Annotated in this window: 458 protein-coding genes, 8 tRNA genes, 3 rRNA genes and 4 pseudogenes (2 of these 473 cut by a window edge); 235 read left to right on the top strand and 238 right to left on the bottom strand. The window is 64.7% G+C overall.

What is annotated here, in order from left to right; all coding sequences use genetic code 11:
• Together Har1131_RS03430 and Har1131_RS03425 are read left to right on the top strand one after the other, a co-directional pair.
• Positions 1-363, top strand: partial view of a CARDB domain-containing protein gene (locus Har1131_RS03430; protein ID WP_151145063.1) — the end only. Its footprint begins 1,944 nt before the window's first position; 363 of the gene's 2,307 nt are visible here — the last part of the coding sequence; its start codon lies beyond the left edge, outside the window; the stop codon is at positions 361-363.
• A gap of 40 nt (positions 364-403) precedes the next feature.
• On the top strand, positions 404-1,285 hold the full coding sequence (locus tag Har1131_RS03425; RefSeq protein WP_044952050.1) for a DMT family transporter: 882 nt from the start codon (positions 404-406) through the stop codon (positions 1,283-1,285).
• Between the two features lie 5 nt (positions 1,286-1,290).
• Here the strand turns inward: Har1131_RS03425 and Har1131_RS21615 are convergent, their stop codons facing one another.
• Positions 1,291-1,455 (bottom strand): hypothetical protein, encoded by a 165-nt coding sequence (locus Har1131_RS21615; protein ID WP_004590650.1) that lies wholly within the window; start codon positions 1,453-1,455, stop codon positions 1,291-1,293.
• A 122-nt stretch (positions 1,456-1,577) separates the two neighbouring features.
• Between Har1131_RS21615 and thiD the strand changes: the two genes are divergently transcribed.
• Entirely contained in the window at positions 1,578-2,954 is a 1,377-nt protein-coding gene (gene thiD / locus Har1131_RS03420; protein WP_151103892.1) for a bifunctional hydroxymethylpyrimidine kinase/phosphomethylpyrimidine kinase, read from the top strand.
• A 75-nt stretch (positions 2,955-3,029) separates the two neighbouring features.
• Positions 3,030-3,665 carry a DsbA family protein gene (locus Har1131_RS03415; protein ID WP_014041508.1) on the top strand — a complete coding sequence of 212 codons (636 nt, stop codon included), beginning with the start codon at positions 3,030-3,032 and terminating at the stop codon, positions 3,663-3,665.
• A gap of 42 nt (positions 3,666-3,707) precedes the next feature.
• Here the strand turns inward: Har1131_RS03415 and ddh are convergent, their stop codons facing one another.
• A complete protein-coding gene (ddh, locus tag Har1131_RS03410; protein WP_014041509.1) occupies positions 3,708-4,634 on the bottom strand; it encodes a D-2-hydroxyacid dehydrogenase in 927 nt (308 codons plus the stop codon).
• Between the two features lie 62 nt (positions 4,635-4,696).
• Positions 4,697-4,873 (bottom strand): hypothetical protein, encoded by a 177-nt coding sequence (locus tag Har1131_RS21610; protein ID WP_155120751.1) that lies wholly within the window; start codon positions 4,871-4,873, stop codon positions 4,697-4,699.
• Between the two features lie 165 nt (positions 4,874-5,038).
• On the opposite strand from Har1131_RS21610, the gene Har1131_RS03405 reads away from it, so the two are divergent.
• Entirely contained in the window at positions 5,039-6,133 is a 1,095-nt protein-coding gene (locus Har1131_RS03405) for a sulfite exporter TauE/SafE family protein (RefSeq protein ID WP_014041511.1), read from the top strand.
• A 4-nt stretch (positions 6,134-6,137) separates the two neighbouring features.
• A complete protein-coding gene (locus tag Har1131_RS03400) occupies positions 6,138-6,575 on the top strand; it encodes a universal stress protein (RefSeq protein ID WP_050007490.1) in 438 nt (145 codons plus the stop codon).
• Positions 6,576-6,602: 27 nt separating this feature from the next.
• Here Har1131_RS03400 and Har1131_RS03395 read toward each other — a convergent pair whose 3' ends face one another.
• From Har1131_RS03395 to Har1131_RS03380, 4 genes are all read right to left on the bottom strand, one after another.
• Positions 6,603-7,121 carry an HPP family protein gene (locus tag Har1131_RS03395; RefSeq protein ID WP_050037173.1) on the bottom strand — a complete coding sequence of 173 codons (519 nt, stop codon included), beginning with the start codon at positions 7,119-7,121 and terminating at the stop codon, positions 6,603-6,605.
• 94 nt (positions 7,122-7,215) lie between these two features.
• Complete coding sequence (locus tag Har1131_RS03390) at positions 7,216-7,983, bottom strand: glycerophosphoryl diester phosphodiesterase membrane domain-containing protein (RefSeq protein WP_050037174.1); 768 nt, start codon at positions 7,981-7,983, stop codon at positions 7,216-7,218.
• Between the two features lie 62 nt (positions 7,984-8,045).
• Positions 8,046-8,393, bottom strand: a complete 348-nt coding sequence (locus tag Har1131_RS03385) for a thioredoxin family protein (protein ID WP_044952312.1) — start codon at positions 8,391-8,393, stop codon at positions 8,046-8,048.
• 97 nt (positions 8,394-8,490) lie between these two features.
• On the bottom strand, positions 8,491-9,051 hold the full coding sequence (locus Har1131_RS03380) for a sugar O-acetyltransferase (RefSeq protein WP_050037175.1): 561 nt from the start codon (positions 9,049-9,051) through the stop codon (positions 8,491-8,493).
• Between the two features lie 243 nt (positions 9,052-9,294).
• Between Har1131_RS03380 and Har1131_RS03375 the strand changes: the two genes are divergently transcribed.
• Complete coding sequence (locus Har1131_RS03375; RefSeq protein ID WP_050037176.1) at positions 9,295-11,271, top strand: DUF460 domain-containing protein; 1,977 nt, start codon at positions 9,295-9,297, stop codon at positions 11,269-11,271.
• Positions 11,272-11,386: 115 nt separating this feature from the next.
• Entirely contained in the window at positions 11,387-12,433 is a 1,047-nt protein-coding gene (locus tag Har1131_RS03370) for a HAMP domain-containing sensor histidine kinase (protein WP_050037177.1), read from the top strand.
• An 11-nt stretch (positions 12,434-12,444) separates the two neighbouring features.
• Here Har1131_RS03370 and Har1131_RS03365 read toward each other — a convergent pair whose 3' ends face one another.
• From Har1131_RS03365 to Har1131_RS03335, 7 genes are all read right to left on the bottom strand, one after another.
• Positions 12,445-12,690, bottom strand: coding sequence for a hypothetical protein (locus Har1131_RS03365; protein ID WP_004590621.1), 246 nt, complete (start codon positions 12,688-12,690; stop codon positions 12,445-12,447).
• A gap of 38 nt (positions 12,691-12,728) precedes the next feature.
• The gene (locus Har1131_RS03360) at positions 12,729-13,139 is read right to left on the bottom strand and encodes an SCP2 sterol-binding domain-containing protein (RefSeq protein ID WP_014041519.1); all 411 of its coding nucleotides are present in this window, start codon (positions 13,137-13,139) and stop codon (positions 12,729-12,731) included.
• Between the two features lie 117 nt (positions 13,140-13,256).
• Complete coding sequence (locus Har1131_RS03355) at positions 13,257-13,979, bottom strand: ABC transporter ATP-binding protein (RefSeq protein ID WP_011224244.1); 723 nt, start codon at positions 13,977-13,979, stop codon at positions 13,257-13,259.
• Positions 13,976-14,788: an ABC transporter ATP-binding protein gene (locus Har1131_RS03350; protein ID WP_023843442.1), complete on the bottom strand. Its 813-nt coding sequence runs from the start codon at positions 14,786-14,788 to the stop codon at positions 13,976-13,978. The genes Har1131_RS03355 and Har1131_RS03350 overlap by 4 nt, the downstream gene beginning before the upstream one ends.
• The gene (locus tag Har1131_RS03345; protein WP_050007487.1) at positions 14,781-15,890 is read right to left on the bottom strand and encodes a branched-chain amino acid ABC transporter permease; all 1,110 of its coding nucleotides are present in this window, start codon (positions 15,888-15,890) and stop codon (positions 14,781-14,783) included. Before Har1131_RS03345 ends, Har1131_RS03350 begins: the two co-directional genes overlap by 8 nt.
• Complete coding sequence (locus tag Har1131_RS03340; RefSeq protein WP_014041522.1) at positions 15,887-16,804, bottom strand: branched-chain amino acid ABC transporter permease; 918 nt, start codon at positions 16,802-16,804, stop codon at positions 15,887-15,889. Before Har1131_RS03340 ends, Har1131_RS03345 begins: the two co-directional genes overlap by 4 nt.
• 30 nt (positions 16,805-16,834) lie before the next feature.
• Entirely contained in the window at positions 16,835-18,133 is a 1,299-nt protein-coding gene (locus Har1131_RS03335; protein ID WP_050037178.1) for an ABC transporter substrate-binding protein, read from the bottom strand.
• A gap of 140 nt (positions 18,134-18,273) precedes the next feature.
• Here Har1131_RS03335 and Har1131_RS03330 point away from each other — a divergent pair, with 140 nt between their 5' ends.
• Both Har1131_RS03330 and Har1131_RS03325 read left to right on the top strand, forming a co-directional pair.
• The gene (locus tag Har1131_RS03330) at positions 18,274-19,245 is read left to right on the top strand and encodes a proline racemase family protein (protein ID WP_050037179.1); all 972 of its coding nucleotides are present in this window, start codon (positions 18,274-18,276) and stop codon (positions 19,243-19,245) included.
• A 71-nt stretch (positions 19,246-19,316) separates the two neighbouring features.
• A complete protein-coding gene (locus Har1131_RS03325) occupies positions 19,317-20,153 on the top strand; it encodes a proline dehydrogenase family protein (protein ID WP_050037180.1) in 837 nt (278 codons plus the stop codon).
• A gap of 1 nt (position 20,154) precedes the next feature.
• Here Har1131_RS03325 and Har1131_RS03320 read toward each other — a convergent pair whose 3' ends face one another.
• Entirely contained in the window at positions 20,155-20,871 is a 717-nt protein-coding gene (locus Har1131_RS03320; RefSeq protein ID WP_014041526.1) for a helix-turn-helix domain-containing protein, read from the bottom strand.
• Between the two features lie 189 nt (positions 20,872-21,060).
• Between Har1131_RS03320 and Har1131_RS03315 the strand changes: the two genes are divergently transcribed.
• From Har1131_RS03315 to Har1131_RS03290, 7 genes are all read left to right on the top strand, one after another.
• Positions 21,061-22,584, top strand: coding sequence for an aldehyde dehydrogenase family protein (locus Har1131_RS03315; protein WP_050037181.1), 1,524 nt, complete (start codon positions 21,061-21,063; stop codon positions 22,582-22,584).
• Positions 22,577-22,705, top strand: a complete 129-nt coding sequence (locus tag Har1131_RS22465; RefSeq protein WP_023843444.1) for a hypothetical protein — start codon at positions 22,577-22,579, stop codon at positions 22,703-22,705. Before Har1131_RS03315 ends, Har1131_RS22465 begins: the two co-directional genes overlap by 8 nt.
• Before the next feature lie 120 nt (positions 22,706-22,825).
• On the top strand, positions 22,826-23,113 hold the full coding sequence (gene eif1A / locus Har1131_RS03310) for a translation initiation factor eIF-1A (protein WP_004516096.1): 288 nt from the start codon (positions 22,826-22,828) through the stop codon (positions 23,111-23,113).
• Positions 23,114-23,154: 41 nt separating this feature from the next.
• Positions 23,155-24,090 carry a serine/threonine-protein kinase Rio1 gene (gene rio1 / locus Har1131_RS03305; protein ID WP_004590597.1) on the top strand — a complete coding sequence of 312 codons (936 nt, stop codon included), beginning with the start codon at positions 23,155-23,157 and terminating at the stop codon, positions 24,088-24,090.
• Between the two features lie 273 nt (positions 24,091-24,363).
• Positions 24,364-25,413: a nitrogen regulation protein NR(II) gene (locus Har1131_RS03300; protein ID WP_151103902.1), complete on the top strand. Its 1,050-nt coding sequence runs from the start codon at positions 24,364-24,366 to the stop codon at positions 25,411-25,413.
• Between the two features lie 95 nt (positions 25,414-25,508).
• Entirely contained in the window at positions 25,509-26,057 is a 549-nt protein-coding gene (locus Har1131_RS03295; protein WP_004590591.1) for a KH domain-containing protein, read from the top strand.
• Between the two features lie 127 nt (positions 26,058-26,184).
• On the top strand, positions 26,185-26,625 hold the full coding sequence (locus tag Har1131_RS03290) for an acyl-CoA thioesterase (protein ID WP_014041531.1): 441 nt from the start codon (positions 26,185-26,187) through the stop codon (positions 26,623-26,625).
• Positions 26,626-26,682: 57 nt separating this feature from the next.
• On the opposite strand, the gene Har1131_RS03285 is transcribed toward Har1131_RS03290, so the two are convergent.
• From Har1131_RS03285 to Har1131_RS03265, 5 genes are all read right to left on the bottom strand, one after another.
• Positions 26,683-26,958 carry a hypothetical protein gene (locus Har1131_RS03285; protein WP_014041532.1) on the bottom strand — a complete coding sequence of 92 codons (276 nt, stop codon included), beginning with the start codon at positions 26,956-26,958 and terminating at the stop codon, positions 26,683-26,685.
• Positions 26,955-27,194: a hypothetical protein gene (locus Har1131_RS03280; RefSeq protein WP_023843445.1), complete on the bottom strand. Its 240-nt coding sequence runs from the start codon at positions 27,192-27,194 to the stop codon at positions 26,955-26,957. The genes Har1131_RS03285 and Har1131_RS03280 overlap by 4 nt, the downstream gene beginning before the upstream one ends.
• Before the next feature lie 74 nt (positions 27,195-27,268).
• On the bottom strand, positions 27,269-27,508 hold the full coding sequence (locus Har1131_RS03275) for a hypothetical protein (protein WP_225308072.1): 240 nt from the start codon (positions 27,506-27,508) through the stop codon (positions 27,269-27,271).
• Positions 27,509-27,812: 304 nt separating this feature from the next.
• A tRNA-Thr gene (locus Har1131_RS03270) sits at positions 27,813-27,884 on the bottom strand.
• Between the two features lie 67 nt (positions 27,885-27,951).
• The gene (locus Har1131_RS03265; protein ID WP_014041535.1) at positions 27,952-28,608 is read right to left on the bottom strand and encodes a hypothetical protein; all 657 of its coding nucleotides are present in this window, start codon (positions 28,606-28,608) and stop codon (positions 27,952-27,954) included.
• A 60-nt stretch (positions 28,609-28,668) separates the two neighbouring features.
• Between Har1131_RS03265 and Har1131_RS03260 the strand changes: the two genes are divergently transcribed.
• Positions 28,669-29,343, top strand: coding sequence for an enoyl-CoA hydratase/isomerase family protein (locus tag Har1131_RS03260; RefSeq protein WP_151145060.1), 675 nt, complete (start codon positions 28,669-28,671; stop codon positions 29,341-29,343).
• 38 nt (positions 29,344-29,381) lie between these two features.
• The gene (locus Har1131_RS03255; RefSeq protein ID WP_050037184.1) at positions 29,382-30,152 is read left to right on the top strand and encodes a DUF3105 domain-containing protein; all 771 of its coding nucleotides are present in this window, start codon (positions 29,382-29,384) and stop codon (positions 30,150-30,152) included.
• A gap of 23 nt (positions 30,153-30,175) precedes the next feature.
• Here Har1131_RS03255 and Har1131_RS03250 read toward each other — a convergent pair whose 3' ends face one another.
• Positions 30,176-31,009 carry an NAD+ synthase gene (locus tag Har1131_RS03250; RefSeq protein WP_050037185.1) on the bottom strand — a complete coding sequence of 278 codons (834 nt, stop codon included), beginning with the start codon at positions 31,007-31,009 and terminating at the stop codon, positions 30,176-30,178.
• Positions 31,010-31,283: 274 nt separating this feature from the next.
• Between Har1131_RS03250 and Har1131_RS03245 the strand changes: the two genes are divergently transcribed.
• The 10 genes from Har1131_RS03245 (at position 31,284) to Har1131_RS03205 (ending at position 39,308) form a co-directional block, all read left to right on the top strand.
• A tRNA-Gly gene (locus tag Har1131_RS03245) sits at positions 31,284-31,354 on the top strand.
• Between the two features lie 622 nt (positions 31,355-31,976).
• Entirely contained in the window at positions 31,977-32,984 is a 1,008-nt protein-coding gene (locus tag Har1131_RS03240) for an AAA family ATPase (protein WP_050007485.1), read from the top strand.
• A gap of 195 nt (positions 32,985-33,179) precedes the next feature.
• The gene (locus Har1131_RS03235; RefSeq protein ID WP_004516108.1) at positions 33,180-33,488 is read left to right on the top strand and encodes a 30S ribosomal protein S24e; all 309 of its coding nucleotides are present in this window, start codon (positions 33,180-33,182) and stop codon (positions 33,486-33,488) included.
• The gene (locus Har1131_RS03230) at positions 33,489-33,623 is read left to right on the top strand and encodes a 30S ribosomal protein S27ae (protein ID WP_004590578.1); all 135 of its coding nucleotides are present in this window, start codon (positions 33,489-33,491) and stop codon (positions 33,621-33,623) included.
• A gap of 9 nt (positions 33,624-33,632) precedes the next feature.
• Complete coding sequence (locus tag Har1131_RS03225; RefSeq protein WP_129755725.1) at positions 33,633-35,294, top strand: bifunctional N(6)-L-threonylcarbamoyladenine synthase/serine/threonine protein kinase; 1,662 nt, start codon at positions 33,633-33,635, stop codon at positions 35,292-35,294.
• A gap of 267 nt (positions 35,295-35,561) precedes the next feature.
• Positions 35,562-35,837, top strand: a complete 276-nt coding sequence (locus Har1131_RS03220) for a DUF5808 domain-containing protein (RefSeq protein ID WP_004590574.1) — start codon at positions 35,562-35,564, stop codon at positions 35,835-35,837.
• A 65-nt stretch (positions 35,838-35,902) separates the two neighbouring features.
• Positions 35,903-36,574 carry a non-canonical purine NTP pyrophosphatase gene (locus Har1131_RS03215; protein ID WP_014041541.1) on the top strand — a complete coding sequence of 224 codons (672 nt, stop codon included), beginning with the start codon at positions 35,903-35,905 and terminating at the stop codon, positions 36,572-36,574.
• Positions 36,564-36,686: a hypothetical protein gene (locus Har1131_RS22460; RefSeq protein ID WP_255355555.1), complete on the top strand. Its 123-nt coding sequence runs from the start codon at positions 36,564-36,566 to the stop codon at positions 36,684-36,686. The genes Har1131_RS03215 and Har1131_RS22460 overlap by 11 nt, the downstream gene beginning before the upstream one ends.
• The gene (locus Har1131_RS03210; protein WP_014041542.1) at positions 36,676-37,473 is read left to right on the top strand and encodes an SDR family oxidoreductase; all 798 of its coding nucleotides are present in this window, start codon (positions 36,676-36,678) and stop codon (positions 37,471-37,473) included. Before Har1131_RS22460 ends, Har1131_RS03210 begins: the two co-directional genes overlap by 11 nt.
• 131 nt (positions 37,474-37,604) lie before the next feature.
• Positions 37,605-39,308, top strand: a complete 1,704-nt coding sequence (locus Har1131_RS03205) for a HAMP domain-containing methyl-accepting chemotaxis protein (RefSeq protein WP_044952059.1) — start codon at positions 37,605-37,607, stop codon at positions 39,306-39,308.
• 16 nt (positions 39,309-39,324) lie between these two features.
• Here Har1131_RS03205 and Har1131_RS03200 read toward each other — a convergent pair whose 3' ends face one another.
• The 3 genes from Har1131_RS03200 to Har1131_RS03190 form a co-directional block, all read right to left on the bottom strand.
• Positions 39,325-39,801 (bottom strand): hypothetical protein, encoded by a 477-nt coding sequence (locus tag Har1131_RS03200; protein ID WP_014041544.1) that lies wholly within the window; start codon positions 39,799-39,801, stop codon positions 39,325-39,327.
• A 381-nt stretch (positions 39,802-40,182) separates the two neighbouring features.
• Complete coding sequence (locus Har1131_RS03195) at positions 40,183-40,848, bottom strand: TrkA family potassium uptake protein (RefSeq protein WP_050007497.1); 666 nt, start codon at positions 40,846-40,848, stop codon at positions 40,183-40,185.
• Positions 40,849-40,905: 57 nt separating this feature from the next.
• The gene (locus Har1131_RS03190; RefSeq protein ID WP_151145057.1) at positions 40,906-42,108 is read right to left on the bottom strand and encodes a hypothetical protein; all 1,203 of its coding nucleotides are present in this window, start codon (positions 42,106-42,108) and stop codon (positions 40,906-40,908) included.
• Between the two features lie 369 nt (positions 42,109-42,477).
• Between Har1131_RS03190 and rnz the strand changes: the two genes are divergently transcribed.
• Both rnz and Har1131_RS03180 read left to right on the top strand, forming a co-directional pair.
• Positions 42,478-43,413, top strand: a complete 936-nt coding sequence (rnz, locus tag Har1131_RS03185) for a ribonuclease Z (protein ID WP_146417624.1) — start codon at positions 42,478-42,480, stop codon at positions 43,411-43,413.
• Positions 43,414-43,455: 42 nt separating this feature from the next.
• Positions 43,456-44,529, top strand: coding sequence for a Gfo/Idh/MocA family protein (locus tag Har1131_RS03180; RefSeq protein ID WP_151145049.1), 1,074 nt, complete (start codon positions 43,456-43,458; stop codon positions 44,527-44,529).
• A gap of 9 nt (positions 44,530-44,538) precedes the next feature.
• Here Har1131_RS03180 and Har1131_RS03175 read toward each other — a convergent pair whose 3' ends face one another.
• On the bottom strand, positions 44,539-45,267 hold the full coding sequence (locus Har1131_RS03175; RefSeq protein ID WP_080510098.1) for a DJ-1/PfpI family protein: 729 nt from the start codon (positions 45,265-45,267) through the stop codon (positions 44,539-44,541).
• Between Har1131_RS03175 and Har1131_RS03170 the strand changes: the two genes are divergently transcribed.
• Together Har1131_RS03170 and Har1131_RS03165 are read left to right on the top strand one after the other, a co-directional pair.
• On the top strand, positions 45,259-46,137 hold the full coding sequence (locus Har1131_RS03170) for a PhzF family phenazine biosynthesis protein (protein WP_050037191.1): 879 nt from the start codon (positions 45,259-45,261) through the stop codon (positions 46,135-46,137). The two genes, Har1131_RS03175 and Har1131_RS03170, sit on opposite strands and share 9 nt — an antisense overlap.
• A gap of 59 nt (positions 46,138-46,196) precedes the next feature.
• Positions 46,197-46,568, top strand: a complete 372-nt coding sequence (locus Har1131_RS03165) for a VOC family protein (RefSeq protein WP_050037192.1) — start codon at positions 46,197-46,199, stop codon at positions 46,566-46,568.
• A 30-nt stretch (positions 46,569-46,598) separates the two neighbouring features.
• On the opposite strand, the gene Har1131_RS03160 is transcribed toward Har1131_RS03165, so the two are convergent.
• The 4 genes from Har1131_RS03160 to ilvA form a co-directional block, all read right to left on the bottom strand.
• On the bottom strand, positions 46,599-48,077 hold the full coding sequence (locus Har1131_RS03160) for a transporter (protein WP_151102629.1): 1,479 nt from the start codon (positions 48,075-48,077) through the stop codon (positions 46,599-46,601).
• A 343-nt stretch (positions 48,078-48,420) separates the two neighbouring features.
• Positions 48,421-48,502 (bottom strand) — tRNA-Ser (locus Har1131_RS03155).
• 29 nt (positions 48,503-48,531) lie between these two features.
• Entirely contained in the window at positions 48,532-48,735 is a 204-nt protein-coding gene (locus Har1131_RS03150) for a hypothetical protein (RefSeq protein ID WP_014041554.1), read from the bottom strand.
• A gap of 151 nt (positions 48,736-48,886) precedes the next feature.
• Positions 48,887-50,098, bottom strand: a complete 1,212-nt coding sequence (gene ilvA / locus Har1131_RS03145; RefSeq protein ID WP_050037194.1) for a threonine ammonia-lyase — start codon at positions 50,096-50,098, stop codon at positions 48,887-48,889.
• Between the two features lie 285 nt (positions 50,099-50,383).
• Here ilvA and Har1131_RS03140 point away from each other — a divergent pair, with 285 nt between their 5' ends.
• On the top strand, positions 50,384-52,018 hold the full coding sequence (locus tag Har1131_RS03140; protein ID WP_014041556.1) for a TrkA family potassium uptake protein: 1,635 nt from the start codon (positions 50,384-50,386) through the stop codon (positions 52,016-52,018).
• Between the two features lie 367 nt (positions 52,019-52,385).
• Here Har1131_RS03140 and citZ read toward each other — a convergent pair whose 3' ends face one another.
• Positions 52,386-53,531, bottom strand: a complete 1,146-nt coding sequence (gene citZ, locus Har1131_RS03135; protein WP_014041557.1) for a citrate synthase — start codon at positions 53,529-53,531, stop codon at positions 52,386-52,388.
• Positions 53,532-53,764: 233 nt separating this feature from the next.
• On the opposite strand from citZ, the gene Har1131_RS03130 reads away from it, so the two are divergent.
• Positions 53,765-54,988, top strand: coding sequence for a potassium channel family protein (locus tag Har1131_RS03130; protein WP_044952068.1), 1,224 nt, complete (start codon positions 53,765-53,767; stop codon positions 54,986-54,988).
• Between the two features lie 7 nt (positions 54,989-54,995).
• On the opposite strand, the gene Har1131_RS03125 is transcribed toward Har1131_RS03130, so the two are convergent.
• Entirely contained in the window at positions 54,996-55,211 is a 216-nt protein-coding gene (locus Har1131_RS03125) for a hypothetical protein (protein WP_044952071.1), read from the bottom strand.
• A gap of 135 nt (positions 55,212-55,346) precedes the next feature.
• Between Har1131_RS03125 and Har1131_RS03120 the strand changes: the two genes are divergently transcribed.
• On the top strand, positions 55,347-56,303 hold the full coding sequence (locus Har1131_RS03120) for a succinylglutamate desuccinylase/aspartoacylase family protein (protein WP_050037195.1): 957 nt from the start codon (positions 55,347-55,349) through the stop codon (positions 56,301-56,303).
• Positions 56,304-56,585: 282 nt separating this feature from the next.
• Positions 56,586-57,650: a pyridoxal-phosphate dependent enzyme gene (locus Har1131_RS03115; RefSeq protein ID WP_151145044.1), complete on the top strand. Its 1,065-nt coding sequence runs from the start codon at positions 56,586-56,588 to the stop codon at positions 57,648-57,650.
• 1 nt (position 57,651) lies between these two features.
• On the opposite strand, the gene Har1131_RS03110 is transcribed toward Har1131_RS03115, so the two are convergent.
• The 3 genes from Har1131_RS03110 to Har1131_RS03100 form a co-directional block, all read right to left on the bottom strand.
• A complete protein-coding gene (locus tag Har1131_RS03110) occupies positions 57,652-57,879 on the bottom strand; it encodes a hypothetical protein (RefSeq protein WP_225306728.1) in 228 nt (75 codons plus the stop codon).
• Between the two features lie 32 nt (positions 57,880-57,911).
• On the bottom strand, positions 57,912-58,118 hold the full coding sequence (locus Har1131_RS03105; RefSeq protein ID WP_050007381.1) for a hypothetical protein: 207 nt from the start codon (positions 58,116-58,118) through the stop codon (positions 57,912-57,914).
• A 259-nt stretch (positions 58,119-58,377) separates the two neighbouring features.
• On the bottom strand, positions 58,378-59,643 hold the full coding sequence (locus Har1131_RS03100; RefSeq protein ID WP_050037198.1) for a tRNA(Ile)(2)-agmatinylcytidine synthase: 1,266 nt from the start codon (positions 59,641-59,643) through the stop codon (positions 58,378-58,380).
• A 128-nt stretch (positions 59,644-59,771) separates the two neighbouring features.
• Between Har1131_RS03100 and Har1131_RS03095 the strand changes: the two genes are divergently transcribed.
• A complete protein-coding gene (locus Har1131_RS03095; protein WP_050037199.1) occupies positions 59,772-60,740 on the top strand; it encodes a transcriptional regulator in 969 nt (322 codons plus the stop codon).
• Between the two features lie 58 nt (positions 60,741-60,798).
• Here the strand turns inward: Har1131_RS03095 and Har1131_RS03090 are convergent, their stop codons facing one another.
• Together Har1131_RS03090 and pyrE are read right to left on the bottom strand one after the other, a co-directional pair.
• Positions 60,799-61,047 (bottom strand): glutathione S-transferase N-terminal domain-containing protein, encoded by a 249-nt coding sequence (locus Har1131_RS03090; protein WP_014041566.1) that lies wholly within the window; start codon positions 61,045-61,047, stop codon positions 60,799-60,801.
• Between the two features lie 86 nt (positions 61,048-61,133).
• Positions 61,134-61,685 carry an orotate phosphoribosyltransferase gene (pyrE, locus tag Har1131_RS03085; protein WP_014041567.1) on the bottom strand — a complete coding sequence of 184 codons (552 nt, stop codon included), beginning with the start codon at positions 61,683-61,685 and terminating at the stop codon, positions 61,134-61,136.
• An 86-nt stretch (positions 61,686-61,771) separates the two neighbouring features.
• Here pyrE and glmM (Har1131_RS03080) point away from each other — a divergent pair, with 86 nt between their 5' ends.
• Positions 61,772-63,151, top strand: a complete 1,380-nt coding sequence (gene glmM, locus Har1131_RS03080; RefSeq protein ID WP_023843451.1) for a phosphoglucosamine mutase — start codon at positions 61,772-61,774, stop codon at positions 63,149-63,151.
• On the opposite strand, the gene Har1131_RS03075 is transcribed toward glmM (Har1131_RS03080), so the two are convergent.
• The 6 genes from Har1131_RS03075 to Har1131_RS03050 form a co-directional block, all read right to left on the bottom strand.
• On the bottom strand, positions 63,136-64,287 hold the full coding sequence (locus tag Har1131_RS03075; protein ID WP_151145034.1) for a hypothetical protein: 1,152 nt from the start codon (positions 64,285-64,287) through the stop codon (positions 63,136-63,138). The genes glmM (Har1131_RS03080) and Har1131_RS03075 overlap by 16 nt on opposite strands.
• Positions 64,287-64,649 carry a phosphoribosyl-AMP cyclohydrolase gene (hisI, locus tag Har1131_RS03070; protein ID WP_050037202.1) on the bottom strand — a complete coding sequence of 121 codons (363 nt, stop codon included), beginning with the start codon at positions 64,647-64,649 and terminating at the stop codon, positions 64,287-64,289. Before hisI ends, Har1131_RS03075 begins: the two co-directional genes overlap by 1 nt.
• Before the next feature lie 47 nt (positions 64,650-64,696).
• On the bottom strand, positions 64,697-65,722 hold the full coding sequence (locus Har1131_RS03065) for an A24 family peptidase (protein WP_050037203.1): 1,026 nt from the start codon (positions 65,720-65,722) through the stop codon (positions 64,697-64,699).
• Between the two features lie 102 nt (positions 65,723-65,824).
• A complete protein-coding gene (gene fer1, locus Har1131_RS03060; RefSeq protein WP_004590522.1) occupies positions 65,825-66,214 on the bottom strand; it encodes a ferredoxin Fer1 in 390 nt (129 codons plus the stop codon).
• 125 nt (positions 66,215-66,339) lie between these two features.
• Positions 66,340-67,548, bottom strand: coding sequence for an inorganic phosphate transporter (locus Har1131_RS03055; protein ID WP_014041572.1), 1,209 nt, complete (start codon positions 67,546-67,548; stop codon positions 66,340-66,342).
• 69 nt (positions 67,549-67,617) lie between these two features.
• Positions 67,618-68,538 (bottom strand): hypothetical protein, encoded by a 921-nt coding sequence (locus Har1131_RS03050; protein WP_050037204.1) that lies wholly within the window; start codon positions 68,536-68,538, stop codon positions 67,618-67,620.
• A gap of 110 nt (positions 68,539-68,648) precedes the next feature.
• Here Har1131_RS03050 and hisA point away from each other — a divergent pair, with 110 nt between their 5' ends.
• Entirely contained in the window at positions 68,649-69,383 is a 735-nt protein-coding gene (gene hisA, locus Har1131_RS03045; protein WP_014041574.1) for a 1-(5-phosphoribosyl)-5-[(5-phosphoribosylamino)methylideneamino]imidazole-4-carboxamide isomerase, read from the top strand.
• On the opposite strand, the gene Har1131_RS03040 is transcribed toward hisA, so the two are convergent.
• Positions 69,380-73,090, bottom strand: coding sequence for a glycoside hydrolase family 97 catalytic domain-containing protein (locus Har1131_RS03040; protein ID WP_151145019.1), 3,711 nt, complete (start codon positions 73,088-73,090; stop codon positions 69,380-69,382). The genes hisA and Har1131_RS03040 overlap by 4 nt on opposite strands.
• A 165-nt stretch (positions 73,091-73,255) precedes the next feature.
• On the opposite strand from Har1131_RS03040, the gene Har1131_RS03035 reads away from it, so the two are divergent.
• On the top strand, positions 73,256-73,858 hold the full coding sequence (locus tag Har1131_RS03035; RefSeq protein ID WP_151145016.1) for a class I SAM-dependent methyltransferase: 603 nt from the start codon (positions 73,256-73,258) through the stop codon (positions 73,856-73,858).
• A gap of 7 nt (positions 73,859-73,865) precedes the next feature.
• Here Har1131_RS03035 and Har1131_RS03030 read toward each other — a convergent pair whose 3' ends face one another.
• Positions 73,866-74,258 carry a nuclear transport factor 2 family protein gene (locus Har1131_RS03030; RefSeq protein ID WP_151145013.1) on the bottom strand — a complete coding sequence of 131 codons (393 nt, stop codon included), beginning with the start codon at positions 74,256-74,258 and terminating at the stop codon, positions 73,866-73,868.
• Positions 74,259-74,363: 105 nt separating this feature from the next.
• On the opposite strand from Har1131_RS03030, the gene mutS (Har1131_RS03025) reads away from it, so the two are divergent.
• The 9 genes from mutS (Har1131_RS03025) (at position 74,364) to Har1131_RS02985 (ending at position 84,887) form a co-directional block, all read left to right on the top strand.
• Positions 74,364-77,129 carry a DNA mismatch repair protein MutS gene (mutS, locus tag Har1131_RS03025; RefSeq protein ID WP_151145010.1) on the top strand — a complete coding sequence of 922 codons (2,766 nt, stop codon included), beginning with the start codon at positions 74,364-74,366 and terminating at the stop codon, positions 77,127-77,129.
• Positions 77,130-77,203: 74 nt separating this feature from the next.
• Positions 77,204-79,144, top strand: a complete 1,941-nt coding sequence (locus Har1131_RS03020) for an ATP-binding protein (protein ID WP_151145007.1) — start codon at positions 77,204-77,206, stop codon at positions 79,142-79,144.
• 99 nt (positions 79,145-79,243) lie between these two features.
• Entirely contained in the window at positions 79,244-80,260 is a 1,017-nt protein-coding gene (locus Har1131_RS03015) for an ABC transporter ATP-binding protein (RefSeq protein ID WP_050037208.1), read from the top strand.
• A gap of 19 nt (positions 80,261-80,279) precedes the next feature.
• The gene (locus tag Har1131_RS03010) at positions 80,280-81,125 is read left to right on the top strand and encodes an ABC transporter permease (protein ID WP_014041581.1); all 846 of its coding nucleotides are present in this window, start codon (positions 80,280-80,282) and stop codon (positions 81,123-81,125) included.
• A gap of 141 nt (positions 81,126-81,266) precedes the next feature.
• Positions 81,267-82,073, top strand: a complete 807-nt coding sequence (locus Har1131_RS03005; RefSeq protein WP_225306729.1) for an outer membrane lipoprotein carrier protein LolA — start codon at positions 81,267-81,269, stop codon at positions 82,071-82,073.
• A 61-nt stretch (positions 82,074-82,134) separates the two neighbouring features.
• Entirely contained in the window at positions 82,135-83,319 is a 1,185-nt protein-coding gene (locus Har1131_RS03000) for a sigma-E factor regulatory protein RseB domain-containing protein (protein WP_014041583.1), read from the top strand.
• Positions 83,320-83,682: 363 nt separating this feature from the next.
• Positions 83,683-84,054, top strand: a complete 372-nt coding sequence (locus tag Har1131_RS02995) for a helix-turn-helix domain-containing protein (protein WP_044952077.1) — start codon at positions 83,683-83,685, stop codon at positions 84,052-84,054.
• A 1-nt stretch (position 84,055) separates the two neighbouring features.
• Positions 84,056-84,367 carry a hypothetical protein gene (locus tag Har1131_RS02990; protein ID WP_146417639.1) on the top strand — a complete coding sequence of 104 codons (312 nt, stop codon included), beginning with the start codon at positions 84,056-84,058 and terminating at the stop codon, positions 84,365-84,367.
• A 70-nt stretch (positions 84,368-84,437) separates the two neighbouring features.
• Entirely contained in the window at positions 84,438-84,887 is a 450-nt protein-coding gene (locus Har1131_RS02985; protein ID WP_050037212.1) for a hypothetical protein, read from the top strand.
• A gap of 14 nt (positions 84,888-84,901) precedes the next feature.
• Here the strand turns inward: Har1131_RS02985 and Har1131_RS02980 are convergent, their stop codons facing one another.
• From Har1131_RS02980 to Har1131_RS21605, 4 genes are all read right to left on the bottom strand, one after another.
• Complete coding sequence (locus tag Har1131_RS02980) at positions 84,902-85,102, bottom strand: hypothetical protein (RefSeq protein WP_008307333.1); 201 nt, start codon at positions 85,100-85,102, stop codon at positions 84,902-84,904.
• 63 nt (positions 85,103-85,165) lie between these two features.
• A complete protein-coding gene (locus Har1131_RS02975) occupies positions 85,166-85,672 on the bottom strand; it encodes a hypothetical protein (protein WP_014041586.1) in 507 nt (168 codons plus the stop codon).
• 89 nt (positions 85,673-85,761) lie between these two features.
• Complete coding sequence (locus Har1131_RS02970; RefSeq protein WP_014041587.1) at positions 85,762-87,030, bottom strand: haloacid dehalogenase; 1,269 nt, start codon at positions 87,028-87,030, stop codon at positions 85,762-85,764.
• 107 nt (positions 87,031-87,137) lie between these two features.
• Positions 87,138-87,281 carry a hypothetical protein gene (locus Har1131_RS21605; RefSeq protein ID WP_004590504.1) on the bottom strand — a complete coding sequence of 48 codons (144 nt, stop codon included), beginning with the start codon at positions 87,279-87,281 and terminating at the stop codon, positions 87,138-87,140.
• A 134-nt stretch (positions 87,282-87,415) separates the two neighbouring features.
• On the opposite strand from Har1131_RS21605, the gene mutL reads away from it, so the two are divergent.
• The 3 genes from mutL (at position 87,416) to Har1131_RS02955 (ending at position 91,897) form a co-directional block, all read left to right on the top strand.
• Complete coding sequence (mutL, locus tag Har1131_RS02965; RefSeq protein ID WP_151145005.1) at positions 87,416-89,566, top strand: DNA mismatch repair endonuclease MutL; 2,151 nt, start codon at positions 87,416-87,418, stop codon at positions 89,564-89,566.
• 80 nt (positions 89,567-89,646) lie between these two features.
• Complete coding sequence (locus tag Har1131_RS02960; protein ID WP_151102648.1) at positions 89,647-90,591, top strand: sugar kinase; 945 nt, start codon at positions 89,647-89,649, stop codon at positions 90,589-90,591.
• A gap of 220 nt (positions 90,592-90,811) precedes the next feature.
• A complete protein-coding gene (locus Har1131_RS02955) occupies positions 90,812-91,897 on the top strand; it encodes an aminomethyltransferase family protein (RefSeq protein ID WP_050037216.1) in 1,086 nt (361 codons plus the stop codon).
• Positions 91,898-91,903: 6 nt separating this feature from the next.
• On the opposite strand, the gene Har1131_RS02950 is transcribed toward Har1131_RS02955, so the two are convergent.
• From Har1131_RS02950 to Har1131_RS02930, 5 genes are all read right to left on the bottom strand, one after another.
• Positions 91,904-92,506, bottom strand: a complete 603-nt coding sequence (locus Har1131_RS02950; protein WP_014041592.1) for a YigZ family protein — start codon at positions 92,504-92,506, stop codon at positions 91,904-91,906.
• Between the two features lie 58 nt (positions 92,507-92,564).
• A complete protein-coding gene (locus Har1131_RS02945; RefSeq protein ID WP_151145002.1) occupies positions 92,565-92,900 on the bottom strand; it encodes a 2Fe-2S iron-sulfur cluster binding domain-containing protein in 336 nt (111 codons plus the stop codon).
• Complete coding sequence (locus Har1131_RS02940) at positions 92,900-93,403, bottom strand: ACT domain-containing protein (RefSeq protein WP_005536977.1); 504 nt, start codon at positions 93,401-93,403, stop codon at positions 92,900-92,902. Before Har1131_RS02940 ends, Har1131_RS02945 begins: the two co-directional genes overlap by 1 nt.
• Before the next feature lie 75 nt (positions 93,404-93,478).
• Positions 93,479-94,066: an imidazoleglycerol-phosphate dehydratase HisB gene (hisB, locus tag Har1131_RS02935; RefSeq protein ID WP_014041595.1), complete on the bottom strand. Its 588-nt coding sequence runs from the start codon at positions 94,064-94,066 to the stop codon at positions 93,479-93,481.
• A 58-nt stretch (positions 94,067-94,124) separates the two neighbouring features.
• Positions 94,125-94,886: an alpha/beta fold hydrolase gene (locus Har1131_RS02930; RefSeq protein WP_050037217.1), complete on the bottom strand. Its 762-nt coding sequence runs from the start codon at positions 94,884-94,886 to the stop codon at positions 94,125-94,127.
• Positions 94,887-94,968: 82 nt separating this feature from the next.
• Between Har1131_RS02930 and Har1131_RS02925 the strand changes: the two genes are divergently transcribed.
• Entirely contained in the window at positions 94,969-96,831 is a 1,863-nt protein-coding gene (locus Har1131_RS02925) for a cation:proton antiporter (RefSeq protein ID WP_151144999.1), read from the top strand.
• 18 nt (positions 96,832-96,849) lie between these two features.
• Here Har1131_RS02925 and Har1131_RS02920 read toward each other — a convergent pair whose 3' ends face one another.
• From Har1131_RS02920 to Har1131_RS02905, 5 genes are all read right to left on the bottom strand, one after another.
• Positions 96,850-97,041, bottom strand: a complete 192-nt coding sequence (locus Har1131_RS02920) for a hypothetical protein (protein WP_050037219.1) — start codon at positions 97,039-97,041, stop codon at positions 96,850-96,852.
• 3 nt (positions 97,042-97,044) lie between these two features.
• Complete coding sequence (locus Har1131_RS21600) at positions 97,045-97,200, bottom strand: hypothetical protein (protein WP_191907462.1); 156 nt, start codon at positions 97,198-97,200, stop codon at positions 97,045-97,047.
• Positions 97,201-97,470: 270 nt separating this feature from the next.
• The gene (gene alaS, locus Har1131_RS02915; protein ID WP_151144996.1) at positions 97,471-100,254 is read right to left on the bottom strand and encodes an alanine--tRNA ligase; all 2,784 of its coding nucleotides are present in this window, start codon (positions 100,252-100,254) and stop codon (positions 97,471-97,473) included.
• A gap of 64 nt (positions 100,255-100,318) precedes the next feature.
• Positions 100,319-100,948 carry an archaellin/type IV pilin N-terminal domain-containing protein gene (locus tag Har1131_RS02910; protein ID WP_008307313.1) on the bottom strand — a complete coding sequence of 210 codons (630 nt, stop codon included), beginning with the start codon at positions 100,946-100,948 and terminating at the stop codon, positions 100,319-100,321.
• Positions 100,949-101,040: 92 nt separating this feature from the next.
• Complete coding sequence (locus Har1131_RS02905; RefSeq protein ID WP_044952085.1) at positions 101,041-102,018, bottom strand: replication factor C small subunit; 978 nt, start codon at positions 102,016-102,018, stop codon at positions 101,041-101,043.
• 78 nt (positions 102,019-102,096) lie between these two features.
• Here Har1131_RS02905 and Har1131_RS02900 point away from each other — a divergent pair, with 78 nt between their 5' ends.
• From Har1131_RS02900 to Har1131_RS02890, 3 genes are all read left to right on the top strand, one after another.
• The gene (locus tag Har1131_RS02900; protein WP_044952087.1) at positions 102,097-102,297 is read left to right on the top strand and encodes a ubiquitin-like small modifier protein 2; all 201 of its coding nucleotides are present in this window, start codon (positions 102,097-102,099) and stop codon (positions 102,295-102,297) included.
• Positions 102,298-102,323: 26 nt separating this feature from the next.
• On the top strand, positions 102,324-102,704 hold the full coding sequence (locus Har1131_RS02895; RefSeq protein WP_014041601.1) for a GNAT family N-acetyltransferase: 381 nt from the start codon (positions 102,324-102,326) through the stop codon (positions 102,702-102,704).
• Positions 102,705-102,790: 86 nt separating this feature from the next.
• Complete coding sequence (locus Har1131_RS02890) at positions 102,791-103,366, top strand: RDD family protein (RefSeq protein ID WP_014041602.1); 576 nt, start codon at positions 102,791-102,793, stop codon at positions 103,364-103,366.
• A 2-nt stretch (positions 103,367-103,368) separates the two neighbouring features.
• On the opposite strand, the gene Har1131_RS02885 is transcribed toward Har1131_RS02890, so the two are convergent.
• From Har1131_RS02885 to larB, 3 genes are all read right to left on the bottom strand, one after another.
• Positions 103,369-104,766, bottom strand: coding sequence for a phosphoglucomutase/phosphomannomutase family protein (locus Har1131_RS02885; protein WP_014041603.1), 1,398 nt, complete (start codon positions 104,764-104,766; stop codon positions 103,369-103,371).
• Between the two features lie 138 nt (positions 104,767-104,904).
• Entirely contained in the window at positions 104,905-105,189 is a 285-nt protein-coding gene (locus Har1131_RS02880; RefSeq protein ID WP_050007393.1) for a GIY-YIG nuclease family protein, read from the bottom strand.
• A gap of 279 nt (positions 105,190-105,468) precedes the next feature.
• A complete protein-coding gene (gene larB / locus Har1131_RS02875; RefSeq protein WP_014041606.1) occupies positions 105,469-106,233 on the bottom strand; it encodes a nickel pincer cofactor biosynthesis protein LarB in 765 nt (254 codons plus the stop codon).
• A gap of 288 nt (positions 106,234-106,521) precedes the next feature.
• On the opposite strand from larB, the gene Har1131_RS02870 reads away from it, so the two are divergent.
• Positions 106,522-106,689: a hypothetical protein gene (locus Har1131_RS02870; RefSeq protein WP_004517708.1), complete on the top strand. Its 168-nt coding sequence runs from the start codon at positions 106,522-106,524 to the stop codon at positions 106,687-106,689.
• A gap of 47 nt (positions 106,690-106,736) precedes the next feature.
• Here the strand turns inward: Har1131_RS02870 and rpiA are convergent, their stop codons facing one another.
• Positions 106,737-107,423, bottom strand: coding sequence for a ribose-5-phosphate isomerase RpiA (gene rpiA, locus Har1131_RS02865; protein ID WP_050037223.1), 687 nt, complete (start codon positions 107,421-107,423; stop codon positions 106,737-106,739).
• Between the two features lie 58 nt (positions 107,424-107,481).
• On the opposite strand from rpiA, the gene Har1131_RS02860 reads away from it, so the two are divergent.
• Positions 107,482-107,658, top strand: a complete 177-nt coding sequence (locus Har1131_RS02860) for a hypothetical protein (protein ID WP_228841576.1) — start codon at positions 107,482-107,484, stop codon at positions 107,656-107,658.
• Between the two features lie 83 nt (positions 107,659-107,741).
• The gene (gene glmM / locus Har1131_RS02855; RefSeq protein WP_050037224.1) at positions 107,742-109,058 is read left to right on the top strand and encodes a phosphoglucosamine mutase; all 1,317 of its coding nucleotides are present in this window, start codon (positions 107,742-107,744) and stop codon (positions 109,056-109,058) included.
• Between the two features lie 468 nt (positions 109,059-109,526).
• Here glmM (Har1131_RS02855) and Har1131_RS02850 read toward each other — a convergent pair whose 3' ends face one another.
• The 7 genes from Har1131_RS02850 to Har1131_RS02820 all read right to left on the bottom strand — a co-directional run bounded on the left by Har1131_RS02850 (position 109,527) and on the right by Har1131_RS02820 (position 116,873).
• Positions 109,527-110,111 (bottom strand): hypothetical protein, encoded by a 585-nt coding sequence (locus Har1131_RS02850; protein WP_151144993.1) that lies wholly within the window; start codon positions 110,109-110,111, stop codon positions 109,527-109,529.
• A 46-nt stretch (positions 110,112-110,157) separates the two neighbouring features.
• Positions 110,158-110,595 (bottom strand): DUF2391 family protein, encoded by a 438-nt coding sequence (locus tag Har1131_RS02845; protein ID WP_014041609.1) that lies wholly within the window; start codon positions 110,593-110,595, stop codon positions 110,158-110,160.
• Between the two features lie 264 nt (positions 110,596-110,859).
• Positions 110,860-111,537, bottom strand: coding sequence for a uracil phosphoribosyltransferase (gene upp / locus Har1131_RS02840; RefSeq protein WP_014041610.1), 678 nt, complete (start codon positions 111,535-111,537; stop codon positions 110,860-110,862).
• Positions 111,538-111,577: 40 nt separating this feature from the next.
• A complete protein-coding gene (locus Har1131_RS02835) occupies positions 111,578-114,397 on the bottom strand; it encodes a TRAP transporter fused permease subunit (RefSeq protein ID WP_050037225.1) in 2,820 nt (939 codons plus the stop codon).
• Positions 114,394-114,882, bottom strand: coding sequence for a DUF1850 domain-containing protein (locus Har1131_RS02830; protein ID WP_050037226.1), 489 nt, complete (start codon positions 114,880-114,882; stop codon positions 114,394-114,396). The genes Har1131_RS02835 and Har1131_RS02830 overlap by 4 nt, the downstream gene beginning before the upstream one ends.
• 58 nt (positions 114,883-114,940) lie before the next feature.
• On the bottom strand, positions 114,941-115,981 hold the full coding sequence (locus Har1131_RS02825; protein WP_050037227.1) for a TAXI family TRAP transporter solute-binding subunit: 1,041 nt from the start codon (positions 115,979-115,981) through the stop codon (positions 114,941-114,943).
• Positions 115,982-116,180: 199 nt separating this feature from the next.
• Entirely contained in the window at positions 116,181-116,873 is a 693-nt protein-coding gene (locus Har1131_RS02820) for a type 1 glutamine amidotransferase domain-containing protein (protein WP_014041614.1), read from the bottom strand.
• A gap of 258 nt (positions 116,874-117,131) precedes the next feature.
• Between Har1131_RS02820 and Har1131_RS02815 the strand changes: the two genes are divergently transcribed.
• Positions 117,132-117,830, top strand: coding sequence for a DUF5828 family protein (locus Har1131_RS02815; protein WP_014041615.1), 699 nt, complete (start codon positions 117,132-117,134; stop codon positions 117,828-117,830).
• 80 nt (positions 117,831-117,910) lie between these two features.
• Here Har1131_RS02815 and Har1131_RS02810 read toward each other — a convergent pair whose 3' ends face one another.
• Positions 117,911-118,192 (bottom strand): hypothetical protein, encoded by a 282-nt coding sequence (locus Har1131_RS02810; RefSeq protein ID WP_014041616.1) that lies wholly within the window; start codon positions 118,190-118,192, stop codon positions 117,911-117,913.
• Positions 118,193-118,318: 126 nt separating this feature from the next.
• Here Har1131_RS02810 and Har1131_RS02805 point away from each other — a divergent pair, with 126 nt between their 5' ends.
• A complete protein-coding gene (locus Har1131_RS02805; RefSeq protein WP_014041617.1) occupies positions 118,319-119,518 on the top strand; it encodes an inorganic phosphate transporter in 1,200 nt (399 codons plus the stop codon).
• A 5-nt stretch (positions 119,519-119,523) separates the two neighbouring features.
• Here Har1131_RS02805 and Har1131_RS02800 read toward each other — a convergent pair whose 3' ends face one another.
• A complete protein-coding gene (locus Har1131_RS02800) occupies positions 119,524-119,739 on the bottom strand; it encodes a hypothetical protein (RefSeq protein WP_050007752.1) in 216 nt (71 codons plus the stop codon).
• A gap of 176 nt (positions 119,740-119,915) precedes the next feature.
• Here Har1131_RS02800 and Har1131_RS02795 point away from each other — a divergent pair, with 176 nt between their 5' ends.
• The gene (locus Har1131_RS02795; protein ID WP_151144990.1) at positions 119,916-120,599 is read left to right on the top strand and encodes a hypothetical protein; all 684 of its coding nucleotides are present in this window, start codon (positions 119,916-119,918) and stop codon (positions 120,597-120,599) included.
• A gap of 55 nt (positions 120,600-120,654) precedes the next feature.
• Here Har1131_RS02795 and Har1131_RS02790 read toward each other — a convergent pair whose 3' ends face one another.
• The 3 genes from Har1131_RS02790 to Har1131_RS02780 form a co-directional block, all read right to left on the bottom strand.
• Positions 120,655-122,520, bottom strand: a complete 1,866-nt coding sequence (locus Har1131_RS02790) for a carbon starvation protein A (RefSeq protein ID WP_050037229.1) — start codon at positions 122,518-122,520, stop codon at positions 120,655-120,657.
• 174 nt (positions 122,521-122,694) lie between these two features.
• On the bottom strand, positions 122,695-123,669 hold the full coding sequence (locus Har1131_RS02785; RefSeq protein ID WP_050037230.1) for a TRC40/GET3/ArsA family transport-energizing ATPase: 975 nt from the start codon (positions 123,667-123,669) through the stop codon (positions 122,695-122,697).
• The gene (locus Har1131_RS02780) at positions 123,669-123,965 is read right to left on the bottom strand and encodes a hypothetical protein (RefSeq protein WP_004959670.1); all 297 of its coding nucleotides are present in this window, start codon (positions 123,963-123,965) and stop codon (positions 123,669-123,671) included. Before Har1131_RS02780 ends, Har1131_RS02785 begins: the two co-directional genes overlap by 1 nt.
• A 145-nt stretch (positions 123,966-124,110) precedes the next feature.
• Here Har1131_RS02780 and Har1131_RS02775 point away from each other — a divergent pair, with 145 nt between their 5' ends.
• Positions 124,111-125,397: a GTP-binding protein gene (locus tag Har1131_RS02775; protein WP_050037231.1), complete on the top strand. Its 1,287-nt coding sequence runs from the start codon at positions 124,111-124,113 to the stop codon at positions 125,395-125,397.
• On the opposite strand, the gene Har1131_RS02770 is transcribed toward Har1131_RS02775, so the two are convergent.
• From Har1131_RS02770 to Har1131_RS02760, 3 genes are all read right to left on the bottom strand, one after another.
• Positions 125,394-125,600 (bottom strand): hypothetical protein, encoded by a 207-nt coding sequence (locus Har1131_RS02770; protein ID WP_014041623.1) that lies wholly within the window; start codon positions 125,598-125,600, stop codon positions 125,394-125,396. The genes Har1131_RS02775 and Har1131_RS02770 overlap by 4 nt on opposite strands.
• Positions 125,601-125,699: 99 nt before the next feature.
• Positions 125,700-126,113: a polyketide cyclase gene (locus tag Har1131_RS02765; RefSeq protein ID WP_050007750.1), complete on the bottom strand. Its 414-nt coding sequence runs from the start codon at positions 126,111-126,113 to the stop codon at positions 125,700-125,702.
• A 30-nt stretch (positions 126,114-126,143) separates the two neighbouring features.
• Entirely contained in the window at positions 126,144-126,458 is a 315-nt protein-coding gene (locus Har1131_RS02760) for a hypothetical protein (protein WP_050037232.1), read from the bottom strand.
• A 120-nt stretch (positions 126,459-126,578) separates the two neighbouring features.
• On the opposite strand from Har1131_RS02760, the gene Har1131_RS02755 reads away from it, so the two are divergent.
• Positions 126,579-126,791 carry a hypothetical protein gene (locus Har1131_RS02755; RefSeq protein ID WP_050037233.1) on the top strand — a complete coding sequence of 71 codons (213 nt, stop codon included), beginning with the start codon at positions 126,579-126,581 and terminating at the stop codon, positions 126,789-126,791.
• A gap of 30 nt (positions 126,792-126,821) precedes the next feature.
• Here the strand turns inward: Har1131_RS02755 and Har1131_RS02750 are convergent, their stop codons facing one another.
• Both Har1131_RS02750 and Har1131_RS02745 read right to left on the bottom strand, forming a co-directional pair.
• On the bottom strand, positions 126,822-127,193 hold the full coding sequence (locus tag Har1131_RS02750) for a cupin domain-containing protein (RefSeq protein WP_008307272.1): 372 nt from the start codon (positions 127,191-127,193) through the stop codon (positions 126,822-126,824).
• Between the two features lie 50 nt (positions 127,194-127,243).
• A complete protein-coding gene (locus Har1131_RS02745; protein ID WP_014041627.1) occupies positions 127,244-128,632 on the bottom strand; it encodes a hemolysin family protein in 1,389 nt (462 codons plus the stop codon).
• A gap of 98 nt (positions 128,633-128,730) precedes the next feature.
• Between Har1131_RS02745 and Har1131_RS02740 the strand changes: the two genes are divergently transcribed.
• Genes Har1131_RS02740 through Har1131_RS02730 form a run of 3 tightly spaced genes read left to right on the top strand, consistent with a single transcriptional unit; the run spans position 128,731 to position 130,105 of the window.
• On the top strand, positions 128,731-129,009 hold the full coding sequence (locus tag Har1131_RS02740) for a glutathione S-transferase N-terminal domain-containing protein (protein WP_014041628.1): 279 nt from the start codon (positions 128,731-128,733) through the stop codon (positions 129,007-129,009).
• Positions 129,009-129,518 carry a redoxin domain-containing protein gene (locus Har1131_RS02735; protein ID WP_151144987.1) on the top strand — a complete coding sequence of 170 codons (510 nt, stop codon included), beginning with the start codon at positions 129,009-129,011 and terminating at the stop codon, positions 129,516-129,518. Before Har1131_RS02740 ends, Har1131_RS02735 begins: the two co-directional genes overlap by 1 nt.
• Before the next feature lie 2 nt (positions 129,519-129,520).
• Positions 129,521-130,105, top strand: a complete 585-nt coding sequence (locus Har1131_RS02730) for an L-threonylcarbamoyladenylate synthase (RefSeq protein ID WP_050037236.1) — start codon at positions 129,521-129,523, stop codon at positions 130,103-130,105.
• A gap of 30 nt (positions 130,106-130,135) precedes the next feature.
• Here the strand turns inward: Har1131_RS02730 and Har1131_RS02725 are convergent, their stop codons facing one another.
• Together Har1131_RS02725 and Har1131_RS02720 are read right to left on the bottom strand one after the other, a co-directional pair.
• Positions 130,136-130,798: a hypothetical protein gene (locus Har1131_RS02725; RefSeq protein WP_151102662.1), complete on the bottom strand. Its 663-nt coding sequence runs from the start codon at positions 130,796-130,798 to the stop codon at positions 130,136-130,138.
• 118 nt (positions 130,799-130,916) lie between these two features.
• Entirely contained in the window at positions 130,917-131,537 is a 621-nt protein-coding gene (locus tag Har1131_RS02720; protein WP_151102663.1) for a conditioned medium-induced protein 4, read from the bottom strand.
• Between the two features lie 143 nt (positions 131,538-131,680).
• On the opposite strand from Har1131_RS02720, the gene Har1131_RS02715 reads away from it, so the two are divergent.
• Both Har1131_RS02715 and Har1131_RS02710 read left to right on the top strand, forming a co-directional pair.
• Positions 131,681-133,768, top strand: a complete 2,088-nt coding sequence (locus Har1131_RS02715) for a (Fe-S)-binding protein (RefSeq protein WP_050037238.1) — start codon at positions 131,681-131,683, stop codon at positions 133,766-133,768.
• 46 nt (positions 133,769-133,814) lie between these two features.
• On the top strand, positions 133,815-134,018 hold the full coding sequence (locus Har1131_RS02710) for a hypothetical protein (RefSeq protein WP_023843459.1): 204 nt from the start codon (positions 133,815-133,817) through the stop codon (positions 134,016-134,018).
• A gap of 14 nt (positions 134,019-134,032) precedes the next feature.
• Here Har1131_RS02710 and Har1131_RS02705 read toward each other — a convergent pair whose 3' ends face one another.
• A complete protein-coding gene (locus Har1131_RS02705; protein WP_014041634.1) occupies positions 134,033-134,779 on the bottom strand; it encodes a TrkA family potassium uptake protein in 747 nt (248 codons plus the stop codon).
• Positions 134,780-135,178: 399 nt separating this feature from the next.
• Here Har1131_RS02705 and Har1131_RS02700 point away from each other — a divergent pair, with 399 nt between their 5' ends.
• From Har1131_RS02700 to Har1131_RS02645, 12 genes are all read left to right on the top strand, one after another.
• Positions 135,179-135,916 carry a molybdopterin-binding protein gene (locus Har1131_RS02700; RefSeq protein ID WP_151144984.1) on the top strand — a complete coding sequence of 246 codons (738 nt, stop codon included), beginning with the start codon at positions 135,179-135,181 and terminating at the stop codon, positions 135,914-135,916.
• A 909-nt stretch (positions 135,917-136,825) separates the two neighbouring features.
• Entirely contained in the window at positions 136,826-137,818 is a 993-nt protein-coding gene (gene hemB, locus Har1131_RS02695) for a porphobilinogen synthase (RefSeq protein WP_050037240.1), read from the top strand.
• A gap of 170 nt (positions 137,819-137,988) precedes the next feature.
• On the top strand, positions 137,989-138,702 hold the full coding sequence (locus Har1131_RS02690; RefSeq protein ID WP_129755784.1) for a DUF4129 domain-containing protein: 714 nt from the start codon (positions 137,989-137,991) through the stop codon (positions 138,700-138,702).
• Entirely contained in the window at positions 138,699-139,226 is a 528-nt protein-coding gene (locus Har1131_RS02685; protein ID WP_151144981.1) for a hypothetical protein, read from the top strand. Before Har1131_RS02690 ends, Har1131_RS02685 begins: the two co-directional genes overlap by 4 nt.
• Positions 139,223-140,479 carry a DUF58 domain-containing protein gene (locus Har1131_RS02680; RefSeq protein WP_151144978.1) on the top strand — a complete coding sequence of 419 codons (1,257 nt, stop codon included), beginning with the start codon at positions 139,223-139,225 and terminating at the stop codon, positions 140,477-140,479. Before Har1131_RS02685 ends, Har1131_RS02680 begins: the two co-directional genes overlap by 4 nt.
• Positions 140,476-140,958 carry a hypothetical protein gene (locus tag Har1131_RS02675; RefSeq protein WP_151144975.1) on the top strand — a complete coding sequence of 161 codons (483 nt, stop codon included), beginning with the start codon at positions 140,476-140,478 and terminating at the stop codon, positions 140,956-140,958. Before Har1131_RS02680 ends, Har1131_RS02675 begins: the two co-directional genes overlap by 4 nt.
• Positions 140,959-141,297: 339 nt before the next feature.
• Positions 141,298-142,626, top strand: coding sequence for an ammonium transporter (locus Har1131_RS02670; RefSeq protein ID WP_014041644.1), 1,329 nt, complete (start codon positions 141,298-141,300; stop codon positions 142,624-142,626).
• On the top strand, positions 142,619-142,984 hold the full coding sequence (locus Har1131_RS02665; RefSeq protein WP_004517663.1) for a P-II family nitrogen regulator: 366 nt from the start codon (positions 142,619-142,621) through the stop codon (positions 142,982-142,984). The genes Har1131_RS02670 and Har1131_RS02665 overlap by 8 nt, the downstream gene beginning before the upstream one ends.
• A 9-nt stretch (positions 142,985-142,993) precedes the next feature.
• Positions 142,994-143,452, top strand: coding sequence for an HTH-type transcriptional regulator Lrp (lrp, locus tag Har1131_RS02660; protein WP_014041645.1), 459 nt, complete (start codon positions 142,994-142,996; stop codon positions 143,450-143,452).
• A gap of 119 nt (positions 143,453-143,571) precedes the next feature.
• A complete protein-coding gene (locus Har1131_RS02655) occupies positions 143,572-144,930 on the top strand; it encodes a substrate-binding protein (RefSeq protein WP_146417664.1) in 1,359 nt (452 codons plus the stop codon).
• A gap of 40 nt (positions 144,931-144,970) precedes the next feature.
• Entirely contained in the window at positions 144,971-145,615 is a 645-nt protein-coding gene (locus Har1131_RS02650; protein WP_014041647.1) for a chemotaxis protein CheC, read from the top strand.
• A 171-nt stretch (positions 145,616-145,786) separates the two neighbouring features.
• A complete protein-coding gene (locus tag Har1131_RS02645) occupies positions 145,787-147,139 on the top strand; it encodes a substrate-binding protein (protein WP_151144970.1) in 1,353 nt (450 codons plus the stop codon).
• Positions 147,140-147,402: 263 nt separating this feature from the next.
• On the opposite strand, the gene Har1131_RS02640 is transcribed toward Har1131_RS02645, so the two are convergent.
• The 3 genes from Har1131_RS02640 to nasA form a co-directional block, all read right to left on the bottom strand.
• Entirely contained in the window at positions 147,403-149,169 is a 1,767-nt protein-coding gene (locus Har1131_RS02640) for a nitrite/sulfite reductase (protein WP_151144967.1), read from the bottom strand.
• 428 nt (positions 149,170-149,597) lie between these two features.
• Positions 149,598-150,920: an MFS transporter gene (locus Har1131_RS02635; RefSeq protein ID WP_151144964.1), complete on the bottom strand. Its 1,323-nt coding sequence runs from the start codon at positions 150,918-150,920 to the stop codon at positions 149,598-149,600.
• Positions 150,921-151,240: 320 nt separating this feature from the next.
• Positions 151,241-153,346, bottom strand: a complete 2,106-nt coding sequence (gene nasA, locus Har1131_RS02630) for an assimilatory nitrate reductase NasA (RefSeq protein WP_151144961.1) — start codon at positions 153,344-153,346, stop codon at positions 151,241-151,243.
• 177 nt (positions 153,347-153,523) lie between these two features.
• On the opposite strand from nasA, the pseudogene Har1131_RS02625 reads away from it, so the two are divergent.
• Both Har1131_RS02625 and Har1131_RS02620 read left to right on the top strand, forming a co-directional pair.
• Positions 153,524-154,860, top strand: a pseudogene (locus Har1131_RS02625) (glutamate-1-semialdehyde 2,1-aminomutase).
• Position 154,861: 1 nt separating this feature from the next.
• Entirely contained in the window at positions 154,862-155,677 is an 816-nt protein-coding gene (locus Har1131_RS02620; RefSeq protein WP_151144958.1) for a hypothetical protein, read from the top strand.
• 86 nt (positions 155,678-155,763) lie between these two features.
• Here Har1131_RS02620 and Har1131_RS02615 read toward each other — a convergent pair whose 3' ends face one another.
• Positions 155,764-156,873, bottom strand: a complete 1,110-nt coding sequence (locus Har1131_RS02615; protein WP_014041654.1) for a PAS domain S-box protein — start codon at positions 156,871-156,873, stop codon at positions 155,764-155,766.
• A gap of 238 nt (positions 156,874-157,111) precedes the next feature.
• Between Har1131_RS02615 and Har1131_RS02610 the strand changes: the two genes are divergently transcribed.
• Complete coding sequence (locus tag Har1131_RS02610) at positions 157,112-157,966, top strand: ribose-phosphate diphosphokinase (protein WP_014041655.1); 855 nt, start codon at positions 157,112-157,114, stop codon at positions 157,964-157,966.
• 64 nt (positions 157,967-158,030) lie between these two features.
• Here the strand turns inward: Har1131_RS02610 and ileS are convergent, their stop codons facing one another.
• Both ileS and Har1131_RS02600 read right to left on the bottom strand, forming a co-directional pair.
• Entirely contained in the window at positions 158,031-161,288 is a 3,258-nt protein-coding gene (gene ileS, locus Har1131_RS02605) for an isoleucine--tRNA ligase (protein WP_151144955.1), read from the bottom strand.
• 52 nt (positions 161,289-161,340) lie between these two features.
• Positions 161,341-161,532: a hypothetical protein gene (locus tag Har1131_RS02600; RefSeq protein ID WP_023843467.1), complete on the bottom strand. Its 192-nt coding sequence runs from the start codon at positions 161,530-161,532 to the stop codon at positions 161,341-161,343.
• A gap of 84 nt (positions 161,533-161,616) precedes the next feature.
• Between Har1131_RS02600 and Har1131_RS02595 the strand changes: the two genes are divergently transcribed.
• The 3 genes from Har1131_RS02595 to Har1131_RS02585 are packed head-to-tail and all read left to right on the top strand — an operon-like array spanning position 161,617 to position 163,474.
• Complete coding sequence (locus Har1131_RS02595; RefSeq protein WP_044952092.1) at positions 161,617-162,240, top strand: uracil-DNA glycosylase family protein; 624 nt, start codon at positions 161,617-161,619, stop codon at positions 162,238-162,240.
• Positions 162,241-162,274: 34 nt separating this feature from the next.
• A complete protein-coding gene (locus Har1131_RS02590; protein WP_058990859.1) occupies positions 162,275-162,703 on the top strand; it encodes an HIT family protein in 429 nt (142 codons plus the stop codon).
• Positions 162,704-162,745: 42 nt separating this feature from the next.
• On the top strand, positions 162,746-163,474 hold the full coding sequence (locus Har1131_RS02585) for a ParA family protein (protein WP_151144952.1): 729 nt from the start codon (positions 162,746-162,748) through the stop codon (positions 163,472-163,474).
• Here the strand turns inward: Har1131_RS02585 and Har1131_RS02580 are convergent.
• On the bottom strand, positions 163,471-163,845 hold the full coding sequence (locus tag Har1131_RS02580) for a universal stress protein (RefSeq protein WP_151144949.1): 375 nt from the start codon (positions 163,843-163,845) through the stop codon (positions 163,471-163,473). The two genes, Har1131_RS02585 and Har1131_RS02580, sit on opposite strands and share 4 nt — an antisense overlap.
• Before the next feature lie 391 nt (positions 163,846-164,236).
• On the opposite strand from Har1131_RS02580, the gene Har1131_RS02575 reads away from it, so the two are divergent.
• Positions 164,237-164,974: a ribonuclease H-like domain-containing protein gene (locus Har1131_RS02575; RefSeq protein ID WP_014041661.1), complete on the top strand. Its 738-nt coding sequence runs from the start codon at positions 164,237-164,239 to the stop codon at positions 164,972-164,974.
• A gap of 100 nt (positions 164,975-165,074) precedes the next feature.
• On the opposite strand, the gene Har1131_RS02570 is transcribed toward Har1131_RS02575, so the two are convergent.
• From Har1131_RS02570 to Har1131_RS02565, 3 genes are all read right to left on the bottom strand, one after another.
• Complete coding sequence (locus tag Har1131_RS02570) at positions 165,075-165,380, bottom strand: hypothetical protein (protein WP_023843468.1); 306 nt, start codon at positions 165,378-165,380, stop codon at positions 165,075-165,077.
• A 149-nt stretch (positions 165,381-165,529) separates the two neighbouring features.
• Positions 165,530-165,697, bottom strand: a complete 168-nt coding sequence (locus tag Har1131_RS21595) for a hypothetical protein (RefSeq protein WP_014041663.1) — start codon at positions 165,695-165,697, stop codon at positions 165,530-165,532.
• 120 nt (positions 165,698-165,817) lie between these two features.
• The gene (locus Har1131_RS02565; protein ID WP_191907486.1) at positions 165,818-166,450 is read right to left on the bottom strand and encodes a rhomboid family intramembrane serine protease; all 633 of its coding nucleotides are present in this window, start codon (positions 166,448-166,450) and stop codon (positions 165,818-165,820) included.
• Positions 166,451-166,540: 90 nt separating this feature from the next.
• Here Har1131_RS02565 and Har1131_RS02560 point away from each other — a divergent pair, with 90 nt between their 5' ends.
• Complete coding sequence (locus Har1131_RS02560) at positions 166,541-166,831, top strand: hypothetical protein (RefSeq protein WP_064288565.1); 291 nt, start codon at positions 166,541-166,543, stop codon at positions 166,829-166,831.
• Between the two features lie 6 nt (positions 166,832-166,837).
• A complete protein-coding gene (locus Har1131_RS02555; protein ID WP_064288564.1) occupies positions 166,838-167,287 on the top strand; it encodes a DUF123 domain-containing protein in 450 nt (149 codons plus the stop codon).
• On the opposite strand, the gene leuS (Har1131_RS02550) is transcribed toward Har1131_RS02555, so the two are convergent.
• The 5 genes from leuS (Har1131_RS02550) to Har1131_RS02530 form a co-directional block, all read right to left on the bottom strand.
• Entirely contained in the window at positions 167,288-169,963 is a 2,676-nt protein-coding gene (gene leuS / locus Har1131_RS02550) for a leucine--tRNA ligase (RefSeq protein WP_151144945.1), read from the bottom strand.
• Between the two features lie 498 nt (positions 169,964-170,461).
• Positions 170,462-171,508: an ABC transporter permease gene (locus Har1131_RS02545; RefSeq protein WP_050038257.1), complete on the bottom strand. Its 1,047-nt coding sequence runs from the start codon at positions 171,506-171,508 to the stop codon at positions 170,462-170,464.
• Between the two features lie 10 nt (positions 171,509-171,518).
• Complete coding sequence (locus tag Har1131_RS02540) at positions 171,519-172,799, bottom strand: ABC transporter permease (protein ID WP_014041668.1); 1,281 nt, start codon at positions 172,797-172,799, stop codon at positions 171,519-171,521.
• The gene (locus Har1131_RS02535) at positions 172,796-174,352 is read right to left on the bottom strand and encodes an ABC transporter ATP-binding protein (RefSeq protein WP_151144942.1); all 1,557 of its coding nucleotides are present in this window, start codon (positions 174,350-174,352) and stop codon (positions 172,796-172,798) included. The genes Har1131_RS02540 and Har1131_RS02535 overlap by 4 nt, the downstream gene beginning before the upstream one ends.
• Before the next feature lie 174 nt (positions 174,353-174,526).
• Positions 174,527-175,693 carry a BMP family protein gene (locus tag Har1131_RS02530; protein WP_050037262.1) on the bottom strand — a complete coding sequence of 389 codons (1,167 nt, stop codon included), beginning with the start codon at positions 175,691-175,693 and terminating at the stop codon, positions 174,527-174,529.
• 157 nt (positions 175,694-175,850) lie between these two features.
• Here Har1131_RS02530 and Har1131_RS02525 point away from each other — a divergent pair, with 157 nt between their 5' ends.
• The gene (locus Har1131_RS02525) at positions 175,851-177,044 is read left to right on the top strand and encodes an inorganic phosphate transporter (protein ID WP_129755798.1); all 1,194 of its coding nucleotides are present in this window, start codon (positions 175,851-175,853) and stop codon (positions 177,042-177,044) included.
• 30 nt (positions 177,045-177,074) lie between these two features.
• Here the strand turns inward: Har1131_RS02525 and Har1131_RS02520 are convergent, their stop codons facing one another.
• Positions 177,075-177,506, bottom strand: coding sequence for a universal stress protein (locus Har1131_RS02520; RefSeq protein ID WP_014041672.1), 432 nt, complete (start codon positions 177,504-177,506; stop codon positions 177,075-177,077).
• 508 nt (positions 177,507-178,014) lie between these two features.
• Between Har1131_RS02520 and Har1131_RS02515 the strand changes: the two genes are divergently transcribed.
• The 3 genes from Har1131_RS02515 (at position 178,015) to fer (ending at position 180,157) form a co-directional block, all read left to right on the top strand.
• The gene (locus Har1131_RS02515; RefSeq protein WP_151144940.1) at positions 178,015-178,623 is read left to right on the top strand and encodes an IMP cyclohydrolase; all 609 of its coding nucleotides are present in this window, start codon (positions 178,015-178,017) and stop codon (positions 178,621-178,623) included.
• A gap of 76 nt (positions 178,624-178,699) precedes the next feature.
• Complete coding sequence (locus Har1131_RS02510) at positions 178,700-179,398, top strand: metallophosphoesterase (RefSeq protein WP_151144937.1); 699 nt, start codon at positions 178,700-178,702, stop codon at positions 179,396-179,398.
• A gap of 90 nt (positions 179,399-179,488) precedes the next feature.
• Positions 179,489-180,157, top strand: a complete 669-nt coding sequence (gene fer, locus Har1131_RS02505) for a ferredoxin Fer (protein ID WP_050037264.1) — start codon at positions 179,489-179,491, stop codon at positions 180,155-180,157.
• Between the two features lie 14 nt (positions 180,158-180,171).
• On the opposite strand, the gene Har1131_RS02500 is transcribed toward fer, so the two are convergent.
• On the bottom strand, positions 180,172-181,347 hold the full coding sequence (locus Har1131_RS02500) for an aspartate kinase (RefSeq protein ID WP_014041676.1): 1,176 nt from the start codon (positions 181,345-181,347) through the stop codon (positions 180,172-180,174).
• 201 nt (positions 181,348-181,548) lie between these two features.
• Between Har1131_RS02500 and Har1131_RS02495 the strand changes: the two genes are divergently transcribed.
• Positions 181,549-181,947: a hypothetical protein gene (locus Har1131_RS02495; protein WP_050037265.1), complete on the top strand. Its 399-nt coding sequence runs from the start codon at positions 181,549-181,551 to the stop codon at positions 181,945-181,947.
• Between the two features lie 6 nt (positions 181,948-181,953).
• Here Har1131_RS02495 and Har1131_RS02490 read toward each other — a convergent pair whose 3' ends face one another.
• From Har1131_RS02490 to Har1131_RS02475, 4 genes are all read right to left on the bottom strand, one after another.
• Positions 181,954-182,928 (bottom strand): YndJ family protein, encoded by a 975-nt coding sequence (locus tag Har1131_RS02490; RefSeq protein ID WP_050037266.1) that lies wholly within the window; start codon positions 182,926-182,928, stop codon positions 181,954-181,956.
• Positions 182,925-183,599 (bottom strand): DUF4166 domain-containing protein, encoded by a 675-nt coding sequence (locus Har1131_RS02485; RefSeq protein WP_050037267.1) that lies wholly within the window; start codon positions 183,597-183,599, stop codon positions 182,925-182,927. Before Har1131_RS02485 ends, Har1131_RS02490 begins: the two co-directional genes overlap by 4 nt.
• A gap of 238 nt (positions 183,600-183,837) precedes the next feature.
• The gene (thrC, locus tag Har1131_RS02480) at positions 183,838-185,229 is read right to left on the bottom strand and encodes a threonine synthase (RefSeq protein ID WP_151144934.1); all 1,392 of its coding nucleotides are present in this window, start codon (positions 185,227-185,229) and stop codon (positions 183,838-183,840) included.
• A 65-nt stretch (positions 185,230-185,294) separates the two neighbouring features.
• A complete protein-coding gene (locus Har1131_RS02475; RefSeq protein WP_004959860.1) occupies positions 185,295-185,684 on the bottom strand; it encodes a helix-turn-helix domain-containing protein in 390 nt (129 codons plus the stop codon).
• Between the two features lie 443 nt (positions 185,685-186,127).
• Here Har1131_RS02475 and Har1131_RS02470 point away from each other — a divergent pair, with 443 nt between their 5' ends.
• A complete protein-coding gene (locus Har1131_RS02470) occupies positions 186,128-187,105 on the top strand; it encodes an orotate phosphoribosyltransferase (RefSeq protein ID WP_050037269.1) in 978 nt (325 codons plus the stop codon).
• A gap of 26 nt (positions 187,106-187,131) precedes the next feature.
• Here the strand turns inward: Har1131_RS02470 and argF are convergent, their stop codons facing one another.
• The 11 genes from argF to Har1131_RS02415 all read right to left on the bottom strand — a co-directional run bounded on the left by argF (position 187,132) and on the right by Har1131_RS02415 (position 198,707).
• Positions 187,132-188,028, bottom strand: coding sequence for an ornithine carbamoyltransferase (gene argF, locus Har1131_RS02465; protein ID WP_014041683.1), 897 nt, complete (start codon positions 188,026-188,028; stop codon positions 187,132-187,134).
• A gap of 1 nt (position 188,029) precedes the next feature.
• Entirely contained in the window at positions 188,030-189,091 is a 1,062-nt protein-coding gene (locus Har1131_RS02460; RefSeq protein ID WP_151144931.1) for a [LysW]-lysine hydrolase, read from the bottom strand.
• On the bottom strand, positions 189,088-190,215 hold the full coding sequence (locus Har1131_RS02455) for an aspartate aminotransferase family protein (protein ID WP_129755806.1): 1,128 nt from the start codon (positions 190,213-190,215) through the stop codon (positions 189,088-189,090). The genes Har1131_RS02460 and Har1131_RS02455 overlap by 4 nt, the downstream gene beginning before the upstream one ends.
• Positions 190,212-191,072, bottom strand: a complete 861-nt coding sequence (locus Har1131_RS02450; protein ID WP_004959879.1) for an acetylglutamate/acetylaminoadipate kinase — start codon at positions 191,070-191,072, stop codon at positions 190,212-190,214. The genes Har1131_RS02455 and Har1131_RS02450 overlap by 4 nt, the downstream gene beginning before the upstream one ends.
• 18 nt (positions 191,073-191,090) lie before the next feature.
• On the bottom strand, positions 191,091-192,128 hold the full coding sequence (gene argC / locus Har1131_RS02445) for an N-acetyl-gamma-glutamyl-phosphate reductase (protein WP_151102690.1): 1,038 nt from the start codon (positions 192,126-192,128) through the stop codon (positions 191,091-191,093).
• The gene (locus tag Har1131_RS02440; protein WP_151102691.1) at positions 192,125-193,075 is read right to left on the bottom strand and encodes a RimK family alpha-L-glutamate ligase; all 951 of its coding nucleotides are present in this window, start codon (positions 193,073-193,075) and stop codon (positions 192,125-192,127) included. Before Har1131_RS02440 ends, argC begins: the two co-directional genes overlap by 4 nt.
• 84 nt (positions 193,076-193,159) lie before the next feature.
• Positions 193,160-193,324 (bottom strand): lysine biosynthesis protein LysW, encoded by a 165-nt coding sequence (gene lysW / locus Har1131_RS02435; RefSeq protein WP_004959888.1) that lies wholly within the window; start codon positions 193,322-193,324, stop codon positions 193,160-193,162.
• A gap of 165 nt (positions 193,325-193,489) precedes the next feature.
• Positions 193,490-195,016, bottom strand: a complete 1,527-nt coding sequence (gene argH / locus Har1131_RS02430) for an argininosuccinate lyase (RefSeq protein WP_151144928.1) — start codon at positions 195,014-195,016, stop codon at positions 193,490-193,492.
• A 4-nt stretch (positions 195,017-195,020) separates the two neighbouring features.
• Complete coding sequence (locus tag Har1131_RS02425; protein WP_050037275.1) at positions 195,021-196,289, bottom strand: argininosuccinate synthase; 1,269 nt, start codon at positions 196,287-196,289, stop codon at positions 195,021-195,023.
• Positions 196,290-196,686: 397 nt separating this feature from the next.
• The gene (locus Har1131_RS02420; RefSeq protein ID WP_191907461.1) at positions 196,687-197,475 is read right to left on the bottom strand and encodes a hypothetical protein; all 789 of its coding nucleotides are present in this window, start codon (positions 197,473-197,475) and stop codon (positions 196,687-196,689) included.
• 137 nt (positions 197,476-197,612) lie between these two features.
• Entirely contained in the window at positions 197,613-198,707 is a 1,095-nt protein-coding gene (locus tag Har1131_RS02415) for a hypothetical protein (RefSeq protein WP_151144925.1), read from the bottom strand.
• A gap of 157 nt (positions 198,708-198,864) precedes the next feature.
• On the opposite strand from Har1131_RS02415, the gene Har1131_RS02410 reads away from it, so the two are divergent.
• The 5 genes from Har1131_RS02410 to Har1131_RS02390 all read left to right on the top strand — a co-directional run bounded on the left by Har1131_RS02410 (position 198,865) and on the right by Har1131_RS02390 (position 204,710).
• Positions 198,865-199,053, top strand: coding sequence for a hypothetical protein (locus Har1131_RS02410; RefSeq protein WP_014041693.1), 189 nt, complete (start codon positions 198,865-198,867; stop codon positions 199,051-199,053).
• Positions 199,054-199,092: 39 nt separating this feature from the next.
• Complete coding sequence (locus Har1131_RS02405) at positions 199,093-199,602, top strand: 2'-5' RNA ligase family protein (RefSeq protein ID WP_014041694.1); 510 nt, start codon at positions 199,093-199,095, stop codon at positions 199,600-199,602.
• Positions 199,603-199,790: 188 nt separating this feature from the next.
• The gene (locus Har1131_RS02400) at positions 199,791-200,213 is read left to right on the top strand and encodes a PPC domain-containing DNA-binding protein (protein WP_151144922.1); all 423 of its coding nucleotides are present in this window, start codon (positions 199,791-199,793) and stop codon (positions 200,211-200,213) included.
• 1 nt (position 200,214) lies between these two features.
• Positions 200,215-204,402, top strand: a complete 4,188-nt coding sequence (locus tag Har1131_RS02395) for a DNA-directed DNA polymerase II large subunit (protein ID WP_151144919.1) — start codon at positions 200,215-200,217, stop codon at positions 204,400-204,402.
• Positions 204,403-204,494: 92 nt separating this feature from the next.
• Positions 204,495-204,710 carry a hypothetical protein gene (locus Har1131_RS02390; protein ID WP_014041697.1) on the top strand — a complete coding sequence of 72 codons (216 nt, stop codon included), beginning with the start codon at positions 204,495-204,497 and terminating at the stop codon, positions 204,708-204,710.
• A gap of 33 nt (positions 204,711-204,743) precedes the next feature.
• Here the strand turns inward: Har1131_RS02390 and serA are convergent.
• Both serA and Har1131_RS21590 read right to left on the bottom strand, forming a co-directional pair.
• Positions 204,744-206,329: pseudogene (gene serA / locus Har1131_RS02385) on the bottom strand (phosphoglycerate dehydrogenase).
• Positions 206,330-206,477: 148 nt separating this feature from the next.
• Positions 206,478-206,645: a hypothetical protein gene (locus Har1131_RS21590; RefSeq protein WP_014041699.1), complete on the bottom strand. Its 168-nt coding sequence runs from the start codon at positions 206,643-206,645 to the stop codon at positions 206,478-206,480.
• A gap of 373 nt (positions 206,646-207,018) precedes the next feature.
• Here Har1131_RS21590 and Har1131_RS02380 point away from each other — a divergent pair, with 373 nt between their 5' ends.
• The 4 genes from Har1131_RS02380 (at position 207,019) to Har1131_RS02365 (ending at position 212,774) form a co-directional block, all read left to right on the top strand.
• On the top strand, positions 207,019-207,864 hold the full coding sequence (locus tag Har1131_RS02380) for a CBS domain-containing protein (RefSeq protein ID WP_014041700.1): 846 nt from the start codon (positions 207,019-207,021) through the stop codon (positions 207,862-207,864).
• Positions 207,861-209,597 carry a glycine--tRNA ligase gene (gene glyS, locus Har1131_RS02375; protein ID WP_151144915.1) on the top strand — a complete coding sequence of 579 codons (1,737 nt, stop codon included), beginning with the start codon at positions 207,861-207,863 and terminating at the stop codon, positions 209,595-209,597. Before Har1131_RS02380 ends, glyS begins: the two co-directional genes overlap by 4 nt.
• A complete protein-coding gene (locus Har1131_RS02370; RefSeq protein ID WP_014041702.1) occupies positions 209,598-210,197 on the top strand; it encodes a dolichol kinase in 600 nt (199 codons plus the stop codon).
• Between the two features lie 66 nt (positions 210,198-210,263).
• Positions 210,264-212,774: a DEAD/DEAH box helicase gene (locus tag Har1131_RS02365; RefSeq protein WP_151144912.1), complete on the top strand. Its 2,511-nt coding sequence runs from the start codon at positions 210,264-210,266 to the stop codon at positions 212,772-212,774.
• Positions 212,775-212,780: 6 nt separating this feature from the next.
• Here the strand turns inward: Har1131_RS02365 and Har1131_RS02360 are convergent, their stop codons facing one another.
• Positions 212,781-213,590, bottom strand: coding sequence for an Sjogren's syndrome/scleroderma autoantigen 1 family protein (locus Har1131_RS02360; protein WP_151144909.1), 810 nt, complete (start codon positions 213,588-213,590; stop codon positions 212,781-212,783).
• A gap of 127 nt (positions 213,591-213,717) precedes the next feature.
• Between Har1131_RS02360 and mdh the strand changes: the two genes are divergently transcribed.
• Positions 213,718-214,632, top strand: a complete 915-nt coding sequence (gene mdh / locus Har1131_RS02355; RefSeq protein ID WP_014041705.1) for a malate dehydrogenase — start codon at positions 213,718-213,720, stop codon at positions 214,630-214,632.
• Positions 214,633-214,906: 274 nt separating this feature from the next.
• Positions 214,907-216,169 (top strand): RNA-guided endonuclease TnpB family protein, encoded by a 1,263-nt coding sequence (locus Har1131_RS02350; RefSeq protein ID WP_050037283.1) that lies wholly within the window; start codon positions 214,907-214,909, stop codon positions 216,167-216,169.
• A 55-nt stretch (positions 216,170-216,224) separates the two neighbouring features.
• Here Har1131_RS02350 and Har1131_RS22455 read toward each other — a convergent pair whose 3' ends face one another.
• The 4 genes from Har1131_RS22455 to Har1131_RS02335 all read right to left on the bottom strand — a co-directional run bounded on the left by Har1131_RS22455 (position 216,225) and on the right by Har1131_RS02335 (position 218,198).
• Positions 216,225-216,350 carry a hypothetical protein gene (locus tag Har1131_RS22455; RefSeq protein ID WP_014041706.1) on the bottom strand — a complete coding sequence of 42 codons (126 nt, stop codon included), beginning with the start codon at positions 216,348-216,350 and terminating at the stop codon, positions 216,225-216,227.
• 132 nt (positions 216,351-216,482) lie between these two features.
• Positions 216,483-217,169 (bottom strand): Zn-ribbon containing protein, encoded by a 687-nt coding sequence (locus tag Har1131_RS02345; protein WP_014041707.1) that lies wholly within the window; start codon positions 217,167-217,169, stop codon positions 216,483-216,485.
• Entirely contained in the window at positions 217,169-217,552 is a 384-nt protein-coding gene (locus tag Har1131_RS02340) for a DUF2073 domain-containing protein (protein WP_004517591.1), read from the bottom strand. Before Har1131_RS02340 ends, Har1131_RS02345 begins: the two co-directional genes overlap by 1 nt.
• A 4-nt stretch (positions 217,553-217,556) precedes the next feature.
• Positions 217,557-218,198 carry an Era-like GTP-binding protein gene (locus tag Har1131_RS02335; RefSeq protein ID WP_004590329.1) on the bottom strand — a complete coding sequence of 214 codons (642 nt, stop codon included), beginning with the start codon at positions 218,196-218,198 and terminating at the stop codon, positions 217,557-217,559.
• Between the two features lie 932 nt (positions 218,199-219,130).
• Between Har1131_RS02335 and Har1131_RS02330 the strand changes: the two genes are divergently transcribed.
• Complete coding sequence (locus Har1131_RS02330) at positions 219,131-220,705, top strand: Cdc6/Cdc18 family protein (RefSeq protein WP_050037284.1); 1,575 nt, start codon at positions 219,131-219,133, stop codon at positions 220,703-220,705.
• Between the two features lie 69 nt (positions 220,706-220,774).
• Here the strand turns inward: Har1131_RS02330 and Har1131_RS02325 are convergent, their stop codons facing one another.
• Both Har1131_RS02325 and Har1131_RS02320 read right to left on the bottom strand, forming a co-directional pair.
• Entirely contained in the window at positions 220,775-221,428 is a 654-nt protein-coding gene (locus Har1131_RS02325) for a S26 family signal peptidase (protein ID WP_050037285.1), read from the bottom strand.
• Between the two features lie 128 nt (positions 221,429-221,556).
• Positions 221,557-222,267: a S26 family signal peptidase gene (locus Har1131_RS02320; RefSeq protein WP_023843027.1), complete on the bottom strand. Its 711-nt coding sequence runs from the start codon at positions 222,265-222,267 to the stop codon at positions 221,557-221,559.
• Between the two features lie 88 nt (positions 222,268-222,355).
• Here Har1131_RS02320 and Har1131_RS02315 point away from each other — a divergent pair, with 88 nt between their 5' ends.
• Both Har1131_RS02315 and Har1131_RS02310 read left to right on the top strand, forming a co-directional pair.
• On the top strand, positions 222,356-223,924 hold the full coding sequence (locus tag Har1131_RS02315; RefSeq protein WP_146417689.1) for a DNA-directed DNA polymerase II small subunit: 1,569 nt from the start codon (positions 222,356-222,358) through the stop codon (positions 223,922-223,924).
• A gap of 380 nt (positions 223,925-224,304) precedes the next feature.
• Positions 224,305-225,603, top strand: a complete 1,299-nt coding sequence (locus Har1131_RS02310; protein ID WP_044951534.1) for an O-acetylhomoserine aminocarboxypropyltransferase/cysteine synthase family protein — start codon at positions 224,305-224,307, stop codon at positions 225,601-225,603.
• A gap of 289 nt (positions 225,604-225,892) precedes the next feature.
• On the opposite strand, the gene serB is transcribed toward Har1131_RS02310, so the two are convergent.
• From serB to Har1131_RS02295, 3 genes are all read right to left on the bottom strand, one after another.
• Entirely contained in the window at positions 225,893-226,555 is a 663-nt protein-coding gene (serB, locus tag Har1131_RS02305) for a phosphoserine phosphatase SerB (RefSeq protein WP_225308070.1), read from the bottom strand.
• A gap of 19 nt (positions 226,556-226,574) precedes the next feature.
• The gene (locus Har1131_RS02300; RefSeq protein ID WP_014039046.1) at positions 226,575-227,198 is read right to left on the bottom strand and encodes a hypothetical protein; all 624 of its coding nucleotides are present in this window, start codon (positions 227,196-227,198) and stop codon (positions 226,575-226,577) included.
• A 302-nt stretch (positions 227,199-227,500) separates the two neighbouring features.
• Positions 227,501-229,678 (bottom strand): ATP-dependent DNA helicase, encoded by a 2,178-nt coding sequence (locus Har1131_RS02295; RefSeq protein ID WP_151144903.1) that lies wholly within the window; start codon positions 229,676-229,678, stop codon positions 227,501-227,503.
• Between the two features lie 77 nt (positions 229,679-229,755).
• On the opposite strand from Har1131_RS02295, the gene Har1131_RS02290 reads away from it, so the two are divergent.
• On the top strand, positions 229,756-230,508 hold the full coding sequence (locus Har1131_RS02290) for a hypothetical protein (RefSeq protein WP_050007180.1): 753 nt from the start codon (positions 229,756-229,758) through the stop codon (positions 230,506-230,508).
• Here the strand turns inward: Har1131_RS02290 and Har1131_RS02285 are convergent.
• The gene (locus Har1131_RS02285; protein ID WP_014039049.1) at positions 230,487-231,458 is read right to left on the bottom strand and encodes a cation diffusion facilitator family transporter; all 972 of its coding nucleotides are present in this window, start codon (positions 231,456-231,458) and stop codon (positions 230,487-230,489) included. The genes Har1131_RS02290 and Har1131_RS02285 overlap by 22 nt on opposite strands.
• A gap of 66 nt (positions 231,459-231,524) precedes the next feature.
• On the opposite strand from Har1131_RS02285, the gene Har1131_RS02280 reads away from it, so the two are divergent.
• Entirely contained in the window at positions 231,525-232,034 is a 510-nt protein-coding gene (locus tag Har1131_RS02280) for a metallophosphoesterase (RefSeq protein WP_014039050.1), read from the top strand.
• Between the two features lie 58 nt (positions 232,035-232,092).
• On the opposite strand, the gene Har1131_RS02275 is transcribed toward Har1131_RS02280, so the two are convergent.
• A complete protein-coding gene (locus tag Har1131_RS02275) occupies positions 232,093-232,776 on the bottom strand; it encodes a helix-turn-helix domain-containing protein (RefSeq protein WP_050037291.1) in 684 nt (227 codons plus the stop codon).
• 159 nt (positions 232,777-232,935) lie between these two features.
• Between Har1131_RS02275 and Har1131_RS22450 the strand changes: the two genes are divergently transcribed.
• The 3 genes from Har1131_RS22450 to Har1131_RS02265 all read left to right on the top strand — a co-directional run bounded on the left by Har1131_RS22450 (position 232,936) and on the right by Har1131_RS02265 (position 234,806).
• On the top strand, positions 232,936-233,061 hold the full coding sequence (locus Har1131_RS22450) for a hypothetical protein (RefSeq protein WP_004959992.1): 126 nt from the start codon (positions 232,936-232,938) through the stop codon (positions 233,059-233,061).
• Positions 233,062-233,104: 43 nt separating this feature from the next.
• Complete coding sequence (locus Har1131_RS02270; RefSeq protein ID WP_064288536.1) at positions 233,105-234,196, top strand: aminopeptidase; 1,092 nt, start codon at positions 233,105-233,107, stop codon at positions 234,194-234,196.
• A gap of 235 nt (positions 234,197-234,431) precedes the next feature.
• A complete protein-coding gene (locus Har1131_RS02265) occupies positions 234,432-234,806 on the top strand; it encodes a YccF domain-containing protein (protein WP_008307173.1) in 375 nt (124 codons plus the stop codon).
• 3 nt (positions 234,807-234,809) lie between these two features.
• Here Har1131_RS02265 and Har1131_RS02260 read toward each other — a convergent pair whose 3' ends face one another.
• Positions 234,810-235,325 carry a CNNM domain-containing protein gene (locus Har1131_RS02260; RefSeq protein WP_014039053.1) on the bottom strand — a complete coding sequence of 172 codons (516 nt, stop codon included), beginning with the start codon at positions 235,323-235,325 and terminating at the stop codon, positions 234,810-234,812.
• 107 nt (positions 235,326-235,432) lie between these two features.
• On the opposite strand from Har1131_RS02260, the gene Har1131_RS02255 reads away from it, so the two are divergent.
• On the top strand, positions 235,433-235,753 hold the full coding sequence (locus tag Har1131_RS02255; RefSeq protein WP_050037292.1) for a hypothetical protein: 321 nt from the start codon (positions 235,433-235,435) through the stop codon (positions 235,751-235,753).
• On the opposite strand, the gene Har1131_RS02250 is transcribed toward Har1131_RS02255, so the two are convergent.
• Complete coding sequence (locus Har1131_RS02250) at positions 235,754-236,590, bottom strand: hypothetical protein (RefSeq protein ID WP_014039055.1); 837 nt, start codon at positions 236,588-236,590, stop codon at positions 235,754-235,756.
• 101 nt (positions 236,591-236,691) lie between these two features.
• Entirely contained in the window at positions 236,692-237,720 is a 1,029-nt protein-coding gene (locus Har1131_RS02245; RefSeq protein WP_151144899.1) for a radical SAM protein, read from the bottom strand.
• 125 nt (positions 237,721-237,845) lie between these two features.
• On the opposite strand from Har1131_RS02245, the gene Har1131_RS02240 reads away from it, so the two are divergent.
• From Har1131_RS02240 to Har1131_RS02225, 4 genes are all read left to right on the top strand, one after another.
• A complete protein-coding gene (locus Har1131_RS02240) occupies positions 237,846-238,346 on the top strand; it encodes a phosphate-starvation-inducible PsiE family protein (RefSeq protein ID WP_014039058.1) in 501 nt (166 codons plus the stop codon).
• Between the two features lie 45 nt (positions 238,347-238,391).
• Positions 238,392-239,489, top strand: coding sequence for a DUF373 family protein (locus Har1131_RS02235; RefSeq protein ID WP_151144896.1), 1,098 nt, complete (start codon positions 238,392-238,394; stop codon positions 239,487-239,489).
• Positions 239,489-239,785 carry a hypothetical protein gene (locus Har1131_RS02230; protein WP_014039060.1) on the top strand — a complete coding sequence of 99 codons (297 nt, stop codon included), beginning with the start codon at positions 239,489-239,491 and terminating at the stop codon, positions 239,783-239,785. The genes Har1131_RS02235 and Har1131_RS02230 overlap by 1 nt, the downstream gene beginning before the upstream one ends.
• Before the next feature lie 54 nt (positions 239,786-239,839).
• A tRNA-Arg gene (locus Har1131_RS02225) sits at positions 239,840-239,944 on the top strand.
• A 593-nt stretch (positions 239,945-240,537) separates the two neighbouring features.
• Here the strand turns inward: Har1131_RS02225 and Har1131_RS02220 are convergent.
• On the bottom strand, positions 240,538-240,900 hold the full coding sequence (locus tag Har1131_RS02220; protein WP_014039061.1) for a group 1 truncated hemoglobin: 363 nt from the start codon (positions 240,898-240,900) through the stop codon (positions 240,538-240,540).
• A 133-nt stretch (positions 240,901-241,033) separates the two neighbouring features.
• Complete coding sequence (locus Har1131_RS02215) at positions 241,034-242,497, bottom strand: hypothetical protein (protein WP_151144892.1); 1,464 nt, start codon at positions 242,495-242,497, stop codon at positions 241,034-241,036.
• Positions 242,498-242,642: 145 nt separating this feature from the next.
• On the opposite strand from Har1131_RS02215, the gene Har1131_RS02210 reads away from it, so the two are divergent.
• Complete coding sequence (locus tag Har1131_RS02210) at positions 242,643-243,095, top strand: TRAM domain-containing protein (protein WP_014039063.1); 453 nt, start codon at positions 242,643-242,645, stop codon at positions 243,093-243,095.
• Between the two features lie 74 nt (positions 243,096-243,169).
• On the top strand, positions 243,170-243,952 hold the full coding sequence (locus tag Har1131_RS02205) for an SDR family oxidoreductase (RefSeq protein WP_151144883.1): 783 nt from the start codon (positions 243,170-243,172) through the stop codon (positions 243,950-243,952).
• A 21-nt stretch (positions 243,953-243,973) separates the two neighbouring features.
• Here Har1131_RS02205 and Har1131_RS02200 read toward each other — a convergent pair whose 3' ends face one another.
• Both Har1131_RS02200 and Har1131_RS02195 read right to left on the bottom strand, forming a co-directional pair.
• Positions 243,974-244,969: a mannose-1-phosphate guanylyltransferase gene (locus Har1131_RS02200; RefSeq protein ID WP_050037311.1), complete on the bottom strand. Its 996-nt coding sequence runs from the start codon at positions 244,967-244,969 to the stop codon at positions 243,974-243,976.
• 82 nt (positions 244,970-245,051) lie between these two features.
• The gene (locus Har1131_RS02195) at positions 245,052-245,336 is read right to left on the bottom strand and encodes a hypothetical protein (protein ID WP_004960042.1); all 285 of its coding nucleotides are present in this window, start codon (positions 245,334-245,336) and stop codon (positions 245,052-245,054) included.
• Positions 245,337-245,514: 178 nt separating this feature from the next.
• On the opposite strand from Har1131_RS02195, the gene Har1131_RS02190 reads away from it, so the two are divergent.
• Positions 245,515-246,459: a replication protein A gene (locus tag Har1131_RS02190; protein ID WP_014039066.1), complete on the top strand. Its 945-nt coding sequence runs from the start codon at positions 245,515-245,517 to the stop codon at positions 246,457-246,459.
• A complete protein-coding gene (locus Har1131_RS02185) occupies positions 246,460-247,074 on the top strand; it encodes an RPA family protein (RefSeq protein ID WP_014039067.1) in 615 nt (204 codons plus the stop codon).
• Positions 247,075-247,120: 46 nt separating this feature from the next.
• On the opposite strand, the gene Har1131_RS02180 is transcribed toward Har1131_RS02185, so the two are convergent.
• Positions 247,121-247,549, bottom strand: coding sequence for a VOC family protein (locus tag Har1131_RS02180; protein ID WP_014039068.1), 429 nt, complete (start codon positions 247,547-247,549; stop codon positions 247,121-247,123).
• Between the two features lie 133 nt (positions 247,550-247,682).
• Between Har1131_RS02180 and Har1131_RS02175 the strand changes: the two genes are divergently transcribed.
• Positions 247,683-248,117 (top strand): CopG family transcriptional regulator, encoded by a 435-nt coding sequence (locus tag Har1131_RS02175; protein WP_004515935.1) that lies wholly within the window; start codon positions 247,683-247,685, stop codon positions 248,115-248,117.
• On the opposite strand, the gene Har1131_RS02170 is transcribed toward Har1131_RS02175, so the two are convergent.
• A complete protein-coding gene (locus Har1131_RS02170; protein ID WP_004590290.1) occupies positions 248,109-248,561 on the bottom strand; it encodes a DUF5814 domain-containing protein in 453 nt (150 codons plus the stop codon). The two genes, Har1131_RS02175 and Har1131_RS02170, sit on opposite strands and share 9 nt — an antisense overlap.
• Before the next feature lie 261 nt (positions 248,562-248,822).
• Here Har1131_RS02170 and Har1131_RS02165 point away from each other — a divergent pair.
• From Har1131_RS02165 to Har1131_RS02150, 4 genes are all read left to right on the top strand, one after another.
• Positions 248,823-248,893 (top strand) — tRNA-His (locus Har1131_RS02165).
• A 106-nt stretch (positions 248,894-248,999) separates the two neighbouring features.
• The gene (locus Har1131_RS02160) at positions 249,000-249,848 is read left to right on the top strand and encodes an HNH endonuclease (protein ID WP_079980815.1); all 849 of its coding nucleotides are present in this window, start codon (positions 249,000-249,002) and stop codon (positions 249,846-249,848) included.
• A gap of 43 nt (positions 249,849-249,891) precedes the next feature.
• Positions 249,892-250,170: a hypothetical protein gene (locus Har1131_RS02155; protein WP_014039070.1), complete on the top strand. Its 279-nt coding sequence runs from the start codon at positions 249,892-249,894 to the stop codon at positions 250,168-250,170.
• A gap of 82 nt (positions 250,171-250,252) precedes the next feature.
• Positions 250,253-250,900 carry a phosphoribosyltransferase gene (locus tag Har1131_RS02150; protein ID WP_044951553.1) on the top strand — a complete coding sequence of 216 codons (648 nt, stop codon included), beginning with the start codon at positions 250,253-250,255 and terminating at the stop codon, positions 250,898-250,900.
• A gap of 3 nt (positions 250,901-250,903) precedes the next feature.
• Here the strand turns inward: Har1131_RS02150 and Har1131_RS02145 are convergent, their stop codons facing one another.
• Complete coding sequence (locus tag Har1131_RS02145) at positions 250,904-252,109, bottom strand: CBS domain-containing protein (protein ID WP_014039072.1); 1,206 nt, start codon at positions 252,107-252,109, stop codon at positions 250,904-250,906.
• Between the two features lie 100 nt (positions 252,110-252,209).
• Between Har1131_RS02145 and Har1131_RS02140 the strand changes: the two genes are divergently transcribed.
• From Har1131_RS02140 to Har1131_RS02130, 3 genes are all read left to right on the top strand, one after another.
• Positions 252,210-252,575, top strand: coding sequence for a cupin domain-containing protein (locus Har1131_RS02140; RefSeq protein ID WP_050037314.1), 366 nt, complete (start codon positions 252,210-252,212; stop codon positions 252,573-252,575).
• A gap of 286 nt (positions 252,576-252,861) precedes the next feature.
• A complete protein-coding gene (locus Har1131_RS02135) occupies positions 252,862-254,907 on the top strand; it encodes a DEAD/DEAH box helicase (protein ID WP_050037315.1) in 2,046 nt (681 codons plus the stop codon).
• 79 nt (positions 254,908-254,986) lie between these two features.
• Positions 254,987-257,164 (top strand): hypothetical protein, encoded by a 2,178-nt coding sequence (locus Har1131_RS02130; RefSeq protein ID WP_151144879.1) that lies wholly within the window; start codon positions 254,987-254,989, stop codon positions 257,162-257,164.
• 36 nt (positions 257,165-257,200) lie between these two features.
• On the opposite strand, the gene Har1131_RS21585 is transcribed toward Har1131_RS02130, so the two are convergent.
• A complete protein-coding gene (locus tag Har1131_RS21585; RefSeq protein WP_014039076.1) occupies positions 257,201-257,374 on the bottom strand; it encodes a hypothetical protein in 174 nt (57 codons plus the stop codon).
• 142 nt (positions 257,375-257,516) lie between these two features.
• Here Har1131_RS21585 and Har1131_RS02125 point away from each other — a divergent pair, with 142 nt between their 5' ends.
• Together Har1131_RS02125 and Har1131_RS02120 are read left to right on the top strand one after the other, a co-directional pair.
• Positions 257,517-259,391 carry an SLC13 family permease gene (locus Har1131_RS02125; protein ID WP_014039077.1) on the top strand — a complete coding sequence of 625 codons (1,875 nt, stop codon included), beginning with the start codon at positions 257,517-257,519 and terminating at the stop codon, positions 259,389-259,391.
• Positions 259,392-259,446: 55 nt separating this feature from the next.
• Positions 259,447-259,519 (top strand) — tRNA-Pro (locus tag Har1131_RS02120).
• A 184-nt stretch (positions 259,520-259,703) separates the two neighbouring features.
• Here Har1131_RS02120 and Har1131_RS02115 read toward each other — a convergent pair.
• Both Har1131_RS02115 and Har1131_RS02110 read right to left on the bottom strand, forming a co-directional pair.
• Positions 259,704-262,076 (bottom strand): methyl-accepting chemotaxis protein, encoded by a 2,373-nt coding sequence (locus Har1131_RS02115; RefSeq protein ID WP_151144869.1) that lies wholly within the window; start codon positions 262,074-262,076, stop codon positions 259,704-259,706.
• Complete coding sequence (locus Har1131_RS02110; RefSeq protein WP_014039079.1) at positions 262,076-263,221, bottom strand: BMP family protein; 1,146 nt, start codon at positions 263,219-263,221, stop codon at positions 262,076-262,078. Before Har1131_RS02110 ends, Har1131_RS02115 begins: the two co-directional genes overlap by 1 nt.
• 156 nt (positions 263,222-263,377) lie before the next feature.
• Here Har1131_RS02110 and Har1131_RS02105 point away from each other — a divergent pair, with 156 nt between their 5' ends.
• From Har1131_RS02105 to Har1131_RS02080, 6 genes are all read left to right on the top strand, one after another.
• Positions 263,378-266,905, top strand: coding sequence for an LAGLIDADG family homing endonuclease (locus Har1131_RS02105; RefSeq protein WP_014039080.1), 3,528 nt, complete (start codon positions 263,378-263,380; stop codon positions 266,903-266,905).
• Between the two features lies 1 nt (position 266,906).
• A complete protein-coding gene (locus Har1131_RS02100; RefSeq protein WP_014039081.1) occupies positions 266,907-267,179 on the top strand; it encodes a hypothetical protein in 273 nt (90 codons plus the stop codon).
• A gap of 169 nt (positions 267,180-267,348) precedes the next feature.
• Entirely contained in the window at positions 267,349-267,684 is a 336-nt protein-coding gene (locus tag Har1131_RS02095) for a hypothetical protein (RefSeq protein WP_008307136.1), read from the top strand.
• On the top strand, positions 267,681-268,490 hold the full coding sequence (locus Har1131_RS02090) for a hypothetical protein (protein WP_050037318.1): 810 nt from the start codon (positions 267,681-267,683) through the stop codon (positions 268,488-268,490). Before Har1131_RS02095 ends, Har1131_RS02090 begins: the two co-directional genes overlap by 4 nt.
• A gap of 32 nt (positions 268,491-268,522) precedes the next feature.
• Positions 268,523-269,290, top strand: a complete 768-nt coding sequence (locus tag Har1131_RS02085) for a hypothetical protein (RefSeq protein WP_014039083.1) — start codon at positions 268,523-268,525, stop codon at positions 269,288-269,290.
• Positions 269,287-270,003, top strand: a complete 717-nt coding sequence (locus Har1131_RS02080; RefSeq protein WP_050037319.1) for an AAA family ATPase — start codon at positions 269,287-269,289, stop codon at positions 270,001-270,003. Before Har1131_RS02085 ends, Har1131_RS02080 begins: the two co-directional genes overlap by 4 nt.
• Here Har1131_RS02080 and Har1131_RS02075 read toward each other — a convergent pair.
• A complete protein-coding gene (locus Har1131_RS02075; protein ID WP_151144857.1) occupies positions 269,982-270,842 on the bottom strand; it encodes a transcription initiation factor IIB family protein in 861 nt (286 codons plus the stop codon). The genes Har1131_RS02080 and Har1131_RS02075 overlap by 22 nt on opposite strands.
• A 170-nt stretch (positions 270,843-271,012) precedes the next feature.
• Between Har1131_RS02075 and Har1131_RS02070 the strand changes: the two genes are divergently transcribed.
• On the top strand, positions 271,013-271,507 hold the full coding sequence (locus tag Har1131_RS02070) for a hypothetical protein (RefSeq protein ID WP_014039086.1): 495 nt from the start codon (positions 271,013-271,015) through the stop codon (positions 271,505-271,507).
• 254 nt (positions 271,508-271,761) lie between these two features.
• Positions 271,762-273,282 (top strand): hypothetical protein, encoded by a 1,521-nt coding sequence (locus tag Har1131_RS02065; RefSeq protein WP_014039087.1) that lies wholly within the window; start codon positions 271,762-271,764, stop codon positions 273,280-273,282.
• An 82-nt stretch (positions 273,283-273,364) separates the two neighbouring features.
• On the opposite strand, the gene Har1131_RS02060 is transcribed toward Har1131_RS02065, so the two are convergent.
• The gene (locus Har1131_RS02060; protein WP_014039088.1) at positions 273,365-273,949 is read right to left on the bottom strand and encodes an NADPH-dependent FMN reductase; all 585 of its coding nucleotides are present in this window, start codon (positions 273,947-273,949) and stop codon (positions 273,365-273,367) included.
• 262 nt (positions 273,950-274,211) lie between these two features.
• Positions 274,212-274,472: a hypothetical protein gene (locus tag Har1131_RS02055; protein ID WP_023843050.1), complete on the bottom strand. Its 261-nt coding sequence runs from the start codon at positions 274,470-274,472 to the stop codon at positions 274,212-274,214.
• Between the two features lie 97 nt (positions 274,473-274,569).
• Between Har1131_RS02055 and Har1131_RS02050 the strand changes: the two genes are divergently transcribed.
• On the top strand, positions 274,570-275,106 hold the full coding sequence (locus Har1131_RS02050) for a Rieske (2Fe-2S) protein (protein ID WP_050037321.1): 537 nt from the start codon (positions 274,570-274,572) through the stop codon (positions 275,104-275,106).
• Positions 275,107-275,148: 42 nt separating this feature from the next.
• On the opposite strand, the gene Har1131_RS02045 is transcribed toward Har1131_RS02050, so the two are convergent.
• The 3 genes from Har1131_RS02045 to lrp (Har1131_RS02035) all read right to left on the bottom strand — a co-directional run bounded on the left by Har1131_RS02045 (position 275,149) and on the right by lrp (Har1131_RS02035) (position 277,828).
• Complete coding sequence (locus Har1131_RS02045) at positions 275,149-276,636, bottom strand: MATE family efflux transporter (protein WP_151144854.1); 1,488 nt, start codon at positions 276,634-276,636, stop codon at positions 275,149-275,151.
• Entirely contained in the window at positions 276,633-277,229 is a 597-nt protein-coding gene (locus Har1131_RS02040; RefSeq protein WP_014039092.1) for a TetR/AcrR family transcriptional regulator, read from the bottom strand. The genes Har1131_RS02045 and Har1131_RS02040 overlap by 4 nt, the downstream gene beginning before the upstream one ends.
• A 140-nt stretch (positions 277,230-277,369) precedes the next feature.
• Positions 277,370-277,828, bottom strand: a complete 459-nt coding sequence (gene lrp / locus Har1131_RS02035) for an HTH-type transcriptional regulator Lrp (RefSeq protein WP_005536716.1) — start codon at positions 277,826-277,828, stop codon at positions 277,370-277,372.
• 126 nt (positions 277,829-277,954) lie between these two features.
• On the opposite strand from lrp (Har1131_RS02035), the gene glnA reads away from it, so the two are divergent.
• Positions 277,955-279,310: a type I glutamate--ammonia ligase gene (gene glnA / locus Har1131_RS02030; RefSeq protein WP_151144845.1), complete on the top strand. Its 1,356-nt coding sequence runs from the start codon at positions 277,955-277,957 to the stop codon at positions 279,308-279,310.
• Between the two features lie 12 nt (positions 279,311-279,322).
• On the opposite strand, the gene Har1131_RS02025 is transcribed toward glnA, so the two are convergent.
• The 3 genes from Har1131_RS02025 to Har1131_RS02015 form a co-directional block, all read right to left on the bottom strand.
• Positions 279,323-280,216: a phosphatase PAP2 family protein gene (locus tag Har1131_RS02025; RefSeq protein WP_014039094.1), complete on the bottom strand. Its 894-nt coding sequence runs from the start codon at positions 280,214-280,216 to the stop codon at positions 279,323-279,325.
• A complete protein-coding gene (locus tag Har1131_RS02020; protein ID WP_151144833.1) occupies positions 280,213-281,448 on the bottom strand; it encodes a YihY/virulence factor BrkB family protein in 1,236 nt (411 codons plus the stop codon). Before Har1131_RS02020 ends, Har1131_RS02025 begins: the two co-directional genes overlap by 4 nt.
• Positions 281,449-281,526: 78 nt before the next feature.
• The gene (locus Har1131_RS02015) at positions 281,527-282,963 is read right to left on the bottom strand and encodes an MATE family efflux transporter (RefSeq protein WP_129755835.1); all 1,437 of its coding nucleotides are present in this window, start codon (positions 282,961-282,963) and stop codon (positions 281,527-281,529) included.
• Positions 282,964-283,057: 94 nt separating this feature from the next.
• On the opposite strand from Har1131_RS02015, the gene Har1131_RS02010 reads away from it, so the two are divergent.
• On the top strand, positions 283,058-283,474 hold the full coding sequence (locus Har1131_RS02010) for a hypothetical protein (RefSeq protein WP_050037327.1): 417 nt from the start codon (positions 283,058-283,060) through the stop codon (positions 283,472-283,474).
• A gap of 115 nt (positions 283,475-283,589) precedes the next feature.
• Here the strand turns inward: Har1131_RS02010 and Har1131_RS02005 are convergent, their stop codons facing one another.
• Positions 283,590-284,693: a tRNA (guanine(26)-N(2))-dimethyltransferase gene (locus Har1131_RS02005; protein ID WP_050037328.1), complete on the bottom strand. Its 1,104-nt coding sequence runs from the start codon at positions 284,691-284,693 to the stop codon at positions 283,590-283,592.
• 48 nt (positions 284,694-284,741) lie between these two features.
• Positions 284,742-286,424, bottom strand: a complete 1,683-nt coding sequence (locus Har1131_RS02000) for a histidine kinase N-terminal 7TM domain-containing protein (RefSeq protein WP_050037329.1) — start codon at positions 286,422-286,424, stop codon at positions 284,742-284,744.
• 133 nt (positions 286,425-286,557) lie between these two features.
• Between Har1131_RS02000 and Har1131_RS01995 the strand changes: the two genes are divergently transcribed.
• The gene (locus Har1131_RS01995; protein WP_014039100.1) at positions 286,558-286,911 is read left to right on the top strand and encodes a hypothetical protein; all 354 of its coding nucleotides are present in this window, start codon (positions 286,558-286,560) and stop codon (positions 286,909-286,911) included.
• A gap of 214 nt (positions 286,912-287,125) precedes the next feature.
• Here the strand turns inward: Har1131_RS01995 and Har1131_RS01990 are convergent, their stop codons facing one another.
• Genes Har1131_RS01990 through hisH form a run of 3 tightly spaced genes read right to left on the bottom strand, consistent with a single transcriptional unit; the run spans position 287,126 to position 289,374 of the window.
• Positions 287,126-287,860 (bottom strand): acetoacetate decarboxylase family protein, encoded by a 735-nt coding sequence (locus Har1131_RS01990; RefSeq protein WP_050037330.1) that lies wholly within the window; start codon positions 287,858-287,860, stop codon positions 287,126-287,128.
• Positions 287,857-288,702 (bottom strand): SDR family oxidoreductase, encoded by an 846-nt coding sequence (locus tag Har1131_RS01985; protein ID WP_050037331.1) that lies wholly within the window; start codon positions 288,700-288,702, stop codon positions 287,857-287,859. Before Har1131_RS01985 ends, Har1131_RS01990 begins: the two co-directional genes overlap by 4 nt.
• Before the next feature lie 24 nt (positions 288,703-288,726).
• A complete protein-coding gene (hisH, locus tag Har1131_RS01980; protein ID WP_008307104.1) occupies positions 288,727-289,374 on the bottom strand; it encodes an imidazole glycerol phosphate synthase subunit HisH in 648 nt (215 codons plus the stop codon).
• 171 nt (positions 289,375-289,545) lie between these two features.
• On the opposite strand from hisH, the gene Har1131_RS01975 reads away from it, so the two are divergent.
• Positions 289,546-289,911, top strand: coding sequence for a hypothetical protein (locus Har1131_RS01975; RefSeq protein ID WP_014039103.1), 366 nt, complete (start codon positions 289,546-289,548; stop codon positions 289,909-289,911).
• Positions 289,912-289,939: 28 nt separating this feature from the next.
• On the opposite strand, the gene Har1131_RS01970 is transcribed toward Har1131_RS01975, so the two are convergent.
• The 4 genes from Har1131_RS01970 to Har1131_RS01955 all read right to left on the bottom strand — a co-directional run bounded on the left by Har1131_RS01970 (position 289,940) and on the right by Har1131_RS01955 (position 292,041).
• Positions 289,940-290,527, bottom strand: a complete 588-nt coding sequence (locus Har1131_RS01970; protein ID WP_151144820.1) for a uracil-DNA glycosylase family protein — start codon at positions 290,525-290,527, stop codon at positions 289,940-289,942.
• A 112-nt stretch (positions 290,528-290,639) separates the two neighbouring features.
• Positions 290,640-291,083, bottom strand: coding sequence for a RidA family protein (locus Har1131_RS01965; RefSeq protein WP_008307101.1), 444 nt, complete (start codon positions 291,081-291,083; stop codon positions 290,640-290,642).
• A 224-nt stretch (positions 291,084-291,307) separates the two neighbouring features.
• Complete coding sequence (locus tag Har1131_RS01960; RefSeq protein ID WP_129755841.1) at positions 291,308-291,859, bottom strand: DUF99 family protein; 552 nt, start codon at positions 291,857-291,859, stop codon at positions 291,308-291,310.
• Entirely contained in the window at positions 291,856-292,041 is a 186-nt protein-coding gene (locus Har1131_RS01955) for a DUF5786 family protein (RefSeq protein WP_004515979.1), read from the bottom strand. Before Har1131_RS01955 ends, Har1131_RS01960 begins: the two co-directional genes overlap by 4 nt.
• Positions 292,042-292,201: 160 nt before the next feature.
• On the opposite strand from Har1131_RS01955, the gene Har1131_RS01950 reads away from it, so the two are divergent.
• A complete protein-coding gene (locus Har1131_RS01950) occupies positions 292,202-292,813 on the top strand; it encodes an MBL fold metallo-hydrolase (RefSeq protein WP_050037333.1) in 612 nt (203 codons plus the stop codon).
• A 50-nt stretch (positions 292,814-292,863) separates the two neighbouring features.
• Positions 292,864-293,769, top strand: a complete 906-nt coding sequence (locus Har1131_RS01945) for a hypothetical protein (protein WP_014039108.1) — start codon at positions 292,864-292,866, stop codon at positions 293,767-293,769.
• Positions 293,770-293,819: 50 nt separating this feature from the next.
• Here Har1131_RS01945 and Har1131_RS01940 read toward each other — a convergent pair whose 3' ends face one another.
• Positions 293,820-293,969: a 50S ribosomal protein L40e gene (locus Har1131_RS01940; RefSeq protein WP_004960523.1), complete on the bottom strand. Its 150-nt coding sequence runs from the start codon at positions 293,967-293,969 to the stop codon at positions 293,820-293,822.
• Between the two features lie 126 nt (positions 293,970-294,095).
• Here Har1131_RS01940 and Har1131_RS01935 point away from each other — a divergent pair, with 126 nt between their 5' ends.
• Positions 294,096-295,169, top strand: a complete 1,074-nt coding sequence (locus tag Har1131_RS01935) for a hypothetical protein (RefSeq protein ID WP_151144806.1) — start codon at positions 294,096-294,098, stop codon at positions 295,167-295,169.
• Positions 295,170-295,338: 169 nt separating this feature from the next.
• Here Har1131_RS01935 and Har1131_RS01930 read toward each other — a convergent pair whose 3' ends face one another.
• The gene (locus Har1131_RS01930; RefSeq protein WP_014039110.1) at positions 295,339-295,854 is read right to left on the bottom strand and encodes a DUF367 family protein; all 516 of its coding nucleotides are present in this window, start codon (positions 295,852-295,854) and stop codon (positions 295,339-295,341) included.
• Between the two features lie 87 nt (positions 295,855-295,941).
• Here Har1131_RS01930 and Har1131_RS01925 point away from each other — a divergent pair, with 87 nt between their 5' ends.
• Complete coding sequence (locus tag Har1131_RS01925) at positions 295,942-297,669, top strand: redoxin domain-containing protein (RefSeq protein WP_151144792.1); 1,728 nt, start codon at positions 295,942-295,944, stop codon at positions 297,667-297,669.
• Positions 297,666-298,043 carry a nuclear transport factor 2 family protein gene (locus Har1131_RS01920; RefSeq protein ID WP_014039112.1) on the top strand — a complete coding sequence of 126 codons (378 nt, stop codon included), beginning with the start codon at positions 297,666-297,668 and terminating at the stop codon, positions 298,041-298,043. Before Har1131_RS01925 ends, Har1131_RS01920 begins: the two co-directional genes overlap by 4 nt.
• A gap of 27 nt (positions 298,044-298,070) precedes the next feature.
• On the opposite strand, the gene Har1131_RS01915 is transcribed toward Har1131_RS01920, so the two are convergent.
• From Har1131_RS01915 to Har1131_RS01905, 3 genes are all read right to left on the bottom strand, one after another.
• A complete protein-coding gene (locus Har1131_RS01915; RefSeq protein ID WP_050037336.1) occupies positions 298,071-298,781 on the bottom strand; it encodes a class I SAM-dependent methyltransferase in 711 nt (236 codons plus the stop codon).
• 112 nt (positions 298,782-298,893) lie between these two features.
• On the bottom strand, positions 298,894-300,276 hold the full coding sequence (serS, locus tag Har1131_RS01910) for a serine--tRNA ligase (RefSeq protein ID WP_014039114.1): 1,383 nt from the start codon (positions 300,274-300,276) through the stop codon (positions 298,894-298,896).
• Positions 300,277-300,361: 85 nt separating this feature from the next.
• Positions 300,362-300,805: a universal stress protein gene (locus Har1131_RS01905; RefSeq protein ID WP_014039115.1), complete on the bottom strand. Its 444-nt coding sequence runs from the start codon at positions 300,803-300,805 to the stop codon at positions 300,362-300,364.
• 107 nt (positions 300,806-300,912) lie between these two features.
• Between Har1131_RS01905 and Har1131_RS01900 the strand changes: the two genes are divergently transcribed.
• Positions 300,913-301,821 carry an MBL fold metallo-hydrolase gene (locus tag Har1131_RS01900; RefSeq protein ID WP_151144781.1) on the top strand — a complete coding sequence of 303 codons (909 nt, stop codon included), beginning with the start codon at positions 300,913-300,915 and terminating at the stop codon, positions 301,819-301,821.
• Between the two features lie 110 nt (positions 301,822-301,931).
• Entirely contained in the window at positions 301,932-303,836 is a 1,905-nt protein-coding gene (locus tag Har1131_RS01895; RefSeq protein WP_014039117.1) for a cation:proton antiporter, read from the top strand.
• Here the strand turns inward: Har1131_RS01895 and Har1131_RS01890 are convergent.
• Both Har1131_RS01890 and Har1131_RS21580 read right to left on the bottom strand, forming a co-directional pair.
• Positions 303,833-304,285, bottom strand: a complete 453-nt coding sequence (locus Har1131_RS01890; RefSeq protein WP_050037338.1) for a PaaI family thioesterase — start codon at positions 304,283-304,285, stop codon at positions 303,833-303,835. The genes Har1131_RS01895 and Har1131_RS01890 overlap by 4 nt on opposite strands.
• A 90-nt stretch (positions 304,286-304,375) precedes the next feature.
• The gene (locus Har1131_RS21580) at positions 304,376-304,522 is read right to left on the bottom strand and encodes a hypothetical protein (RefSeq protein ID WP_008307084.1); all 147 of its coding nucleotides are present in this window, start codon (positions 304,520-304,522) and stop codon (positions 304,376-304,378) included.
• A gap of 246 nt (positions 304,523-304,768) precedes the next feature.
• Here Har1131_RS21580 and Har1131_RS01885 point away from each other — a divergent pair, with 246 nt between their 5' ends.
• Positions 304,769-305,236 (top strand): NUDIX domain-containing protein, encoded by a 468-nt coding sequence (locus Har1131_RS01885; protein WP_014039119.1) that lies wholly within the window; start codon positions 304,769-304,771, stop codon positions 305,234-305,236.
• Positions 305,237-305,347: 111 nt separating this feature from the next.
• Here the strand turns inward: Har1131_RS01885 and Har1131_RS01880 are convergent, their stop codons facing one another.
• From Har1131_RS01880 to Har1131_RS01870, 3 genes are all read right to left on the bottom strand, one after another.
• Positions 305,348-306,481 carry a thiolase family protein gene (locus Har1131_RS01880; protein WP_023843054.1) on the bottom strand — a complete coding sequence of 378 codons (1,134 nt, stop codon included), beginning with the start codon at positions 306,479-306,481 and terminating at the stop codon, positions 305,348-305,350.
• A gap of 109 nt (positions 306,482-306,590) precedes the next feature.
• Complete coding sequence (locus Har1131_RS01875; RefSeq protein ID WP_014039121.1) at positions 306,591-307,061, bottom strand: pyridoxamine 5'-phosphate oxidase family protein; 471 nt, start codon at positions 307,059-307,061, stop codon at positions 306,591-306,593.
• A gap of 87 nt (positions 307,062-307,148) precedes the next feature.
• Positions 307,149-308,750 (bottom strand): HVO_2922 family protein, encoded by a 1,602-nt coding sequence (locus Har1131_RS01870; RefSeq protein WP_151147189.1) that lies wholly within the window; start codon positions 308,748-308,750, stop codon positions 307,149-307,151.
• A 118-nt stretch (positions 308,751-308,868) separates the two neighbouring features.
• Here Har1131_RS01870 and Har1131_RS01865 point away from each other — a divergent pair, with 118 nt between their 5' ends.
• The 5 genes from Har1131_RS01865 to Har1131_RS01845 all read left to right on the top strand — a co-directional run bounded on the left by Har1131_RS01865 (position 308,869) and on the right by Har1131_RS01845 (position 312,561).
• Positions 308,869-310,218, top strand: a complete 1,350-nt coding sequence (locus tag Har1131_RS01865; RefSeq protein ID WP_008307079.1) for an ATP-binding protein — start codon at positions 308,869-308,871, stop codon at positions 310,216-310,218.
• Positions 310,219-310,302: 84 nt separating this feature from the next.
• Entirely contained in the window at positions 310,303-310,578 is a 276-nt protein-coding gene (locus tag Har1131_RS01860) for a hypothetical protein (protein ID WP_050037340.1), read from the top strand.
• Between the two features lie 44 nt (positions 310,579-310,622).
• Positions 310,623-311,498: an MBL fold metallo-hydrolase gene (locus tag Har1131_RS01855; protein ID WP_050037341.1), complete on the top strand. Its 876-nt coding sequence runs from the start codon at positions 310,623-310,625 to the stop codon at positions 311,496-311,498.
• 75 nt (positions 311,499-311,573) lie between these two features.
• Entirely contained in the window at positions 311,574-312,209 is a 636-nt protein-coding gene (locus Har1131_RS01850) for an IS6 family transposase (RefSeq protein WP_151144778.1), read from the top strand.
• 55 nt (positions 312,210-312,264) lie between these two features.
• On the top strand, positions 312,265-312,561 hold the full coding sequence (locus Har1131_RS01845; protein ID WP_014039125.1) for a hypothetical protein: 297 nt from the start codon (positions 312,265-312,267) through the stop codon (positions 312,559-312,561).
• 19 nt (positions 312,562-312,580) lie between these two features.
• Here Har1131_RS01845 and Har1131_RS01840 read toward each other — a convergent pair whose 3' ends face one another.
• The 3 genes from Har1131_RS01840 to Har1131_RS01835 all read right to left on the bottom strand — a co-directional run bounded on the left by Har1131_RS01840 (position 312,581) and on the right by Har1131_RS01835 (position 314,789).
• Entirely contained in the window at positions 312,581-313,531 is a 951-nt protein-coding gene (locus Har1131_RS01840; RefSeq protein WP_050037342.1) for a DUF5787 family protein, read from the bottom strand.
• A 42-nt stretch (positions 313,532-313,573) separates the two neighbouring features.
• Positions 313,574-313,750 carry a hypothetical protein gene (locus Har1131_RS21575; RefSeq protein WP_175055148.1) on the bottom strand — a complete coding sequence of 59 codons (177 nt, stop codon included), beginning with the start codon at positions 313,748-313,750 and terminating at the stop codon, positions 313,574-313,576.
• Positions 313,751-313,901: 151 nt separating this feature from the next.
• On the bottom strand, positions 313,902-314,789 hold the full coding sequence (locus Har1131_RS01835; protein ID WP_050037343.1) for a helix-turn-helix domain-containing protein: 888 nt from the start codon (positions 314,787-314,789) through the stop codon (positions 313,902-313,904).
• Between the two features lie 357 nt (positions 314,790-315,146).
• On the opposite strand from Har1131_RS01835, the gene Har1131_RS01830 reads away from it, so the two are divergent.
• The 5 genes and pseudogenes from Har1131_RS01830 (at position 315,147) to Har1131_RS01810 (ending at position 318,072) form a co-directional block, all read left to right on the top strand.
• Positions 315,147-316,376, top strand: a complete 1,230-nt coding sequence (locus Har1131_RS01830; protein WP_023843057.1) for a translation initiation factor IF-2 subunit gamma — start codon at positions 315,147-315,149, stop codon at positions 316,374-316,376.
• A pseudogene (locus tag Har1131_RS01825) lies at positions 316,376-316,752 on the top strand (twitching motility protein PilT). Before Har1131_RS01830 ends, Har1131_RS01825 begins: the two are co-directional and overlap by 1 nt.
• A 3-nt stretch (positions 316,753-316,755) precedes the next feature.
• Positions 316,756-317,334 carry a DNA-directed RNA polymerase gene (locus tag Har1131_RS01820; protein WP_004516007.1) on the top strand — a complete coding sequence of 193 codons (579 nt, stop codon included), beginning with the start codon at positions 316,756-316,758 and terminating at the stop codon, positions 317,332-317,334.
• A complete protein-coding gene (gene spt4, locus Har1131_RS01815; protein ID WP_004960449.1) occupies positions 317,334-317,531 on the top strand; it encodes a transcription elongation factor subunit Spt4 in 198 nt (65 codons plus the stop codon). The genes Har1131_RS01820 and spt4 overlap by 1 nt, the downstream gene beginning before the upstream one ends.
• A gap of 1 nt (position 317,532) precedes the next feature.
• Positions 317,533-318,072, top strand: a complete 540-nt coding sequence (locus Har1131_RS01810; RefSeq protein ID WP_014039131.1) for a GTP-dependent dephospho-CoA kinase family protein — start codon at positions 317,533-317,535, stop codon at positions 318,070-318,072.
• Between the two features lie 28 nt (positions 318,073-318,100).
• Here Har1131_RS01810 and Har1131_RS01805 read toward each other — a convergent pair whose 3' ends face one another.
• Both Har1131_RS01805 and Har1131_RS01800 read right to left on the bottom strand, forming a co-directional pair.
• Positions 318,101-318,256 (bottom strand): rubrerythrin-like domain-containing protein, encoded by a 156-nt coding sequence (locus Har1131_RS01805; protein ID WP_151102751.1) that lies wholly within the window; start codon positions 318,254-318,256, stop codon positions 318,101-318,103.
• An 89-nt stretch (positions 318,257-318,345) separates the two neighbouring features.
• Positions 318,346-319,377 carry a TIGR01177 family methyltransferase gene (locus Har1131_RS01800; protein WP_151102752.1) on the bottom strand — a complete coding sequence of 344 codons (1,032 nt, stop codon included), beginning with the start codon at positions 319,375-319,377 and terminating at the stop codon, positions 318,346-318,348.
• Positions 319,378-319,464: 87 nt separating this feature from the next.
• On the opposite strand from Har1131_RS01800, the gene Har1131_RS01795 reads away from it, so the two are divergent.
• On the top strand, positions 319,465-319,854 hold the full coding sequence (locus tag Har1131_RS01795) for a hypothetical protein (RefSeq protein WP_050037345.1): 390 nt from the start codon (positions 319,465-319,467) through the stop codon (positions 319,852-319,854).
• A 110-nt stretch (positions 319,855-319,964) separates the two neighbouring features.
• The gene (locus Har1131_RS01790) at positions 319,965-320,219 is read left to right on the top strand and encodes a HalOD1 output domain-containing protein (protein ID WP_014039134.1); all 255 of its coding nucleotides are present in this window, start codon (positions 319,965-319,967) and stop codon (positions 320,217-320,219) included.
• Positions 320,220-320,248: 29 nt separating this feature from the next.
• On the opposite strand, the gene hisG is transcribed toward Har1131_RS01790, so the two are convergent.
• Together hisG and Har1131_RS01780 are read right to left on the bottom strand one after the other, a co-directional pair.
• Positions 320,249-321,097 (bottom strand): ATP phosphoribosyltransferase, encoded by an 849-nt coding sequence (hisG, locus tag Har1131_RS01785; RefSeq protein ID WP_014039135.1) that lies wholly within the window; start codon positions 321,095-321,097, stop codon positions 320,249-320,251.
• Positions 321,098-321,163: 66 nt separating this feature from the next.
• Positions 321,164-322,306 (bottom strand): MFS transporter, encoded by a 1,143-nt coding sequence (locus Har1131_RS01780; RefSeq protein WP_050038260.1) that lies wholly within the window; start codon positions 322,304-322,306, stop codon positions 321,164-321,166.
• A 214-nt stretch (positions 322,307-322,520) separates the two neighbouring features.
• Here Har1131_RS01780 and Har1131_RS01775 point away from each other — a divergent pair, with 214 nt between their 5' ends.
• The 4 genes from Har1131_RS01775 (at position 322,521) to Har1131_RS01760 (ending at position 327,082) form a co-directional block, all read left to right on the top strand.
• On the top strand, positions 322,521-323,819 hold the full coding sequence (locus tag Har1131_RS01775; RefSeq protein ID WP_050037346.1) for an amidohydrolase: 1,299 nt from the start codon (positions 322,521-322,523) through the stop codon (positions 323,817-323,819).
• A 138-nt stretch (positions 323,820-323,957) separates the two neighbouring features.
• Positions 323,958-324,956, top strand: a complete 999-nt coding sequence (locus tag Har1131_RS01770) for a hypothetical protein (protein ID WP_151144775.1) — start codon at positions 323,958-323,960, stop codon at positions 324,954-324,956.
• 44 nt (positions 324,957-325,000) lie between these two features.
• The gene (locus Har1131_RS01765) at positions 325,001-326,278 is read left to right on the top strand and encodes an adenosylhomocysteinase (RefSeq protein ID WP_151144772.1); all 1,278 of its coding nucleotides are present in this window, start codon (positions 325,001-325,003) and stop codon (positions 326,276-326,278) included.
• Between the two features lie 348 nt (positions 326,279-326,626).
• Positions 326,627-327,082 (top strand): DapH/DapD/GlmU-related protein, encoded by a 456-nt coding sequence (locus Har1131_RS01760; RefSeq protein WP_050037349.1) that lies wholly within the window; start codon positions 326,627-326,629, stop codon positions 327,080-327,082.
• Positions 327,083-327,185: 103 nt separating this feature from the next.
• Here Har1131_RS01760 and Har1131_RS21570 read toward each other — a convergent pair whose 3' ends face one another.
• Positions 327,186-327,338 carry a hypothetical protein gene (locus Har1131_RS21570; protein ID WP_008307040.1) on the bottom strand — a complete coding sequence of 51 codons (153 nt, stop codon included), beginning with the start codon at positions 327,336-327,338 and terminating at the stop codon, positions 327,186-327,188.
• 291 nt (positions 327,339-327,629) lie between these two features.
• On the opposite strand from Har1131_RS21570, the gene priL reads away from it, so the two are divergent.
• Complete coding sequence (gene priL / locus Har1131_RS01755; protein ID WP_064287086.1) at positions 327,630-328,706, top strand: DNA primase regulatory subunit PriL; 1,077 nt, start codon at positions 327,630-327,632, stop codon at positions 328,704-328,706.
• Here priL and Har1131_RS01750 read toward each other — a convergent pair.
• Positions 328,703-328,912 (bottom strand): hypothetical protein, encoded by a 210-nt coding sequence (locus Har1131_RS01750; RefSeq protein ID WP_014039142.1) that lies wholly within the window; start codon positions 328,910-328,912, stop codon positions 328,703-328,705. The genes priL and Har1131_RS01750 overlap by 4 nt on opposite strands.
• A gap of 129 nt (positions 328,913-329,041) precedes the next feature.
• On the opposite strand from Har1131_RS01750, the gene Har1131_RS01745 reads away from it, so the two are divergent.
• Positions 329,042-329,689: an SWIM zinc finger family protein gene (locus Har1131_RS01745; RefSeq protein WP_151102754.1), complete on the top strand. Its 648-nt coding sequence runs from the start codon at positions 329,042-329,044 to the stop codon at positions 329,687-329,689.
• Positions 329,690-329,707: 18 nt separating this feature from the next.
• On the opposite strand, the gene hjc is transcribed toward Har1131_RS01745, so the two are convergent.
• A complete protein-coding gene (hjc, locus tag Har1131_RS01740) occupies positions 329,708-330,226 on the bottom strand; it encodes a Holliday junction resolvase Hjc (RefSeq protein ID WP_014039144.1) in 519 nt (172 codons plus the stop codon).
• Between the two features lie 192 nt (positions 330,227-330,418).
• Between hjc and Har1131_RS01735 the strand changes: the two genes are divergently transcribed.
• Positions 330,419-331,369, top strand: a complete 951-nt coding sequence (locus Har1131_RS01735) for a DUF4382 domain-containing protein (protein ID WP_175055149.1) — start codon at positions 330,419-330,421, stop codon at positions 331,367-331,369.
• Between the two features lie 13 nt (positions 331,370-331,382).
• Here the strand turns inward: Har1131_RS01735 and Har1131_RS01730 are convergent, their stop codons facing one another.
• The 4 genes from Har1131_RS01730 to nirK all read right to left on the bottom strand — a co-directional run bounded on the left by Har1131_RS01730 (position 331,383) and on the right by nirK (position 334,922).
• Positions 331,383-331,994 carry a hypothetical protein gene (locus tag Har1131_RS01730; protein WP_014039146.1) on the bottom strand — a complete coding sequence of 204 codons (612 nt, stop codon included), beginning with the start codon at positions 331,992-331,994 and terminating at the stop codon, positions 331,383-331,385.
• A 36-nt stretch (positions 331,995-332,030) separates the two neighbouring features.
• A complete protein-coding gene (locus tag Har1131_RS01725; protein WP_050037352.1) occupies positions 332,031-332,927 on the bottom strand; it encodes an alpha/beta fold hydrolase in 897 nt (298 codons plus the stop codon).
• A 6-nt stretch (positions 332,928-332,933) separates the two neighbouring features.
• Entirely contained in the window at positions 332,934-333,677 is a 744-nt protein-coding gene (locus Har1131_RS01720) for a DNA polymerase sliding clamp (RefSeq protein WP_004516027.1), read from the bottom strand.
• Positions 333,678-333,836: 159 nt separating this feature from the next.
• Entirely contained in the window at positions 333,837-334,922 is a 1,086-nt protein-coding gene (gene nirK, locus Har1131_RS01715) for a copper-containing nitrite reductase (RefSeq protein ID WP_151144768.1), read from the bottom strand.
• 319 nt (positions 334,923-335,241) lie between these two features.
• Between nirK and Har1131_RS01710 the strand changes: the two genes are divergently transcribed.
• Positions 335,242-336,033, top strand: a complete 792-nt coding sequence (locus Har1131_RS01710; RefSeq protein ID WP_008307020.1) for a 23S rRNA (uridine(2552)-2'-O)-methyltransferase — start codon at positions 335,242-335,244, stop codon at positions 336,031-336,033.
• Between the two features lie 18 nt (positions 336,034-336,051).
• Here Har1131_RS01710 and Har1131_RS01705 read toward each other — a convergent pair whose 3' ends face one another.
• Positions 336,052-336,750: a queuosine precursor transporter gene (locus Har1131_RS01705; protein WP_008307018.1), complete on the bottom strand. Its 699-nt coding sequence runs from the start codon at positions 336,748-336,750 to the stop codon at positions 336,052-336,054.
• The gene (locus Har1131_RS01700) at positions 336,740-336,916 is read right to left on the bottom strand and encodes a ribbon-helix-helix domain-containing protein (RefSeq protein ID WP_007187877.1); all 177 of its coding nucleotides are present in this window, start codon (positions 336,914-336,916) and stop codon (positions 336,740-336,742) included. The genes Har1131_RS01705 and Har1131_RS01700 overlap by 11 nt, the downstream gene beginning before the upstream one ends.
• Before the next feature lie 121 nt (positions 336,917-337,037).
• Here Har1131_RS01700 and Har1131_RS01695 point away from each other — a divergent pair, with 121 nt between their 5' ends.
• Positions 337,038-337,466, top strand: a complete 429-nt coding sequence (locus tag Har1131_RS01695) for a hypothetical protein (RefSeq protein ID WP_050007588.1) — start codon at positions 337,038-337,040, stop codon at positions 337,464-337,466.
• A 30-nt stretch (positions 337,467-337,496) separates the two neighbouring features.
• Here Har1131_RS01695 and Har1131_RS01690 read toward each other — a convergent pair whose 3' ends face one another.
• The gene (locus Har1131_RS01690; protein WP_151102757.1) at positions 337,497-339,692 is read right to left on the bottom strand and encodes a twin-arginine translocase subunit TatC; all 2,196 of its coding nucleotides are present in this window, start codon (positions 339,690-339,692) and stop codon (positions 337,497-337,499) included.
• Between the two features lie 104 nt (positions 339,693-339,796).
• On the opposite strand from Har1131_RS01690, the gene Har1131_RS01685 reads away from it, so the two are divergent.
• Complete coding sequence (locus tag Har1131_RS01685; protein ID WP_151144765.1) at positions 339,797-341,413, top strand: twin-arginine translocase subunit TatC; 1,617 nt, start codon at positions 339,797-339,799, stop codon at positions 341,411-341,413.
• 1 nt (position 341,414) lies between these two features.
• Entirely contained in the window at positions 341,415-342,044 is a 630-nt protein-coding gene (locus Har1131_RS01680; RefSeq protein WP_050037358.1) for a histidine phosphatase family protein, read from the top strand.
• A 116-nt stretch (positions 342,045-342,160) separates the two neighbouring features.
• On the opposite strand, the gene Har1131_RS01675 is transcribed toward Har1131_RS01680, so the two are convergent.
• The gene (locus Har1131_RS01675) at positions 342,161-342,427 is read right to left on the bottom strand and encodes a hypothetical protein (protein ID WP_050037359.1); all 267 of its coding nucleotides are present in this window, start codon (positions 342,425-342,427) and stop codon (positions 342,161-342,163) included.
• Between the two features lie 242 nt (positions 342,428-342,669).
• Positions 342,670-343,551 (bottom strand): ATP-dependent sacrificial sulfur transferase LarE, encoded by an 882-nt coding sequence (gene larE / locus Har1131_RS01670; protein WP_050037360.1) that lies wholly within the window; start codon positions 343,549-343,551, stop codon positions 342,670-342,672.
• Positions 343,552-343,693: 142 nt separating this feature from the next.
• Here larE and Har1131_RS01665 point away from each other — a divergent pair, with 142 nt between their 5' ends.
• Together Har1131_RS01665 and Har1131_RS01660 are read left to right on the top strand one after the other, a co-directional pair.
• The gene (locus tag Har1131_RS01665; protein ID WP_151144762.1) at positions 343,694-345,742 is read left to right on the top strand and encodes a helix-hairpin-helix domain-containing protein; all 2,049 of its coding nucleotides are present in this window, start codon (positions 343,694-343,696) and stop codon (positions 345,740-345,742) included.
• Between the two features lie 94 nt (positions 345,743-345,836).
• Entirely contained in the window at positions 345,837-346,964 is a 1,128-nt protein-coding gene (locus Har1131_RS01660) for an ORC1-type DNA replication protein (RefSeq protein WP_151144759.1), read from the top strand.
• A 48-nt stretch (positions 346,965-347,012) separates the two neighbouring features.
• Here Har1131_RS01660 and Har1131_RS01655 read toward each other — a convergent pair whose 3' ends face one another.
• Positions 347,013-347,798, bottom strand: a complete 786-nt coding sequence (locus tag Har1131_RS01655; protein ID WP_151144753.1) for a hypothetical protein — start codon at positions 347,796-347,798, stop codon at positions 347,013-347,015.
• 167 nt (positions 347,799-347,965) lie between these two features.
• On the opposite strand from Har1131_RS01655, the gene Har1131_RS01650 reads away from it, so the two are divergent.
• Entirely contained in the window at positions 347,966-348,352 is a 387-nt protein-coding gene (locus tag Har1131_RS01650) for a RidA family protein (RefSeq protein WP_151144750.1), read from the top strand.
• Positions 348,353-348,393: 41 nt separating this feature from the next.
• Here Har1131_RS01650 and Har1131_RS01645 read toward each other — a convergent pair whose 3' ends face one another.
• Positions 348,394-349,863: an MATE family efflux transporter gene (locus Har1131_RS01645; RefSeq protein WP_050037363.1), complete on the bottom strand. Its 1,470-nt coding sequence runs from the start codon at positions 349,861-349,863 to the stop codon at positions 348,394-348,396.
• 84 nt (positions 349,864-349,947) lie between these two features.
• On the opposite strand from Har1131_RS01645, the gene Har1131_RS01640 reads away from it, so the two are divergent.
• Positions 349,948-350,394, top strand: a complete 447-nt coding sequence (locus Har1131_RS01640; protein ID WP_014039161.1) for a MaoC/PaaZ C-terminal domain-containing protein — start codon at positions 349,948-349,950, stop codon at positions 350,392-350,394.
• Here the strand turns inward: Har1131_RS01640 and Har1131_RS01635 are convergent.
• Positions 350,384-350,629 carry a ferredoxin gene (locus Har1131_RS01635; RefSeq protein ID WP_014039162.1) on the bottom strand — a complete coding sequence of 82 codons (246 nt, stop codon included), beginning with the start codon at positions 350,627-350,629 and terminating at the stop codon, positions 350,384-350,386. The two genes, Har1131_RS01640 and Har1131_RS01635, sit on opposite strands and share 11 nt — an antisense overlap.
• Before the next feature lie 116 nt (positions 350,630-350,745).
• Between Har1131_RS01635 and Har1131_RS01630 the strand changes: the two genes are divergently transcribed.
• From Har1131_RS01630 to Har1131_RS01610, 5 genes are all read left to right on the top strand, one after another.
• Complete coding sequence (locus Har1131_RS01630; protein ID WP_014039163.1) at positions 350,746-353,148, top strand: ATP-dependent DNA helicase; 2,403 nt, start codon at positions 350,746-350,748, stop codon at positions 353,146-353,148.
• Positions 353,148-353,675 (top strand): KEOPS complex subunit Cgi121, encoded by a 528-nt coding sequence (cgi121, locus tag Har1131_RS01625; RefSeq protein WP_014039164.1) that lies wholly within the window; start codon positions 353,148-353,150, stop codon positions 353,673-353,675. Before Har1131_RS01630 ends, cgi121 begins: the two co-directional genes overlap by 1 nt.
• 38 nt (positions 353,676-353,713) lie before the next feature.
• Entirely contained in the window at positions 353,714-354,001 is a 288-nt protein-coding gene (locus Har1131_RS01620) for a hypothetical protein (RefSeq protein WP_014039165.1), read from the top strand.
• On the top strand, positions 353,998-355,302 hold the full coding sequence (locus Har1131_RS01615) for an NADH:flavin oxidoreductase (RefSeq protein ID WP_151144742.1): 1,305 nt from the start codon (positions 353,998-354,000) through the stop codon (positions 355,300-355,302). The genes Har1131_RS01620 and Har1131_RS01615 overlap by 4 nt, the downstream gene beginning before the upstream one ends.
• Before the next feature lie 76 nt (positions 355,303-355,378).
• A complete protein-coding gene (locus Har1131_RS01610) occupies positions 355,379-356,221 on the top strand; it encodes an alpha/beta fold hydrolase (RefSeq protein ID WP_050007573.1) in 843 nt (280 codons plus the stop codon).
• Here Har1131_RS01610 and Har1131_RS01605 read toward each other — a convergent pair whose 3' ends face one another.
• On the bottom strand, positions 356,222-356,767 hold the full coding sequence (locus Har1131_RS01605) for a MaoC family dehydratase (protein ID WP_008306979.1): 546 nt from the start codon (positions 356,765-356,767) through the stop codon (positions 356,222-356,224). It lies immediately after the preceding gene.
• Positions 356,768-357,067: 300 nt separating this feature from the next.
• On the opposite strand from Har1131_RS01605, the gene Har1131_RS01600 reads away from it, so the two are divergent.
• Genes Har1131_RS01600 through Har1131_RS01580 form a run of 5 tightly spaced genes read left to right on the top strand, consistent with a single transcriptional unit; the run spans position 357,068 to position 360,452 of the window.
• A complete protein-coding gene (locus Har1131_RS01600; protein ID WP_014039168.1) occupies positions 357,068-357,367 on the top strand; it encodes an AbrB/MazE/SpoVT family DNA-binding domain-containing protein in 300 nt (99 codons plus the stop codon).
• A 7-nt stretch (positions 357,368-357,374) separates the two neighbouring features.
• The gene (locus Har1131_RS01595) at positions 357,375-357,932 is read left to right on the top strand and encodes a hypothetical protein (protein WP_151144739.1); all 558 of its coding nucleotides are present in this window, start codon (positions 357,375-357,377) and stop codon (positions 357,930-357,932) included.
• Positions 357,933-357,977: 45 nt separating this feature from the next.
• Positions 357,978-358,523 (top strand): poly(R)-hydroxyalkanoic acid synthase subunit PhaE, encoded by a 546-nt coding sequence (locus tag Har1131_RS01590; RefSeq protein ID WP_151102768.1) that lies wholly within the window; start codon positions 357,978-357,980, stop codon positions 358,521-358,523.
• A 3-nt stretch (positions 358,524-358,526) separates the two neighbouring features.
• Complete coding sequence (gene phaC, locus Har1131_RS01585) at positions 358,527-359,951, top strand: poly(3-hydroxyalkanoate) polymerase subunit PhaC (RefSeq protein WP_151144736.1); 1,425 nt, start codon at positions 358,527-358,529, stop codon at positions 359,949-359,951.
• 39 nt (positions 359,952-359,990) lie between these two features.
• Positions 359,991-360,452: a TIGR00725 family protein gene (locus tag Har1131_RS01580; RefSeq protein WP_014039172.1), complete on the top strand. Its 462-nt coding sequence runs from the start codon at positions 359,991-359,993 to the stop codon at positions 360,450-360,452.
• 8 nt (positions 360,453-360,460) lie between these two features.
• On the opposite strand, the gene Har1131_RS01575 is transcribed toward Har1131_RS01580, so the two are convergent.
• The 4 genes from Har1131_RS01575 to Har1131_RS01560 form a co-directional block, all read right to left on the bottom strand.
• Complete coding sequence (locus Har1131_RS01575; RefSeq protein WP_014039173.1) at positions 360,461-360,685, bottom strand: hypothetical protein; 225 nt, start codon at positions 360,683-360,685, stop codon at positions 360,461-360,463.
• Positions 360,686-360,995: 310 nt separating this feature from the next.
• Positions 360,996-362,678: a thermosome subunit alpha gene (gene thsA / locus Har1131_RS01570; protein WP_008306969.1), complete on the bottom strand. Its 1,683-nt coding sequence runs from the start codon at positions 362,676-362,678 to the stop codon at positions 360,996-360,998.
• A gap of 146 nt (positions 362,679-362,824) precedes the next feature.
• Positions 362,825-363,820, bottom strand: a complete 996-nt coding sequence (locus tag Har1131_RS01565) for an ATP-binding protein (protein WP_044951571.1) — start codon at positions 363,818-363,820, stop codon at positions 362,825-362,827.
• A 154-nt stretch (positions 363,821-363,974) separates the two neighbouring features.
• The gene (locus Har1131_RS01560; RefSeq protein ID WP_050037371.1) at positions 363,975-364,949 is read right to left on the bottom strand and encodes a DUF5784 family protein; all 975 of its coding nucleotides are present in this window, start codon (positions 364,947-364,949) and stop codon (positions 363,975-363,977) included.
• A 154-nt stretch (positions 364,950-365,103) separates the two neighbouring features.
• On the opposite strand from Har1131_RS01560, the gene Har1131_RS21565 reads away from it, so the two are divergent.
• On the top strand, positions 365,104-365,277 hold the full coding sequence (locus tag Har1131_RS21565; protein ID WP_175055150.1) for a DUF5786 family protein: 174 nt from the start codon (positions 365,104-365,106) through the stop codon (positions 365,275-365,277).
• Here Har1131_RS21565 and Har1131_RS01555 read toward each other — a convergent pair.
• The 3 genes from Har1131_RS01555 to Har1131_RS01545 are packed head-to-tail and all read right to left on the bottom strand — an operon-like array spanning position 365,264 to position 367,974.
• Positions 365,264-365,998 carry a hypothetical protein gene (locus Har1131_RS01555; RefSeq protein ID WP_014039177.1) on the bottom strand — a complete coding sequence of 245 codons (735 nt, stop codon included), beginning with the start codon at positions 365,996-365,998 and terminating at the stop codon, positions 365,264-365,266. The genes Har1131_RS21565 and Har1131_RS01555 overlap by 14 nt on opposite strands.
• Entirely contained in the window at positions 365,995-366,933 is a 939-nt protein-coding gene (locus Har1131_RS01550) for an NAD(P)H-binding protein (RefSeq protein ID WP_050037372.1), read from the bottom strand. The genes Har1131_RS01555 and Har1131_RS01550 overlap by 4 nt, the downstream gene beginning before the upstream one ends.
• Before the next feature lie 54 nt (positions 366,934-366,987).
• On the bottom strand, positions 366,988-367,974 hold the full coding sequence (locus tag Har1131_RS01545) for an SDR family oxidoreductase (protein ID WP_044951575.1): 987 nt from the start codon (positions 367,972-367,974) through the stop codon (positions 366,988-366,990).
• 110 nt (positions 367,975-368,084) lie between these two features.
• Here Har1131_RS01545 and Har1131_RS01540 point away from each other — a divergent pair, with 110 nt between their 5' ends.
• Entirely contained in the window at positions 368,085-368,288 is a 204-nt protein-coding gene (locus Har1131_RS01540; RefSeq protein WP_008306949.1) for a hypothetical protein, read from the top strand.
• A gap of 4 nt (positions 368,289-368,292) precedes the next feature.
• Here Har1131_RS01540 and Har1131_RS01535 read toward each other — a convergent pair whose 3' ends face one another.
• Positions 368,293-369,276: a CPBP family intramembrane glutamic endopeptidase gene (locus tag Har1131_RS01535; RefSeq protein WP_014039181.1), complete on the bottom strand. Its 984-nt coding sequence runs from the start codon at positions 369,274-369,276 to the stop codon at positions 368,293-368,295.
• Positions 369,277-369,377: 101 nt separating this feature from the next.
• Between Har1131_RS01535 and Har1131_RS01530 the strand changes: the two genes are divergently transcribed.
• From Har1131_RS01530 to Har1131_RS01520, 3 genes are read left to right on the top strand one after another with little or no spacing between them, the layout of a single operon-like run.
• Complete coding sequence (locus Har1131_RS01530; RefSeq protein WP_050007576.1) at positions 369,378-369,722, top strand: winged helix-turn-helix domain-containing protein; 345 nt, start codon at positions 369,378-369,380, stop codon at positions 369,720-369,722.
• Position 369,723: 1 nt separating this feature from the next.
• On the top strand, positions 369,724-370,053 hold the full coding sequence (locus Har1131_RS01525; protein WP_050037373.1) for a hypothetical protein: 330 nt from the start codon (positions 369,724-369,726) through the stop codon (positions 370,051-370,053).
• Positions 370,050-370,343, top strand: a complete 294-nt coding sequence (locus Har1131_RS01520) for a hypothetical protein (RefSeq protein ID WP_050037374.1) — start codon at positions 370,050-370,052, stop codon at positions 370,341-370,343. The genes Har1131_RS01525 and Har1131_RS01520 overlap by 4 nt, the downstream gene beginning before the upstream one ends.
• 56 nt (positions 370,344-370,399) lie before the next feature.
• On the opposite strand, the gene Har1131_RS01515 is transcribed toward Har1131_RS01520, so the two are convergent.
• Positions 370,400-370,594 carry a cold-shock protein gene (locus Har1131_RS01515; protein WP_004516469.1) on the bottom strand — a complete coding sequence of 65 codons (195 nt, stop codon included), beginning with the start codon at positions 370,592-370,594 and terminating at the stop codon, positions 370,400-370,402.
• Between the two features lie 161 nt (positions 370,595-370,755).
• Between Har1131_RS01515 and Har1131_RS01510 the strand changes: the two genes are divergently transcribed.
• Entirely contained in the window at positions 370,756-372,483 is a 1,728-nt protein-coding gene (locus Har1131_RS01510; RefSeq protein ID WP_050037375.1) for an ATP-dependent DNA helicase, read from the top strand.
• A gap of 184 nt (positions 372,484-372,667) precedes the next feature.
• On the opposite strand, the gene Har1131_RS01505 is transcribed toward Har1131_RS01510, so the two are convergent.
• From Har1131_RS01505 to Har1131_RS01495, 3 genes are all read right to left on the bottom strand, one after another.
• Entirely contained in the window at positions 372,668-373,768 is a 1,101-nt protein-coding gene (locus tag Har1131_RS01505) for a class I SAM-dependent methyltransferase family protein (protein WP_050037376.1), read from the bottom strand.
• The gene (locus tag Har1131_RS01500; protein WP_050037377.1) at positions 373,761-374,912 is read right to left on the bottom strand and encodes a 60S ribosomal export protein NMD3; all 1,152 of its coding nucleotides are present in this window, start codon (positions 374,910-374,912) and stop codon (positions 373,761-373,763) included. Before Har1131_RS01500 ends, Har1131_RS01505 begins: the two co-directional genes overlap by 8 nt.
• Positions 374,913-375,002: 90 nt before the next feature.
• On the bottom strand, positions 375,003-375,896 hold the full coding sequence (locus tag Har1131_RS01495) for an NAD(P)-dependent oxidoreductase (RefSeq protein ID WP_151144733.1): 894 nt from the start codon (positions 375,894-375,896) through the stop codon (positions 375,003-375,005).
• Between the two features lie 122 nt (positions 375,897-376,018).
• Between Har1131_RS01495 and htpX the strand changes: the two genes are divergently transcribed.
• The 3 genes from htpX to radA all read left to right on the top strand — a co-directional run bounded on the left by htpX (position 376,019) and on the right by radA (position 379,060).
• Entirely contained in the window at positions 376,019-376,897 is an 879-nt protein-coding gene (gene htpX / locus Har1131_RS01490; RefSeq protein ID WP_050037379.1) for a zinc metalloprotease HtpX, read from the top strand.
• A 362-nt stretch (positions 376,898-377,259) separates the two neighbouring features.
• On the top strand, positions 377,260-377,877 hold the full coding sequence (locus Har1131_RS01485) for a hypothetical protein (protein WP_151102777.1): 618 nt from the start codon (positions 377,260-377,262) through the stop codon (positions 377,875-377,877).
• Positions 377,878-378,010: 133 nt separating this feature from the next.
• Positions 378,011-379,060, top strand: a complete 1,050-nt coding sequence (radA, locus tag Har1131_RS01480; RefSeq protein WP_014039191.1) for a DNA repair and recombination protein RadA — start codon at positions 378,011-378,013, stop codon at positions 379,058-379,060.
• A 426-nt stretch (positions 379,061-379,486) separates the two neighbouring features.
• Here radA and Har1131_RS01475 read toward each other — a convergent pair whose 3' ends face one another.
• Together Har1131_RS01475 and Har1131_RS01470 are read right to left on the bottom strand one after the other, a co-directional pair.
• Positions 379,487-380,539, bottom strand: coding sequence for an aldo/keto reductase (locus Har1131_RS01475; protein WP_050007583.1), 1,053 nt, complete (start codon positions 380,537-380,539; stop codon positions 379,487-379,489).
• 24 nt (positions 380,540-380,563) lie between these two features.
• Entirely contained in the window at positions 380,564-381,577 is a 1,014-nt protein-coding gene (locus tag Har1131_RS01470; protein ID WP_014039193.1) for a CPBP family intramembrane glutamic endopeptidase, read from the bottom strand.
• 138 nt (positions 381,578-381,715) lie between these two features.
• Between Har1131_RS01470 and Har1131_RS01465 the strand changes: the two genes are divergently transcribed.
• The 4 genes from Har1131_RS01465 (at position 381,716) to Har1131_RS01450 (ending at position 384,547) form a co-directional block, all read left to right on the top strand.
• Positions 381,716-382,621, top strand: a complete 906-nt coding sequence (locus Har1131_RS01465; RefSeq protein ID WP_064287064.1) for an acyltransferase — start codon at positions 381,716-381,718, stop codon at positions 382,619-382,621.
• A gap of 51 nt (positions 382,622-382,672) precedes the next feature.
• On the top strand, positions 382,673-383,380 hold the full coding sequence (locus Har1131_RS01460; protein WP_064287063.1) for a hypothetical protein: 708 nt from the start codon (positions 382,673-382,675) through the stop codon (positions 383,378-383,380).
• A gap of 73 nt (positions 383,381-383,453) precedes the next feature.
• A complete protein-coding gene (locus Har1131_RS01455; protein ID WP_044951579.1) occupies positions 383,454-384,140 on the top strand; it encodes an ATPase domain-containing protein in 687 nt (228 codons plus the stop codon).
• Positions 384,137-384,547, top strand: a complete 411-nt coding sequence (locus Har1131_RS01450; protein WP_014039197.1) for a hypothetical protein — start codon at positions 384,137-384,139, stop codon at positions 384,545-384,547. Before Har1131_RS01455 ends, Har1131_RS01450 begins: the two co-directional genes overlap by 4 nt.
• A 115-nt stretch (positions 384,548-384,662) precedes the next feature.
• On the opposite strand, the gene Har1131_RS01445 is transcribed toward Har1131_RS01450, so the two are convergent.
• Positions 384,663-384,950 carry a hypothetical protein gene (locus Har1131_RS01445; RefSeq protein ID WP_023843068.1) on the bottom strand — a complete coding sequence of 96 codons (288 nt, stop codon included), beginning with the start codon at positions 384,948-384,950 and terminating at the stop codon, positions 384,663-384,665.
• 146 nt (positions 384,951-385,096) lie between these two features.
• Here Har1131_RS01445 and Har1131_RS01440 point away from each other — a divergent pair, with 146 nt between their 5' ends.
• From Har1131_RS01440 to Har1131_RS01435, 3 genes are all read left to right on the top strand, one after another.
• Positions 385,097-385,873: a PHP domain-containing protein gene (locus Har1131_RS01440; RefSeq protein WP_050007581.1), complete on the top strand. Its 777-nt coding sequence runs from the start codon at positions 385,097-385,099 to the stop codon at positions 385,871-385,873.
• Between the two features lie 54 nt (positions 385,874-385,927).
• Positions 385,928-386,092 carry a DUF6757 family protein gene (locus tag Har1131_RS21560; RefSeq protein ID WP_014039200.1) on the top strand — a complete coding sequence of 55 codons (165 nt, stop codon included), beginning with the start codon at positions 385,928-385,930 and terminating at the stop codon, positions 386,090-386,092.
• A gap of 101 nt (positions 386,093-386,193) precedes the next feature.
• The gene (locus Har1131_RS01435) at positions 386,194-386,661 is read left to right on the top strand and encodes a cupin domain-containing protein (protein WP_050007582.1); all 468 of its coding nucleotides are present in this window, start codon (positions 386,194-386,196) and stop codon (positions 386,659-386,661) included.
• Positions 386,662-386,684: 23 nt separating this feature from the next.
• On the opposite strand, the gene Har1131_RS01430 is transcribed toward Har1131_RS01435, so the two are convergent.
• The 7 genes from Har1131_RS01430 to Har1131_RS01405 all read right to left on the bottom strand — a co-directional run bounded on the left by Har1131_RS01430 (position 386,685) and on the right by Har1131_RS01405 (position 391,595).
• Positions 386,685-387,401 carry a type 1 glutamine amidotransferase gene (locus Har1131_RS01430; RefSeq protein WP_014039202.1) on the bottom strand — a complete coding sequence of 239 codons (717 nt, stop codon included), beginning with the start codon at positions 387,399-387,401 and terminating at the stop codon, positions 386,685-386,687.
• A gap of 172 nt (positions 387,402-387,573) precedes the next feature.
• Positions 387,574-387,711, bottom strand: coding sequence for a hypothetical protein (locus Har1131_RS21555; RefSeq protein WP_004516449.1), 138 nt, complete (start codon positions 387,709-387,711; stop codon positions 387,574-387,576).
• A gap of 74 nt (positions 387,712-387,785) precedes the next feature.
• Positions 387,786-387,971, bottom strand: a complete 186-nt coding sequence (locus Har1131_RS01425) for a hypothetical protein (protein WP_014039203.1) — start codon at positions 387,969-387,971, stop codon at positions 387,786-387,788.
• A gap of 6 nt (positions 387,972-387,977) precedes the next feature.
• Complete coding sequence (locus Har1131_RS01420; protein WP_151103926.1) at positions 387,978-388,772, bottom strand: aldo/keto reductase; 795 nt, start codon at positions 388,770-388,772, stop codon at positions 387,978-387,980.
• 118 nt (positions 388,773-388,890) lie between these two features.
• The gene (locus Har1131_RS01415; protein WP_050037390.1) at positions 388,891-389,874 is read right to left on the bottom strand and encodes a Gfo/Idh/MocA family protein; all 984 of its coding nucleotides are present in this window, start codon (positions 389,872-389,874) and stop codon (positions 388,891-388,893) included.
• Positions 389,875-389,904: 30 nt separating this feature from the next.
• Positions 389,905-391,200: a hypothetical protein gene (locus Har1131_RS01410; RefSeq protein WP_151144730.1), complete on the bottom strand. Its 1,296-nt coding sequence runs from the start codon at positions 391,198-391,200 to the stop codon at positions 389,905-389,907.
• Between the two features lie 107 nt (positions 391,201-391,307).
• Positions 391,308-391,595, bottom strand: a complete 288-nt coding sequence (locus tag Har1131_RS01405; RefSeq protein ID WP_004590026.1) for a zinc ribbon domain-containing protein — start codon at positions 391,593-391,595, stop codon at positions 391,308-391,310.
• A gap of 166 nt (positions 391,596-391,761) precedes the next feature.
• Here Har1131_RS01405 and Har1131_RS01400 point away from each other — a divergent pair, with 166 nt between their 5' ends.
• On the top strand, positions 391,762-392,199 hold the full coding sequence (locus Har1131_RS01400) for a DUF6735 family protein (RefSeq protein WP_151102785.1): 438 nt from the start codon (positions 391,762-391,764) through the stop codon (positions 392,197-392,199).
• Between the two features lie 9 nt (positions 392,200-392,208).
• Positions 392,209-392,928, top strand: a complete 720-nt coding sequence (gene nucS, locus Har1131_RS01395) for an endonuclease NucS (protein WP_151144726.1) — start codon at positions 392,209-392,211, stop codon at positions 392,926-392,928.
• An 84-nt stretch (positions 392,929-393,012) separates the two neighbouring features.
• On the opposite strand, the gene Har1131_RS01390 is transcribed toward nucS, so the two are convergent.
• A complete protein-coding gene (locus Har1131_RS01390; protein ID WP_014039209.1) occupies positions 393,013-393,264 on the bottom strand; it encodes a HalOD1 output domain-containing protein in 252 nt (83 codons plus the stop codon).
• 120 nt (positions 393,265-393,384) lie between these two features.
• Here Har1131_RS01390 and Har1131_RS01385 point away from each other — a divergent pair, with 120 nt between their 5' ends.
• Positions 393,385-394,101, top strand: coding sequence for a helix-turn-helix domain-containing protein (locus Har1131_RS01385; RefSeq protein ID WP_151144723.1), 717 nt, complete (start codon positions 393,385-393,387; stop codon positions 394,099-394,101).
• Between the two features lie 9 nt (positions 394,102-394,110).
• Here the strand turns inward: Har1131_RS01385 and mutS (Har1131_RS01380) are convergent, their stop codons facing one another.
• A complete protein-coding gene (mutS, locus tag Har1131_RS01380; protein ID WP_151144720.1) occupies positions 394,111-396,885 on the bottom strand; it encodes a DNA mismatch repair protein MutS in 2,775 nt (924 codons plus the stop codon).
• A 125-nt stretch (positions 396,886-397,010) separates the two neighbouring features.
• On the opposite strand from mutS (Har1131_RS01380), the gene Har1131_RS01375 reads away from it, so the two are divergent.
• Together Har1131_RS01375 and thsB are read left to right on the top strand one after the other, a co-directional pair.
• The gene (locus tag Har1131_RS01375; protein WP_014039212.1) at positions 397,011-397,400 is read left to right on the top strand and encodes a hypothetical protein; all 390 of its coding nucleotides are present in this window, start codon (positions 397,011-397,013) and stop codon (positions 397,398-397,400) included.
• 174 nt (positions 397,401-397,574) lie between these two features.
• A complete protein-coding gene (gene thsB / locus Har1131_RS01370) occupies positions 397,575-399,254 on the top strand; it encodes a thermosome subunit beta (RefSeq protein ID WP_050037394.1) in 1,680 nt (559 codons plus the stop codon).
• A gap of 362 nt (positions 399,255-399,616) precedes the next feature.
• Here the strand turns inward: thsB and Har1131_RS01365 are convergent, their stop codons facing one another.
• On the bottom strand, positions 399,617-400,492 hold the full coding sequence (locus tag Har1131_RS01365; protein ID WP_050037395.1) for a hypothetical protein: 876 nt from the start codon (positions 400,490-400,492) through the stop codon (positions 399,617-399,619).
• 76 nt (positions 400,493-400,568) lie between these two features.
• On the opposite strand from Har1131_RS01365, the gene Har1131_RS01360 reads away from it, so the two are divergent.
• Positions 400,569-401,564 (top strand): ornithine cyclodeaminase family protein, encoded by a 996-nt coding sequence (locus Har1131_RS01360; RefSeq protein ID WP_050037396.1) that lies wholly within the window; start codon positions 400,569-400,571, stop codon positions 401,562-401,564.
• Here the strand turns inward: Har1131_RS01360 and Har1131_RS01355 are convergent, their stop codons facing one another.
• Genes Har1131_RS01355 through Har1131_RS01350 form a run of 3 tightly spaced genes read right to left on the bottom strand, consistent with a single transcriptional unit; the run spans position 401,565 to position 402,185 of the window.
• Positions 401,565-401,786: a hypothetical protein gene (locus tag Har1131_RS01355; RefSeq protein WP_014039216.1), complete on the bottom strand. Its 222-nt coding sequence runs from the start codon at positions 401,784-401,786 to the stop codon at positions 401,565-401,567.
• Between the two features lie 46 nt (positions 401,787-401,832).
• Positions 401,833-402,000 (bottom strand): hypothetical protein, encoded by a 168-nt coding sequence (locus Har1131_RS21550; RefSeq protein WP_014039217.1) that lies wholly within the window; start codon positions 401,998-402,000, stop codon positions 401,833-401,835.
• Positions 402,000-402,185, bottom strand: coding sequence for a hypothetical protein (locus Har1131_RS01350; RefSeq protein WP_014039218.1), 186 nt, complete (start codon positions 402,183-402,185; stop codon positions 402,000-402,002). The genes Har1131_RS21550 and Har1131_RS01350 overlap by 1 nt, the downstream gene beginning before the upstream one ends.
• 198 nt (positions 402,186-402,383) lie before the next feature.
• Between Har1131_RS01350 and Har1131_RS01345 the strand changes: the two genes are divergently transcribed.
• Together Har1131_RS01345 and leuS (Har1131_RS01340) are read left to right on the top strand one after the other, a co-directional pair.
• Positions 402,384-403,775, top strand: coding sequence for a HAMP domain-containing sensor histidine kinase (locus Har1131_RS01345; protein ID WP_151144717.1), 1,392 nt, complete (start codon positions 402,384-402,386; stop codon positions 403,773-403,775).
• A gap of 153 nt (positions 403,776-403,928) precedes the next feature.
• Positions 403,929-406,616 (top strand): leucine--tRNA ligase, encoded by a 2,688-nt coding sequence (gene leuS / locus Har1131_RS01340; protein WP_151144714.1) that lies wholly within the window; start codon positions 403,929-403,931, stop codon positions 406,614-406,616.
• 29 nt (positions 406,617-406,645) lie between these two features.
• Here leuS (Har1131_RS01340) and Har1131_RS01335 read toward each other — a convergent pair whose 3' ends face one another.
• The 3 genes from Har1131_RS01335 to pheA all read right to left on the bottom strand — a co-directional run bounded on the left by Har1131_RS01335 (position 406,646) and on the right by pheA (position 408,385).
• The gene (locus Har1131_RS01335; RefSeq protein WP_050037399.1) at positions 406,646-407,098 is read right to left on the bottom strand and encodes a peroxiredoxin; all 453 of its coding nucleotides are present in this window, start codon (positions 407,096-407,098) and stop codon (positions 406,646-406,648) included.
• A gap of 2 nt (positions 407,099-407,100) precedes the next feature.
• The gene (locus Har1131_RS01330; RefSeq protein WP_050037400.1) at positions 407,101-407,508 is read right to left on the bottom strand and encodes an Hsp20/alpha crystallin family protein; all 408 of its coding nucleotides are present in this window, start codon (positions 407,506-407,508) and stop codon (positions 407,101-407,103) included.
• A gap of 61 nt (positions 407,509-407,569) precedes the next feature.
• On the bottom strand, positions 407,570-408,385 hold the full coding sequence (gene pheA, locus Har1131_RS01325; protein WP_050037401.1) for a prephenate dehydratase: 816 nt from the start codon (positions 408,383-408,385) through the stop codon (positions 407,570-407,572).
• Positions 408,386-408,609: 224 nt separating this feature from the next.
• Between pheA and Har1131_RS01320 the strand changes: the two genes are divergently transcribed.
• Entirely contained in the window at positions 408,610-408,942 is a 333-nt protein-coding gene (locus Har1131_RS01320) for a DUF4234 domain-containing protein (RefSeq protein WP_023843073.1), read from the top strand.
• A 65-nt stretch (positions 408,943-409,007) separates the two neighbouring features.
• Here the strand turns inward: Har1131_RS01320 and Har1131_RS01315 are convergent, their stop codons facing one another.
• The 8 genes from Har1131_RS01315 to Har1131_RS01280 form a co-directional block, all read right to left on the bottom strand.
• A complete protein-coding gene (locus Har1131_RS01315) occupies positions 409,008-409,637 on the bottom strand; it encodes a hypothetical protein (protein ID WP_014039224.1) in 630 nt (209 codons plus the stop codon).
• A 141-nt stretch (positions 409,638-409,778) separates the two neighbouring features.
• Complete coding sequence (gene lpdA, locus Har1131_RS01310; RefSeq protein WP_050037402.1) at positions 409,779-411,197, bottom strand: dihydrolipoyl dehydrogenase; 1,419 nt, start codon at positions 411,195-411,197, stop codon at positions 409,779-409,781.
• Positions 411,198-411,236: 39 nt separating this feature from the next.
• Entirely contained in the window at positions 411,237-411,545 is a 309-nt protein-coding gene (locus tag Har1131_RS01305) for a hypothetical protein (RefSeq protein WP_050007658.1), read from the bottom strand.
• 145 nt (positions 411,546-411,690) lie between these two features.
• Positions 411,691-413,331, bottom strand: a complete 1,641-nt coding sequence (locus tag Har1131_RS01300; protein WP_151144711.1) for a dihydrolipoamide acetyltransferase family protein — start codon at positions 413,329-413,331, stop codon at positions 411,691-411,693.
• A gap of 3 nt (positions 413,332-413,334) precedes the next feature.
• Positions 413,335-414,333, bottom strand: coding sequence for an alpha-ketoacid dehydrogenase subunit beta (locus tag Har1131_RS01295; RefSeq protein ID WP_151144708.1), 999 nt, complete (start codon positions 414,331-414,333; stop codon positions 413,335-413,337).
• Positions 414,330-415,436: a pyruvate dehydrogenase (acetyl-transferring) E1 component subunit alpha gene (gene pdhA, locus Har1131_RS01290; protein WP_050037405.1), complete on the bottom strand. Its 1,107-nt coding sequence runs from the start codon at positions 415,434-415,436 to the stop codon at positions 414,330-414,332. Before pdhA ends, Har1131_RS01295 begins: the two co-directional genes overlap by 4 nt.
• Before the next feature lie 172 nt (positions 415,437-415,608).
• Entirely contained in the window at positions 415,609-416,538 is a 930-nt protein-coding gene (gene lipA / locus Har1131_RS01285) for a lipoyl synthase (RefSeq protein WP_050037406.1), read from the bottom strand.
• A gap of 155 nt (positions 416,539-416,693) precedes the next feature.
• A complete protein-coding gene (locus tag Har1131_RS01280) occupies positions 416,694-417,527 on the bottom strand; it encodes a bifunctional 2-polyprenyl-6-hydroxyphenol methylase/3-demethylubiquinol 3-O-methyltransferase UbiG (RefSeq protein ID WP_151144705.1) in 834 nt (277 codons plus the stop codon).
• Between the two features lie 187 nt (positions 417,528-417,714).
• Between Har1131_RS01280 and Har1131_RS01275 the strand changes: the two genes are divergently transcribed.
• Together Har1131_RS01275 and Har1131_RS01270 are read left to right on the top strand one after the other, a co-directional pair.
• Positions 417,715-420,084, top strand: coding sequence for a DEAD/DEAH box helicase (locus Har1131_RS01275; protein WP_050037408.1), 2,370 nt, complete (start codon positions 417,715-417,717; stop codon positions 420,082-420,084).
• 205 nt (positions 420,085-420,289) lie between these two features.
• Positions 420,290-420,529 carry a hypothetical protein gene (locus Har1131_RS01270; RefSeq protein WP_225306736.1) on the top strand — a complete coding sequence of 80 codons (240 nt, stop codon included), beginning with the start codon at positions 420,290-420,292 and terminating at the stop codon, positions 420,527-420,529.
• A gap of 270 nt (positions 420,530-420,799) precedes the next feature.
• Here Har1131_RS01270 and Har1131_RS01265 read toward each other — a convergent pair whose 3' ends face one another.
• A complete protein-coding gene (locus Har1131_RS01265) occupies positions 420,800-421,456 on the bottom strand; it encodes an HAD family phosphatase (RefSeq protein ID WP_014039234.1) in 657 nt (218 codons plus the stop codon).
• Positions 421,457-421,573: 117 nt separating this feature from the next.
• On the opposite strand from Har1131_RS01265, the gene Har1131_RS01260 reads away from it, so the two are divergent.
• The 5 genes from Har1131_RS01260 (at position 421,574) to pheT (ending at position 428,924) form a co-directional block, all read left to right on the top strand.
• Positions 421,574-422,296, top strand: a complete 723-nt coding sequence (locus Har1131_RS01260) for a topoisomerase DNA-binding C4 zinc finger domain-containing protein (protein ID WP_050037409.1) — start codon at positions 421,574-421,576, stop codon at positions 422,294-422,296.
• Positions 422,297-422,559: 263 nt separating this feature from the next.
• Positions 422,560-423,594, top strand: a complete 1,035-nt coding sequence (gene endA / locus Har1131_RS01255) for a tRNA-intron lyase (RefSeq protein ID WP_050037410.1) — start codon at positions 422,560-422,562, stop codon at positions 423,592-423,594.
• 141 nt (positions 423,595-423,735) lie between these two features.
• Positions 423,736-425,385 (top strand): tryptophan--tRNA ligase, encoded by a 1,650-nt coding sequence (locus tag Har1131_RS01250; protein ID WP_050038263.1) that lies wholly within the window; start codon positions 423,736-423,738, stop codon positions 425,383-425,385.
• A 273-nt stretch (positions 425,386-425,658) separates the two neighbouring features.
• Positions 425,659-427,170 carry a phenylalanine--tRNA ligase subunit alpha gene (locus Har1131_RS01245; protein ID WP_050037411.1) on the top strand — a complete coding sequence of 504 codons (1,512 nt, stop codon included), beginning with the start codon at positions 425,659-425,661 and terminating at the stop codon, positions 427,168-427,170.
• Positions 427,170-428,924, top strand: a complete 1,755-nt coding sequence (gene pheT / locus Har1131_RS01240) for a phenylalanine--tRNA ligase subunit beta (protein WP_151144702.1) — start codon at positions 427,170-427,172, stop codon at positions 428,922-428,924. The genes Har1131_RS01245 and pheT overlap by 1 nt, the downstream gene beginning before the upstream one ends.
• Positions 428,925-428,969: 45 nt before the next feature.
• Here the strand turns inward: pheT and Har1131_RS01235 are convergent.
• The 3 genes and pseudogenes from Har1131_RS01235 to Har1131_RS01225 form a co-directional block, all read right to left on the bottom strand.
• Positions 428,970-429,448: pseudogene (locus Har1131_RS01235) on the bottom strand (RDD family protein).
• A gap of 39 nt (positions 429,449-429,487) precedes the next feature.
• Positions 429,488-430,540 carry a quinone-dependent dihydroorotate dehydrogenase gene (locus tag Har1131_RS01230; protein ID WP_151144699.1) on the bottom strand — a complete coding sequence of 351 codons (1,053 nt, stop codon included), beginning with the start codon at positions 430,538-430,540 and terminating at the stop codon, positions 429,488-429,490.
• A gap of 105 nt (positions 430,541-430,645) precedes the next feature.
• A complete protein-coding gene (locus Har1131_RS01225; protein ID WP_004516407.1) occupies positions 430,646-430,843 on the bottom strand; it encodes a hypothetical protein in 198 nt (65 codons plus the stop codon).
• Between the two features lie 248 nt (positions 430,844-431,091).
• Between Har1131_RS01225 and Har1131_RS01220 the strand changes: the two genes are divergently transcribed.
• The 7 genes from Har1131_RS01220 to Har1131_RS01185 all read left to right on the top strand — a co-directional run bounded on the left by Har1131_RS01220 (position 431,092) and on the right by Har1131_RS01185 (position 439,089).
• Entirely contained in the window at positions 431,092-431,400 is a 309-nt protein-coding gene (locus tag Har1131_RS01220) for a non-histone chromosomal MC1 family protein (protein ID WP_004516406.1), read from the top strand.
• A gap of 660 nt (positions 431,401-432,060) precedes the next feature.
• Positions 432,061-433,531, top strand: a 16S ribosomal RNA gene (locus Har1131_RS01215).
• Between the two features lie 105 nt (positions 433,532-433,636).
• A tRNA-Ala gene (locus Har1131_RS01210) sits at positions 433,637-433,708 on the top strand.
• 201 nt (positions 433,709-433,909) lie between these two features.
• A 23S ribosomal RNA gene (locus Har1131_RS01205) occupies positions 433,910-436,840 on the top strand.
• A gap of 135 nt (positions 436,841-436,975) precedes the next feature.
• Positions 436,976-437,098, top strand: a 5S ribosomal RNA gene (gene rrf / locus Har1131_RS01200).
• The 16S, 23S and 5S rRNA genes sit together here with 2 tRNA genes alongside, the layout of an rRNA operon.
• Positions 437,099-437,486: 388 nt before the next feature.
• Positions 437,487-437,562, top strand: a tRNA-Cys gene (locus tag Har1131_RS01195).
• A 414-nt stretch (positions 437,563-437,976) separates the two neighbouring features.
• On the top strand, positions 437,977-439,089 hold the full coding sequence (locus tag Har1131_RS01185) for a DUF5305 domain-containing protein (protein WP_050037414.1): 1,113 nt from the start codon (positions 437,977-437,979) through the stop codon (positions 439,087-439,089).
• A gap of 10 nt (positions 439,090-439,099) precedes the next feature.
• Here Har1131_RS01185 and Har1131_RS01180 read toward each other — a convergent pair whose 3' ends face one another.
• Together Har1131_RS01180 and Har1131_RS01175 are read right to left on the bottom strand one after the other, a co-directional pair.
• The gene (locus Har1131_RS01180; protein WP_079980818.1) at positions 439,100-440,314 is read right to left on the bottom strand and encodes a hypothetical protein; all 1,215 of its coding nucleotides are present in this window, start codon (positions 440,312-440,314) and stop codon (positions 439,100-439,102) included.
• A gap of 92 nt (positions 440,315-440,406) precedes the next feature.
• The gene (locus Har1131_RS01175) at positions 440,407-440,934 is read right to left on the bottom strand and encodes a hypothetical protein (RefSeq protein ID WP_014039244.1); all 528 of its coding nucleotides are present in this window, start codon (positions 440,932-440,934) and stop codon (positions 440,407-440,409) included.
• Positions 440,935-441,097: 163 nt separating this feature from the next.
• Between Har1131_RS01175 and Har1131_RS01170 the strand changes: the two genes are divergently transcribed.
• The 3 genes from Har1131_RS01170 (at position 441,098) to Har1131_RS01160 (ending at position 443,603) form a co-directional block, all read left to right on the top strand.
• On the top strand, positions 441,098-441,745 hold the full coding sequence (locus Har1131_RS01170) for a hypothetical protein (protein WP_191907460.1): 648 nt from the start codon (positions 441,098-441,100) through the stop codon (positions 441,743-441,745).
• A 161-nt stretch (positions 441,746-441,906) separates the two neighbouring features.
• Entirely contained in the window at positions 441,907-442,467 is a 561-nt protein-coding gene (locus Har1131_RS01165; RefSeq protein ID WP_023843080.1) for a hypothetical protein, read from the top strand.
• Positions 442,464-443,603 (top strand): LamG domain-containing protein, encoded by a 1,140-nt coding sequence (locus Har1131_RS01160; protein ID WP_050007651.1) that lies wholly within the window; start codon positions 442,464-442,466, stop codon positions 443,601-443,603. Before Har1131_RS01165 ends, Har1131_RS01160 begins: the two co-directional genes overlap by 4 nt.
• A gap of 8 nt (positions 443,604-443,611) precedes the next feature.
• Here the strand turns inward: Har1131_RS01160 and Har1131_RS01155 are convergent, their stop codons facing one another.
• Positions 443,612-443,717: the 3' portion of a signal peptidase I gene (locus Har1131_RS01155; RefSeq protein ID WP_014039248.1), read on the bottom strand. 1,040 nt of this gene lie beyond the right edge of the window; 106 of the gene's 1,146 nt are visible here — the last part of the coding sequence; the start codon falls outside the window, past its right edge; its stop codon occupies positions 443,612-443,614.

Below are 443,717 nucleotides of genomic sequence, written 5' to 3'. Positions count from 1 at the left end.
GACGTGACCGCCACTGTCGCCAACGACAACGAGATTCCGGGGACAATCGCGGTCGAGTTCCGCCGCAACGGCACCGTGTTCGCGGAGCAACGGCTGTATCTCCCGCCACAGGCGACGACGACAGTCGTGCGGACGGTCACCCTCGGCGAACTCGGAACAGTCTCGCTGTCGGCGGGTGACGGACGGACCGCGACGGCGGTCGAGGTGGTCGTCTCGACCGAAACAGCCGAACCAACGTCGACGCCGACGGAGCGGCTCACAGACACACAGACGACAGCCGGCGAGGGCAACGGCTTCACCGCGCTCGTGGCCGGTCTCGCGGTGTTGCTTGCGGCCCTGATCGCCCGTCAGCGCGGTTCCTGACACGAGGCCGAAGGGAACAGTTATTGCGGTCGGCTAGCCGTTGTCAACCGTGAACGTCGGAATCGCGTACGCCGTTCTGTCGGCGCTGGTGTTCGGGGTGTACCTGTTCGTGATGAAGCGGTGGTTCACCGAGTATCCGTCGCCGGTGTTCCTGTTGCTTACGTACAGCCTGGTCCCCATCGTCTACCTCCCCATCGTCTTCGTCAGCAACGAGCCCTTCCTCCCGGCGGGCAACCGCGTCAACGTCCTCTCGTCGGTTCTCGCCGTGACGGCGGTGACGGCGGTTGGACTGCTCACCCTCTTTCGAGCGATCCGCGTCGGCGAAGTCTCCTACGTGTCGCCGATCAGCAAAATCGTTCCCGTGTTCGTGTTACCGCTGGAAGTCGGACTGCTGGGCCAGCATCTCTCGGCGCTGCAGGTCGGCGGTGTCGTCGTCGCGACCGCCGCCGTCTACGTCGCGAACTGGCAGGGCACAGCGTTGCTGGCCCCGCTCAAGCGGGCCCGGAAGTCCCGGCCCGCACAGCTAGCCTTACTGTCGGCTGCGGCGTTCGCGCTCGTCGATGTAAGCAAGCGGGTGCTGATGCAGGAACTGGCCGTCGAACCGACGACCTACATCCCGGTGATGGCCGTCGGCATCGCCGTCTTGATGACGCCGCTCGCGTTCCGGTATCAGGTCCCGCCGGGATGGCGGGGGGACCTCCCGAAGTTCGTCGTCGCGGCGATGTTCGTCGCCTACGCGAACCACATCGTGTTGCTGTCCTTCCAGTTGCTCCCGGCGAGTATCGTCTCACCCATCGTCAACGGGCAAGCCATCGTCGCCGTTATTCTGGGCGCGATTGTTCTCGACGAAGCGCAGTTCCGAGCACGCCTGGCCGCTGCGGGGCTGGCTATCGTCGGTATCGCGATGATATCGGTCGGATAGAAAGGTCAGGCCGACTTTCGTTCCGACGAGCAGCCGACTTGTACCGCATAGCTGGATTGAAGCCACGCGGTCGGGTTCTCGGTGTCGTAGACGACGACGTCGCCGCCGCCAGTTGTGAAGCTGCCGTACTGCTCGTCGGAGTCGGTAGTATCGCGCGACGCTGGTTCCATTGTGGTACAAGGGCACATCCGACACAGTGACACATAAATGTTTCTCAAATGTAGTATGGAGTAATATTAGCATACTAGGATTTGGCCGCATAGTTTCGTCCGACTGAGAGACCAGCACCGATATGTGGCCGCCAGTGAAGTCATCAGGTATGACACGAGCGGACGCCCCAGTGACGCCGCCAGTCGTGCTGACCGTCGCCGGCAGCGACTCCGGTGGCGGGGCCGGTATCCAGGCCGACGTCAAGACCATCGAGGCCTGTGGCGGCTTCGGGACCAGCGCGATCACCAGCATCACGGCACAGAACACCACGGGCGTACAGGGCCAGCATCTGCTCCCGATTGAACAGATCGAGGCCCAGATCGAGGCGGTCACGGGAGATTTCGACGTGGCCGCGGTCAAGACGGGGATGCTCGCGACGAGCGACGTCATCGACCTGGTCGTGGAACACGCTGCCGACCTGCCGAACCTCGTCGTCGACCCGGTGATGGTGGCAGCGTCGGGCGACCGACTGCTGGCCGCCGAAGCCGAAGACGCCTACGAGACCCTCATCGCCGAAGCGACGCTTGTCACACCGAACGCCGACGAGGCCGCCGTCCTGACCGGCCGCGACGTCGACGACCCCGAGGCCGCGGAACAGGCTGGCCGCGACCTCGTCGAGATGGGGGCCGACAGCGCGCTCGTGAAAGGGGGCCACGTCCCGGGCGACGCCGTGGTCGACACTCTCGTAACCGAGGACGGGGTAACGACGTTCCGCCACGACCGCATCGACACCGAGGCCACCCACGGTTCGGGCTGTACGCTGTCCTCGGCCATCGCGACGCAGTTGGCCCACGGCGACGACCTGCCGACGGCAGTCGGAGACAGTATCGACCTGCTTGCGAGCGCAGTCCGGTACAACCTCGACGTTGGTGAAGGCCCGGGTGCGGTCCACCACCTCGTCCAGACGCGCAACGACGCCGCACGCCATCCGACGGGCGAGGCCGTTGAGCGGGCTGTGTCGGCGCTCGTCAAGGCGGACGTGTCGACGCTGGTCCCCGAGCGAGGGATGACCGTCGCCGGCGCGACGCCCTACGCGGAGACGCCGGACGCGGTCGCCGCCGTCGAGGGCCGCATCGCCCGCACGATGGACGGCGTCCGGCCGAACCGCGGCGTCCGCTTTGGCGCATCGACGACGGTGGCTCGTGCCCTGCTGGCCGCCCGGGAGCACGACCCAGCGGTCCGGTTCGCCGTCGACTGCCGACTGACCGATGCCATCGAGGACGCGCTGGCGTCGCTGGACGGCTCAGTCGCTACGTACGACCCCGACGAGCAACCGGCCGAGGTTTCCGACGACGCCGCGGCACAGTGGGGCATCGACCGGGCGTTCGGGACCAGCGACGGAACGCCGGTCGCCGTCGTCGGCCGCGAGGGCGTGGGTACCGACGGCCGCGTGATGCTGCTCGCAGCGGACGTCGACGACCTCGTCTCCCGGGTGGAGACCATCGGGGACGGCGCGTAGCGGGCCGGTCGGTCGTGCGCTGTGTCGACACAGACGGTGACCGCGTTTAACCGCGAGCAACGCATACCCGGACGTATGAGTGAGACACAGTCGAGCGAGCGGATCACGGTCTTCTCGGACTACGTCTGCCCGTTCTGTTATCTCGGACGCGAATCGCTCAGGCAGTATCAGTCGACGCGCGAGGAGAAACTGGAGGTCGACTGGCACCCCTTCGACCTCCGGAGCGGGAAGCGCAACCCCGATGGCTCCATCGACCACTCCGTCGACGACGGCAAGGACGAGGACTACTACGAACAGGCCAAGCAGGGCGTCCGTCGGCTCCAGGATAAGTACGGCGTCGAGATGGATCTGGATATCGCCACCGACATCGATTCGCTGCCCGCCCAGATCGCCTCCTACTACGTCAAGGAGCACTACGACTACGAGACGTGGCTGACCTTCGACGTGGCCGTTTTCGAGGCGCTGTGGCAGGGCGGGCAGGATATCGGCGACGAGGACCTGCTGGTCGACCTAGCCGAGGACGCGGGCGTCGACGGCGACGAGATCCGGTCGGCGCTCGCGGACGACGGCCTCCGGTCTGCGGTCCGCGAGAAGTTCACGGCGGCCAAGCGCCAGGGCATCACCGGCGTCCCGACGTTCGCGTACGACGGCCACGCCGCCCGCGGCGCGGTCCCGCCCGAGCAGCTAGAACGGCTAGTCGAAGGCACCTGAGCGGCGCAGCCGGTCGCTGTACTCGAATAGCAGGAAGCGAACTTACGCGACGCGATTCCGCAGTGACTTGCCGCGGTCGATCCGTTCGATGTTCTCCTGAACGAGGGCCGCGATATCCTCGTGATACCGGTTCGTGAACGCGGCGACGTGTGGCGTTACGATGACCGACTCGTGGTCCCAGAGCGGATGGTTCGCTGGCAGCGGTTCCTCCCAGTGGGCGTCGAGGGCCGCCCCGGCAATCGTCCCGTCGTCGAGCGCGTTCAGCAGCGCGTCCTCGACGACGACAGGCCCACGGGCGACGTTGACGAGGTAGCTGTCGGCCCGCATCTGCGCGAGCAAAGCGGCGTCGACCATGCCTTCGGTTTCTACGGTGAGCGGACAACACAGCACGACGAAGCGTGCGTCGGCGACGGCGGCGTCCAGTTCGTCGGGTGTGTACACGCGCTCGACGTTCTCGGCGGGGTCACCGGAGCGGCGAACGCCGACGACCTCCATCCCCAGTGCGTCGGCCCGGTCAGCGATTCCCTGACCGATGGTGCCCAGACCGGCCACGCATACCTGCTCGCCAGTCAGCGTGAACGGCGCGTCGTACGGTTCCTGCGTCCAGTCGTTGTCGCCCTGTCGGTCCCGGTAGACGTGGAGACGGCGAGCAAACGCCGTCAGATAGCCGACGGCGGTTTCCGGGACGGTGTCGCCGTGGATACCAGTGCTGTTCGTCAGTACCGTCCCGGCCGCCTCGTAGGCGTCCACGTCGAACTCGTCGTAGCCCGCACGGATGCCGTGGACCCAGGCGGCGTCCAGAAACGCCTCCCGCGGAGAGAACGTGACGACGCAGTCACTGGTATCGAAGGTTGCGTCGTCGCCGACAACTTCGACAGGGACGCCGAGCCCCTGTAGCGCGGCGACCATCGCCTCCAGCGGACAGGCCTTCGCAACTGACTCGTGAACAGCGATTCTAGCGATATCCATGTCCGTCCCTGCGGCGGGGACAGTATAGTCCTTTTCCGGAACGCGGCGAAATGTCGAACCGATCAGTCCCAGCGGCTTTCGAGCGCGTCGACACGCATCTCGATGTAGCGGCGGGACCACCGCTTCGAGAACCGACGCAGGGGTCCAAAGAGCCCGTCTGTGTCCGCGGCGTCGGCAGAAACGTCTTCATCGTAACTCGACCGGCCGCCCGACTCCATCGGTCCCTCTGGAAAACTCATAACGATATGTGTTACCACGGGCTGTGAAATAAATATTAGGGATATTAGGCCACCGGAGACCTCGTGTGTTTTTGCCGTCTTCGCGTATTTATGCCATCATTTTTGAAACAAGTACAGACAACAAGGGATTTAAGCGATAATTAACAATGCTGGCTTCACGCGTCAATGACCACGTCGTCACCGTCCAGTCGACTCCAGAAGGGGTTTCTCAAGTACCAGCACGTCTTCGTGTTTCTGGCACCACTGCTGTTCGTCGTCGGTGTGTACACCGCCGCACCGACGCCCGCGGACGCGGGCACCGGCTACTGGTTCGAGTACTGGTGGCTCTGTATCGCCTTCGTCACTGGTGCAACCATCGTCAACACGGTCGGTATCAGCGGGTCGGCCCTGTTCGTTCCGTTTCTCATCTTCATCTTCCCGCTACTAGCCGGAGAGACGCTGACACCGGAGACACTGGTGAAGGTCGGGCTCATCAGCGAATCGTTCGGCCTCTCCAGTTCCGCACTCGCGTTTATCCAGTACGGGCTCGTCGACCGACGGCTCGCGCTGAGCCTCGTCCTCGGGAGCGTGCCCTTTGTCATCGCCGGCGCGCTACTGTCGTTTGTCATCCCGGAGCCGCTGTTTCACGCGTTGCTCGGCATCGCTCTGCTGGCGGCGTCGTACTTGCTTTTCAAGGCTGACCTCGGCCACGAGGAGCCGGGCGCGGCAGGCGACAGTGACCCGGAGGTATCGGCTGATGGGGGCGACGCGACACTCCCCGACGACGACAACAAGCTCGGCCCGGCCGGCGTCGAAACGGCCGACGACGGAGCAGTGACGCGCGTCGACCGCGACGGCAACGACTACGGCTACACGCGCGGCGGCTATCTCGAACGCTTCGCGAACTACAGCATCGGCGGCGTCTTCCAGGGACTGGCCGGCTTCGGCGTCGGCGAACTGGGCATCATCTCGATGCTCCGGACAGAGGTCCCTGTCCGGGTCGCCATCGGCACGAACCACATCGTCGTCGCGACGACGGCCGTGCTGGCGTCGCTGGTTCACGTCTTCGGCGGCGGCCTCGTTCCGGGCGCGCACTCGATCGACCTCGCGTCGACGCCGTGGAACATGGTCGTCTGGACCGTGCCCGCGACCGTCACCGGCGGCCAGATCGCACCGTACGTCTCGACCGCACTGGATACCGGGACCATCAAGAAGTTCGTCGGCGGGTTGTTCGCAGTCATCGCCGTAGCACTGTTCCTGATGGCGACGGGTGGTGTCTAAGACGATGTACGACACGATCCTCCTCCCGACCGACGGCAGCGACGGTATCGGTGCGGCCGCGAGGCATGCCGGAACGATTGCAGGTCGGTTCGACGCGACAGTCCACGTCCTCTCGGTCGTCGACACCCGCAACCGGTTCGAGAGCCCGTCGAGCGGTCTCTCGACCGACGCATGGATCGAGGCGGAGCGGGAGCGCGCAGGGACGGCCATCGATGCGACCGTCGCCGAGCTACCCGACGACGTTTCGGTCGAGACCACACAGCGAGAGGGCGTCCCGAAGACGGAAATCGTCGACGCCGTCACGGAGATTCCGGCGGACCTCGTCGTGATGGGGACCCACGGCCGGACCGGACTGGACCACTATCTCATCGGCAGCGTTGCAGAGACGGTCGTCCGCGAATCGCCGGTGCCGGTGCTGACCGTCCAGCTGTCGGACGAGTGAGCACGGTACAGGGGCCAGTGTGACGCATCAGCCATCGACCAGGGCTGTCCGGGACGGATCAGTAGCTCGGTGGTACGCTGACAGCACGAGCGCGTGGAACGCGACGAGAACGCCGACACCGACGACGATGACTGCGACCTGCAGCGGCGTCGAGAGCAGCCCTAAGGAGACGATGAGCGTCGTCGCGCAGGCCGGTGCGTGGACCGTATCTGTTGCAATCATCCCCCAGCTCGTCACGACGAGCGAGAGGGTCGCGCTCGCGACGAGGCGGAGCCCGGCCATGGAGAATGCGGTCGGGTCCGCGACGAGTGAGACACCGCCGGCAAGCAGGCTGTACGCGAACAGCCCCGCAACGCCGCCGATGAGATGGCTCGCGACGACGCTTATCAGGTCCGTCCGGTCGCCGTTCCGCTGGAAGGACAGGATGAACGCCGAGGGGCCCAGACTCGGGAAAATGAACGGCTGCCCGCTCGCCCACGCGAGCGTCCCGAGAACAACGAACAGCACACCAGCGTACATGCTTGTCCCGACCCGATGCCGTCGCATTGCTCCCGGTAGGAAACTGGACGGATAAGACAGTCACGGTCCGACAGAGCGCGCTGTAGTCCCGAGTGGGGACAACAGCGGCCAGCGGCTCCAGTCAGAGAGCGGCCATCGACGTATCGTCCTCGCTCGGGGCCGACGGCGGCCTCCCGTCACGCTCACGGAGTTGCTCGAACGCGACCGCGATAATCGCCGTGCCGTACAGCGACGCCAGTGGTTGGATGACGATGGTCGGAAGCTGCGAAGTCGGCCCCGAAAGCGCCAGCGCGCCGACGAATCCGATGACACCGCCGACGAGCGCCGCGGCGGTACCGACAATTAACAGCAGTCCGAACAGCGCCAGCCGGTTGCCCTCGGTGAGCCGATAGCTCTCTTTGAGCGCCGCGACGAAGTTCCGGTCTTCGACGATGACGTACGGCATCATGAAGATGAACGCGACGTAGGCGAAGATGCCAGGGATGAGGAGCAGGACCGACCCAATGAACACCAGTAGACTGTAGACGATTCCGCCGACGAACACGTTCACCATCGCCAGCGGTACGTTCCGAGTGAGCGCTCCCGTGGGGAAACTGTCACGCGCTCCGGCAGCGAACGTCCGGAAAGACACGATGGTGAGATACAGTGAGACCACAGAGCCAATGGCGATACCGGCACCAGCGACATTGAGCGAGATGTCGAGGGTCAGCGGCAGGGCTGCGGCGATCTCGCCGTATCCCATCCTGGTGTAGGTCGTCGCCACGATCGTGTTGAACAGTGCTTGAAAGCTAGCCATCAGGGCGAAAAACGCTACGAGTAGTATCGCGCCGGTACGACTGAACAGCCGATACCCCGCCTCTTCGAGGACGGAGCCGATTTGGAGGGCCATCAAGGGAGCGCTTCGACAAGCGGGGACATAAGTGTTGTCTCAGTGTGAGAAGGCCACTCGGTTCACGCGTCCGATTCCGACCCGCTTTCGACGAACTCGATTAGCTCCTCGGCCGGGACGAACCCGTCGGCACGGCGGTCGATAAGCTCCCCGTCGGCAAACAGCAGGAACGTCGGGACGCTCCGCACGTCGAACGCGTCGACGGCATCGAGGTCGCGTTTGGGATTGAATACGACGACTGTCGCGTCGGTGGCTTTCGCGGCGATGTCGAGTATCGGCTCCATCGACTTGCAGATTGTACAGCCGCTTGTCCGGACCATCGCCAGTACGCGGTCGGCCGTCGCCAGCACGTCGTCGAGTTCGTCCCGCGTTTCGACCGTCCGAACGCCGTGTTCCGTTGTCGTGTCCATATCTTCGGTCGTGGTGTCCATACAGTCAGTACGTGCCACAGCGCGAAGAACCCCGCGACGGGTCACAGCCGCTCAGCCACGCTTGCTGCGCGGGCCGTCAGTCCTCAATTTCTCGTACGACCGACGCGGGGTTCCCCTGAACGACGACGCCGGCGGGAACGTCGTCGGTCACGACAGCGCCGGACCCAACGACGGCGTCGTCGCCGATGGTGACGCCCGGATTGACGACCGCCTGACCGCCGATCCAGACGTTGTGGCCGATAGACACTGGCTTTCCGTACTCGACGCCGCTGCGTCGTTCGTCCGGGTCCAGCGGATGTGTCGCGGTGTAGATGTGGACGCCCGGCCCGAGCAGGCAGTCGTCGCCGATGTCGACCCGGCACACGTCCAGCACGACGCAGTCGAAGTTCGCGTAAAAGCCCTCGCCGACGTGGATGTTGTCGCCGTAGTCACACCGGAAGGGCGGTTCGACGTGACAGTCCGCACCGACGGAGCCGAACAGGTCCTCGATGAGTGCCTGTCTGGTGTCGGTGTCCGATGGATCGGTCCGGTTGTACTCCCGGGTGAGTTCGTTCGCGCGCTCGCGAGCCGCGACGAGTTCTGGGTCGCTCGCGTCGTAGTGCTCGCCCGCGAGCATCTTCTCCCGTTCAGATACCATGCCGACCTACCTCCGAAGTCTCTCTCGCGGCGTAGCGAGGGATGGTCATAGTGGGCCGTCGGAGCGCCCTGATAAGAGGTGTTGGGGTCAACGATCCCGAACAATAACCCCCTCCGCAAGCCAGTTGAACAATCCACGCTGGGTGGGGCTTTCTGGCTGTTCGAAGTCTCACTCACGTACCGAACAGTGCCCATACTGCTAGCCCGGAACGGATTTATAGTCGACCGTCGCCTACCATGGTTCGTGAACCGCACGGCAGCGCTCGACGCAGTCGTCTTCGGTGTCGACATCCAGAGCGGCGACGTGCGCGGCGACGCGCCGTCGTACGCGCTAGTGGTCTTCGACGGGGAATCAGTCGAGCGAGACGTGGTCTCGCGGCGGAAGCTCCGCCGGCGTATCGACGACGAGGAGCCGGCCATCGTCGCGACGGACAACATGTACGAACTCGCCGAGGACAAAAACGCCCTCATCCACTTTCTGGGGTCGCTCCCCGACGAGACGAAGCTGGTGCAGGTGACAGGCGACGAGCGACCGGAACCGCTCTCGCGGGTCGCCAAGCGCCACGGCGTCCCCTACGGCAAGGACCCGATGGAGGAGGCCGAGGCCGCGGCCCGACTGGCTGCCGCCAACGTCGGCCAGGAGGTGTCCGCATTCACCGACACGACGGAGGTGAAGGTCTCGCGGGGCCGCTCGACCGGAAAAGGTGGGTGGTCAGAAGACCGCTACACGCGACGCATCCACGGCGCAGTCCGGAAGCGAGCGCGCGAAATCGAGTCCGAGCTCGACGCGGCCGGCCTGGAGTACGAGCGGGACGTGACCGAGAAGTACGGCGGCTTCTCGAACGCCGTCTTTCTGGTGTCGGCCCGACCGCAGGACATCCCCGTATCGAGAGCGCGTTCGGGCGATACGCGCGTCGAAATCGAGCGCCAGCGGCGGGACGGTATCGAGTTCAAACCGCTGGCGAAGCGGCGCGACCACGTCGTCGTCGGCGTCGACCCCGGGACAACGACGGCTGTCGCCATCGTCTCCCTCGACGGCACTGTACTGGATGTATACTCCTCGCGAACCGACGGCACCGCCGCGACGACGGAGTGGATTATCGAGCGCGGGCGGCCCGTCGTCGTCGCCGCCGACGTGACGCCGATGCCCGAGACCGTCGAGAAACTCCGGCGCTCGTTCAGCGCTGCCGGCTGGGAGCCCGATACGGACCTGCCCGTCGACGAGAAGAAACACCGGACACGCGAGGAAGCCTACGACAACGACCACGAGCGCGACGCGATGGCCGCCGCCCTCTACGCCTTCGATCACCACGCCGACCAGTTCGAGCGCGTCGCGAGCAAGGTGCCGCCACAGCACGACGTGGGGCCGGTCATCGACCGCGTCGTCGCCGGCGAAGAGAGCGTCGAGACGGTGCTGCGTGACCTCGAAGACGACGACGGCGAGGCCGAAGAGGACACGGCTCACGAGCCCCGGGAGCTCACCGACGACGAGAAGGAGATCAAGCGGCTGAACGCCCGCATCGAACGGCTCGAATCACACGTCGACGACCTCAAGGAGACGATCAAGCGCAAGGACGACCAGCTCGCCGAGAAGGACAAACAGCTGGAGAAGGCCCGCAGCGAGGGCCGGCGCGAAGTCAGAAAAGACCGCGAGGTGACGCGGCTACAGCGGCGCAACGAGGCCTTAGAGCGGAAGGTCGAGGAAGAGGAGGAGAAACGCGAGGCGCTGGCCGACAAACTCGACCGGCTGAAGGCGCTGTGGAAGCTCGACCACTCGAACTTCGCCGACGTGTCGGAGAAACAGGAGGGGCTCACCCCGGTCAAGGTGGTCGAGCAGTTCACCAAGGACGCCATCGCCGACGCCGACGAGCGGTTCGGCCTCGTCGAGGACGACATCGTCATGTTCCGGGACGCCTCGGGCGCGGGTCGCTCGACGGCGCAGCAGTTGGCCGACATCGACCCGAAAATCGTCCTCCGGAACGGCAATCTCTCCGATATCGCTGATCAAGTGCTGTTCGACAACGAGGTCCCCGTCGCACCGGCTGAACTGGTCACCGTGCAGGAAGTGGACGAACTGGCCGTCGCCCGCGAGGGCGAAATCGAGGCCGCAATCGAGGACTGGGAGGAACGCGCCGCCGACCGCCGGAAGGAACAGAACGCGGAGATGGTGGACCAGATCATCAGCGAACACCGGGCCGACCGGCCGACAAGCGAGAACTAGGCGCTGTCCGGGCTGTCGGCGGACAGTAGCTGTATGGAACCCCGTTCAGTGTCACTTGCCGAACCGCGGGCCGTCTGTACTGCGTGGTTATATTCATTGGGTGCCTCTCTCTCGCATGGATGACCAGTGTCGTGTTCTGGCGGCCGCACTCGAAACGCTCGACGATGTCTTCTACGTCTACGACACGGACGGCCGGCTTGCCTACTGGAACGCCCGACTGAACGAACTGTTCGGCCTGACGGACAGCGAACTGTCGGGCATGGACCCAACCGAGTTTTTCGTCGCGGACGACCGGGCAGCCGTTGAAGCAGCCATCGAGGAGGTGTTTGAATCAGGTCAAACGAGCGTCGAAGCGCGGGCGGAGACGACAGAAGGGGTAGTGACGTTCGAACTCAGCGGTCGGCTTCTTACGGGGGACGACGGCACAGTGCAGGGGTTCAGCGGTGTCGGTCGCGACATCACGGACCGGCGCGAACGGGAGTGGCACCTCCAGCGGCAGAACGAGCGGCTCACGGAGTTCGCTGACCTGCTAGCACACGACCTCCGGACGCCGCTTGCCGTCACCAGCGGCCACCTCGAACTCGCTGCCGAGGAGCTGTCGCCCGAACGTATCGACGCCGCCAGAGACGGGTTGGGGCGGTTAGAAGCCATCATCGACGATATGCGAACCGCGACCAGAGAGGGAGCGCTGGCGGCCGACAAGCAGACCATCAATATCGCCGACGTGGCGACGACAGCGTGGAACCACGTCGAAACCGGCAGTGCAGTGCTGGAACCGCCGCCGTCGATACTGGTCGAAGCCGACGCAAAGCGATTGCTCCGACTGTTCGAGAACGTCTTCGCCAACGCCGTCACACACGGTCCTGAACGCGACGAACGGGGCTCTGACGAGGAACGCGACGGTGACGCGACCGGCATAACAGTTCGTGTCGTGCCGACGCCCGACGGCTTCGCGGTCGAGGACGACGGCCGGGGAATCGCTCCCGACGAACGGGAGCGGGTGTTCGAACCGGGCGCGTCACGGGCGGCTGATGGGACCGGCTTCGGTCTCTATATCGTCAGGGCAATCGCCGAAGCCCACGGCTGGACAGTACGTGCCACAGCAGGAGAACACGGCGGTGCACGGTTCGAGTTCGATATTGATGCGGACACCGCCTGTTAGTCGTCTCCGCCTCAGGGCATGCCGTCGCCGCCCATACCGCCACCGCCCATGCCGCCGCCACCCATACCGCCCATGCCGCCGCCGAGTCCGAACGCGCCGAGCAGGCTCGTGACGAGGCCGTAGACGACCAGTCCGAGGCCCCCGACAACGAGAGCGATGCCGACGGCGACGATGGGTGCCTTCCACGCGACCAGACCGATGCCGGCGAGCAAAACGACGATGCCGCCGATACCAACCGCACCGAGTTTGTCGAGCATACCCGTGTAGGCCAAGCGGGCGGACAAAAGCCCGTCGGTCAGTGCTCGAACTCGGTGTCGACGTTCTGTGCCGCCGCGACCATCTCGGCGATGGTGTCCTGGCGGCGCAGCAGCCGCATCGTATCGCCCTCGACGTCGAACGTCCCGTCCATCGCCGCGGCGGAGATATCGAGGTCGCCCTGCAGCATCGTGACCCACTGACTGTAGGGACCACGGAACGCGAAGTCGTACTCGGGGTCCGCGACCGTCCCAGCGGCGGTACAGACACCGTCCTTGATTACAACGACGAACTGTATCGGTTCGCCGGTATAGGCGTCGTCAGCACGGATTTCGAAACAGAATACGGCGGTGAAGCCGTCGGCGCTGTCGGCGAACTCGGACCGGTCGTTTATCCGGTCGCGCCACGCGGCGGCCCAGTCGTCGGCCTCGGTCGGCAGCGTCACAGTCATTGGCAGGCGGTATGCAAGGGGGGCTTTTCTGTGTTGCCTTGTCCGTTCGAATGCGACGCCAGCAGGGTCGTCGTCGCGGCTCCGCGGCGAGCGCGAATAAAACAGCGATGTGAGACCTCAGCGGCGGGATTCGCCGCCGAGATACAGCCGGGACACCTCGGGGTCGTCGAGCAGCGAGTCCGCCTCGCCCTCGAACTTGACTGTCCCCTGGTCGAGGACGAACCCGCGGTCGGAGATGCCCAGCCCCTCGCGGGCGTTCTGCTCGACCATGAGGATCGACGTGCCGAGGTCGTTGACCGTCTCCACGTCGTCGAACACCTCTTTCGCAGTGTTCGGTGCCAGCCCGGCGCTCGGCTCGTCGATGAGGAGCACGTCGGGCTCCATCACGAGCGCGCGGGCGAAGGCCAGCACCTGCCGCTGGCCGCCCGAGAGCGTCTTCGCGTTCGCGGTACGCTTGTCGTCGAGGATGGGGAACCGGTCGTACAGCTCGGCCACGACCTCGTCGAGGCCGCCGTCGCGGGCGACCCCGCCCATCCGGAGGTTCTCGTCGATGGTCAGCGAGCCGAACACGTTCTCGGTCTGTGGGACGTAGCCGACGCCGATACGGACGATGTCTTCGGGGGCCATGCCGCCGATCTCGCGGTCGCCCAAACGTACCGAGCCGGTCCATGGCTCCAGCATCCCGAACACCGTCTTGAGGACGGTAGACTTGCCGGCCCCGTTCGGGCCGACGAGGCAGGCGATCTCCCCCTCGCCGAGCGTCAGCGAGAGGTCGTCGAGCACCTGCACCTCGCCGTAGCCGCTGTCGACGCCGTCGACGGTGAGGATGGGGTCGGTCATTCCGACGGCCCTCCCAGGTAGGCGTCAATGACGCGCTCGTCGCTCCGGACCGCCTCGGGCGGCCCCTCGACGAGGACACTCCCCTGATTGAGGACGATAATCGGGTCGGCCAGGCGCATGATGAAGTTCATGTCGTGTTCGATGATGAGGAAGGTGATCCCCTCCTCGTTGAGTTCCTCGATGAACCCGGCCAGCTTGTCGGCCAGCACGGGGTTGACGCCAGCGACGGGCTCGTCGAGCAGGAGCAGGTCGGGTTCGGCCATCATCCCGCGGGCCAGTTCGACCAGTTTCATCTGTCCGCCCGAGAGGTCCGTCGCGGGCTGGGTGGCCAGATCGCCGATCTCGAACCGTTCGAGCATCTGCTGGGCCTGTTCCAGCGAGCGCCGTTCCTCCTGTTCGACGGTGTCAGGCGAGGTGAACAGCGGGATGATCGACTCCCCGGTCTGGTTGTGCGGCCCCACGAGCAGCGCCTCCCGGACGGTCATCCCCTCCGGTTTGCGCGGCGTCTGGAACGTCCGGATCATCCCCTGATCGGCGATCTGGTGGGGCTTCTGGCCAGTCACGTCGACGCCGTTGACTGCGACGGAGCCGGCGTCGGGTTCGTAGAAGCCCGAGACGAGATTGAACAGCGTGGACTTGCCGGCGCCGTTCGGGCCGATGAGGCCCGTTATGGTGCCGCGTTCGACCTCGATTGACGCGTCGTCCGTCGCCACGAGGCCGCCGAAGCGTTTCTCCAGCCCCTCAGCACGGAGGACGGGGTCCTCCTTGCCGAGAACGGGGCCGTCGGAGACGAGCGACTGCTCACTCATCGCGACCACCGCCCAGCGAGTCGGGCCAGATAAGCTCGCGCTCCGGCGGGAGAATCCCCTCCGGGCGGAGCCTGACGATAAAGATGATGAGCAGGCCGACCAGCATGAGTCGGAGCGGTGCCGCGCCGATGGGCAGTGCGCCAGTGTCGGTCAGGAAGCGCGTCCCCTGCTGGATGGCGACGATAGTGAACCCGCCCAGCATCGCACCGCGGTCGCTGCCGGTGCCGCCGAGGATGACAGCGACCCAGACGTAGAACGTCGTGATCGGCTGGAGGTCCGAGGGACTGACGAACAGGACGAGGTGGGAGTAGAACACGCCCGCGAGCGCCATGATGAGGCTCCCGATGACGAAGGCCTGCATCTTGAACGCGAACGTGTTCTTGCCCAGCGTCTCCGCGAGGTCCTCGTCGGTCCGGATGGTTCGCAGGACGCGGCCCCACGGCGACTGGTGGATGCGCCGGAGGAACAGGTAGACGGCCGCGACAATCACCGTGACGAGGACGACGTTCAGCGCGCTGGTGACCACCGACTGACTCATGTTGAACACCGGCGTCCCGCCTACGTAGAAGATGTAGGGGTACGTCAGGTCACCGAGCACGGGCCAGTCGGAGAAGAACAGCGGGATGCCGGTCAGCCCGGCGCTGCCCGCCGTCCACTGGGATTCGTTGAGGATGAAGATACGGACGACCTCTGCGAGCCCTAGCGACGCGATTGCGAGGTAGTCGTCGCGGAGTTTCAGCGTCGGATAGCCGATGATTACCGCGAGCACCGCGGCGAGACCGAGACCGCCGAACAGCGCGACGATGGGGCTGACACCACCGGATATCGGCGAGCCGGATGCCGTCAGCAGGGCGGTCCCGTACGCGCCGAGGCCGAAGAAGGCCGCGACGCTGAAGTTGATCATGCCGCCGTACCCCCACTGGACGTTCAGCCCCATCGAGAGGAGCATGTACATCGCCGACAGCCCGACGAGATACAGCAGGTACGCTGGGGCGAGGAAGCCGGTGATGACCGCGAGGAGCAAGAGCGCGGCGAGCGCGCCCAGCACCCCCGCGACGCCTTTCTCCCGGGGCGAGTACCCACCGACATCGAGCGCGCTCATGTCATATCACCCGCGATGCCGCGGGGCCTGACAAGCAGGACCGCGACCATGATGACGAATGCGACGGCCGGCGCGTAGGCGTTGCTGATGGGGAGCCCGATGTCGCCGAGCAACGGCGTCAGTTCGTGGAGCATCCCGATGAGCAGCCCACCGAGCATCGCCCCGTACACCGAACCGATACCGCCGAGGATGACCGCGGCGAACACGACCAGCAGGATGTTGAAGCCGATGCGCGGGTCGAGCTGGCTGTACAGCGCGAGGAAGACGCCACCGGCGGCGGCCAGGGCGCTGCCGACGACCCACATGACGAGGATAACGCGGTCGGTTCGGATGCCGCTCACGCGTGCGAGGTCGGGGTTGTCAGCCGTCGCACGCATCTTCCGGCCCAGCGTCGTCCGCTGGAGCAAGAGGTGTAGAGCGACGACGAGTACCGCCGCGCTGACGATGATCGCGACGTCTCGCTGTGTCACCGCGACGCCGAGCGTGTCCAGCAACACCTGAATCGGCCCGCTGCGACGGATATCGTACTGCAGGAAGTCCGTCCCGAAGGACGCCTGTAGCACCGCGCGGTAGACGAACGCCACGCCGATGCTCGTGATGAGGAGCCCGATCGAGTCCGTATCGAGGGGCTTGTACACGAGAATGTGAGTCAGGACGGCGACGACGGCCGCTAGCGCCATTCCGACTGCCAGGGCGATGAAGAACCCGATCGGGAGACCGAGAACGGTGCCGCCGAGACCGCCGAACACGCCGAACGCGACGAACGCCCCGTAGGCGCCCAGCGTCATCGTATCGCCGTGTGCGAAGTTCGCGAAGTCGGCGATGCTGTAGACCAGCGAGAGTCCGATGCTCCCGAGGATGATGATACTACTGAAAACGAGCCCGTTTGCCAGGTACTGTAATATCTGCGCCATTGGTGAAATTGGAAAAGGGTCGTGGCCGCCTTAGCCCTCGATGAAGCCGCTGGATTCGTACGCGTGGTCCACGACTTCGAACACCTGCAGCAACCCGACGGGATCACCGTTCTCGTCGAGGTCGATCGGGCCGCTCACGCCGGTGTAGTCCACGTCCGATGGCGAGCCACCGTTGGCCAGAATCTCGTGTGCATCCTCATAGGTGGTCGCCTCCTCGCCTTCGGGACGAGTCACGTCACGGACGACCTCCATGAGCGCCGAGCCGGTGAACTCGTCGGCGGCTTCGATAGCGAGTGCGCTGACGACCACCGCGTCGTAGGCGTACGCCGACCACGACGTTGGTTCCTCGCCGAAGCGCTCCTCGAACTCCGAGACGAACGCCTGGTAGTTCTCGGCGTCCTGTGGGACGCTCGGCACCACGGCCTTCATTCCGTCGAGGCTGCCCTCGGGAGCTGATTCGAGGACTTTCGGGCCTTTGACGCTGTCCCCACCGTACCAGGCGGCCTGATCGGTGACGCCCAGGTCGAACGCCTCCTGGGACATCGTTGCGAACTCCGGCTGGTAGGTGATGAACACCCACGCGTCGGCGTCGGTGTTAGCCATCGAGGAGATGGTGCTACTGTAGGAGGACTGGCCCTGGTCGTGGGGTTCGTTGTAGACGATTTCTCCGTCGTAGGCCTCGATAAAGGCCTCGCCGACGGACTGCCCGTAATCGTTGTTGATCCAGGCCAGGGCAGCGGACTCGTTACCGTCTTCATCGAGGAGCGTTGAGATCGCCTCCGCCTGTGCCTTGCCGGCCGGCGGCATCCGGAGCAGGTCCGGGAAGTTCGTCAGGTTCGGGCTGGTGCTGTTCTGGCTGATCTGGACGACATCAGTGTTCTGGACAACGCTCTCGTGGATGGCCGTGCTGACGCCGCTCCCGACAGTACCGATGAGCAGCGGAACTTCTTCCTGATTGACGAGTGTCTGGGCTGCACTGACTCCACCCTGGCTCGTACTCTGGTCGTCCTGCTGTGAGATCGCCAGTTCGCCGCCACCGACGCCGACCGAGTTGACGTCGTCAAGCGCGATTTCCTTGCCGCGCTGATTCCGCTGTCCGAACGCCGATAGTGAGCCGGAGAGGCTGTCGACCATCCCGATGGTGTAGGTTTCGGAGCCTGAGTCCGTCGAGGTGTCCGTCGATTCACCGTCGCCGCCGTCACCACCGTCGCCACCGTCACCTTCGTCGGGAGCACCACCGGAACAGCCGGCGAGGCCGACGAGTCCGGCACTGGCAGCGGCTTTGATTACGCTTCGCCTGTCGATCGAAGACTTGTCATGGTCGTTCATGGTATACTGATATCCTTTTTCGTAAGTCCCTGTATAACCCTGTCACCGTCCATGGTAGGCACCATGTTCTGGACGGCGTACGGAAAGCCGTCAATTAATACTTCTGGAACGCCTTTCCCGCATAGAGTATCGCTACGGCTATGGAACGAACGGAGTTTATCACGGTAGACACGCATACGGGCGGAGAGCCGACGCGCATCGTACTCGACGGCATCGAGGCCGACACACTCGCCGGAGAGACCGTCCGGGAGAGACGCGACCGGTTCGCAGCCACAGCAGACGGCGTCCGAAAACTCCTCATGCAGGAGCCCCGCGGACACGCGGATATGTTCGGGGCGGTCCCGGTGCCCACCGACCGGGCCGACCTCGGGGTCTTCTTCATGGACACTGACGGCTATCTGGACATGTGTGGCCACGGCCTCATCGGGGTCGTGACCGCACTCGTCGAACGGGGCGAACTCCCCGAAACGCGGGAACTGACCGTCGAAACCCCGGCCGGGCTGGTCGACGTGACGGTCGAAATAGCTGACGGCGTCGTCCACCGCGTCGCGTTCGAGAACGTCGACAGTTACGTCTGTGAGACGATTACCGTCGAACAGGACGGCATCCCGGTCGAGGCTCGTATCGTCTATTCCGGGAACTACTTCGCCGTCGTCGACGCTGAGAGCCTGGGCGTCACGCTCGACGGCGAGGATGCCACGCAGTGTATCGAGCCCGCACTGGCACTCCGCCGAGCAGTCAACGACGTCGCACCCGACGACCCAGTCACCGGTTCGTCAGTGACCGTCTCGGCAGTCGAACTCACCGCCGGCGGCGACAGCGACCGGAGCTGTGTGGTGTTCGCCGACGGATCTATCGACCGCTCTCCCTGTGGGACGGGGACGTGTGCGCGGTTGACGCTTCACCACGTCGACGGTGACCTCGCTGTTGGCGAGCGTGTCGAAGTGACCGGCCCGGTGGGGTCGGCGTTCGAGGGGTATATCAGCGAGACAAACGTCGACGACGGTGTCACCGTGACCAGCCCGGTCGTTTCGGGTACAGCGCATATCACGGGCGATCACACGTTTTACCGGGACGACGACGATACGCTCGGCAGTTTCACACTCACTTAATTTCAGGCCATGGAGGAGGACTTTTTTGGTAGGGGGTGCGTTTAGGCTCATATAGTGGCGTAGTTTCGATAATGATTCCGCCGATAGCGAACAACTTCGTCGCCGGGGAGACAGCCCCGGGGGCGCTCGACCACGTCGCTTCGCTCAACGACGACGGCGTCAAGGGCATCCTAAATCTGTTAGGCGAACACTACGACGAGCGCCAGCCCGCCAACGAGGACGCAGACCAGTACATCGAGTTAGTCAAAGAAATCGACAGGAGCGGCCTCGACTGCGCTATCTCGGTCAAGCCCTCGCAGATCGGCCTCGACGTTGGGGACGACGTGTTCGTCGAGAACCTCGAACGGATCGTTGCGGCGGGCGACGACCACGGCGTCTTCGTCTGGGTCGACATGGAGGATTACACGACGACCGATGTGACCCTCGACGCGTACGAACGACTCGTCACGGACCACGAGGGCGGCGTCGGCGTCTGTACACAGGCAAACCTCAAGCGGACGCCCGAGGACCTCGAACGGCTCGCTCCTCTTCCCGGGAAGGTCCGGCTGGTCAAGGGAGCCTACTCCGAGCCCAAAGAGGTCTCTTACAAGAAAAAAGAGCGCGTCAACGAAGCCTACCGCGACTGTCTCGAACTGATGTTCGAGGAGTTCGATGGCGGTATCGGCGTCGGTAGCCACGATCCGGCGATGATAGACTACGCGAAGGACCTCCACGACGAGTACGGCACTGACTACGAAGTGCAGATGCTAATGGGCGTCCGCGACGACGCCCAGCGCGACCTCGCCGCGGAGGGCGTCCCGATGTGGCAGTACATCCCCTACGGCGACAAGTGGTTCTCCTACTTCTACCGGCGCGTCCGTGAACGCAAAGAGAACGCGCTGTTCGCTGTTCGGGCCGTTCTGAGCTAACTTACTGGTCCGGGTCGAGTAGTTTCGCTTCTGCTTTCCGGAGGTGTTCGAGCAGCGTCGTCTTCGAAACGCCGAGTTTCGACGCGAGTTCGCGCGTCGAGATGCCCCGCGGCCACGCGTAGTAGTCCTCCTGTCTGGCGAGTTCGAACGCCTCGCGCTGGCTGTCCGAGAGTCTGTCCATCCGCCGGAGTTGCTGCGGATTGCCGCCGCCGGCGGACGTGATTCGAGTCACTTCGATATCGGCCGACTGTTCCTCGCGGATCTCGTCGAGGAGCGACTCGGCCTCGTCGCGGGAGTCCGGGAAAAACACCGGCCAGTGCTCGCGGCCGTGGCGGACGCGAACCGGGTCGTTGTGGATGAACCCCCGCGAGAGAAGGCTGTCGCTAATGGTGTTGTCCGGGTCGTACTCGACGAACAGCTCGCGGGTCGTGTTCCCCGGCGACGAGGACGTGCCAGTCGCGCCGTGGCGCTCGCGTAACTCCAGCACGGAGTCGGTCAGCGACGAATCACGGGTCGCGTCGATGAGATCCTCGACGTCGTTAATACTGTCTGCGTACGCCGTGAACAGGCCCTTCACGCTGCCGTTCTGGGTGTTGTACACGCCGTGAGCCAACAGGCCAGCCGCGGTCTGATCGGTGACTTCGAGGGTCCAGCAGTCAGGATGCCAGATGCTCAGGGTGAGCTGGAGTCCCCCGTGTTCTGATTGTGCTTCACTCATACTGGGCGCCCTCCGTATGAAGGGGTGCTAAAGACAGTCACGATATGGACGCAGATAAAGGTGCGGTTCATAAGGGGAACACCGACCATGGGAGATAATGCCGGATTGTAGATGATATATCAGGCTACGACCAGCCCCCTGACCATGGACGGTGGAACATATTGGTGGGGGACGCGTACAGTACCTACCATGAGTACAGACGACTCACGGCGACACTACATCGACGGTGAATGGACGACAGGCACCGGCGAGGAAACGTTCACAAGTCAGAACCCGGCTACCGGCGAGGCGCTCGCCTCGTTCCACCGCGGAACCGAGGCCGACGTCGACCGCGCGCTGGCCGCGGCAGAAGACGCCTACGACGAGTGGCGCTCGCTCTCGCACATCGACCGCGCAGAGTACCTCTGGGACATCTACCACGAGCTGCGTGACCGCCACGAGGAACTCGGCGAAATCGTCACCATGGAGTGTGGCAAGGAAATCAGCGAGGGGCTGGCCGACGTGACCGAGTCCTGGCACATGGTCGAGTGGGCCGCCGGCAACGCCCGCCACCCCCACGGCGACGTGGTACCGTCCGAGATCGCCAGCAAGGACGCCTATATGCGGCGCAAGCCGAAGGGGGTCGTCGGCTGTATCACCCCGTGGAACTTCCCGGTCGCAATCCCGTTCTGGCACCTCGCAGTGACGCTGGTCGAGGGCAACACCGTCGTCTGGAAGCCCGCCGAGCAGACCCCGTGGTGTGCCCACATCATCGCCGAGATGTTCGAGGACTCGGGCATCCCGGACGGCGTGTTCAACCTCGTGCAGGGCTACGGCGACGCCGGCAACGCCATCGTCGAGGACGACCGCGTCGAGACGGTCCTCTTTACGGGCAGCGCCGAAGTCGGCCACAAGATCGCCTCCAAGGTCGGCGGCGAACCCGGCAAGATCGCCGCCTGCGAGATGGGCGGAAAGAACGCCGTCATCGTCACGGAGGAAGCCGATCTCGATATCGCCGTCCACTCGGCCGTGATGTCCAGCTTCAAGACGACCGGCCAGCGCTGTGTCTCCTCGGAGCGGCTCATCGTCCACGAGGACCTCTATGACGAATTCAAGGAGCGGTTCGTCGACATCGCCGCGGACATCGCCGTCGGCGACCCGCTGGAGGAAGACACCTTCATGGGGCCGCTCATCGAGCGAGACCAGGTCGAGAAGTTCAAACGCTACAACGACCTCGCTCGCGAGGAGGGCGCGAACGTGCTCGTCGACCGCGCCGACCTCGGTGCCGAAGAGATTCCCGAGGGTCACGAGGAGGGCCACTGGGTCGGCCCGTTCGTCTACGAGATCGACTACGACGAGGACCTGCGCTGTATCAACGAGGAAGTGTTCGGCCCCCACGTCGCGCTGCTTGAGTACTCGGGTGACTTCGATCAGGCGCTGGAGATGCACAACAGCGTCGACTACGGCCTCGCCGGTGCCATCATCTCCGAGGACTACCGCCAGATCAACCAGTTCCGCGACGAAGCCGAAATCGGCCTCGCCTACGGCAACCTCCCGTGTATCGGCGCGGAGGTCCACCTGCCATTCGGCGGCGTCAAGAAGTCCGGCAACGGCCTCCCGAGCGGCCGCGAGGTCATCGAGGCCGTCACCGAGCGCACCGCCTGGACGCTGAACAACTCCAAGGACATCGAGATGGCACAGGGGCTGTCGGCGGACATCATCACCGATGAGTAAGTCCGTCCAGCCGCCGGAGATCGGCTCCATCTGCCCGCGCTGTCGCGGGGAGACGACGACGGCGAAAGGCATCGAAACCTGTACCGACTGCTCGTGGGTCGGCTGTCTCGGCGCTGACTGACGCGACGACATCGCTTTTCTACGGCCCCAGCGTCTGTCCCACACCGTCACGGGGGCCACGGACCGGGTTCTCGGTCCAACTTTTCCAAACCTTAAACCTCTCCCCGTCGAAGTACCGTCTATGAGCGACAACGACAGCAGAAAGAACCTGCGGATGCCGGAAGAAGACGAGGTGTTCGCCGTCGTCATGGACATGCTTGGCGCGAACCGCGTCAAGGTACGCTGTATGGACGGCGTCGAGCGCACAGCCCGGATTCCGGGCAAGATGCAAAAGCGGATCTGGATACGCGAAGACGACGTGGTCCTCGTCGAACCCTGGGACTGGCAAGACGAGAAAGCCGACATCACATGGCGCTATGAGAAACAGGACGCCGACCAGCTTCGCGAGGAGGGGCACATCCAGGAGTAGCCTGACATGTATCTGGCTGCGGGCTCGACGGAGGCAAAAGCGTGACCGAGGGGCAGTTCGGCCTGCTCGATACGGACGACGTCGACTCACCGGGTGACGAATGGGAAGAGGTCGACGTCTCCGACACGGAAGCCGACCGCATCGCCCGCAAGCGGGACCGCGAGTTCAGCGAGTTCCGCGAGCGCATCAAGGACGCCGACCAGTTCAAGGTCGAGGCCAGCGTCTTCGACGACGCCACCTACGGCGCGCTGTACAAGCTCGTGCAGGACGGCCACATCGACGCCTTCGGCGGGCCGATTTCGACCGGCAAGGAAGCCAACGTCTACACGGCGCTGTCGGGCGAGACAGAGGTCGCCGTCAAGGTCTACCGCATCAACGCCTCCGATTTCAAGGACATGCGGAGCTATCTCGACGGCGACCCCCGGTTCGAGGGCATCGGCTCGGACAAGAAGAAGGTCGTTACCGCGTGGGTCCGCAAGGAGTCCTCGAACCTCAAGCGCGCCCGCCGGGCCGGCGTCCGGACGCCGGAGCCCATCGCCGTCGAGCGGAACGTCCTCGTGATGGAGTACCTCGGGACCGAAGAGGGCCGCAGCAAACGTCTCAGCGAGGTCCACATCGAGAACCCCGAGACGGCCTACGAGGTTGTCAAGGAGTACACCCGCCGGCTGTACGACGCCGGCCTCGTCCACGGCGACCTCTCGGAGTACAACATCGTCTTCCACGAGGGCCAACTGTACATCATCGATCTCGGGCAGGCGGTGACCATCCACCACCCCAACGCCGACGATTTCCTCGAACGGGACTGCCGCAACGTCGCGAACTTCTTCGCCAGACAGGGCGTCGACGCCACGCCCGAGGACCTGCTCGCGTACGTCCGGGAGTACGCGACACCGAAGGACAAGGACGACACCGCCCCGGGGAGCGACGACGACGCCGTCCCGCAGGGGACGCCAGCCGACCGTCGTGACGACGAGTAACCACCAGCGTTCTGTTCGCGTGATGTGTTTTGGGGTGGAATCTTGTCGCAGCGGCGATATGTGAATTGTAGCCATTATCACCCATGGCACTGAGTTCCGGCAGACAAACCGCAGCACACCGCCGTTGTTACCCGCTTCCTCACAACCCGGTTTGACTGTGAAAACCACAGTGCGTAAAATGTTAGAGGTCGTATATATACACATGGATGACCTGTCACAGTGCTACCCATGCTGTGTGAGCCGGCGCTGGCCTGTCCCGAGTAGGTGCGGCTGATGGACACCACCCCATCAGACAGCAGTTCGGATCAGCAGACCGCGAACAGCGACGCCTCGGTGTCTGAGCGCCTCATCGAGGGACTGTCCTCGCATGCGGTGTTCATGCTCGATGCCGGAGGCACCATCACGACCTGGCCCGACCCGGCAGCGACGCTGTACGGCTACGACCGGGACGCGACGGTCGGCCGCCACTTGGACATGCTGTTTGCCGATCCCGAGGAGATGGAGACGACCGTCGAGTCACTGCTGGTGGAGGCGACAGACAGCCCCGTCGAGACACAGCACTGGCACCGGCAGGCTGACGGCTCGGTGTTCTGGGCCACCCTCTCGCTCTCGCCGCTCGGGGACGGGGACCCCGAGGGGTTCGTCGCAGTCAGCCAGGACACGACCGAGAAACACCAGTACGACAAGATGCTCGAACGCCAGAACGACCGGCTCAAGGAGTTCACGGATATCCTCGCCCACGACCTGCGGAGCCCACTCAGTGTCATCTCCTCACGAGTGCATCTGGCCCGCGAAACCGGTGACGAGGAACACCTCGACGCGCTCGAGGAGACGAGCGACAGGATGGCCCGCCTCGTCGACGATCTGCTCTCGGTCGCCAAGCAGGGCAACGTCGTCACCGACCCGGAAACGACGAACGTCAAGGGCGTCGTCGACACCGCCTGGGAAGGGGGCGGCGGAACCACCGAACGAGCCACGCTCCACTACGACCACGTCGGCTCGGTGAGCGCCGACGCCGACCGCCTCATCGAACTGTTCGAGAACCTCTTTCAGAACAGCATCCGACACGGCGACGGAGCCGTTATCGTCCGCGTCGGCCCGCTGGACCACGGCTTCTACGTCGAGGACGACGGCCCCGGCATCCCGGCAGACATCAAAGACGACGTGTTCGACCACGGCTTCACGACTGCCGAAGACGGCAGCGGCTACGGCCTCTCGATTGTCCGGACCATCGCGGGCGCACACGGTTGGGATATCCTCGTCACCGACAGCAACACGGGCGGCGCGCGGTTCGAAATTACCGGCGTCGAGTTCCTGGACTGAAATGGCTTCTGCCGGCGGACGGGCGCCCGGCATCTTACAGTCACGCGACTGCCGAAGTTTTAAACAGGCAGACCCTCCTACAGAGAGGTATACTTATGCAACACGTGAAGATTCCGCAGGACCGTATCGGTGTGTTGATCGGCGAGGGAGGTGAGACCATGCGCGAGATCGAGGAGCGCGCAGAGGTCCGGCTGGATATCGATTCCGAGGACGGCACGGTGAAAGTCGAGTCCGTCGGCGACCCCGTGACGGCGCTGAAAGGCCCCGACATCGTGAAGGCCATCGGCCGCGGGTTCGCGCCCGACGACGCGCTGGCGCTGCTTGAGGACGACATGATGATGTTCGAACTCATCGATATCGAGGCCGCCTCCCGCAACAAGAACGACTTCCGCCGCCAGAAGGGCCGCCTCATCGGTGAGGGCGGCCGGACGCGGGAACTCATGCAGGAACTTTCCGGCGCGGCCGTCGTCATCTACGGCTCGACGCTGGGCATCATCGGCGGCCCGGAGCAGGTCGACGCCGTCCGGGAGGCTGCCGAGATGATTCTGGACGGTGCACCGCATGGCTCCGTCTACTCGTTCCTCGAACGCAAGCACAACGAGATGAAACACAAAGGCCTCGAATACCACCAGTTCACCGGATAAGTCCGGCACCGGAGCTGTTTGTCTGGCGGTTGCGAGCCACGGCACCAGTATGAATGCACGCCGTCACTGCTGAATCCCGTCAGCCGCGCACCACACCGTTTTCCCGGGACACGCTCTACGAGACGGTATGCCGACTATCGCCGATACGCACATCGTCAACCGTGAGCGCGTCCAGCCGACCCACGCTAACAACTACAACAGTGCCCACGGGGGCATCGTGATGAAGTGGATGGACGAAATCGGGGCGATGTCGGCCATGCGGGCCGCCAGAGAGTCCTGCGTGACCGCGCAGATGTCTCGCGTCGACTTCGAGCGCCCGATACCCATCGGTGACACCGCACTCATCGAGTCATACGCCTACGCGACGGGCCGAACCAGCGTCCGGGTTCGCATCGAAGTCGCCCGCGAGGACCCCCACACGGGCGAAACGGAGGAGACGACGAGCGCCTACGCCACCTTCGTCGCCGTCGACGACGGCACGCCCACGCCTGTGCCCGAACTGACGGCCGAAAGCGAGGCATGCAAGCGACTACGGGAAACGGCGCTCGCAGAAGAACCGCAGCGGTAGCCGACAGGAACTGCCACTAGAGGGCGGTGTTAGCGGGATGGCTTCCGTGCGCCAGGCTCAATGTGACGGGCTCCGCGGCGTGTCGAAGTAATTGAGCATATCCAGCACCGCGCCCAGTATGAAGCTGATAACGGCGATGACCAGAACGAGCCCCGTAAGCAGTGTCGAAATCGGGGGGGTCAGCATGAACTGGAACGCGGCGATGAAGACGCAGGTGACCATCCCAACGACCAGCAGGAACGAGCCTGCGCTGGGGTCCTCACCGGTGAGAAACTCGAGCCCGGCGAGGAAGCCGGATGTCTGTGGCGAGTCCTCGGTGACATCTTCAGTCATTGCTCGGCCTCGGGCTGTGCCGTTTCCGCGGCCCGTTGAATGATCTGCACGAGGTGTGACACCCAGAGCCCGCCGGTGAATCCGAACAGCGCGGAGACGACGACGGCCTTCGTGAGGGGGCCAAGCGGGGCGGCCGCCGCTAGCAGGCAGAGTCCTCCGAAGAGGAGCATCAGTCCGTACTGGATTCGGGTGTCAAGGTCAAGGCGTGTGATGGTCTGGGCGAGGGTTGAGCGCATGTGTCGATGGTGGTGGCTGGTCGGACGGCTGGTTGTAACTCGATACCACGGCGGAATCCGGCGTCAGTTCCTGTTCAGTCAGCGCCCTCTCGGAGAAGCCGTTTGATTTCGCCGAGTCTGAGATACGCGGCGAGTCCGAGGATGGTCGCAGGCCAGAGACCGATGAACTGACCCCGCTGTTTGTCGCCGCGGACGTAGTAGAAGTACAGCGCCAGGGCAACGGACGCGACGGACGCCAGCGCGGCGGGCCCCATGGCGCGGCCGTTCTCGGCTTGCGATACCGCCTCTGCCGTCTCGTCGTGTGTGGTACCCACATGCAATGTTGGGCCTACAGCGGTATATCCCTTTGCAAGCAGTCAGCAGAACTGAAGGTTTCGGGATTCCACGCTTCGGTACAATTTCGGGCTTGCAACTGCCACTATTGCCTCACCTGATCACGGAGTCCGTCGCTCTGGACAGTTAATTCGTTGTAGAAAGCCTCTGCCGGAATGTGAACCGGAGCAGGACGGTCGCCCTCACGCTGGTCGGCGCTGCGACTGGCAGGGATTCAAATTCCGGATCCGGCGTTTCACGCGCTCCGGACCCATCGCTGGCGCTCTGGGTCAGTCGCTTGGAAAAAGCCTAGGCCGGAATTTGAATCCGGGGTCTCGTCCTTACCAAGGACGCGCTTTACCGCTAAGCTACCCAGGCACGCATCAATGTGTATCCGGCAATTGTCTAAAGTCGTTTCGATTCAGGGCCGGTGTGTCGATTAGTATCAGTGGTCGGCGGCGGCCTCGGTCCCGTCGCCGGATGGCTGTTCGGCCCCCGCGCGGGCCCGGAGCGCGTCGGCAACCTCCTCACCGAGCAATTTGGCGTTCGACGGGAGGCCGTCAACGGCCAGTTCAGTCGCGTACTCGCGGAGCGTCGGTGTGGGTCGGATGCCGGCGGCGGTGACGCCGGCGACCACGGCGAGTTCCAGAATGTCAGTTTCGAGCGCGGCGTCGAGACTGTCGTCGTTGGTCGTCTGACGGACTGTCTGGTCGTGGCCGAACGAACGGACGACGGAGACGGCGGCGTCGGCGGCCTCGGTCCTGGCGAGCAGGTAGAAGCCACGCGAGACGAGGATGTCCGCGATGAGGATATCCAGGTCGGCCGCGTCGCGGTCGCCGTTGACCCAAGGGTCGTCGTGGGCCAGTTGGCGAGTGAGCGAAAGTCCCTCGTAGATGAGTTGAACGCCGGCGGCTCGGTCGGCGACGCCGTCGGCCAGGTCGACCGGTGGGTCGCTGGTTGCGCCCGCGCTGACGAGCGCCAGGACGCCGGGCGCAAGCGACGCGTCGTCCAGGCGAGCGGCGATCCGCTCGTGAAGCCGGTCAGGCTCGACATCGTCGACTGCCGCCAACGCCGCTCGGCGAACTGCCGCCACTTCCTCCATTATGAGGGTCTAGCGACGGGAAGGGCAAAGACCTTTGGAAACCGCAGAGTCACAGCAGCCATGGTACAGACCACGAACGGCGATGGTATCCGGACCCTGACGCTTGACCGGCCCGACCAGCGCAATGCGCTCACCAGTGCGGCGCTACGTGACCTCGAAGCAGCCGTCGAGTCAGCGACCGAACCAGTGCTGTATCTCCACGGCGCTGGCGAGGCGTTCTGCGCCGGCGCGGACCTCGACGAGGTCAAGGCCCTCGATGCAGAGAGCGCCGAAGCGTTCGCGGCGCTGGGCCAGCGAGTCGCCCAGACACTCGAATCCTACGAGGGGGCCGTCGTCGCCGGTATCGACGGCGCAGCACGGGGCGGCGGCGTCGAACTGGCGCTGGCCTGCGATATCCGGGTGGCGACGCCCGGCGCAACGCTGGCCGAAACCGGGGTCAAACTCGGCCTGTTCGGAGCCTGGGGCGGGACGGCGCGGCTCCCCGACATCGTCGGGACCGGCGACGCGCTCGACATCGCACTCTCCGGCCGAACGCTTGACGCCGAGACGGCGCTGCAGATGGGGCTGGTCTCACGGGTGACTGCGGAGCCTCGGGCTGTCGCTGAAGAGATAGCAGCCGTCGACGCGGACGCGCTTCGAGTGCTGAAAGCACGGATGCGAGACGATGCAGACAGGGAAACACAGGAGCGCCGCGAGCAGCAGGCCTTCGCCGACCTCAACGCGAAGACTGAGTAGGAAAGGGTACAAGACGACGCCTCGCATACGGACCGCCAATGGTCGACTGTGAGTACTGCGGGGAATCGTTCGACGGCGACGACGCCTACCTTGACCATCTCGCCGACGCCCACGACGGCGAACTGGGCGCGATTGATCGACGGCGCGTCGAAGAGCATACCGGTGGCGAAGAGGGGAACGCCCTCCCGGTCGGGCCGATTGTTATCGGCGTCGTCGTCGTGCTCGCTATCGGACTCACAGTGTACGCGACCCAGCTGAGTGGTGGCGACGGCGGCAGCGACGCGGACCTCGTCGGGACGGCGGGCGCACAGCCGCTGTCGGCAGTCGAGGCCTCCGGGGTCGAAGCGTCGTCACTGGACGACACCGGCGACAGCGACCGACTGGCCGGCGTCAAGCAGTTCCCGGACAGAGGGACCACCCACGTCGAAGAAGGCAGTGCTATCGACTACCAGCGGGTCCCGCCACTCTCCGGGACGCACTACGCTTCGACAGTCGATGCAGGCTTCTACGAGGCGACGCCGCTGCTCGGTTCGCTCGTCCACACGCTCGAACACGGCGCGGTCATCGTCTACTACGACCCCGATGCAATTTCCCCAGAAGCCAGAGAGAGCCTTCGGGAGTTCTCCAGCACCCACACCGGCACCTGGCGGAGCGTCGTCGCCGTCCCGAACCCCAACGATGACCCGCGGGCGACCTACGTCGTGACGGCGTGGCGGCACGAGCTAACGCTGGACAGCTACGACGCCGACACCGTCCACGCGTTCCTCTCGGAGTATCTGGGCCGCGGGCCGGAGAACCCGGTCCGCTGACGGCTAACTCGAAGGAACAGGCCTCAGTACAGCGGGTCCGCACCCGGCGGCATCGCTCGCTTGTGGGCGCTCGATTCGTACATTTCTCGGACAGTCTCGACAACATCCAGCGGGACACCGAGCCGGTCGGCCGTCGCAGCCGCCGGGACGCCGCCGTCGATATGCAGGGCGAGGATAGAGTCGAGCGTGTCGTAGTCCATCCCCATCTCGTCGGCGTCGGTCTGGCCGGCCCACATCTCGGCGCTGGCGGTCTTTTCCGCGAGGTCGTCGGGGACGCCGACGTGTTTCGCCAGCTGTCGGACCTGCTGTTTGTACAGCGCCGCGATGGGATGGCAGTCGACCGCGCCGTCGCCGTACTTCGTGTAGTAGCCGACCAGTGCTTCGCTCCGGTTCCCGGTGCCTAGGACCAGCGCCTGCTCGTGGTTGCCGACGAGATAGTTCAGCACCGCCCGACAGCGAACCCGGAGATTGCCGACGGCGAGCTGGTCGCCCTCGGCGTCGGGATAGGCGTCGAGGAATGCGTCGACCAGCGGGTTGATTTCGATAACGTCGTACTCGATGCCGAGCAGGTCGTTGGCCACGCGCTCGGCGTCACTCATGTTGTCCGCGCGGTTGACCTCGCTGGGCATCACGAGGCCGTGGACAGCGTCGCGGCCAAGCGCCTCGACAGCCAGGTGTGAGACGAGTGTGCTGTCGATGCCGCCAGAGAGCCCCAGCACCACGGTGTCGACACCGGCAGCGTCGACCTGGTCCTCGATGAACGACGTGATATGGTCGCGGTGGGCGTCCAGTTCAGCCTCGGAGAACGTCAGGTCGATCGGGTCGTTGGCCCGTACGACGGAGTCCGCTGTTGCCATATCTACTAGTTGGCCGGGCGGAACTAATACCCATCCATCGGCGCGATATTTTCGGACGACCGTCCAGTCGAAACGCTACGTTCAAGTGCGGTCGCTGTTGACAGTTCGATACGGGGTTCGCAGGTCCGACCGACCTGCAGTCTACCGAAGTGCGCCGGTGGTGAGCAAATCCGACGGATTTGCGAGCCTCGGCGCGCGAGTGACCGTAGTGAACGATGCGCGCCGGTGTAATGCGGTTCCAAGGGAACCGCAATGCTCGGCGCGAGTGCAACGAGCGCCGGTGGTCCAGTGGTAGGACATTGCCTTCCCAAGGCAATAGCCCGGGTTCAATTCCCGGCCGGCGCATTTTGCTGCGAGCAAGTCGCGAGCAGCAAATGCAGTCCACGGGAATTGAATCACGCGAGGCGAACGGAGTGAGTCTCGCAATCGGGTTCAATTCCCGGCCGGCGCACTCCCTGCGGTCGTTTGCCGCCCGATGTTCGCGAACGCGTCGCGTTCGCTCACTCCCGGCCGGCGGGTTTTGCTGCGAACAACCAGCAGGAGCGGCAGCTGGAAACGCACACATAGCCGGTATACGACTTCAGCTCCGCCGGTCGTAGCGGCATGGTTCTAGGTACGTAGAATGAATGGTTATATGAGAATAACATGTAATATGTTAACGTATGCCTCGACCAGCCACTCGGCCCCACAATCCCCTACTGGAATGTAAGCAATGCCATGAGCCGGTGATAAAAACAGCCGACGCGGAGTTCGAGTGCGTGGAATGTGGATGGCAGCCAGTCGCGGACAGTCTGCTCTCGTAAGCGAGGGCCGGGGACCACCGGTGCCGGTGTGTCGGTCGCTATTGGGTTGCGGTCGTGAGCGGCGTCACTGAACGCGCCGCGATTGCACCATTGGTACCAGCGGATAGCGTGAGCCCGCGGACCGCGGGATACTTGTCGGGGCCGGGCATACCCAGTGCCAACAGATGGACGCGCCGCTGTGGACGGAGACACACGCCCCGGAGTTGTCGGATATCCGCCAGCCGAAGGCCCGCGAACACCTGCAAGGAGCCATCGAGGAGCCGATGAACCTCCTAGTCCACGGGCCGAAAGGGAGCGGGAAGACGGCCGCTGTCCGAGCCTTTGCCCGGGAGGTCCACGAGAACCCCGACGCGGACTTCACGGAACTCAACATGGCGGACGTGTTCGACATGACGAAAAAGGAGGTCTCGAACGACCCGCGGTTCGCGTCGTTCATCGACAGCAAGCGCCGCCGCGAATCCTCGAAGGCCGACCTCATCAACCACGTCCTCAAGGAGTCCGCCAGCTACTCGCCGGTGTCGGGCAGCTACAAAACCATCCTGCTCGACAACGCTGAGGGGATGCGCGAGGACTTCCAGCAGGCGCTCCGTCGGGTGATGGAGCAGTACTACGAGGCGACGCAGTTCGTCATCGCGACGCGCCAGCCCTCGGCCGTTATCCCGCCGATCCGCTCGCGGTGTTTCCCGGTCGTGATGCGCGAACCGACTCACGAGGAGACGGCGTCCGTGCTGGAGGACATCGTCACCGCGGAGGGCGTCGACCACGACGACGACGGCATCGAGTACGTCGCCGGCTACGCTGAGGGGGACCTCCGAACAGCAGTGCTGGCCGCCCAGACGACCGCCGAAGCCGAAGGCGAGGTGACGATGGACGCCGCCTTCGAGACGCTGAACGCCGTCGAAGCCGACGACCAGGTCGAGCAGATGATCGACGCGGCCGAAGACGGGCGCTTTACCGACGCGCGGTCGACGCTCGACGACCTGCTCGTCGACGAGGGGTATGGCGCGTCCGACATCCTCGACGACATACTGGCGGTGGCCCGGTCACGCTACTCCGGCGATCGACTGGCCGAAATTCACACCATGGCCGGGGAGACGGATATGGCGCTCGTGGACGCGGCCAACGAGCGAATCCATCTCTCACACCTCCTCGCACAGCTGGGCGAGCGGTAGGGAACAGCTGCCGGCCGATAATGCTCTGGGGCGCTGTACGGGACACAGCCGGCCGCTACTGTACGTTCCCGCGCCTCTTGCCGAACCGCGATACGGCGCGGTGACATGGAATCGCGGACGCTCAGCCGCCGAGGCGGCGTCAACCGCTTCGAAATCCTTTTACGCGCTTCGGCGGGTAGATACGGACAACGAACCATGGATATCGACATCATCGAAGAAGACGAGAATCCCATGTTGCACCGCACGGACGTCCGGTTCGAGGTCGTCCACGACGAAGCCACCCCCTCCCGTCTCTCTGTCCGCGACTCTCTTGCGGCCACGCTGAACAAGGATGCCGAAGAAGTCGTCATCCACAAGCTCGACACCAAGTTCGGCATGCGGAAGACGGTCGGCTACGCGAAGGTCTACGACAACCCCGAGTACGCTCGCGACGTCGAGCAGGACCACATGCTCGAACGCAACAAGATCGTCGCCGACGGCGAAGAGGAAGCGGAGGAAGCATAGATGCCACACAACGAGTACTACAGCGACGACGGCGAACTCGACCGCGAGACCTGTCCCCGGTGCGGTGACACCGTCCTCGCCGAGCACGAGGACCGCCAGCACTGCGGCAAGTGCGGCTACACCGAGTGGAAGTAAGGCCGCCCGATGCGTATTCTGGGTATCGAAGGTACCGCCTGGGCAGCCAGTGCTTCGGTGTTCGAGACGCCGGACCCAGCGCAGGTAACTGACGACGACCACGTTTTCATCGAGACGGACGCATACGCGCCAGACAGCGGCGGCATCCACCCGCGCGAGGCCGCCGAGCATATGGGCGAAGCCATCCCGACCGTCGTCGAGACGGCCATCGAGCACGCACACGAGCGGGCGGCCGCTGGCGGTACGAACGGGGACGGAGACGACAGCGCGCCGATTGACGCCGTCGCCTTCGCTCGTGGCCCGGGACTCGGCCCCTGTCTTCGCATCGTCGCCACAGCCGCTCGGGCGGTCGCCCAACGGTTCGACGTGCCGCTGGTCAGCGTGAACCACATGGTCGCCCACCTCGAAGTGGGCCGCCATCGCTCGGGCTTCGATTCGCCGGTGTGTCTGAACGCCTCCGGCGCGAACGCCCACATCCTGGGCTACCGCAACGGCCGGTACCGCGTGCTGGGCGAGACGATGGACACCGGCGTCGGTAACGCTATCGACAAGTTCACCCGCCACATCGGCTGGTCCCATCCCGGCGGACCGAAGGTCGAACAGCACGCCCGCGACGGCGAGTACCACGAACTGCCCTACGTCGTCAAGGGGATGGACTTCTCGTTCTCGGGCATCATGAGCGCCGCCAAGCAGGCCGTCGACGACGGCGTTCCGGTCGACGATGTCTGCCGCGGGATGGAGGAGACCATCTTCGCGATGCTGACGGAAGTCTCCGAGCGGGCGCTGTCGCTGACCGGCGCTGACGAGCTGGTGCTTGGCGGCGGCGTCGGCCAGAACGACCGTCTCCAGCGGATGCTCGGCGAGATGTGCGAGCAACGCGGCGCAACGTTTTACGCCCCCGAAAATCGCTTCCTGCGGGACAACGCGGGGATGATAGCCATACTCGGCGCGAAGATGTACGCGGCCGGCGACACCATCGCTATCGAAGACTCACAGATTGACTCGAACTTCCGGCCCGACGAGGTGGCCGTCACCTGGCGCGGGACCGAAGAGTCGGTGGACAGCTATCGGGCGGCGGACGACGAAGTCCAGGGCGCGGAGGCGACCGTCCGCTTCGACGGTGATCGCGTCATCAAGGAGCGCGTGCCCCGCAGCTACCGCCATCCGACGCTCGACGAGCGCCTGCGAATCGAACGCACCAGACAGGAGGCCCGACTCACCAGCGAAGCCCGGCGCAACGGCGTCCCGACGCCGCTTGTCCGTGACGTGGACCCGCAGGAATCTCGTATCGTTTTCCAGCGCGTGGGCGATGCTGACCTGCGCGAGGGGCTGTCCGAGTCACGCGTTACAGACGTGGGCCGATGGCTCGCTCGCATCCACGACGCCGGCTTCGTCCACGGAGACCCGACGACGCGAAACGTCCGGGTCGGTGGTCGTGACGAACAGGCGGACCAGACGTTCCTGATCGACTTCGGCCTCGGCTACTACACGCAGGAGGCCGAGGACCACGCGATGGACCTCCACGTCCTCGCCCAGTCGCTCGCCGGGACCGCGGACGATCCCGAGACGCTGCTGTCGGCTGCCGAGGACGCCTACCGGACCGAGAGCGACCACGCCGACACGGTGTTCGCCAGCCTCGACGACATCGAGGGTCGGGGCCGGTATCAGTAGGATAGGAACCAAGGGCGGTGCTGAGTTGCGGTCGGCGGAGCAAGCATACCGCGGCCTTCGGCCGCGGTTTCACGCGAATCGCTCCGCGATTCGCGCCTTTTTCGCCCACGTTCACAAGAGCGAAGCTCTTGTGCAGCCCATCAGAAGTCTCCGACTTCTGAGGACGTTTTTGGACCGGGGTTGAGCGCTCGCCGGGAGCGAGCGCGATGCCCCCGTCGAAAAAGGTGGTGGACAAATGGTTTAACCTCGGCCCGAATAGGAATCGGTATGGCAGAAAAACCCCAGTCGGGAACGTTGTTCGGCGTGCCGTACAACTTCGAACGACCGAGCCTCAAGCGGTTGGTGTCGGCCTATTGGAAGCCGGGCGATGACATGCTGGTGGAGAAGCCGTTCGGCATCGGCTACACGCTGAACCTGGCGAACTGGCGCTCGTGGGTCGTGCTGGCGGTCGCCGGCGTGATGCTGTATCTCGAACGCGGCGGCAGCAGCGAGGAGTTCGAATCCGAGAGCGAGGACGAACCTGTCGAAGTCGTCGTCGACTGAGACGGATTGGTTGGGCGGTTGCGGAGTTTCGACGGCTCTTTTATCGCCGGTCGCTGTGTGCCGGTATGCTCAATTTTGTCACGACCAACCCCGGGAAGGTCCGGGAGGCGACCGAGTATCTCGACGACGAGGTCGAACAGTTCGACTTCGATTACCCGGAAGTCCAGGCAGACGACCTGAAAACGGTCGCGGCCGAGGGGGCGCGGGCGGCCTACCGAGCGGCTGACGGACCGGTCATCGTCGACGACGCAGGACTGTTCATCGACGCCTTCGACGGGTTCCCCGGGCCGTACTCCTCCTACGTCGAGGACACCGTCGGCGTAGAGCGCGTCTGGCGCATGACCGAGCCGGAGGACGACCGCGGCGCGGCGTTCAAGACGGTCATCGCCTACTGCGACGGCGAAGGGTTCGAGGCGACGCCTGATCCGGGCGGGATCGACCGCGAGGACCGGCGCGGACAGGACCTAGCGGCCGACGACCGCGGCGCGGCGACGACGGACGAACAGGTCCACGACGGGAGCGCGGGGAGGAGCAGCGAGACAGTCCCGGTAAAGCTGTTCGAGGGGCGCGTGAACGGTGAAATCGTCGCGCCGCGCGGCGAGGGCGGGTTCGGCTTCGACCCGATCTTCGAGCACGACGGAACGACGTTCGCGGAGATGAGCACCGAGCAGAAGAACGCGATCTCCCACCGCGGGCGGGCGTTGTCGAAGTTCGCGGAGTGGTACGGTGAGCGGTAGCGAACCGTCCGTCGAGGGATGGGGCCCATCCCTCGGAAGTTCCAGCGACGAGGGACCGACGGCGCTGGAACCCGAAGCGACACCGGTCGCGGAGTGGTACGGTGAGCGGTAGCGACGTGCCGGTCGTCGGGACCGGCGGCACCGCCCTGATAACCGGTGCGTCGGCGGGCATCGGCAAATCGCTGGCACAGGAGTTCGCCGCACGCGGGCACGACGTGGTGCTGGTCGCCCGGAGCGAGCGGAAACTGGAGCGGCTGGCCGCGGCCCTCGAAACGAGGGGCGTCACGGCGACACCGATTGTAATGGACCTCGACCACGCGGCGGCCGCCGAAGCCCTGTACGAGGAGGTGCTGGACCGCGAGCTGGACATCGGTGTCCTCGTCAACAACGTCGGCGTGGGGACCTACGGCCCGTTCGCGGAAAGCGATCTCGACGCCGAGCGGACGCAGTTGCGGCTGAACGTCATGCTCCCGGTCGAACTGACGCGGCTATTCCTCGACGAGTTCGACGACGGCGGCGCGGTTATCAACGTGGGTTCAGTCGCCGGGTTCCAGCCGGGACCGAATCTCGCTGGCTACTACGCGAGCAAAGCGTACATCAACAGCTTCAGCGAGGCGTTGGCCGAGGAACTCCGTGAGACTCCGGTCGATGTGACGGTCGTCTGTCCCGGCCCGGTCGACACAGAGTTTCAGGAACGAGCCGGGATGGCGGACTCGATGGTTGGGTCTGTCGCCTCGAATACGCCCGAAGCAGTCGCGACGGCGGCCTACGAAGGAGCCGCCGCTGGCGAGACTGTCGTCATTCCGCGGCGGTCGATGCGGCTTATCGACCGGCTGGTCAGGGTGACGCCGCGCTGTGTCGTCCGGCGCGTTGCAGCGCTGGTCAATCGAGGCCGGTAGAGAATCAAGTACGAGAACGCTATCGGCCCTGGGCTTGTGTCGCTTATTACCGGGCCTACGTCCACTGATTTCTTTTCAATATCCGAGAATTAGACTGGAACATTATTAAACACTGTAAGAAAAGGGTGCGTATGCTCACAGACCCCGTCGGACAGTACAAAGCGGTGATACGCGAATCACTGGACCTCTTCGGCGTCTCCGGCTCCGTCGAGCGGAAGGTGCTCGCGGCCGTCGGTCTACAGTTTGCCGCCTCGGTCGCGCTGGCAGTCGTCTCTCTCGTCGCCAGCGGGACCGTCCGGTTCGTCGTCACCGGTGTATTGCTCGCTGGCGCTATCGTCGCGTTCGCCAACACGGTGTTCATCACCCGCGAGGACTTCGTCGAGCCAATCACAGCCATGGCCGCGGGTGCGGACCACATCGCGTCCGGCGAGCTCGACGTGGAACTGCCCGAGAGCGAGCGGGACGACGAGGTCGCCGAACTGCTCTCGTCGTTTCGATCGATGCAATCCTACCTTCTGACGGTGTCCCGACAGGCCGACGCGCTCTCCCGACAGGAGTTCGACGCCGACGTCCTCGACGAGGATGTCCCCGGAGCTTTCGGAGAGTCGTTGGAGAAGATGGCCGCCAGTATGGACGACTACACCACCGAACTCAAGACGATGACCAGCGACCTCGAACGGCGCTCCCAGGCGTTGAACGACCTCGTCGTCGCCTTCGGTGACGCCGCCGAACGGGCGAAAGACGGGGACCTGACGGCCACTATCGACGAGGACTTCGAGGCCGACGACGAGCAGTTCGACGCCGTTGTCCAGAACTACAACGACCTCGTGACGACGCTGGGGGAGACGGTTGCCACCGTCGCCGCGTTCGCAGAGGACGTCGACGAGACGAGCGATCACGTCACCCGGAGCGTCGAAGAGATCGACGATGCGAGCGACGAGATTTCCCGGTCGGTTCAGGAGATCTCGGCGGGAGCCAGTCAGCAGGCGTCGCGCCACGACGACGTCGCCTCGGAGATGAACAGGCTGTCTGCCACCGTCGAAGAGATCGCCGCGACCGCCGAAAGCGCCGCCGGGACCGCCGAGCAGGCGACACAGCGAGGCCGAGAGGGGCGCGCGGACGCCGAGCAAGCTATCGATGAACTCGACGAAATGGAGGCCCGTATCGACGACATCGCCGTTGCGGTCGAGAGTCTGGTCGACCAGATCAGCGAGATTGACGACATCGTCGAGGTCATCACGGACATCGCCGAGCAGACCAATATGCTCGCGCTGAACGCCTCCATCGAGGCGGCCCGCGCGGACGGAAGCGGTGACGGGTTCGCCGTCGTCGCCGACGAGGTGAAGACGCTCGCCGAAGAGACCCGTGACGCTGCAACGGACGTATCGGACCGCATCGAGGCGGTCCAGCACGAGGCCAGCGAAACCGTCAGCGACGTGGAAGCGACGAACCAGCAGGTGACCGACAGCGCCGCGACCATCGAGTCGGCGCTCCGGGACTTCGAGGACATCGTCGACGTGCTCGGCGAGGTAAACGATTCGATTCAGGAAATATCGGGAGCTACCTCCGAACAGGCAGAGACCACGCAGGAGGTCGTCGATATGGTCGACGAAGTCGCGACAGTGAGCGAGCAGACCAACGAGGAGTCCGAGGCTGTCGCCGCCGCGACCGAGGAACAGACCGCGACGATTACCGAAGTGACCACCGAGGTACAGGAGATGGCAGCCCAGACCGACGAGTTGCGTGAGGTGCTTGCAGAATTCGACGTTGCCGAGGACGCAGCCGGGCCGTCGGGAGCAGGCGCCACAACCACCGTAACGACGGCTGACGACTAAGCAGCGAAATTACCGGCTACGCGCGTGGGTCACGGTCCGGACCGGGATACTCGCCGTCCTCGACGACTGGGTATAGTGACTCCGGGTCGAACAGGCGCGCGAAGGCGTCCGGTGGTCTGACACTCAGGGACAGATGACGGTTGAGCGACGCGCTGGTCCGGGCGCTCCGCAGGTCGTCATCGTAGGAGAGGAGGTGCTGTGCGCCGCCCCGATAGGCCGATGCCAGCGCGGGCTGGTCGCCGACCGGGTGCTCGACGATGTCACAGTCGGGTTCGATCCGCGCCCGCCAATCGGCCGCCAGGTCGTCGTCGGCGAGGTCGGCGATAACGGCAGCGGCATCGTCTAGCAGGTGGTCACTCGCGACGAGCGTGACCCACGAGTGCCGGCGGATGTGGTCGATAGCGGCACGGGCATCGCTGTCTGGTCCACACAGCAGATCGGCGGCGAGGACGTCGGCGTCGGCGACGACACGCGCCGGCGACGGCTCACGCATCGTCGTCCTCCGCCCGGTGCTCGTCGAGGGCCACACGGACAGCGTCGACCGTGGTCTGGTGGTCCGCCGCACGTTCGAACAACGTCGCCCAGGTCATAGCAGGAAGCAGTAGCTGAACGGGCAAAAAGCCGTGCCGTCTGTCGTCCGTCGGCCGCCTGTCTGACGGGCATTTATGTCTACCGGTAGCATTCCACCCGGTACGGGCGCGCTTCCACGGCTCCAGTGGATGTCGGTGCCACTGTGTGCCATCCTATCCTCCCCAGGCGCGCCCGGACACCGCGATCCTCCCTTTCATATTCTACTCCCCCCGGCTTTCGCCGCAGACAGCAAGCGCTATCGTCCTGAAAAAGAGACGACAACGCGGGATGCGGTCCCGGAATCTCAGGCTGACGCGTCGCCCCGGAGCGTCGCCCGAATATCGTCCAGTCCACCGGGGTCGGCCATGATCGCGACACTGTCGCCGGGTTCGATTTCCGTCTGTGGGAGCGGAATCGTCATCGGTTCGTGGTCTTTGCCGTGTGCGTAGATGTGTGCGTCTCCTGGTAGTTCCACCTCGACGACCCGTTTCCCGACGAACGGCGAGTCGTCGGGAATGCGGATACTCGCGACCGAGAGCTGTTCGGTCAGGTCTGCGAGGACGTTGAAGTCACCGCCCAGCAGTGCCGTCTTCGCGCCGGCCGCGCCCAGCCGCTCGGGATAGATGATCTCGTCCACGTCGGCGGCGTACTTCTCGTATATCTCCTCGCGGTAGTCGGCGTCGATCCGCAGAACGGTCCGACAGCCGAACTCCTTGCCGATCATACAGGCGGTGAAGTTCGTGTTCAGGTCGCCCGTGAGGCCGCCGATAGCGTCCGCGGTTTCGATGCCGGCGTCGATGAGGACGCTCTCCTCGTTGCCGTCACCCTGGATAGTCTCGAACCCGGTCTCGATGGCCCGTTCGACCTTTACGGGGTCGTTGTCGACGATAACAACCTCGTGACCCTCGCTCTGCAGAATCCGTGCGGTCCGGATGCCGACGCGGCCATAGCCAACGATAACGAACTTCATGGACGACGGTACGACGGCCACCATTAAAAATGTGAACGGGTGACAGGGTGGCGCGCGTTAGCCTTCTGTCGTCGCGGCTTCTTCGGTCGCGTTGTCCGTTTCGTCAGTCTCGTCGCTTTCGTCAGTCTCCTCGGTTCCGTCTTCGGTCTCGTCTGCTGGCGGCTCTTCAGTCTCGTCTACTGGCGGCTCCTCCGTTTCGCCTTCGGTCGGCTCCTCAGTCTCGTTCGCGGGCGGCTCTTCCGTTTCGCCTTCGGTCGGTTCTTCAGTTTCGTCCGCTGGTGGTTCTTCGGTTTCGTTCGCGGGCGGCTCCTCGGTTTCGTCCGCTGGTGGTTCTTCGGTTTCGTTCTCAGCCGGTTCTTCAGTTTCGTCCGCTGGTGGTTCTTCAGTTTCGTTCGCTGGCGGCTCTTCGGTTTCGTTCGCGGGCGGCTCCTCGGTTTCGTTCGCGGGCGGCTCTTCAGTTTCGTTCGCGGGCGGCTCTTCAGTTTCGTTCGCCGGCGGCTCTTCAGTCTCGTTCGCCGGCGGCTCTTCAGTCTCGTCTTCAGTCGGCTCTTCGGGCACATCGACGGCCGAGTCGATAGTGATCTCGGCGAACGCACCGTCGTCGCGCGTGAAGACGCTATGAGTGTACGTATCCGGCTCGACGCCGGTCGTGTCAACGGTGAACGTCACGTCAGTGGATTCGTTCGCGTCGAGGGTCACAGACTCGGAGGCCAGCGGCTGGCCACCCAGTCGGAACTCGACGGCCTGTGTCGTGTTGAAGTCGTTCGGGTTGGCGACGGTCGCGTCGACAGTGATGTTGTCACCGGCGGTAGCGTTCGTCGGTGCGTCGAGGCTCTCCAGGGTGAACGATTCAGAGACGGTAACTGGAGCGACCTGCCCGTCGTCGCTGGTGAAGACACCGTGGCGGTAGTCACCGGGCGCGACGCCGGTCGTGTCCGCTGAGAACTGGACTGTGGTGGTCTCGTTGGGCTCAAGCGTGACGAGCGTCCGGTCGACGACAGCCCCGTCGAACCGGAACGCCACGGATTCAGTCACTGTAGTGTTCTCGTTGTTCGTGACCGTCGCGGCCACGTCAGCAGTCGAGTTCGGTGCGACGCTCTCCGGGGCGGTCAGGGAATCGACTGCGACGCCTGTGTTCCCGGCTTGTTCTGACGGCGATTCCTGTTGCGCTGTCACGCCCGGTACAGCCCCGACCTGTGCGGTGAGGCCGCCGACGACGAGTAGCGCAGCGAAAACGGCGAGTGTGCGTGTGCGTATCATGATGCGGTTCTGCGGTGATCGGAAGGCAATGCGAACGATGCAACGGGTGAGGGACACATAAACTGGCGAGACAGTTCAATAGGACATAATAACCTGCTAAGCCGTCATCTGTTACTGCCGGCTCGGGAAAGTGAGACTGAGCGACACTTACTCAGTGTTAAATTGTTTTGCTGGTGGTTAAGGTCTCGACGGAGAAGCGCGCGAGACAGTGTGTGACGCCGGAAAGCAGCCGCTATTACCGGTCAGTAGAAACAGCCATGTCACATCCCGACACACAAACGAGCGGCGCAGTGACAAGATGAAGAGTGCTACCGCTCCTGTGACGACACCCTTTCGACACCGGTTTACCCGTCGACAGTAGAGGATTCGATGACTATGCGCGTGACGTTTCTCGGGACGAGTGGGGCCGTGCCGACGACCCAGCGCAACACGAGCAGCATCTTCGTCAATCGCGACGGCGACTACCTGCTCTTCGACTGCGGCGAGGGCACACAGCGGCAGATGATGCGCTACGGCACCGGCTTCGCTATCGACCACCTGTTCGTCACGCATCTCCACGGCGACCACGTCCTCGGGATTCCGGGGCTGCTCCAGACGTGGGATTTCAACGAACGGGAGCGCGCCATCGCCATCCACACGCCGGCGGGCACGCGCGGGAACATCAAACAGCTCATCCAGGCCAACGGGACGACACCCTCGTTTCCCGTCCGCATCAACGAGGTGTCGGCCGGAGACGTAGTCCTCGACCGGTCGGAGTACGAGATTCGGGCAATCGAGACAGCCCACCGCTGTGCTAGCGTCGGCTACGTCCTCGATGAGGACGACCGGAAGGGGAAGTTCGACCGGGAGAAAGCCGAAGCGGAGTTCGGTATCCCGCCAGGGCCGAAGTACTCCAAGCTCCACCGCGGCGAGGCCGTCGAACACGATGGTGAAACTATCCAGCCGGAGGCCGTCGTCGGTCCAGCCCGTCCCGGCCGGCGGTTCGTCTACACCGGCGACACGCTCCCCACCGAGAGCGTCATCGAGGCAAGCGAGGGCGCGGACCTGCTCGTCCACGACGCTACCTTCGCGGAGGACCGGAAGGAACGGGCGAAGGCGACGGCCCACTCCACTGCCCGGGAAGCCGCCGACGTGGCGCGGCAGGCCGGCGCGTCGACGCTGGCACTGACCCATATTTCGACCCGCTACGCCGCGAGCGCCGACGAGCTAGTCGACGAAGCCCGCGACGCGTTCGACGGCGAGGTCGTGCTCGCCGAAGACGGGATGGAGCGCCGTGTCGAGTTCCCGGACGCAGACGAGTACTGATGAGATAGTGCAGCATTTATTCGTTGAAGCAATAACGGAGCCATGACACACCGATTAGTCCACGTCGGTCTGGGCGGCCAGGGGTCCACCTGGGCGACAGACGCGATTCCGCCGAACGTTCACGACGACCGAATCGAGGTCGTCGCCGCGGTCGACACCGACCCGGAACGGCACGAGTTGGCCGAACGGGAACTCGGGCTGTCGCCAGAGGAGTGCTACACCGACCTCGAAACCGCGCTCTCGGAGCGGCCGGCCGACATCTGTTCTATCGTGACACCGCCGTCGACCCACGAGGCCGTCGTGGAGACGGCGCTCGCCCACGACCTGCATATCATCTCGGAGAAGCCGATTGCCGACACACTGGAGGCGTCGGTCCGGGTGGCCGAGAAGGTGGAGAAGGCCGGCAAGAAGATGGGGATCACGATGAGCCACCGGTTCGACCGGGACAAGACGACGTTCCGCCGGGCCGTTGAGGAGGCCGGCGACATCGATTATCTGACGGCTCGGTACACGGGCAACGTCCGCGAGCGAGGTTTCTACGCCGACTACGTCTACGAAATGGAGAACATGCTCCTGCTCGACGGCGCAATCCACCACCTCGACATCCTCGCGTCGCTGGCCGATTCGCCCTGCGAGCGGGTGTACGCCGAGACGTGGACGCCCGAGGAGGCCGACTACGACGGTGACTGCAGCGGCCTCGTGACGCTGCATTTCGCCGATGGCACCCGCGCCCAGTACGAGGGCAGTTACGCCAACGCAACGACACTGAACGGCTGGGGCCACGAGCAGTTCCGCGCCGAGTGCTCGGACCAGACGGTCCTCCTCGACCGCCGCGATGTCGAGCGGTTCCACGCCGACGCGTACGACACCGGGAACTTCGAGAGCATCGGCAAGGGCGACGGCGAGACGGTGCCGCTGGCAGAGCGGCCCCACTGGAAAAACGCCTGGCTCATCGAGCAGTTCTGCGACTGGATCGACGGCGACGACCCGATGCCGACGAATGTCGACAGCGTCCTCCAGTCGATGGCCATCGTCTTCGCCGCCATCGAGAGCAGTGAAACCGGCGAGGCCGTCGACGTGCAGGCGCTGCTCGACGACGCCCGCGCGAACGCCTGATTCCGCGTTTTACGCCGATTCGCCGCGGAAGACCTCGCCGCAGGGCTCGTATTCCATCTCCTCACAGACAGCGGCGGCCACGTCCGCGCCCCACTCGCGTTCGACGAGGTGGACGGCGAGGTCCAGCCCGGACGTGACGCCGCCACAGGTCAGAACGTCATCGTCGTCGACGACCCGGGCGTCGACAACCGTCGCGTCGGTCGCCCGCAGGTCCTCGATTGCGCCGCCATGTGTCACCGCTGGCCGGCCATCGAGCAGGCCGGCCCGAGAGAGCACCATCCCGCCGGTACAGACGCCGGCAACAGTCGCACCGCGGTCGTGTGCCGCCGCGACGGCGTCGGGCAGGTCGCCGCGTTCGGTCTCCGTCCAGACGCCGGCCTCGCTTCGGTCGTTCCACCCGCCGCCAGCGACGACGAGCAGGTCCGGGGTCACGTCGGCGAGCAATCCGTCCGGTTCGACTCGAAGCCCGTGGCTCGCAGTGACCGTGTCCGAGTCGCGCACCGAGCGAAGCGTTACGTCCCAGGCCGCGCCAAAGCGCGCTGCATTCTCGAACACCTCGTAGGGGCCGATGGCGTCCAGTTCGTCGAACCCGTCGAAGCAGGCGATTGCAACAGTGTCCATGCCCTCGATACGGCTGACGGCGAGAAATAGCCCGGTGGCTTCAAGCGACTCGGTACCATCCGACAGGCATCCGGAGTGTTCTTTGGGAGCGACGCCGAGCGAACAGGTATGTCCCATCCGTTTCACATCGTCGACGTGTTCGCCCGGGAGCGATACGCCGGGAACCAACTCGCCGTCGTGACCGACGCCGGCGACCTGCACGAGGACGAGATGCAGGCCATCGCCGCCGAGATGGATTACTCCGAGACGACGTTCGTCACCGGCGAACCGACCGACGGCGCGTGGCCGGTCCGCATCTTCACTCCGGCGGCCGAGATACCCTTCGCCGGCCACCCGACGCTCGGTACGGTCCAGGTCATCCGGGATCATCTGGCCGACGGAAATCCCGAAACGGTGACGCTGGACTTGCCTGTTGGCGAGGTCCCGGTCGAAGTGCGAGAGCGCGACGGCCGCGAGATCCTGTGGATGACACAGCAGGCCCCCGAGTTCGGCGAGCAGTTGGCCCACGAGGACCTCGCCGCCGTTCTCGGCCTGCCGGCTGACCGACTGGACCACGACTGGCCGGTCGAAATCGTCTCCACGGGGCTGGCGACGATTGTCGTCCCGGTGGCCGACCGCGACGCGCTGGAAGCCATCGACCTGGACCGCGACGCCTACGACGCCGTGACCGGCGACCGAGACGCGAAGAACGTCCTGGCGGTCTGTCGAGAGCCGCGAAGCGCCGATAACGACCTCGCCGTCCGCGTGTTCGCGCCGTTCTACAACGTGCCGGAGGACCCCGCGACCGGCTCCTCGAACGGCTGCCTGGCCGCGTATCTCGCCCGCCACGAGATGCTCGGGAGCCCTGCCGTCGAGGCCCGTGTCGAGCAGGGCTACGAGATGGGGCGACCGTCGCTGTTGCATCTCTCAACTGACGGCAGCGGCGAGGACATCAGCGTCCGAGTCGGCGGCAGCGTCGTCGCCGTCGCTCGCGGCGACCTGCTCTAAGTGGCCGTGACAGCCGGGTTTCCGGCACACTCATTTCGCCCCGTCCACAACGCCGCGGCATGGACCTCGCACACACCGCTATCTGCGTCTCAGACCTCGACCGCGCGATGGAGTTCTACGACGCGCTGGGCTTCGAGGAGACGAATCGGTTCACGTTAGACGGCGTCGAGAACGTCTACCTCGGTCGGGACGGCGACGGCGACCTGCAACTGCGCTACGATCCAGACCGCACCACCCCGGTCGCGCCGAACCGCGCCGACGTGGACCACATCGCGTTCACCGTCGACGATGTCGAGGCGACCTTCGAGGCAGCTATCGACGCCGGCGCTGCGCCGGTGCTGGAACCGACTGAAGTCGACGCTGCAGAGGCCTTCGCCGCCTTCGTCGAGGACCCCGAAGGGTACACACTGGAGTTCTACCGCTGGCTCTGAGCGGCGACGTCCGCAGCGAACGAGCAGTGCTCACCCAAGCAGGGAGCGAACCCGACCGCGCCATAGCGCTGCCGTCCGGGTGGCGACGAGTCGAGCCGGTTCGGACACCGCAGCGAGGAAGCCGCCGAAGCCGACGAGGCACGTCACAGCGGCCGCGCTGGCAACGATTACCGGGGAGAGGCCAGCGCGCGTGAGGCCGGCGACCGCACCGGTCGTGAGTGCGAACGAGACTCCGAGGCCGACAGCGAGGTACGCCGCAACCCTGGAATCCAGCGGAATCCGGCCGAAGACAGCCCGAGAATAGTAGATGACGTACCCGAAGACGACCAGATTCATGACGCCGTACCCGGCGGCCCCGGCGACCGCCCCGAACTCCGCCCCGAAGATCGTGGGCACTGGAACGCTGAACGCCAGTCCGTAGAGCTTCGTGCGGAAGCTCACGCTCGGTTTCCCGATACCCTCCATGGCGTGTGACGTGAGCGTCCAGAAGCCACGGAGGATGTTCACGCCGCCGACGAGCAGGACGGTCGTCGAGAAGACACCCTCCGAGCCGGCGAAAGCGATCCGCGCAACCACGTCGTGTGCGGCCAACAGGTAGCCGAAAACGACGAAGGTGACGCCCGTCCCGCCGGTGACCGCCCCGTCGAGGTACGCGAGTTGCGTGTCACCGGCGGAGGAGTCCCCGCTGACCTTCGTGAGCAGCGGGGAGGAGAGCCGCCAGGAGATCGTCGCCCCGAAGTCGGCGAACCGGTCGGCGGCCTCGTAGATCCCGACAGCCGCCGGCGTCGCGACGACGCCCAGCACGTACACCGGCATATTGTACGACAGACGGTCCAGCACCTGGTCCGGGACGCTCCACCTGGCAAAGTTCCACGCGCGCTCGACGGCGTGTCGGTCCGGCAGCGTCGGGACGACGCCCAGCGCGACGGTCACAGGAACGAGCACCGCCAGCCGAACCCCGGCCACGACGAGCAGCAGGTCGCCGGCGGTCGTCAGTGTCGGGGCCAGCCCCAGCAGGATAATGAGCTGGATAGCGCTCTGGACGCCGTTAAGCCACGTCTGCACGCTCGGGTAGCCGATGGCACCGACCAGACTCGTCGCGACCATCGACAGTGCAACCGCAAGGGCGTACAGACCGACAGGCGCGAGCAGTCCCGGAGACACCACGGTATTGCGGACGATGACGCCGGCCAGCGCGGCCACAGCCACACCGGCGACGAGGAGATAGCCGAGGGCGAATAGCACTGCCAGGCCGAAATACGGGCCGACAGCTTCGCCCCGTTCGCTGCCGACTTTCTGCAGCGTCTGGCTGATGCCCCGGATCGGACGAAGGACGAGCGAGACCGAGATACTGACGAAGAAATACGTCCCAGTCGCTCCAGGCGATGTGACGAACGCGTAGACGATACCGCTGAGAACGAACAGCGTCGTCGAGAACAGCGCCCCGCTGGTCGTCCGAATAGAGGAGTCCAGCAGGTCTATCTCGTCGCCGTCACGCTGTTCGACCATCGACCGAGTATCAGGGCTGTGGGCGGGAAAACGGTGCGGTGGTTGCACTGGCAGTCGGAACAGCAATGTGACAGGCGCTGTCGCTCCTCACTCGCAGTCAGTCACAGAAATCCCCGCTCACGGCTCACTTTGTTCGCCGTTCGCGGTTCTGGAGGTTCTCACTTCGTTCGAACCTCACTACGCCAGGACTGGGATTTGAACCGATGGCGAGACGTTCCGGGGTGCTCGCTTCGCTGTGCTCCCGGGGCTGCGACTCGCGTGCTCAAATTCCAGTCAGTGTACGTTTCGTGACTGCTGGCTCGCTCGTCGCTGTCGCTCCTCACTCGCAGTCAGTCACAGAAAACGCCAGGACTGGGATTTGAACCCAGAATCCCGAAAGGGAACACGCTTTCCAGGCGTGCGCCTTACCGTTCGGCCATCCTGGCACGTATTTCGAGAGTGCGAGGGCGGGCGATTAAGGGCTTTCGTTTCCGAACAGCCGGGGCTGCATGCGGTAAGAGGCCAGCGTCGCCCCGATACCGACGGCTACGGCGACGCCGGCTTTGGCTGATATCGACACCGGCGTCCCGGCCAGCAGTTCGTAACCCTGAACGAGAACCAGAAACGCGAGGCCCCCGACGACGCCCCACAGGAGGCTGGCCTTCGTTCGCGGGTCCATCAGCGCCCTCCGTTCCGTGCTGTTGTATCGGCAGGTACTGTCCGTGCGAGCCGTCGCATACACGAAGCGGTGGCCGCCGCGGCTAAAACCCCGCCGAAATCAGTCGAGAACAGTTCTCTCGGCGCGCTCTGGCTCGGGGGGCGAGACCCAGTCAGACGAGCACGTCGACCTCGTACCCCTCGTCGGTGAGCGCGTCGATGAGTTCGTCGACGTGGTCGTGGCCGCGGGTCTCCAGATCCAGTTCGACCTCGGCCGAACTCATCGCCACGTCGCGACTGGTCCGGTCGTGCTCGATGCCATAGATGTTGACCTGCTCGCGCGAGAGGACCTCGACGAGTTCCTCTAGCGCGCCGGGGCGGTCCTGAAGGACAGTCCGGATCTTGAGATAGCGGCCGGTCTCGACGAGGCCGCGCATGATGACGTTAGTCAACATGTTCAGGTCGATGTTCCCGCCACACAGCGCGGGGACAATCGTCTCGTCGTCCTCGAAACCGAACTTCTCCTCCATGACGGCGGCCAGCGCGACGGCACCCGCGCCCTCGGCGAGTGTTTTTGAGCGCTCTAACAGCGTCGTCAGGGCGACAGCGATTTCGGAGTCCGACACCGTCACGACCTCGTCGACGCGTTCGCTGATGACCTCGAACGTCTTTTCGCCGGTGGTACGAGTGGCAATGCCGTCGGCAATGGTCTCGACGCTGTCACGTTCGATACGGTGCCCCTTCTCCAGGGATTCGGCCACGCTGGACGCTCCCTCGGCCTGGACGCCGATGACGCGGATGCTTTCGTCCTTACCTTTGAGCGCCGTGGCGATGCCGCTGATGAGCCCGCCGCCGCCGATTGGAACGACGACCGTGTCCACACCGGGGAGGTCCTCGTAGATTTCCAGTCCGATGGTCCCCTGCCCCGCCATCACTTTCTCGTCGTCGAAAGCGTGGACGTAGGTCCGGCCCTCCTCGCGCTCGAGTTCGTGGGCGTGTTCGGCGGCCGCGTCGTAGTCCCGGCCGTGGAGGACCACGTTGCCGCCGTAGCTCCGGGTCGCCTTCACCTTCGAGACTGGTGCTCGTTCCGGCATCACGATTTTCGAGTCGACGCCGATTCGCGTGGCGGCCAGTGCAACTCCCTGAGCGTGGTTGCCGGCGCTCGCCGTGACGACACCGGCTTCCCGTTCAGCGTCCGAGAGCGACGCGATGCGGTTGGTCGCACCCCGTATCTTGAACGACCCCGTGCGCTGGAACAGTTCGAGCTTGAGATGGATATCCGCGCCTGTCATCGCCGAAAACGTGTGCGAGTAATCGAGCGGTGTGTGCCTGGCCGTTTCAGAGACGGTGTCCTGTGCCGCGAGGACGTCCTCAAATGAGAGCATGGGAGTGGCTATTCACCGGACCATGTTATACTGTCGGCCGACCATGCGGCATCGACGGCCGCCATAGCCACGACTGCTCGGGTAGTGTCCTGAAACGGAAAGGGGGAGCGTGTGACTGCACGCGGGAGAAGGAACGCGATTAACTTAAATCCCGTCGTAGCGCGGTGAAAGTGAAAGTGCGGGACAACGGCCGGGTGAGAAACTCTCCCTGGCGCTCGTTTCCTGAGAGGGCCGTCGACTAGCCGGACAGAACTGTTTTACACTCGGTATCCCAGAACGTAGTAGATGGATACCTGGCAGCGACGAACAGCGCTGTACGTTCTCGGCCTCGTTGGCATCATCCTAGCCTATGCGCTGGCCTACGACTACGGGATGTCGGCCTTCGAGAACGAGCCGCGCACGTTCCTGAAATCGCTGCAAATCGTCGTAGAGACGTTTACTACGACTGGCTACGGCTCGGATGGGGACTGGCAGAGCACGGAGATGTTACTACTCATCATCGTGATGGACATCACCGGCGTCGTGCTCATCTTCCTCGCATTACCGGTGTTGCTGTTTCCGCTGTTCGAGGAGGCAATGGAGACGAAAGCCCCGAATACGGTCGAAAACGGACTCAGCGACCACGTCGTCATCTGTCAGTTCTCTCCCCGCGGTGAGACACTCGTCACCGAACTCGACACCTGGGACGTCGACTACGTCATCGTCGAGCCGGACCGGAACCGGGCCAACGACCTCTACGAAGACGGGTACTACGTCATCCACGCCGACCCGCAGTCCGTCGACGGGCTCGAGCGAGCCCATCTGTCGTCCGCCCGCGCGGTCGTGGCCGACGCGTCCGACCAGGTGAACACCAGTATCATCCTCACCGCCCGTGAAGTCGACGAGTCCGTCCAGACCGTCAGTGTCGTCAAGGAGCCCGACCGGGCGAAGTACCACGACCTCGCCGGCGCCGACGCCGTCCTGTCGCCGCGTGGACTGCTCGGTGAGAGCCTCGCGAGCAAAGTCACGACCGGCGTCTCGACGACGCTCGGGGATTCGATAGAGATCGGTGAGGACTTCGACATCGCCGAACTGCCGATCCACCGTGGGAGCGACCTCGTCGGAACGACGCTGGCCGACAGCGGCATCCGCGAGGAGACCGGCGTCAACGTCATCGGCGCGTGGTTCCGTGGCCAGTTCGTGAGTCCGCCCGACCCCGACGCCGAACTCGACGGCAGTACTGTCCTGCTGGTCTCGGGGACCGAACGTCAGCTGGAACAGCTCAAGGAGATGACGCTTTCTAGCGTACACGGCTTCCGCCGCGGGGAGACTGTCATCATCGGTGCCGGCGAGGTCGGCCAGACGATCACGGCGGCGCTCACGAACGCCGGGGTGCCGCACACAGTGCTCGATCAGACCGACGAGCCCGGCGTCGATGTCGTCGGCGACGCCACGGAGCCAGACGACCTGCGACACGCTGGCGTCGGCGCAGCCAGAACGGTTATTCTCGCCCTATCGGAGGACACCGACACCGAGTTCGCGACGCTGGTCATCCGTGACCTCAACCCGGACGTCGAAATCATTGCCCGCGCCGAGGAAAGCGAGAACGTCCAGAAGATGTACCGGGCGGGCGCTGACTACGTCCTCGCGCTGTCGACGGTCAGCGGCCGGATGCTCGCCTCCACGATCCTCGAAGACGAGGACGTCATCTCGATGGACCAGCAAGTCGAGGTCATCCGCGTCGCCGCTAACGGTCTCGGGAATACGACGATCGGCGAGGCCGATGTCCGCTCACGGACGGGCTGTACGGTCGTCGCCATCGAACGCGACGGTGCAGTCATCACTGACCTCGGTCCTGGCGTGACTATCGAACCGACTGACAAGCTCGTCATCGCCGGCACCGACGACGGCGTGACGCGGTTCAAATCGACGTTTGGCTAACCACCTTTTTCCGCCTCGGGTGCGCTTCACGCACCGCTCGGCGCAAAAACGTGGTCTTGCTGAGCGGAGCAAAGCAAGGCTCGAAAGACGAGCCTCGCGAGTCTTTCGGTGGCGAAAAAGGCCGAACGCTCGCTATGCTCGCGTTCGGTGAACCGCTCACTTCGTTCGCGGACAGTCGCTACGCGTCCGTTACCGCAGAGTTCGATATTGGAGAGACTCGACAGGAGATGCATCTTGGGCCGATTCCGAGAACCGGCGGCGTCGCCGCTGGACGCTGGCCGCCCTGCCCTTCCCCGGTTCGCGCGATGAAACGCGCTCACGGCCACACGGTAGTGACAGGCTACGGACGACTGACAGCGGGAGCGCCTTACCGCTCGTCCAGCGGCACGAACTCCGTCTCGTCGGGGTTCTTGCCGACGTAGCGGGCACGCGGTCGGATCAGACGGTTATCCTCGATGTACTCGAAGACGTGGGCGACCCAGCCGCCGACGCGGGACATCGCGAAGATGGGGGTGTAGATGTCGATGGGGATGCCCATCTGGTAGTACGTCGACGCCGAGTAGAAGTCGACGTTCGGGGCCAGCCCCTTCTCTTCCATGAGGTAGTCCTCGATAGTGGTGGACATCTCGTACCACTTGAGCGTCCCGGCGGCCTCGCCGAGTTCCTTCGAGCGCTCGCCGAGAATCTTCGCGCGCGGGTCCTTGACGTTGTAGACGCGGTGGCCGAAGCCGGAGACGCGGCGGCCCTCGTCGAGGGCGTTCTTGACCCAGTCCAGCGGGTCGGATTCGGCGTCGTCGACCTCCTTTAGCATCTCCATAACGTCCTGATTCGCCCCACCGTGGAGCGGCCCCTTCAGGGTCCCGATGGCGGAAGTGACCGCGCTGTGAACGTCCGACAGCGTCGACGCCGTCGTGATAGCCGAGAACGTCGAGGCGTTGAGGCCGTGGTCGGCGTGGAGGACGAGCGCCTGGTCGAACACGTCGGCGAGCACGTCGTCGGGCTCCTCGCCGTTGAGCATGTACAGGAAGTTCGCGGCGTGGTCGAGGTCGTCGCGAGGTGCGACGGGTTCCTTGCCGTCGCGGATACGGGTGAACGCCGCGATGATGGTCGGGATCTTGGCCGTGATTCGCCGTCCAGTTTCAAGATTGACCGTCTCGTCGGTCGGTTCGGCGTCCTCGGGCGCAGGGTCGAACGCCGAGAGCATCGACACCGCAGTCCGGAGCGCTGCCATCGGGTTCTCGTCCGCTTCGGCGAGTTGTCGCACGGTCGAGATGACGTCGTCGTCCACGCCGCGCGCGTCCACCATCGCCTGCTTGAACTCGGAGAGTTCGTCCCGGTTCGGCAGGTGGCCGTGCCAGAGCAGGTACAGCACCTCTTCGTAGCTGGCACCCTTCGCAAGGTCCTCGATGGTGTACCCCCGATACACGAGTTTGCCAGCGTCGCCGTCGATAACGCTGAGTTCGGACTCGGCGACGATGACACCCTCGAGTCCCTTCTTGAGGTCGTCGGACATACGCAATCAGTTCCCTACCTTCCGGGAAAAACATTTTCTTTCCGAGCGTGTGTGGCACAATGTCAGGAACAGTTATTGGACGACTGTCCATCTGATTACCGGTCTATTTGGGTCGATACCCCAACGTAGCACCCACACTGGTATGCAAACGGCCAGTCGTGGCTGACAGCGGGGCGCGCTATCTCTCCACACAGTGAGGAACGTTTTTGCTCGGGGCCATCGAATCGACGGCCATGGACCCGACAGGGACGGTCGAGTACGAACCGGTCAGCGTCAAGCAGGTGCTGGCCGAGATGAAAGACACCGCCGAGTTGCTCATCGACCTCTCGTACTCGGCTGTCCTGCTGGGTAGCGACGACGTGGCCGCGGAGGTGCTGGAGTTAGAGGAAAAGATGGACGTGCTCCAGTTGCGCGCACGCATGAGCCTCCTGATGGCCTGCCGGTCGACGGCGGACGCGGAGTCGCTGGCCCCCGTCCTGGGGATGGTCGGGGCCGCCGAGAAGATCAGCGACGCGGCCGGCGACATCGCCAAAATAGTGCTAGAGGATATCGGCCTGCCAGACACGATGCGGGCGGCCCTGCCCGAAGCCGTCGAGACGCTCGTGCGGGCGACAATCGGTTCGGACTCTCGGCTAGCCAATGAGACGCTGGGGAGCCTGAACCTCGAAACCGAGACCGGCGTCCGCGCGCTGGCGATCCGCCGGCAGGGGAACTGGCTGCTCAACCCCGACCGGGAGACGCGCCTCGAAGCGGACGACGTGGTGCTGTTCCGGGGGCCAGAGGCCGGCATCGCCGAGGTGTATCAGGACGCGACCGGCGACGTGTACGAGCCGCCGGAACCGCCGGAGGGAGGCGTCCGGGACCTCGAACGCGCCGTCGACTCCATCGTCCTGATGAAAGACATGGGCGAGCTGGCCGTCGATCTGGCCTACGGCGCGGTGCTGTTCGACAGTACGGAAGTCGCCGAGGAAGTCGTCGAACTCGAAGCCGAGGTCGACGCGCTGCAGTCCCGGTTCGAGGCCTGGACGCTCCGGGCCGCCGCCGACATCGACGACCCCGTGTCGCTGCGAGGCCTCGTCCACCTGGCCCGTTCGACGGAGGTTATCTCCGACGCCGCGCTGGAGATGAGCGAGGGGGTTCTGCGGGGACTGTCGACCCATCCGGTCGTCGCCGAGGCCGTGCAGGAGTCCGACGAGGTCATCGTCCGGACGGCGGTGTACCCCGACAGCGACCTCGCTGGGACGACCATCGGCGACGCGGCGGTCAAGACGGCGACGGGTATGCGGATCATCGCGATACGTCGCGGGGCCGGGGAGAGTGAACGGACCGGGCGCGAGGGCGGCGACTGGGTCGTTTCGCCGGGCCCGGAAACGCAGATTCAGACGGGCGACGTGCTCATCGCGAAGGGGACTCGAACCGGCGGCGGTCGGCTTACAGAACTGGCCGAGGGAAAATAGCGTTCTGCTACTGTCTTGCGAGTCGCACAGCAGACACGGCCGTAAACAGCGCCGTCAGCAGACCGCCCAGCGACGTCGCGAGAACGAACCCCAGCGCCACGTAGAACCCCATCGGGCGCTGGGTCCCCGGCAGGACGAACAGGGCGAACAGCCCCGCCGTGAACAGGCCGGCGAGTACGAAGCCGATTTTCGCGTTCCGTGGCACGTTCAGCGCCGCGACCATCGCCGCTTTCCCGCTCTGTGGCTCGGACTGGGACACACCTGTCGATAGGGGTGGCGGCCCCAAGATGCCGTCGGTCCGGCGCAACTGCTGGCGAAATCCGAACCAGTAAAGGCTCCCAAGGCAAACGTGGGAACAATGGTTACTTTCGGTACGGCGACCGCCGCCCCCGGTGAGAAAGACACGGGGCGGCTGGAGGTCGGTGAGACCCGCGACGGGTCGACGTTCGGGCTACCGGTCGCCGTCGTCAACGGTGTCGACGACGGGCGGACCCTCTACATACAGGCGGCCAGCGACGGCGACGAGTTGAACGGCGTCGGCGTCATCCAGCGAACACTCCCGCAGCTCGACCCAGCAGAGCTGTCCGGAACGATTCTAGTCTGTGGCGTCGTCAACTACCACGCGTTCCAGGTCGCCGAGCACCGCAACCCGATCGACGACACGAAGATGAATCGGGCGTATCCGGGCGACAAAACGGGGACGTCGAGCGAGCGCATCGCCGCGGCGACGTTCAACGCCGCCATCAGCGCCGACTACGTGCTCGACCTACACCAGGGGTCGACCTCGCGGATGATCGACGAGGTACGGGTCCGGTGTGGCACCCGCCACCGCCTCCACGAGGAGTGTCTCGAACTCGCGAAAGTGTTCGGCTGTGGCTACATCCTCGACCAGAAAGGCCCCGACGGGCAGTTGGCTCGCGCCGCCCCCGACGAGGGCGTGCCGACAATCGACCCCGAACTCGGCGGCTGTGTCGGCTGGGACGAACAGTCCATCCAGCGGGGCGTCGACGGTGTCTTCAACGTCCTGCACTACTACGGCTTCCTCGATGGCCACCATGACACGCGCCCCCAGACCCGCGCCTCCGGATTCGAACAGTACGGCTCCCCCGTCGGCGGCCTCATCGACCTCAAGCCCGACCTCGGCGACCGCGTCGCCCGCGGCGAGACGCTGTTCGAGGTGACCGACGTGTTCGGCGAGCCGAAGGCCGAAATCACCGCCGACTCCAGCGGCGTGTTCTGGCGTGCCCGTCGACTCCCGCAGGTCGCGACCGGCGAGTACGTCTGCTCGGTCGGGACGAACGTCGACACCTACTAACAACCACTTTTTACTTCGGAGGGTGTCCTCGGCCGCGGTGCGGCCTGTGGGCACCCCCCTCGCAAAAACGTGGGGAAAACGCGGGACCTCGCTACGCTCGGTCCCGTGAAACGCGGCGCTTCGCGCCGCGTATGCTCGCTTGCTGACCTGCCTTTCCCCGGGGCGGCCGACGGCGCGGCCGCCCGGCCATCGCTCCGTGCGCTCCGCCAGCCCAGCCGCAGGCACCGACTACCGCGCCACAGACGCCGCCAGCTTTTGGACGGTTCGCCACGGAGCAAGCCCATGCGCACCTGTAGCGTCTGCGACCGGGAGTACCCCCGTGAGGAACCCTGGCGGTGTTCCTGCGGGGCTCCGCTTGATTACGCCAGCCAGCCCCTGCCCGACAGCCGACCGGCGCAGTTCTCGCGGGCCAGCGGCGTCTGGGACTTCGCTGACTTCCTCCCGATGGGTGAGCGGGTCAGTTTAGGCGAAGGCTGGACGCCGCTGGTCGACGCGCCCGAGTGGGACGCCACGTTCAAACTGGAGTATCTCCACCCGACGGGGAGTTTCAAGGACCGCGGCGCGGCGACGGTCATCGCCGAAGCGCTCGGAGTCGGAGCCGACCGCGTGCTCGAAGACTCCTCGGGCAACGCCGGGCTGGCAGTCGCGTCCTACGCGGCACGGGCGGGCCTGGACGCGGAGATATACGTCCCGGCGAGCGCAAAGGAAGCGAAGGTTCGCCGCATCGAACGGACCGGAGCCGACGTGGTCCCGGTCGAGGGGAGTAGAGAGTCCGTAACCGCGGCCTGTATCGACGCCGTCGAGAGTGGGGCGGGCTGGTACGCCAGTCACGCCTGGAACCCCGCGTTCTTCGCCGGGACGGCGACGGCCGCCTACGAAATCGCCGCCCAGAGAAACTGGAGCGTGCCGGACGCCGTCGTCACACCGCTCGGTCACGGGACGCTGTTTCTCGGCCTCTACCGCGGGTTCCGGGCACTGGAGCAAGCTGGATGGACGGACGCTATCCCGCGTATACTGGGGACGCAAGCGGTCGGGTACAGTCCCATCGCCGACGAGGAGGGCAGTACACCGGACGACGCTGCTGCCAACGACCTCGCTGACGGGATCCACATCCGCGACCCGCCGCGTGCCCAGCAAGTACGACACGCCATCGACGAAACCGGCGGTGCCGCCGTCGCCGTCTCCGCGGCGGCAACCGAGCGAGAGCGCGACCGACTCAGTGGGGCAGGGTTTCACGTCGAGCCGACGTGTGCGACGGCGACGGCTGCGCTCCCTCAGTTCAGAGAGCGGGGAGAACTCCAGGACGGTGACGACGTGGTTGTTGCGTTGACCGGACGGAACGACTAACCTACCGCATCAGCAGTGTCGAGACCGGAAAGTCGGCATCGACGGAGAGCCACTGGTCCTCTACGTCTGTCGTGTCGACATCCGGCGCGTAGCAGATGAGTCGCTCACTGCCGTCGGGACGGGAGCGTACCACGGCAGGTAGCGTTCCCTCGTCAGCGTCAGCCGCTGCCGTCACCGCACTCGTCGACCGGGTATCGGAGTCCATGTCTCGGTTCACGACAGGTATCATTATTGTTACCTGTCGGTTATCGGGCGTAAGGGCTACTGAACGTCGTCAAGCGGAACGAGAAAGTCCGACGAAACGGCCAGCCAGTTCCCTTCCAGTTCGGAGGGCGTGCTGCCGGGCGGATACAGGATCGAGCGCTGGCCGCCGCCCGCAGCCGGCTCGTGTTCGACAGTCAATAGCTTCTCGGCGGCCATGCCGTCCGTCGTATTTCGCCGGTGGGTGTCTGCCCCTTCGGTGCTCATGGCCGCACATAACGGTATATCAATATTGTTATCCGTAGTCTAAATCGAGGTATATCCCCGTATTACCGGAATATTCGTGGTGCTTACTCGACGGTAGCCGGTTCGAACCAGATAGAAGACAGGACCAGGGCCACGATTGATTGTCGGGTGGGATGTTTACGCGACGATGTCACACCGCATTCGAATTGTCGGATCTGATTTCCGGATAATGTCGTCCCCGAGGTCGAGAGAGACCGGTACACCGCGACGCTAATCGGTCTCAGCGGGACGGGTGAGTGGGCGCGTCGAACCCGCCACGGACCAGCGGCTTCGCGATGTGGCGGCGTGCAACCGGCGGCACTTCGTACCAGCCGCGTTCCAGTCCCCGCTCGATTGACTGCTCGACCTTGCCGTCGGCGCTGGTCCCGCAGTCCCGACACCGATAGCCCTGGTTCCGGCCGGCGGATTTCATCGACCGCCCACAGTCCGGGCAGTCCGGCGTGACGGGTTCCGTCCGAACGAGTTCCCGGACCGCGAACTTCTCCAGTTTGAGCGTGCCGTCAGTCACTTCGCCACAGGCGGTGATTCGGTCGCCCACCCTGAGCGAGCGGACCCGGTCGCGAAAGCCCTTTGTCGGCTCGAAGGCCGCACAGTCGAGGGTCGTATCGTCGCCCTCGAGCGTAACGAACACATGCCCGCCCTCCCGCGTTTCGGGGGCGTCGACCACGTCGCCGGTGACGCGGTAGGCGCTGTCAGCCGTGACCGCGTCGACAGCGGCGTCCTGTAGATGGACGTCCGTCCCCTGGTTCGTCACGAACGTCGCTCGCCGGGCGATGGGTTCGCTGTCGATCGCGTCGGCAACGGCGCGGCAGGCGTCGGGGTCGTCGCCGCGGATCCCGTAGAGAATCGGACACGGCGTCCGGGGAACGCAGACCGGATAGCCCGATGCACGGTCGACAGTGTCCCACACGTCGGGGTAGTACTCGGCCGCTACGTCGCGGACGCTCTCGCCGTCGACCGCCCGCTCAGTGCCCCACCGGTCTCGCTCCCGGTAGGCGATGTGTTCGTAGGTCCAGTCCGACAGCGCGGCCCAGGCCCCGACCGCCGCGAGCGCGCCGACGAGCCCGCGGCCGTTGCCCCGCTGACAGCGGGCGAACCCGACCACGTCAGCTAGCGTCGTCGCGGCCATCGGGTCCTGTATCGACTGGATTGTCTCGCAGGCGAACGTTGCGACCTGCGGTGGGACGTCTTCGGGGTCGCAGTCCGCGACGATAGCGCCGGGGTTGGTCCGGGGGTCGTCGGTCTCGGCCATGTCGAGCACGTCCCCGGCCAGTTCAAGCGCCGTGTCGGCGTCGAGGTCCGTATGCACTGCCAGCGCCGCGTTCCCGCGGGTCTTGTGCTCAACGGCGGGGTTCAGTCGGACGAGGAGCAGTCGCTCGACGGTCCCCCCGGCGTCGTGTATCGACTCCGCGAGGCTGGCGGCGGCGTAGGTCGTACACATCCCCCGCTCGCGCGAGTCCGTATCATCGAGGCCGACGACAGTCACAAGCGCCTGTAGCCCCGAAACGGTCAAACCCCTTTCGTCACGCTGTCGGTAGGAGCCTGAGAGGTCAACGAACGGCGCAATGCATATAATGGGTGAGCGGGCTAGACTCAGTAGAGGTACAGAGTACTATGTCACGGTCGGCGCTGGTGGAAAACGTCATGGCGATGCTCGAAGACGCTGGCTTCCTCGTCAGCGACCGCTGTGCGATTCGTCCGAAGAGTTTCGACATCGCTGCCCGTCGCGGTGAGGACGTGTTGCTCCTGAAGATACTGGGCAACATCGACGCCTTCGACGCACAGACCGGGGGCGAGATGCGGCGACTGGGCACGTACCTGAATGCTACACCGATCGTAGTCGGACTCCGGACCCGTGACGAGGAACTGAAACCCGGCGTCGTCTACTTCCGGCACGGCGTCCCCGTGCTGTCGCCCGACACCGCGATGGACCTGTTCGTCGAGGAGGTCCCACCGCTCATCTACGCCGCTCCGGGCGGACTCTACGTCAACATCGATTCCGAGATTCTCGCCGACGTGCGCGAGGACCGCGACTGGTCGCTCGGCCGTCTGGCGAAGGAACTTGGCGTCTCCCGACGGACGGTCTCGAAATACGAGGACGGGATGGACGCCTCCGTCGAGGTGGCCGCCGAACTGGAGGACCTGTTCGACGCGCCGCTGACCTCGCCGGTGAGCGTCCTCGACGGCGCCGAGGAAGTCCGGGACGACGAGCCGACACCGGACGACCCCGCCGTCGCACCGGAAGACGAGCCGATTGTGACGGTATTCACTCGTATCGGCTTCGAAGTCCACCCGACGGACCGCGCGCCGTTCAAGAGCGTCAACGAGAGCGACGACGAGCACGGGCAGGTCCTTGCCGGTCACTCGGCGTTCACCGAGACGGCCGAGAAGCGAGCCCGCATCATGTCCTCGGTCGGCGAGGTAACCCGGACTCGGTCGGTGTACGTCGTCGACGAACTCCGACGGGAGTCCGTCGAGGGGACCGCGCTCATCGAGAAAGAGGAGATGGAAAACATCGAGGACGCCATCGACCTGCGCGACCTCATTATGGAGCGCGGCGAGGAACCCGAGGAAGTGGCCTGAGCGGGCGCTCTCAGTCTTCGCTGTCACGTAAAAACGAGAACTACCGTAAGCGCCGAGTCTACTGCCCGTACGTTTCTTCGAGGTACTCGACGATGTCGTCGGATTCAGGCATCCCGTCGACGCCGTTGTCCTCGTCGACGAGGACGGGAACGCCCGTCTGGCCCGAAACCTCCTTCACTTCGGTCCGATCGCCGTGGGACCGCGGGACCATGTGGGATTCGTAGTCGAGGCCCAGCTCGTCGAGTTTCTTGATTACCTTCGCACAGTACGGACAGCCTTCGAGTTCGTAGAGTTCGAGATTAGCCATTTGCACTCGTGGGTAGGCGAGCCAGCGTCAAGAACACATCGGTGGTGTGCTCGTCTCGTGCAGGGCCGAGAGCGTTCCGACCAGCGCTATACGTCGATATCGTCGGGTGCGTCGGCGAGCAGGTCAGAGGCAGTCACGAGCGAGGACAGTTCGAGGTCGTGGTCGGCGAGGTTCTCGCTGGCCCCCTCCTCGCGGTCGACGACGACGAGCACGCGGTTGACGATAGCGCCGGCCTCGCGGAGCGCCTCGGCGGCGTCGACCGCGCTCTGGCCGGTCGTCGCGATGTCTTCGAGGATGATGACCTCCTCGCCGTCGGCCAGATCCCCTTCGATTCGGTTGCCCGTGCCGTACTCCTTTGCCTGCTTGCGGGCGATGACGTAGGGAATGCCCGTCTCGACACTGGTGACCGCGACCAGCGGGACTGCGCCGAGGGCGACGCCGGCGAGCGTGGCGTCCGTGTCCCACTCGGCGATGCGCTCGGCGAAGGCCTCGGCGATGCGGTCCAGACAGTCGGGGTTGGTCTCGAAGACGTACTTGTCGACGTAGTAGTTCGACGTGCCGCCGTGGGAGAGCTCGAACTCCCCGAACTTGACGGCGTCGGCGTCCCGCAGCGCCGCGATGAGGTCGTCGTTTGCCATACGCTCACTGCACGGTCACGGGGCTAATGACTGTTGAATTCGGACAGCGACATTCCTAAGCCCCTCCGCATCAGACACTCGCTCGAATGCAAGTGTTCGGGTCGAGTGGCGTCCGAGGTGTCGCGGGCGATGAGCTGACACCGCGGTACGTCCTTCGGGTTGCACAGGCCGCCGGGGACGTCTGGCGTGACGACCACGACCGCGTCGCGATCGCCCGGGATACGCGGACGACCGGGCGGACGTTTATCAACGCCGCGACAAGCGGGCTGACGGCCGTCGGGTTCGACGTCGACCGCCTCGGCGTCGTGCCGACACCGGGGTTGCAGGCCTACTGCGAGCGTGAGTCGGTCCCGGGCGTGATGATTACCGCGAGTCACAATCCGGCCGCGTACAACGGCGTGAAGCTCATCGGCGCGGACGGCGTCGAACTGACGCGGGACACGCTCGACCACGTCGAGCAGTCCCTCCGGGACGACACCCCGACCTACGCGGACTGGGAGACAGTCGGGTCCGACACCGCCATCGCCAGCGCTCGCCGCCGCTACCGCGAGCAGGTGCTGTCTGCCGTCGACCGCGACCGCATCGCCGACGCCGACCTCACTGTCGTCGTCGACCCCGGCCACGGCGCTGGCTCGCTGACGAGCCCCGACCTGTTCCGCGAACTCGGCTGTGAGGTCCACACCGTCAACACCCAGCCCGACGGCCACTTCCCCGGCCGCGACCCCGAACCCGTCGCCGAGAACCTCGGAGACCTCCGGGCGTTCGTCCGCGCGACCGACGCCGACCTCGGATTCGCCCACGACGGCGACGCCGACCGCGGGATGTTCGTCGACGAGACCGGAACCCATATCGAAGGTGACGCCGCACTGGCCGCGCTCGCGGCGGCGAAAATCGAGTCGGGCGACGGCGTCGTCTCGGCGGTCAACGCCTCCCAGCGGCTGGTCGACGTCGTCGAGGACGCCGGCGCGACCCTCTCGCTCACCCCCATCGGCTCGACGTACATCGTCAGCCGCATCCGCAAACTGCAGGACGAGGGGACCCACGTCGCGATTGCCGGCGAAGGCAACGGCGGCATCCTCTTCCCCGACTACCGCATCGCCAGAGACGGGGCGTTCACCGCCGCGAAGTTCCTCGAACTCGTCGCCGAGCGGCCCGCGAGCGAGGTGGCCGCGGACTACGACGACTACTACAACGTCCGGCGAAACCTCGAATACGAGACCGAAGACGAGCGCGAAGCGATGCTCGAAGGCATCGAGGCCCACGCGAACGACGCGACGGCCGACCTCGACACGACGGACGGCTATCGCCTCGACTACGGCGACGGTTGGGTGCTCGCCCGACCGTCCGGCACGGAGCCCGTCGTCCGGGTCTACGCCGAAGCGCGCACGCTCGACCGCGCCGAAGAGCTGGCCGAAACGATGGTGAGGCGAGCAACCCAGCAGGCTGACACTTACAGCGGCCGATAAATCTCCAGCGCGTCGTCGATAGCTGCCCTGGCCTCGCGGGCGGTCGATAGTTCCTGCTCGACAGCACCGCTTGCCAGCCGTTCACGCTCGGATTCTGTGAGGTCTGCCCGAGCGACAGCGCTCTCGCGAAGCCGCTCGTAGTCATCCCGCTCCGCGAGTCCACGCACCTCCCGTAGCGCCGCGACGACTGACTCGTCGGCGAACCGGGCGACGACCGAGCGGTACTCACGGCAGAACCACGGCAGAGCGTCGGCCGACGGCGGCGGCCAGTCGATCCGCACCGGCTCGGCGTCGAGTCGCCGGAGATACGTCTGCCGGGTGGCGACGGCGCTCCGTAGCGCCGCGGCGTCGTCGACGTAGTGGTCCAGCTTCGAGGCGGAGTAGTCGGCGTACTCCAGTAGTTTCGGAATCGGCTCCCGGCCGGCGTCGTGCTCGCGGACGTAGGTCAGCAGTTCCGCAGGTGGGGACCGGAACTCGACCAGCGGGTACGCGTCCGACCGATCGATAACTGCCAGCGCGTCCTTAGCCGGCGTATTGCGGCGAAACTCGGTGAACGCCTCGGAGACGGCGTCGTTGTAGCGCTCGATGGGGTCACGGAGATGCTCGACCGGGGCATCGAGATCGGCGTCGCCGAGACGCTGGAGGCGTTCCAGGTCGTCGATGCGGTCGCTCAGTTCGTCGCGTCGACGGTTCGCCTCGGTCCGGGCTTTCTTGTACTGCTCGCGTGCGTCGTCGAGTTCGTCGAGTCGCCCGACGAGGTCGCCGATGGGCGACAGCATCTCGCGGGCCTGCTCGAAATCGCCCTCGGTGAGTCGCCGCTGCTGGAGGAAATCGTCGATTTCTTCGAAGGTATCGCGCTCGGGCAGATCCTCGGGGAGATCGTCGGTCAGCGTCCCGACCCGGCCCTGAAACTCCATGAACGCCTCGAAGTCGCCGCCGCCGGTCGCCCGGCCGTCGTAGCTGTCTAGCAGGTTCCACAGCTCGCTGTAGATGTCACGGCAGTCACGCAGCGCGTCGGCACCGACCTCCCCGACACGCGTCTGCGCTCGGTCGTGCGCATCGGCGGCCTGTTCGAGGTTCTCGACGGCGTCGGGGGTTCCTGCACTGCTTTCGATCTCAGTATCGGATCGCGCCATCAGTAGACGTCGTCCGGGTCAAACACTTGCTCACCGACCGTCTCGCCGTCGACAGTCCGGTGGAAACAGGACTCGTAGCCGGTGTGGCACGCCCCGCCGGTCTGGTCGACGACGTACAGCAGCGCGTCCCCGTCGCAGTCGACCCGCACCTCCTCGACGGTCTGGGTGTGGCCGCTCGTGGCCCCCTTGTGCCAGAGTTCGTCGCGGCTCCGCGAGTAGTAGTGGGCCTCCCCCGTCTCTCGGGTCTTCCGCAGCGCTTCCTCGGTGACGTAGGCGAGCATGAGTACCTCGCCGGTGTCGGCGTCCTGTGCGACAGCGGGGATGTACTCCTGCTCGTCGAACGCGAGGTCGACCTCGGTCATACTCGGGCGGAGGCGTGTCCGAAAAATAGGTCTTCTGCTACCGGGGGTCACGCGAGCCCAACAGCCTGCAACAGCGAGAACAGCACGTCGCCGTAGGTGAGCGAGACGACAAGCCCGGCGAACATCGGGACGAGGAACGGAATCCCGGGCGAAATCCACACCTCGTCCTGTTCGGCGAGCACGTCCAGTCCGTCACGGAGCTGGGCCGGCGACGTGCCGTAGGCGGAGTGGTCGATGTCGTCTAAGAACTGCTCTGCACCCCACGGATCGTCGATGTGGTCGGGACGGTCGGTCTCATCGGCCCCGGCGTCACGGTTTGCCGGCTCGTCCACGTCGTCGGCCACCGGGTCGCCGCCGTCGGTCGCCAGCGAGCCGTCGCCGGGGTCGTTCGGGACCGCCGGGATGGAGGTCGGCAGCCGATGCTGCTCGGGATCGGCACGGATGTCAGCAAGCGAGCAGCCGCGCCACTGGAGGTACATCCGGAGGGCGTCGAGGTCGAGGCCGCCGCGGTCGAAGCCGTCGGGGGATTCGAGCAGGCGGCCGTACTCCTCGGTGACGTTGGCGGCGGCGACGGGCCGCCCGATGAACATCGCCAGCGAAAAACGACCACGGGCGAGGTTCCCGGCAGCGACGGCAAGCGGGTAGACGATGCCAGCAAGCACAGTGTTCGAGAGGATCGTCAGCGAGAACACGCCGATAGCGCTCTGCTGGAGCGGGAGCGCGACGCTTGGCATTGGCAGGTAGTACACCGGATAGACGGGAAAGAGGACGGCGACGAGCATGAACGCCTTCGCGTCGGCCCCGCCGAACCCGCCGATGAGCCAGAAACCGTACGACAGCGGAACGACGAAGCCGAGACTGATCGCGACTCTGATGAAGAACAGCCGCTGGCCGACCGCTGTCGGGCCGGCCCAGACGGTGTAGGCGTCCCACAGCAGGAGCACGACCGCCAGCACGGCAAGCGGGGTCCAGGTCCGGTTGGGCACCCGGCGGGTTTTCACGTCGCGGTAGGCCGCCCACCCGAACACCGGGACGGCGACCAGCCGAAGCAGGTCCGGTATCGACCCAAGCACGGCTGTACGCAATACAGGGGTACCCCTAATGGTTCCGATACGACGGCTGTCGAAGGCAGTCGCTGCTGGAAGAAGAAAGTGTAGTGCGCTGCAGGAGCCGCGTTAGATGACGCGGTTCTGCAGGTAGTCGAGGTGCTTGGCGTTGTAGACGATCTTGACCTCGTCGGCGTCCGGGCTGCCGATACAGGTCAGGCGAACGTTTTTGTCTTCGACTTCCTCGTCGCTGAGGATCTGCTGCATGTCCATGTCGATGTCGCCTTCGAGAACGATGGCGGCACAGTTCGCACAGGCACCGGCGCGACACGAGAAGGGCCAGTCGTAGCCCTGCGCCTCGGCGGCTTCCAGGATGTACTCGCCTTCGTTCACCTCGAGGGACCCGTAGTCCTCACCGTCGAGGTCCATATCTGACGCCTCTGCGAAGACGTCGTCGTCGTACATGTCCCAGCCGTTATCGTCCACTACTTCGTAGTTAAGGTACTCTACCGTGGGCATCACCTGATTGGTTCGAACCCCGCCCTGTTAGACTTTGCCCTTCGGTTTTAGGCCGTGCAAAATAATGAGGGACAACGCGGGGATTCGTCGGAAACCGACGACAGCTGTTCGGGACCGATCACCGCTCAGGCAATCGGCAAAAACTTGAATACCAGATACGCCGCGAGCGTCGCGATCGAGGGGACGATGTTCTGAAGGAAAATCACTCTGGCGGTGGTCCCGGGTTCGAACAGGTCCGACGCCGACGGGATGTCCTCCCGCGATTCCTCGCCGATGGGTTCGGTCTCGGCCGGCTTCGGCGTCCCCTTTTTCCCGCCGACAGTCGGCGCATCCGCGGCTTCCGCGTCGGTGGTCAGCGCACCGACAGACGCGACGGGCGTCTCGCCCTGCACAGTGTCGGAGAGGCTCGTCGTTCGCGTTGCACGGCCCCAGCCGAGCCCGACGATGCTCATCGTGGCGATGATGACGAAACTCGCCGGAATACCCAGCGCGGAGAGGAAGGTGACGATGGTGGAGGCAACTGCCGCAACCACGATGGCGGCGACCAGCGGGAGGTCGGTCAGGTCGTTGCCGACCGTGTCCATCGTTCGACGGGCGATGGTAAAGGCACCGAGGCCGATAGCGCCACCGCCGAGCAGGATAGCCGGGTACATATCTAGCGAGCCGTTCCCCACGAGGGGGGCGACGGCGTTGGCGACGTTCGACGCGCCCGCCGAGAAGGCCATGTAACAGCCGATACCGATGACGACGACGGTCCCGACGAACTCACGCGGTGTCGTGTTCTCCCCAAGTGACGGCCGTGGAATCGAACCGGACCGGTCGAAATCCAGTAGCGACCCCTCGCTCTGGGAGACAGCGAACCACTCGACGAGGCGCGGGTAGAAGTACCGGCCGATGACCCCGCTGACCCAGAAGGCGATGATCGGGGAGACGAGCCACCACGAGACGATTTCGAGCATCAGGGCGGCGTTTAGCGTCCCGCGAGCGAGGCCGAGACCGGCGATAGCGCCGACAGCCGTCATCGAGGTCGACGCCGGGACGCCGACCACGTTCGAGAGAAACAGCGCGACACCGATGAAAAACAGCACGACGATGCTGATGAGCGGGGAGAAGGCGGTCTCGACGAGGTCACTCCCGAGGCTTTCGACGACTTCCGGGCCGACGATGAGTCCCCCAGCCAGCGCGAAGATGGTCATCAGGGCCGCCGCGGACAGTTTCGAAAGCGTATCTGACCCGACTGCAGGCCCGAACGCGACACCCGTCGAAGAGCCCCCGATATTGAACCCGACGAAGATAGCCACCAGAACACCGAGGGCAAAGAGAACTTCGACCATACAGGTGCCAGTCCCTCACTGGGTTAAAACGTACCGAACGGGTAATGTGCCAAGCGACGGCGACCGCCGCTACGACGACCGCTCGTCCGAGCCACCGTCGTCGGTGTCAGACTTGCCACCCTCGTCAGCGAGGTGCTCGTCGTCGGCCGGCATCGTCTCCTCGACCTCCGCCGCGGTCTCCTCGACTTCGTTCGCCGTTTCCTTGGCCGCTTCGACCTCGTCGGTGACCGATTCGGCGGTCTGCTTCGCATCGCTGGTCTTGTCTTTGACCTCCGTGGTCTTGTCTTTCACTTCGGTCGTCCTGTCTTTCGCTTCCGTCGCCTTGTCCTTGACTTGGGTCGTCTTGTCTTTCACTTCGGTCGTCTTGTCCTTGACTTGGGTCGTCTTGTCCTTGACCTCGGTCACCTTCTCGGCGGCGTCCTCGTCGCCGGTCTCGGTCGCAGTCTGTTCGACTTCGTCGGCCGTCCGCTCGACTTCGTCCGCGGTCTCCTCGACCTCGTCGACGGTCTCCTCCACTTCGTCCGCTGTCTGCTCGACCTCGCCGGCCGTCTGCTCGACTTCGTCCGCGGTCTGTTCGACATCTTCGGCGGCCTCGTCGACAGTCTCGGCCGCGTTTTCGACCTCGTCGGCGGTCGTCTCCAGTTCCTCGGCTGTCGTTTCCAGTTGCTCGGCGGCCTCTTCGAGTTCAGCGGCCTTCGTGGCGACGTCCTCGTTCGTCCGTTCGAGGACGTTCGCGAGGACGAGGAACTGTAGCAAGCCGACGACGACGAACGCCGAGATGGCGACACTGGCGGCGGTCGCAAGCACCGACACCGTGCCGGCACCGAGCGGGAGAACACCGAACGCGGCCAGCCCCCAGGCCAGCGCCAGGCCGACGGCGACGACCATCACGGCCTGTTCGAAGAGCTGGTACTCGCGTTCGTACGGCCCGAACATGATCGCTTCGAGCCGACGGGCGAGCGGTGTGAGGACGAGTGTAGCAGTAACCATGTCGGACCTTTCCCATCACGGCGTAAAAGGATGGGGGTGGATTTGTGCAGACAGCCGTCCGTACACGGTGGACCGACACGCTTTCGACGGCCGCCGCCGGACCACCGGCCATGTACCCCGAATTCGAGGTCGTCCCCGCGGTCGACATGCAGGACGGACAGGTGGTCCAGCTGGTCGGCGGCGAACGCGGCACCGAAAAAACCTACGGCGATCCGGTCGAGGCCGCACAGCGGTGGGTCGACGCCGGCGCGCGGACGCTCCATCTCGTCGACCTCGACGGCGCGTTCGAGGGCGAGCGACGGAACGCGGCGGCCATCGACGCCGTCCTCGACGCGGTGGGAGCCGACGTGGACGTGCAACTCGGCGGCGGCATCCGAACCGCCGAGGACGCTGTCTCGCTGCTCGACCGCGGGCTTGACCGCGTCATCCTCGGCACGGCGGCCGTCGAAACGCCGGAGATCGTCCGCGAAATCAGCGACGAACACCCCGGTAGTGTGCTCGTGAGCCTCGACGCGAAGGACGGCGAGGTGGTCGTCTCCGGATGGACCGAAGGCACTGGTCTGGACCCCGCCGACGCCGCCGAGCGGTACGCCGACCTCGGGGCCGGCGGCATCCTCTTCACCGACGTGGATGTCGAGGGGCAGCTCGAGGGGGTTCGGACCGACCCGGTTCGCCGACTGGTCGACAGCGTCGACATCCCCGTCGTCGCCAGCGGCGGCGTGGCAACCATCGACGACGTGCTCGCGCTTCGGTCGGCCGGGGCCGCCGCCGTCGTCGTCGGGAGCGCGCTCTACGAGGGGCAGTTCACGCTCGACGCGGCGATTGACGCGCTCGCCGAGGATTAATCGAGCGGGACGAACGGCAGCGTCGCCCGCGAGTCGGCACTGTAGGCCAGCGCGTCGGCCTGACTGACGCTCTCCGGTGTCGTCAGGTCCATAATTCGCGGTGCGTTCTCGACTGCACCGGGCTTGGCACCGCCGAAGACGTAGCCCCCGGCTTCTTCGGCGACTGGCCGGAGCGACCCGCGGTCCTCCGACTGCACCATCGCGACGACTTCGAGGTCCGCCGCGTCCGCGCCGCCGACGGCCTCGCGGTCGAGGCTGAGCGTGACTGTCCCCGCGTCCACGTCGACGGTCTCGCCGAGGGAGACCGCGTCCCCGTCGGCGTCGGTCAGCGTCGCACCGCTGGCGTCGACCGCGCTCTTTGAGAAGCCGCTGATTTCGATGCGGTACTGCCACGGGGCCTCGAAGTCGACGGTCGCGCCGAGGTCGTCGAGGCTGGTCGTCGACCCGCTGTCAGCGCTCGGGTCGCGCAGCCAGAGGACGAACCACTGCGGCGAGAAGCCGCGGCTACTGCCGAAAGCGTTGTAGAGAGTCGCCACCTTGAAGGTGAAGCGATGGAGGCTCGGTGTCTGTTCGACCGTCAGCGACTCCAGGTCGAACGCGCCGTCCTCGAAGTCACCGCTGGTCGGATACGTGTACGCACCTGGGCCGGTGTCGTCGCCGGACGGGTCGGCGAGTTCGGCCACCGTCGCCGGCGGCTTGACCGTCACCGTTCCGCTGGCGAGCGTCGTGCCGTCCGGGAGCGCGACTGACACGTCGTAGTCGCCGGCCGCGTCGATGCTGTAGCCGAACTCGTAGGTGGCGTCGCTTGTGTTGGGCGGGAAGCGGACGTTCGCTGTCCTGACAGTCTCGCCGTCGACGCGGAGCGTCACCGTGGTCCCGCCGATGAACGCCCCGTCGTTGCGCCCAGTGGCCCGGATGAACGGTTCTTGGATGAACACCTCGTCGCCGATGGTGACGTCGAAGTCCTGTGCTGGCCGCTCGTACGCCGGCAGGTCGTTGATATCCTGACCTGTTGCGCGCCGGAAGCGGACAGCCGTCCCGCCGCTGCCGACCATCGACGCGAGCAGGGTCGTCCCCGGTGTGACGACGGCCTCGTCGACGCGAACGTCGGTCAGGTTCTCGTCGTAGGCCGCGTCGATGCCGTCGGAATAGATTTCGGCGACGTACTTCGGGCCGTTAGGGCCGGTACCGTTGCCGCTGGCTTCGTTCGTCCCGTTCTTCTCGCCGTTGTCGTTCCCCGGCCCCTGTCCGTTGCTATCCGAAGCGGGCGAGAGGAACGACAGGGGTACGTCGATGGCGCGGCCGCCCCCGTCAGTCATCGCGCCGAGATACCATTCCTCGCCTTTCTGCCGTGCCGTGACCATGTAATCGCCGATCTCGGCGTCGATGACGCGCGTGTCGTCCCAGCCCGCGGCGGGCACGTCCTCGATAAACTGGAACGCCTCGACGGTCTCGCCGCGGATGGGAGCTGTCTCGGGGTCGGGCATCGGCGCGCCGGTGTCGGTGACGGCGACGGCGTCGAGATTGAGGCCCCCGGTGTCCTCGGCGGTCAGCGAGAGGGCGATTTCGTCCTCGTCGCCGGACAGCGAGACGGTCGTCGAGACGCTCTCCCAGACGTCCCAGTACTCCGTGGGCGGGAACGTGACCTGGCCGGCCGCGGAGCCGTTGACAAGCACCGACGCAGTCCGGTCGGTGTCCGCGCCGATGGCGTTCTCCTCGGCGTCGCTGGCGTACCGGAAGTGAACGTCGTACTCGCCCTCGCCCGCGTCCTCGACGGTCCAGGAGACGGTCGCACCGGGCGCGGCGCTGTTGGGGTCGATGGCGACGTACTGCTCGCCCTGAGCGTTGGCCCAGCGGGCGGCCGTCGAGAAGCCCTCGATGTCGCCCCACTCGGCCTGGGCGACTTCGCCGACGGCGGCCGTCGACGGCTGGTCGGCCAGGTAGGAACTGGGCAGGTCGGCGGCCATCTGGAGGCCGCTGAAGTATGTCGGGTACATCGCCAGTTGCTTGGCGCGCGTGGTCTCGATGCCGCCCGACCCCGAGTCCATGTCGAAGATGCCCGGCGTGTACTCGACCGGCCCGCCCAGCATCCGCGTAAAGGGGAACGTGACGTGGTGTTCGGGGCTCACGTCGCCGAAGGAGTCGTACTCCTGACCTTTGACCCCCTCGCGGGTCATCAGGTTCGGGTAGGTCCGCCGGCGGCCGGTCGGGTGAATCGGCTCGTGTATATCGAGCATCTGTCGATTGGCCGCCGCCGTCTCGGCGACCAGCGTGTGGTGGTTGACCAGTATCTGGTTGTGGTGGCTGTAACGCTCGCCCGCAAGGTCACCGCTGTCGGAGACGTAGCCGTTCTTGATGGTCCGGATTCCGAGGTCATCGTACAACGAAAATGCCTCGTCGAGCTGTGATTCGTAGTTCCGGAAGTCCCCGGCCGTCTCGTTGTGCATCGTCATCTGGGTCGGCGGGTCGAGGCTCGCGCCGTAGTCGGTCACTTCCGCCAGATCGAAGTCCGGATACGGTGTGGAGAAATCGAAACTGCTGCCATCGCCCGGATAGCTCGACCAGCCCTCGTTCCAGCCCTCGACGAGGACGCCGGGGATGTCGTGCTCGCTGGCGAAGTCCATGTACTGCGTGGCGCGGCCGGTCTGTGCGCCGTGGTTGCCGGAGGTCTCCCCGGTGTACTCCCAGTCGGCGCGGCCGGTTATCATCAGCCACCAGACGCCGATGAACTTCTGGGGCTCTATCCAGTCGATGCCCTGCGTGAACACCTCCTCGTCGTAGTCTTCGTTGAGGTTCACCACCAGATTCGACTCGACGAGGTCGCCGGCGCTGGTCCCCACCTGAACTGTTCGCCATGGGGTGACGTGCGGGGCCGACGCCGACACCTTGGTCCCGTCGGGTAGCGGTGCGAGCGTCGACTCGAAGGTCGTGTCGCCGGCGTCCGATGGCGTGAGCGCGAGCGAGGCGTAGTCCGTGAGGTCGGCCTCGTGGACGGCGAGGTGACGGCCGTCGTCGGTTCGCATCGTCATCGGCGTGTGGACGCCGTCGAAGCCAGTGCCGTCGAGTTCGCCGGCCACCTCGCTCAGCGGCGTCTCCTCGTACTCCACCTCGAAGTTGTTGTAGTCGTTGGGAATCCACCACGAGGTGTAGTCCCCGGCGAAATTGTACTCGGTCCGCTCGGATGTGACGACGAACTGGTCGCCGAAGGGCTCCCCGAAGATGAATCGGAAGCCGACGCCGTCGTCGAACACCCGGAAGACGAGCGTCCCGAACCGCTCCGCCCCGGTCGACTCCGCGACCCCCAGCCGGAGTTCCGTGTACCGCTCGGTGATTTCGTCGTAACGGTCCCAGACTGGCGTCCAGGACGTATCGACCTCGGTTCGCTCGCTCCCGGTGACGGCCAGACCCGAACGGAACGGGTCCTGATTCCGGAACTCGAAGCCCAGTTCGGACTCCCCAATGAGCGTCGTCCCGTCGTGTGCGACCTCGTATGTTGCCACACCGTCGCTGACATCGACAGTGAGTGTTACTGCCCCGTTAGGTGACGAGATAGTCTGTGTGGCCGAGTCGTCGCCGTCTGTCACCTGTGCGGCAGCGTCGTCGGAGACGGAGACCGAGAACGCCGACGCGGCCAGCAGCGAACCGACCCCACCGAGGAACTGTCTTCGGCTCGGGTTAGATTTGGGCTGTGATTCTTCTTCAAACATCGAGTCGTTCCTCCCGCGGATAAGTAATAAAAGTTCACCTAGATTGCATACCAGTTGGTCAATGAATCAGTGAACACCATCGGAATATCGCGTTGGAGTCGAAATAGGGAGGTGACTGTGGAGAGGTAGCTGAACGCCTATCCGGCTTGCACACATAGTGTAGACATGGACCGCAACGAGGTGCGCCACGCGTGGGACAGCGTCTCTGAGACCTACGCCGAACGGCGCGACCCGAGCGGGTCGGACGCAGCCCTGCTCGACGACCTGCTTGAACGGCTCCCCGAAACGCCGACAGTCCTCGACGTGGGCTGTGGCGACGGCGCGCGAACGCTTGCGAATCTTCCGTCGAACAGCGTTGGGCTCGATTTCTCGCGTGTGGGCCTGGACCTCGCCGCCGAGACGGTGCCGGACAGCCGTCTCGTTCAGGGGGATATGACGGCGCTTCCGGTTGCGACCGACAGCGTGGACGCCGTCACGGCCTACCACGCCGTCTTTCACGTCCAGCGAGACCAGCACCCGGAAGTCTACCGGGAGTTCGCCCGCGTCCTCCGGCCGGGCGGCACTGTGTTGATGACACTGCCGAGCGGCCAGTTCGAGACCGTCCGGCGCGGCTGGATGGGCGGGTCGATGTTCTTCTCGGCACCGGGTCGGCGGGCGACGCTCGACCAGTTGGCCGACGCCGGCTTCACCGAGACGGAGACGGTCACCGCGACGGACCCCCTCGGGAGCGATAGCGAGTTCGTCTTCGCCACGCTCGCCGACGCGTAGTAACTCACTACTCCCCCAGCTCGTCGGCAGTGCTGACGTGCATCCCCACGAACTGCCACGGGCGGGCCCCGTCTGTGGCCACCAGCGTCCCGCTCCAGCGGGTGTCGTACGCGTGGCGGACTCCATCCTCGGTGTCAGTCCAGCACAGAGTCACGTCGTCGCTGAACCACGCGTAGCCCTCGCGTTCTGTCACCCGGAGCGCATGGCTCTCGACAGTCCAGTCGGCCGTCGTCTCGGTCTGCTCCTGCAGGCCTGCCCTGATGGCGTCGGTCCCGACCAATTGTTCGGAGATTCCGAACTTGACCACCGAGCGGTCTGCGTCATCGGGGAAAAAGGGGCCGAGCGGCTCGCCGGCACGGAGCGCCGCGTAGTAGGCTGCGATAGTCTCGCTGGCGTTCATGCTCGGCCCTACGGCCTGTGGCCCCTTCACTGGCCACGCCGGGCGGCCGCAAAGACGCTCTCCCGACCCGCAATCCTTACGCCGCGGACGGCCACACGGACGTGTATGACAGAGGCGACGGGAATCGTCGGGGAATTCCTCACGCTCAAGGAGGGGACCGACGCGGACCTGCTGGCGATGCAGTGTGGCGACTTCTACGAGTTTTTCGACGAGGACGCCGAGATTGTCGCCGACGAACTCGACCTGAAGGTGAGCCAGAAATCCTCGCATGGCTCGTCGTACCCGATGGCGGGGGTTCCAGTCGACGACCTGACGCCGTACGTCTCCGCGCTGGTCGAGCGGGGCTACCGGGTCGCTATCGCCGACCAGCACGAGACCGAGAACGGCCACGCTCGCGAAATAACGCGGGTCGTGACGCCCGGAACGCATCTGGAGACCGGCGACGAGTCGGCGCAGTACCTCGCCGCGGTGGTTCGGGAGGCCAGCCGAGACGGCGGTGACACCTACGGTATCGCCGCGACGGACGTGACCACGGGCCAGTTTCAGGTCACACAGCTCGACGACGCCGACGCGGGCGAGGCGCTGACGGAACTGTACACGTTCGGGCCGGCCGAGATTCTCCCCGGCCCGGAGCTCCGGAACGACGACGAATTTCTGGACCGCCTGCGCGAGCGGACGGACGCGGCGCTGACGCTGCACGACTCGGCGTCGTTCGAGCCGGGCCGGGCGCGCCACACCGTCCGCGAGCAGTTCGGGAGCGAGACGGTCGATAGCGTCGGTATCGGCGAGCAGAGCGTGGCGGTCCAGGCCGCCGGCGCGGTGCTGTCCTACGTCGAGGACACCGGGGTCGGCACGCTGGCGGCCGTCACGCGGCTGCAGGCCTACGGCGAGCGCGACCACGTCGACCTCGACGCGACGACCCAGCGGAACCTCGAACTCACAGAGACCATGCAGGGCGACAGTTCGGGGTCGCTGTTCGACACTATCGACCACACGGTCACGGCCGCCGGCGGGCGACTGCTCCAGCAGTGGCTCCAGCGGCCCCGGCGAAACCGGACCGAACTCCAGCGCCGGCAGTCCTGCGTGGCGGCGCTGTCGGAGGCGGCGATGGCCCGCGAGCGGATTCGAGAGACGCTGTCGGACGCCTACGACCTCGAACGGCTGGCGGCGCGGGCCACGTCGGGGAGCGCCGACGCGCGGGACCTGCGAGCAGTTCAGGAAACCCTGGCGCTGCTGGGGCAGGTCGCCGACGCCGTCACCGAGACCGAGCGGCTGGCCGAGTCGCCGCTCGCCGACGCGCTCGACGGGGCCGACCGCGAGGCGGCCGACGCGCTGGCCGCGGACCTCGACAGCGCACTGGTCGCTGACCCGCCGGGAACGATCCGGCAGGGCGGACTGTTCAAACGGGGGTACGACGACGACCTCGACGAGATTATCGACGAGCACGAGGCCGCTCTGGAGTGGCTGGAGACGCTGCCGGACCGCGAGAAGGAGCGGACCGGCATCACCCACCTCTCTGTCGACCGGAACAAGACCGACGGCTACTACATCCAGGTCGGCAAGAGCGAGACCGACGCCGTCCCCGAGGAGTACCAGCACATCAAGACGCTGAAAAACTCGAAGCGGTACACGACACCCGAACTCGACGAGAAAGAGCGGGACGTGCTGCGCTTGGAGGAGCGCCGCCACGACATGGAGTACGAGCACTTCCAGCGGCTCCGGGCGCGCGTGGCTGAGCACGCGACGCTACTGCAGGACGTGGGCCGGACGCTGGCGGAACTGGACGCATTCGCGTCACTGGCGGTCCATGCCGTCGAGAACGACTGGACCCGGCCGGCGGTCGTCGACGGCAACGAACTGTCCATCGAGGCCGGCCGTCATCCGGTCGTCGAACAGACCACCGAGTTCGTCCCGAACGATCTCTACATGGACGACGACCGACAGTTCCTCATCGTCACCGGGCCGAACATGAGCGGGAAATCGACGTACATGCGCCAGGCGGCGCTCATCACGCTGCTTGCCCAGGTGGGCAGTTTCGTGCCAGCGCGGTCGGCGACAGTCGGTCTGGTGGACGGCATCTTCACCCGCGTCGGCGCGCTGGACGAACTCGCACAGGGCCGCTCGACGTTCATGGTCGAGATGCAGGAGCTATCCAATATTCTCCACTCGGCCACCGACGAGTCGCTGGTGATTCTGGACGAGGTGGGTCGCGGAACCGCTACCTTCGACGGCATCTCTATCGCCTGGGCGGCGACGGAGTACATCGTCAATTCCATTCAGTCCAAGACGCTGTTTGCCACCCACTACCACGAACTGACGGCGCTGGGCGAGGAACTGCCGACTGTCGAAAACGTCCACGTCGCGGTCGACGGCGAGCCCCGGTCTGCGGGCAGCGACGGCGACGTGACGTTCCTCCGAACGGTCCGGGACGGCCCGACCGACCGCTCCTACGGCGTCCACGTCGCCGACCTCGCCGGCGTCCCCGAGCCAGTCGTCGACCGCTCACAGGCGGTGCTCGACCGACTGCGCGACGACAAGGCTATCGAGATTCGCGGCAGCGAGCAGAACGACGGCGGAACGACACAGGCCGTCTTCGACCTGGATTCGGGGCAGTTCAGGGACGGCGCGGCCGGGTCGGCGGGCACGTCAGCCGATTCGGGGACTGAGCCGGTTGCGGCCGACGGCAATCCCGAACACGCGCCCGGCGAGTCCGCAGCCGAGGGTCCTGCAGGCGACGCGGCTGCAGCGTCGCTCGACCCGGAAACCGAGGCCGTCCTGTCGGAACTGACGGAACTGGACGTCAACGAGACGCCGCCGGTCAAGCTGATGGCGAAGGTACAGGAGTGGCAGGCTGAACTGGACGACGAGTAGCAGACGCCACCCGATTTTCAACGGAGATACTCACGCCCGAAAGGGTATAGGGGAGTTGTCACTGCTAGAAGGCAATGACCGACCGGATCCGCGTTCTCCACGTCGACGACGACCCGGCTGTCGTCGAAGCGGCCACGAGCGCTCTGGAACAGGAGCACTGTGGCATCACGGTCGAGACAGCGACGAGCGTTGCCGACGGCATCGAACGGCTCGACAGCGACGCGTTCGACTGTGTCGTCGCCGGCTACGACCTGCCGGAGCAGACCGGCGTCGAGTTCCTCGACGCGGTCCGCAAGCGAGCGCCGGACCTGCCGTTCGTCCTGTTCACCAGCGAGGGGAGCGAAGCAGCCGCCAGCGACGCGATTTCCGCCGGTGTCACCGAGTATCTCCGGGTCGACGGCGGCGCCGAGCCGTACGCACGGCTCGCACACACCGTCGTCGACGCTGTCGAACGGACAGCCGACAACATCGAACACGCACAGAGCACGCGACGCGAGCGTGCTATCGAGGAGTTACACTCCACCGCCAGGGCGTTCATGCGAGCCACGACTGAGGATGCGGTTGCCCAAGTCACAGTGGACACCGCCAGAACCATCCTCAATATGCCGGCCAACGGCGTCCACTTCGCCGACGGCGACAGCCTGTATCCGGTCGCCTGGACCGAACAGGTCGAGGAACTCATCGGCACGCCCCCGGTGTTCGAAGCCGGAGAAGCGCTCGCGTGGCAGGCTTTCGAAACCGGCGAGGCCCGGGTCCACGACGATATCACGTCGAGCCCGGACCGGTACAACCCGGAGACGGATATCCGCAGCGAGCTCATCCTTCCGCTCGGGGACCACGGCGTCCTCCTCATCGGGTCGAGCGAGGTCAGTGCGTTCGACGACACGGACGTCACACTCGCACGGACGCTCTCGGTCCACGCGACGGCGGCGCTTAACCGTCTCGACCGTGATCGCCAGCTCCGCGAGGAACGCGAGTTCATCGACCAGGCGCTGGATACGCTCGACGACCTGTTCTACGTCATCGGCACGGACGGCAGCCTTCGGCGGTGGAACGAGCGCATCCCCGAAGTCACGGGATACAGCGACGACGAAATCGGCGATATGGCTGTCGCTGACTTCTTCCCCGATGACGAGCACGGGGCAGTCGAAGCAGCGATAGACGAGACGCGAACCACCGGCCGAGTAACTCTCGAAGCCGAGATTCTGACTGCCGATGGAGAGCGGATTCCGTACGAGTTTGCCGGCACCCGGTTGACAGACGCTGATGGAGCGGTCGCCGGGACCGTGGGTATCGGGCGGGACATCTCCCAGCGCAGGGCGTACGAACGGCAACTGGAGCGAAAGAACGAGCGCCTCGACGAGTTCACCAGTATCGTCAGCCACGACCTCCGAAACCCGCTGACAGTCGCGGAGGGGAATCTGGAACTGGCCAGAACAGAACGCGACAGCGACTATCTCGACGAGGTGTCGCGTGCCCACGAGCGAATGCGAGCGCTGATAGACGACCTCCTCACCTTCGCACGCGCCGGCGAAACGGCGACCGACCTCGAATCCGTCACGCTCGCAAACATCGCCGAGGAGTGCTGGCAGACCGTCGAGGGGGACCGGGCGACGCTCGTCGTCGAGGCCGACCGTCAGATCCGGGCTGATACGGCGAAACTCCGCCGGCTGGTGTCGAACCTCCTCCGGAACAGCGTGGAACACGGATCCACGCGCGCTCAGGCACCGTCCGACCGCACCGCGGAACACGACGAGGAGAACCTAACTGTGCGGGTCGGGACAGTCGAAGACACGGATCGGCACGGTTTCTACGTCGCCGACGACGGGCCGGGCATTCCATCGGAGGACCGCGAACAGGTGTTCGAGGGGGGCTACTCGACCGGCGAGAACGGGACCGGGTTCGGGCTCAAAATCGTCCAGCGGATCGCCGAGGTTCACGGGTGGACGGTCACAGCCACCGAGAGCGAGGCCGGCGGCGCGCGGTTCGAGGTGACAGGGCTCGAACCTGCCTGAGCAGACAGGCCAGTCGCCGAGTGCGGGCCAGCGACATCTGCGGCAGGCCCACTGCGGGACGTGACTGACCTTTTGGTTCTGAAGCCCTCAGTATGGGTAATGTCATCCCAGCGCCCTTCCCAGCGGGACTCGCAGACCGCCGAGCAGTCGGCTGCGCCGCGGGACGGAGCGACGCCTGCACTCGCCGTGGAGGGGTTGTCAAAGCAGTTCGGCAGCGGTGCAGACGCGGTGACGGCCGTCGACGACGTGTCGTTTCGCATCGAGCAAGGCACCGTTGTCGGCCTGCTGGGACCCAACGGGGCGGGCAAGACAACGACGATAAAATCGATTCTCGGGCTGGTGTTGCCTGATTCCGGAAGTGTTCGGATACAGGGTATCGACATGAGCGAGAAACCGCGGGCAGCCTACCGCCACGTCGACGGGATGCTCGAAGGGGCGCGAAACGACTACTGGCGGCTGACTGTCCGGGAGAACCTGCGCTATTTCTCGACCATCAAGGGCGTCAAGCCGGATGCCGTCGCCGACCGTCACGAGCGGCTACTGGAGAAACTCGACCTCCTGGAGAAGGCCGACGAGTCGGTCCGGGACCTCTCCCGCGGGATGAAACAGAAGGTGTCGCTGGCGAGTGTGCTGGCCAGCGAGTCCGATCTGGTGTTTCTCGACGAACCGACGCTGGGACTCGACGTCGAAAGCTCGCTGACGCTGCGTCGGGAACTGCGCCGCATCGTCGACGAGCGCGACCTCACGGCTGTCGTCAGCAGCCACGACATGGACGTCATCGAGGACGTCTGCGACCGGGTCATCATCATGAACGAGGGAGAGATCATCGCAGACGACAGCGTGGCGGCCGTCCTCGACCAGTTCACCGCGAACGCGTTCGCCGTCACCAGTCCGGACATCACCGACGACCTGCTTGCGACCGTCCGGGAGCGCTTCGAGGTGGTCGACGTGACGAGCGTCGAACGGGGCCGGCGCGTCGAGGTAGCGACCGATAGCGACGGGTTCTACCGCCTGCTTGCGCTGTGTCGCGACCACGATGTGACGCTTGCCACCGTCGGCACGGTCGAACCGGGTCTGGAGGACGTGTTCGTCGAAATCACGGGGCAGAAACGATGAGAGTGGCGGAGACGAGACGATGACCGCGAGCGCCGACACGCGCACAGAGGACAGTGATGGGACCAGTGCCCAGGCTGTCAGAGCCGCCATGCAGGCGGGCTATCTCGACCTCGCGCGGGCGGTGCTGTACCGCGAGTACCTCATCTTCGTCCGCTATCCGGCCAACGCCGTCGGCGGTATCGTCATCTCGGTGTTTTTCTTCGGCCTACTGTTCTACGGCGGCCGGATGCTCGCGGGACAGGCGATAACCGACTCCATCGAGGGCATCATCGTCGGCTACTTCCTGTGGTCGCTTTCCGTCGGCGCGTACCAGTCCATCTCGAACGACATCGGGAGCGAGGCCCAGTGGGGCACGCTCGAACGGCACGTCATGACGCCGTTTGGCTTCGCGCCGGTCGCGTTCTGCAAGGGTGTCGCGAAAGTCGTCCGGACGTTCATCACCTCGACAGTGGTGCTGGCGGTGATGCTTGCGATTACCGGGACGACGCTCCAGTTGAACGTCCTTACCGTCGTCGTCGTCGCGTCGTTGACCATCGCCTCGGTGCTTGGTCTGGGATTCGCTGCCGGCGGCGTCGCGGTGCTGTACAAGCGCATCGGGAACTGGCTCAATCTGCTCCAGTTCGGGTTCATTATCCTCATCTCCGCGCCCGTGTTCGAACTCGGCTGGACGCGGGTGCTGCCGCTGGCCCACGGGAGCGCGCTCCTCCAGCGGGCGATGGTCGACGGGACCCGACTCTGGCAGTTCTCGGCCATCGACTTGGGGCTCCTCGTCGGCGTCCCGGTCGGCTACGTCCTGCTGGGGTACGTCGTGTTCCAGTACACGACCCGTCGGGCCAGACGACTCGGCGTACTCGGCGACTACTGACTTCGGTAGACAGGAGGTTTTACTTGAGGTGCCGGTTATGTGATAGGTAACACTCTCGCTCGGGCTACGCACACAGCGTCGGGCGGTCCTCTGCCCTGCACCCCACAAATGGTCACTCGATATCTCTCATCGGAACGGCTGGTGCCCACCATTGCGACAGTGGTCGTCGTTGGTGTGCTGGCTGTTGCGACGTGGTCGCTCGTGTTCGCGAGTGACGGCGCCGCCGACCAACCCCAGATCGACAGGGACGTACAGCAACGCTACGAGTCGATAGACGGTGTCAGCGCGACCCAGACGACGATAGTCTCACAGAACGGGACAGTTACGAGCAGAACAACCTACGACGCGACGCTCCAACCGGGGACCCAGAAGAAACGGCTCGTACTCGTCAACAGTACGTCACAGGCGAATGACGTGCGTCTCTCGGACGGGTCGACGCTGTGGCTGTACAACGACAGTCGTGGAAGGGCAACACGAATACCCCTCTCCGAGACTGAGTCCGACAGAGGTGAGCGGCTACAGCGCCTCTTCACAAAACTCGACGAGTCGACAGCGGACCCCCGGTCAGTTGAACCACTCCCCGTTGTCCCTCGAGGCGAGCGATGGCCGGTCAACTCAACCGAGGGGATGACCGTCAGCTACCGGGGCACAGAGCCGGTTGACGGCCGCGAAGCGTACGTCGTCCATGTGACGCCGAGAAACGGGACAAAAGCATACGAGCAAACCGTCTGGGTCGACACACAGCGGTTTTTCCCGGCCAAGCAGCGGACTGCCTGGACGGCAGACGAGAAGCACACAGTCGTGACGACGAGGTATGCGAACGTCACGTACGACACCGGAGTTCCCCATGACGAGTTTGCCCCCGACTTCCCGGACGACACAGCAGTCAGCGTTCCGGAACCATCAGATAGGAGGTTTTACCTGCGCTGCCAGTTATGTGCTACATAATATTGTCGTTCAGACAGACCGAACGCAGTCGGGCAGTTCCCCACACCCGGTAACCTGATATATGGCCACTCGACACCTCACATCGGAACGACTGGTCCTCACCGTCGCGACGGTCGTCGTCGTTGGTGTACTGGCTGTTGCGATCTGGTCGCTTGCGTTCGCGAGTACCGGAACCGCTGATCAGCCCCAGATCGACGCGGACGTACAACAACGCTACCAGTCGATAGACGGTGTGAACGCGACACAGACGACGACGATCACCCGGAACGGGACAGTTGCGAGCCGGACGACCTACGACGCCGCGCTCCGGCCGGGGACCCAGAAGAAACGGCTGGTGGTCGTCAACAGCACCGTCGAGCGATACGACCGCCGAGTGTCGAACGGGTCGATGCTGTGGCTGTACGACCAGCGCCGCGCGAAGGCGACACGCATCTCTCTCAGCAAAACCGATTCAGACCAGGGTGAGCGGCTGCAGCGTCTGTTTGCGAATCTCAACATGGAGACGACAACCGACACGACGACCGACTCACCGTCGGTTGAGCCGTTGCCCGTCGTTCCCCGCAGCGAGCAGCGGCCGACCGTCTCTGCTGGCTCGATGAGCGTCAGTTATCGCGGTACTGAATCAATCGACGGGCGTGACGCCTACGTCATTCATGTGGCACCGAAAGACGACACAGCGGCCTACGAGCAGACGGTCTGGGTGGACACAGAGCAGTTCTTCCCGGTGAAAAAGCGCACTGCGTGGACAGCCGACGGTGAGCGAACAGTCGTGACGACGACGCACACGAGCGTCACCTACGACACCGGTGTGTCCGAGGACGTGTTTACCCCCAACTTCCCCGACAACACGACTGTCACTGTCCCAGAGACGCCCGAAAGACAGACCTACGAGTCGGTCGGTGCGCTCGAAGCCGACACCGAGATCCAGGTTCCGGAGCCCGACATCCCGCCGGGGTACGAACTGACCTACGCGACGCAGACGCGGGGGCGGATCCACAGCGTCGGCCTCCGCTACATGAACCGGACCAGTCTCATCACTGTCGGCAAATACGACCGGCCCGCTAACAGGGACAGCGCCAGCGGAGCGGTGACAATCGACGGGCAACCGGCACAGGTCAGCTACGGACTGACAACCTCAGTTTCGTGGAGCTGTGAGCGCTACCGATACACCGTTCGCGGTGAGGGCGTGTCCGCGGACCGACTCGTCACGGTCGGCCAGTCAATCGGCTGTCCCGGCGGCGAGTGAGCACCCTCGCTGGCATATCAAGCCGCCGTTTTCTGGGCCAGAAGTTCGACTGCACGTTATATTATGGAACCGCTCCTCAATTCGAGTGCAGCGGCCCTGACAACACCGTGCCACCAGCGCCCTCCGGCAATAGCCGCTGTCTGTCCACCATACTGCCCTATGGTTCCCCAGGGCCGCCACCCTGGGGGGAATGTGGGCCAGGCCGCCCGCGAACTGGTCCCCTACCTCGCCCCACCTTCGCCCAAGGGCGGTGCCCTGACCCCACCGGTCTCCGCTGACACTGCGCCCTTCTCCGACGCGGCTGACTTCTGACTCGGAAACTGACGGGACCTTTTATTCGGGGACGGGACGTTGGTCCAGTACGTGAGTGAGGACCCGGCCGTGGGCGACATCCTCGACCTGCTCAGTGACGAGTACGCCCGGGACATCCTCGCAGCAACGAGTGTCAAACCCATGTCCGCGAAACAGCTCGCCGACCAGTGTGAGATGTCACAACCGACCGTGTACAGACGGGTCGAGTGGCTTCAGGAGTACGGCCTCATCGAAGAACAGACCCAGATAGAGACGGGCGGCAACGACTACAGCGTGTTCGCTGCCACGCTCTCGGAGTTCTCGCTGGCGCTTGCTGACGGTGACTTCGAAACCGAGATCGAGCGGACCGAACCGCCGGCGTTCCCGGGACAGGATGAACAGGACACCGCGGACCGATTCACAAAAATGTGGGAGAATCTCTGATATGGTCGCCATCGAGACGCTGATGGACTGGCTCATCACCGCCCTGGCGTTCGGCTCGACAGTACTGGGTGGGTACGTCGGCTACCAGGCCTACCGGGGGTATCGCCGGCATAACAGCCGCGCGATGCAGTACCTCTCAGTCGGGCTGTTCTGCCTCACGGCGGTGGCCTTCGTCGTCGCGTTCGCCGGCTCAGTCCTCCTTCGCCAGGGCCTGCTCGACAGCCAGTTCCAGCAACCGCTGACACTCGTCACTCGCGCCTTCCAGTTCGTCGGCGTCCTCTTTATCGCGTACTCGCTCCACTCCCGGGAGTGAGAATCGGAATGTGTGTGGCGAATCACGGCCGTCCCGAACCGCTGAAGGGTCTCAGGGGGAAAGGATACGTATGGCGCAAACTGCGGGGGGACGGCCGACGGTCCGCATCGACGGGGCTGACCCGGTATTGCTCCCCTGGGACGTTGCACCCGAAACGCTCCCCTTCGATGTCGTCCGCGGCCCAGTCGCGTTCGAGTGTGCCTCCGGCGACCGGATCGAACGGGAGTACACCGGCATCGATGTGTTCGAGCTGTTAGATGCGGCGGCGATGCCCGGCGACACGACCCACGTCCAGTTCGAATCGGCGAACGGCGACCTGGCGTGTATCCCGCTCGCCGACCTCAACGGCGCGGTGCTCGCGCTGGGCGACGGCCCCGGAACTGAGCCGGGGCGACCGCGGTTCGTCTCGCCCCGCGTGCTCGGCCCACGAACCGTCAAGAACGTCTGCCGGCTGCGGCCGCGGGCGCTCGCCGCCGGCGCTGACCGTGAGGCCTACGAGCGGCTGCCGCTGGACGAGTGACGCCGGACGACTGACTACTCCAGCAGGCCGATGTCCTTCGCCAGGCGGTCGGCGAGTTCTTCCAGCACATCGGGGTCGACCTCGGCGACCGGCTCACCGTCGTGGAGCTGCTCGTTGTGGCGCGCGACGGCGTCCTCGACGTCCTCGAAGGCGACCGATGTCCGCGTCCCGCACTCCTCGCATACGACCGGAATCTCGGGCTGGTCAGCTGTCATTAGCGGCAGTTTAGCTCGCTCCCCGATAAACGGACCGGAGCGTCAGCCGGGCGCACCTGGCAGTCACTCCAGGACGCTCTTGGGCCGCTTGAGGTAGAACGCCTGCTCGGTGACGCGCTCGTAGACGGCATACAGCGTCTCGACGGCGGCCAGGTCGGGGTCGAACTGCAGGTGCGGCGCGGTGTGGTACGCCTTGCAACTGGTCAGGAAGAAGTACAGCGTCCGGTGGTGGGCCGGCGTCGCGTCGACGACACCCATCGACTGCCCGCCCAGATCGTCCGAAAAGTCGTTGAGCAGACCGGCAATATCGTCGTTCAGTTGCTCGTCGGGCCGAGTGAGCGGCGCACCGAGCGTCTGCTGGAGGAACTCGCTCGTCGCCCGCAGGAACGGGTTCGAGTCCATCCCCGTCGGGTCCACCCCACTGAACGCGTCGTACAGGTCGAGCAGCGCCGTCAGTTCGTCGTCGGTCAGCGCGATGGGTTTGACGGGGTCGCCCTGCGGGAGCGAGTAGTCCGGGAAGGAGTACGACTGCGGGTCCGGCACCTGCCCGAACACGGTATCGAGACTCATGGTAGCAGTTCGGTCGGCCGACGCCTAACTGTTGGGTGGGACGCACGTCCGAATCGGGAACGAACCACAGCAACAGATGGGGCGTCGGCTCACTCGCCCTGCTCGTCCAGTTGCTCAACGAGGCTAATACCGTAGATAGTCCGCAACACCGTGCTAGCGTCGCCGGCCTCGTACACCAGGTCGTCCCTCGAACTGACGTGGTCGAGCACGTCGGGCGAGGAATGCGCGGGCGCGGCGGCGATGCCGGCGTCGTTCTCGTCGACCCAGCGCATCACTCGCAGGTCGCTCTTGCTGTCGCCCATCACGAGCGCGAACGGGTCGTCGATGCCGAGCACGTCGAAGGCCTCCTCGACGCCGGCGGACTTGTCCAGTTCGAGGCTCACGAGTTCGGCCGCGTCGCCCTCGTAGTAGCCCAGGTCGACGCGTTCGAGGATGTCGCGGAACGCCTCGGGCGCGTCGTCGATGTCGGCGTCGGTCGACAGGTCGCTCGCCGCCAGCACGTCCAGAATCTCCGGGTCGCGGCTGAAGTAGGCCCGCGCGTAGCCTGCGGGGTCGTCGACTTCGGCGTCGACCTGTGTGGCGATAGCGTCGCCAACGAGGCCACAGAGGTACCGCAGCGACTCGTCGATGATTTCGACGGCGTTGTCGCTGCCGACCTCGGCGTTGGGTTTCAGCGTGACGTTGAACTCGTTGCCCTGGAGGTGACAGCGCTTGCCGACGGCGTCGGGGGCCTCCGAGAGGACTCGCCGCCGGACGGTCTCGAACACGTCCACGACCGCTCCGTCGAGGCGTTCGTAGAGCAGTCGCTTGGTGTCCTCGCCGTGTTTGGGCGTGAACACGCCGTTACCGGACTCGTAGACGATGCTCATCTGGCCGGAGGAGACGAGATCGTTGCCAAGCCCCTGTATCATGAACCCCTTGACGTTCTCCAACGTCTGGCCGGTACAGACGACGATAGGGACGCCCGCTTCGTGGAACTGCGTCAGGAGATACAGCGTGTCACGGGGGATTTCGTTGTCGGTGTCACCGGCCGACCGGAGCGTCTCGTCGACGTCCAGCACGAGCACGTTCACCGACCGGTCGTACTTCGAGTAGAGGTCGAGCGCGGTAAAGGCCTCGTCGCGGGTCAGCCGAGCCGCGATTTCCGCATAGGTCTCGCCGGTCCCGGGAAACTCGTCAGTGATGTCGGATTTGAGAGCGTCAAGGCGGTCACTGGCGGTTTCCCACTGTTCCAGGGCGACAGTCGAGCTGAGCGGAGGAAACAGGTCGACGAACTCCTGATAGCCACGCAGCGTCGTCGTGTCTACGCTCTTATACAGACGGTAGAGTTGGTCGTATTGTTCCATGTCGATATCCACAGGATAGTGGCGACTAACGGCGAGCGTACTTTAGCTATCGGGTTTGCGATACTCACACACGACAAAAATGGCTGGTTTGCCAACACCGCATCGAAGGTGTGCCGCTGCTACGCCTCGTCGCCGCCGTCGGTCAGCACCTCGGTTTCGGTCGCCTCCTCGTTGAGGAAGGATGGGAGTTCCTCCTCGTCCTCGTCAGTTGCCTCGTCGTCCGCCGTCGCTTCGGTCCAGGAGCGTTCTCTATGGTGGCACATAGGTCGTCACCATGGGAGGTTCAGGACTGTTTTGTGTTAACTATTTTCATGACAATGCTGATAGGCACGGCGAAGGCAGACAGTATCAAGTCGCTTCGCCCGTTAGCCGGTGGCAATCACATGCGGAGGCACGTATGACCGATATCCAGCGACTCGACGACCGGACCGTCGAACGCATCGCGGCCGGCGAGGTGGTCGAGCGACCGGCCTCCGTCGTCAAGGAACTGGTCGAGAACGCCATCGACGCCGACGCGAGCCGGGTCGAGGTCGTCGTCGAAGCCGGCGGAACCGACGGGATTCGCGTCACGGACGACGGCATCGGGATGGACCGAGAAGCCGTCGAAACGGCCGTCGAGGAGCACACCACGTCGAAAATCCGCGACATTGCAGATCTGGAGGGTGGCGTGGGAACACTCGGGTTCCGCGGCGAGGCGCTGCACGCGATCGGGGCGGTCTCACGGCTGACGATCCGGACCAGACCCCGCGGCGGCGACGTGGGAACCGAACTGGTGCTCGAAGGCGGTGACGTCACGTCAGTCAGCCCCGCCGGCTGTCCGGAGGGGACAACGATGGCGGTAGAAGACCTCTTCTATAACGTCCCAGCCCGCCGGAAGTACCTCAAACAAGAGTCGACGGAGTTCGCACACGTCAACACCGCCGTCGCCAGCTACGCGCTGGCTAACCCGGACGTGGCCGTCTCGCTGACCCACGGCGACCGCGAAACGTTTTCGACGACCGGCCAAGGCGACCTGCGCGAGACGGTGATGTCCGTCTACGGCCGGGAAGTCGCCGAGTCGATGATCTCGGTCGGAGCAGGTTCGGAAGCGAACGCGGATGGCGACGAGAGTGATAGTTTCCCTGACGGGCCGCTCGACGGCGTCCACGGCCTCGTCTCGCACCCCGAGACGAACCGCGCCGGCCGCGAGTACCTCTCGACGTACGTCAACGGCCGCTATGTCCGGGCCGGTACCGTTCGCGACGCCGTCGTCGACGCCTACGGGACCCAGATCGCGCCGGACCGCTACCCCTTCGCCGTCCTCTTTCTGGACGTGCCCGCGGGCGACGTGGACGTGAACGTCCATCCCCGCAAAATGGAGGTCCGCTTCGCCGACGACGAGGGTGTTCGCGAGCAGGTCCGGACTGCCGTCGAGGACGCGTTGTTGCGGGAAGGGCTACTGCGCTCGACAGCACCGCGTGGCCGGTCGGCACCCGAGCAGACAGAGATAACGCCGGAATCGAACGGGACGAGCGACAGCGAGCGCGAGCGGTCGAGTCCGGACGGCCGGGACACCGGAGACGAAGCAGCAACGCCGGGACGGACGGATACCACCGCAACGGGCAGCGCTGATGCAACAGCACAGGAGCCGGATACCGAGCCCACAGACCGACCGGACAGCACGCAGACCGAGACAGCGGGTAGCCAGTCCTCCGGCACAGCCCAATCCATTCAATCAGCCGACACGAAACGGCCCTCCGCGACCGGCCCAACGGACGATGCGTCGGGCGAATCCGGGGTGCGCGATCCAGAGGGTAGTGTTTCGAGTGGAAATAGCAATGGTGAGCGCCGTGACGCGTCCGCGGCGGGACGGACAGCCACGGAGAGCGAGGGGCGGAAGTTCACCGGCGGGCAGGAGCAGGCGCGCCTCGGCGACGACCCGGAAGCAACCCACGAGTCGCTGCCCTCGATGCGGATTCTCGGACAGTTAGCCGACACCTACGTCGTCGCGGAGACGGACGACGGCCTCGTGCTGGTCGACCAGCACGCGGCGGACGAGCGGGTCAACTACGAACGGCTGAAGGCCAAGTTCGAGGGCGAAACGACGACGCAGGCACTTGCTAACCCTGTCGAACTGGAACTAACCGCGCGCGAGGCCGAGGTGTTCGACCGGCGCAGCGACGCGCTGGCGAGTCTGGGGTTCCACACGGCGCGCACGGGTGAGCGAAGCGTCGAGGTCCGGACCCTTCCGGGCGTCATCGCCGATGCGGCCGGCCCGGACATCGTCAGGGACGTACTCGGTGCGTTCGTCGCCGGCGACGACGAAGCGGCAGCGACGGTCGAAGCGGCGGCGGACGAACTGCTCGGCGACCTGGCGTGTTACCCCTCCGTGACCGGGAACACGTCGCTGACCGAGGGCTCCGTCCGGGAGCTACTCGCCGCACTGGACGACTGTGAGAACCCCTACGCGTGTCCCCACGGACGGCCGACGGTCATCCACATCGACCGGCAGGAACTCGAAGACCGGTTCGAGCGGGATTACCCCGGACACGGCGGTCGGCGGCGGTAACGAGAGATTCCGGCCCGTCCCCCGACACAGCAATCGATACAGCCGATTGAACTAAACCTCCGTCTCCCGATGCACGCGGTATGTCACTCGTAACGTTCGGCGAGACCGCTCTCAGATTTGCACCCCCAGACGGACAGCGGTTCGAAACGGCCCGTGAGGCGTCAATTCGCGTCGACGGGACCGCGAGCGGCGTTGCAGCGACGGCCGGCCGACTCGGGGCTGACGCACGGTGGCTCTCGAAGGTCCCGGACACACCGCTCGGACGGCGCGTCGTCGCGGAACTCCACGAGTTCGGGCTGGAGACAGAGGTTGTCTGGGCCGACCCGAGTACCGGCCGCCAGGGACTCACGTTCCACGAGGACGCCGACCCGCCCCGTACCGAGCGGCTGCTACAGGACCGCGGCAACACCGCAATGGCGACGCTGACGCCCGGTGAACTTCCGATGGGCGAGATACAGAACGCGGACGTGGTGTTCACCTCTGGCGCAACCCTCTCACTTTCTGACACAGCCGCCGACACGACGGGGGCGTTACTCAGAGCGGCCGCAGGAATGCGAGCATTCGATCTCGATTTCCATCCGGGGCTATGGGACGCCGAGGACGCCCGCGACGCGCTTGCAGACCTGCTACCGGCCGTCGATACTCTCTTTGCCGCCGAAGAGCAGGTTTCCGCGGTGTTTGACACGACTGGGAGTCCGCGCGAAGTCGCTCACACGCTCGCGACGGAGTACGAACTCACCCGCGTCATTCTCACACGGAGCGAGTACGGCGCGGTGGCCTACCACGACGGCGTCGTACACGAGCAAGATGCCATCGAGACGACCGCGGTCGACGAATCGGGACAACACGAGGCCTTCATCGGCGCGACGCTCCAGCAACTGGCCGCCGGCGCTGACACGGACGAAGCGCTGCTCCACGGTGTCGCAGCAGCAGCCCTCTCCCGGACACTGTCTGGACCGTTGACACCGCTCGAACCGTCCGAAGTTGAGCGCCTCGTCGATTCACAGCAGTCCAGACGGCCGTAGGTGGCACGTACCGGCCGGCCGTACCGATCTCTGTTTACTCCGCTATTAGCCAGGGACGTCCGCCGTGACGCGGTGACAATTAGACCGTGGACGCGACAGACGGCAGCGGTCAGCGCGTCACCGCCGCCGTGACGATGGCCGCACGGCTTGTAGCCCCTTCCCGCACACACCGACGGCGCTAACGGGACGTTTTTCCCCACGAGGGCCGCATGCCCGTACAATGACTGTTCTCGAGTCCGTTCACGAGGCCCACGGAGCGACATTCAGGGAGGTCGGTGGTCGGCGCGTCGTCGACAACTACGGGCGACCGGAGCGGACCCACCGCGCAGTTCGGAACGTCGTCGGGGCGATGGAGTACGGCTACGGCGTGATTGTCGTCACCGGCGAGGACCGCGTCGACTACGTCGACAACGCCGTCTCGAACCGCGTGCCAGACGATGACGGCGCGGGCTGTTACGCGCTCCTGCTCGACCCCGACGGCCGCGTCGACACGGACATGTACGTGTACAACGCCGGCGAGCGCCTGCTCGTGTTCACACCGCCCCAGAAAGCCGAGGACCTTGCCGCAGAGTGGGCGGACAAGACGTTCATTCAGGACGTCGAGTTCGAGGAGGCGACCGACGACTTCGCCGTCTTCGGCGTCCACGGGCCGAAAGCGACAGAGAAAATCGCCAGCGTTCTCCACCAGACCGGGACCCCGCCCGCGCCGCTGACCTTCGAGCGGGGCGAACTCGGCGACGCCGGCGTCTCCGTCATCCGGACGGACAACCTCGCCGGCGAGGAGAGCTACGACGTGGTCTGTAGCGCTGACGACGCCGAGGCTGTCTTCGACACGCTGGTCAACCGGGGGCTCAACGCCGTCCCCTTCGGCTACCGGACCTGGGAGACGCTGACGTTAGAGGCCGGGACGCCGCTGTTCGACACCGAAATCGAGGGCGCGCTCCCGAACGATCTTGGCCTGCGGAACGCCCTGGACTTCGAGAAGGGCTGTTACGTCGGTCAGGAGGTCGTCTCGCGAATCGAGAACCGGGGCCACCCCACGCAACGGCTGGTCGGCCTCGCCGTCGAGGAATGCCCCGAGTCCGGTGCCGCAGTGTTCGCCGGCGACGAGCACGTCGGCGACGTGACCCGTGCCGGCCAGAGCCCGATGCGGGAAGCCCCGATTGCGCTGGCGAATCTCAGTTGGGAACGGCCCGAAGACGCGCTGACCATCCGCATCGACGGTGAACCGGTCAGCGCACAGCAGGTCGACCTGCCCTTTATCGACGGCTCGGCGCAGTCGGCGCGGTTGCCGACCTACGAGTAGCGGGGGTCACGCCAGTTCGATAGCCGCCCGCCCGCTGGTCGCGCTCCGGATTCGGTCCCGCAGGTCGCTCCCCTCAGCCGTAGGCACCCGAACCTCGAAGACGACTTCGGCCTCGTAGTCAGCTGCAAACTCGACGCCTGCTGATTCAAGCAGGCTCCGAACGCTGCCGGAGTCGTCGTAGGCGACGGTTACGGTGAACTGCTCGTGGGGCACCTCCTCGACCACGCCTGCGTCGTCAACGCCCTCTTTCACCGCTCTGGAGTAGGCACTGGCGAGGCCGCCGACGCCGAGGTTCGTCCCGCCGTAGTAGCGCGTGACGACGGCGACGGCGTTCTCGATATCGCGTTGCTGGAGAACGTTCAGCGCGGGGTCGCCGGCGCTGCCGCTCGGTTCGCCGTCGTCGCTCGAATACTCCCGAAAGGGATCGGATCGCACGCGGTAGGCGGGGACGTTGTGGGTCGCGTCAGCGTACTCCTCGCTGACGGCGTCGACGAACGCCTCGGCGGCTTCGACGGTCGCCGCCGGCGCGACGTGGCCGATGAACTCCGAGCCGCGCACTTCGAAGCGCGCCTCGCCGCGGCCCGGAACGGTCAGGTAGCTGTCCGTCACGGCCCGGCGTAGGCCCGGCGGCGGAATAGCGTTTGTCGTTCGCGCTCCCAGCAGTGAGTCAGTCCGTCCTGCCGTCCGGTTGCCGCGACCCCCAGACCCGCTTGTCAAGCAGTTCGACTCTCATTCCGTCCCGAACCCGGAGCTGACAGGAGAGCCGGGGATAGCTAAACCGGTCGGCGAGGTCGTCGTGCCAGTGGTCGGGGTCGGGCGGCTCAGCGAGACGGACGCCGCAGGTGGCACAGATGCCGCGGCCGCCGCAGTTGACCCGTTTCGCGTAGCGACCGTGTGGCGAGAGGTCGGCATCGAGAAGCACGTCCCGGAGGACGGCCCCGCGTTCGGCGGTGAGTTCGTGGGTCTCGCCGGCTGGCGTCTCGACGGTGAGCGTTGCCGGCATCAGGCCAGTTCGATGGTCCGGACGAACGCCAGGCGACGGATTTCGTTGATGAGGTCGCCGGGCAGTTCCTCGTCAGTGATGACGTACAGTTTCGGTTCGTCGGTGAACTCGGGGTCTTCGCTCAGGACCTGGCGGATAGAGATGCCGTGGTCGGCGATAGCCGACGTGACCGTCGAGACGATGCCGGACTCGTCGGCGGCGCGGACGGTGACAGTCACTGCGTGCAGATCGAGCACCGGGGCGAGATCGAGCAGGCTCGGCACGGAGGAGATGTTGCGGAAGATGCGCCGCAGGTCGTCGTCGTCGAGAATCGCGTCCGTCGTCGCGTTGACCACGCGGCGGTCAACGTCGGCCTCGCGGGCGATACCCGTGTTCGGGATTTCGATACCGCCCGAGACGACGCGGCCGTCCTCGTTGACGGAGAACCCTCGCTCCAGCAGCAAACGGATGACATCCTGCTGGCCCGGGGAGTCCTCGAATTTCTGCATAATCTCGTCGAACATACGGAGTGGTGGACGTGGGGCCACTAATCGGTGCCGCCAGCAGCCGAAACGGCGACGGCTTCGCACCGCCGTCGACTACAGCTCGCCTTTCGTGCTCGCCACGTCGGAGCGGCGCTCGTCGATGCGGGTCGCGTCGTCGAGTGCTCGTGCCAGCCCCTTGAACAGCGCCTCGATTTCGTGGTGGGCGTTCTCGCCCTCGACGCCGCAGTGCAGCGTCAGCCCGGCGTTCATCGACAGTGAGCGACAGAAATGCTTCGCCATGTGGCTGGTCATCCCGCCGACCGAACCCTGCGAAAAGTCACCGTCGAACGCGAAGTACGGCCGGCCGGAGATGTCGACGACGACGCTCGCGACGGCCTCGTCCAGCGGGACCTTGCGGTCGGCGAACCGGCGGATGCCGCGCTTGTCGTCCAGCGCCTCGGTGAACGCCTCGCCGAGCGTGATGGCGACGTCCTCGACGGTGTGGTGGTCGTCGATGTCTAGATCGCCGTCGCACTGCACGGTCAGGTCGAACAGCCCGTGGGTGGAAAAGGAGTCGAGCATGTGGTCGAAGAAGCCGATGCCGGTGTCGATGGTGCTGTCGCCGTCGCCGTCGACGTCGAGCGTGACCTCGATGTCCGTCTCGGCCGTGGTCCGCGTGACGGCCGCCGTCCGGTCGGTCATACGTATCACCTATCAGGCCGCGTATTTGTGGATTGCGTCCGGCCATCCGGTCCAATAGTTACTCTGTCTGCTCGTCCAGTAGCGCCAGCAATCGGTCGGTCACCGCCGGCGCGTGTTCGACGAAACAGCAGTGGCGACCCTCGACGGCCTCCCCGGTCCCGCGGGGGAGGTCGGCCGCCAGCGACTGCGCGGCGTCCGGCGACACGACGGGGTCGTCCAGCCCGTAGTACACCTCAGCGGGCTGGGTGATCTCGTACAGCGGCGGCGAGTCGAAAGCCGTCATTGCGTTGGCCTGCGCGTCGCGGGCCGCGCCAGTAGCGTCCTCGTCAGCGCGCCAGCCTGCGATCCGCTCCATGAGGTCCGGGTCGTGTTCGCGGAATGCCGGCGAAAACGCTCCTGCAAGCGACGATGGGGCGTCCAGCGCGAGCGCGTCCAGTTCCGCCCGATCCACCGCATCGCCAGATCCCACCGTACAGTACAGCGTCAGCGAGCGGGCGCGGCTGTACTGGTGAGCGTATTCGAGCGCGACCATGCCGCCGAGGCCGGCCCCGACGAGGTGGGCGCTCCCGACGCCGTGGTCGGCCAGCACGGCTTCGAGGTCAGCCGCCAGCGTGTCCGCGTCGTACGGTCCCGCCGGCGCGTCCGACCGGCCGGTTCCGCGGAGGTCCCACACCACCGTCTCGTAGGGACCGGCGACGGCGTCGTAGTGCCAGCCCCAGAGCCACGCCCCGTACCCCACGTCGTTGATGAACACGACGGTGGGGCCGTCGCCGTCGGCTTCGTAGTAGAGGGACACGTCGCGGTTGCGTGCGGTCGGCATTGGCTGTCGGTTCCTTCGCCGGTGGTGTGTCTCTTTCGGTGAGTAGGTCTTTAGCGCTGGCTGTCGAAGGGCCGCCAGTCCCGTGTCAGGAGCAGCATCACTTATCGGCGCTGTCGTGTTGGTCGTGAGTCTGGGTGTCGCCGCGCAACTGGTCGCCGACTGGCTCCAGATCCCGAGCGTCGCGTTCCTGCTGGTCGCCGGCGTCTTCGTCGGCCCGCAGGCCCTCGACCTCGTCGACCCCGCGATATTCGGACAGGCCGGGCTGCAGGCTATCGTCGGCCTCAGCGTCGGTATCATCGTCTTCGAGGGGGCGTTCCACCTTACCGTCGAGCGAGTCCGTGAAGCGTCCAGGGAGGCGCTTGGACTGGTGACAATCGGCGCGTTCGTCTCGCTCGTCGGAACCGCCGTCGCCGTCAAGGTCGTGTTCGGGACGACGTGGCCAGTCGCCGTCCTCGTCGGGAGCCTGCTGATCGCCACCGGGCCGACGGTCATCACGCCGATCATGCAAGTGGTCCCGGTCAGGGACCGGGTCGCCGCCGCCCTGGAGACAGAGGGCATCATCAACGACGTGACCGCAGCCATCCTCGCGGTGGCGACGTTCGAGTTCGTCATCGCGAGCCAGTCCTCGCCGGTAGTCGTCGTCGAGGCGTTCGTCGCCCGGCTGGTCGTGGGCCACATCGTCGGTATCGCCGTCGGCGGCGGTATCGCACTCCTGCTCCAGCGGTGGCACCTTTCGGCGGACAACGCCATGCAAAACGCCCGGGCGGTGGTCCTGACCGCAGCGCTGCTGGCGTACGCGCTGGGAAGCATATGGCTCTCGGAGGCCGGCATCGCGGCCGCCGCCGTTGCCGGTATCGTACTGGGGAACGCCGACCTCCCCCACGAAGAGGAGATCGCCGAGTTCAAGGGCGGTATCACGCTGTTTGTCCTCTCGTTCGTCTTCATCGTGTTGGCCGCCCAGCTATCGCTCGGTGACCTGCGTGCACTCGGGATCGGCGGACTCGTCGTCGTCATCGTCGTCGTCACGCTCGTCCGCCCGCTCGGCGTGTTCCTCTCGACGCTGGGTGGCCGACTGACAGTTCGAGAGCGGATGTTCGTCGGCGCGATGGGGCCGCGCGGTATCGTCCCAGCCAGCGTCGCCACGCTGTTCGCCATCGAACTGCGTCCCGAGAACCCGGATGCTGCGACGGTCCTCGTCGGGACTGTCTTTCTCGTCATCTTCGCGACCGTCATGTTTCAAGGCGGGCTGGCCCGTCACTTCGCGCAAGCGCTCGACATCCTTCCCATGCAAACACTCATCGTCGGTGGCGGTCGCGTCGGCCGGGAACTGGCAGTACGATACGAATCACGCGGCGAGGAGGTCGTCCTCATCGACAGCGACGAGGACACGGTCGAGCGGACGCGGGCCGACGGCCATCGCGTCGTCCACGGGGACGCGACGAACGCGCACGTCCTCGAAGAAGCAGGGGCGAACCGGGCGTCCGTTGTCGTCGCTGCGACCGCAGACGACGACGTGAATTTGCTCGTGGCACAGCTGGCGACGACCCGGTTCGACGTCGACACCGTGGTCGCCAGAGCGAACCAGCCGGACAACGTCGAGGCCTTCGAGGACCTTGACGTCGAGACGATATCCGCCGGCTTCGCCGTCGCCGACGCAATCGACGACGCGGTCGAGCGACCAGCGCTGGCCCACTGGCTGTCGGACTCCGGCCGAACAGGGGACGTACTGGAAGTCGAACTCAGCAACGACTCACTGGTCGACCGGACCATAGAGGAAACCGCGGAGAAGCTTCCGAACGGCTGTCTGGTCGCAATGGTAAGCCGTAACGGAACAGACAGAGTCCCCGACAGCGATTTCCGCCTTGCAAGCGGCGATCACCTGACGCTCGTCTGCGAGACCAACGAGGCGATGCGGGACGCCAGACGGCTGTGTCAGGGCGGCTAGCCGGACAGCACGTACCGCTCAGCGCAGTTCGTCGAGCGAGACGGTCGCCGAACGGTCCGCGGTAACCCACTCTGTCACGGACTGCTGGCGGTCCGAGGGGAAAATCGTCAGCTCCGAGGGGTTCTCGGGGTCGTCGTACAGGCAGTCCAGTTCGAACTCCGGCGCTTCGTCGAGGTCAGTGTCCGACGGGGGCGTCGTGGTCGTACTCATGGGTCAGGTAGCACGGGTGGCACTGCAGTTTTCACACAGTTCGTCGGGAGCACGGCCGCTGGCAGCGGGCACACTGGTCCCACAGCGCCGACACGTCCGTTGTGACCGAACGTACTCGGTGTGAGTCCGAATGTGTGCGATGTCACGTTCTCCGCTCATATCTGCTATAGATGGGCAGTTGCTAAAAATACTTTTGGAAACTCATCCAGGTACACCTAATACAACTAAATGTAATTGTATCTCTTGAGCGTATTCGGACCGTTCGGGCAGAATATCGAGTCTTACTCGGACAACTGTCCGAGGTAACCGAGCGTAGAACGGAACCAGCGGCGAGAAAGAACGGGGACGGTTCAGGCGGACGCCGTCCCTGGTTCCCGTGATAGTCGCCGTCCGCAGGTGGTCGATGCGGAAATGATGCAGCAGCCCGTCTCAGACGTTCGCCACAGTTCGCAGTATCTCAGGTGCGTCCTCAAGCGCCTCGTCCAGCGCGTCCGCGTCTGGGCCGCCGCCCTGTGCGAAGTCCGGTGGGCCGCCGCCGCCGCCGCCGACGCGACCGGCGAGTTCGCCGACAACCTCACCGGCGTCGACATCGACGCCGTCGGGCACGGAGACGACGAACTGCGCGCCGTCGAGGCCCGACCCGAGCACCGCGATGTTGCCCTGTTCGACGATAGCGTTCGCTTGCGCGCGAAGTTCGTCCATGTCGGCGTCGATGCGCTGGACGACGGCGGTCGCCTCGCCCACGTCAACTTCCTCGCTGTCGCCGCCGCCGCTGGCGCGGGCCTCGGCGAGCTGTTCCTTGAGCTGTTCGATCTCCTTACCGCGGGCCTTCCACTCGTCGAAGAACCGCTCGGCAGTCTCCGGGACGGCATCAGGCGCAACGTCAAGGATATCCGCGGCTTCGGTGAGCGCGTCTTCGGTGCGCTGGGTGGCCTCGATGGCCGCGTTGCCCGCGGCGAAGGTCAGGCGGATGACGCCGTCCTGAATCCGCTCGGTGTTCAGGAGCTTGACAGCCCCGATGTCACCGGTTCGGGCGACGTGGGTGCCACCGCAGGCCTGCACGTCGTCGCCGACGGTGATGAGCCGGATCTGCTCGCCGGCCGGGATGCCGCCCTGGTAGAGGTCGAAGCCGTGGCGCTCCTCGGCCTCGTTGCGGTCGGGCCACTCCTGAGAGACGGCGATGTTGTCCTGTATGATGTCGTTGGCGAGGCGTTCGATCTCCTTGACCTCCTCGCGGCTCACCGATTCGTAGTGGCGGATGTCGATGCGGGCGGAGTCAGTGCCCTTCTGGGCACCGGCCTGTCTGACGTGCTCGCCGAGCACCTGCCGGGCGCTGTGGATGACGATGTGGGTCGCGGTGTGGTGTTGCATCAGGCGCTGTCGGCGGCTCGCATTGACCTGTCCGCGGACGAACTCGCCCTTGCCGGGGTCGTCGTCGCAGGTGTGGACGATGACGTCGCCGTACTGCTGGACGTCGGTCACCTCGGCGGAGACGTCGTCGGTCGACAGCGTCCCCTCGTCCGGCGGCTGGCCGCCGCCTTCGGGGTAGAACATCGTCTGGTCGAGCACCACGTCGTAGTTGTCGTCGTCGCGGTCGAACACCTCAAGGACGACGGCCTCGAACTCGGTCCGCTGCTGGTCCTCGTAGTAGAGCCGGTCGGTCTCAGGCAGTTCTTCGAGCCGGTCCTCGTAGGGTATCTGTGATTCCTCAGTGGCGGTGTCGCCGCCGCCGTGGCGCTGGGCGACGACCGCGTAGAAGTCGTCGGGTACGTCGACCGTGACGCCTTTCTCGGCGGCGATTTCCTCGACCATGTCCGGCTGAATCCCGTGGGAGTCGTACAGTTCGACCAGTTCCGCGGTCGGGATCGGCTCGCCCTTCTCGGCGTACTCGTCAGCCAACTGGCGGACGCGCCGGCCACCGCGGTCCAGCGTCTCGCGGTACTTCTCGACCTCGGTGCGGACGATGTCGCGGATGGTGTCGCGGTTCTCGTAGCCCAGCCGCTCGGCCTGCATGTCGACGAGTTCGTCCAGCGGCGCGTCGACGCCGACGCCGTCGACCAGTCGCTTCGTCCGGCGCAGCACCATCCGTGCCAGATAGCCCGTGCCGACGTTCGAGGGGACGATGCCGTCGCCGAGCATGTACGCGAGCGTTCGGCAGTGGTCGGCGATGGCGTAGATGTCCTCGAGCGGTGCCATCAGGTCCCGCATCTCCGCGACCTCGACGCCGACCTCGGCGGCGATGGTGTCGCGTTCGGCCTCGATGTCTTCGGCCTCGTCGATGTCCATCCGGCCCGCGAGCTTCGCGGCTTCGTGGACGATTCGCTCCTCCTCGTCGGTGAGTTCGATGCCGGCGTTGTCCTTGAGGAAGGCGATCATGTCGGGATAGACGGCCTCGTACACCGTCGGTGTCCCCTGGCTCATCCAGGTCCAGCGTTCGAGCCCGTAGCCGGTGTCGACGATGTAGGTGTCCATCGGCGAGTACCGGTTGCCGTCTTTCATCTCGTACTCGCCCTCTGGGTCCTGCTCCATGGACATGAAGACGAGCGTGGCGAGTTCGGCCCCGCGGTAGATGACCTCGATGGCCGGGCCGGCGTTGCCGCCGCCGACCCACGGGTCCTCGATGTAGACGATCTCGTCTAAGTTCGCGCCCATCTCCTCGAACAGTTCGTCGCAGTACCGGACCGTCTCGTCTTTCCAGTACACCTCGCCCTCGTAGGCGTACTGCTCGGGGTCTTCGATGTCCTCGCGCGCGTTGAACGCGTGGTGGGCCATCATCTCGAAGGCCATCGTGTGCCGGCCCGTCTTCCCGACGTTGTCGATGTCCTGCATCCGGATGCAGGGCTGGCTGATGCACAGCGGGTTCGCCGGCGGCGGCGTCGTCCCCGAGGTGACCAGCGGCTGGAAGTCGTAAATCGACGCCTGCGTGAGGAGGACATCGTCGCGCCAGCGGTTGGCTGCCACCGGGTACGGGTCGATGCGCTCGTGGTCACGGTCCTCAAAAAAGGAGAGGAACGCCTCGCGCATCTCCGTCAGCGAGTGGGACTCGTCGAAGCCGGGGTTGTCGATGAAGTCGTACTCCGCACACGGCGGTTCGCCGCAGGTCTCGCGCTCGACACGGGACCAGAACATGTCGCCACAGGAGGCACACTCCTGGCGGTGGAAGCCTTCCTCTTCGAAGTAGTCGAGTTGGTAGGCCTCGTCGAGGTCGCTCATTGGTGTTCAGTTGGCCCACGTTCGCCTAAAACTGTTCCGAAGGGGCCGGCGGTATCCCTGGCCGTCAGAGCGTGACAGAGGATTCCCCCGAGAGCGTCTTCGGCGCGACGACTTCCTCGGTCGTCATCCCGCCGGCTGGCGAGGTAATGCGCAGCGTCGCAGTCTCTCCTTCGGGCAGTTCCTCACCGAATGGCTCAGCGCCAACGGAATTATCGGTCCCCAGGTCGAGCGTGATTCTGAACCGGTCTTCAACGTCGTTCAGCACCGGCTGGGAGCCGTCATTGTCCTGCACGGTAGAGATAGCGAACCGCCCATCGGGGTTGCCGTCTGCGCCGCCAGCCGCGAGCTGGTAGTACGACCCGCTCGGACCGATCCACTGGACGGTCGTCTTGTCAAGGTCGACGTTGCCTGCCCCCGGTGCCCGCCTGACGACGATGTCAACCACGCCGATCTCGCTGTTGTCGGTGAAGTGGTCCCCGGTAATCCCCACAACCTGAATGCGGTTGGTCGTCGAATCACTGGACTGTTGCCCCGTCGCCTGGGCGGAACTCTGCAGGAACCCCGCAGTATTGATAAGCACGCCCGCCGCGATTGCCGCGACCAGCACCATCGCGATAAACACGATGAGCGTCCCGATCCCGACCTGACCGCGGTCCTCACCCGTCCCCTCCGTAGATGGTCGTAAACGTTGCATTTCAGTTGTTGATACTCTTACTTTCCTTTCATCATAAAGCTCACCCGCCAGTTATCAGGTGTGAAAAACCGGATCGTAGCGGTAGTACGGCCTTACTCGCCCTGGGCGAGCGAGGCCAGCATCGCTTCGAGTTGCACGCGCTCGTTCGCACCGCGGGTGATCCGGTAGTCGGTTTCGCCGATGCGTTCGAGCACCCGGACGGCCGCTTCGTCGTCGATATCGAACTCCCAGATTGAGCGGTGGAGTTGGTCGATGATGTCACCGCCAGCGATGCCTTCCTCGGTCAGCAGTCTATCGAGGGTCGCCCGCGAGGCGGTGAAGTCGCCGTCCAGCGCCGACTGGACCATCGTCCGGATCTCTTCCGGGCGGGCCGTCGAGGTGATCGCGTACACCGCCGACTCGTCGACCGTGTCGCCGCTGACCGACGCGGCCTGCAGGCCGTTGATGGCTTTCCGCATATCCCCGTCGGCGGCGTAGACGAGCGCGTCCAGTCCGTCCTCGGTCAGTTCGATGTCCTCTTCGGCGGCGATGTTTCGGATTTCCTCGGCGACGGCGTCGTCGGCCAGCGGCGAGAAGCGGAAGACGGCACAACGGGACTGGATCGGATCGATGATCTGGCTGGAGTAGTTACACGAGAGGATAAAGCGGACGTTGTTCGAGAACTGCTCCATCGTCCGGCGCAGCGCCGACTGGGCGTCGCTGGTCAGCGCGTCGGCCTCGTCGAGGAAGATGATGCGGTACTCGACGCCGCCGAAGCTCGTTCGGGCGAAGTTCTTGATTCGGTCCCGGACCACGTCGATACCGCGCTCGTCGGAGGCGTTCAGTTCGAGGAAGTGCTCGCGCCAGTCCTCGCCGTACAGTTCACGGGCGATAGCCGTCGCACACGTCGTCTTCCCCGTCCCCGCGGGGCCGGAAAACAGCATGTGGCTCAGGTCGTTGCGCGAGACGTAGCTTTTGAGTCGCCCGACGATGTTCTCGTGGCCCATCACGTCGTCGAGCGTCTGCGGGCGGTACTTCTCGATCCAGACCTCCTCGCGTCCCGCCCGCGACTCGGACTCGGCCTCACTCATGGACGATGGGAAGCGTGGGCCGGTCTTAAACCCCGCGAGAGTCGACAGTCTCAGGTGCGTCGGCGGAGTAGTCGGTGTATGTACGTCACCGTCGAGATCGCCGGCGAGGACACCCACGAACTGGAGGTGGACGCGGATGCGACCTACGCCGACCTGCTTTCGCCGGTCGACCTGAGCCCCCACGAGGTGTCGGTCCTCGTCGACGGCGAGCACGTTCCGACGGATCAGCCCGTCGAGCACGACCACGTTCGGGTCGTCAGGCTCATCAAAGGCGGCTAACCGCCAAGCAGCGGCCTCTAACAGATATGCACGTCCGCACAGCGACCGCCGACGAAGTGCCGGCGGTGATGAACGTCCTCGACGGAGCGGTCCTCTCGATAGCCGTGGAAACCGTTCGGGCGGGTGCTGAAGACGACGGTACGCTCGTCGCAGTGTCCGACGATGACCCGGCGGCTGAGCGCGTTCTCGGCGCACTCGTACTCGACGACACTCACATCGAGGCCGTCGCTGTCCGTCGGCGTCGTCGTGGGCAGGGTATCGGGACGGCGCTCGTCGAGGCCGCGCTCGACCGGCGAGATTGTGTCACCGCCGAGTTCGACGCTGACGTTCGGCCGTTCTACGAGGCGCTGGGGTTCACCATCGAGCCGCTGGGCGAACCCGACCGTTTCCGGGGCGAGCGTGCGTAGGCGCGGCAATCGTTCGGCGCGAGATCACAACCGTTGGCACAGCGTCGTAACATTTTTCATATGGTTTCGAGAATGATTTTAAAACGATGTCAGCAACTGTCCCTGAAAACGCGGTCGAAGCGCGGGACGACCGCGTCGTCGCGTACCTCATCGACTTCGCCATTCTGAGCGCTGTCGCGTTCGGACTGTGGCTCGTAACGTTCGTTCTCAATACGGTCCTCTCTGTCGGGGCGATGGCCGCCGCCTCGCCCGAGAGTCCGGGCGCGATGGGCGGCGGCTCGGTGCTGGCTGCGGGACTGCTGGGCATCGTTATCAACTTCGCCCTGTGGCTCGCCATCGGTGCGGTGCTCGTCTATTACTTCGGCTACTACGCCGAGTCCAATGAGACGGTCGGGAAGCGGTCCCAGAACGTCGCGGTCGTCGACGAAAACGGCGCGCCGCCGACCCAGCGTGACCGACTGGTCCGAACGGCCGTGCTGCTGGCTCCGTTCCCGATCATGCTCCTTTTGGGCGGCATTTTCGGCGGATTCGGGTTCCTCTTCGCGCTCGTTCTCATGGGCGGCTGGCTCCTCGTTGAGGCGGCCGTCATGTTCGTCAGCGACGACGCCCAGCGCCTCGGCGACCGCGTGGCCGGCACGTACGTCGTCAGCGCAAGCAAGTGAGGTCAGACCAGCGGTTCGACCAGGTCCCGGCCCGCCTCTAACAGGTCCTCGACGCGCTCCGCACTCGACGCCTCGGCGTAGACGCGGAGCTTCGGCTCCGTTCCGGACGGGCGGACCAGCACCCACGTCCCGTCTTCGAGCCGGATTTTGAACCCGTCGACGGTGTTGATGCCGTCAACAGCGACTCCCGCCAGCGTCTCGGGCAGCGCGACTTCGAGGTCGGCGAGGACGGACTCCTTGCGGTCGTCCGGACAGTCGACGCTGATACGGTCCTGGTGGATTTCGCCGTGTTCGTCCAGCAATCGGTCGACACGAGCGTCAAGCGGTTCCTCGCGTTCGGCTGCGGCGGCGACCAGCGCCACCAGCACGCCGTCCTTGTTCCGCAGGTGGTCCGGCAGGCCGAAGCCGCCGGACTCCTCGCCGCCGAACAGCGCGTCGTGCTCGGCCATCGCCTCGGCGACCCACTTGAAGCCGACGGCGACCTCGTGGACGGACTGACCGTGGGCCTCGGCGACGCGGTCGACGATGCTGGACGTCGAGACCGTCCGAACCACGTCGCCTGTCCCGTCTTCGAGCAGGAAGTCGTACATCGCGGCGAAAAACAGGTTGGGGTCCAGATAGCCCCGCTCGGGCGTGACGACGCCGATGCGGTCGGCGTCGCCGTCGTTGATGATTCCCAGCGCAGCGTCGCCGTCGCTGACTTCCGCCACCAGTCCCTCGGCGTTCTCCGCCGACGGTTCGGGCGACCCGCCGCCAAAGTCGGGGTCCTGTTCGCAGTTGAGTCGGGTCACGTCAGCGCCGGCGTCGGCGAGGAGGGCGTCGGTGACGCCGCGGCCGCTCCCGTACAGCGCGTCGTAGGCGACCGGGAGGCCGTCGAGGTCGGCGTCGACGAACGACAGCGCGTGCTCGTGGTACGGCCCGATCAGGTCCTCCTCCGTTCGCTCGCCCCACTCGTCCTCGGGCAGCGGGTCGAGCACGGCGAGGTTCTCCTCGAAGGCGGCCGTCCAGTCCGGCAGCGCCGGCGACCCGTCGCCGGGAATGAACTTCACGCCGTTGTACTCCGGGGGATTGTGGCTGGCCGTAATCTGGAGCGCCCCTGCGAGGTCGCGGTCTTTCACCGTCCAGGCGACAATCGGCGTCGGCGTGTCCCGGTCCGGCAAGAGCACGTCGAAGCCGTTCGCGCGCAGGACGTGTGCGAGTTCGTCAGCGAACCCGGGCGAGGTCTCGCGGGCGTCGTATCCGATGGCGACGGTCCCGGTCGCCCCGCGTTCCTGCAGGGTGGTGGCGACGGCCTGTCCCACCATCCGGACCCGCGGCTTCGTGAACACGTCCAGCGTCGCCCGCCAGCCGTCCGTCCCGAAGGCGATCGCACCTGCGTCGACATCCGCGTCGTTGTCCATATCTCGCGGTTCTCAGCCCCTCGACAAAAAATCACGCCCCATCGCAAAACTGTCACTTCACGGCTACCGACGGGAAGAGGTGAGCCTCGGCATCTGAGGCGGTAGCGCTGCTAATTCTTCAGTTGTATCGATAGCGGTTCAGATATCGAAGTCCGCTTCGGCGTCGCTGGATTCGACAAGCCGTTCCTTCTTTGCTCTGGTGTACTGCTTGATCTCGTACTCACGGCTCATCGCTTCGGACTGTGAGTCGAACGACTCGACGTGGATCAGTTCGACCGGGGTTCGGCCGCGCGTGTACTTCGCGCCGTCGCCGGCGTCGTGTTCGCGGACGCGGCGCTCCACATCGGTCGTGTAGCCGGTGTAAAACGTGTTGTCGCTACAGCGGAGGACGTACACATGGTAAGGGCTCCGCGCGGTAGTCATCGCACGATGCTGGTGGCCCAGCGGGCCTCACACTTGTTGGGCGCGCTCTCTCGATACCTCGGCAATGCCAGCGTTCGCCGAGCAGTTCGGACACGCCCGGATGTGTCCGCGTTCGTCCGCGAACACTCGGGCGAACTGGTCTGAGACGTGCGCGCCGCAATGATCACATTCAGGCATCGTGTTCGTCGGCGACACCACCGCCGACGTATACGCGTACGCACGTTGTTCCCATAGCTCTTTACCCAAATACTTGGGTATGTCTGCAGTTGGCGTAGATATCTACGTCCGTGCATCGTCGAGCTGTCTGGCGATTAGGCCGGCCTGCGTCCCGGCGGTGAAGCCGGCGTCGATGTTCACGACGGAGAGGGCAGTGCAGGACTGGAGCAACCCCGAGAGGGCCGCCTCGCCCTCACCGCCGTGGCCGTAGCCGGTCGAGACGGGCAATCCGATGACCGGCACGTCCACGAGCCCGGCGATGACCGTCGGGAGCGCGCCTTCGCGACCCGCCGCGACGATGAGCACGTCATGGTCCCGGAACCTATCGACCGCGTCTATCGTCCGGGCGAGGCTCGCGACGCCGACGTCGTCGATACGGGCCACGGTCGCGCCCATCTCCTCGGCGATGAGCGCGGCCTCACCGGCCGGAACGGCGTCGGAGGTCCCGGCCGTGACGATGCCGACTGACGCGTCCAGCGACGGGCGCTCAAAGGCGGGCGTCGTCGCCACCAGCCAGTTCGAGCGGTCGTCCCAGCGAACTGTCGCATCTGGGGCGGTTTCGTCCAACCGCTCCCGAACGGTCGTCGCAGTTGCCGTGTCGAGCCGCGTCACGATAGCCCGCCCCGTCGTTTCGATAGCTGTCACCGCAAGCTCCGCTACTTCCGCCGGCGTCTTCCCATCTGCAAGGACAGCCTCGGGAACACCGGCACGGTCCTCCCGAGCGGCGTCGAACCGACCGGCCCCGCTGGTCGCGTAGCCCGCAAGCGCCGCCTCGGCCTCTACCGGGGAGAGGTCACCCGCCGCAACCGAATCGAGTATGTCGCGCATAGGACCCATTCAGTGATACGGCCACTCCTATCCGTCGGTCCGAGGCGAACGTATCGCCCGTTTCAGGGCCGACCTGTGCGAGCGCGCGTGAGCGACGCTCGGCCGGAGTAACGCAACAATAGCCGTCTAGCACAGCCGAAAGCACGGATTCTGATGGATTACAGAGGACACAAATGCGGATTTATAAGGGGTTATGTGTCGTATAATGCCTCAAACTGCCGGTAATAGGGTCGAGAGCGAACTAATTGGAGAAAGTATATAAGTAACCCCCGTCGATACCTCGTCTGTATGGCAGACCTAATCGTCAAAGCCGCCGTTAAGGAAGAGCTCAACGACATGAACGTAGCGTCCGACTTCTACGACGCACTCGACGAGGAAGTCGAAGAGCTGCTCCAGGACGCAGCCCGCCGAGCCGACGAGAACGACCGGAAGACGGTCCAGCCGCGCGACCTGTAAGGTCGTTTCAAGCAGCGCATTTTTTGACGCACGCCGATCAGCGACAGCTATTCCGATAGCGCTCGGACGGTGACGCCGTCAGTAGTGCCGACGTGGATTTCGTCGGCCATGTCGACGAACAGCCCGTGCTCGACGACGCCGGGGAGTGCGGCGAGGTCGCTGGCGAGCGCGGCGGGGTCGTCGATGGGGCCGAAGTCACAGTCGAGCACGAGGTTCCCGTTGTCGGTGACGACGGGGCCGTCCTTGCGCTCTGCACGGCGAAGTGTCGGGTCGCCACCTAGATCATCGACTGCTCCGGCGACCGTCGAGCGGGCCATCGGAAGTACCTCGACCGGCACCGGCACCGAGAGCGACTCGGCCTCTTTGGTCGGGTCGGCGACGACGAGGAAGCGGTCAGCGCTCGCGTCGACGATCTTCTCCCGGGCGTGGGCTGCTCCGCCACCTTTGACGAGGTTGCCGCCGGCCACCTCGTCGGCCCCGTCGATAGCGAGGTCGACCGACACGTCGTCGAGGTCCGCCAGCGGGATGCCACAGTCCCGGGCCAGCTGACGGGACTGAAATGACGTCGGGACGCCGACGACATCGAGTCCTGCGTCGACCGCTCGCCCGATAGCACGGATAGCGTGGGCCGCTGTCGACCCCGTGCCAAGGCCGACGGCCATGCCGTCCTCGACTGCCTCGGCCGCCGATTCCCCCGCTGCCTGTTTCGCCGCGTCAGAGCCGCCCTGTTTCATGTGCGGTGGGTCGACAGACGCGGACAAAACGTTTGTTCTCCCGGCCGCAAGCGTCAGTATGGCCGACTGCACGTACTGCGGCTGTTCCGTCGAGGCCCACGACCCCGTCTACATCAGCGAGACACCCGACGGGAAGCCGACAACGCAGTTCTGCAACTACGGCTGCCTCTCGGCTCACATCGACGAAGCGGGGCTGACGACCGGGACGGCCTGCGAGTGGGCGCCGACACAGTAGCGGAACGGCATCGGCACTACCGTCCCGAAGTACCTGTCCGATGCCGGATGGATTTTAGGGGCGGCCCGCCCCAGAGAGCAGTAATGACACAGTTCGGAACGAGCGGGATTCGGGGTCCCGTCGGCGAGACAGTCACGGCCGAGGTGGCGCTTTCGGTGGGGCGGGCGCTTGGCATCGACTGCGAGCGGGTGGTCGTGGGCCGGGACCCGCGAGCGAGCGGCGAGTACCTGCAGGCGGCGCTGGTGGCCGGGCTCCGAGAGAGCGGCGTCGACGTGGTCGACCTCGGCGGTGCGGCGACGCCGACTATCGGACGGGCGGTGGCATGGCAGGACGCCGACGCCGGGGTTGCAGTGACGGCGAGCCACAACCCGCCCCAGGACAACGGTATCAAGCTCTGGCAGCCCAGCGGGCAAGCCTTCGACGCGGACCTGCGGGAGACGATTGAACAGCGACTGGACGAGGATGCGTTCCAGCCAGCGGCGTGGGACGAGAGCGGCGACATCGAGTCCCGGGATGCCAGCCAGCGCCACGTCGAGGCGCTGGTCGCGGAAATCGGCGAACTGGACCTCGACAGCCACGTCGTCGTCGATCTGGGCAACGGCGCGGGTCGAGTCAGCGTCGACGCGCTTTCGGCGCTGGGCTGCTCCGTCGAGACGCTCAACGGTCAGCCCGACGGCGCGTTCCCGGGTCGGCCCTCGGAGCCGAAAGCCGAGAACTGCGAGTCACTGGCGACGCTAGTGGCCGAATCAGACGCCGACCTCGGGATCGCACACGACGGCGACGCCGACCGGATGCGGGCGGTTTCGGCCGACGGGACCTTCCTCTCGGGCGACGTGTTGCTGGCCGTGTTCGCCCGTACTGCGGCGTCACCGGGCGAGCGGGTCGCCGTCCCGGTTGATACAAGCCTCGCCGTCGAGGACCACCTCAGCGATATCGACGTGGCCGTCGAGTACACCCCGGTCGGGGACGTGTATGTCGCCGAGGCCGCGAGCGAGGACGGGGTCGCTTTCGGCGGCGAGCCGAGCGGCGCGTGGATCTGGCCCGAGCGAACGCTGTGTCCGGACGGGCCGCTGGCGGCCTGTACCGCCGCAACGCTGGACAGCGAGCGCCCGCTGGGCGACCGCGCCGCCGATGTGCCGGAGTACCCCATCCGCCGGGACAGCGTCGAAACCGCTCAGAAGGAAACGGTGATGGACCGCGTTCGAGAGACGGTGACTGACGCCTACGACGACGTGACGACGCTCGACGGGGTCCGGGTCGACCTCGGCGACGCGTGGTTCCTCCTGCGGGCCAGCGGGACCCAGCCGCTCGTTCGGATCACCGCCGAAGCCCGTGACGCGGACCGTGCTGACGCGGTGTTCGAGGAGGCACGGACACGCCTGACAGATGCATTAGCATAGCCCCTGAAACGCCTGTGCAGTAAAACAGCGGTTGGTAGCGAGTGCAGCCGGCGAGGAAAACGTCCCCGCAACCGTCAGGTCACAGGGCGGCAGTTCCTGACCGGTTCTATCCGCGACGTGTGGACCGGGCCTCACGGACGTCTGCCCCGTCGCGAATCTTGTCCTCGCACTGCGGACAGACCCTGGGCTTTTCGACCCCGTTCGGCGTGAACACACGCGCGTAGTCAGCCGTTACAAAATTACCGCAGTTCTGGCATTCCGGCATACAACCCTGTATGTGGGTCATACCCTCTTAATTGTTGTTGGTCTGGTAAGAGTTGACATACGGGGTGTTGGCGTCGCTGCCGGGTGAAAACACCGTTTCATTCGAGAGGGAGGACGCCATCGGGGTGTTCGATGGGCGAAGTAGTGTCGGCCGGCTGCCACAATTTCATCGAAGGAGCGGCGGATTCAGGAGCGCGTGTCCGGTTACTCCTCGAAGGAACTGGTAATGGTTCCGTCCTCGGACAGTTCGATGACACCGTCGAAGAGTTCCCGGAACGCCGCGACCGTCTCCTCGTCGTGGACCTCGTCGGCGAGGTGGAACATCCCGACAGCGTCGTACTCCGCAAGCAGGTCGAGGATGTCTTCGACGGCCGAGAGCGCGCCGTCCTCGTCGGCGTAGTAGATGAGTTCCGTCAGGGAGTCGAACGTTACGCGGAGTTTCCCGTCGTGTTCCTGCAGGAACGTCTCGGTCTCCGAGACGATGCCGGACAGGTCGTCCGGGGAAGAAACGTACCGAACCCCCTCGGAGCGGCGACGGGTATAGCCGCGTTCGACCGACAGCGTGTCGAGGATGGTCGCCTTCGACTCGTCGACCTCGTAGTACTCCAGTTTCTGTTTGACCTCCCGGGCGGTGGTCCGGGTCGAGATGACGAGCATCGAGTCGGTGTCGGTCGCAAGGAAATCCGTGTCCAGTCGGTCCGTCTCGCCGGTACTCGGATGCAGGAGTAGTACCCCCGTGCCACCCGGAACGGTTTCCGGTGCGTTGTCGATAGCCAGCGTATACTCCATATGCACATCAAGGAGAGTGGCACCCAATTAAGTGTGCGGGTCGCGGTCAGAACACGCTGTCCGCCGTCGCAGCCCCGACGACGCTGAAAATCGCACCGACGATGATCGCCTTCAGGGTCGTCAGAGTGACGGCCATCGGCGTCGGGTCCGCCAGAATCCCGCCGTCGACGAGAAACGTGTCCGGGGCGGTCAAAGCTGTCGCGAGGATGGCGACCGAACCGAACGCTACAATCATCAGCGAGACGAACCGGACTGGAATACCGGCCACCTCCGCCTCGGTGTCGATGTCTCGGCCGGCGTCGGCCTTGTACAGCGCCCCGTAGCCGATAGCGAACACGATACCGACGACGACTACCGCGTGATACCAGGACATATTCTCGGCCAGCACCCACACCTCCTCAGTCACGACGAACGGCCCCGCGAGCAGGAACCCCCCGACGAGCTGCTGGGCAGTGTCCGCAACGCGGTATCGTCGTCGAACCATACGGGGTTGCCGTGCCGTCAGTACGAAAGCCTCCCGGTCCAGTACCGTCCGACAGGAGCCACGCCCGGTCACCGCGGGGCGGTTCACGGCCGTCACTCTCGTTTCAACTGGACCAAAATTACGCTGCCGTCTGTCGGTTTCCATGTGAAGGAAGGGGGTACAGCAGCTGGGTACAGACGGAAAATCGCGACATCATCGGGTGATTCGGGCCACAGATAAAAACGTTTCGTCCCTCAACCGATAGGTCGAGCGGGCCGCGACCGCTTACGTCGTCCGGAAAGCCCGGTCGCCGGCGTCGCCGAGTCCCGGAACGATGAACCCGTCCTCGTCGAGTTCGTCGTCGATAGCGACGCTGATGATGTCTGCGTCCGACTGGGACTCCGAGACGCGGACGATTCCCTCCGGCGCGGAAACCGCAGCCAGAACGAGCAGGTTCTCCGGTTCGGTCTTCTCTGAGGTGATGTAGTCGAGCACCGTCGTCATCGTCGACCCGGTCGCAAGCATCGGGTCCGCGATGATGACGGTGTCATCCTCGGTGATTTCGGGCAGTTTGACGTAGTCGACCGAGATGGGGAACTCGCCGTCGTCGTTCATCCCGGCTTCCTCGTCGCGGCTGGCAGAAATGACGCCCTGCCTGGCGCGGGGGAACGCCTTGAGCAGTCCCTCGACGAACGGCGTCGCCGCACGAAGGACGTTGACGATGACCACGTCATCGAGTCCCTTGACGCGTTCGCCCATCATCGTAGTCAGCGGCGTCTGGACCTCCGTGTACTCGGTCTCCATCCGACCGTCGATGATCTCGTAGCCACAGATGCGGCCGAGACGGACCAGTCCCTTCCGGAACGCGACCTGTTCGGTCTCGACGTTTCGTATCCGTGTCAGTTCATCTCGCGCCAGCGCGTGCGTGACGACGGAGGCGTCGCCGCGCTGTTCGATTGGCATATCGTGCCCGTTGACCCCCGATGGGTTAAACGGTTCTCACTCACGCCGGCTCAGCCGTGCCGGACCGTACCGCAGGGTCACCGCCGCGCTGGCGGTTCTTCGCCATGAGGAAGAGGAACAGGGCGAGGCCGACGCCGCGGAGTACAACGTCGAGCAGGACCGTCATCTCGCCGCCGACGATGCCGACGAGTCCGAGGAGGTCGTACACCCCGGACACAGCGAGCGCAGGAGCCATCAACAGGAGCGAACTGAACGCGAACGCTGCCCGCTCGCCACGGGAGACCGGCGCGTACGCGAACCCGATGACTGTCGCGGCCAGTGCGACGACGCCGAGGAAGACGCCGATCACGGGGATGAGAATCTCGGGGATCGCGTAGCCGACATCGAGGAGGTCCGCGGTCCCGACGACCCGGTATTTGTCCCCGATGTCGAGGGTGGCAGCGTCAGGGTTGCGCCGCAACAGGATGATGCCCGGCGTGACGATGAACGCGAACGGGACGATGGCCTTGTTGAGCGACAGCGAGAACGCCTCGATACCGGTCTCGAAGGCATCGGACTTCGCGACGCCCGAGGCAGCGTAGGCGGCCACCGCGACCGGCGGCGTGATGTCGGCGATGACGCCGAAGTAGAGGATAAACAGATGCGCCGCGAGCAGCGGAACGCCGAACTCGGTCAGCGCCGGCGCGAGCAGAGAGACGAGGATGATGTAGGTCACCGTCGTCGGCATCCCCATCCCGAGGATAATCGACGAGAACGCGGTGACGAGCAACAGCAAGACGAGCGACCCGCCGGCGACAGCCGTGATGAGCGAGACGAGGTTCGGACCGAGGCCGGAGACGCTGATGACACCCGGGATGATGCCGGCAGCGGCGACGGCGATAACGACTGGAACGGCGGTTCTGGCCCCGCTCTCCATAGATTTCCCGAGGAAAACACCGAGCTTGTACAGTCCGTTCGAAGCCAACTCTGGACGGCCGATAGCATCGGACGTCGTTTCGGCGGCATCGTCGACGGCATTGTCGAACGACAGCAGCGGCGAGTCGAGTCTGGGCCGGGTAATCAGCGTCAGGACGCCGGCGAGGATGATCAACGTGCCGACATTGCCGAGCGCCGCGGAAAACGCGGCACCAAGCGGTTGTGGGCCGGGCAGTGCAAGCGCCCCTTCCGCTGCCAGGTCTGCCGCGACAAGGCCATCGATGCGGTTGAACAGCGGCGGGAACGCTGTCGTGGCCTGTACGAACCGATTGAACAGGTATCCGAAAATGCCTTGCCCAGTGAAGTACTGCGTGAGCGTCGTCAGCCCGAAGAGGGACGCAAGTGTAATGCCGAGTCGGGCCCGCGTCTCGTCGCTGTAGGCCGCCACAAGTGCGATGAGGGCTCCGATTGCGATGAGCGTAAACCACGCCGAGCGGGCGACAGACAGCCGCTCGATGATGAGGTAGTACAGCAAAAGAACGAGCGGGACGAGGTAGAACCAGCCGCTCCGGAGGTGGCTACGGATGTTCACCAGTTCCGAAGAGTCGAGGCCGCCGATATCCTCCTTGACCGCCTCGAAGTGGACCATCACCCAGACCCCGAAGAAGAAGACGATGGCGGGAATCGTCGCGACGACGATGACGTCGGCGAACGGCGTCGCCGTGTACTGGACGATGAGGAACGCGGCGGCCCCCATCACCGGAGGGAGAATCTGGCCGCCCGAGGAGGCAGAGGCCTCCACGCCCCCGGAGAACTCCGGCGAGTAGCCCGACCGCTTCATCAGCGGAATCGTGAACGCACCGGTCGTCACCGTGTTCGCAATCGAGGACCCGGAGATGGTTCCCATAAATCCGCTGGCGAGAATGGACGCCTTCGCCGGGCCGCCCTTTCGCGTCCCCGTTGCGCCGTACGCGAGGTCGATGAACCACTTCCCCGCGCCGGACATTTCGAGGAACGCGCCAAACAGGATGAAGATGTAGATGAACTGCACGGAGACGGTGACCGGAATCCCGAACACCCCGTTTTCGGTGTTGTACCAGAGGTTCTGGATGATAGAGGCCCAGGACAGTTCCGGGATGGAGAGCACGCCGACGTAGGCTGCGTTCTGTGGAATGAGTACGCCAAAGCGGGCGTAAACGACAAAGGCCGCGACGATGACCATCAGCCAGAGGCTGATGGCCCGGCGGGTCGCTTCGAGGACGAGCAGGACGCCAAGCACACCCAGCACGAACGCGTAGGAGGTATCGGCAAGTGGCCCGAGCAGGCCTGCTATCGGTTCCAGAAAGGTGAACACTTCCTGAATCGGTCGGCCGCGTTCAAGTCCCAGCGCACGCATGCGCTGGATCTCGTCGAAGTCGGTGATGAAGTACGCGGCCGACAGCACCGACAGCGCGATGAAAACGAAATCAGAGGGCGTCACACGGTCCATCTCGGCGTCCAGAAACGCCCAGGCGAGCGCGTCGCCGATAGCGTGAACGACGCGAGACACCGGATGCTCCGCGCCGAATTTCTCGTCGACCAGCGTCCCGAGCGCGATACAGCGCCGGGAGAGCGGGCCGTCGCCGGTGCTGCCGGGATACAGCAGGAAGGTCAGGATGAGGCCGAAGGAGACGTGGACGGCGTTTATCTGGAGCAGTTGCAGCGACGCGAACACGACCTCGGGGACTTGGTCCGGGTCGCCGACACCCGGAAGCGAAATCGAGAGGTTGAACCCTTTCGCCGCGAGCCACATCTGAAACACCGAAAACGAGATGCCGATGAGCGCGACGAGGACGAGCGCCCAGCCTCTGAGCGAGCGTTTTCGCTCAATCTCCTGCAGTACTTCGTCGACTTCCTCGTCCGATACGGCCTCCCCGCCGTCGTCAGGTCGTGTGTCGTCAGTCATGTGTTGAGCTGGTCTTTCGCAGCACCGAACGCCGAACGCTGGGTCACGTAGAGATGGACCGAGCGGCCGTTGGTGCGGGCTACCAAATCGTAGGTTTCGGCTCCGACGTGAAGTTTATGCCCTGCAACATCACCGGGAGAGACTGTCACACGCGTGTAGTTGCCCGGTGGGTCGAAGACGTACACCCCGTCTTCCCGGGTGACGTTGGCCCCGCTCGGGAGCCCCCAGCCGAACGATTCGAACTCCATGCGGGTCATTTCGAGATGGTCGCCACGGACCGTGTACTCGTCGTAGACGCGCGTTTTTTCAACACTGTGCATATATTCCAGCGCCACGGTCGTCCCGTCCTCGACCGGGACCGTCAGATACTGGTCGCCGGTCTCGGCGTCCGCAACGACCAGTGCGCGTCCGCCGGGTAGCGCCGCTACAGTCCCGATGAGGAGGAGGGAAACGAGCACCGCGGTGGCGACGTATCGTCGTCTCATTCCGGTTGCTGGGTAATAGAAGACGGGTAGTGAACGATGCGGATGACGTCAGTCGGCGTTACGCGTCGAAGTAGGTCGCCGCGCCGGGGTGGAGTTCGATGGACATCCCGTCCTGTGCGGAGTCCTTGCTGATGAAGTCCGTCTTGATGGACAGGTCGTCGACGTTGTCGAAGATGGCCGCGGTGACCGCTTCGACCGTCCCTTCGGGCTGCTCAGCGTTCGTCGCAATCATCGCCTGGACGGCGATCGTTTCGACGTCCTCGTCGACACCGGTGTAGGTGCCGCCGGGGATGGTGTCGTCGGCGAACCAGGACGCGTCCTCTTTCGCTGCGTCTCGGTTGTCACCGGAGATAGGGACGATGACGAGGTCGTTCGTGTTCGCGAGGTCCTCGATAGCGCCGACCGGCCAGCCACCGACGACGAACGCGGCGTCGATGTCGCCGTTCCGGAGCTGGTCGGCGGCCTGGGAGAACGAGGCGTTCTGCTCGGTGAAGTCGGAGATGCCGACCGACTCCAGAATCTGGAGCGCGTTGACCTGGGTCCCGCTCCCGAGGTCGCCGGTGTTGATCGTCGCGCCTTCGAGGTCGGAGAGCTGCGTGATGCCCGTGTCCGCGAGGGTGACGACTGTGATCGTTTCGGGGTACAGGGTCGCAACGCCACGGAGGTTCTCGATGGCGTTGTCCTGGAACGCATCGATGCCGGTCCCGTTCTTCGCGAACGAGGCGATGTCGTTCTGGATGAGCGCGAAGTCGGCGTCACCGCTTGCGAGGTTGCCGACGTTTTCGACGCTTGCACCGGTCGACTGGACGTTCAGCGTGAAGTCCGTGTTGTCCTCTACGACCGTCTTGAACTCGTTCGAGAGCGGGAAGTAGGTCCCACCGGTCCCACCGGCGTGCCACGAGAGGCGTGTCTCCGTGTCACCGCCGTCGCCTTCGGTCATGTCGTCGCCCTCAGTCGTCCCACCGTCGCCGTCAGTCATCTCGCCATCGCCTTCGGTCGACCCGCCGTCGCCACCGTCGCCGCCACAACCGGCGAGTGCCGCGACACCTGCAACGCCTGCTGTCTTGAGGAACCGCCTGCGCGTGGAGTTGTTAGTCATACGTATGTCTACGTTGCACGGGGCCTTCAAGAAGGTTAGCTAGTACACAGTCGTTATTTGACTATATCGTGCGATACCGTATGACAACGTATTCTCGGGGACGACGACCGGACGGGATAACTCGACCGGGCGAGATGTCCTTTGTTCGGAGAAATTCGGATTCTTTGACGTGTGTCAGTAGCTGACGTTCCGGACCCCGTTACGCGGACGTCTCGATACCGAGTTCGTCGAGGAGCGTCCGGGCGGCCGCAGCCGACGACGGCGGGCCACGAGCCGTGATGAGGTCGCCGTCGACCGTGACGCTGGTGTCGGCGTCGAGTTCGGCGTCCCAGTCAGCGCCGACAGCCTTCACTTCGTCTTCGACCCAGTACGGGAGCTTCCGGCCGTCGGGGAGCAGGTCGTTCTCGTCGACGATGCCTTCCTCCCAGGCGTTCGGGAAGCCGGTGACCGAGCGGCCGTCGGCGAGGAACTCGCCGTCAGCGTTTCTGGTGAACGCCAGAATCCCGACCGTGTGACAGACGACGAGCGCCTTGCCGTCGTCGCCGGCGACGCTCTCGCGCAGCAGTTCGCGGGCGTGGACGTCCTGCGTGATATCCCACTCCGCGCCGTGGCCGCCGGGGAACACGACGGTGTCGTAGTCCTCGGCGTCAGCCTGGGCCAGCGGAATCGGGTTGTTCAGGCGCTCATCGGTCTCGTGGACCTCCCGAACGTGCTCTGAGAGGTCCTCGCCGACTTCTTCCGGGTCGACGGAGCGCTCGTCAAGCACCGGCGGCTCGCCGGTCGGTGTCGCCACCGTGATATCCAGACCGGCGTCCGAGAGTGTTGTCAGCGGCTCGATACATTCTTCGCCCCAGTACCCGTGTTCGCTTACGACGAATAGTGCGGATGACATCAAACTACCATTCGCGTGCAATCCTTATAAGCAGCCGTTCGGTGTTGAGCGAAGCGGGCCGAGCGGGCGGGTCGCTATGCAGTGGCAGCACGCCGTCTGCGTGCCGATGTCGAGGGCTGGGGAGGAGTAGGGCGGGTAAGTATCATGTCTACCGCCATGGCGGAAACGTTTAACCCTACTGAGCAGCAATCCGCTGTGTACAGATGGACAGCCCACTGCAGCAGGTCCCGCGGCTGTCATAGACCGATCTATTATACCATGGCAGACATCGAAGAGAGCGTTTCAGGATTCAAGACGAAGGGCGGCTGGGTCGACATCGTCGAGCACGGCGAGCGCATCACGCAGGCGCTGAAAGACATCGCTTCGGACGAGGATGTCGACAACGACGCCCTCAGTGAGTTCGACGAGTGGCGACCGAAAAGCCACGAGCGACTGGACGAGGACGTCAACGAGAAAACCGCCGACCAGGCGAGCGTCGACGAAGGCAAAGGAGAGCAAGCGGGGAAAGGCCCCGATGAGGACCTCCAGACCGCCGGGGAAAAGCTCAGCGAGTCCTACGAAAACCTCGACGAACCGGACGAGGCGATGGAGCGATGGAGCGAGTCCGTCGACTACGTGGCCCGCGCGGCCGACTCCGCCAGCCGGAAGGCCCTGCGGAAGGTCGAGGACACCGTCTACCGCAACGTGATGACACAGATCGCGCCCTACTACTTCGACAACGACCTCATCAGCGCGAACCTCCGCCGCGTCGGCGACGGCGACCGCCCCGAGTACGTCTTCGAGGTCAACGTCAACGACGACGACCTGAAGATGCGCGTCTCCAACAAGCTCGCCGACTTCGAGCAGGCCGTCGACCGCTGGCACGTCGACACCGAGAAGGTCACCGAAGCTGTGGAGGCTGCCGAAGGTGTGGATGCGACAGAGCCGGGCGAGGAGACCGATGCGAAGACGAACTGAGCTCGCCGCCGGGCGAGCGGCACCGGTTTTGGGTCCGAGAGGCGAAAACGAACGAAGCGCAAGCGTGGCCACACAGACGGTCAGATAGCGTCGTCGGGGTCGTGTTTCTCGGCCATCCGCGTCGCTTCGGCCGCGTACTGCGCCCGAAGGTCCTCGTCCTCGACGGAGCCGAGGTTGTCCGGGTCGGCGTCGACGGCGGCCGTCGTCTCCCGCACATCTGAAAACGAGGTCAAAGCGCGCTCCTTGCGGAAGTACTGTTCGCCGTCGGGCGTCGCGTACGTGAGGATGATGAGGTTCTGTTCGTCGTCGGAGTAGGTTCGTTCGACCAGCCAGACGCGAACAGTCTCTTCAGTGGCGGACATACGGGACCGAACCACGCGCTGGCACCTGAACGTTTGCCCGTGACGACCGCGTCGGTGTCGGCAGTCGGCCTCGCGAAGGCGCGCGAACGGTAGGCTCATTGCAGGCCGGGGCAAACGCCGTGACAGATGGTCGCGACGAGTACGATTGCGACGCTTGTTGTCGCGTCAGCCGCGAGTCTGTTCATGGCCTGGGCTATCGGTGCCGGGTCGTCCGGGTCCACTCCGTTCGCGCCGGCCGTCGGAGCGAACGCGATTTCGGTGATGCGGGCCGGGTTTTTCGTCGGCATCCTCGGGCTGGCCGGCGCGGTCCTGCAGGGGGCCAACGTCACGGAGGCTGTCGGGAGCGAACTCGTTCTGTTCCCGAGCGGCGGCGGCCTCTCGGCTATCGCCGCCATCGTCGCCCTCATCACCGCGGCGGTGCTGGTCGCCATCGGGATTTTCACTGGGTACCCCATCGCGACGGCGTTCACCGTCACCGGTGCGGTGGTCGGCGTCGGACTGGCGATGGGCGGCCAGCCGGCGACGGCCAAGTACCTCGAAATCGTCTCGCTGTGGGTCCTGACGCCCTTCGTCGGCGGCGGCATCGCCTTCGGGACGGCGTGGTCGCTCCGACACGAGACCACGACCGAGGAACGGCTCGTACCGCTGCTGGGCGGGCTGGTCGGTGTGATTCTGGCGAACATCGAGTTCGTGCTCCTCGCGCCGGGCAGCAGGCAGGCGTCGGTCGCCCGCGCCGTCGCACGAGCGGCTGGGACGCCAATATTTCCGTCGATGGTCGTCGTATCGCTCCTTGCCGGGGTGCTTGCCGGGGGACTGCTGTACCTGGACATCAGAGCGGACGCAGCCGCCGGGCAGCGGCACTTCTTGCTGGTGATGGGTGGACTGGTGGCCTTCTCCGCCGGCGGGAGCCAGGTCGGCCTGGCGCTGGGGCCGCTGGTCCCGCTACTCGGTGAGGGGCCGACGGCAGCCATCCCCATCACCGGAGTCCTGTTGTTCGGCGGACTCGGCCTCCTCATCGGGTCCTGGACGGGCGCGCCGCGGATGATCAAAGCGCTGGCACAGGACTACTCCTCGCTCGGACCGCGCCGGTCTATCGGCGCGCTGATTCCGAGCTTCATCATCGCGCAGGCAGCCGTCTTCTTCGGTATTCCGGTGTCGTTCAACGAGATTATCGTCTCCGCTATCGTCGGCTCCGGCGCGGCCGCCGGCGGCGGCGAAGTCAGTCGAGAAAAGATGGGCAAGACGGTGCTGGCCTGGATCGGGTCGCTCGCGCTGGCGTTCGGACTGAGCTACGGCCTCTTCTGGATTATCGACGCACTCCTCTGACTCGCTTAGCGACCCCAGACGTAGCGACTCACGGCCTCGTTGACGCGGGTCGAGAGCCGGCCCATCCAGGCCTCAGGCGAGACGCGCTCGATATCCCGCTGGTCGACTTCGATGCGGTCGTCGCCGAAGGGGTCGTGGGGCTGTTCGTCCGCAGTTTCGTCGACGGCGTCGACGACGACGGTCATCGAGCAGCGGCCGCAGGCCTCGGTGTCTTTCGCCATGATTGTTAGTGATTAATTCGGAGGCCAGCGTCAAAAACCTGCCGCGGCGGTCGTGTACGGCCCGTGAACGACCGTCGACTGACCGATGCGCTTAAGACTCCGACACGGTATCGGCATGGTATGAGCTACCGCGGCATGGGATCGGTGCGAACTGAATGCCCACGCGACTCGATACGATGAGCGAAGACTCCGAGTCCGGGTCAGTCAAGGGGCCCCCGAATTACGGTGCGGACGACTGGGAGGACCCCGTCACTGGGGCGGTCCCGAAATCGGAGCTGCCCGACGAAATCATCGAGGAGGTCCCACACTGGACGGACGACCCGTACTTCGACCGGGTGAGCGACCGCCTGATGTACAACTACACGCTGGAGCGGGACCACCGGCTCCGCGGCGAGCGCTGGGACCTCTACGGCGAGATGCGGATCCTCAATCAGAAACAGTTCTTCCACCCGGCGCTGTCCTACGGCGACCACGAATCAGAGGAGTTCCTCTACGCCCGCCGCGTCGACCGGCCGACGGTCGGCGAACTGAAGCGGCTGGTCGAACTCGGCCACGACCTGGCCGACAAACGGGTCACGCCGAACGAGGAGCACTACCGCACCGACTTCACGTTCGTCCTCGTCGCCGACGAACTGCCCGAGGAAGTCCGGTCGTTCGTCGATGGCCAGCGCGAGCGCACGCTGTTGAAATACGGCTACTACGGCCACTACGAGGTCAACCTTGGCGTCGTCGTTCCGGACGAGCAGGAAGCCGTCGCCGGCGAGGCCGCCGATGTGGTCGAGGCGTTCGTCCTCTGGGAGGACGTGACCCGGCCCGAGGAAGGAGTTCTCTCGCGGCTCGCCAAGCGGTTCTGGAAATGACGCTCGGGTAGCAGTCGCTGTCAGCGCCGAAAAAACGGAGAAGAGATCGGTTGCGTCAGTCGTCGCTCGGTTCGACGGCACCGCCGCCGTAGCTCTCGCGGACGGTGCTGATGTTGTCGTACCCCTTCTTGACCAGCGCCAGAGCGAGGCCGATGAGGGTCAGTGCCAGAAGCGTCTGGATAATCGTTGCGAACAGTTGCACACCGCTCGCACCGCCCACGATAATCGTCTGGTAGATGTTCTGGTAGAACGCGAGCCAGCCGAGGCCGAGCACGGTTATCGCCACCATGACGGCCATCGGTACGCCCGTGGAGTACAGCTGTTTGCTCTTGTCCCAGTTAGCCAGCCAGACCGTCGCGGTCAGCAGTGCGAGCGCGGCCAGCAGCTGGTTCGCACCGCCGAACAGCGCCCACAGGACGACCCACTGGCCGGAGATGACCATCACGTACGCGAGGCCACACTGGATGATCGGGTTCGTGTACCGACCGCGGCCGAGTTCGCCCAGCGTCGAACGGATGCCACCGCCCACGTCGAGGCCAGTCGATGTCTGGCCGGCCGACAGACCGACGATCTCTTCCATCATGTAGCGGCCGAGCCGGACAGCCGTGTCAGTAGACGTAAGCAGGAAGCTCACGAGAACGAGCGCCATGAACGGCGCGCCGAAGGACTGTGGGAGGCCGAGGCTCGTCAGGATGATGCCACCACCCGTCGCGAAGTTCGGCAGCGCCGCGCCAATACCGCCCGCAGGGTCGGGGAAGCCGGCGACCGCGAGCGTCGACAGCGCGACGGCCGCGAGCAGCCCCTCACCGAGCATCCCGCCGTAGCCGATCAGGCGGGCGTCGGTCTCCTTATCGAGTTGCTTCGCCGTCGTCCCGGAGGAGACCAGCGAGTGGAAGCCGCTGATGGTTCCACAGGCGATGGTAATGAAAAGCAGCGGGAACAGCGGGTACAGACCCGCACCCTCGACGCCCCAGAAGCCGTTGAAGGCACCCAGCGAGCTGTCGATGACCAGCGGCTGGCTCGACGAGCCGAGGATGGTCCCGACGATAATGGCGAGCAGCGCGCCGCCGACACCGGTGTACAGCAGGAACGAGGAGAGGTAGTCACGCGGCTGGAGCAACACCCACACCGGGAGCGCGCTGGCGACGGCGGCGTAGGCCATGATGACCGGTATCCACGCCGCAGTGTTGCCGCCCAGCGCGCTCGCGCCAGGCACCCAGGAACCGCTCCCGCCGAGCAACACGATGACGGACATCTCCGCGGTCCGTTCGGCCGTCGGTTCGAACAGGGCAATCGGGAACTGAATCCCAGCGAAGACGCCGGCGAAAACGCCTGCGACGAACAGGACTGTGCCGGGGATGAACGGCCCGTTGAGCTGGTAGAGGTACACGCCGAACGCCAGCGCGAGGGCGATGTAGACCAGCGACGCCGTCACCACCTCGGGATAGGCGTTGAACACGATCCCGACCACCAGCGCGAACACTGCGACGACGAGGATAATCGTCAGGAACGCGAACCACAGCAGCATGTTCTTTCCGCCCTCGCCGACGTACTCACCGACGATGTAGCCGATGGACTTCCCCTCGTGTCGGAGCGAGCCCGACAGCGAGACGAAGTCGTGGACGCTACCCATCAGTGGGTTGCCGATAGCGATCCACAGTAGTGCGGGAACCCACCCCCAGATGGCCCCCGCAGTAATCGGTCCGACAATCGGTGCCCCACCCGCGATACTGGAGTAGTGGTGACCCAGCAATACCGGTTTCTTCGACGGGACGTATTCCTGCCCGTCTTCGTACTTGTGTGCCGGTGTTTCGTTGGCGTTGTCGAGTTCGAGGAACCGCGCGAGGTACTTCGAATACCCCAGGTACCCCACGCTGAACGTCACCAGTACTGCCAGGACGATCCAGATTACCTGTGTCATGTATGTGCATGAATGGTAACCAACATCAAGCTATTAATAGTTATTATATTTTTCTTATATATCTCAAATCCGTCAGAATCCGCTCGGTCACACGGCTTCGACTATCAACGAAAAATCTAATATCTGATTACTTATCGGTTATGCGCGGCCCGCACATGAGCGGCGGCCGGTGGCTCAGACGAACGTCGGTGCCTCGGCGTCCGTCTCGACGTCGAATTCGGCGGCGACATCGTCGAGCAGGTCGCCTTTCACCTCCGCCGTGCGGGTCGTGATTTCCGCGACCAGCGGCGGGTCGAGCGTCTCTCGGACCTCCTGTAGCCGTTCGTTCTCAGTCGCGACGCGGTCTCGGAGATACCGGGCCCCGCGGCCGTCCTCGTCGGGGTCCGGCTCGGGCGTGAGTTTGTTGGCGACGAGGCCCCGAACCGAGAGGTCACGCTCCCGCATCTCGGCGATGGCGCGCCGCGTCTCGTTGACCGAGAGCTGGTCGGGGTTGAGCACGAGGAAGAAGGCGGCGTCGGACTGCAACGCGCCGCCGGCGAACTCGAAGAACTCCTTGCGGTCCTGCAGGCGGGCCAGCACCGGGTCGCCGTCCATCACGCGCCGGGGCTCGTTGCTGCCGATTGCGGCCTTCTCGAAGAGGTCGATGCTCTTCTCGCGTTTGTGCATCAGCCGGTCGATCCACCCTTCGAGGAACTCCGGCAGGCCGAGCAGCCGGAGCGTGCTGCCGGTCGGCGACGTGTCGAAGACGACCCGGTCGTACGGGTCGGCGTTGCGCATCACGTCGACGAAGCGGTCGAACAGCGCCGACTCGTAGGCCCCCGGCGTCTGATGGGCCATCTCTAGCTGTTGGTTGATCTCGTTGACCATCGCCGCCGACACCTGCTCGGAGAGGTCGTTACGGATGCCGTCGAGGTGGCGCTGGGCCTCGGTCTCGGGGTCGATCTCCATCGCGTCGAGACCGTCGATACCCTCGACGGATTCGGGGTCGTCGCTGAAGGGCTGGTCGAACACGTCGGTCACCGAGTGGGCTGGGTCCGTCGAGACGACGAGCGTGTCGAGGCCCGCTCGCGCGGATTTGACGCCGTAGGCACAGGAGACCGTGGTCTTGCCGACCCCGCCCTTGCCGCCGAAGAAGACGAACGGTTCCATCAGAAGTGGTACTGCTGGCCCTTGCGTTCGATGTAGGACCCGCGGTCCCACAGCCGTCGCTCCCAGGCCTCGAAGGTGTCTTCGAGGTACGGCAGCAGTTCGGCGGTGTAGTACGACACCGGCGACGGGATGCCGAAGGCGTCGGGGAAACAGGCCAGCATGAACGCGTCCTCGATGTCCTCGGCCTCCTTCTCGATTTTCTCGTAGGCCGGGTGCGTTATCATGCCGTGGTACAGGCCGCGGGCCCACTCCCGCAGCGTCCGGCGAAAGCGCTCGATTCGGTCGGCCAGTTCCATCGTGGGTCGTGTGTGCGAGAGGCACGGAGTAAAAGCTGTCGCAGTTACCCGTCGATAGTGCCCACGCGCTCTGGCGGGACAGCGGTCGTGTTCGGCTCCCGGAAACGAGGCGCGATTTGAAGGGAGGCGGCCCACAACGGGAGGTATGCGCGACACAATTCCCGTCACGATTCTCTCCGGAAGCCTCGGGGCCGGGAAGACGACACTGCTGAACCACCTGCTGACCGAGGCCGGCGACCGCGACATCGCCGTCCTCGTCAACGACATGGGAACCGTCAACGTCGACGCGGAACTGATCGCCGAGGGATCCGAACTGGACGTCGACGACGGCGTCGCGGAGCTTTCGAACGGCTGTATCTGCTGTGAACTGCAGGACGATCTCGAAACGGCAGTCGTCCGGCTGGCGAACAATCGGGACTTCGACGCGCTGGTCGTCGAGTCCTCTGGCATCTCCGAGCCAGCGCCCGTCGCGCGGCTGTTCACAACCGAATCGCGCGTGGCCGCGCTCTATCGCGTCGACACGCTCGTGACCGTGCTGGATACCCGACTGTTCCTCGACGCATTCGCCGGCGAGACGCCGGCGCGTCGCGGTACTGTAGAAGCGAACGCCGACGGAGATGGCGACGGCGCAGCGGCCGACGACGCCGACCGCCCCCTCTCTGACCTCATGGTCGAACAGGTCGAACTGTCGAACCTCGTTGTGATGAACAAGACGGACCTCTGTACGGACGCGGAGCTCGACGAGGCCGAAGAGTTGGTGCGGGCGCTCCAGCCAGACGCCGAGACTATCCGAACGACCTTCTCACAGGTCGACCCCGACCGGCTGTTTGACCGCGGGCTGTTCGACCAGCACGAAATCAACGACCTGCCGGGCTGGAAGCGGGCGCTGGCCGAGGCCGGGCACAGCCACGGCGGAGATGGCCACGACCACGGTGCCGAGGGCGATGCGGACGACGCCGGCCACGGACACGCCGACCACAAGCACCCCGAGGAGGTGTACGGCGTCACCTCCTTCACCTACCGCCGCCGCCGGCCGTTCCACCCCGACCGACTCGCCGACGCGTTGCGGGACCTCCCGTCAGGTGTCGTCCGCTCGAAGGGCACCGTCTGGCTGGCGGGCACCGAGCGCCGCGTCGTCATCGGCCAGGCCGGCCCTTCGATACGGGCCGAGGCACAGGGACCCTGGATTGCGAGCCTCCCCGAAGTCGAGCGGGACATGTACCGCTCGAACCGGCCGGAACTCGACTGGCACGACGAGCACGGCGACCGACGGACGGAACTGGTGTTCATCGGGACGGACTACGACGAGGACGCCCTTCGGACGGCGCTCGACGACGCGCTGGTGACGGACGAAGAATGGACCGAAAGCGACCCACCCGCGGGTCCATTCCCGTCAGAACAGGGGGATGAAACGGTTATCCGGAGCCCTTAGCAGGCACAGTCACGACCGGCCGCACGCTCGAAGCGCATCTCCTCGCCGCAGTCCGGACAGACCGGTTCGCCCTCCAGTTCGACGTCTCTGATGCGAACGCTGCAGTCGTCACACCAGTACGCCCCCTTGGACCCGTCGTCGGGGCGGGACTTCGCGTCCGACTCTGACGTGAGTGCCTCCTTGACGCTGTCGAGGATGCTCATGATCGTATATTGAAATTACGGCTACTAAACGTACCGTGGTTGTGTGCAGTCGTCTCACGACCAGCGACAATCGTGACGTTCAGTGCTTTTGCAGCCGATTCACGCCCCGGGCACGTCCGCCGCCAGGTCTTCGATGGCCCGCTCCAGCTCGTTGCCGCGCTTCCAGGCGGCGATGCGGTCGGCGAAGGGCAGCGGCAGGTTCAGCGAGACGGTCGACCGCATCGTGAGGCGGGACCCGTTTTCCTCCGGTGTAACGATGACTTGGGTCTCCAGATGGTCGAACGGGCCGACCTCGCCCTCGGCAGTGTACCGGAGGCCGTCCTCCCGGGACTCGAAGCGTAGCGGGACCGACATTCCCGGGCCGGCGGCGGTGACGAGCGTGCCCGTGTCTGTCTCTTCGACGGCCGTTACGGTAAACGTCCCCTCCGCCGCGACGACCGCCTCCGGCGAGAGCGTGCGGTGGACAGCCGGCGGCCGCGCCATCACGAACCGAGAGCGTTCGACCTCGCGCATACCAGTCCACAGACACACCGGGGTAGTAAATCACAGGGCCAGCGGGGCGGAGACGCCGACCAGCAAGACAGCGAAGCCGAGACCGATGTAGATGAGCCGCTGAAATCGGAGTTCCGGGGCTATCTGGACCCAGGGCGGCGGGGCAGTCCAGACAAGCCGGTGATACGCGACGGCGGCGACAGCGACGGTCCCGGCTGTGGCAACGGTCAGGCCGGCCCACACTGGCAGCCCGTACGCGAGGCCATACAGCGGGCCGACGGAGAACAGCAGCATCACCGCCGTCATGGTGCAGACGAGAAACGGGACCGGGTCGACCGGGTCCCCATGACGGTTTTGAACGTTCATACGCCCGTCTTGGGCGCCGAGCGTGTTTAGTTGCGCGACTCGGCCGCCGCCGGCTAGAGCGTGTCGAACTCGCCGGGCACTGCCAAAGAGCTAAGGGGCGTCCCGTCCGTGTTCGTGGGCATGAGCGACGCGAACGGGTTCGAGGAGGGGGCGAGCGGGTCGCAGGGTGACCCGCGGGTACTCATCGCGATGAACGTCGTGCTCTCGACGGTGTTTGCGGCCACTATTGTCTGGGGGCTGAGCGTCATCGGCGCGGCGGAACTCACGGCTATCAACGTCGCGACCGGCGCGATACTGCTGTTCGCACTGACCTATGCCATTACGCTCCAGTAGCGGGCCAACGGAACGATCTCGACGCTCGGCTTACTCGGGGTCGTACGGGTGGACGTCGTCCACCGCGGGCGCGCCGACGACGAGCGTCCGTACTGATTCGGTCGCCGACTCGGGGTTGTGCGCCCGCTGGGGGCTGTCCGGTTCGACGACGAACGCCTCGTCTTCGCCGACCTCGTAGGTCTGCTCCGGCGTCTCGACGGCGAGCGTCCCCGAGAGGACGTAGAACAGTTCCTCCTGATTATCGTGGTAGTGGTACGCGAGCGGGATATCCTCGCCGGGAGCGACCTCGTAGACGTTCACGGCCGCGTTTTCGAGACCGGCCGCGTCACTGATGGAGCGCTGGACACTGGGTCGGTCCGGTGTCGGCTCGATATCGTCGACTGCGAGGTGGTGATAACCCATGTCATCCCTGTCAACAGCGACCGACGTAAAACGACTGCTCCCGCAAGTGCTCAGTCCGTGACCTCTTCGGCGTCGACCGACTCGGTTTCGTCGGTTTCGAGGCGGACAACGCGAGCTTTCATGATGCGCGTGTTTTCGACCTGTTCGACGCGGATCTCGACGCCGTCGTAGGTGATGGTCTCACCCTCTTCGACCAGTCGGCCAGCCCGGTTGAAGATGAAGCCGGCGATGGTCTCGAACTCCTCGCCTTCGGGCAGGTCCAGGTCCAGCGCCTCGTTGACCTCCTCGATGTTGACCTCGCCTTTGACCGTGACTGTGTCGTCGTCGACGTACTCGATCGGCTCTTCCTCCTCGCCTTCGAGTATCTCGCCGACAATCTCCTCGGTCAGGTCCTCCATCGTCACCAGCCCCTCAGTGGTCCCGAACTCGTCGATGACGATGACCATGTGCAGGCGTTCGGCCCGCATCTCGGTCAGCAGGTCGTCGACGTTCTTCGACTCGGGGACGTGCAGGGTCGGCTCGATGAGGTCTTCGAGGTCCATGTTGCGGGCCACCGCCTCGCCGTAGTTGAGGTCCCGAACGAGGTCCCGGATGTGGATGACGCCGATGACGTTGTCCAGACTGCCCTCGTAGACCGGGATGCGAGCGTGGCCGCTCTGGATGCACGTCTCTAGGGCCTCCTCGGCAGAAGCCTCCTTGGCGACCGCAGTCATGTCCAGCCGCGGCGTCATCACTTCCTTGGCGATGGTGTCGTTGAACCGCAGCGTGCGCTGGAGCATCTCCCGTTCGTCCTCGTCGAGGACACCTTCGCGCTCTCCCGTCTCGATGATGTCCTGTATCTCCTCGCGGGTGACGTAGGAGGTCTCGATGGCGGAGCGGCCCCCGGTGATTTTGTTGACGACGCGCGTGAGGTAGTCGAACAGCAGGATAAGCGGGAGCAGCACCTTCTCGGCAGCCTTGAGCGGTTTGGAGATGCGCAGCGCCCACGATTCGGTGTTCTCCACCGCGTAGCTCTTTGGCGCGCTCTCGCCGAACAGCAAAACGACGGCGGTAACGCCAAACGTCGCGATGGCGACAGCCAGCCCCTGACTATCGACGTACATCGCAAGGAGTCCAGTAGCGATGGAAGACATCGCGATATTGACGAGGTTGTTGCCGACGAGAATCGTTACCAGCAGGCGGTGGGGGTCTGATTTGAGTTGTTTGAGCGTCTTCGCACCCGGGACAGCGTCCTCGACGAGCGCTTCCGTCCGGTGTGCAGGCAGCGAGAACATCGCAATTTCTGAGGACGAGAAGAACGCCGAGAGGACGACCAGTGCGACGAGCGTGACAATACCAGCGACGAGCACCGCGTCTTTTGGTATTGGGACGCCGACGATTTCGACGCCCTGCAACATCGCTGTAGACAGCTCAAACGGCGCAGGTGGATCCAGGGCCATCAACGGTCGAAGTTGTAATGGGTGCGGATTAAGGCTTGTCATGAAGGGGTTGTCAGCGAAGCCCTTACCCGGCTTTCACGCGTATCACTCCACAGAGTATGAGCGAGTCCGATATCACGCTGTACCGGTTGCAGGCGTGTCCGTTCTGTGAGCGCGTCGTCCGGAAGCTGGACGCCTACGACCTCGACTACCAGTCGCGGTTCGTCGAGCCGATGCACGCCGACCGTGACGTGGTCAAGCGACTGTCCGGCAAGCGGACCGTCCCGGCCATCGTCGACGAGAACACCGGCGTCACGATGTCCGAGAGCGCGAACATCGTCGCGTATCTGGAGCGGACCTACGGCGAGGGCGAGGAGACCGCAGGGGGTGTGGCCTGATGGAACTCGATTTCGACGTCGTCGACCTCGACCCGGTTGACCATCCCGACGAGGGCGACACCGCGCCGGATTTCACACGCCCGCTCGTCAACGACGAGTTCTGGGAGGACGAGTCGCTCTCGTCGCTGTGTGCCGACAGCGACCGGGTCGTCCTCGTGTTCCACGCGATGGACGGCGCGTTCCCGGCGACGTACATCTGGAACGAGATCCGCGACCGCGCGTGGCACGAGCAGGCCACCGTCGTCGGCGTCTCCATCTCGACGCCGTACGAGCACAAGCAGTTGCTCGAAGAGCGGGATATCGAGGGGGACTACCGGCTGTTCTCGGACCCGGCCAACGGCGTCGCAGAGCAGTACGACATCGACATGGACCTCGACGGGATGGCCGGAATCGAGGAACCGCGCCCGTCGGTGTTCGTCCTCGATAGCGACCGGACCATCGAATACGCCTGGGTGGCCCAGGAGTGGCCCGACTTCCCCGACTACGACGACGTCGAAGCCCAGCTCTAACGATGGCGACAGTCGACGACGCCGCGGCAGCGGTCCGCGACGGAGAGCTGGTCGTCTATCCCACGGAGACGGTGTACGGCCTCGGCGCGGACGCGCTCAATGCTAATGCCGTCGAGCGTGTGTTCGAGGCGAAAGGTCGCGAGCGCGACAAGCCGGTGTCGATGGCCGTCCCCGATGTCGAGTCCGCCCGCGAGTACACGCACCCAAGCGACCGCGAACTGGCGTTCATGCGCGAGTTCCTCCCCGGCCCGGTCACCGTCGTCGTCGAGCGCCGCGACGCAGTGCCGGACGTGCTGGTCGCCGGCCGGGACCGCGTCGGGGTTCGGGTCCCCGACCACGACCTCGCGCTCGAACTGCTCGCCGAGACCGGGCCGCTAACCGCCACCAGCGCCAACATCTCCGGCAACCCAAGCGCCCGCTCCGTCGACGACCTCGACGCCATCCGGGAGCGCGCCGCCGTCGTGCTCGACGCCGGCGAAACCGACGGCGGGACCGGCTCGACGGTGGTGAACGTCGACACCGGAACGATACACCGCCGCGGCGCACACGCTGACGCCGTCGAGTCGTGGCTCGAAGCCCAAGGCTGACACTCACCGCTGTCCGGGCGATTATCTGCCCTATCGTAGCATCGACCGTAGCGACCGCGTCTTCACCCCGCAGTCGTCGCTGAACTCACAGGGCTCGCACTTCGCGTCGTTGTGTACCCGTCCGGGCGGGCCGTCGATGCTGTCGGCAGTCCGAACCGCCCGACGGTAGACGCCGGCCCGCCGTGCGTTCACCTCGATGCGCCGGATGACGCCGTATGCCGGATACTCGGCGTAGGCGATGTCGATGTCACGCTCGCGCTCCCAAGAGAGCGCCTTCGCGGCGGCGACCAACCGCACGGTCTGGGGCTCCCAGACACCGTCCTCGGGCGGCCGACCGGCGAAGACGAGCGACGGGACCGGACCGTCCCGCCCGGCGACGACCTTGTGTGCGATACCGCGGGCGTCCTTCCCTTCGAGATACGCGTCGGTCGCCGCCGGGGCGACCAGCGCGTCCCAGTCGGCCAGGCGCTCTCGAAGCCCTCTGAGCCGGTCGCGGTACTCGTCCGGACCCACTTCGATGGGGGCTGCCAGCAGGGCGGCGTCGTCGGTCAGCAGCCGCTCGTAATCACGGGCGAGCCGGCGAACCGACTCAATCTCGTCGGGGATTTCGCTCGCCCCGTCGCGGCGACGGTAGTAGAGCTTCCGCGGGCAGTAGGCGGCCGTTTCCAGTTCCCGGAACGTATGGGTCGACATGGCCCCGCCTGGTCGTGTACTCCTACAAGAAGGTTCGGCGGGACGGAACGGTCGTGTTTCGCACAGCCAGAAAGGCCCGCCATCTCGGCCGACCGCTAGCACAGAAGAATGCGCAGCGTTACATCGACACGTCAGCGCCGGAATCCAGCGAGTCGATGTCCTCAGTGGCTTCGTCGAGACCGTCTTCGCGGAGGCCGGCAGCGTGCTGTGTCGACAGCCCGGCGTCGGTGAGCACGTCCTCGAACTCGCTCTGGAACCGGTGGGAGACCCGGCGCGCGGCGTCCTGTGCGGCGACGACGCGGCGGTAGTGGGCGGCCCAGGACTCGTCGATGTCGAACTCGGCGGCGAGGTCGGCGACGGACGGGTCGTCGTCGGCGACGCGGCGGCGGAACTCGGCCAGGTCGAACGGTGCCTCTGTGTCCTCGTCGCGGAGGAGATGCAGGTCCAGCCGCGCCTCGACCACGTCAGGCTCGTCCGCGCCGATTTCGGCCGCGATGGTCGCGTCGTCGCTCCCCTCGTAGAACAGTCGGACCACTGTTACCAGGGATTCGTCGGCGAGGTCGGTTCGGAACTCGTACCGCTCGCGCATCCGCGCGATGACATCACCGAGTCGGTCCGCGACACCGGCCTCGTCAGTATCGGCCAGGGACCCTCTCGACGCTTCCTGAGACTCCGTCACAGCCCCCTCGTCGGAGACGTCCATGAAGATGTCACGGAGTTCTTCGGTCTTCTCGTCCATCGAACATGAAACTACTTCTCGGGAGTCATATATCTGTCGGATGAGCAACGTAACACGGGGAAACTTTCAACAGGTCACTAATTCTCGCAGGACTGCGGCGGGGCGTGGCAAGATTTAAGCGGACACAAATCGCGTGTTACCGTATGTCATCTATACTCCAGACGACCACGCGCCCGACGTTCTGGCGTATCGGCGACGTGGGGAAAGCGCTGTTCTACTATCTGGCAGCGCTCGCCATCATCGTCTTTCTGTACGGTGTGTACAACCGCGTCACCCGCTATGCCCAGGGCAGCGACGACCCCTTCGACCGCCTGGACGAGTTGCCCCAGCGGACCCTCGCGGCGGCGCAGTTGGCGCTGTCGAACCGGAAGCAGTTGGACCGCGACACCGTCGCCGGCGTGATGCACGCGTTCATCGTCTGGGGCTTTCTGACGCTGCTCATCGGGACGACGATTCTGGGTATCGACATGGACCTCTATCGGCCGCTGACCGGTGAATCCTTCTTCGTCGGCCAGTTCTACCTCTCCTATTCGTTCGTCATGGACGCGATGGGGCTGCTGTTCGTCGTCGGCGTCGGCGTCGCGCTGTGGCGGCGCTACGGCCGCAAGCTCGACCGCCTCCACGACCGCCACACCTCCCGCGAAGACGACCTGTTTCTGGGCGCGCTGTTCGTGCTGGGCGTCGGCGGCTACCTCACCGAGGGCATCCGTATTCTCGGTACCTCGACGGTGCGTGACGTCTCCTTCGAGACGGTGAGCTTCGTCGGCTGGTCGGTCAAGGAAGTGCTCGTCATGGCCGGGATGACACCGGAAATGGCAGCGGGTGCGTACCCGTTCGTCTGGTGGAGCCACTCGCTGGTCGCGCTGTGGTTCGTCGCCTGGATACCCTACGCGAAGCCGTTCCACATGCTCTCGTCGTTTGCCAACCTCGTCGCCCGCGACGAGAAAGCCGGCGTGCGACTACCCGGCGTCCCGGCCGACGCTGACCCCGACGATATCGGACCCAGCGACATCGACGACTTCTCCTGGAAGCAACTGCTCGACCACGACGCCTGTACCAAGTGCGGCCGGTGCTCGTCGGTCTGTCCGGCAAAAGCGTCCGGGCGGCCGCTGGACCCGCGGAACGTCATCCTCGACCTGAAACGCTACCGCGAGGAGCGCGACGCCGGCGGCGAGGACGTGCCTATCATCGCCGACGGCGGCACCTCGGTCATCGACGCCCACACGATGGAGTCCTGCATGTCCTGTATGGCCTGCATGGACGCCTGTCCGGTCGACATCGAACACGTCACGCAGTTCACTGAGATGAACCGCCGGCTCACCGAGGCCGGCGAGATGGATGAACACGTCCAGGACGCGATGATGAACGTGTTCCAGCACGGCAACACCTTCGGCGACCCCGAGCGCGCCCGGCCGGACTGGACCGAGGACCTCGACTTCGAGGTGCCGGACGCCCGCGACGAACCGGTGGAGTACCTCTGGTACGTCGGCGACTACCCGAGCTACGACGAGCGCAACCAGAAGATTGCGCAGGCGCTCGCCACCGTCTTCGAGGCCGCCGACGTGGACTACGGCATCCTCTACGAGGCCGAACAGACCGACGGCAACGACGTGCGCCGCGTCGGCGAGGAAGGGCTCTACGAGATGCTCGTCGAGGACAACGCCGAGGCAATACTGGACTGTGAGTTCCAGTCCATCGTCACGACGGACCCCCACGCCTACAACACGTTCATGAACGAGTACCCCGAGTTCGAGGCCTGTGAGTGGGGCGAAGACGACGTGTTCCACTACACGCAGGTCGTCGCCGACCTCGCAGATGCGGGCGCGCTCGGCCTCTCCGGGACCGAACTGGACTACACTGTCACCTACCACGACCCCTGCCACCTCGGGCGGTACAACGGCGAGTTCGAAGCGCCGCGGGACCTCATCCACGCGACCGGAGCCGACCTCCACGAGATGCCCCGCAACAGGGACGACTCCTTCTGCTGTGGCGGTGGCGGCGGCGGCCTCTGGATGGACCTCGAAGAGGAGAGCAAACCCAGCGAGGAACGCCTGCGCGAGGCCCTCGAAGACACCGAGGCGGGCGCGGCCGTCGAGAAGTTCGTCGTTGCCTGCCCGATGTGCATGACGATGTACGAGGACGGGCGCAAAACCGGCGGCTACGAGGAGGACCTTGAAATCGTCGGGGTCACGGAGCTACTCGCTGAAGCGGTCGGGGAAGCGGGAGTCTGATCGCTCAGATGTGAGTTTTCAAGTAGCTGAAACGAAAAGGCTCACCATGGCCCTCCTCCAGATACCGGGACTACCCGGCGCAACAGAACTTATCCTCATGGTACTCGTACTGGCGGTGTACATCGGACTACCAGCCGCTGGCATGGTACTCGTCTACAACTTTCTCGACGGTAAACGCGGCTACGAGAAGCGGGTTTCCGAACTCGAACGCCGGGTCGAGACACTGGAATCCGAACTATCCGAGGAGTAACGTCTGACCCGTGGTCACAGCCGCTCACACACCTGTTTTCCGCTGACGACTTCGGGGATTATCACTTCATCCGCGCCCACGCGGCGGGCCACGGTCTCGTCCTGTCGGTCGCCGGCCCGAACGATGAGCTGGACAGTGGGCGCAAGCTGGCTCGCCAGCACCGCAATCTGAATATTTGCGTTCGTGTCGTCAATCGCCCCGATGACCGTGTCGGCTCGCTTGATGCCCGCGTCCGTCAGCGCGCCCTCGCGGCTCGCGTCGGCCTCCAGCGCGAGATGGCCGTCGTCGAGCGCCCGTTCGTACTGTTCTGTCTGTTTCTCGATGACGACCACCTGTGCGTCCGTGCCGCCTATCTGCTCCGCGACAGTCTGTCCGAACGTCCCGTAGCCACAGACGACGATGTGGTCGTCCAGTTCCTGAAGTCGTTGCGAAATCTGCATACGTGTAAGTTCCTGCTGAATCTGGCCGCCGAAGGCTGCCGACAGCACTGTTTCACCTATCCACAGTCCAGCGACGACGAGACCGGTCAGCACCACGATGGCGTAGCCTTTGACCAGCGTCGCGGGCCCCTCGTGGGTCTGGAAGTGGAGTTCGATGCTCGTGGGGTCAAGCAGCCAGAACAGGGCGTTGACGACGCCGACGCCACCGAACGTGACGAATCCGAACACACCGGCGGCGACGAGTCCAACGAACGCGAGAACCGGTCTGGAAAGCCGACGGAGCAGCGAGCGGTCCGGCCCTGTGCTATCGCTGTGTTCCATTGCTGTAGCTACCTGCCAAGAGTTGCCGTTACGACACACCGCGACGAGCCCGATAGCGCGACGACGCGGTGTGCTGCCAGCAGCGTCAGTCTGTCAGCGTTCCAGCGGATGTTGTGGACGCTTCGTCGACCGGGCCAGCGCTGTCGCGGTCCGTACTCGGCACGCGACTTCGGTTCGGGTACACCCGTTTGACGCAATCAGCACAATTGGTGACAAGTACCATGATTTTGAATTGCCGGACCCAGTATATGTATGTTACCGAAATATGGCTAGACTAGATATAATGCCATTATACACTATCCATATTCATTCGGTCCGCAGCGGGCCGACGACACCTGAGTCTGTGTCCACCTGCGTCCAGCCAAACGCTTAACGCCGCCAGACACTCACAGCGAGATGATGGAGGTCGCACTGCTCACCGTCGGTGACGAACTGCTCGCTGGCGACACGGAGAACACGAACGCGTCGTGGCTGGGCCGCCAGCTCACGGCCGCCGGCGCAAGCGTCACCCGAGTCCTGACTGTGCCCGACGACGAGGCGGTCATCGCCGACGCCGTGGCGCGGTATCACGACGCCTTCGACGCGGTCATCGTCACCGGCGGCATCGGCGGGACACCGGACGACGTGACGAAAGCCGGCGTGGCACAGGCGTTCGGCCGGGACCTCGTCGTACCCGAGGACGTCCGCGCCCACCTCGAAGCGAAGGCCGAGCAGTTCGCCGCGGACAACCCCGAAATGGTGGACCGCTACGACATGGACCTGGACCTCGACGCGTGGGCGTCGATCCCCGAGGGCGGGCAGGCACTGCTGACCGACGAGAGCTTCGCCGCCGGCTGTGTCATCGACCGCGTGTACGTCCTGCCGGGTATCCCCGAGGAACTGAAAGCGATGTACGAGACCGTTGCCGACGAGTTCGACGGCGACCGGACGACGGAGACGATTCACACGCCTGCACCCGAAGGCGCACTGGTCACCCACATCACGGCGGCCCGCGAGCAGTTCGCGGTTGCCGTCGGGAGCTATCCCCGCAAGGACGACACACCGGGGCGGGTGAAGATTACCGGTGACGACCCGGCAACCGTTGCCGACGCGGCGGCGTGGCTCCGCGAGCGAATCGAGGTCGTCGACATCGAGTGAACTGCTTTCCGGAGATTCCCTCGAAGGCGTCACAGGCTCCTGCTATCTGGTGACTGTCCAGACCGGTGCACGAGGACCCAGTATCTGGTAGCTACTCCTGCGGGTACAGCTGAAGCAGCAATAGATGACACGTCATAAGATGGGATTTCCCACAAGGCATTTGTCAGTTATAAATTATTTCTCTGTATGTACGATCAAAGGGCTCTACTTCTCGCTATTGTCTGTAGCCTTGTGCTCACGGGATGTTCTACGCTTTCCGACGGCCCAGCAACCCCGGAATCGGCCGTAGACAGTGGTCAGGAAACCCCAACCATTGGCGCACAAATAAACGTCTCTGAAGCCAAAGAACGCGCACTAAACTCGGAAACGGACTATGTGACTGCTCGGCTTCAGAATGCGAGTTGTCTTGATAGCTGGGATGTCGGTTCATTCACTGTTGGTCCAAAGGTGACCGTCGTAAACCGATCAGATCGTGGTCTCACTGTTCGGGTTAGACGACCATATTCGACGGCAAAGGGCGAAGCAGTGTATGACGCTGAGCACTATGCCCGCTATCTCGTAACCAAAACAGGGACTGAAAGACTGTCCGGTGATACCGTCGCTCCTTGCTGAGTTGCGTATTCTGCACCTATTGGGCGTCAATGCTACCGGTAAGAAATGGATCGGGACAAGCCAGTGTGTGGATGGGAGAGCTTCGCTCAGGTTCGTGTGCAGTGCGTGTCCTGACTGTCCAGACTAGCCGGAATATTCAGTTACAGCCTATAATACGGCCAGTTCACCGATGTATTCGTAAATCGGGCCCCGACGACAGAGCGACTACCCCGATATAGGCTTCCGTCTGCCAAAAAAGTGGTTGCGTTTAAGCACACAAACGGTGGGTTCATGCCGGCCACGGTCTGAAATGGCAGTATGAACCTGACACAGCGCCCGCGCCGCCTGCGAACCGACGGCGTGCGACCGCTGGTACGCGAAACGGAGCTCTCTGCGTCGGACCTCATCGCGCCGGTGTTCGTCGACGCGACGACCGACGAGCGAGTCCCAATCGAGACGATGCCGGGTCACGAACGGGTCCCGGTCGGCGAGGCGGTCGAGCGCGTCGAGGAGGTCCTCGAAACCGGCGTCGAAGCGGTGATGCTGTTCGGCGTCCCCGAGTCGAAAGACGAGCGCGGGAGCCGCGCCTGGGCCGAAGACGGCGTCGTGCAGGAAGCCACGCGCCGCATCACGAGTGAGACGGACGCCTACATCATCACGGACGTCTGTCTCTGTGAGTACACCGACCACGGCCACTGCGGTGTCCTCGAAGATGACGCTGCCGAGAACCCGCGGCTGACGGTACGTAACGACGAGACGCTCGATTTGCTGGGGAAAATCGCCGCGAGCCACGCCGCGGCCGGGGCCGACATGGTCGCCCCGTCGGGCATGATCGACGGGATGGTCGGGGCGATTCGGGAGGCGCTGGACGCCCAAGGCGACACCGACGTGCCCGTCATGAGCTACGCCGCGAAGTACGAGTCGGCCTTCTACGGCCCGTTCCGGGACGCCGCGGACGGCGCGCCGGCCTTCGGCGACCGGCGGCACTACCAGATGGACCCCGCGAACGCACGCGAGGCCAGCCGCGAGGTCGATCTCGACGTCGAGCAGGGCGCAGACGTGCTGATGGTCAAGCCCGCCCTGCCGTATCTGGACATCGTCAAGGAGATCCGGGAGTCTTACGACCACCCCGTCGCCGCCTACAACGTCTCCGGCGAGTACGCGATGCTCCACGCCGCCGCCGAGAAGGGCTGGCTCGACCTCGAAGCGGTCGCCTACGAGTCGTTGCTGTCCATCAAACGCGCCGGCGCGGACCTCATTCTGACCTACTTCGCCGAGGACCTCGCTGACGAACTCTATAGTAACAATTGAAACGATTTACACACTGATCGCACTGCAGTCGTGCGATCAGGTGTGCATTGATTTTCAATGGCTACTATAGGCGGGACCAGTCCCCGTGTGTACCCGTTCGAACCGCGCCCATGGGTTCCAGCGAACGGCAGGTCCCTAACCTATTCATGTGACAGGGGCGGAGTGGCCGTATGCAGCGACAGTCCCTCCTCGTGGCGGTTGTCGCCGCGATTGCGCTGCTGTCGTTCAGCGTCGGCGCCGCGAGCCTCGACGCCGCCACCGGGTCCGACCAGGCGGAGATGACCCGTGACGACAGCGAGATCGACAACCCCGACGGACAGGGCCTCAGCGACCCGCCGGGTAGCATCGACCCACCCGAAAGCGAAAACGGCGCTCGCGCGCTGCTGCCGAGTGTCCCCGCCCCGGCAGTCGGTGCGCTCGCCGTCGGCCTCGCAGTGGGTCTGGTCGTCCTCTGGCGGCTGGCCGGTCAGAGCCGGACCATCGACGAGACGGGCGGCGAAACGCCAGCCGTCGCAACAGCGGAGTCCGCGAAGGCCCCCTCGCATAGCGCGGCTGCAATCGACGTACCCCTGACCAACGACGTGTACCGCGCGTGGGCCGCCCTCGAAGATGCGGTGACCGTGGACGACGATGCATCGTCCCCGCAGGACATCGAGGCGAACGCGACGGCGGCCGGGGCCGACCCCGACGCCGTCGCCTCGCTCCGGTCGGTGTTCGAGCGGGTTCGCTACGGCCGGGAGCGGCCGGACGCTGACCTGGAGTCCCAAGCCCGTGCGGCGCTGGAACGAGCGACCGACGACACGGACGACATCGTGGCGAATCCCGACGATGTGGCTTCTGAGAACAAAGACGCAGACGAGTCCGCAGGGGAGGCCGGCACGTGACACTGCGCCGGGTTCCGCTGGCGCTCGGCCTCGTCGCGACAGCCATCGGCGTCAGTCTCGCCGCGCTCGGCGCGCCGCTGTTGCCCTCGGGCGCTGTCTCGGACCTCCCGATACTCGCGGTGGCCGTCTTCGCTGGCGGTGTCGCGCTCCTCGCGCTCCTGGTTCGCTCCCTCGACAGCGAACGCGGGATGGCGCTGCCGGACACAGACAGCCAGTACGTCACGGTCCCCGGCGACGATATCGACGAGGCGCTTGCTGCTGGAGCCGGACAGGAAGCGATCCGGCGGCGCGTCGAGGGGGTCGCTGTCACCGTCCTCCAGCGCGACGGGCTCTCTCCCGACGAGGCAGCGGACGCGCTCCGGTCCGGCGCGTGGACGGACAGGGAGCCGGCTCGGAAACTGTTCGACGGGACACCGATATCGCTCCGGGCGCGGCTGTCCGGGTGGCTCTCGGGTATCCGTCCGTTCCAGCGGCGCGTCGCCCACGCGACGGCGGAACTCCGACGACGCGACGAGGAGCGATGAGCGAGGTCCATCGCACCGGCCGCTGGTTCGGGCTGGCCGGGGCCGCACTGGTCGCCGTCGGCGTCGGACTGGTGGGGCAGGTCCCCGCGCTCGTGTTGCTGGGCGGGCTCGGCGTCACGCTGAGCGCGTACGACCGGGTCGCTGTCCCGCCGGCGGCGGACGTGTCGATACAGCGATCCATCACACCGACAGAACCCGCACTCGGCGAGCGGGTCACCGTGGCGCTCACCGTCCGCAACGACGGATCACGGACGATTCCGGACCTCCGGCTCGCCGACGGCGTGCCGGATTCTGTCCGCGTCGTTGACGGGTCGGCGTCGCTGGGGACGGCGCTGCGGCCCGGCGCATCGACGACGATTACCTACGAGATTACCGGCGGGACCGACCGCTGCGTGTTCGACCCGGCGACGGTCGTCGTCAGGGACGTTGTCGGCGTCGCCGCCCGACGAACGCACGTCACGGCCGAACCCGACACCGTCACCTGGGAACAGCCGACCAGTTCGGCGCTGTTGCCGCTGGTCCCCGCAGTGGCCCGCCGACCCGGGACGGTACCCGTCGACGAGGGCGGCGAAGGGGTCTCCTTCTACGCGGTCAGGGAGCACCGGTCGAACGACCCGCTCTCCCGCGTCGACTGGAATCAGTACGCCCGCACCGGCGACCTGCGGACCGTCGAGTTCCGCCGCGAGCAATCCGCGACGGTCGTGGTGGTCGTCGACGCCAGAGCAGCCGCCGCGCTCGCGCCGCGTCCGGACGCCGAGACAGCCATCGAGCGGTCGACGATGGCTGCCGTCGCCCTCGTCGAGGGGCTCCCCGAGGACGGCCACGAGGTCGGCGTCGCGGCGTACTCGCCACACGGAGCGTGGCTCGCACCGGGCACGAGCGCCGCGCACCAGCAACAGGCCCGGGACCTGCTCAGGACCGACCGCGCGTTCGCCGCGACATCGGTCACCCGAACACCGGACACAACGAAGCTCATCGCACAACTGCCGACAGCGGCGAACGTCGTCTTCCTCGGGCCGCTGTGTGACGACGACAGCGAGGCGCTGGTCCGTCGACTCGCCGCCAGCGGCCACCCGGTGACGGTCCTGAGTCCCGACCCGACCGCGACGGACACGGCGGGCCACCGGCTGGCACGGCTTGAACGCCGTGAGCGGCTCCGTCGGTTGCGAGCCGCCGGCATCGCCGTCCACGACTGGCCCGCAACTGAGCCGCTGGAACAGGTAACCGAACGGGCCTGGCGGGGTGGCCAATGATACCGCGAACCGGAGCCGTCTGTGGCGGTGCGGCGCTGACGGCGGGCGTCGTGACGCTTTTCGTCGCCGGCATTAGCGCGGTCTCGACCGCCGCCACCCTCGTCGGCGTTGTGCTGCTCGCCGGCGGACAACTGATTCAGTCCGGCCGGCTCATCGACGTCGCCAGCGCGTCACTGTTCCTGGCGCTGCTGGTGGCCGCCCTTCAGGGGGCAACGACGACCACGGTGCTGGTCGCCGGCGGCGCGACGGTGCTGGCCTGGACCTTCGCCCATGCGGCTATCGACCTCTATGCGGACCTCGGAACAGCGCCCGGAACGCCTGTCGAACTCATGCACGTCGCGGGGACGACAGGGCTGGTCGGGGGAGCCGTCGTGGTGACGACCCTGCTCTTTCAGCTTGACGTGCCGCCGCTGTCGCCGCTGGCGCTGGCAAGCGTCGTACTGGGCGCAATCGCACTGACTGCGGCGCTCAGGCGATGACCAGTCGGGCAGTGTAGGTGGAAGACTGAGAGCGCGCGCAAGGGAAAACGGCCTATTTGGCCCCCTCTGGCCGGAACTGGGGGCAACAAACGTCCAAAATTCCAGTGTGCATATACGGACTTTCTTGACGGAGAACAACCTTATATCCATAATATCATACCATAATCTGGACGGTCGTCTACCACATCCCCTCTAATTTCCGTGTTCATAAAGGCAAACCTTATGTAGTGTTGTTACCAGAGCCTTTCTCGTGAAAGAGTTGAAGAAGTTGAGCCAAAGTGGAGTGAAGTTGGACATTCAGACGCCTGCAGATACGAAAACGAAACAGGTGAGCTAGAAATGAGCTACACTGCACTACAGGTAGATCCGAGCGTACTCGCAGAGGGGGTTAACCTGCTGTGGGTACTGGTGGTATCGTTCCTGATTTTCTTCATGCACGCGGGCTTCGCCATGCTGGAGGCGGGCCAGGTGCGCTCGAAGAACGTCGCGAACCAGCTAACGAAGAACCTCCTGACCTGGTCGGTCGGCGTGACGGTGTTCTTCCTGATCGGCTCGGGGATCAGTGCCCTGGTCGGCGGGAGCGGCTTCTCGCCCGCCTTCGGCGCAGGGGCCGCAAACGACTACGTCGGCTGGCTGTTCGGTGCCGTCTTCGCGATGACGGCGGCGACCATCGTCTCCGGCGCGGTCGCCGGACGGGCCAAGCTCCGTGCGTACATCACGTACACGTTCCTGCTGGCGGCGGTCATCTACCCAGTCGTCACCGGGATCACGTGGGCCGGCGCGTACATCAGCTTCGGCGGCGAGGCGTTCCACGACTTCGCCGGCGGGATGATCGTCCACGGCATGGGCGGCATCGCGGGCCTCACGGCGGCGTACGTCCTCGGCCCACGCATGGGCCGGTACAACGAGGACGGCTCCGCGAACGTCATTCCGGGCCACTCCCTGACGTTCGCCGTTCTGGGAACGCTCATCCTCGCGTTCGGCTGGTACGGCTTCAACGTCGGGACGGCGGCGACCGTCTTCGTCGTTGAGGACGGATCGCTCGCCCTCGGCGCGTTCGCGACGGTCGGCCGCGTCGCGATGACGACGACCATCGCGATGGCCTGCGGTGCGATGGGTGCCGGACTGGTCGCGTGGCTGAAGACCGGGAAGGTCGACACCCTGTACGTGGCAAACGGGCTGCTTGCCGGGCTGGTCGGCATCACGGCGATCCCCGACACCACGACGTGGTGGGGCGCAATCGTCGTCGGCGGCCTCGCGGGCGGACAGCTGCCGGTCGTGTTCAGCTTCATCGAGAACCGGATGAAAATCGACGACGTCTGTGCCGTCTTCCCGGTCCACGGGAGCGCCGGCGTGCTCGGCACGCTGCTGTTCCCGTTCGTCGCCACGTCCGGCACGGTCGGATCGGTCGTTAACGCCTTTATCGCACAGCTGATCGGCGTCGCCGCCATCGCGGGCTGGACGATTGTCGCAACCGGGGTCGTCTGGTACGCCCTCAAGGCGGCCGGCCAGGCTCGGGTCACGCCCGAACACGAGCAGGAAGGGCTGGACGTCAGCGAACACGGCGTCGAGACCTACCCCGAGTTCGGTGGTGGCGAGAGCGTCGTCGCCGATGGTGGTAAAGTGAGCCCGAGCATGCGTACTGACGGAGGTTCCCAAGATGACTGACGAAACCGACGACTCTGAAATCAAGATGGTAGTCGCAATGGTTCGACCGGACAAACTCGGCGACGTGAAGAAGGCGCTCGCCGAGGTCGGCGCGCCCTCGCTGACAGTGACGAACGTCTCCGGTCGCGGCTCACAGCCCGCAAAGAAGGGGCAGTGGCGCGGCGAGGAGTACGTCGTCGACCTGCACCAGAAGGTCAAAGTCGAGACGGTGGTCGCGGACATCCCCGCGGAGGATGTCGTCGACGCCATCGCCGACGGTGCCCACACCGGCGAGAAAGGTGACGGCAAGATATTCGTCCTCCCCGTGGACAACGCCTACCAGGTCCGAACCGGTAAAGAAGGCCCAGAGGCAGTCTGAGCGGACGAAATGGTCGATGATACCGACAGACAGGTAGTGAACGCACTGCTTCAGGACGGCCGGGCGAGCGCCCGTGACGTCGCCGCCGCGACCGGTATCGCGGCGACCACGGTGTCTCGCCGGATGGACGACCTGGAGGCGACCGGTGTGATCGACGAATACACCGTCGACATCGATTACGGGGCGCTGGGCTACGACGTGACCGCCGTGTTCCAGCTCTCCGTCGAGGGCGACGGGCTCGGACGGGTGGTGGACCAGCTACGGGACCGACGCGAGATGATCGCGGTCTACGAGGTGACCGGTGACCACGACATCGTGGCCGTCGGGAAGTTCACCGACACGCAGTCGATGAACGAGCGGATAAAGACGCTGCTGACCGACGAGGATATCCGATCTGCCTCGACGTCAGTCGTACTGAATACGGTGTGCGAACACGAGCAGTTCCCGGTCGACGGAACTGACGCCTGAGGACGACGCCTGTTTTCCGACTGGCAACCACAGCAGTGAGTAGCGTCCCGTATCGGTTTGGAGACCTATTGAGCGATGAAGGAAGGTTTAATTACAGCAGTAGTAATATATTTTTCATCATGGATTGGGATGCTCGGGGGTCAACGGTGACGCGACGGGAGCTACTCGGAGCCGTCGGAGCGAGTTCGCTCGCCGGACTTGCTGGCTGTGGCGGGGGCAGTCGCGCCACGACGCCGACAAGCAGTGCCACAGCGTACGCGAACCAGCCGGTCGACGACGACCAGGTGACGCTTGGCCTCACAGTCCCACAGTCGGGGTCGTTCTCGCCGCTTGGGACCGGCCAGCAGCGCGGGTTCGAACTGGCCATCGACCACCTCAACGAGGGCGGCGGCTGGGTCGACACCGACGCGTGGCAGGCGCTGTCCGGGGACGGCATTCTCGGCCGGACGGTCGAGAGCGTCATAGCTGACACGGAGTCCAGTTCGAAAACGGCCCGTGACGTGGCAGAGACGCTGGTCGAGCAGGACGGTGCCGTGATGGTCGCCGGCGGCGGGTCGACGAACACAGCCCGGGAGTTGCTCAAGTACTGTCCGACCCGCGGCGTGGTCCACATGCTCGGGTTCGCGCCGGGGACGAACGTTACGGGGATCGGCTGCTCGCGGTACGGGTTTCAGGAGATGCACAACGGTCGGATGGCCGCCAACGCGCTGGCTCCGGTGTTGACCGAGCGGTTCGACGGGCGAACGGAGTTCTACCAGTTGTACGCCAGCTCGGATTTCGGTTTCACGCAGTCCGAGCAGTTCAAGCGCCGGTTCCAGTCGGAGAACTGGAGCGAGATGGGCGCGACGAAGACGCGGGTCGGAACGGAGAACTTCAGGCCGCAGTTGCAGGAGGCCGTGGACACTGACGTCGACGCCATCGTGTTGTCCTACCGCGGGCGCGACGCAGTCACCGCGCTGAACCAGGCGACGGATATAGTCCCGGAAGAGATGGACATCGTCATGCCGATCGTGAGTCGGCAACTGGCCCGCGATGTCGGCGCCGACATGGCCGGTATCGTCGGCACTATTTCGTGGGATTACAGCATCGAGACACCGCTCTCGACGGCGTTCACGGAGGCGTTCGATGCGGCGTACGCCGACGATCAGGTCCGGGTCCCGTCAGACCAGGCTCGACTGGCCTACGCACAGACGCTCCAGTACGCCGCGGCCGTCGAGCGGGCCGGGACGTTCGAACCGCCGGCCGTCATCCGTGAACTCGAAGGCACCACGTACCAAGCCGGACGCGGCGAGGCGACGTTACGGGCATGCGATCACCAGTCGGTGGGACCTGTTCCCGTCGTCGAAGGATCCAGTCAGGGCCCCGAGGTACTCGACGTCATTCAGCTTTCGACTGACGTCGCGTACGGCTGCGAGGAGTATCCCGCAAGCGAGTGTACTGACCTGGGGCCGTACGAACCCGAGACGGCCGACAGTTGAGGGGCGGTGGCGTTAAGCCGCTCGCGCCGCTCCAGAAGATATGGGCTTGAAAGTGGACGTGCGGAAGCTGGACCTTTTCAATCAGATGGCAAAGGAGGGGTCTGGGACAGTCGCGGAGAACCTCGGGCAGCTGACCGGGCTCGACGCGACAGTTCGGACCTCACAGATCAATTTTCTCGACATTGCGGACGTCAAAACACACATCGGCGACGACAAGGGCGTCGGCATCTACGTCGAACTGAACGAACCGCCCTACGGCTACGTCCTGTTTCTGCTCGAACCAGACGACAGCAAGCAGATGGCCAGCGCGATGATGGGTGGAATGGGTGAGCCAAGCGAGGGCGAGGGGTTCTCCGACATGGAACGGTCGGCGATGCAGGAGATCGGCAACATCATGACCTCCGCGTTCATCGACGGGTGGGCCAACGTGCTGGAGACGACCATCGACATGGGGACACCGAACTTCGTGTTCGGGCCGGCCGACGGCATCGTCGACGAGATGGGCGGCTGGCCGGACTCCGACCTGGTGTTCGTCGTCGACTCGCGTATCACCGTCGACGACGGCGACCTCGGGATGACCGTGTACACGTTCCCCGAACTGGAGGACCTCGTCGCGCTCATCCAGGATATCGACCTCGATACCGACGTCGCAGTAGACACCGAAGCCAGCGACATTCTCGACTGACATCGGTCCCCTATCTCTTCTCCCCCTTTTCCTCGCACGGCCAGGGTGGATGTAATCACCGAGAAGACAGTCTGAAGGCCGTCACTACCAGATACCAGCGCCTTCTATGCTAATTGTTCACTCATTCCTATTGAAAAAAGTATTATATATATTTACCATCAAAAAGCTGGTATGGGATCGGAAAGAGGGGGAGCAGTTGACAGGCGGTCCGTACTACAGATCGCCGGTGGGGTCGGTACCGCAGGGCTCGCCGGGCTGGCGGGATGTCAGGGCGGGGGTTCGACAATCGAAAGCACACCGGAGCATCCACCGCTCGGGAACTATCCGGTCGAAGGAGAAACGGTCACGCTCGGCTTCAACGTCCCACAGTCGGGGACCTACGCCGCCGAAGGGCGCGACGAACTCCGGGGGTATGAGCTCGCGGTCACGCATCTCAACGAGGGCGGTGGCTGGGTCGGACAACGCTCCTTTGACGTGCTCAGCGGCGACGGCGTGCTCGGGAAGACCGTCGAGTACGTCACCGCGGACACGGAGACGAAACCGGATGTCGCAACGGCCAACGCCGAGGAGATGATCGAGCAAGACGACGTCATCATGTTCTCCGGCGGCTCGTCCAGTTCCGTCGCCATCGCCCAGCAGGACGTCGCACAGGCCCAGAAGGTCCCGTACATGTGCTGTCTGACCCACTCGAACGACACGACGGGACGGGACTGTGTCCGCTACAGCTTCCGGGAGATGTTCAACGCGTACATGACCGCACAGGCGCTGCTTCCGGTGCTCAAGGAACGGTTCGGCCGGGAGGCTCAGTACGTCCAGATCTACGCGGACTACAACTGGGGCAAGACCATGGAGTCGTCCATCCGTGACTTCTTCACGTCGAGCGGCTGGGTCGAACTCACAAGTATTCCGACGCGTCTCGGGACGACGGACTACGAGGAGCCGCTCAAGCAGGCCCGGGACGCCGGCGCGGAGGTCGTCTTCCTCGACCACTACGGACTCGACGCCGCGAACTCGCTGACAAAAGCCCAGGAGATTCTCCCGGACGAGGTGGGGATTGTGGTGCCGCTGTACAACCGCATCGTGGCACAGAACGCCTCGAAGGCGCTCGACGGCGTCGTCGGGACGGTCGCGTGGGACACCAGCGTCTCGTCTGACCTCTCGAACGAGTTCAAGAACGCCTTCACCGCCGAGTACGGGAACGCACAGCGGCCCTCCGGCGTGGCCCATCTGGCTTACGCACAGACGCTCCAGTACGCCGCGGCCGTCGAGCGGGCCGGCACCTTCTACCCGCCGGCGGTTATCCGGGAACTGGAAGACCACGAGTACTCGGTCGGGCTTGGCAGCCAGACAATGCGGCGCTGTGACCATCAGGCCCAGCGTGGCGTGCCGGTGGTCGAAGGGCTCTCCGAGTCCGAGCAGTCCCTTGGCCGGTTCTACGACCTGCTCAGCGTCACGAAGGCGGTCGGATACGACTGTGACGGCGGCCCGGCCACCGAGTGCGAACTCGGAGACTACGGGGACTAGAGCCAGAGCGCAGCGACTACTGCGCAACGGAAAAATACGGCAAACGGAGAACCGAACGGGGACGTGGACACGAGCAGTCCCCAGCTGTCAGAGGCAGACGGACGCGCTGTGACGGACACGTCACGTCGGCGTATCCGGCTGTTCGGAGCCGGGGCCGCGTTACTCCAGTAGCTCCGGTGCCGCGTCGTATGCCACCCCCTTGACCGCGGATTCCGGCGGATCGTCTCCGTCGTGGTCGGTCGGGCAGTCTGTCTCAGCCATGGTCAGTCGTCCGCCGAAATCGGCTGGCCCTCGGCGTCGGTCGGGGCCGGGCTTTCGCCGTCGTCGAATGGATACCACGACTGCTTGCCGTCGGCTAGACACGGGTCGGTGTACCCCTGGACCTCGTGGGGTTCGGCCAGTTCGACGATGGTCTCGTGACCGGTGGCGTCGACCCACTCGCGGAAGGTCTGACCCTCCGAGCGAAGCGCGGCGTAGGCTTCGACAATGTTGGCGATCATGCCCGGTGCCTCGTCGGCGGGTACGCGCTGGCGGACCCACTCGATGAACGTCGGCTCCTCGCCGATGCCGCCGCCGACGCCCACGTCGACGGCTTCGACCATCTGGCCGTCCTTGCGGGCGCGCATCCCCTGTAAGCCGATGTCGGCCGTCATCGCCTGGCCGCAGTCGGCCGTACAGCCCGAGAAGTGCATCTTGATGCGGTCCACGTCGTCGGGCACGTCGACGTTGTCACCGAGCCAGCGGAGCAAGCGGGCCATCCGCGCCTTCGTCTCCGTGAGCGCGAGCGAGCAGAACTCCGTCCCGGTACAGGCCATCGCGCCCTGAACGAACGGGTTCGGCTCGGGCGAGTGTTTCTCCAGCAGCGGCTCGTTGAGGAGGTTCGAGAGATTCCCGTCGGGTACGTCCATGATGAGCGGGTTCTGCCGGCGGGTCAGTCGCACCTCGCCGGAGCCGTAGGCGTCGGCGAGATCCGCGAGTTCGATGGCGTCCTCGGCGGAGAGTCGGCCGACCGGCACCGAGAGGCCGACGTAGTTCTTGTCGTCTTTCTGGTCGTAGACGCCGACGTGGTCGTGGGCACCGTACTCCGTGTGCTTGCCGGCGTTGTACGTGTACTCCCCGCGGAAGTCGGTCCCGGCGGTTTCGAACTCGAAATCAAGCCGTTCGTCGAGTTCCTCCCGGATGGCGTCGGTACCGTGTTCGTCGACGAAAAACCGAGCGCGGTTCTTCGAGCGGTTCGTCCGGTTGCCAACCTCGTGGTAGAACTCGACGAAGGCACGGACCGTCTCGACGGCGTGTTCGGGCCGGATGAACAGGTCGAGCGGACGGGCTTCGCGCGGTTCGCGGCCGCCGAGGCCGCCGCCGACGCGGACGTTGAACCCCTCGACTTCCTCGCCAGCAATGAACTTGTGGGCCGGCTCCAGCCCGATGTCGTTGATGCTGTCCTGGGCACACCCCTGCTTGCACCCCGTCACCGAGATATTGAACTTCCGGGGCATGTTGGCCAGGTCGTTATCGTCGCGGATGGTCTCCTGAATCTCGTCCAGAATCGGGCGGGACTCGACGTACTCCTCGGCCTTGCCGGCGACCGGGCAGCCGGAGATGTTCCGCATCGTATCCCCGCCCGCCGAGCGCGAGGAGACGCCGACGGCTTCGAGTTTCTCCCAGATCTCCGGGATGTCTTCGAGCTTGAGCCAGTGCAACTGGATGGACTGTCGCGTCGTGAGGTCGATCCAGCCGTTCCCGAACTCGGGGTTCTCGGCCGGTCCCTTCGCGTAGTCCCGAGCGACCTCGCCGATGGCCCGAAGCTGGTCGGGCTCCAGGACGCCGCCGCAGTTGGTCAGCCGCATCATGAAATACGACTCCTGGCCGCCGCGGTGGTGGAACACCCCCCAGAACTTGAACCGCGAGAACCACTTCTCCCGTTCGTCCTCGGGAATCGACTCCCAGCCTTTCTCGGCGAACTCCTCTAACTTCTCCCGTACCTCGTCGCCGTACAGCTCCGCCTTGTACTCCTCCTTTTTATGTGCCATCTTCGCGCGCCCCCGTTCTTAATGGATGTAGTTTTTTATCTCTCATATCTATCTGAATGTCCGCTAATTCACGTCTAAGTACTGAGGTCGATTCCTTATAACGCTATTCGTTAAAGAAATAAAGAATAATAGAGCGTTAGAAAATGGCCGTCCAGAATTATACCGTCTGAGAGGTGTTTAAAGAGGTTATACACTGCCCCGTCGACAGAGATGAAACCGCAGGACGGCAATCGGTTGTCCGGTCGAGTTCGGGACTGTGCGTCGGGGACGCTCCGCGGGCGTGATTCGCCCGACCGGAGCGCGACCCCGTAGAACTGAGGTGTCAGTCGCGCGCGAGCCGAACCGACGAGGGACGCGACACACCGGCCTGTTCAGTGCGTCACGCGTGCGGAAAAGAGAAAGAACGGCTCGTTCGAGAGCGATGAGCGTCAGTCGTCGCCGGAGGCGACGGTGGTGCCTTCCTGCGTGCTTCCGACGAACCCAGCCGTGTTAGCGACTTTCGCGATTTCCGGCTGGAACACCCATGCAGACAGCAACACAATCGGAATCATGGTGACGGCGGCCACGGAGTACCCCAGGTGGAGGTTCGCCAGCCACGGCGCGGAGTAAAGCAGCGGGTAGACGATGCCGCCGACGGTGCCGACGCCGCCGACGACGCCCGCGACCGAGCCCGAGTCGTTCGGGAACATCGCGGGCACCTGCGCGAAGATAGCGCCCTCGGCCCAGGCACAGCCCGTGCCCACGAGGAAACCGATGACGACGGCGTTCAGCAGGACGCCGGAGAGGCCGGCCAGCGTCATAGCGAACATCATCACCACGATGAAACAGAGCCCGAGGAACGTCCACTGTTCGCGGTACTGGCCCTTGAAGAACGGCAGGAGGTTCTTCTCCTTGCGGGCCAGCAGGTCGCTGCCGTAGCCGCCAAAGGGCCGGAGCAGGCCGGCGGCAATTGAGAACGTCGCCGCGAAGGTGCTCGCGATGACGAGGTTGTCCTGGTTGAACGCTTCGCGGTAGTAGGTGGCGAGCCACCCGTTCATCGACAGTTCGAGGCCGAAGGACATGATGTACGCGGCGGCGAGGACGACGGTGCCGTAGCGCGTGGCCGTGTGTAGCCAGCCCTTGAAGTTGGTGTCCTCCTTGGTCGCCTGGCGTTTCGCCTCGCTTTTCGCGGCCTCGCCCAGCGTGTAGTAGGCGATTGCGAGGAGGATGGAGACGATGCCGGTGTAGAAGAAGGCGGCCCGCCAGTTCGTCGAGAACAGCGGCCCGTTCCAGCCGGACCCGAACACACGGGGCAGGATGAGCGCCCCGCCGGCGGCACCGGCGTTCCCGACGCCGGCGTAGATGCCCTCCGCCAGGCCGAGGTTCTCCTCTTCGAACCACTCGGCGACGTGCTGGATGCCGATGACGAACGTGATGCCGGCCGTCGCCACGATGAGTCGCAACACGAAGAACACGGAGTAGTCCTGTGCGAAGGCGCTCCCTATCGAGAACACGCCGACGTAGGCCAGTACGATGGCGAAGATGGCCGGCGCACCGAACTTATCCGAGAGCCAGCCGGTGAGCATCCGGCCGAACGGTGCCATCCAGATGGCCGAACTGGCGAGAATACCGATTTCCGCGGTCGAGAGCCCGAACTCCTCTGCCATCGGGCCGGTGAACGGCGCAAAGGAGAACCAGATGAGAAACGAGAAATTGAACCCGATAGTTGCCAGCAACAGCGTCCGGTACTTCGTCATCTTGATCAGTCCCATGCCGACACCTCGGTTACGGACGCGGTATTGTTCACGGTCGATAACGAGACTTTGTTCACCAATCCGCCTTTATTTTGGATGTGTGCCCACATCAGTACATGAAGTCCGAAAGTCCCACCATTTAATAACAGTAACCGTTTACAGAACGGCTATTCTACCCAGACTGAGTGGATAGACCGCAAATATATCATCGGATATCCCCTGTTTAAGGACATTGAACGCCCAGCGGACGGGGGAATAATTGGACATATTTAGATTACTTCGGACGGCGATGGAGAAGCGCGTGTCGACGAACCGTCGGGGCCGCGCCCGATATCGGCTCAGTCGGCCGTGGCGGGCGGGAGTTCAGCCTCGGCGGCGACGAGGCGGGCGGCACACTGCTTGAAGTTCGGTTCGTCGGACTGGGGGTCGCGGTCCGAAAGCGTCAGCCGGTTCGTTGCCGGGTGGTGAATGGGGAGCCACACCATCCCCTCGGGGACGCCCTCGTCGCGGTCGATGGCGACCGTCGCGGAGCCACGGCGGGTCTCGACGGTCAGCCGGTCGTCGGTGACGAGGCCGCTGTGTTCCTCGACGGTCTCGGGGTGGATGCGGGCCACCAGCGTGCCGGCCTCGCCCCCGCGGGACCGGACGCCGGTGTTATACCTGTCGGCCTCGCGGGCCGTGGTCAGCGTCAGTGGGTAGTTGTCGTCGGTCGGCTCCGGGAGCGACTCCTGGCGGCCCGTCGAGAACTGTGCGCGGCCGGAGGCGGTGGGGAACGACCACGACTCGTCGTCGTAGTAGCGGTAGCCGCCCGAACTCACCCCGTCGGGCGCGGGCCACCTGACGGCGTGGCTGTCGTCGAGGCGTTCGTAGGTGATGCCCGAGCAGTCGGCGACTGTCCCCTCGGTGAGGGCGGTGAACTCGTCGAAGACGTCCGAGGGGTCCGGCGACGTGCTCTCGAACAGGCCGGGGAACAGCCGCGAGCCGATGGTGGCGATGATGTCCAGATCCGGCCTGACGCCGCTTGGCAGGTCAGTCGCCGACCGGACCCGGGAGATGGTCCGCTCCATGTTCGTCGTCGTCCCGTCGCTCTCGCCCCACGTCGCGGCGGGCAGGACCACGTCGGCGATTTCCGTCGTTTCGGTGTGGAAGGCGTCCTGCACGACGACGAAGGCGTCTTCGAGCGTCTCGCGCACAGAGTCGGCCTCGGGCATCCCGGCAACGGGATTGGTGGCGACGGCCCAGACGGCGTCTGGCTCGCCTTCGAGCATCCCGACAGGGCCGGGGCCGGTGTCGTCGGGGAGGCGGTCGACCGGTACGCCCCAGTGGTCGGCAACGAGGCGGCGGTGGTCCGGGTCCTCGAAGGCCCGCTGGCCGGGCCAGGACCCCTTCGAGGAGCAGATGCGGGTCCCCATCGAGTTGGCCTGGCCGGTCAGCGAGAACGGGCCACCACCGGGCCGGAGGTTCCCCGTCGCCAGCGTCAGGTCGATGAGCGCCCGGGCGGTCTCGGTCCCCTGGACGTGCTGATTGATGCCCATGCCCCAGTAGACCAGCGCTTGCTGGTCCATCGCGTCGGCCAGCAGGTCCACCTGGGCCATCTCGACACCGGCCTCGGCTGCCGCGTCGGCGGCGTCGGGCAGGGTCGCGAGCAGGTCGTCGAATCCCTCGGTTGCTGCGTCGACGAACTCGCGGTCGACCCGCCCCGTTTCGACGATGCGGGCGAGGACGGCCCGGGCCAGCGCGAGGTCCTTCCCCGGGTCGGGCGCGACGTGGTGCTCGGAGTTCTCTGCGGTCTCGGAGCGGACGGGGTCGACGACGATGATTTCGACGCCATCCTCGTCAGCAGACTGCTGAATCCAGCGGAACATCACGGGGTGGGCGACCGCCGGGTTCGCCCCCCAGACGACGTGTCGGTCGGCGTCGCTGATGTCGGCGTAGGTACACGGCGGCGCGTCGCTGCCGAAGGCCTGGTAGTAGGCGGTGACGGCGCTGGCCATACACAGCGTCGTGTTGGCGTCGTAGTTGCGCGTCCCGAAGCCGCCGCGGGCGACTTTCCCCAGCGCGTAGGCGGCCTCGTTGGTCTGCTGACCGCTTCCGAGGACGGCGACCGAATCGGGGTCCCGCTGGTGGACGGCCTGAAGCCCCTCGACCGCGCGGGCCAGCGCCACGTCCCACTGGGTCTGACGGAGTTCGCCGTCGCTGCGGACCATCGGTCGGGTGAGCCACTCGCCGTCGGGGGCCTTGCTCTCCCGGAGGCCACGCGCACAGGCGAGTCCCTGACTGACCGGATGGGCGGCGTCGCCACGAACAGCGTCGATACCGTACCCTTCGTCAGCGCCCTGGTGCATGTGGCCACAGCCAACGGCACACCGCATACACGTCGTCGGTACCCAGTCGCTCACAGCCGCCCACGCGCCGTCAAGACGCCCATTTGTCCAATTTGGCATGATATCGAAGTACGTTCGGATGCCATTATCGTAATTACATAGATGAATACGCACCGTATAACAGTGACTCTTTACGAAATATTTATTTTACCGGTGAACGCATGACATCCGTCCACTAGGTCGGTGGGACCGCGAGCTAACAACAGTTTCTTTCTGACAGCGGTCAAACGGCAGCGTATGAACCACGAGCAGTCGCGAGCGCTGTACGACCGCGCCCTGTCGGTGCTGTCGGGCGGCGTCAACTCCTCCGTGCGAGCGACACGGCCCTACCCGTTCTTCGTCGAGAAAGGGGACGGCGGGCACGTCATCGACGCCGACGGGAACCGATACATCGATTTCGTCATGGGCTACGGTCCGCTGCTGCTGGGCCACAGCCTGCCCGAGCAGGTCCAATCAGCCATCCAGCGACACGCCGCTGAGGGGCCGATGTACGGCGCGCCGACCGAAGTCGAGGTCGAACTGGCCGAGTTCGTCACCCGGCACGTCCCCAGTGTCGAGATGCTGCGGTTCGTCAACAGCGGGACCGAGGCGACGGTCTCGGCGGTCCGACTGGCTCGTGGCTACACGGGGCGGGACAAAATCGTCGTGATGCAGAGTGGCTACCACGGGGCACAGGAGTCCACGCTGGTCGAGGGCGAGGGCGACCACACGGCCCCGTCCAGCCCCGGCATCCCCGAGAGCTTCGCTGAGCACACCCTGACCGTGCCGTTCAACGACGAGGAAGCCGCCCACGAGGTGTTCGAGGAACACGGCGACGACATCGCCGCGGTGCTCACCGAACCCATCCTCGGGAACTACGGCATCGTCCACCCGGTCGAGGGCTACCACGACACGCTCCGGGAACTGTGTGACGACCACGGCTCCCTGCTTATTTTCGACGAGGTCATCACCGGCTTCCGCGTCGGCGGCCTCCAGTGTGCCCAGGGCGCGTTCGACATCGACCCCGACATCACCACGTTCGGGAAGATTGTCGGCGGCGGCTTCCCGGTCGGGGCAATCGGTGGCAAAAGCGAGATCATCGAGCAGTTCACCCCTGCCGGCGATGTGTTCCAGTCCGGAACGTTCTCTGGCCACCCCGTGACGATGGCGGCCGGTCTGGAGACGTTACGGTATGCGGCTGAACACGACGTATACGACCACGTCAACGAGCTCGGCGACCGGCTCCGAGCGGGACTGCAGGACATCCTCGAAGACCAGGCCCCGAGTACACCGTCGTCGGCCGGGACTCGATGTTCAAGGTCATCTTCACCCGCGACGGGCCTGATTCCTTCGACGGACATTGCGAGGCTGGCTGCCGGCAGCGGGAGTCCTGTCCACGCTTCGACTACTGTCCGAAGACCGGCCACGACGTGACACAGGCCGAGACCGAGCGGTGGGAGCGCCTGTTCTGGCCTGCGATGAAAGACCAGGGCGTGTTCCTCACGGCGAACCAGTTCGAGTCACAGTTCATCTGTGATGCCCACACAGGTGAAGACATAGAGAATGCGCTCGAAGCATACAAAGAGGCGATATGAGGTGAGCGACGACGACATCGCACTGTCCGAGAAGCGAATGTACGGGGCGAAACGTCCGGAGACCCACGCGTACGTCGCGTCGGGACTGGGCGTCACCCGCGTCGAGACGGCCGGCGGCCAGATCGGGCGGTTCAGCCTGAGCGAACGGTGCAATGCCCGTGATGTGGCCGGCGCAAGCGGCGAAGTCGCGGTCGCCACCGACGAGGACGTGCTCGTGTTGACCGACGACGGCTTCGTTCCGACTGGGTTCGGGCCAGCCACCGCCGTCGGCTACGACGGCGACGGACTGCTCGCAGCCGGCGACGGCCGCGTCGCTCGGTACGACGGGGAGTGGCGAGACGTCGGCGAAATCGCGGACGTCCGTGCCATCGACGGCGACCACCTCGCCGCGGCCGAGGGCGTGTACGCCCTCCCGTCGCTCGACCGACTCGGCCTGGTGGACGTGGTCGACGTAGCCGGTGACTACGCCGCGACCGAGAGCGGGCTGTACCGCTACGAAAGCGGGAGCACCGACAGCGACGGCGAGTGGACCGAGGTCCGGTCGGGCCGACACTTGGCAGTTGCAAGCGACGGTGAGCAGGTCCATGCCGCCGCGGCGGACGGCCTGTACGAACTGACAGCCGGCGCGTGGGAGCCCTGCACGTTGCCAGCGACCGAGCGCGTCGTCGACGTGACCTACGGCGACGACACCTACGCGATCACCGAGAACGGGACCTTCCTCGTCGCAACCGCGGCCGAGGCGACCGCCGACGGACAGGGCGGCTGGCGACAGCGCTCGCTGGGCGTCCCCGACGTCGTTGGCGTCGCTGTGGCCTGATTCGATCAGTAGTATCTAAGCGGGACTTCGCGGTTCTATCCGGCCTTCATGGCAATAGATCAGTATCGACCGGCGTCCATGCACTCTTACTGCGGTATTTGCTGTCTGTCGGCCTCTTTCAAAATAATGCCGTAGCCACGGAGCGCTCCGGACTCGTCAAAGCTCGCAGAGAGCGTCATGTCTGTCCAGCAGCGCGTGCCGTCCTGACGGATCTGTAACCCTTCGTGGGAGACGGTCCCGTCTGTTTTCGCGGTATCGAGGAGTTGCTCGGGAAGGCCGTTCGCCAGATCAGACTCCTCGAAGAACGTCGAAACGTGCGCTCCGATGATTTCCTCCGCGTTATAGCCAGTGAATTGTTGAGCACCGTCGTTCCAGCGAGTGACGTAGCCCTCATGGTCGAGGGTGAAAAAGGCGTGGTCGTCCATGGCATCGATAAGAACGTCGAACTGAGTGCTCTGTCCCACCAACTGCGTCCGTTCGGGGGTGATGTCCCGCGCCGTACACACGAGTACCCCGTCGTCAGCGTGAGCCAGGCGATGGTTCGTAACGAGCCTGTCGCCGTCTTTCATCAGTCGAACTGTTTCACCCGACCAGTACTCGTTTTCTTTGACCGCTGGGATGATGTCGTTCTCTAGCCGGTCCGCTTCATCGTCGTGGTACAGAATTGTCCAGGGCTCGCCGGCCAGTTCATCCTGCTCGTATCCAAATAGGTCCGCAAAGGCAGGGTTCACATACGAAAACGTCCCGTCCGGGTCGATGAGGCTGATCCCTTCGCTGGCAGTCTTCATCGCCCTGTAGCTACGGTCGATTGTACGGACGGCACGGTAGCGTTCGACAAGGTTCGTGATTCGATTGGCCAGGATCGCGTACTGGTCAGTCCCATGCTCTTTCTGGATGTACTCCGTCACGCCGGCCGTGATAGCTTCGCTCGCGATCTCTTCGCTCCCTTTGCCAGTAAAAAGGATGAACGGCAGGTCAGGAGACTGTTCGCGGACTGCAGCCAGGAACTCCAGCCCGTCCATTACTGGCATATCATAGTCCGAGACGATACAATCGATGTTCTCCGCCCGAAGAATCGCAAGACCGTCAGTACCGTTCGTTGCCGTTTGAACTTCGAGCCGTTCGTTTTCCCGTTCGAGGAACTGGGCGGTCAAATCCGCAAAATCAGGTTCGTCATCTAAATGTAATACCTTCATGATTTTGGAGGGACTGCGCTGTTCGTACTTTGGAATCGAGCAGAGATAAATACCTCAGCTAGTTGTAAATAATATTATGAAAATATATCATTGTATCGGAAAATAGGCATGGTCACACAAGTTACATGAGTGTTGTCGCTATGGGTGTCAATTACAATGCACAGTTGTCTGAAGGGAGAGTCAGCCACGATGTCGGGGAATCGAAAAGAGGTTTAGCCCGGACAGCCACCCACCGCACATGATTATCCCCGGGGCGGACACGCAGGCGTTCGCGGCGACCCTCGCCGAGGCGACGGGCGAGCGGCTTGGACGGGTCGAGTACGAACGGTTTCCCGACGGTGAGCACGTCGTCCGGGTGCCCGAAGCCGTCTCCGGTGAGCGTGCCGTCGTCGTCGCATCCACTGTCGACAGCGACGCGCACCTCCAGTTGCTCCAGTTGCAGGACGCGGCCCGCGAAAGCGGCGCGAGCGAGGTCATCACCGTCATCCCGTACATGGGCTACGCCCGTCAGGACGAGGCGTTCAAGCCTGGCGAACCGGTCTCCTCGCGGGCGATGGCCCGCGCCATTTCGACGGGAACCGACCGTGTACTGACCGTAAATCCCCACGAACCGGCCGTCTGTGATTTCTTCGACGTGCCAGCCACCAACGTCGACGCGGCGAGTGTTCTCGCCGACCCGCTGCCTGCGGACCTGACGAACCCCCTCTTTCTCTCGCCCGACGAAGGCGCAATCGCCCTCGCGACGACGGTCCGGGACGCGTACGGCGAGGGTGAGACGGACTTCTTCGAGAAGGATCGGGACTACGACACCGGCGACATCGAGATCAGCCCCAGCGACGCGCCGGTCGAGGGCCGTGATGTGGTGCTGGTCGATGATATCATCGCCACGGGGTCGACGATGAGCGAGTCCGTTGGCGTCCTCGACGACCGCGACGCCGAACGGGTGTTCGTCACCTGTATCCACCCGATGCTCGCCAGCAACGCCCTGACGAAGCTCAACAGCGCCGGCGTCGAAGCCGTCTACGGCACGGACACGCTTGAACGCGCCGTCAGCGAGGTCAGCGCCGCACCGGTCGTCGCCGAAGAGCTGTAGACACCGGTGCTGAAACACGAGGGGCAAAAAAAACCCCGCTCGTTGTAACGCGACTGCGTGCCGCTTAATCCGACGCCTCAGCCGCGGCGACCGGTGCTATCGCGATTTCCATCTCAATCCCTTCGACGTCCCACGTTTTTCGATGGCCGTCCTCGACGCCGCCGAGTTCGTCAGCCCGAACCTCCTCTTTGATGAGCGCCTCGTGCTCGCGGACCAGCGAATCCACGCGCTCGTCGTCGATTGCCAGGTCCACGACGATGCGCTCCTCGATATCGAGTTCGAGGTCCTTTCGCATCTCTTGCACGCGGCGGATGACCTCGCGGGCGTACCCCTCGCTCTCGATGCCTTCGGTGAGCGCCGTGTCGACGTAGACGACGCCGCCGCCATCGAGCGCAGCGAACTCCGTCCCGGTGACGCCCTCGGGGGTCTCGCGGCGGAACTCGACCATCTCCTCGGTGAGGTCGACGTCCTCGCCGAGTGCTTCGCTCACTGTGCCTTCGAGGGTATCGAGTGACTGCTCGCCGACGCGGGCCTCGTTGAGCGCGTTCATGACGCGGCCGGCGTCGTCGCCGAAGGCCGGGCCGAGTTCGCTCATGTCGGCCTCGGCGGAGTACTGGAGTTCGCCCCACTCCTCGTCAGCGCCGACGACCTCGACGGCGCGGGCGTTGAGCCGGTCGGCGATGATGGCCTCCTGTGCGCGGACCGCGTCGGCCACGTCGTCGCTGTCGACGTCGACGACGACGCGGGTGACGGGCCAGCGGAGCTTGCGTTCGGCCTGCTGGCGGGCATTCGAGCCCGCTTCCTCGACCTCGCGGACGACCTCGATTTCGCGTTCGAGCGCAGGGTCGTGCAGGTCGGCGTCGACCTCGGGCCAGTCACACATGTGGACCGTCGGGTTGCCGGCGTCGCCGGTGAGTGCGCCGTACACCTGCTCGGCGACGAACGGCGTGAACGGGGCAAACAGCGCGGCCACGGATTCGAGCACGCGGTAGAGCGTGGCGTAGGCGGCCTGCTTCGAGGCGCTGTCCTCTTCTTCCCACATCCGCTCGCGGACGACCTGAATGTAGAACCGGGAAACGTCTTCGACGACGAATTCGAGCAGTTCGTCGACCGCCTTGTCGTTCTCGAAGTCGTCCATCGAGTCGGTCATCGCCTCGGTCACGGTCTGAAGCCTGGAGAGGACCCACTCGTCGACGAGTTCGAGGTCTTCGCGGACATCCTCGACTGTGGTCTCCTCCGGATTGAAATCATCCGCACGCATGTACGGCAGCGGGAAGCGCGCGACGTTCCAGAGGATGTTGAGCCGCCGTTGCATCTCGGCGGTCTCCTCCCAGGAGAAGTTCATGTCCTCGCCCTGGGCAGTCACCGACAGCAGGAACAGCCGCATCGGGTCGCGGCCGTGCTTCTCGATGACCTCGTGGGGATCGATGAGGACGCCCTTGGACTTGGACATGCCGCGGCCGTCGGGCATGTTGGCGTAGCCGTGCATCAGCACCTGCTTGTACGGAATCTCACCGGTGGCGGCGGTGCTCATGCCCAGTTGCGACCAGAACCAGCCGCGGGTCTGGTCGTGGGCCTCCATGATGAGGTCGGCGGGCCACAGCTCCTCGAAGTCCTCAGTCTGTTCGGGGTAGTCGACGGTCCCCCACGTCGCCACGGAGGAGTCGAGCCAGACGTCGAACACGTCGCCGACGCGGGTGTAGGTCGTGCCGTCCTCGGTGATGGTGAGGTCGTCGACCGTGCCCTTGTGGAGGTCGACGTTTTCGGGGTCGATGTCCTGGTCGACCCGCTCGGCAAGTTCCTCGCGGTCGCCGACGACGATGGCGTCGTCCATGTCACCGGACCAGTCTTCAGGGAGCCAGATGGGGATCGGGATGCCCCAGTAGCGCTGCCGCGAGACGTTCCAGTCCGGCGCGTCCTCAACGAAGTCCCGGAAGCGGTTGTCTCGCGCCCACTGCGGGTACCACTCGCTGTCCTCGATATTCGCAAGCAGTTCGTCCTTGATGTCGGTCACCGTGATGAACCACTGGTCGGTAACGATACGGACGATGTCGGTGTCACAGCGCCAGCACTGCCCTTCGCGGACGGTGTGGCCAGATTCACTGGAGAGCAGGACGCCGTTCTCGTCGAGGTCGTCGATGACCTCGTCGTTGGCGTCGCGGACGAACGTCCCTGCGTACTTGCCCGCGTCGTCGGTGTAAACGCCGTCGCTCCCGACCGGACAGAAGATTTCGAGGTCGAGTTCCTGTCCGCGCTCGAAGTCCTCCTCACCGTGGCCGGGCGCGGAGTGGACGAGACCCGTGCGGTCGGCCTCGACGTAGTCGGCGGTATACACCTGCCCAGAGCCCTCGCCTTGGGCGTGGTCCGGCACTTCCTCGGCCAGCGGGTGCTCGTACGCCCAGCCGACCATCTCCTCGCCGGACAGTTCCTCGACGACCTCGTAGTCGTCGTACCGGCCGGCCTTCAGCACGTCCTCGACGCAGGCCTCGGCGACGTAGAGCCGTTCGGTATCACCGTCTTTCTCAGCGTCGACGCCCACGTAGTCGAGGTCACCGTCGACGGCGACGAAGGTGTTGGCGACGATTGTCCAGGGCGTCGTCGTCCAGATGACCAGACTGCCCTCGCGGCTCGCGGTTTCACCGCTCGCTCGTTCCGAGGTCTCGCTCCGCTCGCCCTCGCGGTCCGCCAGCGGGAACTTGACGTAAATCGACGGCTTGCCAACGTCGTGGTACTCGACCTCGTTGTTGGCGATGCCAGTTTCACAGCGCGGACACTGGTTGATAGAGCGCTGGCCCTGTTCGACGAGGCCGCGCTCGTGAGCCTGCTGGAAGCCCCACCAGGCGGCCTCCATGTACTCTGGATTGACCGTCTTGTAGGGGTCGTCCCAGTCCATCCAGACGCCGAAGTCCTGGAAGTCCGTCTGGAGGCCTTCGAGTTGCTCCTCGGCGAAGTCTTTGCACTCCTCGATGAAGTTCTCCTCACCGAACTGCTCGATGTCTTTCTTGTTCTCGAAGTCGAGGCGCTCCTCGACTTTCGTCTCGATGGGGAGGCCGTGCATGTCATAGCCCGGCCGGTCAGTGACGTTGTAGCCCTGCATCCGCAGGTAGCGGATGTAACAGTCCTTCAGGGTCTTGTTCCACGTCGTCCCCATGTGGGCCGCGCCGGAGGTGTAGGGCGGCCCGTCAACGAAGAAGTAGTCCTCGCCGTCGGCCCGGTGGGCCTTCGTCTGCTCGTAGGCGTCGACGTCGTCCCAGTACTCGAAGACCCCGTCCTCGACGGCGTCGGGGTTGTACTGGTCGTCGACAGCGGCGAAACGTTCCATACCGGCACATTCGCCGCCTCCAATAAAGGACAATCGGTTGTATGTGTGCTGTTCAGGGCTCGCGCTCACGCTGGAGGAGCAAGCTGACCGTCTCGCCGGTCTTGTCTGTGAGCGGAGCGGCGACATGCCACCCCTCGGCTCCGAGTTCGTTCAGTTGTTCGACCGGCGGCGTGACCTCGCCGCCGAGTCCGGCGATCATGACATCACTGTCAACCTCGATAGTGCGGTACTCGTAGGAGGGCATACAGATGCTGGAGCGGCCACCGGCGATAAACGTCTTGTGGTGGCGACCGCCACGGCTTTGCCGCCGACGGCCGTGCCAGCGCATGTGCCAGCGTTCCCGACCGACGAGCAGCAAAACGCCCTCACAGAGGACTGCCGACGCTGCCCGGAACTCGCCGAGAGCCGGACCTGTATCTCGTGGGGCAACGGCCCGCCGTCGGCCGACCTCGTGGTCATCGGCGAAGCACCGGCTGACGGCGACCCGGAAGCCGAGCAGTGGCGGGGCGGCAACCTGACCGGGATGGCCTACACCTCGCGGCGCTCCGGCCGGAAAATCCGGCAGGTGCTCGCCGACGCCGGGTTCGGCCACGACGACTGCTACTACACCAACGCCGTGAAGTGCCATCCGCCGGAGAACCGCGACCCGACCGACGCGGAGTTGGCGAACTGCCGCCCCTACCTCGTCGAGGAAGTCGAAGCAATCGAGCCAGCGGCGGTGCTGACCACCGGCAAGCACGCGACGAAGACCGTGCTGGCGCTGGACGACGACAGCCTCGACGGGTTTCTCGACAGCGTGCTCGACCCGCTGCAGAGCGAGGCGCTGAGCGTTCCCGTGGTCCCGCTGCTCCACCCCTCGTATCAGGAGGTCTGGCTCTCGCGGCTGGGCTACAGTTACGACGAGTACACGGCGGCCATCGCCGACACGGTCACCAGTGTCGATGACACCTAGAACCTTCTTGTGACCGCCGGACACAGGGACGACCATGAGCGAGGACTGCATCTTCTGCCAGATTGTCGCCGGTGACATCCCGAGCCGAACCGTCTACGAGGACGACACCGTGTTCGCGTTCCTCGATGCAAATCCCCTCTCGCCGGGGCACACGCTCGTCATCCCGAAGGCCCACCACGAACGGCTGAACGACACGCCCGCCGACGTGGCCGGCGAGGTGCTGTCGACCCTGCACGAACTCGTCCCCGCCGTCGAGGCGGCCGTCGACGCCCCCGCCAGCACGGTCGCGTTCAACAACGGCGAGGCGGCCGGCCAGGAAGTCCCGCACGTCCACGGCCACATCATCCCGCGGTTCGAAGACGACGGCGGCCGGCCGATCCACGCGCTGGTCAACGACCGTCCTGACCTCTCCGACGACGAACTAGACGACATCGAGGACGATATCGTGGCCGAACAGGCGTAAAATTCCGTATCTTTTTATCGAAAGATAATCCAACAGCGACGCATGGGGGTTCCGACGCTCGCGTTCATAGGGTGTACCGGTGGGGCTGGAACGACCAGGCTGACAGTCGAGACGGCGGCGACGCTGGCCCGGGGTGGGCGGTCCGTCGCCGTCGTCGACGCGGCCTTCGGCACGCAGGGGCTGGCAACGTACGTCGACGGGCGGCTCGACGCCGACGTGACTGCGGTGGCCGTCGGCGACGTGCCGGTCGACAGCGCGCTGTTCGAGTGGGATATCGACGCCGACGGGCGGGTTGCGCTCTGTCCGGCCCACGCGCCGTTCGAGCGCCTCGCGCGAGCGAAGTCAGCCGAGAGCGCACAGACGCTCGAACGGGCTATCGAAGAGGTGGCCGGCCGGTTCGACCACGTCCTGCTCGACGTGCCGCCGATTGCGTCGAATCAGGCCGTCGCCGCTGCCACGACCGCACAGCGGCGGGCGCTCGTGGTGCCGGCCAGCCGGCGCGGCGGCGACCTCCTTCCGAGACAGCAGGGCCGGCTTCGAGACATCGGTGCGCCGGCCACAGCCGTCGTCGCGACGCGTGTCCACGGCGATGACAGCGAACCCGTCGAGGACGCCGCACACACGGTTCCGCACATCGGCGCGGGCGCACCCAGACCACTTGCGACGGACCCCGACTCCGATGTCGCACCGACCGTCGCCGCGATGGCCGAGGACCTGCTCGATGTCGACCTCGGCCTGACCTTCGAGGACGACGGCCTGTTCTCCCGCTAGGGAAATGGGAGGACGATGACCGGGCGGTCAACGCGGGTCAGGAGGTCCCGGGCGGTCGAGCCGATACCATCGCTGTCGTCGGTCCCGCGGTTCGGGCCGATGAGGAGTTCGTCCGGGTCGTGTTCGTCAACCGCCGCCAGTATCTCCGTCACGGGCTCACCGTCTTTCGTTTCCGTTACGGGCATAAACGACGCGAGTCGCGAGCGGGCGACATTGACTGCGTCACCCGCGTCACGCGGCGGAGCATCGGGGTCGCGGACGGCGACCACGACGATGTCGTCATCAGCTGCCGGATCGAGGCGCTTCTGGAGGTAGTCAGCGGCGGCCGCAGTGACGTGAACCGAGTTGGTGGCGAGCAGAAACGTCGTCATGGGCTACACTGTGGCGTCGCTCGGCTTCGTGCTTTCGCTCGTCAGCAGCGCACCACAGCGAAGGACAACTATACAGATAGCAACAGAATCGGGGCGTAGCATACACATAGCGGCTGGCTACTCATATACGGGACTCCTTGCGAAGCCATGCCCCTATCCGAAACCCCGGACCCGGTACGGTTCGTCTGTCCGTTCTGTGAGCGGACGTTCGGCCGGCCCCAGTCAGTGTGTGATAGCTGCGATAGCACAGTCGTCGTCTCCGTGGAAAGTCAATCAGTGTACAACAGCATCCTTCCGATGTGTGGACATTAGGCGGGGTGGGACATGACGCTCCGGTGGCCTGTCACGCGCACCGACGGGCTTACATACAGCCCAACCTGTACCCGAGAGCGTGCGCGTCGAGAACAGTTTCATCGGAACCGACGGCGTCGGGGAGAAGACCGAGCGGTCCATCTGGGAGCAGGGCGTGACTCACTGGGACGAGTTCGAACCGTCCGTCGTCGGCGGCCAGCGCGGCGACCGAATCCAACAGTTCATTGACGAGGGGCGGGACCGCGTGGCCGAGACCGACGTGTCCTACTTCGACCACGCGTTTCCCAGCAGCGAGCGCTGGCGACTGTACGAGACCTTCCGCGAGCGGGCCTGTTTCTTCGACATCGAGACGACCGGACTCGATCAGGACCGCAATCAGGTGACGACGGTGAGCCTCCATCAGGACGGGGAGACGCAGACGCTCATCGCCGGTGACGACCTGACCGCCGAGAACCTCCGGGCCGCCTTCGACGGCGCGGACCTGCTGGTGACGTTCAACGGCAAGCGATTCGACGTGCCCTTCCTCGAAGCGAACTTCGATGTCAATCTCGACCGCCCACATCTGGACCTGATGTACACCTGCAAGAAAATCGGGCTCTCCGGCGGCCTCAAGCAGGTCGAGCAGGACATCGGCATCGAACGGGACCGACCGGACATCTCTGGCCGGGACGCGGTGCGGCTCTGGCGGGAACACGAACAGGGCCGAGACGGTGCACTCGAAACGCTGGTGTCGTACAACCGGGAGGATACAGTGAACCTCAAGACGCTGGCCGAGACAGCCACCGAGCGGCTTGACGAGCAGGTTTTCGTCGGTTGACAAACCGGTCGTGAACCGTCACCATACCCCCATTGTTTCGAGTGGAGTGTGGAAGTGTGACGGAATATCAAATGATCCTGGTGAACCCAGGCGTATCGAGTTATCGACTCCAGAAGGGCGTATGCCCGTGTCCGAGAACGATAGAAGCGACGTGCCAGGCAACAAGTTCGAGGAACAGCGCCGTATCCTGTCCGGTGCCGACGCCGTAGAGCGACGGGAGATACAACAGCGGCAGTAGTACGGCTCCCCAGAACGCGAACGGTCGGACACCGACGAGCGTCACGGTCCAGACTCCGTGGACCGCAAACACGAGCGTGTCGAGGTATCGGCCGGCGTCCGTCGGTCGTAATCTATCGGTGTCGCTCCGTTGGGGCAGCGGGGGGCTATCGCTGCTCGATGACCCCACTGTCACTCACCCTGTCTGGCCTTGGTATCATTGGTCGAAACAACAGTATACCGCACCTAATCGGTGGTTGTTACACATATAGGCGGCCGCTTCGGCGTGTCTATGTGTATTCACGTCCACGGTTTCTGTCATGTCTGTTCCAGCAGGAATCACACCGGATTCACCGCGCCCTCACAATCCGGACACGTCGCGAGCATCCGCGGCCAGTCGCCGGCCGTGTCGTACGCGATGACGAGATTCGCTGCGGGAATCCTCACGTCACAGACCGGACACCTCCCCAGCGGTGGGTCGGCCGTTTCTATGTCACTGTCCCACATACACTGCGCTACGCACTCAGTACATATTGTTACCAGGCACCTACGAAGTGTGGGGCCAGTTGTATCAGCAGCGTCCTATCAGAACGGGCGTGGCGAAGCTGTCTCGGAACGACGTGCTGCTCAGTAGTTGGCGGCCTCGGGCGTCTGTGACGAGTCCGTCGGCCGCAGCAGGTGGACGCGCCCGGCAAGGAACCCTAGCAAAAGGCCGGTGAAGTGTGCGATGAGCGCGACGCCAGGGTTTGCGGTCGCGAGGGTGATCGCGGCGGCAACAATGCCGGCCAGCGCCAACTGGACGCGCGGCGCGAGTTCGAAGCCCCCGATGACAGTGTCGGTCAGGCGATTGGCGGCGAGCAGATAGCCGAAGAGGGCAAACACCGCGCCGCTGGCCCCGAGCACGGAGACGTGGCTGACCATCCCGGGAACAAGCGGCCCGATGAGGCTGGTAATCGAGACCTGTGAGACGCCGGCGAGTGCGCCGGTCGAGACGAAGAAGACGTGAAACCGGAGCGGCGACGTCCGGCGTTCGAGGACGACGCCGGCGAGAGCCAATCCGACGGCGTTTGCGAGGAGATGTGACAGGCCAGCATGTGCGTACACGCTTGTAACGAGCGTCCAGGGACGACTGAACAACGGGGGCGAGAGGGCGAACAGGCTCCGCGGGGCGGTCACCACGCCGACGGCCTGCTGTGCGAGGAACACAGCACCGATGACCGCCAGCGTGACCACGGTTGGGCTTTGTCGCAACGGCTTCATTGTGCCGATATTGTCGCTCTCAACACAAGAAACGCTCGGACAGCCCTCTGTTTCAGAACGCATAGGTGGCATCGTCGCGTTCGTTCGCGTATGTCCGACCTGAGCGAGACGCTCGCCGCGGCGTTCGCCGACGAGACCGACGACGAGATCGCACAGACAGCCGCCGACAACATCGCCGACTTCGCCGAGGAGTACGACGAGGAGCTGACGAGCGACCGCGTCACCGACCTGCTCGCGGACGCGCCATACGACGACTTTGGCCGCCGGTTCAACTGGGTCATCGGCGAACTCGCCGCGGAAAACGAGGACTGCACCGACTCCCGGGCGTTCCGCATCGACGGGTTCGGCGAACTCGCCGCCGACCCCGACATCGGGACCTGAGCGCGCATGCCTGGCGGGACCTACACGCTGGTTCTCGAACGGGACGCCAGCGGGCCGATTGCAGTCGGCGCGCTGGGCGAAATCGAGTTCCCGGCGGGCTGGTACGCCTACACCGGGAGTGCGCTGGGCAGCGGCGGCTTCGGCCGCATCGACCGCCACCGCGCCGTCGCCGAAGGCGACAACGACACCCGGCACTGGCACATCGACTATCTGCTCGGCGACGCGGCGACGACCGTCGACCGGGTCGTCACGACCGAGGCCGACGTCGAGTGCGCCGTCGCCAAACGGGTCGACGGGCCGGCGGCAAAAGGGTTCGACCGCGTCGACGCCTTCGGCTGCTCGGACTGTGACTGCCGCTCGCACCTGATACGCCACGAACAGCGGGAGAAGTTGGTCGACGCAGTGACCGGCGCCCACGAGGCCGCCCAGGCGGAAACGACGGCCGCGACCGAGTAGTCAGGAGATGTGGATCGCGGGCTTGTTCGGTCGCGCCTTGGCCGCGAGGTCGTCGTCGGGTGCGGCCCGCCGGACGACGACGTCACAGCCGAACTCGTCTTCGAACAGCCACGCGGCCTGCTGGAGCGTGTTGAGTTCGCGTTCGCCGTCGATGATCGGTTCCAGTCCCGCGCCGCGGTCGGCCAGGCGGTCGGCGAACTCGGCGGCCGCGTCACCGTGCTGTTTGATGTCTTCGTCGGCCATGATTTCGCCGACGATGGCGTCGTCGGGGTCCGACTCGCGGGCGATCTCGTAGGCCCGGTACTTCCAGTCGGCGGCGACGACGAGTTCGATCTCGTTCGGTTCGTCGATGTCGACAACCTCCGTGATCTCGCGCACGTCGTCGAGGGTCTGCCGGACGACCTGGCGCTCGATGCGGTAGTCGTCCACGTCACGGAGCGGTTCTGGCCACCGGCTCTCGGCGACGAGGCCGTCCTCGTCGAGCAGCTGCCACATCTCCTCGGCGAGGAAGGGGGCGATAGGCGCGACGAGGCCGGCGAGCACCCGCAGGCCGCGACCGTAGGCGAACTGGTAGGGCCGGTCGTAGCCCGCGTAGCGCCCCAGCAGCCGGGCGAACCGCTGTAGCTCGCCGATGACGCGGTGGAACCGGAAGCGGTCGTACTCTTCGGTGACGGCCGCGATAGTCCGGTCGATTTCCCGCTCCAGGTACGCGTCGTGGTCGGTGCTTTCGGTCCGTGTCTCGGTTCTGTCAGTGTACTCCGTGACAAGTCGGTACAGCGTCTGCTGGAAGTCGTAGGCCGTCGAGACGTCCTTGACGGTCCACTCGAAGTCCTGGGAGGGGTGGGCCGCCGAGAGGACGAACAGCCGCGTCGTCTCGGCCCCGTACTCGTGGGGCGCGATGTCGTTGCCCTTCGACTTGGACATCTTCTCGCCGCTGTGGAGCACCGTTCCCTGATTGATGAGCCGCTCGACGGGCTCTTCACGGTCCAGCAGGCCGATATCCGACAGGGCACGAGTGAAAAAGCGTATATAGAGGAGGTGGAGCACCGCGTGTTCCTCGCCGCCGACGTACACGTCGATCGGGAGCCACTCGTCGGCGGTTTCCTGGTCGAAGGGGGCATCTTCGAAATGCGGCGACAAGTATCGCAGGAAGTACCACGAGGAGTCGACGAACGTGTCCATCGTGTCCGTCTCTCGCACCGCGTCGGCCCCGCAGTCGGGACACGTCGTCTGCTTCCACTCCTCAGCCGCATCAAGGGGATTGCCGGTCGTCTGGACGTAGTCGGGCAGTTCCACCGGCAGGTCGTCTTCCGGAACCGGGACGTGGCCGCAGTCGTCGCAGTGAACGATGGGAATCGGCGTCCCCCAGTAGCGCTGCCGGGAGATGAGCCAGTCCCGCAGGCGGTAGGTCACCGCGGACTCGGCGGCCCCGTGCTCGCGCAGGCGCTCGCGGGCGGCGGAGCTGGCGAGCCCGTCGTACTCGCCGCTGTCCGTGAGCATCCCGTCGCCGGTGTAGGGCGCGTGCGGCAGGTCCGTCCCGCTGCCGTCGACCGGTTCGACAGCCTGCTCGACGGGCAGGTCGTGTTCGTCGGCGAAGGCGTGGTCCTGTTCGTTGTGGGCCGGCACGCCCATGACCGCGCCTGTTCCCACGTCATCCAGCACGTACGCCGCGACGTACACCGGCAGTTCCTCGCCGGTGTAGGGGTGGGTCGCGGTGAGGTCCGTCTCGACGCCGCTCATCCCGGCGTCATCCGTGCTCGCCACTGATTCCACGTAGTCGGCGACGGCGTCGTCCGTCTCGGCCAGCGCTCGCGCGAGGTCGTGGCCCGGCGACAGCGCCAGATACGTCGCGCCGTACGCCGTGTCGAGTCGCGTCGTGAACGCCTCGACAGTGTCGTGGTCGTCGTGGTCGACCGAAAAGGCGACGCGAGCACCTTCTTGTCGACCGATCCAGTTGCGCTGGCTGTCCCGAACGCCGTCGGGCCATCCCTCCAGGTCATCCAACCCGCGATACAGCTCCTCGGCGTAGTCGGTGATGGCGAAGAACCACTGGTCGAGGTCGCGTTGCTCGACGCCGGTCCCGCAGCGCCAGCAGACGCCGCCGTGGGTGTGGCTGTGGCCAGTGCCGGCAGTCGTTTCGCCTTCATCAGCTTCCGGCGGCGTTTCGACCTGCGCGTCAGCAAGCACTGTCTCACAGTCCGGACACCAGTTCACCGTCGCCGCGCCGTAGTCGACCAGTCCCTCGTCGTAGAACTGGGTGAACAGCCACTGGTTCCACTGGTAGTACTCGGGGTCACAGGTGGTGACTTCCCGGGACCAGTCGTAGCCAAAGCCCATCTCCCGGAGGTCGGCTTTCATCTGGTCGATACACGTCCGAGTCCAGGACTCGGGGTCCGTGTCCCGCTCGTAGGCCGCGTTCTCCGCCGGCAGGCCGAACGCGTCCCACCCCATCGGGTGAAGCACGTCGTCGCCGGCCATCCGCCGGTACCGAGCAGACGCGTCCGTGATGGCGTAGTTCCGGATGTGTCCCATATGCAACGAGCCAGAGGTATAAGGGAACATCCCCAGCACGTACGTCGGGTCCTCGGCGTCAGTGGGGCATTCAAACACTCCGTCTCGCTCCCAAGCCTGCTGCCAGTACTCTTGAACCCGGGCGTGGTCATATCGGCGCGACATTTGCTACCTCGTCCTGTGCCTGCCGCGCACATGAGTGTTCGGCTAGGATTGGACTATTCTCTTCCAGTGGCTACCAGAAAGTCCCGAGGCGCTGGGCTCCTGCGACTCGCTGCGCTCTCTGCTCACGGCGCGGAACGCCGTTCGCACGTTCCGAGGGACCGCAGGTCCCTCGCTCCTCACTTCGTTGCGGTGCTTGTGTCGTGGTCCGAGAGAGCAGAGCTCTCTCATCATCCCGAAAATCGAAGATTTTCGGACGATCTCGAACGCCCAGCGCCTCGCCCCTTTCATCCCCACCCATAGCCGGTTGGCCAATCCACGCTGGGCGGGACTGAAAGGGGCCGCACCATCGGCGAACCCCGGCGCAGCAAGCACTGGCGCGAACGCAGTGAGTGAAGGGCGCAGCAAGCCGCGGGAGTCGATAGTGCGGGGGCTTTCTGGCTGTTCGCATTTGATCAACTGCTGCGGGCAGAAACAAGTCCAGAGAAGGTTGTGTCTAGCTCATTCCTCGCCGGACTCGTAGTGCTCGCCAGCGGCTTCTGGCAGGCGGGTTTTGCCCACCAAGGCGAGGACGACGATGACGGCGACGAACGGAATGGCCTGGACCAGTGAATCGGGGACGGCGATGACATCGGCTGTCTGGAGGCGCAACTGGACGGCGTCGAGGCCGGCAAACAGCGTCGTCGACAGCAGCGCGCCGACCGGGTTGTAGTTGCCGAACAGATAGGCGACGATGGCGATGAACCCCTTGCCGTTGACCATCGTCGGGCCGTTGCCGGTGAACTGGCCGATGTTGATGGCCAGCGCGGCCCCGCCCATCCCCGAGAGGACGCCGGAGAGGAGGACGGCTGCGTAGCGGACGCGGGACACGTCGACGCCGGCGGTGTCCAGCGCCTTCGGGTTCTCGCCGGCGGCCCGGACCCAGCGGCCGAAGGTGGTGCGGTTCAGCACGTACCACGACGCCGCCACGGCGAGGAACATGATGTACACCGCGGGCGAGGCGTCGAACAGCGCGCCGAAGAACGGGATGTCGGCCAGCGCCGGGACTGTTATCGTATCGAAGGTGCCGACGTTGCTGGTGTTCGGCCCGCCGTAGAACACCTGCGAGGCGAACGGCGCGAGGCCGAGCGCGATGAGCCAGACGGCCAGGCCGGCGATGATCTGGTCGGCGCGGAACTCGATACAGACGACGGCGAACACGGCAGCGAGCAGCGTCGACGCGACGATGCCGATGAGGAACCCGAGCCACAGCGAGCCGGTGGCGTCGGCCCCGAAGATGGCTGCGAAGGCCGAGATGATGAGCAGGCCTTCGAGCCCGATGTTGATGATGCCGCTCTTCTCGGCGAAGATGCCGCCAAGCGCGGCCAGCACGATCGGGACCGAGAGCCGTAGCGTCGAGGACAGCGTCGATTTCGAGGCCAGTACCCAGAATATCTGACCGGGCGTCGACGCCGGCGCAAGGAGGCCGAATCCGGCGAGGACGGCCAGTAGGAGGAACGCCGCGGCGGCGATGAACAGCCGGCCTGACATCGACGAGAGTCGCTCCATGGCGCTGTCGTTAGTCATCGGCACCACCTCCCGCGGTCGCGGTGGCCTGTCTGTCGCGCTGTCCCCTTGCGAGCCGCCGACCGATGATACGGAAGAACTCCGGCATCGCGACGAACAGGATGATGAGCCCGCGCAGGACACCGACCAGCTGTGGCGGCACGTTAGTCGCGAACGCCACCACGTTCGAACCGGACTTGAGGACGCCGAACAGGAGCGCGGCGAAGACGGCCCCGATGGGGTTGTTGCCGGCGAGGATGGAGACGGTGATCCCGTCGAAGCCGTAGCTCGGGATGCCAGTCTGGAACTTCCCGAGCGTCATCATCACGAACACGGCCCCGCCGATACCACCGAGTGCACCGGACAGCGTCAGCGACGTCAGGATGGTCCGTGCGGAGTCGACACCGCCGTACTCCGCGGCCGCGGGCTGGATGCCGGCGGTCCGCAGGTCGTAGCCGAAGGCCGTGTGTTCGAGCAGGTAGTAGACGCCGCCGACGAACAGGAGCGCAATCAGGAGCGCGAGCAAGGAGAAGTCCGTCCGCGGGTCGAACAGGATCGAGGGGAACTGTCCCTCGACGGGCAGTGTTCGGGTCTGTGTCGCCTGGCTCGTCGGGTCGGCGAAGTGGTTCCGGACGAGATACAGCGAGACCCGGACAGCGACGAAGTTGAGCATGATAGTGGTAATTACCTCGTTCGCGTCGGCGTAAGCTTTCAACGCGCCGGGTATCGCACCGTAGAGGCCGCCACCGATTGCGCCGGCGAGCAGCCCGAGCGGGATGAACAGAACGAGGGCGATTGTTCCGGAGACCAGCGAGCCGGCCCACAACACCGTCAGTGCGGCCGCCAGCGCGCCGATGATGAGCTGGCCCTGCGTCCCGATGTTGAAGATGCCCGCACGGAAGGCTAAGGCGACCGAGAGTCCGGTGAACACCAGAATCGTCGTCTCCCGAAGCGTCGCCGCGAACTGCGCGTTCAGCGGCGACCAGCCGCCCGTGAAGGGGTCGCCCAGTGCGCCGAGGAACAGGCGGTTGAACACGTAGAACGGGTCGTAGCACAGCGTCGTGGAACCAAAGGAAAGTACCGGCGACCGACACGTCGCCATCAGTCCCGCAGCGGTGACGATGACCGTCCCGACGACGAGAGAGAGCAACAGCGCCGAGACGGCGATGAGAATCCGCTCGCCGACGGAGGTCTGGCCCAGCCTGATGAGTCGCTGCCGGTACTGTGACCACCGGTCGTCCGAGGCCGGTGCCGGCGGGTCGTCGCCGTTCCGCGACGGGCCGTCGTCGCTCATTGGTGACCCTCCTCGTTCGCCGCAATGGTCGGGACGGCGTCAGGTTGCTGCCCGGCCATCAGCAGTCCGAGCTGTTCCTCGGTCACGCGCTCGGGGTCGACGATGTCGACGATCTCGCCCTCGTAGACGACGGCGAGACGGTCCGAGAGCGACTGGACCTCGTCGAGGTTCGAGGAGATGAGCAACACGGCCCGGCCCGCTTCGCGGAGCGCGTTGATCTGATCGTGGATGAACTCCATCGACCCTACGTCCACGCCGCGGGTGGGGTGGGAGGCGACGACGAGACGCGGGTCCCGGGCGAACTCCCGGCCGACGACGAACTTCTGCTGGTTCCCGCCGGAGAGGGACTTGGCGTGGGCGTTGGCATCCGGCGGCCGAACGTCGTACTCTTCGATTATCTCCTCCGCGTGGTCGCGCGTGTGGTTCCAGTCGATGCGCCCCTTCGAGGTGTAGTCGGCCGCGTGCTGGCTCCCCAGCAGGCCGTTCTCGACGAGGTCGAAGTCCATCACCAGTCCCCGCTCCTGTCGGTCTTCCGGGATGTAGGCCAGCCCGGCCTCGATGCGCTCCCGGCGGCTGTCGGTGGTCCGGTCGACGCCGTCGTAGGTAATCGTCCCCTCGTCAGGCATTTGGAGCCCGGTAATTGCCTCGACCAGTTCCGACTGGCCGTTCCCGTCGACGCCGGCGATACCGAGTACCTCGCCGGCCCGGACCTCAAGCGAAATCCCGTCGACTGCGCGGACACCCCGGTCGTCCTCCACGACGAGGTCCGAAACCTCAAGAATAGACCGGCCCGGCTCGGCGGGCTCCCGGTCGAGATCCAGCAGCACCTCTCGGCCGACCATCATCTCGGCCAGTTCCTCCCGAGTGATGTCGTCGGCCGGCACCGTCCCGACGTTTTTCCCCTCGCGCAGGACGGTGATTTCGTCGGCAGCCTCCATCGCCTCGCCGAGCTTGTGCGTGATGAAGATAATCGTCTTGCCCTGGTCGGTCAGCTCTTCGAGCACGCGAAAGAGGTCCTCAACTTCCTGTGGCGTGAGTACTGCCGTCGGTTCGTCCAGAATCAGGACGTCTGCGCCGCGGTAGAGCGCTTTGAGGATCTCGACGCGCTGCTGGACGCCGACGCCGACGTCTTCGATGCGGGCGTCGGGGTCCACGTCGAACCCGTATCGCTCGGACAGTTCACGGACCTGTTCTCGGGACTGTTCGCTGTCAACCGTGAGTCCAAGCCACTTGCGGGGCTCGTTCCCAAGCGTGATGTTTTCGGTGACGGTCATCGGATCGACCAGCATGAAGTGCTGGTGGATCATACCGACACCCTCGTCGATGGCGTCGCGTGGCGAGTCGAACTGCTGTGTCTCGCCGTGCACGTTGACCGTCCCCTCGGTGGGCTGGTAGAGCCCGTAGAGGACGTTCATCAGGGTGGTTTTTCCCGCACCGTTCTCGCCGAGCAGTGCGTGAACCGTCCCCTTCTCAACCGCCAGATCGACGTCGTCATTCGCGACTACCCCCGGAAACCGCTTTGTAATACCATCGAGGTGGACGGCCTGTTCCATACTCTGAGCCGTTACCTTCCCGTTGTTTTAACTTCACGGTTCCACATGTCTGGCAAAAATATGCGGCAACCGCGTGTGTGGCCACGGTGACTCGGACGGATTGTTGTATATTATTTTCGGATAATTCCGACCGCGGGGGCGGAACAGATCGGCAAATCGCTTTAACGATCCGTCTCAGGCGTTGTCGGGGTCAGTCGGAACGCTGATGTCGCCGTCGATGATACTCTGGCGGACCTCGGACACCTCGTCTTTGACGCCCTGTGGGATCTCCGAGCCGAGCTGCTGGCCGTACACCGCTTCGACACCGTTCTGTTCGAGACCGAGCGTGTTCACGGCACCGCCCTCGAAGTTGTCGTTGACGACGGATTCGACCGACGTGTACACCGCGTTGTCGACGCGTTTGACCATACTCGCGAGGATGACGTCACTGAAGTTCTCTTTCGTGACTGACTGATCGCGGTCGACGCCGACTGCGAAGCGCCCCGCCTCCTGCGCCGCACGGAACACGCCGGTTCCGGTGTTGCCGGCCGCGTGGAAGACGATGTCCGCGCCGGATTCGTACATCGAGAGGGCCGCCTCCTGTCCGCCGGAAGGGTCGTTGAAGTCGCCGACGTAGGCCGACTGTACCTCGACGTCCTCCTCCGCGTGCTTGACGCCGGCTTTGTAGCCGGCCTCGAAGCGACCGATGAGGTCACCCTCGACGCCGCCGACGAAACCGACGCTCGCGGAGTCACCCTGCGTGGATCCGGCTCCAGCCGAGAAGTCCTGGCTGGTCAGCTTCGCGGCCATCAGTCCGATGAGGAACGAGCCCTGATGCTCACCGAACACGTACGAGCCGACGTTGTCCGCCTCGACGACGGAGTCGACGATCATGAAGTTCTGGTCCGGGTATTGTTCGGCGGTTTCTGTAAGGGCGTCCGCCTGCAGGAAGCCGATACAGCAGACGAGGTCGTAGTCCGGGTTCGAGGACTGCGCGTACTGCTGCTGGAGGCTGCCGAAGTCTTGTACCGCTTCCGGCTGAGACTCGTCGTATTCGATACTCAGCTCGTCTGCCGCTCGGATAGCGCCGGTCTGAGCCTGGTCGTTGAACGACCCGTCACCGAGCCCGCCCGTCGCGTACACCATTCCGACACGAGCGGCCGGGCCGCTGTCGCCGCCGTCCCCGCCGTCGCTGTCGGTGTCCCCGCCGTCGCCTCCGTCACCGTCCCCGCCATCGCCACCGAGGCATCCGGCTAACCCGATTGCAGTTGCGGTACCAACACTACTGATGAACGTGCGTCTCCGCTGTGACATGTCCCACCAGCGGTGTCGATAGGCGTTAAAGACTTCGGTGTCGCACATTAGCCACATCGGCGACAAATCATGGCAAGGCGGGCCGATCGGCTGTCGATACCGACGCCGCGGACATTTTATGTACTGGGTGTGAACGGCTGGCAATGACAATCTGGTCGCGTTCACACAGCAGCAACTGGCAGGCCCTGACGGGGCCCAGCACGCGGTGACTACCGTCGTCTTCGGGGCGCTGGTCGCCCTCGCGACGCTCACCGGGCTGGTGACGGCCTGGACACTCGGTGCGAACAGCAACTCACCGCCCTTCGCCCCGGCTATCGGCGCGAACGCCATTTCGACGATGCGCGCCGCCTTCATGATCGGCATCCTCGCCGCGCTGGGCGCACTGACCCAGGGCGGGAGTATCTCCGAGACAGTCGGAGCCGGCCTCATCGACGGTGTCGCCATCACATCGCTCGCAGCCATTGCCGGCCTGTTGACCGCGACGGGGTTCATGGCGTTCGGGATCTACTCGGGCTACCCCGTTCCAGCGGCGTTCGCGACGACGGGCGCGATGGTCGGCGTCGGGCTCTCGCTGGGCGGTCAGCCGGTCTTCGACACCTACCGCCGCATCATCACGTTCTGGCTGCTTGTCCCGCCAGTGTCGGGGAGCCTGGCCTATCTCACCGCGACCGTGTTGCGCCGGGACGACATCCCCGAGACGGTCGGCGTCCCGTTACTCGCCGGCGTCGTCGGCGGTATCGTCGCCAACGTCCAGTTGAGTATCATCCCGTCGCCGACCGGCACTGACCAGGGCTCGCTGGCCGGCTTCGCCGCGATGGTCGCTGGAACGGATATCGCGGCTGTCGCCGCGACGCTACTGGTCGCCGCCGGGAGCTTCTACTACATCCGCCGGCAGACCCAGGCCTCCGTCGACAAGGGCATCAAGACCTTTCTCGTCGTTCTCGGCAGCGTCGTCGCCTTCTCCAGTGGCGGCAGTCAGGTCGGCCTCGCGACCGGCCCGCTGGAGAACCTCTACGGCACCGAACTCGGCCTGCCCGGGTTCGTGTTGCTGGCACTCGGTGCGGTGGGCATCCTCGGCGGGGCGTGGATGGGCGCGCCTCGCCTGCTACAGGCGACCTCCCGCGAGTACGCACAGCTGGGCGTCCGGCGCTCAATCGCCGCACTGGTTCCCGGGTTCATCATCGCACAGGCCGCCATCGCGCTGGGCATCCCCATCTCGTTCAACAACATCATCATCTCCGGGGTCATCGGCGGCGGCCTGGCTGGCGGCTCCGCCGGCGTCTCGCGCCGGAAAATTGGCGTGACTGTCGGGTTCTGGCTCATCACACTCGTCACCAGCGTCGTGCTCGGCTACGGCGTGTATCAGGTTCTGGAAGCGGCCCTCGGCAGCCAAGCGTGAAAAGCTCCCGCGTGCTGTCCGGGTCGACGACTACCGGACGACCGTCACCGTCACCGGGGCTTCGCTGACGACCGCCGTCGCAACGGTCCCGAGCAACCGCCTGGCGATCTCGTTTCGCGTCTCGCTGTGACCACCCATCACTACCTGGTCCACGTCGACCTCCTCGACGTAGTCCAGAATCGTTTCGGCTGGATCACCGGTCTCGACGGCTGTCTCGACCTGCCGGCCGACTTCGTTGGCCTGCTGTGACGCCCGGTCGACGAGATTCGCGGCCCGCTCGTCGGCCGCCGCCCGGCGGTCCTCGTCCGGTTCGAGCATCCCGCCTTCGCTCATCCCGGTATCGAGCGGCGCGACGACGTTCAGGACCGTAATCCGACAGTCGAACGTCTCCAGCGCGTACGTCAGCGCCTCGTCAGCCAGCGGTGAGCCGTCCAGCGGGACGAGGACGTGCGTCGGTGCCATATGTTCTCTCTGGCAGGAAGCTACAAGTAGCCACGGGCAAGCCGGCGCTTGCCAGATGTGTGTCAAGCCCGTCCCACATGAGTTCGAACCAGTGGAAGACTCGAGTCCACTAATCACGACGCTGTCGCTCACGGGTTGTTCGCGACAAGAATAGTCCATCCTGGATTCGAACCAGAACCAGACGTGCTCGCTTCGCTGTGCGCGACTGGCGGGGTTCGAATCAGTAATTACGATTTCGCGGCTCGCGAGTTTGCTCGCCACAGAAATAGTCCATCCTGGATTCGAACCAGGGTCGAAGCCCCCAGAAGGCTTCAGGATTGGCCTCTACCCCAATGGACTGTGTGCACTCTACAGTATCGGGTGCCCCTTTGTAAGCGTTGCGCGATTCGGTCGGACATGAAGCGTGTCAGCAGCCCACACAACACCGCCAGGAGAACAATAGCGTCATGCCTACGCTAGACGGCAAGACATCGACAGCGCTTTTTCGGGGTGCTGTGCACACTCGCGTATGTACGTTGGACGATTTGTCGTCGTCAGTCCCGAGGTCGGTGCGTACCGTGTCTCCTCGCGCTCGTTCCCCAACCGCCAGGCAGTCCAGCGCGACGGGACAGTGACCGTCGAGCCGACGCCAGACGCGCCGGAGACGGACAACCCATACATCTCCTACAACGGCGTCCGCGTCACCGAGCGCGGCGCGGTCATCGGGAACGGTTCTCACGTCGACCCAATCGCCGAAAAGCTCGAACTCGGCTATCCGGCACGGGACGCTATCGCGGAGCCGCTCCTGTCGCTCGACTTCGAGAAGGACGACTACGACACGCCGCGGGTCGCCGGCATCGTCGGCGTCGACGCGGCGGACCCGACGACCAACGCCGACGGCCCGGGCGCGGTCATCGGGACCGTCCGCCGGGACGCGCTACTGGTCGAGGAAGTCACCGAGCCGACGCTGGTGGCGACCTACGAGGAGAACAGTCCAACGGCGTTCGACCTGGCTGCGACCGAGGCCGGCGAGGTAGCCCGCGAGGTGTACGACCACGAGTACGAGCACGCCGTCTGTTCAGCCGGCGTCACGGGGTCAGCGGGCGAGTTCGACGTGGCAGTGTTCAACGGGGAGTGAGCGGATGGCCACGCAGCGGACACAGATACTGAGCCAGGACCGACACTCAAGACCCCACAGGGGATAGACACTAGCAATGAAACTCGGCATACTCTCTGATATCCACGGCAATCGGGTGGCGCTAGCGGCGGTGCTTGCGGACATGCCGCCAGTAGATAGGCTGGTCTGTGCGGGCGACGTGGTCGGCTACAACCCCTGGCACGCCGACTGTGTCGACGCGATGCGCGGACACACCGACGCACTCCCTGCGGACGTTCCCTGGCCGACCGAGGAGGTTCCGACGGTGATGGGCAATCACGACAGGGCCGTCGCGGTCGAGACGCCGTTTGCGTTCAACGGAATGGCCCAGGCGGGTGTCGAACACGCCACGGAACAGTTGTCCGACGAGCAGACCGAGTGGCTGGCGGGGCTGCCCGACGAGCGACTGGTGTGTGACGAGCGGGTGAAGCTCGTCCACGGCCACCCGGACGACCCGGACCACTACACGTTCCCCGAGGAGTTCGGCCCGGACCTGCTGGGCGACGAGGACGTGCTCGTGATGGGCCACACGCACCATCAGCACCACGAGGTGTACGGGGACGGTATCGTGATGAACCCCGGCAGCGTGGGCCAGCCCCGCGACGGAAACCACCGGGCCGCCTACGCCGTGCTCGACCTCGCGGACCTGACTGTCGAGGAGCACCGCGTGGCCTACGACACGAGCGAGGTCATCGACGCGGTTACCGACGCTGACCTGCCGCGGCAAATCGGCTTCCGGTTGACGCAGGGCCGGTAGCCACAGGGAGTGTACGTCGCCTGTCGCCGGCAGCCTGCAGAAACTGCAGCGGGAGGAGGGAATTTATGTCCGTGACCGCTACCGTGTGGTGTGGAGTCCCCATTCGAGGTCCTCGGAATTCCGCCGGACGCGGACGACGGGGAGATCGTCGATGCGTACCGCGAGCGGGTGAAGGAAGCCCACCCGGACCAGGGCGGCTCGACGGAGGAGTTCCAGGCGGTCAAAGACGCCTACGAGCGACTGCAGAACGGCTACGAGCCCGGGGACCCGCTACCGGACGAGTCACCGACGGGCGAACCCGGGTCCGAGACTGAGCAAGCCCCGCCGGAACCGGACGACCCGCTGGTGGAGTTTCTCAACTTCGAGGTGCTGGAGGACCACGGCTGGGCGCTCGAAGACGAGGATCTGTTCGAGAAAGCCGCCGACGCGAACTTGCGGTCGTCTGATTTCGGGCGGTTCTACGTCGATCCGAACGACACGTTGCTGGAAGCGGCCGAGAAGAACGGCTTTGCGTGGCCCTTTGCTTGCCGCGGCGGCGCGTGTACGAACTGCGCCGTCGCAGTCGTCGAAGGCGAGATGCCGTCGCCGGCGAGCCACATTCTCCCGCCGGACCTCACCGAAAAGGGGATTCGGCTCTCGTGTATCGCCGCACCGGTGTCTGACGACGCGAAAATCGTCTACAACCTGAAACACCTGCCCGAAGTCAGCGAACTCCTGCTGCCCGCGAGCCGGTTCGAGCAGGCCTCCTCAACCGACTAACAAGTACCCAGCGATCAGAATACGTCCTGCACGAGCGAGAGGGCCTGTTCGCGGTCCTCCCACGGGACGAACACGGAGACCGACGTCGCGGACGTAATCACGTCGTAGAGGTGGATGTGCGCGTCGGCCAGCGGTTCGACGACCTGATGGGCGAGCGCCGACTGGCTCGGATCGCCGCCGGTGACACGGATGACGGCGATATCGTCCTCGACGGTGACCGACGAGAGCGTCTCGTCGTCGACGATACGGGCGTGCAGCAGCGCCTCGGCTTCCTCGGCGTCGTCTTCGTCGACGTAGAACGTCAGCGAGTCCATCCCCGAGGAGTTGGCCTCGATATTTATCTCCTCGTCGGCGATAGCGCCTGACAGGTCCGCGAGGATGCCCGGGCTGTTCCGGATAGCGCGGCCGGCAACGGTGACGCAGGCGATTGGCTGTTCCTGCAGGTCGATGAGGTTCTGGAACTCGCCCTCGATGGACGTGCCACCGGAGAGCAGGTCGCCGTGCTGGTAGTGGACGACGCGAACGCCGAGGTCGTCGCTCTTGTATGATAGCGCCGACGGCGCGACCACCTCGGCCCCGCGGAAGGACAGCGAACGGAGCTCGTCGACGGAGATTTTGCCGACGTTCCGAGCGCCTTCGACGACACGCGGGTCCCCGGTCATGACACCCTCGACGTCGGTGACGATGACGACTTCGTCGGCGTCCATGTAGTCGCCCATCATCACGGCGCTCGTGTCGGAGCCGCCGCGGCCGAGCGTCGTCACGTTGCCCTGATAATCTTCGGCGAGGAAGCCGGTGATGACCGGGACGACGTCCTTGAGCTGGCCGGCCAGCGCGTGGGCACGCTTCTGTGTCTCCTCGACGTCGACCTCGCCGTACTCGTCGGTGATGATCGGCCAGTCCTCGCTGCCGGGTTCGAGGAAGACGGCCTCGATACCGCGGGCGGCGAGTGCGCCCTTGAGCATCCGAACGGAGGTCCGTTCGCCCATCGAGACGATTTCGGCGCGGTCCGCGGAGTCGGCGTCGTAGTTGATCTCGTCGAGCAGTTCGTCGGTCGTGTTGCCCATCGCCGAGGCGACGACCGCGACCTCGTGGCCCTGCTGGACGGCCGCAGCAATCGAGTCAGCGGCCCGGTTGATGCGGTCGCCGCTCCCGAGGCTCGTCCCACCGAACTTGGCGACTACGCGCATGCTACCACCGTGTCCATGTGTACGTGAGTCATTGCCCTCGCGTTATCCGTCGCTCGGGATAACTGTGTCCATCTGTTTCCACACCGCACTGTCGGCAGGACCCGACAGAGTCCGTCGCGTGACGACCTATTGCTACGGAAGCGAACGCGACCCGAAGCGTCCGACACACCGTTTATTTGCGTGGGGTTCCCACACATATGCATGGATATCCGCGACGCTATCGAGGACGACGCCGAGCGACTGGCCACCCTCGCTGACGGGCCGCCGGACGTGATGCAGAACCTCGTTCACGACCGCACCGTCCGCGTGGCCGAAGAGGACGACGACATCGTGGGGTTCGTGAGCTTCGACGCCGAGCGTGGGACCGTCCACGTAACGCAACTGGCCGGGTCGAGCGACGCCTGCGAAGTACTCCTGACCGACCCTATCGAGTTCGCGCGCCGGGAACACATGTCCGTGGAGCTACTGCTGCCGGAAGACGAATCAGAAGTCCGGGCCGCCGTCGAGGCGGTTGGGTTCACCTCGACCGGAAACGGCCCCCTGTTCGACGGACAGGAGACGACGCGCTACCGGTTAGAGCCGGAGCGAGCGGAGCACTGACCGGCGTCACTGGACCGAGAGCCGCCACCCGAGCGTCGCACACAGCCCGAACCCGAAGGCGTTGAGCGAGCCGTGGAGCGCGACCATCGTCGAAATCGTCAGACCCAGCGAGCGGCCGGTGAACGTCGACACCCCGTAGCCGAGCGCAAGCGCCATCGAGATCGGGAGCGCCACGGCCGAAATGCCGAGCAAGAGCCCCTGCAGTTGGGGACAGGTGGGGACGACGCGACGCAGGACCACGACGCCGAAGGCCGCGACGGCGACGGTGAAGAGACTCACTGCGACGACCTCCACCAGCGGCGAGAAGGCGATGCCGACCGCGATGAGTGCCGGGCCGACGAGGATGACACCCGCAACGGTTCGGAATCCCCGCGAGCGGTCACCGAGGTGTCGGCCGGTCAGTCCCGCCGCGACCGGGAGGACGAACCCGGCGTAGTGGAAATGGACCGCCGTCAGCCGAATGATGACGCGGTCGAACCAGAACGTCAGGTCGAGATGGGCCAGCAGGAGCGCGATTGCACCAACTGAGACGTAGGCGAAGCCGGCGTCGATAGCCGTCTCCGGGAGCGTCAGGCCGCTTCGAACCCGGGTCCGTGCGAGCGCGGCGAGTCCGAGGAGGCCGGTGACCGCAAGCCACGGCGTTGCGAGCGCGGCGGCCAGCAGTGCTGGTGACGGAACGACCAGCGATACCGCAAACAGGAGTGCACCGACCGACTGGAGCCAGATGGCTGTGGTCGTGAGCCGATTCGCAGGCCCCTGAAACCCCCCGGTCACTGCCGTTCGGAGCGCGAGCGGGACCAGCACGAGCGGTGCGAGTGCAAGCGCCCGCTCGATAGCGGCCAGTTCGCCTGTGACCGTCATCGCCAGCCAGACCACCGCACCAAGCACCGCGCTCAGGTCCGCCACGGCGATGCCCCGGATAGACGGCTTGGCGACACTGCCGAGTGCTGGCTGCCGGGACCCGCCGGCGCGGTCGCTCATCGCGGCGGGAGCCGGTCGAGCCCGCGGACGATGCGTAGCTCGTCGGGCGTCCCGTCGCTGGCAGTCTGGTCCTGCGTGAACGTCCCCCGATAGCCGAGCATGTGACCCACGAGGTCGTTCTCGACGGTCGCGGTGACGTGGTAGCGTTCATCATCCTCGTCGTAGCGGTCACGTACCTCGACATCGGCGGCAAGCGGTCCCGGCAGGGGAACGTAGTGGTTGCCCAGGCGGGCCCACTGTCGGCCGCCGGCGACCACGAGCGCCCCGTCCTCGACCCGCGGGTGGAGTTCGCTGGCGATCCGGCCGTGTGTCCCCAGAAAGTCGAGCAGTCGCTCGGCCTCGGCGTCCCAGACGGTCAGCGAGTCGAACAGGCGGGTGGTGTCGCCGAAGTCGAAGGCGCGGCGGGTCGTCATCGCCTCGTGACCGCCGTCCGTCGTGTAGGCCACCGTCGTCACCGAGAACGGCACGTCCTCGCCGGCTTCGGGAAACAGCATGTTCTGGGTCGTCATCGCGTACAGCGCCGGGAGGACCAGCGTCCCGCGGGTAATATCCATCTCGCCGCGACCGACACAGACCGTCCCGTCGTCCGGGCCGAGGCTGTACCGGTCGCGGACCTTCGGATGGAGGTCGGCCGCGGCCTCGCCCAGCGCCCGCTCGTAGACGCCCGTCACAGCACCACCTGGGCCAGTGGCATCCCCAGCGCAAGCGGCGTCTTGACGGCAGTGTTCCGGTACAGCACTCCCGACGCGCCCCGTGTCTGTGCGTCCATTGGCTCGCTATTCCCGGGGCAGATAGATATTTCTACTGGGTAGGTGGCAGGAAAATATCGAACGGAGCGCCGGTGCAGTCAGTTTACCGCCGGGGGCACCAGTACAGCCGCGGAGCGGTTTGCGACCGCGCTCGCCGGCGTTACTTCTTCGAGAGGTACTTTCGGTAGAGGTACGCGACGCCGAGGCCGCCGGCGACCAGCGCCGGGACCAGCGGCGCGTCGGCGGCCTTCGACGCCTGTCGCCGAACCGTCTGGGCGACCGACGACGGTTCTTCGATGAGGTCCAGCACGGCTTCGGTGCTGTTTTCGACCGGCTCCGGCTCGTTCCCGGCCTCAGCGGCCGCCTCGGGGTCTTTGAGCAGGTGGCCCGTGGTCAGGCAGACGACCGACTCGTCGCTATCGACCTCGCCCTCGCGCCGGAGTTTCCGGAGGCCGGCGACGGAGGCCGCGGAAGCCGGTTCGACGCCGACGCCTTCCCCGGCGATGTCGCGCTGCGCTTCGGTGATCTCTTCGTCAGAGACAGCGACGGCGGTGCCGCCGGTCTCCCGGATGCCCGGCAGCGCCTTCGGCGCGTTGACCGGATTGCCGATGCGGATGGCGGTCGCGCGGGTCTCGACGTCCTCCCAGCGGCGGGTGTCCTCGTATCCATTCTCGATAGCCTCGACCATCGGAGCGGCACCCTCTGCCTGCACGCCGGTGAGTTTGGGCACCTGCTCCTCGGTGATTGCGCCGGCCTTGACGAGTTCGCGGAAGCACTTGTACAGCGCCGCGGTGTTGCCGGCGTTGCCGACCGGCAGGACGATGCGATCCGGGTACTCGCCGTGGTCGGCGTAGAACTCCTCCATGATCTCCAGCCCGATGGTCTTCTGGCCTTCCAGGCGGAAGGGGTTCAGGGAGTTCAGCAGGTACGCCTCACCGCGCTGTGCGAGGTCCTGCACGATGTCGAGACACTGGTCGAAGTTGCCGTCGACTTCGAGGATGCGCGCGCGATGGAGGCTCGCCTGTGCGATTTTGCCGGCTGCGACCTTCCCGGCAGGCAGGAGCACGAGCGTCTCCATCCCGCCGCGAGCGCCGTAAGCCGCCAGTGCCGCAGACGTGTTGCCCGTCGAGGCACAGGCCAGTCGGTCGACGCCGACCTCTTGGGCGACCCGGACACCGACGGTCATGCCGCGGTCCTTGAACGAGCCAGTGGGGTTCATCCCCTCGTGTTTCACGCGGAGCGCGTCCACGCCGATGTCGTCTTTCAGGCGCGGCATCTCGTGCAGCGGCGTGTCACCCTCGGGGAGCGTGACACCCTCTTCGAAGGGCAGGGCAGCGTTGTACCGCCAGACCCCCGAGCCATCGAACTCGTCGAAGGTCGGCAGGTCGTCGTAGCGGACTTCAAGCAGGCCGTCACAGTCGTCGCAGGTGTAGCGAATCTCGTCGAAGGGAGCAAACGTCTCACCACACTCGATGCAGGCCAGCCAGACGCCGTCATCGGCAACCGGCGGCACGTCGTCGGTGAGTTGCAGGTCAGCCATTGTCGGGACCATGCTCCCAGTGGGCAAAAGTCGGACGGTTGTCGGCTATACTGCCAGCGTTCACGGCGCGGCAGCTATCACTCGCTGGGCCTGGCGTCGAACTCGTCGATACGGTGATGAACCGCGACAGTCCACTCGTCGAGGGTCTCGTGCATCAGTTCGCGGGCCTCCGACAGCGGTGTCGCAGTGTACTGGTACACATGGCCGCCGCCGTCGAGCAACCGCCGTTTCCGCGTCGCGAGCCCCTTCTCGCGAAGCGTCGATAGCGACCGGTTGACGTTCGAGCGATCCCGACCGAGTTCGTCAGCGAGTTCTTCGACAGTGCTTGCAGGTGTTTCGAGCAATGTCTGATACGTCCGTACTTCGTGTTCCTGAACGCCGAAAACACAGGCCATCACGTCCGAGAGGTTCGGTTCGTCGTCGACCATCAGCTCGTGGAACTGGTCCGGAGAGGGGTTGACAGACATACCGGTCTGTATTATGCCAACCCGGATAAACTGGGTCGTTACCTCAACCTCACCGCGACGGAGTCTTGACTGTCCGCTTCTATCCGGTTCCGAGCTGTCGGCAGCGGCTCGGGAAACAGACCCCTGTGAACAGTTGTCGAAGATATAGGGATAGTTACTGTTTCAGCTAGAGGGACCAGCTAGCAGGATTCCAACAGCAGCTAGTACTGTGTAAAACAGTACCAAACCTATCGAAAAGGGTGCTGTTTCGGGTGGAGATTGTCCTCATACGAACCAGAGCTGCCACAGATCACCTATATCCGCATAAGAATGTCTCGTCGGAGTACATATCAAAAGCATTAATACTCACTGGCTAATGTCACTTTAAAAAGAAGTAAGCGCATTTCTCCTCGTGGTGTCCGAGCTACGACGAGGATGCTAATACTTCCCGATCCCAGAAACCAATGAACTACAGGAGTTTCGACCACCTCAGTGCTGATACGCAGGAGTGGATCGTCGATCTACCAGACGACCTGGATCTGATCGTCGGAATACCCAGAAGCGGGATGCTAGTGTCAAACTTACTTTCGCTGCATCTCAATCTCCCGATGACGGATATCGACGGGTTGCGGGAGGGCAGACTCCTACAGACGGGGGAACGGTACGACGGTGAGTTCGACCTCTCGGAGTTCTCGACGATACTGGTCGTCGACGACACCGTCTACACCGGGAGCGAAATGACCGATGCGCAGTCGACCATTGACGGGTTTGATCTGTCCGCGGACGTGTACTACGGCGCTGTGTACGTGGACGAGGGGTCCGAGCGGTTCGTCGATACCTACGCCCAGACCCTGCCGTTCCCGAGAGTATTCGAGTGGAACATGATGCACCACGACTTCCTCGTGGACTCCTGTGTCGACCTTGACGGCATCCTCTGTCGTGACCCGACGCCCGAAGAGAACGACGACGGGCCGAAATACCGGGAGTTTATCTCGACTGTCGACCCGATCTGTGTTCCCTCGGTGGAAATCGGGCAGATCGTCACCTGCCGACTGGAGAAGTATCGCAGCGAGACCGCCGCCTGGCTCGACGAGCACGGAATCGAGTACGACGAGCTGGTGATGATGCAGTACCCGGACAAGGCTACGCGGGTCGCCGCGGGCAACCACGGCGAGTACAAGGCCGAGGTGTACGGGTCTTCGGACGCCAAGCTGTTCATCGAGAGCTCACACTCCCAGGCCCGAACGATCGCTATGCAGACGAACAAACCCGTCTACAGCAAGGAGCAAAACCGGATGCTCCAGCAAGGGTATCTGACCCGCGTCGCCAGAAACGGCCGGATGTCCATCGAGGCCGTCAAATCCGACCCGCTCAGGTACGTCGATCAGCTCAGGTCAGATCCAGTTGACTTCGTCAAGCGGGCCTCGTCGGTGTTTCTCTAGGCCACGTTTTCCCGTTCGGGACGGGTCTACGCCTGCTCAGACAGCCACACCAACAACCCCTTCTGAGCGTGCAGGCGGTTCTCTGCCTGCGCCCAGACGATGGCGTTGTCCGACTCGATGGCGTCGTCGGTGACCTCCTCGCCGCGGTGGGCGGGCAGGCAGTGCATGAACGGCCGATCTTCGAGCAGGTCCGTCGTGATCTGGAAGCCCTCGAAGTCTTCGAGTTTCTGGCCGCGCTGGTCCTCCTGGCCCATGCTGACCCACACGTCGGAGTACACCACGTCGGCGTCGGCGACGGCGGCCTCGGGGTCGTGGGTCGTCTCGGGCGCGTTGCCGAAGGCGGCGGCGCGGTCGGCCACGTCATCGGAGATGCCGTAGCCCTCCGGGGTGGCAACAGTAAGGTCCAGTCCGACCATCGCCGCGCCGATGACGAAGGACTGGCAAACGTTGTTGCCGTCGCCGACCCACGCGACGGAGACGTCCTCGAAGTCGCCGAACCGCTCGCGGATGGTCAGCAGGTCGGCGAGCGTCTGGCAGGGGTGGGCGTCGTCGGTCAGCCCGTTGATGACCGGGACCTCGGCGTATTCGGCCAACTCCTCGGCGTCCGCGTGGTCGAACACGCGGGCCATGATGAAATCGACGTAGCGCCCGAGCGCGCGGGCGGTGTCCTTGACCGGTTCGCCGTGGCCCAGGTGGATGTCGTCGGGACCGAGGAACACGGCGTGGCCGCCCAGTTGCGTCATCCCCGTCTCGAAGGAGACCCGGGTCCGGGTCGACGGCTTCTCGAATATCATGCCGAGCGTCTGCTGGTCCAGCAGGTCGCTCGGACTCCCCTCGCCGTGATCGGCCTTGATGGCCGCGGCGCGGTCGAGGACGGTCGCCAGTTCGTCGGTCGTGAGGTCGTCGACGTCGAGTATGTCCATGTCAGTCCTCCAGCAGGCGTTCGGTCGCGGTTTCCAGCACCGCGACGGAGCGGTCGTATTCGTCGAGCGGGAGGTGCTCGTTCGGTGCGTGATCGAGGTCGGAGTCGCCAGGCCCGTAGGTCACCATCGGACAGTCCCACGCCTTCGCGTAGACGTTCATGTCGCTGGTGCCGGTCTTGCGAAGCAGCGTGGGCTCGCCGCCCTGCTTCCTGATCGCGGCCCGGAACGCCCGGGCGGCGCTGGTCCGGGGGCTCTGCATCACCGGCTCGACCTTGTCGTCCCAGTTGACCGTGCCGTTCTCCAGGAATCCGTCGGCAATCTCCCGGATCTCGTCGGTGCTGTACTCCGGCGGAACCCGCAGTTGGACGTCCATCGTCGCTTCGACGCTCAGCCCGTCGCTGGACGTGCCGCCCTTGAAGTCGACGGGCTTGCAGGTGACGCGTTCGAAGACGGGGTGCCACTCGTCGGTCTCGAACTCGTCGTCGACCGCCGACCACCAGTCGATGGCGTCCTGAATGGCGTTGTTCTCCGGGCGCGAGGAGTGGCCGGACTCGCTGGTGGCGACGTACGTTCCGGCCAGCAGGCCGCGGTAGCCGAGCGTGATGCCCTCCCAGCCGGAGGGTTCGCCGTTGATGACGGCATCGGGTGCCGTCTCGCGGTCCTCAACCAGATGGCGGGCACCCTTCGAGTCGACTTCCTCGCCGACGACGCCGACGAAGGAGGCTCCGGTGCGGACGGCCGTGACGGCCATCGCACACAGCGGCCCCTTCGCGTCGACGCTGCCGCGGCCCCACAGCACGTCGCCCTCGTCGGTCTCCTCGACACGGACCGGGATGTCACCCGGGACGGTGTCGATGTGGGACGTGAGCAGGACGCCGTCGTCAGCAGGCGCGCGGACGTTGCCGACCTCGTCGAGCCACGCCTCGCGGCCGTGGGCCTCGAAGAACTCGACCAGCCGTTCGGCCGCGGCTTCCTCGTCGCGGGACACCGACGGCGTGCGAACGATTGCTTCGAGCAGGTCGCGGGCCTCCGTGTCGGCCTCGCGGCTCGCGGCTTCGCTCATCCCACCACCTCCGCCATCGCGTCGACGACGGCGTCGGCGTGGGACTCGTCGATGGTCAACGGCGGAAGCAGGCGGACGACCGTGCGGCCGGCCGGCAGCGCGAGCACTTGGTGGTTCAGCGCGAGTTCCTTCAGGGCCGCGTTCGCGCCGCGGCCGACCTCGACGCCGATCATCAGGCCCTCGCCGCGGATGTCCCGGACCTCGTCGCCGATGGCCGCTTCCAGTTCCGTCTGGAGGTAATCGCCCATCGCAGCGGCGTTTGCGGGAACGTCGTCGTCGATGACGGTCGAAACGGTCGCGCCGGCGGCCGCCGAGATGACCGGCCCGCCGGAGAACGTCGAGGCGTGGGAGCCGTAGTCCTCGGCGATCCAGTCCCGGCACAGCGTCGCCCCAACGGGGAGACCGTTGCCGAGCCCTTTCGCCGCGGTTATCATATCGGGTGCGACGGCGGCTCGCTGGGAGTTCCACAGCGCGCCCGTCCGGCCGATTCCGGTCTGGACTTCGTCGAAGATGAGCGCCGCGCCAGCGTCTTCGGTTATCTCCCGCGCGGCTTCGAGGTAGCCGTCCGAGGCCGGGTTGATACCGCCCTCGCCCTGGACGGGTTCGACGATGAACGCGGCGGTGTCCTCGTCGACGGCCTCGTCGAGCGCCTCGCTGTCGTCGTAGGGGACGAACTCCACGTCGCCGATGAGCGGCTCGTAGGGCTTCTTGTACTTGTTCTTCCACGTCGTCGCCAGCGCGCCCATCGTCCGGCCGTGGAAGCCCTGCATCGTCGCGACGATCTTGGAGTCCCCCGTCGCCGACCGGGCGAACTTCAGCGCGGCCTCGTTGGCCTCGGTCCCGGAGTTACAGAGCCAGGTCTTGTCGATGGGGTCCGGTGCGGTGTCGGCGAGCAGGTCGTACAGCGCCGTCCGCTCGGCGTTCGGGTACGACGCCTGGACGTACGTGATCTTCTCTAGCTGCTCGCTGACGGCGCTCTGGACCGCCGGGTGGCCGTGTCCCAGCGGGACACAGGCGTAGGACGCGCCCATGTCTAAGTACTCTGTGCCGCTGTCGTCGTAGACGTAGGCACCGTCGCCACGTTCGATCTGGATAGGTTTCTCGTTGAAAACGAATCCGCTCATTGTTCCTCCGTCGCTGTCTGGTCTGTGTCCTGTTCGAGTGCGCTCGCGTGAACGTGGGTTCCGCCGCCGTCAAGCGCCGAGAGAATCGGTGACTCGGCGTTGGCGTCTGCCACCACGACCTCCGATGCGCCGCCGTCGAGCGCCTCCTCGGCGGCCATGATTTTCCGGCCCATGAATCCCTCTGCAGCGTCTTCAAGAGCGTCCCAGTCGCTTGCCGTCTCGACCGATTCGATGAGCGTCGACGGGTCATCGGGGTCCGCGTAAACGCCCTCGACATCAGTGAGGAGCACCAACTGCGCATCGAGTTCGCCGGCGATGGCCGCCGCCGAGCGATCGGCGTCGGTATTCACTGGAATTACCTCACCGTCATCGTCTCCCGCCATGGGTGGCCCAGCCACCGGCGTGTACCCATCGCCGAGCAAGGTCTCCAGCAGGTCGCCGTTGACCTGCTTGATCGTGCCCGAGTGGTCGCCGCGGCGAATCTTCTTCTTCCCGTCCTCGACGACCCGCACTGCGGACTTGCGCGGTCCGTAGAGCAGTTTGCCGTCGACGCCGGTGAGCCCGACCGCATCGACGCCCTCGCTCTGGAGGCCGGCGACGAGCTGGGTGTTCAGATGCCCGAAGGCCATCTCGAACACCTCCATCGTGGTCTCGTCGGTGAACCGACCGACGACGCCCGACGGCGTCTCGACGTATTCGGGCTCGACGCCGAGCCGTTCGAGCGTCTCGTCGACTTTGGTGGAGCCGCCGTGAACCACGACGACCTGTTCACCATCGGCCACTAACGATGCCACGTCCGCAAGCGCCCCCGCGGGGTCGACCGCGCGAGCGCCACCGACTTTGATAACGACTGTCATAAGAACTCAGGTCAGGGGTTACGGTGCGCCGACGGGGTGGAGCCCCTGGAACTCCAGCCCCGCCGTCTCTTCGATGCCGAGGGCGACGTTGGCCGCGTGAACGGCCTGGCCCGCCGACCCTTTCATCATGTTGTCGATGGCCGAGAACACGACCAGTCGCTTGTTGCCGGGGTCGAGTTCGAAGCCGACCTCGGCGCGGTTCGTTCCCGCGACCGACTTGGGTTCGGGGTAGCGGTAGACGCCACCGCCCCCGGCGACGAGTTCGACGAAGGGTTCGTCCTCGTACTCGCCGCGGTAGGCTCCCCAGAGGTCGCCTTTCGAGACCGGGCCCTCGGGGAAGACGTGACAGGTCGCGCTCGCGCCGCGAATCATGTCCACCGCGTGGACGGTGAATGACACGTCGATGCCGAGGAACTGCTGAATCTCGGCCTCGTGGCGGTGGCCCGTGGGCGCGTACGGGCGGACGACGCCCGAGCGCTCGGGGTGGCTGGAGGCCTCGCCGCCGCCGGCCCCGCCCTCGCTGGACCCGACCTTCACGTCCACGACGACCTGCTCGTCGCCGGAGAGGATGTCGGCCTCGAACAACGGGAGCAGGCCCAGGATCGTCGCCGTGGCGTTGCAGCCGCCGGAGGCGATGAGGTCCGCGCCTTCGAGGTTGTCGCGGTTGAGTTCCGGCAGCGCGTACTCGCTCTGTTCGAGGAGTTTCGGGCGTGTGTGCCCGTCGTACCACTCGTCGTACTGGGCCTCGCTCTCGAGGCGGAAGTCCGCCGAGAGGTCGACGACAGTGCCGGCCGCCTCCTGGAACGCGTCGATCTGTTCCATCGAGACGCCGTGGGGCGTCGCGGCGAACAGCACGTCAACCGACTCCAGGTCCGACGGCGAGGAGAAGCGCAGGTCCGAGTGGCGAAGGTTCGGGTGCGAGTGCCCGATAGTCTTGTTCTCCTTCGAGCGGCTGGTCGCCTGTGCCAGTTCGAACTCGGGGTGACCGTCGAGGATGCGAAGCAGTTCCCCGCCGGTGAATCCGGAGCCGCCGACGACACTCGCGGTGTACGTCATGCTGTCACCTCGGCGTCAGTCTCGGTCGCCGCTTTCTGTTCGAGCCAGTCGACGACCTTCGCGGGCACGTCCACGTCGGTGACCTCGTTCAAGGCCTTGAACTCGACGGTGTGGTTGACCTCGTGGACCGTGTAGTCCTCGAACTCGCGCGCTCGCGGCTCGTCGCCGCTCGCCTGTCCCGAGGCCTCCCGCTGGTCGGCCTCGCCTCCCTCTTCGACACCGACCTCCATCAGGTCGATACCGAGCAGGCCGCCACCGACCGCGTCGGAGGCCTTCTCGACCAGTTCCAGTGCGCGGTCGTCCAGTTCGAACTCGTCGGTTTCAGCGCCCTTGGCGGCGTTGGTGAGCCAGTGGTCCGAGGAGCGGACCATCGCCGCGATGGGCTCGCCGTCGACGGCCAGCACGCGCATGTCGCGGCCGGGCTTGTCGACGAACTCCTGGACGTAGAAGATCTTGTGCTCGTAGTGGCCGAGCGTCTCCTTGTGTTCGAGGATGGCCTCGGCGGCCGAGCGGGAGTCGATCTTCGCCATCAGGCGACCCCAGGAGCCGACGACCGGCTTGAGGACGCAGGGGTAGCCGAACTTCTCGATGGATTCCAGCGCCGCGTCCTTCGTGAACGCCACGTCGGTGTTCGGCGTCGGCACGCCCGCGGCCTCCAGCGCGAGGCTGTTGTTGACCTTGTCCGCGCAGGTGTCGGCGACCTCGGGTCCGTTGACCACGGGGACGCCGTAGGCCTTCGCGAACTTCGTCGCGTACACGCTGCGGCTGGTCGCCAGACAGCGGTCGACGACGAGGTCCAGATCCTCGAAGGCCTCGGGGGCTTCGTGGATGTTGAACTGCTGTTTGCGAACGTCTATCTTCTCGATCTCGTGGTCGCGCTCGCGCAGTTCCGACAGGAGCAGCTTCTCGTCCCGGCGGATGCGCGAGTAGAGGAGTCCGACTTTCATACTGAGTCCTCCGTGGGTTCGCGGCTCGCAGCGTCGAGCGCCACGGTCACGTACGGCGTCGAGCGCCGCGCCACCGCGAACACCTCACTCACCCCAGTCCTCTTCGAGCTCGGGTGCGCTGTCGAGCTCGACAGGGTCGGCGCCAACGACTTCCAGTTCGGCACCGCAGGTGGCACAGTCAACGATCTCTCCGACTTCGAGGTTGTCGTGCAGGGACACGTCCGCCCCGCACTCGATGCATTCTGCCATTGTAGTTCATCCTGTGACAGGGATCCACTTAAAGCCTTCGAACATATCAGAATAGTTTAACAAGATATACTGCCTTCTAATCGTATCAAAGCTCCAAATCCGCCACGTTTCCGAATCGTGTATCAGAAGTATGGTATAATTGTCCCGCGAGGGGACGGTGGTCGGTCAGACATATCGGTCCACCTCCGTCTGGCGGCGGTCAGCCGCCTGTGAAACCGCTTGCCAGCGGTCAGTCAGTGCCTCGCTGTCGGCGGCGAGTGCGTCTTCGGCTACCGACACCTGCTCGGCGACGGCGTCGGGGGCCGGGCCACCGCGAGAGTCCCGCATCGCGACACTTTCCGCTGGGTCAAGTGCGTCCTCCAGCGCGTCGCGGTCGACGTAGGCTGACAGAGGCTCGCCCAGCACGTCCTCGGCGACGGCCGACAGTGCCTCGTAGTCGGGCGCGTCTTCCTCGGACCCCAGACCGGCGGCGGCCTCGGCAACGACCTCGTGGGCCGTGCGGAACGGCACACCGGCCATCGCCAGCAAGTCCGCCACGCCAGTCGCCGTCGCAAAGCCATCAGTGGCTGCGGCTTCGAGCGTCTCGGCAGGCCAGTCAGCGGTTGCGACCGCGCCCGCGGCGACTGCCACGCTCTCGGTGACGCTGTCGATGGCGTCCCAAGCGTGGCGACCGGCGCGCTGCAGGTCGCGGTTGTACGCCCGGGGCTGGCCCTTCAGATTGGTCAGCAGGCCGTTCAGCCCGGCGACGGCGTCACCCGTCCGACCGCGGACCAGCTCCAGCGTGTCGGGGTTCTTCTTCTGGGGCATGATCGAGGAGGTCGAGGCGTAGTCGTCGTCGAGGGTGACGTGGCCCTTGCTCGCCATCACGACCACGTCCTCGGACAGCCCCGACAGGTTCGTCGCCAGCGTCGCGACAGCGCTGGTCGTCTCGACGAGGAAATCCCGCGTCGCCGAGGCATCCATCGAATTCTCGGCGACGCCCTCGAACCCGAGCAACTCGGCCGTGCGCTCGCGGTCCACATCGAAGGGCGTCCCGGCGAACGCGGCCGACCCGAGCGGGTTCTGGTTGACGCGCTCGTAGGCGTCCAGCAGGCGCGCGGTGTCGCGCTGGAGCGCCTGCTCGTAGGACAGCACCCAGTGGGCGACCGTGGTCGGCTGGGCAGGCTGGAGATGCGTGTAGCCGGGTATCACCGTCTCCCGTTCGGCGCGAGCCACGTCGATGAGTTGCTTGCGGGCACCGACGACGGTCTCGACGAGGTCCAGAACGTCTTCGCGCAGGCGGTAGCGGATGCAGGCCGCCACCTCGTCGTTGCGCGAGCGAGCGGTGTGCATCTTCCCGCCGTCCGGGCCGACGCGCTCGATGACCGCACTCTCGATGGCTTCGTGGACATCCTCGCCGTCGGGCAGCGCACCGTGGCCCGCGTCTTCCACGTCCGCGAGCGCGGCCAGCACGTCGCCGGCCGTCTCGCGGTCGATGATCTCCTGTTCGGCCAACATCACGACGTGGGCGCGGTCGACGGCCAGGTCGGCCGCGAAGATGCGCTCGTCGTCGGACAGCGAGGAGAGGAACGACCGGGCGGGCCCGCCCGCGAAGCGGTCGCGGCGGACGACCGTCTCGCCGCTTCGGTCGGCGTCGCCCGCTGTGGCCGCGTGGTCCGCGTCCGCCGTCTCGTGGTCCTCGCCGTCGCTCATTCGCTTACTCCTCCGTGTCCTCAGTCGCGGCGTCAGATTGGTCGCCGCTGCCGTCCGTTACGGCAGCGCCCTTCTTCGCGTCGTCGAGGATCTTGTTCGCGAGGCGGGACTGGAAGCCGTGGTACTTCGCAACGCCGGTGGCGTCTTGCTGGGTGATCCCGCCGGAGACGTCCTCCTCGTTGAACGAGGCCGCCGACTCGCTGTAGACGGCGTAGTCGGACTCGCGGGAGACCGGGCGGCAGTGACCGCCTTCGAGTTTGACCGTGACGGTACCGGTGACGCGCTCGTTGGTGTCGTCGATGAACGCTTCGAGCGCCCCCGTCAGCGGCGCGTCGACGAGGCCCTGGTAGGCCTTCTGGGACCACTCCTGATCGACCTGGGCCTTGAACTGGCGCTCCTCCTGCGTGAGGACGAGTCCTTCGAGCGCCTCGTGGGCCGTCAGCAGCACCGTCGCGGCGGGGTGCTCGTAGTTCTCGCGGACTTTCAGCCCGAGCATGCGGTCCTCCATCATGTCCGTGCGACCGATACCGTGGGCACCCGCCTGCTCGTTGAGTTGTTCGATGAGTTCGACCCCGCCGAGTTCCTCGCCGTCAACGGCAACGGGAACGCCGTCTTCAAATTCGACCTCGACGAGTTCGGCATCCTTGTCCGAGGGGTTGTCCGTCCACTTGTAGATGTCGTCGGCTGGAATAGTGCTCGGGTCTTCGAGTTCGGAGCCCTCGATGGAGCGGCTCCAGAGGTTCGTGTCGATCGAGTAGCGACCGCCGTCGCCACCCTCGACGGGCAGGCCCTTCTCGGCGGCGTACTCGTTTTCCCATTCGCGGGTCAGTCCGAGTTCACGGACCGGTGCGATGACATCGAGGTCGGAGTCGCGCCAGACGGACTCGAAGCGGAGTTGGTCGTTGCCCTTGCCGGTACAGCCGTGTGCGACGGCCGAACAGCCCTCCTCTTCGGCGACTGAGAGAATGGCTTTGGCGATGACCGGGCGCGCGAGGGCGGTTCCGAGCGGGTAGCCCTGATAGTCGGCGTTAGCCTTGACGGCCTCCATACAGAGGTCCGCGAACTCCTCGGTGGCGTCGACGACGTGCTGTTCGACGCCCAGCGCTTCGGCGGTCTCCTCGGCCTCCTCGAACTCGTAGTCGGGCTGGCCGACGTCGACGGTGACGCCGATGACCTCGTCGTAGCCGTACTCTTCTTTCAGCAGCGATACGCAGACTGTCGTGTCGAGCCCGCCTGAGAAGGCGAGCGCGACGGTTCCGTTTCCTTCTGGCATGGATGTGTTCTGAATTGGTCCCGTGGTGTGCCTGTCGGTTTCTCGATCGAACAACAGATCGAGTATCCCATCGAACCGACGACGACGGCGTCTAGCGACGAAACGAACCTGTCGAGTGAAGAGTAAGTAGTAGTGGGCCTAGAAACGGCCCGGTCGTCGTCGTGGGGAGAAACGGAGGGACCCCTCGCTGTCCGCAGCGAGCATCGTGGAGCGAGAGGTCCGCGTCATGTACTACCTGCTGTGTGATTCGAGTACTAATAGTTTCCGTGTTCGCAGTGGCGTGTGTATGGTCCCCAGACACATGGACACAGTAGCCATCGCGTCGCCCGTAGCGGCCAGTAGCGACACGCAGACCGCTGTGTGACGAGGTTAAACAGTATCTTCGACTTCTTTTGTGCTATTGGCCAGCGTCGACAGTGTCGGACCCGACGTCGGTCGGCGGCTCAGTTTCACCGCCATCGGTGGCCGTCTCGTTGGCCGGCGTGGCATCGATATCGTCTGTCCGTTCACCTGCCTGAGTTCGTTCCCGCTCGACCCCGGGACGGTCGTCTGCCTCGGAGCGGTTCACCGCATCGCCGCCACGGTCGCTGGCAGCGTCAGGTCGAGCCTGCTGTCCGACGTTCGGCCCGGCGATACCCTGTGCGATAGCGGCGACGTCCGGACCACTCAGTTCGCTCGCGCGCTGTGAGAGGGTCTTGATTGCCGCCGCGTCGACGCCCTGCCTATCCAGGGCTTCGGCGGGGAGCTGGCTGGCGGTTTCGTTCGTTTCGTTAGCCAGTCGCTGGACGTTCTTCGTTTCGGCGTGGAGCTGTGCAGCCTTCGCCCGGTACTCGCCCTCCCTCATCGAGCCGTTCTCGCGGGCCTCGGCGAGCGCCTGCTTGCGCTGTTGGAGTTCCGCGAGCCGGGCCTCGGAGTCGTTCACCTGGTCGGCGACGACGGACGCCTTCGCGTCGTCAGTGTTCGCCTGCGCGATGCGGACCCCGAACGTCCGGGACTGGACCTCACCGTCAAGTTCGGCTTCCTGCACGCTGACGACGCCCGCCAGCTGTGCGCCGGGGGGCGTCGCGTTCTCGTCGGCCTGTTCGGTCACCGTTTCAGTCTCCTGTGCCATCGTCGCGGCGGGCACCGCGGCGAGCGTGCTCACCACGAGCACGACTGCCAGCAATACCGGAGTGGCTCGTCTCATTATAGCCGTTACTTGACCACCGAACACCCTATAAATAGGAGTCAGTGATGCCGGGTTAGCGCCGATTAAGCCGAATTAAAACCGCCCGACAGCAGTGATATGAGACGGCAGATTCCAGTAAACGGTCGGTTCCTTTATCACTGGGTTTCGCCGCCGCTGTCGGCTCCGTCGCTCCCGTCACCCTCCCCACCAGTCACGTCGGTGTCCGGCAGCGTCACCACGTTCTCGCGGCCGATGCGGAACGTCTCGACTTTGTCTTCGTCGCGCAGGCCCCCGATGACCTGACTCGTCTTGGCGTCGGTCCAGTCAAGTTCGCCGGCCACCTGCTGCTGTTTGAGCCGCCCGCCGTTGGATTCGAGCAGTTGCAGGACCTGCTCCTCGTTGCTCAGGAGTTCGGCCGGTGGTGCGCCAGCGTCGGCGTCCGTCACGGCGGCCGGCTCCGCTTCAGACTCGTCCGAGTCAACCATCGACGCCGGCGGTTCGGCCGGCTTACCGCCGCCGAGCACGCCGTACCGGCGAAGGGCATACGCTGCGGCGGCGATACCGACCAGCGCGAGGAGTCCGCCGACGAGGAGTCCGTTCGATTCGTCCTCCCCGTCAGCGGCGTCCCCCGGACTGACGACCACTCGCGGCTCGTTTTCCCCGAACGTCTGCTGGCCGCGCCAGGTGACAGAGGCGTTCTCCCGTTCGTCGGCCTGTGGCGCGACGGAGTCAGCCTGATAGTCCGCCGGCCAGCGCACGGTCAACGAGGTCTCGCTGTCCAGAAACAGCCCCGAGAGCGCGTCGCCGATTTCGATGCGGTCGCCGGAGACGCCGGCGAAGTTCGTCCACTGGAACCGATAGGTGATGACGCCGTACGTCTGGCCGAACGTCTCCTCGCGCGCGCTCACGGTGACGTTCTCGATGGCCATCTCGCGGCCGGTCGTGTTTTCGGCTGCCCCGGCAGTGTCCTGCATCCGGTTCTCGAAGCGGTCCGTGTACGCCGACGGGTTGGCCTGAATATCCGTCCGCAGGTCCTCGAATGCCTGCGTTGCGTTATCGTCGTCGAGTCGAATTCGGTAGGCGACCGTCCAGTCGGCGGTCCCGTCGGGGTCCACGTCAGCAGTCATCACGACCACATCCGCGTCGACGGACTGCTGGCCGAGGCTGCCGAAACCGACTCCGGTCGCTGTCGGTACAAGCAATGCTATCGCGACGAATACGACTACTAGCGTTCCAGCGCTCCGGCCCATCCTACCGCGGCTATCCCCTCAGCAGGTATATCGTTTATTGCCGATTGTGTGAACTGATAGTCAGGGGCCTTACATCCCAGGCAAGTTTGGTGGTTGGACTGGATCGCCTGCCCCCATGGCCACAAGGGGTTTGCCCCGCGAGGGAATCCTATCGAGCATGGACAGAGCCAAACTCGACGTGGACACTCTGCTGAAGATTGTCCTTGTCCTCATTGTGGTCTGGCTAGGGCTCGAAGTGCTCGATACAGCGCTCGGGCTGTTGACCGGCCTGCTCGGCATACTACAGCCGTTCCTCGGCGTGATTCTGATCGTCCTCATCGTCCTGTGGCTGCTCGACCGGCTGTAGGACCGCGCTCTTTTTGCCCACAGCGGACGAGCGCCCACTGTGTACAGCATCAACGTCCCGCTCCCGTCGGCAGTCACGTCGCTGGCGGCCGACCTCGCGGCCGACCTGCCGCTCGCACAGCGGCGGGGACGGGGCGAGCACACGCTGGTCGCCAAGCGACTGGGCGGCGGCGACCACACGGCCTACGCACGGCTGGAAGCGCAGGGACGTGAGGCGCTTCGCGGCCAGTCGGCGTTCGAGGCGCGGATTTCGGGCGTCGAGCAGTTCGAGACGGCCGTGACCGGTCCATCACCGGTGGTGTATCTCGCCGTCGAGAGCCCGGGGCTTGTCGCCCTGCACGAGCGGCTCTGCGAGCGGTTCGATCCCGTCGACGAAATGGAGGGCGACGCGTACGTCCCGCACGTAACCGTCGCCCGCGGCGGGGACCGCGACGCGGCCGCTCGGCTGGTCGAGCGGGACATCGAGCCGATCCGGTGGACCGTCGACGAACTCTCGTTCTACGACGCCGACCGGAACCATCCGGTCAGTCGGGTGTCGCTGCCGGGATAACGCCGGTCGGTCGTCTGTCCCGGCACAATGGCGAACAGGCGGCACGGGTCGGTCCCGGCGCGGTGTGCCGCGCAATCGCTGAGCGCGCCGGGTCGTGGCTACGTCACGGCGGCGGTAATCCCGGCCTCGGATATAAACGGTCGCACCGAAAGCAACGCTTTTGGAGCGGCCTGCCATCGAGTACGTATATGGATTACCGGGAAGTCGACAGTACGTCCGAGTACGTCTGCCGACTGGCACACGGCGCGGACTGGCGGGGCGAAATCGAGGCCTTCGCGGACGAACAGGGCATCGACGCCGGCTTCTTCTACGGGCTCGGGGCGGTCCAAGACGCGGAGCTCATGTTCTACGACCAGGACCGGACCGAGTACGACTCGGTGACCTTCGACGAACCGCTGGAAGTCGCCGCCTGTATGGGCAACATCTCGCAGCTGGACGGGGAGCGGTTCGCCCACACCCACGCTGTTCTCTCGCGGCCCGACGGCGAAGCGATTGCCGGCCACCTGAACGCCGGCACCGTCTGGGCGGGCGAGCTGTACGTCCGCGGGTTCGACACAGCACTGGAACGGGAGCACGACGAGCCAACCGACCTGGACCTCTGGAATATCTAAGATGCGAGAGGCCGACGAACAGTACTTCGAAACGCTGGAAACACAGCTCGAAGCCGCCTTCGACGTCGCCGAGCGGGCCAAAGAGCGCGGCGGTGACCCGAAGCCGGAGGTCGAGATTCCAACCGCGCGCGACATGGCAGACCGGGTCGAGAACATCCTCGGCATCGACGGCGTTGCCGAGCGGGTTCGAGAGCTGGAGGGGCAGATGTCCCGCGAGGAGGCCGCGCTGGAACTGGTCGAGGACTTCGTCGAGGGGACTGTCGGCGACTACGACAGCCGCGAAGGGAAAGTCGAGGGCGCGGTCCGGACCGCCGTTGCCCTGCTGACCGAGGGCGTCGTCGCCGCACCGATCGAGGGCATCGACCGCGTCGAACTGCTGGAAAACGACGACGGGACGGAGTTCATCAACGTCTACTACGCCGGCCCGATTCGGTCGGCTGGCGGGACCGCGCAGGCGTTGTCGGTGCTGGTCGCCGACTACGCCCGCGCACTGCTGGGCATCGACCAGTACAAGGCCCGCGACGACGAGATCGGGCGCTACGCCGAGGAAATCGACCTCTACGACAAGGACACCGGCCTGCAGTACTCACCCAAGGAGAAGGAGACGAAGTTCATCGCCGAGCACATGCCGATTATGCTCGACGGCGAAGCGACCGGCGACGAGGAAGTCTCGGGCTATCGGGACCTCGAACGCGTCGACTCGAACTCGCCGCGCGGCGGGATGTGTCTGGTACTGGCCGAAGGGATTGCCCTGAAAGCGCCGAAGATCCAGCGCTACACCCGGAACCTGAACGAGGTCGACTGGCCGTGGCTGCAGGACCTCATCGACGGGACCATCGGCAAGGACGAGGCCGACCAGGCGGACGGCTCGGAAGACGCGAGTGGAGACGACGCGAGCGAGGGAGCGGACGACGGCGGCGAGGACGACGCTGACGAGCAGTCGGGGCCGCCCCGCGTCGAGCCAGCCGACAAATACCTCCGGGACCTCATCGCCGGCCGACCGGTGTTCTCCCACCCGTCGAAGGCGGGCGGGTTTCGGCTTCGCTACGGGCGGTCGCGCAACCACGGCTTCGCGACCGCGGGCGTCCACCCGGCGACGATGCATCTCGTCGACGACTTCCTCGCGACCGGCACACAGATCAAGACCGAGCGGCCGGGGAAAGCCGCTGGCGTCGTGCCGGTCGACACCATCGAGGGGCCAACAGTCCGCCTGGCCAACGGCGACGTGCGCCGCATCGACGACGCCGAGGAGGCGCTGGAAGTCCGCAACGGCGTCGAGAAGATACTCGACCTGGGCGAGTACCTGGTCAACTACGGCGAGTTCGTCGAGAACAACCACCCGCTCGCGCCGGCCTCCTACACCGTCGAGTGGTGGGAACAGGACCTCGACGCCGCGGGCGCGGACGTGCAGGCGATGCAGGACTCGCCCCACGTCGACCTCGCCGACCCGAGCGCCGAGGAAGCCATCGAGTGGGCGACCGACTACGACGCCCCGTTGCACCCGAAATACACCTACCTCTGGCACGACGTGAGCGTCGACCAGGTGTGTGCGCTCGCCGACGCCGTCGAGGATGCACAGGTCGCACAGGCCGACGGCGCGTACGCCGACCCGGAGGTGAATGGTACAGCGGGCGAGACGTACAGCGACGACGGCGCGCTCGTCCTGCCCCGCACCGATGCCGTCCAGAAGACGCTGGAACACCTCCTCGTCGAGCACACCCAAGACGACGACACGATTACCGTCACCGACTGGGTGCCGCTGGTGCGGACACTCGGGTTCTCCCGCTCGTTAGAGCGGGACTGGACGCCTGCGGACCTCTCCGAGCGCGCCAAGACCTACGGCGAGAGCGAGTCGCTCGACGCAATCGGGGTAGCCGAGGACGCCGAACGCGAAGACGGCCAGAACGCAATCGAGGTAATCAACGAAATCGCGCCGTTTCAGGTCCGGGAGCGAGCCCCGACCCGCATCGGCAACCGGATGGGTCGCCCCGAGAAATCCGAGCGGCGGGACCTCTCGCCGGCCGTCCACACGCTCAGCCCCATCGGCGAGGCCGGCGGCGCACAGCGGGACGTGGCCAAGGCGACGAAGCACGCGGACGGGATGAGCGACACGCCCGGCCACGTCGAGGTGGAGATCGCCCGCCGGCGCTGTCCCGACTGCGGAACCGAGACCCACCAGGCGGGCTGTCCCGACTGTGGCGGCACCACCGAACCGGTGTACGTCTGTCCCGACTGCGAGGCCGAGGTCGAACGCGACGAGTCCGGCCGCGCGGAGTGTACGCGCTGTGAGACGCTCGCCTCGCCGACCCAGTACAAGGTACTCGACCTGCAAGAGGCCTACCGCGATGCCCTGCAGAACGTCGGCGAGCGCGAGACAGCCTTCGAGCAACTGAAAGCGGTCAAGGGGCTCACCTCCGAGGAGAAGGTCCCGGAGCCGATGGAGAAAGGTATCCTTCGGGCGAAACACGACGTGTCGGCGTTCAAGGACGGGACAGTGCGCTACGACATGACGGACCTGCCGGTGACGGCGGTCCGAGCCTCGGAACTGGACGTCTCCGCCGAGCGACTCCGAGGGCTGGGCTACACGGAGGACATCCACGGCGATCCGCTGACTCACGATGACCAGCTGGTCGAACTGAAGGTCCAGGACATCGTCCTCTCGGACGGCGCGGCCGAGCACATGCTCCAGACCGCTCGCTTCGTCGACGACCTCTTAGAGCAGTACTACGGGCTGGAGCGGTTCTACGAGTTCGACGACCGCGAGGACCTCGTCGGCGAACTCGTCTTCGGGATGGCCCCCCACACCAGCGCGGCGACGGTCGGGCGCGTGGTCGGCTTCACCTCCGCCGCCGTCGGCTACGCGCATCCGTACTTCCACGCCGCCAAACGCCGGAACTGCTTCCACCCGGACACGCGGCTGTGGTACGAAGACGAGAATGACGACTGGGAGTACGGGACCATCGAGGAACTGGTCGAAAACCGACTGGATGACCCCGACGAGGACGACTTCGGGACACTCGTTCAAGAGTTAGACGGCGACCTCACCGTGTCGTCGCTGGGCGAGAACGGTCCCTGTCGCCAGCCCGTCGACGCCGTCTCGAAACACCCCGCGCCGGACCACCTCGTCGAGATTTCCGTCGGCGACCGAACCCTCAGGGTTACGCCCGACCACACGATGCTCCGTGCCGGCTCCGATGGGATTGAGGAAGTCCCGGCGGGCGACCTGACTGCCGGCGACGAACTCCCTGCCTACGACGGCGGCGAGACGACCACGATGACGGCACGCGGCGAGGCCTCGACGGCAGCAACCGACGGCGCAGCCCCGACAGACACCGTCGAGACTGTCGAGTACGTCGAGAGCAACGTGGACCACGTCTACTGTCTCACGGTCGCCGACACGCACCGCGTTGCCGTCGAAGGAACCTATGTCGGCCAGTGCGACGGCGACGAGGACTGCGTGATGCTCCTGATGGACGGCCTGCTGAACTTCTCGAAGTCCTACCTCCCGAACCAGCGTGGCGGACAGATGGACGCCCCGCTGGTAATGTCCTCGCGCATCGACCCCAGCGAAATCGACGACGAGGCCCACAACATGGACATCATGGAGAGCTATCCCCGGGAGTTCTACGAAGCCACCCGCGAGATGAAAGACCCGACCGAGGTCGAAGACGTGATGAAAATCGCCGAGGAGACACTGGGGACCGACCGCGAGTACACCGAGTTTCGCCACACCCACGACACGGCGAACATCGCCGCCGGGCCGGACCTCTCGGCGTACAAGACGCTCGGGTCGATGGAGGACAAGATGGACGCCCAGCTCGAGATCTCCCGGAAGCTCCGGGCCGTCGTCGAGAGCGACGTGGCCGAGCGCATCATCGAGTACCACTTCCTGCCGGACCTCATCGGGAACCTCCGGGCGTTCTCCCGGCAAGAGACTCGCTGTCTGGACTGCGGCGAGTCGTTCCGCCGCGCGCCCCTGACCGGCGACTGTCGAGAGTGTGGCGGCCGCGTCAACCTCACCGTCCACGAGGGCTCGGTCAACAAGTACATCGACACGGCCATCCGCGTCGCCGACGAGTTCGGAGCCCGCGACTACACGAAACAGCGGCTCAAGATCCTGGAACGGAAAATAGAGTCGGTGTTCGAAAACGACCACAACAAGCAGTCAGGTATCGCGGACTTCATGTGAGCGATAGCGTCACCCGGATTCATCAGGGCGACAGACGAGCGCGTGACGGCCGTCCGACGGGTGTTTTTGGCCGTGGCGGTCCTGTCACGGGTATGGCCTCGTCCCGCGATTCAGCGCCGCCGTTCGACTCCGGGGACCGGTCGGGCTCCCCGTCACCATCGTCCCGACAGACGCCCAGTACGATCTATCAGATACAGATCGCGCTGCTGCGCTCGCAGGTGGCGACACTCGAAACCGCGCTCGAACAGGAGCGCGAACACCGCCAGGCCGTCGTCGACCGGTACGAGCGCCTTATCGACGGCAAATAAACTGCGACTGGCTTTCGAAAAATTCCGCTGACGTTACTCGTCGCCGAGTTCGACGTAGGTGGTCTCGATGATGCGACTGTCGCCGTTGAGTCGCTCGATGATGTCCTGTGGCGGCTGTTCGTCGAGGTTGTAGACGGACAGGGCCTCCCCGCCGATAGTCTCGCGGCCGTTGAACATCCCGGCGATGTTGATGTCGGCCTCGCCCAGCACGGTCCCGATGAACCCGATAGTGCCGGGCTCGTCGCGATTGCGGACGACCAGCATGTGCCCGTGGGGGACGGCCTCGATGCGGTGGTCGTCGATGCGGACGATACGGGGCTCCTCGCCGCCGAACTGGGTCCCACAGACGGAGACGGATTCCTCGCCGTCGGAGACGGTGACGGTGATGAGGCTCTGGTAGTCCTCGGAAGAGCGGGTCTTGGACTCGGTCACGTCGATACCCCGGTCCTCGGCGATCTGCGGGGCGTTGACGGCGTTGACCTGGAGATCCGACGGGGCGAACACCCCTTTCAGTGCGCTGGCGGTGACGTACTCCACGTCTTCCTCGGCGATGTCGCCAGCGTAGGTGACCTGCACTTCGGACATGTGACCGCCGAACAACTGCACGGCGATGCGACCGGCAGTATCGGCGAGGTCGAGGTACGGCCCGACCTGCTTGAACGTCGCCTCGTCCAGCGACGGCGCGTTCAGGGCGTTAGCGACGGGCTGGCCGTTGGCCGCGGCGATGATCTGGTCGGCCGTGGAGGTGGCCACGTTCTCCTGTGCCGCTTCCGTCGACGCGCCCAAGTGGGGCGTGACGATGATGTCCTCGACGTCCAGCAGCGGGCTGTCGTCCGGCAGCGGTTCCTCGCCGAACACGTCGAGCGCTGCGCCCTTCAGGACGCCGTCCTCGACGGCCTCGGCCAGGGCCGGCTCGTCGATGATGCCGCCGCGGGCACAGTTGACGACGTAGCCGCCTTCGAGTTCGGCGAGCTCTTCCTCGCCGATCATGTTCTCCGTCTCGGGGGTCAGCGGCGTGTGGATGGTGATGAAATCGGACTTGGCGAGACAGTCGTCGAGCTCGTCGACGAGTTCCGCTCCGAACTGGTCAGCGCGCTCCTGGCTGATGTACGGGTCGAACGTGACGATGTCCATGCCCAGGCTGCCGAGTCGCTTGGCGACCTGCTGGCCGACGCGGCCGAAGCCGACGACGCCGAGCGTCTTGTTGTTGACTTCCGTGCCGAGGAACTCGCCTTTGGCCCACTCGCCGCTTTTCAGGCGGTCGTGGGCCTGCGGAATGGAGCGAGCCGTGGCAAACGCCATCGCGACGGAGTGTTCTGCGGCGGCGCGGACGTTGCCCTCGGGGCGTTGGCGACGATGACGCCGTGGTCCGTGGCGGCGTCGATGTCGATGTTGTCCACGCCGATGCCGGCCCGGCCGACGATGATGAGGTCGGGCGCGGCCGCAAACACTTCCTCGGTGACTTCGGTGCCCGAGCGGACGATGAGCGCGTTCGCGTCGGCCACCGCGTCGAGGAGCGCGTCGCCCTCGACCTCGTAGGCTGTTTCGACATCGTGGCCTGCCTCACGGAGCCGCGTGAGACCGGCATCAGCGATAGGATCCGTGACGAGTACCTTCATACCGAATCGAACTTACTGGGGCGGCATAACGCTTGTTTTCTCCGTCCGAACGACTGCGTGCGGACACTCGGGACGGAGCGCCCGCGCCGCTGATAGGGTATCCTGCTTGGTGGGACCGTCAGCGAAAATCGAACCGACAGACAGCGGCCTATCGCCAGGCCGGGAGCGAGGCAGCGTCCGCGAGCGGGGTTGTGAGATAGGCGTCGTCTCGGGTCACGTCAGCGACGATAAACTGATCCGTTGGACCCTCTTCGACGGATGCCATGATGTCTCCGTCCGCGACCATCTCAACCGGAGCGACAGTATCCGACTCCATGCATGATAATATGTAACAACCATATAAAAACTTAGCGAAACCCATAGAGGGCAGGAGTATGATCCAGAGCCAACTGTCTGACAATAGTTCGTATCCTGTCAGTACTGGGACGAGATGGTTCGTGACCCAATACGGATAGGACCTTATATCTCAACCATTAGAGTCTGTCTCCGCAGTTCTATTCATACCCAGATTCAGAATACCAATATGACAGAAGACGTAGTTGTTTCCGGGGCGGTGCAGTCCCTGGGTTTCCGAGATGGCGTCTGCGCGGTCGCCGGCGATAGCCGATGGCCGCCCGGCGTGCTACCCGGATGCCGAAAACGGACGGATGTTAAGGACTTAGTAGATGCGGGAAGGAAGTTCTGGCAGTATGAACGTCGCAGACGCTATGACGCCACGCTCGGAGGTCGTCACGGTCACCATTCCTGGGACCCGTGATGACGCACTGGAGTACCTCCAGGAGCAGGCCTTCTCGTCGGTCCCGGTCATCAAGGAGACCGACGAGGGCGAGGAGTTCAGAGGGATTATTTCACGCGATGCGCTCATCGAGAGCCCCGACGAAGACCAGCTAGCCCTGCTCGTCGAGGAAGTCCCGGCGATCAGCGAGGACACGTCTATCGAAGCCGCCGCGCAGGTGATGGTCGAGGACGGCGAGCGACGCCTCCCCATCGTCGACGGCCAGCTCAAAGGGATCATCACAGTGACCGACGTGATTCGGTCCATCGCCAACGGCGACGTCGACGGCGACAAGATCGTCGGTGATCTCGCCAACCGCGACATCAACTGCGTGTACGAAGGCACGCCGCTGACCGTCGCCGAACGGGAGCTTTCCCACGCGAACGTCCCATACGGCGTCGTGCTCGGCGACGACGGCGACATGTCGGGGATGCTCACCGAGGTCGACATCATCGCGGTCGCCCGCGTCGTCGAGGGCGAGGACGACACCGGCGACTCCATCGCCAATCAGGACGACGACTGGGCCTGGGAGGGAATCAAAGCCGTCGGCGGTCGGTACATGCCCACCCGCAACGTCGAGCTCCCTGCCGAGCCCGTCCGCGAGTTCATGACCGCCGAGGTCGTGACGGTGAACAAGCGCCGCACCGCCGAGGAGGCGGCCCAACTGATGATCGAGCACGACATCGAACAGATCCCGCTGCTGTCGGGCGACGAACTCACCGGCATCGTCCGGGACATCGACCTGCTGCGAGGCCTATGAGCGAAGGCGAACGCCTCACCGAGCTGGCCAAGCGTCGCGGCTTCTACTTCCCCTCGTCGAGTGCCTACGGCGGCGCGGCGGGCTTCTGGACCTACGGGCCACAGGGCGCTGCGCTGAAATCGAACATCGAGGACGCCTGGCGGGACCGCTACGTCGTCAAGGAAGGCCATCAAGAGATCTCAGCACCCGACGTGATGCCCGAGCCCGTCTTCGAGGCCTCGGGACACCTCGACGGCTTCGACGACATGATCGTCGAGTGCGGCGAGTGTGGCGCGACCCACCGCGCCGACCACCTCGTCGAGGACAACACGGACATCGAGGAGGCCGAATCACTCCCCAACGAGGAAGTGATGGACCTCATCGCCGAGCACGGCATCGAGTGTCCCTCCTGTCACGCGTCCCTGGCCGACCAGCCGGTCGACAACTTCAACCTGATGTTCGAGACCAACATCGGTCCGGGGTCGTCGTCGCCGGGCTATCTCCGGCCGGAGACCGCACAGGGCATCTTCGTGGAGTTCCCGCAGCTCTCGGAGTACGCCCGGAATCAGCTCCCCTTCGGCGTCGCACAAATTGGGAAGGCCTACCGGAACGAGATCTCCCCGCGGAAATCCCTCGTCCGCGTCCGGGAGTTCACCCAGGCCGAACTCGAACACTTCATCGACCCCGAGGAAGACGAGCCGCCGCTGGCCGAGGTAGCGGACGTGACGCTCCCGCTGTACTCCGCAGCAGCACAGGAGAGCGAGGACGGCGGCCAGCGCGAACTCACGGTCCGCGAGGCCGTCAACGAGGGCGTCGTCGAGAGCGAGTGGGTCGCCTACTATCTGGGCGTCTCCAGAGAGTGGTACGAGCGCATCGGCGTCGACATGGACCGCTTTCGCTACCGTCAGCACCTCGCCGGCGAGCGCGCCCACTACGCCTCCGACTGCTGGGACGCCGAGAGCGAGGTCGACGGCGACTGGATCGAGATCACCGGCTTCGCCTACCGGGGCGACTACGACCTCTCGAAACACGCCGAGCATTCCGGCGAGGACTACACGGTGTTCAAGCAGTACGACGAGCCGATCACCGTCGAGCGCGCGACCGTCGATCCCGACATGAGCTACCTCGGGCCGGAGTTCGGCGGCGACGCCGGCACGGTCGCCGACGCGCTCGAAGCGCTGGCCGAGCGGAACCCGGACGCCTTCGATGACGACGAGGTCACCGTCGAGGTCGACGGCGAGTCCCACACCGTCCCCGTCGAGGAGACGAACTTCAGCGTCGACGAGGTCACCGAGAACGGCGAACACATCCGCCCACACGTCATCGAACCCTCCTTCGGCGTGGGCCGCATCATCTACACCGTTCTCGCACATTCCTACGAGACCGACGAGGTCGACGGCGAGGAGCGGACCTACCTCGACCTCCCGCCGGAGCAGGCCCCGACGACGGTCGGCGTCTTCCCGCTGATGGACAAGGACGGGATGGCCGACCTCGCGACGGACATCGCCGACGACCTCCGGGCCGCCGGTCTCTCGGTCACCTACGACGACTCCGGTGCCATCGGCCGGCGCTACCGCCGGCAGGACGAGGTCGGCACGCCCTACTGCGTCACCGTGGATTATGAGAGTCTGGAAGACAGCGAGGTCACGGTGCGCGAACGAGACACGACCGAGCAGAAACGCCTCCCCATCGACGGGCTCGCCGACCGGCTCGAACGGCTCGCAACCGGCGATCTGACCTTCGACGACCTGTAGATGGCCGACGAGGTATCCCGGCGGCTCGTCCACGTCACCGGTGCGGCGGTCCCGCTCGCACACCTGCTCCGGCCGGACCTGATTACATGGCGCGTCGTCCAGGGATTCCTGGCTGTGGCGCTGGTCGTGGTGCTGATTCTCGAAGCGGTGCGGCTGACCACCGGACTGGACTGGGTGGTGTACGACCGGCTCACCCGGGAGTACGAGCAGGACAACCCCGCCGGCTACGCGCTGTACATCGTCGGGATCGCCATCGTCGCCTTCGCCGTCGAACTCCCGAGTATGACCGAGACGGTCGCCGTCCCGGCGATGTTGATGCTCGCTATCGGCGACCCCATCAGCGGCCTGCTGGGCTCGGCTGATGCCAGCAACGTCAAACAGGCCTGGGTCCTGCTGGTGATGTTCGGCGTCTGTACGCTACTCGCCGCGCCGTTCGTTCCCCCCGCCGCCGCAGTGCTTGGCGGTATCGCTGCGACGTTCGCCGACGGCGTCAAGCCGCGTATCGCCGGCTACGTCATCGACGACAACTTCTCGATTCCGGTGCTCGGGGCGCTGGCGATGTGGGTCGGCGTCCAGTACCTGCCCGGCTTCGGCCTCTAAGGCCGTCCGTTCACTTTCACCGCGGTATCTGAACCCTTAACCACCGGCGGGACGAACGCGTGGGTAATGGCGACCACCGACGCCGGTGGCGAGTACGTCGAGCGCCCGCTGGTGACGCCGGAGTTCCTGGAGAACCGCCGCTACCAGACCGAACTGGCGGAAACGGCGAGCGGAGACCACACGCTCGTCTGTCTCCCGACCGGGCTGGGCAAGACGACCGTCTCGCTACTGGTGACCGCCGAACGGCTGCACGCCGTCGGCGGGAAAGCGCTCATGCTGGCCCCGACGAAGCCGCTGGTCCAGCAACACGCCGAGTTCTACCGTGAAGCCCTAGATATCGACGACGAAGATGTGGTCGTGTTCACCGGCGAGGTCCGACCCGACGACCGGGCCGCCCTCTGGGAGGACGCCCGCATCGTCATCGCGACGCCGCAGGTCGTCGAGAACGACCTCGTGGGCAACCGCATCTCCCTTGCCGACGTGACCCACTGCACCTTCGACGAGTGCCACCGGGCGACCGGCGACTACGCCTACAACTACATCGCCGACCGCTACCACGCCGACGCCGAGAACCCGCTGGTGACGGGGATGAGCGCCTCCCCCGGCGACGACGAGGAGGCAATACTCGAAGTGTGCGAGAACCTCGGGCTGAACGAGGTCGCGGTGATGACCGAAAACGACGCCGACGTGGCCGAGTACACCCACGACACCAGCGTCGACTGGAACCGCATCGAACTGCCCGATATCGTCGTCGAGATCCGTGACGCAATCAATGAGGTCATCGAGGACCGGCTGGACCAGCTGCGGGAACTCGGCGTCACGAACAAGTCTTCGGCGGACATCTCCGAGCGCGAAATCCAGCAGATTCAGGGCCAGCTTCGGGACCTGATGAACAACGACCAGAGCGAGGGCTACCAGGGGATGAGCTTTCTCGCGGAGGTCCGCAAGCTCCGGACTGCCGTCACGTACGTCGAAACGCAGAGCGTCGAGTCCCTGCGGCGGTACTTCGAGCGGCTGAAGGAGGCCGCCCGCTCCTCGGGCGCGTCGAAGGCCGACCAGCGCCTCGTCAGCGAGCCGAAGGTCCGGGAGGCGATGCGGAAGGCCAGCGACTACGACGACCTGCACCCGAAGTTCCGCCAGACGCGAATGCTGCTCGCCGAGACGCTGGGCATCGAGAACGGTGAGCGCGTCATCGTCTTCACCGAGTCCCGCGACACCGCCGAGACGCTCGTCGACTTCCTCTCGGACCACTTCACGACCCAGAAGTTCGTCGGCCAGAGCGACACCGACGGCAGCGAGGGGATGAGCCAGAGTCAGCAACAGGAGACGCTGGACCGGTTCCGGGACGGCGAGTTCGAGGTGCTCGTCTCGACGTCCGTCGCCGAGGAGGGGCTTGACGTGCCCGAAGTCGACCTGGTGTTGTTCTACGAACCGGTGCCGACCGCGATTCGGGCCATCCAGCGGAAGGGACGGACCGGACGACAGGCCGAGGGTCGCGTCGTCGTCTTGCTGGCCGAGGACACGCGCGACGAGGCGTACTTCTGGAAGGCCCGCAACGACCAGAAGCGGATGAAACGCGAACTGAACGAACTGAAAAGCGTCGCCGGCGAACTGGAGGCCCGCCTCGACCAGACCGGGCTCGACGAGTACGAGGACGGCGAAGGGACCGCTTCGGGTGGAACCAGCGAGGATGAAACCGCCACACAGAGCGGGGATTCCACTCGAAACGAGAGGGGTAGGGAAGCTAACAAGTCAGCCGAGGATGACGATGGCAGTGACGGTCAGGCCGGACTGGACGCCTTCGCAGACGACCCGTCGGAAGCGGCCGAGGTCGACAGCGAAGCGGCCACGGCCAACGAGGAGAATACCGGGACAGCGGCCGACGAGGGAACGGTCGCCAGCGCCGGACGCGACGACGAGGACGACCCCGTCGAAATCGTCGCCGACCAGCGGGAACTCGACTCGAACATCGCCCGGGACCTCTCGACGCGGGACGGTATCGAGACCCGACTCGAAACGCTGGCCGTCGGCGACTACGTCCTCTCGGACCGCGTGGTCGTCGAGCGCAAGACCGTCGCTGACTTCATGGACACGCTGACCGGCGGCGACCGGTCGATGTTCGAGCAGGTCGGGGACGCCACGCGCAACTACGGTCGGCCCGTCGTCGTCATCGAGGGCGAGGACCTCTTCGGTGCGCGGAACGTCCATCACAAGGCGATCCAGGGCGCGCTCGCGTCGCTCGCGGTCGATTTCGGCGCGAGCGTGCTGCGGACTAGCGACGAGGACGAGACCGCCGACCTGCTGGAAGTCATCGCCGGGCGGGAGCAGGAGGTGGCCGACCGCGAGGTGAGCGTCCACGGCGAGAAACAGTCGAAGACGCTCCCGGAGCAACAGGAGTACGTCGTCGCTTCAATCGCCGAAGTCGGGCCGGTGACCGCGCGCACGCTGCTGGAAGCCTTCGGTAGCGTCGAGGCGGTGATGACCGCCGACAAAGACGACCTGCTGGAGGTGTCCGGCATCGGCGACGTGACCGCCGACCGGATTCGAGAAGTTATCGCCAGCGACTACGAGCCGTAGCTCCGCTCAGAACCGCGTCGCGTCCAGCGCTTCCGCCGCTTCTCTCGCTGCCTGCAGATGCTCGCGAGCCTCGCGTGGGTTCTCGGTCGCCGCGGCGCGCTCGGCGAAGCGGTGAACTGTCTCGGCCAGGAGCGCAGACGCCGCATCGAGATTTGCCGCAATGTCACCGGCCCCACCTTCGGATGGCGCGGGCTGTCGAGCGGAAACGGGGGGGTCCTGTGAACTGTTCCCGGGCTGCCGCTCGGATTCAGTGGTCCGGTCAGCGGGGTTCGGAGCGCCGGTTCGGGCGTTCTGGGCGGGTGAATCGGGCTGGCTCCGGGGTTGTGTGGTCCTATCTCCCCCCGCTTCGAGTGGAGAATGTGATGCGTCCGTCGACGAGTCCGAGTGGGATGGTTCCTGAGAGGCGGAGGGAGCAGCGTCCGGTGCGGTCTGCCCGTCCGCCGCTCCGGCTTCGGCCGCAGTCTGGTCCGGCTCGTTGCTGTCGTCGCCGAACTGGACGCGGGCCTCGTCGCTGGGGTCGGCCATCTCGATGTTGTCCCCGTCGCCCGCACTGTCCGCCGTCTCTTCGTCGCCGTCGTCCGTCTCCGCCCGGTCGGCCTGCGCGTCGCGAGCGACCGGCTTCTGACAGGTGGGGCAGAACTCCTGGCCGTCGTAGCGGAAGATGGGGTCGCCACACTCGCTGCAGTGGGCGTTCGTCATCGTCGCGCCCTTCAACAGGAGTTCGCTCATCTGCTCTGTCGCCGCCCGGTTGTCCTCCTCTTGCTCGAACTTCTCGCGGAGTTTCTCGCGTTCGGCTTCCTTGTCGAAGTCGCTCATACGTGTCACAACGCCACGGGGCTGAAAACAGTTTACGGGTGCGAGATGTCGGTATTGCCTGAACGCTGTGCGGCGGAATCGGGGTTTCGACACGTTTAACGTTCGCGCCCGAGCCTTTCCGAATGGTATGACAAAGGTAAGCGTAGTCGGCGCAGCCGGCACAGTCGGCGCAGCCGCAGGGTACAACATCGCGCTCCGTGACATCGCTGACGAAGTCGTTTTCGTGGACATCCCGGACAAGGAAGACGACACGGTCGGGCAGGCCGCCGACACGAACCACGGCATCGCCTACGATTCGAACACGCGTGTCCGCCAGGGCGGCTACGAGGACACCGCCGGCTCGGACGTCGTGGTCATCACGGCCGGGATTCCCCGCCAGCCCGGACAGACCCGTATCGACCTCGCCGGCGACAACGCGCCGATCATGGAGGACATCCAGTCCTCGCTGGACGAGCACAACGACGACTACGTCTCGCTGACCACCTCCAATCCCGTCGACCTGCTCAACCGCCACCTCTACGAGGCCGGCGACCGCTCGCGTGAGCAGGTCATCGGCTTCGGCGGCCGCCTGGACTCCGCGCGGTTCCGCTACGTGCTGAGCGAGGAGTTCGACGCCCCGGTCCAGAACGTCGAAGGGACAATCCTCGGGGAACACGGCGATGCACAGGTCCCCGTGTTCTCGAAGGTCCGCGTCGACGGCACCGACCCCGAGTTCAGCGACGACGAGAAAGAGCAACTGCTCGGCGACCTGCAGGAATCGGCGATGGACGTCATCGAGCGCAAGGGCGCGACCGAGTGGGGGCCGGCACGCGGCGTCGCGCACATGGTCGAAGCCATCCTCCACGACACCGGCGAAGTGCTACCGGCGTCGGTCAAGCTCGAAGGCGAGTTCGGGCACGAGGACACCGCCTTCGGTGTCCCGGTCCGTCTCGGGAGCAACGGCGTCGAAGAGATCGTCGAGTGGGATCTCGACGACTACGAGCAGGACCTGATGGCCGACGCTGCCGAGAAGCTCTCGGACCAGTACGACAAAATCTCGTAACCCGGCATCGCTCGCAACCGTCGGATTTCGGGACGGCATCCGTCCCGAGCTGTATTTTTCGCCTCGCCAGCGGTGTGAGAGACGTGGCTGTAACTGTGAGTGGCGCTCCCTGACGAACCGTGATCGTTACGGGAAAACGAGGAGAAAGCCTCGCCGTTCACGGCGGGCATGAATCCGACAAATTGGCGTCATGCTACACCCGTAGCTACGGCTGGATATTCCACTATTAGACATCACCCGAACAATTATATAAGTAATAATACTATGCTTACGTGTGTCGAATCAGGTCGTCACTCGGACACTGAAAGCGAGTGTCACTAATCACTCGCAAGTCTCTGACGACCTTGATTCGCATGGCTTCGCCGCCAGCAAACTCTGGAACATCGGGCGATGGACAATCTCTCGTGTTTGGGACGCTATCGACCATATCCCAAGCGCCGACGAACTCTGCTCGCACCTCAAAAATCACGAACGCTACGCGGACCTACATTCTCAGTCCAGTCAACGAGTTCTCCAAGAACTTGGTGAGGCGTTCGTCTCGTGGTACGAGCAGGACGATCCTGACGCGAATCCGCCCGGTTATCGCAAACACGGCGACGAACACCCGCGTTCAACCGTGACGTGGAAAAATAAGGGCTTCAAACTGGATACCGAGTACAACCGCGTTCGTCTCTCAAAGGGCACGAATATGAAGGAGTCTCGGTACGCCGCAGACTACATCCTCTGTGAATACACGATCCAAGCAGACGACCAGACGCTTTCCGATGTTGAAACCGTCCAGACGGTGCGTTCTGTCTGGACTGGCAACCAGTGGGAACTGCATTTCGTCTGCGAAATGCAGATTGAAACGTCGGAGAGTCCCGGCGAGAAGACGGCTGGTGTTGATCTTGGTATCTGCAACACGGCGGCTGTCTCTATCGGTGACGAGACGCTATTGTATCCGGGCAACGCCCTGAAAGAAGATACTCACTACTTCCGTCATGAAGAATACAACACAGAGGGTGAAAACGGCCCGAGCAATGAGGCACAGCGACTTCGACAAAAGAAGTCCCGGCGGCAAGACCATTTCTTGCACGCACTATCGAAAGATATTGTGGAGCAATGCGCCACTCGCAATGTCGGGACGATAGCAATAGGTCATCCGAAAAAGATTCGTGACGACTCTGATTGGGGACGCCACGGGAACAAGCGGCTGCACGATTGGGCGTTTGAAACGCTGTTGAGCCACATTGAATACAAAGCCGAAGAACGCGGCATCAGTATAGAGCGCGTTCCCGAAGGCGGATTAAAAACCTCGAAAACATGCTGTGAGTGTGGCACAGAAGCGGATTCTAACCGTGTTGAGCGCGGGTTGTATGTGTGTTCAGAGTGTGATTTGGTTGCGAACAGTGATCTGAATGCGGCGGAGAATATGCGAGCGACGGTAACTCCGAGTCCGTCACAGGATAGGAGTAACGGCTGTTTGGCACAGCCATCGGTGCGCCTGTTCGATAAATCAACGGGCAGATTACGCCCACAAGAACAGGTTGTCCCGTAGACCACAATATCCCAACGGCAGTCGGGAATCTTCGCCCTTCAGGGCGGAGAGGATGTCAAGCGGGTTCGTCCTGGTCCTCAAGCAAGTCGCTGTCGCGCCCGTCGTCGTCGAGATCAGCACCGAGGAGTGACGCCCACTCTTCGAGGTGTGAATCCGATGTCGAGAGTTCTCGGTGGCTCATGGCGTTATCCGAAGCATCCACGGCATATTATATAATGGTTGTGCCCGCGTTGATACTCAATGGAGTGTGCAGCCGTTCTACGGCGTAATTCGGGCTAACGAATGGGTGAAAGCGGCGATAAGACCGTGTCGGTCACTCGGAACGGATGGTTTCGGGGACCTGAATCGAGTAGTGCCCGTCTTCCTGCAGCGCGATGATGTATTCCTCGCGGTCGTACAGTTCCATCAGGTTCAGTTCGTACTGGCCGGGTTCCAGTACCTTGATCGACTCGAACTGGTCGTTGAGTTCCGCGCGCAGTTCCTCTAGGTCGGGCCGGTCTTCCTGCTCTGGTTCCGCCGGTGGGTCAGGGTCCGCACCGACAGGGCGGAACTGGTGTTCTGCTTCGGACGCCGACGGTGCGTCGGACGGAAGTTCGTCCGGTTCGACGATATCGCCGCGGGCACTAGCCTGGGCTGAATCCTCGGTCGCAGACGTGCGGTCGGGTTCGGTCGACGGCGAGCCGGACGTGTGGGATGGGTCACTCGGCTGTGAGTCAGCCGACCGGTCGGCGTCGAGATGGGACTGTTCGGCGGGACGGTCGCCGTCCGGAGCGGAGCCACTGACGAAGTCACGTACCGAGGCGGCGGTCTTGCCGACGGTACGGGCGACAGTGCTGTCAGGTCCCGGTGGTTCCGGTGGCTCCGCGTCCGGCGTCTCGGAGATGTCGGCCCCCTCGGGCTGATACTGGAACTTGTTCCCGCCGCAGTTGGGACAGCCCGAGAGCATCTCCTTCGACCCGTCGTCGAAGCCACGGCCACAGTCCGTACACTGGTGGGGCATTATTTCCGGGAGACGAGGGCGCTGATGAGCGTTTCGTCCTTGTGGAGCGTCTCTATCTGGTTCGCCGGCCCGATGACTGTCAGCTTCTGGGTCGACTGTTTGCCCATCAGCCGGTCGAGGATGCTGGCGTCGGCGGCCTCGGACTTGGGGTAGGTCTCGATTTCGATGCCGTTGAACTCGTCGGGGCTGATCTCCGTCATCGTGACTTCGATCAGGCGGGACTCCTCGTCCGGGGAGAGTCCCTCTTCGAGGATGACGATGTTGCCGTCACGAACCCCGTCGAGTATCATCCGAATCTTCTCCATCGAGGCCAGTCCGGCCATGCGTTCGCCGCTGATGAGGTCGATCTGGACGCCGTCGTCTGGGTCTTTGACTTCTGCCATTATATCACCCGAAGTACTCCGCGATTTTGTCGTAGACTTCGTCCATGTTGTCTCCCTCGAGCGCCGACAGCGGAATCGTCTCGTGCTGGGGGTAGGCGTTTCGGATGCGCTGGACGGAGGACTCCTCCAGATCGATCTTGTTTGCAAGAATCAACACCGGCAGGTCCTGGCTCTCGATGATGCCGATGAGCATGGTGTTGACCTGCGTGAACGGATCGGTCGCGGAGTCAAGCACGTAAATGACACCGTCGACGTCCTCGCGGAGCCAGTGCATCGCTTCGGCGACGCCCTCGGTCGCTTCGCGGGAGCGACGGACGGCGTCGTCTTTCTCCATGTCGTGTTCGAGGAATTCGGTGTAATCGACCTTCGTCGTCACGCCGGGCGTGTCGACGATGTCGATTGTCACTTTCTTCCCGTCGCGTTCGATCTCGACGTTCTCCTTTCGGCGCGCACGGCGAGTCTCGTGTGGAACGTGACTCTCCGGACCGACGGCGTCGCCAGTCCAGTCCCGTGCGATGCGGTTCGCCAGCGTCGTCTTGCCGGCGTTCGGCGGGCCGTAGATACCGATCCGCTTCGGATCCTCTTCGGAGAACAGCGTCGATGCCGCGCGTGAGATGCTATCTTTGAGGTTTGTTAACAATCCCATCCTATCCTCCCGCCGCCCGGAGTCGTCCGGTATGGCGGCTCTGCCCGTAAAAGATAGGCGAATTCACTTAAGCCTACGTCAGACATTAGTCCTTTTTCTGACATGGGGAGGCATAGCACAGATCAGCGTGTGCGCGTTTCCGCGGATGCAATCGGGACGGGAACTGTTCGGGTGGAGTCCGGTCATCCGAAACCCAGCGATTCGGATTAGGGGTGGACCATCCTAGCCCCCCACCCCTTTGTTTCAGGTGGAACGACAGACATCCCTGGGGAGGGGGTGGAGAATTACCGATCAAATCGGGAGCGGACCAGCTGTTCAAATCGGCGCGACTCGCCATACCGCTAGTTAGAACGGCCTAGACACTAGAAAACTGTATACTACCCTCTACTAGGGATTTGTTTTATCTAGTGCGGCTTTGGTTTATGAGGCAGTGTATTAAATCTTTCCTCTTACTAGAGGACATTTTCGTCACCCTCACCCCCTCCCCCGGGCCTGTTTCCCGTTCCACCGGAAACGAAGGGGTGGGGGGGTTGGCCCGTTACGGTCGCTTTGTCCTACAGGTCCCGTCCTTCCGTGGTACCACCACTCGTGTTCACACAGCGTACCAGCTCCCGGAACCACTCCATGGCTCCCCTTCCCTTCCACTCATTCCCCTGCCGTACCATGCCCGTCTAACCCAGTGAAACTGAAGCTATAGTCCTCTTTACGACAACGGAACCCATGCGGGAGCACTCATAAATATGCCAACATATATGTTTCATGGGTGGTGTACCGAAATATTTAATATCGACTCACGGTACGGTTCATGTGGTTCAACTGGACGCACCGGAGAGCGCTGATGCTCACTAACGACGGTACTGACGCACTCCTCGCTCCCTCTGTTCCGGTGTCTCCAACTCTCTCCACACGAAACGAAGGGGACTCTCTCGACTATGACTGACGAAAGCGACAACTCGGCCCCGGCATCCGACCCGTCGACGACAGAGACGTCGAACGACGCCGACGGGTCCGACGAGCAACTCGATGTCGAAACGGACTCCGGGGCATCGACCGGGCCGTCCGATCTCGACGACGTTATTCTCGACAATCTCGATGCCGGATCCGACGATCCCTCAGACGAGGCGTCCCGCGGCCTGTTCGACGACCTTCTCGAAGGGGAACCCATTTTCGAGAACAAGGAGGTCCTCCGCCCCTCCTACACGCCGCACAAACTCCCCCACCGCGAGGAGCAGATCAACAACATGGCGACGATTCTCGTCACCGCCTTGCGCGGCGATACGCCGTCGAACATCCTCATCTATGGCAAGACTGGAACGGGGAAAACCGCGTCCGCGAAGTTCGTCAGCGAGGAACTCGAAACGACCTCACAGAAGTACGAGGTTCCCTGTGAAGTGGAGTACATCAACTGCGAGGTGACCGACACCCAGTACCGCGTGCTGGCCCAGCTCGCGAACAAGTTCATCGACAAGAACGCCCAGCTCATCGACGACCGCATCGCCGAACTCGAAGATCTCCGATCGCGTGCACGCGAGAACGCGGCTGCACTCGAAGAGACGGCGTTCGATTCCCTCGACGACATCGAAACCGAAATCGAATCGCTGGAAGCCGACAAGGCGGAGTTCGAGGAAGTCCCGATGACGGGGTGGCCGACGGACCGGGTGTACAGCTCATTTTTCGATGCCGTCGACTACCACGAGCGCGTGGTCGTCATCATGCTCGACGAGATCGACAAGCTCGTCGAGAAAAGCGGCGACGACACGCTGTACAACCTCTCCCGGATGAACTCCGAACTGGAGAACTCCCGCGTCTCGATTATGGGCATCTCGAACGACCTGAAATTCACCGACTTCCTCGATCCACGGGTCAAGTCCAGCCTTGGTGAAGAGGAAATCGTCTTCCCCCCCTACGACGCGAATCAGCTTCGGGACATCCTCCAGGCACGCTCGGACGTGGCGTTCAAAGGCGACGCGCTCACTGAGGACGTCATCCCGCTGTGTGCGGCCTTCGCCGCACAGGAACACGGGGACGCACGCCGGGCGCTCGACCTCCTCCGGACGGCCGGCGAACTCGCCGAGCGTGACCAGACGGACAACGTCCTCGAAGACCACGTCCGGCAGGCTCAGGAGAAGATCGAACTCGACCGCGTCGTCGAGGTCGTCCGGACGCTCCCCACGCAGTCGAAGATTGTCCTCTTTGCCATCATCTTGCTGGAAAAGAACGGCGTCCACAACATCAACACCGGCGAGGTGTTCAACATCTACAAGAACCTCTGTGAGGAGATCGACGCCGACATCCTGACACAGCGCCGCGTCACAGACCTCATCTCGGAGCTGGACATGCTCGGCATCGTCAACGCCGTCGTCGTCTCGAAGGGCCGCTACGGGCGCACGAAAGAGATCTCCCTCTCGGTTCCAACCGAAGAGACGGAGGCGGTGCTCCTGTCGGATTCGAGACTCGGCGATATCGACGACGTCCAGCCGTTCGTCCAGGCCCGGTTCGACAACTGACCTGCGAACTGTATTCGCGCTCGACAGCTCGGCCGTTCCAGGTGAAAAAATCCCCTTCGAGTGATACGGCTACCCGGCCGCGGTGCCGTTCACCGCTGTGGGTCCCGTCTCGTCCGTCACCGTTGACCCCGCCTCGTCCGTTACTACACCAGTCGCTCCGGCCTTGTTCCACTGGAGTCGGACCTGTCCCAGCAACGGGACCCGTATCTCTGCCGTACCGACGACCCACCCGGGTTTGACCGGTTCGCTGATGGGGGGAGAGCCGACCTGATCGTATCGGCCGTTTTTGTCGCCCTTGGTGATGAAGCCGGCGTGGTCGGCCGGACAGGAGCTGAGGTCGTCGCAACTGTCCGCACTGCCGATGTAGTCCTTGTTCGCGCGGTCGTACCAGTTCTCGTCCTCCTCGACCCACAGCATCGCTCGGTGGATGATCGGAGTCTGCCGACTGTTGCCGTCGGGCTCGTATACGATAACGTCGCCCGGACGCTGGAACGTCCGATAGCTGTCGTCGTTCGCTGCGGTGACGACACCCCCGTGATCACCCGGGCCGGAGAACCGCTCCTCTTCCATCACGAACACGAGGTCGCCTTCCTTGATATGGGGGTCCATGCTCGGGCTTTCGATAGCGACGAGCGGAGGCCACACGCCGCTGACGGCGAACAGCAACACCCCGACGAGCAGGACTGAGCCGGCGCTACTGACGATATCGGCCACGTACATCATCCCTCCCGGCCTCTCGGTTTCGTCTCCATCCGACGACCGACGGTCTGACCCGGCCATTCGTACCACGAATACTCGGAGGCGGCCAATCAACTTTCTGTTGTTGGACCGAACGCTATCTTCCGATTTGCTCAGGCTGCCGCTGGTGCTGTAGCTCCTCCGACCGGTATCGACACCGACGTGTGCCATAGCTGAGACGGTTGGACTCGGACGTATCCGAGACGAGGGATTCGGAAGGTCCCGGTTCCAATGACCCACTCCGGGCGGACAACGGTGCTTGCCCCGGTGACCTGATCGTATCTAGTGTTGGTTACTTTGTTGTCACCTTTCGTAATAAACCCAGCATGCGGCGCCGGACAGTTCTGTAGTTCGTCGCAACTGTCCGCGCTCCCGACATACGTCTGGTTCGCGCGGTCGTACCAGTTCTCGCCGGCATCGACCCACAGCATCGACCGGTGGATGATCGGCGTTCGCTGCTCGTTACCGTTGGGTTCGAAGACGATGACGTCCCCGGGCTGCTGAAAGGTCCGATAGCCGGTCTCTGTCCCGGCCGCTGCCGTTACAACGCCGTGACGGGCCGCCTGTCCCGAGAAGCGCTCCGCGTCCATGACGAACACCATATCGCCGGTGTCGATGTGTGGCTCCATGCTCCCGCTTTCGATGGCGACCAGTGGCGGCCACACCCCGCTGACAGCAAACAGGAACGCGCCGACGAGCACCACTGCCCCGACGCTCGTACCGATGTCACGGACGTATAGCGCGAGACGAAACGCAGGGCTGGCCTCCACAGACTCCTCTGTCCCGTCTGGAGGCGTGCTACTGGTCGGTTCGTCCCGGCCCATCCTATCTCGGATTGCCGACAGCGGGGTATCAATCTTGTGACGGCCGTTGGTTCGCTATCCTTTTGACCGCAGACACTGAGTGTGGAACGTGCCTCTGGAGACGCCGGCACGAATCGTCAGCGAACTCGCGAGCCGCGGCTACAACGCGGAGCGCGAGGCAGTGACTCGGATCGCCGACACATCGGACCCATCGGCGACGCTGGAACGTGCACTCGAAACCCTCCCCGACGACGCGCTGAAGCTGACAACAGACCACGTCGACTCCGTGATTGAAGCGACAGAAGCCACCGGGGGATCGCCGAATACCGAACCAAACCCCGGAAACGAAACTACCGGCACTCCACCCAATTCACACCCCTCCGTTTCGACTGGAACAGGTGCAGCCACGTCGACCGAACCGGGTGGGTCCGTTCCACCTGAAACGGGGGGGTCACGGGACGTGGACACATCCCTCCGGGCAATCGAAGTCGCGAACGACATGACCGGCCAGTCTACCGGGACCGGCGAGTACTCGGACTTCGTCTCGGTGTTCCGGGACCGCTACGAGAAACTAGCGAGCAAACTGCGCGGCAGAGTGAACCACCGACCGACTGACGCCATCGAGAACATGGGTGGCGGCAGCGACGCTGCGCTGATCGGGATGGTCTCGGACATCCGCTCGACCGCTAGCGGGCACTGGCTGGTCGAACTGGAAGACACGAACGGGACCTTCCCCTGCCTCGTGATGAAAGACCGCCCTATCGCCGACCTCGTGCAGCAGTTACTCATGGACGAGGTCATCGCCGTCGAGGGGACGCTGGCCGACGACGCCGGCATTCTGTTCGTGGACTCGCTGTACTTCCCGGACGTGCCCCGAACGCACAGCCCTTCGACCGCCGACCGGCACGTTCAGGCGGCGCTCATCTCCGACGTCCACGTCGGGAGCCAGGAGTTCATGGAGGACGCCTGGCACCGCTTCACCGACTGGCTCCACACCTCCGAAGCCGAGAACGTCGAGTATCTGCTCATCGCCGGCGACATGGTCGAGGGCGTCGGTATCTATCCAGAGCAGGACGAGGAACTGGACATCATCGACATCTACGACCAGTACCGCGCGTTCTCGGAGTACCTCAAGGAGGTCCCGGGCGACATGGAGATTCGGATGATTCCGGGCAACCACGACGCCGTTCGGCTGGCCGAGCCCCAGCCCGGCTTCGACGAGGAACTCAGAGACATCATGACTGCTCACGACGCTCAGGTCCACTCTAATCCCTCGCTGGTCACCGTCGAGGGCGTCACAGTGTTGATGTACCACGGCGTTTCGCTGGACGAGGTCATCGCCGAACTCCCCGACGAGGAAGCGAGCTACGAGGAGCCACACAAGGCGATGTATCAGCTCCTGAAAAAGCGCCACGTCGCGCCGCAGTACGGGGGCCACACCCGGCTTGCCCCCGAGGACCGCGACTATCTGGTCATGGAGGAGGTCCCGGACGTGTTCCACACCGGCCACGTCCACAAGCTCGGCTGGGGCGAGTATCACAACGTCGTTGCGCTGAACTCCGGGTGCTGGCAGGCCCAGACCGAGTTCCAGAAGAGCGTCAACATCGACCCGGACGCCGGCTTCGCGCCGATTCTAGATCTGGATACGCTTTCGATGACGGTCCGGAAGTTTACCTAACCACCTTTTTCCACGGGGGCCTCGCGCTCGCCGGGGCCGAGCGCTCAACCCCCGTACAAAAACGTGGGCGAAAAAGGCCGGACGCTCACTCCGTTCGCGTCCGGTGAAACCGGTCGCCAGGCGACCGGTATGCTAACCGCCCGGCACGACCGCAGGCCTGCCCTTCCCCGGGTCGCTTCGGGTGCGACAGTTGTCGCACCACTCGCTCCCGGCCGTCCGCCTGTTTGTACGTTGTCTCGACAGCACCACCCAGATTGTACCCTGTCGACCCATGGCCGAACCTATTCGGCATTAGTGCGAAGAATCACCGGTATCTCGTAGCAGTGGCGGGGCTGACCGGTGTGGCTGTTATTAAGACCCGTCCGGTGGAAGCGGGGTGTATGAGTGACGACCAAGACCACGGATTCGAAACCGACGCGCTGCACGTCGGGCAGGAAGAGCCGGACGCCGAGACCCGCTCGCGCGCGCCACCGCTGTACCAGACAACATCCTACGTCTTCGAGGACGCCGAGGACGCCGCAAAGCAGTTCGCGCTGGAGAAGCCGGGCCACATCTACTCGCGGCTAATGAACCCCACCGTCGGCATGCTACAGGAACGGCTGGCGGCGCTGGAAGGCGGCGTCGGCGCGGTCGCCACCGCCTCCGGCATGGCGTCGCTGAATCTCGCCACCTTCCTGCTCGCAGACGTCGGCGACAACGTCGTCACGGCGTCGTCGCTGTACGGCGGGACCTACACCTACTACACCCACACCGCGCCGCGAAACGGCGTCGAGACCCGCTTCGTCGATACGCTCGACTACGACGCCTACGCCGAGGCTATCGACGAGAACACCGCCTACGTCCACTGTGAGACCATCGGCAACCCGTCGCTGGTCACACCGGACTTCGAGCGCCTCGCCGAAATCGCCCACGACCACGGCGTTCCCTTCTTCGTCGACAACACCTTCGCGACGCCGTACCTCTGTAACCCAATCGAGCACGGGGCCGACCTCGTCTGGAACTCCACGACGAAGTGGATTCACGGCCACGGCACCACCGTCGGCGGCGTTCTCGTCGACGGTGGCTCCTTCCCGTGGGAGGAACACGCCGATAAATACCCCGAAATCGCCGGCGACAACCCCGCGTACCACGGCGTCAACTTCCGGGAGCGGTTCGACGACGCGGCCTTCACCTACGCCGCCATCGCCCGCGGCCTCCGCGACCTGGGCTGCCAGCAGTCACCCTTCGACGCCTGGCAGACGATGCAGGGCCTGGAGACGCTGCCCGCGCGGATGGACCGCCACTGCGACAACGCCATAGGCGTCGCCGAGTTCCTCGCCGACCACCCCGAGGTCTCGTGGGTCACCTACCCCGGCCTCGAAGACCACGAAACGCATGACACCGCCAGCGAGTACCTCGACGGCGGCTACGGCGGCATGATAACGTTCGGCCTCGACGCGGGCTACGATGCCGCCCGAACGACCGTCGAATCGACGGAGATCGCCTCCCTGCTGGCAAACGTCGGCGACGCGAAGACGCTCATTATCCACCCGGCCTCGACCACCCACCAGCAGCTCACTGACGAGGAGAAGGCCGCCGCCGGCGTCACTGATGACATGGTCCGACTCTCCGTCGGCACCGAATCCGTCGAGGATATCAAAGCCGACCTCGACCAGGCTATCGGTCAGGCAACCAACTAACTGAAGATACAGTATTTTTAGAGACAATATCTGGACACTCGTACCAAAGTGACGCAAGAATTCACCTGTTCACTAGGTTTATTACGGGAGAGGATAATGTATTCAATGAACCGTCGCCGGTAGCGAGCACGCGTCGGTTCACGCTCAACCATACTCTGTCATTGGTCCGACAACGAACGCTCGCGTCCGTGGGGAGCGTGCCCCTCCCTGCTTCAATCTCTCATCCGATACTGGTCAGCGGCGAGAACGGCTTCAATGCACAATCCGGAGCGCGAGCGCGGAAACTGCGCTACAGGACGTCTTCGGCTTCCAGCAGGTCGTACAGTTCGTCCATCGTCTCGACCGACGTGTCACACGACGGTGCGACGGCCGGTTTCGGGTCGAAGCCGATAGCCAGGTTCGCGACTTCGAGCATCGGCAGGTCGTTAGCTCCGTCGCCGACGGCGACAGTCGTGTCCCGGTCTTCTCCAGTAACGGCGGTCACGACCTCCATTGCGTCGTCTTTGGTGCCGGAGATGAGCGGTCCGCGAACTTCGCCGGTCAGCTTTCCGTCTTCCACTGGCAGCCGATTGGCGACGATGGCGTCGACTTCGACCCCCTCCGTTTCGAGTGCAGCCTCGACGCCGCGCTCGAACCCGCCGGTGAGGATAGCGACGTAGACGCCGGCGTCCCGCAGAGCTTCGATGATCTCTGCCGCGCCGGGGCGCAGGGCGACCTCGTCGAAGGCGTCCTGTGCCTTCTCCTCGGAGAGGCCTTCGAGGAGCGCACACCGCTGGCGGAGACTTTCGGCGTACTCGATTTCGTTGTTCATCGCGCGCTCGGTGATGTCGGCCATGTCCTCGGCCGTCCCGTTCTGGCTTCCCAGCAGGACCGTCATCTCCGAATCGGAGAGCGTCCCGTCGAAGTCGAAGGCGACTAGCATTGCCCGCGAGTTTCGCGTGGAGGGTTTCAAAACATCCGGTTTCGGCTGGTCAACCGACAACGCCGAGCGGAATCCCGACGGTCCAGTACAGCAGGAGCGCGTACAGTGCGTCGATCCACAGGAACTCGAGCAGGCTAAACAGCATTGATAGCAACGCCAGTGGGTAGCCGACGACCCGTAGCAGGCTCCCCGTCTCCCGGGACCGATCCCATAGCGCGCTTGTCGGGCCTTGGTTCGGGAAGGCGTGGGCGGCTACAACGAACCCGGGGTATATCGACGCGAACCAGACCAGTCCATCGCCATCACCGACGACACCCACTATCTCCAGGCCGACTGCACCGGTGAACAACACTAGCGCCAGGGTCGACATGACGAAGAACGGGCCGAGGATGACTCCGAACAGGGTTCGGTATGGCTTGACCCCATGGTAGTTAGTGAACTGCTCCAGCCGTTCTCCCTCACCCGGGTCTTCGCCGTCAGCGAGGACCCGCGAGACTCGGGCCATTGCTTCTTCAGTATTTTCGACCTCGTCTAAATCTATGCCCTTATCGACCGCTAACCGCGCTGCTGGAACGTTGTACTTCTGGTTGAATACGCCCTGAACGACGTTGTTTACAAGTATCCCCGGAAACGTGACAATGTTGAACAGCAGTCCGATAAGCCCAAATATCATCTATATTCTCCTATATTTTATCAAAACAAACTATTTGTATTAAACACTGCTTCAATATCGACTGCCGATAGAGAGGCCACTCTGGAGTTACGTTGCTACCACAGCGGGTCTCCTCCTGCATCTCTGGGGCGAGCTACCCTATTTGAGCCGGTGTGGGTCAGGGCTTCGGCGGCGGCCCGTCGTAGGCGTCGGCATCCACCTTTTTCAGCATCACCGTTCCTCACTCGCTCCGCTCGTTGCGGGACGGTTCCTGGAAAAACGTGGGCGAAACTGCTCGCCGATGGCGACCGATATACAGTTCCCTACGGCTTCGGCGGCGGCCCGTCGTAGGCGTCCATGTCCTGATAGAAGTTCAGCATCGCGAACTTGAGCTTCTCGGGGCCGATATCGACCATCTCGCGGCGCTCCTCGGGCGGAAAAGTTCCGCGAACGGCGTAGTCGTGCATCTCCATCTCGGCGGCTTCAGTGTAGCGCTTGTCCAGCAGGATGCGCGCGCCGAAGTCGTCCGGCGAGCGGACCACGCGACCGAGGGCCTGTCTGGTCTTGCGGACGGTCGGAATTTCGACGGCGTAGCGCCAGCCGGCATCGTCCTCGCCATCGCCGAAGGTCGTGTCGTAGGCGTCCTGCACGGCGTCCATGCGGTCGTCGAGATGGGGGTAGGGAACGCCGACGACCACGACCGTCCGGGCGTCGTCGCCGTCGTAGCTCACGCCCTCGCCGAGCGTCCCCCACAGCGAGGTGTAGAGGACGCCGTTGTCGCCGTCGGTAAAGGCCTCTCGGAGGTCACGCGCCTGCGTGCCCGGTTCGTCCAGGTACCGGGTCGCGCTCACGGCGGTCATGTCGTGGTAGCGCTCGGCCTCGCTGTAGGAGGGACAGAACACGAGTGTGTTGCCGGGGGTGAACCGGACAATGTCTTCGAGTGTGCGGGCGATGCGTTGCTGGGTCTGTGGGTCGTCCCGCTCGCTGGAAAACAGCGCGGGGCCGTCGACGGCGTAGGTTCGGCGGCGGTCCTCGGGGAACTGCGCGCCGTAGGCCATCGTCACCGGGTCGTCGACGCCGACGACGTTCTCGGTCACGTCGAAGGGGCGGAGCGTGGCGCTCATCAGCACCGCCGCGTGCAGGTCCTCGAACAGGTCGCGGGTGACTTCTTCGGGGATGCAGGTGTACAGCTCCGCGCGGCCGTACACGTCGTCGGTCGACTCGTCGCGGCGGATGCTGACCACGGGATACTGGCCGGTCTCGTCCGATTCGTCGAGCCAGTCGGCGATGAAGCCGGCGGCCTGGAGGGTCTGGCACTCCTTCCTGGTGTCCAGATCGCCCTCTTTGAACGCCTTCTGGTAGCGGGCGTCGAGGTCTCGACCGAGTTCCAGTGCGCGGTCCAGTTCCTCGTGGAAGCCGGGGCCGGTGTACCCCTGGAGGAAGGCAAGCGTCAGGTCGTCCTTCCGGTCGTCGTTGGCGATGGTGATGTCGTCCCAGTGCTCGTCGACGGCCGCGCGTGCGCCGAACTCGAAGGAGTCCTCGTAGGCCTCGACGAGCGCGTCCCGGAACGTTTCGATGACGTTGGCCGCGGCGTCCGTTCGGGCGTCCTCCTCGCTGTCGAGTTCTTCCAGCGCCTGGTCGAGCGTGTTCTCGGTGAGCGTCCGCCGGGCGTGGTCGCGGGCAGCCGACTCGACGTTGTGGGCCTCGTCGAAGACGGCGATAATGTCTTCGGGGTCGCGGCCGATCCAGTTGAAGAACTGCTCGCGGATGGTCGGGTCCAGCAGGTGGTGGTAGTTACAGACGACGAGGTCGACGCCGTCCATCCCCTCTTTCAGCAGTTCGTAGCCACACAGCCCCTGCTGGTGGGCGTACTCGTACACATCGTCGGGCGTCCGAACGTCGTCGAACAGCCACGCGTAGAACTCGCTGGTGTCGACGGTGAGGTTCCGGTAGTAGTGGTCGCAGGTCGACCGCTCGGTTTCGATCTCCTCGCGCTCGTCTTGCAGGTCCCGGAGCTCCTCGACGACGGCGTTGCGGGCCTCCATCGCCTCGCTGCTGCCCGCCTGGCCGTCCGAGAGCAGTTCCCCCTCGCGCTGTTCCAGCTCGGCGATGTCGCTCTCGACTTCGACCAGGTCACGGGTCGTGTCCCGCAGCGCCTGACACTCCTCGTAGTCCACGTCAATGTGACACATCGACCCTTTTCCTCGGAAGACGACCGCTCGCAGTCGCTCCTGGTCGGTAATCGCTCTGGCGTCCTCGACGAACTGGCGCATCTGCTGATGGACGTTCGTCGTGATGACGACGGTCTTGCCCGTCTCGCGGGCGTGTTCCAGCGCGGGGACCAGCGAGGCGAGCGTCTTGCCGGTCCCGCAGGCCCCTTCGAACAGCACATCCCGGCCCTCGTCGAGGGCGTCGTATATCGTTCCCATCGCCTCCTGCTGATGGTCGTACGGCTCCTCGAAGGGGAAAAACCGCATGTAGCCGTCGTCCGTCGTTGCCACGTACTCTCGATTGGCCGTTCACCGGCAAAAGGGTTCGGCCCCACAGCTACTTGCCGCGAGCGCCCCTTCTGAAGCACATGTGGCGTGTCGCGCTCACTGTCGCCATCGCGCTTCTCGCGGGCTGTTCCGGCCTCTTTTCGGCCGGGTCGACAGCGGACGGCGGCGACCCGGTGACGCCAGCGCCCGTCCCCACTAGCTCGCCGGACGCGACAGTGACAGTCCCGACTAGCAACGGAACCGTCGACGTGGGCCGACTACTGGACCGTCACCAGCAGGCGCTTTCGACCCGGAGCTTCCACCGCCACGTCGAACAGGCGGGGCCACAGAACACGCTCGACGTCTGGGTAGACCGTGAGCGAGAGGTCCAGCGCGTCAGACGTCGGTTCGGTCCGATATCGGACGATGTGATCCTCGCCAACGGGACGGTGTACACCAACGTCCGAGACGATCCTGATACGCCGTACGCCACCACGCCCGCGACACCGAACACCTCGCTGGTCACCTCGACAGCCGGGAGTAATCTGCTCCGACAACTCCTGTCGAATACCGAGTATCGGCAGGTGGATTCCGTCCAGTGGAACGGACGACCGGTCGCTGTTCTGGCCGTGACGGATACGGTCGAGACGCCGATTGGCGAGAACGAGTCCGAAATCGGGCGGTCGCGGCTGTACGTCGACCGACAGGGGGTAATCAGATACGTCGAACACACCGAACGTCGACCGGACCGGCCGGACATCGATACGACAGTGACGGTCACGACCGACACCGAGCGCGTCCCGATTCCGTGGTGGCTCGAAGACAGCGACCCCTACGACTCCGGCTCGATGTAGACTTTCCTGATGTCGCCGTTAGTGTCCTGCATCGCTGATTCGAGGGTCGTTATCTCGTCGTCCATCGACTCAGTATCGAGTGCCGGGTCGAACTGTAGGTCCGCGAAGACGATGACCTCGTTCGGCCCGAAGTAGACCGTCCGGAAGCCGATGATCTCCGTCACGTTCTCGTTCTGCATGATGACGTCACGGAGTCGCTGTTCCTCGTCCGTCGGGAGGCTTTCCCCCAGGAGGAGGCGCTTGTTCTCCCAGGCCAGGGCCAGGGCGAAGCCCATCAGCATAATCCCGATGAGCAGCGCGGAGATCCGGTCGAAAAACGGGTTGCCGGTCTGCTGTTCGAGGAACAGGCCGACCAGCGCGATGACGATGCCTGCCAGCGCGATGGTGTCCTCAGTGAGCGCGGTCAGCGTCGTCACGTCGCTGGTCTTGCGGAACGCCTCGCGGTAGCCCGACCAGTCGTTCCGGTCGATCTGGCGTTTCATTTCGGCGCGGGCCTTTATCAGCGCGTACGTCTCGAACACGAACGCGCCGAGGAGGACGGTGTAGTTGACCCACAGCGGGTCCAGCCACGCCGGCGGCTGGAAGGAGATGAATAGGAACTCGACTGCCTCCCCGGCGTGTCCACCGCCGCCGTGCCCGCCGGCGGTCAGTTGGTTGTAGCCGTGTTTCGCGCTCTCCCAGCCGGCGATGCCGAACAGGAACACGGAGACGAGAAAACTGTAGAAGAACTGCGCCTTGCCGTAGCCAAAGGGGTGGCGACGGTCCCGCTCCCGCTCGCTGAACCGAATCCCGATGAGCAAGAACACCTGGTTTCCGGTGTCTGAGATGCTGTGGTACGTTTCCGACAGCATCGCGGCACTCCCGGTAAGGAGGAAGCCGAAGAACTTCAGAATCGCAATCGCGCCGTTGGCTATCAGTGCGGCGATGACGACTGATTTGCTCCCTGCCATTATTTTTCCGTCACATCCATCACGCAAAATGCTTCTGGATTTATACCTGGCTCCGTTACCGGCGGTATGCTCACTGTCATCTCAGATACGCACGGGACGGACGACCATCGACTGTCAGGTCGGACGCTTGATGCTGTCCGCGAGGCCGACCACGTTCTCCACGCGGGCGATTTCATGACCGAGCGGGTCCTCGATGCTATCGACGCCGAATGCGACGAACTGACCGGCGTCGTCGGGAACAACGATAGACCGGCGGTCCGCGCCCGCCTCCCCGACGTTGCGACCGTCTCCTGGGAGGGGCTGACCATCGTCGTTGTCCACGGCCACGAGCACACCGAAACCGCCCTCGGGATGCTGGCTCGGCAGGAAAACGCCGATATCGTCGTCGTCGGACACTCGCACAAACCCGTACTGACTGATTTCGGCGGCTGGACGCTGGTCAACCCGGGCAGTTATGCGGACCCGCGGCGCTATCAGCCGGCCCACGCGGAACTGGATGTGATGGCCGGTGACGTTCGCGTCCGTCTCCGCTCCCCGGATGGCACGCCGATATCGACGACTATCGTCGAACGGTGAGACAGTTACACGGTAACTTTCCGTCAAAAGCTCGCGTCACAGTGAACCGAATCGGCGGCTACTGGCGCATGTACCACAGCGCCGCCATGCCTGCAATGACGAACGCGCCGCCGGCGAAGAACGCCAGTCCCGGCGGAATCACAGCAGCGGCGGCTTCAGCGCCGCCCTGTGCGGCGGTGTCGAGCGCACCCGCAGTGGCCTCGAAGCCGCCGTCCGTCACGGTAGCGTTCTCGGCGTAGAGACTCGGATTCCGGGGGTCAGTGTCCGCACTCCCGGAGGACACTGTCGGGCCACCGAACAGCGACCCAAGTCCGCTCCCGAACACCTGCTGGACCAGCAGACTGGCGAAGCCGATGATCGCGAGCCCGCCGATAATGTTCGCTAGCGCCGCCCGCAGCCCCGACGTCTCCTGTTCATCGCCGGCACAGATAACGAGCGGCTGGTTGGCCGGCGCGAACACGTCCATCTCGCGCCCCTTCTCGGAGTAGGCCGTATCGACGACCTCGACCGCACCGGCGTTTTTGAGCTTCTTCAGATGGTACTGTGCGTTTTGCAGCGACGTATCGACCCGGTCAGCCAGCTCCGACGGCGGTGCTGGCTCCTTGTTTAGCTCTGACAGTAAGTTGCGCGCGGTCTCTGCCGAGAGTGCCGACAGCACGTCGTCCGCATCATCACTGTCGACACCGATTACTCGGGGTTCGGCGTCCGGGGTCGCCGGGTCCCGAGAGGGCAGCAACGACATGACTATCTGTATGTTCTATGGGATTATGAGTCTTTGCCAAAGCACAGTGATCGTTGTAGCTATCGGTCAAACCCGTATTTTACCCTCCGATATCGACCGGTAGACGCCCGAAGGCGGGTCTCCCGAAAGGACTTTCATGTCGGCTCGACAACCGCCGGTATGGCTGACCTGCTCACCTACGCGCTCCTCGCTGCTGTGCTCCTGTTTTTCTTCTTTATGTATCTGATGCTCCGGCGGACCTTCCAGGGATTCAAAGAAGGGTTCCAGCAGAGCAAGAAGAAGTAGCCGGGAGGGTAACGGTTAGGGGCCGTCGGTGGTGCCTATCTGTATGGACCCACGTATTCGCGAACACGCAGAAGTCATCGTCGACCACTCTATCGACCTGAGCGAAGGCGACAACCTCGTTATCGACGCCCACCCGCAGGCTTCGGACCTCGTCACCGCGCTACACGAGTTCGCCGCTGACCGCGGCGCGAACCCGCTCGTTGTGCAGAACCGCCTCGGCGAGCGGTTCCGGCGCGCCTACCTCCGCAACCGGGACGAGTTCGAGACGCCGAGCCACATCGAGGCGCTGTACGAGGAGATGGACGCGTACATCGCTATCAAGGGCAGCGACAACGTCACCGAGACCAGCGATGTCGACCCCGAAACGACAGCCGCCTACCAGCAGTCCCAGCAGCCACTCTTGAACGAGCGGCTCTCGAAGACCTGGTGTCTCACCCAGTACCCCGCGCCCGCGAACGCCCAGCTCGCCCAGACCTCCACAGAGGGGTACGAGAACTTCGTCTGGGACGCCGTCCTCAAAGACTGGGACGCCGTTCGCGAGCACCAGGCACAGATGGTCGAGATACTCGACCCCGCTGAGGAGGTACGCATTGTCTCGGGAGAGACGACCGACGTGACGATGTCTATCGCCGGCAACGAGACGCTCAACGATTACGGCGAGAAGAACCTGCCCGGCGGTGAGGTGTTCACTGCGCCAGTCTCCGACAGCGTCGAGGGCGAGGTGCTGTTCGACAAGCCGCTGTACCATCAGGGCCGGGAAGTGACCGACGTCTTCCTCCGCTTCGAGGACGGCGAAGTCGTCGAGCACAGCGCCGCCAAGAACGAGGACCTCCTGACAGAGGTGTTGTCGACTGATGACGGTGCGAGCCGACTCGGCGAACTGGGTATCGGAATGAACCGGGATATCGACCAGTTCTCCTACAATATGCTGTTCGATGAAAAGATGGGTGACACCGTTCATATGGCGGTAGGGCGAGCCTACGACGAGACGGTTGGCGAGGACAACGAGCAAAACGAATCGGCCGTCCACGTCGACATGATCGTCGACATGAGCGAGGACTCGTTCATCGAAGTCGACGGCGAAGTCGTGCAGCGGAACGGGACGTTCGTCTTCGAAGACGGGTTCGAGGTCTGAGTACTGACCGCGAACGGAGTGAGCGGCTTTTTTCATCGACGTTTTTCAAGGAGCGGTCGCCAGCGGCGACCCGACGCCGAAAAAGGTCGGTGCAAGTCGTGCAGCGGAACGGGACGTTCGTCTTCGAAGACGGGTTCGAAGCGTAACGCCGGACCCACACTGTGTGGCTGGCTCGGTTTCTGTCCTCACACACCGGACAGGAAGCTTATGATGCCGGCCGGGGTAGGTTCCAGGTATGAGTGAACAGCGGTCCCTCCTCGTTCGGGCGGTGTGGTTTCTGCTCGTCGGCTGGTGGGTCACTGGCATCTGGCTCTCGGTCGCGTGGCTACTGAACGTCACGATCATCGGCATCCCGCTGGGCATCAAGATGATAAACAGGGTACCGCTCGTGCTGACGCTCAAGCGACGCGACCGACTCGTCACAGAGACCGACGGTGGCTCGCAACACTCGCTGCTCGTCCGCGCGGTCTGGTTCGTCTTCGTCGGCTGGTGGGCCAGCGGCGTCTGGACCGGCGTCGCGTACGCGCTATCGGTGACGATCATCGGTCTCCCGCTGGCGATCTGGATGTACAACAAACTGCCGTTCGTCGTCTCTCTGTACCAGTACTGACGGTCAGTCCAGGTACGGCTTCTCGATGTCGGTTTCGACGGGAATGAGGGCGTTTATGCGACTGGTAATGCCATCGAACAACGTGATAAGCGGGGAGAGCACGCGCTCGACGATCCGGACCGGCGATGCGACAGTCAGTGCCCATTTCTGTGCGTTGCCGAGGCCGAACGCCTTCGGCACGATCTCGCCGAAGATCAGGATGAGGAAGCTGGTGACGACCGTGGTTGCAACGACCGCCGGCCCCGGGGAGAGATAGCTCGCGACGAGGACGGTGATGATGCTCGAAATCGCGATGTTGACGATGTTGTTGCCGACTAGCAGCGTCACCAACAGGCGGTGTGGGTTGTCGTACAGTTCCTCCAGCACCTTGGCCTGTCGGTCGCCCGTCGCCGCCTGTTGTGCTATCCAGTCCTTCTGTAGCGAGAACACCGCGATTTCCGAGCTCGAAAAGAACGCGCTCAACCCGAGGAGCAAGACCACGGCGAGCCCGCCACCGATTGCCACGATAGGGTCACTCACAGCCTGTCTTCAGCGAGACGGGACAAGAAGGCGTCGACGCGGCCTGACGGCCCGCAAGCCGACGGATGCGGCGAAGGATACTCGACGTTCCAGCCCATTGTTACCGTATGTCGCTCGGCCAGGTGGAACTGGCGTTGCGCGTCATCGCTGGCCTGTTCGTTATCGTCGCGCCGACGCTGCTGTTTCTGGGGCTCTGGTGTGGCCTCGAAGCGATGCGTGACGACGAGCTCATCCAGCAGGTCCACCAGCGCGCCGAGATGCGGGACCAGTCGCCTACCAGAGCCGACTGGCCAGTCGACACGCTCACCGACGACGAGGCGTCACCGCTGTCGGAGACCAATATGTCGGTCGTGACCTGTGGCACCTGCGGTACGCCGAACATGCAAGACGCCTCCTACTGTCAGGAGTGTCTCACAGAACTGGAGTAGTCAGTCTAATCTGTCGCTTTCGCCGACCTGAATCGCTATCGTCGGCTCGGGCCGCTCGGCGCTACAGTCGATGTCCCGCTCGATGGCGTACGTTTTTGGCTCCGTCCGGTTCGGGTCAATCGGCAACTCGGCGGTGACGGCGTAGGACTTCGTCGTCGAAGCGCCGATGGTGTCCTCGTCCCACTGGATATCGGTGTCTACGTACACGCTGTCCTGCGGGTGGTCTGTCGGCCCGACCAGACAGCCCGAAAGCGAGGGGAGGTCTAGCGCTCGCAGGAACGGTGACGGGTTCGATGCGGTAACGGCTCCGATTTCCGCCTCGATGTACGGGTACCTGTCCGGGGTCTCCGGCTCCGGGACCGACACGGTGACGGACTCGTTTGTCTGCACATCGTAGGTCACCCCGCCACTGAGCGCGTCGGCTCCCACGAGCACCCCGCTCACGACGAGCAGGCCGCCGAGCGCGACCGTCGCCGTTCGGCGCGACGGTGTCGGAATCCCTGCCCGGAGCGCGTAGCCGAGCCCGACGAACAGTCCCGCCGACGCGGCGAGCAACAGGAACGTGCCAGTTTCACCCGGCGAATACCGAACAACGACGTAGCCGGCGAACACGACGTAGGTTACGCCACTGAGAGCGAAGGCTACGACGTCAAGCACGTCCCGTTCGAGGGCCACGCCCGCAACGAACAGCGCAACAAAGCCCAGCAACAGCAGCGCCGCTTTCACCGTTATCGAGAGATCAAACACGACGTCCCGGACGAAATACAGGAGCGCCGCCGCGGCGAACAGAATACCGAGTGCGTACAGGAGTTTCCCGCTGTCGATAGCCAGGCGCATGGAGGGTCACCGGCATTTCTCTTAGCTGATAGATAAAGCCACGGCTGGACAGCACAGGCCTGTGTGATGCAGAAACCGGACAGAAAAACAGAACCCTGGTCTCAGTCGTCAGCCGTTGCCCGTCCAGCGTCAGCACCGTTGGACAGCGGCGTCCGCTCGACGACCGTCCCGTCGTAGGTCGGGTACTGCTCGACGATTTCGCCCTTCTCGACGTCACCTTCCTCGACCATCTCCTCCAGCAGCCACCAGGCGAGTTCGACGTGCTCGGATTTGACGGTGTAGTACTCTTCGGGGACGCCGAGGGTTTCAAGCCGAGCCTCGGAGGTCCAGGCCTTCCCGTAGACGAGCGTCCCGTCGTCGGTCACGTCGTCGAACGGGCGGCGGATGTTGCGCGCCATCCGCTTGAGCCGCGAGCGGTGCTGGGCGGCGTCTTTGAACACGCTCGTACAGAAGTACACCTTCTCGTGGTCGCCCATCTTCTCCAGGATGTCGTGGGACCCCTCGACGGCGCTCATGTGGTCCTCTTTCAGTTCGAAGCCCTCCTCCTGCATCCGGCGGTAGTTCCCGTCGGACATCTCGAACTCGTTGATGTTACAGAAGTCGGCCGCGCCCTCGTCGAGGAACTCGAGGAACTCCTCCTCGGCGCGGATACCGGGAATCTCGAAGGCGGGTGTCAGCCCCTCCTCGCGGGCGATGTAGAGGATGTCCTCCCACTCGGTCCCGTGGAGGTCGCCCCACTGCTCTAGAGGCGGGTGGAAGCGGATCTCGTCGAGGCCGGCTTCCGAGAGGCGGCGCATGTTCTCGCGGCCGCCGGGGATACCGGTGTAGAGGTGCGTGTGGTGGTCCTCGCCGAACTCGTCTTTCAGCAGTTCCAGGTAGTGACAGGTCCGGTCGAGCACTTCCTGGGGTTCGCCGCCGGTGATCGATGTGCCGAGCGCGCTCATGCGCTTGGCCTCCTCGATGACGTCCGCGTCGTCCTCGACGGGACGCTCGTTGGCGTACATCTGGGTGACGTTCTTGCGGTTTTCCCCGAGGGGACAGTAGAAGCAGTCTCGCTGGTCGCAGTAGCCGTAGACGAACAGCACCATCTTGCCGCCTTTGGCGCACTGTTCGCAGCCCTCGGAAATCATTACCTGTAAACACCGCTCCCAGCGGGAAAAAGCGTGCGCATCGGCTCGTGAGTGAGATGAGACAACATGGGTGGGCCACGCCAGATAGGGACCGCTTTGAATGGGCTGGGGGCCGTCTCATATGTATGGATGACGAGGAGTCCGACCCCGTGGGCGGGCCGCTGCCCGCAGCGGAGTCGTTCGACGACAGGGTTCTTGGGGTTAGCGAGTCGCTCATCCGGTACGTCGAAGTCGTCGCAGCGCTGGTGCTGGTCCTGCTCTTTGCCATCGGCGTCTTCGACCTAACCCTCCAGATATTCCAGAGCGCGCTCCGCGGCGATATCACCGACCCACTGGTCGTCGTCGGCTTCATCGACACGGCCCTGCTCCTCTTTATCATCGTCGAGGTGTACCAGACCGTCGTCGCGTACACGCAGGAAAGTGAAACCCGACGTATCGTTCGCCTAGTCATCTACACGGGCGTCATCGCAATGGTCCGGAAGGCTATCATCTTCCGCACCGGTGAGTACAGCTCCGAACAGGCCGCGCTCACCGCCGCAGCGGCGTACACGCTCATCATTCTGGGGCTCGCCGCGCTGTTGCTCGTCGAGCGGCGGACCCGCGGGACGCTGCCTGAATCAGGGTGAGGCGGTCCCGAAAGAAGTTAAACACAGACGGCGTAGCGCCGATAGATGCTGCTGGTGCTGTGTATCGACCTCGACGACGACCTCGGCCGCAAGACCGGCATCGAGACGCCAGTCATCGGGCGCGATGCCGTCGTAGATGCAGCGGTGGCGCTGGCCTCGAACGACCCGGAGGACTCCGACGTGAACGTCCTCTTCGAGGGCGTCCACATCTACGACGACATCACCGACGAACCGGTCGAAGTCGCGGCCGTCACCGGTGTCGACGGGAGCGACGTGGCCGCCAACCGGGCGGTCGGCGAGGAGGTCGATACCGTCCTCGCGTCGCTGGCGGCCAGCGAGGACGTGCGGGCGCTCCTCGTCACCGACGGCGCACAGGACGAATCCGTCGTCCCCGTCATCCGCTCGCGGGTCCGTATCGACGGCGTCCGCCGCGTCGTCGTCCGCCAGGCCCAGAACCTCGAATCGATGTACTACACCATCAAGCAGGTGCTCGACGATCCGGAGACCCGCGGCACAATTCTGGTCCCGCTTGGCATACTCCTGCTCATCTACCCGCTGACAATCGCCATCGAGGCGCTGGGCTACCCCGGCTCCGCGCTGGGTGTCATCTCTGGCCTGCTTGGGCTCTACATCCTCGCCCGGGGCCTCGGCGCTGAGAAGATACTGGACGAAGCGGTCGAGCGGACGACGTCCGGACTGTACGCCGGGCGCGTGACGATCATCACCTACGTCGTCGCGGCCGCGCTGCTCGCTATCGGCGGCGTCAGCGGCGTTCAGGAACTCGAACGCCAGACCGACCCCGACGCTCTGGAAGTCATCGCGTCGCTGGTTTCGGGAGCGATCCAGTGGTTCGCCGCCGCCGGCATCACCTCCAGCCTCGGCCGCGTGACCGACGAGTACCTCGACGGGAGCTTCCGCTGGCGGTATCTCAACGCCCCCTTCTACGTCCTGTCGATTGCCGCCGTGTTGCACGCCGTCAGCGCCTTCTTCCTCGGGATTCGGGATCTGGAGTACCTTGCGGTGATGCTCACCGGCGGGACCCTGCTTGGTCTGGTCAGCACGCTGGCCTTCGCCGTCGCGGAGGCCCGCTTCGACCACCCCGAACAGCACAATCAAGGCCCCGGCGGTCCCTCGTCCGAGTGATGTACGTCTCCCGTGCCGTCGAGAGCCTGCGTGCGGACCCAATCGAAGGCGAGCCTGTCGAGTTGCTTCTCGAAACGGCTGAGGATGCTGACCCCGACCGTGTCGCCGCGGCCGTGGCGGCCGCCGGCGCGACCGTCGAGCGCCACCTCCAGTTCGACGACCTGCTGGTCTCGACCACGCAGGACGAAATCGACGCCCTCTGTGAGCTGGACGGGCTGACCGCGATTCAGACCGGGAACGTCAACGCCATTACGACGGCTGATGACGTCGAAGAAGACCTCGACCACGGTGACTGACCGGCGATCGCGTTCCGCATTTCTTTTGTCACTACCGGAAGTACACGACAGCGAGGGCACGTAGCTCAGTCCGGATAGAGCGTCGGACTTCTATCTCCGCTGGCGCTGCCATCGGGGGAAGATATCCGACGGTCGTGGGTTCGAATCCCACCGTGCCCGTGAAGCCGCTGAACGATAGTGAAGCGTGCTGAACCGCAGCACGCAGGGGGATTCGAATCACGCCAGACCGAACGAAGTGAGGCCTGGCCTCGGGTGAGAATCCCACCATCCCGCCATCTCCGAATAAAAGCAACGTAGACAGCCACGCTACACGCCGAGGAGTCACATTCTCAAAACAACCAAGCGCGCCATCGGTCGCATTCCAGCGTCCCCCACAGTTCGCTGCCGGCTGACCGCTCTGAAAATGCCTGTCACCGCCCGTATGTCTCACCAGAACCAGTCTTTAGAATGTCGCAGTGAAGGGTGCACTACTGCCAATACCTAGTCGGCTCGCATGACCTGTCAGAGGCACGGAACCCGACTTGGGGGGATGGTATCAGTTTCGCACCCTCCACAACCATGGTTTTCCCGGCGAGACGTATGAAACAGCGACATTTTCACACCCAGCTATTGTTTTGAAAACACGGGTGAACCATCGGTACTGCTACTACTGGGACTGTGCCTGCTCACAGGGCCAGCCCTACAGCGACACCGAGCTGTTCCGGTCTCCGAACGGCTCCGGCGCTGTGTCTGAATGCGTCCGAACCCCGGTGCTACGCTTCTACGATGTCGTCTTCCATGGCAGCGACCTCAGTGAGAATCGCTTCGACGTCGTCGTCGGAGACGCCGTTCTCCCGGAGCGCGGCTTCGAGGTGGGTCGCGACGTTGGCGAACGCTTCTTCGGTGATTCCCATGCCTTCGTGGGCGGTCTGCATGTCATCGCCGTCGTAGTCGACCGGTCCGCCGGCGACGGCACTGATGAACTGCGCCTGGTGGCTGCGGAGCTGGTCCATGTCGGTCGCTTCGAAGTACGGGTCGAGTACCGGGTCGTCGAGCACCCGGTCGTAGAAGTCCGAGACCACCGCGTCTACCGCGTCGCGACCGCCGATCCGCTCGAAAATGGACTGTGATGCCATTGTCAGGTGACAGGTAAGCGGCCGGCATGACAGTTGTGGAAAAACATATTCGGCACAGAACGCCGCGTTAGCGCTCCGACGCGATGCGTGGCCTAGCGACGCTCTCAAAGTAGGCCAAGCGCTCATCGAAGCGCTACAGCCGTTTGCGCCGTCGCTGCCGACCGACCAGTACCACCGACAGTATGCCGAGCGTCCCGAGCATGGTCCACTCCCCGTGACGGTCGGTGACGGGCCGTGCGGTACCGACGCCGTGCTTGCCCTCGTCGTCGCCGCTGGTCGCTGTGGCCGGGCTGCTATCGACTGACGGCGCGAAATTCGCCTGCCGGTCGGTCGTATCCGCTACGCCGCTTCGCTGCAGGTCACGATCAGTGAGCGCGTCGGTCTGGACTGACGGCGCGGTGTCAGTGACAGCCTGTCGAACGAACGCGTCGAGGTCGTCCCCGGCGACAGCCGACACCGTCTCGGCGAACAGCCTGAGTGTAATTCGCTCGTCTCGCCGAGTCAGCCCGTCGAGGACCGCTTCGAACGTTCGGTTCCCGTCGGTCGCCTGCCGGAGGCGGGCGTCGATAGCCGCGACGACACGCGTTCCCTTGTGGTACTGCGCGCCCGGCCCGTCCCAGCTATCGGGCTGTGTCAGGTCAGCGGTTTCGTGGCGCTCGGTCGCAATCCTCTCATGAAACTGGTCTTTTTCGATACCGCTCGCGCTGTAGGTGAGCGCCGCGGTGTGATAGTCCGCGCTCCCCTCACTGAGCCAGTCCATCGCCGGTGTCGTCTCGAACGTCTCCCGGGTGTGGCGGTACTCGTGGACCCAGACGTTGACCGGGGAACGGACGGGTTCGCCGGCGTTGACGATGACATCCGACTCGCCGTTCGACGGGGAGTACCCGCCCGGTGCGAGTTCGTTCGGCGCGACGAACACGCGGATGTGGTCGTGATCCGTTCCGGCGGTCGAGGCACGCTTCGCGTGACTGATGGAGTCCAAGACGGCGGTTCGGTTGGGTCGCAGGTCCGCAGCCGCCGGGACAACGAGGGTGATTCGGTCCCCGTCGACTGTTCTGAGTTCTGTCTCGTGTGGGCCGATGTAGGCGGCCGTACGCCCGGCGACACCGTTCTGGCCAGGCGCGAGTACGAGCGACTCGTTCCATCTGGGCCGCGGCCCGGCGCGCCAGCGCCAGCGGGCACGCAGTGACACTTCCTGTCTGGCCAGCAGCGTCCAGTTGTCGGTGCCGGCGGTCCGCTGGCCGAACGTCGTCGAGAGTCCGACCGGCACAGTGTAGGTCAACTGTGCTGTCCTCGTATCGCCGCTGAGACGCCAGCGGTCGCCATCTGACCGGAGGCCGTCGGCTCGGAGGACTGTCGTCTCCGCCGGCGTCCGCACCGACAGTCCAGTGACGTGCCGTGGTCGCTCAATCGTCGCGGTCACCCGTACCCGACCGGTCTGGGTCGGCTCTCTGTCGATTGCGTACCGGACATCAATCGAACTATCGCTGTCGCTGGTGCCGATTTGTGCCGGTGGACTCGACTCGACACCGAGGGCGACTGGAGACGTGCAAACCAGAAGCAGGCAAACCAGCCCTGCCGACATCTGCGTTCTCATAGCTCTGGGCGCTGCCGAATGCTACGCGACAACCAGCGAGTGGCAGTAAAGTGTGTGCCGGTGAAAATCTCAAACGTAATAACAGGCTGTGCGGCGCGGAGATGGGGTCGCAAGCGTTTTGCCAGCGGCCACGTTATCCCCTGATATGGCCGATTGTCCGCTCGCAGACGACTGTCCCAAATTCACCGAACGAATCCAGGGGATGGGCTGTACCCACTACGGCGACCGTGGCGGCGCCGAGTGGTGCAATCACTACAACCAGCCGATCTCGGAGCTCAAGAGCCAGCCGGTCAAGATGGGCGAGGAAGTCGCCGTCGACGTCGAGGACATCCACGAGAGCGGTGCCGGCGTCGGTCGGACCGAGGACGGCTTCATCATCATGGTGGACGGCGTGCTCCCGCCGGCCCGCTCGCTGGTCAAGGTGACGAACGTCCACTCGAACCACGCCCGCGCCGAGGAGGTCGAGCGACTGGAGATGGACGAAGAGCTCTCCGAATCCGAAACCAGCGAGAGCGACACCGATACCGACGAGACGGACGACGACCCCGACGACGACGGCCGGCGTCTCGGGAGCCGGGACAACTTCTGGGGCAGCTAGGCCGCTGTGCAGTCACGGTAACTGGGACAGTTTGCGAGCGGGACTTTTTGGGACAGTCGGTACTTCTCCCGGACATGGACCTCGAACTCGATGGCAACGCAGCGCTGTGTACCGCCGCGACGAGCGGCCTCGGACTCGCGAGCGCCGAAGCCCTCGCCGCTGAGGGTGCCGACGTGGCCGTCTGTGGCCGAACGCCGGACCACGTCGATGAGGCGCGGGACCGGCTCGAATCAATCGGCGACGGCGACGTACTGGCGGTCGAGGCCGACATCACCGACCCCGACCAGATCGAAGCGCTCGTCGAGGAGACCGTCGACACCTTCGGCGGCCTCGACCACGTCGTTACCAGCACCGGCGGCCCGGCCCCCGGACCGTTCATGGAGACGACCGAACGGGACTGGTACGGCGCGTACGACCTGCTGGTGATGAGCGCCGTCTGGACCACCCGGACCGCCTATCCGTATCTCCGGGACTCCGACGACGGTACTATCGTCAACATCACCTCCCGATCCGTCAGGGAGGTCATCGACGACCTGGTGCTCTCGAACGCTGTCCGCCGGGCCGTCATCGGCCTGATGAAGACCCAGGCCCGCGAGTTCGCGCCGGAGGTCCGCGTCAACGCCGTCCTCCCCGGTGCACACGAGACGCCCCGCATCGAGGAACTCGTCGAGGCGGCCGTCGAGCGCGGCGAGTACGATTCCTACGAGGAGGGTATCGAATCCTGGTCCGACGCGCCGCTCCAGCGCGTCGGCCAGCCCGAGGAACTCGGAGACGTGGTGGCGTTCCTCTCGTCGGCCCGCTCCTCCTACGTCACCGGGACGGCCCTGCCCGTCGACGGCGGCGCGATGCGGAGCTAACAGCCCTGGCCGCCGATCCGCTCAGAATCGCTCGTCATCGCGTAGCTCCGACACGACCTCCCGAACGCGCTGAGCCTCGTCTTTCGGGACGACGAGTGTTCGGTTGTCGAAGGACGCCACCACGAGGTCTTCGACGCCGACGGCGCTGACGTGCCCGTCGCTCGCCAGCACGTTCCCATCGGCGTCGATGGTGACCGCCTCCCCCAGCACCGCGTTTCCGTCTTGTTTGTCGAGGATGCGCTCGAAGGCGTCCCACGAGCCCAGGTCGTCCCAGTCCAGCGCCGCCGGGACGACGAAGGCGTTCTCGGCTTCTTCGAGCACAGCGTAGTCGATGCTCACCGGGTCAACAGCGGCAAAGGCGGCGTCATGGTCCCCGTCGTCGAGTCGCTCGACCATGGGTGCAAGCGGCGACGACGCCGCGGCGGACAGGAGGGCCGTCGGCGTCCACGCGAACAGGCCGGCGTTCCAGTAGAACCCCTCCCGGACGTACTCCGTCGCGGTCTCCCGGTCCGGCTTCTCGTGGAACGTTTCGACCGGCGCGAAGCCGTTCTCGGACGGCCCGGGCTTGATGTAGCCGTAGCCGGTCGCCGGCCGGTCGGGCTCAATGCCGACGGTAACAAGCCCCTCGGTTTCCACTGCGACTCGCGCGGCCGTTCGTGCGACCGTCTCGAACGGCCCCGAAATCCGGTGGTCGCTTGGCAGACACAGCAGAACACAATCGCCGACCTGCTCGCGGATGCGGTGGGCCGCATACGCCAGTGCCGGCCCGGTGTCTTTCGGTTCCGGTTCGGTCAACACTGCTGCATTCGGGACGTGCTCCCGGACCCCGTCGGCGAACGAGTCCCGAGTCAGCACGTAGGTCTCGTCGGCCAACCCGACCCGACTGACAGTCTCGGCGAGTAGCGATTCGTCTTCCCCGAAGGAGAGAAACTGTTTGGGGCGGTCGCTCCGACTCGCCGGATACAGGCGCGTGCCGGTGCCGCCGGCCAGGACGAGCGCGACGATTGGTCGCTCCATACTCGGGCTTTGCCCAGCCAGTGCTAAAATGTTGTACTGGCGACCGAGGAGAGTACCAACAGAACCCACTGCCGTCAGCGAGTTACCACGTTTCTATCGTCCCGTCCCTGATGTCTTCGACACAGCCCTGACAGTCCGGACTCTCTGCGTCGTAGCAGACTGGCCGACGCTGCTCGTCCATCGACACCGCGCGGTACTCGGCGTGGCGGCGACAGACGATTCGAGCCCGGCCCTCCTCGTCCCTGGGCAGGCCGGCCTCCGCCGACCGCTTGCCGTTTTTGTAGGCCTTCTTCGCGTCCGAGAGCTGCTGCTCGGCCGACCGCAAGGTATCTCGGATGAACCGTGCGAGTCGGTCGTCGTCGGCCATACTGACCGTTGTGCCCCGCGACAAATCAATCTTCTCGCGTGGCTCTCGCGCCGCGACTGTGGGACCGCAACACCCTCACTCACTTTCACTTTCACTCCGCTGGGCGAGTGTTTATATCCGAAGGCGACCAAGCGTCGGATGTCTCCCAACGAAAACCAGGCGGAGACAGTGAAAGCCAATGACTGAGTCAGATTTGCGTACCCACGCGACAGAGATACACGAGCAGTTTTCCGACCAGCTAGAGATCGACGTCGACGACGTCGTCGAGCGGCTCGATACGCTGGTGAACGACTATCAGGTCCCCATCAGTGAGGCCCGCCGGAGCGTCGTCAACACGTACCTCGACGAGGCTGGTATGGACCGCGACCAGCTGGGCGGCGGCGACGGCGGCGGCAACGAGCAAGTGAACGTCGCCGATGTCGACGCCCCCGAGGAGTGGGTCGACGTTCGCGCGACGGTCGTCGAACTCTGGGAGCCGCGCGCCGACGCCGTGGCCCAGGTCGGCTTGTTGGGCGACGAGACGGGCACGATCAAGTTCACGAAGTGGTCGAAGTCCGACCTCCCGTCGCTCGAAGAAGGGAAGTCCTACGCCCTGCGCAACGTCGTCACCGACGAGTACCAGGGCCGCTTCTCCGTGAAGCTCAACCGGACGACCACTATCGAGGAACTCGACGAGGCAATTGAGGTCGGCGACGACAGCGTCGAGGCCGAGGGCGCGCTGGTCGACATCCAGTCGGGCTCCGGGCTCATCAAGCGCTGTCCGGAGGACGACTGCACGCGCGTCCTCCAGAACGGCCGCTGTAGCGAACACGGCGAGGTCGAAGGCGAGTTCGACCTCCGAATCAAGGGCGTCCTCGACGACGGCGAGGAGGTCACCGAGGTCATCTTCGACGAGGACGCGACCGAGGAGCTGACCGGCATCGCCCTCGAAGAGGCGAAGGAGATGGCGATGGACGCGCTCGACACCACCGTTGTCGCCGACGAGATGCGACAGAAAATCCTCGGCCGGTATTACCGCGTCCGCGGTCCGACGTTTGGCCGCTACTTGCTCGCCGACGAGCAGGAGCGACTGACCGGGGCCGTGGATGCAGACGAGATTCTCATCAAAGCGAGGTCGATCTAAATGGCGAGTACACCCACCCGCGAGGTCGCACGGCGCGTCTTCGCACGCGAGTTCAACGACGCGAGCTACACGTTCAAGGAATCCGACGACGACCGCGCGCCGGTGTACGTCCTCCTGCCGACCGGCCAGCGCGCCAACCGCGTGTTCCTGGTCGGGACCCTCACCGAAACCGAAGACGTCGGTGAGGACAGCGAGTACTGGCAGGGCCGGGTCGTCGACCCCAACGGCGACACGTTCTTCATGTACGCCGGGCAGTACCAGCCCGACGCGGCGTCGATGCTGCGCGAACTGGAGCCGCCGGCCTACGTCGCTGTCGTCGGCAAGCCACGCACCTACGAGACCGACGAGGGCGAAGTGAACGTCTCGATCCGCCCCGAGTCCATCTCGAAGGTCGACGAAGCGACGCGGGACCGCTGGGTCGTGGAAACGGCCGAGCGAACGCTTGACCGGGTCAAGCGGTACAAGGAAGCCGACATGGAGGACCCGGCCACTGACGAGTATATCTCGATGGCTGACGAGGAGTACGAGCAGTTGTCAATCGAGAACTATCGGCAGTCGGTCGTCGGCGCGCTGGAGAGCCTGCAGGACGAACAGGCCGAAGCCAGCGCGGACTGACCGCGGCACCGTCCTCGATTTTTCGCTGCTGGCAGGTCGACCGGCGCTACGGCTCTAGTAGCTCGATTCGGTTCCCTTCTGGATCGACGACGAACATGATCGTCGTCCCGCTCTCGGTCGTTTGCGGGCCGCTGAGCGTTTCGACATCATCGGGTAGTCGGTCGGCGACCGCATCGAGGTCGTCGACTTCCAGCCCGGGATGGGTCGCTCCCGGTCGATTGAGGTCCGGGTCCGGCATCGCCTCGCCTTCCGGCTCGTAGCTCGCCAGTTCCAGACGCGCGCCGCCGGCGTCGAGGTGCACCAGTTCGGCGCTGGCCCCTTCGATGTCGACGGCGGTGCCGAACGCCTCGTCACCGACCGAGAAGCGCGTCAGCACGTCGAGTCCGAGCACGTCGCGGTAGAACTCGACGGCGCGGTCCAGATCGCTGACGATGATACCGAAGTGGTGAGCGGTCGCGTCGATGTCTGTCGCCATCTCTGCCGATACCGAGGTCGGCCGGCGGTTAAATCACAGCGGTTCGACTGTTGCGACTCACGGCTACCAGGGAATCGGTCCGGTAGCGTCTGACAAACGATTAAATACGTTGCTACTAAAACAGTACGTAACTATGGGCAACAAAAACAAGACTATCTCCTTTCGCGTCAGCGAGGACAAATTCGAAACCCTCCGCGAAATCGCCGAGGAACGCGATATCTCGCTGTCCGCCGTCTTCCGGGATTACGTCGACACGCTTGTTTCCCACGACGGTCAGGTGAAGGTCGCGCCGGAACACGAGTTCGAGGACGACGCAACCGAGACCAGTACCGAGAGCTTCCCGCCGAAAGTCGAAGTTCCGAAGAGCTTCGTCCGCGAGCACGAGCGACTCGAACTCGAAGCCGAACACCTCCGTGAACAACTGGAAGAACACAAGCGCTACGTCACGAAGCTCCGCCAGCAACTCGACGAGATGGATCAAGACGAGGTCATTCATCTCGAAGACCTCGATCAGGGCGAAGAGGAAGACGCCTCCTATCGCATCGGCAGCTTCGACGACCTAGAGTAACCGCTGGCGTTTCTGCTGTACGTCCTCGGCGACGTCGTCGCGCCCATCGACATCGGCCAGGGTTTCCACGGCTTCTAACGTTCTGACGGAGTTATCGAGGAAAGAGAGCACGTCGCCCGGATACGCATACAGCATGTAGTCGTCGCTCATCACGTCGACGATTGCGTCCGGCCCCATTCCCTGTTCGCGCAGTTCCAGCAGGTACGAGATGAACTTCCGCTCGGCACAACCACAGTGGGGGTTGGCCTCACAGTCACAGTCGAGGAAGTCCTCAGCGAAATCCAGGACTCGCTCTCTGGAGGCTTCGTCGAGCTTTGCCAACCCCTCGCCCTGAAACAGGATGTCCAGCGTCGCACCCTTGAACGCCCCCTTCGGGAAGCTCGTCTCTAGCTGGGAGGCGAGCTGCTGGTGGTTCTTGACGTAGATTTTGTCCGTGATGGCCACGCGTGCCTCTCTGTACGCGTCGGCTGTGTAAAAGCGTCTCGAAGCAGCCGGTGAGCTATCGTAACAATTGAAATGGTTTACACACTGACCGCATTGCAGGCGTGCGAGCAGGTGTGCACTGATTTTCAATGGCTACTATAGTCGAACTCAACTCCGAACCGACGTGCCACCGCTGTCACGCGCTCTCACGACTCACTGGTTCCCCGATTCGTAACGTATTTCTGTTCCAGCGGAATATCTATGATTGCCTCAATAAGCGTGTCCGGGTTGGGGTAGTGGTATCCTTCAGCCTTGTGGTGGCTGAGACGTGGGTTCAATTCCCGCACCCGGACTGTATCAATTTTCTTATATGTTTTGAACCGAGGACATCAGTACGTTTAGTTTTACTTTCACCCCACTCGGCTCATATTTACTATCTACTACGTTCTTGTCTGCCCTGTGAAAGAGTTTGACTGTCCGACATGTGGTCGGGTATTCGATAGTCGACGTGGTCTTGGGGTGCATCATAGCCGCGTCCACGACGAACGGCTACCGAATAGAGAGTGCAACCATTGTGGAGATTCCTTCTACTGTGAGTCCGCCCGAGCCTACTGTTCGAAGCACTGCCACGATGCCGCTGTATCGTACGAAGGAAAAGCCAATCCGAACTTTTCGGATGCGACAGAGCAGACGAATTGCGAGGTCTGTGGCGCGAAGTTCGAGTATTACCCGTCGGAGAAAGATGGGGTATACTGCTCTGACTGTGTCGAGAACGCGGCGTGGCGCGACCCGCCACAAATTTCTGGAGCTGCACACCACTCGTGGTCCGGTGGCAAACTATCGGTCTCCTGTGACGTTTGCGACGCCCGCATTGAGCGATATCCGAGTCAGATTCAGAGTGAAGTCGTCCTCTGCAGCCGTGACTGCCACGCGGAGTGGCTTTCGGCGGCGTTCACCGGTGACGGGCATCCGAACTGGCGCGGCGGTGGCGTGGGCGAGTACGGACCGGGATGGCGGTCGGTGCGCGAGCAGGCCCTGGCGCGGGACGACCACGCTTGCGTGCTGTGTGGCACTGCTGCCGAGGAACTGGGACGGAACCCGGATGTGCACCACATCGTGCCGGTTCGGCTGTTCGCCGTGATGCCAGCGCTCGCCGTCCGGGACGCACACACGCTTGACAACGTCGTCTCGCTGTGTCCGGGCTGTCACCGTCGAGCCGAGTTCGGTCACGTTTCGCGGGCGGAGTTGCGTTGGCGGGCCGGTATCCCTCGAATAGATACCCCCGTCGCAGGCGGCGCGATGGCGTAACTGGACCGGAATCTACACAATCAGTCCCGCCGCCAGTACGCGTATGTCACCAACTGTCGACGAACTGCGGAACGAGATCCGCGAGGCTGTCGGGCGGTACGAACGCCCGGTCTCGACTGCTTTCACCAAGGAAGCTCTGGCGGCCATCTGCGAAGCTGTCGGGTACGATATCGACACGGACCGACTGCCGTCGAAGCCGCAGATGCGGGCGGGGATTCTCTGGACAATCGGCGAGCGCGAGGACGACGACCCGGCGGACGCGGAACAGCCCTTCCGGAAGGGAGAACTCGAAGCGATTGCCGCGGCGCTGTCCGACGAGTAACGGTGCCCTTCGGCTGGTGCGAGGTTTCCAGTTGACCGTCAGAATGCGGAGCTATTTGCTTCCCGACAGCGAATTAACCAGTATGGCACGCAACCGCTCCCCGACGTTCGAGAACAGGCAAACTGCCGGTCGACGGCTGGGAGAGGCGTTGCGCGAGCGAGATATCGCGGTCGACATCGTCCTCGCGATACCGCGCGGTGGGCTGCCAGTGGGCCGCCCCGTCGCCGACGCGCTCGACGTCCCGCTGGACATCGCGGTCGCAAAGAAGATCGGCGCACCGAACAACCCCGAGTACGCTATCGGCGCCGTCGCCGCGGACGGAGCGGTCTGGCTCAACACCGATGTCATCGAGCAACGCGAGATACCCCGGGACTACGTTGCGAGCACACGAGCGGAGATGGCGGAAGCCGCCCGACAGAAGGCCCAGCGCTACCGCAGTTCGGAGTCGTCGCCGACACTTACCGGGAAGCGAGTCTGCCTCGTCGACGACGGCGTGGCGACGGGCGCGACGGCGCGGGCCTGCATCGAGCAGATCCGACAGGCCGGTCCCGAGCGACTCGTGCTTGCGGTGCCGGTCGCTTCGCCGCGGGCGATTTCGGACCTCGAAGCGCTGGTCGACGAGGTGGTCTGCTTGGAGGTCCCGTCGGCGTTCCGCGCCGTCGGCCAGTACTACGAGCAGTTCGACCAGGTTTCCGACGAGGACGCGATGTCGTATCTCGACGGCGAGTGACCGTTACCGCTCTATCCCTGATTCCGGCCGGACAGTCTCGGTCTCCGTCTCACCGATGGGGGTAAAGTCGCCGCTGGACTTGATAATCGAGAGCGCTGTCATGATGTCTGTCCGGGTGAGTAACCCCTCGAAGGAGTCGTCCTCGTCAGTGACGAGCAGGCGACCGACGGAGTTCTGCTGGAGCGAGGTCAGCGCGTCCATCACATCGGTCTCCGGACTGATTGTGATGATTTCCGTCGTCATCACGTCGCCGACGGTGTAGGCCTCGCGCTCGACCTCCTGAACGGCGCGGGCGTCTTCGAGCGTGACGAGGCCGACGACCTCGCCGCCGCGCTCGACCGGATAGCCGGTGTGACGCTCCTTGAACATCGTCTGGATGAGTTCCCGGACGGACATGTCCTCGGGGACTGTCGTTACGTGGTCCGCCGGCGTCATCACGTCCGCGACGGTGACGCCCTCGAACGCGGCCCGCATCGAGGTCTGGCGGGACTCGCCCGCCGCGCCGATGTAGATGAAGAAGGCCAGGCCGGCGAGGAAGATATTTCCGAGGACGAAGATGCCAAACAGGCCGAGGAAGACGGCGAACACCTTCCCGACTTCGGCGGCGATGGTGGTGGCTCTGGCGTACGACCGCCGGCGGGCCAGCAGCGCGCGCAGGACGCGGCCGCCATCCATCGGGAAGCCGGGGAGCATATTGAACGCCGCCAGTGCGATGTTCATCAGCGCCAGATAGCCGAGGATGAACCGTGCTGATTCGATGGCTGTCGCCGCACCGCTTGGGAGAAGCTGGAACGCGACGAAACAGACAGCGCCGACGGCGATACTGACGATGGGGCCGGCAATAGCGATGACCAGCTCCTGTTTCCAGTCTTCGGGCATCTCGCTGAGCTGGGCGATGCCGCCGAACAGCCAGAGCGTGATGGAGTCAATAGGGAAGCCATAGCGGATAGCGACGAGGGAGTGGCCGAGTTCGTGGAGGACGACGCCGGTGAACAGGCCGAGGGCCGCACCGATGCCGAGTACCCAGACGAGCGCGCCGTCGGTGAGGACGGCCGCGTCCAGCCCGGCGTTCAGCGTCCCGTTCAACAGCTCGGTCGTCTGCTCGATCTGTGTCCCGATAATCCAGGCGAACAGCGGTAGCACGAGGAGAAATGTCAGGTCCAACTGGATCGGGATTCCGAACGCGCTTCCGATGCGGAACCGGCGCATACCCGTCGCTTATCGGGGGACGGTCTTAAGCCCCCTTGGCGGAACTGCCGTGGTAACCGACGCCGGTACGCCTTTGCGGCGCGCCCGCGATGGACCGCACATGAGCGACCCACTGATTCGCCGCGCTGACGACATCGAGTACGAGGCCGTCGACGCAGCCGACGGGCTGGAAAAGGGCGTCCTCATCGGCGAGGAGGGGGGCGGCGGCAACCTCGCAATCCGTCGCTTCACGCTTGCCCCCGGCGGCAGCGTGCCGAAACATACTAACGACATCGAACACGAGCAGTACGTCCTTTCGGGGCGGTATACCGTCGGTATCGAAGGCGAGGAACACGACGTCGAAGCCGGCGACAGCCTCCACATCCCCGCCGGCGCTGTCCACTGGTACCGCAACGACGGCGACGAACCGGGCGCGTTCCTCTGTGCGGTTCCCGCCGGCGACGACGAAATCAAACTGCAAGGGTGACCCGGAGCAACAGTTCACTTCTCCCCGTACTTGGAACAGTGCGGGCCAGACTGCCCTACCCGTCGCTCGTTGGACAAGCCATGCTGGGTGGGACTGAAAGGGGCGGTCGGCTACGCGAACCCCGACGACGCAAGCACTGTACCGAGCGAAGCGAGGGAAGCGCACAGCGAGGCGCGGGAGCGTAGCCGACCGGGGCTTTCCGGCTGTTTAAATCAACTGTCACAGCACCAGTAACACCCACAGCTAGTCCGAACCGCTCAAGTAGCGCAGTCGCCACTAGATAATTGTGTCACAGCAGGCCGCACAGGTAGAGACGCTGTTCCTCCACGAACATGGCGAGGAGTTCCGCGTCGCCGCCCACCGGGACGGCGAGCGGCTCTTCCACGGAATCCTCGAACTCAAGGAGACCGACGCCGGCCCCCGCCCGCGTCGGCTCCGCGTCAAGGACGGGACCAGCGAGGAGCTTCGCTCGCCCGACCAGTTCGTCGACCTCGCCCGCCGTGCGGCCCGCATTCGTATTTCCGAGCAGACTGCTCCGCGTGCACGCGAGCGCATCCGAGAGATGCTCGACGCGTACCAGATCGAGGCCAAGGTCGTCCGGACCTGTCGGCTGTGTGCCTCCGACGGGCGCTACTCGCCGATTACCAGCGAGACGGCTATCGAGACTGACGACGAGACCATCTGCCCGGAGTGCGCTCGCCAGCAGCTCGACCGAGAACTCGCCTACAAAGGAAACATCGGCGGCGACGCTCGCGACCGGCTCGAAGAGCTCCTGCTCGAAGTGCAGGACCTCGACCGCGTGACGAACCTCCTGTCGGGCCAGCTGGACCCGGACCTGACGAAGTTCGACGAGATTTCGGCGACCGTCGACGAGGTCGACCCCGTTCGCGTTGATTCGCTGGACCTCCATCCCGGGATGCAGGAGCATCTCGAATCCCGGTTCGACACGCTCCTGCCGGTCCAGAGCCTCGCCGTCGAGCACGGGGCCACGGAGGGCCGCGACCAGCTGGTCGTGAGCGCGACGGCGACGGGGAAGACGCTCATCGGCGAGATGGCCGGCATCGACCGCGTCCTGAACAACAAGGGCACGATGCTGTTTCTCGTCCCGCTGGTCGCGCTTGCAAACCAGAAATACGAGCAGTTTCAGGACCGCTACGGCGACATGGTCGACGTGTCGCTGCGCGTGGGCGCGAGCCGCATCGCCGACGAGGGCGGACGCTTCGACCCCGAAGCCGATGTCATCGTCGGGACCTACGAGGGAATCGACCACGCGCTCCGGACCGGCAAGGACCTCGGGACGGTCGGTACGGTCGTCATCGACGAGGTCCATACGCTCGGCGAGGACGAGCGAGGCCACCGCCTCGACGGCCTGATTTCCAGACTCAAATACTACTGCGAGTCCGGCGGCGCACCCGACAGCGGCGACACGCAATGGATCTATCTCTCGGCGACGGTCGGCAACCCCGGCCAGCTGGCCGACCAGCTCCGGGCGACGCTCATCGAGTTCGAGGAGCGGCCGGTCCCCATCGAGCGCCACGTCACGTTCGCCGACGGCCGCGAGAAGATCGAGACCGAAAAGAAGCTCGTCAAGCGAGCCTTCGACAACAAGTCGAGCAAGGGGTACCGCGGCCAGACCATCATCTTCACGAACTCCCGACGCCGGTGTCACCAGATTTCACGCAAACTGGAGTACAGCTCCGCGCCGTACCACGCCGGGCTGGACAACCGGAAGCGACAGCGGGTCGAGCGGCAGTTCGCTGATCAGGACCTCGCGGCGGTCGTGACGACGGCGGCGCTGGCGGCGGGGGTCGACTTCCCGGCCTCGCAGGTCATCTTCGACTCGCTTGCGATGGGTATCGAGTGGCTCACCGTTCAGGAGTTCAGCCAGATGCTCGGCCGGGCTGGTCGCCCGGACTACCACGACAAGGGCACCGTCTACATGCTGGTCGAGCCGGACTGTTCGTACCACAACAGCATGGAGATGACCGAGGACGAGGTGGCGTTCAAGCTCCTGAAAGGCGAGATGGAGCCGGTCATCACCCGCTACGACGAGGGCGCGGCCGTCGAGGAGACGCTGGCGAACGTCACCGTCGCCGGCAAGCAGGCCAAGCGGCTCAACGACCGGATGGTCGGCGAGGTCCCGACCAAGCACGCGCTCGGGAAGCTACTGGAGTACGAATTTATCGACGGGCTCTCACCGACGCCGCTCGGCCGAGCCGTGACCCGGCACTTCCTCGCGCCCGACGAGTCGTTCCAGCTGCTCGACGGCATCCGAAAGGGACAGCACCCCTACGAGATCGTCGCCGACATGGAACTGCGCGACGAGCACTGAGCCGCGTTCGTTCCGCAGACCTGTCGGCCAAGTATCCTTTCGGCGTACATTCTTGTAGCGGCACGTACTTCCGGTGTCCATGGGCCTGTTCGATACGATCCGTCGCGCCGTCGGTGGCGATGACTCGTCGACCGACGGAGACGAGCGGGCGGCCGGGGGCGACCCGCCGTCCGACGATGGGCCGGACCTTCTGGATACAGCGACGCTCGACCCGACGACGTTCCGGGAGTACGCCGAGCACGTCGTCGACGGCGCGGACCCGCTGACGTTCGACCCCGACGCACTCGCACGCCTCGATACGGCTATCGAGGAGAGCTACGACGGCAAAACCGTCGGCGACGCCGCGAGTGTGACGACCTACACCGAGAACACGGTTCGGTTCGGAAGCTACCTCGGCGAACTCCTCGTGCGGGCGTACGACGGCAAGTGGGTCCAGTCAGACGGTCGATGGGGCGTCGCTGTCGCCGGCCCGGACGATGAGGTGGGTGTCGCGGTGTTCGACGTGGCCGCTCGCTCGTTCGCCGACAAACCGGTGTTTGCGGCCGTCGTGACGCGTCTGGAATCCGACCTGGAACTGGATAGCATACAGAGTACCGACGACGGAGGTCTGACAGAGCCGGGCGCGGACGAAATCGACGCCGACAGTGTCGTCTCCGAGCCGACACGGATCGTCCGTCGAGTTGACGACGGACAGGCGGACGAACGCGACGGACCGCCCGAACCGACGGCAACAGATGAGCGAAGTGAGGCAACTGCCGGCGACACCGCTGCTACCGATTCGTCCCAGGCCATCGAAACAGAGCCGACCCGAATCGTCCGGCGGGTCGAATCCGAGTCGGAAGGCGAAGACCGGCCGGACGACACCGACCCCACACCAGCCGTCAGTGAGGCCGCTGACGAGCCAGAGAACGAGCCACCGTGGGGCAGTGACGACGCCGACGGTTCGACCGCTGACATCGGCGAGGACGCAGAGCCCGAGACGACCGAGTCAGCGTCAGACGATGCCGGCAGCGAGCCGTCGGCCGCTAAAACCACCGAGGAGGGGTCGACTATCGACTCAAGCGATGCGGAGCCGGCCACCGAACCCGCTGCCGAGCAATCGGCTGTTGATACTGCCGATGAGCAACCAACGGCCGAAACACCGGCAGCGGACTCGACCTTCGACGCCGCTGAAGACGGACCGACTGCTGACACGACTGATGCTGTCGAGACGACGGCCGATGCCGATGATACCGCTGATATGGCCACTGCCGACGAAGCGGCCGCGTACATCGACGAAGCGGAACCGGCAGCCGACAGTGCTACAGCGGACCCCTCGGACGAAGCGCCGGCGGCCGAGACACTTCCCGAAGACTCGGCTATCGACACTCGCGACGAGGATCGAACTGTCGACGCGCCCGCGGGAGCGGCAACCGACACATCTGCTGACGAAGCAGTGACCGATACAGCCGACGACGGAGCGGCCAGGGAATCGATAGACGACGAATCAAAGCCCGATATCTCGCCGGATGCGTCGTCAGACGTCGCTACAGACGCGGAGGCGGTTTCCGAAACCACGGGTGACGAGTCGCCTGCAGACACCGCTGACGCCGCGGGGGTCGATGACCCGCCGGCAGCCGTTGCGGAATCCGACGCCGTGGAACAGTCCGATGATCGTCCCGACACATCGGCTCCTGTCGGGGATGTCGAGGCGTCTGATGCCACTGAGACTGCACCGTCACAGGACGCAACCGCTGACGAGACGCCTGATACGGCGGCCGCTGACGAACGTGAGCAGCCTGCTTCCACCGGCAGCGACTCGACCGCTGGCTCGGCGGCCCGCGCGTGGGAGCCCGGAACAGTCCGCGCAGAACACGCCGACACCGCCGTCGAGTTCGCCGACTTCTGGGGCGAACACGACCTCGATTTCTCGCCGGCCTCGCTTTCGCGGCTCGACGATCTGGTCGACGCGGAGTGGGACGACGAGCGATTCGCCGAGACGACGTTCGGGAGCGACGACTCCTTCGACGACCGCGCGTTCACCAGTGTCGTGCGGGAACTCGGCGGCTACTTCGGCGAAGTACTCGTCCGGCAACTCGACGGCAAGTGGACCGACGAGACGGACCACGAAGCGGCCGTCGTCGTCGGCGGACCGGGCGGGCAGTTCGCCATCCCCGTCTTCGAGGTCGCGATAACCTCGCTCAGAAAACAGGCGGTGTTCGGCCGGAGCTACGACGCCCTGCTCGAAGACCTGGGTCGTGACGGGCCGACGCGGTGAGCAACGCGACACCGGCCAGGCGGTTTCTCGCTGTTGCTAGTCAGAGATGGGTATGACTGACGTGCTCCCGCATTCGGGACACTCGTCGTGGTCCGTGTAGAGGAGCGTATCACACTCGATACACCGGTGGGTGGCTTCGTCGTCGGACGCGTTCCCGACCTCCTGTTTCAGCTCCTCGACTTTTCGACCGAGATCGTTGAAAAGGCTCATTGCCACTCCTTCGGCCCGGACAGGGATAAACGTCGGCTGCCTGGTCAGGGTGTGAGCGGACGCCACCGCACGCAAACGACCCATGCTTTTGTCACTGGCGGCGCAGGGGCCAGACGTGTCGCTGCCACCTGTTACGCCGGGGATGTTGTTCGTCTTCGCGGTTATCGTCGCTGCGCTGGTGCTGTTTGCGACGGAGGCGCTGCCAGTCGACGTGACTGCTATCGCCGTCATGGTCGCGCTGATGCTGGCCGAACCGGTGACGGTGCTCGCGACCGACCTCGGGTTGCTTGCCGAGCCGGTGTACGTGTTACACCAGGCCGGTGACGGGATTTCGCCGCTGGACCGCGGGCTCTCTGGCTTCGCCTCGACGGCGACCATAACGGTGCTGGCGATGTTCATCCTCTCCGACGGCGTCCAGCGGACCGGCATCGTCCAGATTCTCGGCGCGAAAATCGCCTCGCTGACCGGGGACAGCGAAACGAGACAGCTCAGTGCGACCGTCGGGCTGGTCGCGCCTATCTCCGGGTTCATCAACAACACCGCCGCCGTCGCCATCCTCCTGCCGATGGTCACCGACATCGCGCACAAGGGCAAGCTCTCGCCGTCGAAACTGCTGCTGCCGCTGTCCTACGCCTCGATGTTCGGCGGGATGCTGACCCTCATCGGCACCTCGACGAACATCCTCGCCTCGCAGCTCTCGGCGGAACTGCTCGGCCGCCCGTTCAGCATGTTCGAGTTCACCCAGCTCGGCATCATTGTGACCATCGTCGGGACGATCTACCTGCTCACCGTCGGTCGCTATCTGGTCCCGTCGCGTATCCCAGCCGAGGAGGACCTCACCGAGGAGTTCGAGATGGGTGAGTACCTCACCGAGGTCGTCGTCCGCGAGGACTCCCCGCTCATCGGTCAGACCGTCGAGGAGGCCCTCAGGGTATCTGAGTTCGACGTGGACATCGTCCAGCTGGTCCGCGAGAAACGAACGTTCCTCGAACCCTTCGGCCAGAAAACGATTCGGGCCGGCGACGTCTTCGCGATTCGGACGGGCCGGGACACGCTCGTCGACCTCCTCGACGTCGAAGGGCTGGACGTGATTCCCGAAGTCGAGGTCGGTGAGGCAGAACTGGAGGCCGCAAACGAGCGAAAGAACCTCGTCGAGGTCGTCGTCGCTCCCGGCTCCTCGCTCATCGGTGAGACGCTCGTCTCCACGAGCTTCCGCCAGCGCTACGACGCAACCGTGCTGGCACTTCGCCACGGCCAGGAGCTGTACCGCCAGCGGATGGACCACGTCAAACTCCGCATCGGCGATACGCTGCTGGTGCAGGCCACCCCCGACAGCATCGACCGCCTCAACCGCAACAACGACTTCATCGTCGCCCAGGAGGTCGAACGGCCGGACTTCCGCCGGTCGAAGATTCCCGTCGCGGTCGGCATCGTCGCCGCCGTCGTCGGCGTTGCCGCGTTGACTCCGATTCACATCGTCATCTCAGCGCTGGGCGGCGCGCTCGCGATGGTCCTCACCGGCTGTCTCCGCCCGTCGGAACTGTACGACGCCGTCCAGTGGGACGTCGTCTTCCTGCTTGCCGGCGTCATCCCGCTGGGTGTCGCCCTGCAGGAGACCGGCGGCGCTGACCTGCTCGCGGAGCTGTTCGTCATGGGTGCCGGCAGCGTCCTCACCGCCGGGGGCGGCCTCGCCGTCGTCCTCGGGCTGATGTATCTCGTCACGGCGCTGTTGACGAACATCATCTCGAACAACGCCTCCGTTGTGCTGATGATTCCGGTCGCTATCGAAACGGCCCAGCAACTGAATGCCAACGCCTTCGCGTTCGTCCTCGCCGTCACCTTCGCCGCCTCGACGGCCTTTATGACGCCGGTCGGGTACCAGACGAACCTCCTCGTCTACGGTCCCGGTGGATACCGCTTCACTGACTACCTCCGCGTCGGAGCGCCGCTACAGGCCGTCTTCGCCGTCGTGACCACGCTCGGCATCGCGTACTTCTGGGGCCTCGCTCCCGCGTGACACAGCGGCCTCGCAACGAAACCCTTTACTCGCTGTCCGGTCGAGATGTTGATGCGGGATCGTGGGGTAGCTTGGTAACCTTCGGGCCTTGGGTGCCCGCGCCCCTAGTTCAAATCTGGGCGATCCCATCCCTACCACACTCGAAGTGGCCCTTTTGCCGCTTCTACTGTCGTTCCTTCAGATACTCGTTCTGATCGTCCCTCGCAGTCATCGTTCTTCGTAGTCGTACTCGCGTTCCGACTGCCGCCGACATGCTACCAGCGAATACCCGAGCCACACTGCGAAAAGAAGCCGTAGCGATGGCACGCCGCGCTAGTCGCCAGTCCCGTCGGGGATGGAACGCGTAGTGCGCTCCTCGCTGGCACCGTCGGCATCGCCGTGGTCGTCTCCCCCGCCACTGGTGTCGAACTGATCGACAGTCGCGGCCAGCGAGTCGGCGCGGTCGCGGAGTTCGTCCGCGCTCTGGGCGATTTCAGCGACGGACGCGGACTGCTCCTCGGCGGCCGCCGATACCTGCTCGGCGTCCTCTGTCACGTTCTGGCTGATCTCGGAAACTCCATCGACGCGGTGGACGACGCTCTGTGTCGCGTCGGCCTGGTCTTCGGTGGCATCCGCAATCTCCTGAATCCCGTCGTTGGCGTCCTCGATTGCCTCGACGGTATCCTCGATGGCGTCGGCAGCCTCGCGGACAGTCTCGACACCGGTGTCGATGTGGTCGCTGGTCGCGCGGATGTCCGTGACAGTCTCGTCGGTCTCCGTCTGCACGGCCGCGATTTCGGCCTCTATCTCTGCGGCCGCCTGTTTCGTCTCCTCCGCGAGGTTCTTGACCTCGTCGGCGACAACGGCGAAGCCCTCGCCGTCCTTGTCGGCACGGGCGGCCTCGATGTTGGCGTTCAGGGCGAGCATATTCGTCTGCTCGGCGATATCCGAGATGAAGTCGACGATCTCGCCGATGTCGTCCATCCGCTCCTGTAGCGCGAGAATCTGGTCGACCGCGTCTGCCGAGCGGGACTCGATTTCAGCCATGTCGTCGATGGCCGACTCGGCGGCTTCCCGGCCCGCTTCGCCACGGTCGACGGCTTCTCTGGCCGTCTCTGCGACCGTCGTCGACGACGCTGCGACTTCCTCGATGCTCGCCGATAGCTGGTCCATCTCGGCGGCGGCCTCCTCGAGGTCGTCGTGCTGTCTGATAGCGCCGTCGGCGATCTCCTGTATGCGGTCACTGACGGTCTGGCTCGTCGTCTCGATTTCCTCGGCCCCGGTTGCGACCTCGATTGTGGCATTCGCGACCTCGTCGGCGAACGCCGCGACCTCGCTGACGGTGGCTTCGAGGCCGTCGAGCATCGCGTTGAACTCCACTGCGACTTCCCGCATCGCCGTCTCTTCCGCGTCCTCGTCGAGTCGCTCCGTGAGGTCACCGTCGGCGATGTCTTGCATCACCGCGCTGTACTCGGTGGCGCGCTCCTGCAGACGCTGGCTGGCTTCCTCTGCCTCGGCCCGTGCGTCTTCTGCTTCCGTACGCAGCTCTTCGGCTTCCGCCCGCGCCGTCTTCGCTTCCTCGACCGCATCCTCCGCTTCCTGAATGCGGTTCTGCAGCGAGACTCGCATATCGTCAAACGTCCCGTAGAGCCGGCCGATTTCGTCGGCACGGTTCGTCGAGAGGTCGACATCGAAGTCCCCGGCCTCGATGCGTTCGGCACGGTCTCGCAGCTGCTTCAGGGGGTCGACCGTGCGTTTCCCAAGCACGAGACCGACAGCCGACAACGAAACGAGCGCCAGCAGTACAAGCAGTCCGACCGTCTGACCGACCGTATCCCGGACACTGAACGCCTGGGCCGTGTCCAGGCTCGTAACAGTGACCCAGTTGGTGGTCGGGACGGGCGCGAACGCGTACACGCGACCATCGGCAACCGCTGTCACCGGTGCTGCAGTGCCGTTCGCGTCGCGGATCGCCGCGAGGCTCTCACTATGGGTGTCGGCATCGAACTCGCGGTCGATGTTCAACACCGTCTCGTCGTTAGTGTTCAGAATCGTGGTTTCCTTCGTGGAATTGGCATCGCTGAGCCGGTCGACCTGGCTCTGGATGCGCGTGACGACGACGAGGTACGAGCCGTCGCGCTTCGGGACCGAGCTAGCGAACGCCATCACGGGCTCGTCGTTGAGGACCGGTGAGCGGTACGACCGACTACTCGACCACACCTGACTGTTGTTCCCGGGTCCTTCCGGCACTTCGGCGGCCGTCCACGGCGCGTCAAGTTCGGATAGCGACCGCCCCTCCAGCGGGAGTTCCGTGCTGGCGACCACTTCGCCACGAGTATCGTTTACGAGGTGCATACTGACAACATCGTCGGGCAGTAGCTGGTCCTGCAACAGGATGTACGCCGCGGCGCGCCGGTCGCTCCGGAGCGGTTCGCCCTGTGAGACGGAGCGCGTGTGCGTGCGTTGCTGTTCGACCCACGAGCCGATAGAGCCCCCCTCCAGCTGGCTGGTCTCGGCGAGCTGTCCGGTCGTCTGGCGTTCGACGGCTGTGGATGTCGCCTGGAAGGTGAACGCGCCAGCGCCCGCGATGACGAGCAACACGGCAAGGAACGCAACAGCGAACTTCGCAGCGAACCGCTGCCGGACAAACTCGGGAGCGACCCGATCAAGCGCGCTCGCCAGTCCGTCGAGCGGACCGCCCGCCATCAGGCACCACCCGTGTTGGAGCGCTCAGTGGGTACGTCGATGTCGCCGGCGGCGACCTGCTCCCGCGACGTCGACAGCGCCTCCCTGACATCGTCGGGAATTGCCGGTTCGAGGGAGGTGCCATAGACGACGCCGACGCCGTCACTATCCAGCCCGAGAGAGACCACCTCACCAGCGGGAAGGCTGTCCGTGACCGTCGCCGTCGCAGCGTCGTAGACGGCTACGTTCACCCGCTTGACCATGCTCGCGAGCACGACGTCCGCGTACCGGGGATTACTGCGGGACTGGTCCGAGTCAACACCGATTGCGTACCGGCCACTGGCCTGTGCGGCCTGGAAGATGCCGACACCTGCGCCACCCGCTGCGTGGTAGACGATGTCCGCCCCATCATCGTACATCCCGGCTGCGATGTCGCGGGCGCCCTGCACGTCGTCGAAATTCCCGAGATACTCCGTGAGGACATCGACGTCCGTGTTGGCGTACTCGACGCCGGCTCTGAAGCCGGCCTCGAACTTGTGGATGAGGGGCTGGTCGAGGCCGCCGACGAATCCGACGGTCGTCTCGTCCGGGTTCGTCGAGCCTGCCCCGAGGTCGATATCTCTGGTCGTGAGCAGCCCAGCGAGGTTCCCGGCCTGGAACGATCCCTCGTGTTCGCGGAACACGTAACTCGCCACGTTGTCGGCCTCTACGACAGAGTCGACGATCATGAATTGCTGGTCTGTGTACTCCGGTGCAGTCTCAGACAGCCCCTCGGCCTGCAGGAATCCGATACAGCAGATCAGGTCGTATGGTGGGTTCGTCGAACTCGCCAGTTCGGCCTGTACCTCGGCGAAGCCGGCGACGCTGTTTGGCTCGTGGTTCGTGTATTCGACCCCATCATCGAGCCGCGCGCGCTGAATGCCGCGGTTCGCCGCATCGTTGAACGAGCGGTCATCCAGCCCGCCCAGTGCGTACACCATTCCGACAGTCGCCGCCGCATCGCTCACGCCGATGTCGCTTTCCGTCGCTTGCTGGCTGTCGCCGGTGTCCTCGTCTCCGCTCCCTCCGAAATCCCCGAAGCGGCCTGCACAGCCGGCGAGCGTTGCGGTCGCGGCCGCGCTGCCGCTGGCGAGGAGCCGACGCCTTGTGATTTTTTGATCGCGCACGGTTATTCTACTCTGAGTGAATCAGGTATACCAGCAAAAACTACTGGTCCCAATTCTCGGCACTGATACTAATAGTACCCCAATGCCGCCTCATTTCAGTTCCACCCCGGTTTGCGAACCTTCTTAGGCCAGTGGGCATAACCACTGTCCACTCAAATGGCGACCGCCGAGAACACCGAACTCATCGACCGCTTCGAGGAGTTCTACCGCAACTACTACCGCAACGAGATCGGTGAGCTCGCCCAGAAATATCCGAACGACCAGAAATCGCTGTATATCGACTGGGACGATCTCTATCGCTTCGACCCGGACCTGGCCGACGACTACCGCACCAAGCCCGAGCAGATTCAGGAGTACGCCGAGGAGGCCCTGCGACTGTACGACCTGCCGGTGGACGTGTCGCTCGGACAGGCCCACGTCCGCGTCCGGAACCTCCCCGAGTCGGAGGACATCCGCGACCTGCGCCACGAACACCACGGCAACCTCGTCGCCGTCAGGGGCATCATCCGGAAAGCGACCGACGTGCGCCCGAAGGTCATCGAGGCGGCTTTCGAGTGCCAGCGCTGTGGGACGCTCACGCGCATCCCCCAGACCGCCGGCGACTTCCAGGAACCCCACGACTGCCAGGGCTGTGAACGACAGGGGCCGTTCCGGCTCAACACCGACCAGTCCCAGTTCATCGACGCCCAGAAGCTCCGCGTGCAGGAGTCCCCCGAAGGCCTGCGTGGCGGGGAGACACCCCAGTCCATCGACATCAACATCGAGGACGACATCACAGGCCACGTCACTGCGGGCGATCACGTCCGCGTGACCGGCATCCTCAAGCTCGACCAGCGGGGCAACGACAACGAGAAGTCCCCGATGTTCGACATCTACATGGAGGGCGTCAGCGTCGAAATCGAGGACGAGCAGTTCGAGGACATGGAGATCACCGACGCCGACAAGAAGGAGATCGTCGAACTCTCCAACGAAGCTGACATCTACGACAAGATGGTCGGGGCCATCGCACCCTCCATCTACGGCTACGAGAAGGAGAAGCTCGCGATGATGCTCCAGCTCTTCTCGGGCGTGACCAAAGAGCTTCCTGACGGATCTCGGATACGTGGAGATCTCCATATGTTGCTGATAGGAGATCCGGGGACGGGGAAATGCGTCCACGGTGACACGCGAGTAACTCTCGCAGACGGCCACGAACGGCCGATACGAGAGGTCGTTGAATCGAACTTAGATGATCCCAAACCAGTCGACGACGGCGTGTGGGACACTGTTGATTTCGATGTCCCGTCACTCCAATCCGATGGAACAGTAGCCACGCAAAACGCGACCAAGGTTTGGAAGCGCAAGGCACCGGAAACACTGTATCGGATACGAACCGCGACCGGTCGTGAACTCGATGTAACACCGTCACATCCACTGTTCGTCCAATCTAACGGGCGGTTTCAGGCCAGGAAAGCCGAGGAATTAGAGAGCGGGACACACGTTGCCGTTCCACGGAAGGTTTCCACAAATGCCCGTAACGAACTGGATGTCACGTTCCGACAATCACAGGCCCACAACAGAATCGACCTTGACCTTCCACCGCAGTGGACACCCGAACTGGCCCGTCTGATCGGTTATATTGTTGCCGAGGGGTACGTCGAGCAACGTCCGGATAACACGGGGTATGTTTCGATAACCAATAACGACCGCGAAGTTCTCGATGACGCGAAATCTGTTCTGGAGACACTGAACCTCAACGTTACGGAACGGAGTTCACACGAGGGGAAGACCACCCGCGAACTGTTGTGTTCTGCCGGCGAGTTCGTGAGCTTCCTCGCATCTCTGGACGAAACGTTGCTCCAGTCCTCGGCGGAGAGACGCGTTCCGCAAGATATCATGCGAGCCAGCGACAACGTTGTCACCGGATTTATTCGAGGCTATATCGAGGGAGAGGGACACGTTTCGACATCACAGCGGGAGATTACTGTTGCTTCGATGAGTAAACCGCTGCTGGAAGATGTTCGAACTCTGCTCGTCACACAAGGAATCACGGCACAACTCCAACCCCGGAACAACGGTAGCTACCGGCTTCGAATCTCCGGAAACTCCTTCCACGACTACGCCGAACAAATCGGATTCATCACAGCGCGAAAGACCGAAGCGTGCCGGCAGTTCGAGGGAACCCACGGAAATACGAACCTTGATATTGTCCCCAATCTGGGTCCGGAACTCCGTCGCATCCGGGAAGCACTTGGACTGACGCAATCCGAGTGCGGCCTCCCGCGTTCGACGTATCAACACTACGAGCGGGGACGCCGAAACCCAAGCCGTGACAGTCTCGAATCGGTTCTCGATGCGTTCCAGGCACGGTTGGCTGAGATGAACAATGACACACCTATCAGCGACACTGCGCGTAGCGACGGCGGCGGAACGGGGTCACTCCGTCAAGACCTGGATTCACTCACTGCATTCGTCGAAGGCGATATGGCATGGGACCGGATCGAATCGATAGAACCTATCGAACACGACGAAAAGTGGGTCTACGACCTCGAAATCGAGGGAACACACAACTATCTCACTAACGGCGTGGTCTCGCATAACTCACAGATGCTGTCATATATCGAGAATATCGCACCACGCTCTGTCTACACCTCCGGCAAAGGGTCGTCGAGCGCGGGGCTCACTGCGGCCGCCGTGCGCGACGACTTCGGCGACGGCCAGCAGTGGACGCTGGAAGCGGGCGCGCTCGTGCTCGCAGACCAGGGCATCGCCGCTATCGACGAACTCGATAAGATGTCTCCGGAAGACCGCTCCGCGATGCACGAAGCGCTGGAACAGCAGCGTATCAGCGTCTCGAAGGCTGGAATCAACGCGACACTCAAATCCCGCTGTTCGCTGCTGGGCGCGGCCAACCCCAAGTACGGCCGCTTCGACCAGTACGAACCCATCGGGGAGCAGATCGACCTCGAACCGGCGCTCATCTCCCGGTTCGACCTCATCTTCACCGTGACGGACAAGCCCGACGAGGAGAAAGACCGGAACCTCGCCGAGCACATCATCCAGACCAACTACGCCGGCGAACTCCACACGCACCGGACGGAAAACCCCACTTCGAATTTCAGCGAGGAGGAGGTCGGGACCGTCACCGAGGAGGTCGCGCCGACAATCGAACCGGACCTCCTCCGGAAGTACGTCGCCTACGCGAAGCGCAACTGCTTCCCGACGATGACCGAGGAGGCAAAGAGCCGTATCGAGGACTTCTACGTCGACCTACGGATGAAGGGACAGGACGAGGACGCGCCGGTGCCCGTCACCGCCCGGAAACTGGAGGCGCTGGTCCGATTGGCCGAGGCCTCTGCACGTATACGCCTCTCTGACACCGTCGACGAAGCCGACGCCGACCGGGCGGTCGACATCGCCCACTACTGCCTGAAGGAGATCGGCGTCGACCCCGAGACCGGCGAGTTCGACGCCGATGTGGTCGAGACCGGCCAGTCAAAGACCCAGCGCGACCGCATCCAGAACATCAAAGGCATCATTTCGGACATCGAAGACGAGTACGACGAGGGCGCACCCGCCGACGTGGTCATCGAACGCGCCGAGGAGGTCGGCATCGACGAGTCGAAGGCCGAACACGAGATCGACAAGCTGAAACAGAAAGGTGAGGTGTACGAGCCCCGGACGGACCACCTCCGGACGACCTGATATGGACCGCATTTCCGCACTCCGCAACATCGAGGAGGCGCTGGCCGAGTTCGAGACAGGGTCGAAGTCACTCAGTGACCTCGAACAGGACGTTCGCGGGACGCTCCGGACCTACGCGACTGAGTTCGAGGGGGACTTGCAGGCCTACCGGGCAAGCGGTGAGGCCGCCGTGGACGGCCTCGTCGTCCTCGCGCCATCCGAGACAGCAGCCCGCGAACGGGTGCAAGACCTCGTCGCGGACGCCGGCGAATTTACCGTTACAGTCGTCGAGTAGGACGTTCTCTAGCACCGCGGGTACTGTCGATGTCTCCATCTGCTGTCCACAGTGTCGACTCCGGAGTCCGACTGCCGCCGCTATCTTTCTGGCCAGTCGTCATATATATTCAATTTAAACCACATTCAATTCAGTAAAATTTTATAGTAATAATAGTAATGTCTACCCAGTGCTACTCGTCGTCACGTACTCCCGGGCGGCACGCACAGACCTGCGGAACGTCTGTCGTGCCCACGAAGACTGTGTCGTTCGGCAGTTCGGGAGAGCAGCGCTGTTCTCCGGAACCGAGTTCGGGGCCTTCCAGGCGCTCCGGCTCCACGAGAAACACGACCTCGACATACAGATCGAACACGTCGAACCGTTCGAGCCGACAGACGTCCCGAAGCACGTCCGCGAGGCGGCCAAACGGTACGAAGCACGCGAGGAACCGGCGACGCCCTACGAGCGGTTCGCGTCGGGGCGTGACCTCCCGGACCCGGACCAACTCCGAGGCGTCGACCTGTGAAGCTCCGCGTCGCTGGAACCACTTACGCGGGCGCTGTCGTCGACCTCCGAGCGCGAGGCGTCGACGGTCGAATCATCGCCGCGAGTATCCGTGGGCGGCGGTGCTTTCCGGCCCTTTCCTGCCCGGAACCACCGGCCGTGTACGCCTACGCCGGATACGTCCACCCGTCGATGGGACTCCGAACGCGGACCGCGCTCGCGGCCGCCGCTCAGTCACGGGGACACGAGACCCCGCAGGACGACGCTATCGCGGAGTGCCGCGCCCAGCTGGCCGAGCTCGAATGTTCGCCGCCGGATCTGCCGGACCCTGTCGAGCCGGTTTCGGAGTCGACCATCGACGGCTTGCAGGAAGCGGTCGCGACCCACCGCGGCCGTCTCACCGCTCGGCAGGCGGTCGGGGCGGACGACGGGGCGGTACAGGCTGACCTCCGGGACGCGGCGACAGAACTGAGCGAACGGGAGACCCGACGGGCTGCCGCCAGAGAGACCCGCGAACTCCGCCGGGAGCGGGCACGCGCCTACCGGGATACGCTGGAGGAGCAGCGACGGCTTGCTGACGAACTGGCGAATCTCCGACGGAGTGCCCGGGCGACCCTCGTCGACCGATGCGCCGATGCGTTCGCTCGGGCCATCGAAGCCGTTCCGGGGCCGGTCCCGGACAGCCCGTTCGACGCCGACCCAGTAACGGCCGCGCTGGCCGTACTCCGGGTCGCCCGGACGCCCGCACCGGTCGTCCTCGGAACGGATCGGTTCAGGTCACCGACGGCTGCGTCGGACTGTCTCGACGCCCCTGTCGTCCGCTGCTGACTTTTAAATCGGAAGGCCGGACCACCACCCCTATGGTTACCTTCGACTGTCGCGCCGAGCGAGTTGACGGCGTGACGCTCGTCACGGCGACCGTCGGCGACGTTACCGAACCGACTCGAATCACTGTTCGGAACTGTCTCGATGGCCCTCTCTGGCCGCCGAGAAAGCAGGGCGTTCCAGAGGCCGGCTGGACCGAGGACGGCTTCGAGGGCATCGTCGGCCCGGGAACGCACGCGCTCGGTTACGCGACGCCGGCCCCACTATCTGACCAGCCGGCAGATCTGGTGCGTGCCGAGCCGACGTCCGATACGACCCCGGCGGACGAGCGACTCGACTCCGCAGATGCCGTCCTCAGGGAACTGGGCGACCCGTCGCCGCCTGTTGATGCTGTGCCTGCAGGCGAGCCATCGCAGGCGGCCGAAGCCGCGAGTCGGCGGTCGAATGAATCCACAGTCGAACAGGAGATGGACCCGCAGCGAGCGACCGTCAAATCGCCAGCCGAGTCGGGGACGCCGATGGGCCTGCGACCGGACCAGCAGCTCCCCGACGCTGTCTCGCAGTGGCTCGAAACCGTTGCTCGACGCGTCGACCGCGCAGAGCGGCTGGCCGAGGCGGACTCGCTGTCGGCGGCGACAGCTGCGGTTCGCGCGGCGGACGGCCTGTCCGGCGTCCGGACGGTCACGACACGCGGCGATACTGACGAGCAGATGCTCCGTGCGTTGGCCCGGCGGGCCGAACGGCTCGCCGACCGACGGGCGGCCGCCACAGTGCCGACCGAGACGCTGTCGCGCCTGGCATGATCTTGGCAGTCACCGGCGGCAAGGGCGGCGTCGGCAAGTCCACTATCGCGTACAATCTCGCGGCGGAACTCAGCGCGCTCGAACGGCCTAACAGCAGGGACTCGCGCTCGAACGCGAACGCTGGGAGCGTCGTCGTCGACGGCGACCTCGGGATGGCGGACCTCCCGTCCAGTCACGGCCCCGACCTGCACGACGTTCTCGCTGACCGCGCCGACCCGCACGAGGCTGTCCGTGAGACCGGCCCCGTGACCCTCGTTCCCTGCGGGCGGACGCTGGCCGGCGCTCGAAGCGCCGACTTGCAAGGCCTCACGGACGTATTCGCCGCGCTGGAGCGGACCTATCGCTGGGTCATCGTAGACTCGCCAGCCGGCCTGCACGCCGACGTGGGTCTGCCCCTCGCAGCCGCCGACGCCGCGATACTCGTCACGACGCCGGAGGGCGCGGCGCTCGCTGACGCCTTCCGGGTCCGAGCGCTGGCCCGTGAACTCGACGCCGGACTCTGTCGGGTCGTCCTCAACCGTGCCGGTCCGAACCCCGCGACCGAGGCCGTCACGGACCGGTTCGGTGCACCGACCGTCGCTGTCCCGGAGAGCGAGCCGCTAGCGACGGCACAGGCCCATGGACAGCCGCTTCGAGAAACAGCGCCGGACACGTCGGCTCGGCGCTCGATTGAATCGCTCGCTGATGCCGTCTATTCCTGTAGCTCGGTGTAGGTTCCCCGTAGCGTGACCGGCGTCACGTCCGCCGTCTCCGCCGCCTCGGCCTGCGTGAGCGCCACGTCCCGTTCCTGGGCCGCGGTGTAGAGACACGCCGCCGCGACGCCGGCCGGATTGCGGCCGCTGACCAGCCCACGGTCCTGTGCCTCGTCGACGAGCCGTTCCGCACGCTGGCGGACCGCCGTCGGCAGGTCCAGTGTCGTCGCGAACCGAGGGACGTACTCGCGTGGGTCAATCGGACCGGTTGGCAGCCCGAGCTCCCTGTTCAGAGCGTCGTAGGCCGCGCGAAGCTCCGACTGATTCGCCTTGGCGACGGTACAGAGCTCGTCGACGGTTCGGGCGACCCCTTCAGTCCGGCAGGTGGCATAGATAGCTGCGGCCGCGAATCCTTCCAGCGTTCGCCCCTGAAGCAGGTCCTCGTTCTGTGCGGATTCGAACAGCACGCAGGCCCGGTCCCGGATCGCGTCCGAGAGCGACATCGAACTGATGATACGCCGGATCTCGGTGAAGGCGTACACCTTGTTTCGCTCGCGTTTCGAGCTGATCTGTGCGCGGTTGTGCTCGCGGCGGAGGCGGGCGAACTGACGGCGCTTGCGCCCTTTCAGCCGTGTCGACCGGCCGATTTTCGTCGAGAGGCCGCGGTCGTGACGCGACCGTGTCAATGGCGCGCCTGTGCGTGCCCGGTCAGTGTCGTCATCGTCGAACGACCGCCACTCCGGTCCGGGGTCGATGGCGTCCTCGCCGACGACCAGTCCACAGCTGCCACAGACCGACTCGACACCCTGCTGTTTGACCGACCCGTTACACTCCGGACATTGCGTTACCGTCGTGCTCATGTTCCCACCTACGGCTGGGCGAGGGGTTAAAAAACCGATGCAAAGACGGGTTTCCGGGCGGTTTTCGATGCAACTGCCGACCGGTAACCGGTAGGTAGTTATCGGGTTCGACACCCGCGCCTATCGGGATACCGACAGCATTAAATTCCGGCACAAAGAATGAAATTTCAATGACGCTGTCGGATATCGCTGCCGGTGTCGAGGTCACGACCCACCAGCGTGATCGCGGCGTCGCTGCCGTCGACGAGACGGACGCCCCGCTCCCGGAGCGATTGGCCCCGGTGGCCGACGACCTCCCGTGCTCGGCGGCGACAGCGGCGACCGTCGTCGAGGCCTACGCAGCCGGCAAGAGCGTCGGCGATGCGGGCCGCGCCGCCGGTGTTGCGCCTGTGATGGCCGCCAAGACGCTCCATCTCGTCGGTGAGCAAGTGTCACCGGTCGGCCCACAGGGCCGTGAGATAATCGCCGATTGGCTCGCCGGGGACCTCTCTCGCAGCGATGCCATCGCACTCGCTGACGTAACTGAACAGGAGTTTGCCCTGGCGGTGTACATCGAAACGCACGAGCCGTTGCCCGCAGCTCGCGATGCAGTGGAGGGGGCGCTCACAACTGCGGAACGGGACCCGTTAGGGGAGACGATGAGCGACATCGGCGAGCTGCTGTGAGGATGTGTGATTTGCTTTCTCGGCGAGGTCGGGAGTGAGCGACATCGGCGAGCTGCTGTGAGGATGTGTGATCTGCACTCTCGGCGAGGTCGGGGGTGAGCGACGTCGGCGAGTTGCTGTGAGTGCGTGACTACCGTTCTCTCGCTGAGTTGGGACCGATGCTGGCAAGTCGGTGTCGTGTGTGGAACCCCTGCTCTCGCTTCTCCCGTACTGTCTGGGGCACGCTTAACACCCGTGACTGCAAACCCGGAGTTATGTCGGCTTCGGAACTGGCAGACCGGGTGGCCGAGGTGCTTGCAGCGGACAGCGAGTCGTTCAACGAACGGGCCCGCGAGGAAGCCGAAGCGCTCAAATCCGCGGTCCGGAGCGGGACCTTCGACAACTCGGAGGCGATCGTCGGCATGGAGCTGGAGCTGTATGCCGTCGATGAGCAGACCGACGCGCTCCAGCGGGTCCCGCGTCAGTTGCTCGAACTCATCGGGTTCGAAAAGGAACTCGGCCTGCACAACGCCGAGATGCAGACGAGCCCGCAGCCGTTGAACACCCACGGGCTGGCGGCCCAGCGCAACGAACTGAAGGCGTCGCTGATGCCGGCCCAGCAACGGGTACGCAACGAGGGTATCCGCCTCGTCTCTGATGGCATGTGGACCGTTCCGCCCGCCGGCGAGACGGCCCGGGAGTACCTCTGTGACTGCGTCGAACAGAGCGGCGTCCGCATCGGGACGAACATGTCGGACTCCGTCCGCTATCACACGATGGCCAACACCGACTACCCCTCGGCGTTCGAGATCGATGCGCCACACGTCTCGCTACAGGCCGAGACGGTGATGCCGGAGTCGCTCATCACCTCGATTCAACCCCACTACCAGATTCCCCACGCCCCGGACCTGCCGGAGTATTTCACCTACGCGCTCCGCATCGCCGCGCCGCTGCTGGCACTCGGCGTCAACTCGCCGTTTTTCCCGCCGGACCTCTACGACGACGCGCCCGACCCCGAAATCGTCGCCGGGGCGAACATGGAGAACCGCATCGGCGTCTTCGAGTCGGTCCTCAATCCGCCCGACGGCGACTCGACGCCACCGAAAGTCTGCTTCCCGCCGGATTTCGACTCCGTCGAGGAGGCTATCGACGACATCGTCGCTGACGACACTATCGTCCCGGTCGACCTGCAGTCGGGGACCCGCTTCGACGACGACTTCGTTCACTTCCGGCACAAGCACGGCTCGTACTGGCGATGGGTCAGGCCGGTGTTCGAGGGGCCGACGCGGTCGGCGGCCAACGCCCGCATCGAGTTCCGCCCGCTGGCCGCACAGCCGACCGTCGACGACGCAATCGGCTTTGCGGCCGTCTTCGCCGGGCTGATGGAGAGCCTGCCACAGCTCGAACACCCCATCCGGTCACTGGACTGGGAGACGGCGAAGCGGAACTTCTACGCCGCCGCTCGGAGCGGCCTCCGGGCGAAAATCGAGTGGATCACCGCCGACGGGGCGACGACGACCAGCACCGAGGAGATATACGGCGAACTGTTCGAGCACGCACGCGAGGGCCTCGAACAGCGCGGCCTCTCGGCGGAGGAAGCCCATGGGTACATCCGGCCGCTACGCGAGCGCGTCGACCGCCGGCTCACGCCCGCGCGCTGGAAACACGACTACGTCCGCCGCCGCGTCGAGGAGAACGTCCCGCTGGCCGAAGCGATCTGGGGGATGCAGGCCACCTACATCCGCCATCAGGAGGAGACGCTGCTGGAGGGCAGTTTCGTCGACTGGTTCGAGTGAGTCATACTGTTGGCTGTACTCCCCTGACGAATATTGCCACCCCGAGCTGGCGACTGTCTTCACGAAGGGACAGTCAACAGTATCAGTCGCCGGTCGCCAGTTCCGACTGTTCTGTTTCTTCGCGTCGGTCCGCAACACCCGTGTACGCGACGACGTTTGAGCCCAGTTCCTCGACGCGCGCTGCGATGTCTTCGTCGGCGATGTGTCCGTCCTCGAAGGCGGCCCACGATTCGGGGATGGCAACGGCTTGCGGAAGCGGCCAGCCCTTCAACTCCAGTACAGAGGCGCGAAGATGCTGTAGCGTCGGCGTGGGGAACCCGCCGCCGGCCACTGCGAGGATACCGACGGTCGCCCCTTCGACGTCGTCAATACTGCAGTAGTCAAGCGCCGTCTTCAGTGGTGAGGCGATGGTGCCGTGATACACGGGAGTTCCGAGGACCAGGGCGTCGGCCTCGCGGACACGGGCGGCGAGTTCCGGACCGTCACCGGAGTCGGCCTCACCCGCGTCGGGGTCGAACAGCGGGAGGTCCCACTCCCGGAGGTCGATGTGCTCGATCGTTGCACCATCCCCCACTGCCGCGTCGAGGGCGCGCTGGACGGCGATTCTGGTTCCGCTGTCGTCGCGGAGGCTTCCGCTGATACCGATAACGTGTGGCGTGTCGTGCATCGTGTGCCTGTTCGTAGCCACCGCTAATTAGTAAGTACTCTGAGAAAAAAGTTTCAGTGCGTATTCTGACAGGAAGTCACGGGTCAGGCCGTAGTGACATCGTGAATCAGTCGCGACAGCTGATATCGATGAACATAGACCGAATTCTATCGGTCACAGCGCTGCCGAGATTCACTGCTGAGGCCGATACGCACCTGTGATTTGACAGCAGTTCACCCGCGCTCCTGGGGGTGCCCTGCCCCACGTCCGTTGCTGCCCGCGACTACTCCTGGTCTTCGTCGCCGCCTTCTGTCTCGTCCATCTCGTCGCCGGTTTCGGAGGCCGCCGTCTCGTCTTCTGTCTCGTCCATCTCCTCGTGTTCGTCGTGTTCGGCGAACTCGACTTCGGCCTCAAGTTCGATTTCGACGCCCTTGCCTTCCAGTTCGGCTTCGAACTCCGCCATGTCTTCGACTTCGGCTTCCAGTTCCGCTGTATCTACCGCTACCTCGACCTCCACTTCGACGGAAACGTCGTCTCGGTCCATACCGACCTTCCGAGGGGCTGACATAACTCAGTTTTGCAACCGGCACGTTGCGACCGACTTCGACATCGCTATGTGTGTCAGCCGCTGACCCATTGCTATGAGCGACCCCGTGGACGTGACCGTTGACACCGACGACGAGTCGGAATCGGTCCGTATCCACGACGACGGTGGCGAGGTCGAAGCCGGCGACGCAACCGTCCGATTCAGTTTTTCCGGCACTGGAGACGATGGGCAGGCGGCTGGGGGCGACGACGAGCAGTCGCCCGACGGCAACGACGACCCGCGCTGCATCGCCGAACTCGACTCGGTGCCGACCGACAGCACGCTCGTGTTCGAGGCGCGCGACGGCCGGCGCGGCGTCAACTGCATCCTGCACCGCTCGGGCGACGCCGTCGCCGCCTGGCGCAACTCCTGTCCCCACCAGCCCGAAGTCCCGCTCGACCCGGGCCGGGGCGCGATTGTGCGGGGCGACCGTCTGGTGTGTCACAAGCACGGCGCGCAGTTCGAACGCGACGACGGCGTCTGCACGCACGGCCCCTGCGCCGGCGACGCCCTCGACAGTATCGAGGTCACGGTTCGGGACGGCGACGTGTACCTCACGGACGAACGCTTCGAGCGGGCCGAACGGCGCTGAAACGCGATTTTAGAACGTTTTGCGGTTGTCTCGATTGTGCCATCAGTCGTCTGCAACGGCCGGTTCGCTGCCGGCCCGGGGGTCGGCCTCGCGCCACGTCCCGCGGAGGAACCAGGCTGCTGCGAGGCCGGCCGCGAGGACGTTCGAGACGGCGAAGGCCAGCCAGATGCCCTGTTCGGCCAGCGAGTACGCGAAGAGGTCGACGACCTGCGGGCCGAGCCACGCCGGGACCGCAACTGGGCGGGATGCGACCCAGGCGACCGGCAGGCGGATGATTCCCAGCATGGTAACCGCCAGCGCCGCTGCGGTGAGCGTCTTACCGGCCCCGCGGAACCCGCCGGAGTAGGCCCGGACGACGCCGATGAAGCCGAAGGTCGGGGCGACCCACTGGAGGAACTCGGCCCCGATGCGGACGACCTCGGGGTCGTCGCTGAACACGCTGACGACGGCCGGTGCGGCGAAGATCGTGACCACACCCAGCACAGAGAGGATGGCAAACGATACTTTTGCGGCGAAGTGGTTGGCCGTCGCCGCGCGGTCAGGCCGCTCGGCACCGAGGTTCTGGCCGGTCATCGTTTCGACGCCGCGGTCCATCGCGATGGCGGGCATGAACACCAGCGAGAACACGCGGATGCCGACGCCGAAGGCCGCGACCACGGTCACGGAGAACGTCCCGACGATGAACAGCATGGCGTTGACTGACACGGCGCGCCCGGTGCCTTCGACGGAGGCCGGGATGCCCAGCCTGAGCAGTTTCCGGAGGTACTCCAGGTCGGGGGCCATATCACTGAGGTGAATCCGCACGCCGCGCCTGCCCGACAGCAGGATACCGATGCCGACGACCAGCGCTACGGCACGCGAGAAGATGGTCGCGACGGCCGCGCCGACGACGCCCATCTCGGGGAACACCCACCAGCCGAAGATGAGGAACGGGTCGATGACGATGTTCAGCACGACAGTCCCGAACATCACGAGCATCGGCGTGATGGTGTCGCCGGCCCCGCGCATCAGCGAGATGAACACGAAGAAGCCGAACATCGCCGTCAGTCCGAGCGAGACGACCTGCAGGTAGCCCGTCGCGCCCGGCAGTACCTCGCTGGACGCACCCAGCAGTGACAGGAAGTCCTCGACGAAGAAGTAGCCGGTCGCGCCGAGCAGCACGGAGGCCAGCAGCGCGAACGTCACAGTCTGGGAGGCGGCGTACTCGGCCTCGCGGTGCTCCTCGGCCCCGGTGTGCTGGGCGACCAGCACGCTGCCTGCCACTGACAGTCCCATTCCAAGCGAGATGAGCAGGAAGATCATCGGGAAGGCAAATGAGATGGCCGCAAGCGCCGTCGTGGAGTACTGCCCCAGCCAGAACGTATCCGCGAGGTTGTACGCCACCTGTAGCAGGTTCGTGATGACGATGGGGAAAGAAAGGAACAGCAGCGGCTTGCCGATGTCGCCGCTGGTCAGGTTCAGTTCCTCTTGCCCCTTGAACAGGTTCCCGAGCCGCGCACCCAGACGGCCCAGTTTCTGCCGGAGGCTCACGCTGTGACCTCCTGCTGTCCGTCCAGGAGATGCGTCTCGACGTACTCGGCGAGCATCCGTCGGGTACACTCGACCGGGCGACCGGTCGTGACACGCTCGGTCGCAGCCCCGGTCAGGACGGTGACGATGAACTGGGCGGTCTCCTCGGCGTCGAGGTCGGATTTGAACGTCCCGCCAGTGATACCGTCTTCGAGGATCACTTCGAGTTCGTCGACGAGGTAGTCGTCGAATTTGGTGAGCCGCTCGCGAAAGCCGGGTTCGTAGGGCGCGTGGGCACGGATTTCGAGAATCGCCGTCCCGAACTCTTCGCTCCCGTCGTCCGGCTTGTCCAGCACGGAATCGATGAGCGCCAGCAGGCGCTCGTGTGGGTTCTCGCCGTCGGGGTCTTCGATCCGGTCGACGAACCCGTCATAGAGGTATTCGAGGAACGCACAGAGGAGGTCGTGTTTACTGTCGTAGTGGTAATGGAGGGCAGCTTTGCTCTTGTCCGACTCGTCGGCGATGTCCTGCATCGTCAGATCCGCGTAGCCGTGCGTACACAGCGCACGGTAGGTCGCGTCCATAATATCGTCGGCCGTGTCGCCGTCGTTCATTACGCGTAACTAACTGACTGGTCAGTCAAGAATGCGTCGGTACCGCTTGCGGGTGAGTTCGCATGCCCTGCTATATCGGGCTCAGACTCGCAGGAGCCGTCGCTCTGAGAGCGTTCGGAACGATGGTAGAAGGACGGTCGCTACTCCTTCAGGTCGAGGTCGAACTGCTCGTGTTCGCTTGCGGCGTTGAGCACGACGGAGGTGTTCGACTCCCTGATATCCGGGTCGGTGAGGAGTTCTTTGATCTGGGCGTTCATGCCGTCGGTGTCGGTGAACTTCCCGACCGCGATGACGTCGTAGTCGCCGGTGACCTCGTACACCGATATCATCTGCTTGTGCTCTTCGAGGTCCTCGGTGACTGCCGGGAGCGACGACCCTTCCACCTTGAGCTGGATGATGGCTGTCACGTCGTAACCGAGCTTGTCGTAGTCGACTTTGGGGGTGTACCCGTTGATGATTCCCTCGTCCTCGAGATCGGAGAGGTGGTTTGAGACGGTCGTTACCGACACGTCGAGGTCTTCTCCGAGGCTTCGGAGGCTGGCGCGGCCATCCCCCAGAAGTGCATTCACTAGCTCACGGTCGAGATTTTCGTACGTCATTACATTGGTGGACGCCCCCCAGGGATTAGAATTTTACGAATGTCCAAATGTAAGCGAAAGCGTCGAAACCTTTGCGCAAATCAGCAGGGTTTTAGTAGTAGCACCGTTCCTATCGGGTGTCCAAAGATGACAAGCGAACTTTCAGAGGCGGCACAGGAGGTACTCGACGAGATCGACGAGAAGAACGTCGACTTCCTCCGGCTCCAGTTTACCGACATCCTCGGCACCATCAAGAACGTCTCGATCACAGCCGACCAGGCAGAGAAAGCGTTCACAGAGGGGATCTACTTCGACGGCTCCTCGATCAACGGCTTCGTCCGGATTCAGGAGTCCGACATGCGTCTGGACCCGGACCCCTCGACGTTCTCGGTGCTTCCGTGGAGGGAAAACGTCGAAGGCGGTTCCAGTGCCCGCCTCATCTGTGACGTCATCGACACCTCGACCGGCGAGCCGTTCTCCGGCGACCCGCGTGGCGTCCTGAAGCGTGCTATCGAGCGCGCAAACGACATGGGCTATACGGTCAACGCCGCCCCCGAGCCCGAGTTCTTCCTGTTCGAGGAAGACGAAGAGGGCCGTGCGACGACCAAGACCAACGACGCCGGCGGCTACTTCGACCTCGCGCCAAAGGACCTCGCCTCCGACGTGCGCCGTGACATCATCTACGGCCTCGAAGACATGGGCTTCGACATCGAAGCCTCCCACCACGAGGTCGCCCAGGGCCAGCACGAGATCAACTTCACCTACGACGACGCGCTCTCGACGGCCGACAACGTCGCAACCTTCCGCTCTGTCGTCCGCGCCATCGCGGCCGAGCACGACCTGCACGCGACGTTCATGCCGAAACCCATCCCGAAGATCAACGGCTCCGGGATGCACACGCACCTCTCGCTGTTCACCGAGGACGGCGAGAACGCGTTCCACGACGAGGACGACGAGTTCAACCTCTCCGAGACGGCAAAGAGCTTCACCGCCGGTATCCTCAAGCACGCACCGGCTATCACGGCCGTCTCGAACCCGACCGTGAACTCCTACAAGCGTCTGGTCCCGGGCTACGAGGCACCCGTCTACGTCGCCTGGTCCGACCGTAACCGCTCGGCGCTCATCCGCAAGCCGGCCGCCCGCACCCCGGCCGCAAGCCGTATCGAGGCTCGCTTCCCCGACCCGTCGTGTAACCCGTACCTCGCCTTCGCCGCGCTCATCCACGCTGGGCTCGACGGCGTCGAGCAGGACCTCGATTGCGACGACCCTGTCCGCGAGAACATCTACGAGTTCGACGAGCAGAAACGCGAGGAGTACGGCATCACCACGCTCCCGTCGAACCTCGGCGAAGCCGTCGAAGCGCTCGAAGACGACGAAGTGATTCAGGACGCTCTCGGCGAGCACGTCTACGAGAACTTCGTCGAGGCCAAAACGCAGGAGCACAAGGAGTACCTCGTCGACGTCTCCGACTGGGAACTCGACCGCTACCTCGAGAAGTTCTAAACGGCTTCCACTTCAGTATTTTTCTGCGAGTTGCTCACCGGCCAGCGGTAGCGTTAGCAGGACCCCGGTCCCGACCCCTGCAAGCAGCGTGACGGCGACCGGCGTCGGGTCTAACCCGAACGTCACCCCGAGCAACGTTCCAACCGAGACAACGCCCAGCAACGCCGTGATACCGACACCGTGCCGGGTCGGTTCCGGGATTGAATCTCCTAGGAGCGCCCAGACCACGGCACCCGCGACAGCGACACCCAGCGCGCCGGCCGAATTGCGGGAAACGCCGGTGACGAACAGCCCTGCTACGGCGATGACGGCCGCGAAGCCGAACACCCGCTCGGGCGTTTTGAGCGCACCGAGGGCGAGCGCGAGGGCCGCACCGGCGATGGCAAAGCCCGCGAGGATGTCGGCGAGGTAGTGGACGCCGAGTACAAGCCGGGAGAGCCCGATGAGGGCGATGATCGTCGCGGCGACGGCGGCGCGCTGCCGACGCGTGCCGACCCGGAGCGCCCACGCGATGCCGCCCCAGACGAGCAGGGAGAGGGTGGCGTGGCCGCTGGGGAAGCCGAACCCCTCTCCGGTCGCCATCGACTCGTAGACGCCCCGCAGCGCCGCCGGGAGCAGTTCGGCGTGGGTGGCCGTACCCGCTCCGGGCGGCCGCGGCAGCGCGAACACGCCCTTCAGTGACACGACGAGCGCGACGGCGACGGCGAGCAGCGCCACGAGCATCGCCGTCCGGTCCCGAGTGAGGCCGCGACCGAGTTTCGGCGTCCACGGGCCGAGCCAGTACAGCAGGCCACAGGCCAGGAATGTGAACCAGAAGTCCCCTAATTGGGTGATGAGGGCGAACAACACGACGACTGCACCGGGCAGCGCCGACAGCACCTCGGTGACGCCGACAGCCCGTATCACTGTCGCCAGTCGCGCACTCGGTCGACGAGCCGTCCGGGGAGGCCGGTGGCAGTAAGCGTCACACCGACCGTAATCATCACGGCGTAGAGGCCGAGCGTCGACAGCCAGATGACCAGCATCGCCAGGACGGCCCAGACGCCTTTCAGGTAGTAGAACGCGCCAAGCGTCATGATCGTGCCGTACAGCAAGACGATGTAGGGGCCCCACTGTCGGGCGTGGCCGCGGCGCATCCGGCGGCGGACGTACTGTTTGAGGTCCGACCGCACCTCGTCACGGTGGAGTGTCCGGTCCTCGACGTCCTCGCGGAACGACTCGAACTCTTCGCGGAGTTCCTGTAGCTCCTCGTCTGTCAGCGCATCAGTGTCTCGTCCGGTCGGCCCGGTTCCGGCTGGCGGGGGTGTGTCGGTCTCGTCAGCGTCCTCACTCATCGCTTTGCCGGACCGTCGGCGCGATACCTGTTGTAGTTGCCGGTCCGCGAGCGCCGCGTTGACCGCTGCGCCCACGAGTAGCACCTGTCCGGCGAAGTAGAACCACGTCACGAGCAGGAGGACCCCGCCGATGACGCCGTACACCTGGTAGGCGTCGGCCTGCGCCGCGTACACGTTGAACCCCGTCCCGAGCAGCGTCCACCCGGCACCGGCAAACACCGCGCCGGGGACGGCCTCCCGTATCGTCATCTCCTGGTCGGGGAACAGGTAATACAGCGGGAGGAAGGCCACCGTCAGTACAGGGATGAGTGCGAGTCCGCCCAGCGCGACCTGGACGCCCAGCACCGTTCCGAGAGCGCCGATGACGCCGAGCCCGCCCAGCGCCACGACGATGCCGCCCAGCGCGGCCAGCCCGTCGACGAGCTCGCCGACAATCGAACCGGGGCCGTCCGTCCCGTAGACGCGGCTGAAGGCCGCGTCAAGCCCGCGGAACACCTTGAGCGCGCTCCAGAGCGTGACGCCGACGCCGAGCACAGTCGCTCCCCCGCGGCCAGCCCCGCTTGTCAGCGCGTCTTCGAGCAGCGTCGATGCCGTCGGCGAGAGCACGTCTCCCGCAGCCGTCACGATTCGCTCGGCAAAGGCCTCCCCGCCCGCCAGCGTGCCGACGACCAGCGTCAGCAACAACAGCGGCAGGAGCGAGACGAACATGTAGTAGGCGATGCCGGCCGCGAGAAAGGAGACCTCCTCCTCTTGGACAGTGCGGACGACATCCCGAGCGACGGAGACAGCGCGTGTGCGATCCACGCGAGCATCTCGGGGTGGAGCCCCAAATATACTGTCGACTGGCTGACGCCAGACCGTCGTTCTGGCCGTCGACACCCGTCAGTCGTCGAGCGCCGCGTCGGGCCGGTAGGACCGGCTCACGACCCGCCACGTCCCCGACCGGAAGCGATAGTAGGTCACTGCCGCGGGAACGGCCGTCTCGACCACGAGCGAGGCGTACAGCGCGAGCTCGCCGAGCGGCGTGACGTAGCCGAGATACGCCAGCGGGAGGGCGAACAGGTACATCCCGGCCAGTTGGGAGTAAAACGGCCAGCGCGTGTCGCCGCTGGCCCGGAGCGGCCCGGTCGAGCCGCCGTCGACACCTCGGAACACGACGCTGGCACAGGCGACGGAGACGAACACCGTCACCAGTGGGAGCACTGTGGGGTCCGAGACGAACAGGCGGGCGATGCCCCGCGAGAACGGGAGCAGCGTCGCCGCGACCACGATGTACACGCCGACACTTAGCCTGAGCACCGTCTGCGCCCAGACGGTCGCCTCGGCCTCGTTACCGTCGCCCAGAGCCTGTCCGACGAGGCTGCTCGACGCGAGGCTCAGTCCCCAGTTCGGCGTGTCAAGCAGCGCTCGGACGCGGAGCGCCACGACGTAGGCCGACACGACGCCGGGCCCGAACAGGCCGACGATGAACAGCCGGGGGAACTGCGCCCCAGTCCGCGCGAGGTTGGCCCCAACCAGCGGCGTCCCGGTTTTCGCGAGGTCCCGCCCCAGTCCCCGGTCGAGGAACGGCCGCGACACCGGAATCCGGACCGGAAACGCGCCGATTATCGGCAGGCCGCCGCGAGCCAGCCCGACAGCGAACCCAGCCGTGACGAGCACGTTCGCAATGACCGTGCCCAGCGCCGCACCGACGACGCCGAGGCCGAACCCGAAGATGAAGACGGCGTTCAACGCGATGTTGACGACCGCGCCGCCGGCCCGCAACAGCATCGGCGTCCAGGCGTCGTCGGCTCCCACGAGCGTCCGACTGGCGATGAGGTTCAGTGCGGCGAAGGGGACACCGAGGGCGACGACGCGCAGGTACTCGACCCCGTACCCGACGGCCTCGGACCCCGTCCCGACGAGATCGACGAGCAGACCGGGGATGACCCAGTACGCCGCCATCAACGGAAGTGTCAGCCCCAGAACGACGGCGGCGCTGGTCGTGACGGTGACCGCCAGTTCCCTCTCGGCGTCGGCCCCGTAGCGCTGGGACACCATCCCGATGGTTCCTCCGGCGACGCCGCCGCCCAGTGCGAACACGAGTTCCCAGAACGGTGCGGCGAAGCCGACGCCGGCGATGGCGGTCGGCCCGAGTGCCAGTCCGACCATCGCCACGTCGACCGTCGACTTCGACATCCGGGCCAGTCCGGTGACGATCCGGGGCCAGGACAGGTCCGTCGCTCGGCGGACCCGCTCGCGCTCGACGAGGTCGAACCGCGCGAGCAGGCCGCCGATGAACAGCAGGACGCCACGGACCGGGTTGTACGTGGAGGGCACGTCTTCGCCACTGCTTTGCGGCCGAACCCGAAAGGTGTTAAGAAAGGGGAGCCGCCCTCACAGGGTTTATACAGCGCCGCTGCAACGACCGGATATGGATACGGAAGCGGCCATCCGGCACGGGACGATGCAGGTGACCGTCCTGTTGCTCGTCGCGGCCGCACTGGCTATCGGTTTCGGCGTCGCCGGCGTCGGCGCGTCCCTGCCGATTGTCGTGGGCCTGCTGGTACTGACGGCTGTTCTATTCGCCGCCCGACCGGACGAGGACCGATTCGGTCCCGTCGCCGGTGTCGACATGGACGGCATCGTCAAGTCGCTGTGGCTCGCGCCGCTCGTCACGGCCCTACCGCTGCTCGTCCGCCTGTCGGCCACACCCGGAGAGGTACAGGCCATTGGCGGCATGCTCGGCCTCGCGGGGATGGCGAACTACTTCCTGCGGCCGGTGTATCTGCTGGGCTACGACCTCGTCTCCGCGGTTCGAGAGAGCGTTGGCCGGGCGAACGGTCGGTAGTTCGTGTCCAGACGGAGCTATAGTAACAATTGAAACGATTTACACACTGATCGCACTGCCGTCGTGCGATCAGGTGTGCATTGATTTTCAATGGCTACTATAGATTCCCGACCCGCTACTCCGCCGTCGCCTCGCGGATTTCGACCACGTCGGCGTCCGTCTTGAACGTCGTGCCGCCGTAGTGCGTTCGAGAGGCCTCGTAGCCAGTGTCCCGAAGTTTCTCGATGAACTCGTCCATGGCTTCCGCGCCGCGTCCCCAGCGCTTGCAGAGGCGGTGCTGGTCGTAGTGGGTTGGCGTGTCGATCTCCTCGCTGAGCGTCGCCAGCAGTTCTGTCGCCTCGTTGGCGGTGCCCATCTCCTCGGTCACCTGTTCGGACACGGCGTCGGCGAATGCCGGGTCGCAGGTCCGACCGAGCCAGATGGGGCCGGCCGTCTGGAGGTGCTTGTCACAGACCGGACAGTCCTCGGGCGGGTCGGCGATGAGGCCGTAGTCGTGGTCGCGCCAGAGGCAGTGCTGGCAGTGGTGGACGTAGCCGAGTTCGTCGATGCAGTCGTTGGCGACCTTCGCGCCGTGGTCGAACTCCAGGTAGGTCCGGGCGTAGTGTTTCGTCGCGTGGCTGAGAATCGGCCTGGCGGCGATGTCGTAGCGGGCGGCCGTCCGGACCATCGCCGACAGGAGGACGCGCATCCCCATCTCGGCGTGGAACTCGGTGTTGCGCGGGACCGCGCCGTAGGACCGAACGCCGCTCTCGAAGTGTGCGCCACACAGCGGGGCGGTGTCGGTGGCCGTCACACAGAGGAGGTGTTTGGTGCCCTGTACCGCCGCGTCGGCGAAGGGAATCGGCGTGCCGAAGGGGTCGACGTCGACCACGTCGAACGCCTCCGAGTGCATGAGCACGTTCGCGTCCGACCGACGGACCGAGGCGGCAAGGTCGTTGCGTTCGAGATTCTGCTCGCACAGCGCCGTCGCGTCGTCGTCGATGTCACACAGCGTCGTCTCCCAGTCGTTGGCCGCCGCGCGGACGCCCCGGATGCCGCTCGCGGCGGTGGCGTCCAGGTACGTCGACACGCGGGGGGTTCGCTCTCGGTAGGCCCGCAGCGCCGCCACGGTGATGTCGCGGTTCAGCTCCTGGACGGGGTTGAAGAACACGTCCGCGCCCTTCCCCGCATCAGGCTGTTCCGGCACCGTGACCGTCACCCGGCCCTCACTGACGCGCATACTCCCCGGTCCGTGCGTGCGCCGTTAAGTCGTTCGAAGGCTCTCCGCTCACGCCGCTTCGGCGGCCGTCCGTTCCTGTGGCAGCCGAACGGTCACCGTCGTTCCGTCGCTCGTGTCGAAGTTGAGGTCCCCCTCAAGCGTCGTGGTCGTCCAGCGGACGAGCCAGAGGCCGATGCCGCTGCCGTGGTTCAGGTCCGTTTCGCGGCCCCGCTCCAGCACGCCGAGTTCGTGTTCTGGAACGCCAGGGCCGTTGTCGCTGACGGTCAGCACGACATCGTCGCCATCGACCTTCGCACCGACGGTGACGACGGCGTCCGGAACGTGCTGGAGAGCGTTCTCGACGAGATTGGTAAGCAGGATTTCCAGCAGGGCGGGCTGGGTCGTCAGCCGGAGGTCGTCGAGTATCTCAACCGTGACCGAGCCACCGTATTCCTCGCGGGCAGACTCGACGACTCCGGTGGCGAGGTCGGCAAGTGCGACGGATTCCAGGCCCGCGTCGCCAGCACCCGCTTCGGCGAGCGTTCGAGCCTTCTGGCCGGAGTCGACTAAACGACTGACCGACCGCTCGATGGTCGCCGCGTGGTCGGACTGCTCGCCGTCGAGTTCTCCCGCCAGCAACTCCGCCCGGGCCTGGATGACGACGCTCTCGTTGCGGACGTTGTGTCTGAGAAAGCGGTTGAGCACTTCGAGGCGGCGCTCGCGGCGGATCTCGTCTGTGATGTCCTGAAAGACGACTGTGTATCCCAGTTGCGTCCCCGCCTCGTCCCGGAGCGCCGTCTGCCGGACCTTGAACTCCCGGTGTCGACCACCGGCCTCGATGGACGCCCGCGAACTCCCGCCGTCTGTCGCGATGTCGTCACCCGCTAGAAAGCTGTTCAGTGGCTCTGTCAGGCCTTCGCGCTTATCCACGCCCAGCATCCGCTCGGCGGCGGGGTTGAGGTTCACGACCCGTCCCTGTTCGTCGACGATGGCGACCGGCGTGGCGATGTCGTGGATGGCCGCCCGCTCGCCGGCCCGCCGGGTCGCCGGGTGGAACTCGAACATATCGCTCCGGACGAACGCGTACAGGTCAAGGGCGATGTGGGGCAGGAACAGGAGCGTCGTCAGATTCACCGCCGGAACCGGTCCGACGCCGCCGGCCCACAGCAACACCCCGGCGCCGGGCGGTATCGGGCTCAGGCCGACCGCGAGCGCCTCGCGCCGGTACAGCGGGCCGTAGCTGACGACCGTATCGAACACCAGCAGGGTCCCGAAACTGACGAACAGCATCGCGACGATGATCGTGAGCAGCCCCACCGGCAAGACGGCGTAGTCGGCTCCCGCGCTACCGGCGGTCGGCACGACCCGGAATCCCTGCCAGACCACGGTGTGGAGCGGGTTCGTGACGACGAGCGCCGTTCCGGCGAGCGGCAGCACCGCTACGGCCCGGTACCAGCCGCTTTCGAGGACGTTCGTCCGACCGGTGTATCCCAGCGCAAAGGAGAGGAAACAGAAGCCGATCCAGATGATACCCAGCCAGGACACCATCTCCAAGGCAAGGCGCAGTGTCGGGTCGAACACCAGCAGCGCCGCGCCGTAGCTGAAACACCAGCCCGTCTGCGTGACGATGGTCGCGACGAACCACCGCGCGCCCGGCTTGTCCCAGTGCGCCTGGAGCTGGGCCAGCAGATACAGCGACCCGAATCCCGAGGCAAACGAGCCCAGCGCCAGCCACGGGAGGTCGAGGTTCATGCCGGAAGAAACCCGTATTCCGTGTTTATTCTTCCGGGCACAGTACAAGCACTGATAACTCCCTGCTGCGGCTGCGAGCCAGCCGGGACGTGGCTGCTGAAGCCGACGCCGTTTTGTCACCCCTTTCCGTAGCATGGATGTGACCGGAGTCGAGGAGTGGGTGGCCGACCTCGAAGCCGCCGGGGAGCTGACCCCCGACGCAGTGTCGGCTATCGTCGACGTCCACGGCGACCGCGGCCACCAGGCCATCGAGGCTGTCGGCGAGAGCCGCGTCAAGCAGTACCGCGATTTCACCGTCGTCGTGGGCCACGACGACGAGTACATCGTCGAGGACGGCGGCTGTACCTGCGCCGACAGCGAGTACAATCTCGATGCGGACGACCCCGACCAGCTCTGCTGGCACGCCATCGCCGTCCGCGTCGCCGAGGCTATCGACGCCGTCGACGAGCACGATATGTGGTACTCTGAGGTCCGGGAGTTCCTATAGTACCTTTTTACTTCGTCGCCCTTCCTCGCGGCGCGTAGCGCCGCTGCGGGAGGGCTCCTCGCAAAAATCTACGCTAAAAACGACCTTCTCGCTCCCGCTGGTCGCGAGAAGTGAAACCGCGCTCCGTCGGCGCGCGGTATGCTATGCGGTACGGCTTCCTCACCGCTCTGCTACTGCTACCGCTCTGCTCCGTTCCTGCTACCGCACTATCCCGTTACCGCTCCACCGGCCGCCCAGCGCCGTACGTAATCCGCCCTTCCAGCGAGAACCGAAGCACTGACCGGGAGCCGAGGTCGAGTGACCGGAGCGTGTCGGCTCGCTCGTGGTCGCCCAGGTCCACGTCGACGCGGTTGCTCAGCGGCGCGGCCCCCAGTTTCCCCTGGAACTCGATTGGCGTCCGTTCAAGCTGGCCCTCCCGGACCGCGTAGCTCTCGACCGTTTCCCGACGCTCCCATGTCCGGGGCCAGTCGATGCCGACTGTTGCGACACGGTTCCCGTCCTCGACGACCGTCGTCTCGCGGCGGGTCGCGTCGTCGCGGTGCGTGATGTCGGCGACCGTCTTCGGGTAGCCCCAGATCTCGTCGCCGAGGGCGCAAGCAGGCTCGGTCGTCACCGGGAGCGACCAGACGTAACCGCCGACATTGCGCGTCAGCAGTGGAAGCAACGGCGGCCGCCGCCCGTCCGCCGTTGCGCTAATCAGCACCGCGAACTCGTCGTAGGGGGCCATCGCGTCGTCGCCGATGCGGTGGTACTCGACACAGAGGAGCACGACCGCGGCCCGGCGGGCCGTCGCCCGAACCGGCGCAAGCCCGTCGGGTAGCAGTGACTCGGCAACGTCGTATCGCGCCGGGAGCACCGCGCCGGCGACCGTCGCCTCGGTGACCAGCGGCAGCGTCACTTCGTGGCCGGTCGAGAGCCGAACCCGGTCGCCGTCGGACAGGTGTATCATAACCACCGCCCCAGAAGCGCGCTCGCTCGACCGAACCCACGGTGTATCGGGTCCTGCAGTCGCGCCGGGAGCCAGTGGGTCCACCGGACGAACGTGGCGAACTTTCCGACGGGGTAGCGGGCCTTCGGCGGGTCGTCGGTCGCTGCGGCGAGTACCGTCGCCGCGACGGCTTCTGGCGTTGTCGCCAGCGGTCCACCGGTGAGGACCCAGCCGTCCTCCAGCGCCTCGTACGTCCGGTTGTAGGTCGGCGTCCGATCTTCGTCGTTCAGGCTTCCCAGCGCGCTGTCGGCGAAGCCGGTGTCTACCCATGCCGGTTCGACGAGCGAGACGTGGATATTATCCGCTCCGGCGACCTCGATCCGAAGCGCGTCAATCAGCGACTCGACGGCGGCCTTGCCGGCCGAGTACGCGCCGAGTCCGGGCGAGGCGGTGTGGCCCAGCACGCTAGAGACAGTGATGATGCGCCCGCCGTGCTCGCGCATCTCGGGGAGCACTGCCTGTACGAGGCGGTGTGGCCCGTGGACTAGCACGTCGAACTGCTCGCGAACGTCGTCGCTGGCTATGTCTTCGACCGGCCCAGCCACTCCGTAACCGGCGTTGTTCACCAGACAGTCAAGTCGGCCTGTCTCCTCGATGACCTGGTCGACGACGGCTTCGATCTGTGCCTCGTCAGTCACGTCGAGTTCGAGACAGCGACAGCGCTCGCGGATGTCCGCAGGGAACTCCGCTCGAATGTCCGTCGCGTAGACGGTCCAGCCGTCGTCGGCGAACGCCCGCGCCGTCGCCGCTCCGATACCCGATGCTGCCCCGGTGAGCAGGACGACAGAATCTCCTGTAGACATACGAACGAATCCCGAGCCCAGAACTCAGTGGTCGAGGCAGTAGTCGACGAAGTTCCGGAGGATGCGCAGCCCCGTCTCGCCCGATTTCTCCGGGTGGAACTGCGTTCCGAAGACGTTGCCGGCGTCGTTGGCGACAATCGAGGCGAAGTCTGCCCCGTAGTCCGTCGTCGCCACCGTCGCGTTCTCGTCGTCGGGGACGGCGTAGTAGGAGTGGACGAAGTAGGCGTGTTCACCATCAACTCCCTCGACGAGCGGGTGGTCCCGCGTCACGTCGAGTTCGTTCCAGCCCATGTGTGGCACGGTCTGGTCGCGGCTGAACCGGACGTTCTTTCCGGGGATGAGGTCCAGCCCTTCGGCGTCGCCCTGGCCTTCGTGGTCGGCCTCTTCGCTCGTCGTCAGGAGCATCTGCATCCCGAGGCAGATTCCGAACAGGGGCTTGCCGGCCTCGGCCTGTTCGACCAGCGCCTCGCGGAACGGCCCGGCGTTGTCCATCCCTTCGGAGAACGCTCCGACGCCGGGCAGGACGATGCCGTCGGCCGCGTCGAACTCCGCCGGGTCCTCCGAAAGGGAGACCTCTGCGCCGGCGCGTTCGAGCCCGCGCGTGACGCTCCGGAGGTTCCCCAGTCCGTAATCGACGACGACCACGTCCGCGGTCGTCTGTCTGACACTCATACGGGATCGTAGGCGAACAGGGGCTAAGTGACTTCCTGTTCGAACAAACCTTCGGCACGACCACTGTCCGGCGGGAGGTGTCGCTTACAGTCGGACACCCGGACCTGATAAGGATATCAACTATGAAAATAGGCCGGCCCAGTTTTATTGACCTACCGCATACGGCCGTTGATGGTTGATCCTACAGACGTTCTGTACGTCGACGGTAACGTTCTCATCGCTGAGTTTCCCGAAGAGATGGAGATGACAGACGAGACATTCGCGAAAGTCAATGAACGGTTCGAGGAACTCGCCTCACAGCCGGCGGTCGATACGCATATCTCGAACCTCCAGATGGAGGCGTCACTGAACGACGACGTATTCACGCGAGCACAGGAGGCCGCCGAGGCGGGCAAGGAGTTCGGTATCACGGACTGGGTCATCGTCTCCGAGGGAATCAAGAAGATGGCGCTCAAGAGCCGGGTCGGCGAGATTCCTGGTGTCGACATTTCGCTGGTCGACACGAAGGCAGAGGCGATGGACATCGCAGCGAAGTAGCGGTTCCGGGCCGCACTACCCGACTATTTTAAAACTCGCCGAGCCGCGACTGTCCGCTCTGGGCGTCGGTGAACTCCGCGGCAGTCGTTATCGCGGCCTCAAACGTCTCCTGCTGGCTGGGGTCGTACAGCGTCGCCGCCGGGTGGACGGAGACGAGCACGCGGCGTGGCTGGCCGGCGATAGCCACGTCGAACACGTCGCCCGCTTCGCCGGTGACGGCGACGTCACGCTCCAGCAGGTGCTCGGCCGGCACTTTCCCGAGCGTCACGACGACTTCGGGGTCGACGCGGTCGATTTCCGTCTCCAGATAGTCGCGGCAGTTCGCGAGTTCACCCGTTCGCGGGTCGCGGTTGTCCGGCGGGCGACAGCGCACACAGTTGGTGATGCGCACGTCGCCGCGGTCGAGGCCGGCCTCGCGCAGCGCCTCGTCGAGCACGTCGCCGCTCCGCCCGACGAACGGCTCGCCCTGTTCGTCCTCGTTCGCGCCGGGGGCCTCCCCGACGAACAGCAGGTCCGCGTCCGCGGGGCCGACGCCGTTGACGATTCGCGAGCGCGAGCGACAGAGGTCGTCACAGCGCTCACAGCCGACGACGTCGAGACCGTCCATCTGCTCCATGCCCCGTCGTTTGCGCCGGGGGCTCTCAAACGCAGCGGTCCGCCGTCGGGCTTCCGGTCGGAATCCGGTTCCGCTGGCTTCAGCGACAACAACTGTCCAGATCTGCCAGCGATTACCGCTTTACACCCGTCGCTTCGATCTGTACCGCCGCGTCGTTCGGCAGGCGTGCCACGCCGACGACGGTCCGCGACGGTCGCTGCCCGTCGAAAAACGCCGCGTACGCTCGCTTGACCGCTGGTAGCTGGTCCATCTCCGCGAGGTACACCGTCGTCCGCATCAGGTCACGCGGTTCGAGACCGGATTCGGCAGCCATGGCACGAATCTGGTCGAGCGCGGCGAGCGTCTGTTCCTGAACGTCGCCGCTGCGAACCGTTTCCGCGTCGGGGAACTGGCCGTCGAAGAACACGAGTTGGCTGTCCTGCTGGCGCGTGCCGTAGACGCTGTGTTCTGTCGGCTGGTCGCCCTCGGACCGGGTCACGCTACTGTTGATGTTCGTCTGTTCGCTCGTTTCTGCGGGCTCTACAGCATTCCTCGCCTGCGTTCTGCTTTCTGCCATTGTATCTCTACAAACACAGTGCCGAACAATCAGGCTATCTTTAGCTATTGCTAAATACAATCTACGATAGAATATTGCTACCGCCTTTGTCGTTCAAATCCTCATCTCTAACTTAGTAATAGCTAATAAGTCGTTGGGGTAGCTGAAGGACGTGAATTCGGGCCGTCCATTGTACCGATGGGCAATACGATACCGCATCCGGTCGGCCGATCCCGCTGCGTGAGTCACTCCATCTCGACCAGTCCCCGCGCCGCCAGTCGGGCGACACGGAGTGGTTCAGGACGGCCGCCCTCCGGCGTGAACGCGCAGACGACATCCGCGGCGGCGCTGTCGTCGAGGCCGACGCTCCGGACGTACACCGTCTCGTCGTTCACCGACACCGGTCGGCGCTCCGGCTGGGCACGGTAGGTCGCCAGCCGGTCCTGCACGACATCGGAGTCGTCGAAGGCCTCGCGGATGGCCCCTTCGAGTCCCGGCGAGGACTCGAAGGTGACCGAGACGACCGGCAGGTCGGTGTGGTCGTGAATCTGTTCGAGGTCGAGTACGTTGAACCACGCCGGCGCGATACCCGCCACTAGCAGGTAACGAACGTCCTCGCGGTCCAGTCTGTCGACCATCGCACACACCGTCTCAGTCGCGTCGCTCCCACCGACTGTGGCAGTACTGAAAACAAAGCCGTCAGCCACTCGACTGGCGCGAACGACGGCACCAGCGAACTGACTGGTTTCAGCCCGATACGACTCCGCCACGCCGAGGGCCCGTGCCCCTGATTTCACGTGTTCTGGTTGTCTTTGATGTCTTCCAGTCTATCGAGTAGTTCGTCGTTCGACGCGGTGAACTCGTACTCGATGTCGCCCTCGTGGGCGTTTTCTTCAGCATCGAGGCCGTCCTCGTCCTCGAAGTCTGTGTCGTACTCCTGATTGTCTTGTTCCGATTCGTCGTAGCTCCCGAACCCCATGGTACGTGTACAACTATGACGTTCTTAGTAAAAAATCACTCGGCGACACTATCGTGTTTGATAACCGATATTTTCTCGGCACTGTGAGCCGAAATACCCTATTCCGGTCGGGTTGCCGGCGGACAGTACACTCAAGCGGGCCGCGCCACAGGCTTGGTGTATGGACGTTCACAACGTCACCGCCGAGGCCGAGACGTTCACCTGCAACGCCTATCTCGCGACTGGCGAGCAGACGACGCTGGTCGATTCCGGCGCGATGCGCGGCGTCGTCGATGTCGTCCGCGAGCACGTCGATGCGCTCGACGCCGTCGTGTTGACCCACCAGCACGGCGACCACGTCCAGCAGCTCGACGCCGTCCTCGACGCCTTCGACGCGCCGTTGTACGCCTACAGCTCCCACCCGCGCCGGGACCACGAACTCGCTGACGGCGACACGCTCACGGTCGGTGACGAGGACTGTGAGGTCGTGTACACGCCGGGCCACGCCGACGACCACGTCTCGCTCGTCTCCGAGTCGTCCCTGTTCTCCGGCGACGTGGTCGTCCACGACGACGGCGCGTTCGAGGGCGGCTCCTTCGGCCGCACCGACCGCCCCGGCCAGTCCCGCGAGCGCCTCATCGAGAGCATCGAGCGCATTCTCGACCGAATGCCGGCAGGCGTCGAACACATGTACTCGGGTCACGGCGGCGTCTTCCACGGCGACGTCCGCGAGGTCGTCGAACGCGCCCTCGACCGGGCGCAACGCCGCGAGCCGAAGTATCCCGACGAGTGACCGCTCGAAACCGGCGCAACGCTCTAGTGATAGGGCCGATATTCGACTCCATGAACCAGCGACTTCTGACGGGGACGGCCCTGGCGCTCTCCGGCGTCGTGCTGGCCGCTATGCAGGCCCTCCATGCGTTCCAGCAAACCCGGATTCCGGTGGCAATTGCAGTCGATGCGCTCCCCTTTGTGGCGATGGGACTGGCGATAGTGTACGCGGGCGTCTGGCTCGTCCGTGACACGACGTTCGAGGGGGCCACGTCCCGGGTGGCCGCGTGGGCCGCCGGCGGGACCGTGGCGTTTGCCGCCATCGCGGCGCTCCTGTTGTTCAGCCAGCGCGTGACCTCCGGGTCACTCGCCCGAGCGTCGTACCTGACGGTGGACCTCGTCACCGTCGGCGCGCTGGCGGGCGTTCTGGTCGGGCTGTACGACGCCCGGAGCCGCAGTCGGCTCCGCGAACTGGCGGCCGAGCGCGACCGTATCGAGGCCTTCGCCGGGAAGGCGGCCGACGTGAACAACTACGGACGCGCCATCGCCAGCGCCCCCAGCGTCGACGGCGTCGCCGCCTTCGTCGTCGAGGCCTTCGGGACGATGACCGGCATGGAGGAGACGGCCGTCATCCGGCTCAAGGACGGCGATGCAGTGGTGCTCGCGAACACGATTCGAACCGTGCCGGTCGACGTTGTCGGCTCGCTCGCACAGGAAGTCCGGACACAGCAACAGGGTGAGATCACTGTTCACGACCGGCCGTTCTCCGTCGACATCCCCGAGTCAGTCACCGACTGCGTGTCGGCGGTGGTTTTGGACGACGAGGGCACGGCGACGGTCGTTCTCTCAGTCACGACGGACGAGACGACTGTCGGGGAAGAAGATCAAAAGCTGCTGGAACTCATCGTCTCACACGCGTCGGTTCGCATGGCGACGCTCGACCGGCAATCAGCGGACAGAGAACCCACTGAGAAGTAGTTGATTGGCGACGAACCGCCACCGGATGCCGGCGGCAACTGACCCGAAAATCAGGCGCTGCGGGTCTCTTTCGCCTTCGGACGCAGGTTGCCGTAGCCGCACTTCCGGCACTGCTGTGCGCGCTGTGGGTTCCGAGCGTTACACCGCATGCAGATCTGCTTGTTGAGGAGTCGGTCGGACGCAGTCTCGAAGCTAGCCATGCGCGCCTCTTTCCGGTGCGCGCGTTTAAGCTTTGAGTTTCGGTACGGGGAGCGGTGACCGTTCGAGCACGGGAATCGGACTCCGGATGTCGCCGGCTTTAGATGCCCGAGCGGCGAAGCCAGGGTATGTACAATCAGGTCGCAGACCTGCCAGTTACCGTCGAGAACTGTGCGTTCGAGCGCCGAGAGCGGGCGACCTCCAGCGGATTCGACCGGGTCACCACTGTTGTCCACCTCTCCGGTGCGGGTGAGACCGGAAGCGGCGAGGACGTGACGTACACGGCCGAGGCCCACGACGCGCTGCAGGACAGCGATACGTTGCAGGGTTCGGACTCCCCGCTGGCCGGCGAGTACACCGTCGACTCGTTTTCCGCGGCGCTGGAAGCGGCCGACCTGTGGCCCGCCCCTCCCGACCAGGAGCGCTTTCGCCACTACCGGCGCTGGGGGTTCGAGAGCGCGGCGCTAGACCTGGCGCTGAAACAGGCCGACACGGACCTTGGGACGGCGCTCGGCCGGCAGTACGACCCGGTGAACTTCGTCGTCTCGACGCGGCTCTCGAACGCGGATGACGACACACCACCGACGGCTGACAGACTGGCGATGCTGTGTGAGCGTTACGGCGACCTGGCGTTCAAGCTCGACCCCACGCCGTCCTGGAGCGATGCCCTCGTCGACGCACTGACGGACTACGATGTTCGCGTGTTGGACCTGAAAGGGCTGTACGAGGGGACGGACGTCGACGTAGAGGCTGACCCCGAGTTCTACCGCCGCGTCGTCGCCGGCCTCCCCGACGCGCTGGTTGAGGACCCAGACCTGACCGACGCAACTCGGCCGGTTTTCGACGGCCAAGAAGCCCGCGTCACCTGGGACGTGCCTATCACCGGCGTCGAGAGCATCGAGGCGCTGCCGTTCGAACCGGCGTGGCTCAACATGAAACCGTCCCGTTGCGGGACCGTCGAGTCGGTGCTTGCGACCATCGACTACTGTGAGCAACACGGCATCGACCTGTACGGCGGCGGCCAGTTCGAGCTCGGCGTCGGTCGCGACCACATCCAGGCGCTGGCGTCGCTGTGCTATCCTGACGGGCCGAACGACGTCGCGCCCGGCGGCTACAACGACCCCGACCCGGACGCGGAGCTGCCGACGAGTCCGCTTGCGCCACCCGACGCGCCGGTCGGCATCGGAACCGGGTTCTGGTAAACGCCCTTAGAAATGAAGCCGAAGCTACATTGTTGTCTGGAGGCTAACTATTGTCATGCGGTGCCAAGCCTGCGGAGAACGCATCGAAGATGTACTGGAGGCACACGCACGACGGGCCTGTCCACACTGTGATGCGCCGCTCCTCGATAAGCCAGCAACGCCCAAATGACTACTCCTCGGCGAGGTAGTCGTCCTGTACGTCGATGACGTCGCTCGAATCCTCGCAGTTCGCGTACCGCTCTAGCGGTTCCTCGTTCAGTTCAAGGAAGGTGTGGCCCCAGGAGAACGTCGAGAGGATTCGCTCGGCGTGGTCGCGCTCCCCGAGAATGGCGAGCGCACCGGCGAACGCTTCGACGGTATTTAGCTGGAACGCGGTCCCGTAGTTGACCGGATTGCCGGCGACGAGAAACGGGAGCGAGCGGTGCACCCCTTCGAGGTCGAACGCCTCCCGTTCGGCGGTTTCCCAGGAGCAGTCGAGCGCGACCAGGCGGCTGTGGCGAGCGCCGTCGCCGGCGGTCGGCCGGTCCGCCGGGGACAGCGCCTGCTCGGCGAAGGGGTTGAGCACGATGCCGGGCGGCGTCGACCGCGTCGCGCGGTGGAGTTCGGCCTCGTCCATCCGGGCCAGCTTCCGCGCGCTACATTTGTCGGGGTCGTCGTCACCCTCGTACCGGACGTGCAGTTCCACACGAGCGCTACTACGCTGGCGAATAAAAGCGACTCGTTCGGTGACACTGTGCAAACACTGTTATAGCCGGGCTTGGTTGTACAACGTGTGCTTTCAGAGGGGACGACGGCACCACTGTTCGAACTACCGGCGCTCGTCGATGACGACTGCCAGCGAGTCGGACTAGCCGACTATCTCGGCGAGGATGTGGTCATCCTCGCGTTCTATCCGGCGGATTTCAATCCAGCCTGTGACGAGACGTCCTGTGATCTGGACGAACTCGACCTCTTTACGATGCAGAAGGACGTAACTATCCTCGGTATCGGCCCGGATTCGGTGTACAGCCACCGGGCCTTTGCCGACCGCTACGACCTGAACATCCCGCTGCTGTCCGACACCGACCACGATGTCGCCCGCGAGTACGGGCTCGACTTCGTGGACGACATCGGCCAGCAGCTCATCGAGCGCGCTGTCGTCGTCATCGACCACGACGGCGACGTGCAGTACGCCTGGAGTACCGACGACCTTCAGGAACTCCCCCGTGTCGGGGAGATCAAGGACGCTATCGCCGACACCGGCGGCGACGACACCGCGTTCGCCCGCTACCGCGTCGGCTACGCCCACTACACGGAGGGCCGGCGCGCGTTCACCTCGGCGATGGAGGCCTTCCGCGAGTCGGAGTGGATGGTCGCACAGGGCGACTTCCAGCAGGCACGCGACGAGTTCGCAGACGCCGAAGGCCACTTCGACACCGCGGTCCGGTTCGTCGACGACGAGTCCCTGAAACCGATCTACGAGGACGCAAAGACAAAGGCGAACTCGCTGTGGCAGGCCAGCGACTGGCTCACCCAGGCCGCCCGCGCCTACTCTAGCGGGAACGGAGCCGAGGGCCAGCAACTCCGGGACGACGCGGAGCGCCCGCTCGAAACTGCCCGTGGCTACGAGGAACCGCCCGACCCCGACGATCCGTGGCCACCAGCTCTGGAGACGCTGGAAAAGGAGGAGGACGACGACCGGCCGGCGTTCCTCACACAGGACGAGACCGCTGTGGACACCTCGCTCGACGTGGATATCGACGCGGAAGTCGAACGGACAGACAGCGAACTGTCGGAGACAGCATCGTCGGCTACCGAGTCGGCGCTGGATTCGATGCCATCACCCGAAGCCGCCGATGCGGCCGACGAAATGCGAGACGCAGCCGACGGACCGGCGGCAGAACCAGCTGAGGAGACGACACCAGCGGGGACAGCTGACCAGTCGACGAATCCGCCGCCTTCGACCGACGAACCGACTGCACCCGTAGACCAACCGTCAGCGTCGGAATCTGCGGCAACGTCGGCCGACGACGCGCCGCCGGAGTCAGTGTCGGTACCCGACGGAGAGGGTGATATATCGGACGTCGATGACGCTGATATCGAGGAGATACAGGCCGAACTGGCCGCCAGCGAAGCCGAGACCGAGCCGACGGACCCGCTGGAAGAGACTCCAACCGCAATGGTCGAAGAGCCGCCCGACACGGTCGGCAGCGCGGCCGACGAATCCTCGGCACCGGACGACGACGCCTCGACACAGGACGCACCGGACGACGACGCCTCGACACAGGACGCACCGGACGGCGAGCAGTCGACTGCCGGCCCGTCGCCGGACGTCGCTGCCTCCGAGACAGAGACCGACGACGCAGTCGAACTGGACCTGGCCGACCCGATGGCCGACGACGACACGGGAGCAGCGGTCGACCCCGAGCCGGACGACGGTTCGGGACCGGAAACAGACGGCGAGCCATCTGACACGGAGAGCGATAGAGACACCCCTGAGGAACCCGAATCAGGCCCGTGACGCGACCCGATCTCCGTCAGCGTACACGGGCCTACTACGACGCCATCGACGGCGACGACTACGACCAGTTGGCCTCGCTGCTCGCCCCGTCGTTCGTCCACGACCGCCCCGATCAGACTATCGAAGGCCGGGACCGGTTCGTACAGTTCATGCGTGAAGAGCGGCCCCAGACAGACACCACGCATCCGCTGGACGGCCTCTACTGTCGCCCGGACAGCGTAGCGGAGCCGGCCGACGGCGACGACACGGCGACGGCGGAAGTCGTCGCCCGCGGCCGCCTGCTCGATACCGACGGCGAGTGCATCGTCGGTTTCGTCGACGTGTTCACGTTCGCCGGGGACGATATCGAGCGCATCGAGACGTACACGCGCTGAGGCTCGACTGCTTTCGGATTTGCTGTGTCACTGTCCCGGCAGCGACAGCCGGACGCCGTAAGCCGACCCGTCGGTTTCGGTCCCGACGAACGTGTCCAGGGACCACGGTGTCTCCCGAACCGCGGCGCGGAACTGCGACGGCGTGACCAGCAGCAGGTCGGTCCACGGGCCGGCCAGCCTGTCGTACTCGATGCGGAAGGTGCGGTAGGCGACACCGGGCTGGGCGAGGTGGGCTGCGCCAGTCTCCGGGTCTGCCCGGTCGAGCGTGTCCACGTCGGCGACGAGACGGCCACCGGGCCGTGTCACCGCCGCCAGTTCGCTGAGCGTCGCCCGGAGGTCGGCCAGCGAACTGCCGAGGCCGAGTTGTTTGCCCAGGGCAACGACAGTATCGAACCCATTGCCCGGCGGCCGCCGGAGGTCGCCGACCACTGCATCCGTGACGCCGCGCTCGCTGGCGACCGCGACAGCCCCCGGACTCCGGTCGACCGCCAGCACGCTGTGGCCGCGCTCCTGCAGCGCGAGCGCGTGCCGGCCGACGCCACAGCCGGCGTCGAGGACCCGTCCAGTAACGTCCGAGAGCAGACGCTGTTCGATGGGATGCCACTCGGACGGCGGCTCGAAGTAGCCCGCCAGATGCGCCTCGGTCAAATCGCCGTCGTCGCGGCGATAGCGGGGCCGCTCGGCGAGGTCGTCGCGGTGGAAGTCCAGTACCATCTGCCCGAAAGCGTCGTCCGGCATACTTCGGCGGTGCTGACGAACGAATGTAATAGTGCATTGAAATATGGTGTCGTGTAACGCACCGCATACGGGAAAGCGGGACACCGGCCGAGCGCGAACGGACCGCGGCGGCCTACTCTTTCTCGCCGGCTCCGACGGCGCTCTCGCCGATTTTCTCGGAGCCCTCGATAACTTCCTGGCCGCCCATGTACGGGCGGAGGGGTTCGGGAACGGTAATGGTGCCGTCGTCGTTCTGGTAGTACTCCATGATGGCGACGAGGACACGCGGGACTGCCAGACCAGAGCCATTCAGCGTGTGGAGGTAGTCGGCGGATTCGTGCCGTTCGGGACGGTAGCGAAGGCCGGCGCGGCGCGCCTGGAAGTCCTCGAAGTTCGACACCGAGGAGACTTCGAGCCAGCGGCCGCCGCGGTCGGGGCCGTCCGCCATGTCGTCGCCGGGGGCCCACACCTCGATGTCGTACTTCTTGGCCTGTGTAAAGCCCATGTCGCCGGTGCACATGTCAAGCACGCGGTAGGGAAGTTCGAGACGGTCCAGTACCTCGGCGGCCTCGTCCAGTAGGCTCTCCAGTCGGTCGTAGCTGTTCTCCGGCCGGACGAAGTTGACGAGTTCGACCTTGTGGAACTGGTGGACGCGGACGTAGCCTCGCGTTTCTGTCCCGTGTTCGCCGGCCTCGCGGCGGAAGTTCGGCGAGAACGCCTGGTGTTTGACCGGCAGGTCGTCGTCCAGCAGGATCTCGTCGCGGTACATGTTGGTGACCGGCACCTCCGCCGTCGGCAGGAGCCACAGGTCGTCGCTGTCGTAGTCGTCGTCCTGGCGCGCGCCGACGCGGTAGGCGTCCTCGTCGAACTTCGGAAGCTGGCCGGTCCCTTCCATCGAATCGGAGTTGACGGGAATCGGCGGAAGCACGTCGACGTACTCCTGTTCGCGGTGGACGTCCAGCATGAACTGGATGAGGGCGTGTTCCAGACGTGCCCCCTCGCCCTTGACGAACTGGTAGCCGCCGCCGGACACCTTCGCGCCGCGCTCGAAGTCGAGCAGGTCGAGGTCCTCACCGAGGTCGTAGTGAGGAATTACTTCGTCGGGCAGGTCCCGGAGGTCGTCGAACCCCTCGCGGTAGCGCTCGACGTTATCGGCCTCGCCCTCCCCGGTCGGGACCGACTCGTGGGGGACGTTCGGCAGTTCCAGCAGGGCTTTTTCCAACCGGGACTCCAGTTCGTCGGCGCGCTCCTCGACCTCCTGCAGTTCGTCTTTGAGTTCCTGCGAGCGGTCGATGGCCTCCTGTGCCTCCTCGTCTTTGCCGTCCTGTTTCAGCTGGCCAATCTTGCTCGACACTTCGTTGCGTTCTTGCCGGAGGCCGTCGCCTTCGGCCTTCAGTTCCCGCCACTCCTCGTCGATTTCGAGGATTTCGTCGAGGTCTACGTCCGTGACGCCCTTCCGCTCGATAGCGTCACGGACCGTCTCGGGGTGCTCCCGGACGAACTGTCTCGATAACATGGACGACGGTTCTCGGCGGCAGAAATTAGGCGTGTCGGTCCCGCGGTGGGGCTGCCCCCGACTGTCGACTTGTGCGTCTCCTCCGTTACGTTTCGCCGCCGACCTTGACCGCCAGTACCGGCACCGGCGAGGCCCGAACGACCGACTCGGTGACGCTGCCGATGAGTTCCTTGGACGGCCCGGTCCGCCCCTCCGTCGCCATCACGACGACGTCGATGTCGTTGCGCTCGACGTAGTCTACGACTTCCTCGTGGGGGACGCCCTGTTCGACCGCTGTGGTCACGGTGTCGATGCCGGCGTCTTCGGCCTGCGCGCGCAGGTCGTCGACGGCCTGCTGGCCGGCGTCAGCGAGGCGGTCGAAGATGCTGCTGTCCTCGAAATCGGGAATCTGTTCGACTACCTGTTCGGTTTCGAGGACGTGCAGCGCGTGCAGACTCGCATCGTGGCGCTGTGCGAGGTCGATAGCGTGTTCGGCCGCAGTTACGGACCCCTCGGAGCCGTCGGTCGGAACGAGTACGGCGTCGTACATACAGTGGTGTTTCTGATTCCGGGTAAATGGCTTTGCCCTTCCTGACTATCGGTTGTCAAGACGGCCACAGCACAACGGTTTTGCCCCCGCCGGTCACGAGGAAGTGTATGGGAATCGGTGACGTTTACGAGGTGACGGTCGGGGACTGCACAGACGTCCACTACGTCGACACCGGGATGTACGACGTAGCCGAGTACGGCTCCGTTTACATCATCGACGCCGAGCGGCCGGCGCTGGTCGACACCGGCATCGGCGCGCACCACGAGAACATCCTTTCAGCGATGGAGTCAGTCGGTATCGCGCCCGAGGACCTGGAGGTCATCGCGGCGACGCACGTCCATCTGGACCACGCCGGCGGGGCCGGCTACCTCGTCGAGGACTGTCCGAACGCGACGGTGTACGTCCACGAGTCCGGGAAGCGACACCTCGTCGACCCCCAGCGGCTCTGGGAGGGGACCAAACACGCCGTCGGCGACCAGATCGAGTACTACGGCAAGCCGATTCCGGTCCCCGAGGACCGAATCGAGACGCTAACCGACGGCGACGTGATCGACCTGGGCGATCACTCGCTGGACGTCATGCACGCGCCGGGCCATGCCCCACACCAGGTCGTCTTCTACGACCCCGTCGTCGACGGTGTGTTCACCGCCGACGCCGCCGGTATCTACACGCCGGCGACCGACGAGATGCACGTCACGACGCCGCCGGTCAACTTCACGCTGGAGGGGGCCCTCGACGACGTGACGATGCTACAGGACCTCGACCCGGACATCCTCATGTTCGGCCACTACGGCCCGGCCGAAACCGGCGACAAACTGGAGACCTACGCCGAGATCCTGCCCGAGTGGGTTGCCGAAGTCGAGCGCAAGCGCGAGGAACTCGACGACGACGAGGCTGTCATCGATTACTTCCTCAAGCGGGCCGACACCGACCTCTGGGGCGAGCGGAAGGGTCGCGCCGAGATGCGCTTGAACGTCCGGGGCGTGCTCGTGGCCCTCGACAACCGCGAAGAATAGCCAGCGTCACATCGGCCGTGGACTGGGCTCCCGATAGAGCCTTCGTGTGCCGTTGAGTGAGTGCGTTTATACGAGGCCGATACGTTAGGCTGGACAGATGGAGGCCAACTGTGGCTGGTAGTTCGGGGCTACTGATTCCGCTTGTCGCCGGCATCATCGGACTTGGCGTCCTTGCACAGGTCCTCGCCGCGCGCCTGCGGGTGCCCAGTATCATCTTCTATTTACTGGTCGGTGTCATCATCGGCCAGCCCGGACTGGGCATCATCGGTGACGGCACCTTCGGCGGGGCGCTGTCCGCCATCGTCGGCTTAGCGGTCGCAATCATCGTCTTCGAGGGGGCCTACCACCTCCGGTTCGACCGTCTGCGTGAAGCCCCGGCTGCGACGTTCAGACTCGTTACCGTCGGTGCGGCTATCGCACTGGTGGGTACCGCTATCGCCGTCAAGTTCGCGTTCAACTCCGCGGCCGTCTCCTGGAACCTCGCGTTCCTGATCGGTGCGCTGCTGGTCGCAACTGGGCCGACGGTCATCACGCCGATCCTCAACGTCGTTCCGGTTCGGGACCGCGTCGCGGCCGCGCTGGAGACGGAGGGGATCGTCAACGACGTGACCGCGGCGATCATCGCCGTCGTCATCTTCGAGACGGTCAATCCGGCGGCGTCGAGCGAGGGGCTGTTGCGGGCGTTCGCGCTTCGATTGGGGACGGGGCTACTCGTTGGTCTCCTCGTCGCTGGCGTAGTGTACTACCTCCTCCAGTACGTCGACCTCTCGCCCGGTGACGCGCCGCGGAACTCCCGACTGCTCGTGCTCGCCGGGGCGCTCATCGCCTACGCGGGTGCGAACACGATAGCGACCGAGGCCGGCGTCGCCGCCGCCGCGACGGCGGGGATGGCGCTCGGGAACGTCGACCACCCGTACGAGGAGGACATCGAGGAGTTCAAGGGCGACATCACGCTGCTGGTGCTGTCGTTCGTGTTCATCGCGCTGGCGGCCCAGTTGGAGCTCGCGTCGCTCATCGACGTCGGACTGTCTGGCATTATCGTCGTTCTCGCCGTCGCGCTAGTCATCCGCCCGCTGCTGGTGTTCGTCTCGGCCGTCGGCGACCGCTTCACCACGAACGAGAAACTGTTCGTCAGCTTTGTCGGGCCGCGTGGTATTATTCCGGCATCTGTCGCCACGCTGTTTGCCGTCGAGCTGAACGCTGCAGCCGAAGAGGTCACTGGGGCACAGGCCGAACTGCTGGGGACGCAGGCGGATATCCTGCTGGGCACTGTCTTCCTCGTCATCTTTGCGACCGCCCTGTTCGAGGGTGGACTGGCGCGATTCATCGCGGAAAAACTGGATGTGATACCAATGCGAGTCATCATCGTCGGCGGCGGACAGGTGGGCCGAGCGCTCGCCGCACGCCTCGAAGACCGGGGCGAGAACGTCGTCATCATCGAGCAGGAAGAAGAGAGCGTCGAACGAGCCCGCAACGAGGGGTACGCCGTCGAGATCGGCGATGGCACCGACACCGATATGTTGCGGTCGGCCGGTGCGGACAACGCCAAGACCGTCGTCGCGGCGACCGGCGACGACGACGCGAACCTGCTGGTGTCACAGCTTGCGAGTTCGAAGTTCGGCGTCGACCGGGTCATCGCCCGCGCGAACAACCCGGACAACGTCGAGGCCTTCGAGGACCTCGGCGTTCGGACCATCTCCTCGGCGATGGCGACGGCCTGGGCCATCGACAACCAGATCGAGCGCCCGGCCATCGCCCACTGGATGACCGACATCGGTCGCAGCGGGGATGTCCAGGAAGTCGAAGTCAAGAACCCGGACCTCATCGGCAAGCCGATCAGTGAGGTCGGGCCGATGCTGCCCGACGCCTGTCTGGTCGCGCTCGTCAGCGGTGAGCTCCACGAGAATGCCGAAGTACCCACGGCCGACTACGTCCTCGAAGAGGGCGACATGGTGACGCTGCTGGGCCGTCGGGAGTCCGTCCGCGACGGGATGAAAATGGTCAGTGGCGACTAGTCGTCGGTAAGCCGTGTAACGTCTGACTCGTCGACGCCTTCTGTCCACGGCGACTCGCCGCGGTCGCCGTCCGTCTTGTACGTGCCGCGAGCGCTCGCGATGTGATGGCCATCGGTGTCGTACACTTCTGCGTCGACGACGGAGACGCTCCCGCCGCTCCGGATCACCTCCGCCTCAGTCCGCAAATCGGCGGTTGCGGGCGCGAGGTAATCGATCCGCATGTCGACCGTCGGCGAGACGGTGCCGGATTGCGAGACGACGGCCGCCCCGCCGACGGTATCGACGAGCGAGTACGTGACGCCGCCGTGTGCGATTATCGATTCGGGGTTCGAGGAGTGACCGTCCTCCAACGGGAGTTCGCCTGCCGCATAGCCGTCCTCGACGGCAGTTATTTCCATCCCTAACTGCTTGACAAACGGGATGTCGTTGAACATCGATTGGAGACTCATGGCTACCTCCAGGGAACCGAGTCTGATAAGTCTCCGAGAACGAACAACAACGGGTCAGGTGTGGTCGGTTCTACAGAACACGGCTTCCTGTCAGTCGCCCGCGACCGCTCCGTCCACGCTCTCTTCGTCCTCCGTGGCTTCTTCGGGGAGTAGATGCTCCGGGCGACGCAGGTAGCTCGGTTTCTGTGCGAACGCTTCGATTCGCTCCCACTCCTCAGGTGTGATGTGACCGTCCATACACAGTCCTCATGGTTGACACAACTTTAATCCTCGCAATCTAGATTAAAATTAATTCTCACTACCCGGAACTGCCACCATCACAGTGCGTATCCGCTACCGAGAATGACGGCGTCAGTGTACTGTGGTGCGCCGCTACCGGCGTACTGCGCCCGCTCACTCCTCTTCTCAGCCATCCGGTGTCCTAATATGATTTTAGGCAGATATGTGGGTAGTACTATATGTCTGCTGTCGCTACCGGATAGTATGCAACCACAGCGGGCGACGTACGTGAAGAAGGCCTGCGCCTACATCACCAGAAACGGATCGGAACTCCTGGTGTTCGACGGACCGGGCCACGACGGGCTACAGATACCGAAGGGAACCGTCGAACCGGGCGAAAAACCGCGGGTCGCCGTACAACGGGAAGCCGTCGAGGAGAGCGGTCTCGCCTCCTTCGAGCGCCTGCAACACATCGCCACCGACGTCTGGACGCGTCGTGAATCACCCCCGAAGCGGTACGTGCGGTCGTTCTACCACCTTCCCGTCCACGAGTCCCGTGATCACTGGGTGCACACTGTCACCGGCACGGGCGAGGAGCGCGGCGCGGAGTTCGAATTCTCGTGGGTCGATCTCCCGACCGACGCCACCTTCGCGCTCGACCTCGACGACTACATCCACTCACTGACGAGTCCCGCCGAGGCGGCGACAGCCGGCGACGTGGCTGCCGATTAGCGACTGTCTTCTCTCGACTCTCGCTCGCGCGAGCGCCTCGACGTTCGCAAATAACGCACTCGAAAACGACGTACTGCGGTAAAATCCCGAAACTGTGCCGATAGCACCCAGTCAGGGCAGTCGGAACTCGATTGCCGCACCCTGGCCGAAGCCGACACACTCCGTCGCCAGGCCGAGCTCCGCGTCGCGGCGGTTCATCTCGTGGACGAGCGTCACCGGAAGGCGCGCGCCGGAGGCCCCGAGCGGGTGGCCGATGGCGATTGCGCCGCCGTTGACGTTGTAGATGTCGTCGTCGAAGCCGAGTTCGCGCTGGCAGTACAGGCACTGGGAGGCGAAGGCCTCGTTGAGTTCCACCAGGTCGTAGTCGTCCGTCTCACGGTCGGTGCGCTCGGTGAGTTTCCGGACAGCGGGGACCGGGCCGATACCCATCACGGTCGGGTCGACGCCGGCGACTTCGTGGGAACCGATCTCCGCCAGGATGTCGAGCCCGCGGTCTTCTGCGAACTCGCGCGACGTGACCATCAGCCCCGCCGCGCCGTCGGAAACCTGCGAGGCGTTGCCGGGTGTGACTGACCCGTCCGACTTGAACACTGTCGGTAGCTGGGACAGCTTTTCGAGCGTGGTGTCCGGGCGGATACCCTCGTCTGCTTCGAGCTGGCCGTCCTCGGTATCGATTGGGACGATTTCGTCGTCGAAGCGACCGGACTCCGTCGCGTCGGCGGCGCGCTGGTGGCTCCGGAGCGCGTACTCGTCCTGTTCCTGTCGGGCGACCTCCATCTCGCTGGCGACCTTCTCGGCGGTCATTCCCATCTGAAGCTCGCCGATATTGTAGTGCTCGGCCAGTCGCGGATGGACGTTGTGGGTGTTCTCGTCCATCTGCACGCGGGACATCGACTCGACGCCGCCGGCGATGAGCACGTCGCGCTGGCCGGCCGCGATGGCGTCGGCGGCCCGCATCAGCGCTTCGGCGGAAGACGCACACCAGCGGTTGATGGTCGATGCGGGGACGCTCTCGCCGAGGTCCGACAACAGCGCGATGACGCGAGCCATGTTGTTGCCCTGTTCCCCGCGCTGCTGGGCACAGCCCCACAGCAGGTCGTCAACGTCCTCGGCCTCGACGCCGGTCGACGCGAGCAACTGGTTGATAAGCGGCACAGAGAGGTCTTCGCTCCGGACGCCGGCGAGTGCGCCGTCCTCCTTTCCCTGTGGCGTTCTGACTGCATCCACGATGACAGGTGTGGGCATGGACAACGGAACGTCTCGGCCTGTGTTAAAACCTGACAAACTCTACACAGTGGGGGAACCGTTGTCTCCGACCGGGCCAACCGCTCCCCGAAACAGTCGGACAGTGGGCTCACTCCTGTTCGAACGCCGGCGGCAGACCGGCGTGTCTGAGCCCCTCCTTCTCGTCGATGTGGAACCGATAGACTGCGATGTCGCCGTCCTCGATAGCGTCCTCGAGCAGTTCCGGCCGCCACGCCGTATCGAGCACGTCTGCGAGTTCGTCCCACTCGGACTCGGGGACGGCCTCGATGCCGCCCTGCAGCAGGACGCTCTCCCAGTGGAACATCGATTCGACCTTGTACACGAGCACGGCCGCGTCCGCTGCCGCCTCGGTCAACTGTTGTTTACGACTTGCCGACCCACCGATGAAGGTGAAATACAGCGACCGGTCACCGTCGTACCCGAACGACAGGGGAATCATGTACGGTCCGTTCCCGGTCGGCAGGCCCAGCACGCCGACCCGCTGGTTCGACAGAAACGCCGCGATGTTGCTGTCGTCCATGCGCGTGAGTCCGGCCGCTTCGAGGGTATCTATTGTCATATAGGTGTAACTTCAACTGAAACCTGTTTAATTAATTCGGCTATTCTTCGCTACGGAGAATTGCCCGCCCGGGCGTCTCGGTCGCCGCTACCCTTCCTGTGTTGCACCGGGGGCGTGGCGCTTGATTCGCTCGATGGCGGCGACGGCTTTGTTGCGCTCGGCGTACCCCTCGCCGGAGTCAGCGATGATTTCGCCGTTGCGGTGGCGGAGTCGCCAGCGCCACTCCTCGCCTCTGTCCTCGTACACCTCGAAGGCCGCGCTCCCGATCTCCAGCAGGTCGGCGTCGGCGGCGTAGGACTGGACCCGCTCGACGGCATCCATGGCTTTCGACCGATTTGCGTACCCCTCGCCGGAGTCGGCGACGAGTTCGCCGTTGGCCGCACGCAACCGCCAGCGCCACTCCTCGGCGTTGTCCTGATACACCTCGAAGCCGTCGTCGACCTCGGAGTCGGGCGCGAGTTCGCCGACGCGGCGGGCCGCCCGCCGGGCGTTCGACCGGGAACTGTACCCCTCGCCGCTGTCGGCGAGAATGTTGCCGTTGCGGTGGAGCAAGCGCCAGCGGAACTCCCCGGCGGCGTCGGCGTACACCTCGTACGCCACGGGGTCGATCTTGAGATAGGCCGCACCGGGGACGTACGCGCGGACGCTCTCCAGCGCCCGTCGAACGTTCGACTTCGAGGCGTACCCCTCGCCGCTGTCGGCAAGGATGTTGCCGTTGTCGTGGCGCAAGCGCCAGCGGAACTCCCCGGCCGAATCCTCGAACAGTTCGAACGTCGCGTCGCTTTCGGGGGCCGGCACGACCGGCACGTCCTCGGCGGTGTCGTCCTCGGTCGCGTCCTCGAAGAAGACGACGGCTCCGCCGGCGGCGTTGGACTGGACGCTGCGGAGCCCCTGCATCGCCTTCTGGCGCGACGAATAGCCCTGTGCGCTGTCGGCGATGATGTTCGAGTTCCGATGGCGGAGCCGCCAGCGGTACTTGCCCGCCGAGTCCTCGTACAGTTCGAACGTCGCCTTGCTGTCCATCGCAGCCGCGATGGTGGCGTGGGCCGCGGCGAGTTCCGCCTCGGTAGCTTCTGTGACCGTCGCCATCTCCTCGCGGGCGGCCTCGCTGGTCGCCAACTTCTCGGCCAACCTGTTGCGCTCGCGGGCCGCCTGCTCAGCGATTTGAGACTGCTCGCTGGCCGTCTGAGAGGCCTGCTCGGTCTCCTTGGACGCTCGCTCTGCTTCATCTGAGGACCGTTTGGCGGACTCCGTCGCTTCCTGTGCCGTCCGCACGGCCTCGTCGTATGCTTCCTTCCGCCCGGTCAGCAGCGGGGAGACAACCGCGCCGACCGCCATCAGGCCGAGGCCGACGATGTACAGCGTCACCGCCGGGTTCCCCTCGGGGCCGGTCCAGTTCGATGGATAGAACGTGGTGAACCACACCATCGCGACCAGTCCGATTACGGCACCGAGATAGGTGAGTATCAGCCCACGCCGTGTCAGCGGCAGTCTGATTGTCGGTCCCGCAAACAGCAGTATGAGCCCGATAGCTCCCAGCAGATAGCCGAACTGCCGGGGCGTGCTCCGCGATGCTGTCAGGTAAAACAGAAGGAGGCCGACGATACCGAGCACGATGCCGATGACGAACAGCCAGTAGCCGTAGGCCTCGTCGTCGGTCGTCGGCTCGCCGATGCGGTTCCGATACACGCTGATTAATGTGTTATCAGTTGCCACGTTGGGAGTACACAGAGGGGGTATATTACCTTGGTGTCGGACACCGGGGCTTCGAGTGACTTATACCGGTTGCGTGGTAACATCAGTGGGAATGAGCAATCCGGAACTGGATGTCGTTGAGTTTCTGCTGACGGCCACTATCTACAGCGAGCGGCGGGACCTCGAACCGGACGACCTGCCGGCCTCGTACCGGTCCGTCTTCTGGAGCGACGGCGAGATCGAACGGCCCCTGTCGGTCACCAACACGACCGCGAGCGAGGCCACCGGCGTCGAGCGGCCCTGGGCGGCCATCTCCGGCCTGATGTTTACCGACCGCGACGACTTCTCGGGGAGCATCTCCATGACGGACCGCGACCTCGCCGAGGAGTGGTTCCTCGAACGGGTCGATGCCGCGGCCCTCGAAGACAATCCGGTCCTGGCGAAAGCCTTCGAGGACCAGGTCGAGGGCGCTGACTACGAGCGGGCCCGCGAGCAGAACCGACCGTCGCGCGCCGACCGCGCGTTCATCGACGCCAAACTGGAGGAGGCGTTCGACACCGACGACGAGGACGACGAGGAGATGCTGGACCTCGTGGACGTTCGCGCCCCCGAAGAGGTGGAGATGACCCTGGCCGACCTGGTGTTGACCACCGACCAGGAAGACGAGATACAGAAAATCGTCAAAGCCATCGAGCACCGCGACTACCTCGCCCGCATCGGCCTGCGAGAGATCGGGAAACTGCTGTTCGTCGGTCCGCCGGGGACCGGCAAGACCAGCGTCGCCCGGGCGCTGGCCCACGACCTCGACCTCCCGTTCGTCGAAGTGAAGCTGTCGATGATTACCAGCCAGTACCTCGGCGAGACGGCCAAGAACGTCGAGAAGGTGTTCGAGGTCGCCAAGCGGCTCTCGCCGTGTATCCTCTTCATGGACGAGTTCGACTTCGTCGCCAAGACCCGGTCCTCCGACGAACACGCCGCCATCAAGCGCGCCGTCAACACCCTGCTCAAGAGCATCGACGAGATATCCTTGATTCAGGACGAGGTGCTGCTCATCGGCGCGACGAACCACCCGGACCAGCTCGACGCCGCCGCCTGGCGGCGCTTCGACGAGATCGTGAACTTCCCCAAGCCGGACCACGGGATGCGCGCGGATATCCTCCGTATCGTCACCCAGCAGATGGAGATCGACGACTTCGACCCCGAGACGCTGGCGGAGCTAACCGAGGGACTGACCGGGAGCGACCTCCGGCTCGTGCTCCGTGAGGCTGTCCTCAACGCCCTGACCGAGGAGCGGACCACGCTCACGCAGCAGGACCTTGAAGACGCCATCATCGACTTCGAGGAGCGGGACAACCTCAAGAACATGGACATGATGGACGGCGACGCCGACGCGCTGGTCGCCGGGAGCGGCGGCTTCTCCGGCGACGGCGGCAGCGACCACGACCACGATCACGACCACTGAGCGGCGGATCACCCGTTCGAGCGCCGGCTCTGGCCGTCGTTATGAGCGATTTACTTATCAGTACAGGAACCATTCCCTGTAGCCATGGCTGACGACGACGTGTTCACCGAGACAGACGACCCCGCGGAATCGTGGGTCGACGTTCGCATGACTGACCCCGATGAAGGCGAGTGGGATGTAGACGTAGTTATCGCCGAAAAGCAGGTCGAGTACGTCGACCTGCGCATCCGACCGGCATTGCTCGAAGGGTTCCTCGACTGCCTGTTCGACGATCTCTCCGACGAGCGCGCACAGTCCCTGCTGGCGGCGACGCTGGAGCGACAGGGGGTCGACCCGGCGGACCTGGCTGACACCCAGTAACGAAAGCGAGGGGCTTAGGCGGGTCGCCCTCCGAAGGGACGGTAATGGAGGTCACGCTGCTTGGGACCGGCGACACGACGGGGACGCCCACCGTCCAGTGCGACTGCGAGACGTGCGAACGGGCGCGCGACCCCGACGAGGAACTCCGGACTCGCGCTCGCGAGCGCGGCATCGACCCCACGGACGGCATCGAGCGGTCGCGCTTCTCCGTCGCCGTGGCGAACGACGAAACCGGCGAGTCGCTGCTGATCGATCTGAGCCCCGATTTCCGCCACCAGTTCCTCCGCGAGTCGGTCCCGCTGCCGGACGCGGCTATCGTCACCCACGTCCACTTCGACCATCTCGACGGTCTCGGGAACGCCTATCGCCTGTTCGACGAGCTGCCGGTCCACGCCGCCGACGAGACAGACCCGGTCACGGGCGAGAGTGTCGCAGAGGGCGTCCGGAGCCGCTATGACTACCTCGATACGGTGTCTGTCCACGCACAGACGCCGTTCGAGCCGTTCATCGTCGCCGGCTTCGAGGTGACGCTCGTCCCGGTCACGCACCCGCCGCTGCTGTGCTACGGCCTGCGAATCGAGGAACCACAGACCGGCGCGGTGCTGTCGATCTCCGGCGACACCTGCTACGACGTGCCCGACCGCTCGAAATCAGTGCTGACCGGGGCCGACCTCGCGCTCGTTGAGGGCATCGTTCACCCGGAGGCCTGCGAGTACCACCCCAAGGGCGGCACGCACCACGACGAGGATGGCGTCCCGCGGACGTTCGGCACGAAACACATGACCTTGCCCGGCGCGCGGGACTTCGCCGCCGACATCGAGGCCGACGACTACCGCATCGTCCACACTGCACATTACGTCCCCGCGGACAGGGCCTTCGCCGATGACATCGGTCTCGACGGCGAGCGGTTCACGCTCTAATGGCCGTTCGGCTCCGTGAAACGGTCGTGTTTAGTTAAGCATCAAAAGTGAGGCGGGAGAATTTCTTGGTGGTTCATGCCAGAAATCGCCCGCCTCAGCGGTAGTAGAGACTGGATTGATTTGGATTTTGTGGAGCGCAAGCGGACACCCGAGCGTGCGATGAAGCTCGGTATTCAGATGCATATGGCTGGACTATCACTTTCGAATACCATATCTATTCTTGATATTTTGGGTGTCAAACGCTCTCGAAAAGCTATCCACGATTGGGTACAGAAAGCCGATCTACAGCCAGTCAGCGGTAAATCACCGAATCAGGTTGCGGTCGACGAAACGGTGATTCGAATCAACAACCAGCAGTTCTGGCTGTACGCCGCTGCAAATCCACAGACAAACGAAATTCTCCATTTGCGGTTGTTTTCGACTACTACAACCGCTCTTACCGAGATATTTCTCAAAGAATTGCAGCAAAAACATGACGTCGAAACCGCCGTTTTTCTCGTCGATGGCGCGAAACATCTCCGAGCTGCACTGCAACGATTCGGGCTCCGATTTCAGACAGAACGCCACGGAAATCGGAATGCTGTCGAACGTGTCTTCCGAGAAGTAAAACGACGAACTTCTTCGTTTTCAAACTGTTTCAGTCACGTCGAACCGAAGACAGCTGAAAATTGGCTCCAGAGTTTCGCTCGCTGGCACAATGCTCCAAACTAAACACTACCCGTGAAACAGGGCGTAGCTTATAGGTACTGGCGGATAATGCCGCTATATGGACAGGCGCGGCATCGCGGAGGTCGGTGGGCTGTCGCTGGCCGGCGGTGTCCTCGCAACCGCCGCCCAGCAGGGCCTCGTGGGTGGTATCGACTGGGTGCTGGTGGTGGGACTGGTGGCCTGTATTGGTATCGCGGCCGCGGCAAACTATCAGGCCAGAACGAAACACGCGGCGCAGGTCGCAACTGAGGCCCCCGAAGTGACAGAAGACAACTACGAACAGCACGGCCGTCCGACAGCCGGCGACGGCGGCGTCCCGCCCGATAACGCGCCGTCAAGCGACGACACCCGGTAGCGGTGACAACTTCTCGTGGCTATCCGAACCGATCCAGTCCCGACTGGCGACGCCTGCGCCCGTCGGGGTCTGCCCGCCACGGCGTCCGCTCGGCCCGGAGTGAGTCGCCGTCGACGGCCGGCGGGTCGGCTGCCTCGTACCCACCACAGTCCGGGCCGCAGTCGTCGCTTTCGCGGACAGCGCGCCCTTTCCACTGACAGTACGGAATCCCGTCGCTGTCGGGCGAACAGCGCTCACACGTCGGGTAGTCGAAACTCCGCCACCCCTTGCCGTAGGCTCGCTCGGCCAGTTTTCGACGGGCACGGGCCTTTTCAGCGGAATCGACGATCCGCACGTCCGTCCGGACCGGCCCCTCCTCCAGCAGTTCGACGCCGGCATCGTCGGTCGGCAGTGGTGTCGCCTCCCGACGGACGTCTATGGTTCCGCTGTCGGGGTCGAACCGCCAGACGCCGACTTCCTCGGGAATCCGGTTGAGGTGCGCGCCGGTGACGTAAGAGGCCGTCGCCAGTACGACGCGGTCGGCGAGCGCGAGCGACACGTCGGTCCGCAACTGGGATTCCAGGTCGCCGGGCCGCCCGAGGTCCGGCTTGTTTTCGATGGCGACGATTCCGTCGAACCAGTCGGGGTACCGCGTCGTTTGTCGGACGTACGTCCGGCCGCCGCGGCGCTCGCGCTCGAAGAATCCACGCTCGGCCGCCAGTTCGACGGCCCGTTCGGCGCGGTCGGGGTGGCAGTCGAAGGCGTCTTTCCAGTACCGCGCCCGGCCCGGCCCGACGTTGCTTTCGATGGCCGCTGTCGGCAACCGTTCGGGAGTGATGGCCGCCCGCTCATCGAACTCGGGCCCCGGCTTGACGACGACAGTGTCGAGGACGCGCCGGCCGTGGACCGCGCCACCGAGTTGGCGGCTCACTAGACGGCCCTCGCGTTCGAGGTGGGCACACAGCGCCAGTTCGAAGTCGAACTCCCGCACGACCGGACGGAGGGCTGGGACGGGCAAAAGCCCCGCGCCCGGTTACCGCCTAGCGACGAAGAGACAGGCCAGCGCCGCCAGTCCGAGAAGTGGACTCAGTGAGAGTATCGCCAGAAGGCCGAGATACACAGTCAGCACTCCGAGGAGGGAACGAACGGTCAGCGGCGGATACGTCGGTCTATACAGTTCGGGGTCGGTGTACGGTGCAGGCTGGTACATTACAGTGAAACGATGGTCCAGAAACGCGATAAGCATAATCTGAATGATATTTCTGCAGGAGGCGCGTACCGGCGCTCTCCTGCAGACGATTTCAGTCAGCGGGAAAATAGCTCGCTGGGCACAGCCCCGACCGTATATCCGGCGAATCGGCTCAGTGCCCGCAGGCCTGCCGCTCGAACTCGACTGGCTGGAGGTCCCTGTCCAGATAGGCGGTCAGTTCCGCCTCGGCCAGCGGAATCCGGACCGCGAGCCGCCACGGGTCGGTGCCTTCGACGGTCGTGTACTGGTCGTCGACACACCAGGGGAGCGTCCAGTAGGGGCGACTCGACAGGTCGACGCCGTGGTCGTCGTAGAACGCCGCGACGCGGGAGTCGTCCAGTAGTGTCAGCCCGACGGGCGAACAGAGTTCGTGTCGACACTGTTCACAGACGAACTCGGCGCGGACCGACACGTCGAGACAGCAGTCGCCATCGCGAGATATCTCCGTCTCCATCCGCCCGGCGCAGTCGGGGCAGACGCCGTCAGCGGCCAGACAGTGGAGGTGGCGCACCCGCTCGGCGAAGGCCGTCGCGACTTCCGCCGGCGTCCGGTCGACCAGACCGCCCGGCGGGAACGGGTACTCGCCGTGGGCCTTCCCGCAGTCCTCGCAGTCGATGGCGAACTGCTCGTCGGCGTACTCGGCCAGCAGACCGCCGCCACACCGCGTACAGGCCCCGGTCACCGGGAACGGGTCGATGTCGGGTGTCCGCGTGAACGTTCCTGCCCGCACCGCGCGGATGACCTGCGCCCCGGCGTGCCGGAGGTCGTATCCGTCCGCTCCCTGGCTGACGAACTGGCCGGTGAGCTCCTGCAGGTGATAGTTGAACTGCCCGCTGTCGGCCAGTTCTACGGCATCGAACAGTTCCGAGAAGCGAACCGGCCGGTCCTCAGCGCGCCACAGCGCCTCTAGGATGTCCAGACGCGTCTCGCTCGCGATGACCGAGAACGCCGTCGCCGGGTCGATGTCGGCATCAGTTTCGGGGGACTCATCGACTCGCATCGTGCGTGAACTTGTCCCCGTGGGAACAAAAGCGTTCACAGAAACACAGTTACGTAACACTGCTGACGAGAGCGGGCTGTAGCCGCACTCACCTCAGCGGCGGACTCTCACTCACCAAACCGGAGCTATCGCAACGGCGATTGCCGGCGTGACATCCGACTCGTACAGCTTGTCGCTCGCACCAACCGACAGGGGTCGCGTCGCTATATCGAGGGCGATACCGAGCAATATGGTGACGTTGCCGCCGTCAGCAGAGACCAGACCGGCGATTGAACCGGGTTCGGCGGGGGTGCTCCGGGCGCAAACAGTAGGTTTATCAGTTGCACGCGGCGAAACTCCACCAAGATTACTCTCGAAATGACATCGAACAAACAACCGGAGGTGAACATCGGACTCGTCGGGCACGTCGACCACGGAAAGACGACGCTCGTACAGGCACTGTCCGGCGAATGGACCGACCAGCACTCCGAGGAGATGAAGCGCGGTATCTCTATCCGACTCGGCTACGCCGACGCGACGTTCCGTCGCTGCCCGGAGGCCGAGGAGCCGGAGGCCTTTACCGTCGACGAGCACTGCGACGACCACGACGTCGACACCGACCACCTCCGGACGGTGTCGTTCGTGGACGCGCCCGGGCACGAGACGCTGATGGCCACCATGCTGTCCGGCGCGGCCATCATGGACGGGGCCGTTCTCGTCATCTCGGCGACCGAGCCCGTCCCGCAGGCCCAGACCGAGGAGCACCTGAGCGCGCTCGATATCATCGGTATCGACAATATCGTCATCGCCCAGAACAAGGTTGACCTTGTCGACGAGGAGCGGGCGATGCAGAACTACGAGCAGATTCAGGAGTTCGTCGAGGGCACCGTCGCCGAAGGCGCACCGGTTGTCCCCATCAGCGCGGGCCAGGAGGCCAACATCGACCTGCTTATCGAGGCTGTCCAGTCTGAGATTCCGACGCCGGAACGGGACCCGGACGAGGACGCCCGCATGATGGTCGCACGCTCGTTCGACATCAACCGTCCCGGTACAACCTGGGACGACCTGATGGGCGGCGTGCTTGGCGGGTCGCTCGTTGGCGGCCAACTGGACGCCGACGACGAGATCGAACTCCGTCCCGGCCGCGAGGTCGAGGAAGGCGGCCAGACGGAGTGGCAGCCCGTGACGACGACGGTCCGCTCGCTCCAGTCCGGCGGCGACTTCGTGGACACGGTCACGCCGGGCGGCCTGCTCGGCGTCGGGACCGGTCTCGATCCCGCCATCACGAAGGGCGACGCCCTCGCCGGCCAGGTCGCCGGCCCGCCCGGCAGCCTCCCGCCGGTCCACGAGACGTTCACGATGGACGTGGACCTGCTGGAACGCATCGTCGGCGACGACGGCGGCGAAGTCGACGAGATTTCGACCGGCGAACCGCTGATGCTGACTATCGGTACCGCCACCACAGTCGGTTCGGTCACAAGCGCGCGCGACGAGGAATGTGAAGTCGCGCTCAAGCGCCCGGTCTGTGCGGCCTCGGGCTCGAAGATCGCCATCAACCGCCGTGTCGGCGCTCGGTGGCGGCTCATCGGTGTCGGCACGCTGCGGTGATGATTGTGCTGGACACGAACGCACTGATGATGCCGGTCGAATGCAACGTACGGCTGTTCGAGGAACTCGATAGGGTGCTGCCGGACGCGACGGACTACGTCGCGCCCGCTGCCGTCCGCGACGAACTGGCGAAACTGGCCGACGGGGCCGGTGCGGAAGCGACGGCCGCCTCGGTCGGGCAGGACCTGCTCGACCGGTGTACGGTTCGGGAGACGACGGCGGACTACGCGGACGACGCCGTCCTCGAACTGGCACAGGCAGACGATGCGACACACGCGGTCACGAACGACACCCCCTCAAACGACGCCTGCTGGACGCGGGCGTTCCAGTAATTAGTTTAAGGGGCCGGAACAAACTGGGTATCACTCAACCATAACACATGTATAAACGGGTACGCCTACGCGATACGGTCGAAGTCCCGCCACGCTTTCTGGCGGAGGTCAGTCCGGGGCTGGTCAAACGGCTCCTGCAAGAGAAGCTCGAAGGACGAATGGACGAAGACGTCGGCAGCGTCGTCTCCGTCATCGAGGTCCACGACATCGGCACCGGTGCCGTGCTGCCGAACAAGCCCGGCGTCTACTACGAGGCCGAGTTCGACGCCCTCACGTTCGACCCACAGATGCAGGAAGTGGTCGACGGCGAGGTCGTCGAGGTCGTCAACTTCGGGGCCTTCATCGGCATCGGGCCGGTCGACGGCCTGCTGCACGTCTCTCAGATCTCCGACGAGTATCTGGCCTACGACGAGGAGAACCAGCAACTCGCCTCACGGGAGTCCAACCGGACGCTCACCGTCGGCGACGCCGTCCGGGCGCGTATCGTCACCAAGAGCATCGACGAGCGCAACCCCCGCGACTCCAAAATCGGTCTGACGGCGAAACAGGTCGGCCTGGGCAAGCACGGCTGGCTTCAGGAGGAGCGCGAGCGCCGCGAAGGCACGGCGGAAGCCGGTGATAGCTGATGGCGGACCGACTCGTCTGTCGCGACTGTCACCGCGTCCAGAGCGCGGAGATCGAAAGCCAGTGTGAGGCCTGCGGCGGCACCGCACTGACCGAGGACTGGGCCGGCTACGTCGTCATCGCCCACCCGGAGCGCTCCGACATCGCTGAGGAGATGGAAGTGACCGAGCCGGGCAAGTACGCGCTGAAAGTCCGCTAACGTGTCCGACGTCGTTCTCGAACTCCCGAGTGACTTGCGGCACGAGCTGAAAGAGCCGCTCGGACGGATTTATACCGATACAGCGGCGCTGCTGGCCGACGCCGGTGACCCCATCATCGCCGTTGGCGATATGGTCACGTACCACCTCATCGAGGCCGGACGGGTGCCCGACCTCGCGCTGGTCGACGAACGGACCAAGCGCTCGGCCGTCGACGCGGACGTGTCGGCGGCTATCGACGGGTTTGACCGGAAGCGAGACGTGTCAAACCCGGCCGCGACGCTCACCGCCGAACTGCTTGCTGCGCTCAGGGACGGTATCGACAGCGGCGAGACGACACTTCTCGATGTCGACGGCGAGGAGGACCTCGCCACGCTCCCCGCAGTGCTCGCCGCACCTGCCGGTGCCAGCGTCGTGTACGGCCAGCCGGACGAAGGGATGGTGCTGGCAGACTGTGACGCCGAAGCCCGGGACCGGGTCCGGTCGCTGCTGGAGCGGATGGACGGTGACGCCGAGCGGGCGATTGCGCTCGTGTCGGAGTAACCGGCGAGAAAACGGGACGCGACTGGTCTTATTCCGGCCGTGGAACGCTGAGGTTCTGCATATCTGTTTCACAGCGGTCGCAGGTGACTGTCGAGCGCTCGCTACAGAGGCGCTTTCCGCAGTCCGGGCATTCGAATAACTGTTCGTCGTCGTCGCACGGGGCGGGGTCTGACCACGTCGGCATACTTGGTACTAATTAGCATTTGTCATGGCATAAACCTTGCTCATACCGCAATAAATAACAACGCATGTCCAGAGAAGGTGGACGTATGTTCACTCAAGAACGTGGACGTGTCTGACAAGTGAACGGTGGACTCGCCGCTGGAAGTAGTCGGTGACAGTCCAGCCTGCGCCGGTCCCTGCCTCGCGCCAGTCGCGGTCGGCGACCAGCACGCACCGTCCTGTGACGCGGTCGGCTTCGCCGAGTGCACCGGAAACGAGGGGGGCGAGTTCGCCCTCGATACGGGACTGGCGGCCGTAGGGGGCGTCGAAGACGACGGCGTCGACGGCGTCGTCGGCAACCGGTAGTTTGGACGCATCGGAGCGGAACACCCCCCAGTCGCCCGGGTCGGGATAGGCGTCCCTGTTGGGATGGCCGTTGCCGTCGAGCGCGTAGCTCAGGTTCTCGCGCGTCCCCGAGACCATCTTTTCCTGTGCGTCGCCGCCGACCACGTCGGCCCCGACAAGGCCCGCCTCCAGCAGGAGGCCGCCGGTGCCACACATCGGGTCCAGTATCGTTGCCTCCGGACCTGCTCCGGCGATGTTGACCAGCGCGCGGGCTTCGAGCGGGTCCATGCTGCCGGGCTGGAAGAACGGCCGGTCCGTCGGCTGACGCCCCCCGAAATCACGGACGCTCTCGGTGGCGAGCCAGCCCACCGCACAGCAGGCCTCGCCGGTCCCGCCCTCCTCGTCGCCAGCCGGGTCCGAGAGATAGGCGTAGAGGACGTGGTCGGGGTCGTCGAGGTCAACGGCAAAGCCGCGATCGGTCAGCACCCCGCCCAGCGTCCGCTCAGCCTGTTGTGTGTCGATGCCAGTGCTCGCTCGCACGTCAACCGCTCGCACGGCGACGCTCCCCTTGCGGTCGATGGTCGCAGCCGACAGCAGCGCGGCGGCGCTTTCGATGTCGGGGTCCGCGGTTCCGATCAGGTCACAGGCCCGGTGGGTGAACGCGAGGTGGCGAACGCGGTCGCTGATGCCCCGTGCCGTCGCTAGTCCGGGCGCGAGGGTGTCGACGGCGCTCGCGGCGCTTGCTGCCTCCCGCCGCGCGAACGCGTCGTCCTGCCCGCCGAGTTCGAGGACGTACACGCCCGAGCGGTGTGGCCGAGCGGCTATGAGCGTGCCGGTCGCGCCCGGGAACAAAACGCACAAGCGAGCGGCCGCCGAACCTCGAGTATGCTCCAGTCCGGGTTCTCTAGCCTGACCGGTGGCGGTATCCTCGCCGTCCTCGTTACCGTTCTCGTCACCTGGCTCTTCTACGCCGTCACGCTCCACCTGGCCGCGACGTTTTTCATTGGCGACGTGCCCAGCCAGCTCGCGGCCAAAGCCGCCACCGCACCGGCGGTCGTCTCGCTGATCCTCCAGCGCTGGGGGGTCGAGTCCGGAATCGTCTCAGCAGATCTGGGCGTGCTGGTCGTCCTCGTGCTCACAATGCTGGCCGACGGTATCGCGATTAGTACCACGTACCGGCTCTCGACCCGCTCGACAGCCCCGCTCGTGGCGCTGCACCTGGCCTTCGCAGCCGTCCTCGGGTTCGCGCTGAACAACATCTTCAGCTTCGTGTAACCCCCGTTGAGTCCTTGTTGGCGGGCTGTCCGATGTTTCACCCGGATAATAAACAACATGCAGAACGTGAAAACCAGAACTAATTAGATATTTTGAATTATAGGATTAGTATGATTAAACGCGAGGTTCGTTCCGCTGAATCGGTAAGCGAAGCGGTCGTCCTGGCTGTGAGTATCGCTGAGGATTGCCATCCACGAGCGCTCCCCTCACTGTACGGCGTTGTCAATCCCGAATCACTGAATGACTTGTTCAGACAGGACAGCAAACGTGAGACGCCCGAAACCGATTCTATCTCGTTTCGGTTCAGCGAGTCTCTCGTCACGGTCGACGCCGATGAGTGTATCAAAGTCGAGTACGCTCCGTGAGCGCGTGAGAAACAGCACGAGCAAAACGGCTATTCGACCAGCCGCTCTATCTCTGTCACCAGTATGTCACTTGCGCCCACGTCTTTGAGCGAGCTAATCGTCTCGAAGACGGCGCGCTCCTCGACGACGGCGTGAACGGCGAGCTGGTCGGAGCCGGCGATGTCCATCACCGTGGGGCCGCCCATGCCCGGAAGCACGTCTTCCACGTCGTCGAGGGCGTCCTCGGGGGCGTTCATCATCAGATAGCGTTTGTCTTCGGCGGCGAGGACGGAGCCGAGCGCGGTGTCGACCTGCTGGACCTTCTCGTCGTCAGCGGTGTCTTCGCGGGCGAACAGGCGGACAGAGCTTTCGAGGACTTCGTCGACGACGGCCAGCCGGTTCATCCGGAGCGTGGTCCCGGTCGAGGTGATGTCGACGATGCCGTCGGCGATGTCGACGTGGGGTGTCAGTTCCGTCGCGCCGGACACCTCGGTCACGTCCACGTCCACATCGACCCGGTCGAAGTACCGCCGGGTGATTTTGGGGAACTCCGTGGCGATGCGCCCCCCTTCGAAGTCGTACACGGTCTCGATGTCGCTGTCCTCCGGCGCGGCCAGAACGAGGCGACAGCGGCCGAAATCGAGGTCGCGGAGTTCGACGAGGTCGTCGGTGTCGGACTCCCGGACCTGGTCGAGGCCGGTGATACCCACGTCGGCAGCGCCGTCCGCGACGTACTCGGGGATGTCGGCGGCACGGGCGTACAGGACGGTCACGTCCGGGTCGACGGTGTCGGCGTGCAGTTGGCGGTCGGCCCCGTCGACCAGGTGGAGGCCGGCCCGTTCGAGCAGTTCCTCGCTTGGTTCGTGCAGGCGGCCCTTGTTGGGGACGGCGATTCGCATACGCCTACTGGCAGGCCGCGGGGCAACTGTCTTTCCCCTCAGACTGACCAGCTGCGGGCGGAGCCGTTACAGGCGGTCCCGGCGTGGGAGGACGATGAAGGTAGCCGCGGCCAGGAGCGTCAGACCGGCGAGACCGTAGAACGCGAGGGCAAACAGGTTCTGGTCGGCGAGCAGGCCGACAGCGGTCGAGCCCAGCGAACTAATCCCGAAAAAGCCGGTCCGGAGCAGGCCCCAGCCGGTGCCTTCGGCGGCGTCAGGCAGCGTGTCGACGATGTAGGCGTTTGCCAGTGGGCCGACGCTCATCCGAACCCCGATGAGGCCGGAGACGACGGCCAGCGGCACGACGCCGCGGACGGACGGAATGAGTACGAGCGGAACGGTACTGACGAGCGCGACAGCGGTCAGGACACTGGGCGTTCCGTATCGGTCGGCGAGCCGACCGGTGACTGTCTGTGAGAGTGCGCCACCGACGAACAGCACTGAGAGGAGCGCCCCAGCGGTTCCCTGTGAGAGGCCCCGGACCGTGACCAGATACGTGGTGAGGAATGCTGTCACGGCCTGAAAGGCGAACAACATCAGTGTCTTGCCCGAAACCGACAGCACGAGCCGGCGGTCCCGAAAGCCGACGAGGACCGTTCGGAGGTCCCGACGGAGGCTCCGTTCGGACTCGCTGGTCGGACGGTCCGACACCGAGAGCCAGAGCGCGCCGGCGACAAGCATGAACAGCGGGGCGGCGCTGGCAAGCGCCAGCCGCCAGCCGTACCGGGTCGTGACGAACGCGGCGACGGCGGGCAGTGCGGCCGCTCCGAGAGAGCCGGCGGCCATCACGACACCGAAGGCGGTCCCCTCGCGGGCGTCGAACGTCCGCGAGAGGGCGGTCCCGCGGGTGGGGCCGTACAGTCCCGTCCCGAGCCCGAACGCGCCCGTCGCGATGAGGAACAGCGAGAACACCGGCGCGAAAAAGTAGCCCAGCAGCCCGACGCCGGACAGCAACGCCGCGGCCACCAACAGCGTCCGCTCCCCGATCCGGTCGATCAGAACTCCGGCCGGAAACTGTACCGCCGCGTACGTGAGCCAGAGCACCGTGACCGCGAGCCCCGCCTGTGTGTTCGAGATGACGAACTCCTCGCGTATCGTCGGCAGAACCGCAGGCACGACGAAACGCATCCCGAGGACGAGGAACCAGCCGGCAGCGACGGCAAGCAGCATTCGGGCCGGGCTTCCGTGCCGCATCGCGCTGACCCGCTGTCGGATGCGCTCTGCCGTCGCCATGTTCTTGGCCTTCCGAACGCGCCGGAGGGGAAAGACCCCTACGGAACAGGCACCGTCTCGGCGGTCAGCCTGTTCCAGGGATATGGCAACACGCCACACAGCGGCGCTGTGGACCCTGCGAACTAAGACCCGCGGTTGCGAAGCCACCGCCATGAGTGAACTCCTCGTTACCGGCGGGCAGGTCCTCCGGCCGGACCTGACCGTCGAGCGTGCGGACGTACTGGTTTCACAGGACAGCGGCGAGATCGTGGCGGTCGACGAACCGGGCACACTGGACGGCGACGACGAACTCGACGCCAGCGACGGCCTGGTCATTCCCGGGCTGGTCAACGCCCACACCCACGTCGCCATGACGCTGCTGCGCGGCCTCGCGGACGACAAGCCCCTCGACGCCTGGCTGCAGGAGGACGTCTGGCCCGTCGAGGCGGAACTGACCGCCGAGGACATCCGCGCCGGGGCGGAACTCGGGCTGGTCGAGATGATCCGGTCGGGGACGACAGCACTATCGGACATGTACTTCGAGGTCGAGGAAATCGCGGACGCCGTCGACCAGGCCGGGATACGAGCAGTGCTGGGCTTTACTGCAGTCACCGTCGGTAAGGACGACGAGGCCGCACGGTCTGATCTGCAGGAGAGTCTCGACGTGGCTCGGAAACTCGACGGCGCGGCCGACGGCCGTATCCGGACGACGTTCCAGCCCCACTCCCTGACGACCGTCGGTGAGGAATACCTGCGCGAGTACGTCCCGAAGGCCCTCGACGATGACCGCTCGATTCACCTGCATGCCAACGAGACGCGCGACGAGGTGACACCCATCGTCGACGAGCACGACCAGCGCCCGCTCTCTTACGCTGACGACATCGGCCTGCTGGACGGCGACACCTACGTGGCCCACGGCGTCCACGTCGACGACAGCGAGATCGACCTGCTGGCCGAAACTGGTACCGGCGTCGCTCACTGTCCAGCCTCGAATATGAAACTCGCCAGCGGGATGGCTCCGGTACAGGACCTGCTGGACGCCGGCGTCACCGTCGGCATCGGAACCGACGGCGCGGCCTCAAACAACGACCTCGATATGTTCGACGAGATGCGCGACGCGGCGATGATAGGTAAACTCGCGGCCGACGACGCCAGCGCGGTCGACGCTGGCACTGTCGTCGAAATGGCGACGGAAAACGGCGCAAACCTGCTCGGCTTCGACAGCGGCCGTCTCGAAGCCGGCGCGAACGCGGACCTGGCCGTCATCGACCTCGACGCTCCCCACCTGACGCCGGCCCACGACCTCGTCTCGCACCTGGCCTACGCCGTCCACGGGAGCGACGTTCGCCACACGGTCTGTGACGGCGAAGTGCTCATGCGCGACCGCACGGTCGAGGTGTTCGACGAGCAGGCCGTCCGCGAACGAGCGAGCGACCACGCGTCCGCGCTGGTCGAACGAGCCGGTGACTGAGTGAGCGGAATAAACGCTGAGAACGGGTTTTAAACGGTATAACTATATTTCAGGCGGTGTTGTCGATGCTGCGAACGGCGTGAACGAGTTGAACGGGAGGGGGTGTTTATCGCGCTCTCGGCGAACGTATTGGCTACGATGCGCACCAAACTCTTCGCACTGTACGCCGCTGTCGGACTGGCCCTGCTGGCCGTCGGTCCGGGTCTGGCGGCCGCTGCGGACTCGGCCGGCAACACCGGCGCGGGGAACACCCTCGCGGTCGGTGTCTCACAGGCTGACGACGGCAGCGCGACGGTATCGGTCACACAGAACGAGACGGGCGTCGAGAACGCCTCTGTCGCCGTGGAATCGGCTGACAACACCTCCTACGCTGGGACCGGCAACTACACGACCGACAGCAACGGGACGGTTGGACTGCCCGCCCCCGAGCAGAACGTGACGGTCGACGTGACGGCGACGGCCGACAATCACACTGCGACGACGACGGCGGACCTGACTGTCGCGCCGAACGCCACCAACGTGACCGAGTTCGACACCTTCGGACTCGAAGTGTCGGCCTACGTGAGCGACCTGTTGAGCGACGAGAACCGGACCGGTGGTATCGGCCCGGCTGTGGCCAGTTTCGTGACGGCGAACAACCCCGGCAACGCGCCGGACCACGCCGGCCCGCCCGCACACGTCACTGGTGAGAACGAGTCCGACGACAACGAGACCCACCCCAGCGAACGACAGGGTCCGCCGGCCGACATCTTCGGTGACGACGAGAACGAGACTGAAAACGAGACAGACGACCGCCGCGGCCCGCCCGAGGACGCCGGACCGCCCGAAGACCGCGGTCCGGGCAGCGATGACGCGGAGAATGAAACGGACGACGAAAACGAGACGGACGACGACCGTCGTGGTCCGCCCGAAGACGCTGGGCCACCCGAGGACCGCGATGACGACGACGTGGAGAACGAAACTGAAGACGACGAGAACGAAACCGAGGAACCGGAAGACGAGACGGAAGAGCAAGACGAGTCAGAAGAGCAAGACGAGGACGACGATGCTGACGACGACACCGATAGCGACGACGATGACGACGGCGACCGCGGCCGACCGGACGACGCCGGCCCGCCGGACGAACGCGGTAACTGAACGGCTTCGGTAGCGTTTTAGGAACTCTCTTCCTCTGTTGTGACATGACGACGCCTATTTCGGAGCGACTTGATGACCTTGACGAGGCTCGCGATTCCGGCCGCCGAAAGATGGACTGGGCTATCCAGCATATGCCCATCTGCGGCGCGCTCCGTGAGCAGTTCGAGGCCGACCAGCCCTTTGCCGGCGAACGCATCGGCATGGCGATGCACGTCGAAGCCAAGACCGCCGTCCTCGCGGAAATCCTCGCAATCGGTGGCGCGGAAGTCGCCATCACCGGCTGTAACCCGCTCTCGACGCACGACGACGTGAGTGCCGCACTCGACGCCGTCGACGGCATCACTTCCTACGCCGAGCGCGGCGTCGACGACGAGGAGTACTACGAGGCTATCGAGGCTGTCATCGGCCACAAGCCGACCATCACCGTCGACGACGGAATGGACCTCGTCGCGGCCATCCACGAGGACTATCCGGAACTCATCGACACTATCATCGGTGGGGCAGAGGAGACGACGACCGGCGTCCACCGACTGCGCGCGATGGACGATGACGGCGAACTCGACTATCCTGTGTTCGCTGTCAACGACACGCCGATGAAGCGCCTGTTCGACAACGTCCACGGCACCGGCGAATCCTCGCTGGCCTCGATTGCGATGACGACGAATCTCTCGTGGGCCGGCAAGACCGTCGTCGTCTCCGGATACGGTGACTGCGGCAAAGGTGTCGCAAAGAAAGCCAGCGGTCAGAACGCCGACGTGATTGTGACCGAGGTCGAGCCCCGCCGTGCGCTCGAAGCCCACATGGAGGGCTACGACGTGAAGCCGATGGCCGAGGCCGCCGCCGAGGGCGACGTGTTCATCACGACCACCGGCAACCGCGATGTCATCGTTGAGGAGCACTTCGAGGCGATGCAGGACGGCGTCCTGCTCGCCAACGCCGGCCACTTCGACGTAGAGGTCGACCTCGACGCGCTGTCGGACCTCGCCGCCGACACCTACGAGGCCCGCGACGGCGTCCGGACCTACGAGATGGCCGACGGCCGCCGCCTGAACGTGCTGGCCGAGGGCCGGCTGGTCAATCTCGCGACGCCGATTGCGCTGGGCCATCCCGTCGAGGTGATGGACCAGAGCTTCGGCGTGCAGGCCGTCTGTGTCCGCGAACTGGTCGAGAACGGCGACGACTACGAGGCCGGTGTCCACGCCGTCCCGGACCGACTCGACAAGGAAGTCGCGGAGATCAAGCTCGACGCTGAGGGTGTCGACTTCGACTCGCTGACTGACACCCAGGCCGAGTATATGGATTCCTGGCAGCACGGGACGTAGGGCGGCCGACTGAAAGGAGGCCGCCGGAACGCGCAGCGGGGAACGCAGTGACCCGCGAGACGTAGGGCGGTCTGAGCGGAGTGAAGACCGTCTTTCAGTCGAGCGGCGGAGCCGTGAGACATAGCGAGACCGACCAGCGGGAGGCCTCGAATACCCGTGCGGGGAGGGACGACCCGCGAGGGCTTCGGGCGCTCCGAACGAAGCGAAGACCGCCTTTCAGTCGAGCGGCGGCACCCCTCCCAGAGCGCCGACCACTGGCGACTTTTTTCGAGCCGCGCTACGACTCCCATATCCAGTTCCGACACTGGCCGCCGCCACGATGATTACGGTCGGCGCTGACATCCGCATATGCCTGTCCACGAGACCGCCCAGGTCGAGAACGCGACGCTGGGCAACGTCGAGATTCGGGAATACGTGACAATCCACGACGCCGACATCGGCGACGGCGTCCAGATTTACGAAGGGGCATCAATCAAGAAGGCGACCATCCATGGACCGACCGATATCAACGCGAACGCCTACGTCGAGAACGCGACGCTTGGCGAGTCCGTCCAGGTCGGGCCCAACGCCTCCATCGTCGGCGTAACCCACGACCTCACCGACGCGGGCATGGAGTTTCAGAACGACACGTTCGACGAGATAGTCATCGAGAACGGGGCTTTTGTCGGCGCTGGCGCGGTGGTCCTTCCGGGCGTCACGGTCGGCGAAAACGCTGTCGTCGGTGCCGGAACCACCGTCACCGAAGACGTCCCAGCCGAGACCGTGGTCCGGAACGCCACGGAGACGGTACAGCGTTCCCTCTGAACGTCTCCAGAACACCGGTCCCCATCTCCCGGCGGACCGTCCCGGGAGACGGACAGCAAAACCGCTCGCTCCGCTGGTGTCGCCGATAGACCGTCGACTAGCCCTACTCGGTTACGTCGACGAAGACCGTCGACTGAATCCACGCAGACGGGTTTTCGGGGTCGCCGATGTGGGCGACCGTGTCCACGCCGACGTCGTACTCTTCGAATGTCGCTCTGATGCTCTCTTGTGAATCGGTATCGTGCTCGTGCGTCATCGATGTGCTCCGTGTCTCGTCTGGCAGTTCCCTCGTCGGGGATGACTGCACTGGTCCGGTTCCCCGACCGAACCGTGTGCAGTCGCCGACCCGCGTCCTTACCACATCTTATCACTGGAGAGTGGCGGGGATCCGCTTGTCTACTAGCTGTATTCACCCGCCGCCGGCCTGGGACTATATGTATAGCCTCGCGATATCGCCGCACTGACTCTCGAACCGGCTGTCGGGAATCCGACACCGACCGTCCCGGTGACGGCAATTTTATTCGCTCCCATCCGAAAGGTGGTGGCAATGGAACCGCTCCACGCACGCTACCCGTTTCTGGCGCGGTCGCGGGAGGCCGTCGAAGCCGCGGCGGTGGACTTGGGCGAAATCGTCGCCACTGACGAGACGGTCACGGCGCGCGCGCTGGAGCGGGTCGAATCGGCAATCACGAACGGCACTGTCGGGGAGCCACACCGGCGGACCCGCGTCGAACTGCTGTCGTACCCGGTCGCCCGCGTGCTGGTGTCGCTCGTCGACGTGCACATCTGCACCCGGAAGTACGCCCAGGCGGAGGCCGAGGCGGCCTACGACCGGTTCACCGAGGAGTTCGCGACGACGACGGAACTGAAATCGACCCAACGCGAGACGCTGGACCGCACGGAACTCCTCGCGGAGTTCGACCTCGCGAGCGCCGTCAGCGACACTGGTGACGGCTACCGCGTCGAGGTCGGCGCGTATCTCGACCTGGCGGCCGACCAGCGGGGCGATTCCTGGCGGCTGGTCAATCGGCCACTGGCCGACGGCGAGGTCAGGGTCACCGCCGAGGAACTGAACGTCCTCCTGAAACAGGCCATCCGCCATCGGGTCACTGACGGCCTGCCGTTCACCGTCCCCGACGCTATCGCCGATGAGCTAACAGAGGAAGTCGACCGCTTAGAGGAAGTGCTCTCGGAACTGGAACTCACCCGCGAAATCGACACCGTTGTCCCGGAACTGTTCCCGCCCTGCATGAAGTCCCTCCTCGACCGGGTGCAGAAGGGCGAACATCTCGAACACCACTCCCGGTTTGCTATCGCGACTTTCCTCATCGGTATCGGGATGACGACGGACGAAATCGTCGACCTGTTCCAGGTCAACCCCGGCTTCGGCGAGGAGGCGACCCGGTATCAGGTCGACCACATCCGCGGGGAGACCAGCCCGACGGAGTACTCGACGCCGGCGTGTTCGACCATGCAGTCCTACGGCGACTGTGTCAACATGGACGACCTCTGTGAGACGATTTCCCACCCGATGGGCTACTACGAGCAGAAGATAGACGACACCGACGAGGAGGAACTGGTCGACTGGCGCGAGGACGAGGGCGACGAAGAGGCCGACGCCTAGAACTGCTGGCGTTCGAGCCAGAGGCCGGCAGCGGTCATAAACACGACGAAGAGGCCGATTGCGCCGATGAGCGCGTAGCCGCCCGTCGCCTCTACGGTTGACCCGTCCAGATACATCTGTGAGGCGGTGATAGTTGCGCCGACGAACAGCACGACGGCGACCGCCGAGATGACGATTTGCAGGAGCGTCTCCCGCTCGATATCCATGCTCTGCGGTTTCACAGGGCCGGCAAAAAGGGTATCGAAGCGCCGGAGCCCGCTGGCCGAGCCATTTAGGACCGTGTAGCACCTACGTTTCAACTGGACGCATTGGAAAATACAGCCGCGTCCGCACCTATGACGCTTATCGAGCCTTCCGCTGACCGGCACAGTACCGCACTTGCACCGGACCTCCGTTCCCTCCCGGACCGGGCAGCCCGCGCCTGGACCGAGCGCATGGCCGTGCGCCCGCGAGCGGGCAGTACGTACGCTGTGACGACGGAGAGCGAAAGCACGTACCTCGTCGACGTCGCACAGCACTCCTGTACCTGTCCCGACAACCGCATCCGCGGCGAGCACTGCAAACACCTCCGGCGCGTCGCCATCGAAATCACTGCCAAGCGGATCGCGCCGCCCGGGAAGGAACGGGCGACCTGTGACGCCTGTGGTACCGTCACCTTCGTCGCCGCGGACGCACAGGCGCCGCATCTCTGTGGGCACTGCCGACTGGAGACCGGCGACATCGTGCGGGACCGCGAGACGGGCGACAGACTCGTCGTGACGGCTGTCACCGACACGCCAGCCGACGACTGGACCATCGAGGCGACGGGCGAGACAGTCGCCGACTACGACACCAACGATGGCTACCCATCCGACGACCTCGTTGTGCTGGTGACGTATCTCTCGGACGCCGTCCGCGCGAGCGACCCGCGAGAGTACGCCTTTCCCCTGTCGCGGCTCCGCCGCGTCGAGGACGCCGAACTCATCGGCAGTGAGACCCAGTAATCGAACGCCTGCGAACCGCTACTCCAGCATCGCCGCAGCTTCTTCCTTGTCGAGGTCGCCGCGCTCGAAGGCCGACAGCACGTCCAGCACGCTCTGGTCGGGGCCGTCGTCGCCCACCTCGTCCAGCGTGACCTTCTCGGAGTTACCCACGAACTCGTCGAAGTCGGTCCCGTCGGAGAGGGCCTTCTCCTTCTTGACGCGGTAGTTGCCGCCGTCGGTCGTGTGGAGGTCCGCCGGGTGGAAGAAGTACCAGTCCTCGCGGTCGAACCGGACGCCGATACGCGGCTTCGCGCCGAAGTTCCGGGCGAAAAACAGTAGCGCCTCGACCTCCTCGCCGGTGAGATAGATGGGGTCGCCGGCGCTGGATTTCGCCTCGATAGCGTAGAACGTCTCGCCGTCGCCCGAGAGCACGTCCGGCAGTTCCCGCTCGGTCGCGCTGCCGCTGGCCGGCGCGCGCATCACCGCAAAGCCCGCCTCGTCGAGTGCGTTGACCAGTTCGCGCTCGCGGCGGTCGCCCTTCGCGTTCGAGTTTGCCATTATCAGGACGTGGAGCGACGGGGGTAAAACCGTTCAGATACGGCCAGACCGTTCATTCCGTTCAAAGGGCCGTACATCGATTTGACCTATCGCGGGGCATATACGCACCAGTCCCATCCCACGTCATGGAATGATTTCGTTCGCAACAGCAGAGACAGTAATGATAGCGGCGCAGAACGGGGAGCGACGCCAATGAGACGACGACGATTCATCGCCACGGGCGCGGGCGTCGGGGTCGGTCTCCTCGCCGGCTGTTCCGGGTCGAGCGACTCCGGCGGGTCTGACGGGACCAGCGGTGACGGAACCAGTGACGGCGGCTCCACCGACGAGGACGCGATGACGGACGACGGCGGAACCGTTGGGACGTTCCGGCTGCTGATCAGCGACCAGCCCGCGGCTATCGGCGACTTCGACTCGCTCGACGTGTCCTTTTCACGGGCCCGCATCTTCCATGCAGGCGGGGAGGATACAGGGAGTGAGACCGAAGCCACGGAGCCGGCCGGGGCAACCGAGACGAACGAAACTGCCACGACGGAGGCGACAGAGACAAACGAGACTGCAACGGCCGAACCGACCGAGACGGCGGAGATGGACGACGTAGACCAGCCGGAGGACGAAGCCGACGAAGATGAGACGGAAGACGAGGAGGGCGACGACAACAACGGCTTCGTCGTCCGCGACCTCGACGGCGCGACCGTCGACCTCACCGAGGTCGTCGGCGACAAGGCCATCGGCGTCCTCGACGGCGAACTCGAAGCGGGCCGCTACAGCAAGATCGAACTGTACGCCGAATCCGTCGACGGGGTCGTCGACGGGGCGTCGGTCGACGTGAAGATCCCGAGCGAGAAGCTCCAGCTCACCAAGCCGTTCGAAGTCGTCGCCGGCGAATCGGTCGACTTCGTCTTCGACATCAACGTCGTCAAGAAGGGCAACGGCGGCTACAACCTCCTACCGGTCATCTCGGAGAGCGGCGTCGCTGGCAAGGACGTTGAGGTGGAGGAAGTCGGCGAAGGTACAGATGCCGACGACAATGACGATGACGACGAGGAGACCGAAGTCGAGACGACGGAAACCGAGGAAACGGATCGCGACTCGATGACGGAGTCGGACCAGCGCGGCAACGAAACGACGGCCGCCGAGTAACGCTCAGCTACGCTTAGTCTTCGATTCGGGACTCCAGTTCCTGAATGACCTCGTCGGTCGTCCCGCCGTCGCCGCGAACCGCCTGCGTGTAGCGTTTGTATTCTTTGGGAGACACCTGGACAGTCTTGGTCTCGCCTTTGTGCGAAATTTCCAGTTTCACGGTGCCGTGTGGGTTGTTCCGTCGCCGGAAGCTCGCCATCGCCGTGAAGACGAACCAGAACGCCACGCACGTCCCGATGAAGTACGCCATCGTCGTTTCGAACGCCAGCGTCTGTCCGCCCACCGTCCAGTTGTAGGGATATGCTACCTGAAACAGCCCGACGCCGACCAGACAGAGGAATGCGCCGACGGTGACACCGCTCTGTTCCCGGCGGCTCGAGGGGAGCACGGCGACGACACTCAGGAACATTGCGGGGATTCCCAGCCCACCCAGCGTCCCGCCGAGTTTCTCGGCGGCGTGGGGTGCAGTTGCGCCGACGACTGCCGACAGCGGCGTCGTCACCAGAAGTATCGCCACGACCACCGCCAGCGCGCCGACGAACCCCAGGGTCGCACCGGCAACGACGCGGCGGGGATCGCGTCCCTCCCAGCGCCGGTCGTTGTACGCGTCCCCGAGATTCTCCATACCGGCCCGTTGGCACCCGACCCACAAAACGGTACGTCAGACGCGTGTGCGACGCTGTACGGCGGCCAGCGCGCCGTCGCCAGCAGCTGTCAACGTACCGAGATGGTCGCTGTCGACGAGGTCGAGCGAGGCGTCCGGAAGCCGCTGGGCGAGGGCTTTCGCCGTCGACGGGGCGACGTTGGCGTCGTTTCGTCCCTGAAACACAGTAACCGGCACTGAAATGTCTTCGAGGGCAAACGGCCATGGCTGTGAGAGGAGTCGCTGCTCGCGGATGATCCCGCTTGGACCGCGTGCCATCGACGTGAGCATATCCGCACGGACGACCCGAGCCACCTCGTCGGCTGCCAGGGCGTCTGTTTCCGGTGTCTCCTCGGCAACGAACCCGACAGCGTAGGACGGATCCCGGCGGAGGGCGAACCATCGTTGCAGCCGGAAGAGTCGCCCGAGCGCCCACGGAGCGTGTCGGGACAGCGACCCCACGAACTGCTGGACGCGCCCCGTCGAACCGATTGACGGTGGGCCGCTGCTGCCCAGGAGCGCGATTCGCTCTATCTCGGGCAGTCGGTGACAGGCCAGCGCGAACGCGCCGCCGCCGGAGAAGCCGACGGCACCAGCCGCGTCGACATCGAGATGGGACAGGAGGTTCGCGGCGTCGTCCGGCCAGTCCTCGAACGTAACAGCTGCGTCTTCGGAGTTCCCGATGCCCGGCCGGTCCGGAGCGATGAGGTTGATGCCGCGTTCGCGAGCCGGCGCGGCGAGCAGCCGTGCGGCGACGTGTGATCCGGGGGTACCGTGACAGAAAAGGACCGGATAGCCGTCGGCGTCGCCGTAGGTGGCGTAGGCCAGCCGCCGACCGTCAGGGAGCGAGAGCGACTCGGTCTCGGAATCGTTCGGCAGCCAGTCGGTGGCCGGAATCGGCGGCGCGGACCCCATCCGTCGTTATTCGCTCTGGATGCGCGGTGCGAGCATGTACGTGACTCGGCCCTGCCCCTCGGCGAAGCTGAAGTGCATCTTGACCGGGAACTCCTCGCCGAGTTCCATCTCGACCTCGGCGTCCTTCGGGATGGCCTTGTTCATGTTCTTCAGGTAATCCAGCGAGAACAGCGAGTGGGCGTCCCCGGGAGTGAGGTCGATGAGGTCGTCGCGGGTGAGTTCGAGGTGGACGTCGTCGGTGTCGCCCTCGGCGTCGACGTAGAACAGTTCCTCTGTCGCGTCGACGCCCAGCGCGATGTGGTCGCTGACCATGTCCGCGGCGGTGACCGACCGGTCGATGTCCTTCCCCTCGATGACGATGTTCGCCGAGAGGTCCAGGTCCGGGAGGTCGGGCTCCTGACGGATGGAGTCGGGGTCGATAAGGGCGAGGGTGTATTCCAGGCCGTCGATAGAGATGTGGAGCTTCCGTGTCTCTTCGTCCAGATCGAGGTGGACGAGCTGGCCGGCGTCGGCCATACCGGCGATGTCTTCGAGGCGGGAGAGGTTGACGCCGATGAGCCCACCATCAGTCTCGTAGGACTCGAACGCCGCCGCGTCGAGTCGCAGGTCGACCATTCCAACGTTTGCCGGGTCGACTGCCCGGATTTCCAGCCCGTCTTCTTCGAGGTGGATCTTGCACTCGTCCACCAGCACGCTCACAGAGTCGAGAGTCGCCTGGAGCGTGTCTGCGCTCACGATGGCGTTGAACATCTTGAACCGGACTATGCCCCCATCCATTAAAAAGTCCCTCATTGAAACCGCGTGCGCGCGAGCGACCGCGGACGGGCCAGCGGTTACGAGCGACACCGGTTATCGAGTAATCGGGCCGAACGCGAAGCGGCAGTGCGGAGCGTTACTCCGGCGAAGCGGTCAGACCTCCGGTTCGAACACGTCGGGGTTTGCCGCCCCTTCACGGTTGATGACAGCCATCATGCCCTTGCGGGCGACCCGGGAGTGCGCGTGGTCGACCAGTTTGATGGGTCCAGGCACCTCGGCGTGGAGGGTCGCGATGGCACAGGACCCCGGCTTGACCGGCGTGGTCTGGACGTACTTGTTCGGCGGCCCAGCGATAGAGCCCTGCTGCCAGACCTCGTCCCAGACGGAGCCGATGGGGTGGAAACTGGAGTCGAGGTTCGGACCGCCGGTCACGAAGTACACCCGGGCTGTCTCACCCACCTGCATGCTGGGCGCGCCGTGAACGTCCGGCGTGATTGCGTACTTCTCGCCGTTCATCAGGACGTACGTCGGCTCTTCGGCCGCCATCGCCTCCATGTCGAAGTCGTGGTGCCCCTTCTCGCCGGTGTCGCCGGTGGTGTACAGTTCGTGCTGGCCGAAGTAGAACTCGTGGTCCACTTCGGGCAGCCCCTCTTTCGGCTCAACGAGTATCATCCCGAACATCCCCGAGGAGATGTGCATATCGAGGTTCGGGACGGCGCAGTGGTAGATGAACGCGCCGGGGTAGGTGGCCTTGAACCGGAACGTCTTGGTCTGGCCCGGCGTGACCATCGACGCCTCAGCACCGCCACCGGGGCCGCGGACCGCGTGGAGGTCGATGTTGTGGGGCATCGAGTTCCCCTCCTCGTTCGTGATGGTGAGTTCGACGGTGTCGCCACGGCGGACTCGGATCATCGGGCCGGGAATCTGGTCGCCGAAGGTCATGTACGTGTAGGTGACGCCCGGCTCAATCTCTGCGACCTGCTCTTTGGTGGTCATCTCGACCGACACGGTCTTTGGCTCCGACCGGTCGATTGGGTCCGGGATTGCGGTCGGGTCCGCGGCAATACGGTCGACGTCAGTCTGTTGTGCGGCGTTCATAGCTGGCTCCTGTGGGGTCGTCTTCGCCTCGGTCGGTTGCTCTTTTGCGCCCGGTGCGCTGGCACAGCCCGCAAGCGCGGCCGTGCCGACGCCCAGGGCTTCTAACACCCGCCTCCGCGTCGCCGTCGGAATGGTTGACATTGGGAGGTCACTTCCTACAGATAGGACTCAGCGCGTGACCTGTATATATGGGGACGGCAAATCTCAGCCGCTGAGACGCGTTCTTGCGCGGTAAGAATGGCTCTGAACGTGTTCGGCTTGATGGTAAAGCACGTAGTCACGTCCTTGGCGCTTGCCCTGATTGTCGGTGCGGCAATCGACTGGCGACTGTCGTGCCGTGGCTCGGCCGGAAACTTCGAGTCGGCATCCATTTCAGCGCTGACCGCCTTCCCACTACTATGACTGCGATTTCGCCGCATTTCGGCGCTCAAAACGTGTCACAGCGCGGTGTGTGGTAACCATGTCGGGCAAAGACGACTACTACAACAGAGCGAAGCAGGAGGGGTACCGCGCGCGGTCGGCCTACAAGCTCCAGCAGCTAGACGACACGGCCGGCTTGCTGGGCGAGGGGCGGACCGTCGTCGACCTCGGGGCTGCCCCCGGCGGCTGGATGCAGGTCGCGGCCGAGCGCATCGGCGAGCGCGGGACGCTGGTCGGCGTCGACCGCCAGACCATCGACGAGCTGGAGGACCCCGAACCGACCGTCGAGTACGTCCGCGGCGACATGACCGAGGACAGTACGAAAGACGAGATCCGCGAGATCGTTGGCGAGGGAGACGGCAGCGGCGGCCCGGTCGACGTGGTCATCTCAGACATGGCCCCGAACATGACTGGCCAGTACGACCTCGACCACGCCCGGTCGGTCCACCTGGTCCGGCAGGCCTTCGAAGTGGCGACGGACCTGCTCGACGCGGGCGGGGACTTCTGTGCGAAGGTGTTCGACGGGCAGGACCTCGACGACCTCATCGCCGATATCGAACCGGAGTTCGAGTACGTCCGTGAGGTCCGTCCCGACGCCTCCCGTGACTCCTCCTCGGAGCTGTATCTGGTGGCGAAACACCGCCTGACCGGGCCGGTCCGCGAGGGTGACATCGTCGAAGTCACTATCGACGACATCGGCGAGGAGGGTGACGGTATCGCTAAAGTCGAGAATTTCACTGTGTTCGTCAGCGGCGTCGAAGCGGGTGAAACCGTCGAGGTCCGCATCGACGACGTGAAGCCCCGGTACGCGTTCGCCGAACCGGTCGAGTGAGCCGCTGGCAGTCGTTTTTCAGTCGGCCCGTGCCGGGGTCGGTGCGACGTCGTTTCGCCGGGCGAAGCCCACGACAGCGTAGACGAACGGCGTGTCGAGGACGGCGATAGCGAGCTTCAGCAAGTACTGGCCGACGATGAGCGCCAGTGCCTCGGCCGGCGGGACGCCCTGAAACAGGATGAAGCCGACGCCGACGAAGATGACCGTATCCAGTAGCTGGCTGGTGGCCGTCGAACCGATGTTACGGAGCCAGAGTTTCTCGCCGTCGGTTCGGTCCCGAAGCCAGTGGAAGACGAACACGTCCCAGTTCTGGCTCACGACGTAGGCCGACAGGCTGGCGACGACGATGGCTGTGCTGGCCCCCAGAACGTTCCGGAAGGCCGCGAGATCCACCGGCTGGGCCGCCTGCGGGAGCCCGGGGGCGAAGATGGTACTCCAGACCAGCGCCAGCAGGACGAAGTTCATGGCGAAGCCGACGTTGACGACGACCGTCGCGGCCCGCCGGCCGTACAGTTCGGCGTAGCAGTCGGAGGCGAAGAACGTCAGCGCGTACGCCAGCGCGGCCCCGGGCAGGACGAGCGTCGACCCGGCGAGCGGGAGCGAGAACGGCAGCGAGAACGCGAGCAGCTTCGAGGCGGTCACCTGTGAAGTGACCAGTGCTGTCACGAACAGCGCGACGAGGCCGACGCGCACCGCCTCCGACCGCTCACTGGTCATCGTCGAGTCGTCCCTGCCGTTCATCGATGTCGTCGAGCATATCGAGAGTCTTCCGAACCGAGGCGCGGATTGCTTCGCTTCGGTTGACGAACTTCCCGTCTTCGCCGACGTGCTTGTCGATGTCGTCCAGCAGTTCGGCCGGGACTTCGACGCTTATCTTGGGCATATCTGAAGAATATATCAAGAGTATCTTATGGGCTGTGGTTTGACGACCGGCGGTGAATAGACGGCGTGCGCTGAGACAGCTCTCCGATAGCTTTTTATTCTGCATTTATTTACAGAAAAATATGAGGAAGTTGAAGCGACGCACAGTACTCGGCAGCGTCCCGCTGATGGTCGGACTAGCGGGCTGCAGTAATGAGAACAGTGCTGAAGAAGACGACACCGCGACCGAACGTAACAGTTCGACGGACACTCGTCCGACGACAGCGGATTCGACTCCTGTCAGTGAAAACACTATCCGCATGGGCGTCGATGATGAAAACCACGTCGCGCCAGACAGCATCACTATTCAGTCCGGAGCGGGCGTCCACTTTCAGGCAGTTTCCGGAAACCACGAAATCTACTGCACTCACGACAGGCCGGACGGGGGCAAAGCCTGGAGCTTCAGTCTAGAGGAAGGGGAGTCTCGGGGGATTGTCATCGAGGTCACGGGCCGTTACGAGTATCACTGTGCGTTCCACGACCGGAACGGCGGCACAATAATCGTCGAATAACGGTCGACGTGTCGCCGCTACGAACAGCTATCAGTCAGCCGGTTCGCTGCGGCGGTTCGTCGTCCGCCGGCCGCCGAGCGTGTACACCCAGAGGATGCCGAGGCCGAGCATGTACGAAAGCGCCGTCGGAATGCCGACGATGAACATCGTGAAGATGCCGCTGGGCGAGAGAATCGCCGAGAGGGCGACGATGGCGATGACGACCTCCCGCCAGCGCTCGTACATCAGGTGGAACGGGATAATCCCGCCCTTGTGGAACAGGAACATCGTCACCGGGATCTCCGCCAGCAGGCCGATCCCGATGGTGAGGAAGAACACGAGCCAGCCGAACTTGCTCACCCGGTAGGCGATGACCATGTTCGAGTTCAGCTGGTCGTAGGCGATCCAGGAGATGGTCATCGGGGCCACGTAGAGGAAGCCGAGCAGGCTCCCGCCGATGAGCGCGGCGAACAGCGTCCCGCCCCAGATGCCCAGGATGTTGCGGTTGCCGATGACGAGGCCGCGCTCGCGCATCGCCGGCCACGCGAAGTACAGCACAACGGGGATGACAGAGACGGCCCCGAGTATCGTCGAGAACTTGACGATGAACACCAGGTGCTCGACGGGGTGGAGCGTGACGATGCTCACGTCGGCGGCCATCTCCGGCGGGAGCCGGCTGACGAACGTCCGCTGTATCGACCCGATGCCGCCCTGATAGAGGAACAGGAACGCGGCGGCGAGCACTGCCCCGAAGATGCCCAGAATCACGAACGCCCGGGAGGCCAGCGCGCTGAGGATGAACTGAATGTCGTAGTAGTAGCCGCCGATTTCGTCTTCCGTAGTCTCGTCCTCGGTGAAGGCATCGACCATGCCAGCGGTCGTCGACGTGAACACGCCCGCTTCTTCCTCGTCCGCTTCGGCGGTCCCGTCGGCACCATCGCCCTCGCCCTCCGGCTCTGGGTCGTCCTGGTGGGCCATGTCCCAGCGGTCGAGGACGGCCTGAGCTTTCTCCTTGTTGTCGTCCGCAAGAGCGCTGTCGGCGTGAGCAAGCGCCTCGTCCTCGGTCATCTCCTCGAACACTTCCGGCGGAGCAACCTCGACGGCCGAGGCGTTGAGTTCGTCGATGTCGATAGCCGTCGGGTCACCGACCTGACCGGGACCGGCCTTCTCCGAGAGGGCGGTCAGGACGTGGTAGTAGAGGACGACGACAGCACCGATGACACCGAACACGGCAGCGAGAAGCAGTGCCGTGCTCTCGACGGGGAGTCCGAACAGCGCCGGCGGCTGGATGTCGCCGGTGAGCCGGTCGGAGGGGAACACCTCGGCGAACTGCTGGATGTACTGGAATGCTGGCGTCGCCAAGACGTAGTACACCACACCGCCGCCCAGCACTGCACCGCCGAGAATCGTGTTCCAGTGCCCGCGGGCGACGTTCCACGTACTCACCAGATCACCGGAGCGACGGACCAGCATCGCGAGCTTCGCCAGCGCGAGACTGATACCGTAGAGGCCACACAGCGGCGCGGCCCACATAATCTGGGTGAAGGGGTCCGGCGGCGAGAACAGCGCCCCGAAGGCGAAAATCCCCATCACCGCGTAGCGCCACTTGTCCCGGAACGTCTCGTAGGGGATGATCTCGGTGTAGGAGAGCACCGTCATCACGAGGGGCAACTGGGCGGCGAGTCCGAAGGAGACGGCCAGCAGGAAGACGAACTGGAACCACTTGACGATGGAGTACTGTGGCGTGAAGCCGGCCTTGAACGCGTCCCCGGCGAGGAAGTTGAACATCAGCGGGAAGAACAGTTCGTAGGCGTAAGCCACGCCGCCGAAAAACAGACCTAAGCTGATCGTGACGAACAGCGCACCCTTCCAGGTCGGGATGTGCTCGGCCGGCCACCAGCCGCGCTGGCGGAGTCCGTCGCGGCCGAAGTAGATCAACAGCGGCAACGACATGAGAATCCCGATGACGGCCCCGATTTTCACCTGGAGGAGGATGACGTCGAAGGGCGTGACCGCGACGATGCTCGTGGCCTCCTGCGTGGTGAGGTCCATCTGCGAGTACAGGAGATCGGCGCGTAGCGTGTCCCAGACGCCGTACTGCAGTCCCATGATCGTGCCGATCATCCCGATGACGAAGACGATGAACACCTTCTGGAGGTGCACCTGCGCCGAACGGAGCATCGCGCCGAGCGTGGCGCGCCCGCTCTGAACCGTCTGGACGGTGTCCTCGTCGATAGCACTCGCCATCTTCTCTGTGCCTAGCCCAGTGGGCGTTATCAATTTATTCATCCCGGTGACGGTCACTGCTCGAAAAGAAAGTTTACAACACCCACCGTCTAAGCCCGGGACAGATGGAGGACGGTGACGCAGACGACGAGCGGCGCGGGTCCGAAGAGCCGCCACTACCGTCCGACGACGAATCCGACGAGTCGTCGATCCCCACCGACCCCGTGGCCGAGGCCGATGCCGATCGGGAGACGGACGAAGTAACGAGCCCCGGTCCCGCGCCGGCCGGCGGCAATGAGGATACCGTTGGCTCTCACGCCACGCCGACTGAATCCGAATCCAGCGCCGGGCTGTTTGACCGGGACGCATCGGACATTGCCGCCGTTGTCCCGGCAGATGTCCCGACCGACTGGGGCAAGTCGACGCCGTCACCGGCTGGTGGCAGTGCCACACCGACCCACGGCGGCGGGAACGCGCCCACCTACGACCCGGATGAGGACATCGTCGATGAGGGCGCGCCCGACGACGAGGAGATGCCCCTCGCCGACCACGTTGAGGAGATGGCGATGCGCTTGTTCGTCGTCGTCGGCGTGATGGCCGTCGTCGCCGTCATCGCCCTGCCGTACTCCGACGAACTCATCAATTTCCTGTGGTACTCCTTCCTCGATGGCCCGGCAAGCCAATGCGGTCAGGTCGCGACGAATGCCGATGGCAGTGTCGTCGAAGGGGCGGACTGTCCGAACGTGTACAACCCGCTCGCGCTGATTCTGGCGCGGCTGAAAGTGTCCTCGCTAGTCGGCTTCATCGCCGCCTTGCCGGTGTTCGTCTACCAGACGTACCTGTTCATGCGGCCGGGACTGTACCCCCGCGAGCGTCGCTACTACCTCGCCGCAGTGCCGACGAGCCTCGTCCTCGCAGCCGTCGGCGTCGGCTTCGCGTACTTCGCCGTGCTGCGGGCGATGTTCGACTACTTCATCACCTACTCCGACCGCGCGGCCGACCTGGCCTTCGGCCTGAGCGAGACGTTCAACCTCATCATCCTGATGCTCGGGCTGTTCGCGCTCATCTTCCAGATCCCGCTGTTCGTGATGCTTGCGGTGATGATGGGCGTGACGACGCGCCAGTGGCTCCAGGACCGGCGGCTGTACTTCTGGGGTGGCTTCGCCGCCGTGGCGTTCCTGTTCAGCCCGGACCCGACCGGGATGGCCCCGCTCATGGTCGCCGTGACGATGATCGGCCTGTTCGAGGGGACCCTGCTGCTCCTCCGGTGGACCGGCAGCACGTCGCCGGTGCCGACGGCCGACGACCTCGCCGCTCGCCGTCCCGCCGCGTGGCTGGTCTTCGGTATCGCCGGCTACCTGCTCAGCCCCGCGCCGGTCCCGACGGGCTACTACGAGCGGCTTCCGGCCACCGTCACCGAGACGCTGGCGACCGTCGGCCTCGGGAACGCCACGCCGATGCTCGTCGGCGGCGGGATGATCGTCCTGTTCGAGGCGCTGGCGTACCTGAACAAGAACTACTACGGTTCGGTCAGACTCTGGCGCGGGTTCCGGGCCGCCCGCCTGCCGGTGTGGGCCGTCGCCATCGTCGTCGGCTACCTCGGCAGCCCGGACCCGACGCTGTTCCGCCTCGTGAACCAGTTCAGTCTCCCGCGAAACGCCGCCATCGCCGTCGCCGCCGGCCTCGTCCTCCTGTACGAGGGGACTATCGCCGTCGCGCGCTGGCGAAACCGGGGTGAATAAGATGGGAACCCTACTTGTCGCCCGGCACGGCGAGACGACGTGGAACCGCGACGGGCGCATCCAGGGATGGGCGCCGAGTCGGCTGACCGACCAGGGACAGGAGCAGGCCACGGCGCTCGGGGCGTGGCTCGATGAGCGCTACGGCGTCGACCGCGTCTTCGCGTCGGACCTCCGACGCACCCGCGAGACGGCCGCCGCAGCCAACGACGGCTACGGTGGCCTGCCCGACCCTGAGTTCGAGACTGACTGGCGTGAGCGCGGCTTCGGAACCATGCAGGGCCTGTACGCGGAGGAACTGCTCGATGAGTTTCCCGGCCACGACCGGGACGCGAGCGTCATCTCACTCGATGCGGCCCCGGAAGGCGGCGAGGGCATCCCGACCTTCCGCGGACGGGTCGAGTCGGTCTGGGACCGGGCAATCGCGACGACCGACGCCGGTGAAACCACGCTGGTGGTCACCCACGGCGGCGTCATCAAGGTCCTGTTGGCGAAACTCACGGATATAGACCCGGACGCGGCGCTGGCCGAGGACTCACAGCTGAACTGCGCCGTCAACGAGATTCGGCTCGACGGTGACGAGCCGGAACTGGTCGGCGAGGAACTGACCGGCTGGCAGGCGCTGCTTGACTGACTGCGTGGTGTCGCCGTTTCTCGATGCTATCCCGACCAGAAGTATCATTCTGTGCTCCCACCGGTGACCACTGCAAGTACCAGCGACTGCGGATGGTCGACGCGCCGTGGCTCTGATTATCTTATTAACAGAAGATAGAGGGCAACGAGTGTCAGTACTACTGCCCCGATAGCACTGTCAACGGCCGGTGTCACCGTAACGAACCGTCCCGGAACGAGTTTCGAGAGCACGTACGCAATAACAATCAATAGTGGTGCAATACGCTCCAACTTGTACTCGGATTCCGCGTCTTCGGTCGATTGTGCGAGAACCCACGGGATAGCGAGCAACGAGCCGACACCGAGTACGAGAAGCGCCGAATCAATGAGGAGGGCGAGTTCCATGTGGTAGCGTGGTATACCTGCGGTGTTTGGGTAGCTGGCCGCACGGATGGCCGAAACTGGTTCCGAATCGATTCCAGACCTGCCGCGGTCTGCTGCCGTCTGAGATACTCACCTCGACGGCATCCCAGTACTTGTGTGTTATCGTACACTCCCAATCACAATGAAAGTGCCACTCTACGTGCCTGATCGTCTCGCGGAGCAACGATGGCTGACTGACGTACTCGTCAGAGAAGATAGCGTCGTCAGTCGACGGACGGGTAGTCGGCGTCGAACACGTTGCTGACCACGTCTTCGGTCTCTTCTTCGGCTGATTCTTCCGTTTCTGGGCTCACACTTCCTGTCTCGTAGCCGTGGAGATCCAGCGTTACGTGGTCGAAGCCACAGTCCTCGATGTGGTCGCGGGCGGTGCGAACGAAGTCGGGATCAAGTGCGGTTTCGAGTTCTTCCTCGCCGACTTCGATGCGGGCGAGGCCGTCGTGGTCGCGTACGCGGAACTGCTCGAAGCCCCACGTTCGCAGGAGGCGCTCGGCCTTCTCGACGCGGGAGAGGCGTTCCTCCGTGACTTCGAGCCCAGTCGGAATCCGCGATGAGAGACACGCCATCGAGGGCTTGTCGGCTACGGAGAGGTCGTACTCGCGGGCGATTTCGCGGACTTCGGACTTCTCGATGTCGTGTTCCAGCAGCGGGGAGTAGGCGTCCAGTTCTTCGACGGCGCGCAGGCCGGGGCGGTGGCCCTCGCCCACGTCGGAGGCGTTCGTCCCGTCACACACCACGTCGATGCCGAGTTCGCGGGCGCGGTCGTACATCGCGCCCAGGCGCATCGACCGGCAGTGGTAACACCGCATGTCGTCGTTCTGGATGAACTCGTCGCTGTCGAGTTCGGAGAACTCCACGATTTCGTGACGGATACCGATCTCCTCCGCGACGCGCGTGGCGTCCGTCAGTTCGGCAGCGGGGAGCGTCTCGGACTTGGCGGTACAGGCGATAGCGTCGTCGCCGAGGGCGTCGTGAGCCAGTGCGGCGACGACACTCGAATCGACACCACCGGAGAAGGCGATCAGCACGCCGTCTCGCGATTCGAGGTCTTCGCGGGCGGCCGCTAGCTTCTCCGAAACAGCAGACATGGGATTCCTTTCTCGGTGGAGCGCAAAAACGCCTTCGCGTTCGGTGTTTAGCTGACGTAGTCGAAGCGGTGTCGACTACCCACTCCGCCGCCGGAGCCGCTGGCAACGGGTTTTTTCTCGCTGGCGTCGAATGGGCGGGCAGATGGAGCTCGAATCGGTTCCGGGCGTCGGGGCAAAGACAGCCGCGGCGCTCCGGGAACTAGACGATCCGGAGGCGGCACTCCGGGACGGCGACGTGGCGTCGCTCGCACACGCACCGGGCATCAGCGAGGGTCGGGCCGCCCGCATCGCTCGCGGCGCGATCAGGGCCGAACACGACGACCCCGGTGGGTTCACCGCGACGAAACGCGCCAGCGAAATCCACGAGGACGCGCTGGCCCTGCTGACCGAGCGGACAGTGACCGACTACGCCGCGAAGCGACTGGAGACGATCTATCCCAGCGGCGTCCGCAGCCGCATCGAGGAGGTCCGGGCGTTCGCCGAGTCGGCGATGGCCCGCGACCCCGACCCGGCAGTTCTCGACGCCCTGTCGGCCGTCGAACCGCTGGCTGAACCCGGCGACGTGCGGGTCCGGGACCGCTGTCTGGCGACCCGCGACGCCGAGCGCTACGCCGACGCGCAGGCCGCGATTCCGGAGGTCAGTGTCGAGGTCGTCGACGACGCCCGCCAGCTGGCCGAACTCGCCCGCTCGTACTCGACGGTCGTCGCGCTGGACGAGGCCTTCGCCGGTGTTGACGTGGATGGCGATGTCCGGGTAGAACCGAACGCGCTCGAAGAGCCCGAATCCGTCGTGCCCGAACGCGTGCTCACCTTCTTCGCTCGCAACCGCGACCGGATACGGGCCGCTGCCGAGGTCCACCGCGTCGCCGACCTCGATTCGCCGTGTGACCTGGAGACGCTCCTGTCGGCGCTCGACCAGCTCGACGAGGACGGGAGCGTCAGCGGCGACGAGGAGCTCGACCGCCTCGCCACCGCCGTCGACGACCTCGACGCGGCGGTCTCCACGGCTGAAAGCGTCGCCAACGACCACCTCCGGGAGGCCATCGAGGAGCAGGACGTGACCATCGAGGGGACGGACCTGCTGTCGCTGGTCGAACGCGGCGCGGGCGTCGACTCGCTGCTCCAGCGGGAACTGGCCGACGAGTACGCCGCCGCCGTCGAGAAAGCCCGCGACCACCTCGTCGACGCGCTGGCGCTCCGAGACATGGAGGCGACGGCGCGCCGGGCCTTCCCCGACGAGCCGGCCTACCCGGTCGAACACAGCGAGGACGTCGTCGCCCGTCTCCGCGAGGAACTGACCGCCGCGCGCGACCAGCGCGCGACCCGCCGGAAACGGGAGCTGGCCGACGACCTCGCCGAGATGCGCGAGGCAGCCGAGTCGCTGGTCGACGCGACGCTGGAACTGGACGTGGAGCTGGCCATCGCCCGCTTCGCCGCGGACTTCGACTGCACGATGCCGGACCTGACCGAGTCCGAGGGCGTCGCCATCGAGGGCGGGCGCTCGCCGCTGCTGGATGTCCCCTTCGAAACAGTCGAGCCCGTCGACTACGCTGTCGAGGGCGTCACCGTCCTCTCGGGGGTCAACAGCGGCGGCAAGACCTCGACGCTGGACCTCGTGGCGCTGGTGACGACGCTCGCCCACATGGGCCTGCCCGTCCCGGCGGAGTCTGCCCGCGTCGGCCGGGTTTCGGAACTCCACTACCACGCCAAGACCCAGGGCACGCTGGACGCCGGCGCGTTCGAGGCCACGCTGCGGGAGTTCGGGGACCTCGTCGCGGACGTCGATCACCGCAACCCGGGACGAGACGACGGTGCCGCTACCGACGGCCCAGCGGCCGGGACCGACGACCGCCCGGTGATGGTTCTCGTGGACGAACTCGAATCGATAACCGAACCCGGGGCCAGCGCGAAGATTATGGCCGGTATCCTCGAAGCGCTCGGCGAACGGCAGGCCACGGCGATTTTCGTCTCCCACCTCGCACGCGACATCCGCGAGGCCGCCGAGACCGACATCAGCATCGACGGTATCGAGGCCAAGGGGCTGGAAGACGGGGAACTGCGCGTCGAGCGCTCCCCGGTCAAGGGGAAACTCGCCCGCTCGACGCCGGAACTCATCGTCGAGAAGCTCGCCGACGACGGCGTCGACGGTGCCGATGGGTTCTACAGCGGTTTGCTCGGGAAATTCGAGTAGCGACGGCCAGCGAGACCACGGTCTCTCGTGTACCTGTCACTGCTCGTGAAGCTGTGGCAAATGGTTAAGTGGGCCGCGAAGCTCGGTGAAAGTGATGAGCGACGACCCCGAGGACCGGATGCTCGGCTGGGACGAGTCCGTCTTTCGGGACGAACACGTCTTCGAAATAGACTGGCTCCCGGAGACGTTCAAACACCGGGACACACAGATGGAGACGTTGAAGTACGCGCTCCGGCCGGCCGTCCGGGGGTCGCGCCCGCTCAACGTCATCGCCCGCGGACCGCCCGGAACGGGGAAGACCACCGCCGTCCAGATACTGTTCGACGAACTCACCGCCCAGACGGACGTGAAAACCGTCCGGGTGAACTGCCAGATGGACTCGACGCGCTATGCCGTCTTCTCGCGGCTGTTCGCCGAGATATTCGACTACGAGCCGCCGTCCTCGGGCATCTCCTTCAAGAAACTGTTCTCCCAGATTACCGACAAGCTGGTCGAGGAAGACGAGGTGCTCGTCGTCGCCTTAGACGACGTGAACTACCTGTTCTACGAGAGCGAGGCCAGCGACACGCTGTATTCGCTCCTGCGCGCTCACGAAGCCCACTCCGGCGCGAAAATCGGCGTTATCTGTGTCTCCTCGGACCTCGAACTGGATGTCATCGACGCGCTCGATACGCGTGTCCAGTCCGTGTTCCGCCCGGAGGAGGTGTATTTCAATCCCTACGGACAGGCCGAAATCGCGGATATCCTGGGCGAGCGCGCCGAACGAGGGTTCAACGAAGGTGTCGTCGGCCCTACGGTGCTGGACCGCGTCGCCGAACTGACCGAGGAACAGGGCGGTGACCTCCGGGTCGGTATCGACCTCCTGCGCCGGGCCGGCATGAACGCCGAGATGCGCGCCTCCCGCTCCGTCGAAACGGAGGACGTCGAGGAAGCCTACGACAAGTCCAAATACGTCCACCTCTCCCGTCGGCTGCGGGAGCTGTCGGACTCGGAAACCGCGCTCGTCGAGGTCATCGCCGCCCACGACGGCCAGCAGGCCGGCGATATCTACGACGCCTTCTCCGAGCAGACGGACCTTGGTTACACCCGGTACTCCGAAATTATCAACAAACTCGACCAGCTGGACATCATCGACGCCGACTACACTAACGTCGAGGGACGAGGCCGCTCGCGGGAGTTGACGCTCAACTACGACGCCGACGCGGTGCTGGAACGGCTGTAGTACAGCGTATTAAATTGTATTCTGCCGAGTCATCAAAACGGAACTGCGTCACTCCATTTTCTCGAAGGTCGTCTCGGCCCACTGGACGGCGTAGTCAGCGCCGTACTCCAGATAGGCGTCGGTGTCGAGCGCGGCAAACGGCGCGGGCAGGTCGAGTCCGTGCTTGACGCCGCTACAGGTGAGTTCGGCGGCCGCGGCGAACTCCGTCTGGCCCTGGGCGATTTCGCTGGGGAGGTCTTCGAGGCGGGGCTGGAGGCGCTCGCCGGCATCCTCCCATGCCGCGTACAGCTCGGGGTAGTCGTCGGCCCAGTCGGCGAACTCCGCGCGGGTCTGGAGGCCCAGATACGCTGTGTACACCGCCGATGCGAGCTGGTACCGGGCGTTGGCGTCGAGGTGGTCCTCGGTGGCGGCCACGAACTCCGGGTAGCGCTCGCCGAAGAAGCCAAGGAAATGCTCAGGTTCGTCGAGACTGACCTCGACGAGCGCCTCGGCGATGAGAAACGAGACGAAGTCGTCCGGTGAGGTCTCCAGCCGCGGCTTGACAAACACGCAGGGCGGGACTGTCTGGTGTGTCCAGGCGACACCGCCGTCCCCCGGCATCCCGATAGTCAGGTCGCTGCCGATGTACTCCTGTAGTACCTCCGGGGCTGTGGTCGGCAGCCACGCACCGTCGTAAGAAATCTGGTCGAGGCTGTCAGTCACCAGCAGGAGTTCCTCGGCGACTGCGGGGTCCAGCGTCTCGAAGTCACGGTCGCAGTTCAGTACGAGTGTCTCAGGGGCGTAGGCCGCACGTACTGCCGGCAGTTCGCCGGTCAGTGAACGCTCGGTGAACATCTACGCCGAGAACAGGACGAGGTTGATGACGATGCCGATTGACAGCAGTGCTGACACGCCGATTGTTCCGAGGACGATTTTCGTGGCCTTGCTCATGCCAATGAGTATCTCGGGCCGGACATTAAAACTTGAGAAACGATTTTCCAGGTCCGAGCCGTCCATCGGGTATGCGCCGCGAACGCGTTTCCACGGGCACAGACTGGGAACAGCAAGTCGGCTATTCGAGGGCGATACGCGCAGGTGCTACCGTCCGTGTCGCCGGCACCATCGCCACGGATGACGACGGCGAGGTCGTCGCGCCGGGTGACCCGTACGAACAGACGAAACACGCCTTCGGTCTCGTCGAGGACGCGCTCGCGGACCTCGACACCGCTATCGAGGACGTGGTCCAGACCCGGATGTACGTCACCGATATCGACAACCAGGAGCGGGTCGGCGAGGCCCATAGCGAGTTCTTCGGCGACGTGCGCCCCGTGGCGACGATGGTCGAGGTGAGCGGGCTGGCAACGCCCGAGGCCGTCGTCGAGGTCGAAGCCGTCGCGCAGGTCGAGTGACGCGGTCGACAGCGGGCCGGTGTGGCTGATAGCCTCCGGCGTCAGTCGTCTATCGCACCGACGCCCGACCGTCTGGCGACGTCGCGCCACCCGCCGGACCAGAACCGGCCCGCGTTGACCGCGGCCTTCAGGTAGAAGTCGCCGACGAGCGCAGCGAAGATTGCGGGTAGTCCGAGTCCGAGGCCCGGCGAGACGGCGATGTCGAGAACGGGAACTGTCACGATGAACGACGATGGGAGGGCGAGCGCGGCCACCGGGAGCCGGTAGCAGTAGCCGCCCAGAAACGTCCCGTACAGCGGCCAGCGGGTGTCACCAGCGCCACGAAGGCTGCCCCGCATCGTCCGGGAGATGGAGAAGCCGGCGACGAGCAGGCCGAAGACGCGGACGAACGCTGCCGCCAGATCGGGGTAGGCCGTCCCGAACAGGGCGACGATAGGGCGGGCAAACACCACGAGCAGGACCGCCGCGACGAGCTGGACGGCGAGCGCGACGCGAAGCGTCTGCCAGCCGTAGGCGGTCGCTTCCCGCTCGTCACCGGCCCCCAGCGACTGCCCGACCAGCGTCGACGCGGCGGTCGCATAGCCCCATGCTGGCATCAGCGCCAGCAGCATCACCCGGCGGCCGATGGCGTAGGCCGCGAGCGTCGGCGTCCCCAGCACGCCGAGGATGAACAGGAACGGGAAGCGGGCGAACGTCTGGAGCAGTCGCATTCCGGACAGCGGGAGCGCGACGCGGACGATTTCGCGCATGAGGTCGGCGCTGAACTGCGTCCCGCCGGGCCGGAGCGTGACGACGTAGCGCCCGGACAGCAACAGCCCGAGGAAAATCACCGCCGCGAGCGTGTTGGCGATGGCCGTGCCCCACGCCGCGCCGGCGATACCGAGTTCGGGGAACGGGCCGACGCCGAAGATGAGGACAGCGTTGAGCGCGACGTTCGTCGGCAGCGTGAGCAGGCGGACGTACATCGGCGTCTTCGTGTCGGCGCTGCCGGCCAGCGCGCGGGCGGCGACCATGCTCCAGAACCGCGGGGCCAGCGACAGCATCACGATAGCCAGATACGTCGCGCCGAACCGGATGGTCGCCGGATCGTCGGTGAGAACCCCCACCAGAAGATCCGGATAGCGCCAGCAGAGCGCCGACAGCGGGATGGAGATGAGCAACGCGATCCACAGCGATTGCTTGACAGCGAGGTTCGCGCGCTCGGGCTGGTCGGCTCCCTGCAGCCGTGAGACGACGCTTATCGTCCCGGAGGAGACCGCCAGCGAGAGCCCGAACCCGACGAAGTAGTACTGGAAGCCGAGTTCGAGGCCGGCGATAGCTGCGTCACCGAGCGCCAGCCCGACCATCAGGAAGTCGGCGAGGCGCAGCAGGATCCGGAGCCCGCCGGTGACCATCACCGGCGCGGCGAGATCTGTCGCGGCAGTCGCCTTCTCTCGGTCGACGAGCCCTGCACTGGCCAGCAATGCCGGGAACGCAGTCAGAAGACGACGGAGGCGACCACCAGTCGACATCGCTCTGACCTGGGAAGTCCAGCCCCCTGTGGGTTTCGGGACGAGGCCATAGACTTTTCTCCCGTAACGCCGACAGGCCAGCACATGCCTTCCGTCGAAGCCGGCGAGACGTTCACCGAGACGCGGACGTTCCAGCCCGAAGATGTCGACCAGTTCGCCGCCCTCTCCGGAGACGACCAGCCTCGCCACACGGAGCCTGACGGAGATGGTCGGCGGATGGTTCAGGGGCTGCTCACCGCGTCGCTGTTGACCAGTATCGGCGGCGACCTCGAAGTGCTCGCCTCGCAGATGGACCTGCAGTTCCAGCGCCCGGTGTACACCGGTGAGACGCTAGTCTGCGAGCTGACGGTAGTGAACGTTGACCCACGTCCCGACGCCGGCGTCGCTCTCGTGGGCGACGTGACCGTCCGGCGCAGCAATCGCGGCGACGAACCCAGTCAGGCCGACACAGCCGCGGCGAAATCGACCGATGGCGACACCGCTGACACCGTCGTGCTCGAAGCGACTGTCGAGGGAATAATCAGGGAATGAGCTGTTCGCCGTCGTCGTCGTAAATCGTGATGGCGTCGACCGGACAGGACCGGGCCGCGAACTTCGCGTCCAGTTCGGCGTCGTCGGGGACCTCCCGGACAAACACGTCCTCCTCGCGTTCCTCGCTGTCCGCCAGCACCGCCTTGCCGGCGTCCTCGTCGCGCTCGAAGGCGTCCCACTCGGCGACACACTGGAACATCCCGATACAGGTGTCGTAGTCGTACTCGACTCGCATACCTCGTGTTGGCCGCTCGCGGGCAAAGGCGTTCCCCCTCGGTGCTCGATCCGCCAGTGAGTCGATGCGGTTGCAGTGCGACAGTTTAAATCGGGGCAGGACCCAAGCGGGGTGTAATGGACGTTGCGGACCTGCCGGGCGTGCCCGAGTGGCTCCCGGACCACCTGCGCGACGACGGCATCGAGGAGCTGTATCCGCCCCAGGCCGAGGCTGTCGAGGCCGGCGTCACCGAGGGGGAGAACCTGGTCGCGTCGATTCCGACGGCGAGCGGGAAGACGCTCATCGCCGAGCTAGCGATGCTCTCCTCGGTCGCCCGCGGCGGCAAGGCGCTGTACATCGTCCCGCTTCGGGCGCTGGCCAGCGAGAAGCAGGCCGACTTCGAGGAGTTCGAACAGTACGGCCTCGACATCGGCGTTTCGACGGGCAACTACGAGTCGGAAGGTGGGTGGCTCGCGGACAAGGATATCGTCGTCGCCACCAGCGAGAAAGTTGACTCGCTGGTCCGCAACGACGCCCCCTGGATCGAGGACCTCACCTGTGTCGTCACCGACGAGGTCCATCTGGTCGACGACGGGGAGCGAGGGCCGACACTGGAGGTGACGCTGGCGAAGCTCCGGCGGCTCAACCCCGACCTGCAGACCGTCGCGCTGTCGGCGACCATCGGCAACGCCGAGGCGCTGGCGACGTGGCTCGATGCGGGGCTCGTCGACTCTGATTGGCGGCCTATCGACCTCCAGAAGGGGGTCCACTACGGGCAGGCGCTGCACCTCGAAGACGGGAGCCAGCAGCGACTCTCGGTACAAAACAACGAGAAGCAGACGGCGGCAATCGTCCGCGACACGCTGGAAGACGACGGGTCGACGCTGGTGTTCGTCAACTCCCGGCGCAACGCCGAGGCGGCGGCGGGCCGACTGGCGAACACCGTCCGGCCCCACCTTACCGCCGAGGAGCGGGACCAGTTGGCCGACATCGCCGAGGAGATCCGCGACGTGAGCGACACGGAGACGAGCGACGACCTCGCGGACGCCGTCGCGGACGGGGCGGCGTTCCACCACGCCGGCCTCTCCCGGGGCCACCGCGAACTCGTCGAGGACGCCTTCCGGGACCGGCTAGTGAAGGTCGTCTGCGCGACGCCGACGCTCGCGGCCGGCGTCAACACGCCCTCGCGGCGCGTCGTCGTCCGCGACTGGCGGCGCTACGACGGCTCGGCCGGCGGAATGGCCCCGCTCTCGGTGCTCGAAGTGCATCAGATGATGGGGCGGGCAGGCCGCCCGGGACTCGACCCCTACGGCGAGGCTGTTCTCATCGCGTCCAGCCACGACGAAGTGGACGAGCTGTTCGAGCGCTACGTCTGGGCCGACCCGGAGCCGGTCCGGTCGAAACTCGCGGCCGAACCGGCGCTGCGGACCCACATCCTCGCGACCGTCGCCTCCGGCTTCGCCCGCTCGCGGGAGGGGCTGCTGGAGTTCCTCGAACAGACGCTGTACGCCAGCCAGACCGACGACAGCGGCCAACTGGAACGCGTCGTCGACGACGTGCTCACGTACCTCCAGCGCAACGACTTCCTCGAAATCGAGGGCGGAGAGCTGGATGCTACCTCGCTGGGCCACACTGTCTCACGGCTCTACCTTGACCCGATGAGCGCCGCCGAAATCGTCGACGGCCTCCGGGACTGGGAGCGCGGCGCAAGTGACAGCACCTCCGCGAGCGGGTCGCCGGCTGACGCACCCGCTGAACCGCCGGCAGACAGCGGCTTCACCACCGCCAGCGAACTGGCCGAGGATGCCGATGGGAGCGACGACGCCGACGCGGACCCGGATGACATCTCCGCGCTGGGCCTGTACCACCTCGTCTCACGGACGCCGGACATGTACCAACTGTATCTCCGGTCGGGCGACCGGGAGGAGTACGAGATGGAACTGTTCGAACGGGAGGACGAACTGCTCGGCCCCACCCCCTCGGAGTTCGAGGAGGGCCGCTTTGAGGACTGGCTTTCGGCGCTGAAGACCGCCCGCCTGCTCGAAGACTGGGCGACGGAGGTCGACGAGGCGACGATCACGGAGCGCTACGGCGTCGGCCCGGGCGACATCCGCGGGAAAGTCGAAACCGCCCAGTGGCTGCTCGGGGCCGCTGAATCGCTGGCCAGCGAGGTCGATCTGGACGCTGCGCGGGCCATCAGCGAGGCCCGCATCCGCGTCGAACACGGCGTCCGGGAGGAACTGGTCGACCTGGCCGGCGTCCGCGGCGTCGGCCGCAAGCGCGCCCGCCGGCTGTTTCAGGCCGGTATCACCGACCGCGCACAGCTCCGGGACGCCGATAAGTCGGTCGTCCTGGCGGCGCTCCGGGGCCGCCGGAAAACGGCCGAGAACGTGCTGGAGAACGCCGGCCACCGCGACCCGTCGATGGAGGGCGTCGAACCCGCAGCCGACGTGTCCGTCGACCTCGACGACGAGGCGGACACCGACACGAACGCCGAAGCGGCGGCGAACGAGGACCAGTCGAGCCTGGGTGATTTCTGATGCGGGTCGTCGAGGGCACTGCCGATATCGACGACGTGGGGGCGTTCGTGGAGACGCTCAGTGCAATCGGTGACCGCCACGATGTCACGGTACAGGCGTTCGACGCCCGCTACGTCGTGGACCAGGCCCACCTCGAACTGGCCGTCGAACTTGCGACGCGGGCCCACGACCGGGGCGAAGGCATCGCCGAGGACTTCGGCGTGGAGATCCTGCTGTACGCGGCCGGTCGCCGCCAGATCAACCGCGCGCTGACGATGGGCGTCAGCAAGGGGACCTGTCCCGTCGTCGTGGCCGTCGTCGACCCCGACTCTGGAGATACGCACGAAGGAAATGAGGGCGATGACGCTATCGCGGCAGCTGTGGACGAGGTCCGTGACCACCTCACGCCCCGGCCGACGCTTGGCGCGTACGACGAAGACCGCGTCCGGTCGTTCTTCGACGTGACGGACACCGAGCTCGCAGCGACGGCGGGCGGGATTCCCGACGCCGTCCGAGAGCGCGTCGCGCTGTTGCCGGTCGAGAAGTAGCGACAGTATTTTTGACAACGACCGTGTTATATTCACACATGGATCCACAGCGGACGGCACGGCAGCGGGCCAGCGAGCGCGCCCGCCGGGTCGAGGCGACGGTCGACCGCACCACCGGTGGGGCCGCGTACCCGGTCCGCGTGGAGGAACTGGCAGACGAGTACGGCAGCGCCGACCCGCCCGCCGGGGACCTCTCGGCCGCGATCGAGGGCGGCACCGACGGTGAGTTCGACTCGCCGACGGAGGTCCGGGCGGCCATCCGGCAGGTGACACCACAGGAGGGCAGCCGTACCGAGGCGACGTTTGACGAGCGCGAACAGTCGTGACCGACCTGGAGACGCCGCTGCGGATCGGCGGCGTCGAGGTCCCTAATCGGCTGTACCGCGCACCGGTACTGGAGTGTGCGGGCAACGGCGCGGCCGCAGTCGACACGCTTATCGACGAACTCGGACCGACGGCAGCCTCCGGTGTCGGCCTCCTCTTTCAGGGGGCGAGCATCGTCACCGACCGCGGCGGCTGTGCCGCGCCGAACATGACGCGTGTCCACGACCCGGCCTTCGTCGAGCGCCTCGAACGGCTCACCGGTGCGATTCACGACCACGGCGGCCGGGTCTTCCTGCAACTGGCCCACGGCGGTCTCCGGAGCATGGCGACGTGGCACACCGAGTACCGCCGACAGCACCCGGACCAGCGCCAGCTCGCCGTCAGCCACCCGCCGTGGCAGCTCCAGATGCTTGACCGGCTTGGCCTGATTTCGCTCCAGCCGGATGTGCTCTCGACAGAGGAGGTATGGGCCCTGGCCGAGCAGTTCGGGCGCTGTGCCGGCTACGCCGTCGAGGCGGGATACGACGGCATCCACCTTTCTGCGGCGAACATGAGCCTTATCCAGCAGTTCCTCTCGCCGTTTTACAACCGTCGGAACGACCAGTTCCGGGACGGCGTCCGCTTCCTCGAAGCAATCCACGACGCCGTTCGGGAACACGCCGGCGACGTGCCGCTGGTCACGAAGGTCCCAGCTGAGACCGCTGCGCCGAGTTTCGTTCGACGGCATCTCACTCGGAGGGATGGCGTGGCTATCGCGACGCGAGCGGCGGCTATCGGCTATGATGGTCTCGTTCCGGTCGAGGTGTCCCCGTTCTGGGACATGAGCATTGTCCGTGGTGCGTTTCCGGACCGGGCCTGGGACGCGAGTGACCTGCAGGACGACTACGCAGCAGTCTTCGGCGGCCGACTACGAGCGCGTGCCGTTCAGTTGCTTAATCGCCTGCAAGCCTGCCGTTTCAGCCGCGACCCGGGGTGGAACGCCGACTTCTGCCGGGCGGTCCGCGAGCGCGTGGACGTGCCGGTTCTGCTGGAGGGCGGACTTCGGACGCGGGCCGACTGCGATCGGTTCCTCGGAGCGACTGGAACCGTCCCCGCCGCCGATGCGGTCGGAATGGCTCGCCCGTTCTACGCGGAGCCGCGGCTCGGCGCTCGCCTGCTCAAGGGCGCAGACGCGCTGTGTGAGAGCTGTAACAACTGCACTGTCCCGCAGGTCACCGGCGAACCGGGTCGCTGTCGGACGCCGGCTATCGTCCGCGAGCAGGCTCGACTCCGGCGGGACGGCGCCTACGAGCGAACTGAGTGACCGATTTCGGACGCTCCCGCCGTGATAACTGGGCGGATACAAAGGCTCATACGCCCTCGGTCCCGAACGAACGCCGATGACGACAGGGATTTCGTCCGAGCGCGTCGAACTGTCCGTCGACGGTGAGGACGTCGATATTCACTACCGGACCGGCGGCGAGGGACCGCCTTTGGTGTTTCTCCACGGCATCGGGCTGGACGCCGCGACAGTTTCGTGGCGTCACGCACTCCCCGCACTCGCGCCGGAACGGACGGTGTACGCACTCGATCTGCCGGGCCACGGCGACAGCGACAAGCCAGACCGCGCGTACACGACCGACTATTACCTTGAGACCGTGGCCGAGTTCATCGACGCGCTCGGTATCGAGGAACCCGCGCTGGCCGGCCTTTCGATGGGCGGCGCAATCGCGCTCGGACACGCGCTCGACGGCGGTCCGGTCGAACGGCTTGTATTAGTCGACAGCTACGGACTGGGTTCCGACGCCTACTGGCGCACAGCGGCCAGCAGCGTCTTGCAGACACCGATACTCGGAAATATGCTCTGGCAGGGTGTGGGATCGTCCCAATCGGCGATCAGAAACAGTCTCCGAAGCATGGGTCCCGGGGAGCCACCCCAGCAACTGGTCGAGGACGTCGACAGCGCCGTCGACCGCCAGACCGTCCGGGCGATGCGGCGCTGGCAGCGCAGCGAGTTCCAGTGGTGTGGCTTCCGGACCGACTACTCCGACCGGTTAGCGGAAATAGACGTGCCGACGATGTTGATTCACGGGGCCGTCGACCCACTGCTCCCCCGTCGGTGGTCCGAGCAGGCGGCCGGGACGGTCACTGATAGCACGCTGAAAATCTTCGAGAACTGCGGGCACTGTCCGCCGCGGGAACACCCCGACCGTTTCAACCGGGCCGTTCGAGCGTTCTGCTGACTATTCTGGCAGGTCGTCGATGAGGACGACCGCTTCGCCGTCGATGACGACTTCGTCGTCTGCGAGGACGCGCGTGGTTAGCCGGTACTGTTCGTCGCCGAGGTCCTCGACGATCTCACACTCGGCAGTGAGTCGGTCGCCGATACGGACCGGGTTGTGGAACTCCAGGTCCTGTGAGAGATAGATCGTCAGCCCAGGCAGGCGTGCTAGGGCCGCGCTGATGAGGCTGCCGACGAGCGTCCCGTGGGCGATACGGCCGCGGAAGCGCGTCTGCTCCGCGAACTCGTCGTCCAGGTGAAGCGGGTTCGTGTCGCCGCTCGCGGCGGCGAACTGTTGCACGTCGTTCTCCGAGATCGTCTTCGTGAAATCGACGTGGTCGCCGACGCCGAGGCGGCCCGGGTGGTCTTCGGAGATCGAGACGTGCCACTCCGGGAGGTCTTCGTCCGGCTCGATACGGTCTGCGGGCGTGACGCCGTTCTCGTCCTCCTGCTGGACGCCGAACGCAGCGAACGCTGCCCGGTTAGCTGCAACGACGCTGTTGAACATATGTGACGATGTTTCAGTCCATGTGTCTAACAGCGGGTTTCGTGGCGATTCAGAACTCATCTGTTCTGCTAATTTATTGGTCGGAGTATTAAACCTTGGTGTTGGTTTCGCCTCAGATGTCGGTAAATACCGTCTAACGGGCGTCAGACGTGTATTTGGGGTTGAAGTTATCGGTGCTACAGAGCGTAGCACGTCCCTCGACGCTCCTCAATCGGTAATACCATTCTCTACCAATCAATGGTATTCAATGGGTTTCAGCGGAAAGTTTATATTGTTGAGGAGAGTACATGTAGTTGACCGATGGCCGACGAGGATGATGGCCTGCTGTGGCCTCCGATGTTCAAGGGGATGCAACAGGCAAGCGAGAACGCGATGGAACAGCAACAGCAGCTGATGAAACAGATGTTCGCCAGCGGTGGCATGCCGAGTTTCGATATGAATCAGCTCGGTGCCATGAGCCAGATGGCGACGTTCAAGACCCGCGTGCAAAGCGGGGGTCGGATCAGCATCCCCGATGCGGAGCGAGAGGCGCTGGGCATCGACGAAGGCGATATCGTTCAAGCCGTCGTCCTCCCGGTCACTAACAACAACAGCGAGTAATCCAACAATGGTAGACTACACAACTCCCGTCACGACAGCGTTCGAGATGCAGCGTACCACGATCGAGCAGAGCCAGAAGGCGCTCGAACAGAGCGTTTCCTTCCAGCAAAACGTCAACAGCGCGGTCATCGACAGCCTCGACACGCAGGAGTCGGCACAGCGCCGCGGCGTCGAGCTTCAGCAGACCGCGTTCCACAGCTACCTCGACGCGATGGCGTCGACGATGCCCGGCATGACCGAAACCGTCGAACAGATCCGCGAGACTGTCGACGAGCAGTTCGACTTCCTGCTCGAGAACCACGCCGAGGTCTTCGACAACATGGAAACGGAGCTCACAGAGGGCGCTGACACCTACGACGAGATGACCGACGAGTACGTCACCGCCGTCAACGATCAGGTCGATATGCTCGTCGAGGCCCACGAGGAACTCGAAGCGCAGTCTGTCGAGGCCGCCGAGCAGTTCGGCGAGCAGCTCGAAGAAGTGCAGGAGCAGGTCGAGGAGATTCAGGAACAGGTCGAAGAAGTGCAGGCCGAAGCCGCCGACGCTGTCGACGTCGAAGCGTAAATACGACAGTCGGTTTTTTTGTGCGCCCGCCGCCGAGGTACTATTATGAGTAATACAAACGACATTCAGGAGGAATGGACGGAGATGGTTGAGGAGATGAACAACGCGGTCGCTGACTCGATGGAGCAGAACATGAAGGCCCAGGCGGCCTTCGTGGAGTCGTGGGCCGACGCCGTCGAGGACACGATTCCCAAAGAAGAGGACCTTGCTGACGGGATGGACGGCTACAACCGCGCCTACGAGGAGTGGATCGACGCCGCCGAGCAGATGGTCGAGCGCTCGACCGACGCCGCACAGGGCGAGGACGTCGACCCCGCCGAATTCCGTGATATCTGGCTGCAGTCCGCCAACGAGGCGTTCAAACACGTCATGGGCACCTCGGCCTTCGCGGCCGCCAACGGCCAGCTCGTCGAGTCGATGATGGAGATGCAACAGGAAGCGGACGACCTGAGTCAGGACGCTCTGGAGCAAATGGGCTTCCCAACGCGCAACGATGTCGACGAAGTTGCTGAGCGGCTCGTCGAGCTTGAGCGCCGCCAGCACGCGGTCGAACAGAAGCTCGACCGCATTCTCGAACACATGGAAGAGTAACTCATGTCCAGTAACCCGTTCAATCCGTTCGAGGCCGCGCTCAACTGGCAGCGCAAGACGCTGGAGAACATGACCGACGCCGCCGAGACCAGTCAGATCGCCGACGAGCGACTGGAGCTGATGGAGTCCGTCGAAGTCGGCCAGACGCCAAGCGACGTCGTCTACGAGGAGAACAAGCTCGAACTCCTCCACTACGACGCCGAAGCCGCCGGTATCGAGGTGCCCGAAGAGGAGAAGGAGGACGTTCCGATCCTCATCGTCTACGCCCTCATCAATCGGCCGTACATCCTCGACCTGCAGGAGGAGCGGTCGGTCGTCCGACGCCTGCTCGAGGCGGGCCACGACGTGTACCTCATCGACTGGAACGAGCCGTCGCGGCTCGACCAGCACCTCACGCTCGATGACTACGTCAACCGCTACATGGACAACTGCGTCGACGTGGTCCGCGAGCGCTCCGGCCAGGACGCCATCAACATCCTCGGCTACTGTATGGGCGGCACGATGTCGGTGATGTACACCGCCCTCCACAAGGAGAAGGTCAACACCCTGGGCCTGATGGCCGCCGGGCTGTGTTTCGACCACACGGGCGGCGTCCTCGAAGAGTGGGGCTCCGAGGAGTACTACTCCCCGCGGGACGTCGTCGATACGTTCGGCAACGTCCCCTCGGACATGCTCGACATCGGCTTCGCGCTGATGGACCCCGTCGAGAACTACGTCACGAAGTACATCCGGTTCGCGGAGAACATGGAGAACGAGGGCTTCGTCGAGAACTTCGGCCGCATGGAGCAGTGGCTCGGTGACGGTATCGACGTCGCCGGCGAGGCCTACGTTCAGTTCCTCGAAGACGTGTATCAGGACAACAAACTCTACAAGAACGAGCTTGAGCTCAACGGCAAGCACGTCGACCTGGACAACATCGACATGCCCGTCCTCCAGCTCATGGGCGAGTACGACCACCTCATCCCGCCGGAGGCCTCCAAGCCGTTCAACGACGTCATCGCCAGCGACGACACGCGAACCATCGAGTTCTCGACGGGCCACATCGGTCTCTCCGTCTCGTCGTCGACCCACGCTGACCTCTGGCCCGAGGTCGCCGAGTGGTACTCCGAGCGCAGCAAGGGGAGCGAGGAAGTCGACATCGAGGTCGAGTCCCCTGAAGACGACACAGTGGACCAGTCGGAATCCACTGATATCGAGGTTGACGCGACTGACGATGTCGATGCCGACGCTACCGAGGACGACGCCGACGCAGCCGACGAACCCGCCGACGTCGATAGCGTCTCCGGTATCGGCCCCACCTACGCCGAACGGCTGCACGCCGCCGGCATTCACAGCGTCGCGGACCTGGCCGAGTACGACGCGGCCGAACTGGCCGATATCGCCGAAACCACCGAATCCCGCGCGCAAGACTGGCTCGACCAACTGTAATCCGGCGGCGTTTTTCTGTTTCCCGTTGCACGACCAGCTATGCGCGTCTCGGTCATCGGCGGCTCGACAGTTACCGACGAACAGTACCAACAGGCACGCGAGGTCGGGAAACTACTCGGTGAGCACGGCCACGACGTCGTCTGTGGCGGTCTCACGGGTGTGATGGAAGCCGTCTGTCGCGGTGCGAGCGAGGCGGGCGGTCACACTCTCGGTATTTTACCCGGCGAGCGCCGGGCCGACGCGAACGACTACGTCCAGACAGCTATCGCGACGGGGATGGGAAACGCCAGAAACGTCCTCGTCGTGATGAACGGCGCGGCCGTCATCGCCGTTGACGGCGGCACCGGAACGCTCTCGGAACTCGGCCACGCCCTCGACATAAATCGCCCAGTCGCCGGGCTCGGTACCCACCGCCTCGACGGCGTGGCCGACGGCGACGCCATCGAACACGTCGACACCCCTGCCGAGGCTGTCGCATACGTTGAGTCTGCCGTGCAGTAGCCGTCGTTTCAGTCGAGTAGCCGTCTCAGTACCGCCGCAACAACGAGGTTCCCAACGCCAAGCAGCCTGACCCGACGATGGGCCCCGTCCTGTGGCGTGAACTCCACCGACAGCACCCAGCGATAGCCCAGCCGCGCCAGCGACAGTAACAGCCCCGGAACGAGCAGATGAAGCGCGCCCGCTAGTGCTGTTCCGACCCACAGCAACCGCCGTTCGGTCCGTGTCAGGTCCATACCGACTCAAAGGGATACGTCGGTTTGACCGTGGCGTCTACTTCGTGATAGTAGGATTCTTAGGGGCGAGACGGCGTTCACCGCGGCTACGCTATCGTCATAGCGTCGTTATCCACCTATACTGAAAACAAAAATAGAGAATCGCACCGATTCTTCACGAGGTCGACGGGCGAGGCAGGCATCCGCGGCCGAAGGCCGCGGTTCTCGGAATCGCCGCTTTGCGGCGATTCCGCCTTTTTCGCCAATGTGGCTTGCCTCGCGGGTCACTTCGTTCCCCGCTCGGCGTGCCGAGGTTTCTTCGAAACCTCGCTTACATCATGCCGCCCATACCGCCGCCCATGCCGCCCATGCCGCCGCCCATTCCGCCGGGCGCGCCGCCTGGGCCGCCGGGTCCGCCTTCGTCCTCGTCGTCGTCGCCCTGGCCACCCTTGAGGTCGCCAGCAGCGATGACGTCGTCGATGCGGAGGATCATGACGGCTGCTTCGGTTGCGCTTTCGACGGCCTGGGTCTTGACACGGAGGGGCTCGACGACGCCGTCCTCTTCCATGTCGACGACCTCACCCGTGTACGCGTCAAGCCCGGAGGTGACTGCGCCACCGTCGTGCTTGCTTCGGAGGTCGACCAGCGAGTCGATCGGGTCGAGACCGGCGTTCTCCGCGAGAGTGCGCGGGATGACGTCGATGGCATCGGCGAAGGCCTCGACGGCGAGCTGCTCGCGGCCACCGACGGAGTCGGCGTGGTCTCGGAGACCGAGGGCGAGCTGCGTCTCGGGGGCACCGCCGCCGGGCAGGACCTTGCCGTCCTCCAGCGTAGCGGCGACGACGCCGAGCGAGTCCTCGATGGCGCGCTCGACTTCGTCGACGACGTGTTCGGTGCCGCCGCGGAGGATCATCGTGACAGCGCGGGCGTCCTCGACGTCCTCGACGAAGATGCGCTCGTCGCCGGCGATGTCCTTCTGGGCGACGGAGCCGGCGAAGCCGAGGTCGTCGGCTTCGATGTCGTCGATGTTCGAGATGATGCGCGCGCCGGTCGAGCGCGAGAGCGCTTCGATGTCGGACTTCTTGGCGCGGCGCACGGCCAGAATGCCTTCCTGAGCGAGGTAGTGCTGGGCCATGTCGTCGATGCCCTTCTGGCAGAAGACGACGTCAGCACCGGCTTCTTTGAGCTGATCGACCATCTCCTTGAGCTGCTCTTCTTCCTGGTCGAGGAACTGCTGGAGCTGGTCGGGGTCGGTGACGTTGACTTCGGTGTCGAGTTCCGTTTCCGGAACCTCGATGGCCGTGTCGAGCAGGGCCACGTCGGCGTCCTCGACGGCGAACGGCATGTTGTCGTGGACGCGTTCCTTGTCGACGATGACGCCTTCGACGAGTTCGGACTCATCGGTTGCGCCGCCGACGACGGTTTCGATCTGGATGTTGTCTGTGTCGACGCTGCCGTCGTCGTCGACGACGGACTGTGCGGCGCGAACGACGAGTTCGGCGAGGATGTCCTTGGAGGACTCCGCGCCCTTGCCGGTCATCGCCGTCGCGGCGACCTTTTCGAGGGTCTCCGTGTCGTCGGCGTCGACGTCGATGGCGTTGTCCTCGAGAATCTCCTTGGCCTTCTCTGCGGCCTGGCGGTACCCCTGAGCCAGGATGCTGGCGTGGATGTCCTGGTCGAGGAGTTCCTCGGCCTTCGAGAGGAGTTCGCCGGCCATGACGACCGCCGTGGTCGTGCCGTCGCCCACTTCGTCTTCCTGGGTCTGGGCGACCTCAACGATCATGTTGGCGGCGGGGTGCTCGATGTCCATCTCGTCGAGGATGGTGACGCCGTCGTTCGTGACGACGACTGAGCCCGAGTTGTCGACGAGCATCTTGTCCATGCCCTTCGGACCCAGTGTCGTCCGAACGGCCTCGGCGACGGCCGTCCCGGCCGTGATGTTCATCGACTGCGCGTCCTTTCCGGATGTCCGCTGGGACTCCTCGGAAAGTACAATCATGGGCTGGTTGCCCATCTGCTGTTGAGCCATAGTCAAACGATGATTGAATGTGATTCTATATAAAAGCTGTGGTGCCGGACGCTGTATCGCCCGACTACATGCCACACTCGTCGGTGTGATACCGTATCACGTAGGTGGTTTATATACCCTTTCAGGGGCGCTCAGCGGCCCATTCCGAACCGCCGGTGGCGCAGTTCGGGGGTAATCTGGATGCGAGAGATGTCCTGGCCGGTTCGGTACCAGACAAACGCCGCTCTGGTGAACAGTTCGCGACACTCGATGCGGACCTCACGGGGGTTGCCCTCGGTCCGCTCGTGGATGTCCTCGATTGCGGCCCGCGTAAACAGGTCCGGGGCCTGCCCCTCGTAGGGGTCGCCCCGGAAGTACGCCAGCGAGCGAGCGGCGTACTCGGCCACGTCGTCCGGCGAGAACGGGTCGATGCCCTCGTAGTAGCGAAGCCGTGAGTCGAGCGTTCCCCGGATCTCCGCCACCCGCCGCTTCCCCTCCGGTGTTCCGGTGAGGAACAGCCGGACGCCGGCGTCGCCGGCCACCTGCAGCGGCGACAGCAGGTCCGCCTCCAGCACCTCGATTTCGTCGACGACCAGCAGAAGCGTCTTGCCGTCCTCGCGTACGCGACGGACGATTTCGTGGACGGCGTCTTTCGCTTCAGCGGTCGCCCACGGAATCCCGTCTCGGACCTGCGAGTAGTTGCGCTGGTCGATGGAGTAGCCCGCGGCGTAGGCGGCGGTTAGCACCGTCTGGTACAGTTTTCGCGGCGTCGTCTCGCGTGGATTGTCCAGATGCGTGATGACAAAGCCCTCGTGTTTCGAAAGGTCACGCAGGACGATTTCCCGGAAGGCCGTCTTTCCGGTGCCGTAGGGACTCACTAATCCGATGTGCTGGTCCTGCAGGAGCCAGGACGTGACCTGATTCAGCATCTCGGTGTCGTGGCGGACGTACAGCGGCTCGGGCATGTGGTCCAGCCCGGCTTCCTCGGTAAACGGGAGGTCTGTCACGGTATCGGCGGTCCCGCCCAGCGCCTCGCCGAAGGCCAATAGTCGCTGTTCGACCTCCTGCAACTGGTCCAGTAACACGCCGGCGGTGGCGCTCTCGGAACGTTCTTCTTCCTCGGACCGGAGCGATTCGAGCCGGTCCATTACCTCGGAAACCGACTGACCCGCGCCGCTGGTCCCCGATTGCTCTGTGTCGTCCACCACGGCTATCTCTCTCAGTGTTGCCCGTCCGGCGCGTTATATGTTACGCCCCGAATTTCGGGGAAGATAACGCGACCTACCGTCAGTTGCGAACTGACTACAACGGGAGCGGGAACGGAACCGAGCCGTAGGCGTACCCTTCCATGCTGCCGTCCGGCCGGGCGCGGAAGACGATGGTCGGCGAGTAGCCGACATCGGGCTGTTCGCCGTAGACCCGCCGCCAGTCGTCGTCCGGGAAGGAACTGCAGTCGACGACGAGGACGGCTCCGGGGTGGGCCGCTAGCTGGTCGCGAGTCTTCGCGTCACCCGATGCTTTGACCGCGGCGATACCGGTGTTGACCTGCCGTCGGGACGGCGGCCGTGGGCGGGTGACCTCCACGAGCGTGTCCTCGACTCGGAAATCGACGGAGTGGCCCGAGTTCAGTTCGACCTCGGGTCTGATGTCGTTGCCCGCGTCGACGAGCAGTTTGGCGACGTTGAACTCGCCCATCGTCGCTCGCATCCGCGAGAGGTCAAAGCCCTCGCTGGTCCCGAGTTTGCTCGCCATCGTGTAGCGGTAGTCGTCGAGTTCGCCAGTCGCGAGGAAGTCGTCGTAAAACGCCAGCCCGTCCGCCCGGTCGGCGTCCGGGAAGCCGCTGGCGTGGTCCCGGAAGAACGTCCGTGTCGACTCCCGGCCGTCCTTCGAGAGAAACACGGGCAGGAAGAAGTGCGCCAGCGTCTCGTACTCGGTGAGCCACGGGTCCTCCACCTCTAACTGGGCGAACAGCTCACGCTGGACCCACTCGCTAATCTCGTCGGGCACCTCGTCGAACGTGTACTTCTCCGTTCGCCACAGCGTCTCCGGGGTCTCGGTGTTCCCGACCCAGTACGCGCGCTGGCCGTTCCAGCAAAACAGCGCCAGATCGCCGTTGTCCATCTCCAGTCGGCGCGCGGCCCACCCCTCCGGCGGGGCGAACCACGGACCGTTCATCGTCGCACCGAAGGTGTTCTGCAGCGGTGTCAGCAGGTCTGTCCGGACCCGCTTCTCGCTCCATCGCTCGTTCGACCGTCGCAGACGTAAGGGACCAGCCACAGGGCCGTGTAGACGGTCAGTGGTCTTGGGCGTTCCGCCCTATCGAGACACCCCGGTTCGGACTGCTCGCACACTCTGTAGGTCGTGTGGTACGGTTTCTGGGACCACCGTTACATTGATAGTCACTACCAGCCAAGTTTCACCGTGGTAACCTATGTCGATGGGAGCGTACGACGACGACGAACACGAACGCCGTGAACGCAAGAACAGCGAGGTCGACCTGTCGGAAGACGACGACCGGAGCACGTACCACGGGAGTGTTGACTACGACGGTGACGAGTCGACAAAAGAGCTGCTCGACCAGTTCAAGCAGATCAACTCTGACTGACGGCGGCCGTTCTCGACCGGTAGCGCAATAGCCCGACAGAGGCGGCCGTCACGGCTGTGACGGCTATCACATGGCCGACCAGCGCCGCGAGCAGTACCGGCTGGTCAAGCACGAACGGAACGAGCACGAGCTGGAGGACGCCAAAGCCCCAGATCTCCAGGTCGGCCCGGATGAACACCCGCGCCGTCTCGGGGTCGAACCGGTAGCGCGCTGATCGCCACAGACCCGTGACGCTGGCCCACCAGCCCGTACCGATACGGTAGCTCACGTCCCAGAGGATGAGTAGGGTCAGATACACCACCAGTACCGGCGGCTCCGACCCGAACAGTTGGCCCAGAAGTGGCGTCGAGCTGACCTGCGGGTCGAAGACGAACAGGTGGGTGAGCAACGCCACGTACGCGAGGACGGACAGCACGACCTCGACGTTCGAGGCGAACAGCAGCGCGCGGTAGGTCGGTGGAACGTCGATACGGCGGATAAGCGTGCTGATTCGGAGCATCTCGGCGCTTCCGATGGTGGCGACGAACACGACGACCGTTCCGGCGATTGCGGCGCTCCAGACCTCGTAGTACCACGACAGAGCGACGATGGCGACCTCGAAGATGAGGAGCTGTATCGCCATCGCTGCCCACGTCGGTAGCCGAATCCCCGGCAGCGCGCCGATGATGCTCTCGTACACCCACGTTTCGCCGTATTCCGGACGGGCGCTATCCCCGCTCATCTGCCTGCACCACCCGTGGCCGCGGCCGCCTGCGCCGTTTCGCGACTCCGCGGTTCACTGAGGGCCAGCCTGACCGCGTCCGCGAACGGCGTCAGGTCGACGGCGAACTGTGCCTGAGCGGCCTCGGTGTCCGCGACCACTGGCGTCTTCAGCCCGTGGATGAGCGGCCGGGCGACGCTCGATGGCACGTCGGTCAGTAGACCGACCCAGTACGCAGACAGCTTCGGCGTCAGCACCGGTATCGGCACGATTTTCGGCTCGCCCGTGCCCATGATTCGCCCTGTCCGCCGCAGTATCTCCGCGTAGGTCAACACCTCCGGGCCGCCAATCTCGTAGGTCTCGCCGGCCGTCTCCGGCGTGTCGAGCACGTCGACCAGGTACGCGATGACGTCGTCGATAGCGATTGGGTGGCAGTCCGTGCGCACCCAACGCGGCGTCACCAGCACTGGTAGCCGCGTCGTCAGTTCGCGTATCATCCGAAAGCTCGCTGAGCCCGCGCCGATGATGATGGCCGCCCGGAACGTCGTCAGGTCGTACTCGCCCTCCTTGAGGAGGAACTCGACTTCGCGGCGCGACCGGAGGTGCTCGGACAGCGTCTCGTCGTCCTCGCCGAGGCCGCCGAGGTAGACGACTCGGTCGACGCCGGCCGCGTCGGCCGCCCGACGGAAGTTCCGCGCAGCGCGCCGGTCCCGCTCGGCGTAGTCGGTCCCGGCACGCATCGAATGGATGAGGTAGTACGCGACGTCGATTCCGGCGAGGGCGGCGTCGAAACTGCCCGCGTCGAGCAGGTCGCCTGTCGCCACGTCGACGCCGTCGGGCGGGGCGTACTCGCTCGGGTCGCGAACGAGCGCGCGGACGCTGTGGCCGGCCGCGAGGAGCGCCGGGGCGAGGTGGCCCCCGACGAACCCCGTCGCACCGGTCACGAGGACGTGCATACCCTTCCTGCAGGACGGGACGGGGTTAAAACCGTGGCCTGTTCGTGTCGCCCGTCAGGACTGTCGAACGAGCGGCTCGTACCAGTCGCGGTTGTCGCGGTACCAGTCGATGAACTTCGCGACGCCCTCCCGGATGGTGTGGTCCGGGTCGTAGCCGAGCAGTTCCTCGGCGCGGTCGGTCGCGGCGTGGGTGTGTTCGGCGTCGGCGTCGTGGCGTTCCTCGTAGACCAGGTCGAGATCCGGGTCGATCTGGTCCCGGATCTCCGTCGCGAGCGTCTTGATCTCGATGTTGTCCGTCGAGCCGATGTTCACGGCCTTGCCGTCGGCGGCGTCCTCGTGAAGCAGCGTCATGTTTGCGTCGATGACGTCTTCGATGTAGGTGAAATCGCGCGTCTGCGTGCCGTCGCCGTAGATGACCGGCGGCTCGCCGTTGTGACACCGGGAGACGAAATTCGAGATGGCCATGTTCGGGCGCATCCGCGGGCCGTAGACGGTGAAATATCGCAACGCGACGGCGGGCAGGTCGTACACCTCGCTGTAGGCGCAGGCGTAGCGCTCGGCGGCGAGCTTCGACGCGCCGTAGGGTGAGACGGGCGTCGTGGGGTGTTGCTCGTCGTAGGGCAGGTACTCTGGCTTGCCATAAACGGAGGAGGAGGACGCCATCACGAACCGCTCGATGCCCTCGTCGCGGCAGGCGTCGAGGAGGTTCAGCGTGCCGTCGACGTTGACCTCGTCGTATTTGCGGGGGTTCTGGACGCTCGGGCGGACGCCGGCCTGGGCGGCCTGGTGGTAGACGTAGTCGGCGTCGGCGACGAGGTCCGTCACTAGCTCCGCGTCACGCACGTCGCCCTCGATGAACTCGTAGCTCCCGTCGCTGTTCCGGGCGGCCGCCTGTCCAGCTTCGATGTTGTGTTGCTTGATATCCAGATCGTAGAACGGGTCGCGGTTGTCCAATACGACCACATCGTGGCTGTCGGCGGCGAACCGCTGTGCCAGGTGGCCGCCGATGAACCCGGCACCCCCTGTGACCAGTATTTGCATTATCTGGACGGTGGCCATCGGACGACAAAAGTATGTCGAGAGTTAACTGTACTGAACTGTTCGAAGGGGCCAGCTACCTTGAAGTGTATACAGCGCATAAAAACTCGCTAATGGCCTCTAGAGCCTGCGACGGGTGCGATACGAACGTTTCGATAGCCGGCGGCATCGCCAACATCTGGTCGCAGGAGTCCAGACCGACCGAGGGAATCGTCCTCGAACTCGGCGACGACACCGAACACTTCCTCTGTTACGACTGCATCGACCAGCTTCCCGACGACCGCGAGGTGACGGCGGCGGACGTGGCCGCCCTCTAAGTCGTCACGTCTCCCGTTCGAATCCGGGCGTCCACCGCGTCACGCGCTCGTCGATTCCAAGGCGGCCGTCGCGCCAGCGGAGAAACGTCAGTAGCAGGAGGCCGCCGACGACCACGAAGAGCGAGTAGACGATCCCTTCTTCGCCCACCCAGCGTGCGGGGCCGACGATATCGACTGCGATTAGCTCGGGCGTCCGTTGTGAGTGGCCGAGACCGAACACCGCGCTCTGGGTGAAATTGTACCAGGCGTGAAAGCCGATCGGGAGGGCGAGGTCGCCGGTGAGGACGTACGCGCCGCTCAGGACCAGTCCGGCGAGCAGGTAATAGCCGTACTGGCTCGGGTGGTCGACCTTCCCGCCGTGCAGGAAGGCGAAGACGAGCGAACTCGCGAGCACCGCCACGCCGACCGCGGCCCACCGCGGGACGGGCCCGTCGGCCCCTTCGGCGAGGTTCTTCAGCATCGCCCCGCGGAAGACGATCTCCTCCCACGCCGACGCGAGGGCGACGTAGGTGAAGACGACGGCCATCGCCGGCAGAAACGGGAGATCGCCGGCTCCCTCCGCGACGCCGACGACAGTGGCCCAGCCCACGCCGACTGCGACGGCGAGCGCGCCGGCATTGATCACGGTCGCTATCGCCCCGCCGACGGCGAATGACCGCCACCAGTGACGGTCGAGCGACAGGCCGTACTCGCCGACAGGTCGGCGGTCGAGGACCCGCGCGCTGACGAACACCGTGGCGACGAGGACTGCCCCGATCCCGGCCGCTTCGAGCGGTTCTCGGATGGGGTGCGTGAATCGGGCCCGAACGACGCTCTGTAGCGCCGCGAGGGCGAGAAACGACAGTACCGCCGGGAGAACCGCACGCAGTGGCGCTCTGAGCCTGCCGTCCGCGCTGTTCCAGATCGGCCAGACGAGGCGAGAGACAGTCCGCTCGACGACGCTCGGGGTCGTCCGGCTGTCTCTTTGCTCCGGTGACTTCGGTGGCATGTCCGGACGACCGGCCGGGACCGACGTATCACCGCGGGCACTGCTTCTGATTCGGAAGCCAGTGGACCGATTTTATTGCGTCTCGCTCGCTTTCAGCGAGCATGGACGCGGTCGGCGACGATGAACTGCTCGCGCTGCTCGAAGACGAGTACGCGCGGGCCATCATCGCCGAACTCACCACCGGACCGATGTCCGTCTCCGAACTCTGTACGGCCTGCGAGATGTCCGACCCGACGGCGTACCGCCGCCTCGACCGACTGGAAGCCGCCGACCTCGTCGCCGAACGGCAGGCCGTCGACCCCGACGGACACCACTACAAGCGCTATGTCGCGACCGTCGAGGACGTGACCGTCACGTTCGCCGACGGGTCGTACGACGTGGCTGTCACGCGGTCCTCGTCGGACCCGGCGGACCGATTCACCGACCTGTTCGAGGGGCTGTCCTGAGATGTTCGCGACGCTACTGCAGATACGCACGGGTGGGACCGATCCGGAAATTGCGCTGGCCGTCGTCGCGCTGTCGATACTCTCCGTCTTGCTCTCGGCCGCCATCGCCGTCGTCCTCGTCCGCGGCTATCGTCGCGGGCCGGGTCGGACGGGCATGCTGACGCTCGCCGTCGGGCTTCTCCTGCTCACGACTGTACCGGAGATCCTCCGCATCGCGCTCCCCACGGCCACCGGCGTCGGTGTCGTCGGGCGCTCGCTCCTCGTGAGCGCCTGCGAACTGCTCGGGCTCGGAACGATCCTGTGGACCGTCTACGGGGGTGAGTCGTCGTGACGGTCCCGTTCGACCTGCTCGCGCCGGACGCCGTCGCGGAACTCTCGCGAGCCCTGACGGCCGTCGTCGGACTGTTCGTCGCGTCGCTGGCCTACCGGGGCTACCGGCGCAACGATGCGCCGAAGATGTGGTGGCTCGCCGTCGGAATCGGGTCGCTGACCGCCGGCGTCTACGCCACTGCCACCATCGCTGTCTGGGCGGGCGCTGGGGCTGGCATTGTGTTGCTCGTCAGGGGTCTCGTGACCGTCGCAGGGCTCTGTGCCGTGCTGTACGCGCTGTTCGTCGAGTGACTTCAGATAAGAACAAGTGTCAGATGTGGTCGCCCAAAGGCGACCGGAAATCTGCCTTAGTTGCGGACGACGTTCGTCGCGCGGGGGCCCTTGTCGGCCTGTTCGATGTCGAATTCGATCTCCTCGCCTTCTTCGAGGTCAGGGCCGCCAACGTCTTCCATGTGGAAGAAAACGTCATCGTCCGCGTCCTCAGTCGAGATGAAACCGTAACCGCCTGTGTCGTTGAAGAAATCAACCTTACCGTTTGCCATTGCAAATATACGTACAGGGGGTATATGTATAAGAGTTCCGAGAGTATCAGTACCACGACCGTGTGCCTGTGAACACGACACACCCCCGTCATCTCGGCTAGCCGCCGACGCTCATCCAACGACAAGAAAGGTTTAGGCCGCCTCGTCCGTTGCTTTCTCGCGTGTACCCCGCGCGGATTACCGACGAGTTCCCGGCCCCGTCCTACCGGGGCAACCAGAAGCAGGCCCTCGCTGACATCCGTGCGGCCTTTGAGAGCGGCAAGGACGTGGTCCTCGTTCGCGCGCCGACTGGGAGCGGGAAGTCCCTGCTCGCTCGGGCTATCGCCGGCTGTGCCCGGACCGCGGGTGAGGCCGCCCCGGAACAGGTCGTCGACGCCTACTACACGACACCGCAGGTCTCCCAGCTGGACGACGTGGCCGAGGACGCTCTGCTCGAGGACCTCTGTGTCATCCGCGGGAAGAACAACTACGACTGCATCCTCCCCGGCGAGACGGACACGCCGGTGAACCAGGCCCCGTGCGTGCGCGAACGGAAGTTCGACTGCCAGGTCAAACACCGCTGTCCGTACTTCTCGGACCGCGCCATCGCCTCGAACCGCCGCATCGCCGCGATGACACTGGCCTATTTCATGCAGACCGCCGGCAGCGACGTGTTCGGCAAGCGCGACGTGGTCGTTATCGACGAGGCCCACGGCCTGGGCGAGTGGGCGGAGATGTACGCCACCATCGACCTCTCGCCGCAGTCCATCCCGATGTGGAACGACATCGACGTGCCGGACATCGACGGCCTGGACGAGGCCGTCTCCTTCACTGAACGGGTCGAACACCTCGCCGAGCGCCGGGTGAAGGAACTGCGGAACAAGGCGGAACTCACCGGCGACGAGGTGGCCGAACGTGACTCGCTGAACACGCTCCGACAGGACCTCGGGTGGTTCCGCGAGGACTACACCGACACCGAGAGCGCGACCACCTGGGTCGTCGACCAGGCCGACGGCGAGAACGCCCCGGTGACGATCAAGCCGATGAACCCCGAGCGCTACCTCAAACACACCGTCTGGGACCGGGGCAACCGCTTCGCTCTGCTGTCGGCGACCATCCTCAACAAGGAGGCGTTCTGTGCGAACGTCGGTCTGGATCCCAGTAACGTCGCGCTCGTCGAGGTCGGCCACACCTTCCCCGTCGAGAACCGGCCGCTGTACGACGTGGCCCAGGGGAAGATGACCTACGAGCACCGCGACGACACGCTGCCCGACATCGCCCGGACCGTCGTTCGCATCATGGCACAGCACACGGACGAGAAGGGGCTCATTCACTGCCATTCCTACGCTATTCAGGAGCAACTGAAGGACCTTCTCGACGACTTCGGCGTCGGCGCTCGCGTCCGCACCCACGATAAAGACGGCCGAGACGGGGCGCTGTCCGCCTGGAAGCGCAGCGACAACCCCGACGTGTTCCTCTCGGTGAAGATGGAGGAGGCCCTCGACTTGGAGGGCGATCTCTGTCGCTGGCAGGTGCTGTGCAAGGCCCCCTATCCAAACACCCGCGACTCCCGCGTCGCCCGACGGCTCGAAGACGACCAGTGGGGCTGGTACTACCGGACGGCACTGCGGACGGTCATCCAGGCCTGTGGCCGCGTCGTCCGCGCGCCCGACGACTATGGCGCGACCTACCTCGCGGACACGTCGCTCCTGGACCTGTTTGAGCGCGCCGAGCACGATATGCCCGACTGGTTCCGTGCGCAGGTCGACCGCCTCTCAGCGCCCGACCTGCCACGGTTCGCACCGGACCAGGCGCTTTCTGCGCTCAGTTCGGGGACCAAACGCCGGCACGACCGCTCGCGCTCGCGGTCCGGGGACGGCAACCACCCGCTGTCGGACGTGTGGGACTAGAAGAAGGCGAAGGCTAACCCGTAGACCACCGACGACCCGACCATCAGACCGACGAGAATGATGGCGATAATCTGCTGTCTGTCCATGCCGTTCCCTTGACTACTCGCCTAATTAGGCGTTACGACCGTCTGCCCGGGGCATGCTACCTGTTCTCACTTGTCTGGATTGCGTGCGTAAAGACGCCCTACTGCACCCGAGCGTCGACGACAACGTGGGCGACGCCCTCGCTGTACTCCTTGACGCGTTGGGTATCCAGAATCTCGACGTCCCGGCCGGCCTCGGTGGCGGCCGCCTCCAGTCGCTCGATGGGACGGTCGAACACGAGCGCGTCCGGCGTGGCCTCGTGCATGTGGAGGACGCCGCCGGGCGTGAGCGCGTCGAGCGCGCTGTCGAGGTACTCGTGGGAAGCGTCGGGCGGAGCCCGACTGTCCTCCGCGCGCGGCGCGGAGGCCTCGTAGTATCCCATCACGATTCGGTCGGCGCGTGCCTCCTCGGCGAAGCCCGGAACGACATCCCGGCAGTCGGCCCGGTAGGGGTGGACCCGCTCGTCCACATCGTTCAGCATGACGTTCTCGACCAGAAAGCGAAACGCCGTGGGATTGCGCTCGACGGCGGTGACCTGCGCGCCGGCACGGGCCATCGGGAGCGTGAAGTAGCCGATGCCGGCGAACATGTCCAGCACCCGCTCGTCTGCCGCGACGATGTCGCCCATCCGCGCCCGCTCGGCCTTGTTGCCGGGCGAGAACATAACCTCGGCGAGGTCCATCGCGTAGCGCGTGCCGTGTTCGGTGTGGACCGTCTCAGTGTCGCCGTCGCCGGCGATGACTTCGACGCTGGGTTCGCGGTGCTCGCCGGAGATGCCGTGACGGGCCAGCACCGTTTCGGCCTCGCCGTGGAGCGCCAGCAGCGCCTCGCCGACTTCCGCCGGCCGAGGGCTGTCGCCGATGTCGACCAGCACGACGGAGCCGAGGACGGCCCAGGAACTCGGCGCGGCAGCGATCTCCTCGTCGCTCCAGCCGCGCTCCCGGAGGTGGTCATCGAGCGTTCGGAGACGGCGCTCGCCGACCTGCCGGACGACCTCCCGGAACTGCGTCTCCTGTGGCGGAGCCGTCACCGGAACCGCGACGCTGTCCGCGGTCCACTCGGTGATGCTTCTGGTATCGTCGTAGACGCCCTCGGCCCGCAAAGATTCGATAGCGACTTGCGAGCGAGGCTTGGCGACGACAGCGGCTAGCTGCTGGTCGTCCGTCTCGCTCGACTCGCGTCTGGCTCCGTCCTCACTCATCGGTATCCGTGTTGTCTCCCTCGGCCGGGAGAATGTGCAACCCGGCGTGGCTCTTCAGCACCGGAACTTCGTCGGTGTCGGTGTCGGTGTCGAGGTAGTCCGGCCGCGGGACGGTCTTGCTCTCGAAGGTTTCGGGGTCTAACACCTGGACGGCGTTGTCGTCCTCGACGGCGACGAGAGTGGTCGTCTGGGCGTCCTCGCGGAACCCCAGGCGGCGGGCGTCGGGCGTTTCGCCCTCTTCGAAACTGGCCTCGTAGTCTTCGCCCGTCGTCAGGCGGACGCCCTTGAGGTTCCCCTGCACCGAACGGACCAGCACCGGCCCGTCGCCGTCCTCCGGGTCGATGACCTCGCCCTGTCGGTAGCGGGGCAGGCGGACGGCGTAGGTCATCCGGTACAGCTCCTGGCCGTCCTCGTCCTCGGAGATGAGACGCCGCGAACCGGAGTAGGAGCCCCCAAGCTGGGCGGTGATGCGCTTGGCGATGCCCAGCCCCATCTGGTTGGTCGAGATCTTCATGTCCAGCCCGTCGTCGACGGACTTCGTCTCGGTGATGAAGGCGTTGCGGTCGCCGGTCGCTTCACGGGCGGCGATGTACTCTTCTGCGATTTCTTCGGCCCGCTCGCGCTCGTCGTCGGTCGGGTCGCGCCCGTCGGCCCGCACCTGAACGATGCTGGCGAATGACCCGCCGGCGATCTTCCCGCAGCGCTTGCACGTCTGCCGGGAGATGCGGACGGGGACGGTCACTTCCTCGGTGACTGGCGTTCCGCGGATGACGCCGGAGAACTCCGCGTGCATCCGGATGTTGTTCTTGTCGAGTTGTTCGGGGGCGACCTGCCAGGCAACTGACTGGGCGTCGACGTGGATACCGAGCGCCTCGCTGACCTGCTCGACGGCGATATCGGTGTAGTCCTCCGCGCCGATGTCGACCCAGCGGTTTCCCTTGTGGACCGCGCCGCACCGCGAACAGACCCGAACCTGGATGGTGTCGGGGGCGTCCACCAAGTCGAACTCCTCGAAGTAGCAGGCGTCACAGAGGACGTGCTCGGAGTTGCGCTGGCCGCCGGCTCCAGCCAGCTCCGGGCGCTCGTCGGTGCCCTCCGGTATTTCGTCACCGCAGCGTGGACAGAACTCTCCCGACCGGCTCATTACCGGCCTTACTGTACTGAACTGTTTAAGCCGTGTGTTCCGCCGCCGCGGCAGGACGCCGTCGGCAGGTCCAGCACTGCTCCCAAGCGCTCACTCACCCGTGAGGGTCGGCGCTGCAATGTCGGCGTCGACGGCCTCACGCCAGTCGTATTCCGGCTCCCAGTCCAACAGGCCCTGCGCTTTCGCAGTTGAGAGCGCCGACTGGTCGTCGTCCAGTTCACACTCTGCGGGAAGCTCCCCCCACTGCTCTTCCACGAGGTCAGCCGTCGGCCGGCCGACGTAGTTCTCGGCGGCGGCGACGTTGAATGCTTCGTGCCCGCCGAGGTTGGCATCGAGCGCCGCCGCAACTGCTGTCGCCACGTCGCGAACGTCGACATACGACCAGCAGTTGCCCGCACCGTCGGCGAGGTCGCCCGTGGCCACGTCCCGGCAGTTGTACTCGCCGGGGTACTGAATCCACGACGGGCGGATTGATGCCACGTTGACGCCGTCACGCCGGACGACCATCTTCGCTACTTCTTCGCCGGCGACCTTCGACGTGCCGTACGGGTCCTCCGGCGCAGTCGGATGTGCCTCGTCTATCGGGAGATACGCCGGGAGCGGCGTCTCCTCGGCGAAGGCCAGTCCGTAGGCGCTCTCCGAGGACGCCCAGACGACGTCCGCGCCGGCCCGACCCGCCGCGTCGACGACGTTGTACGTCGCGGAAACGTTGGTGTCGAACACTCGCGTGCCCGCGTGGCGCTCCGGCGCCGGCAACGCGGCCCAGTGGACGACGGCGTCCGGCTCGACCTCGCTGAACAGGTCACGGACCTCGACGCCCTCAGTCACGTCGACGGCTTTGAAATCGATGTGCTCCCGCGTCGGGACCTCCCAGCCTGGGTGGTCCAGGTCCACGCAGACGACGTGGTACTCGCCGGCGAGGTGGTCACAGATCCAGCGCCCGGAACGTCCGCGCCCGCCAGTGACGACGACAGTGTCGGTCATGCATCCGGTTGTTGCCCCGAGAGTAAATGTGTGTGGACCATTCGCTGACAGTCCCTGGCCCTGCCGTGTGGTGCTTTCGCACGATAGCGAGGTTTTAGAGTGTCGACCGTCTATCACTGGGCATGGAGTGGCAAACAGACTGGGGGCTCCGAGGCCGAATGGCCCTGACGATGTTCCTGCTGTTCGCGCTGTACATCGTCTTCCTCGGAGTGCTCGTTGTGGCTTTCGAGAACCTCGCGCTTATCGTGGTCGTCATGGGACTGTTCCTCGGTGCGCAGTTCTTCTTCAGCGACAAGCTCGCCTTGTATTCGATGGGAGCCCGGACGGTCGAACCGGAAGAGTACCCCGAACTCCACCGGACTGTCGACCGCCTGGCTCAGCAGGCCGACCTCCCGAAGCCGAAGGTCGCCGTCGCCGACTCTCGGGTGCCCAACGCCTTCGCCACCGGCCGGTCGAAAGACAGTTCGGCCGTCTGCGTGACGACGGGCATCATGGACACGCTCGATCAGGACGAACTGGAGGGCGTGCTGGCCCACGAGCTGGCCCACATCAAGAACCGCGACGTGATGGTGATGACCATCGCGTCGTTCCTCTCGACGATTGCCTTCCTCATCGTCCGGTGGGGCTGGCTGTTCAGCGGCGGCCGCGAACGTGGCGGCCAGCAGGTACCGGTCATCGTCGCCATCCTCATCTCGCTGGTCGTCTGGGTCATCTCGTTCCTCCTGATCCGGACGCTCAGCCGCTACCGCGAGTACGCCGCCGACCGCGGCGGCGCGATGATTACCGGCAAGCCCGCCGCCCTCGCGAACGCGCTGATGAAGATCGACGGCCAAATGGACAAAGTTCCGAAGGAGGACATGCGCGACCAGGCGGAGATGAACGCCTTCTTCATCATCCCCATCGACGTCGGCTGGATCGGCCGCCTGGCCAGTACCCACCCGTCGACGGAGAAGCGCATCGACCGCCTGCAGGACCTCGAACGCGAACTCGAAGGCCGCTAGAAATAGCTAGTTTTCTGACTGTCAGGTATGACGGAGTGTGCCGTCTCGCAGTAGCTACTGCATAGAGCCAGAAAGCCCCGAGACGCTGGGCTCCTGTGACTCTCACGGCTCGCTTCGCTCGCCGTTCGAGTAGTCGCGGCGCGGAGCGCCGCACACTCGCTGCGCGCTTCGCTCATTCCATTCGCTCCAGTGCTTACGTCGTCTCGTACGCCCAGCGTCTCGCCCCTTTCAGTCCCACCGTTTCGGCTGCTCAATCAGCTACAGGGCGGGGTTTTCTGGCTGTTCTACTACCTGTTCCTGAATCCGACTCCTCCCGCCAGAGACACAAACCACCTTGGTCCCCGGCCCATAGAGACGAGCATATGGGATTGCTCGACGGACTCAAGAGCGTCCTCGGGGTGAAAGCCGAGGCCGACGCGACACGGGACGCCGACCCCGACGATCTGTTCGGAATGAGTACCGCCTACATCACGATGGAGGCCGATCTGGGGTACGAACCAACCGGCGAGGCGGCACTGTGTTTCGCCGACGTCGACAGCACGGACTTCCAGGACGCCGTCGACGAGGTCGAATCTATTCTCGACGCCGGGATGGTCGAGACGGGCACGCGGGCGACCTTCGAGACCGACGACCACGGCTACCAGTGGGTCGTGTTGCACGACGACGACTTCGAGGACCTGCTCACGTCGATTCACTTCGCCGCGGACACGCTCGTCGAGCGGCGCTACGGGTCGCGCCTGCTCGCAGCGCTGTTCGCGTTCGAGCACGCGCGCGAGAACCAGACTGTCTACTGGGTGTACTCGTTCCGCCGGGGCGCGTACTACCCGTTCGCGCCGGACCCTCACGACAGCCACGAACGCAACACGTCCGCGGAGTTCAAACTGGACAGCAACCTCAGCGACGAAATTACCGTGGAAGGCGACAAGGAGTACTGGTATCCGCTGTGGCCCGACCGTCCCGGCTACCACCCCTGGGAGTAGGACGACGCGCTCTTTCCCCTTTCCCATCTAAAACTCCCGATTCCGTCTCGAACGACACCGCTGCCGTCCTACACTTTCACTTTCACTCTGGTGTTAACGAGGCTTTATACCCCCGGACGCACAAGGCACGTCCATGTCCGCAAGTGAGGACCTCGAAGAGCTGCCGGGTGTCGGTCCGGCGACAGCAGAGAAACTCGAAGACAACGGCTACGATTCATACCAGGGGATTGCGGTCGCCTCCCCCGGCGAACTGTCGAATACGGCCGACATCGGCGAATCGTCGGCGGCAGACATCATCCAGGCTGCCCGCGAAGCAGCTGATATCGGCGGTTTCGAAACCGGCTCAACAGTGCTCGAACGCCGCGAGCAGATCGGGAAGCTCTCCTGGGGCGTCGACGAGGTCGACGACCTGCTCGGCGGCGGCGTCGAGACCCAGTCCATCACCGAGGTGTACGGCGAGTTCGGGGCCGGCAAGTCCCAGGTAACCCACCAGCTCTCGGTCAACGTCCAGTTGCCGGCCGAACACGGCGGACTGGAAGGCAGCGCCATCTTCGTCGACTCCGAGGACACGTTCCGACCGGAGCGTATCGAACAGATGGTCAAGGGCCTCGCCGACGAGGTACTGGCAGACACGATGGTCCTCCACGGCATCGTCGAGGAGGGGGACGACGCAGACCCCACCGATGAGGACCTGCTCGATGACCTCGTCGCCTCCGTGCTGGAGAAGATCCACGTCGCGAAAGCGTTCAACTCCAACCACCAGATTCTCCTGGCCGAGAAGGCCCAGGAAATCGCAAGCGAGAGTCAGGACGAGGAGTTCCCCGTCCGCCTGCTCGCCGTCGACTCGCTGACCGCCCACTTCCGAGCCGAGTACGTCGGGCGTGGCGAACTCGCCGACCGCCAGCAGAAGCTCAATAAGCATCTCCACGACCTGATGCGGGTCGGCGACCTCAACAACACCGCCGTCGTCGTCACGAACCAGGTCGCCTCCAACCCGGACTCCTTCTTCGGCGACCCGACCCAGCCCATCGGTGGCAACATCCTCGGCCACACCTCCACGTTCCGAATGTACCTCCGCAAGTCCAAGGGGAACAAGCGCATCGTCAAACTCGTCGACGCGCCGAACCTCCCAGACGGCGAGGGCGTCATGCGCGTCGAAGAAGACGGCCTGCTGAACGAGTAGCCCGAGTCCTAAGGACTACTACCGACGCGACGATTCCAGACTTTTTCTCCGGCGGTTTTCGAGACCCGCAACAGCGTCCGCCCGAACTGGCATGTGGACTGCTCCCGCGCCTCGAACCCCTTCATTTCATCTCGAACCGCCTTCCGTCCCGCGTCTTGCGGCCGTCAGACGCACCGTGGTGAATGTGAAACTTCGCCACCCCAACCGCAAGACGGCGGTACATCTCCTGTCGAAACAGAGGGGTAACAGCCGGGAACCGACAGACAGCTGTCTGGTCGTCGATGTTCTCCAGGGGTCAGTTGTCGACTGGAGATGTCAGAGTCCAACCGCCATGTTTGGACGGTACGAAAGTCGGTGGACAGCGAGAAAATCAGTCGCCCGCCTGATCTGCCGTGGCCTGTGCGTCGGCGCTCCGACACCTCGCCGTCAGTCCCCGGCAGATTTCATCCCGGTCTCTTCGAGGTCCGCACCGCCGACCGACGAGCGCAGGGCGTCCATCCCGTCGTCGCGGTCGATACCGAAGTTGTCCCGGTACAGTTCCTGCACGCGGTCGTACTCCTCGTCGCTGAGCGGCGGCGTATCGGGCGCGCCGGCCCACTCGTCGATGTCGGCGTTCGTCCGGAACGTCGGAGTGACCGACGCCACCTCGTCGTTGTAGAGGAGCCACTGGATGGCCGCCTGGCCCATCGTCCGTGCTCCGTCACGTTCTAGGAACCGGATTTCCTCGACTTTCTCCCAGCCGGTTTCGTACCACTCGCTCGGCCGGTGGGAACGGTGGTCGCCCTTGCCGAGTTCCGTCTCGGGGGTCACCTGCTCGTTCAGCAGGCCCGAGGAGTGCGGGACACGAGCGAGTACCGACGTATCGGCGTTCTGCTCGCGGATAGTGTCGATGAAATGCTGGCCGGGAGTCTGCTCGAAGAGGTTGAAGACGGTCTGGAGCGCGTCGAATTCGTTTGCGACCGCAGCGTCGCCCTCGGCGAGCCAGCCGATAGAGGGGCCGAGCGCCCAGCCGATGGCCTCGACTTTCCCTTCCTCGCGGAGTTCGTCCAGCGCCTCCAGCACGTCCTCGTCGACCTCGTCGACGTTGGCGTTGTGGAGCATCAGAAGTTCGACGTGGTCCATGCCGAGGCGGTCGAGAGAGCGGTCGACGGCGGTGTGAACCCACTCGGGCGTGACCTTCTTCGGGAGTTCGCCGTGGCCGGCCTGGGGGTTGTTGTAGAAGTCGTAGCCGATCTTCGTCGAGACGGTGACCTCGTCGCGGTGTTCCGCCAGCGCCTCGCCGATGATCTCCTCGCTGTCGCCGTGGCCGTACACGTCGCCGGTGTCGAAAAACGTCACGTCCTCCGCGAGTGCGTGCTGGACCATGTCGATAGCATCGTCGCGGGTGCGGTCGCCCCACCAGTCCGTGCCGACGACCCAGGCACCGAATCCGACTTCCGAGACCTCGACGCCGGAGTTTCCGAGTGTCGCGTATTCCATACCCGTTGTAGTGGCGCTGTCCACTTAGCCGTCTTGGTTTGCGGTGTCGGACCGCGTCCGAATCCGGAGCTCGGGGGTGGCGATAGCATCGAGCAGTTCGACCGTGCCGTACTCGCGGTGGACCCACCAGTATAGCGCGGCTCCGCCGACGCCAAGCAGCGGGAGCGCGATGAGGCCGCCTTCGGGGCCAAAGTTGCCGCCGGTCACCAGCGTCGGGCCGGTCGCATCGGTTGAGAGCAGGGAGACACCCATGCGGAGGCCGCTCACGGGGAAGCCAAGCAGTGCCAGCGTGTAGTTCCAGGCGACGTGGAAGCCGCTGGCGACCCCGAGTCGCCCGGTCAGGACGTAACACGCACCGAGCAGGAGGCCGTAGAGGGTGATGTTGGTCACGCTGAGCAGCGACGCGCTGGGGTTCGTCCAGTGGAGAACGCCGAATAGCGCGCCGGTCAGCGCCGTCGCGGCGATGACCGCGCGGCGCTTCCCGACCCAGCCAGCGAGCCCCTCGGCCGCATTCGTCAACAGGTAGCCACGGACGAGCACTTCCTCTGCAGTCGCCTGGACGATGAAGAACGCTCCCAAGAGGAGGACAGCGACCGGCGGTCCGAACGCGGTCAGTGGGAGCGGCCCGCTGTCGACGGTAGCGAAGATGACGCTGACTTCCACGAACCCTGCGCCTAGCTCGACAAGCAGGACGAGCGTGGGAAGCCCCGCCCCGAGCGCGAGGCCGAACGCAGCGTCGCGCCACCACTGTCGGTCGAACCCTAACCCGTAGTCAGAGAGCGTCCGTCGGTCCAGCAGATAGCCGAGTACGACAGCGACGGTGGTTCCGGCCGCAAAGAGCGCAATCTGGCGCGCAACTGCGACCGCTGGCGTCACGCCCACCACGGACGACACCACTGCGACCACTCCTGAGAGCAGAACGAGGCCGAATCCGGCGAGAAACACCCACAGCGTGACCCGCCACGGCGCTCGCAGCCGGCGCTCAGAGGGATTGACGATGTAGCGCCGTATCTCCATGATGAAATCCGACCTGACCATGTCGTCGTCTGGAACGGCGGCGTCTTAACTGTGGCTTGCTCGCCGAATTCCGTGGTATACGGTGTCGTGACACGGGTGTTACTGGGTAGGTTTCAGGTAACGGAAACCCCTATCTGCCCGCGAAGCCACGTACTCGACATGACGAAGCGTCACGTGTCGCTGCCACCGCTCGCTGAAGAGGGGCTCAGGGCGTTCATCGACGAGGTCGACGAGCGCCTTTCCGGTGACGAGGACACCTGCGATGTTGTCACTGACGTGTTGGTCGACCTCCACGGCGACCGGGACGCCTACGAGCGCTGGCAGGACGGCGCGGATATCTCCCCGGCCGAGCGGGTCCGGCTTCAGGGCTATGACCCCTGTAACACGACCCTCGAAAGCGAGTACTACGCCGAGAAAGACGAGGAGCGGTTCAAACGCTCGAAACACCTCCAGTGGCTCTGGCGGCAGTTCGACGCGACGCCGATGGCGGACAACGTCGAGTTCGCGCTCCGGTTCCGGCGGATGCTCGCCGACCACCTCTTTGACTCCTGTGGCGAGGGCTGTCGCTTCTTCAAGGGCATCACGTTCACCTACGGCCACAACATCGAGGTTGGTGACAACGTCGTGGTCCACGACGACGTCCACCTGGACGACCGCGGGAGACTCACTATCGGCGACCGCGTCTCTATCTCCGACGACACCCACGTCTACAGCCACGACCACGACGCCGTCGACCAGACCCACGTCGACAACTACCACACCATCATCGAAGACGACGTGCGCCTGACCTACGACTCGATGGTCCGGGCCGGCGTCAAAGTCAGGGAAAACGCCATCCTCGCGGCGAAGTCCATCGCCGGCAAGGACATCCCAGCCCATCATATCGCCGCCGGCACGCCGGCGAAGTCCCTGACCGTCAAGGACGGCTGGGAGTCCGTCGCGGAACCCATCGAGGGGGCGAACGTCGACCGCCGCGCCGAGCGGCAACTGTCCGTTACCCTGCCCGATAATCTGGAGCAGTTCGACGAGTTCCAGCGGGACCTCCAGCCGCCGGACCGCCAGTAGCCGGTGCGGCCACGCCGGCAGTCCTTTTGCCGCACCGACCGAACCCCTGGTATGCGAAGCGTCGCCATCAACGTCGGAGCGAACACGAACGAGCCCGGCTTTCGCGGGCCACTGTTCTCCGACGGCACCTTCGAGTATATTCCCATTCCCGAATCGAAACCGACCAGCGAGCCAGTGCCGACCTACGGCGACCTCGACCTGCGGACCGACGTTTCTGCGGTGGCCGACCAGCCGGTCCACTTCGACCCGGAGTTTCCCGAGGCCGGCGGCGAGCGCTACACGTACGGCGACGAACACGGCGTGAAGGCCGGCCCGCTCTCGGAGCTGTCGGCCGGTGACTACCTGTTCTTCTACGCGACGCTGTCGATGGCCGACGAGCGTTCGGCCTGGGCGTCGCCGAAGTGGGGTGCCCACGTCATCGGTCACTTCCAACTCGCTCGTGACGCGGTGACCGGCGACGAGTACCGGGACCTCCCGTCCGAGGAACAGGCACAGTTCGCCTCGAACGCCCATGTGAAACGCGACCCCTTCGACGCTCGCGTTCTCATTCGCGGCAACGCTGACGAGTCACGACTGTACGACACGGTCGTCCCGCTGTCGGCACCGAGCGGCGGCACCGACGCGAACGAACTGGTCACCGAACTGTCGTCCGACTCGGGGAAGGGGCCGTGGTGGCGACGGCCGATGCGGTTCGACGAGGCTGGCACGGAGCGACTGCTCGAACTGGCTGATAGCCACCCCAGCGCCCTCGAACGCTGAGGCAGCCGAATGAGTTATCACCGGTGAAAATAGAATGTGAAAGCATATGTCCAGACGGACTCAGGTAGCTGATATGCGTCTCTCTAGTGGGGTCCCCGGCTTCGACGAACTCATTGAGGGGGGGCTACTCCCGAATCGTCTTTATGTGGTCAGCGGCCCGCCGGGCAGCGGGAAGACTACTTTCTGCTCACAGTTCATTACACAGGGCGTCAAAGAGGGCGAGACGTGCCTGTACGTGACGATGCACGAGACCAAGACGGAGTTGATGCAGGACATGGCCGGCTACGAGTTCGGGTTCGACCGGGCCATGCAGTCTGACGCCATCCAGTTCCTCAACCTCGTCACCGAGAGCGGAAAGCGAACTATCACGCAGTTCGGCAGCGAGGGCGGCCTGACGAACCGCCTCGTCGCATATATCAGACAGAACGACATCCAGCGGGTCGTCATCGACTCGACGATGCTGTTGCAGCATTTCATGAACGACGTCGAAGACGAGATCACGGGCTTTCTCTCCGCGCTGAAACAGACGGACGCGACGACGCTGCTCATCTCTGAGATGACCGACCCGTCCTCCTACAGCGACGAACACTACCTCGCACACGGCGTCGTCTTCTTCCACAACTTCCTCGAAAACGGGAGCATGACCCGCGGCGTCCAGGTTATCAAGATGCGAGGCACTGCCATCGACTGTGACATTCGGGAGATATCCTTCTCTGACGCCGGACTGCAGGTCCACGCCGACCGGAAAGTGGAGACATGAGCCGCTACGAGCGCGAGTTCGGGACCGACTGGGAGACCCTCGACAAGGACGAGGCGACCGACCGGGCCTACGCCATCGGCGTCGCCGAGCGCCTCGGGGAGTACAACCGCGAGGAACTCGAAGCCATCTACGCCGAGATGAACTCGGCGTACCACAAGAGCATGGTCGAACTCGCGTACGACGAAGGCCGCAACGAAGCGAAGGAAGCGGCGGAGACGACCAACGCCGACCGGGACGCCCTCTGGGCCGACCTGATCAACGGCGAGAAGACGTACATCGACGAAGACGACGTGCCGACCAGCGGCCGCGACGGTCTGCCGTCGGCGCTCGACTCCTCGGAACTGCTCGACAGGCAGTCGATCGACAGCACTGACGCCGTCGACAGACCGGACTTTCTCGACAGGTAGCTGGCTCCAGTGTGTGCACTCACCGACAGCGATAGCGCTGCTGCTCGCCCGTGTAAAAACGAAGGAGACGGGAAACCCGTCCAGAGCTGGGGTGGCCGCAGGTAGTGCTGGGCCGTTAGAAGGAGACTTGGTCCGGCCCGTCTTCGCCCATGCAGACCGGGTCGCGGTCGGAGTAGCCCTTTCGGCCGATGGCCTTGCTCGACACGCCCGCGAACGCCGCGAACTCGGCGTCTTCCGCGCTCTCGAAGGTTTCCGGGGCCGACCGGCTCAGCGCGTCGCCCAGCCGTTCGGTGCCGTTTGGCAGTTCTAGCTCCATGTCGCCGTCGCCCTCGATGATCTCTTCAGCGGAAACCGGGTAGTCATACGATTGGAAGGCGTCCGTCGCGTTGCTTAGCATTCGCATATGTCCCGAAAGTTCATGGTCGATAATAAACCTTCACTATAGATAATCATAATGTCTCTTAATGCGTATAAGGAACTCACGTTTCGTGTGCCCACGACACATGGCTCGACCAGAAGCGGCTTGCTGCTGGGGATTGTGGGTGTTGTATGGTCGTCGCTGACTTGCACGTACACACGACCCGCTCCGACGGGACGCTCTCCTTCGACGAGGTCCCGGCCGCCGCGAGACGAGCGGGCGTCGAGGTCGTCGCCCTCACGGACCACGACCGACTCCAGCCTGCACTCGACAGCCCCGTTACCGACCGGGACGGCGTGACGCTGCTCCACGGCATCGAACTCCGCGTCGAAACCGGGACCCAGCGACTGGACCTGCTGGGCTACGGCGTCGACCCGACCGACGAACTCCGGGCCGAGTGTGAGCGCATCCAGCGGAACCGCCGCGAGCGCGGCGCGCGCATCATCGAGTGTGTCGAGGACCGGTTGGGCGTCTCGCTCCCCGTCGAACCGCGTGACGGCCTGGGTCGCCCCCACATCGCCCACGGGATCGCCGAGGTGTCGGATCACACCTTCCAGTCCGCATTCGACGAGCTAATTGGCGACGACTGTCCCTGTTACGTCGCCCGGGAGGTCCCGTCCTTCGAGCGCGGCTGTGCAGTCCTCTCGGACGCGTGCGGGCTGGTCGGCCTCGCCCATCCGTTTCGATACCCCGATACGGCGGCCGCGCTGTCCAAGTGTGCGTCGCTCGATGCCGTCGAACGGTGGTACCCCTATGGCCGTACGGTCGACGACAGCCTCGTCGACGACGCTATCGAGCGATACGACCTCGTGCCGACGGGCGGCAGCGACGCTCACGGCGAGACGCTGGGTGACACCGGTCTGGACGCCGCCGCCTGGGGCAAGGTAGAAACAGCGCTCAGCGTCTGACAACCGGCAGACGGAACCCGAGGGTTCAATGTCGTCCGGGGCTACTATTCAGGTATGCAGTGTCACTACTGCGACCGTGAAGCCGACATCGCCGTCGAGAGCGACGGCATCAAGGTCGGTGTCTGCAAGACGCATTTCCGTGAACAGATGGCGGAACTGGAAGACGCCGACTGGCTCGAAGACCTCGACGAAGAACTCGACATCGACCGACGCGAGTGACCGACGCTCCGTTTTGCTGCTTCTGCCGTGGCGTGCCCCAGTGGCACCGATGTGACTCGCCCTGACTAACGGTTAAGGACTGTCCGCTGTACATGGCAACTATGGAGAAAGTCAGTCTCGACGCCGTCGAGTCGCGAATGGGGCCGGCGTCGGTCAAGCGGGCGCTCGCCGGGTCGCTCGGCACCGACGCCATCGCGCTGAACTACTACGAACTGGCACCGGGCGAGTCCTTCGGCTTCGGCTACCACCGACACCCGGACCAGGAGGAGGTGTTTCTCGTCCAGTCGGGCACAGCGACGTTCGAGACGGAGGACGGCGACGTGCGCGTCGGAGCCGGTGAGGCCATCCGCTTTGCCCCCGGTGAGTGGCAACGCGGCCACAACGAGGGCGACGTGCGCGTCGTTGCGCTTGCGCTCGGCGCGCCACAGGAGATGGGCGACACGGACATGCTTCGGCACTGCGAGGAGTGTGGCGGTCGCACGCACAACTACGTCGAGATGACGGACGACCGGGGCGCGCTGGTGACACGCTGTGAGGAATGTGATGCCGAGACCGGCCGGTTCACCTGACCGTCAGAAGGTACTTCGACGGCTTAGTCATCGGAAGCAGCGGCGGTGCCGGTCGCGTCACCAGTCTGACGCGCAGCGAACTCGGTGAAGTTGTCGAACAGTCGCTTGGCCTCGCAGGCGGCGCGGTAGTTCTCCTCCGTGACGCCGTCCAGCACCGCCTCGATGCGCTCGTCGGAGAGTTGCTCGTCCTTGCCTTTCGTCACCGTCTCGGCCGTCTCCGGGTCGTACTCGGGGTGGAACTGCACCGAGAAGACGTTCTCTTTCCGGAACCCGTGGACGCCGTAGTCGTTCTCGGCGAACGTGGTCGAACCCGGCGGCACCTCGGCGACACGGTCCGAATGCGTCGTGAAGACGGTGAAGGACTCGTCGACGCCGGCGAGCAGTTCGTTCTCGCCGTCGTGTTCGACGGTTCGGTAGCCGATCTCGTACTCGTCCATCGCCTCGACGGTCCCGCCGAGCGCGTGCGCCAGCAGTTGGTGGCCGAAACAGACGCCCAGGAACGCGATGTCGCGGTCGACCGCGTCGGTCACCCAGGATTCGAGGTCCCGTATCCAGGGCTCGTCCCAGTAGACGGACGCGCGGCTGCCCGTGACCAGACAGCCGTCGAACGCGAAGGTGTCGGGCAGTTCGCGTTCGGTCACGTCGTATTCCACGAGGTCGGCGTCGAGTTCCCGCCGGAAGTTCCGGCGGTTGTCATCGCCGTCGTGGGCCGCGTTCAGTAGGGCGATCCGTGGCCTCATTACCAGTATGCAGCGGCTCAAACGGTAAAAACGTACGTACTGACGGTAGTGATTGCCGCTCACAGTGACGGGACACCGGCGTCGAAGCAGGCGCGGGTACAGCGGCTATCGGAGATAACTGGCCATTCAGAACTGTCTCGCTACGGGGCGTCGACGACTACGTTACGTGCGTTTACGTTTGGTCCGCTTCTGGGTTGTTCGTCCGCCGATAGGAGCCCACCATCTTCCACAGCGTGTCGTTGAAGTCGTCGTTGTTGGCTTCGCTCTCGATCTGCCGGTACAGGTTTTCCGAGACTTCGATACGGGGCATCGAGTGTGTATAGAGAGCGGGAGTAAATAAATCTCCGCTGACACGGAATCGAGTAAAAGCTTCAACGAACTCCTCTAGGGCCCGTATAACCATCTGGCACCGAAAGAGACGAACCAGGCCATCCAGACGCAGAATATGACCAGCCACGTCCCGTACTGGACTGTTGGGTCGGGAATCAGAACGTACGCCACGACAAGCAAAACGGCGATGCTTGCCGCGGCTGCGGCGTCCCAGCGGTCCAGTGCGGGCGGATCGACCATCTGGGACTACTGTGAAATGCCGTAAGTATCGTTGTCCCAGTCGTTGACGCCGGTGTCGTAGACCGCCTGCTCGCGTTCGATGGCATCGATTCGCTCGCGGTCGGCGGCGTCGAGTTCCCAGTCGAACAACGCGAGGTTCTGGCGGACGTGCTCGGGAGAGGAAGACTTCGGTAGCACCACCACGTCGTTCTCGACCGCCCACTTCAGGATAATCTGGGCCGGCGACTTGTCGTATTCCTCGGCTAACTCCTGAATCACGTCGTCGGCGAACACCTCGGTCCGACCCAGCGGTGCGGCCGCCTCGACGACGGTGTCAGTGTCGCGGCAGAACTCGACGACTTGGTCCTGGGTGTTCCAGGGGTGGTACTCGATCTGGTTGACGGCGATGGGCACGTCGGCGACGTGCTGGGCGGCACCAAGCTGGTACGCGCTGAAGTTCGAGACGCCGACGTTGCGGATCTTCCCCTGGTCGTGGAGCGTCGCCATCGCGTTCATCGTCTCGCGGATAGAGACAGCGGGGTTTGGCCAGTGGACGAGATACAGGTCGAGAAAGTCAGTCCCGAGGCGGTCGAGCGACGCCTCGCAGGCCTCGATGACGGACTCGTAATCGAGGTGCTTGGGCAGCACCTTCGACGTGAGGAACACGTCCTCGCGGTCGTAGTCGGCCAGGGCCTCGCCGATTTCGGCCTCGTTCCGGTAGCCTTCGGCGGTGTCGACGTGAGCGTAGCCCGCATCGAGCCCCGCTCGAACGGACTCCTGTACGGTGTCGCCGTCGATGTCCCACGTCCCGACGCCGACCATCGGCAGTTCGTCGCCACTCGGAAGCGTCACTGTTGGGGGTGTCACAGTACGTGCCTCATCCGCCGCAGTCAAAACCGTTTCGCGCTCGTCGTGTCGTGGCACACGCCCGATTTACGTTTCACTCGGGACTGGCGATGTCGACCGGCTGGCCGGTGTCCGCGCTCCGGGCCAGCGCGTCCATGGCGCGCATGTTCCCCAGCGTCTCGGCCCGGTCGATGGGCGGCGCTTCACCGTTTTCGACGGCGTCCGCGAACGCCTCGACCTGCAACTGATAGTGGTCCACCGGGTCGAACGTCTCTGTGACCTCGCGGCCGTCGACGCTGTACGTCAGCGAGACTGACTCGTCGTGTTCCGGGCCGAAGCAGTTCGGCGCTTCGAGCCAGCCGTCGTCGGTCTCGACCCGGTAGTACTCCCGCCTCGGCCCGTCGAACCCGCAGGAAACCGAGGCGACCCCCCCGTCGTCGTACGAGAGGACGCCGCTGAAGTTCGTGTCCACACCGCTGTCCCGGGAATCCCGGGCATGGGCAAACGCCCGGTCCGGCTCGCCGAGGAAGCCCCGGGCCGCGCTGACGGCGTAACAGCCCACGTCCATCAGGCTCCCGCCGGCCAGTTCCGGGTCCAGCCGGATGTTACTGGCGTCGCCGAGCGAGAACTTGAACGACGCGTCGACGGTGTGTACCTCGCCAAGTTCGTTTTTGACGATTTCCCTTGCCCGCCGGGTCCGCGGGTGGAACTGATACATGAACGCCTCCATCAGCGTGACGCCCTGTTCGGCACAGTAGTCGAAGAGGTCCACTGCCCCGGCAGTGTCGACGGTCAGTGGCTTCTCACAGAGCACGTCGAGCCCGTGGTCGGCGGCCCGCTGGCTCCACTTGGCGTGGAGCGCGTTCGGAAGCGGGTTGTACACCGCGTCGATATCCGCCTCGGCGAACATCGTCTCGTAGTCGCCGAAGGCACTGTCTATATCGAGGGCCTCGGCGACCTCGCTGGCACGGTCCCGGGTTCTGGAGCTGATCGCCGCGACCGTGTGGTCCGACTTCTGGATGCCCGGAATCACGTCCTTGCGTGCGATTTTCGCCGTCGAAATAATGCCAAAGCGCATACCGATACCCGACTCTCCGTTGATAAACAATTACCGACCTTTCGCTTCTGACTCGACGCTGACTTCCTGTTCGGATACGGCGGCCAGTCCGTCCGCTGGCGGCTCGCGTCTGTCGGGCACGAGTTCGGCGGCCACCTCGCGTGCGCGCTCGAAGTGGGCCGCCGCACCGTCACACGCGGCCCCGGCACTCTCTCGCTTTGACTCGTCGCTGCCCTCACGCAGCGCCTCTTGCCCCGCTTCACGGTGTGCATCGACCAGTTCGACGGCGATGTCCGCGAGCGCCTGTCGGAGCGACGCCCGGTCGCCGTCGAAGCGGCGGTCACGACCCCAGTCCAGTTCGTACGCCGTCCGGTATCGGTCGAGGGCGGCTTCCCAATGTGTGGCCCGCGCTGCCGGGTCCGTCGCGGCTCTGGCCGCGCCCGCAGCCGCCTGTGCCGCGTCGACCGGGGCCGACAGGAGTTCGGCGTATTCCGCCTCGACTGCGTCCCGTGCGTCCGTGATGGCTTCTGCCGACGGCTCCGGTGCCGTTACCGCCAGTGCTCGTTCGTACTCGACGCTGGCCTGTGCGTACGCATCCGCGGCCCGCTCGTACGCCCGGTCCTCCCACGCGTGCCGGGCCGCGTCGCGGTGCTCCTCGGCCGCCCTGACGTGCCGTCGGCGCTGGCTGGTGTCGATCTGTGCTTGCGTTGACTGGAGGCGTGCATCGATGGTCGCTGTCGCCCCCTTCCCCAGCGATTCGACCCGTTCCCGTCCGCTATCGAGTGCCTCCTGTGCGGCCGTGATGTGCGTGGCTGCTGCGTCGGGATTCGCCGCCTCCAGTGCCGCCGTTGCAGCCTCGACCTGGGATTCTGCCCGGTCGAGTTCGGTTAGCGTACGGGTCCAGACCTGTGTGGCTTCGTCGATGAACGTCCGTACTGGCGCTAGATCGCCCTTGCATTCGAACGCCCAGCGGTCTTCGTCGACGGTGACGATTTCGAGTGTCGACGTACGGAGCCCCGACTGACAGTGTACGGCCACAATGTCTTCGCAAGGGAGCGAAATGGTCCGGTCGCCGTTGTCGTCGCCGACGACGAACACGACCCGGATGTTCGTTGCAAGCAGATACGCGCGGTAGTCGCCGGCCGGCGTGAGCGACTTATCGTTTCCCCGGCCAGCGACGACGCCGGACCGGTCGTTGTACGCGAGATATCGTGGCGTCTCTGCCGCCCGTAGATACTGCCCCAGCGGCTGCTCGAGCCGGCGTGTGCGTCCGAACAGCCCGTCGGTGTTCGCTCGCTCGAATATCTCCGGTCGACCCGAGGAGCGTACGTCGATAACGGTTTCCACAGTCTACCCCCGTTCGTCAGTATATTCAAATATATATTCGGAGAAATAAATACTTTGGCCGACAGCAGCGCTCAATCCGGTTGATTCGACCCCGGCCTTGTAAACGGTCAGTACGGCTGGCTTCGATCCGTCGGCTGACGCTGCGGGCTCCCGCTCGTCAGGTCGGCGACGCACTGCCGGCAGAACTGGTAGTCCTGCTCGTTCCTCGCCCCGCAGTGGGGACAGTCGATGGATTCAGTGCTGTCGTCGGTGGCGCTGCCACGGCGCCCTTCGGTATCGCCCTGCCCGGTCGCACCGGCGGGGTCACCCCGGTGCCGGTACGCATACAGCATGGTCAGGACATGGAGCCCCACGAGAAGCGCGATAGCGCCGTAGAGCCACTCGCTCACCATCATATGTAATGATACGTGAACGTACTACTTGAGGGTTGTGCTGGGTTACCAATGGTCGGTGGTTTCGGTTACGCTGGCGGGCACTCGATAGGGATCCTGTAGGCCAGCGTTCAAATAGGACCACGGAGCCACGGAACCCCATGCCCGCTTACACGCTCGGTGGTCCCTGATGGGTCGTCGAACGCTCGTCGCTGTCACCCGTCCCGACGGCCGCTACGACTGCCGCATCGCACACTGGGGCGTCGACGCCGACCCCATCGCCCAGTCCCGGCCGCTGGGGAACGACTGGACGGCGTCGGCTGTTCTCGCTGCCATCGATGCTACCCACGACCGGTTGGTCGTGCTTGACGGGTCGGTCCGGACCTACACCGTTTGCTGGCTCGATCCGACGCTGTCGGACCTCGACGATATCGTTCTGGCCCGCACTACCGACGCTGATGCGTTTCGGAGGTGGTGGGTCGACCGCAAGGACGAGGCCTGTCGCGCCCTCGATAGCGACGGCTGCGACCCGGAAACTGTTCGTCGCGCCCTGCTCGCGTCGCTCCGAAACCGCGCTTCGTCCGTCCACTGCCCTGACGACGCGTCCTTTTTACGCGGGGACCGCTAACCGCCACCCGTGACCGCCGTCGAGACGCTGACCTACCCCGACCCCACCGACGCGCTGGACCTCGCGTCGCGCAACGCCGACCGCGGCGCGCTGGTGACGCTCGTCGGCACCTGTACGGTCGAGTACGAGGGCCGAGCGGCCAGTTCGCTGGGGCTCGGCGACCGCCATGTGATGCTCAAGCCCGACGGGGCCGCGCTGGTCCACACCGACGAGGGCCAACAGCCGGTGAACTGGCAGCCGCCGGGCTGTGAGCACAGCATCAGCGTCGACGACGGCTCGCTGGTCGTCCGCTCCACGCGGTCGACCCCCGAGGAGTCGCTCGAAGTGGCCTTTGAAACGGTCGCCCACGCCGCCGCCTTCGACGTGACCGACTCCAAGGACCTCGCGCTCACCGGAACGGAGGCCGATCTGAAAGACCGCATCCTCGACGAGCCGGCGCTGGTGGAGTCGGGCTTTACGCCGCTTGCGACCGAACGCGAGACCCCCGCCGGCGCGGTCGACATCTACGGCGAGGACGCCGACGGCCGGACGACGATACTCGAACTCAAGCGCCGGCGCGTGGGTCCCGACGCCGTCGGCCAACTGGGTCGGTACGTCGATGCCCTGGAGCGCGACCTGCACGCCGACACCGAGGTCCGAGGTATCCTCGTCGCTCCGTCGGTGACCGACCGAGCGCGTCAGTTGCTCGCCGAGAAAGGGCTGGAGTTCGTCTCGCTCAAGCCGCCATAACCGCTATTTTCTCCTCTTCTCTGGGAGCTGTCAGTCTCGCGCCCGTACTGACTGCCGCTGTCGTCACACGGTTGGATGACGCAGTTATCCGTCTACAGTAACCGTTCCATCGGTGTCAACGACGACGCGGTAGCCGCTGTAGTCGAACGCCACATGACCGTCGGTGTTCGAATCAGCGATGCACGTCGTCAGTGCATCCGGATTGATACTATCGGCCAGTGGGGGGAGCGTCTCGACCGGCCGTCTCTCCGCGGTCGCGACAGCGCGAACGACTGCCGTGACGATGGACTGGTCGGCGCCGTGGACTTCTATAACGGTTGGTGATATTCCGGACACGGTTCTCTGACCTCATGTTGTATTTGTCTTGTAGATGTAAAGTTCAGTGTGGCTAGCATAGTAAACGCCGAAACACGATATATGCCAACACTCTTCACAGTATGCCAATTACATTTACCTATGTCCCAACAGTCTGGTAACGGCCGGGCGGTCACCCGTGTGGAGTTTGCCCTCTCTGATGGGTCGTATCCCTTCGTCTCGGTGTCTGCAGCCGAATCGTGTTCCGTGATTCTCGAAAAATGTCTCCCCCAGACAGACGACACGTACGCCGAGTTTTTTTCGGTCGAGGGTGCTCGCCCCGGCCGGCTTGTCGAACGCATTGAGGACGAAAACGGCGGTACGGCGCGGGTGATTGAGTGCACCAGCGACGGTGGGCTCGTCGAAATCAACGTGCGGGACAACTGTCCCGTTGTCTCGCTTGCGGACGCCGGGGCAGTACCACAGACCGCCCGGAGCGTCGATGGACAGGGGACTATCGTAGCCGATGTCCCGAGCCAAACCGATACGGCCGCGGTTATCGATTCGTTCTTGACGGCCCACTCGGATGCCGAACTCGCGGCGAAGAAACAGCGCGAGTCCATCGTGCCGCTGTTCGGGTTCCAGAACTACGCGTCCCACACCGAGCCACTGACCGACCGACAGCAGGAGGTTCTCGCGACGGCCCACGAAGCGGGGTACTACAACTGGCCCCGCGGGGCGACGGCCGCGGACTTAGCTGAACTCCTCGACATCTCGGAGCCAACGCTGCACAAGCACTTGCGGGCCGCCGAACAGAAACTCGTCGCGACGATGTTCGCCTGCCCGCACGACGAACGGGCCAGTGCCAGCGATAGTTGACCGCGGCTGTTATTCAAGTCGGTCCTGCAGGTCCGCGAGCGCGTTCATCGCCTCGATGGGCGTCATCGTCGCGACATCGAGCGACGCCAGTTGCTCTGCCACGGCCGCCGGCAGTTCGGCCTCGGAAGCCGACCCGTTCGTCCGAAGCGCCTCCTGTGTGTGGCCGTCCGCTCCACCCTCGCCGGCCGGGGCCACCGCTGTTCCGTTTTCCGTCGGTCCCGTCTCCGTGGCAGTGGAACCCGTGTCGGAGTCGGCCGTCTCGGCATCCGCCAGGAGGTCCCGCGACCGTTCGACGACGGATTCGGGCACGCCGGCCATGCTCGCCACTTCGACGCCGTAGGAGGCCGCCGCGGGACCGGGCGCGAGTTCGTGGTCGAAGCGCACGTCGTCGTCCTCGCGGCTGGTCTCGAAGTGGCGGTTGGTCGCGCCGGGCAGCGCCGCGGCGACGGCCGTCAGGTCGTGATGGTGGGTCGCAAACAGTGTGTACGCGCCGACTTCGTCGTGGAGATGCTCCGTGACGGCGCGGGCGATAGCCAGTCCGTCGGCCGTTGACGTGCCGCGACCGACCTCGTCCAGCAGGACCAGCGAATCGGCGGTCGCCGCGTCCAGAATCGTCGCCAGTTCGGTCATCTCGATCATGAACGTCGAGCGGCCGCCGGCGATGTCGTCGCTGGCCCCGACGCGGGTGAACACTCGGTCGAGAATCGGGAGGTCAGCCGCCTTCGCGGGGACGAAGCTCCCCGCCTGTGCGAGCAGGCAGATCAGCGCGACCTGGCGCATGTACGTCGATTTCCCGCTCATGTTCGGTCCCGTGACGACGGCGAGGAAGGGCTGTATATCGTCCGCGGTGACACCGTCGTCGCTTCCGTCTCTGCTCGCTCGGACTGGCCCGCTCCCGAGATGCGTGTCGTTGGGGACGAAGGCGTCCTCGGTCCGCTCGACGACCGGATGGCGGCCGGCGGTGATGTCGATGCCGTCGCCGCCGACGGTCGGCCGGCAGTAGTCGTACTGCGCCGCAACCTCGGCGAAGGAGACCAGCACGTCCAGGCGGGCGAGACGGTCGGCAAGCGCCTGCACGCGCTCGGCCTCGTCGGCCACCTCGTCCCGGACCGCACAGAACAGGTCGTACTCCAGGTCGTCGGCCGCGCTCTCGGCGCGCAGAATCTCGTCCTCGCGCTCCTTGAGTTCCGGCGTGTAGTAGCGCTCGCTGTTTTTCAGCGTCTGGCGGCGCTGGTAGTCCGCGGGCACGGCGTCGAGGTTGGCGTTCGTCACCTCGATGTAGTAGCCGTGCACCGAGGTGTGGCCCACCTTCAGCGAGTCGATGCCGGTGCGCTCGCGCTCGCTGGCTTCGAGGTCGTCGATCCACTGCTTGCCCGACTGTTCGGTCGAGCGCAGTCGGTCCAGTTCATCGTCGTAGCCCTCGCGGATGACGCCGCCTTCGGTCACCTGCTGTGGCGGGTCCGGGCGGATCGCCGCTTCGATTTCCTCGCGGGTCTCGGTCAGCGGGTCCAGCGTGGCGTGCAGGTCCGCGAGCAGGCGGGCATCGGCGTCAGCAAGGTGGTCACGAATATCCGGCACGACTGACAGCGTGGCGGCCAGCGACCGGAGGTCACGGGCGTTCGCCCGGCCGCGAGAGACACGCGAGATGAGCCGTTCGAGGTCGTACACGTCCGCGAGCAGGTCCGAGAGCCCTTCGCGGGTCGCCGGGTCGCGCTGGAGTTCCGCGACCGCGCCGTGGCGGGCCTCGATGCGGTCCGCATCGAGCAGCGGCCGGCGGAGCCAGTCGGTCAGTTTCCGCCGCCCTAGCGCACAGGCGGTCTCGTCGACCGTGTCCACGAGCGTTCGGTTCTCGTGGCCCCGGACCGAGCGCCGTTCGAACAGTTCGAGGCTCTCGACGGCGACGGCGTCGAGCAGCATGTACTCCCGCGGGTCGTACCGCGTGAGATGGTTGAGGTAGTCGAGCGTGCCGGCGGGGTCCACGTCCGCGTCGACCGGTTCGCCGTCGGGGCCGACCGCGCCGCTGCTGCCGCGGGTGTACTCAGCGTAGGCCAGCAGGCCGCCACAGGCCCGGATTTCCGCGTCGCCGGCGAGCAGGCGCTCCGGCGGGCCGAAGTACTGCCCCACGCGGTCCTCGGCGCGCTCCCGGTCGAAGGCGGCCGCGTCGTAGCGCGTCACCAGACAGGCCGGGCCGAAGACGGCGTCCCGGTCCACGTCGACCTCCGGCCCGACGATGGCTTCCGCCGGGCCGAACCGGCTGAGTTCGTCGGCGACGGCGCTTTCCGAGCCGACACTGGTCGCGTAGCAGTCGCCGGTCGAGATATCAAGTAGCGCCAGCCCGTATCGCTCGCCAGCGGTCAGGGCGGCGACGTAGTTGTTGTCCGCCCCGCCCAGCAGTTCGCTCTCCGTGAGTGTGCCGGGGGTGACGATTCGCGTCACCGCCCGCTCGACCACGCCGCTGACCTCGTCGGGGTCCTCGACCTGGTCGGCGATGGCGACCCGGTAGCCCGCGTCCAGCAGCGTCTCGACGTAGGACTCGGCGTTGTCGATGGGGATGCCGGCCATCGGGTACTCGCCGGTCGAGTCCTCGCGCTGGGTCAGCGTGATCTCACACAGCCGGGCGACCCGCTGTGCGGCCGCACAGAAGGCCTCGTAGAAGTCCCCGACCTGAAAGAGGACCAGGGCGTCGTCGTACTGCCGGCACAGCTCGTAGTACTGTGCCATCATCGGCGTCAGGTCCTCCTCGAGCTCGGCCATCTTCTCTGGCGGGCCAAGCGCAGCGTCCATACCGATGGGCAACAGCCGGCCACTCATAGGCGCTCCGCTCTCCTGTGCGTGCTCTGTTCGCTCTGGGTGACACTGCGACCGCAACTGACCACTGATTTTTATACCGCCCGGGAGACGTAACCCGTATGTCACGTCGTGCCAACTACGCGCTCTGTCAGTTCCAGCAGCTCCTCGGCCCGTCGGCGGACTCGCTCGACGTTCCCTGGGCCGAGTACACCGGTGATTCGACCGATCCGGTTTCCTTCGACATCCCCACCTCGTCACCGGATGACCCGTACGTGCAGATGCAGGTGTTCGACGTCGAGGACTTTGACCACGAGATCGTGGTCAACGGCGAGGCGCTGTCGGGGTTCGACATCGCGCCTGGCGAGGGGTGGCAGCTCTGGATGGACACGATTGCGCCCGAGCGACTGCACCTCGGCAAGAACACGATCCAGTTCCGACGGGACACCGACTCGAAGGACGCCTTCGTCGTCGGGTCGGTCACGGTCCACTGGACGGAACCCGTCGAGTGAATATATAAACAGGTCGTCGCTCGCTTGATGGGGCGTGCCAACAGCTACCATTACCGACGGACCGTACTCCCTCTGTCTGGTGGTTTCACCTGTTCTGGCTGTCTCAACGGGTGACCGACGAACGTCCCATAACCCATACTTTTATATAGAACCACATGCAATCTTCGCTTGATTATGAGCCAACGCCAGATGCAGGGCCAGCCGATGATCATCCTGGGAGAGGACTCCCAGCGGATGAAGGACAAGTCTGCACAGGAACACAACATCTCGGCCGCTCGCGCGGTCGCCGAGTCAGTACGCTCGACGCTCGGCCCGAAGGGGATGGACAAGATGCTCGTCTCCTCGATGGGCGACGTGACCGTCACGAACGACGGCGTCACCATCCTCTCGGAGATGGACATCGACAACCCGACAGCCTCGATGATCGTCGAGGTTGCCGAGACACAGGAAGACGAGGCCGGTGACGGCACCACCTCTGCCGTCGCCATCGCAGGCGAACTCCTCAAGAACGCCGAGGACCTCCTCGAACAGGACATCCACCCGACGGCGATCATCAAAGGGTTCGACATGGCCGCCACGCAGGCCAAGGACGAAATCGCGGATATCGCCACGGAAGTCGACCCCGACGACGAGGAACTCCTGAAGAAAGTCGCCGAAACCTCGATGACGGGCAAGGGCGCGGAGCTCAACAAGGAGCTGCTCGCCCAGCTCATCGTCGATGCGGTCAACGCCGTGACCGTCGAGGCCGAGGACGGCTCCGTCATTGCCGACCTTGAGTACCTCAACATCGAGACCCAGACCGGCAGCTCCGCCGGCAACTCCGAACTCCTCGAAGGCGCGGTCATCGACAAGGACCCGGTCCACGAGGAGATGCCGACCGAAGTCGACGACGCCGACGTCCTGCTGGTCGACACGGCCATCGAACTCGACGAGACCGAAGTCGACGCGCAGCTCTCCGTCGACGACCCGAGCCAGCTCCAGAACTTCCTCGACAAGGAAGAAGAGCAGCTCAAGGGGATGGTCGACCAGATCGCCGACACCGGCGCTGATGTCGTCTTCTGCCAGAAGGGCATCGACGACATGGCCCAGCACTACCTCGCCGAGAAGGGTATTCTGGCCGTCCGCCGCGCCAAGAAGTCCGACATCGAGTTCCTCAAAGAGGTTCTGGGTGCCCGCATCGTCTCCGATCTCGACTCCGCGAGCGCGGAAGACCTGGGTCACGGCTCTGTCACCCGCGACGACGCCGAAGGCCTGTTCTACGTCGAGGGCAGCGGCGACGGAGCCCACGGCGTCACGCTCCTGCTCCGTGGTTCGACCGACCACGTCGTCGACGAACTCGAACGCGGCGTCACGGACGCGCTCGATGTCGTCGCGTCCACGGTTGCCAACGGCAGCGTCCTCGGTGGCGGCGGCGCACCTGAAGTCGAAGTCGCCCGCCGGCTCCGCGACTACGCCGACAGCGTCGAAGGCCGCGAACAGCTCGCTATCGAGTCCTTCGCCGACGCGCTGGAGATCATCCCGCGCACCCTCGCCGAGAACGCTGGTCTCGACAGCATCGACACGCTCGTCGACCTGCGCGCCGCCCACGAGGACGGCGATGTCAGCGCCGGCCTGAACGTCTTCTCCGGTGACGTCGAGAACACGCTCGACACCGGCGTCGTCGAGCCAGCCCACGCCAAGCGACAGGCGATCTCCTCGGCTGCAGAGGCCGCGAACCTGGTCCTCAAGATCGACGACATCATCGCTGCCGGCGAGCTCTCGACCTCCGGCGGCGACGAAGGCGGCCCCGGCGGCCCCGGTGGCGCCCCTGGCGGTATGGGCGGCATGGGCGGCGGTATGGGCGGCATGATGTAGGAGACGAGCGGAGCGAAGTCTCCGAACGAGCGAACGGACGAAGTCCGTGAGCAAAGCGAGGGGCCGAACGAAGTGAGGGGCCCTCGAATAGTGAGCGGCGAAAGCCGCGAACAGCGAGGTTCTGAGCGGAGCGAAATCTCCGAACGAGCGAATCGCCGTTTGCGGTTCGGTTTTTTTGCGATTCTGTAACGCGCCGAGTCATCCCAGCGTGTATATCGAGACGTGAAACCGGAGAAACAGTTAGGTACGTCTCTGCGAAGTATCGACTGTCCCGGTCCGTTTGGTGGGACGGACTGGTGACAGCGGGTGGGGGCCTCTCTCCGTTTTGTGACTGATTCGACGGCGTCCAGCCGTCGCTCGCGTCATTCGGGACGCGCTGTTCGGTTTCGATGGCGTTCGGTCCGCTGTCGGTCTTCGAACACCACGTCCGTCGTTCCGAGGTCGCTGTAGCGGAGAATCTCGGTCACTCTGTGGGTATCCGTTCCGTTCACGACCGTGTACTGGAGCGCGTAGCCTCGGACGATGCCGTTGGGCGTCACGGTCGCCGAGAGGGAGACGTTGGTCACACGGTCGACGGGACGGGTGGCAACCGCGCTGTCGTCGGCCGACCCGGTTCCTTTGATGCGATACAACGGAACGCCGTACAGTTGCTTGATGACCTCGTCGCCGGGGCGGATGGATGTGATGTTAGTGGCGGAAAGCAGCGCTATGAGACGCCCGTTGAACGTGGGTTCGAAGAACAGCGCGGCCCGAGGTGGGCGTGGCGGGCCACCGATACCGCGGCTGTCCGCGACTACTTCCGCCGACGTCGACCCGTTGACGGTCGTCCGACTGAGCGCGCGGCCGTCCCGCCAGGTGCTATGGATCTCACGCGCTGTCACACTCTCCCCGGATATCGTTCGGGTGGCCGTGTACGACTCGTAGCCCGCGCTGACGCTGGCACGGGTCCGGACGCGGCTGTGCAGGCCGCTGCCGTTCATGACGGTCCTGGTGTGGTGGACGCGATAGGAGGTGTTCGAGAGCTGGGCGACGTGGGCGCGGCCGAGCGCGGTGGCGTTGACGACGCGGTCGCCGACGACGCCCGGGGCGCGTTGCGCCGGACTCGTCGGTGCGTCTGCAGTCGGGACTGGAGCCGGTGTCACCGTCTCCCTGGCGGCCGAGCCGTCCCCGAACAGACCGGTACATCCGGCGCTCAGCAGACAGAGACAGACCGCGGCAATCGCCACCCCGCGACGCATACCCGTGACTGGTCGTGTGGCGATATAACCCCTGTGACGGCGGAGGGCTGAATATTGTCGAGTGTCAACATACCATATGCAGACGCTACTTCTCGGCGCGGACGCGGTCGAGGACCACGCGGCGATGCCGGCAGTCATCGACGCAGTCGCCGCGGCCTTCGCCGCCGATGCCAGGGAGAACACCATCATGCCGGCCAAGTCATACGTCGACCTGCCGCAGTACAACGGCGACTTCAGGTCGATGCCGGCCTACGTCAACGCGGAAACGTGGGACGCCGCCGCGGTCAAGTGGGTCAACGTCCATCTGGACAACCCCCGCGACCACGACCTACCGACCGTCCTCGGGACGCTCATCTACTCGGACCCCGAGACGGCGTTCCCGCTGGCCGTGATGGACGGCACAGTCCTGACGCGCCTGCGGACCGGGGCGGCCGCGGCGGTCGCCACCGACCATCTCGCCGTCGCCGACGCGGACTCCCTTGGTCTGGTCGGGGCTGGCACGCAGGCGTACACGCAACTGGACGCCATCTCGTCGGTCCGGGACATCGAGACGGTGGTCGTCGCCGACCGGGACGCGGAGAAACAGCAGGCGTTCGTCGACGCCTGCGCCGACCAGTTCGACGTACGTGCGGGCAGTATCGAGGACGCCGCCGGCTGTGACGTGCTGTCGACGATTACGCCCGTCGAGTCGCCCATCGTCAACCGGGAGTGGCTCGGCGAGCGCACGCATATCAACGCCATTGGTGCCGACGCCGCCGGCAAGCAAGAACACGACGAACGCACGCTGCTGGACGCGAAACTCGTCATCGACAACTACGAACAGTGCACCCACTCCGGCGAGATCAACGTCCCGTGGGGCGAGGGCGTCCTGACTGATACCGACCTCCACGGGGAGCTCGGCGACATCGTCGCGGGCACCCTCTCGGGGCGGACCGACGACGACGGCATCACGCTCTTTGACTCGACGGGGCTGGCCATTCAGGATGTCGCGGCCGCCCACGTCGTTTATCAGAACGCAAGCGATGACGGCGACGGGACGCCGTTCTCGCTCGTCGACACCGACACGTCCTGATTACGACGAGGGCGTGAGCATCTCGGTCACTTTCGAGATGCCCCAGACGATGATGATAAACGGAAGGAGCGGCATCAGCAGGACGAACAGGCCGGCGAGCATCCCCCAACCGATCACGTCCATCCCCTCGTTGGGACGGCTACGCGTCCCCGGCGTGACCGACCGGAGCGGTGCCGGCAGTCGTCCGCTGTCCTTCGTGTCGTCGTCAGGTGATTCAGACATACTTTCTCTTGCACTGAAACGTGTATAAGCCTAGGCCCCGGTGTAACTACATTGCGCCGGCAACGCCGCTACCGATTGCGGCCCCGCACTCGCCACAGGCCACGAGGTAGAAGCGTTTGGAGGCGGTGAAGAAGCCGGTCGTCGAATCCATGTCGAGGAACTCTACATCGTCCTGGTCGGCCATCTCCGCGTCGCATTCCGGACAGTGGACCATCAGGCCGCACCTCCGTTGGACTTTGCGCCGGCGACGCCGCTACCGATAGTGACGCCACAGGCCGCGCAGTTGGCGGTGTAAAAGCGCTTGGAGGCTTTAATCAAGCCGGTCTTGGCGTCTACTTCGACGAACTCGATGTCGTCGGCCGTTTCCAGCGAGGTCTGGCAGTCAGGGCAGTGTACCATACACTCCCGACACCAGCCGAGACCGGCAAAAATCTTGTGTGGGGCGCCGCTCTCTCGGCCGGAGTACCGGCGACGCTATCGGCTCGACAGTCCGGGCGACATCGCTGCACTGGCAGTTGTGAGCGGCGTCTGGTCCTCGAAACACCCGAAACAGTGACAGTCCACCACACGCAATAGTTTGGTCACTGGGAACGCACTATGGGTAGCAAATCTGTGCTCGTCGTCGCAGCCGACAGGCTGGATACCGGGACTCTCGAATCCGCTCTCGCTGAGACGCCGGCTTCGATCACGCATCTGTCGGACCTCACGGCCCTCTTTGACACGCTCACCCATTCGACGTTCCACGCTCTCGTTCTGCCCGAAACAGTCGACGGCCAGTCCGGAACCGATATCGCGTACGGCGTCAGGAAGCTGTTTCCCGACCTGCCGGTGATCGTCGCTGGCGAGGACCCGGCGGCGGTCCCGGATACCCTCGACGTGACGGCTGTCGAGGCGTCGACACGTCTCGAAGACACCGTCGCCGAGGCCCTCCGGGACAGTCTCGACGCTGAGCCACCGACTGTTGCCGGACGCCCGCCGTCCCCGATGGAGACGCTGTTGCTCTCCCTGTTCAACGAGTTGCCGGACCACCTGTACGCGAAAGACGAGCAGGCACGACACGTCCTGATGGGTCGGGGGTTCAACGAGCCGACCGACCGGCTTGGCCTCACCGACGTCGAGGTCCCGGAACTGGCCGATGAACACGCGAGAGCGGCCCTGCGTGATGAGATGGACGTCATCGAGGGCGACACGGACCGGATCGAAGTGGAGGAGTTCCTCGATCTCGACGCGTCGTACGTCCGCACCCGCAAGATGCCGTGGTACGATTCCGCTGGGAACGTTCGGGGAATCGTCGGACACACTCAGGATATCACGGAGCGAAAGCTCCGCGAGCACGCGTTTCGCCGCCAGCACGAACGGATGGTGAAAGTCGCACTCGTGGCGTCTCACGAGCTTCGAAACGAACTCCAGATCGCCTACGGGCGACTCGAAGAACTGGCTGACTGTGACGATTCGACCGCCGACATCGAGGAGTCGCTCTCCCAGATCTCGACGATTATCGATACCGTGGTCGAACTCTCCACGAGCGATCCGAATGGCTCGAGCCAGCGCGACGAGATCGAACAGGTCCCGAAGCGAAAACACGTCTGGCTCTCCCGTCTCAGTCGGGAGGTGTGGGACACCCTCGCCGGCAGTGAGGCGTGCCTGACTTTCGACGGGGACACCCGCATTGTCGCCGATCAGGAGTCCGCCGGGCTGTTGCTCCAGATACTGTTCCAGAACGCGCTCGAACACGCTGGCCCGTCGGTTACCGTCACCGTCGGTACGACGGCCGACGGCTTCTTCGTCGCCGACGACGGCCCGGGCATCGATGTCGAACCGCCGGAGCGCGTGTTCGACGCGGGCCACACCGCTGTCCCGGAGAACACCGGATTCGGACTCTACGTCGCTCGCCGGGTCGCCGCGGACCACGGCTGGACGATCTCCATGTCCGAGAGCGAGTCGGGCGGTGCTCGATTCGACATCGGCAACGTCGACTGTCAGGCATAGCGGGCGGCTGGTCGACCTGTGGCGACGTTACCGCTCTGTGGTACGCCGGTCCCCCGGATTCACATCCATTCGGCTTGTGGGCTCGTGCGGCGGCCCCTGATAGCCTCCCGAAGGGAAAGGTATAGCACGGTCGCTGCCGGATGTTCCGATATCATGACCACGACCGGTGAGGAACGCGAGCGGGGGTTCGATCACACGGAGATCGAACCCAGGTGGCAGCGCACGTGGGACGAGGCCGACGTGTTCCGGATCGACGACGACGAGAGCGACCCGGAGTACGTCCTGGCGATGTTCCCCTACACCTCCGGGAGCCTCCACATGGGCCACGTCCGGAACTACACTATCACGGACGCCTACGCCCGCTTCGAGCGGATGCGCGGCGAGAGCGTCCTCCACCCGATGGGGTGGGACTCCTTCGGCCTCCCGGCTGAGAACGCCGCCGAGGAACGCGACACCAACCCGCGGGACTGGACGATGCAGTGCATCGACTCGATGCGCGACCAGCTCACTGAGATGGGCTTTGGCTACGACTGGGACCGCGAACTCGCGACCTGTGAACCCGACTACTACCAGTGGAACCAGTGGCTGTTCAAACAGTTCCGCGAGGAAGGGCTGGTCGAGCGTCAGGCCGCCGAACTGAACTGGTGTCCCTCCTGCGAGACCGTCCTCGCCGACGAGCAGGTCGAGGGCGAGGAGGAACTGTGCTGGCGCTGTGACACACCAATCGAAGCCCGCGAGATGGACCAGTGGTTCTTCACCATCACCGACTACGCCGAGGAACTGCTGGAGGACTTAGACGACCTCGACGGCTGGCCGAACAACGTCCGGGAGATGCAGCGCAACTGGATCGGCAAGCAGGCGGGCGCGAGCGTCGCCTTCGAGGTCGGCGACTACGGCGAGGTCGACATCTTCACGACCCGCCTTGACACTATCCACGGGGCGACGTTCTTCTCGCTGGCTCCGGGCCACCCTGTCGCACAGGAAATCGCCGAGGGCAACGATGAAGTCGCGGAGTACATCGAAACGGCCGAACAGGCCGACGAGGACGAACTCGACGTGACCTCCGGCGTGTTTACCGGCGAGTACGCCGTCAACCCCGCTACCGGCGAGGAGATTCCCGTCTACGTCGCCGACTACGTGCTGACCGACGTGGGGACGGGCGCGCTGTACGCCGTGCCGGCCCACGACGAGCGCGACCACGAGTTCGCCGAGGCCCACGACATCGACATCGTGCAGGTCGTCGAACCGACCGACGACGCGGACGCTGACCCCGAAGACATCGACGTGCAGGAAGCAGCCTACCCCGAGGACGGCCTGCTGGTCAACAGCGGCGAGTTCGACGGGCTCAGTAGTAACGAAGCCCGCGACCGCTTCGTCGAGGAGTTCGACGGCGAGCACCGCACGGAGTACAACCTCCGCGACTGGGGTATCTCCCGCCAGCGCTACTGGGGCACGCCAATTCCGATGATCCACTGCGACGACTGTGGCTACATCGAAGTCCCCGATGAGGATCTCCCCGTCGAACTGCCGGAGTTCGTCCACACGACTGGGAACCCGCTGGACGCCGCTGAGGAGTGGAAGCAGGTTGATTGTCCGGACTGCGGTGCCGACGCGGTGCGGGAGACGGACACGATGGACACCTTCGTCGACTCCTCGTGGTACTTCCTGCGATACACTTCGCCGGAGATGGCGGATGCCCCCTTCGACGCCGAGCGGGCCAGCGACTGGATGCCGGTCGACCAGTACGTCGGCGGTATCGAACACGCCGTGATGCACCTGCTGTACGCCCGCTTCTTCACGAAGGTGCTGGACGACCTCGACATGGTCGACGGCGTCCGCGAACCCTTCACCAACCTCACGAACCAGGGGATGGTGCTGGGCGAGGACGGCAACAAGATGTCGAAGAGCCTGGATAACGGCGTCTCACCCCAGCGCATCATCGAGGAGTACGGCGCGGACACGGCCCGGCTGTTCATCATGGAGGCCGCCCAGCCAGAGAAGGAGTTCGCCTGGAGTCCTGAGGGTGTCCAATCTGCTCATAGCTTCCTCCAGAACGTGTACACGCTGGTTTCGGAATACGCCAACGGCGAGGCGGAGACAGCCACAGACTTGGCGAACGGTGACGACATCGCGGACTACGTCGCCCGCGAAATCGACGCCACCGCGGCGAACGCGACGGTCGAGTTCGAGGACTTCCGCTTCAACCACGCGCTCCAGGCCGTGCGGGAACTGGTGTCGCTGCTGCGCCGCTATCAGGAAGCGACCACCCCCGACGCCGACACCTTCGAGCGCGGGCTGGCGACGGCGGCGAAACTGCTCGCCCCGGTCGCGCCCCACGCCGCCGAGGAGATGTGGGCCGAACTGGGCCACGACGACCTCATCGCAGAGGCCGAGTGGCCGGCTGCTGAAGCCCCCGAAGACTACGAGATGGAGCGCCGGCTGGTCGAGAACACCCGCGAGGACATCCGCGATATCGTCGACACGGTCGGCATCGAGGACCCACAGACCATCACGCTCGCCGTCGCGCCCCAGTGGAAGCACCGCGTGCTGGACCTCGCTCGGAACGCCGACGGCAACGTCGTCGGCACCGTCATGCAGGACGAGGACCTGCGCGAGCAGGGCGAGGCGGCCGCGGACTTCGCCAAGGAACTGGCCGGCCGCGCGCAGTCGCTGGACGAGCAACTGCCACCCGAGCGCGAACAGGCGGCGCTCGAACGTGCCGCGTGGCTCGTCGAACGAGAGTTCGGCGCCGACGTAATCGTTCAGGGACCAGCGGAAGCGGACCCCGACCTCGTCGGCAAAGCCGGCCCCGGTCGCCCGGCCATCGACATCGACGAGTAGCCCGTCGGCGTGCTATCGCTTTCTGAGCCCTACTCGGCCCTGACCAGGCCGGTGTCAATGAGGTCCTCGAAGACGCTCGCCGCGTGGCCGTCGGGGCCGACCCGCTCGTAGACGGCGACGACGCGTTCCTTCGCGATGACGTACGTCGTCCGCTGGCTCCGCCTGTCGACCAGCGGCACGTCGAACGCTTCACACAGCCGTCCCTCGGGGTCGGCTAGCAGGTCGAAACTGATGTGGTTCTTTTCCGCAAAGTCACGGTGACTCTCCACGCCGTCGGTCGAGACGCCGTACACTGAAACGCCGGCGTCCTCGAACCGGTTTGCGTGCTCCTCGAACTGCTCCGCCTCCGTCGTACACCCCGGCGTGTCGTCTGCCGGATAGAAGTACAGCACCGTCGGCTGCTCGAAGGCGGGCTGGACCGGGTTTCCGTGCTGGTTCGTCGCCCTGATCGTCGGCACGTCCGTGCCGGGTTCGAGTACCATCGTCAGTTTACGGGGATATCCGTCCCGTTATCGTCCTCGCTGTGTCCGACCTTCGCCAGCCGAACGGTGAGGACGCCGTCGTCGTAGCTCGCGGTGGTCTCATCGTCGTCGACGGCTTCGGGGAGGCGGACCGACCGGCTCAGTGACTGCTGGCGGCGCTCGCGCTGGACGTACTGGCCGTCAGTCGACTCTTGCTCCCGGCTCGACGTGGCGCTGATGGTGACTTCTCGGTCCTCGACGAGCTGGACGTCGATATCGTCGCTGTCGTAGCCCGGCAGGTCCGCGTGGACGACGAAGGCGTCGCCCTCGTCGACGACATCCACTGGAATAGCGCCCATGTCGACGCCGAATTGCTCTCCCAGCATATCGAACGCGCGCTCGATCTCGCTGAACGGATCGCGGTCAGACATACACGGGGGTACACGGGCCCGGGACTTAACGCTTGAACGGGGCCGGCGGTGTCCCGCTGACTCAGTTGACGACCGTCTGCGAGTCGTACGACCCCAGCCGGCGGACCCAGCCCTTCTCGGCGATGTCTTCGATGTCGGCGAGGGCGTCCTGCGTGCGCTGCTCGTAGAGGCCGGCCGAGATGTCGATGTGGAAGACGTAGTCGCCCAGGCGCTCGCCGCTGGGCCGGGACTCGACGCGGGTGAGGTTGATGTCGCGGGCTGCGAACGGCTCCAGCAGTTCAAGCAGGAGGCCGGGGTAGTCGACGTCGGGGTAGACGATGAAGGAGGTCTTGCCGCCGGCCTCGCTGCGCTCGCTCGTCGGTGCGACGACGACGAAGCGGGTGGCGTTCGAGGACTGGTCCTGGATGTCCTCGGCGAGCACCTTCAGTTCGGTCCCGTTGGTCGCGTTCTCGGGGTGGCCGATAGCGGCGATGTCCGGGTCGCCGCGGGCGCGTTCGACGCCGCGGGCCGTCGACGCGACGGCCTCGACGTTGACGCCGGGGTAGTGCTCGTCGAGCCAGCCGCGACACTGGGCCAGCGCCTGGGCGTGGCTGGCCACCAGCGAGAACGACTCGTCCTGTGCGAGCAGCGCGTGGCGGATCGGCGTGATAATCTCCTCGACGACGGCAACGTCGTACTCCGCGAAGGCGTCGAGCGATTCGGTGACGGAGCCTTCGATACTGTTCTCGACGGGGACGACGCCGCGCTCGGCCTCGCCGCTGGCGACGGCTTCGACGATGGCGGTCACCGACTCGGAGAAGGATATCTCGTCGTCGGTGACTGCCTGTGCGGCGCGGTGGGAGTAGGTCCCCTCGGGACCCAGGGTAACAGTGGTCATACCCGGGGTACAGCGGTGGGAACCAAAAGAACCGTGGTCATCGGCAAGCGCTGTGCCGGGGCGGTCGCGGTATCCGTCTGACGCTGTCTCGGTGGCGTCAGCCGCCGTTCAGGACAACCGTGCCAGGTCCTCGTCAGTGCCGTGCCAGACAGGCACCCGTCCGACTGCTTGCGAATCTACAGCGGGTGTACTTTTTTCAGCAAGCGTGAGCGAATAGCGACTGTATGTCAGCATCACCGCAAGTGACTGACGCAACCGCGTTCGAAGACGGATCGCTCGGCCTGCAGGTCGTCCTGTTTGTCGTGACTGGAACGCTCTATGGCCTGTACTGGCTGTACAAGACCGCCAAGCAACTCGATGCAGGGACAGACCAGAACCTGACTCCTATCTTGGCAGTCATTCCTCTCGTAAACATCATCGGGATCTGGCAGATCTCAAACGCGGCGGAAGCCGTCACCGACCAGAGTGGTGTGGTCCTGTTCCTGCTGTTCGTCGTCTTCGGTCCCATTTCGTGGTTCTTGATACAGTCAGGTATCAACGACGTTGCGACTAACTGACGGCGTCCTCGACTTTTCACGGACGTGGAATTTCGCCACTGCTGTATCGCTACCGGTGACACTCCTCACTCGTTGCTACGGTGGAACAGCGCGAGGTGAACGAGAAGGTATCGCGAGGCGTAAAAAACCGTCACGCTGGCGACGAAGGCGAGCAGCGAGACCGTTGCAACCGACAGGCCGAACCCGGAGTCGACGAACGGGTTTCGACCCGTGAACGCGACGTATGCGGACACTGCGTCACCGCCGCCAAGCCCCACAGCGAACAGGCAAAGCGAGAGCACGATTGCCAGTCCGCCGGTCCCGAGGCCGACGTAGCGCGCGAAGTCCTCGGCGTTGAGCGCCGCGTGCGCCTGTCGCTCAGTCAGCGGGGCAAGCCGGACTCGGTAGAGGACTGACCCGACGAGCAACGTCGCACCGAACAACTGCAAGAACCCGCCGAACAGCCCGAGCAACAGCACCTTCGGCGAGGCGACGGCGGGGTCAACTGCCGGGAGAAACGCCGCGGTGCTGTCCGGATACAGACCGTAGATCGGTAGTAACAGTGCCAGCGCACCAAGCAGGGCGCTCTGGAGTGCGAGCGTCCGCGGGACAGTCTGTCTGAGATACGAGTGGCGTTCATAACGGAGTCGCTCGTACGTCGACCCCGAAATGATCGCCTGGGCGATGGTATCGTCGGGCTCTGAGTCAGTAGACATATCTTACCGGTTCCTAGTCACCGACAGTTTACTCAATCCACAATATAACCCTTTTGCACGGCGCAAGATTCTGTCTCTCTGTCAGTAAACACCCACAGAGTTGTGTTTGACTGGGCCTTCGTGAACCAGCCCCACACGTTCTCAGCGCGTGTGAACGGCTTCGCCGCGTGCCGCCGCGGCCGCCTCGTGGACCGCTTCGGAGAGCGTCGGGTGCGTGTGGATCGTCCCGGCGATGTCTTCAAGCCGCGCGCCCATCTCGATACCCAGCCCGAGTTCGGCGATAAGCTCCGACGCTTCCGGGCCGACGATCTGTGCTCCGAGCAGGAACTCCTCGTCAGCATCAGCGACGACGCGAACGAAGCCCTCCTTCTCGTTGACCGTGAGCGCGCGGCCGTTGGCCCGTACCGGCATCTGCCCAGTGACCGGGTCGAAGCCCGCCGCCTCGGCCTCGCTCTCAGTCATCCCGACGGTGGCGATTTCGGGGTCGGTGAACACTGCGGCGGGAATCGCCTGATGGTCGAACGCGGCGGGTTCGCCGGCGGCGGCTCTCGCAGCGACCTCGCCTTCGGCCATCGCCTTGTGGGCAAGCATCGGCTCGCCGGCCACGTCGCCGACTGCGAACACCGACTCGTACGCCGTCCGGCACTGGTCGTCGGTCGGGATGACGCCGTTCTCGTCCGTCTGGAGGTCGATGTTCTCCAGCGCGAGCGTGTCCGTGACCGGTTCGCGCCCGACCGCGACAAGACATTTCTCGGCGTTATACTCGGTGACCGCGTCGTCTTCGTCGACGGTCTGGACGCGAATGCCCTCCTCTGTCTCGTCCCAGTCGTCGGCCGCCTCGCCGAAGTTGAAATCGATACCCAGGTCCTCGGCGCGGTCCCGAACGACCGTCGCGATGTCGTCTTCGTAGCCGGGCAACACGTCATCAAGCATCTCGACGACCGTGACCTCCGCGCCCAGTTTCGCGAACACCGTCGAGAGCTCCATGCCGATGTAGCCCGCGCCGACGACGAGCAGCTTCTCGGGGACCGATTCGAGCGCGAGCGCGTCCTTCGAAGAGAGGATGTGCTCGCCGTCGAACTCGAAGCCGGGGACCGCCATCGGTCGGCTCCCTGTCGCAACGATGGCGTGTTCGAACGACAGCGACTCCGAGCCTTGCCCATCGCCGCCGTGGGCGACCCGGACCGTCCCGTCGTCGACGAACTCGGCGGTCCCCTCCACCAGATTGACGCCGGCGCTCTCACACAGCGACTCGACGCCCCGTGTCAGCCGTGTGACGACGCCGTCTTTCCACTCTGTCATCCCGGCCATGTCGACGGCCGGGTCCGCGAACACACCCATCGATTCGGCCTGCCGGGCGTCGTGGGCGACGTCCGAGGCCGAGATGAGCGCTTTCGAGGGGATACAGCCGTGGTTCAGGCAGGTCCCGCCGTAGGCGTCCCGCTCGACGAGCGTCGTGTCCAGTCCCAGTTGCGCGCCCCGGATCGCGGCGACGTAGCCGCCCGGACCGCCGCCGATAACAAGCAGTTCGGTTCCCGTAGTGACATCTCCGACGACCATACCGGTGCCTCGTCCGGGTCCGTGAAAAGCTATCGCCCTTCACCTCGCTGTCGTGTCTCGCGTGCGCCGGCGATACAGATAATAGCCGACGACCGGTACCGACACCGCAAACGCCGGGAGCAGTGTCGATCCCACCCCGTGGACGATGCCGGCGAGCGCATACAGCGGTGTCGGGGACCAGTCGCCGTCGGTCCGCCGGAGCTGTCGACTGTCGAGAAAGAGGCCGACCGTGAGAAGCAGGCTGAACAGCACACTCGCCCAACTGGCGAGGACGGTCAGAGCAAACGCGCCGAGGAACGTTCCGAGACTCGCTTCACCGGCCGACCCTGACGATATGAACAGGTCCATCGACAGCCGGGAGAGGGCCATACACCCCGGCGGCAAGACGAACAGCGCGGCTAATCCGTACCAGATCCATGTGTCTCTCGTGGAGGGCATCACCAGCCCTGTCGTTCCAGTGACCCGTTTCGGTTTCGATTGCGAACCCGAGCGGCTACTCTAACAGGAGTCGCGTCGGGTCCGCCAGGTACTCCTTGAGCGTGTTGACGAAGCGTGCGGCGTCTGCCCCGTCGATGACGCGGTGGTCGATTGCTAGCGAGAGCGGGAGCGTGGGTTTTGCGACGACCTCGCCGTCTTCGGCCACCGGCCGCTCCTTCAGCGCCCCGATCCCGAGAATCGCCGTCTCTGGGACGTTGATTATCGGGCTGGCGTACTCGCCGCCGATGGCCCCGAAGTTCGTGACGGTGAACGTCCCGCCCTGCATCTCCGACCGCTCGATGTCACGCTCTCGGGCCCGCCCGACGAGGTCGTTGATCTCGTCTGCGAGTTCGACCAGGCCCTTCCCGTCCACGTCGTCGACGACCGGCACGACCAGTCCGTGGTCGGTCGCTGCCGCCACGCCGATGTTGTGGACGTCTCTGTAGACGATTTCCTCGTTTTCGGTGTCCAGGGCCGTGTTGAGCACCGGGTGCTGGTCCAGCGCCGCGGCGACGCATTTCACCACGAAGGGCGTGTACGTCAGCGTGACGTCGCGCTCCTCGGCGAGCGGTTGTAGTCGCTCGTGTGCCTCGACGAGGCCGGACACGTCGACCTGGTCGTGGTGGGTCGCGTGGGGCACCTCTCGCCGGGACCGAGCCATCTGTTCGCCGATGGACCGACGGACGCCACGGTACGGTTCGCGGCGCTCGCCGTCGCCTGTCTCGACGGCTGTCGTTTCGGCCCCAGCGCCGCCCGCCTCGGCTGCCGTTCCCGCCGCACCACCTTCGGCGCTGACGGCTTCGGCATCAGCCGCCTGCGCGGCCTGTTGTGCCTCCGCGTACGTCCGAACGGCCGACTCGTCGACGTAGGGCTGGCCGTCCCGGGTCTGGTCGGTCGGGACGGCGTCGATGTTCACGTCGAGTTCGCGGGCGGCCTTTCTGGTTGCCGGCGTCGCCAGCGTCTGGTCGCGATTGGCGGCCGCCTGTCCGTCACCGGAGACACTTCTGACGGCTGACTTGACAGCATTCCCGTCGTCTGTGTCCGCATCGTCGACCTGCGAAACTGCTGTGGTCGGGCCGTCCCCGTCGTCGGACGCCTCCGAAACGACCGACGTGGGGCCGTCGTCACTGTCAGCCGTCTCATCGGCTGACGCCGTGGCCGCCTCGACGTCCCCCTCGGTGACGCGACCGCCCGGCCCGCTCCCGTCGACGGCCGCGATGTCGACCACCTTCTCACGGGCGAGTCGGCGAACGCTCGGCGAGGCGAACACGCGGCCGTCGGCCGTGCTTGCGTCCGACTGGTCCGACGCATCGGCCGCTGTGGCTTCGCTCGCAGTGTCGTCGGCTACTGCCTCTGTGGTAGCTTCTGCCGATTCGGCGTCGGCCGCACTGCCAGCCGCCGCGTCGGCCGCTTCGGCATCGCCCGCCTCGTCGATAGTGATGAGCACCTCGCCGGTCTGTACCATCTCGCCGACTTCGGCGTGCAGTTCCTGCACGACGCCGTCGACCGGCGACGGCACGTCGACGGCGGCCTTGTCGGTTTCTACCTCCGCGAGGACCTGATCCTCGGTGACGGCGTCGCCCGGCGAGACGTGCCAGGTCAGCACCTCACCCTCTGCGACCCCTTCACCGAGGTCCGGGAGATTGAACTCGAACATGCGTCAGAACTCCACTGCCTCTCTGATACCGTCTTTGATGCGGGCGGGTTCGGGGAGGTAGTAGTCCTCTAAGGCGTACAGCGGGTAGGGCACGTCGAAGCCGGTCACCCGCGTAACGGGGGCCTCCTGATACAACAGGACTTCCTCCTGAATGGTGGCGATGATTTCGCCGGCCAGCCCGCCGGTTTTGGGCGCTTCGTGGACGACAGTCGCTCGCCCGGTCTTCTTGAACGACTCGACGATGGCGTCAGTGTCCATCGGCGACAGCGTTCGCAGGTCGATCACCTCTGCGTCGATGCCCTCCTCGGCCAGTTCCTCGGCGGCTTCGACCGTCGGCCGGGTCATCGCGCCCCAGGTGAACACGGACACGTCGCTCCCCTCACGACGGACCTTCGCCTCGCCCAGTTCAACCGTGTAGGGGTCGTCGGGAACCTCCTCGCGGAACGACCGGTAGATGAGCTTCGGTTCGAGGAAGATGACGGGGTCCGGGTCCCGGATGGCCGCCGTCAGTAGCCCCTTTGTCTCCTTCGGCGTCGACGGGACGACGACTTTCAGCCCCGCCTCGTGGACGTAGAACGCCTCCTTGGATTCGGAGTGGTGTTCCGGCGCGCGGATGCCGCCGCCGTAGGGCGCGCGAACGGTGAGCGGGCAATTGTATCGGCCGCGGCTCCTGTTCCGAAGTCGGGCGGCGTGACTGACAATCTGGTCGAACGCGGGGTACATGAACCCGGAAAACTGCATCTCCGGCACCGGCCGGAGCCCGTAGGCGGCCATGCCGATAGCCGTCCCGACGATGCCGGCCTCCGCGAGCGGCGTGTCGATAACCCGGTCGTCACCGAACTCCTCGTGGAGTCCCTGTGTCGCCCGGAAGACGCCGCCATTCTTCCCGACGTCCTCGCCCATCACGACCACGTCTTCGTTCCGTTCCATCTCGCCGTAGAGGCCGTCACGAACGGCCTGTACGAGCGTCAAGCTCTGTGTGTCTGCGTCCTGCGTACTCATTCCAGTAGCACCTCGTCGCCGTGTCGTTCGCGCAGGTCTTCGAGGTAGTCCAGTTGCTGTTCGAGTCGCTGTGGCATCTCCGCGTACACGTCCGCGAACATCTCTTCCGGTTTCGGTCGCTCGGTCGCCTCGGCCTCGTCGATAGCTGCAGCCACCTCCTCCTGAACCGATTCGTCGATGGCGTCGACCCGCTCGTCGTCGAGCAGGCCCCGGTCCCGGAGGAACGCCTCCATCCGCGGAATCGGGTCTTTCTGCTTCCAGTGCTCGACCTCGCTGTCGTCGCGGTACACCGACGGGTCGTCGGCGGTCGTGTGCGCGCCGAAGCGGTACTGCACTGCCTCGATCATCGTCGGGCGGAGTTCACCCTCTGGTGGGTCGTGCGCCTTGTCGACGGCCTCGCGGGTCACCTGATACACCGCCAGCGGGTCCATTCCGTCGACCTGGACGCCGTCGAAGCCGTAGGCGTTGGCCTTCTGGGCGAGCGTCTCGCTGGCCGACTGGCGCTCCCGTGGCACCGAAATCGCCCACTGGTTGTTGTTACAGAAAAACACCGCTGGCACATCGAACACGCCAGCGAAGTTCAGGCCTTCGTGAAAGTCGCCCTCGGAGGTCGCACCGTCACCGAAGTACACGAGGGCAGCGGTGTCATCGCCCTTGAGTTTCGATGCCCACGCGGCCCCGGTCGCGTGTGGGATCTGCGTCGCGATTGGGACCGCAAACGAGAACGCCTGAACGTCTTCCGGCGGCGAATTACCCGACTCCGACCCCATCCAGTACAACAGGTCGTCCGACAGGGGCCATCCCTTGACGTACATCGCGAGATGTTCTCGGTAGCTCGGGAAGGCCCAGTCGCCGTCTCGCAGCGCGAAGGCGCTGCCGACCTGCGAGGCCTCCTGTCCCGACATTGGGGGGTAAGTCCCCATCCGGCCCTGCCGTTGCAAACTCACTGCCCGCTGGTCGAAGTGCCGGCCAAGTTTGAGATACCGGTACATCTCCACCAGTTCGTCGTCCGAGAGGTCCGGCACCGTTGCGCCGTCGACCACTGTCCCGTCTTCATCGAGAATCTGTACCCTGTCCGCTGGGTCGCGCTGGAGGACACTCATAGAAACCGCCTCCGTCGAAGTGGCATACAACGACTGTTCACTCGCACTACCTTTAGAGCTTTCGCGGGGCTGAAAAACATCTCCGACGTAGGTATTACTGGGAATATGGGTGCCTAAGACATTCTGAGCCGGTTTAAATTCTGCCCAATTTATTAGTGATAACTCCGATGTATCAGTTGTCAGCGCGCACTTTCGCCCGCGCCTCGTCTGCACTCTGGCCCTCACGCAGGACGCTCTCGACGAACAGTTCGCCGGCCCGGTATGACGACCGAACCATCGGTCCCGAGGCGCAGTACAGGAAGTCGAATTCCTCCTCGGCGACCCGCTGCCAGGTGTCGAAGGCGTCCGGATGGACGTACTCCGAGACCTCCAGATGCGAGCGGGAAGGCTGGAGGTACTGGCCGAAGGTGACCACGTCGACGCCGGCCTGCCGGAGGTCCGACAGCGTCTGGTACACCTCGTGGGCGTACTCGCCGACGCCCAGCATCAGGCTGGTCTTGCTGTAGCAATCGCTCTCGCGGTCGACCTGCCGAAGCACCGAGAGGGACTGCTCGTAGCCCGCCCGGCGGTCCCGGACTGGCCACTGGAGCCGGTCGACTGTCTCGATGTTGTGGGCGATGACATCCGGGCCGGCGTCGATGATCTTTCGTACAAGGTCCGGTTCACCCTGAAAATCGGGGATGAGACACTCGACGAGGATTGACGGGTCACGCTCTTTGATGGCCCGGATCGTCTCGGCGAAGTGGCCCGCGCCCTGATCGGGCAGGTCGTCGCGGTCGACGCTGGTCAGCACCACGTAGTCCAGCCCGATCTCCGCGACGGCGTCGGCCACCTGTTGTGGCTCGTCGGGGTCTAACGGGTCCATCCCACCGGTTTCGACATCACAGAAGTTACAGCCCCGCGAACAGCGGTCGCCCATTAGCATGAACGTCGCCGTCCCCGGTCCGTCGCGCCCACTCCAGCACTCTCCGAGGTTGGGGCAGTTGGCCTCTTCACAGACCGTGTTGAGGTTGCGGTCCCGGAGCGTCTGCTTGATATCGGTGAACCGCTCGCCCGACGGTGGCCGCATCTTCAGCCAGTCAGGCTTGCGCGAACGACTCATTACCGGCAGTTAGGTTGGGTCGGTCAAAAACGTGCGGGGGTCATGTCCTCTGTCACATCCCTTGTTGAAGGCCAGTCGGGCGGTCAGGCGGCTCAGCCGAACCGACCGCCACCTGCGCACTCAGGGACATCAACGCTCCTGCCCGCGTGCCCACCTCAGGCACGGCAGACCGCAAGCATATGTGCGGACATATCCACGACAGTTCGGTCCGTCCGGAGTTCGTCTACGAGCGCCTGAACACCGGCCCGCTCGTGTGCCGACAGGTCGGCAGCGGTCTCTCGGAGCGATGGAGCGGCGAGTACTGACGCCAGCCCTTCCAGCCCGACCAGCGTCTCGACGGTTACTCCGCCCGCCTCTAACAGCGCCTCGAACTCATCGGCGCGGAAGAAATGGGTCTCGGTGAACGCCGCGTCGTGCCCGAGTTGCGCCACGAACGGGCGGTCGTAATCGCCCGTCTCAGCGAGTTCGGCCGCATTGACGAGGTGTTCCGACTCGCCGACCAGCGAGAGCACCAGCCAGTTGAGCCGCCCCATGACGGAGGCGAACACCGGACTCCCGGCTTTCGTCACCCGGTGAAGCTCCCGCACGGCGGCTGCCCGTTCGTCAGCGTCGAGTATATGCGAAAGCGGCCCACCCAGACACAGCGTCGCGTCGAATACGTCCCGGTCAAACCCGAGGTCGCGCACGTCGCCCGCCCCGACGGTCACCCGCTTCTCGTGCCCATGCTCGGCGATTTTCTCCCGCGCGATAGCCCGCTGGCCCTCGCTGGGATCGACGAGCGTGACGTCGTACCCCTGTTCGGCCAGCCAGACGGCGTACCGACCAGCCCCGCCGCCTACGTCGAGGACGTGTCCCGTGTCGGGGAGGTTCGCTTCGAGCTGTGCAACGGTCCCCGACCACTCCAACTGCCCGTGTAGCGTGGCTGTCAGGCGGTCCCACTCGCTCTCGTCGTTCTCGTCGTAATAGTCCTCGGGGTCACTGATAGGCACGCTTTCGGACTGTCAGCCGGCCGGGTTAATTCTTGGCCAGCAGTGTGGGGCGCTCACAACGACCAGCCACACGGCGACCCCGCAAATGTGGCCACGTCTCACCCGCTTTCGCTCCCCCATAGAAACGCCTTTGCCGTCGCGGAACTGCGACTGTGACGTGTCATCCAGAACCGACAGCGAGCCGACTGTGGCGGTCGCGGAGGTGCTCCCCGAGTTTGCCGACGCCTTCCCGTTCGAGGAGTTCAACCGGATGCAGTCGGCGGCCCTGCCGGCCCTGCTGAACCGCGACGACAACGTCGTCGTCAGCGCGCCGACGGCCAGCGGGAAGACCGCGCTGGCGGAACTGGCCATCTGCAAGACGCTCGCCGAGGACGGGACCGCGCTGTTTCTCGCGCCGCTACGCGCGCTCACCAACGAGAAGGAGAGCGAATGGGAGCGCTTCGAGGACCTGGGCTACTCCGTCTACGTCGTCACCGGCGAGCGGGACCTGAACCCCCGCCGCGCCGAGCGGGCCGACATCCTCGTGATGACACCGGAGAAGGCCGACTCGGCCACCCGGAAACACGAGACCAGCCGCTACTCTTTCATCACTGACGTGGACTGCTGTGTCATCGACGAGGTCCATCTGCTCGATTCGGACCGGCGGGGGGCGGTGCTCGAAGTCACCGTCTCGCGGCTCCGCCGGCTCTGTGACCCGCGGGTCGTGGCGCTGTCGGCGACGATGCCGAACATCGACGACGTGGCCGACTGGCTTGATGCCCCCGACGAGACGACCTTTGCTTTCGGCGAGAAGTACCGACCCGTGCCGCTGAACGCTGACGTGAAGACCTACTCCCACGGCGAGAACGCCTTTGCCGACAAGTACCGGCGGCTCTACCGGGCGCTGGACCTCGCCGAGCCACACATCCGGGAGGAGGGTCAGGCGCTCGTGTTCGTCTCCTCGCGCCAGGACACGGTCCAGGCCGCGAAGAAGGCCCGCGACGAAATTGTCGAGCGAGATATCCCGATGGGTGCACGCGGGGACTACGATTTCCACAACGACGCCGCCGACCTCTCGAACGACACGCTCCGCCAGTCCGTGCTCGACGGCGTAGGCTTTCACCACGCCGGCCTCGCGCGCGAGGACAAGAACAAAGTCGAGCAGTGGTTTAAGGAAGGGAAGATTCAGCTCCTCTTCTCGACCTCGACGCTCGCGTGGGGCGTGAACCTCCCCGCCCGCTGTGTCGTCATCCGGGACACGAAGCTCCACGACCCGCTTGAAGGCGAGGTCGACATGAGCCCGCTCGACGTGCTCCAGATGCTCGGCCGCGCGGGTCGGCCCGGCTACGACGACATGGGCTACGCCTGGGTCGTCTGTGACCGCTCGGACGCCGACAAGTACCGCCGCCTGCTCCGGGACGGCAAGGAGATCGAGTCACGGCTCGCGGCGGAACTCGACGCCCACCTGAACGCCGAAATCGCGCTCGGGACCATCGACGACGTGGACGACGTGATGGACTGGCTCTCCACGACTTTTTACTATGCTCGCTCGCAGTCGGCCCCCAACGAGTATGACGCCGGCAGCGATCTCCGAAACCGGGTCAGTGACACGCTTTCCGCACTCGTCGACGAGGGTTTCGTCGAACAGGACGGTCTCAACGTCGAACCGACGCGGCTCGGGCAGCTAGCCTCGAAGTTCTACCTCCGGCTCTCGACCGCGCGCCGGTTCGCGGACGTCGCCGAACGGTGTCAGGACGCCGCCGACCCGGACTCCGCTGTCTCCGTTGACGCGGACGACCTGCTGACCGCGGTGGCCGGCGCGACGGAGTTCGACAGCGTCAGCGCCCGCTCCGACGAGGAGGACGCTGTCCACGCGGTGCTGGGAGACAGTGTCGACGACAGTCTCGACGCCGGCCAGCGGAAGGTGCTTGCCATCCTCCGCTCGGGCATGACCGGGACGACGCCCACGGAACTCAAAAGCGACGCGTGGGTCATCCGCCAGAACGCCCTTCGCCTGCTCGCGGCGATGCGGGAGTTCGTCGACACGCTCGGCCCGGCCCGCTACGCGAACCTCGCCTGCCGGGTCGAAGCCAGAGTCGAACACGGCATCAGCGCCGACGCGGTGGGGCTGACGGCCATCGACGGCGTCGGCAGCGGCCGAGCGGGCAAACTCGCCGCCGCCGGGCTCACGTCGCCCGCCGACGTGGTCGAAGCCGGCGAGGACGGCCTCGTCCGTGCCGGACTCTCGGACGGCGTCGCCGAACAGGTGCTCGCGAACGCGCGGGAACTCCCCGTCATCAGTATCGACTGGGGCGATTTCCCCGGGACAATCGCGCCCGGCGACAACGACATGCGGGAGGTGACGGTCAGGAACACCGGCGGCAGCGCCCGCGCGGGCCTGCGAGTGACGGTTAACGGGCGCGAGATGACCGCCAAGCCGTCGTATCTCGGCGAGGCCACGCTTCCGGTGGCCGTCTTCGGCGCGGACGCGGACGAACTCACGTTCACCGTCGAGGTCGCGTTCCCCGCGCTGCCGCTCCCGACGATTACCGAAACCCGATCCGTGCTGGTCCGGTAATCGACGTTTCGACTGTCTCTCTGAAACGCGCTCAGATGGCTCGGTAAAATTTACAAAGCTATCTAAAAGCGTTACAGCACTCCGTGAAATATCGTTGAAAGGTGCTGAAATCCGGTTAACATTCCGAAAAGAGCACGAATTATCCCCAAGGGTCTGGCGTTTATATGGGGGTATGGGTTCTTACGAAGAAGTGAGGAAGCCCACAATGTCCAGTGCATCGCCCTTCCGTTCCCCGATGGAAGCCGCCCCCAGTAGCCTCATCCTCCGGTCACTCACTCGTCCCTTGCAATTCATCGCGTTCTGGCTGGCTATCGTCACGCCGCTGGCATATCCGCCGCTGCTGCTGGGCGGGCTGGACAGTCAGAGCTTCCTCATCTTCGTGGGTGTCGTTGCCCTCAACGTCTTCGGCCTGCTGGCAGGCCGAGGATACGGTGACCCCGCCTGACCTGGCCGGGTCTTTCCCCTCCACGCCGGCATTTCACGCTGTTTCGTGACGCTCGAATCTCTGCACACCGTACTAATACCCGAACAGTATCGCTTCCCGGTCTCCGGCCCAGTTCTGTATCGGATCGCTATTACCCACCGCTCCTGATACTGCCGGCTGTACGTCTGTGACGAATATCGCCACTTCGGGGTGGCGAATCTCTTGAAATAGTTACAGCCGGAGTATGAGTCTGCCCTCTCTCCGCCCCTGCAAACAGACTATACTCGGCTGTTATACACCGCCTAACAGCACCTCGTGCAGTGTCGCGGCGTCGTCCGCGATCTCGTGGACCATCGACAGGTCCGTCTCATCGCCGTCGCCCCGGAATCCGACGGTCGTCATCCCGGCGGCGACGGCGGCGCGTGCACCCGCGGTGGAGTCTTCGACGGCCCAGCAGTCCTCGGGCGCGACGCCGAGTTCTGCCGCGCCTCGCTCGTAGATGTCCGGTTCCGGTTTGCCGGGGCCGTCGATGTCGCCGGCACTGATGGCGACGTCGAACTTCGAGAGGAGGTCGAAGCGCTCGTCGGCCACGTCGATCCAGGCCCACGGCGCGGAGGTCGTCAGCGCCAGCGCCACGCCAGCGTCCCGCAGGTCGTCCAGTAGCTCGTGTGCCCCGTCGAGGACGGTCGCCTCTTCGCCGTAAATCCGCTCGCCGTGTTTCTCGAACAGACTCTCGAATACCTCACGGCTGATTTCGAGGTCGTACTCGGCATCGAGGTCCGGATACACTTCCCGGTAGTTCCGACCGGTAATGGCGGCGACAGGGATGTCGTCGTTCGGTGCGGCCGTCGGAAGAATGTCCTCGCGCTGGGCACGGACCCAGTGCTCTTCGGATTGGACGAGCACGCCGTCCATATCGAAACAGACTGCAGCCGGTGGTTCGCTCATTGCCCCCCTGTCGCTCGGCGACGGCTTTGGCTGTTCCGACTCCGGCAGCGGTGACCGTTCGACGGGGCCCTGTCGCCGACTGAGGGTTTAAGTACCGGAACCCGGCCAGGTTGGCCCATGCACGACGGAACCCGTGTGATAGCTGGCGAATGTACGACCGTTTTCGAGGGAACGCGCGAGCGGGAGCAGCGCGGCGACGTGCTCGTCGTCGTCAAGCCGGACAATACCGTCCTCGTTCATGATGCTGAAGGGTATCAGCCGATCGCGTGGCTCACGCGCGCCGAAAGCGTCACCATCGACGACGGGGCGGTGACCGCCCGCGACGGCGACGAACTCCTCCGGGTGGTCCCTCACGAGGAACACGGCAGTGCCCGCTATCCGGCCTCGAACGCTGGTGTCCCGGTGCGTGACTGCCCCGACTGCGCCGGAACGCTGGTCCGCACCCGAAGCGATGTCACCTGTACTGGCTGTGACGCCGCCTACGGAATTCCGAGCGATGCCGCGGTCACCGGCGGCCGCTGTGACGACTGCGGACTCCCCACGCTTCGGGTGGAACGCGGGCGGGCGTTCGAACTGTGCCTTGACCGGGATTGTGACTCGCTGGACGACGCTGTCACCGCGGCCTTCGACCGCGAGTGGGACTGTCCCAACTGCGACGGTGACCTGTTGGTGCTCCGCCGCGGCGGCCTGCTCGCCGGCTGTGAGCACTACCCCGACTGCGACACCGGCTTCTCGATGCCGTCCGGCGTCGTCGTCGGCGACTGTGACTGTGGCTTGCCGCTGTTCGAAACTGCCGGGGGAACGCGGTGTCTGGACAGCTCCTGTTCGGAATTGGGGTGAGGTTTCAAGCCTGTGTTTGCTGGGGGTACAGTTCTGAACCTCCTGAGAGTCTACTTAGCCAGTGTTGCCCAACCGACACTGGGTGGGAATGAAAGGGGCGAGACGCTGGCGGAAGGCGGCTGGTTCAAGCACCGCAGCGAAGCGAGGAGCGCAGACCTGCCCCCGACTCCAGCGTCTCGGGGCTTTCTGGCCCTTTGTGTCCGCGACTGTGAAAACAGACCTGACCCGCAGGGGCTTTGTCGCCGCGGGAGCCACGTCAGAGCATGGAACTGACGCTCGACGGTGATGTCGTGCGGGCCGGCTACGAGGCGCGCGAGCGGTTCTACGACTCGCGCGGCTACGGGAAGGTCCGCAACGGCGACATCGACCTGTCCCCGGTGGAGGCCGCACACCTCCTCTACCGCGGAGATATCGAGAGCATCGACGGGATGGACTTCCGCGCGTTCCTCGGGTCGGCGGCCGTCTCCGAGGTCGATTTCGCCGTCTACAAAGACCTGCGGGACCGCGGTTTTTACCTCACGCCCGCCCGCGAAGGATGGGTCGACGACGCCGCGGGCGCGGACTTCGTGGTCTACCCGCGGGGAAAGGGGCCGTGGGACAACGAAGTGGCCTACCGCGTCCGGGTTATCGGCGAGCGTGATACCGTCGACGCGACGGCCCTGGGCGGCTGCGTGCTGGCGGTCGTCGACGAGGAGAGCGAAGTGACGTACCTCGATACCGACCGACGCGAGGTCTCCGGGACCAGCGACGCCGCCGTCCCAGCGACGGCGGGTGAACTGCTCGGAGAGCGGGTGGTGTGCTGGGAACCGCCGGCGGAGCTGTACGATCAGGCATTCTACGGGCAGCAACTCGGCGACGATGGCGCGGTCCAGCTCTCGCTCGTGGAGGCCGCGTATCTCGCACAGGAGGGGCTGCTCACGGTCGATGGCGGGGCCGACGCTGTCGTCGGGCGGGGTCGCGAGGTCGAGGGCGACCGCTTCGACCGTCGGCTGGCCGTCTATGCGGCTCTGCGAGCGAGCGGCGTCGCTCCGAAGACCGGCTTCAAATTCGGCGCGGACTTCCGGACCTACGCCGACGTCGAAAGTGCCGAGAACCTTGGGCACTCAGAGCTACTGGTGCGGGTGCTGCCGGCCGACCACCGCTTCGAGCCGCGGGACCTCGCGCTGGACGTTCGCCTGGCCCACGGCGTCCGGAAGACGATGGTGTTCGCTCTCACGGCGGACGGCGGCGACGGTAGTGGCGATAGCGGCAACGGCAACGATCTCGAGTGGATCGCCGTCGAGCGGCTGACGCCCTGATCTGGTCGCCACTTCACCGGCCGGTGGTCATTCATTTGTTCCCTGATACGCCGCTCTGTGTGGCGCACCGAAACGAACCCTTTTTGCGCCGACCGGAACCAAAGCACCTGTAACGTGGCTCACCGCGAGCCGACCACATCCATGACAACGGACGACTCCCACCACGACGACGCATCGCCCGACGAGGACCGCCGCCAGTCGGGCGGAACGTGGCGGGAGCCTGACGCCCGCTCCGGCGGCGAGTCGGTGCTACCGGACGGCGGCACTGAGGCCGAAGGGGCCGACGAGGCGACGCTCGACCCCTGGGGCTCCTCGACTATCGCCGACTACCGCAAACTGTTCGAGCAGTTCGGCATCGAGGCGTTCGACGAGGTGCTCCCCGAAGTTCCCAATCCCCACTACCTGATGCGGCGGGGCGTCATCTTCGGCCACCGAGACTACCGACCGGTCGCCGAAGCGATGCGCAACGACGACCCCTTCGCCGCGCTGTCGGGGTTCATGCCGACCGGCGACCCCCACATCGGCCACAAGCTAGTCTTCGACGAAATCATCTGGCATCAACAGCAGGGCGGGGACGCACATGCGCTCATCGCGGACCTCGAAGCTCACAGCGCCCGCGGGCTGTCCTGGGACGAAATCGACGAGCACGCGACGGACTACGTCCTTTCGCTGCTTGCGCTCGGATTCGACCCCGATGAGGGGACGCTGTACCGCCAGTCCGACAACCGCGAGGTACAGGACCTCGCGTTCGAACTCGGCGCGGAGGCGAACTTCTCGGAACTGCAGGCCATCTACGACTTCGACGGTGAGACCGACGTCTCCCACATGCAGTCGGTCGTCACCCAGATGGCGGACATCCTCTACCCGCAACTGGACGAGCCCAAGCCGACGGTCATCCCCGTCGGCCCGGACCAGGACCCGCATATGCGCCTGGCGCGGGACCTCGCCGCGCGGATGCGGTACTTCGGCGTGACGGAGGCCTTCGCCAGCTTCGAGGCCGACGCCGTCGAGCGGACGCTGCTCCGGCAGGCCTACGATGCTCGGGAGGAGTACGCCGAGGACGTCGACCGGCCGCGGTGTGGCGAGGCCGCCGACTGGCTGCGCGACCACCAGCCAGCGCCCGCCGACGCCCGCGAGTCCGTCGTCGCGAAACTCGACGAGGCAGGAAAGGAACCGCTCCGACCGCGGATTCGGTTCCTTGACCGCAACGCCACCGACGTAGCCTTCGAGGCCCTCATCGAAGCCATCGACGGCGAGAAACGGGTGTACGACGAGCACATCGACACGTTCGACCTGGACCACGCCGAGGCTGAGGAGCTGGCTCGCCAGGTCGAACTCGACAACGGCGGCTACGGGTTCCAGCCGCCCTCGTCCATCTACCACCGGTTCATGACCGGCCTCACCGGCGGCAAGATGTCCTCGTCGATTCCGGCCTCGCACATCTCGCTGCTGGATGACCCGGAGGACGGCTACGACAAAGTGAAATCGGCCACCACCGGTGGTCGCTCCACAGCCGAGGAACAGCGCGAGAAGGGCGGGAAGGCCGACGAGTGCCCGGTGTACGAGCTGTACGCCTACCTGCTCTCGGGCGACGACGACGAGTTCGCCAAAGAGGTCTACGACGAGTGTGTTGGCGGCGAACGGCTCTGTGGCGGCTGCAAGGAGCAGGCCGCCGAACTGATGGCCGAGTTCCTCGAAGACCACCAGGAGAAACGCGAAGAGTGGGAGGACAAGCTCGACGAACTCGATATCGACCTCGACTCCGACCGCGCGCCGACGACCGCGGACTGAGAACCGAGCCGAGACACCCCGTCTCGTGTCGAGACGAGTACACGCACAACGCTTTTAGCCGCTAATCACAATCGCTCAGATATGGCACCCGAATCCCACCCAGGCGTCGCTCGTCAGCCACTCGACAGTCCGGGGTTCGGCTTCTTCTTCGCTGCCTGATCGTGTGTGGACTCTGACGGCGTCGAGAGGCGAGGTCAGACGAAACCGCGAACAGGAAGTGAGAACCGTTAACTGAGCGACCCGCGGTTATCCCCACAAGACCGAGACACCCGTATGAAACGACCACAGGCACAGGTGGCCGTCCTGCAGGCCGCCGACGCACAGGAAGACAGGCGTATCGACGACGTGGCTGCGGAGGCTGACATCAAGCCGGAAGCGGCCACCAGAGCGGCGTTCGAACTCGAATCCGACGGGCTGCTCGCCGTCGCCGAGGAAACGCTGGAACACTACGAACTCACCGAGGAGGGCGACCAGTACGTCCGGGAAAGTCTGCCCGAACAGGACCTCTACGAGGCGGCCGTTGACGCCGGCGCTGCCGACAACCCGGTCCAGATGGGGCAGGCCATCGGCGCGTCCGGCCTCGAAGGCGGCGCGGTCGACATCGCGCTCTCGAACTACGCCCGCAAGGCTTACGGTGAGATCGACAGCGGCGAAATCACGGCCAACCCGGACGCCGACCCCGGGTCAGACCCCGAGATGCTTGCACTGGAGGCGGTCGCCGACGGGCGCGTCGAAGACGCCGACGCGGACGCGCTCGACCAACTGGAACGGCGCGGCCTCCTCGACGTGCGAGAGGAGACTGTCCGCTCGGTCCGGCTCACCGACGACGGTGTCACCGCGCTGATGGAGGGCGTCGAAGCCGCCGAGACCGTCGACCAGCTCACCCCGGAACTGCTCACCAGCGGCGAGTGGGAAGACGTGGCGTTCACCGAGTACAACGTCGAGGCCGACGCCGAGGACGTGAGCCACGGCAAGGAGCACATCCTCCGCCAGACGGCCAATCGCGTGAAGGACACGCTCGTCGGCATGGGCTTCTCCGAGATGGAGGGCCCCCACGCCGACGCCCAGTTCTGGATCAACGACTGCCTGTTCATGCCACAGGACCACCCGGCGCGGACCCACTGGGACCAGTTCGCCCTGGAGGAGCCAGAGGAGATCGGCCACCTCCCCCCGGACCTCGTCGAGCGGGTCCGCTCGGCCCACAGGGACGGCGTCGGCCCCGACGGCGAGGGGTACCACTCGCCGTGGACCGAGGACATCGCCCGCGGGATGGACCTACGGGGCCACACCACCTCGCTGTCGATGCGCTATCTCTCGGGCCATCAGGTCGGCGAACTCGACCCGCCCGAACGCTACTTCAGCGTCGAGAAGGTGTACCGCAACGACACCCTTGACCCGACACACCTGCTTGAGTTCTTCCAGATCGAGGGCTGGGTGATGGCCGAGGACCTCTCCGTGCGGGACCTGATGGGGACGTTTACGGAGTTCTACGAACAGTTCGGTATCACTGATCTGGAATTCAAGCCCCACTACAACCCCTACACGGAGCCGAGCTTCGAACTGTTCGGCACCCACCCCGAGACCGGCGAGGTCGTCGAGGTCGGCAACTCCGGTATCTTCCGCGACGAGGTGCTCACGCCGCTCGGCGTCGACTGCGACGTGATGGCGTGGGGCCTCTCGCTCGAACGACTACTCATGCTCATGTATGGCTTCGAGGACATCCGCGACGTGCACGGGACGCTCTGTGATCTTGAACTGCTGCGGGAGACGGAGGTGATGCGCTGATGCCGGTCGTCGACGTCGACCCCGATGAACTACGGTATCTGACTGGGCACGACGAAAAAGACGACGACGAACTCAAGTCGGACCTGTTCAATCTCGGGCTGGAATTCGAGGGCTGGACCGAGGACGACGAGTTCCAGCTAGAGTTCGCGCCCGACAGACTCGACCGCCTCTCCGTCGAGGGGGTCGCGCGGTCGCTGCGCTACCACTACGGCGACGACCGCGGCGTGGAGGTCCCCAACACGAACAGCGCCGACTGGAGTATCGAGGTCGAGGACCAGCCAGACGAGCGCCCCTATGTCACCGGCGCTATCGTCCGCGGCCTGGATATGGACGAAGCGGCGCTGGAGTCGCTCATCCAGCTGCAGGAGAAGCTCCACGCGACGATGGGCCGCAAGCGGGCGAAAGGCGCGATTGGGGTTCACGACCTGACGATGTTGAAAGGCGACTCGGTCACGGACGAGACTGGCAAGTCTATCACCTACACCAGCGCCGACCCGGACGAGGCGACGTTCGTCCCGCTGGACGCCGACGCGGAGATGACCCCCAGCGAGGTCATGGCGTCTCACGAAACCGGCCAGACCTACGGCGACCTCGTGGCCGACTTCGACCGCGTCCCGGCCATCTACGACGCAATCGGCCTGTTCTCGTTCCCGCCGGTCATCAACGGCCGCCGGACCGAGGTCAGCGTCGACTCCCGGGACCTGTTCATCGAGATGACCGGGACCGACCAGTGGACCATCGACCACATGTGTAATATCGTCTGCTACGCGCTCGCCGCCCGCGGCGGCCAGGTCGAGAAGGTTGACGTGTCCTACGCCGACGACGCCCCCGGCGAGTACACCGGCAAGACGCTGGAACGGCCGGACTTCTCCGTCCGGACGAAGACGGTCACGCACGACCGCATCGAGTCCATCCTCGGCGTCTCGCTGGATAGCCGCGAGGTCATCGACTACGCCGAGCGCGCCGGCCTCGATGCGACCGAGACTGAATCTGACGACGGTGTGGCATACGACGTTGAGGTCCCACCGTACCGCGTCGATGTCATCCACCCGCTGGACATCATCGACGACATCGGGCGGGCGCTCGGGTTCAACAGCCTCGAACCGACCTACCCCGACGTATCGACGGTCGGCGGCCGCCACGAGCGGTCCCGGCTTGAGGACGCCGCCCGCGACGCTCTGGTCGGGCTGGGCTTCGAGGATTTGCTGAACTTCCACATGATAAACGAGGCCGAGAACTTCGAGCGGATGAACCTCTCAACGCCGGAGGCCGAAGACGGAAACGACGCAGACACTGTCGGTCTGGTTGACCCGGTCACCATTCAGGAGCCCTACAGCGAGGACTACACCATTCTCCGGACGTGGGCGCTCCCGTCCATCATGATGGTGCTGGAAAACAACACCCACCGGAGCTACCCGCAGGATCTCGCCGAGATCGGACTGGCCGCCGGTCTCGACGACTCGGAGAACACCGGCGTTGCCGAACACCGCACCGTCGCGGCCGCGCTCGCGCGCACGGACGCTTCCTACGAGGATGCGAAGGCTCGCCTCCAGGCGCTCGCCGACGCCTTCGACAAGGACCTCGAAACGCCGCCGACCACGCATCCATCGTTCATCGGCGGCCGCGTTGCCGAAGTGGTTCTCGACGGCGAGCCGGTTGGCGTTATCGGTGAAATCCATCCGAAGGTGCTCGTCGAACACGACCTGGAACTACCTGTGGCTGCGTTCGAGTTCCGGTTAGACGCGCTGGAATAGCTTCGACTGCGAGCGGAGCGAGCGTCCAATTCTCTCCGCGCTGCTCTACTTGTCGCTCGGGTACACGTACTCTACGTCGCTCGGTTTTCCTGTGGCCTCTTCGTCGGTTTCGACCACGATGGTCGAGGAGAGCTTGTTGAACAGCCGCAGCCCTTCTTTCTCGTAGGCCAGCCAGCCCACGAGGATGTCGATGGGAAGCAGGAACGCCTTCCCGAAGCTCTCGATGGCTGCCGTCCCGTAGTCGATGGCGTCGCCGCGTTCGTCCGTCACGGCGATGTTCATCACCATTTTGCCCGCCGACTGACCCTGCCGGCCTTCGAGGGCCGTCCAGTAGATGAACAAGCCGAGGCCGTTCAGGCCGATGGCTGGGGTGGTAACTGAGAGCCCCGGGTCAGGAGCGAAAACACGCCAGCGGCCTCACCCAGTGCGGAGAGGACGATACCGACGAGCAGGACGTCGAGGAGCCAGGCGAGAAAGCGGTCGTCCCAGGCGGCGATGTGGTGGGTGCGGGGACTGTCGCCCATGCCGGCGGTTCGCTGCAACCGTACTTCAAGATTCGCTGGTTACAGGTCCGCGCCGACGGCGTCCTCGACCGAGTCGAAGCCGTCCTCCGCGAGCAGGTCCAGCAGTCCCTCGTTGATTTCGCGGGCGATGGACGGGCCGCGGTACACCAGGCCGGTGTACAGCTGGACGAGTGAAGCCCCAGCGCAGATCTTCCGGTATGCGCCCTCCGCTGTCGAGACGCCACCGACGCCGACGACGGGCACGTCGACACGCTCGGCGACGAACCGTACCATCTCAGTCGCCTGATTTTCGATTGGCTTCCCCGAGAGGCCGCCCGTCTCGACCGCGTTCGGCGAGCGCAGACTGGCGGGCCGTTCCGTCGTCGTGTTGGTCGCGACGACGCCGTCTAGGTCGAGTTCAGTCACCAGATCAAGTGCATCCTCAACTGCCGGCTCGGGGAGGTCCGGCGAGAGCTTCACGAGCAGCGGGGCCGCGCCAGCGTCCTGTAGCTCACTGAGGATCGCTTCCATCGCGTCGCGGTTCTGGAGCTCCTCGAAGCCCTCCGAGTTTGGACAGGAGACGTTGACGACGAAGAAGTCCCCGCCTTCGGCGACGTGTTCGTACGTGGTCCGGTAGTCGTCGGGGGCCTCGCTCGTTCCGACGTGTTCGGTCTTGGCGATGTTGACGCCGACCGGGAACGGGGCGTCGACGTTCTTCAGCCGCTCGCCGATGACGATGGCCCCATCGTTGTTCAGTCCCATCCTGTTGATGATGGCCTCGTCCTCTTTGAGCCGGAACATCCGTGGGCGGGCGTTCCCTGTCTGTGGCTCGGCCGTGACACCGCCGACCTCGGCAAAGCCGAAGCCGAGCGACGCCAGGGTTTCGGGGATGGTCGCGTTCTTGTCGAATCCGGCGGCGACGCCGACTGGGTTGTCGAAAGTCCGACCGAACGCCTCTACGCCAAGTCGGTCGTCAGCGACGGTGTAGCGGTCGGCCATCACGTCGGCGACGCGCGTTCCGTCGATTGCCTCCAGCAGTCGGTGGACGCTCCGGTTAGCAGTTTCGGCTGGCAGTGAAAACAGGAGTGGTTTCGCGATATCGTAGGGTCTCATTGTGATGGTAGTCCGGTTGGCCCGAAAAACAGTGGTGACCGGTTGATATCGGGCGATGGCTCCGGCATCTCCGCCCGGTGGCACTGTGTCACCGTCGATGGTGCCTCAAAAGTCGTGTTCGACCTCTTCGGGGTCGGCCTTCTGGATGATAATCTTGTTGTCACGGACGCGGACGAACACCTCGTCGCCGATCTCCATCCCGGCCACGGCCAGCTCGTCTTCGTGAATGTTGATATGTACGTTGTGGTACTCGCCGTCCTCATCTTTGGCGCCACTCGGGCTGAGCTTCTTCTTTCGCACCATCGCGCTATCCTACTCCGCACTTCACCGCAGGATACACTTAAGTCTACCGTGCCGCCGGCCGCTGGCTGGTGGTTTTGTGGACGCGCGTGACGATTTCGACCCGAATATTCGGCTTGAACTGGCCGGTTTGCTGGTTTGAACCGGTACGTGATGGCTTCAATTTATAAAGGTACCCCCCGACGGAGGGCGGATTGGGGGGTATATTTATGTTCTGCCATGTGCTGAATTGGCATGGAGCGGTGAAATCCATGGCACCCGACAGTGACAAGCGCAACTTCGCACTGCGCGAAGACGGTGACGAATCGAGCGTCTTCTCGGGCGGAACACCTCGACAGGCTGCGCTGAAGGCAGCACGTCGACTCGAGCCGGCCGACGGTGAAGATCAGGCTGACCCTGAGGAGATACGACTACGGGAGAAAGGAACCCACAAAGTCCACATCTACGAGGCGTGGGCATGGGTCGAGGAAGCACCCGACGACAAACCCGACTGGATGCCCGGCGACATCACGAAAGGGAACGTCTCGAAGCAGGGCGTCGAACACCTAGACGAGATCTAGGTCGCATTCCCGACATTTTCGGTGCAACGCCCGGCCGGTAGCGGCTGCTGTAACTGTTCGTGCGCGCGCGGAGTCGACGTCTGTTTCGGCGTCCCATTCCCGACACGCCGTACTGACCGTCTGCAGTCGTGTGCAACACTCTCCCCCGTGTAATCTTGTCCCGTAGGCGACTCCCTTCGACGGGGTTAAGTGTGGCTCACCCATCGGAATGAAATGCGAACGCGGACAGGGGCCGACGCCCCCGAACGAACGCACTCGTTCCGACGCCCTTAAGTGTAACAGGACATTCGGAATGAACGCGAAGGTCGCTCGCGTCGTGCGGTTCGACGCGAGTCCCATCCGATGCCCTTAAGTGTAATAGGGAACTCGGAATGAACGCGAACGACGTTCGGTCGGGGTGTTGAACCCCTGCCGACACGGACCAGGCGGGATCGACTCGCCAACGAAACTCGAAGCCTTTATGGTGGCTTCGAGACAACAATCAGGTCCGAAGAAATGAGGATTCCACCCCTGCGGTCCGCCGTCAAGATGGGATCTGATGTTAGCCCTGATAGTTCGGTGACACTCGGTCGACGGGTGTCCTCGAACACCCTTCGATAGCGACCACACCCATTATATGGGTGTGATCCCGCCTAACCCCCCGGCATTGTGCCGGGATACATTCCGGTTGATCCTGCCGGAGGCCATTGCTATCGGAGTCCGATTTAGCCATGCTAGTCGCACGGGCTTAGACCCGTGGCATATAGCTCAGTAACACGTGGCCAAACTACCCTACAGACCGCGATAACCTCGGGAAACTGAGGCCAATAGCGGATATAACTCTCAGGCTGGAGTGCCGAGAGTTAGAAACGTTCCGGCGCTGTAGGATGTGGCTGCGGCCGATTAGGTAGATGGTGGGGTAACGGCCCACCATGCCGATAATCGGTACAGGTTGTGAGAGCAAGAGCCTGGAGACGGTATCTGAGACAAGATACCGGGCCCTACGGGGCGCAGCAGGCGCGAAACCTTTACACTGCACGACAGTGCGATAGGGGGACTCCGAGTGCGAGGGCATATAGCCCTCGCTTTTCTGTACCGTAAGGTGGTACAGGAACAAGGACTGGGCAAGACCGGTGCCAGCCGCCGCGGTAATACCGGCAGTCCAAGTGATGGCCGATATTATTGGGCCTAAAGCGTCCGTAGCCGGCCGGACAAGTCCGTTGGGAAATCGACGCGCTCAACGCGTCGGCGTCCAGCGGAAACTGTCCGGCTTGGGGCCGGAAGACCTGAGGGGTACGTCCGGGGTAGGAGTGAAATCCTGTAATCCTGGACGGACCACCAATGGGGAAACCACCTCAGGAAGACGGACCCGACGGTGAGGGACGAAAGCTAGGGTCTCGAACCGGATTAGATACCCGGGTAGTCCTAGCTGTAAACGATGCTCGCTAGGTGTGCCGTAGGCTACGAGCCTGCGCTGCGCCCTAGGGAAGCCGAGAAGCGAGCCGCCTGGGAAGTACGTCTGCAAGGATGAAACTTAAAGGAATTGGCGGGGGAGCACCACAACCGGAGGAGCCTGCGGTTTAATTGGACTCAACGCCGGAAATCTCACCGGTCCCGACAGTAGTAATGACGGTCAGGTTGACGACTTTACCCGACGCTACTGAGAGGAGGTGCATGGCCGCCGTCAGCTCGTACCGTGAGGCGTCCTGTTAAGTCAGGCAACGAGCGAGACCCGCACTTCTAGTTGCCAGCAATACCCTTGAGGTAGTTGGGTACACTAGGAGGACTGCCGCTGCTAAAGCGGAGGAAGGAACGGGCAACGGTAGGTCAGTATGCCCCGAATGGACCGGGCAACACGCGGGCTACAATGGCTCTGACAGTGGGATGCGACGCCGAGAGGCGGAGCTAATCTCCAAACGGAGTCGTAGTTCGGATTGCGGGCTGAAACCCGCCCGCATGAAGCTGGATTCGGTAGTAATCGCGTGTCAGAAGCGCGCGGTGAATACGTCCCTGCTCCTTGCACACACCGCCCGTCAAAGCACCCGAGTGGGGTCCGGATGAGGCCGTCATGCGACGGTCGAATCTGGGCTCCGCAAGGGGCTTAAGTCGTAACAAGGTAGCCGTAGAGGAATCTGTGGCTGGATCACCTCCTACTGATCGGGATCAGGCCTCTGGCCTGACCCACCTTTCGGTGTTCGAGAACTCCGTCGACCGGGCACCTATGAACTATCAGGGCTAACAACCGTGCGGATCTGCCGGGCCCATAGCTCAGCGGGAGAGCGCCGCCTTTGCAAGGCGGAGGCCCTGGGTTCAAATCCCAGTGGGTCCATACGACGTGCCAGCCCCGAACCGTGCCCCTTAAGTGTGGGACGGCGATGGGATATGGTACGACGACAGATGCACCAGGCCGGGTGAAACCGAGCCTGGGAAGGGTCGATTCGCCCACCATCTCCACCTTGGGGGCGAATATGAAACCGTGTGTACGTGCGATCCAGGCGTCCACTGGACTCGTTCAGTTGAACGAGTCACAACGACGTTGGCTACTATGCCAGCTGGTGGATTGCTCGGCTCAGGCGCTGATGAAGGACGTGCCAAGCTGCGATAAGCCATGGGGAGCCGCACGGAGGCGAAGAACCATGGATTTCCGAATGAGAATCTCTCTAACAATTGCTTCGCGCAATGAGGAACCCCGAGAACTGAAACATCTCAGTATCGGGAGGAACAGAAAACGCAATGTGATGTCGTTAGTAACCGCGAGTGAACGCGATACAGCCCAAACCGAAGCCCTCACGGGCAATGTGGTGTCAGGGCTACCTCTCATCAGCCGACCGTCTTCACGAAGTCTCTTGGAATAGAGCGTGATACAGGGTGACAACCCCGTACTGAAGACCAGTACGCTGTGCGGTAGTGCCAGAGTAGCGGGGGTTGGATATCCCTCGCGAATAACGCAGGCATCGACTGCGAAGGCTAAACACAACCTGAGACCGATAGTGAACAAGTAGTGTGAACGAACGCTGCAAAGTACCCTCAGAAGGGAGGCGAAATAGAGCATGAAATCAGTTGGCGATCGAGCGACAGGGCATACAAGGTCCCATGACGAATGACCGACGCGCGAGCGTCCAGTAAGACTCACGGGAAGCCGATGTTCTGTCGTACGTTTTGAAAAACGAGCCAGGGAGTGTGTCTGTATGGCAAGTCTAACCGGAGCATCCGGGGAGGCACAGGGAAACCGACATGGCCGCAGGGCTTTGCCCGAGGGCCGCCGTGTTCAAGCGCGGGGAGCCACACGGACACGACCCGAATCCGGACGATCTACGCATGGACAAGATGAAGCGTGCCGAAAGGCACGTGGAAGTCTGTTAGAGTTGGTGTCCTACAATACCCTCTCGTGATCTATGTGTAGGGGTGAAAGGCCCATCGAGTCCGGCAACAGCTGGTTCCAATCGAAACATGTCGAAGCATGACCTCCGCCGAGGTAGTCTGTGAGGTAGAGCGACCGATTGGTGTGTCCGCCTCCGAGAGGAGTCGGCACACCTGTCAAACTCCAAACTTACAGACGCTGTTTGACGCGGGGATTCCGGTGCGCGGGGTAAGCCTGTGTACCAGGAGGGGAACAACCCAGAGATAGGTTAAGGTCCCCAAGTGTGGATTAAGTGTAATCCTCTGAAGGTGGTCTCGAGCCCTAGACAGCCGGGAGGTGAGCTTAGAAGCAGCTACCCTCTAAGAAAAGCGTAACAGCTTACCGGCCGAGGTTTGAGGCGCCCAAAATGATCGGGACTCAAATCCACCACCGAGACCTGTCCGTACCACTGATACTGGTAATCGAGTAGATTGGCGCTCTATTTGGATGGAAGCGGGGGCGAGAGCTCCTGTGGACCGAATAGTGACGAAAATCCTGGCCATAGTAGCAGCGATAGTCGGGTGAGAACCCCGACGGCCTAATGGATAAGGGTTCCTCAGCACTGCTGATCAGCTGAGGGTTAGCCGGTCCTAAGTCTCACCGCAACTCGACTGAGACGAAATGGGAAACGGGTTAATATTCCCGTGCCACTATGCAGTGAAAGTTGACGCCCTGGGGTCGATCACGCCGGGCATTCGCCCGGTCGAACCGTCAAACTCCGTGGAAGCCGTAATGGCAGGAAGCGGACGAACGGCGGTATAGGGAAACGTGATTCAACCTGGGGCCCATGAAAAGACGAGCATAGTGTCCGTACCGAGAACCGACACAGGTGTCCATGGCGGCGAAAGCCAAGGCCTGTCGGGAGCAACCAACGTTAGGGAATTCGGCAAGTTAGTCCCGTACCTTCGGAAGAAGGGATGCCTGCTCCGGAACGGAGCAGGTCGCAGTGACTCGGAAGCTCGGACTGTCTAGTAACAACATAGGTGACCGCAAATCCGCAAGGACTCGTACGGTCACTGAATCCTGCCCAGTGCAGGTATCTGAACACCTCGTACAAGAGGACGAAGGACCTGTCAACGGCGGGGGTAACTATGACCCTCTTAAGGTAGCGTAGTACCTTGCCGCATCAGTAGCGGCTTGCATGAATGGATTAACCAGAGCTTCACTGTCCCAACGTTGGGCCCGGTGAACTGTACATTCCAGTGCGGAGTCTGGAGACACCCAGGGGGAAGCGAAGACCCTATGGAGCTTTACTGCAGGCTGTCGCTGAGACGTGGTCGCCGATGTGCAGCATAGGTAGGAGACACTACACAGGTACCCGCGCTAGCGGGCCACCGAGTCAACAGTGAAATACTACCCGTCGGTGACTGCGACTCTCACTCCGGGAGGAGGACACCGATAGCCGGGCAGTTTGACTGGGGCGGTACGCGCTCGAAAAGATATCGAGCGCGCCCTATGGCTATCTCAGCCGGGACAGAGACCCGGCGAAGAGTGCAAGAGCAAAAGATAGCTTGACAGTGTTCTTCCCAACGAGGAACGCTGACGCGAAAGCGTGGTCTAGCGAACCAATTAGCCTGCTTGATGCGGGCAATTGATGACAGAAAAGCTACCCTAGGGATAACAGAGTCGTCACTCGCAAGAGCACATATCGACCGAGTGGCTTGCTACCTCGATGTCGGTTCCCTCCATCCTGCCCGTGCAGAAGCGGGCAAGGGTGAGGTTGTTCGCCTATTAAAGGAGGTCGTGAGCTGGGTTTAGACCGTCGTGAGACAGGTCGGCTGCTATCTACTGGGTGTGTTATGGTGTCTGACAAGAACGACCGTATAGTACGAGAGGAACTACGGTTGGTGGCCACTGGTGTACCGGTTGTTCGAGAGAGCACGTGCCGGGTAGCCACGCCACACGGGGTAAGAGCTGAACGCATCTAAGCTCGAAACCCACTTGGAAAAGAGACACCGCAGAGGTCCCGCGTAGAAGACGCGGTCGATAGACTCGGGGTGTGCGCGTCGAGGTAACGAGACGTTAAGCCCACGAGCACTAACAGACCAAAGCCATCATTCATACGCACTGTGACTCATTCACCGACGATTTACTCGTCGCTGACCGAGTCCAGGCGCAAACTGGATCGCACGTAATCACACGGTGGAAAAGTTGATCGAGACTGGTGCTTTCGTGGTTCGATTCCACGACTCGACGTTAGGCGGCCACAGCGGTGGGGTTGCCTCCCGTACCCATCCCGAACACGGAAGATAAGCCCACCAGCGTTCCGGGGAGTACTGGAGTGCGCGAGCCTCTGGGAAACGCGGTTCGCCGCCACCATTCATACTTACATAGCCCACTCAGGAGAGGTATCTCTCCCGAGTGGGCTTTCTGTATTTGTACAAACCGAGAGCTACGTGGCTGGATCGAGAGTTCGCAGACTTGTGAAGTCGAATTGAACGAATTCACAGCACTCCTCGACGGTGTCGCACCTGCTGTCTGTCGAGATGGTCCGAGCGGATCTTGACGATGTACGGCTCGTGTATGCCGTTAATTCCGCCGCGGGTCGCACTACTTGCCAACGCGAGCAGTTTGGTTCTTTGGACGGGGACAATCATCAATCTACAGTACTATCCCGGTCGAGGGAACGGTGATCTGGATCAGGCAGAGAGTAATGGCTAATCGAATTCGCTACGCTTAAACGACCGAGTTGACTACCTCTATTCGCGCCAAGGTGGCAGAGTCTGGCCTAACGCAGCGGCCTGCAGAGCCGCCCATCGCCGGTTCAAATCCGGCCCTTGGCTTCCTCGTCTCTTACACCCCCGAGAAGTGCCGGTACGTAACTGTTACCTGCCTTTCTCTATAGACTCGACGTTGTGAACTGTTGCTCGAAAACGGTTGCACACAGAATCAAGACTCTATCGAAGAATACAGTACGGGCAGGCCGCTCATGGAATCCGCTTTCGACGGGGCAACGCCCGACCTATCGGGGTCGCACGAACTATAGTAGCCATTGAAAATCAATGCACACCTGATCGCACTGCCGTCGTGCGATCAGTGTGTAAATCGTTTCGATTGTTACTATAGTGTACGGCCACAAACTGGTTCCCGGGACATTCGAAGCTGGAGTTAGCGGAGATGGGGGCGGCGGAGAAAGATGGATGACGCTGCTGACCCGGTATCAACTCTTATTTGTCGGCACCAGTATTACAGTTGCAATGGGGTTGTTGGGACGGGAAATACGGCGGACAGTCGTCGACAACTACGAACTGCTACTGATTTGTCTGATCGCCATCGCTGCGGTTGGCGGATATCTCACGTATACGGGCCACGTTGCTCCGGGAACGGACACGACTACGCGTCAGGTGTCGTCGTGGCAGTCGTCCGGATCGTTCTCCCACAATGCGACAGTTCGCAACGGTACCTCGGCGTTTCCAGAGGGTGAAGTGCTCGAAGATCAACCTGTGTATCTCCGGACGGTCGCCCCCGTATTGGACGGCGCGTTCACGTACACGTACAGCGCCAGCAACGAAAGCGACCTTACGGCCTCGGCTGACGTGTTTGTTCAGTATCGCTCCGTCGAATCAACCCAGAACGGAGAGCTCGTCTACTGGGAGGTCAAACGACCACTGACACAAGGCACTGTGCAGTCGCTGGCCGCGGGTGAGCGGCTGACGGTTCCGTTCTCGCTGAATGTCAGTCGCGCAGCCGAAACTGTTCGACGTATCGATTCGGAACACGGCCAGACGTCCGGTCGACTTGAGATGGCGGTGGTCTCTCAGGTGGCTCTTTCGGGGACGCGCAACGGGCAGTCGGTCGACACGACTCGGACGTATCGCCTCCCGATTATCCCGAGGCAGAGCAGCTACCGGGTCGAAAACGCTGGCCCGGTTCCGAACAGTGGTGACCGAACCGTCGAAGCGCAGGTCGAAAAAGCGTATGGACCGATCTGGACTCTCGGTGGCCCAGTGCTCCTGCTTGGTAGCTTTAGTGGTGCTGCTGCCATCGTCTACGGGCGCACGACCGACTATCTCACACTGACCGACGCCGAGCGCCGATGGCTCGCATACAAGTCCGCCCGTGAGGAGTTTGACGATTGGATAACCGTCGGCCGGGCTGATCCAGTCGACGACGACGTCTGGACGACTTCAGTTGATTCGCTCGTCGGGCTCGTGGACGTCGCAATAGACACCGAGGAACGTATCATCGAGTCAGATAGCGATTCTGAACTCATCGTGTACACTGGTGACCGACTGTTTCGGTACGCGCCTCCGCCAGAACCCGGAACTGATTCGACTGTGGGAAACAGTGACGCTGAGACACCGGACTGACCGGGTTGTTTTACTGCTTTTCGGTGCCGTCGTCGTCGGCTTGCAGTTCGGGCAGTGCATCGAGTTCTGGGACCAGCCGGTACCCGGTCACCGTGCCGACTGCAGCGGAGAACGCGAGCGCCGCAACCAGCTGCGAGACTGGGCCGAAGCCAGCGCCTGAGGCAGCTGCCACGACAAGAACCGTGAGTACGATTCCGGCAAGACCGATCGCGGTCTCGCGGACAGCGACGCGCCGGAACCGGCGACGGCGGTCACTCGGTTGCGTCTGGAGTACCGGGAGGACATCGTGATATCGCGTCTGCACGAGGTAGTTCGTCACTACGACGAGCAGGCCAGCGATGAACGCCCACGGCCCCCAGCTAATTCCGAATGCCGGCTCGAAGCCGAGCGTGAATCCGTTCGGTTCGGCTGACTGTTGACTTTCGGGTGTCGTCGGCACGGGCTCAGCGCCACCGCCGGCCACGGTTTCGGGTTCTTCTTCGCTGGTGGTGGGCGTCTCAGCCGGTTCGTCGGTCGACGTCCCGACACCAGTACCGCTGCCACCGCTTCCGCCGCCAGCGGCTGTTTCAGTCTCGTTCCCGTCATCGTTTACGGTCTCGTTCGTCGAGTTACTGTCCGTCGGCGTTGGCGTCGGCGTCGTGGGATCGCCCCCGCCCTGCGTACCACTCCCATCATCGTTACTGGGTGGCACACCGCCACCACCGCCACCGGTTGACCCACCGCCGCTCCCACCGTTGCTCTCGTCCCCTTCGGTTGACTGCTGTTCGGGAACAGGGGCGGTGATCGATATCGTGCCAGTGAAGTTGCGCTCCGCTGGCGTCACTGCCAGCCCAAAGCGCACTGATTCGTCGGGCTCCAGCGAGACAGTGTCGCCGGCGACTTGTGCTCCGGTGTCCATCCGGTACATGCGAACTGTTTCCGGCTCGCTGTCCAGTTCGACGGTAGCGGCACTATCAGTCCCCTCGTAGCCCGCAAACCCGACGACGAACAGGTCATCGACGCGGGTCTGACCGTTCGGGAGCACTGGTGAAAGACTGATGCGTAGCTGCCCTGTCTCGTCGTATTCGACGTACTGGTCCCCGTTTACCGTGTCAGCGGGAGCCAAGTAGACGCCGGAGTTCCGGTCGGGTGCAACCTCGTCGCCGTCGATGAAGGCACCTGTCGCCATAGCGGTCCCTGCGAGGAGGACGACCGCTGCCATGACAGCGATGAGAGTGCGATTCATAGTTGGTTGTGTCGTGCCGACTGCGTTGGATCTTCGTGTGTGCCTGTATCTGGGCCTGTTGGTCGGCGGCCAGCGCCGGAATCGCGTTTCACTTACTGCTGGACCGCCTCGACGACGAAGGTCACGTCGCTGATCTCGCTGAGATCGTCGCCATCGACGCCGTCATCTCGGAGGTCGACAACGATGTCCAGTTCCACGGTGTCGCTGTAGCCGCCGTCTGAACTCCCGCCGTCGGGGTCGAGCGTGATAGCCTGGTCCGAGCCGACAATTGAGACGCCAGCGGACCCCTCCCGGAAGTCCAGAACTTCACCGTTTGTGGGGTCATCCCCAACCCCGGTAGTGCTGTCATCAATATAGAGGTTGACCTTGGATTGGCTGTTGTTGTCGACCTCCAAAGCGTTCTCGAAGCTGGTCTTCGCTTGTTCGTTGAGATTCGTCTGTTCGAAGTTGATGATATCAACCGACTCGTTTGTGTCCGTCCCGACGATGCTCGTGGCACCGCTCCCCGGGCTGAACCCCACCTGTGCCGATCCGGTATCGCCGGTGACTTCGAGATTGACGTTCCGGTCTGCTTCGATAGAGGTGAACGCACCGGATCCAAACACCGCACCCGTCCCCACACTGGCTGCACCAATACTAAGGAGAAAGCCACGCCGATTCATTGGAAGCTAGTTCACGGCATAGTGGCTTAGTACTGAACAGCGTTAGCGGCTTCAATGAGTGCTTTAGCCGGGCTAATGCAACAAAATAGTAAGTGGTACCCTCTCGATAAGCGAACTGAACATGAAACTGAACCGTAGAAGCGTACTCGGTCTCATCGGGACAGTCGGTATCGGATCTGGCGCGGCGTTCGGCTCTGGTGCATTTAGCACTGTCAGCGCAACGCGTGAAGTCGAAGTCAACGTCGTTGGCGCTGACGGCAACGGCTCCGAGATCGCAACCGAATTTACTGACGTGCTTGTCGACGCGTCCGCCGATGAGGTTGCGCTTCGGAATAGCAACGACGATCTCGTTACCGACGCTTCAGGACTATTTCCGAATTCAGACAGTGACTCCTCCAATGACACGCTTACTCCAGAAGGTGGCAACAACTCACAATTGTCAGATAGCTACGTAAGCCTCATCGCGAACGATGTGTCTGTCGTCTTTGGATACGAGGACGGTGGAACCGACGAACGGCTGATGCCAAACAGTACGTACGACTATGAAAGTGGGTTCTTCAAACTGGTCAACAACGACGACGGAAACTCGACGGCGTTCAACGTTGAGCTGAGTACCGGCAGCGGCCTTCTTTCCGATATCAACGGGAGCGGCGATACCCACAGCGAAGAGGTGTCTGCGGGCGGGGTTTCTGACCTCTCTGCAACCCTCGAAACGGGCGACAGCGCCCAGGAAACCGAAGACCTGACAATCACAATCACTGAAGTATAACGGGTTGGCTCTGCTGTTCGACTCCTTCACCTATCCATGCCCTGCTGCCGGCAGACGCCTGCCTCTGGCGATGGATGTCTAGCGTAGAAAATACAGTTACTTACCATTTACAATCAAATACGAACAAAAAATCTATCAAGTAGTGCAGTTTAAACAGGAACATGGGACAGGTGGGGGTTAGCCGGCCAGAAGAGCGACAGCTATCGCGTGATGACGTATACGACATACTGAGCAACCAACGGCGCCGGTACGCTTTACACGCGATAAAACAGGAGGACGAGTGCGCCGAACTCTCTGACCTTGCCGAGCAAGTCGCTGCGTGGGAAAACGACAAGTGCATTCAGGAGATCACGTCCACGGAGCGACACCGCGTGTACACGTCGATGCAGCAGACACATCTCCCGACGCTTGAACGCGCGGGAGTCATCACGCACGACAACGGGACAGTTACGATGACCGATACAGCTGACAGCCTTGACGTGTACCTTGACGTCGTCCCGGGGGATTCGATTCCGTGGGCGGAGTACTATCTCGGGCTCGCCGCTGTTTCGTTAGCGCTCGTCGTCGCTGTCTGGGTCGGTGTCTTTCCACCGTCGGTTCCGTCGCTCGTGTGGCCGACGGTCATCACGCTGCTGTTTCTCGTCTCTGCGGCGTACCACGTCACGGAGACTCGCCGGCTGCAACTCGGCGCAGCCGATAAGCCACCGGAGTTGTCGGAATGAACAAGAAGTGGACCCGACGTGGTGCACTCGCGTTCATCGCTGGTGGGGCAGGCCTGCTCGCTGCTGAAACATCCGGTGTCACTACCATCGACGCAAAGCGGTCCAGTAACCTGAAAGCGACCGACGGCAGCGATGCACTGCTTGGTATCGACATCGGCCCAGTCAGTGGAATGGACGGCCAGCAAGTGACACTGCTAACGCTCACCAACAACTTCGACCAGCAACTTACGAGTGTTCGTGTCAGCCCCGGTCCCGCTCCACCGTTCGAAACTGTCCAGACGCCGAACAGGCTTCTGCCGGGCGAGAGCGGCGATGTCACAACGACGCTCGCCTGTGACTCAGAAGGGAGTACCACTGTCAACCTTGATATCACTGCTACCGGCGACGACCAGCGTATCGAACTGAGCCGATCGGTTTCAGTCGAGTGTCGCGACCCCAAGGTGTCGTGGTGGCACTTCGAAGATGTTAGCAGAACGGATATACCGGATTCCTGGGCCGCTGGCAACGATGGCGAACGGGAGTTTAGTTTTGACAGGGACCGCGACCGCTTTTATGAACCAGACCTAGCGACATCCAGTCAGGGCCGCGGCGAAGTGCTCAATTTCGATGGTGACGATGCCGTCACCGTTCCTGACGACGATACGCTCGACTTGACTGATGATTTCTCGCTCTCTGCCTGGGTATTCCCCCGAAGCCAGAATGGCCTCACACGACTGTTCAGCAAGTGGAACTCCCGTGGCGACGATAGCTATCAGTTCGGCTTCGGTGGTGGTTGGAAGGGTTCGGACGACAGAGAACTGCTCATCGAGACCACCGACGATAACAAACTCACGGGTGTTTCGCTGACGAAGAACCGGTGGGCACACGTCGTGTGGACCCACGGATCACAGGACAGGGTGTACGTCAACGGGGCGCAAAAGGGGCCGACGTTTTCGCTCCCCGATGCGCAGGCGTCCGAACAACCGCTTCGAATCGGTACAGGACTCAATTCTGGCGGGAACGCTATCTATGGATTCGACGGTGCCATGGACGAACCCAAGGTGTACGACGCCGCGCTCACCGCCGAGCAGGTGAGCAATCTCTACAATTCAAGCACGGCAAGCGCAGGTGGTGGCGGCGGCGATATCACCGGCTGAACCCGCGATCATTCACGCCCAAGCAGGCGGCGTACCTGTCGCTTCAGCGGGACCGACCGGTCTCGGCTCCGCTCGCGCGTTGTTCCGAACCCGAAGGTCGCCCCAACTGCCGCT

Source organism: Haloarcula sp. CBA1131, assembly GCF_008728975.1.
Lineage (GTDB): Archaea > Halobacteriota > Halobacteria > Halobacteriales > Haloarculaceae > Haloarcula > Haloarcula hispanica.
Note: the sequence above shows the minus strand (reverse complement) of the source record. Positions and strands in the feature narration are given on the sequence as shown.

Excerpts from the sequence above, each read along its gene's own strand:
- Har1131_RS21615 (WP_004590650.1), bottom strand. The coding sequence starts at position 1,455 with ATGGAACCAGCGTCGCGCGATACTACCGACTCCGACGAGCAGTACGGC.
- thiD (WP_151103892.1), top strand. The coding sequence starts at position 1,578 with ATGTGGCCGCCAGTGAAGTCATCAGGTATGACACGAGCGGACGCCCCA.
- Har1131_RS03415 (WP_014041508.1), top strand. The coding sequence starts at position 3,030 with ATGAGTGAGACACAGTCGAGCGAGCGGATCACGGTCTTCTCGGACTAC.
- ddh (WP_014041509.1), bottom strand. The coding sequence starts at position 4,634 with ATGGATATCGCTAGAATCGCTGTTCACGAGTCAGTTGCGAAGGCCTGT.
- Har1131_RS21610 (WP_155120751.1), bottom strand. The coding sequence starts at position 4,873 with ATGAGTTTTCCAGAGGGACCGATGGAGTCGGGCGGCCGGTCGAGTTAC.
- Har1131_RS03405 (WP_014041511.1), top strand. The coding sequence starts at position 5,039 with ATGACCACGTCGTCACCGTCCAGTCGACTCCAGAAGGGGTTTCTCAAG.
- Har1131_RS03400 (WP_050007490.1), top strand. The coding sequence starts at position 6,138 with ATGTACGACACGATCCTCCTCCCGACCGACGGCAGCGACGGTATCGGT.
- Har1131_RS03395 (WP_050037173.1), bottom strand. The coding sequence starts at position 7,121 with ATGCGACGGCATCGGGTCGGGACAAGCATGTACGCTGGTGTGCTGTTC.
- Har1131_RS03390 (WP_050037174.1), bottom strand. The coding sequence starts at position 7,983 with ATGGCCCTCCAAATCGGCTCCGTCCTCGAAGAGGCGGGGTATCGGCTG.
- Har1131_RS03385 (WP_044952312.1), bottom strand. The coding sequence starts at position 8,393 with ATGGACACGACAACGGAACACGGCGTTCGGACGGTCGAAACGCGGGAC.
- Har1131_RS03380 (WP_050037175.1), bottom strand. The coding sequence starts at position 9,051 with ATGGTATCTGAACGGGAGAAGATGCTCGCGGGCGAGCACTACGACGCG.
- Har1131_RS03370 (WP_050037177.1), top strand. The coding sequence starts at position 11,387 with ATGGATGACCAGTGTCGTGTTCTGGCGGCCGCACTCGAAACGCTCGAC.
- Har1131_RS03365 (WP_004590621.1), bottom strand. The coding sequence starts at position 12,690 with ATGCTCGACAAACTCGGTGCGGTTGGTATCGGCGGCATCGTCGTTTTG.
- Har1131_RS03360 (WP_014041519.1), bottom strand. The coding sequence starts at position 13,139 with ATGACTGTGACGCTGCCGACCGAGGCCGACGACTGGGCCGCCGCGTGG.
- Har1131_RS03355 (WP_011224244.1), bottom strand. The coding sequence starts at position 13,979 with ATGACCGACCCCATCCTCACCGTCGACGGCGTCGACAGCGGCTACGGC.
- Har1131_RS03350 (WP_023843442.1), bottom strand. The coding sequence starts at position 14,788 with ATGAGTGAGCAGTCGCTCGTCTCCGACGGCCCCGTTCTCGGCAAGGAG.
- Har1131_RS03345 (WP_050007487.1), bottom strand. The coding sequence starts at position 15,890 with ATGAGCGCGCTCGATGTCGGTGGGTACTCGCCCCGGGAGAAAGGCGTC.
- Har1131_RS03340 (WP_014041522.1), bottom strand. The coding sequence starts at position 16,804 with ATGGCGCAGATATTACAGTACCTGGCAAACGGGCTCGTTTTCAGTAGT.
- Har1131_RS03335 (WP_050037178.1), bottom strand. The coding sequence starts at position 18,133 with ATGAACGACCATGACAAGTCTTCGATCGACAGGCGAAGCGTAATCAAA.
- Har1131_RS03330 (WP_050037179.1), top strand. The coding sequence starts at position 18,274 with ATGGAACGAACGGAGTTTATCACGGTAGACACGCATACGGGCGGAGAG.
- Har1131_RS03325 (WP_050037180.1), top strand. The coding sequence starts at position 19,317 with ATGATTCCGCCGATAGCGAACAACTTCGTCGCCGGGGAGACAGCCCCG.
- Har1131_RS03320 (WP_014041526.1), bottom strand. The coding sequence starts at position 20,871 with ATGAGTGAAGCACAATCAGAACACGGGGGACTCCAGCTCACCCTGAGC.
- Har1131_RS03315 (WP_050037181.1), top strand. The coding sequence starts at position 21,061 with ATGAGTACAGACGACTCACGGCGACACTACATCGACGGTGAATGGACG.
- Har1131_RS22465 (WP_023843444.1), top strand. The coding sequence starts at position 22,577 with ATGAGTAAGTCCGTCCAGCCGCCGGAGATCGGCTCCATCTGCCCGCGC.
- eif1A (WP_004516096.1), top strand. The coding sequence starts at position 22,826 with ATGAGCGACAACGACAGCAGAAAGAACCTGCGGATGCCGGAAGAAGAC.
- Har1131_RS03300 (WP_151103902.1), top strand. The coding sequence starts at position 24,364 with ATGGACACCACCCCATCAGACAGCAGTTCGGATCAGCAGACCGCGAAC.
- Har1131_RS03295 (WP_004590591.1), top strand. The coding sequence starts at position 25,509 with ATGCAACACGTGAAGATTCCGCAGGACCGTATCGGTGTGTTGATCGGC.
- Har1131_RS03290 (WP_014041531.1), top strand. The coding sequence starts at position 26,185 with ATGCCGACTATCGCCGATACGCACATCGTCAACCGTGAGCGCGTCCAG.
- Har1131_RS03285 (WP_014041532.1), bottom strand. The coding sequence starts at position 26,958 with ATGACTGAAGATGTCACCGAGGACTCGCCACAGACATCCGGCTTCCTC.
- Har1131_RS03280 (WP_023843445.1), bottom strand. The coding sequence starts at position 27,194 with ATGCGCTCAACCCTCGCCCAGACCATCACACGCCTTGACCTTGACACC.
- Har1131_RS03265 (WP_014041535.1), bottom strand. The coding sequence starts at position 28,608 with ATGGAGGAAGTGGCGGCAGTTCGCCGAGCGGCGTTGGCGGCAGTCGAC.
- Har1131_RS03260 (WP_151145060.1), top strand. The coding sequence starts at position 28,669 with ATGGTACAGACCACGAACGGCGATGGTATCCGGACCCTGACGCTTGAC.
- Har1131_RS03255 (WP_050037184.1), top strand. The coding sequence starts at position 29,382 with ATGGTCGACTGTGAGTACTGCGGGGAATCGTTCGACGGCGACGACGCC.
- Har1131_RS03250 (WP_050037185.1), bottom strand. The coding sequence starts at position 31,009 with ATGGCAACAGCGGACTCCGTCGTACGGGCCAACGACCCGATCGACCTG.
- Har1131_RS03240 (WP_050007485.1), top strand. The coding sequence starts at position 31,977 with ATGGACGCGCCGCTGTGGACGGAGACACACGCCCCGGAGTTGTCGGAT.
- Har1131_RS03235 (WP_004516108.1), top strand. The coding sequence starts at position 33,180 with ATGGATATCGACATCATCGAAGAAGACGAGAATCCCATGTTGCACCGC.
- Har1131_RS03230 (WP_004590578.1), top strand. The coding sequence starts at position 33,489 with ATGCCACACAACGAGTACTACAGCGACGACGGCGAACTCGACCGCGAG.
- Har1131_RS03225 (WP_129755725.1), top strand. The coding sequence starts at position 33,633 with ATGCGTATTCTGGGTATCGAAGGTACCGCCTGGGCAGCCAGTGCTTCG.
- Har1131_RS03220 (WP_004590574.1), top strand. The coding sequence starts at position 35,562 with ATGGCAGAAAAACCCCAGTCGGGAACGTTGTTCGGCGTGCCGTACAAC.
- Har1131_RS03215 (WP_014041541.1), top strand. The coding sequence starts at position 35,903 with ATGCTCAATTTTGTCACGACCAACCCCGGGAAGGTCCGGGAGGCGACC.
- Har1131_RS03205 (WP_044952059.1), top strand. The coding sequence starts at position 37,605 with ATGCTCACAGACCCCGTCGGACAGTACAAAGCGGTGATACGCGAATCA.
- Har1131_RS03200 (WP_014041544.1), bottom strand. The coding sequence starts at position 39,801 with ATGCGTGAGCCGTCGCCGGCGCGTGTCGTCGCCGACGCCGACGTCCTC.
- Har1131_RS03195 (WP_050007497.1), bottom strand. The coding sequence starts at position 40,848 with ATGAAGTTCGTTATCGTTGGCTATGGCCGCGTCGGCATCCGGACCGCA.
- Har1131_RS03190 (WP_151145057.1), bottom strand. The coding sequence starts at position 42,108 with ATGATACGCACACGCACACTCGCCGTTTTCGCTGCGCTACTCGTCGTC.
- rnz (WP_146417624.1), top strand. The coding sequence starts at position 42,478 with ATGACTATGCGCGTGACGTTTCTCGGGACGAGTGGGGCCGTGCCGACG.
- Har1131_RS03180 (WP_151145049.1), top strand. The coding sequence starts at position 43,456 with ATGACACACCGATTAGTCCACGTCGGTCTGGGCGGCCAGGGGTCCACC.
- Har1131_RS03170 (WP_050037191.1), top strand. The coding sequence starts at position 45,259 with ATGTCCCATCCGTTTCACATCGTCGACGTGTTCGCCCGGGAGCGATAC.
- Har1131_RS03175 (WP_080510098.1), bottom strand. The coding sequence starts at position 45,267 with ATGGGACATACCTGTTCGCTCGGCGTCGCTCCCAAAGAACACTCCGGA.
- Har1131_RS03165 (WP_050037192.1), top strand. The coding sequence starts at position 46,197 with ATGGACCTCGCACACACCGCTATCTGCGTCTCAGACCTCGACCGCGCG.
- Har1131_RS03160 (WP_151102629.1), bottom strand. The coding sequence starts at position 48,077 with ATGGTCGAACAGCGTGACGGCGACGAGATAGACCTGCTGGACTCCTCT.
- Har1131_RS03150 (WP_014041554.1), bottom strand. The coding sequence starts at position 48,735 with ATGGACCCGCGAACGAAGGCCAGCCTCCTGTGGGGCGTCGTCGGGGGC.
- ilvA (WP_050037194.1), bottom strand. The coding sequence starts at position 50,098 with ATGCTCTCATTTGAGGACGTCCTCGCGGCACAGGACACCGTCTCTGAA.
- Har1131_RS03140 (WP_014041556.1), top strand. The coding sequence starts at position 50,384 with ATGGATACCTGGCAGCGACGAACAGCGCTGTACGTTCTCGGCCTCGTT.
- citZ (WP_014041557.1), bottom strand. The coding sequence starts at position 53,531 with ATGTCCGACGACCTCAAGAAGGGACTCGAGGGTGTCATCGTCGCCGAG.
- Har1131_RS03130 (WP_044952068.1), top strand. The coding sequence starts at position 53,765 with ATGGACCCGACAGGGACGGTCGAGTACGAACCGGTCAGCGTCAAGCAG.
- Har1131_RS03125 (WP_044952071.1), bottom strand. The coding sequence starts at position 55,211 with ATGGTCGCGGCGCTGAACGTGCCACGGAACGCGAAAATCGGCTTCGTA.
- Har1131_RS03120 (WP_050037195.1), top strand. The coding sequence starts at position 55,347 with ATGGTTACTTTCGGTACGGCGACCGCCGCCCCCGGTGAGAAAGACACG.
- Har1131_RS03115 (WP_151145044.1), top strand. The coding sequence starts at position 56,586 with ATGCGCACCTGTAGCGTCTGCGACCGGGAGTACCCCCGTGAGGAACCC.
- Har1131_RS03110 (WP_225306728.1), bottom strand. The coding sequence starts at position 57,879 with ATGATACCTGTCGTGAACCGAGACATGGACTCCGATACCCGGTCGACG.
- Har1131_RS03105 (WP_050007381.1), bottom strand. The coding sequence starts at position 58,118 with ATGAGCACCGAAGGGGCAGACACCCACCGGCGAAATACGACGGACGGC.
- Har1131_RS03095 (WP_050037199.1), top strand. The coding sequence starts at position 59,772 with ATGTCACGGTCGGCGCTGGTGGAAAACGTCATGGCGATGCTCGAAGAC.
- Har1131_RS03090 (WP_014041566.1), bottom strand. The coding sequence starts at position 61,047 with ATGGCTAATCTCGAACTCTACGAACTCGAAGGCTGTCCGTACTGTGCG.
- pyrE (WP_014041567.1), bottom strand. The coding sequence starts at position 61,685 with ATGGCAAACGACGACCTCATCGCGGCGCTGCGGGACGCCGACGCCGTC.
- glmM (WP_023843451.1), top strand. The coding sequence starts at position 61,772 with ATGCAAGTGTTCGGGTCGAGTGGCGTCCGAGGTGTCGCGGGCGATGAG.
- Har1131_RS03075 (WP_151145034.1), bottom strand. The coding sequence starts at position 64,287 with ATGGCGCGATCCGATACTGAGATCGAAAGCAGTGCAGGAACCCCCGAC.
- hisI (WP_050037202.1), bottom strand. The coding sequence starts at position 64,649 with ATGACCGAGGTCGACCTCGCGTTCGACGAGCAGGAGTACATCCCCGCT.
- fer1 (WP_004590522.1), bottom strand. The coding sequence starts at position 66,214 with ATGCCCACGGTAGAGTACCTTAACTACGAAGTAGTGGACGATAACGGC.
- Har1131_RS03055 (WP_014041572.1), bottom strand. The coding sequence starts at position 67,548 with ATGGTCGAAGTTCTCTTTGCCCTCGGTGTTCTGGTGGCTATCTTCGTC.
- Har1131_RS03050 (WP_050037204.1), bottom strand. The coding sequence starts at position 68,538 with ATGGTTACTGCTACACTCGTCCTCACACCGCTCGCCCGTCGGCTCGAA.
- hisA (WP_014041574.1), top strand. The coding sequence starts at position 68,649 with ATGTACCCCGAATTCGAGGTCGTCCCCGCGGTCGACATGCAGGACGGA.
- Har1131_RS03040 (WP_151145019.1), bottom strand. The coding sequence starts at position 73,090 with ATGTTTGAAGAAGAATCACAGCCCAAATCTAACCCGAGCCGAAGACAG.
- Har1131_RS03035 (WP_151145016.1), top strand. The coding sequence starts at position 73,256 with ATGGACCGCAACGAGGTGCGCCACGCGTGGGACAGCGTCTCTGAGACC.
- Har1131_RS03030 (WP_151145013.1), bottom strand. The coding sequence starts at position 74,258 with ATGAACGCCAGCGAGACTATCGCAGCCTACTACGCGGCGCTCCGTGCC.
- mutS (WP_151145010.1), top strand. The coding sequence starts at position 74,364 with ATGACAGAGGCGACGGGAATCGTCGGGGAATTCCTCACGCTCAAGGAG.
- Har1131_RS03020 (WP_151145007.1), top strand. The coding sequence starts at position 77,204 with ATGACCGACCGGATCCGCGTTCTCCACGTCGACGACGACCCGGCTGTC.
- Har1131_RS03015 (WP_050037208.1), top strand. The coding sequence starts at position 79,244 with ATGTCATCCCAGCGCCCTTCCCAGCGGGACTCGCAGACCGCCGAGCAG.
- Har1131_RS03010 (WP_014041581.1), top strand. The coding sequence starts at position 80,280 with ATGACCGCGAGCGCCGACACGCGCACAGAGGACAGTGATGGGACCAGT.
- Har1131_RS03000 (WP_014041583.1), top strand. The coding sequence starts at position 82,135 with ATGGCCACTCGACACCTCACATCGGAACGACTGGTCCTCACCGTCGCG.
- Har1131_RS02990 (WP_146417639.1), top strand. The coding sequence starts at position 84,056 with ATGGTCGCCATCGAGACGCTGATGGACTGGCTCATCACCGCCCTGGCG.
- Har1131_RS02985 (WP_050037212.1), top strand. The coding sequence starts at position 84,438 with ATGGCGCAAACTGCGGGGGGACGGCCGACGGTCCGCATCGACGGGGCT.
- Har1131_RS02980 (WP_008307333.1), bottom strand. The coding sequence starts at position 85,102 with ATGACAGCTGACCAGCCCGAGATTCCGGTCGTATGCGAGGAGTGCGGG.
- Har1131_RS02975 (WP_014041586.1), bottom strand. The coding sequence starts at position 85,672 with ATGAGTCTCGATACCGTGTTCGGGCAGGTGCCGGACCCGCAGTCGTAC.
- Har1131_RS21605 (WP_004590504.1), bottom strand. The coding sequence starts at position 87,281 with ATGTGCCACCATAGAGAACGCTCCTGGACCGAAGCGACGGCGGACGAC.
- mutL (WP_151145005.1), top strand. The coding sequence starts at position 87,416 with ATGACCGATATCCAGCGACTCGACGACCGGACCGTCGAACGCATCGCG.
- Har1131_RS02960 (WP_151102648.1), top strand. The coding sequence starts at position 89,647 with ATGTCACTCGTAACGTTCGGCGAGACCGCTCTCAGATTTGCACCCCCA.
- Har1131_RS02955 (WP_050037216.1), top strand. The coding sequence starts at position 90,812 with ATGACTGTTCTCGAGTCCGTTCACGAGGCCCACGGAGCGACATTCAGG.
- Har1131_RS02945 (WP_151145002.1), bottom strand. The coding sequence starts at position 92,900 with ATGCCGGCAACGCTCACCGTCGAGACGCCAGCCGGCGAGACCCACGAA.
- Har1131_RS02940 (WP_005536977.1), bottom strand. The coding sequence starts at position 93,403 with ATGTTCGACGAGATTATGCAGAAATTCGAGGACTCCCCGGGCCAGCAG.
- hisB (WP_014041595.1), bottom strand. The coding sequence starts at position 94,066 with ATGACCGACCGGACGGCGGCCGTCACGCGGACCACGGCCGAGACGGAC.
- Har1131_RS02930 (WP_050037217.1), bottom strand. The coding sequence starts at position 94,886 with ATGCCGACCGCACGCAACCGCGACGTGTCCCTCTACTACGAAGCCGAC.
- Har1131_RS02920 (WP_050037219.1), bottom strand. The coding sequence starts at position 97,041 with ATGAGTACGACCACGACGCCCCCGTCGGACACTGACCTCGACGAAGCG.
- Har1131_RS21600 (WP_191907462.1), bottom strand. The coding sequence starts at position 97,200 with ATGAGCGGAGAACGTGACATCGCACACATTCGGACTCACACCGAGTAC.
- alaS (WP_151144996.1), bottom strand. The coding sequence starts at position 100,254 with ATGAGCGACCTCGACGAGGCCTACCAACTCGACTACTTCGAAGAGGAA.
- Har1131_RS02910 (WP_008307313.1), bottom strand. The coding sequence starts at position 100,948 with ATGCAACGTTTACGACCATCTACGGAGGGGACGGGTGAGGACCGCGGT.
- Har1131_RS02905 (WP_044952085.1), bottom strand. The coding sequence starts at position 102,018 with ATGAGTGAGGCCGAGTCCGAGTCGCGGGCGGGACGCGAGGAGGTCTGG.
- Har1131_RS02900 (WP_044952087.1), top strand. The coding sequence starts at position 102,097 with ATGTACGTCACCGTCGAGATCGCCGGCGAGGACACCCACGAACTGGAG.
- Har1131_RS02895 (WP_014041601.1), top strand. The coding sequence starts at position 102,324 with ATGCACGTCCGCACAGCGACCGCCGACGAAGTGCCGGCGGTGATGAAC.
- Har1131_RS02890 (WP_014041602.1), top strand. The coding sequence starts at position 102,791 with ATGTCAGCAACTGTCCCTGAAAACGCGGTCGAAGCGCGGGACGACCGC.
- Har1131_RS02885 (WP_014041603.1), bottom strand. The coding sequence starts at position 104,766 with ATGGACAACGACGCGGATGTCGACGCAGGTGCGATCGCCTTCGGGACG.
- Har1131_RS02880 (WP_050007393.1), bottom strand. The coding sequence starts at position 105,189 with ATGACTACCGCGCGGAGCCCTTACCATGTGTACGTCCTCCGCTGTAGC.
- larB (WP_014041606.1), bottom strand. The coding sequence starts at position 106,233 with ATGCGCGACATACTCGATTCGGTTGCGGCGGGTGACCTCTCCCCGGTA.
- Har1131_RS02870 (WP_004517708.1), top strand. The coding sequence starts at position 106,522 with ATGGCAGACCTAATCGTCAAAGCCGCCGTTAAGGAAGAGCTCAACGAC.
- rpiA (WP_050037223.1), bottom strand. The coding sequence starts at position 107,423 with ATGAAACAGGGCGGCTCTGACGCGGCGAAACAGGCAGCGGGGGAATCG.
- Har1131_RS02860 (WP_228841576.1), top strand. The coding sequence starts at position 107,482 with ATGGCCGACTGCACGTACTGCGGCTGTTCCGTCGAGGCCCACGACCCC.
- glmM (WP_050037224.1), top strand. The coding sequence starts at position 107,742 with ATGACACAGTTCGGAACGAGCGGGATTCGGGGTCCCGTCGGCGAGACA.
- Har1131_RS02850 (WP_151144993.1), bottom strand. The coding sequence starts at position 110,111 with ATGGAGTATACGCTGGCTATCGACAACGCACCGGAAACCGTTCCGGGT.
- Har1131_RS02845 (WP_014041609.1), bottom strand. The coding sequence starts at position 110,595 with ATGGTTCGACGACGATACCGCGTTGCGGACACTGCCCAGCAGCTCGTC.
- upp (WP_014041610.1), bottom strand. The coding sequence starts at position 111,537 with ATGCCAATCGAACAGCGCGGCGACGCCTCCGTCGTCACGCACGCGCTG.
- Har1131_RS02835 (WP_050037225.1), bottom strand. The coding sequence starts at position 114,397 with ATGACTGACGACACACGACCTGACGACGGCGGGGAGGCCGTATCGGAC.
- Har1131_RS02830 (WP_050037226.1), bottom strand. The coding sequence starts at position 114,882 with ATGAGACGACGATACGTCGCCACCGCGGTGCTCGTTTCCCTCCTCCTC.
- Har1131_RS02825 (WP_050037227.1), bottom strand. The coding sequence starts at position 115,981 with ATGACTAACAACTCCACGCGCAGGCGGTTCCTCAAGACAGCAGGCGTT.
- Har1131_RS02820 (WP_014041614.1), bottom strand. The coding sequence starts at position 116,873 with ATGTCATCCGCACTATTCGTCGTAAGCGAACACGGGTACTGGGGCGAA.
- Har1131_RS02815 (WP_014041615.1), top strand. The coding sequence starts at position 117,132 with ATGGCAGACATCGAAGAGAGCGTTTCAGGATTCAAGACGAAGGGCGGC.
- Har1131_RS02810 (WP_014041616.1), bottom strand. The coding sequence starts at position 118,192 with ATGTCCGCCACTGAAGAGACTGTTCGCGTCTGGCTGGTCGAACGAACC.
- Har1131_RS02805 (WP_014041617.1), top strand. The coding sequence starts at position 118,319 with ATGGTCGCGACGAGTACGATTGCGACGCTTGTTGTCGCGTCAGCCGCG.
- Har1131_RS02800 (WP_050007752.1), bottom strand. The coding sequence starts at position 119,739 with ATGGCGAAAGACACCGAGGCCTGCGGCCGCTGCTCGATGACCGTCGTC.
- Har1131_RS02795 (WP_151144990.1), top strand. The coding sequence starts at position 119,916 with ATGAGCGAAGACTCCGAGTCCGGGTCAGTCAAGGGGCCCCCGAATTAC.
- Har1131_RS02790 (WP_050037229.1), bottom strand. The coding sequence starts at position 122,520 with ATGACACAGGTAATCTGGATCGTCCTGGCAGTACTGGTGACGTTCAGC.
- Har1131_RS02785 (WP_050037230.1), bottom strand. The coding sequence starts at position 123,669 with ATGGAACCGTTCGTCTTCTTCGGCGGCAAGGGCGGGGTCGGCAAGACC.
- Har1131_RS02780 (WP_004959670.1), bottom strand. The coding sequence starts at position 123,965 with ATGGAACTGGCCGACCGAATCGAGCGCTTTCGCCGGACGCTGCGGGAG.
- Har1131_RS02775 (WP_050037231.1), top strand. The coding sequence starts at position 124,111 with ATGCGCGACACAATTCCCGTCACGATTCTCTCCGGAAGCCTCGGGGCC.
- Har1131_RS02770 (WP_014041623.1), bottom strand. The coding sequence starts at position 125,600 with ATGAGCATCCTCGACAGCGTCAAGGAGGCACTCACGTCAGAGTCGGAC.
- Har1131_RS02765 (WP_050007750.1), bottom strand. The coding sequence starts at position 126,113 with ATGCGCGAGGTCGAACGCTCTCGGTTCGTGATGGCGCGGCCGCCGGCT.
- Har1131_RS02760 (WP_050037232.1), bottom strand. The coding sequence starts at position 126,458 with ATGAACGTTCAAAACCGTCATGGGGACCCGGTCGACCCGGTCCCGTTT.
- Har1131_RS02755 (WP_050037233.1), top strand. The coding sequence starts at position 126,579 with ATGAGCGACGCGAACGGGTTCGAGGAGGGGGCGAGCGGGTCGCAGGGT.
- Har1131_RS02750 (WP_008307272.1), bottom strand. The coding sequence starts at position 127,193 with ATGGGTTATCACCACCTCGCAGTCGACGATATCGAGCCGACACCGGAC.
- Har1131_RS02745 (WP_014041627.1), bottom strand. The coding sequence starts at position 128,632 with ATGGCCCTGGATCCACCTGCGCCGTTTGAGCTGTCTACAGCGATGTTG.
- Har1131_RS02740 (WP_014041628.1), top strand. The coding sequence starts at position 128,731 with ATGAGCGAGTCCGATATCACGCTGTACCGGTTGCAGGCGTGTCCGTTC.
- Har1131_RS02735 (WP_151144987.1), top strand. The coding sequence starts at position 129,009 with ATGGAACTCGATTTCGACGTCGTCGACCTCGACCCGGTTGACCATCCC.
- Har1131_RS02730 (WP_050037236.1), top strand. The coding sequence starts at position 129,521 with ATGGCGACAGTCGACGACGCCGCGGCAGCGGTCCGCGACGGAGAGCTG.
- Har1131_RS02725 (WP_151102662.1), bottom strand. The coding sequence starts at position 130,798 with ATGTCGACCCATACGTTCCGGGAACTGGAAACGGCCGCCTACTGCCCG.
- Har1131_RS02720 (WP_151102663.1), bottom strand. The coding sequence starts at position 131,537 with ATGGACGAGAAGACCGAAGAACTCCGTGACATCTTCATGGACGTCTCC.
- Har1131_RS02715 (WP_050037238.1), top strand. The coding sequence starts at position 131,681 with ATGTCATCTATACTCCAGACGACCACGCGCCCGACGTTCTGGCGTATC.
- Har1131_RS02710 (WP_023843459.1), top strand. The coding sequence starts at position 133,815 with ATGGCCCTCCTCCAGATACCGGGACTACCCGGCGCAACAGAACTTATC.
- Har1131_RS02705 (WP_014041634.1), bottom strand. The coding sequence starts at position 134,779 with ATGGAACACAGCGATAGCACAGGGCCGGACCGCTCGCTGCTCCGTCGG.
- Har1131_RS02700 (WP_151144984.1), top strand. The coding sequence starts at position 135,179 with ATGGAGGTCGCACTGCTCACCGTCGGTGACGAACTGCTCGCTGGCGAC.
- hemB (WP_050037240.1), top strand. The coding sequence starts at position 136,826 with ATGAACCTGACACAGCGCCCGCGCCGCCTGCGAACCGACGGCGTGCGA.
- Har1131_RS02690 (WP_129755784.1), top strand. The coding sequence starts at position 137,989 with ATGCAGCGACAGTCCCTCCTCGTGGCGGTTGTCGCCGCGATTGCGCTG.
- Har1131_RS02680 (WP_151144978.1), top strand. The coding sequence starts at position 139,223 with ATGAGCGAGGTCCATCGCACCGGCCGCTGGTTCGGGCTGGCCGGGGCC.
- Har1131_RS02675 (WP_151144975.1), top strand. The coding sequence starts at position 140,476 with ATGATACCGCGAACCGGAGCCGTCTGTGGCGGTGCGGCGCTGACGGCG.
- Har1131_RS02670 (WP_014041644.1), top strand. The coding sequence starts at position 141,298 with ATGAGCTACACTGCACTACAGGTAGATCCGAGCGTACTCGCAGAGGGG.
- Har1131_RS02665 (WP_004517663.1), top strand. The coding sequence starts at position 142,619 with ATGACTGACGAAACCGACGACTCTGAAATCAAGATGGTAGTCGCAATG.
- lrp (WP_014041645.1), top strand. The coding sequence starts at position 142,994 with ATGGTCGATGATACCGACAGACAGGTAGTGAACGCACTGCTTCAGGAC.
- Har1131_RS02655 (WP_146417664.1), top strand. The coding sequence starts at position 143,572 with ATGGATTGGGATGCTCGGGGGTCAACGGTGACGCGACGGGAGCTACTC.
- Har1131_RS02650 (WP_014041647.1), top strand. The coding sequence starts at position 144,971 with ATGGGCTTGAAAGTGGACGTGCGGAAGCTGGACCTTTTCAATCAGATG.
- Har1131_RS02645 (WP_151144970.1), top strand. The coding sequence starts at position 145,787 with ATGGGATCGGAAAGAGGGGGAGCAGTTGACAGGCGGTCCGTACTACAG.
- Har1131_RS02640 (WP_151144967.1), bottom strand. The coding sequence starts at position 149,169 with ATGGCACATAAAAAGGAGGAGTACAAGGCGGAGCTGTACGGCGACGAG.
- Har1131_RS02635 (WP_151144964.1), bottom strand. The coding sequence starts at position 150,920 with ATGGGACTGATCAAGATGACGAAGTACCGGACGCTGTTGCTGGCAACT.
- nasA (WP_151144961.1), bottom strand. The coding sequence starts at position 153,346 with ATGCCAAATTGGACAAATGGGCGTCTTGACGGCGCGTGGGCGGCTGTG.
- Har1131_RS02615 (WP_014041654.1), bottom strand. The coding sequence starts at position 156,873 with ATGAAGGTATTACATTTAGATGACGAACCTGATTTTGCGGATTTGACC.
- Har1131_RS02610 (WP_014041655.1), top strand. The coding sequence starts at position 157,112 with ATGATTATCCCCGGGGCGGACACGCAGGCGTTCGCGGCGACCCTCGCC.
- ileS (WP_151144955.1), bottom strand. The coding sequence starts at position 161,288 with ATGGAACGTTTCGCCGCTGTCGACGACCAGTACAACCCCGACGCCGTC.
- Har1131_RS02600 (WP_023843467.1), bottom strand. The coding sequence starts at position 161,532 with ATGCCCTCCTACGAGTACCGCACTATCGAGGTTGACAGTGATGTCATG.
- Har1131_RS02590 (WP_058990859.1), top strand. The coding sequence starts at position 162,275 with ATGAGCGAGGACTGCATCTTCTGCCAGATTGTCGCCGGTGACATCCCG.
- Har1131_RS02585 (WP_151144952.1), top strand. The coding sequence starts at position 162,746 with ATGGGGGTTCCGACGCTCGCGTTCATAGGGTGTACCGGTGGGGCTGGA.
- Har1131_RS02580 (WP_151144949.1), bottom strand. The coding sequence starts at position 163,845 with ATGACGACGTTTCTGCTCGCCACCAACTCGGTTCACGTCACTGCGGCC.
- Har1131_RS21595 (WP_014041663.1), bottom strand. The coding sequence starts at position 165,697 with ATGTGGGACAGTGACATAGAAACGGCCGACCCACCGCTGGGGAGGTGT.
- Har1131_RS02565 (WP_191907486.1), bottom strand. The coding sequence starts at position 166,450 with ATGAAGCCGTTGCGACAAAGCCCAACCGTGGTCACGCTGGCGGTCATC.
- Har1131_RS02560 (WP_064288565.1), top strand. The coding sequence starts at position 166,541 with ATGTCCGACCTGAGCGAGACGCTCGCCGCGGCGTTCGCCGACGAGACC.
- Har1131_RS02555 (WP_064288564.1), top strand. The coding sequence starts at position 166,838 with ATGCCTGGCGGGACCTACACGCTGGTTCTCGAACGGGACGCCAGCGGG.
- leuS (WP_151144945.1), bottom strand. The coding sequence starts at position 169,963 with ATGTCGCGCCGATATGACCACGCCCGGGTTCAAGAGTACTGGCAGCAG.
- Har1131_RS02545 (WP_050038257.1), bottom strand. The coding sequence starts at position 171,508 with ATGGAGCGACTCTCGTCGATGTCAGGCCGGCTGTTCATCGCCGCCGCG.
- Har1131_RS02540 (WP_014041668.1), bottom strand. The coding sequence starts at position 172,799 with ATGAGCGACGACGGCCCGTCGCGGAACGGCGACGACCCGCCGGCACCG.
- Har1131_RS02535 (WP_151144942.1), bottom strand. The coding sequence starts at position 174,352 with ATGGAACAGGCCGTCCACCTCGATGGTATTACAAAGCGGTTTCCGGGG.
- Har1131_RS02530 (WP_050037262.1), bottom strand. The coding sequence starts at position 175,693 with ATGTGCGACACCGAAGTCTTTAACGCCTATCGACACCGCTGGTGGGAC.
- Har1131_RS02520 (WP_014041672.1), bottom strand. The coding sequence starts at position 177,506 with ATGGCACCGACGCACGTCCTCGTCCCGCTGGACGGCTCACCGCTGGCT.
- Har1131_RS02515 (WP_151144940.1), top strand. The coding sequence starts at position 178,015 with ATGTACGTTGGACGATTTGTCGTCGTCAGTCCCGAGGTCGGTGCGTAC.
- Har1131_RS02510 (WP_151144937.1), top strand. The coding sequence starts at position 178,700 with ATGAAACTCGGCATACTCTCTGATATCCACGGCAATCGGGTGGCGCTA.
- Har1131_RS02500 (WP_014041676.1), bottom strand. The coding sequence starts at position 181,347 with ATGCGCGTAGTCGCCAAGTTCGGTGGGACGAGCCTCGGGAGCGGCGAC.
- Har1131_RS02495 (WP_050037265.1), top strand. The coding sequence starts at position 181,549 with ATGGATATCCGCGACGCTATCGAGGACGACGCCGAGCGACTGGCCACC.
- Har1131_RS02490 (WP_050037266.1), bottom strand. The coding sequence starts at position 182,928 with ATGAGCGACCGCGCCGGCGGGTCCCGGCAGCCAGCACTCGGCAGTGTC.
- thrC (WP_151144934.1), bottom strand. The coding sequence starts at position 185,229 with ATGGTCCCGACAATGGCTGACCTGCAACTCACCGACGACGTGCCGCCG.
- Har1131_RS02475 (WP_004959860.1), bottom strand. The coding sequence starts at position 185,684 with ATGTCTGTCAACCCCTCTCCGGACCAGTTCCACGAGCTGATGGTCGAC.
- Har1131_RS02470 (WP_050037269.1), top strand. The coding sequence starts at position 186,128 with ATGAACTACAGGAGTTTCGACCACCTCAGTGCTGATACGCAGGAGTGG.
- argF (WP_014041683.1), bottom strand. The coding sequence starts at position 188,028 with ATGGACATACTCGACGTCGACGACCTCACGACCGACGAACTGGCGACC.
- Har1131_RS02460 (WP_151144931.1), bottom strand. The coding sequence starts at position 189,091 with ATGAGCGAAGCCGCGAGCCGCGAGGCCGACACGGAGGCCCGCGACCTG.
- Har1131_RS02455 (WP_129755806.1), bottom strand. The coding sequence starts at position 190,215 with ATGAGCGGATTCGTTTTCAACGAGAAACCTATCCAGATCGAACGTGGC.
- Har1131_RS02450 (WP_004959879.1), bottom strand. The coding sequence starts at position 191,072 with ATGACAGTCGTTATCAAAGTCGGTGGCGCTCGCGCGGTCGACCCCGCG.
- argC (WP_151102690.1), bottom strand. The coding sequence starts at position 192,128 with ATGACGTACACCGCGAGTGTCGTCGGCGGCTCCGGATTCACCGGCGGG.
- Har1131_RS02440 (WP_151102691.1), bottom strand. The coding sequence starts at position 193,075 with ATGAAAGTCGGACTCCTCTACTCGCGCATCCGCCGGGACGAGAAGCTG.
- lysW (WP_004959888.1), bottom strand. The coding sequence starts at position 193,324 with ATGGCAGAATGCATCGAGTGCGGGGCGGACGTGTCCCTGCACGACAAC.
- argH (WP_151144928.1), bottom strand. The coding sequence starts at position 195,016 with ATGAGCGACGGCGAGGACCACGAGACGGCGGACGCGGACCACGCGGCC.
- Har1131_RS02425 (WP_050037275.1), bottom strand. The coding sequence starts at position 196,289 with ATGCCAGAAGGAAACGGAACCGTCGCGCTCGCCTTCTCAGGCGGGCTC.
- Har1131_RS02420 (WP_191907461.1), bottom strand. The coding sequence starts at position 197,475 with ATGAGACGAGCCACTCCGGTATTGCTGGCAGTCGTGCTCGTGGTGAGC.
- Har1131_RS02415 (WP_151144925.1), bottom strand. The coding sequence starts at position 198,707 with ATGGGCCGGAGCGCTGGAACGCTAGTAGTCGTATTCGTCGCGATAGCA.
- Har1131_RS02410 (WP_014041693.1), top strand. The coding sequence starts at position 198,865 with ATGGACAGAGCCAAACTCGACGTGGACACTCTGCTGAAGATTGTCCTT.
- Har1131_RS02400 (WP_151144922.1), top strand. The coding sequence starts at position 199,791 with ATGGATTACCGGGAAGTCGACAGTACGTCCGAGTACGTCTGCCGACTG.
- Har1131_RS02395 (WP_151144919.1), top strand. The coding sequence starts at position 200,215 with ATGCGAGAGGCCGACGAACAGTACTTCGAAACGCTGGAAACACAGCTC.
- Har1131_RS02390 (WP_014041697.1), top strand. The coding sequence starts at position 204,495 with ATGGCCTCGTCCCGCGATTCAGCGCCGCCGTTCGACTCCGGGGACCGG.
- Har1131_RS21590 (WP_014041699.1), bottom strand. The coding sequence starts at position 206,645 with ATGGAGTCGGATACTGTCGCTCCGGTTGAGATGGTCGCGGACGGAGAC.
- Har1131_RS02380 (WP_014041700.1), top strand. The coding sequence starts at position 207,019 with ATGAACGTCGCAGACGCTATGACGCCACGCTCGGAGGTCGTCACGGTC.
- glyS (WP_151144915.1), top strand. The coding sequence starts at position 207,861 with ATGAGCGAAGGCGAACGCCTCACCGAGCTGGCCAAGCGTCGCGGCTTC.
- Har1131_RS02370 (WP_014041702.1), top strand. The coding sequence starts at position 209,598 with ATGGCCGACGAGGTATCCCGGCGGCTCGTCCACGTCACCGGTGCGGCG.
- Har1131_RS02365 (WP_151144912.1), top strand. The coding sequence starts at position 210,264 with ATGGCGACCACCGACGCCGGTGGCGAGTACGTCGAGCGCCCGCTGGTG.
- Har1131_RS02360 (WP_151144909.1), bottom strand. The coding sequence starts at position 213,590 with ATGAGCGACTTCGACAAGGAAGCCGAACGCGAGAAACTCCGCGAGAAG.
- mdh (WP_014041705.1), top strand. The coding sequence starts at position 213,718 with ATGACAAAGGTAAGCGTAGTCGGCGCAGCCGGCACAGTCGGCGCAGCC.
- Har1131_RS22455 (WP_014041706.1), bottom strand. The coding sequence starts at position 216,350 with ATGAGCCACCGAGAACTCTCGACATCGGATTCACACCTCGAAGAGTGG.
- Har1131_RS02345 (WP_014041707.1), bottom strand. The coding sequence starts at position 217,169 with ATGCCCCACCAGTGTACGGACTGTGGCCGTGGCTTCGACGACGGGTCG.
- Har1131_RS02340 (WP_004517591.1), bottom strand. The coding sequence starts at position 217,552 with ATGGCAGAAGTCAAAGACCCAGACGACGGCGTCCAGATCGACCTCATC.
- Har1131_RS02335 (WP_004590329.1), bottom strand. The coding sequence starts at position 218,198 with ATGGGATTGTTAACAAACCTCAAAGATAGCATCTCACGCGCGGCATCG.
- Har1131_RS02330 (WP_050037284.1), top strand. The coding sequence starts at position 219,131 with ATGACTGACGAAAGCGACAACTCGGCCCCGGCATCCGACCCGTCGACG.
- Har1131_RS02325 (WP_050037285.1), bottom strand. The coding sequence starts at position 221,428 with ATGATGTACGTGGCCGATATCGTCAGTAGCGCCGGCTCAGTCCTGCTC.
- Har1131_RS02320 (WP_023843027.1), bottom strand. The coding sequence starts at position 222,267 with ATGGGCCGGGACGAACCGACCAGTAGCACGCCTCCAGACGGGACAGAG.
- Har1131_RS02310 (WP_044951534.1), top strand. The coding sequence starts at position 224,305 with ATGAGTGACGACCAAGACCACGGATTCGAAACCGACGCGCTGCACGTC.
- Har1131_RS02300 (WP_014039046.1), bottom strand. The coding sequence starts at position 227,198 with ATGATATTTGGGCTTATCGGACTGCTGTTCAACATTGTCACGTTTCCG.
- Har1131_RS02290 (WP_050007180.1), top strand. The coding sequence starts at position 229,756 with ATGTGGCGTGTCGCGCTCACTGTCGCCATCGCGCTTCTCGCGGGCTGT.
- Har1131_RS02285 (WP_014039049.1), bottom strand. The coding sequence starts at position 231,458 with ATGGCAGGGAGCAAATCAGTCGTCATCGCCGCACTGATAGCCAACGGC.
- Har1131_RS02280 (WP_014039050.1), top strand. The coding sequence starts at position 231,525 with ATGCTCACTGTCATCTCAGATACGCACGGGACGGACGACCATCGACTG.
- Har1131_RS02275 (WP_050037291.1), bottom strand. The coding sequence starts at position 232,776 with ATGTCGTTGCTGCCCTCTCGGGACCCGGCGACCCCGGACGCCGAACCC.
- Har1131_RS22450 (WP_004959992.1), top strand. The coding sequence starts at position 232,936 with ATGGCTGACCTGCTCACCTACGCGCTCCTCGCTGCTGTGCTCCTGTTT.
- Har1131_RS02270 (WP_064288536.1), top strand. The coding sequence starts at position 233,105 with ATGGACCCACGTATTCGCGAACACGCAGAAGTCATCGTCGACCACTCT.
- Har1131_RS02265 (WP_008307173.1), top strand. The coding sequence starts at position 234,432 with ATGAGTGAACAGCGGTCCCTCCTCGTTCGGGCGGTGTGGTTTCTGCTC.
- Har1131_RS02255 (WP_050037292.1), top strand. The coding sequence starts at position 235,433 with ATGTCGCTCGGCCAGGTGGAACTGGCGTTGCGCGTCATCGCTGGCCTG.
- Har1131_RS02250 (WP_014039055.1), bottom strand. The coding sequence starts at position 236,590 with ATGCGCCTGGCTATCGACAGCGGGAAACTCCTGTACGCACTCGGTATT.
- Har1131_RS02245 (WP_151144899.1), bottom strand. The coding sequence starts at position 237,720 with ATGATTTCCGAGGGCTGCGAACAGTGCGCCAAAGGCGGCAAGATGGTG.
- Har1131_RS02240 (WP_014039058.1), top strand. The coding sequence starts at position 237,846 with ATGGATGACGAGGAGTCCGACCCCGTGGGCGGGCCGCTGCCCGCAGCG.
- Har1131_RS02235 (WP_151144896.1), top strand. The coding sequence starts at position 238,392 with ATGCTGCTGGTGCTGTGTATCGACCTCGACGACGACCTCGGCCGCAAG.
- Har1131_RS02230 (WP_014039060.1), top strand. The coding sequence starts at position 239,489 with ATGTACGTCTCCCGTGCCGTCGAGAGCCTGCGTGCGGACCCAATCGAA.
- Har1131_RS02220 (WP_014039061.1), bottom strand. The coding sequence starts at position 240,900 with ATGGCATCACAGTCCATTTTCGAGCGGATCGGCGGTCGCGACGCGGTA.
- Har1131_RS02215 (WP_151144892.1), bottom strand. The coding sequence starts at position 242,497 with ATGAGAACGCAGATGTCGGCAGGGCTGGTTTGCCTGCTTCTGGTTTGC.
- Har1131_RS02210 (WP_014039063.1), top strand. The coding sequence starts at position 242,643 with ATGGCCGATTGTCCGCTCGCAGACGACTGTCCCAAATTCACCGAACGA.
- Har1131_RS02205 (WP_151144883.1), top strand. The coding sequence starts at position 243,170 with ATGGACCTCGAACTCGATGGCAACGCAGCGCTGTGTACCGCCGCGACG.
- Har1131_RS02200 (WP_050037311.1), bottom strand. The coding sequence starts at position 244,969 with ATGGAGCGACCAATCGTCGCGCTCGTCCTGGCCGGCGGCACCGGCACG.
- Har1131_RS02195 (WP_004960042.1), bottom strand. The coding sequence starts at position 245,336 with ATGGCCGACGACGACCGACTCGCACGGTTCATCCGAGATACCTTGCGG.
- Har1131_RS02190 (WP_014039066.1), top strand. The coding sequence starts at position 245,515 with ATGACTGAGTCAGATTTGCGTACCCACGCGACAGAGATACACGAGCAG.
- Har1131_RS02185 (WP_014039067.1), top strand. The coding sequence starts at position 246,460 with ATGGCGAGTACACCCACCCGCGAGGTCGCACGGCGCGTCTTCGCACGC.
- Har1131_RS02180 (WP_014039068.1), bottom strand. The coding sequence starts at position 247,549 with ATGGCGACAGACATCGACGCGACCGCTCACCACTTCGGTATCATCGTC.
- Har1131_RS02175 (WP_004515935.1), top strand. The coding sequence starts at position 247,683 with ATGGGCAACAAAAACAAGACTATCTCCTTTCGCGTCAGCGAGGACAAA.
- Har1131_RS02155 (WP_014039070.1), top strand. The coding sequence starts at position 249,892 with ATGTCACCAACTGTCGACGAACTGCGGAACGAGATCCGCGAGGCTGTC.
- Har1131_RS02150 (WP_044951553.1), top strand. The coding sequence starts at position 250,253 with ATGGCACGCAACCGCTCCCCGACGTTCGAGAACAGGCAAACTGCCGGT.
- Har1131_RS02145 (WP_014039072.1), bottom strand. The coding sequence starts at position 252,109 with ATGCGCCGGTTCCGCATCGGAAGCGCGTTCGGAATCCCGATCCAGTTG.
- Har1131_RS02140 (WP_050037314.1), top strand. The coding sequence starts at position 252,210 with ATGAGCGACCCACTGATTCGCCGCGCTGACGACATCGAGTACGAGGCC.
- Har1131_RS02130 (WP_151144879.1), top strand. The coding sequence starts at position 254,987 with ATGGGCCTGTTCGATACGATCCGTCGCGCCGTCGGTGGCGATGACTCG.
- Har1131_RS21585 (WP_014039076.1), bottom strand. The coding sequence starts at position 257,374 with ATGAGCCTTTTCAACGATCTCGGTCGAAAAGTCGAGGAGCTGAAACAG.
- Har1131_RS02125 (WP_014039077.1), top strand. The coding sequence starts at position 257,517 with ATGTTGTTCGTCTTCGCGGTTATCGTCGCTGCGCTGGTGCTGTTTGCG.
- Har1131_RS02115 (WP_151144869.1), bottom strand. The coding sequence starts at position 262,076 with ATGGCGGGCGGTCCGCTCGACGGACTGGCGAGCGCGCTTGATCGGGTC.
- Har1131_RS02105 (WP_014039080.1), top strand. The coding sequence starts at position 263,378 with ATGGCGACCGCCGAGAACACCGAACTCATCGACCGCTTCGAGGAGTTC.
- Har1131_RS02100 (WP_014039081.1), top strand. The coding sequence starts at position 266,907 with ATGGACCGCATTTCCGCACTCCGCAACATCGAGGAGGCGCTGGCCGAG.
- Har1131_RS02085 (WP_014039083.1), top strand. The coding sequence starts at position 268,523 with ATGGTTACCTTCGACTGTCGCGCCGAGCGAGTTGACGGCGTGACGCTC.
- Har1131_RS02080 (WP_050037319.1), top strand. The coding sequence starts at position 269,287 with ATGATCTTGGCAGTCACCGGCGGCAAGGGCGGCGTCGGCAAGTCCACT.
- Har1131_RS02075 (WP_151144857.1), bottom strand. The coding sequence starts at position 270,842 with ATGAGCACGACGGTAACGCAATGTCCGGAGTGTAACGGGTCGGTCAAA.
- Har1131_RS02070 (WP_014039086.1), top strand. The coding sequence starts at position 271,013 with ATGACGCTGTCGGATATCGCTGCCGGTGTCGAGGTCACGACCCACCAG.
- Har1131_RS02065 (WP_014039087.1), top strand. The coding sequence starts at position 271,762 with ATGTCGGCTTCGGAACTGGCAGACCGGGTGGCCGAGGTGCTTGCAGCG.
- Har1131_RS02060 (WP_014039088.1), bottom strand. The coding sequence starts at position 273,949 with ATGCACGACACGCCACACGTTATCGGTATCAGCGGAAGCCTCCGCGAC.
- Har1131_RS02055 (WP_023843050.1), bottom strand. The coding sequence starts at position 274,472 with ATGGACCGAGACGACGTTTCCGTCGAAGTGGAGGTCGAGGTAGCGGTA.
- Har1131_RS02050 (WP_050037321.1), top strand. The coding sequence starts at position 274,570 with ATGAGCGACCCCGTGGACGTGACCGTTGACACCGACGACGAGTCGGAA.
- Har1131_RS02040 (WP_014039092.1), bottom strand. The coding sequence starts at position 277,229 with ATGAACGACGGCGACACGGCCGACGATATTATGGACGCGACCTACCGT.
- lrp (WP_005536716.1), bottom strand. The coding sequence starts at position 277,828 with ATGACGTACGAAAATCTCGACCGTGAGCTAGTGAATGCACTTCTGGGG.
- glnA (WP_151144845.1), top strand. The coding sequence starts at position 277,955 with ATGACAAGCGAACTTTCAGAGGCGGCACAGGAGGTACTCGACGAGATC.
- Har1131_RS02010 (WP_050037327.1), top strand. The coding sequence starts at position 283,058 with ATGGATACGGAAGCGGCCATCCGGCACGGGACGATGCAGGTGACCGTC.
- Har1131_RS02005 (WP_050037328.1), bottom strand. The coding sequence starts at position 284,693 with ATGCGCGTCAGTGAGGGCCGGGTGACGGTCACGGTGCCGGAACAGCCT.
- Har1131_RS02000 (WP_050037329.1), bottom strand. The coding sequence starts at position 286,424 with ATGAACCTCGACCTCCCGTGGCTGGCGCTGGGCTCGTTTGCCTCGGGA.
- Har1131_RS01995 (WP_014039100.1), top strand. The coding sequence starts at position 286,558 with ATGGATGTGACCGGAGTCGAGGAGTGGGTGGCCGACCTCGAAGCCGCC.
- Har1131_RS01990 (WP_050037330.1), bottom strand. The coding sequence starts at position 287,860 with ATGATACACCTGTCCGACGGCGACCGGGTTCGGCTCTCGACCGGCCAC.
- Har1131_RS01985 (WP_050037331.1), bottom strand. The coding sequence starts at position 288,702 with ATGTCTACAGGAGATTCTGTCGTCCTGCTCACCGGGGCAGCATCGGGT.
- hisH (WP_008307104.1), bottom strand. The coding sequence starts at position 289,374 with ATGAGTGTCAGACAGACGACCGCGGACGTGGTCGTCGTCGATTACGGA.
- Har1131_RS01975 (WP_014039103.1), top strand. The coding sequence starts at position 289,546 with ATGGTTGATCCTACAGACGTTCTGTACGTCGACGGTAACGTTCTCATC.
- Har1131_RS01970 (WP_151144820.1), bottom strand. The coding sequence starts at position 290,527 with ATGGAGCAGATGGACGGTCTCGACGTCGTCGGCTGTGAGCGCTGTGAC.
- Har1131_RS01965 (WP_008307101.1), bottom strand. The coding sequence starts at position 291,083 with ATGGCAGAAAGCAGAACGCAGGCGAGGAATGCTGTAGAGCCCGCAGAA.
- Har1131_RS01955 (WP_004515979.1), bottom strand. The coding sequence starts at position 292,041 with ATGGGGTTCGGGAGCTACGACGAATCGGAACAAGACAATCAGGAGTAC.
- Har1131_RS01950 (WP_050037333.1), top strand. The coding sequence starts at position 292,202 with ATGGACGTTCACAACGTCACCGCCGAGGCCGAGACGTTCACCTGCAAC.
- Har1131_RS01945 (WP_014039108.1), top strand. The coding sequence starts at position 292,864 with ATGAACCAGCGACTTCTGACGGGGACGGCCCTGGCGCTCTCCGGCGTC.
- Har1131_RS01940 (WP_004960523.1), bottom strand. The coding sequence starts at position 293,969 with ATGGCTAGCTTCGAGACTGCGTCCGACCGACTCCTCAACAAGCAGATC.
- Har1131_RS01935 (WP_151144806.1), top strand. The coding sequence starts at position 294,096 with ATGTACAATCAGGTCGCAGACCTGCCAGTTACCGTCGAGAACTGTGCG.
- Har1131_RS01915 (WP_050037336.1), bottom strand. The coding sequence starts at position 298,781 with ATGCCGGACGACGCTTTCGGGCAGATGGTACTGGACTTCCACCGCGAC.
- serS (WP_014039114.1), bottom strand. The coding sequence starts at position 300,276 with ATGTTATCGAGACAGTTCGTCCGGGAGCACCCCGAGACGGTCCGTGAC.
- Har1131_RS01905 (WP_014039115.1), bottom strand. The coding sequence starts at position 300,805 with ATGTACGACGCCGTACTCGTTCCGACCGACGGCTCCGAGGGGTCCGTA.
- Har1131_RS01900 (WP_151144781.1), top strand. The coding sequence starts at position 300,913 with ATGGGAATCGGTGACGTTTACGAGGTGACGGTCGGGGACTGCACAGAC.
- Har1131_RS01890 (WP_050037338.1), bottom strand. The coding sequence starts at position 304,285 with ATGAGTCTCCAATCGATGTTCAACGACATCCCGTTTGTCAAGCAGTTA.
- Har1131_RS21580 (WP_008307084.1), bottom strand. The coding sequence starts at position 304,522 with ATGGACGGTCACATCACACCTGAGGAGTGGGAGCGAATCGAAGCGTTC.
- Har1131_RS01885 (WP_014039119.1), top strand. The coding sequence starts at position 304,769 with ATGCAACCACAGCGGGCGACGTACGTGAAGAAGGCCTGCGCCTACATC.
- Har1131_RS01880 (WP_023843054.1), bottom strand. The coding sequence starts at position 306,481 with ATGCCCACACCTGTCATCGTGGATGCAGTCAGAACGCCACAGGGAAAG.
- Har1131_RS01875 (WP_014039121.1), bottom strand. The coding sequence starts at position 307,061 with ATGACAATAGATACCCTCGAAGCGGCCGGACTCACGCGCATGGACGAC.
- Har1131_RS01865 (WP_008307079.1), top strand. The coding sequence starts at position 308,869 with ATGAGCAATCCGGAACTGGATGTCGTTGAGTTTCTGCTGACGGCCACT.
- Har1131_RS01860 (WP_050037340.1), top strand. The coding sequence starts at position 310,303 with ATGGCTGACGACGACGTGTTCACCGAGACAGACGACCCCGCGGAATCG.
- Har1131_RS01855 (WP_050037341.1), top strand. The coding sequence starts at position 310,623 with ATGGAGGTCACGCTGCTTGGGACCGGCGACACGACGGGGACGCCCACC.
- Har1131_RS01850 (WP_151144778.1), top strand. The coding sequence starts at position 311,574 with ATGCCAGAAATCGCCCGCCTCAGCGGTAGTAGAGACTGGATTGATTTG.
- Har1131_RS01845 (WP_014039125.1), top strand. The coding sequence starts at position 312,265 with ATGGACAGGCGCGGCATCGCGGAGGTCGGTGGGCTGTCGCTGGCCGGC.
- Har1131_RS21575 (WP_175055148.1), bottom strand. The coding sequence starts at position 313,750 with ATGTACCAGCCTGCACCGTACACCGACCCCGAACTGTATAGACCGACG.
- Har1131_RS01835 (WP_050037343.1), bottom strand. The coding sequence starts at position 314,789 with ATGCGAGTCGATGAGTCCCCCGAAACTGATGCCGACATCGACCCGGCG.
- Har1131_RS01830 (WP_023843057.1), top strand. The coding sequence starts at position 315,147 with ATGACATCGAACAAACAACCGGAGGTGAACATCGGACTCGTCGGGCAC.
- Har1131_RS01820 (WP_004516007.1), top strand. The coding sequence starts at position 316,756 with ATGTATAAACGGGTACGCCTACGCGATACGGTCGAAGTCCCGCCACGC.
- spt4 (WP_004960449.1), top strand. The coding sequence starts at position 317,334 with ATGGCGGACCGACTCGTCTGTCGCGACTGTCACCGCGTCCAGAGCGCG.
- Har1131_RS01805 (WP_151102751.1), bottom strand. The coding sequence starts at position 318,256 with ATGCCGACGTGGTCAGACCCCGCCCCGTGCGACGACGACGAACAGTTA.
- Har1131_RS01795 (WP_050037345.1), top strand. The coding sequence starts at position 319,465 with ATGCTCCAGTCCGGGTTCTCTAGCCTGACCGGTGGCGGTATCCTCGCC.
- Har1131_RS01790 (WP_014039134.1), top strand. The coding sequence starts at position 319,965 with ATGATTAAACGCGAGGTTCGTTCCGCTGAATCGGTAAGCGAAGCGGTC.
- hisG (WP_014039135.1), bottom strand. The coding sequence starts at position 321,097 with ATGCGAATCGCCGTCCCCAACAAGGGCCGCCTGCACGAACCAAGCGAG.
- Har1131_RS01780 (WP_050038260.1), bottom strand. The coding sequence starts at position 322,306 with ATGCTGCTTGCCGTCGCTGCCGGCTGGTTCCTCGTCCTCGGGATGCGT.
- Har1131_RS01775 (WP_050037346.1), top strand. The coding sequence starts at position 322,521 with ATGAGTGAACTCCTCGTTACCGGCGGGCAGGTCCTCCGGCCGGACCTG.
- Har1131_RS01770 (WP_151144775.1), top strand. The coding sequence starts at position 323,958 with ATGCGCACCAAACTCTTCGCACTGTACGCCGCTGTCGGACTGGCCCTG.
- Har1131_RS01765 (WP_151144772.1), top strand. The coding sequence starts at position 325,001 with ATGACGACGCCTATTTCGGAGCGACTTGATGACCTTGACGAGGCTCGC.
- Har1131_RS01760 (WP_050037349.1), top strand. The coding sequence starts at position 326,627 with ATGCCTGTCCACGAGACCGCCCAGGTCGAGAACGCGACGCTGGGCAAC.
- Har1131_RS21570 (WP_008307040.1), bottom strand. The coding sequence starts at position 327,338 with ATGACGCACGAGCACGATACCGATTCACAAGAGAGCATCAGAGCGACA.
- priL (WP_064287086.1), top strand. The coding sequence starts at position 327,630 with ATGGAACCGCTCCACGCACGCTACCCGTTTCTGGCGCGGTCGCGGGAG.
- Har1131_RS01750 (WP_014039142.1), bottom strand. The coding sequence starts at position 328,912 with ATGGATATCGAGCGGGAGACGCTCCTGCAAATCGTCATCTCGGCGGTC.
- Har1131_RS01745 (WP_151102754.1), top strand. The coding sequence starts at position 329,042 with ATGACGCTTATCGAGCCTTCCGCTGACCGGCACAGTACCGCACTTGCA.
- hjc (WP_014039144.1), bottom strand. The coding sequence starts at position 330,226 with ATGGCAAACTCGAACGCGAAGGGCGACCGCCGCGAGCGCGAACTGGTC.
- Har1131_RS01735 (WP_175055149.1), top strand. The coding sequence starts at position 330,419 with ATGAGACGACGACGATTCATCGCCACGGGCGCGGGCGTCGGGGTCGGT.
- Har1131_RS01730 (WP_014039146.1), bottom strand. The coding sequence starts at position 331,994 with ATGGAGAATCTCGGGGACGCGTACAACGACCGGCGCTGGGAGGGACGC.
- Har1131_RS01725 (WP_050037352.1), bottom strand. The coding sequence starts at position 332,927 with ATGGGGTCCGCGCCGCCGATTCCGGCCACCGACTGGCTGCCGAACGAT.
- Har1131_RS01720 (WP_004516027.1), bottom strand. The coding sequence starts at position 333,677 with ATGTTCAACGCCATCGTGAGCGCAGACACGCTCCAGGCGACTCTCGAC.
- nirK (WP_151144768.1), bottom strand. The coding sequence starts at position 334,922 with ATGTCAACCATTCCGACGGCGACGCGGAGGCGGGTGTTAGAAGCCCTG.
- Har1131_RS01710 (WP_008307020.1), top strand. The coding sequence starts at position 335,242 with ATGTCGGGCAAAGACGACTACTACAACAGAGCGAAGCAGGAGGGGTAC.
- Har1131_RS01705 (WP_008307018.1), bottom strand. The coding sequence starts at position 336,750 with ATGACCAGTGAGCGGTCGGAGGCGGTGCGCGTCGGCCTCGTCGCGCTG.
- Har1131_RS01700 (WP_007187877.1), bottom strand. The coding sequence starts at position 336,916 with ATGCCCAAGATAAGCGTCGAAGTCCCGGCCGAACTGCTGGACGACATC.
- Har1131_RS01695 (WP_050007588.1), top strand. The coding sequence starts at position 337,038 with ATGAGGAAGTTGAAGCGACGCACAGTACTCGGCAGCGTCCCGCTGATG.
- Har1131_RS01690 (WP_151102757.1), bottom strand. The coding sequence starts at position 339,692 with ATGGCGAGTGCTATCGACGAGGACACCGTCCAGACGGTTCAGAGCGGG.
- Har1131_RS01685 (WP_151144765.1), top strand. The coding sequence starts at position 339,797 with ATGGAGGACGGTGACGCAGACGACGAGCGGCGCGGGTCCGAAGAGCCG.
- Har1131_RS01680 (WP_050037358.1), top strand. The coding sequence starts at position 341,415 with ATGGGAACCCTACTTGTCGCCCGGCACGGCGAGACGACGTGGAACCGC.
- Har1131_RS01675 (WP_050037359.1), bottom strand. The coding sequence starts at position 342,427 with ATGGAACTCGCCCTCCTCATTGATTCGGCGCTTCTCGTACTCGGTGTC.
- larE (WP_050037360.1), bottom strand. The coding sequence starts at position 343,551 with ATGTCTGCTGTTTCGGAGAAGCTAGCGGCCGCCCGCGAAGACCTCGAA.
- Har1131_RS01665 (WP_151144762.1), top strand. The coding sequence starts at position 343,694 with ATGGAGCTCGAATCGGTTCCGGGCGTCGGGGCAAAGACAGCCGCGGCG.
- Har1131_RS01660 (WP_151144759.1), top strand. The coding sequence starts at position 345,837 with ATGAGCGACGACCCCGAGGACCGGATGCTCGGCTGGGACGAGTCCGTC.
- Har1131_RS01655 (WP_151144753.1), bottom strand. The coding sequence starts at position 347,798 with ATGTTCACCGAGCGTTCACTGACCGGCGAACTGCCGGCAGTACGTGCG.
- Har1131_RS01650 (WP_151144750.1), top strand. The coding sequence starts at position 347,966 with ATGCGCCGCGAACGCGTTTCCACGGGCACAGACTGGGAACAGCAAGTC.
- Har1131_RS01645 (WP_050037363.1), bottom strand. The coding sequence starts at position 349,863 with ATGTCGACTGGTGGTCGCCTCCGTCGTCTTCTGACTGCGTTCCCGGCA.
- Har1131_RS01640 (WP_014039161.1), top strand. The coding sequence starts at position 349,948 with ATGCCTTCCGTCGAAGCCGGCGAGACGTTCACCGAGACGCGGACGTTC.
- Har1131_RS01635 (WP_014039162.1), bottom strand. The coding sequence starts at position 350,629 with ATGCGAGTCGAGTACGACTACGACACCTGTATCGGGATGTTCCAGTGT.
- Har1131_RS01630 (WP_014039163.1), top strand. The coding sequence starts at position 350,746 with ATGGACGTTGCGGACCTGCCGGGCGTGCCCGAGTGGCTCCCGGACCAC.
- cgi121 (WP_014039164.1), top strand. The coding sequence starts at position 353,148 with ATGCGGGTCGTCGAGGGCACTGCCGATATCGACGACGTGGGGGCGTTC.
- Har1131_RS01620 (WP_014039165.1), top strand. The coding sequence starts at position 353,714 with ATGGATCCACAGCGGACGGCACGGCAGCGGGCCAGCGAGCGCGCCCGC.
- Har1131_RS01610 (WP_050007573.1), top strand. The coding sequence starts at position 355,379 with ATGACGACAGGGATTTCGTCCGAGCGCGTCGAACTGTCCGTCGACGGT.
- Har1131_RS01605 (WP_008306979.1), bottom strand. The coding sequence starts at position 356,767 with ATGTTCAACAGCGTCGTTGCAGCTAACCGGGCAGCGTTCGCTGCGTTC.
- Har1131_RS01600 (WP_014039168.1), top strand. The coding sequence starts at position 357,068 with ATGGCCGACGAGGATGATGGCCTGCTGTGGCCTCCGATGTTCAAGGGG.
- Har1131_RS01595 (WP_151144739.1), top strand. The coding sequence starts at position 357,375 with ATGGTAGACTACACAACTCCCGTCACGACAGCGTTCGAGATGCAGCGT.
- Har1131_RS01590 (WP_151102768.1), top strand. The coding sequence starts at position 357,978 with ATGAGTAATACAAACGACATTCAGGAGGAATGGACGGAGATGGTTGAG.
- phaC (WP_151144736.1), top strand. The coding sequence starts at position 358,527 with ATGTCCAGTAACCCGTTCAATCCGTTCGAGGCCGCGCTCAACTGGCAG.
- Har1131_RS01580 (WP_014039172.1), top strand. The coding sequence starts at position 359,991 with ATGCGCGTCTCGGTCATCGGCGGCTCGACAGTTACCGACGAACAGTAC.
- Har1131_RS01575 (WP_014039173.1), bottom strand. The coding sequence starts at position 360,685 with ATGGACCTGACACGGACCGAACGGCGGTTGCTGTGGGTCGGAACAGCA.
- thsA (WP_008306969.1), bottom strand. The coding sequence starts at position 362,678 with ATGGGCAACCAGCCCATGATTGTACTTTCCGAGGAGTCCCAGCGGACA.
- Har1131_RS01565 (WP_044951571.1), bottom strand. The coding sequence starts at position 363,820 with ATGGACCGGCTCGAATCGCTCCGGTCCGAGGAAGAAGAACGTTCCGAG.
- Har1131_RS21565 (WP_175055150.1), top strand. The coding sequence starts at position 365,104 with ATGTCGATGGGAGCGTACGACGACGACGAACACGAACGCCGTGAACGC.
- Har1131_RS01555 (WP_014039177.1), bottom strand. The coding sequence starts at position 365,998 with ATGAGCGGGGATAGCGCCCGTCCGGAATACGGCGAAACGTGGGTGTAC.
- Har1131_RS01550 (WP_050037372.1), bottom strand. The coding sequence starts at position 366,933 with ATGCACGTCCTCGTGACCGGTGCGACGGGGTTCGTCGGGGGCCACCTC.
- Har1131_RS01545 (WP_044951575.1), bottom strand. The coding sequence starts at position 367,974 with ATGCAAATACTGGTCACAGGGGGTGCCGGGTTCATCGGCGGCCACCTG.
- Har1131_RS01540 (WP_008306949.1), top strand. The coding sequence starts at position 368,085 with ATGGCCTCTAGAGCCTGCGACGGGTGCGATACGAACGTTTCGATAGCC.
- Har1131_RS01535 (WP_014039181.1), bottom strand. The coding sequence starts at position 369,276 with ATGCCACCGAAGTCACCGGAGCAAAGAGACAGCCGGACGACCCCGAGC.
- Har1131_RS01530 (WP_050007576.1), top strand. The coding sequence starts at position 369,378 with ATGGACGCGGTCGGCGACGATGAACTGCTCGCGCTGCTCGAAGACGAG.
- Har1131_RS01525 (WP_050037373.1), top strand. The coding sequence starts at position 369,724 with ATGTTCGCGACGCTACTGCAGATACGCACGGGTGGGACCGATCCGGAA.
- Har1131_RS01515 (WP_004516469.1), bottom strand. The coding sequence starts at position 370,594 with ATGGCAAACGGTAAGGTTGATTTCTTCAACGACACAGGCGGTTACGGT.
- Har1131_RS01505 (WP_050037376.1), bottom strand. The coding sequence starts at position 373,768 with ATGAGTGAGGACGGAGCCAGACGCGAGTCGAGCGAGACGGACGACCAG.
- Har1131_RS01500 (WP_050037377.1), bottom strand. The coding sequence starts at position 374,912 with ATGAGCCGGTCGGGAGAGTTCTGTCCACGCTGCGGTGACGAAATACCG.
- Har1131_RS01495 (WP_151144733.1), bottom strand. The coding sequence starts at position 375,896 with ATGACCGACACTGTCGTCGTCACTGGCGGGCGCGGACGTTCCGGGCGC.
- htpX (WP_050037379.1), top strand. The coding sequence starts at position 376,019 with ATGGAGTGGCAAACAGACTGGGGGCTCCGAGGCCGAATGGCCCTGACG.
- Har1131_RS01485 (WP_151102777.1), top strand. The coding sequence starts at position 377,260 with ATGGGATTGCTCGACGGACTCAAGAGCGTCCTCGGGGTGAAAGCCGAG.
- radA (WP_014039191.1), top strand. The coding sequence starts at position 378,011 with ATGTCCGCAAGTGAGGACCTCGAAGAGCTGCCGGGTGTCGGTCCGGCG.
- Har1131_RS01475 (WP_050007583.1), bottom strand. The coding sequence starts at position 380,539 with ATGGAATACGCGACACTCGGAAACTCCGGCGTCGAGGTCTCGGAAGTC.
- Har1131_RS01470 (WP_014039193.1), bottom strand. The coding sequence starts at position 381,577 with ATGGTCAGGTCGGATTTCATCATGGAGATACGGCGCTACATCGTCAAT.
- Har1131_RS01465 (WP_064287064.1), top strand. The coding sequence starts at position 381,716 with ATGACGAAGCGTCACGTGTCGCTGCCACCGCTCGCTGAAGAGGGGCTC.
- Har1131_RS01460 (WP_064287063.1), top strand. The coding sequence starts at position 382,673 with ATGCGAAGCGTCGCCATCAACGTCGGAGCGAACACGAACGAGCCCGGC.
- Har1131_RS01455 (WP_044951579.1), top strand. The coding sequence starts at position 383,454 with ATGCGTCTCTCTAGTGGGGTCCCCGGCTTCGACGAACTCATTGAGGGG.
- Har1131_RS01450 (WP_014039197.1), top strand. The coding sequence starts at position 384,137 with ATGAGCCGCTACGAGCGCGAGTTCGGGACCGACTGGGAGACCCTCGAC.
- Har1131_RS01445 (WP_023843068.1), bottom strand. The coding sequence starts at position 384,950 with ATGCGAATGCTAAGCAACGCGACGGACGCCTTCCAATCGTATGACTAC.
- Har1131_RS01440 (WP_050007581.1), top strand. The coding sequence starts at position 385,097 with ATGGTCGTCGCTGACTTGCACGTACACACGACCCGCTCCGACGGGACG.
- Har1131_RS21560 (WP_014039200.1), top strand. The coding sequence starts at position 385,928 with ATGCAGTGTCACTACTGCGACCGTGAAGCCGACATCGCCGTCGAGAGC.
- Har1131_RS01435 (WP_050007582.1), top strand. The coding sequence starts at position 386,194 with ATGGAGAAAGTCAGTCTCGACGCCGTCGAGTCGCGAATGGGGCCGGCG.
- Har1131_RS01430 (WP_014039202.1), bottom strand. The coding sequence starts at position 387,401 with ATGAGGCCACGGATCGCCCTACTGAACGCGGCCCACGACGGCGATGAC.
- Har1131_RS21555 (WP_004516449.1), bottom strand. The coding sequence starts at position 387,711 with ATGCCCCGTATCGAAGTCTCGGAAAACCTGTACCGGCAGATCGAGAGC.
- Har1131_RS01425 (WP_014039203.1), bottom strand. The coding sequence starts at position 387,971 with ATGGTCGATCCGCCCGCACTGGACCGCTGGGACGCCGCAGCCGCGGCA.
- Har1131_RS01420 (WP_151103926.1), bottom strand. The coding sequence starts at position 388,772 with ATGGTCGGCGTCGGGACGTGGGACATCGACGGCGACACCGTACAGGAG.
- Har1131_RS01415 (WP_050037390.1), bottom strand. The coding sequence starts at position 389,874 with ATGCGCTTTGGCATTATTTCGACGGCGAAAATCGCACGCAAGGACGTG.
- Har1131_RS01405 (WP_004590026.1), bottom strand. The coding sequence starts at position 391,595 with ATGATGGTGAGCGAGTGGCTCTACGGCGCTATCGCGCTTCTCGTGGGG.
- Har1131_RS01400 (WP_151102785.1), top strand. The coding sequence starts at position 391,762 with ATGGGTCGTCGAACGCTCGTCGCTGTCACCCGTCCCGACGGCCGCTAC.
- Har1131_RS01385 (WP_151144723.1), top strand. The coding sequence starts at position 393,385 with ATGTCCCAACAGTCTGGTAACGGCCGGGCGGTCACCCGTGTGGAGTTT.
- mutS (WP_151144720.1), bottom strand. The coding sequence starts at position 396,885 with ATGGACGCTGCGCTTGGCCCGCCAGAGAAGATGGCCGAGCTCGAGGAG.
- Har1131_RS01375 (WP_014039212.1), top strand. The coding sequence starts at position 397,011 with ATGTCACGTCGTGCCAACTACGCGCTCTGTCAGTTCCAGCAGCTCCTC.
- thsB (WP_050037394.1), top strand. The coding sequence starts at position 397,575 with ATGAGCCAACGCCAGATGCAGGGCCAGCCGATGATCATCCTGGGAGAG.
- Har1131_RS01365 (WP_050037395.1), bottom strand. The coding sequence starts at position 400,492 with ATGCGTCGCGGGGTGGCGATTGCCGCGGTCTGTCTCTGTCTGCTGAGC.
- Har1131_RS01360 (WP_050037396.1), top strand. The coding sequence starts at position 400,569 with ATGCAGACGCTACTTCTCGGCGCGGACGCGGTCGAGGACCACGCGGCG.
- Har1131_RS01355 (WP_014039216.1), bottom strand. The coding sequence starts at position 401,786 with ATGTCTGAATCACCTGACGACGACACGAAGGACAGCGGACGACTGCCG.
- Har1131_RS21550 (WP_014039217.1), bottom strand. The coding sequence starts at position 402,000 with ATGGTCCACTGTCCGGAATGCGACGCGGAGATGGCCGACCAGGACGAT.
- Har1131_RS01350 (WP_014039218.1), bottom strand. The coding sequence starts at position 402,185 with ATGGTACACTGCCCTGACTGCCAGACCTCGCTGGAAACGGCCGACGAC.
- Har1131_RS01345 (WP_151144717.1), top strand. The coding sequence starts at position 402,384 with ATGGGTAGCAAATCTGTGCTCGTCGTCGCAGCCGACAGGCTGGATACC.
- leuS (WP_151144714.1), top strand. The coding sequence starts at position 403,929 with ATGACCACGACCGGTGAGGAACGCGAGCGGGGGTTCGATCACACGGAG.
- Har1131_RS01335 (WP_050037399.1), bottom strand. The coding sequence starts at position 407,098 with ATGGTACTCGAACCCGGCACGGACGTGCCGACGATCAGGGCGACGAAC.
- Har1131_RS01330 (WP_050037400.1), bottom strand. The coding sequence starts at position 407,508 with ATGTCTGACCGCGATCCGTTCAGCGAGATCGAGCGCGCGTTCGATATG.
- pheA (WP_050037401.1), bottom strand. The coding sequence starts at position 408,385 with ATGACCACTGTTACCCTGGGTCCCGAGGGGACCTACTCCCACCGCGCC.
- Har1131_RS01320 (WP_023843073.1), top strand. The coding sequence starts at position 408,610 with ATGTCAGCATCACCGCAAGTGACTGACGCAACCGCGTTCGAAGACGGA.
- Har1131_RS01315 (WP_014039224.1), bottom strand. The coding sequence starts at position 409,637 with ATGTCTACTGACTCAGAGCCCGACGATACCATCGCCCAGGCGATCATT.
- lpdA (WP_050037402.1), bottom strand. The coding sequence starts at position 411,197 with ATGGTCGTCGGAGATGTCACTACGGGAACCGAACTGCTTGTTATCGGC.
- Har1131_RS01305 (WP_050007658.1), bottom strand. The coding sequence starts at position 411,545 with ATGGACCTGTTCATATCGTCAGGGTCGGCCGGTGAAGCGAGTCTCGGA.
- Har1131_RS01300 (WP_151144711.1), bottom strand. The coding sequence starts at position 413,331 with ATGTTCGAGTTCAATCTCCCGGACCTCGGTGAAGGGGTCGCAGAGGGT.
- Har1131_RS01295 (WP_151144708.1), bottom strand. The coding sequence starts at position 414,333 with ATGAGTACGCAGGACGCAGACACACAGAGCTTGACGCTCGTACAGGCC.
- pdhA (WP_050037405.1), bottom strand. The coding sequence starts at position 415,436 with ATGAGTGTCCTCCAGCGCGACCCAGCGGACAGGGTACAGATTCTCGAT.
- lipA (WP_050037406.1), bottom strand. The coding sequence starts at position 416,538 with ATGAGTCGTTCGCGCAAGCCTGACTGGCTGAAGATGCGGCCACCGTCG.
- Har1131_RS01270 (WP_225306736.1), top strand. The coding sequence starts at position 420,290 with ATGTCCAGTGCATCGCCCTTCCGTTCCCCGATGGAAGCCGCCCCCAGT.
- Har1131_RS01265 (WP_014039234.1), bottom strand. The coding sequence starts at position 421,456 with ATGAGCGAACCACCGGCTGCAGTCTGTTTCGATATGGACGGCGTGCTC.
- Har1131_RS01260 (WP_050037409.1), top strand. The coding sequence starts at position 421,574 with ATGCACGACGGAACCCGTGTGATAGCTGGCGAATGTACGACCGTTTTC.
- endA (WP_050037410.1), top strand. The coding sequence starts at position 422,560 with ATGGAACTGACGCTCGACGGTGATGTCGTGCGGGCCGGCTACGAGGCG.
- Har1131_RS01250 (WP_050038263.1), top strand. The coding sequence starts at position 423,736 with ATGACAACGGACGACTCCCACCACGACGACGCATCGCCCGACGAGGAC.
- Har1131_RS01245 (WP_050037411.1), top strand. The coding sequence starts at position 425,659 with ATGAAACGACCACAGGCACAGGTGGCCGTCCTGCAGGCCGCCGACGCA.
- pheT (WP_151144702.1), top strand. The coding sequence starts at position 427,170 with ATGCCGGTCGTCGACGTCGACCCCGATGAACTACGGTATCTGACTGGG.
- Har1131_RS01230 (WP_151144699.1), bottom strand. The coding sequence starts at position 430,540 with ATGAGACCCTACGATATCGCGAAACCACTCCTGTTTTCACTGCCAGCC.
- Har1131_RS01225 (WP_004516407.1), bottom strand. The coding sequence starts at position 430,843 with ATGGTGCGAAAGAAGAAGCTCAGCCCGAGTGGCGCCAAAGATGAGGAC.
- Har1131_RS01220 (WP_004516406.1), top strand. The coding sequence starts at position 431,092 with ATGGCACCCGACAGTGACAAGCGCAACTTCGCACTGCGCGAAGACGGT.
- Har1131_RS01185 (WP_050037414.1), top strand. The coding sequence starts at position 437,977 with ATGGGGTTGTTGGGACGGGAAATACGGCGGACAGTCGTCGACAACTAC.
- Har1131_RS01180 (WP_079980818.1), bottom strand. The coding sequence starts at position 440,314 with ATGAATCGCACTCTCATCGCTGTCATGGCAGCGGTCGTCCTCCTCGCA.
- Har1131_RS01170 (WP_191907460.1), top strand. The coding sequence starts at position 441,098 with ATGAAACTGAACCGTAGAAGCGTACTCGGTCTCATCGGGACAGTCGGT.
- Har1131_RS01165 (WP_023843080.1), top strand. The coding sequence starts at position 441,907 with ATGGGACAGGTGGGGGTTAGCCGGCCAGAAGAGCGACAGCTATCGCGT.
- Har1131_RS01160 (WP_050007651.1), top strand. The coding sequence starts at position 442,464 with ATGAACAAGAAGTGGACCCGACGTGGTGCACTCGCGTTCATCGCTGGT.